This is a genomic window from Citrobacter europaeus (genome assembly GCF_037482245.1).
Classification (GTDB): domain Bacteria; phylum Pseudomonadota; class Gammaproteobacteria; order Enterobacterales; family Enterobacteriaceae; genus Citrobacter; species Citrobacter europaeus.
This window is the reverse complement of sequence record NZ_CP148084.1, coordinates 1,729,527-2,186,884: the sequence shown is the minus strand read 5'-3', so window position 1 is coordinate 2,186,884 and position 457,358 is coordinate 1,729,527. Positions and strand designations below refer to the sequence as shown.

Genomic DNA, 457,358 nt, shown 5'->3' with positions numbered 1-457,358 from the left:
GCTCATCGTCAGCGTTCCCGCCGCCACAATATCGCCGGTGCCAAGGCCCAGCGTGGTGTTCATCAGCACGCGCGCGCCTTCTGCAATGGTCGTTTTTGCCGTCAGCGTGCTGTTTTCACCGGTGATGGTCAGCGTGTCGCCATTGATGTTCAGCGCGCCGCTTCCGGTCAATATCCCGTCGGCTGTTCCGCCCTGCGCCAGGGTCAGGCTACCGCCATTGATGTCCAGCAGTGAGTCAGCCGCCGCCGTCAGCTTACCGACAGTCTGGCTATAACCGTTCATGTCAAAACCGGTATCAGCGGCCAGACGCAGTTCGCTGGTCTGTCCCAGAACATTATCGTTTTTCATCAGCAGGTTGCCGCTGCGTACATCGGTGATACCGGTGTAATCGTTATCCATATTCGACAGCGATACCGTCTGGCCTCTGGCGCTGTCAAGCGCCAGATCGCCAGTGCCGGTCACGCGGGCGCTGAGATCTGCGGCATTACCGGTATTCCCTTCGGCATTGAGGGTTAGGGCATTATTCCCTTGCGCAAGTAATTCGAGTTGGGTCAGACCATAATTGATGTAAAGTCCATCGCCATTTTCACCACTTGTCAGACGATAATCGTAAACACCATTTGCCACGGTCTCACCATTCTGAGTAATGTGAGATGTCTGGGCATTAGAAACCACATTACCATTCTGATCGACCAGGCTAAGATTCCCCGCACTACCTGTAACCGTGCCGTAGCTATCAGCCAATTTAACCAGGACGTCACCTTCATCCTGCTGGAGCAAAGGTAAAGTTGTGTCAGGATGCTGCGGCGTGTTCTCAAAATCGCCACCAGTACTAATTTGAATTTGCCCGCTACCGGTTAAATTCAGATCGTTTTCCGTCTGAATGAAACGATCGCTAAGCGTATCGCCAGGAGAAACAGCACCAAAAATTAATGTCCCGCCATTAAAGGCCAGACCACCAATGTTTTGTGTTCCAGTTCCAACCGATGTAGCGTTGCCAGTACCCACGGTAAGCGTGGCATTCGTTAACGCAGACGTATTGTCTGCCTCTAATGCGAACAGATTATTATTGAGAATCACATTCCCTGCGAATTCAGAACCCGTGGTATTGCTAAAGTTAAACGCATTACCATTATTATCAGCAACAAGATATCCGGCTCCGGTTAACTTATTATCAAAGCTGAACCCATTGTTTGTTGTCGCGAGCAAGCGTCCGCCACTGCTGATATTTACATCACCGGTACCGAAATTATTCTGCGTAGAGGACACCGCGGTATCCGTTGAAGCAGTGCCCGTTACGTTCCAGTTACCCGCATAGTTTTGGTTAGTACCGGTTATCTGGGCATTACCAGATACGGTTGAATTACCGCTACCTGATAATATGTTATTGAATGCACTGCCATCAGCATAAGCAATATCCAGTCCAGTATTAGTGTTTGGAGCCGTATTAACAGATACCACACCACTTCCCAGTGCTTTACTATCCGCAATGGAAAGTAAACCACCGCTAATTACCGTCCCACCAGTGTAATTTGACACAGCAGCCAGAGTAGTATGTCCTGATTGTTGCTCCACCGCGCCATCGCCATTAATCGCAATATTGAATAAATAGCCTTCAGTACCAGGTTGAGCCTGATTGATGTTATTGAAAATAACCGTATTCTGGCCATCGCCACTCATTGCTATGCTCTTGGCAGCAATAGAGGTAGGGGCACCATACTTAGCATCACCAATATAAAGCTGGGTAGCGCCGCCGGATACACTGTTTAATGTGATATCATTCTCAGCAGTCACTTTTGAAGCGTGCCCCAGGATCACTTTTGTCACGTTGTCAGCGACTGCTGACGATATATTGAAATCACCATTCGTCGTTATGCCCGTTCCTGTTGCATTCAATATCTGAAGACCCGTACCCCCTACGTTTTTACCAACAACATTTATATCTCCACCAACATTTACCACCGTTGAATAAATGCCTGCAGCAGTACTAACAGCATCAATGTTATTGATTTCAACGTTATTACTGAAAGTAAGATCGCCACCAACGTTGATACCATTCGAAGTTGAATTGTTAGTCGCTAAAAAACTACCGTTCGTAGTATCAAGAGACAGATCGCCGCCCACGTTAAGCTGGGAATTGCCCACCATCATGAACGTGCCGCCACTGGTGTTTTTTACGGTCATGTCACCCGTAACATTAATTTCGGCACCCTGCTCTGAAGAACTGGGATTTGCCAGCCATATGCTATTATGATCTGCAGTAAGACTAATGCTTTCTGCAGTTAACCTAGCCATTGCATTCGCTGAACCAAACATCCAGATGGTCGCATCTGTCGCGCCAGTATTCGTTTTAATATCACCTGCAGAGATAACACCGGCAGTCCCCCCGGATTGCTCCGATGTCAACCCTCCTAATTGGGAACCACCAATTTGCAGCATACTATTATTTCCCATTAATAGTGCACCGCTATTTTCCGCTGTTAAACTGCCGCCATTGATCCATATAGATGTATTTTCATTGGCAGGTGGCGCCATATTTATTGTTGGATTGCCACCTGTAATAATAACATCCGCACCGTTATTTACCTGCACAGTAGAGGTTGTGTTCCATTGCAAACCATCATTTATAATATCTGATGAATTGAATTCAGTATATCCATTGATTTCTAGTGCATTAACGTTCCCTGATAGTATTAATGTAACAACCGTGCTAACAGCTTTAAGGTTAAACAGCAAACTGGTAGATTTCGGGGAGAACTGGGTAGTGCTTTTACTTTTCGTTTTACCTTTACCAAACTCCGAAACCACAACCCATAAATTTTGAGCCGAATTCCATATAACACGATAAATCTTGTTCATAATCACCTTCCGAATAAGACCACGAAGCCTTTATGTTTTGGCTAATTATCATGGCGGTACAGCAATGAATATAAGGACACTCAACAGATAGCCTCTCTTTTCTGATCTTTTCCGCAGAAACATTGAGCAACCTGTACGGGGCGGATACTATTCCTGGCTCACAAAAACATCCATTTATATCGATAATTTGACGTATTATAGATACTTTATCTTATTTATATGATAAAAACAGTCATTAACACCAATTCAGTTTAATGCAAAGACAACGCAGTGTTAATGATTTGTATAGTTAAATTCCACATAGCTGTTACCACGCTAACTCCACAGCATAAATTTACGAACAAAAAAGTGCAGTTCGTTAGAATTACGTAAATTATATTTACGCGCAATAGCGATTGTTATCGACTGGAAAAACTTAACGTCAATTCTTGCTAATTTAGCAGCTTCGCTGACGCTATTTGCAGCCAGTAATAAATGAATAACATATATCTCTCGTCGGGTTAATGTCTTAAGTTGTCTGATGCTTAGTATTTTATCGATTACCTTACGGGAGTGATTTTTTTGTCCCCTGAAGATACATAAACGCCACTTGTAGAAATCATCTGTCATTTCCAAATCAACTAGTTTTCCAAGTAACCGGGAGAGCCATAATCCCCGTGAGATAGTGATTATTCTAGTATCTGCACAGACTGATTCAATTGCACGATAAAGCGCATCCAGTGTAGGAAATGAATCTACATCGCAGAAACACAATATTTTCTCTGTAAAACTCGCTTGCATCAAAGCGTCTATAGAACAACGAAGGTAAGTATCCTGAGTAAAAACAATATATTTTTGTTGCAGCAAACCAATAACTCCTGTCGTTTTCTAATTCCTGAATTTCCGTTCAGGAATCGATACTGTAGATGAGAAATCTTGTAATGTATTTACTTTTAAAAATGACACCTTCATTATAATCGGCATGCACAATGTCAGTTATTTATACTAATAAAAAATTAATTTATAGATGTTTTGGCCATAAAGATATCTGGCAGCACAGTCTGTAAAATATAAAATACAAAAAATCCACCATCGTTTCAGTAGATCATACTGTGTTGTTAAGATCAGATCCTGACCGAACTATTGGGAAAATAGTAAATATTGCTTCAAAGGAAGAGATATTTGCTATATCGAAGACAGGAATGAAAAATAGATAACGGGAGGGTTGATAAGAAAGTTCACTGGGTCTACGAGGATACTGATATCGGGTTAAGCCGATAATGAAACTGCCAGCAATCTATACTTAAGCTGCAAACATGAGCACATAAGCCGGGCAATTAAGAATATGTTTCAAGAAGTTGATATACAACGAACGTCTGAGTAAAAACCTCTATTAATCAGCTCGTTGTATTGGATATCCAGCAACAAACAATTATGATTAGACTATTTCTAACCAGTGTGGTTAAGCTTGTTGAAGGCCATTCAAATCGTTAAGCATCCGCTTGAGACATTTGATTTTATTCTTATCGCGAACTGACTGTGAAAGCTTACTGAGTTGAAAAAACGTTTTGTCACCAAACCCGTCAATGACTTTGAAGCGATACTCCTGACGCTCGCTGTCCCAGGCGTAAACAATGTTTTTACAATGCAGAGAGTTAATAATGACTCTGGTGCTGACAAACCATGCTAAAAAAGCATTCAGCTTCTGTAATTTACTGTCATCGAGTTCTTTTTTCACGGCGAGCTGATAAAGAGTTTGCGCAATATTGCCATGTTCATCGCACTCCTTCACAGTGATCTGCCCTACTCCTTTGTTTGTTTCAACAAGACCTTCGATCTTTTGCATATAAAGCGAGTCAGTTTGATGGTTAGGCTTGCACTCTTTGAGATCGCGGAAGACTTCACGTAATTTGCTTTTATAGTTAGCTATATCTGAAATAACGATTTTGATCAGCAGCTTGCTATCCTGAGGATGCTGAAAGACGTATCGGTCGTTACCTCTTGCCAGCAAGTCTTCATCTGTCAATACAAGCTCTTGTTTCATAATAGTTTTTGACTCTTACCCTAAGGAAAATGAATTCGCCTCAACTAACCTGCGTCAGTGAGTTCTGCCAGTTAAAACTATTATGTATCCATGTATTTCAATGGTAGTTAAACGAGATGCGTATTCACCCAGTTCATTTTTCTAATTGCCGCTATCACATCTTCATTACGCCGAATCCATTTGCTATCTGATGGTACTGCACACGAACTGAAGTAAATGAATCTTCTGGTAACCAGGGAGACGGGTAAATCTGTTTTGAACTCCCCGGCAAATAATATAGATAAAAAAAAGCGCGTCTGTCGACGCGCTCTTTACTTTTAGCCTGCTGCCAGTTATTTCAGGTATTCACCGCTGCGCAGCGCTTCAATACGTTTATCCAACGGAGGGTGAGTCATAAACAGCTCACTCAGCGATTTGGATTTACCGTTGATGCAGAACGCCATCATGCTGGTCGCTTCCTGCGGCTCATAGCTGGTTTTCAGACGCTGCAGCGCGGCGATCATTTTCTCACGCCCCACCAGTTTTGCTGAACCGGCATCCGCATGGAATTCACGGTGACGTGAGAACCACATGGTAATAATGCTCGCCAGAATACCAAATACCAGCTCCAGCACCGTCGCCACTGCAAAGTAAATCAACGGGTTGCCGTTACTGCTCTCACCTTCATCGCGGTTTCCACCCATAAAACCAGCGGCAATTTGCGCCAGAATACGTGAGATAAAGATAACGAAGGTGTTCACCACCCCTTGAATGAGCGTCATGGTAACCATATCGCCATTGGCAATGTGGCTGATCTCGTGCGCGATGACGGCTTCGGCTTCATCCGGGCTCATGTTTTGCAACAGGCCTGTACTCACAGCCACCAGCGAAGCATCCCGGCGCGCACCGGTAGCAAACGCGTTAATATCTGGCGCATGGTAGATTGCGACCTGTGGCATGGCGATCCCGGCCTGACGAGCCTGATTCGCTACCGTATTCATCAGCCAGCGTTCCCTTTCATTGCGGGGCTGTTCGATTACTTCCCCACCAACGGACTTTAACGCCATCCACTTGGACATCAGCAGCGAAATGAAGGAACCACCAAAACCAAACAGCAGTGCCATGATCAACAAGCCTTGAACGCTGCTTGACTGAATCCCTGTCAGGCTCAATACCAGCCCGAAAACGACCATCACAGCCAGGTTCGTCAGCAGGAAGAGCGCGATTCGCATCATAATTTTCTTTTAACCTCAATTTAACAAAACGCACTATGCGATTACCCATATCGTATGGGTCTTATGGCTATTTTCAAGCATCCATAGGTGCTAAGTCACCAGAAAGACACAACTTTACATTTTATCGTATCAGACTGACGTCTTCATGCGTTTGTTAAAAAAACAGGCACAATTTCTTGTGCCTGTTTAAGGTTATTTACCGGTTGCGGGCTGTTCCGCTGGCTTTTCTTTTTCAAGATGCGCCAGGTCGAGCGCAATTTTTACCGTTTCATCCAGGTACGGATCGGGTTCCTGGTAATCCTTCGGCAGATCGTCCAGTTTCTTCAGCAGCGGTTTGCCTTCGCGCTTAAACCGATCGTTGATACGCGCCAGACGCATTGCGTCATCTTCGTTATTCTCTTTCTCACGCTGAGCGTAATTGAGAGATGCGATGTTGCGTTTATCCTTCAGCGCATTGAAACGCGCAATGTCCTTCATGATGTACTGGAACTCAGGATCGTTGGCAATACGCGCATTGTGCTCTTTCAGCAATTCAGGCCCAAACGGCGTCAGGTTATCTGATTTGGTGTAGGTCGCGGCATCAATGCTATCCCACGGCAGCGCGTTGTCTTCAAACTTCTCACCGGTTTCAGTTTCTTCATTGCCTGTCGGCATGATGATGTCCGGCGTAACGCCTTTACGCTGCGTACTGCCACCGTTTACACGGTAGAATTTCTGGATCGTATACTGAACAGAACCGAGCGCCGGCCATTCCGGACGCAGCATCTGATCGTAAATACGGTTCAGGGAGCGATACTGCTGTACGGTGCCTTTCCCGAAGGTTGGTTCACCAACGATTAGCGCACGACCATAATCCTGCATTGCCGCGGCAAAAATCTCTGATGCCGAAGCACTGAAGCGATCGACTAACACCACCAGCGGGCCTTTGTAGTACACAACGCCGTCGGTATCGCTGTCTTCACGCACTTTACCGTTATTGTCACGAACCTGAACCACCGGGCCAGAAGGAATGAACAGACCGGAAAGTGAAACGGCTTCGGTTAGCGCGCCACCGCCGTTGGTGCGCAGATCGATAATGATGCTGCTGACGTTCTGTTTTTCCAGCTTCTGCAACTGAACTTTGACATCATCCGTCAGGCCAACATAGAAGCCAGGGATATCCAGTACGCCAACTTTTTCTTTGCCAACGGTTTTCACGGACATTTTCACGGCGCGGTCTTCGAGGCGAATACGTTCACGCGTTAACGTTACGGTGCGCGTCTTGGTACCTTTACCAGCGGGCAGGATTTCAAGGCGAACTTTGCTGCCCTTAGGTCCTTTGATCAGCGCCACGACGTCATCAAGACGCCAGCCAATCACGTCAACCATACCTTTTCCGGTCTGGCCCACGCCGACAATACGGTCGCCAACGCTTATCGCTTTGCTCTTGGCTGCCGGGCCACCCGCTACCATGGAGTTAATGACGGTATAGTCATCATCCATTTGCAAAACCGCGCCAATACCTTCCAGAGACAGGCTCATTTCAGTATTGAACTGTTCGGTATTGCGTGGAGACAGATAGTTAGTATGCGGGTCGATTTCACGGGCGAAAGCCGTCATCGCCAGAGAGAACACATCTTCGCTATTGGTCTGCGCCAGACGGCGAATCGCAAACTTGTAGCGACGCGTCAGCGTTTCACGAATTTCCGCATCGGTTTTACCGGTCAGCTTCAGGCTGAGTTCGTCAAATTTAACCTTGCCGTCCCACAGCGCGTTAAGCTCTGCTTCGCTTTTCGGCCATGGGGCTTTGCTCCGGTCGAGGTTAAAGGTGTCGGTACCGGTGAAATCCATTGGACGAGCCAGTACGCTTAATGCGTACTGATAACGCTCAAATCGACGTTTTTGCGCCAGATTATAGAGATCGTAAAAGACATCCAGTTTACCGGTACGCAGTTCATCGCCGAGGACCGTTTTCTTTTTTGCATACTGTTCGATATCGCTCGCCAGCAGCACGTTGTGGCTGTAGTCGAGCAGATTCAAATAGCGGTCAAAAATTTTTGCCGAAAACGCCTGATCCAGGTCGAACTGGCGATAGTGTGAACGCGTAAAACGCGATGTCACACGTTCGCTTACCGTCGCATGCTGGGTTTCTTCCTTTAATACGGGGATTTGATCGGCACGCGTGATATCTTCTACAGCAAGTGCCTGGCCTGCTAATGCAAGCAGACCAGCTAACGCAGTAAGCCTAAAAAAAGTGTTCATGCCAGGCCTGGCCTCCGTTTCAGAACACCAGGTGTTCTGCGCGTACAATCAAAGACATACCCGAATTCAGCTGTACACGGACGCCATCTTTGGTGATTTCTAATACGGTGGCATCCATCGCATTATTACCTGCTTTCACCTTCAGAGATTGCCCTACCGTCAGTACTGAAATATCAGATACCGGGGTATGCTGTTCTTCACGAGGAGCACGCGGTGCTTTTGCTGCTGGTTTTTCAGCGCGAGGTTTACGCTCAGCGCCTTCTTTACGACGCGGAGCAGGACGCGGCTTACGCTCACGACGCGGTGCGTCTTCTTTTTCACCGGCAGCAGCGGCCGCTTCGCGTTTTTTCGCCTGTTGCTCTGCACGTTGCGCCTGAACGCGGGCTTTAGCTTCTTCGAGCTGTTTGCGGGCATGTTCAACGTGCTGCTCATCCAGCTCACCACAAGGGTTGCCGTCAAGATCGACACGCGTTGCGCCCAATTTTACGCCATACAGATAGCGCCAGCTTGAAGTATAGAGACGTAAGGCAGAGCGGAGCTGCGTCTTGCTGAGGTTCATTTCGCCCTCAACACGCTCTACCAGATCCTGAAAAATGCCAATTTTCAGTGGGCGCGCTTCGCCTTCCGCACTAAAACACTGCGGGAAGCGTTCGGCCAGAAACGCAATGACTTCTTTACTACTATTCAACTTAGGTTGATTTTCCATGAAATTTCCTGATTACAACGGACGTAGCCAACAAGCGCAGGCATGAACAGGCGACATTATAATGACGTCATCAGTAATTGCTACGTTATCCGTTGATTATCCTGCTACGCGCGCAAAGAATTTTTTGTAATCCGTCGTTGCAAGCACGGTTTCAAGCGCTGCCACCAGCGTTCGCAGCCCCTGTTCATCCTCTTCACTGAAGCGGCCAAACGCCGTGCTATCGATATCAAGCACGCCGATCATCTGATTTTCGACGGTGATTGGCAGAACGATTTCTGCATTGCTGGCGGCATCGCATGCGATGTGCCCGTCAAAAGCATGAACGTCCTCAATGCGCTGCACCTGGTTCTGCGCTACTGCGGTACCACACACCCCGCGCCCTACCGGGATCCGCACACAGGCGATTTTTCCCTGGAAGGGTCCAAGCACCAGCGTATCGTTTTCGAGTAGATAAAAACCGGCCCAGTTTACTTCTGCAAGACGCTCGTACAACAACGCGCTGGTATTCGCCAGCGTTGCCAGAAAACTGGTTTCACCTGCCATTAATGCCTGAAAATCACGGTTCAGATCCGTGTATAGCTCTATTTTGTTCATTATTTAATCACTTGGTTGTCTTACCTAAAACTGCAGCCTACTAAAATAAACATTAAATGCGTTAATGCTCAAGATCATTCCCGTCATGAGTTAAGATAACATTACTTCAACAATTTGATTCGCGATACATGGCCTTAACGACACCACGCATCACGCCGACTAAAAAAATAGCCATCAGGTCCATTGGTGATGCAATTCCTCGTGCACATTACCATCGTTGCCCTGAATGTGACCTGATCTTTAGCTTGCCTAAAATGCGTTCGCACCAAAGTGCATTTTGCCCACGCTGTCAGGCAAAAATTCGTGACGGACGCGACTGGTCATTAACACGGCTGGCGGCAATGGCTTTCACCATGCTGCTGCTGATGCCCTTTGCCTGGGGAGAACCACTCCTGCACATCTATTTATTAGGTGTGCGCATTGACGCCAATGTGCTGCAAGGTATCTGGCAAATGACCCGACAAGGTGACCCACTCACCGCATCTTTCGTACTGTTTTGCGTTGCCGGGGCACCAATCATTCTGGTTACCTCAATCGCTTATCTATGGTTCGGCAATATTCTTGGCATGAACCTGCGCCCGGTGCTGCTGATGCTGGAAAGACTCAAAGAATGGGTGATGCTTGATATCTATCTGGTTGGTATTGGCGTCGCATCAATCAAAGTTCAGGACTATGCTTTTTTGCAACCTGGTGTGGGGCTGTTTGCTTTTATTGCGCTGGTGATCCTGAGCATTTTGACGCTGTCGCATCTTAACGTTGAGCAGCTTTGGGACCGTTTCTACCCGCAAAGACCGGCTCGTCGGCCCGATGAAAAGCTCCGCGTCTGCCTCGGCTGCCATTTTACAGGTTATCCGGACGCCCGCGGTCGCTGCCCTCGCTGCCATATCCCATTGCGCTGGCGCAGAAATCAAAGTATCCAAAAGTGTTGGGCTGCTCTGCTGGCCTCAGTAGTCCTGCTTTTGCCTGCTAATCTGCTGCCCATCTCGGTAATTTATGTCAACGGCGGCCGACAGGAAGATACGATCCTGTCAGGCATAATGTCACTGGCGAACAGCAACATCGGCGTGGCGGCGATCGTTTTTATCGCCAGTATTCTGGTGCCATTCACCAAAGTGATTGTGATGTTTACGTTGCTCATCAGCATCCATTTTAAATGTGAGCAAGGATTGCGTACCCGCATCAAACTGCTGCGTATAGTGACCTGGATTGGTCGCTGGTCGATGCTGGATCTGTTTGTTATCGCTTTAACCATGTCGCTGATTAATCGCGATCAGATACTTGCTTTTACTATGGGACCGGCTGCGTTTTATTTCGGCGCAGCGGTAATATTGACTATTCTTGCTGTGGAATGGCTGGACAGCCGCTTACTTTGGGATGCACATGAGTCAGGAAACGCCCGCTTCGCAGACTGAAGCGCAGATTAAAACTAAACGCCGTATTTCTCCGTTCTGGCTGCTGCCGTTCATCGCGCTGATGATTGCAGGATGGCTTATCTGGGGAAGCTATGAAGATCGCGGCAATACCGTAACCATTGACTTTATGTCTGCGGACGGCATTGTGCCGGGCCGTACTCCCGTTCGTTATCAGGGCGTTGAAGTGGGCACGGTGCAGGATATCAACCTCAGCAAAGATCTGCGCAAAATTGAAGTCCGCGTCAGCATCAAATCGACCATGAAAGATGCTCTGCGCAAAGATACCCAGTTCTGGCTGGTCACGCCGAAAGCGTCACTGGCCGGGGTTTCTGGTCTGGATGCGTTGGTTGGCGGCAACTATATCGGCATGATGCCCGGAACCGGCGAGCCGGAAGATCATTTCGTCGCCCTCGATACGCAACCTAAATATCGTCTGGATAATGGCGATTTGATGCTGCATCTGCGGGCCCCTGACCTCGGATCGCTCAATAGCGGTTCGCTGGTTTATTTCCGTAAGATTCCGGTGGGTCGGGTGTATGACTACACCATCAACCCAAATCATCAGGGCGTAACCATCGACGTGCTGATCGAACGTCGCTTTACTAATCTGGTGAAAAAAGGCAGCCGTTTCTGGAACGTGTCCGGCGTAAATGCCGATGTCAGCCTCAGCGGAGCGAAGATCAAGCTCGAGAGTCTGGCGGCGCTGGTCAATGGAGCCATTGCTTTTGATTCGCCTGAAGACTCAAAACCCGCGGTGGCCGATGACACGTTTGGTTTATATCAGGATCTCGCGCATAGCCAGCGCGGGGTGATCGTCAAACTTGATTTACCCAGCGGCGACGGACTCAAGGCTGGTTCAACGTCGCTGATGTATCAAGGATTAGAAGTCGGTCAACTGACCAAACTGGATTTAAATCCAGGCGGTAAAGTCACCGGCGAAATGACGGTTGATCCCAGTGTCGTAACGCTGCTGCGTGACAACACGCGGATTGAATTACACAGCCCTAAATTGTCGTTAAGCGATGCAAATATCAGTTCACTACTGACGGGGAAAACTTTCGAGCTGGTACCCGGCGAGGGCGAGCCGCGTAGCCAGTTTGCCGTGATCCCCGCTGAGAAGTCTTTATTGCACGATCCGGGCGTCATGACGTTTACGCTGACCGCGCCGGAGAGTTACGGTATTGATGCTGGCCAGCCGCTGATTCTCCACGGCGTACAGGTCGGTCAGGTGATTGAGCGCACGCTTTCCAGCAAAGGCGTCTCATTTACCGTTGCCGTTGAACCACAGCATCGTGCCCTGGTGCAAGGTGACAGTAAGTTCGTGGTCAACAGCCGTGTGGATGTCAAAGTAGGGCTTGATGGCGTTGAATTCCTTGGCGCCAGCGCCAGTGAGTGGCTCAGCGGCGGCATTCGCATTTTAACCGGTACCAAAGGTGAAATGAAAAAAAGCTACCCGCTGTATGCTAACCTGGAAAAAGCGATTGAAAACAGCCTGAGCGATCTGCCGACCACCACGGTCAGCCTGAGCGCCGAAACGTTACCTGATGTGCAGGCTGGTTCGGTGGTGCTCTATCGCAAATTCGAAGTCGGTGAAGTGATCAGCGTTCGTCCACGCGCCGATGCATTTGATATCGATCTGCATATCAAACCGGAATATCGCAATCTGTTGACCAGCAACAGCGTATTCTGGGCCGAAGGCGGGGCAAAGGTTCAGCTTAACGGCAGCGGTTTGACCGTACAGGCATCTCCCCTTTCGCGGGCGCTCAAAGGCGCGATTAGCTTCGATAACCTGAGCGGCGCCAGCGCCAGCCAACGCAAAGGCGACAAGCGTATTCTGTATGCTTCCGAAACCGCCGCGCGCGCAGTGGGCGGCCAGATTACCCTGCACGCGTTCGACGCTGGTAAACTCGCTGCCGGCATGCCAATTCGCTACCTGGGAATCGATATCGGCCAGATCCAGACGCTTGAGCTGATCACCGCCCGTAACGAAGTTCAGGCAAAAGCGGTTCTGTATCCGGAATACGTGCAAAACTTTGCCCGAAGCGGTACCCGTTTCTCCGTGATCACACCGCAAATTTCGGCGGCAGGCGTAGAGCATCTGGATACGATCTTACAGCCGTATATTAACGTTGAACCAGGACGCGGTAACCCGCGCCGTGATTTTGAGCTGCAGGAAGCCACTATCACCGACTCTCGTTACCTCGATGGTTTGAGCATTGTGGTGGAAGCGCCGGAAGCAGGTTCGCTGAATATCGGTACGCCAGTCCTGTTCAGAGGCATTGAAGTGGGTACCGTCACCGGGTTGACGCTGGGCTCGCTTTCTGACCGCGTGATGGTTGCCATGCGCATTAGCCAGCGCTATCAGCATCTGGTGCGCAACAACTCCGTGTTCTGGCTGGCATCCGGATACAATCTCGACTTTGGTTTGACTGGCGGCGTTGTGAAGACCGGTACCTTCAATCAGTTCATCCGCGGTGGTATCGCCTTCGCTACGCCGCCGGGTACGCCACTGGCCCCGAAAGCGCAGGCCGGTAAACACTTCCTGCTACTCGAAAGCGAACCAAAAGAGTGGCGTGAATGGGGCACCGCCCTGCCACGTTAATGTATCCACTGCTCCGGCGCGAGTACGTACGCCGGAGCAGTTATGCTACACTGCGCACCTGTTTTTTTGCCGGTGGTACCAAGTGGCTTATTTTCCCGACGCCTTTCTGACGCAAATGCGTGAAGCAATGCCTTCCACGCTCTCATTCGATGATTTTCTCGCTGCCTGCCAGCGCCCGCTGCGCCGCAGTATCCGCGTCAATACGCTGAAAATCTCCGTTGTTGACTTCCTCACTCTGACTGCGCCTTACAACTGGTCACTCACTCCAATTCCCTGGTGTGCAGAAGGCTTCTGGATCGAACGCGATGATGAGGAGTCAGTGCCTCTTGGCAGCACCGCGGAACATTTGAGCGGTCTGTTTTATATTCAGGAAGCCAGCTCGATGCTGCCGGTCGCCGCGCTGTTTGCCGAAGGCAATACCCCGGAACGCGTAATGGATGTTGCGGCTGCCCCCGGCTCCAAAACCACACAAATTGCTGCGAAAATGAATAATCAGGGCACGATTCTGGCGAATGAGTTTTCCGCCAGTCGTGTCAAAGTCTTGCACGCCAACATCAGCCGTTGCGGGATAGCCAATGTCGCGCTCACCCATTTTGACGGACGGGTATTTGGCGCAGCATTACCAGAAGCCTTCGATGCCATTTTGCTGGACGCCCCATGTTCCGGTGAAGGCGTGGTGCGTAAAGACCCCGATGCGCTAAAAAACTGGTCGCCAGAAAGTAATCTGCAAATCGCCGAGACCCAGCGCGAACTGCTCGACAGCGCCTTTCATGCCCTGCGTCCCGGTGGCACGATGGTTTACTCGACCTGCACGCTGAATCGTGACGAAAATGAAAACATCATGCAATGGTTGATTGAGTCCTACCCGGATGCCGTCGAGTTTTTACCGTTGGGCGATTTATTCCCGGAGGCCGAACGCGCCCTGACGCCGGAAGGATTCCTGCATGTATTCCCGCAGATCTACGATTGTGAAGGTTTCTTCGTTGCGCGTTTGCGCAAAACGGCCTCCATTCCTGCGTTACCCGCGCCGAAATACAAAGTCGGTAACTTCCCGTTCACTCCGCTAAAAGGACGTGAATCTGCCCTTATCACTGAGGCTGCTAACGCCTGTGGATTGCAGTGGGAAGATAGTCTGCGCCTGTGGCAGCGTGATAAAGAAATTTGGCTGTTTCCAACCGAGATTGAACCCCTGATTGGCAAAGTTCGTTTTTCCCGACTCGGTGTCAAACTGGCTGAAACGCACAATAAAGGATACCGCTGGCAGCATGAGGCCGTAATTGCTCTTGCCAACCCAAATCACAGCCATGCGTTTGAACTGACCCTTGCCGAAGCCGAAGAGTGGTACCGTGGCCGGGATATCTACCCACAAACCGCGCCGACTACCGATGATGTACTGGTTACGTTCCAGCATCAGCCGCTCGGCCTGGCAAAGCGTATTGGTTCGCGATTAAAGAATAGCTATCCACGCGATCTTGTCCGGGATGGCAAACTCTTTACAGGATAACGCACGTTTTTACTGGCGCTTTTGCTAACGTTGGCTACGCTGAAAAATGGACGCCCTAACTGGTCGTACCACAACCAGCAAATAAACGGAGAGCACGATGATGAAAACCAGTGTGCGCATTGGCGCTTTTGAAATCGACGACGCCGAATTACATGGCGAATCGCCAGGGGATCGAACGTTAACCATTCCGTGTAAATCCGATCCGGATTTATGTATGCAACTGGACGCCTGGGATGCCGACACCAGCGTCCCGGCCCTTCTTAACGGAGAACATTCGGTTCTATTTCGCGAGCACTACGATCGTAAGTCAGATGCCTGGATCATGCGCCTTGCCTGATTCAAAAAGAACCCGTCGCCAGACGGGTTATTTCCTGGTTAATTTCCCTCATCTATCAACATCTTCTACACTACAGGTATGGCTTTACCCTTTGAGGATGGAATGTTCACGCTGGTTCTTTTTGTGTGCTACCTGGGCGGCGGTTGTGAAGATATCGTTGTTGATGTCTACAAAACCGAGCAGCAGTGCCTGATATCGATGGACGATCAGCGTATTCGTAACGGCGGATGTTTACCCGCGGATGACTATATCGACAGCTTCTGGCGTCCGGCCCAGGAGTACAGCGATTTTTGATTATTGCAGTTGCACCAGCGTTAACTCGCCTCCAAATACCGCTCCGGTATCAATATAGTGCAGATTCTCGTAATCCAACCGTTGGCGCAATGGCGTGTGGCCAAACCAAAAGTGATCCGCGCCGCGAATGCCGTTGCCTTTATTCATTAGCCTTGAGCGATCCCACAGCACCCGCTGTAAATCGATATCTTTTTGCCACTGATAATCATCATCAGGGTAATCTGCGTGGGCAATGACATGAATGCCATTGCTGCAACGCAGCTCCAGAATCCAGGGTAATTGCTGACATTCTTCAAGAGCGAATTTTGCCGCTGGCTGCTCCGCCTGTGCAAACCACGAACCGCCATTCATAAACCACAGCGATTGCTCCCCCATTGCCAGCGCATCCAACCCCATTTGTTCATGATTCCCTCTGACCGCGACAATCCAGCTTTTACGCAGTAATTTCAGGCAGCGCAAACTGTCAGGCCCGCGATCGATAACATCTCCCACTGAAACCAGCAGGTCCTGCCACGGATCAAAATGACAGTGGCGCAATTTAGCCATCAATAATGAGAAGCAACCGTGGATGTCCCCGACCACCCAGACGTGACGCCAGCGCGTCGCTTCCACTCTCTGATAGGCATTGTCAGGCAGTCCCATTTGACCTCCTGTACACAAATATTGCCCTGTTCTTAATTAAACCTTAGCAGTAAAAAACAGAATGACCGAACCAGACGTCGTGGCCCTACGCTATCCGCGCGTCAACGAGGTACAATCGCAACAGCTTCCAGTTCTTCTTCCAGTTCAGCGACTAAAAATTGCAGGTCATAATCAGGTGCATTACGTGCACAGGCTCTTTCTTCTCTTTTCTGTTTACTACACAACTCCTGATAAAAATCATTAACCGCAGGGATATTCCCGGTAATTTTTATTACATCATGTTCATGATAAAATAGTAACGGTGGCCCGCCTTGCGTGTTAAATGCAACAGCCTTAAGCGGCGTGAGCTCCATTGCCTCAATAAAGCCTTTGTCACAACTCAATATTCCAGGAAAAAAATACCGCTCATCCTTTCCTGTATTGAATGTGAGTGCCTGTTCTAAATACCTACAGTGAGTCAAGTCCCAGGCCATACCTCGTAATGCCGGCCACAGATTTTTCGATTTTTTATGTATTTTGTTAAAAAACCTAAAATCAGTCCCTCGCTTAAAAAACTCACTCGCCAGGATCAATTCTCTTGTCGCCAAAAAGCAAGCTTTGGTGTGAGCAAAACTTAAGAGATCGATTAGTTTATTCTTAAGCGATCTGGCAGGCGATTTTATTTGTATGATACTCATCATAAGAACATAAGCGTATACGCTATCGTGCCTGTCTGTTAACGCACGCCTGAACTCAGAGTTTCTGTTTTTGGTGAGCATTGAGCTAAAATGTCTGTCTGTATTGAGAAAAAGCTCACCTTGAGATATCTTTGAGGTCAATATTCCACTGCTTCCAGACTTAACGAGATCAACATCTTTTATAAATTCGTATCCCATCAACTTGTCAAATATTTTATGGTGATTATCTTTTTCATCCAGATTTTTAAGATTCTCCAGTTCATATAATACTGAGTCTACTTGCGTATTCTTATGTGAAATAAATTTAAATATTTCTTCAATATCATCATCCAGACCAGAAACTTTGCCATTAATATATGGTCTGAGATAGCTTAATGCCTGACTATCAAGGGATATGGAGTAGTCTATTTTAAATGTAGAGTGCCCTTTCTCACTGAACATTTCCTCTATGGTTTGGGGATCCATCACGAAAACATTTTCATCATTGAATAAAGAGCGGATAGACGCCCCATGCTCGAATTTCTTGTTAGTTTGAAAACCCGGATATGGCCCTTTAGGCGATGAAAAGACAAATTTATACTCAGGAATTAATGGATAGAAACTGGTATATAGTTTTAATGATGCAGAGAGATCATCAGCATTACCAATCTCCATCACAAGCCTTTCTTTTAATTTTTCCATTTCTTATGTCTCTTTATCGAGAAACTAAGTCCATGTATCAGGGACCAGAACTTCATCAATTGATGGATAATCATACCGCTATTGAGAGAGGCGTGTCCAAGCCTCTGAGGAACAAGCATCAACTGAAATGCCGGCACATCAGCCGGATCTCAGGAAAAACGGGCATCACGATCTGATTTTTTTCTGTGCAAATGAAGTGTGAATGTTAAAAACAGTATGGTATAACGAAGAAATCCCGAAAAGTGATATGCGGAAAAATTTCGGAAACTTTCAGACATTATGTCCTAAGTTATTGAAATAAAAATCCACATAAAAAGAGACCGAATACGATTCCTGTTTACAACTCAAAACGCAACAACCTATAAAATTCAATAAGTTAACATCAAAAACCCACTAAAAAACACCTCCTGATACTTACTATTGCACCCGTTCAAGATCAATCAGTTGCTATTGGTTTCGTGGCGTCGTCGGGAAAAATTCGGGATCGCTTTCAACGAGCGCCCATCCATTTTTAAGAATTCATCAATTCACAAAACCATCATTCCGATTTACCTTACAAATTCCTTTTAAATCATTACCGGTGCGCACCACTTTTTCTTCCTGCCCTATACTTTCAGTCTGACATATGGCTGGAGGTTTCTATGTGTGGACGTTTTTCACAGTCAATGACACGAGAGGACTATCTTGCCCTGCTCGCTGAAGAAGGTGAACGCGACATTCCATACAATTTTGAACCAACTAGCTGATTGAATGCGGCAAGATATCAAAATCCTTCTGCAGTTAAATTTATATAGCTCGCGGTTACGCGTGTTATATAGAATGTGAAAACAATGAAAATAAAGTAATAAATATTAAGGCAAATTGGCATCCTCGACTAATTTTGTCAATTTATCTATAGATAACGGCTTTGAGTAATACCATCCCTGTACACCGCACTCAGGGAACATTTCAGTTAAATAATTAACCTGAGTTGATGTTTCCACACCTTCGAATACGACCTTATGAGTTATATCTTTAAAAATCTCTACCAATCCTGATAATAAATTATTACTTATAGAGTATTCATCGATAGAGTCTGTAATTGATTTATCAATTTTAATTTCATCTATTTGTAAACTTGACAGCCAGTTTAAATTTGAATAGCCCGTCCCGAAATCATCAATGGCTATTGAAATACCTTTATCATTAAATAAAGAAATTACCTTTTGGAGTGAATTTAGATCCGCACTCTGTCTTTCTGTTAATTCCATCATTATCATTCCGGGCTTTATATTTAATTCATCGATCATCTGAAACACTTTTCTTTGAAAAGATTCAGACAAAAGGTCTTGAGAACTAACATTAATGCTTATAAAGACATTAAATTTTTCAGAAAGAGACCTAGCTTCTTTTACTACCATTCGAAATACAAGATTACTTACATCTTGAATTAAATTATGTCTCTCTGCAATAGGGATAAAAATATCAGGAGGAATGCTACCAATATCATGGTCATCCCATCTAATTAGTGCCTCTATACCAATAACCTTACCGGTTTTTATTTTATAAATAGGTTGATATACAAGATATAATGATTCATTTCTTATGGCATTTTTTAATCTTGATACTAATGATTGTTTGCGTGCAACCTTTTGATTATAAACAACGCCTAAAAGAACACCTGTTACAATAGATGTAAATGCAATCAACAAAATCATTAACCAATTATCGAAACTCACCCACGTGAATTTAACTCCTCCCATGACACAGATGTCATATTTTCCATTACAACTTTGCGTAGTAATAAGTCCTAACTGATAGGATTTATCATGTTTAGCCTCCTCAAGCAGATCGACCAGATCACCAAACCTAAACAAATGAAGAGAATGATCTCTATTGCCGACAATTGCTGAAAATCCTTTCTCTTCATGGTCTGTAGCAAATCTGTTAAAAGCAAATGGTGAAATCGTTATAGCTAATTTTTGGTTGCTTAGTAAATCAGCTTTAACATTATTTTCCAACAACACGCCAAAAAACCACGTCAAGTTATCCTTTTCAACTTTTCTATCGTATATGTTGAGTAATAATGGTGCTGGCAACTTGCCCCACAACGCAGTACAAGTAATTGCCCCATTAGAAATAAATGATATATCCTTTATAAGTGCATAAGGCCATAGAGCGATTCTTACAGCATGAAGCTGTTGTTCACTACAGGGACTATAAGCATCAAACACCTCATAACCATCATTTATTTCATCAATTTGTTGAATGAGACTAACACTTCTATTCAATACTCGTTCTGTATATGAACCGATACGCTCCTTATATATATAATAAGTAGAAATCTCAGTTAACGACAAAAACAGCAAAAATGAAAATGTGATTGATATCACATAGGGCTTAAATTTAGTCAATTTGTAGTTCTTTATCACACAAACCTCTTAATATATCTTAACCCTTTGTGACAACATACATTCCACTATCAATTTACAATGTTGAACATACAATTAAAATAGATTATCGGCAACAATAGTTGTTTCTTTATACTTTCCATTAGAAATGGACATCATACTATAGTACAAAACTATATAAGTGAGATTTATGTCTCCATTTCAATCAAGTACATGTCTCCCTACATGTACAAACATCGTGAACATGATAGCATTCAAGGGGGCTGAGTATGATGAGGGAGCGTTCTTCCCCCGATGCTGATGTCCGGGTAAAACCGATGATGACACTTCCGGCAATCAACACTGACGCCAGCAAGCACGAGAAGGAACAGATAAGCCGTACTGTGCAGGAAATGTTTGAAGAGGCTGATATGTGGCTGGTTTCAGATTAAACGCCTTGAACCGTCATATTGCTTAAGTACAATCCACCGTGACTGGCAATCATTCAATACTCGCACAATCGAACGTTCGCCAGTCGGCCGCAATCATGCTCTTGCATACGGCGTGGTTGCGGCATCCCCCTGTTATTTCGCTTTATGACATTGCACGCTGATGGTCCAGAGCAGAATTATCTGGCGGCGAGCTGTTCGACAATTTTCTTCAGCGCCGCCATGTCTGCTTTCAGTTGATTGATTTCTTCCTGCTGCGCTTCGTTTTCATCCATCAAAGAAATAATGGTTGCGTGGTGAACAGCGGCCAGAACGCCGGAATCGCCAGCCTGCACAGATAATGCATCCTTAACAACAGTTCCGTCCCGCAGTTCGATATCACCGGCAGTGACTTTCGCCTCCGGGTACGCCTCATACAGCCCTTCAGCCAGAACACCGATACCGAAACGCCCGTCAGCATTTTTTGTTTTCAGTCGCCAGGTGCATGCGCGGATTATCCGCATCGTTTCGCGCGGATTCTGGATGTCTTCGACTTTCTCCTTAATTTTGACAGTCGAGCCGCCGTTAACCCAGTTTCCGGTGGCGGTGGCGTTACCATTAGTGCCATTAAACCGCCACATATGTGGCGTGGTTCCCGCTTCATAAGTCCAGGAGAGCACATACTCCGGATTATTGCTGTTAGCCCACGCGGACCATGTAAACACTCCGCCATAGTTGCCAGGCCAGTACAATTTGAAGCTGGAGTGAGGATACAGATAGCCTGCACCGGGAACATTCATCTGTTCCTGGTAGAGACCGTAGTTGCGGTTTCCGGCATAGAGGGAGTCGAAACTCCCCGGCAATGAATTTACCTTGCCAAACGGGCTGGTTATCTGGCCTCCGGATTTGCCGCCGATGGTGTTAAGGCGGACATCATTCCCCTCACAGAAAGAACCTGCCCCTGCGCCAAAGGGACTGGATAACCCCGTCCCGCCCTGTGCTTTTGGCACCACACCGTCAACTTTTGTGACCATATTATCGGACAGGTATTTCCATGATGGACCGGGAAATGAAGACCCATCAGGAAGCTTAACTGTAATCATCCCCGGAGCACTGAATACCTGCTGCCAGTTCTGTTTGTCGTAGTTCAGGCCGAGAAGCGCCTGGGTATTCTGAACGACCATTGCGGCAGTGACCATATTCAGCGCCACGCGGGGAACGGCAGACCAGGCGGCTCCTGTCGCCCGTGGCCCGGTGTAATTACTGACCAGCGTCAGGCGTGTATTGCTGTTAACTTCCAGTACGGGAAGAGTGAACGGCACACCACCCACGACAACCACAATAAAATCACCTGCAGCTAACTCAGTGGTGAAAGTAGTGTCAGTTCCGGCAACCGAGGCTGAGTTATTGTTAAGGGTTAACGTTCCTGCTGACATGGGTTTTCCTCAGTACATGTTCGGAAGAATAAGAATGGGCATGGCGATATTTCTGTTTCGGGTCATATCCCATGCGCCAGAATTGCGGTCCGCAAATACTTTGTTGTAGGCTGACCTGACGCTACCGCCTGACATGACCACGCCTTTTGTTCTGATATTTCCCCATCCACCAATCATTCGTACCTGAACGCCGGTATAGACTATCTGGCAGAACCCGCCGCCTATATCCTGGAATGCGTCGGTTATCTGGATTTGTCGGTCATACACAAAGGGGCGTTTCAGCGTGGAGAATGTCACCTGACCTGCGGCGTTGGTCATCGTGATACCGTCGCCGCCGACAGGTGCTGTCTGATTGAATATCACCAGGTCAATCGTCGCTGTTCCGGCCACATCGTCCCGCCCTGTGTAGGAAATATCGCGAACGATGATACTGGTGCCATCAAACCCCACCGACACATTCGGGTTATCCCATTTACCGAAAGGAATACCGCTCACCGGAAGCGGCGCGCTGCCGCTAACCGTAATGCGCCCGGAATAAGCGCAGGTCATCAGCGCAGCCTGATTGGATATAGCGGTGAAGTCAGTCGAGTTTGAAACCAGTAAACCTTCGTTATACGTCGCCGCAGGTAGCAGCTCCATAACGTAGCCTGACCAGTCAGGGACAATACTTTTTCCACCGATTGTCTCAGCCCCGATGATGACCCCGGAATCACCGTTTCGGGTGACACCCGTCATTATGGCCACGTCGAATTCTGCAAAGGAATAGATGTATATGGGATTGGTTGGCACCACGATAGCCTGTGAGCCAGGAACAAGTGGTGTATTGACCGGGTACTGCATGAACTGGGATGACCAGCCCGAGAAGGATGTACAAAAGCTGGGGGCACGCAGCCCAGCAGTGATTGCCATCACCGGACGGCCATCGTTGTAATTAATAAAAATTCCCTCCGCCATTATTACCCCCTAAATGTTCCAACCTGAACATTTCCACCATTTGTCAGATTAACGAGAATTCCATAACCATCAATTACGACCTTGTTATTTACACCGTTAAAAGAGAAATTCCCGCTGTCGGCATAAAGCTTTCCATGCAATTCAGCGTTCCCATTCTTATCAATGCGCCAGCCCGTTGAACCTGCAACGAAGTTATTTGACTGGATGTAATTGCCAATTTTGGCATTGGTAATACTTCCGTCCTGAATAAAGGCATCACTGATAAATACCTGACCATTGATAGCGGCAAAGGGTGAATATTGCGTATCACCACTGCCACTCATCAGGACGAACTGGTTTGCGTTAAACCCGACACGGGTTACTACCGGCTTACCTGATTCGGCCAGCACCGCAATTGACATCCCGGCATTGTAAAAAATACCGTTGATGCGCACTCCGGCTTTCAGGGTATGAATAGCCGTCGCCCCCGAAGCATCGACAGTAGCGGTCAGTTTGTCCTCGAGAGAGGCTGTCACATCTTCAATCTGTGCCTGTACCTGCGTAGACAGCTCAGCCATCGCCTTATCCACACTGGCGACCGTCGTTTTAATTACCAGAATATCCGCGCGCACCTCGCCGTACTGCGCCCACTGGTGTTCCGCGGTTGCATGGTTGGCCAGCGCATTCTGCAATGCGGCTTCGAGGTTGGTATCAATATCACTTGTCAGGCGGTCACCGTCGGCAGACGTCAGGAAGTCATCAGCAATATCGCCCAGGTAGTCGTCAGCATTCGCATTAGATTCACCACGAACCCAGTCGGTCCAGTCACTCTGATTACCAATACGGTCGACCAGGCGAGCCCGGTACCAAAATTCAACACCAGCCTTTAAGCCCAGTTGTGTGTAGATGTGTTGCGGATAAGGAACTCCGGCAAGCAGCAGAGGGTTATCCCCATTGCCGTTTACTGAATACTGCAATTCAGTCTGGAGGGTGTCACCTGTATCAACCGGGAAGGACCAGTCAACCTGAATACCCCAGTTGATTGCTGTGGTGCGCAGACCAACCGGTTTGGGAACTTCCCCTGTACGCCCAGTGAGATGAGTCAGAACAGAAGATGCCCACAAACTGGAAGCGCCACCAGAATTAATAGCGCGGACTCGCACAAGGTAATCACCGGAAAAAATTCCGGAGACCTCTATATTGCGTAGGCCTGTTTCGGGAATATTGATCCACTCATTATCACCACGTTTCCACTGTGCCTGATACGCGACAATATCAGCCTGAGGTTTCCCGTTTTTATCTACTGGCGCATCCCAACTCGCAACCATAGTGGCGATACGTTGCCCCTGGCGGACCGAATCGTAGCTGCTAATTGCGATGTTCGACGGTTGCCCTACCAGGCCTGTCGGTATCAGACTGATCGGTGGCGTATCCAGTCGGGTATTGTTATCAACGGCATCATATTTCGCCACGTTGTACTCTGCACCGGTGATACTGTAGGTGTTCTCCTCATCGTTAAATGTCAGATTGGTTACACGGAAATACTGGAGGCGCAACTGACCTGCATCGATAACAAAAATGGCATTAGGTAGTGGCTCAGCGGTAAAGGCAGTTGCCAGTATCAGTTGCTGGCCGTTAACCGCCTGAATGGTTCTGCTCTCAACGGTACCGCCCTGGGTACGAATCATCAGCGTATCGCCGGCCAATGCGCTTGTTCCCCGATCGGTAGTTACAGATTTCAGCCCGGCATCGTAGTCAGTAATTCGCCCACCATAGACACGGCCAGACAGCCGCTCATCGGCAAAGGCGAACACTGTCCCAGGTACATAGGCGAAGCCATCGAGTCCAGTCTGAACAGTGATAATGCGATCCAGCGAGTTGGAGTAGACGGCCCACCCTCCGCGGCGCTGCGCCTCGCTTTCACGTGTACAGCCAATAGCCGTCAATTGCGTCTGCTTAAACTTGAACTGCTTAACCAGCTCGGGAAACATCACTGCCGTTGTGCGATCCTGATAGTGGTTATCTGGGTCACTAAAGTTAATCAGCGCAGAGCTATAGCGGTTCTTTTCACTGCCGCTGGAGTACGTTGGCTTACCGACAACAGAGGCTCGAGTGAGTATCTGAAGTTTTGACGTATCCGCTGGCATATCAGAGACAACATTGAACATGTTGTTGCCCCAGAACGTCATGCCGTTAAAACCTGCCGCAATATCCTTGATCACCTGCCAGGCATCAGCCTGAGCCTGGATATAAACGTCAAACATAAAGCGAGGCTCGGTACCGCTGCCACCCTTACCATCCGGCACCTTCTGATCGCAGCGCTGGGCAATACGGTACAACTCCCATTTATCGAGCATCGCTGGCGTAACCCTGCGACCCAGTCCGAAGCGCGGCTCAGTAAGAATATCGAACCAAATCCATGCAGGATTATTCGTCCATCCCCATTTGAATGTACCATCCCATATACCGCCATAAGTGCGTGTAATCGGATCGTAGTTCTGAGGGATGCGGATTACCCGACCTTTAGGTTTACAAGAAATCTTCGGGATATTGCTGAATGACTTAGCATTGAATGACACATACAGTAGTGCGGTATGTGGATAACGGAGACGCGCATCAATCACCTCGGTGATCGCCTGTACCTGCGTTTTGTTCTGGAGCATTTGGCTGGTACTGTCGTCGGTATCGCGCACGACCCGAATCTGCCAGCCTGTGTTCGCTTTCGGGAGGTTAATACGGTGCGTCAACTCATAGAGAGAGCTGAGTTTCTCCGTAACCGTTTTGGTCATTACTGTAGAGTAAGCTCCACCATCAACGGCGAGATCAATATGGTACGTTACAGTAGTGCCGACAATATCCCCATCGTTTTCCTGCTGCTGAAGGCCAGGAATGCCAACTCGTACTAATACGGCGTCGATCTGGGTATTGCTGATAGCTCTAGTCCATGGGGTGACTTTCGTCAACGATACGCCAACCGTAGTTTCGTTCTCGACTGCGGGAAAACCCGGAATCGGTGTCTGGGTCTGTGTGCCCGGTCGAAATTCCCAGGAAACGTTCTCAAAATTCATCGTTCCATCGGCGTTACCGAGCGGTGTACCGTCCAGGAAAATCCGGGTCGCATCCAGACCACCAGCAAACTCACCTTCCCCTAGCGCCAGCAGCATGCGACAGCGCGCCATTGATTGCGCCGAATCAGGCTGTTCTACAGGTGTGTGCTGCTTCTGGCTGCCGCCCTTTGCACCAGTAATCGTTGCCATATTGCATCCATAAAAAAAGCACCCGACTGGGTGCTAATTGAAAAGTGAGAAGCCGTCAGATGTCCTCAGCGACGATCCCCGCGCTGATAATTGCGCCGCCGATTTCACGCTCGCCATACAGCAGAGCCACTGGGTTACCCATTGCCAGGGTGTTTACTGAGCCACCAAAGGCATAGCTGGGTTTGTTATCTGGATCGTCGCGTCCCTGTAGTCCTTTGGGCTGGGGCGAAAGCATCTGGTAAATTCCACCAGCCATCATTCCGATACCAGCGGAGACCATCCCCGCGCCAATGACACCTGCTGAACCGAACGTCATTCCAGTGACGACAATGCCCGCCACAACCATGACAGCACCCAATATCGTCTGGAACAAACCCGCTTTTTTTGCCCCTTCCATCACCGGTGCTATGCGAATATCGGTGCTTCCGACCAGATCCTTAAAATCCTCCACCCCGATATTGCGCTTACCGCGAAACACCGCAAACGTCATACCGTTCTTTTTGGCGTTCATAAGATAGCTTTCCAGTCCGTCCAAGTTGATGCAGAGCGCCTTTACCGCTTCCGCTGACGTCTGCACCGCCAGCCGATGAACGCGGCCAAATCGAGCACCCAGCGCGCCGTACAATCGAATCGTGGTTAAGCGCGCCATGGCTTAATCTCCTGCTGTAGCTCTTTGTGACGGACGCAGATCATCGTCCTGTCTTTGAAATAGCCTCTGGCATACGGAGTAATGCAGGATGGCTGCCCGTACAGATGGTGAAGCAGTTCGCCTTCCTCGGTAATGATCCCCGCATGGTTCCACTTACTGGATTCAACCTGCATGATGACCATACAGCCTGGCGATGGGTCGCATTCGACAAACCCCTCCCGCTCCCAGTTATCGAAATACAGGTTGTCTGGGTAGTGGCTTTCCCACCACGGGTAATCGACCCGGAAATCATTCAGCGTTACACCCTGGGTGGTATGCCAGTCCATGATCAACCCCCAGCAGTCGTGAGAGCCAAGGATGAACGGGCGGCCGATTAGCGGAATAGCATCCGGGGTTATCTCGGCGTATTCATCGCAATCAGGCGCATATATTCCCCATACCACACCTGACTGGTTGCATTGCTGGCGATCGAGGTCTGAGGGGATAGCCCTGGCTCCATCGCCAGGATGCGAGTGAATGACTCGAATAATGGTCCCTGCATCCTCGGCATTTGCCCAGTACTCACCATCAATACGGAAATGCTCAGATGGGTTTTCATGACTGTTCGGTACCGAAATATATCGCTGACGCCGTCCTGATTGGATGACAAAGCCGCAGCACTCTCGTGGCGACTCCTCCAGTGCATGCGCCCGGATAGCAGCCATAATAGTTTTGTTCATTGGTATCTCCGTTTATCGGGAGAAGAGAACAGTTGCTGGGAATCCACCAAAATCGAGGGTGGCAGTATTGGGTTCAGCCAGGCCCGCACCAAATCGCTTGCGGCAATCGCTCAGGCAACCACCGCACACGTCAAGCGCAGGGTCAGCAACCGCATTCCCCTTCGCATCAAAATACGCTGTTCCGTTGTAGGTGCAGCCGTCACCGCTTCGGTACTGGCCGCGCAGCGCCCACTCGCACAGCGATGTAATTTGACGGGTGGGAATAACTAGGTTCTGCAAATCCGCTGGGCTACTCAACGCCCACGTCACCACTTCATCATCTTCAGAGGTTTTCGTGTCCAGCCAGAAAGTCTGGAGAGTAAACATCGAGGGATCAGCTGTCGCGTTCACGCCACCAGGGAAGTTCACCGCATCGAGGTAAACAGTGTAGGTGTCGATGATACTCACCTTAGCGTTAACCATGTCCTTGAACTGCAGGCAGAGCGCAGTGATATGCCCGTCAAGGTTCGATACGCTAAGTTTCGGCTCAGCGGCCTGGTCGGTCGAGAGAGCGAGGTCAGAAATCTGGAATGGCCAGAAGTCGAAGGTTTTACCATCCCAAAATATGGGCTTTGGTCCAAGTTTAGTCTCATCGCCTTTCGCCGCTTCGATCTCGGCGGGTGTATGGGGAAATGGACTGTAGTGGAAGCGATGAATACCGCCACTGAACTCTGAAGCATCTACTTCAACCAGCCGGACTCTACCGCCCGGCGCCAGCATTGCAGCTGTATCAATCAGTGCTGTCATGCTCCACCTCAGGCATAGACGCCATAGGCGCGCTTAATCGTGAATGTAAGCTCAGCGAATTTGCTGCTAATCTGGTTTTTGCGCACGGAGTCGGCGACAACGCGGTACAGTCCTTTCTCTTCGCCCGGCGGCGTGATGATGAAAGCCTTAACGGTATGCGCCAGGAGAAAGTCCCGAACGGTATTCACTTCAGTATCAACGCCCACATGCTTCATTGGTACCTGAATAGCCGTCGAGTTAATGCCGTTCTCGGCCACCTGCTCGTAGCCATCACCGAACTGCGCAGAGCGTATTGTTTGACTGTATTCTACGGCCCCCGCGCCGAGCTGCGAGTGCCAGTTGTAGGTTTCAACTGCCATATTTGCTCCATAAAAAAACCCAGCCGGAGCTGGGTTAAAAGATAGGTTATTTATTTGGCTAATGAAAAATTGACCTGAAACAACGTCATTGAAAAAAGAATTAGTTACTTCACATATATAAAATGATGAAATATGCGACACTCCGTCGATATTTTTATCCATCATAGCTAACCAATTCACAGGGATAGTTTAATGAATATTGTGCATTATGCAGCCATTGGAGCTGTAGCTTTCGTAGTTGTTCTAACGATTTTGGTGATTAACATCATTAAATTGAAGTCAGCAAGGGCTGATGCAGCAGAAAAGGCAGCAAAACTTGAGCGCTACGCGACAATCACCAATGCTGAAACAGAAGCTGAACGAATCGTGAACGCAGCTAAGCAAACCGCAGAAGAGTTAATTATTGATTCGCAAAACAACCTTGACGAAGCAAAAGCTGTGGCAACCAAAACTATTGCAGCCAGTGAAAAAGATGCAAAATCCATAACTCAGCGTGCGGAGGATATTCTATCAGATGCTCGTTTAGCAGCTAAGCGAATGAACGCAGAAGCGCTAACTGCTGTAGAAACACAAAGAGTCAAGCGTACAGAAATTGAGAAGCAGATTGATGAGCTGCGCAAATCCTATCGTGAGAAAAAAATTACTTACGATGAGTTGGAAGAAGCGCTATCAATCTATAAAGATGATATGGAATTTGCCGACATGGGGTTCTATGCACCACACTTCGATTTTGAAACATCGGCCAGTTTTCAGAATGCGATCAAGGCATGTCGCGAACGACAAAAAAATCTGCTACGTGACAAAACTGAATTTGGCGCAATACATTGCCCTACTGAATGGACGGTAGGTGGCTCTAAAAGCGAAGGTCGGAAAATGACCACTCGCGGCATTCAGATGACAGCACGTGCATTCAACGGTGAATGTGATGCAGCTATTGCAAACTGTACATTTAAAAACGTTTATCAAATGGAGCAAAGAATTTATAAAGCATTTGATGCCTTGAATAAGATGAATGAGGTTAACCAGATTTACATTAATCGTGCTTTTTTAGATTTGAAGCTAGATGAACTTCGACTTACACATGAATATCGTTTAAAAAAACAAGAAGAAAGAGAAGAACAACGTGAAATCCGCGCTCAGATGGCAGAGGAGAAGCGAGCTCAAGCCGAAATTGATCGTGCACTTCGAGAGGCCGAAGATGAAGAGCGTCGCGCCCAAAAAGCGTTGGATAAAGCCCGTAAAGAAATGGAATCGAAGCTAGCCCAAATGACAGCTGAGCAAGTAGAGAAGCACCAAGCTAAGGTATCCGAACTAGAGCATGCCTTAGAAGAGGCGTTGTTGAAAGGCCAAAAAGCTCTTTCAATGGCTCAGCAAACTAAACGCGGTCATGTGTACGTTATTTCTAATATTGGTTCGTTTGGTGATGATGTTTTTAAAATAGGAATGACGCGTCGACTTGATCCTCAAGATCGAGTGGATGAACTGGGTAGTGCATCAGTTCCATTCCTGTTCGATGTTCATGCAATGATTTTCAGTGAAGATGCCCCAGCAATGGAAAGCATGCTCCATCAGCGTTTCAATGAGCAACGCACTAACCTAGTTAATAAGCGTAAAGAGTTTTTCAATGTAAAATTAAGCGATATTAAAGATGCTGTATTTGAGATTGCAGGAAATGATGTAGATTTTATCGAAACAGCAACTGCTCAGCATTATTATGAAACAAAGGCAATTCGTAAGCAGAAAGCGGATATCATTTCAGTTGTTCCTCAAGAGGAAAAACTACCTAGATTTGCGGACGCAATATAACATTTCAATGACAAATTTAAGGGCGGTTTTTAATCGCCCTTTTATGTTAAAAGTCATTAGTTACATGTTTTTGTAATAGCCGACTTTAGAATCAAAGTCCTGTTTTGCGAGAGGCGTTTGGCTTGTCACATAAGTCTCCCAAGAGCTATACGCCTCTACGAGCGCGCGCTTTTCTTCTGCATCCTTAGTGCTCGATTTCATTATTTCAAACACTCCAGAAGCATTCTCTTTGCGTTTGTTTTTTCTGTTAGCGCCGCAAGTCGCTATTGCATCGGCTACAGAATCATTCCACCCAACCAACTGCAGGATCTCCATTCTCTTTTGAATCACGAACTGATCCGCAGACGCATTCCGTGCCTGAGTCGACAGGTATTCAGCAAACTCCATTTTGTTCATTGGCACCTTTGAGACTGGCTCAATATTTACGTCACACTTCGAAAGCTCATTATACTTGGCTTGTTTTTGCGCGTTGTTGACTGGAGCATTACCCGCGCACGCAGAAAGAGCCATTGCTAACACCACTGTCGTGAAGACCTTTTTCATTATCATCCCCTGATTAGTATGGTTTTGACATAATAACCAGGGGAGGCATCGGTGTAACCAGGTACGGGTGATATTGCCATATCAGAATTTAAGACGATGCCTATTTTGACTGGAACTGCCTACCAAGGAGGCCATCACTTCGAGTTGCCCTCATAAGGATCTCCGTCACCTTAGTTTCTATTTCCTTCCCTAACGCCCGCGCTGCGGCGTCTCCGTCTCCAGATGTGTTAGATGTTGCATTGCCCTTATTATCGACATAAATATCAATGTTGACCTGCGGCTGGGCTCCACCTCCACCCTGCGCCCTGACACCAAGTCTTCCAGCAGAATCCCGTGTCAGCGGCATGATGGCCTCTTCGCCAGCCTCAGCAAATACTCCGCCTTTGGCGAATTTAGATGCCCCCTGGAAAGTGAAATACTGAGGAGAGTCGTAGACGCCATTCACGTACTTACTGAGGCCCGGAGACTCATAGACTCCGCCTTTTGCGTTCGGGGTGAATGATGGAACAGCGAATGATTGCCCGCCCCCAGCCGAAGTACCAGAGCCACCACTGATCCACCCCATTGCGGCCTGCACTGCATATGCAACCATGAGGCGGTTCGTCACATCAAGGATCATCTTGAGCATGGATTTGCCGAATTCTTTAACTGATGCTTTGCCAGTGGTCATCAGCTCAGTCAGCATGTCGCTCAAGCCGGTCAACGTGGAGCTGGCGACGTTCTTCACGGCGTCATAGGTATTCGTGGCGGCCTCAAGATATTCATTCCAGCCACTAACTGCCCCTGCTTTCCAGTCACCCCGCAGCTTATCCTCTTCGGCGTAGTAGTTACGAAGAGCTGCCAGCTCTTTCTCGTAGCCAGCATCCTCTAGTTTACCACCACCATTGATCCATCCCTGACGAAGCTGCGCCTCTTCATTCATTCTCTGGGCCATGCGACTGCTTAAACCCGACCCGCTACGTAACGCCTCAGATTTTTCAGTCATCTGCGTGACATACTTATTTGCCTGTTGTGCCAGGCCGTTAATCTTCTGTTGTACCTCTACTTCTTTGTTCTTCTGATCCACAACCTTCGCGGCATTCAGAATGGCTTCCCGGCTAGACAGAAGAGATTTCTCCTGTGCGGTGAGGGCTCGGGTTTTGGCGGCCTCGTCCAGTTCCGCAAAACGTGACTGCTGCTTGCCCAGTTCGGTGTTTTTGGCGTGAATATCGCCGGTCTGACGCAGGGTTTCGAGGGTTTCCGTTAAGGTCCTTGCCTGCGCCCGGTAGTACTCCAGAGTGCGATCGCCAGCATCCAGCGTGGCTTTGGCTTCTTTGGTCTTTTTGGCTGAGTCTTGTGCAAGCTTCGAGACTGCGTCTCTTGATTCTCGACTTGTTCCGCCATCACCTTTTACGTTAGACCCTCGCGCTTCAGCCTCATAGTTTGCCTGTGCGTTAGGCGCAGTGACGCGCTTCCAAAGCTCGTTATAGCGTTTTTTGTTCGCCTCAATCTCTTTGTCCGCTTCCGCACCAGCCTTTTTCATTGCCTCAACGTCCATGCCGAGGAAATTAACCAGCGCACCGCCACCCGGGATTTTGTCTGCCCAGCCAGCGATGGTGCTGGTGAACTTGGCGTCCAGAGAGGTGATATTGAGGAACAAGTCTTTGATCGAGGACTTAACCAGTTCGAAAATATCGATGATCTGGTTTCCCCATGCGCGCACGGTAATACCTATATCGCCAAAGGTGTCAGAAGCGCTCTTTTTAAGGTTTTCCCACGTTTTACCGATATTATCGGTCGCTTTGTTGGTCTCCTCTGCGCGCTTTGCCATGACGCCTGCAAACAGCTCAATAGCTTCGGTAACAGCCGCCTGCTCCCCCTTCTGCTTACGTAGCTGGATAATGTGCTTGATCATGGCTTCATCAACGAAACCATATTGTTCATTGAGGCTGGCAAGCCCTTTAACCGGATCGCTGACAATCTTTTCGAAGTCGCTCATTGCCGCTTTGGTATCATTTCCGGCCTTACCCATGAGGGTGATGGTCGTTGCGACCTGCTTCATCTGGCTTGCGGTATATTTGCCAGTATCGTTCAACGTAACCAGCGTATCGACAGTGGAGCTAATCGATGTATTCGTCTTGCCAGCCACTTCCTCAGCGGCCTGGTTGAGCTGCTGCATTGAGGAGAAGCCAGCCCCACCCATCATGATGACAGAGCGTGCCACCTGCTCAAATTGCTCCGAGGAGTTATACGCTGCGGCAGCCAGCAGGCCGATCGTGCCAATCAGCCCACCAAGTGCGATTGTGGTAGGGTTAATCATCCCAGCCATGCTGCGGATGTATTCGCCGACGCCGGACAACGCCCCCTGAACCGAGCCGAACTGGTCTTTAATCTGCCCGCCCTGTTGCAGCAGAATCAGGAACGGCGACTGACCGCCAGCCAGCTGCGTGGCGATATCGGTGAATTGCGCCGGAAGCGTGCGCATTGCTGCGCTGTACTGACCAACGGAGATTCCAGCGCGCCGGGCAGCAGCTTCCTGCCGGGATAGCGCCTCTGGTAGTACGTCAGCGACACCAGAGAGGCGCTCACGCGTCTGGTTAAGGATTGTGTTGAAGTGCTCAAACTGAGCACCGTTAATGCGCCCTGCTTCGAAATGTGCCACCAGCTGTGCGTGCTGTTCATCCAACGAATTGAACGCGCGGATAGTCGGGTCGATGGATCCAAGAAGGTTCTTTAACGCTGCGGACTGCTTCTCTGCCGCCTGGGTAGCGGCTAATTCGGCCTGAGCACGCGCTGCGGCTTCTCCGGTGTCAGTCAGCTTGAGGCGAGTGTCGTCCAGGATTTTGTTGTAAGCCTGAAAGGTATCGGTATCCAGGAAACCTTTGGTCTGGAAGTTACGCAGCGCGGCCTGTTGTTCATCCAGCCGGTTCAGCGCCTTGTTTACCGGGTCGATATTCTCCAGCAGGCCTTTGAGCGCAGCCTGCTGTTCTTTGATACCTTCACTGCCCTGCTTCGCAGACTCAGCGCCAGCTCGGAATACGCTGTTAAGGTCATCGGCTTTGCCTACGGCACCAGCCGCGGCTTCACCGAGTTTATCCAGTTCATTGCTGGCTGTTTTCAGGTCAGAAACATCGGCACGCAAAGTAATCGAGGCGATCTGGTCTGTCATTATTTCGTCTCCTTATGCATTACCTTGAGAGCCTCGCTTTCCATAATTTGAAGGTCAGCCATACAGGTCGCCGCATCCTCAACCCCGTGTAACTCGAACATCCAGGGGAGAACGTTGTAATCAAGACCGGTCGCACCACTCGCACCGACGCGCCACTGGGTCGCCAGTGCGGAGAAGATAGTGAAAGCCTCCAATATGGATGGCAGGATCCCCACATCATCCTCCACGTCCTCAGGCTTCAAACCAAAAGCGCTCAGCTCCGCTAGCGTTGGTCCCGGCGTATACAACGCTGCGGCGACCTGCCTCAGTTTTTTTCGCGCAGTCCCATCAGCTCTTTGGTGTATGCCAGCCCGATGCTGTCGAACGCGCGAGGATAGTTCTTTAGCAGGACGATCACGTTATCTCGGTTGAACTCATCCGGCAGCGCCCAGCTATCGACGATTTCCATCAAGTAGTTGGCCTGCGGCTCGACGGGGGATTTTTTACCTTCAGCTGCTTTCTGCAACTTCTCATCCAGGGTGCGCAGCTCTTCCAGCGTCTTATGGCGGAAGGTGAAGGTCAGTTTGCCGTCTTCGGTGCCAGCTCGCGGGATACTGGCTGTCACGGAAAAAGTTGGGTTCGGGATCAGGGAGAATTTGGTCATTTGTTTATCTCGGTAAGGCCCGGATTACCGGGCCAGATTAATCAAGTAATGCTGACGGTGCATCCGGCAGAAGTGAGCGTCTTCCCTGCGGCGTCGGTAACTTCACAGGTATACACCCCAGCATCAGAAGACTGAGCGGACGGAATGTTGAGCGTGGATGCGGTTTTGCCCGGAATGGCTGTGCCGTCTTTCTTCCACACATAGGTGTACGGCGCGGAACCACCCTGCATGACCACCGACAGATCCAGAGCTGCATTAGCAGCAACAGACTTGGTTGCTGGCAGGTCAGTCAGGAACGCCAGAGGTGTAGCGGAGGAGTCAGCGATCGGGTAAATCTGCATATCCGATTCGAAGTTCATGCGCGCTTCATTACTTTCAACAGCGTTGATTTCAGTACGTGGTACACGCTGGAACGATACTTTGGCGGAGTAATAACGATCTGCTTTGCCGCGCGGATTATGGAACCAGATCGCCGTGGTGTCGCTGGAGTCATCCAGGTCGATGAGACGTTTATAAATCGCCAACTGCGGGTCATGCGCGAAGGTGTAGACCTGTACCACCGCGTTTTTGAAAGTCGGGATGGTACGGGCCTTATCATCCTCCAGGAACTGGACACTGATAGTCTGCTGATCGCCGCCTTCAGTGGACAGCGTCATGACCTGCGGCATGGTGATCCACGAATCGATTTTACGCAGCGTGCCTGCGCCGGTGCCCGCCGGGAATTTCTTGGTATCGGTGGTATCAAATGCTTCCAGCACGATTTTCGTACCGGTTACTGACTTGACACGCACCACCATGTTGTCAAGCTTCAGCCATCCTGAATTAACCTGAACAACATCGCCCGCGAGGATGCCAGCCGCAGAGGCAACGGTCAGTTCGCATTCCGTCGCATTGGATGCCGCAGTGAAGACAATCGGCGCAAGATACGCCTTGGCCACGTTAACACGCGACCCGTTAGGGATTGCGAATGCCATAGCACTCTCCTGAATTTAGGTAATAAAAAACCCGCCATCTGGCGGGTCAGTAGTCAGCGCGGTACTGCATGCTGACGGGAATGGTGTAGGTTATGGAGCCACTGGACCCGTTGGGCGCCGAGGTTGGCCGGTCCTGGATGGGTTGTCTCACCTGCGGCGGCCCGTTGATGTAAACCGTCAGTTCACCGTCCACCAGCGGCAGTCCTTCAGGGAATGCATCTGCCACCGACTGGGCCAGCCCTCTCGCATGGCTCACGCCTGAGCCTGCGGGAGTAATGATGTTTACCTGCAATATCCCCTGATAGGTACGCATCAAACCTTCGATGTCCTGACCTACAGTTTGTGCAGGTAAAACATAAACACGGGCGAATGGCGCATCCGGTGGATCGAATACGATATTCGGCCAGGCGATCGGCAAGCCGAGAGAGGCCGAGATTATGGCTACCCGGCTCTCCAGCAGGTCAGCTATTCGCATGGACTGATCACCGACCATTGCGTACCTCGCTCATTGCCTCTCGGAAATATTGCGCAGCATCCAGTGCGGTCAGCCCGACCATGCCGCCGGGCGCCTGATTCGAATGACCATTCTCCAGCGCCTGGGCATATGGCAGGTTATTGGTAAAGTAAATCGAGTTCACCTGCCCCACCCGGAACACTTCGAGCACCGCCAACCCGCGGGAGTTGGAACCCTGCCCGGAAGCATCTGGGATATCGTTCGTCTCTGTGGGCTGGCTGTCGAGCCCCACATACCAGTTATTTTTGAATCGCCCCCCGACATAACCCTCTGGCTTTTTGATGTCCATCGAATCGTTGACACGCAGGCCTCGCCTGAGCCGCCCTGACTTTGTGAGGTTGTCAGGGTCATCACGCAAAGCCGCGTTATGTTCCTGAACTGCAGTGTTGTAAGAGGTTGCCGTCTGGTTCACCTGCCAGATATCCGGCTGCCCGACGGGGGACATATCCACCAGCCGTCCGAGTATTTTGATACCCGTCCGGCGCACCACCTGGTCTATGTCCTCCTTTGAGCCATCGACGAACAGCTGAATAGCAGCCAGGAACGGCTGATTAACAGTGTCAGCCATAGTTACGCCCTCAGTTGGATGTTGTAGGAGATCAGTACATCAGCAGGCTTGACCGGATTCGGCTGCACCACGCGCCATTTCTTGCCGTCGATTTCGATGCGGTCATCGATACGCACTTCCGTTTCGAACGTGGCTGCCAGTTTTTTATCGCCCGTGGCGATCAGGGAACCGTCGATTTCTCGGGATGAATACTCGGTGATAACGCCGGTGACGGTCGCAGTGATCTCCGGAGCGGTGATCTCTTTCCCGTACTGATCGCGGGTGGTGGTACCGCCTCGGTTCAGTTGGTAGGATTTGCCGTTATCCTTCAGGAGCCGCGTTGCCGTAGCGCGCATGCGGCGATAGTCGATTGCCATGCTACCCCCTTTCGACCCGGACCTGGTTGCCGCCCACTACAAGCCCGCGCATTGCGGAATAGAACCATGGGAATGACGGAGAAGCTTTATTCGTTCCCGGCTCATACTGGACTGTTACCGCACCCTCGACTCGCTCCATCGTCACCGCCCCTCCGCCAGCGACCGACGGGGTGAGGTCAATCTCCTGCGACTCGATAGCCAGGCGGCATTGAGCATCAATCAGGCGCTGTGGAATCGCATCATTCGGCAGGTCAACACCATCGAAGCGCACGCCGGAACGTGGCCAGGATAGAGGCTGTGATGCGCTGGAACGTTGACCGCGCCAGGCCTTCCCTTCCAGAAAGTCCATTGCCTGCATCAGCATCTGGCCGCACTCACCATCATCTGCAGGAATGCTATATCCGCGCCCGGCGGCAAATGCCCGCAGGTCTGAGACGCTGGCGTAGCTGTTGAAGCCTGGAGAGTTGGGATCGGCAACCAGCATGGTTATTCCTCCAGACGCCAGTCCAGCGCCAGCCAGTTATCCACTTCGGCAGGGTGAACCTCAGCGCTTAACGGGCCGCCGGGGAACTCTGGGGTATCACGCGCCATGACTACCAGCTCAATACCAGGCTGTTCCTGCTGCTGTTCCTGCTGCTGTTCCTGCTGCTGTTCCTGCTGCTGTTCCTGCTGCTGTTCCTGCTGCTGTTCCTGCTGCTGTTCCTGCTGCTGTTCCTGCTGCTGTTCCTGCTGCTGTTCCTGCTGCTGTTCCTGCTGCTGTTCCTGCTGGGCAGGAGCATGTTCAGCGCCGTTCTTCGCCGCAAGCTTTTCAGCCTCACGCTGCGCGCGCTGCTCTTTGGTCAATCCGGCCATTGGGCCTCCTGAAAAACAAAGGGGCCGAAGCCCCCTTGGTTAACCCATGATGATGGCGGAATGACGTGGCGCCACAGCAGCCACACCCCATGCCAGACCCACTTCATAACGCACCTGGCGGTACTGGCGGTATAACGCCACCTGGAAGGTAATGCCAGATACCGGGTCGGTCACATTCATGACGTCATCAGCAGTATCGCCACCTTCAGGCATCGCCGGAGTACGGCTGGCCAGCAGGAATGCCCCGCGGTCAAACGCCATGTTCGGTACGAATTCGCTCAACACGGTGACATCAGCCTGGTCTGCCAGATCCTGACGGAGACCCGGCGCGCTAATGGTGATAGTGGAAGAAGTAGCCGCAACGACCAGATACTGGTTGTCATCACCGGCGAACTTCACCGCAGTACCTGCAGCAATACCGCCAGTGCCGGCAGAGATAGCGATGATGATATCGCCCTCTTTCTTCGCGTCATTGACCTTATAGCCAGCAGCAGCGCTTTTCGCGGTACGCTTGATGCTGAAAGATTCGTGGAGGTTGAAGCCCATGATGCGACCGATAACACCTTCACGCAGCAGCTGGTCGGTTCCCGCTTCGTTCGCTTTGAAGAGGACAGCCTGTTTACCACGGATAGATGCCATCGCTTCGCCACCCAGCACCATACGCAAATCGGTAGTCGGCGCACCGTTATCGGTCAGGATTTGACGCGCCAACGCAGCATCTGTCAGATCGTCTTTGATGCTGAACGGGGTATTCTTCGGCGCGCCAACAGCGCGGGAGGAGTTGAGGTACAGCGCAGCGAGGTCTGCATCCACTTCGTTCGCCAGCGCGCGGAAAGCCTGTTTGAACTGGTCAGCCAGGATGGTGTTGTAGGTACCAGCCGGGCCCAGCGCCAATTGCTCTTCACCATTCCATTTCACCGGGGCCATTTTGGATTTGGTGATTTTGACATCCACACCACCGATGGTCTGGTCGCCAGAATTAGGTGCTGACGGACCAGGGACAATATCTTCAGTGGTGGCTGCAGGTGCGACTGGCGCACGTACGGTCTGGTCTTTTGCAGCAGCATCCGCTTTCGCGTCACGCGCCACCGCAGGAATAAAACCAGTTTGCTCGCGGGACACTACGTCCAGCGCTGTATAGATGGTCGGGATCAGACCAGTAAGGGTATTGCCTGCCATTTATGGCTCCTTTCGATTTAATCGACGATGCTGACGCCGTCTTTCAGCGCTGCTTGCTTGCCAGCGTTATCCAGGGAATCAAACGCACCGCGTTTCATGGTTTTTTGCCCGGCCTGGTGCTGCGACTGGTGAGAGCCGCCGCCGCTGTTACCGGACGCTTTGAGGATGTAATCTTTCTGCGGATGCGACTCGACCAGAGACTCCAGGGCCTCATCAAAGCTGGCTAACTCGCCGGGCTTGGTGCGAGAGAACACCTTATTGCCCTGGCCGTCGTAGGCGACAACCTTCCCTTCTTCGATTTTGAAGTTCTGACCGAAGTAGGAACGCACGAACTCCGTCGGGATCGCCATCTTCTCGGAGATGAACTTAGAGCCACCGAAGCGGCCGCCGATCATCTCGTCGTAGAGTTGAGTTTCCAGCTGTTTGGTCTTACCGTTCGCCTCGTCCAGCTGCTGCTGGAAAACTTTGGTGATCTCCGCCTTTACCTGGTCAACGGCACCAGCATCAATCAGTTTTTTCTGGTCGATTTTGGTCATCATTTCCAGGGCCTCGAGCGCCTTGGCCGGGTCGGTGATGCCAGAGAATTTCGCGAGATTGGCTTCCGCCACTTCCTTCGCTTCACGGTGAGTTTTCGCCTCGCCATTCAGAGAGGTGATTTTGGTCATCGCTGCGACCGCATCGAACGGGATTTCTTTGCCGTCATCATGGATGTACACAGGCATACCGTTTTCAACGACCACATTTCCGTTAGCATCAAGTTTCAGTTTCATTGTTTTTGCTCCAGCCTTCCGGCCATACGTAATGGGTCATCCGACCCGAGCACCGCGTCGCATCCGCTCAGCGGCAGGCATAAAAAAAGCTGCCCGGAGGCAGCCTGTTAGATAAATTCGATTGTAATTTCGCCGCGTAGCTTGCGGGAGTAAACCTCACTCCGCTTTCGTTTATGGATCCGCAGCGGGTGTGGATGAATGCAAGCGACACCTCGCTTAACGTCCGCCCAAACGCAGCTCTTTACCTCATTGCCATTTACAAACACCCTTCGTCTGCCACGGCCATCGCCCACGCAGTGAAAATCATCATTACGCATACCCTACCCCTCAAATGCCGACGCATCCACGCGGCGCAATTCGTCCAGGGTAAGGAACTCCCCGGCATCATTGAACATCTCCGGCACGGTGATTTTTCCGTCACGCAGCATCTGCGCGCGAGTAACGCCCAGCACCTGCTCCTGCCGCGCGTAAGGCTGCCTCGCAAGCCATTCGGCATAGCTGGTATGCGCTGGCACCTGTCCGTCCATTGAGGCGCGCGTGGCGTTGCTCAGCTCGCCTGAGGCTATTTGCATTTCCTCCCACGATTTAGTGATCAGGATTTCGCAGGAGCGGCAGCAAAAGTGGATTTTGCCGGGTCCGCGCAGATACGGAATTGCATGGCCCAGAGGCTTTCCATCGAGCGAGTAGAGTTTGCGGTCGCGGATGATGCACCACTGGCTGGTGTGGGTGTCCAGAGTCGAAGACCACTGTTTGGCCTTCACGATATCGCTGTTGGCCTGTGCGAATTCCTGACGTGCCGTTGCTGCCATATGATTCACCGCAGTGCGGGCAACAACAGCAAGGTCACGACGTGAGGCATTGATAACCCCGTCCTGGCGGTTAAGTTGCGGCGTGCCGGCGACGCGCTTCACGATTTGCTCGACGGTTTCACCCTGAAGAAATCCGGTACGCACCGCACTGGTAATTTTATCCAGCCGATCGGATTCAAGCTTTTGGCCCCACTCTTTCAGCAATCTCCCCTGAAAAGGTTGCGCCACCGCAGAGGCGTAGACCTGCTCTGGGGCAATGCTTTGCAGCGGGACGTGTTTCAGCACCTGCCCAGGTATAAGGCTGCTGAACAGGTCCATCTGATACCCGGCCTCATAATCCGTGTAACGTGCCAGCTCACGCGCCAGGGACGCATTAACCTGTTCGTAGGCTTGATGGTTCAGTTCACGAACACCGGCCAGTAGAGAGGTCAGACGACGCGCACTGTAGGTATCGGCGCGCTTGCCATCCAGCAGCACCAACAGCCTGGCGGCCAGTTCAGTATCCAACTTGTTCAGCAGCGCGACCATGCGCCGGGCGACGCCGGTACCGTAACGCGTCACGTATAAGCCGTGCGCGATGGTCTCGTCCTGTAGCCTGTCATTCACGGAACGGGCCATATCACACCCCCGGCGGTGGTTCACTCAGCGACGCAGACTCGGCCAGTAACTCGCTCAGCACCGCATCAGGATCCGCATCGGCATCAATCAGGTTGAGTTTTTGCAGGGCTTTAATCGCATCGATACGGCGAAGGTCACCGCCCTGGCGCAGGGACTGAATAGCTAGCGTAGCAGGCGGGTTGAATTCTTTCGACTCAACATCCAGCTCGGTGCGCACATCTACGTTGCCGCCCTCCTTCTCGCCGATGTACTCAGCCATGATCTGTAGGATGTTGTCGATCGCGTCTTCGAGGCTGGTGGCCATTGTGTAGAGCGGCGACTGCTCCTGCATTTTCTCTTCGGAGGTCTGGTCTACCGATTTGGTAGAAGTGTTTTCCGTACGCAGCAGCTTCGCGCCAGCCTGGCGCATCTGTTCCACCAGCTCTGCCAGAGACTCTTTGCCGGCACCAATGGACGAACCGGTATGTTCAACGTATTCCAGCCCCTGAGTTTGCCGATCGGTGAACGACGTGGCAGACGAAGACCCAATTACCAGCTCTTCTCCCTGCTCAAGCCCGAACACCGTCAGTATCGGCACCCGGGCGACGTGCAGGATGTTGTCCTGCTCACTTTGGCTCTGCCAGTGCTTGATATTCAGCAGGGCCATGTTGAGTAGAGGAGGTGAACCACACATAAACCCGGTGCGCTTGGTGTAGAGCGTCACCAGGGTGATATCTTTACGAGAGGTCTGCCATTGATCGAATATCTCCCAGTTCGCCGCGCCCTCGGTACCTCTGGACTTGCGGTAGATTTCCACCTTTCCCGGCGTCAGATAACGTATCTGCTCCACCTTTGTTTGCCCGAAGTCGTCACCGTCCTCGACAACCACCTCTTTGATGCGCAGCGCGGTGAGCTCCAGCTTACCGTCCACCATCTTCGACTTCCATCCGATTACCTGGCGGGGATTAAGCATTGTGACGTACGGGCGCGCACCGGTAGCTTTCTCGTCAGCCTTAGTCTTCACCTGTTCGGCATCTATCCGGGGATAATCCACCAACGCATGGGATAGTCCATACTGCATCGCCAGGCCGAAGAATGACTGAGCCCAGACATCGAGGCGCGTTCCCTCTAGGTCGATGTTCTTCGCAAACTCGCGAAGTTGATCCGGAACGTTCTCGGCCAGCTTAATCGGCTCGGCAAATACTCGCCCGATGTTTTGCTTAATGGTCTCTTCGTAAGCGGGCAAAAGCGTGGCCACGGAAAGGCGTTTTTTGTAGTCCTCTTTGTTTTCTTTCGGCCAGCGCGGGAGATATGCCTCGCCCAGTTGTCGCATATAGAGCGTGCCGCCCATCAGGGCATCGTTGATATCCCACGCCTCGACCATGTTCCCATAGTCCAGATTGGGTGTTGAGATGTCAGGCATGGAGTTACATCCGTAGTTGAGTGACTTTTCCGGTGGGCTTGATGATCGGGAATTGCTTCACGATGAAATAGCCACCAGCGTCGTTTGGGTGATCGTTGTCGGCTGATTTATCCGGCTCGCCGTTTGCCGCCCATACCTGCTGTTCAAGGCTGTCTGTATAGACCGGGCAGCGAGCGACGTTAACTTTGTAGCGGCGCTCACCGTTGCCGTTGCAGAACATGGCATTCATGGAGTTGATGCGATCCTTTACCGGCGGGTTGGCGGCGTTCACCACCACGCTGAATCCAGCCTGCTTGAGCTGCGCAATATCGGTGGCGCTGGCGTTATTGGACTTGCGTGAATCGCCGGAAGCATCCGGATAGATATAAATCTGCCTGGAGGCAACATAGCGCCCGCCCTCGTAGCGCCAGAACTCTTCCTGGATACGCTTTATCATGGCTGGCGTGTCATAAACTTTTATCAATTCACGTACCGCGCGCGGCTCGCCATTGCGAAGGACGTGGATGATGGCCGCCATTTTGCCAACGTTAAAGTCCATGCCGATGTAGAGCGGTTCGCCTGCCTGTTCTTCATCAGTACAGTTATTCAGACGTCGATCGAACTGGTGATAGATGGTGCCGCTGGTCAGGTTGGTGAAGCGCCCCCTCAGATACGCCTTAATCAACTCCGGCGGGTAGGAATTCATCAGCGAAGGGATGTAATCTGTGGGCAGGTTCTTCGCGTTGTCGAACGTGCTGGCCTGTATCAGACCGTACAGGGCTGAGAGCTCTGGCTTTTCACGTACTGCCTTCACAAATTGCTGGTAAACGAATTTGAACCCTTCCGGCGTGGTTGTGACGTCAATACCGTTACGCAGCCCATCAACCTTGTAACGCATACGGGCGATGATTTTTCGCCAAGCCTGTTGCGCTTTGGCAGCCGCCATGACATCCAACTCATCCACCATCGCGTTACCGATTTTGAAACCAACTATCGAGCCTGGCTTCTCCATCGAGCGGCAGATTGTTGTCCCGCGGTACCGTCGCCCCTCGTAGAAGTGAACCTCTTTGTTCCCCTCATTGATTTTGACGCTCAGCCCCCAGTCAAAGGCCACCTCTTCGATCGTCGGGTAGAAGATGTCACGAATCTGCGGGTACGTCGGCGCGAAATAACCCTGGTTGATTTTCGGGTGTTCCCACATCCCTTTGCAGATGCCGCCACAACCCACCCACGTTTTACCGGAACCGAACCCGGCAACGTAGGCTTTAAACTTGTGCTCCATCGCGAGGAAGCGAGCCTGTGGGATGTTAAGTGTCGGGCTGATCCCCATCGTCCGCCCTCGCATCTACTACGTTGATATTGATATGAACAGGTGTAGGTTCATCATCCTCGCCATCGCCGGCCAATTCTTTACGGAGTTTTTCCACTTCCAGTTGCCGGCGCTCGATTTCAATCTGTTGAAGTCGCTGCGCAAACTCACTATCAGCCAGGCCAAGCCGCTTCATGACGGCTTCATACATCCGTTCACGGCTTATCGCGGTAATTTCCACACCATGTTTGCCGAGCTTCACGCCGGAATAAGCCAAGGCAGCATCAGGGGGAAGTTTTCGGGTATCAGCAAAGTATGGCTGTCCGATCCCGTCACCATTGCAGCGCGGACAGGCAGGGTTTGGCTCCCGGTTGTGGTCGTAGCCATAACCTCCGACGTCTACCGGCTCTTTGCCCTTTCGCTCAAGGGCTTTAAGCCGTTGCTCCTCGAACTCCACCATGTCACGCCACTGATAGTGATGACCGAAGCCCCAGCAGTAACGGCATGCGCCACGACGATACTGTGAAAGCTGGTTTGCATCGAAGGTGGCGAGCTGCCACATCTGCGCGAGGACCTCATCGGCACTGCCAAGCGTGCGCGCAATGGAGGCTTTCTGCTGCTGCGCAATGGCCTGTGCAACTGAAGTTTTCTTAAGGAGTTGATAGCCGATTTGTTCAGCTGATTTTTTACTGTAGCCAGCCCGGATAGCTGCCTGTGTGGCATTACCATCCTTCAGGTACTCCGCGACAAATAAGCGCTGCTGAGCGGTAAGTCCATCATCGTCCACCAGCTCTTCTGCGCTTTTATCTTTCTGCGCAGTGCGCATTTTTTTATGCGCAGGTTTTTGCGCAGTTTGCGCAGAGGGTTTCTTGATGTATCGACGGGCGGTGGCGTAATTCAGTCCCTGCGCTTCACACCATTCCTTTGGTGATACGCCGGTTGCGGCATGTTCGGACAGGAACCGTTGCTGAAGCTCGCCCCAGTCCGGTTTTGCCATAGTTCTGTTCCTAAGGTTATAGCCATTAAAAAAGCCACCCGTAGGTGGCCTTTGTGATGGTCATATAACAACTTCCCCTCAGAACGGGGAGTTATTCACTTTCCAAGTCTAATGCATCCTGAATTGCATCTGCCAGCTCAGACAGTTTGCTAGCCGCAAAATCTAAATCTTGATACATCGTCCCACCAGATGAGTCGCCGGACGCCGAAGAAGCTGATGCCTTAGCAATCTCCAGTGCCGCTTTAACCGCAAGTAAGCGTTGATGCTCTTCTTTCGAAACCCCAGGATCAGTCAGACCAAAATACCCTTCAAGCATTTCATTCTCCTTTTACCACAGCCTATCTGTGTCTATTAGAAGATTGGGGCCAAGAATAAAATATCAACTGTGGCAATACATTATCCAAGCCCCTCAGTGAAGAGCTTCTGTAATGCGGTCAGGCCTGCGCCTTACTGGCAAGCTCAACCAAATCTTTGAAGTCCTGGCACATATCCAGTCGATGACCATGATCGTCGACAAAGTTATACCCTTTGAATAGCTCTACGATTTCCTCGGGACTTTTCCCATTCAAACGAGGAAACTGCTTTGATTCGTCAACCTGTTTCATCTTCAAATCTCCAATCAGTAGGTTATGACCAGGCCACTTCAACGCTGGAAATTGCATTCCATAGCAGTGGCATTTATCAATACTCTCGGGTTCCTTCTGCCGTGCACACAGCGCTAATGAATGCACCGTCAAAAGGTCAGTATTTTGATGCCCACATCAAAAAAGCTGGCTACCCTTATCGCAAAGTTGGCTAACAGCTAGCGGGGATTCGTCCCCGCTTTTTGCCACTTCCCGTTATTCGACTGTCTCACCGAGTCGTAAATCCGCTCACACGTCATCCCGGCGCGGTAGCGTTCGTCAGCGATTCCAGCATAACGTTTAGCTTCTGCTGCAATATCTCCGAGCATGTCGGCGAGCATTCTGGCGTCGGCGTCGGTTGTTTTGCTTCTGACGGCAGCGGCAAGATTTGCGGTGTGCTTTGCGGCGTCCAGGCGGGCGGCAAGCTTTGTTGCTTCGGTGCGCAACTGGCTAACAGTGGCAGACAGGCCAGCAGCAGTGGCTGCAGATTTAGCGGCTTTCGCTTGTGCATCTTTTACAGCCTCATCACGGGCGATAATACGCCCTTGTTCAATCATTCTGGCAGCGGTCTGCGCGTTCGCTGTTTGCGATGATTCCGCGCTATCACGTTCCGCCCACTTTTTTTCCCAACCGCGGCTGCTCCATACACTACCCGCGATGAATGCAACGGCCACCAGCAGCGAAATGGCAATAAACTGATAGCGCAGGTTCACTGGTCTATCCCCCAGCATGCCAGCGCACTTTCCTGGTCCCGTCGCTCTACCTGCCCATAGCAGCCATTTTTCTGGCCTTTGGTCAGGCGACAATCGCGCCCGCCGTCTTTAATCCACCAGCGAATAGCATCACAGGCCCCTTTACGGTCGCCTGCATTGATGCGCTTATAGAACGTAGACGGGAAACATTTTCCGGGACCAATGTTGTAGGGGCAGAAAGACGCGATCCCGGCTTTCTGTGGTTCGGTCAGTGGTACTTTGATATTTCGGTCAACCCACGCCAGCGCCTTGTCGCGTTCAATGGCGTTTACCTGGGCGCATTTCTCAGCTGACAGCTTCATGCCCTGTACTACTGGCTTGCCATCAACCATCGTGGCACCACGACAAATCGTCCAGAGTCCGCCGCCGTCGCGATACGCCTGCTCGCTATTACCCTCTTTCTCATCCAGAAACTGATCGAGAATCACGGGCGCGGAAGCCCCGGCAAGAATCAAACCAACGACCGCTGCGCTCAGTTTATTCTTCAGCTTTGGTGACATTGCCATTAAGCCGGTCCTCCCTTTCCTTTTTCCTGTAGTACCAGTTCACTGCACAGGTGATAACAGTGCATGAGATACCGACAATAATTGCCCAGTCGCTCAGGCTTAACCCTGCAATTCTGTCGGCCAACATCCAGGACACCTCTTTTGCTGTTTTAGCTGTTTCGGCATATGCCTTCGCTGATACACCGCAGCCGGTCAGCGTGGTGCCTGTTCCATATGAAAGTCTGCTGTAAATGGTGCTCATTCTGGTCATAGCCTCACCTCCGATTTTTCGGATGGCGCTGTGTGTGATGAAAGGGTCAGGCTTCACGGGCTGGATTTATCAACAAAGCACGTCACGGATGATTCCCGTGAGCCTGAAATGAAAAAGGCCACGCAATGCGCAGCCTTTATGACGAGAGTTTTATTGTTCAGAGGCACTCCATCCAACAAACCACCCACGGTTATCAGGATTTTAACGGAGTGCTTTTGGATGAGCGCTGAACCAAAAGGTCAGTATTTCTACACAGCAATTTTGCAAAAAGCAGCGACCATTCAAAAATGGAGCGGTCAGCGGGAATCGAACCCGCTTCATCAGCCTGGAAGGGTGAGGTAATAGCCATTATACGATAGCCGCTGTTTTGCGGGTCTGTTCCCCACAGTCACCGCTTGCCTTATTTAGAGTCATGCTCGGACTGACTATCCATTGGATTCTGGTGCCGACTACCGGAATCGAACTGGTGACCTACTGATTACAAGTCAGTTGCTCTACCTACTGAGCTAAGTCGGCGTTGGTCCGCCACCGAGGACTTGAACCTCGTACCGTCAACTTAGAAGGTTGATGCTCTATCACGATGAGCTAGTGGCGGCACAGCACATGAGTGGTAAGTAGCCATGTGCCTCTATTTTATCAGTCAGTACCAGAAACGCAAAAGTCCAAGGCGTTAACCTCGGGCTCGAAAACTCATTTACTGCCAGTGCATACAACAATGGCACAATATCAGATTTACACGAAATATATGCGTTTCAATCCAGTTTTGCAAGACTTACATCCAAATTTGTCGCCTTTTGTTGTGAACGTGATCGCGTTACCTGCAATAATGCGTCGCAATCCAGTCGCTGGTAGATACGCCTCATATCCACCCAGCGGTCCGTAAACGTCTCTGACCAGTTCTTTGGGTTTACGCCCACCAGCTCTGCCAACTTCTGGTATTCGTACGTCTCCCGCCCAGCCAACTCCGCCTTGACATCCTGCGCCGCCAGCCAGATAAGCTGACGTAAACGGCCTATCGTCTTCTTCGCTACTCGCTTACCTTCCAACTGCGCGCTGAATTGTTCCCACGCCCACCGGGTGATCGTCTCCTGATGCTCCCAGCGGATGTTTTCACTGTAGTTCCACAGCAGCCATGCCTTTTGATATTCGTCCAGAGACAGCAGAGCACGGCGCCACGATGCGGTGGAATATTCAACCGGCTGCACCAGAGGAATATGTGAACCCTTGGCATGTGATTGTTTGCCCGGTATTGGTGGGTTATCCAGCGTAATCATTTTCCCGGTCACTTCATCCAGCACTCGAGGCTTTTTACGTTTAAACGTTCCCGTATCGAACTGCGCGTTTTCAAGCCACGCCATCAACTGCCCTTTCGTCGCACCACTTAAATCGGCGGTGGCCACCATCAACTGCTGGCGCACGTATTCGAGAAATTGAGTATTCATACTGCACCGCCTATGGTTTTGATGTAGTTCTTCAGTATTCGGTAATCCGTCAGCACAGAGCCCGGAAAGTGGTATAAGCGCAATCGTTGCCAACGAACGCGGAGGTGATCGGCAAAATAGGATTCGAATGTCATGCTGCCTCCTGCTTTTTCAGCGCGCGCAGGTCAGCCAGCGCGGTCAGTCTGATTTCCTTCAGTTCTTCAATAGTCCAACGATGCGGAGCGTTATTGTTCTCGAGCGCTAGTACCAGCTCTTCGCCATAACGTTCCACCAGCGCGGCTCGGTATGCTTCGATGTTCCCGGATTTGTAGACGTTGCAGACATCACACTGAAGATGGATGTTGAAGCGAGTGAAGCGCAGATGCCCGGCTGCTGCCGTAGTCCGATAATGGCCAGCATGCCAGGCGAACGCCGTTTTAGTTCCGCAGGAAATGCAGCCCCGCCCCTCTGCCAACTCCTTCTCGCGGCAAATGTCATTTACGGCGCGCTGCGTCAGGTCAATCCAGTGCTTCAGCGGCTTAGCTGCAGCTTTACGCTGGCGCCAGGCGGCTCGCTCTTTTTTCTCAGTGGCGCGCTTTTTGGCAGACTCCTTGCGCTGTGCTGCCTCCCGGGCTTTTCTGGTCTGCTCCTTGCCGACGGCGCTGGCGCACTCGTAACCGCAAACGGTCTGGGTTTCACGCACCGGATGGAACCATTGGCGACATTCCTTATTGGCACACTTACGGCGAGGTAACTTAGCCATAATCACCCCCAGACCTTTTGCCGAAAGGTTCTTGGTGTACGCGCCAGATGCTCGCATTCAGGTAATTTTGCGCTAACAGTCCAGGTGATATTGTCGCGGTTCAGGCTGCGTTCTACCGTGGCGCCGCGGCGTCGGTAACAGGCAATAAGTTCGTCGGCCTGCTCGGTTGTGCATTCGTGATGGTGGAACCAGGAAAATTTCATCGCCATCACCCCGCAAAACTCATAAGCTGCGCAGCAGCGTTTTCCGCTTCTCGCTGGTCCTTGAATGCCCGGGACAATACCCAGCGCCACAGAACATCAAGCGCGGCTTTGTAAAGTTGCTGGAACTCGGTTTCGTCCATGTTGGCGAAAGCTATGCTGCGGGGGTGTTTACGGAGGGTGCCGTCAGGGAGCTGTATGGCGTCGTAGTGGCCAGACTCGACGATCACCCACGCACGGTATGCATCATAAGATTTGCAGATGCTGATACTTCCAGCGCGCTTATCTGCGATACGGTCGAGATATTGCTCGGCGGCGTCCAGGAGTGCGGCTTCGCTTCCCGCGAATGAGGCAAGGAATTTGGCGTAGCCGGTTACCAGTTTGCGCTCGTTGGAGGAGATCGCCCCGCCAGTAGGCTCCCAGTATTCGAAACCGAGATTGAGTAACGCGAAAAAGCGACGGTGAAACGCCGGGTTGCGTACCTGCCGGAACTCTGCCACCAGCACGGCGCCGAGTTTGATTTTTGATTGCAGAATATCGCTGGTCTCCGGCGTCGCGGGGATCAGGATTCCTGAAGACTGCTTGATGAGTTGTAGTTCGTGCGCCATGGTACTCTCCGTGGCGCATAAGGTTGTCAGTTGCTCAGACTGACGGAGTCAATTATGAAGGGTTGATTATGGAAAATCAATTAATGATGAAATTCCATAATTTCTCATAGTGTTTAGTTAAATATACTACTCCAGCAAAAATAGAAGCCCCACTGATTATCAAGCAAGGATACATATATAGTCGGTATACCAATTCGCCTTTTTTAACTCGTTCCCATTCCTTTTTAAGGACTGCAAATGAAGCTTTAGTGAATTGCTCCTGAGTCTGAGCAAAATCTGTCCCACCGTTGAAAGCGCTATCCTGCAGATGCGTCAAAGCTTTGTTTAGCTCAATTTCCACACTAGATTGATTAGAATAATTTATTCTCAAGTGTATCTCGCAAAGCAACATATTTACTTTTTGTATATCAGTTTCATCGGAGTGTTCACCTCCTCTAACTCGTCTATTTATTAGCAAGAGTGTTGAACTATAATTTGTAAGTACAGCTCGTAGCTCCTGAATCCAAGCCTGCCTAAATTCAGATGTCTTATTTTCTTTTGCCATCACCAACCCAATGCCACCCGCAGCCGCAGCAATAATGCCTGCGGTGATAGCCGCCCAAGCTTCTGTCATTTATTATCCTCTTTCCTAATGTAAATCAGAATACTACCTTTCGGTAAAGTTATCGACTTCTCACGATAAAACTTCAGGCGCTCAAGGAAATATTCACGGACTGCTCCCACATCACCACATCAGCGATAGCCGACATGTTCATGCGTTCTTTGTACGCTACGCCACTGGCAGCCAGGTCGACGTTAACCTTGTTCTGCTCGCCTTTTGATTGTGCTGCGATGTTCAAGTCTGACATCAGTCTGCTGTTCTCCCTCTTTTTTTCCTCATCTCGTAAGGGGACCTGTAACCATCTACCGGGGTCACGTCCCCAGTTTCAAACCTCTTGGCATTTGCTATTTCGGATTGAAGCACATGCTTTTTATACCGCGTCCTCTGCGCTTTGTATTTTTCAGCAGGTGTCATTTCTTCGCGTGACATAAAAATCCCCTCTGGTTATCGAGGGGATTATAGGTCAGGCTGCTATTTGTTTCGACTGACAAAATTCCGGCCAATTAGCACGTACTCAGTGCTTCAGCGAACGGCTGAGGAACTTCATCAGCTCAAGGTGGTGAAGAAGGAAACTGCCAAAGTGGAACTTCTGCTTAGGATAGTTTATTGATAGAAGATTAGTGAATAAAATCAGTTGGGACAGGTGTGACGCCGGATGAAATAATTAACTCAGGAAGCTCGCTACCAGTCAAAGTTCTACCCACGCCTACAGCGTATGTTTCACCGTTAACCTGTATCAGATGCACATCGTAAGAACGGTGGGACCCAGCTGAAGGTGGAGAGCTGTTACTACCAATCGACGCTTCGAAAAAATTCAACCGCTGCTTGAGTTCGGTATCCTCATAAATTTCACCATCACGTCCAAAGCCAACAAGCAAATATTTGATCATAGCCATGCTAACCTCAGTTCCAAGTCGTTTTTGACCTTCAATCGCTACCTAGTGGGTAACTCCCAATAACTCAGGTATAGATCAGTAGCTTTTGCCATTAATCTAAAGAACTTTCCTTGCCTTAGATGAAGAAATCAGCACTCGATCAAAATTTCAATTTTTTTCTCAATTATTGACATCCCTGCCAGGCCTTATAAGACGCGCACTTAGCGATTATTACCCTTTTGCAACCTCAATTTAACCTCAAAATCAACTCTTGTGCTGAAAAGAATCCCTACTAGAATAGGCCATATAGAACAAGATATTGATAAGAAATGAAGAGAACTACACTAGATGTGGCAGAAGGCTAATTTCTGAAAGGTAGATATTAAAAAGCCCGGTTGATGATTCCGGGCCTTTCAAACGGTAAAAGAGCTTGCGACTCGTTTACCTTGCCGAATGTATCTGGCTACAGGAACAAGCTTAACTAAATGAACCAAATTCTTCAAGTTACTGAGACACTATGAAACGGAATGGAATAGTTCAGAACTGATTTTAAAGTGAATTTTTATCCGGGCTCTTGGTGATGCTTGAGTCTCACCCCAACCAATTCACGCCGAATGTGTCTGGCTACAACAGATACAACAACTGCAAAGGCAAGCCCAAGGGTGTTTGCAGCCAGGCGTGAGAAAGTTAAGAGAAGCTCATAATGGCTGACTTACTATTAAAAATCGTACCTCCGATTATCGTGATTGTTACTGCGATCATTGAGTACGTAAACCAGCGTCCATAAGCATGGTATTGCCAAAAGGCCCAGAAATGGGCCTTTTTTTACGCAGCAATTCCTCTCATGTTACACAACTCCGGCAAGTTCGCCCTCACCAAAGCTTCAGCGAAAGGCGGAGGAACGGCATTACCACATCGTGCAACCTGCTTGTCCTTCGCGTACTTCACACCGCGATAGTCCTGGTCGATGATGTACCACTCTGGGAAGCCCTGCGCACGGTATAGCTCGTGCGGTTGCAGCATGCGCATGCCAATATCAACGATGCGGTAAGTTATACCGTCAACTGTCACCAGTCCGTCGCAATCCTCGTCGCAGTATTCCCGCAGAAACTCAAGCGTCTGCTGCGCGCGATGTTCGTCGTATTCATCGACCGCAAGAGTAGTTTTCACCTCCCCTACGTGCAGCCCGCCCGCCGTCACCGTTGGCATTGGTTCACTGGTTGGTTGTCCGTCCCGGCAGGTGCCGCGCAATTTCACCAGGTGAGAGGTTATTGCAGCATGATGATTTCCCGTCGTTAAGGTGTGAGCCGGATTGTCCAGCGTACCGCCCGGATGACCAGTGTTATTGACCATCAAATGCGCAGCGACAACTGCGTGGTGATCGACCGTGGTAACTGAATGAACAGGCTCATCTAAACCGACGCCCGGTCCCGAGTAGTTACCACCGTAGTGTTTCGCCAAAAATGCGCTTACCGTCGCGAATTTATTCCCGCCTGCAGTAACGGTGCCTAGCGGGTTATCCAGTCGCAGAACACGCGGTTCTTGCCCGGGACGTTCGCCATATCCCATCTGAATCAGCGTAGGCGTCACCAGTTGAGATTTACCGCCACCACCAGCGGTGATGGTTGCGCTCGGTTCGTCTACTCGGTGGCCGACGCAGGCCCCAAACTGGCGGGCGATAACCGGCGCAACAAGACATGCGCGGGATTGCTTCAGAATGGTATGAGCAGGTTTATCCAGCGGGCGCGGTTTAGCCTGGTATTCACTGCCGCCGTTGCCAGCCAGGAACGGGGTCAGCGCGGCTTCTACCAAACCAAGAGCATGCCCATTCCCGCCCGGGCGTTTTGATGTGCCAACGGTAACCGTCGGTACCGGTTCGGTAACGGGCTGGCCTGTTGCACCAGTGCGAAACTTTGTCAGGTGCGGAACGGCTAACGCGTAACCGTGGGTTTTAGTAATAGTCTGCAAAGGCTCGCCCAGCGCCTGACCACGGAAACAGTCGTAACTCGTTTTGGTGCTGGTGTGATTGCACTTCACGATGAATGGCGACGCACTGTCGATCACAAATCGCTGTATGCCGCGCGCGATGCGCTTCAGGGTATTTTCTGCCAGCGGCTTTTTGCGGTCGAATATCGACGGTGCCGGAATTGTCCAGTCGATACACTCCGCAGCCGTGCGCCATGGCGCCAACCTGCCCGATTGAACCGCAGGAGATTTCGGATCCCCATGCGTTGGTTCCGGCCACACAATCGGCTTCCCATCGCGGCGCATGACCATGAAGAAACGTTTTCTGATTGTCGGTGCACCGTAGTCGCAGGCGCGCAGCTCGCGATATTCAACAACATAACCCAGACCTTTAATCAGCCGAGCGGCATCCTCGCTATCAAGTGAAATATTCAAAAACTCGCAGCATTCGGCTAGCGCCGGATGGTTAGCCGGGATGCCTGTTGTCAGCATGCCGATGAATGCCTCGAAAGTTTCGCCTGCGCGGGCCGGGTCCGGTCGCATTTCTCCAGTCAGTAACGGCCCCCACGTTTTAAACTCTTCGACGTTCTCCAGTTTCATTACCCGCGGCTCAACATCCAGCCCCCAGCGTAATACTACCCAGGCCAGTCCACGGATCGCTTTCTCGACAGGTTTAGCGCCTTTTGCTTTAGAAAAGTGGCGGCAATCTGGAGAAAACCACGCCAGCGCCACCGGACGTCCTGCGGTAGCTACCTTTGGTCGAACCTCATACACAGACTCGCAGTAGTGCAATGTATCAGGGTGGTTCGTTGTATGCATCGCCACCGCGTTCTCATCATGGTTAATAGCAATATCAACACTGCGACCGATCGCCATTTCAATGCCGGTTGACGCACCGCCACCACCAGCAAAATTATCAACGATGATTTCTCTCACGCGTATTTCTCCATGGCGATGGCCAGTGACTGTGCCGCTGTGATGATGGCCGGTACCGGCATTTTCTCCAGCCACATGCGATTGATGTGATGTTTAAGGCGGCGCTGGTGATATGCAGGAAGATCCCCGACACTTTCAATCTGGCTATATACCATTCCCACTTCGGCAGGCCAGACAGTTTCCTCAACATTCACCATCAGCAGGTTTTCCAGCTCGACGATACGCTTCGTAGCGTATTCCAGTTGCGGATCCATCACTTCTCTCCCTGATGCTGTTCAGTTTTGATATGCAGGCGCGGCTCCCCGTCTTTCGGCTCAGGCCATTCTCGCTGCTTGTTTACCGCCAGCTTTTCTACCATCGCTAGGGTAATCTGCTCGTCACTGATACCGGCACGACGTTGCGCATCCCATAACAGGAATTGCATGTCAGCCCATTCGCTAAGGTCGCCTGGTTCAGCAGCAGCCTCGAGCGCTTCTTTGGAAAGGTGCTTTAGCGGACCAATGGGACCGACATCACCGAAAGTAGACTGTGACCATATTGCATGCTCACGGCGAACCAGTTCGCGGGCAATCGCCCCATTAATCACCTTCACAGCATCAGCCATTGCGTAGCCGAGATTACCGCCGCCGCTTTGTACCGCGGCTTTGCTGAGAATTTCGCTTATCTGGTGCGGGCGATCGAGTAATACAGGACCGTTCGCCGGGTGGTTGTTGATCGTCATACTGATACTCTCCCGTAAAACGCCAGTACACGCTGCATAGCCGGACTTGTGCGGCATACGGATGTGACCATGTTTTTGTTCATGTTCGATTTGATCTGCTTGATGTTCATCTCCCCGCCGGGCTGAAGTGAATAGACCGGGCGATGTGGCTCCCCAGCGCGAATAACTACTGCCCTACGTACCAGGTGAAGCAGCAGGTTGTGTGCCTTCTTGCTGTCGCATCCCAGCAGATTCTGAACCTGTCGCGGCGTGATGCTGTGGTTAACCCGAAGGAAATCGACGATCGCCCACAGTGATTTGCTTGCCATAGTGATTTCCCCCATTAGACCAGACCGGCGTTTTTGCGTTGTTTGTACTGAGCCATCAGCATCTCTGCAGGCGTTGGGCCAGTAGCTGCTTTCGGCGCTGCAAGTGCGCGACGGATTGGCGGTACCGGCTTACCGGACAGCGCTCGCTTTTCCCAATCATGCAGGATGTCACCAGCTGCTCGGATAAGTTCCTTCTCGCTGAGCTGTCCCTCTGTTCCACGACGGCGCAGTTCAAGGCAGACGTGGTAATACAGCGGGTTTTTATCCTTCCATGGGAACTGCTCACTGGTCGGGTAGCGAAAAACAAGTTTCCTCCAGCGCCAGTATTCGCCCATGATGTCGTCCACACTGACCCCCAGCGCGCCACTCCCCTCACGGCACCACGAAATAAACTGACCCGGCGACGGCCAGAACGGTGACTGGCTGGATCGGGCTTTCTGCATCCCCGCGGAAAGTTGTTCACGGGAGGTGATGCCTGACTCAGCAAAAGCCGCGATCCATTGCTGCTTTGCAACGCGAATATCAGCGTCAGTACGTAGGTTCGTCTGAGTGGATGCCGGGAATACCTGCATGAGGTTTTCAAAAAGCATATCCACCAGCTTTTCAGCGTCAGCGTTAACAACCTTGCGTCCGTGGTAAGAATCTCCAGCCATGCGCGATAGCATTTCGCTGTCGCGATTCTGAATTGCATGATAAAGATCTGGGGTCATAAAAATTTCTCCCATGCTTCAGGACTGTTCCAGTGCGGGCCAGTTTCGGATTTGTTTGCGCTGAAATCTGTGCGTGGCTTACGGGTAGTGTCTTCGCTGTGAAGGGTTAACGTGTCCCACTTGGCGCGGAGCTTTGCGGGGGAGAGAATATTTTTGTACCAGAACGAGTCTTTGCAGGCCCATCGGAACAGCTCACAAATCTCTTTGTGGGTGCGTCCGTCCAGTTGGCGCATCAGGCGTATATCATTCGCCCAGCCAGTCATGTTCGGTTTTTTCAGGGATGGTTTGGTGATATCGCGCAGTGCCAGCATCCACTCTGCACAGAGGAGATCGTCAGATGTCCCCCATTTGTCACCTTTCGGAGTCTGGACAGCTGCATCAGGAACAATGTTTGAAATTCTCTGACGTACATTAAATACGTTAGTATTTAATATTACTTCTTGTTCATGATTCTCGGGCTTAAGCGCACCCTTATGCTCGGGGTTATGCTCGGCATCCACTCCCGAAGCCTCGCCATTGCTGGGTTCGTTATGCGCGGGGCTATGCTCGCTGTTATGCGCGGCGTTATGCGCGGGTAAATCGTCCATTTTTTGAGCGTAATGCGCAAAATTTGTGATGGTAATTACAGTGCCTTTTCTCTTCTCGCCAGCGGTTGAAATCATCCCTTCTTTCACGAAAAGAGACAGCATTCGATCCACTGCATGACGGCTTGTTGGCTCCCCATTTCGGTCGCATAATTTCAGCCCGAGATCTGCCGACGTGGTCACCAGTTGTCCGGTTTGTAATGGCCACTGCCGGCCTTTAAAGCTTGCCGTGTAGGGCTGGCGGGCGGCGCCCAACAGAAGGTTCTCCCATAGCGTGCGCAGGAAGACATCTTTAGCCCAGGGCTTCTTCAGTACACTCCGGTACAACGGGATGAATCCGGTCTTCTGGTTCTCCATCCGGTTGCTCCTGACGGCGGTACGCGCCGCAAAATCGGCGTAGGCGACATTCGACATAGCTATGCCTCCCTAGCCTGGTGTTTTGTATATGCGTTTGTCATAATGTTCTCGCAATAACTGCCAGTTTTTGCACCCGAAGGCCGTCTGTGTTCGAGCACAGCGGTCTTCACCCTTTCAGAACAGTCCTTGCTGACCACCGCGCTTAACGCGCTTCGTTTCAAATCGTTCAGCCGGCAACGTCTGTTTTTCTGCCCATAATTTCGCGTGACGCAAAACATCATCAAAAATCCTCCCTTTGCGACTTGCCTGAGACATGCGCTTGTACATATCGACAGCCTGAAATGCCCCCCCCTGCGCCACTGCCGCAGTGAAGCCCTGCCGGACCAGTTATTCGCGGACGTGCTTTTCGATAAATTCGATGTGGTTCATTGCCGTTTTCCCTCACATCGCACCCAGCATCATCTCCACCATCTCGATCAGTGGGCCGGTTAAGCCAGGGTCAACGCGATACATCTCCACGATCCCCTCACTCAGCTCTTTCAGCTTCTGATGCCGTGGCGCATTCATAGCGACGGCAATCTTCGCTTCGCTGGTTTCTTTCTCCAGCCGAGCCAGACGGGCCATAACGTTGTCTTTTGGTAGCAGGCGGTTACGGAACTCGAGCGGCATAACAGCAAGAATTGCCGGAGTTAGCTGGCGAACGTTTTCGCGGTACCGTTCGCTGTTGAAATGGTTGTCCAGGAAGCGGAAAAGCTTCTGGCGCGCCCGGCTGATATCCTCCGGGAAGCTGATATCGGTCCCGCCCTGCTCCCGGTATTCGTTGATGATCAGCGCTGATACCACGTCCTGATTGCCCAGCGCCGACGACCAGGCTCGGACCGAATCACGGATCTTTTCGTGGTCTGGTGCCTCTTTGGGTTGAGCGCGGTTTATCATCGCTCCCGGATGTATTCCGGTATTGTGTTGATACGCAAGTGATTGCATTTGCTTTCCCTTTCGTGGTTATAGCCGCCGGTCAGACGGCATGGTTGTCAGGGTGTGGAAAGATGGACGGCAGATCCGGACGGAATTCGTGAGCCTGGATTTCACCACCAACCGCTTTCACCAGTTCAGGAACGTGAACCGGGGAGATGCGTTTCTTTCCGTTAAGCCAGTCACAGATAGTGGACTGGGCTTTACCACAACGTTTTGCCAGTTCTTTCTGGCTGCCAGCGATGGCGATCGCTTTCTCTACTGCGGAGTTCTTCTCTACTGTTAGGGCCTTCATAATCACCTCAGCTATTAGCTTAAAGCGATTATGTTTATCACTTTAGCGAATGTCAATCGCATAGGCGATTTTTTGCCAAATAATCGCTTGAGCGATAGAGTTAAAGGAGTCATTAACAGAGGTGAATATGGGATTCTCGGAGCGCTTGGCGCAGGCAATGAAACATGCTGGATATACACAGGGCCGATTAGCCAAAGATGTCGGTATGGCTCAGTCCAGCGTTAATAAACTACTGAAGGACGCGAGTGGATCTCGTAAGACCGTTGAGATCGCCTCTGTTCTAGGTGTACGGCCGGAGTGGCTGTCTACTGGTGAGGGGGTAATGGCTTCAAGTGTTGCGAATGAATCTACAGCGCCATACCAAGTTAAACCGTCACTAAATGGGATTTACCGCGTGGATGTACTCGACGTTAAAGCCAGCGCTGGTCCCGGCGCTCTAGTCACCAGCGACTTCATTGAAACTATCCGGGCCATCGAATACACGACTGAACAGGCGCGCGCTTTGTTCGGTAACCGACCAGCTACACATGTTAAAGTTATAACCGTTAACGGCGATAGCATGGACGGAACCATTTCACCAGGCGATCAGATTTTCGTTGATATTGGCGTTACACATTTTGACGGAGACGGTGTTTATGTATTCGTCTTTGGTAAGACTCTCCACGTTAAACGCTTACAGATGCAACGTGATCGACTGGCAGTTATTTCTGATAACCCTATTTATGAGAAATGGTACGTTGAGCCAGAAGATGAAGGCATCTTTTACGTGATGGCAAAAGTGCTTTTAAGACAGTCGATCGACTACAAACGGTTCGCATAATCCGTACCTCTGGTTTATGTATCTTAGATTTAGATCAAGTTATATGTATTTATCGTTACGTACTAACCATTTAGAATTAGGATATTTCCTACAATAATCAAGGTGGATAGCTCTATCATGAAATGGATAAAAGTTGTAATTGCTGGTTCTTTACTCGTATCTACCACAACTTTTTCAACTGAGTGGTTAGCCTCTTACAACAACGATGAGATGCGTGGAACTGCAACAAAATTTCTGCAAACAGAATCTGACAACGCTGTAGATTTTGATTTCCCTTACAATGGCGGTTCGAAGATGACTTTAGTTCTTCGATCACCAAAAACAGAATTGAAGGGTGACCAAAAAGCTGAAGATCTAAAGCCTAATGAAGCAATGTTATTGATAAGCAAAGGGCAGTTCAGTTGTAACTCTTACGATGGTTGCGAAGTTTCAGTTAAGTTCGACAATGAAAAAATTCAGAAATATAAAATGAGTCCTGCCGAGAATGGTCGTTCAGATGTCATTTTCTTTGATAATTCCAACAGTTTTATTAAAAGCATCTCCAATCACAAGAAACTCATTATTGAGGCAGATTTCTACCAGGCAGGGCCAAAGCAATTCAAATTCAACCTAGAAGGTTACTCGACACCTAAACAAGGATAACAACAACCCGCTCCGGCGGGTTTTTTATTACCCGTAAACCTACCTTCCTCAATTCCGATTGTTTCACACCCAACTCCTATCGCTTTTTCCGTATTTCATTAAAAAAATATCGCTTTAACATTCAATCGATTATCACTTTAGTGATACCTAATATCGTTTTGGCGATTGATCCAAGTAATCGCTTTAGCTATTATCACTCCATCGAAACGAAACATCGACAACTGAGCGAAGTTAGCCAGCTACGAAGTGGGGATTCGGTGAGACGAACGCCATCCACGGACTGTTCGTCCAACTTTAAGCAATGCGCATAAGGTTTAACGCTCAGCTGGCCGGCTATAAGGCAAACAAGAGGAAATCATCATGGTTCATCAGCACTACGGTACACAGACAGTAAACCGCGGCGCAGTTCAGCCGGGGATGCTCGTCAAACACAAAGACTCAACCTGGACGGCATCAGCTAACGCTCGCGGACGTTTGTATCTGCATCGCGGCGTAGAAATGACTTACACCAGAGATCTGCTGGTTGAAGTTTATCTGAACGGTCTGGGACATGGACTCAGTCACTAGCGGAGGTCGTCATGGTAGACAAGAAATGCGGTTACTGCGGTAAGCCGGTTAAACCGGAAGAAGTAATCAAAAGCACCCTTCTCTATCGCAACGGCTCACAGCTGGCGCGTAAAGAGAAAGAGTATTGCTCCAGACGTTGCGCTTCGCACGACCAGATGGCTCACGAAGGCTAACGTAAAACCCGCGCAAGGCGGGATCTACGTCCGGTGCCACCGACCAAAGTTACACCGGAAACAACATTAAAACCAAAGTTAACCCAATGGGCGCTATCAATGGTCCGGGGATTCTAACACCCAAAAATGAGGATCTCACATGGAATTCTTTAATGTGGTTAAAGCCACTCAGAAATCCGGAAAGCAAGATGCAGTGGTCTGGTTCACTGCAAAAACTGAGGCTCGCGCCAACCTAATGCTGGATGTCGCACTGGAAGATGCAGGCATCGAAACAGGTCGTGGCAAGGACTACGCCAAACCGATTCGCACTGATTTCCCGGTTGTTGATGACCTTCCGGAAGAAGGTGAAGTTGATTTCACTTGGTGTGATCGTTACGAACTTCAGGACGATGGGCGCACATGGCTGCCAAAAGCCGCTGGCGAGTCTAGTGGCGCCGTTGACGTACCCTCCACTTCTACTCCAACCGTAATCGTTGAAGACGCGACTGCGTCCGAAATTGTCCCGGTTGAAAACCGTACTCCAGCAGTCCGCTTTGCCGTCCATCTGATGATTGATAAATACCAGACTCATATCACTAAAGAGCAGCAGCTGGCTGCCAGCGAAATGTCATTGGATGAAGGCAATACATATCTCCAGAGCATGCTTGTGGCAAAGAGCGATGTACCCGAGACTGCCAAACTCAGCCTGAACGCTGAGTGGAAAATGATTCAGGCGGTTAAGGACATTTTCACACCAGATGAAGAGCACGAACCAAGATTGATCGCTGCATTCATGTCTGACTGGGTGAACACGGATGCCGGTGACCGCAATCAACTGATAGAAGACTGGCGCAGTGGTAAGTTGCAGTTGCTCAAAACTGAAACCAGCAGCGGTGCTAACGTTACAACGGGTCAAGATCTCACTGTTGAGGACGGCATCCAGGCCGACGAGAACGGCCGGGCAGAAGGTGGCGTCGTTGATAGTGAAGTCGATACCGAAGAGCAATCCCATCAGATACAGCAACCGAACCTGATCGTTGTTGCCACCCTGCCTTTCCGCCAGCGCGTACTGGCTCAGTTCATCGGTGATGGTGAATATCTCTATCACGTCGACGCCGGGCAGAAAAATGAGATTGTCCGCCTTGAGATGGACACTGATGACGCGTACGTCCAGAACCTGCTGCTGGCTGCTGAGAATGTGGAAGCATTCAAAAAAGCCATTGAGCACGATATTCATAAAGTTGTGAATGCAGTTAAGAAAGCATTCCCTATCGACGGGAAAAAACCAGAACTGGCAACCGTTATTCAGTTCCTGACGGTATGGTTCAATACAGATTACATCGATCGCGGGCTACTGGTTAAAGAGTGGAGCAAAGGTAATCGCATCAGTAGCGTGCAGCGTACTGATTCCGGCACCAATGCCGATGGCGGTTCCGTCACTGACCGCGGACCTGATGCACACCACACCCTTGACACTCTCGATTTAGAGATTGCCTGTGCCCTTCTGCCTATGGACTTCAACCACTTCGAGATCCCGGGCAGCATTCTTCGTCGCGCTAAAGAAATCGTGACCAAAAAAGAAGAACCGTGGAAATCATGGAGCAGCATTCTGCGCAATCAACCTGGCGTTCTTGGCGTTAACCGCACGGCTATTTTTAACTTGGTACGTATCGCGCCGGAAAATATTCATCTAACTCCTGTCGCTCACCTGGCATTTGTTAACCAGACCATGACTGCTGCGTTTAATGCTGCTGTTGAGTTATTGCCATTGCATGAAGCTGAACCCGCAACACAGGGAATTCCCCAACCTGAAAGTAAGGAGCCTCCGCGCAAATCCTTCTGCACTCACGAAGAGAACCTGCAACGCGTGCGTGAAGAAGGAGCATGCCGCCGCGCAGAGGAAGCGACAGCACAACCGCAGAAAGTCGAACAAGAACTGGTTAAAAATGTCGGCAACGGAATATTCGACGTTACGGCTTTGCTGCAGAACTCAGCTACTCATGGCACGAAAAAGGCTACGGAGACCACCAGCAATGTGCAGGTTCAAGAAACTGTCAGTGATGAAAAACAGGCTGGTACTGAAGTGCAGTCAGGCAAAAGCAGTATGGAAACTGGTGAAGAATCAGATACCAGCCAGCAAGCCGATGTAAACCAGAATACGGATTCTGTCGCCCAAAATAGCGATTCTGTAAACCAAACTGAACCGGTTACGGCACAAGCCGAGCCAGAAGCGCAATCTGACAAACCAGCTGTAGTTTACCCCGCTTACTTCGAGCCAGGTCGCTATGAAGGTCTGCCGAACGAGGTTTATCACGCGGCCAACGGTATCAGCTCTACCCAGGTGAAAGACGCACGTGTTTCGCTGATGTACTTCAATGCGCGCTACGTAGAGAAAACCATTATCAAAGAACGCTCTCCTGTTCTGGATATGGGTAACCTGGTGCATGCACTGGCGTTGCAGCCAGAGCAGCTCGATGAAGAATTTAGCGTTGAACCCGTAATCCCGGAAGGCGCATTTACCACCACGGCAACTATCCGCGCGTTTATTGATGAGTACAACGCCAACCTGCCAGCGCAACTGAGCGCAGACGATATCAAAGCTTTGCTAGAAGAACACAACGCCACGCTGCCGGCACAACTGCCGCTCGGCGGGTCGCTGGAAGAAACCGGCCAGAGTTATATGTCGCTGCCCGAAGAGTACCAGCGTATCGAAGCGGATCAGAAGCAGACCGCAGCGGCGATGAAAGCCTGCATCAAGGAATACAACGCCACTCTGCCTGCACAGGTGAAAACCAGCGGTAGCCGTGATGCGTTACTCGAGCAGTTGGTAATCATCAATCCTGACCTGGTTGCACAGGAAGCGCAGAAACCCCAACCGCTGAAAGTGTCCGGTACTAAAGCAGATCTGATACAGGCCGTGAAGTCTGTTAATCCGGACGCCGTCTTCACCGACGAACTGCTGGATGCGTGGCGCGAGAATCCGCATGGGAAAGTGCTGGTCACCCGCCAGCAACTGAGCACTGCACTGAGCATTCAGAAAGCCCTGCTCGAGCACCCGACCGCGGGCAAGTTGCTGACACATCCGAGCCGCGCCGTTGAGGTGAGCTACTTTGGATTTGACGACGAAACCGGACTCGAAGTTCGTGTGCGCCCGGATCTGGAAATCGACCTGGACGGCGTGCGCATCGGTGCCGACCTGAAAACCATCAGCATGTGGAACGTTAAGCAGGAAGGCCTGCGCGCCAAACTGCACCGGGAAATCATCGACCGTGACTACCACCTGAGCGCGGCTATGTATTGCGAGACCGCCGCGCTGGACCAGTTCTTCTGGATTTTCGTCAACAAAGACGAGAACTACCACTGGATCGCCATCATCGAGGCATCCGCCGAACTGCTGGAGCTGGGCATGCTCGAGTACCGTAAATCAATGCGCGCTATCGCTACCGGCTTTGACACTGGCGAATGGCCAGCGCCGATCACCGCTGATTACACCGACGAACTGAACGACTTCGACCTGCGCCGCCTTGAAGCGCTGCGTCTGGCTTAAGGGATGATTTGACCATGCAAAATACCAACATCATTACGACCGAGCAGGCACCAAACACCATTTCCGCCAGCAACGCTGTGTTCAACGTGCAGGCACTCGGCCAGCTTACCTCTTTCGCTGAATTGATGGCGCAGTCTGCTGTCACCGTTCCCAAACACCTGGCGGGGAAACCCGCCGACTGTATGGCTATCGTCATGCAGGCTATGCAGTGGGGAATGAACCCATATGCAGTTGCCCAGAAAACGCACCTGGTGAATGGCGTTCTGGGTTACGAAGCGCAACTGGTTAACGCAGTGATTTCCAGCTCCAGCGCCATTATTGGCCGCTTCCATTACGAATATGGCGGTGACTGGGAGAAGATCGCTGGGAAAAAAGACGGCCGTGATGAATTAGGCCTGTTTATCCGGGTTGGCGCCGTACTGCGCGGAGAAGAAGAAATCACCTGGGGCGAGCCAATCTACCTAGCAGATATCACCACACGTAACTCTCCATTGTGGAAAACAGCGCCAAAACAGCAGATCGCTTATCTGGCAGCCAAGTACTGGGCACGCTTGTACTGCCCTGAAGTCATCCTCGGCGTCTACAGCCCAGATGAAGTTGAGCCGCGTACTGAGAAAGAGATTAACCCGGCACCGAAGCACGTTAACCTGGCTGAAATTTCTGGTGACACCGTCACAACCACGCAAAGCGCACAGGAATCGTCAGTAAATATCGAATCACTGGCTGATGATTTCCGCGAACGCATCGATGCTGCTCAGGATGTTGATAGCGCTAAAACACTGCGCGCTGATATCGAAAGCGCGAAGGCCACGCTCGGATCTGCCCTGTTCACCGAGCTGAAGAATAAGGCAGTGAAGCGCTACTACCTGGTTGATTCACGTAACAAGGTTGAAGCCGCGATCAACTCCCTGCCGTCTCCGGATGAACCGGATGCAGCTGAACGGTTTGGGGAAGTTGAGCGAGTTCTTGCAACGGCGAAACGTCATCTGGGCGACGAACTGCACGATCAGTTCAGCATCACCTTGGCGGATATGAAACCGGAATACGTGGCCTAAGGGAGGCGGGAGGGCGAACCCTCCCGGTAACGAGATGAGTAAATCTTTAAACGCACGCTGCATCCGCCGCTGGGAAATTGAGTTCAAAGGACGTTGCGATTCGAAAGTAAATCCTTGGTGGCGCAAACACCACCTTCGCGGTTACATCCGGGAATGCGCCCTGACAACTGCCGACTGCATGGTTGAGCGTATGGCTGAGGACAACGCTCTGGTTGATTTTCAAGGTAATGGTCGCGGCTGGTCACCGGAGTTCTCTGCCTGGTACCACGAACGCCGGGAACAGTATCTCAAAGAGGCGCGCGACTATCTAAACGAAGACGCCACCAATGACGAGATCGACGAGGAAATCCAGAACGAGCTGGAGGCCTGGAATGACTGAGCTGAATTATAACCCGGCAGACCCCGATAAAATGCAACTCCTGAAGGGTAAGACCTGCGGCGACTGCGCCCATATCCGTCGCTGTAAGGCAATTTTCGGGCATACCGAAACCGATGCATATTGCGATTTGTCGCCGTCCCGAGCGGTTTTCCGTCAACCATCCAATCCAGAAGGCGGTGACAATGCGATTAATTAACCGAGCCAACCAGCAATCCCCGTTAGCGCGTCAGGCATGCGACATAGCACTGGCCACTCATGCAGAACGTTACGGCGACTATGGCCGCAGCAAGATGAAGGAAACGTACACGGTGAGAGTTGAAGGTGTGAAGGTCTGGGTGGAGGTAGTGAACCGTAAGGCTAGCTACGTGGCCACGGCAATGACAGGTATGCGCCGGTTGCGCGCGTTGCCGGGTCAGGTGAGTTGATAACGATTTTTCAATAACAGTTTTCCGGCAGCTCTATAATAAGTTGCCGGGAGCCGGAGGTAGTATGGCCAAGCTTCTTAATCTGCTGGAATGGGCGAATTCAACTTATTCAACCCCACCGTCTCTTTCAACACTTCGCCGCTGGGCGCGGGAGGGGCGTATTTACCCTGCTCCAGAACTACACGGCAAAGAATATAAGGTTCAGCCAGATGCCATCTATGTGGATCCGAGCAAAAAGAACCTTCGTCACAAAGCAAAACGCATATCGCTGCCAACTGGCGGCACTCTACTGGAGAGACTGACTCATGGCGAAAAGGCCAGTTCGTTACGACGCTAACCTGCCCCGTAACCTGACCTATCGTAAAAGAGACAGGCTTTATAGCTGGCGAAACCCGATTACCGGTCAAGAGCTATCTCTTGGCCGGATCGACAGAAAGGACGCCATTTCTCAGGCCATCGAAGCCAATAACTACATCGAACAGAATTACCTTCCGTCAGCGCTGCTGGACCGCATAAAGGAAACACCAACATTTACGGTGAAAGCGTGGCTTGAGCGCTACGAAGTAATTCTTGAGCGAAGAGAATTGAAGCCAAACACGATGAAGGTCAGGCGCAACCAGATCGCCACTATCAGTGATGAATTCGGACGTATGCCGCTATCGGCGGTCAGCACTAAGGATATATCTACTTTCCTTGAGAGTTACATACTCTGCGACAAGAAGAGCATGGCTTCCGGACTACGTTCGGTGTTGTTGGATATTTTCAGGGAAGCAATTGTCGAGGGGCATATTGAAAGGAATCCGGCTGAGCCGACAAGAACACCAACACCAAAAGTTAAGCGCGAGCGTCTTCTACTTGAACAGTTCGAGATAATAAGGGATGCCGCAACCGCCCATTCCGAATGGGCTGCAAATGCATGTGACCTGGCACTTGTCACCGGGCAAAGAAGAGAGGACGTATCGTTGTTCAGATTCAGCGATATCAGGGATGGAAGGTTGTTTGTCACGCAGGAAAAGACAGGTCACAAATTGGCGTTGCCACTTGATTTGCGACTGGACTCTGCTGATTTGGTATTGCAGGATGTTATCGATCATTGTCGTAAAAACAACCCGTCAGACTTCATGCTGTATTCAGCGGTGAGGCGTGGAGGCAGGAAGCCTGGTCCGTTAACTCCGGACGGAATTACCCAAGCATTTTCTGACATCAGGGATTCTACAGAGTTAAAGTTTGGCCCCAACCCTCCCCCGTTCCATGAGATCAGGAGCTTGGCGAGCAGACTCTATGAAAGAGAGCGCGGAGAGGATTTCGCACAGAGACTGCTGGGGCATAAAAATTTAACAATGACCAAAAAATACCTGGACGCACGCGGTGCAGAATATGTTATGGTTTAGACAGGATATGGAAATTTCGAGTAATTTTCGTGGGATTTCGTGATAGCACCGAAAAAACCTAACGAAAACAAGCACATAAAAAGAGACCGAATACGATTCCTGTATTCGGTCCAGGGAAATGGCTCTTGGGAGAGAGCCGTGCGCTAAAAGTTGGCATTAATGCAGGCTAAGTTACCCTGCCATTTAAGAATAGATGACAGCGCCAGGTTTTCCAGTCCGCGACTAAAGTGGCCTGAAAAAAAGGACGATTGTCACGCACCCAAACGTAAAAACCGCAAGTTCTCCTGAGAGATCCTTGCGGTTTTTTATTGGAAATCAGAGTGCTACATCTGACAATTAGCAGAGCTTTTCTGCACGCTCCACAAACGGCGCCAGGCTCATTTTTTCGCCCGGTTTCGCCGGATCATCAATCTGGATAATCTCGATCGGCTTTGCCGTGGTTTTCCCGCTCTCCACCTGCTGTCTGGCGACATCATTTAACGGGTATTGCACCAGCGTACTGGGATTGATGACATACAGCGCGTTACCCGGACGGCAGGTCAGCATCACCTCTTCCCGATTAAACGCCCACTTATCTTTACCAACCTCAAAACGGCTGACGGTGATGACCTGTGGCGCAGCCAGTGCGGCCCCGGAGCTTGCCAGTAGTACTAACGAGATAATGATTTTTTTCATGCGTTTTGCCAGTCCATCAATCAGAAAGGTTCGAGAGTTGCAAACAGGCTGACAATCGCCAGCACAACGGCCCCAATTCCCCATTCCAGCTTAGTCATCCAAATAAAATAGAGTGTCATACTGCGGTTATCCTGCCGCATGCGTGGTACCAGAACATACCGATTCACCAGCGCAATCGCCACCATTAGCATTACCAGAGCACCTTTTAACAAAAGTAGTTGCCCGTAAGCCATGTGCCAGGGAACAGAAAAACCGACAATAAACAGCGCATTCATAATACCGGTAAGTAAAACACCGATAACGAAAAGATGCCCGTAGCGGGAGAAACGCATCATGGTGCTGATGGCCTGTTCTCGCCAGCGGCCATGCGCCATTCGCATACAGTAAAGTACGGGGAGCAGGCCACCGAACCAGGCGGCGGCGCATATCAGATGCAAGGCATGGTTAACCTGCTGGATTGCCCCAGTAATGCCACTGTGCAGCGTCGCATGCCCGACGCCAGCCAGCAAAATAAACTGCGCAATCGTCAGCATTAACAGCCGTCGCGGCATGCTACGCGGTACGATAATAACCACCACCAGCGTGACCAGCGCGAGGATAATCTGCCATAACCAGACGCCGCCGAACTGCGTTTGCAACACCGCGCCCCATACATCTGTAGAGATAACATCCCGCCAGCCTGAGCCCATTAACCCACCCTGGATCGCCAGCATCAGCGTCGCGCTGATAAAACTCCACGTTGCGGCATGCCGTTGCAGACGTAAAAAACGACGCATCATTAAACGACGAACCGAAACGGGAGCCAGCCATGCGCCGTAAAGCGCACAGCCAAACACCAGCATCAAAGTGGTAAAATGGATGAACCGTAGTGCAACCCAGGTAAATGCCAGCATCGGTTATTTCACGCTAAAGGTATATTGTCCCTTCGTTTTATGACCATCTACGGAGACGACATGCCAGTCGACCGTATATTTTCCGGCTTCCAGCGTCTGAGCAAGCGGAACAATCAGTTGCGTTTTGTCCTGCTCACTGCGCGACGCTTTGCCCGTTTTGATCTGTTCTTTGTTTGGACCGGTCAACGTTGCACCGCTGAATCCTGGCTCTACGCCTTCAGAGAAATTCAGCGTCAACGCCTGAGGAGATGCCGCAACCTCGGCATTAGCCGCCGGGCTTTGTTTCGTCAGGTGAGCATGAGCCAGGGCGGCAGGCGTGACCAGAACGCTGGCCAGTACGATGAGAGCGTTGCGAAGCATAGATGCAGATGAAGCCATTTCAACTATTCCTTTTTGTTATGTCTAATCTATAGAGAATAACCTTCTACAATGATCGAGTCGAGAATCATCATTTCGGTCTTGCCATTAATGCACACTCTTAGTAACTTTGCGCGCCGAAAGACAGAGAAAAGGAGAAGCCCATGAACATCAATCTGGCCAAACTTGAACAAGCTGAAATGGATAAGGTCAATGTTGACCTGGCCGCGGCGGGTGTCGCATTTAAGGAGCGATACAATATGCCGGTTGTTGCCGAAGTGGTTGAACGTGAACAACCCGAACATTTGCGCGACTGGTTTCGGGAAAGACTCATCGCGCACCGTTTGGCATCTGTTTCCCTTTCGCGTTTACCCTACGAGCCTAAAGTTAAATAAAACTTATATAACGTTACGATTCCTTACATGATGCCTGCTACAGTATAAGTATATCCTTAATCTATAATTTAAGGATGGTTGTAGACACTATGAAAAGGAAATCATTATGTCACACTGGAAAATCGCAGCAGCGCAGTACGAACCTCTTCACACCTCAGTTACCGAACATGTCGCGCATCACCTGCAATTCATTCAGGCAGCAGCTCAATGCCAATGTGAATTGCTGGTTTTCCCCTCCCTTTCGCTATTGGGTTGTGTTGATGAGCATGACGCGCTCCCAGCCCCACCCGATTTATCGTTGTTAGAACCTCTCGCGCATGCCGCCGCGACTTATCGCATGACGATTATTGCGGGACTGCCGGTAGAGCATAACAATCGGTTCGTAAAAGGGATCGCACTTTTCTCTCCCTGGATGACCTCGCCCTTAACGTTTCATCAGAGTCACGGGGCCTGTATCGCCAGACAGCGAAATGCCATTAGCGTTGTGGATAGCCAACCGGAAGGTATCGATATCGACCCGGCTTATTCCCTGTTCACCAGCAGTCAGTCCGTTAGCGAACCCGAATTGCTCTCCTCCACATCTCGTCTACAGAGTTTCTCGCATAAGTTTGCCATTGCTGTATTAATGGCTAATGCGCGTGGCAGCAGCGCATTATGGGATGAGCGAGGTCGATTGATTGTTCGTGCAGACAGCGGTTCCTTACTCTTAACGGGTCAACGCACGCCACGGGGTTGGCAAGGTGATATCATTCCATTACGCTAATCGTTTTGGGTCAGGAGCATGGCATGTTGCGCATAATAGATACAGAAACCTGTGGTCTGCAGGGAGGCATTGTTGAGATTGCTTCTGTCGATGTGGTTGACGGAAAAATAGTCAATCCAATGAGCCACCTGGTGCGTCCTGACCGCCCTATCAGCCCTCAGGCGATGGCTATCCATCGTATTACTGAAGCGATGGTAGCCGATAAGCCGTGGATTGAAGATGTCATCCCGCAATACTACGGCAGCGAGTGGTACGTGGCGCACAATGCCAGCTTTGACCGCCGCGTGTTACCCGACATGCCCGGGGAGTGGATTTGCACCATGAAGCTCTCCCGTCGTTTGTGGCCGGGGATCAAATACAGCAATATGGCGCTGTATAAATCACGTAAGTTGAGCGTCCAGACGCCGTCAGGTCTGCATCATCACCGCGCCCTGTATGACTGCTACATCACTGCGGCACTGCTGATCGACATTATGCAGACGTCAGGCTGGTCAGCAGAACAGATGGTCGATATTACCGGTCGTCCTGCGTTACTCACTACGTTCACTTTTGGTAAGTACCGCGGAAAACCGGTATCAGAAGTGGCTGAACGCGATCCGGGATACTTGCGCTGGTTATTTAATAACCTCGACAGTATGAGCCCGGAGCTGCGCTTAACGCTGAAACACTATCTGGATAACGCCTGAGTTTACGCCTGTCCAGGCAGTGTTCCCTGCGCCAGTCCTACCAAAAATGCGTATTCCAGGGCCACGCCTTCGTAAGATTTAAAACGCCCGGATTTACCGCCGTGCCCGGAATCCATATCCGTGCAGAGCAACAGCAGACGATCGTCCGTTTTCAGCTCACGCAGTTTTGCCACCCATTTTGCCGGTTCCCAGTATTGCACCTGGGAGTCGTGTAATCCCGTCGTAACCAGCAGATGCGGATAATCCTGTGCTGTAACATTGTCATACGGGCTGTAGCTTTTCATGTAGGTGTAATACTCTTCGTCCTGCGGATTACCCCACTCTTCAAACTCACCGGTCGTCAGGGGAATTGACTCATCCAGCATCGTAGTTACCACATCGACAAATGGCACCTGCGCAATGACGCCATGGAAGAGTTCCGGGCGCTCATTAATGGCGACACCCATCAACATTCCTCCGGCACTCCCCCCCATGCCATAACAGAGCGAAGGCGCACCGTAACCCATTTTTAGCAGCGCATCGCAGACGTCGAGGTAATCATTGAAGGTATTTTTCTTGAGCAGAAACTTACCGTCTTCATACCACTGCTGTCCTAACTCACCACCGCCACGCACATGGGCAATGGCATAAACAAAGCCGCGATCCAGTAGGCTCAAGCGACTACTGCTGAAATCGGCGTCCATGCTGGCGCCATACGAACCATAGCCGTAAACCAGTAACGGATTCTTTCCTTTCAGGAAATACTTTTGATGATAAACCAGTGAAACCGGAACCTCGGTGCCATCACGCACGGTGATCCATACGTGTTCGCTGCGGTAATTCACTGCATCAAATCCGGGGACCTCCGTCTGCTTAAGTACGCGACGTTCCCCGGTGTCCATATCCAGTTCAAACAACGTGTCCGGGGTGGTCATGGAGGAATAGCCATAGCGCAGCCGCGATGTCTCCGGCTCTGGATTATAGGCAAGCCAGGTCACATACGCTGGATCGTCAAAAGCGATGCCGACTACTTCGCGCGTTTTACGATTAATCTGTCGCAGGCTGGTTAAGCCTCGCTGGCGCTCCTCCACCACCAGCCAGTCTGTGAACAGCGTAAAACCCTCCAGCATGACGCTATCGCGCGGCGGGATCAGCGTCTCCCAGGCTTGTTCATCTCGCACACGGGTACGGTACAAACCAAAATTTTTACCCTGACGGTTAGAGCGCAGATAAAACGTATGCTGATAGTGATCGAGGCTGTATTCGTGGTCTTTGCGCCGGGCTAAAAAGACTAACGGCTCGGCATCCGCCAGTTCTGCATCAAGCAGCAAAACCTCACTGGTGGTCGCACTGGCGATATGAATAACCACATAGTGAAGCGAGGTGGTTTTATGCAGGCTGACATAAAACATATCATCGGCTTCTTCATACACCAGCTCATCCAGTGACGATGGCGAGCCGACGATATGCCGCCAAACCTGATACGGAAGCAGCGTGGTTGCATGTTTGCGCACGTAATAGAAGGTCTGCGAGTCATTTGCCCAGACCAGGTCTGCTTCAACGTTGTCCAGCACTTCAGGATACCAGTTGCCGCTTTGCAGATTGCGAAAACGCACGCCATATTGCCGACGAGAGAGATAATCTTCGGCCAGTGCCATGATAGTGTTATCCGGCGATATCGCCAGCCCTCCCAGCGTATAAAACTCACTGTGGGCTGCTCGCTGGTTACCATCCAGCAGGGTGTCCCATCCATCCCACTCTTCACTGAAGGCAGACTGACGCTGGTAAATGGCATACTCGCACCCCGGTTCATAAATATGCCGGTAGCGATAACCATTCTTCACATAAGGGGCGGATGCATCCTGGGGCGGGATTCGGTCGATAATCTCTTTCAGGATGCGATCCTGCAAGGCCTGTTGCGAGGCCATAATCTGGCGGCCATACGCATTTTCTTGTTGCAGATAATCCAGTACTTCCGGCTGCGAGCGGGTGTCATCTCGCAACCAGTAATAATTATCAACACGAGTATCGCCATGCTGCGTCATGGCGTGGGGAATACGAGAAGCTTTTGGTAGCATGTCATTGTTCTTTTGCTTAATCATCCTATAAGGGTGGCAAAAGACAGCAATGATGCAAGCGAAACATGCGCCTTAGCGGTAAGTAATTAACCCGGTAAAGCCTGTTTTTGTTCTTTGAGATCCTGTTCAATGCCTTCACGAACATCCTGCGGGATCTTCAGCGCATCGCCCAGCGCGTTCAGATAGCTACGCTCCATAAAGTGGTCGATATCAATCGCCGCACAGCTCAGGAAGTAAATTTCCAGCGCTTCTTCTTCGTTGCGGATACCTTGTGCCAGGCGTTGAGGATCTAGCGGTTGTTCGATGGCGCGCTCAATCAGAACTCGCCCCTGCTCTTCAACGCCCGCTTCGCGGAGTTGCTGCTCAATGGCGGTACGTTCTTTAGCATCAATATGACCATCGCTTTTCGCCGCAAAAACCAGCGCGAGGATCAGACGTTCAGTTCGCTCATCCAGCGGTGAGCTTTGTGCGCCGAACTGCTGTTCATCCTGATGCGCAGCGCGAACCTTATCCTTGTATTTGTTCCATAACACGGTACCGGCAACTGCCCCACCACCAACTAAAAGCGCGCTGGTGCCGTATTTACTCAGTAATTTACGTGAAGATTTATTGGCAACCAGTAATCCTGCCAGACCGCCTAACGCGCCCGGAACCAGAAGTTTACTCAGCCCTTGCTCGCCAGAAGATGACGCGGAGGATCCTTTTTGCCCAAGAAGAGATTGTAGTTGATTTAGCCAGTTAGCCATTTTGCCCCTCAAGTACAGACGAATAATCATCAAAGCGTACCCGAGGGGATGTCAGGAAGTGTTCAGGTCATCAAAAGATGTGCAAATACCTTCGTTATTGCGGCTTATACTCCGCCGTTCCGGCCTTGCAGTCGACTTTTACCTGATAGTGAATATCCGCGCTTTTACCGCGAACCGTCAGGGGAACTGACCATTTCCCGTCTTTGCCCGTAATATCGGGCGTGTTGACCCAGGCGACAGGGTCGGCCTGACCAACGCGTTTTTGATCGTCAGCCCAGCGGGAGATGCGATTTTGCTGATAATCACGTTTCACGCTCGCCGCAATGCCGTTTGAATCCAGTCCTTCACACTTGGGGAACTGAACATTCTTGCTTTCCGTATTTGCCGCAAACACAGATACGCTGGCGGACAACAACAGCAGGCTCAGTAACGCTCTTTTTTTATACATTCTTTTCTCCTTAATCTCCCCTTCGCCATTCATGTTGCCTGTAGCAACGTGAAATGACGTCAGGGATTGCACAATGATTCAGGGAAAAGCATGGTACAAAACGTCAGGAGCGCAAGTCGTTTCAGGCAGCCTGAGTATCATCCTCAGTGTGCGCGTCGTTTTCGACCGCCTGCGGCGATGGCAGTTTGCCATTTTTCAGAATGGCGCTCAGCACATCCTTTTGCTCAGCCAGCCACAGGGAAAGTGCTTCACGCTGCTCGTCTTCGAGCGCTACCGGCGATTGTTCCAGCCATGTGTCGAGCAAATCCGCTGTGTCCAGCATTTTGTCATACGCATCGGCTTCCTTTTTGCTGGTAAACGACATTTTTTCCTCACCTTCCCGAATGACTACGTATTTAACTTCAACCGCCATTTTTGCAGCCTCTCAAATTACCTGTATTTATGTACAGTATATTCTTTTTACGCCTCGAAATCAACCTGGTAATAAAGACAGACGCAAACGTTTTCGTATATACTGCGCCCAGATAAAACAGGGGAATAATTTATGACGTTATTAGGCACAGCGCTGCGTCCCGCAGCAACGCGAGTGATGTTATTAGGTTCAGGTGAACTGGGTAAAGAGGTGGCGATTGAATGCCAACGCCTGGGCGTGGAAGTCATTGCCGTGGATCGTTACCCCGACGCGCCAGCTATGCATGTTGCCCATCGTTCATACGTAATCAACATGCTGGATGGCGATGCATTACGCCAGCTCGTGGAGCGTGAAAAACCAGATTATATCGTGCCCGAAATAGAGGCGATTGCCACAGATATGCTGGTAACACTGGAACAGGAAGGCCAACGCGTCGTGCCGTGTGCCAGGGCGACGCAACTGACCATGAACCGCGAGGGGATCCGTCGACTGGCCGCCGAAGAATTGTCTTTGCCGACCTCTTCTTACCGCTTTGCTGACAGCGAAGCCCGCTTTCGTGAGGCTGTCGCCGAAATCGGCTACCCCTGCATTGTGAAGCCGGTAATGAGTTCCTCCGGGAAGGGACAAAGCTTTATTCGTTCCGCCGATCGGCTCACCGAGGCCTGGGACTATGCTCAGCAGGGAGGCCGGGCAGGCGCCGGACGCGTTATCGTCGAAGGCGTAGTGAATTTTGATTTTGAAATCACCCTGCTTACCGTCAGCGCAGTTGATGGCGTCCATTTCTGCGCGCCGGTAGGACATCGTCAGGAAGATGGCGATTATCGTGAATCCTGGCAGCCGCAGCAGATGAGTGACCTGGCACTGATGCGCGCGCAGGAGATTGCCCGTAAGGTGGTGCTGGCGCTTGGCGGCCATGGACTGTTTGGCGTGGAGCTGTTTGTCTGCGGTGATGAGGTGATTTTCAGCGAAGTTTCCCCTCGCCCTCACGACACGGGTATGGTGACCTTGATTTCGCAGGATCTGTCCGAGTTTGCCCTACACGTACGCGCATTTCTCGGTCTGCCCGTTGGCGCAATCCGCCAGTATGGACCTTCTGCTTCCGCCGTTATCCTGCCGCAACTTACCAGCCAGAATATCACGTTTGATAACGTGCAGGCCGCTGTAGGTGCGGGTATGCAAGTGCGTTTCTTTGGCAAGCCGGAAATCGACGGGAGCCGTCGTCTGGGCGTTGTGCTGGCCACAGCACAGAGCATTGAAGATGCGGTGATACGCGCGAAAGACGCAGCCGCACAGGTGAAAGTCGCAGGATAAAAACCAGACCCGTAGGTCGGATAAAGCATTGCTGCCGTATCTGACCTACGGTTTACGCATTAACGGATTACTGCTTCGCGCCTTCTACTGCTTCACGAGCCAGCTTAGTAATGCGATCGTAATCCCCCGCTTCCAGCGCATCTGCAGGAACCAGCCAGGAACCGCCGATGCACAGCACGCTTTTCAGTGCCAGGTAATCGCGGTAGTTAGACGGGGAAATACCACCAGTTGGGCAGAAACGGACCTGAGAGAACGGACCCGCAATCGCCTGCAGTGCTTTAGTACCACCGTTCGCTTCCGCCGGGAAGAATTTGAATTCTTTCAAACCGTAGTCCATACCCAGCATCAGTTCAGAAACGGTGCTGATACCAGGGATCAGCGGAATAGTGCCTTCGGTTGCAGCCTTCAGCAGCGGCTCGGTCAGGCCCGGGCTGATAGCAAACTGCGCACCGGCTTCGGTCACTTCAGCCAGCTGTTGTGGGTTCAGTACGGTACCCGCGCCAACGATAGCGTCTGGAACTTCTTTGGCGATCGCGCGAATGGCATCCATCGCACATGCGGTACGTAAGGTCACTTCCAGAACGCGCACGCCCCCTGCAACCAGCGCTTTTGCCATCGGCACCGCGTGTTCCAGTTTATTAACCACAATAACCGGTACAACCGGGCCAGTGGTCAGGATTGCTTCTGCACTTGTCTTCCAGTTTTTCATCAGAGTTTTCTCTCGCCTGATTACAAAATAAGTCTTAAAAAGTGATACAGGTTGCGCCCTGCTCCGCACCGGACAGCTTTTCACGCAACGCGCTGAACATTTCACGGCCTGTACCCACGCGCGATGCGCTGAGGTCAGGAATGTGAGGCTGACGAGAGGCAAGTTCCTCTTCATCAACCAGCAGCGTCAATTCACCTGTCTGTCCATTCACACGAATGATGTCGCCATCGCGTACTTTTGCCAGCAACCCGCCATCATAGGCTTCCGGGGTTACATGGATTGCTGAAGGCACTTTACCTGAAGCACCTGAAAGTCGTCCATCTGTAACTAACGCAATTTTGAAACAACGGTCCAATAATACACCAAGTGGCGGCATGAGTTTATGTAATTCTGGCATTCCGTTCGCTTTTGGTCCCTGATGGCGCACAACCACCACGCAATCCCGATCAAGCAGACCCGCATCGAAGGCCGGTAACACATCATGCTGACTTTCAAAAACGACTGCCGGTGCTTCAATTACCTGATTTTCTACCGGGACCGCCGACGTCTTCATCACTGCTCGACCAAGGTTTCCGCTCAGCACTTTGGTGCCGCCATGGTGGGAGAACGGTTGGTCAAAGGTGGCAATCACATTGCTGTCCAACGACTTCGCCGCCCCTTCACGCCAGTCCAGTTCACCCTCGTTGAGCCAGGGTTCCATGGTGTAACGTGATAAACCGAACCCGGCAACGGTGTTCACATCTTCATGCAGCAGACCCGCGTTAAGCAGTTCTCGCATTAACACCGGCACACCACCCGCGGCCTGGAAGTGGTTAATATCTGCCGGACCATTCGGGTACAAACGCGCCATCAGCGGCACGATATCGGACAGATCGGAGAAGTCGTCCCAGTTAATCAGTATCCCGGCCGCACGCGCCATCGCTACCAGGTGCATCGTATGGTTAGTTGAGCCCCCGGTCGCCAGCAGCGCGACAATACCGTTCACCACAACTTTTTCATCAATCATTTTACCGATCGGCATCCATTCATTGCCGTTTCCAGTCAGGCGCGTGACCTGACGGGCTGCCGCCGCGGTCAGTGCTTCGCGTAATGGCGCATCCGGGTGCACGAATGAGGAGCCTGGCAGTTGCATCCCCATAAACTCCACCACCATCTGGTTGGTGTTCGCGGTGCCATAGAACGTACAGGTACCCGGTGCGTGATAAGACGCCGCTTCGGATTCAAGAAGCGCCATGCGATCGACTTTACCTTCAGCATACAGCTGACGGATACGCACTTTTTCTTTATTCGCCAGACCGCTCGCCATCGGACCGGAAGGAATAAAGATTGAAGGCAGATGACCAAATGACAGCGCCGCCATCACCAGGCCCGGGACAATTTTGTCGCACACGCCGAGGAACAACGCGCCGTCGAACATATTGTGGGAAAGGCCTACTGCAGCCGACATCGCAATCACTTCACGACTCAGCAGGGAAAGCTCCATCCCATCCTGGCCCTGGGTCACACCGTCGCACATGGCAGGCACACCGCCCGCAACCTGGCCTACAGCATTGGCTTCATGTAGCGCTTTACGAATGATGGTCGGATAGTGTTCATACGGCTGATGCGCGGAGAGCATGTCGTTATAGGAGGTAATGATCGCGATATTGTTACGCAGCATGCTTTTCAGCGAAGTCTTGTCGTCCGGCTGACACGCAGCAAAACCATGCGCCAGGTTACCGCATGCCAGCTGTGAGCGATGAACGGTAGTTGATTTCGCTTGTTCAATACGGGCGAGGTAGGCGGAACGTGTGTCACGAGAACGTTCGACGATACGTTGTGTTACGCGTAACAAATTCGGATTCATAGAGGCTCCTAAAATTTATCTGTCAGAGCGTTGGATCAACAATGTGTTTCAGTTGGGTTAAAAATGGCTGAATCGCTTGTTAGCCGCAGCTCAGGGGCAAAATCGTTTCAGGCAGTGTAATAAAAAAAGCCCCGCGGGTGAATCCACGCGGAGCTTAAAAGTGCAAAAATTATTCTACAATCTGTGTTAGATCATGTTACCGGTAAAATAACACCTATGGGCTAGATGATATTTTACTCAAACTCGTTCCAGGAACGACCATCACGGGTGATCATGGCCACAGAAGCAACCGGTCCCCAGGTGCCTGCCTGATACGGCTTCGGCGCGTCGTTGTCCATCGCCCATGCTTCGGTAATGGAGTCGACCCACTTCCATGCTTCTTCAACTTCATCACGGCGCACAAACAGCGCCTGAATGCCGCGCATCGTTTCAAGCAGCAGGCGCTCGTAGGCGTCGGCAAGGTGCGTCTGGTTGAAGGTTTCGGAATAGCTCAGATCAAGCTTGGTAATTTGCAGATTATGCTTGTGATCCAGACCCGGTACTTTGTTCAGTACCTGGATATCGACACCTTCATCAGGCTGCAAACGGATGGTCAGCTTGTTCTGCGGTAGATCCTGCCAGGACTCTCTGAACAGGTTCAGCTCAGGCGTTTTGAAGTAAACCACGACTTCAGAGCACTTCGTCGGCAAACGTTTACCGGTACGCAGGTAGAAAGGAACACCCGCCCAGCGCCAGTTATCGATATCCACACGGATCGCCACAAACGTTTCCGTGTTGCTGCTCTTGTTCGCGCCTTCTTCTTCCAGATATCCCGGAACTTTTTTGCCCTGGGCAAAACCGGCGGTGTACTGGCCGCGAACTGTTTTTTCCCGTACGTTCGAACGATCGATGCGACGCAGTGATTTCAGTACTTTCACTTTTTCATCACGGATGCTGTCAGCGCTCAGATCGGACGGTGGAGACATCGCGATCATGCACAGAATTTGCAGCAGGTGGTTCTGGATCATATCGCGCATTTGACCAGCCTGGTCAAAATAGCCCCAGCGCCCTTCAATACCCACCTCTTCCGCCACGGTAATTTCTACGTGATCGATAGTGCGGTTATCCCAGTTGTTCACAAACAGGGAGTTGGCAAAACGCAGTGCCAGCAGGTTCAGAACCGTCTCTTTGCCGAGATAGTGGTCGATGCGGTAAACCTGACACTCTTCGAAATACTCGCCAACCTGATCGTTGATTTCACGGGATGTTGCCAGTGACGTACCCAGCGGTTTTTCCATCACGACGCGGGCTGGTTTAGCATTCAGCTTTGCTTCACCCAGACCTTTGCAGATCGCGCCGAAGGTACTCGGCGGCATCGCAAAATAGTTGATGGTGGTACGCGATTTTTGATCCAGCATTTTGCCCAGACGTTTAAACGCGGCTGTGTCATTGACGTCCAGATTACAAAACTCCAGACGACCGCTGAGGGTCTCCCATAAACCTTCATCGATTTTTTCTTTCATGAAGGTTTCGAGCGCTTCGCGCACAACCTTGGTATAGGCTGCTTTGTCCCAGTCGGCACGCCCAACCCCAATGATGCGGGTTTCAGGGTTAATCTGTCCGGCCTTTTCCAGTTGATACAGGGAAGGCAGCAATTTTCGCCGCGCCAGGTCGCCCTTTGCGCCGAAAATGACCAGATCACATGCCTGGGCTGTTTGCGTTACCGCCATGTCATTCTCCTCAATTAAGTGCCTGGTGCTTTTGCCAGACACTGGTTGTAATTTTATTACACTGCACTGTACTGCTTTTACGTGAATCCGGAAACCGTAAACGCTTATCCAGCCGTGCTGTTACCGTGAACAGCCGCTTTATTACCATTTCCCGTCGCAAAATGGACAAAAAAGTCGTCTTTTTTCGTACCCATGAAGAAGTAAGAAAACCAGACTCTGATCATGTAATGAAAAAAAACAACAACTATTCTGTCCATTTTGCCCCGTTGCTGCATCAGCGGGGGTACTATCTATACACTGAATCAAGCCCCGGTTTCCCCATATCGCTGAAATCGTTTTTGCCCATGACCCATGAGTCTACCTACATCATGAATATGCTGGAAAAAATCCAGTTAAAACTGGAACAGTTGAGCAAGTCAGAGCGTAAAGTCGCCGACATTATTCTTGTCTCTCCCGAGCGAGCAATCCATTCAAGCATCGCCGCACTAGCTGTAGAAGCCAACGTCAGCGAGCCGACGGTGAACCGTTTCTGTCGCAGCATGGATACCCGTGGCTTTCCTGATTTTAAACTGCATTTGGCGCAAAGTCTGGCAAATGGCACCCCTTATGTTAATCGTAATGTGGATGAGGATGACAGCGTTGAATCTTACACAGGGAAAATCTTCGAATCAGCGATGGCAAGCCTCGATCACGTTCGCCAGTCGCTGGATAACGCGGCGGTAAATCGGGCGGTAGATTTATTAACCCAGGCGAAGAAAATTGCTTTCTTTGGCCTGGGTTCTTCGGCCGCGGTAGCGCATGACGCGATGAATAAATTTTTCCGCTTTAACGTACCGGTCATCTATTCCGACGATATTGTTCTGCAACGCATGAGTTGTATGAATTGTAGCGACGACGACGTCATTGTGCTTATTTCCCATACTGGAAGGACCAAAAGCCTGGTTGAACTGGCGCAGTTGGCGCGGGAAAACGACGCCATGGTTATCGCCCTCACCTCTCCCGGCACGCCACTAGCGCGTGAAGCAACGCTGGCAATTACCCTCGATGTACCGGAAGATACTGACATTTATATGCCCATGGTCTCTCGACTTGCTCAACTGACCGTGATAGATGTGCTGGCTACAGGATTTACTTTGCGCCGTGGGGCAAAATTTAGAGATAACTTGAAGCGTGTCAAGGAAGCGCTCAAGGAATCGCGTTTTGATAAAGAATTACTCATCAAGAGTGATGACCGCTAAAAGCAATAACAATGTTCTACCCTTTTATCATCCGGGTCGTTCATTTACCGTTAATGTTTGAGAACGGCCGGATTAATGTTCACGCAACACCAAGTTGTTTCAGTCAACGGAGTATTACATGTCCAGAAGGCTTCGCAGAACCAAAATCGTAACCACGTTAGGCCCGGCAACTGACCGCGATAACAACCTTGAAAAGATTATCGCCGCGGGTGCAAACGTCGTACGTATGAACTTTTCTCACGGCTCTCCAGAAGATCACAAACTGCGGGCGGATAAGGTCCGTGAAATTGCCGCAAAACTGGGACGTCATGTAGCTATTTTGGGTGACCTGCAGGGACCTAAAATCCGCGTATCTACCTTTAAAGAAGGTAAAGTATTTCTTAACGTTGGCGACAAGTTCCTGTTAGACGCCAATCTCGGTAAAGGCGAAGGCGACAAAGAAAAAGTCGGTATTGATTATAAAGGTCTCCCTGCTGACGTCGTGCCAGGCGATATCCTGCTGCTCGATGATGGTCGCGTACAGCTTAAAGTGCTGGAAGTTCAGGGTATGAAGGTCTTCACCGAAGTCACCGTCGGTGGCCCGCTGTCTAACAATAAAGGCATAAACAAACTGGGCGGCGGTCTCTCTGCTGAAGCCCTGACCGAAAAAGACAAAGCTGACATCATCACCGCTGCGCAAATCAGCGTTGACTATCTGGCCGTCTCCTTCCCGCGCTGCGGCGAAGACCTGAACTATGCCCGCCGTCTGGCGCGCGACGCAGGTTGCGATGCGAAAATTGTCGCCAAGGTAGAGCGTGCTGAAGCCGTCTGCGACCAGAATGCGATGGATGACATCATTCTGGCTTCCGACGTGGTGATGGTCGCACGTGGCGACCTGGGCGTTGAAATTGGCGATCCTGAGCTGGTAGGTATTCAGAAAGCGTTGATTCGTCGCGCACGTCAGCTGAACCGTGCGGTTATTACCGCTACGCAGATGATGGAATCGATGATCACCAACCCAATGCCAACCCGTGCGGAAGTGATGGACGTGGCTAACGCCGTTCTCGACGGTACCGATGCCGTCATGCTCTCTGCAGAAACAGCAGCAGGTCAGTACCCGGCGGAAACCGTCTCGGCCATGGCGCGCGTCTGTCTGGGCGCCGAGAAAATCCCGAGCATCAACGTTTCTAAACACCGCCTTGACGTGCAGTTTGATAACGTTGAAGAAGCGATTGCCATGTCAGCGATGTATGCCGCTAACCACCTGAAAGGAGTGACCGCTATCATCGCAATGACAGAGTCCGGTCGTACTGCGCTGATGACGTCTCGTATCAGTTCCGGCCTGCCAATTTTCGCGATGTCTCGTCATGAACGTACGCTGAATCTGACCTCTCTGTATCGCGGCGTCACCCCGGTTCACTTTGACAGCGAAACAGATGGCGTCGTTGCCGCCAATGAAGCAGTGAACCTGCTGCGAGATAAAGGCTATCTGGTTTCCGGCGACCTGGTGATTGTGACCCAGGGCGATGTTATGAGCACCATTGGCTCAACCAACACCACGCGTATTCTGACCGTCGAGTAACGCCAACGTTTGATGTAAAAAAGCCTCTCGTTTGAGAGGCTTTTTTTTATTTCTTCGGATAGAGATCTTTACGCTTATAGGGCTCAATTTCACCAGGCTTACGCGTCTTAAGCAGTTTCAGAATCCAGGTGTATTGCTCAAGGTGCGGCGTCACAAAGATTTCCACCTCTTCGTTCATTCGTCTGGCAATGGTGTGGTCATCCGCCGTCAGGATGTCATCCATCGGAGGACGGACCTGAATCGTCAGACGGTGCGTTTTCCCATCATAGACCGGGAACAGCGGTACCACGCGGGCGTGACAGACCTTCATCAAGCGACCAATTGCCGGTAACGTTGCTTTATAGGTAGCAAAAAAATCGACAAACTCACTGTGCTCAGGACCATGGTCCTGATCCGGCAGGTAGTATCCCCAATATCCCTGACGGACAGACTGAATAAACGGTTTGATGCCGTCATTACGCGCATGTAATCGACCACCGAAACGACGGCGCACCGTGTTCCACACATAATCGAATACCGGGTTCCCCTGATTGTGGAACATCGCTGCCATTTTCTGTCCCTGGGAAGCCATCAACATCGCCGGGATATCTACGCCCCAGCCATGAGGAACGAGAAAAATCACTTTTTCATCGTTGCGACGCATCTCTTCGATGATTTCCAGACCCTGCCAGTCAACCCGGTTCTGAATTTTTTCCGGACCACGTATGGCGAGTTCCGCCATCATCACCATTGCCTGAGGCGCAGTCGCAAACATGTCATCGACAATGGCTTCGCGCTCAGCTTCGCTACGTTCAGGAAAACACAGGGATAAATTGATCAGCGCTCTGCGACGTGAGCTTTTCCCCAATCGTCCGGCCAGGCGTCCGAGCTTTGCCAGAACAGGATCGCGAAATGATGCCGGCGTTAACGCAATCCCTGCTATCGCCGCCACGCCCAGCCAGGCGCCCCAGTAGCGCGGATAGCGAAATGATTTATTAAACTCAGGGATATACTCAATATTCTTTTTTTTCGTTTCCATGCTCTTCCAGTGTCTGGTGCGGCGAAAAGTAGATCTGCTGATAGTGTAGCGGCGCACGATGCGCCGTACAAAATAAAAAAGCCGGCACGCATAGCGTACCGGCTTTATCAGTGTGCTAATTAATCAAAACGTAGCTGAGGCATAACTTCTTTCACCTGCGCCAGGTAATCGGTGCGATCCGAGCCGGTCAGACCTTCTGTGCGCGGCAGTTTCGCCGTCAGAGGGTTAACAGCCTGCTGGTTGATCCAAACTTCATAATGCAAATGCGGACCCGTTGAACGACCGGTATTGCCTGACAGCGCGATACGATCGCCACGTTTCACTTTTTGTCCTGGTTTGACCAGCAGCTTACGCAGGTGCATATAACGCGTGGTGTAGGTGCGACCATGACGTACCGCAACATAGTATCCGGCTGCGCCGCTGCGCTTCGCTACCACTACTTCGCCATCCCCCACCGACAACACCGGCGTGCCTTGCGGCATCGCAAAGTCGACACCTTTGTGCGGTGCAACGCGTCCGGTCACCGGGTTCAGGCGACGCGGATTAAAGTTTGAGGAGATGCGGAACTGCTTCGCCGTCGGGAAACGCATAAAGCCTTTCGCCAGCCCGGTACCGTTACGGTCATAGAACTTACCGTCTTCAGCACGGATGGCGTAATAGTCTTTGCCCTCAGAGCGCAAACGTACGCCCAGCAGTTGGCTTTGCTCACGCTTGCCGTCCAGCATTTCGCGAGACATCAGCACCGAGAACTCATCGCCCTTTTTCAGTTTGCGGAAATCCATCTGCCACTGCATGGCCTTAATCACCGCGCTGATTTCAGAGCTGGTGAGTCCGGCTTCTTTGGCGCTGGCGACGAAGCTTCCGCCCACGGTGCCTTTGATTCGGCTGTTAACCCAATCTCCCTGCTGCATTTCGCTGCTCATCTTGAAACCCGTCGCGGTGCGATCGTAAGTACGGGTTTCTCGGCGAGACACTTCCCAGGTCAGGCGCTGCAGGTCACCTTCCGCGCTTAACGTCCAGGAAAGTTGCTGACCAATTTTCAGGTTACGCAGTTCCTTATCGGAAGCAGCGAGCTGGCTGATATCGCCCATATCGATGCCGTACTGATTAAGAATACTGCTCAGCGTATCGCCCGTGGAGACGACATATTCATGCACGCCAGCCTCACCAGACGTTTTGTCATCCAGTTCATCCTGTGGGATAGCTTCGTCTTCCTGAGCGGCCTGATCGATAGGTTCGCTGGCCTCTGGCAACAGTGAACGAATCTCGCTTTTTTCCAGCTCGATAGTTTTAACGACAGGTGCGGAATCGGGATGGTAAACATAAGGCCGCCAGACGGCGACGGCCAATGTCAGTACGGTAAGCGACCCCAGCATAACGCGATGGGGTCGCGGCAGATTATTAAATGCCAGAGCGACAGAGCGGGCTATCTGTTGCACGTATTCACTTCCTCATTAATCTCCTTTCAGGCAGCTCGCATACTGGTTGGCTAATTGGTTTAAAAACGCTGAATAGCTTGTTTTACCCAGTTTGATATTCGTACCGAGCGGATCCAACGTTCCCATTCGAACGGATGTCCCTCTCGCGACGGCTTCAACGACCGCTGGCCTGAACTGTGGCTCAGCAAAAACGCAGGTTGCTTTTTGCTCAACCAACTGTGTTCTTATTTCATGTAAACGCTGCGCACCAGGTTGAATCTCAGGGTTCACGGTAAAGTGACCAAGCGGTGTTAGTCCGTAGTGTTTCTCGTAGTAGCCATAGGCGTCATGAAAAACGAAATAACCTTTTCCCTTGAGCGGTGCGAGCTCGTTACCTACCTGCTTATCGGTTGCGGCTAATTGTGCCTCAAAATCCTTCAGGTTGGCGTCAAGTTTGGCTCGACTTTGCGGCATAAGTTCCACTAATTTTTCATGGATTGCAACCGCTGAGGCCCGCGCTATCTCTGGGGAAAGCCAAAGATGCATGTTGTAATCGCCGTGATGGTGATGCTCGTCACTTTTTTCACTGCCAGCATCATTGTGTCCATGATCGTCGTCGTCGTCATCCGCACCTTTCATGAGTAACGGTTTCACGTCATTGAGCTGCGCAATCGTTACCTGTTTCGCGTTAGGAATATTCTTGACTGATTTTTCCATAAACGCTTCCATCTCAGGTCCGATCCAAACGACTAAGTCCGCGCCCTGTAAGCGTTTTACGTCTGAAGGACGCAATGAGTAATCGTGTTCGGAAGCCCCGTCGGGCAGCAGAACCTGGGTGTCAGTGACCCCGTCAGCAATGGCTGAAGCAATAAACCCCAGCGGCTTAAGAGAAGCAACGACAGCGGCATTTGCTGCCTGTGTTGCACTACCCCAAAGAGCAGCGGATAATGCTGCGAAAAGAAGCGTATTTTTATGTAACATAATGCGACCAATCATCGTAATGAATGTAAGAAATGTGATATTATAACATTCTATAACTTCTGCAAGACTAAAATTGATATGACGACTTTGGTTTCACTGGAAAATGTCTCGGTCTCTTATGGTCAACGCCGCGTCCTCTCTGACGTTTCGCTTGAACTTCGACCCGGTAAAATATTAACGCTACTCGGCCCAAACGGTGCCGGGAAATCTACGCTGGTGCGCGTTGTATTAGGCCTGGTAGCGGCTGATGAGGGAGTTATCAAGCGTAATGGTCAATTGCGGATCGGCTATGTGCCGCAAAAACTGTACCTCGATACTACGCTTCCGCTGACGGTAAGCCGGTTTATGCGTTTACGTCCCGGCACCAAAAAAGAGGATATCCTCCCGGCACTGAAACGCGTTCAGGCCGGGCATCTGATGAATGCGCCGATGCAAAAACTCTCCGGCGGAGAAACGCAACGCGTGCTGTTGGCCCGTGCTTTATTGAATAGACCTCAGCTACTGGTACTTGATGAGCCAACCCAGGGTGTGGATGTCAATGGGCAGGTTGCACTGTACGATCTTATCGACCAGTTGCGACGTGAACTGGATTGCGCCGTACTGATGGTTTCCCATGACCTGCATCTGGTGATGGCAAAAACCGATGAAGTACTGTGTCTGAACCATCATATTTGTTGTTCTGGTGCGCCGGAAGTGGTTTCCATGCACCCGGAATTCATCTCAATGTTCGGGCAACGCGGTGCCGAACAACTCGGAATTTACCGTCATAATCATAATCACCGCCACGATTTACAGGGTCGTATCGTCTTACGCCGGGGAAATGGTCACTCATGATTGAATTGTTATTACCCGGTTGGTTAGCCGGGATCATGCTGGCCTGTGCCGCTGGCCCACTCGGCTCGTTTGTGGTCTGGCGTCGAATGTCTTACTTCGGTGATACGCTGGCTCACGCTTCGCTGCTGGGCGTCGCCTTCGGCCTGCTGTTGGATGTAAACCCCTTCTATGCGGTCATCGCCGTCACTTTGTTGCTGGCTGGCGGTCTGGTATGGCTGGAGAAGCGCCCTCACCTCGCGATCGATACCTTACTGGGCATTATGGCCCACAGTGCGCTGTCATTGGGGTTGGTTGTCGTTAGCCTGATGTCTAACATCCGTGTGGATCTGATGGCCTACCTGTTTGGTGATTTGCTTGCCGTGACGCCAGAAGATCTTATCTCTATCGCCATTGGCGTGGTTATCGTTCTGGCGATTTTGTTCTGGCAGTGGCGCAACCTGCTGTCGATGACCATCAGCCCGGATCTGGCATTTGTCGATGGCGTGAAACTGCAACGCGTCAAGCTACTGCTGATGCTGGTTACGGCGTTAACTATTGGCGTGGCGATGAAGTTTGTCGGGGCGCTGATCATCACCTCGCTGCTTATCATCCCCGCGGCGACCGCCCGCCGCTTTGCCCGTACGCCGGAGCAGATGGCAGGGGTTGCCGTTGGTGTGGGAATGATAGCGGTTACAGGCGGACTGACCTTCTCGGCCTTCTATGACACCCCGGCAGGTCCTTCCGTGGTGCTGTGTGCTGCGCTGTTGTTTATCTTCAGCATGATGAAAAAGCAGGCAAGTTAAACGTGGGTTGCCCGGTGGCGCTGCGCTTACCGGGCCTACAAACCTGATGAGCGTAGCGACATCAGGCACTAAGGCATCTCTGGCGGCGTAATGCCAAAATGGTTCCATGCGCGCACCGTTGCCATTCTTCCGCGCGGCGTACGCTGCAAAAAACCTTGCTGAATCAGATACGGCTCCAGCACGTCCTCAATGGTTTCACGCTCTTCCCCAATCGCCGCCGCCAGGTTATCCAGCCCTACCGGTCCACCGAAGAATTTATCGATCACCGCCAGCAGCAGCTTACGGTCCATATAATCGAATCCTTCCGCATCCACATTGAGCATATCCAGTGCCTGAGCGGCGATGTCTGCTGAAATTGTGCCGTCATGCTTCACTTCGGCGAAATCGCGTACCCGGCGTAACAAACGGTTGGCAATACGCGGCGTACCGCGGGCCCGACGCGCCACTTCCAGCGCGCCTTCATCGCTCATTTCCAGCCCCATATAGCGTGCGCTGCGCCCAACAATATGCTGCAGGTCAGCCACCTGATAGAACTCCAGGCGCTGCACAATACCGAAGCGGTCACGCAGCGGAGAGGTTAACGACCCGGCACGCGTGGTCGCCCCAATGAGCGTAAACGGTGGCAGATCGATCTTGATCGAACGTGCAGCCGGTCCTTCGCCAATCATGATATCCAGCTGATAATCCTCCATCGCCGGATACAGCACCTCTTCCACCACCGGTGACAGGCGATGGATTTCATCGATAAACAGCACATCGTGGGGTTCAAGGTTGGTCAGCATTGCCGCCAGATCGCCCGCTTTTTCCAGTACCGGACCGGAAGTGGTACGCAGATTAACGCCCATTTCATTGGCCACAATATTGGCAAGCGTGGTTTTACCCAGACCTGGAGGACCGAAAATCAGCAGGTGATCGAGAGCGTCACCGCGCAGCTTCGCCGCCTGGATAAAAATCTCCATCTGCGAACGTACCTGAGGCTGGCCAATATACTCTTCCAGTAATTTAGGACGGATCGCACGATCCACCAAATCTTCAGGGGTAGTGCTGACAGCCGAAATCAGGCGATCTGCTTCAATCATCCTTTACCTCACAATGCCGCGCGAAGCGCTTCACGAATCAGGGTTTCACTGCTGGCATCAGGGCGGGCAATCTTGCTCACCATGCGGCTGGCTTCCTGTGGTTTATAGCCCAACGCCACCAGCGCAGCAACCGCTTCCTGCTCGGCGTCGTCCGTTGTCGGACTAGCCGGAGAGGTCAGGACCAGATCCGCTGCCGGGGTAAAGAGGTCGCCATGCAGACCTTTAAAGCGGTCTTTCATTTCAACAATCAAACGTTCTGCGGTTTTCTTACCAATGCCCGGTAATTTCACCAGCGCGCCAAGTTCTTCACGCTCAACGGCATTAACGAACTGCTGTGCAGACATACCAGAGAGGATTGCCAGCGCCAGCTTCGGCCCCACGCCGTTGGTTTTAATTAACTCTTTAAACAGCGTACGTTCTTGCTTGTTGTTAAAGCCATACAACAACTGAGCGTCTTCACGCACCACAAAATGGGTGAAGATAATCGCTTCCTGCCCGGCTTCCGGCAGCTCGTAGAAACAGGTCATCGGCATATGCACTTCATAGCCTACCCCGCCCGTCTCCAGAAGAACCAGCGGGGGTTGTTTTTCAAGAATGATGCCTCTGAGTCTGCCTATCACATGACGCTCCTGCGTTAAGGGCTAAAAGGTAATGCGCTATCATAAAAAAAGGCTGGATAGATATCCAGCCTCATTTGTCACTAACGTAACCGACCTCGCGCCAGATTCAGCCTCGACTCGCTCATTTGCATGGCGTTCTGGCTGACGTGACAGTGGGTAATGGCAATCGCCAGCGCATCCGCGGCATCTGCCTGCGGGTTTGCCGGAAGTTTTAGCAGCGTGCGCACCATATGCTGAACCTGGCTTTTTTCCGCGCTACCGATACCCACCACGGTCTGTTTTACCTGGCGGGCCGCGTATTCAAAGACCGGAAGATCCTGATTGGTCGCCGCAACGATTGCCACGCCGCGCGCCTGCCCCAGCTTTAGCGCCGAGTCGGCGTTCTTCGCCATAAAGACCTGCTCAATGGCAAAATAGTCCGGTTGAAACTGGGTGATGATTTCCGTCACGCCCGCATAAATCAACTTCAGACGGGACGGAAGATCGTCGACTTTGGTACGAATACAACCGCTGCCGAGGTAGGTCAGCTGTCTGCCGACCTGACGGATTACGCCATAACCGGTGATGCGCGACCCCGGGTCAATGCCGAGAATAATAGACATCACGCACCTCCAGTCAGGTTACGGCACAGCCACCTCATTCTAAGGTCGCTGCCACCTCGTCAGAGATTTCACCGTTGTGGTAAACTTCCTGCACGTCGTCGCAGTCTTCCAGCATATCGATCAGACGCATCAGCTTCGGCGCTGTTTCTGCATCCATATCCGCTTTGGTGGATGGAATCATCGACACTTCAGCCGCGTCCGCTTTCAGACCTGCCGCTTCCAGCGCATCACGCACTTTGCCCATCTCTTCCCACGCGGTGTAAACATCAATCGCGCCGTCGTCGAAGGTCACAACGTCTTCAGCGCCTGCTTCCAGCGCAGCTTCCATGATGGCGTCTTCGTCGCCTTGTTCAAAGGAGATCACGCCTTTTTTGCTGAACAGGTAAGCTACGGAACCGTCAGTACCGAGGTTACCGCCCGTTTTCGTGAATGCGTGACGCACTTCCGCAACGGTACGGTTACGGTTGTCAGACAGACATTCAATCATAACGGCTGTACCGCCAGGACCGTAACCTTCATAGATGATGGTTTCCATGTTGGAATCTTCATCACCGCCCACGCCGCGCGCGATTGCACGGTTCAGGGTGTCACGGGTCATGTTGTTAGCCAGCGCTTTATCAACCGCTGCACGCAGACGCGGGTTAGCATCCGGATCGCCGCCGCCGAGTTTAGCCGCCGTCACCAGCTCACGAATGATTTTGGTGAAAATTTTACCGCGTTTAGCATCCTGCGCTGCTTTACGGTGTCTGGTGTTGGCCCATTTACTATGACCTGCCATAAATAATATCTCCAAAAAGCGCGCCTTTTCAGGCGACGTTAATTACAAACTCTTCAATCGCCTGCCGGTTACTCCACGACTTGGTTAACTGAGCGGCTTCAGCCGCATTAACCCAACGATAGGTCAGATGTTCGGTGAACACGATCTCTCGTTCTGAGGGAAGTGCCAGGCAAAACCAGGATTCAGTATTACGCTCAACTCCCGGCGCATAGCGATGACGTAAATGGCTAAAAATCTCGAACTCCACCGTGCGCTGACAGTCAATTAAGGTCAGTTGCTCAGACGCAACATCAATGGCGACCTCTTCCTTTACTTCGCGCATCGCGGCTTGCGACGCGGTTTCACCCTCTTCAAGGCTGCCGGTGACCGACTGCCAGAAATCAGGATCGTCGCGTCGCTGTAACATCAGCACTCTCCCGGTGTCCTTTGCATAAATCACGACTAACACCGAGACAGGCTGTTTGTATGTCATATCAGTTATTCTCGGCCTTCTTAACAACCTTAATGCTCAGTTCCGCCAGCGCTGCTTCGTTGGCAAAGCTCGGCGCTTCAGTCATCAGACACGCTGCAGCCGTGGTTTTCGGGAAAGCAATAACGTCACGAATGTTGTCAGTACCGGTCAGCAGCATAGTCAGACGATCCAGACCAAACGCCAGACCCGCATGCGGCGGTGTACCGTATTTTAGCGCATCCAGCAGGAAGCCGAATTTCTCGCGCTGCTCTTGCTCGTTAATGCCCAGAATACCGAATACGGTCTGCTGCATATCACCGTTGTGAATACGCACGGAACCACCGCCCACTTCATAGCCGTTGATGACCATATCGTACGCGTTGGCAACCGCCTCTTCCGGCGCAGCTTTCAGCTCAGCGGCAGTCATATCTTTCGGCGCGGTGAACGGGTGGTGCATTGCGGTCAGACCGCCTTCACCATCGTCTTCAAACATCGGGAAGTCGATAACCCAAAGCGGCGCCCATTTAGCTTCGTCAGTAATGCTCAGGTCTTTACCCAGTTTCAGACGCAGCGCGCCCATCGCGTCGGCAACGACTTTCTTGTTGTCGGCACCGAAGAAAATCATGTCGCCGTCTTGCGCACCGGTACGCGCCAGAATCGCTTCCACGATTTCTGCGTTCAGGAACTTAGCAACCGGGCTGGTGATACCTTCCAGGCCTTTCGCACGCTCGGTGACTTTGATGTAAGCCAGACCTTTCGCGCCGTAAATCTTGATAAAGTTACCGTAATCGTCAATTTGCTTACGGCTCAGTGCAGCACCGCCCGGTACACGCAGGGCAGCCACGCGGCCTTTCGGATCGTTCGCCGGACCAGAGAACACCGCGAACTCAACGCCTTTAACCAGATCGGCAACGTCAACCAGCTCCATCGGGTTACGCAGGTCTGGTTTATCGGAACCGTAACGACGCTCGGCTTCGGCAAAAGTCATGATCGGGAAATCACCCAGATCCACACCTTTAACTTCCAGCCACAGATTGCGTACCAGTGCTTCCATCACTTCACGCACCTGCGGTGCGGTCATGAAGGAAGTCTCAACGTCGATCTGGGTAAATTCAGGCTGACGGTCAGCACGTAAGTCTTCATCACGGAAGCATTTTACGATCTGATAATAGCGGTCAAAACCCGACATCATCAGCAGCTGTTTAAACAGCTGAGGAGACTGCGGCAGCGCGTAAAACTTACCTTTATGTACGCGAGAAGGTACCAGGTAATCGCGTGCGCCTTCCGGCGTCGCTTTGGTCAGCATCGGCGTTTCGATGTCGAGGAAGCCGTGGTCGTCCATAAAACGACGCACCAGGCTGGTAATTTTGGCACGCGTTTTCAGGCGTTGCGCCATTTCAGGACGACGCAGATCCAAATAGCGATATTTCAGGCGCGCTTCTTCGGTGTTGACGTGGTTTGAGTCAAGCGGCAGCGAGTCTGAACGGTTGATGATGGTCAGATCGGAGGCCAGTACTTCAATTTCGCCCGTCGCCATATCGGCGTTGACGTTTTTCGCATCACGCGCACGCACGGTGCCCGTAACCTGGATGCAGAACTCATTACGCAGTTCGGAGGCCAGCTTTAACGCGTCCGCACGGTCCGGATCGAAAAATACCTGCACGATACCTTCGCGGTCGCGCATATCGATAAAGATCAGGCTACCAAGATCACGACGACGGTTGACCCAACCACACAGAGTCACCTGCTGCCCCTCGTGGGACAGACGTAGCTGTCCGCAATATTCTGTACGCATGAGATATCCCTTAACTTTGCCGCAGGCGGATTGTCACCTGTCTCGCAGGTGACGAAGTCGCAGCTTTAGCTGAATGTCACAACTGAATGAAAAAAGGCGGCTATTATACTGGAAATTCTGCCGCACGATAAGAGCCTACTGGGATAGACTCTTAGTCCGGTACTGACTGTACGCCTGTTTCCTGGACGGGCATTGCGTAATCTCACAAAAAATAACAAAAATTGTCGCCCCTTTCACACTGATTCGCGATTAAGGTGTAACGGAAATCTATTTTTTACTGGAGTGACCATGCTGGAACTGAACGCAAAAACAACCGCCCTTGTCGTGATTGACTTACAGGAAGGGATCCTGTCTTTCGCTGGCGGGCCTCATACGGCACACGATGTGGTTACCCGCGCCGCGCAGTTGGCGGAAAAATTCCGTGCCCACGGTTCCCCGGTAGTAATGGTGCGCGTCGGCTGGTCTGACGATTACGCCGAAGCGCTGAAACAACCGGTAGATGCTCAGACTCCGGCAAAAGCGTTGCCCGAAAACTGGTGGGATTACCCGATGGCTCTGGGAAAATGCGCCAGCGATCTCGAAGTCACCAAACGCCAGTGGGGCGCGTTTTACGGTACCGATCTGGAACTACAGCTGCGTCGTCGGGGCATTGATACTATCGTCTTGTGCGGCATCTCCACAAACATTGGCGTAGAGTCGACGGCGCGAAATGCGTGGGAGCTGGGTTTTAATCTGATAGTTGCAGAAGACGCCTGTAGCGCCGCCAGCGCCGATCAGCACCGGGGCAGCATGACGCATATTTTCCCGCGTATCGCACGCGTACGCAGCGTGGACGAGATCCTGCAAGCGCTATGATTTATATCGGTTTACCCCAGTGGTCGCATCCTAAATGGGTGCGTCTGGGGATCTCAAACCTTGAAGAGTATGCCCGCCACTTTAACTGTGTGGAGGGCAACACCACGCTGTACGCGCTGCCAAAAGCGGACATTGTTGCCCGCTGGCATGTACAGACCACCGATGCATTTCGATTTTGCTTTAAGTTTCCGGCCACCATTTCGCATCAGGCCGCGCTGCGTAATTGCGATGACCTGGTACAGGAGTTTTTCACGCGCATGTCGCCGCTGGAATCGCGCATTGGACAATACTGGCTGCAATTACCCGCGACTTTTGGTCCGCGTGACCTGCCTGCCTTGTGGCAGTTTCTCGATGCGCTCCCCAAAGCCTTTACCTACGGTGTGGAAGTTCGCCATCCAGACTTCTTTGCCAAGGGCGAAGCCGAGCTGCTATTTAATCGGGGCTTACACGAGCGTGGCGTAAACCGGGTAATTCTGGACAGCCGCCCGGTGCATGCCGCAATCCCGCATACTGAAGCGATACGTGACGCCCAGCGCAAGAAGCCAAAGGTGCCCGTACATGCAGTAGTGACGGCAAACCATCCGATGGTACGCTTTATCGGCAGCGATGATATGGCACAAAATAGCGAGCTTTTTGCCGTCTGGCTGACCAAGCTGTCGCGATGGGAACACACCACGACGCCGTATCTTTTTTTGCATACGCCGGACATCGCACAGGCCCCGGAGCTTGTAGACACGCTATGGGCAGATTTACGTAACGTCCTGCCAGAGATCGGATCAGCACCGTCTATTCCACAGCAATCTTCTCTTTTCTGAAATTGCCACCTATCATAGACAGTGCCATCTACCATTTTAAAGGGAGTTTGTATGGTAAGCGCGCTTTATGCCGTATTGGGTGCGTTATTGTTAATAAAGTTCTCCTTTGACGTCGTTCGCCTGCGCATGCAATACCGCGTTGCCTATGGCGACGGAGGTTTTAGCGAACTGCAAAGCGCTATCCGCATTCACGGTAATGCGGTGGAATATATTCCCGTCGCGTTAGTGTTGCTGTTATTTATGGAAATGAACGGCGCAGAGACGTGGATGGTGCATATTTGCGGGCTGATGTTGATTGCCGGACGACTGATGCATTATTACGGATTCCACCACCGGCTCTTCCGCTGGCGCCGTTCAGGCATGAGCGCAACCTGGTGTTCGCTGTTGCTAATGGTGCTGGCGAATCTTTGGTATATGCCCTGGGAGTTGGTTTTCTCCCTGCATTAGCGCACAATACGCCACTTTATTTTTCCCGGATTTTTACGTTATGTCTCACCGCGACACGCTTTTTTCTGCGCCTATCGCCAGTCTGGGTGACTGGACCTTTGATGAACGGGTAGCTGAAGTCTTCCCGGATATGATCCAGCGTTCCGTTCCTGGTTATTCCAATATCATTTCTATGATTGGTATGCTGGCTGAACGTTTCGTACAACCCAACACGCAGGTCTACGATCTGGGCTGCTCTCTGGGCGCGGCGACGCTCTCGGTGCGTCGCAATATTCATCACGAGAATTGCAAAATTATTGCTGTCGATAACTCTCCGGCGATGGTTGAGCGCTGCCGTCGTCATATTAACGCCTATAAGGCACCGACCCCGGTTGAGGTTGTCGAAGGCGATATTCGCAACATTACTATCGAAAACGCCTCGATGGTGGTGCTGAATTTTACCCTGCAATTCCTTGAGCCACCTGAGCGCCAGGCGTTGTTGGATAAGATTTATCAGGGGCTAAATCCCGGCGGCGCGCTGGTTCTTTCTGAAAAATTCAGTTTCGAAGACGCTAACGTTGGCGAGCTGCTGTTCAATATGCACCACGACTTCAAACGGGCAAATGGCTATAGCGAACTGGAAATCAGCCAGAAGCGCAGCATGCTGGAGAACGTGATGCTGACCGACTCGGTCGAAACGCACAAAGCGCGACTGCATCAGGCTGGTTTCGAGCACAGCGAATTGTGGTTCCAGTGCTTCAACTTTGGTTCTCTGGTGGCGCTGAAAGCTGGGGTAGGCGCATGATCGACTTTGGTAACTTTTATCAGCTGATTGCCAAAAACCATCTCTCCCATTGGCTGGAAACGCTTCCGGCGCAAATCGCTACCTGGCAGCGCGATCAGCACGGCTTGTTTAAGCAGTGGTCAAACGCCGTCGAGTTTCTGCCCGAGCTAACGCCGCATCGCCTGGACTTACTTCATAGCGTTACAGCAGAAAGCAAAGAGCCGCTCGGCGAAGGTCAACTCAAACGTATCGACACTCTGATGCGTAACCTGATGCCATGGCGTAAAGGACCGTACTCGCTGTACGGCGTCAATATTGACACCGAGTGGCGCTCAGACTGGAAGTGGGATCGCGTTCTGCCGCACTTGTCTGACCTCACCGGCCGTACCATTCTTGATGTCGGCTGCGGCAGTGGTTATCACATGTGGCGCATGATTGGCGCGGGGGCGCATCTGGCGGTTGGTATCGATCCTACGCAACTGTTTCTATGCCAGTTTGAGGCGGTGCGTAAACTGCTGGGCAATGACCAGCGCGCTCATCTGCTGCCGCTGGGCATTGAACAGCTTCCAGCGCTCAACGCCTTTGATACCGTATTCTCCATGGGAGTGCTTTATCACCGACGTTCACCGCTGGAACACCTGTGGCAGTTGAAAGATCAACTGGTTAAAGATGGTGAACTGGTGCTGGAAACGCTGGTCGTCGAAGGTGATGAAAATACCGTACTGGTTCCGGGCGACCGCTACGCGCAGATGCGTAATGTCTACTTTATTCCGTCTGCGCTGGCGTTAAAAAACTGGCTGGAAAAATGCGGTTTTGTTGATGTGCGTATCGCCGATGTCTGCGTCACCACTACCGAAGAACAGCGCCGTACCGAATGGATGATAACCGAGTCGCTGGCCGACTTCCTCGACCCGAACGACCACAGCAAAACGGTGGAAGGCTACCCCGCCCCATTACGCGCGGTATTGATTGCGCGTAAGCCGTGATGGATTGCCGGATGACCGTTACGTATAGCACCGTTTCTCCAAAATAGTTCAAGTTGCAGCAAGGCGGCCAACGCTGCTGCGGCTTGAAATATGAAGGATAAAAAAAGGCCCCTGTTGAATTGGCAGGGGCCTGGTACGAGCAAGCATCATATTGGGCGACATGATGCAACGGTAAAAATCAGCTGGCCTGATGGTGTGCAATGATTGCTTTCATTTCCGCAACCGCCGCCCCGTCTACCGCATAGCGTGAATATTCATCCGCCTGCGTATCCGAAGACATCGACAACCCCGAATTGCGATAACGCATTGGTGAAGCCAGCCATACTCCGGCAGAACTGTGGACTTCCTGCACTCCAGCATTAAGGAACAGGGACAAATTCGAGGCGCGAACCCCCGCTCCGGCCATAATGATTGGAGCATCCGCCTGCGCAATAAGTTCCATTATTTTTGTTAAACCTTGCGCCGCATCTGATTTTTGCCCGGAAGTCAGCACTCTGGCGATGCCCAAATCAGCTAATTTTTTTAGCGCATTGAGTGGGTTAGCACACATATCAAAGGCACGATGAAAAGTGACTTGCAGCGAACCGGCGGCGATCATTATTTTCTCCATGCGCGGCATATCGACATCGCCGTCCGCATTTAAAATGCCGGTTACCAGCCCTGAGAACCCCAGCTCCCGGACCATCGCGATATCATCCAGCATTGCAGCGAATTCACCGTCGGTATAGCAAAAGTCGCCTCCACGCGGTCGTATAATGGGATTGACGGGAATCGAAACATGCTGGCGAACAGAACGCAGGACGCCCAGAGACGGCGTTAAGCCGCCTTCTTTTGGCGCCGAGCAAAGCTCTATGCGATCCGCGCCGTTTTGCTGCGCCGTACGCGCGCACTCCATGCTGTAACAGCAGATTTCCAGTAAAGCCATGCTCACTCCTGACGTTCGCTTGCCACTATGGTTTCAATCGACCACGGATGAAATTTTATCGTCACGCTGCCATCGCTGACCGCCAGCGTCGGATTCGGTAAACGTTCGCGCTCGCCTTTTGGCGAACTGGTTTTTACAAATATGCCCGGCTGGCTCAGACCGTGATCTGAAAGCAGCGCCAGCGCTCTGGCGTTCAGCGTTTGTGCCTCACCCGGCAGAACAATTTCAATATGTTCCCAGCCTTCATGCGGATAGCGTTTTTCGCCCGGCCACGGCAGTTCAACGATGGAAAATTGCCAATATTGCACACAAACCGGCTCATACAGTTTAAAAAGACAAATAGGTCTGCCGTTAATCATGTTTTCTGACAGCAATTCACCGCACTGTTCAAAGCCACGACGCCAGCGCTCTGCGGTGGTATTTTGGTGGCAACGCAAGGAAATGTGGTCGGCTTCCAGCCCTGAAATATCCAGCCCAAGACGGGTGGAAAGTTCCGTTAATGCCTGCGTGAAATGCGGTAAATCTGCAGAAATATCCTGTAGTTCTGCAACGGTCTGCCAGTTCGCCATATTAAAAGCTCATATCTATGTTCAAAGCTGCTAATTTACTCTGTTGCGCTGCGCCATCCAACCGCTGTTTTCTTCGAACGTAACATGAAGACTAAAACGTCATTGCATTGACTGAATTTTAGACTGCGCACGCGACTCGCAGTGCTGACGGCAACGGGCATTTGCAGTATACTCCCGCCCTTAATTCTTAAACTGGTGCGGTGAATTTTTCCCCGCTTCATAAATGTAAGGTATTCCGGTGAATATTCAGGCTCTTCTCTCAGAAAAAGTCAGTCAGGCCATGATTGCTGCAGGCGCGCCTGCAGATTGCGAACCACAGGTTCGTCAGTCAGCAAAAGTACAGTTCGGCGACTATCAGGCTAATGGCATGATGGCTGTCGCTAAAAAACTGGGTATGGCGCCGCGACAACTGGCTGAGCAGGTGCTGACTCATCTGGATCTCAACGGGATCGCCAGCAAAGTTGAAATTGCCGGCCCGGGCTTTATCAATATTTTTCTCGATCCGGCATTTCTGGCGCAGCACGTTCAGCAGGCGCTGGCCTCCGATCGTCTGGGCGTCACTCAACCGGCGAAACAAACCGTTGTTGTTGATTATTCCGCACCTAACGTAGCGAAAGAGATGCACGTTGGTCACCTGCGCTCCACCATCATCGGTGATGCTGCGGTGCGTACGCTGGAGTTCCTCGGCCACAAGGTTATCCGCGCCAATCACGTCGGCGACTGGGGTACTCAGTTCGGTATGCTTATCGCGTGGCTGGAAAAACAGCAGCAGGAAAATGCCGGAGAGATGGCGCTGGCTGACCTGGAAGGTTTCTATCGTGATGCGAAAAAACACTACGATGAAGATGAAGCCTTCGCAGAACGCGCTCGTAGTTATGTCGTGAAGCTGCAAGGCGGCGATGAATACTTCCGTGAGATGTGGCGCAAACTGGTCGACATTACCATGTCGCAAAACCAGTTAACCTACGATCGCCTCAACGTTACCCTGACCCGTGACGATGTAATGGGCGAAAGCCTGTACAACCCAATGCTGCCTGGCATCGTGGCCGATCTCAAAGCTAAAGGCCTGGCTGTTGAAAGCGAAGGCGCTACCGTCGTATTCCTTGATGAGTATAAGAACAAGGAAGGCGAACCGATGGGCGTAATCATTCAGAAGAAAGATGGCGGCTATCTCTACACCACAACCGACATCGCCTGCGCCAAGTATCGTTATGAAACGCTGCATGCCGATCGCGTACTTTATTACATCGACTCCCGTCAGCATCAGCACTTAATGCAGGCCTGGACCATCGTGCGTAAGGCCGGTTATGTGCCGGACTCCGTACCGCTGGAACACCACATGTTCGGTATGATGCTGGGCAAAGACGGCAAGCCGTTCAAAACCCGCGCGGGCGGCACGGTGAAACTGGCCGATCTGCTGGATGAAGCGCTGGAGCGCGCACGTCGTCTGGTCGCTGAGAAGAATCCGGACATGCCTGCCGACGAGCTGGAAAAACTGGCAAATGCGGTCGGTATCGGCGCGGTGAAATATGCTGACCTGTCCAAAAACCGTACTACCGACTACATCTTCGACTGGGACAACATGCTGGCGTTCGAAGGTAACACCGCACCCTATATGCAGTACGCCTATACCCGCGTACTGTCCGTGTTCCGTAAAGCAGATATCGACGAAAGCGCGCTGGCAAATGCGCAGGTGATTATCAGCGAAGATCGCGAAGCCCAACTGGCTGCGCGTCTGCTGCAGTTTGAAGAAACGCTGACCGTCGTTGCACGTGAAGGTACGCCGCACGTGATGTGTGCTTACCTGTACGACGTTGCCGGTCTGTTCTCCGGCTTCTACGAGCACTGCCCTATCCTCAGTGCCGAAAACGAAGAGATTCGTAACAGCCGACTGAAACTGGCACAGCTGACGGCGAAAACCCTGAAGCTGGGTCTGGATACGCTGGGTATCGAAACCGTAGAACGTATGTAATCATCTCCAGTACGGTGAAAGCCCGCGCTATGTCGCGGGCTTTTTTATTTCCCGTGACCGCTATCCAGCCTACGATAAACGGCTACGTGCACTGTAATTTGTTACAACCCACAAGGAATGACACATTTCCGTAGAGATATGGAACATTTTTTGCCTGTCATCCCGTTTAAGCCTCCGTATCATTAGGCGGCAAATTAATCGGGTACGGGTCAATGACATTCAGAGATTTTGAGGCGGAAGAAAAACTCTTCCAACGGCGTGTATTGGTGGCCTTCGGCCTTGTAGTCATCTGTTTTGGCATCCTGATTTACAATCTCTACAACTTACAAATTTGTCAGCACCAGTATTACACCACCCGGTCGAATGCAAACGACATCAAAATGCTGCCCGTCGCCCCAACGCGTGGCATGATTTACGATCGCAACGGCATTCCGCTGGTGCGCAACGTGACCTGGTACGATATTTCCGTTACGCCGTACAAAATCAGCGATATGAACGCGCTGATCAGGCAGCTCACGCCCATCGTTGACCTCACTCCTGATGACATTGACCAGTTTCGCCATGAGCTGAAAGCCAGCAGTCGCTATCGCCCTGTCGTGCTGAAAAATGCGCTGACCGATGTGGAAATCGCCCGTTTCTCGGTTAACCAGTTTCATTTCAGCGGCGTCACTATCAACAGCTATGAAGACCGCCAGTACCCTTATGGCGCCGCGCTGGCGCATGTCCTTGGCTATGTTTCAAAAATCAACGATAGCGACCTTAAAGCGCTGGATAAGAAAGGCCTGGCAGAGAATTATGCCGCCGATCACAACATCGGTAAGCAGGGGATCGAGCATTATTACGAAAATGAGCTGCATGGGAAAACCGGTTATCAGGAGGTGGAAGTGGATAACCACGGACGCATCGTGCGCCTGATCAAGGATGTGCCACCCGTTGCCGGAAAAGATATCCATCTGACGCTGGACCTACATTTGCAGCAATACATTGAGAGCCTGTTAGCGGGCCAGCGGGCTGCTGTTTTGGTTGAGGATCCGCACGACGGCTCCGTGCTGGCAATGGTCTCTAATCCCAGCTATGACCCGAACCCGTTTGTCAAAGGCATCAGCTATCAGGACTATAACAAACTGCTGCAGGATAAAGACCTGCCATTGATCAACCGCGTCACCCAGGGGCTGTATCCTCCCGCCTCCACGGTCAAACCGTACATGGCGATGTCAGCTTTACTGGACGGCGTGATCACGCCGCAGACCAGTTTCTTCGGCGCTCCCACCTGGACGCTTCCCGGCACAGAACGACATTACCGCGACTGGAAAAAAACGGGCCACGGTATGCTGGATGTCACCAAAGCGATTGAAGAGTCTGCGGACACGTTCTTTTATCAGGTGGCGTTTATGATGGGGATCGACCGGATTAACAGCATGCTCAGCCAGTTTGGCTATGGCAAACCGACTGGTATCGATCTTGATGAGGAGTATAACGGCCTGCTCCCAAGTCGCGAATGGAAGCAGAAAGTGCATAAAAAATCCTGGTATCAGGGAGATACCATTTCGGTTGGCATCGGTCAGGGCTACTGGATTGCCACGCCTATTCAGATGGTAAAAGCCATGGTCGCGCTGATTAACAATGGCAAAGTTATCGCTCCGCACCTGCTACTTGATGAAGAGAGCGGAAAAACTATTACGCCGTATCAGGCTTCCGAAGCACCGTCGCAAATCGCGTCTGCCTCGTCACCTTATTGGGGACTGGTGCGTCAGGCGATGTTCGGCATGGCGAATGAACCAAACGGCACGGGCTATAAGTTCTTTCACACCGCACCTTACGGCATTGCGGCGAAAAGTGGCACATCCCAGGTCTTTAGCCTGAAAGAAAATCAAACCTACGATGCGAAAATGATCCCCGTGCGCCTGCGCGACCATGTGTTCTATACCGCATTTGCGCCGTATAAAAACCCGAAAGTCGCCGTAGCGTTAATTCTCGAAAACGGCGGCAGCGATGGCGTCACCGCCGCGCCGGTTATGCGTCAAATCATGGATCATCTGTTTGCGCCGCAGGACAACGCCGCGCAAACAGAGATACCGGAACAATCAGGTCCGATAGCAGCTGCGCCATCGGACGCCGATATCAAAAATACTTACGCAAGTATTCGGTAAGGCACAGCATCGCCATCGCTTGTCCGTAAGGCATGGAGGTCCGTGGGATGTTGCGGTAAAAATCGAGATTGTGACCCATTCCGGTTCCAAACGAGGTGTGCAGCAGTTCACCTTCGGCTGAAATATGTTGCACAATACCTCTGATGGCTTTTTCGGCTACCGACGCATAGTTTTGCCCGACATAGCGTTTACGAACCGCTTTGAGGATCCCATAGGCGAAGCCGGCGGTTGCCGACGCTTCCAGATACGACTGTGGGTCGTCCAGCAAGGTATGCCACAATCCGCTTTCATCCTGGCACTTCGCCAGCGCGGCGATTTGCGCATTCAGAACCTGTACCAGATAGCGATGCACTGCATTATTCTGTGGCAAATCAAGCAATTCGAGGAAATCCGGAATGACGATAGTTAACCAGCTGTTGCCGCGCGCCCAGCGAGCGTTGGCGAAGTTATGTTGTCCTTCATAGCTCCAGCCGTGGAACCACAGCCCCGTTTCTTTATCCATCAGGTTTTGCACGTGCAGCAGGAACTGATAGGTTGCTTCTTCAATATAGTCGGGACGATTAAGCAACTTGCCAATTTTCGCCAGCGGTAAAACCGTCATCATCAATGTGTCATCCCACATCTGCTGATGATTCTCTTCCGCCAGCGTAATGTGCTGCATACCGCCATATTCTGTACGCGGCATCTCATGCATTGCCCACTCCGCCCAACTGTCGAGCCACGGAAGGTACGCTGGATTACGCGTCTCTTCATAGCGATACGCCAGCGTTAAAAACGGCGCCATGGTGTTAACGTTTTTGGTGGTTGCGCCTTCGGCAAAGCGATCGGCAAACCAGCTGTCGATGATATCGCGCATCGTTTCATCGCCGGTTTGCTGATAATACTGATACATACCATACAATCCGACGCCGTGCGTCCATTCCCATCCAGCCCAGCCTTTGGTATCAATCACGCGACCGTCGTCCAGACGGAGCAAGAACTCACCGGTTTCGTCATGAATATTGACCAGGTTATGCGTCACCTTTTTGATCAACGCTTTTAATTCATCCCTGGCAATAAAATGTTCTGGTTGGCGCAACAATGGGCTATGTTTAACCGGGTAAACAATCATTTACTTAACCTCTGTCAATGTCGAATTCAATGCGGCGCCTTTTTCCAGTTTGGGTGCCGCTGGTTTATTACGATTCAGGTAACCAATATTGTTGTTACCCCAAAGTGATTCATATGGCATGCCGGACAGCATCTCTACGGTGGCGCGTCCCTCAGCGGAAAGTCCTTCCAGCACAGGCCACCCGGACTCACGCATTTTTGCGGTCTCTTCACGCAGGGTGCTGTGCGTTTGCAGGTTCAGTTTGAAGCGCAGGGAAACCAGGAAACCCAGCGCCAGAACAATTAACGTTCCGCAGCTCAGAATTAACAGGATGGTATGGCTAACCGCCGCGGGCTGTGCGCTCTGGCCGGAGACAAAACCGGACAACTGCATGACAATCCCCACCAGCATCACCGCGCCCGCCTGCGACGCTTTGCGCGTTAACGTCATAATCCCGGCGAAGATCCCTTCCCGACGCTGACCGGTAATCACTTCGTCAACGTCCGCAATATAGGTGTAGGTATTCCAGGGAACGTAATTGATCCCCCCACGCCCCAGACCCGCCACGGCAGATACCAGCAGTAGCAGAGAATAAACATCGCTGAGTCCGGCGTAATACAGCCCCGCATAGGAGAGTGAACTGAGGCCAAACAGGACGACCACCATGCGATAAGACGGCGCAGGTCCGAAACGAATGCACAATGGGATCATGGCGATAACAGCAATGAACTGGAAGATAGCCATCGTACCCAGCAGGTTAGATGCCATTGATGCTTCCTGCATCAGCACAAACACCACATAGTAAGTAAAGACGGCGTTAAAGACGTCCTGAGCAATATAGCCGCCAAGATACATTCCTAAATGCTGGCGAAATATACGGATGCGTAGAGTTGAACTCAGTTCAACAAACAAGCGGTTCATACTCTGGCCAAAGGTCAGGCTTTTCTTCTCTTCTTCGGCTCGCAGGGCGGCTTCAGTCCACTCTTCTCGCGGTCGCTCCCAGGTAAAAAACCAGACGAACGTCAGCATCAGCGCGCACAGCACAGAGAACACCAGACTGGCGTAGAAGAAAGACACCGGGTTATCTTTGCCAAATAGCGTCAGCAGAACGCCGGGTAAGAATGAGGCCAGAATGGCTGACATTTGCGCCATCGAAATACGCGCGCCGGAGAATTTGGTTTTCTGTTTAAAGTCATCGGTCATTTCGGGTACCAGCGTTTCGTAAGGCACCAGAATCATGGTGTAGACCACGTCAAAAATCAGATAGGTGAGCAGGTAATACCAGAATCCCATGTCGCCGACCCACATCAGCGAGTAGCTAAAGACACAGGGGATCCCCAACAGAATAAAAAACTTACGCCGCCCAAAGCGTTTGCCAAGCCAGGTTGAGCCAAAGTTATCGGTCAAAAAACCCATTAATGGGCTAACGACGGCATCCAGCACCCTGGCTGTGGCAAAAATAAAGGTCGCTTCGATAGGCGTCAGACCACAGAACGTGGTGTAGAAATAGAGTAACCACGCCGCAGTTAACGCCGTGGTGCCTGCGCCTAAAAAATCTCCCGAACCGTAGGCAAAATAGTTAACCAGTCCGATTTTACGTGTCTTCATTGCCGTTACCCCTGCACATTATTAGGAGGCCCCGCAATCCTCGCTTTGACATTGGGCATCCTTACCGGGTCACAGTAAAAGCTAACAGGAAGTGAAACCTTTCTATTTCTGCCAGGGGGGTTCGCAAACTGGCAACAGCACAAAGAGTCCGGCAACGTATGTCACCTATTTTATAAAACAGCGTTTCTATTTAATCAAAGAGGCAGGCTAAAAGTGCGAAGCAGCCAGCAGTTTCTACTGCTGGCATGACTGAAGGAAGGTGTTAACGATAGTTCACGATCACCTGATTGCTCTGAACCTGTAAGGCAGGGATCAGACGACCACCACCGGGGACTTCCCAGACAAAATGCATCGGTTCGATGGCGGGAACATTATTGAATCCGTTGGTGGTTCCACTCTGCCCATCCAGCTCGACACAGCGGGACTGAGAACATAAACGCACCCGTAAACCCGCGGGCGTTGGGCCATTAAGTTCATAGCGCCAGGCCACCAGCGTCATCAACCCCGAGACCGGCTGGCTGGGTACCAGAGGTGCGGACGAGGCTGACTGACCGCGGTGGTTTAAGGTGATCCCCATCCCACTTGCCTGCCACGCCCCTTCCCCGGCAGCCTGTACCGCCAGAGGAAACAACAACAGCAACAGTAACTTACGCATTATTTACCTCCAATAGTCGCCGTCATGCGGATATGGCGGTTATCGGAAAGCTCCATGTTCGATAACACCACCAACTGCGGTATGCTGCGACGTAAAAAGCGTGCCAGTAACGGACGCAACGCGTGGTTAACCAGCAAGACTGGCGGCGCGCCCAACATTTCCTGCCGGGACAGCGCTTCCTGAGTCTGGGCCAGCAATCGGTCTGCCAGCCCTGGCTCCAGGCCGCCGCCGCCCTGCAGCGCTTGCAGCAGCAAACGCTCGAGCGGGGTATCAAGGCCGATAACCTGAACCTCTTCATTACCTGGGAACCACTGCTGAGTGATAGCGCGTCCTAAGGCTACACGGACGACCGCGGTAAGCTCATGCGGATCATTTTGCAGCGGCGCATGTTCTGCCAGCGTTTCAAGAATGGTGCGCATATCGCGAATCGGTACTTTCTCATCCAGTAAGTTCTGCAACACTTTATGCAGCGTGGTGAGCGTCACAACGCCCGGCACCAAATCTTCCGTCAGCTTTGGCATCTCCTGCGAGACACGGTCCAGTAACTGCTGTGCCTCCTGACGGCCAAATAGCTCAGCGGCGAACTGCCCAATCAGGTGGTTAAGATGCGTCGCGACAACGGTACTCGCTTCAACTACCGTAAAGCCCTGAATCTGCGCCTGTTCCTTCAATGCACTTTCAATCCAGATAGCGTCCAGTCCGAAAGCCGGATCGACCGTTTTCTCACCCGGCAGCGACCCGGCGGCGGTACCCGGGTTAATGGCCAGCCAGCGTCCCGGATAGGCGTCACCACTGCCAATTTCCACCCCTTTCATCAAAATTCGATAGCGGGCCGGCTGCAGATCCATATTGTCACGGATATGTACCACCGGCGGCAGGAAGCCCATATCCTGGGCAAATTTCTTACGAATACTGCGAATTCGCCCCAGCAACTCGCCATCCTGCTGAAAGTCTACCATCGGGATCAGGCGATAACCGACCTCCATTCCCAGGGAGTCTTCCAGCTGTACGTCATTCCACGTTGCTTCCACCACGGAGTTGTTTTCCGGCATTTTCACCGGCTGCGGTTCATCTGGCGCTTTTTGCTCACGACCGCGCATCCACCAGGCCAGACCCAGTAACGCAGCGGTAAACATCAGAAACACCAGGTTCGGCATGCCCGGAACCAGACCCAAAAGCCCAAGCACCGCCGCGCTGAGCAGCATAACGCTGGGATTACTGAACAGTTGGGTCACCATCTGTTCGCCTACGTCCTGGTCGGTACTCACGCGGGTCACGATAACCCCCGCCGCGGTGGAGATAACCAGAGCAGGAATTTGTGCCACAAGCCCGTCACCGATGGTCAGCAGGGTATAACTTTCCGCAGCGCTGCCCATGCTCATACCATGCTGCAACACCCCAACTAACAGGCCGCCGACCACGTTGATAACCATGATCAGAATACCGGCGATGGCATCTCCACGTACGAATTTACTCGCACCGTCCATAGAGCCGTAGAAATCCGCTTCCTGGGTCACTTCCGAGCGCCGTTTTTTGGCTTCATCCTCGCCAATCAGACCGGCATTCAAATCCGCATCAATCGCCATCTGCTTGCCGGGCATACCATCCAGCACAAAACGCGCGCCAACCTCAGCGATTCGCCCTGCACCTTTGGTGATTACCATAAAGTTAATGATGACGAGAATAACGAAGACCACGATGCCGATCGCAAAGTTACCCCCCACCAGGAAGTGACCAAAGGCTTCAACCACCTTCCCCGCCGCCGCCGCGCCGGTATGACCTTCCATTAAAATGATACGCGTCGACGCGACGTTCAGGGCGAGGCGTAATAATGTGGTAAACAGCAAAATCGTCGGGAATGCGGCAAACTCCAGCGTACGCTGGGTGAACATCGCCACCAGCAGCACCATGATCGACAGCGCGATGTTAAATGTGAACAGCAAATCGAGGACGAAAGCCGGCAGCGGCAGCACCATCATCGACAAGATCAGCAGGATGAGGATCGGTCCGGCAAGGATTTGCCATTGCGTGGATTTCAGGTTGCTGGGCAGACGCAGCATCGCGACCAGATTAGCCATCAGTAGTCTTCTCGTTCAAAAAATCCAGTGCTTCAGGCACCGGAAGGTTTTCAGGTTGTGGTGGACGCTTGCCGCCGGCGAGACGCCAGCGTTTTAGCTGCCATACCCATGCCAGTACTTCGGCAACGGCGGCATATAATTGACCCGGTATTTGCTGACCAATCTCAGCATGGCGATATAACGCACGCGCCAACGGCGGCGCTTCTAACGTAGGGACACGATGCTCGGCGCCAATCTCACGAATGCGCAGCGCCACCAGCCCCGCGCCTTTGGCGACAACTTTCGGCGCGCTCATTTTGTTCTCGTCATACTTCAACGCCACCGAATAGTGCGTGGGGTTAGTAACAATAACGTCCGCTTTCGGCACATCCGCCATCATGCGACGCTGTGCGGCCGCACGCTGCATTTGACGTATTTTTCCCTTAACGTGCGGGTCACCTTCGCTTTGCTTAAATTCGTCCCGGATATCCTGACGCGACATACGCAGTTTTTTCAGGTGGCTGTAAATCTGGAAAAAGACGTCAAACCCCACCATCGGAATGACGCCCAGCACCACCAACAGCGCGCACATACCCACTAAATCCAGGGCGTTGCCCATCGCCGTAATCGGAGATTCCGCCATCAGTCGCATCATCGCTGGCCAGTTATGCCAGAGATAAAACCCAGCCACGCTGCCTACCAGCGTGGACTTCAGTATCGCTTTAAGTAGTTCTGCCCCGGTTTGCGCGGAGAACATGCGTTTAATGCCCGGCAGCGGATTCAGCTTAGAGAACTTGGGCTGCAGAGATTTACCGCTGAAGATCAAGCCGCCGAGCATCACCGGGGAGATTAATGCCACCAGAACAACGCCGGTAATCAACGGTAACAGCGCAATCATCGCGTCTTTAATCAGCAGGATGATTTGACTGAGGATCAGATTAGGGTCGTTGACCATACTGTGGTCAAAACGTAATCCGGCAGACAGCATGCCGGCCAGCCTGCGGGCGAGCGACTCCCCGCCAATCCAGATAATGCACACACCCACCAGCAAAATAAGCAGCGAGGTCAGCTCTTTGGATCGGGGGATCTGCCCTTCTTCCCGTGCTTTTTCAAGTCGGTGGGGTGTGGGGGCTTCTGTTTTGTCGTCGTCGCTTTCTTCTGCCACGCATCAGACCCTGGATAGAGATATAGGCGAGAATGATGCCAGAACGTCCATCCAGCAATGGGAAGAGTAAGCGGTAAAAAAGACGGGATTTATGGCTTTAAGCAGAATTGCGCGTAAGCCGGATGAGAGGTCACGCCCCACATCCGGCAAATACTCATCAGAAACCGAGGCTGTCCAGCAGGTCGTCAACCTGATCCTGACTTGCCACCACGCCGGCTTTTGAGGTATCAACCTGCGGGCCGTTAAGCAAGCTTTCGTTTTCACGTTTTGGACGAGCACCCTGCTCCGGGATGTTTTCCAACAGAACCATCAGCAACTGACGTTCAATCTCCTGGATAACATCCATCATGCGTTTGATGACCTGACCGGTGAGGTCCTGGAAATCCTGCGCCATCATGATGTCCAGCAGTTGAGCGTTAGTAAAACTGGTATGTCCTGGCACATCACCAAGGAACTGTCGGGTATCGGTGACCAGTTCACGGGCGTCGGACAGCTCGATCGGATTTTCGAACCATTCATCCCAGCGTTTGGTCAGGTCTTTGGCCCCTTTTTCCATCGCGTCCTGATGCGGCTGCGAAGCCTCCACGCTGTTCAGCGCGCGCTCTGCCGCCTGTGCGGTCATCTGCACAACGTAATCGAGACGATCGCGGGCATCGGGAATCGCTTCCGCCGCTTCGGCAATAGCCTGATCCAGCCCCAGTTCACGCAGGCTGTCGCGCAGCATTCGGGTCAAACTGCCGATGCGCGCGATGATGTCCCCTGCAGAGTGTTCGTCAGCAGGTTTAATTTGTGGTTGCATCATCATTGTCACACCCTCACATGCCCAGTTTCTCAAAGATCTTATTGAGTTTCTCTTCCAGCGTTGCCGCCGTGAACGGTTTCACGACATAGCCACTGGCACCTGCCTGTGCTGCCGCAATGATGTTCTCTTTCTTCGCTTCCGCCGTCACCATCAGCACCGGTAAGGCGGACATTGCGCCATCTGCACGAATGGTTTTCAGCAGCTCGAGGCCATCCATGTTCGGCATGTTCCAGTCGGAAATGACAAAACCAAATCCCCCAGCCTGCAGCTTATTCAGCGCGTCCACACCGTCTTCAGCTTCTTCAACATTGTTGAAACCCAGCTCTTTGAGCAGGTTACGTACAATGCGACGCATGGTGGAAAAGTCATCCACAACCAAAAACTTAAGCTCTTTATCCGCCATAAAAAATAAACTCCTGATTCAAATACGTATTGCCTGTCCGGCACTGATTTTCGCCAGCATTTGCTGGCTTACCTGGCTAAGATCGACCACTTCGCTTACGCCACCCATATTGATGGCCTCGCGCGGCATGCCGAACACCACACAACTTGCTTCGTTTTGCGCAATGGTCCAGGCACCCGCCTGGTTCATCGCTAACATTCCGGCGGCACCATCGTTGCCCATACCTGTCAGGATCACTCCCACGGCATTACGCCCCGCGTGTTTTGCCACCGAATGGAACAGCACATCCACTGATGGCCGATGCCGGTTAACCGGCGGACCATCATGAATTTTGATCTGGTAGTTCGCCCCGCTGCGCGCCAGTTCCATATGCTTGTCACCTGGGGCGATATACGCATGCCCCGGAAGCACACGCTCCCCGTCTTCTGCCTCTTTCACGGTTATCTGACACAGTTTGTTCAGACGTTCGGCGAATGAACGGGTAAACCCTGGCGGCATATGCTGGGTAATAAGAATACCGGGACTTGAAAGCGGCAATGGCTGGAGTACATGGCGAATTGCCTCTGTTCCTCCGGTTGACGCGCCAATCACCAGCAGTTTTTCCGAACTGAGTAACGGCCCCGCTTTCAAGGTCGCCGGTGCCGCCATAGGCTTATGGGCCGCCAGTTTTGCCCGCGACGCGGTGCGGATCTTCTCAGCGATCATTTCGCTGTAGGCCAACATCCCTTCACGGATCCCCAACTGTGGTTTGGTGACAAAATCAATCGCCCCCAGCTCCAGCGCCCGCAGCGTGACCTCTGAACCTTTACCCGTGAGTGAAGAGACCATAACCACCGGCATCGGACGCAGACGCATCAACTTTTCAAGAAAGTCGAGGCCATCCATGCGCGGCATTTCCACATCCAGCGTCAGGACGTCAGGATTGTATTTTTTGATTAAATCCCGCGCGACCAACGGATCAGGCGCCGTTGCTACCATTTCCATATCACTGTGGCTGTTAATAATTTCGGTCATGATTTGACGCATCAATGCAGAATCATCAACCGACAACACCCTGATTTTACTCATGCTTTATCCTTACCTGGCGCATGCGCATACACGGTCTGTCCACGCAGGCTAAACTCGCGCACGAGGTTGCTAAAGTTTTCTGAATGACCTGCAAACAGCAGCCCATCTGGTTTAAGAAGTGGAACAAAACGGTGCAAAATATCCTGCTGTGTCGTTTTATCGAAATATATCATCACGTTACGACAAAATATGGCATCGAAGGGTCCAGGCACGTTGTACTGCTTATCCAGTAAATTCACGCTGGAAAATTCAACATGCCCCGCCAGTTCCTGCCGAACGCGTACCAGACCTTCATGCGGCCCGGTGCCACGCATGAAATAACGCTGCAACTGCTGGGGTGACAGCGTCTTCAGCTCATCAAGACGGTAAATGCCGCTTCTGGCCTTTTCCAGCACTTCGGTATCAATGTCGCTGGCAAAAACACGCCAGCGGCCCGGTGCCATACCCAGGGTATCGGCGAGCGTAATCGCAATGCTATACGGCTCTTCACCGGTTGACGCCGCTGCGCTCCAGACCCGGTATTCACCGTTGCGCCGACGAGCATGATCTGACAGCACCGGAAAATGATGCCCTTCGCGAAAAAACGCGGTCAGGTTGGTGGTCAGGGAGTTAATAAAAGCCTGCCACTCAGCACTGTTCTGGTTAGCTTCCAGCATGCTGAGATAGCGACCAAAGTCATCCAGTCCCAGGGTACGTAAACGACGGACCAGGCGGTTATAAACCATGTCCCGCTTATGGTCGGCCAGTACGATCCCCGCACGCTGGTAGATTAATTGACATATCCGACGAAAATGCGCGTCAGACAGCGCGAGGCGCTGTGTCATCTGTAACAATAATGACGTTTGCCCGGTGGGCAGAGATGATGTCATAGCGCCTTCTCAATCACATTCAGGATACAACGGGCACAACCTGCGGCTGCGCCAACTCTTGTTTTGTTACGGTTTGCTCTTCAAGCTTGAAAAATGCGACGCAGGCGGAAAGATTATCGGCCTGTGTGGCGAGTTGTCCGGTGGCGGATGCGGCTTCTTCCACCAGCCCGGCGTTTTGCTGCGTCACTGAATCCATCTGGCTGACGGCCTGCGCCACCTGCTCAATGCCTCTGCGCTGTTCATCAGAAGCAGAGGCAATCTCGCCCATGATGTCGTTAACCCGGGTAACCGAGCTGACAATTTCCGTCATGGTGCGTGCAGCCATATCAACCAGCTGCGAGCCCTGATGCACTCGGGTAACAGACTCTTCAATGAGTCCTTTAATTTCTTTCGCCGCCTGCGCGCTACGGCTTGCCAGATTGCGCACTTCACCCGCGACAACGGCAAAACCGCGCCCCTGTTCACCTGCGCGGGCAGCCTCTACCGCGGCATTCAGCGCCAGGATATTGGTCTGGAAGGCAATGCTGTCAATCACGCCGATGATGTCGCCAATTTTCTGCGAGCTGGCGGAAATCTCATGCATGGTGCTGGCCACCCGGGTCGTCTGTTCACCGCCTTTATGCGCGGTGTCGGCCGCACTTTTGGCAATTCCTGACGCCTGGCGCGCGTTATCCGCATTCTGCCCGACGGTGGCGGTCAGTTGTTCCATGCTGGCTGCCGTTTGCGCCAACGCGGCCGCCTGCTGTTCAGTTCGCGAAGATAAATCGTTATTGCCCATCGCGATTTCTGAAATGCCACTATGCATGGCTGAGCTGCCCTGGCGTACCTCACTGACCGTTTCACGTAACGCCTGCTGCATCTTCTTCAGGCTGGCAAAAATAGCCGAGATCTCATTGCGCCCATAAACCGCTACTGGCCTGGCCAGATTACCTGCAGCAATGCTGTCGAAATGACTGCCAACAATCGCCAGCGGCTGAACAATCATCTTGCGCGACCAGTACAACGCACCGCTGGTGAGCAGTGCCGCCAGTACCACCATGGTGGCAAAAATCACCCCCGACATATGGTAATTTCGCTGGCTCTGTTCGCCTGCCGTTTGCAACACGCTGTCGATGTTGCTCTGCCAGGCATTCACATTCGCATCAAAAGCATCTTGAGCCGCCTGCACTGGCGCGGTCAGAAAATCTGACAACTGATTGTTTTCAAGCCAGGTGGCCTGATGCGCGAGCGCGCTGTGCCACTGACTGAAACTATTCTCCGTTGCGCCAAACAGCGCCTTGCCTTGTTCCGTCGGATCCGACGTCGCCATAAAGCGTTTAAACATCAATTCAGACTGCGCCAGGCTATCGCGCGCGAGGGTCATCAGCGTTTTGATGTCCTCTGGCGGATAGCTCAGGGCGGTCAGCGTCCCTGCCTTATTAAGGGCCGTACTGGCCTGTAATAACACAGCGCGGGTTTGGGCCAGCGCAGCGCGTTGCTGATTACTCCGTTCGACCTGATTCAGGTTCTGAAAACCGTCCCGAAATGCCCAGAAGGACAAGCCATTACTGCCAATCTGCAAAACACCGCAGAGGATTAAAATCAAAAACAGCGTGGTCGAAATTCGAATACGATTAAACATCAACGCTCCCATCGGGCGGCACTGGCCGCGGTTTAACTACCAGTCAAAATGTTTCCCAATTCGTATCTTGTTCAATGCTCTGACGCGGATAGGACGCGCTCGACGCTGCAGGTAATCGAGTATCGCGTGGTTTTGTCGACGCCGGACGTGACACCAGACGGAAGGTCGACACCGACTGCGTCAGACGGCTGGCCTGTTCTTCCAGTGCAGCGGCAGCGGCAGCCGATTCCTGGACCAACGAGGCGTTCTGCTGCGTAACGCGATCCATTTCGGAGACCGCGAGCGCAACCTGATCAATCCCCCGACTTTGCTCATCGGAGGCCGAGGCAATCTCGCCCATAATGTCGGTCACCCGCGTCACGGCATTGACGATATCGTTCATTGTTTCACCTGCGCTTTCTACCAGAACTGAACCGGTATCCACTCGGGAAACAGAATCTTCAATCAACGCTTTAATCTCTTTCGCCGCCTGCGCACTGCGGCTTGCCAGATTACGCACTTCGCCTGCAACCACAGCAAAGCCACGGCCTTGCTCACCGGCGCGTGCGGCTTCAACCGCTGCGTTCAGTGCGAGAATATTGGTCTGAAAGGCAATGCCATCGATGACGCTGATGATATCGGCGATTTTCTTCGAGCTATCGGCGATTTCGTGCATGGTATTCACCACGCTATCAACCACTTTGCCGCCATGTTGTGCAGTGTCGGAGGCGCTTTTTGCCAGTTGCGAGGCCTGACGCGCGTTGTCCGCATTTTGCTTAACGGTTGCGGTCAACTGTTCCATACTGGCTGCAGTTTCTTCCAGCGCAGACGCCTGCTGTTCCGTACGAGATGAAAGGTCTGTGTTCCCGCTGGCAATTTCGCTGGTACCGGAATAAATCGCATCAGAGCCTTCACGCACCAGGGTGACGGTTTCCGTCAGCGAACGCTGCATATGATCAACGGTACTGGCCAACTCGCCGATTTCGTTACGGCCACTAACGGCCAGGGTGGCGGTCAGGTTACCGCTGGCGATTTCGCGAATATGGGCAATGACCCGAGACAGAGGATTAAGCAGGGTATGGCGGATGCCGTACCACACCACTACCAGAATCAGCACCAGCACGACAGCCAGCACGCCAAGCTGCCATTGGGCGAAATGGTAATCCCGCGCGCTTTGATCAAATGCCTGAACGTAAAGCTTTTCGCTAACGCTGGCGTATTTGCCCAACGCCTCGCCGAGCGCGTTTTGCATTCCCTGGGTAGGTTGCGCGAAATAGGCGTCCATATTGCCATTTTCCAGAAACTGAACCAGCTCTGCTAAGGCCGCATGGTATTGCTGATATTTCTCCTCAACGTTGCCGCTGGCCTCTACCATCTCCGGCAACGGTGTCATGTTTTTAAATTTTGCGTAATGCGTTTCAGCCTGCGCCAGCGATGCTTTGGCATTCTTCAGCAGATCGTTTTTCGCGCTGCTTTGCTGGTTTGACGCATCCATCATCATGCGTGCAGAAGAACGGCTTAAATTGATTCGTGTTTGCAGCATCAGATCCCATGTTGAGGTGAGTTCACTTTGCTGCTGTCGTAGATCGTTAGAGATAACAAAACTTTGCTGATTCTGCTGCAATGAGGAAAACAACAGACCACCGGAAACAAGCTGTAGCAGTGCGAAAACCCCCAGCACCATCATCAGCATTGTGACAACGCGGATACGGTTAAACATAAGGCACCTTCCTGAAAACGAGTTATCAACGTTATCGGCAGTCGCTGAGATAACTTTACGTTTGCGAAAAGGAAATCCTGAAGGGGCGTGCAGCCTGGCGGGAGGGCGGCAAAACGGGTGTACGGCAACCACAAGTCATTCACATAAAAACACCATAATTATCATGTAAATAACATTTATTTTCATCGGTCAGCACGCTCAGAATGGCCGAAACACTCAATTTTATGTGATTGAGATCACACAAAATCATCGTAAATACCACAACAAAATGGATAAAAAATTAAAAAAAGTTGTATCAGCTGGCGCTTTAATTCAATTTATATGATGAATATTTCGTTACCACTTAATAAGTATAAAAAATGAGTAACCGATCAATAAATGTTAAATCTTTACTGAGGGCTTTTTAGTGGCAAATGCAAACAAACTCACGTTGTTTATCGTGATCTTCATGCTGGCGGGGATCCTGTCGGGTGCGGTGATCCACTCTTATGCCTCCCCCGGCGTTGTGACCGCCTGGGCCGATAATATTACGCTTCTCACCGACATCTTTTTGCGCCTGATTAAAATGGTCATCGCGCCTTTAGTATTCAGTACCCTGACCGTCGGAATTATGCGCCTGGGAGAAACGTCCACCATCGGGCGCGTAGGCGGGAAAGCAATGATTTGGTTTATCAGTTCTTCCATACTGTCTATCCTGGTCGGTCTGTTTGTGGTTTCTCTTGAACAACCCGGCAGCGGACTGAACCTGGCGATCCCGCTGGAGGCCGCAGATACCGGCCTGGCCGTGGGCGGCATGAGCCTGAAAGGTTTTCTGACGCATACCATTCCAACCAGCATCGCCGAGGCGATGGCGAATAATGAGATCCTGCAAATTGTGGTGTTCTCGATGTTCTTCGGTATTGGCGGAGCATCGCTTGGTGAGAAATTCAACGCCCCGCTGGTTGCAGCGCTGGATGTGGTCTCCCACATAATGCTGAAGGTGACTGGCTATGTGATGTACGTCGCACCGCTGGCTATTTTTGCCGCCATTTCCTCCGTTATCTCTACCCAGGGTCTGGGGATCCTGCTCAACTATGCATCGTTCATCGGCGGCTACTATGTGGCTATTTTGCTGACCTGCCTAGCGTTGCTGGCGGTGGGTTATGTGATGCTGAAAAAAGAGGTATTTCGCCTGCTGAGCATGCTGAAGGATCCGGTCCTGGTCGCATTCACCACCAGCAGCTCTGAAGCCGCTTATCCGAAAACGCTGGAGCAATTAACCAAATTTGGTTGCTCACCCAACATCGTGTCTTTCGTGCTGCCTATCGGTTATTCGTTTAACCTGGTCGGCTCGATGGTCTACTGTTCATTTGCCTCTATGTTTATCGCGCAGGCCTATAATATTCACCTCTCCTTTGCCCAAATCACCGTCCTGATGCTGACGCTGATGCTAGCGTCCAAAGGGATTGCCGGCGTGCCACGTTCAGCGCTGGTGGTGCTGGCGGCAACCATTCCGAGCTTTAACATTCCGGTCGCCGGGATCCTGCTACTAATGGGGATTGACCACTTCCTGGATATGGGACGTTCTGCGATCAACGTATTAGGAAACGGGATTGCAACGGCGATGCTGGCACAGGATGAAGGTTTACTGGAAGAAGAGCCGGACCTGGTTGAGCGGGAAGCATAAGAGGGAAATCTGCCGGATGCGTTACGCTTATCCGGCCTACAACAGCGAGCATTGTAGGCCGGATAACATGTTTAAAGATTATGCGACGTGGGAAGCGGCAATATCCAGCAGCGCCATTTCTTCGCTGTTCAGCAGCTTCTCAATGTTGACCAGAATCAGCATCCGGTCACCCAGCGCCCCCAGTCCCGTCAGGTATTCCGTCGACAGCGTTACCGCAAACTCCGGCGCCGGACGGATTTGATCTGTCGTCAGCGACAGCACATCCGAGACGCCATCTACTACAATCCCGACTACGCGCTGACCCAGGTTCAGCACAATCACCACGGTGTTTTCGTTGTAATCCACATCGCTCTGGCTAAACTTCACGCGCAGGTCAACAATCGGCACAATCACACCGCGCAGGTTCGTAACGCCTTTGATAAACGCAGGCGTGTTAGCAATGCGCGTCACCTGATCATAGCCGCGGATTTCCTGCACTTTCAGGATATCGATACCGTACTCTTCATCCCCCAGCGTAAACACGAGGAATTCCTGACCTGACGGTTCGCCGGCCAGTTTAGTTACATTACTCATACCGGTCATATTATTCCCTTCTCACTCAATCAGGCGGCTGTGATCGCCACACGTTGTTCGCGGTTCAATCCCTGCAATGCAGAGACATCGACAATCAGCGCGACGCTGCCGTCGCCGAGGATCGTTGCTGCAGAAATGCCTGGCACTTTGCGGTAGTTACTTTCCAGGTTTTTGACCACCACCTGGTGTTGGCCAATTAACTGATCGACCAGCAGCGCGTAGCGACGCCCTGCACTCTGTAAAATCACCACAATCCCTTGAGTCGCTTCAGTTTTTGCGCCTTCAACTTCGAAGACTTTCCACAACTCAACCAGCGGTAAATACTCGCCGCGCACTTCCAGAACGCGCTCTCCTCCGGCCAGCGGATGCAGATCTTCTTCACGCGGTTGCAGTGATTCCATAACGGCATTCAGCGGCAGAATAAAGACTTCATCCGCTACGCGCACCGACATCCCATCGAGGATCGCCAGCGTCAGCGGCAGCAGAATTCGAATCGTTGTCCCTTGTCCCTGTCTGGACTGGATCTCAACATGGCCGCCCATCTCCTGGATATTTCGCTTCACTACATCCATACCCACGCCGCGTCCGGAGACATCCGTCACCTGTTCGGCGGTCGAAAAGCCTGGCGCGAAGATCAGCATACCCACTTCGTCATCGCTCATGTTTTCGTGGATCGGCATCCCCTGGGAAATCGCTTTGGCGAGAATGCGTTCGCGGTTCAGACCAGCGCCATCATCGGTCACTTCAATACAGATATTCCCGCCCTGGTGCTCTGCGGAAAGCGTCAGGTTACCGACCGGGCTTTTCCCCGCTTCCATGCGTTTTTCCGGCAGTTCAATGCCGTGGTCCAGGCTGTTACGCACCAGATGCGTCAACGGATCGATGATGCGTTCAATCAGGCTCTTGTCGAGTTCGGTTGAGCTACCGACCTGCGTCAGTTCGACCTGTTTACCCAGCTTACCGGCCAGATCGCGCACCAGACGTGGGAAGCGGCTGAACACATACTCCATTGGCATCATACGAATCGACATCACCGACTCTTGTAAGTCGCGGGCGTTACGTTGTAACTGACCCATACTGGTGATGAGATCGCCGTGATTAACGGGATCCAGTTCGTTTGAGCGTTGTGCCAACATTGACTGGGTGATCACCAACTCACCGACCAGGTTAATGAGCTGATCGACCTTCTCAACCGCTACGCGGATGCTGGTCGACTCGCTGGCGCGGGCGGGTTTGTCACGTTCCGCGCGTCCGTGTGGCGCTTCACTGGCGGCGGCTTTCACCACTGGCGCAACGGCGGCCGGCTGCGGCTTCGCGACAACGCCTACCGCTTCGGCCTCGGCTTCAGTTTCAACGGTTACGGGCGCTGGGCTGACGGTTTCAAATTCAATCTGGTCAGCTTCAATCACAAAACAAAGCACTGCAATGATGTCATCTTCTGCGAGATTGCCATCAAGCGTTGCCGACAGCGTGTCGCTTCCTTTCACCACATCGGTTAAGGTCGCCAGATTCCCCAGCTCCTCTTCCAGTAAATCGACTTCACTGGCTTTCAGGCGCGAGAGAATAATGCGTTTCTTGCTCTCCTCACTGGCGGATTCAGAAATGGCAACCGCCTCTTCCTGCATTGCAGCGCTGTCAACAACGCTCAATTTTGCGGTGTTGACGACTGCCGGTGCGGTTTCACCTTTCGCTTCGAGCGCTAACTGTCGTAACGCATTACAAATGTACTCAAAGCTAGCGGCATCCGGCTCTTCTGAGTTTTTATAGGCGTCGAGCTGTTCCTGCATAATATCTTTCGTTTCCAAAAACAGGTTGATAATGTCGGCATTAAGCTGCATTTCGCCACGCCGCGCTTCATCCAACAGGTTTTCCATCAGATGGGTCGTTTCCTGCAAAATGGTAAAGCCGAAGGTGCCCGCCCCGCCTTTTATCGAGTGCGCGGCACGAAAAATCGCATTCAGCTGTTCGGAATCCGGGGCTTCAGGAACCAAATCAAGCAGGTGTTGCTCCATATCAGCCAACAGTTCGTCAGCTTCATCAAAAAATGTTTGATAAAAATCGCTTATATCCATGCTCACGCTATCACCTCGGATTGGCTGGTGGCGATGTGGGAACGCTTGCCGGCGGAAGTTCCGCTGGCTGTTGTAAGACACTTACCGGCTCATTCTGGCTTTCAGCGTTTTCATGCAAAATGGCCTCTTCCGCCTGCTTATTAAGAACCAGCAGGCTAATACGGCGGTTGATTGCGTCTTCGGGACCGCGATCGCTCAGACGCATCGTGGCGGCCATACCGACCACTCGTAATACTTTTCCATCATCCAGACCGCCGCTAACCAGTTCGCGACGCGACGCGTTAGCGCGATCGGCGGATAACTCCCAGTTGCTATACCCTTTTTCACCATTGGCGTAAGGGTAATCATCCGTATGGCCGGAAAGGCTGATTCGGTTAGGAATGCCGTTAAGCACTGGCGCGATGGCTCGCAGGATGTCGCGCATATACGGCTCAACCTCAGCGCTACCGGTTTTAAACATCGGGCGGTTCTGACTGTCGATAATCTGTATCCGTAGTCCTTCCTGCACTAAATCAATTTTCAAGTGCGGGCGCAGCGCACGCAGTTTAGGGTCAGATTCAATCAACTGATCGAGATCGCCGCGAAGTTTGCTCAACCGGCTTTGTTCCATGCGTTTTCTCAGATCGTCGATATTCGGCTGCTTGTTCACTTCTCCCTGCTGCTGGGTGTAGTCGTCCCCACCGCCTGGAATTGGACTTTGGCTATTCGAAATTCGATTTCCCCCAGTCACCGCGGTAGCCAACGGCGTACGGAAATATTCGGCAATCTGGATCAATTCTTTAGGGCTGGAGATGGAAATGAGCCACATCACCAGAAAGAAGGCCATCATCGCGGTCATAAAATCGGCGTAGGCGATTTTCCACGAACCATGCGCCCCACCACCGTGACCTTTATGTTTGCGTCGCTTTACAACGATAATGGGATGGGCCTGATTTTTCATGCGTCCTCGGTCGTCTGCTGCGCAGTTGGATTTCTTACCGCACGCACATGCTCTTCCAGCTCGATAAACGATGGACGTTCGCTGGAATACAGAGTCTTACGACCAAATTCGACGGCAATTGGCGGCGCGTAACCATTCAAATTGGAGAGCAGTGTTATCTTCACACACTGCATCATTTTGGTGGTTTCAGCGCTTTTCTGCCGCAGAACGCTGGCAAGCGGAGAAATAAATCCATAGGCCAGTAAAATACCGAGGAATGTCCCTACCATCGCATGAGCAATCAGCGAACCCAGTTCAGCCGCCGGACGATCGGCAGAAGCCAGCGCATGAACAACCCCCATGACCGCCGCCACGATCCCGAACGCCGGTAATGAATCACCCACCATCGCCAGACTGTTAGCCGGGACTTCGGCCTCACTTTCGTGAGTCTCAATTTCTTCGTCCATCAGCGCTTCAATTTCAAACGTGTTCATGTTGCCGCTGATGATCAAACGCAGATAATCGACAATGAAATCAAGCATTACGGCATCCGCAAGAATGCGTGGATAGCTGGCGAAGATTTCACTCTCTTTAGGGTTTTCAATGTCGCGTTCAAGCGAGAACATGCCCTGCTGACGTGACTTGGCCATCAGGCGATACAGCAGCGCCAGCAGATCCATATACATCGCTTTGGTATATTTTGAACGACGAAAAAGCATCGGGATCGCTTTCATCGTCCCCTTAATGGCTTTTCCGTTATTGCCGACGATGAATGCCCCAATACCCGCGCCACCGATAATCACCAGCTCAGCCGGTTGATAGAGTGCCCCAAGGTGTCCGCCGGTCATCATATACCCGCCGAAAACTGTACCAATAACAACCAGGTAACCTAATAAGATAAGCACGACATCATCCTTTCGCAATTGACTATGACAGGATGCGCAGTCGGGCAGTTAACTTAAGGTCAGGACAAAAAAAAGCAGCGGTAATCGCTTACCGCTGCTGGAGTGTTTGTCCACACCGTATCAGTTAAACAGCCTGTTCGATCTGTTCATCCAGCAGTTGTGGAATAATATCGGCAGCATTCTGGGAAAGTTTACGTCTTTTTACGGCCCGTGATGGCGGTTGGCATAAACTGCAGGCAAAGCTACCTGCGGGTTGGTGTGCGTGGGTGATAAAATTCCCACCGCAGCAATTGCATTGGGATAACTCCAGCAATCCGCTGTCGACAAAACGTACCAGCGTCCATGCGCGAGTTAGCGCCAGCAGCGGCCCCTCTTCCGGCTGCGGACACTGCTCAAGGTATAAACGATACGCTTTGATTACGGCATCCACGCCGCTGCACAAACCGGTTTTGAGCAGGAATTGCCAGGCGTTGCAAAACATCGAAGCATGAATGTTTTGTTCCCACGTCATAAACCAGTCGGTGGAAAAAGGCAGCATCCCTTTTGGCGGAGGACTACCGCGTAATTCTTTGTACAACTTGATAAGTCGGCCACGGCTTAATTGCGTTTCGCTTTCCAGCATTTGCAAACGGGCGCCCAATGTGATTAATTCCATCGCTAGCTGGATATCACGCGCTTCCTGAACAATGCTTTTTTCGCTCATCATCAAGCCCTTTTCTTGCGCGCTGCATCATCGATGTCGCTTAACAGCCGCGTTGAAAGCATGATACCGGTATGAATTTGCTGAAGATCGTCAACGCGGGAGTCTTGCGTCAGGCGAGTAACCGTCTGGTGATCGTCGAAGCGGAAATGACATACCAGTTGGTTTGTTTCAGCCAGTTTGACCATTTGAGGAAGTGTTAATGTTGCCAACGTGTCCGCCATCTCTTCGCTGATACCAAGGCGAAACATCGCAGATGCTTTGTCCTGAACGATCAAACGTTGTGCAAGCAATAAATATGACAGATTGATGTCATAAATGTGTTTCAGCAACTCGGATGTATGCATTATTTGCATCCATAATAACCAACATTGTTTTCATGCGGTGAAACCGCACCCCGTGATGTCGCCGGGAAGGCCCGGTAAAAAAAAAAGCAAAAGGTCAAATACATAGCAGCGTGACGGCACTTACGCGTTGTCTAAACATTCCCTTTTCAGAAGGCCGCGTTCCTTACAAGCTCACATCAATTCTTACAATTGTCTAAGATTTTTCCTAATTCGACGCAACTCTACCCGCCACAAGTTACACATACAACGTAGCTATGCTGCGAATTTGAAGAATATGTGACACAGATCACATAAACCAGTTAAACACTTAACATAAATCCATCAGCACAGCTTTTACTTTGCATATTTTTTAACCCCATATTCTCCATTTCAATTCCTGGCGTACGAATATTCTTGCATTAAAAGCGAATAGTATTTTGTTCACGAACGTTAATATCACGTCGTGAAATAGCGAGCTTGATCACATATTTAATGTAAAACATCATTTTGATTAAACGCTTTATAAACAAAGACTTAAATATTAAGGGTGATTAATTAATACCAGGCTGTGATAACCGCTCAAATGTTAAAATATGTTTATTTTTTATTAACACATTGTTTTCATTAGCAGTGAGTTTTACTTAAGGAAGCTGAACGTAATTAGAAGTTATATGAAGCAATTATTCTATTTATAAGAATAATTAATGAATAACCATGATGACATTCACACTATCAGGGAAGGAAACGTTGCAGTATGGAGTAAGCTAAGTAATGCTGAAAAATCCTCTCATAATTCTTGAAAAAAAGGAGCGAGTTATGAGCTATACACACATTCTTGTGGCCGTTGCCGCGACCCCAGAAAGCCAGCAGTTGTTAGCCAGGGCGGTATCAATCGCTCGTCCTGTTAATGCCCGTATTAGCCTGATAACCCTGGTCTCAGACCCAGAACTGTATAATCAGTTTGCAGCGCCTATGCTTGAAGACCTGCGAGAAGTGATGCAAGAAGAGACTCAGGATTTTATCGACAAGCTCAGCAAAGACGCGCAGTACCCTATTGAGCATACCTTTATTACCTATGGGGCCCTGAATGAACATATTCTGGACGTATGCCGGAAGCACGCGGTCGATCTGGTCATTTATGGCAACCATAACCACAGTTTCTTTTCACGCGCGTCCTGCTCAGCGAAAAGCGTGATCGGTGCCAGCCAGGTGGATGTTCTGTTGGTTCCACTGGCTGGAGATTGATCTTCACTTTCTGAGCGTTACGCCAGCTTAGAACAGGATGAAACGTTGTCTGGCAATGGCTGTTTACTCTGGCGCGGGATGACTTTTTCCAGATCGCAAATGAACATCGCCTGCCAGTTGTCGATATCGTTTTTAATGATAGTCTCGAGCATCTCAGCGTGGCGAGAGATGCGCTCGGCAAGCGGCATCGTCAGCGCCTGGTTTAATGCGCCAGCGACTTCATCGCGATCGTAAGGATTAACAATAAGGGCGGCAGTTAGCTCGTTTGCGGCCCCGGCAAATTGTGATAACACCAGCACGCCAGGGTTGGCAGGATCCTGCGCGGCCACGAACTCTTTCGCCACCAGGTTCATACCATCGCGCAGCGGGGTCACCAGTCCTACATCAGAGTAGCGGAAGATCTTCATCAGCAATTTACGATCAAAGTACTGATTCAGATAATAGAGCGGCGTCCAGCCCAGTTGGCCATATTTACCGTTAATCCTCCCCGCTTCAGTCTCCAGTTGGTGACGAATATCCTGGTAGGCCTGTACCTCTTCACGCGACGTTGGCGCTATCTGCGTGTAGCGAATTTTACCGTGGTGCTGCGGATAGTGTTCCAGCAGAGCCTCATAGGCCTGAAATCGCTCTGGCAACCCTTTAGAGTAATCCAGACGCTCAACTGAAAATATATTCTGCACATTTTTGAGTTCCGCTTTCAGTTGCGCCAGCTTCGGCGGCAAAGGTCCGGAGGCCTGCCGGGCGATCTCATCTGGCTCAATACCAATAGGATACACCTGGGTGCAAAACGCTTTTCCCCATGCCCGGTGGTGATTATCGCTCTGCGTGGATACCTGCGTCTGGGCTGCCAGGCAATCCAGAAAAGCCTGACGGTCGTTTTCGGTCTGGAAACCGAGCAAATCAAAATCGCACATCTGCTCAAGTAGCGCCTGATGTGGAGGTAGCGCATTAAAAATTTCCGGCGTCGGAAATGGAATATGCAGGAAAAAGCCGATACGGTTATTCACACCGCGTTTACGCAGTTCGCTGGCAAACGGCAGCAGATGGTAATCATGAATCCAGATGATGTCGTCATCGCTAAGCAGCGGCAGCAGTTTATCTACCAGTAAGGCATTCACCCGCTGATAGCCTTCCCATGCAGGACGCTGAAACTGTACCAGGTCCAGACGATAATGAAACGCAGGCCATAGAACAGCATTTGAAAACTGGCAGTAATACTCTTCGTAGTCCTGCTCACTCAAATTAAACGAAGCCCAGGTAATATTGCCACGCGTGACTTTTTTTAATGGTTTGTCCTCATTACCCGTATCGCCACTCCAGCCAAACCACAGGCCACCAGCAGCCTTCAACGCGCCCAGCACGCCGACAGCAAGCCCACCTGCGCTCCCTTTGTCATCTGGTGAGGCGATACGATTAGATACTACGACTAAACGACTCATAGCCACCTCTTCTGTTATTCGTTGCTTTCGATTCTTGCTGCGAAGAGTTATTTTGTTCCAGCCAGTGCCAGACATCACTCACGCCATCCAGACGCCATGTCGCCTGCGTCGCTCCGTTCCCCACCTTCACGGAAATCCCGCCAGCGCGATTAACCACGCCAAACCCGGTTTCGTCCGTCAGATCGTCTCCGAAAAAAACGGGGATCCGACCGGCAAAAGGGGCTTCCTGCATAAATGCGGCAATTGCATCGCCTTTATTGGTCCCCTTTGGTTTTATCTCCACAACGCATTTTCCATGCTGTAAAGCCAGTTGCGGCCATCTGTGCGTGATACGCTCAGCCAGATTAATTAGCGCCGCTTCATGTTCCGGGGCCTGGCGGTAATGCAGCGCGAAAGCCATTCCTTTTGCTTCAAGCGTTGTACCCGGCATCGTCGCCAGCGCGGTTTGTAATAACTCTCCTGCTTCGCGCTCTATTGCCTCAGCCAGGCGCACTATATGAGTTTGGCCATTGATATCACGGCGCTCTGCCCCATGCACTCCGGCGAGCGGAAAACGTAAGGGAGTGGTAAGCGCATCAAGCTCAGCCATCGAGCGCCCTGAAATCAATGCCAGCGCCCCCGCATTACGTGTAGCCAGCTGATGTAATAACTGCAGGATTGTCTTAGGGACGACGACCTGGTCTGGAAAAGGTTTGATCTCAGCCAATGTCCCATCGAGATCAAAAAAATAAGCACAGTTTGCAGATTGTTCATGGGGTATGATCAGTGATGCTGTCACCCGGTTATCCTCCTCATCATGGTCTGTACGCCGCGCGGATCGCGCCGTATATATGATGTACGACGGATATAAGTATAGACAGTGTGACCATGCTCGCCATTTGCAAAAACAATCGCCAGCCGGGTAGCGGCTGGCGATGAGCTAAAGCTAGACTAAAAAGTTGGGGTTTAAATCATCAAACGGTACGCTTCGCTTTTTGCTTGTAACGGTCGAAGATCACCGCCGCCAGCAGGATTAGACCACGTACGACATACTGGGCGAACGGAGAGATGTTCAGCAGGTTCATCGCATTCTCAACCGTTCCCAGAATTAACACCCCGGCCACTACATATGAGATTTTTCCGATGCCGCCTTTGAGCGAAACGCCCCCTAACACGCAGGCGGAAATCACGATCAGCTCATAGCCGATTGAGGTCATTGGTTGGCCGCTGGTCATACGTGATGCGAGGATGATCCCGGCAATGGCGGATACCAGCCCAGACAAAATAAAGATAATAATCTTGGTACGAACGACCGGAACCCCAGCCAGACGTGCCGCCTCTTCATTGCCCCCAATAGCCAGCGTGTTGCGACCAAACGTAGTTTTATTCAGCAGTAAACCGAAGACGATAAAACAGACAACCGTGATCCAGATAGGTGCCGGCAGACCAAACCAGTTCGCGTAGCCGAGGGTAAAGAAGCGCTCATCTTCAATCCCCACCGCCTTACCGTCGGAAATAATATAGGCCAGACCACGTACAATCTGCATCGTCGCAAGGGTGGTGATCAGGGCGTTAATTTTTAAACGCGCAATCACAAACCCATTGACCAGACCACAGAGAATACCGAGCAGCAGCCCGGCAGCCACGCCAATCCACAGGCTTTCAGTCATGTTAATGACCACGGCAGTCGTGACCCCGGCGCAGGCAATCACGGACGCAACGGACAGGTCGAAGTCACCGGATGCCAGGCAAAACAGCATCCCACACGCGACCATACCCGACATCGATACCGCCAGCCCCAGCCCTTTCATATTGATGAAAGTGGCAAAGTTTGGCACAAAGAGGGAACAAACCAGGAACAGCACGGCGAACACCACCAGCATCCCGTACTGATCCCAAATGCGACCAAGATTTAGCGCCGATTTTGCTGCGCCAGAACCCGATGTAGAAACGGAAGACATCATTCTCTCCTTATTCAGGCTACAGCCTGGCTGACTTTAGGCATAGCAAGGCTCAAGGCCTGGCGCTCATCCGCCTGTTCATGAAGCAACTCACCGGCAATTTCGCCCTCTCTCATCACCACGATACGATCGGCGACACCGAGCACTTCTGGCAGGTCACTGGAAGCAAACAGCACGGCCACGCCTCGCGCTGCGAGGGCATAAATCACGTTATAAATTTCATGCTTGGCGCCTACATCAATGCCGCGTGTAGGTTCGTCCAGCAAAATCACCTTCATCTCTTCCGATAACCAACGGCCAAGGATAGCCTTCTGCTGATTACCGCCGGAGAGGTTCATAATCAGCTGCTCCGCGCCCGGCGTTTTAATATTGAGTGAGCGAATATGGTGATCGGCATTGGTCTCTTCCCAGCCGTTGTTGATCACGCATCCGCCCAGAACATGTTTACGACGGGCGCTAATGTTGATGTTGTTACGCACCGAATGGACCGGAATGATCCCTTCCGCTTTGCGGTCCTCCGGGCACAGCATCATTCCCGCTTCAATGGCATGGCTCGGTTTACGAATATCAATAGGCTGCTCATCAATAAACACCTGGCCTGCCGTGATGCGTGTGCCGCCAAACAGTCCTTTCATCAATTCGCTACGCCCGGCGCCTACCAGGCCAAACAATCCTACAATTTCACCGCTGCGTACCGATAAACTGATCGGCGTACGCACACCGGGAGCTTTGACCTCATGCAAACGCAGCCGCTCTGCGCCATACGGTCTGGATTTCCATCCATAAATATCACCGAGGTCGCGTCCAACCATCGCCTGCACCAACGCATCGTGATCGACCTGCTGCATATCCGTGAACGTTTTGACGTAATGCCCATCTTTAAACACGGTGATGGCATCGCTGAGAGCAAAAATTTCCTCCATACGGTGCGATACGTACAGGATGATGCGTCCTTCGTTGCGCAGCTCACGGATGACGCGAAACAGATTCTCAATTTCGCGTGCAGACAGGGAGCTGGTCGGTTCATCAAACGCGATAATTTTGGCATTACGCGCCAGCGCTTTTGCTATCTCCACCATCTGCCATTGACCGATGGAGAGATATTTCAATGGCGTGTCGGGATCGATATCCATGCCCAGATGCTTAAGCTGTAGCCCCGCTTCATAGTTCAGCAGCGAGCGATTTACAATCCCGCCTTTGTGCGGCAACTGGCCTAAATAAATATTCTCGGCAACGGTCATTTCCGGGACGAGATGCAGCTCCTGGTAAATAATGGCGACACCGGCGTTGAGCGCGGCCGTGGTGTCTGCAAACGAAACTTCCTGTCCGCGGATCGTCAAAGATCCCGTCGTTGGCGCATAGTTACCGCTGAGAATTTTTAAGAGTGTTGATTTTCCGGCGCCATTTTCGCCCATCAGCGCATGCACCTGACCGGCGTAACAGTCGAAACTGATATCCGTAAGCGCTTTAACGCCCGGGAATGTTTTGCCAATGCCGCGGAATGAGAGATACGGGGTAGACTGTTGCATAACGTCTCCGTGAGTCAGATCTTTAAGCCGGATGGCGGCTTTGCCTCATCCGGCCTTCTGAGGACGCGATTCGTAGGCCGGATAAGACGCTTTGACGTCGCATCCGGCATTTATGTTACTTACCGCCTAAGCCTTTCTTCGCCAGCTCTTCTTTGAAGTTATCGCGGGTAATCAGCACCACATCCGTCACTTCAGTAAACGCCGGTGGCTCTGCACCTTTCGTTACCCAGTTGTAAAGCATTTCACTTGATTTGTAGCCGTGAACGTCAGGGCTTGGCAGCAGTGAGCCGTAGAACCCGGTCGCTTCGCCTTTGGACAGTTCACTCACGGCATCAACGCCATTAATACCGATACCAATTACGTTTGGCGCTTTGAAGCCCTGCCCTTCAGTCGCACGTACGCCGCCCAGCACGGTGTTGTCGTTCATGCCGACAATCAGCCAGTGTTTGACTTCAGGATGTTGAACCAGCATGGAGTTAGCGGCATCGAATGCACCGGGGATATCATTTGATTTTGTTGGAACCTGGTAGATCTGTTTTTCCGGGAAGCCTGCGGCTTTAAGCGCTTCCATTGAACCTGACGTACGGCGACGCGCGGTATCAAGTTCGTTGGCGGTAATGGCCATGACGGCGCTGGATTTCACATCCCAACCGCGCTTTTGCATCTCCTTATACAGCTCCTGGCCCTGGCGCTCACCAATTTTGGTTGCAGCCATCATCACCAGCGGCACGGTATCCATCGGCTTACCTTTGGCGTTGGCAAACTGGTCATCGACGGCAATGACTTTCATATCGTAGCCTCGCGCCTTAGCCATAATGGCAGGCCCGAGTTTGGGGTCCGGCGTACAAATCACAAACCCTTTTGCTCCACTTGCAGCCAGGCTGTCGATGGCATTGAGGGTTTTCTCTCCATCCGGGACGGCAATTTTAATCACCTCAAAACCAAGGTCTTTACCGGCTTTATCGGCAAATTTCCATTCAGTCTGGAACCACGGTTCTTCCGGCTGTTTGACCAGGAAACCGAGCTTCATGGATTCAGCGATAGCGGATTGTGACATAATGGCAGCCAGACCGATGGCAGCCAACGCTTTAGTGAATTTGTGCATGGTTAACTCCAGCTTTAACGTTCTTTTATGTAGGGTAAAATCAGACGATTTTTTGTAATTAGGACGTAAAACAAGGCATTACCTTTTATTGATAAGATCAATGCCAGTGCTGAGAGTATTTTTAGCGGGAAATTGATTCTCCATAAGAGAGCGGCATCACACCACAGAATTACAGTAATTGCGTACATAAATTCAGCGGGAAATGACATAAAAAAACGCGATTTTGTCGACGGGAAAAAAGAGAGATAGCAGATTAGTCCATAACGTCAGCCAACGAATCCTTGTTCCCGAATACCGAAGCATTCGGGAAAATGATTACCATCGATAATAAATATGGTCAGCGTGATCGCGGACCGGAATGTCATCTCCCAGCAGACGTGCCGAAAGTGTTAATGCAAAATCAAAAATATGCCCCAGCCCTTTACCGCTAATCAGATTGCCATCTTCAACTACCGGCGCATCAATATATTCCCCATCCGTGACGTTTTGCCACAGATCTCCCGAGCACACGTAGCGACGTCCTTTCAGCAGGCCGTTGCCGCCAAGCACGCGCGCAGCAGCAGAACACACCGGACAAATGAGTTTCCCCGCCTGATCATGTCGGGCGACAAACTGGATGACCATCTCACTGGCAGCAAGATTAACGCTGCCCTGCGGCCCGCCGGGCAGCACGATGGCGTCGTAGAGATATGCCTGGCGCGCGGCCAGCGTGCTGTCTGTCACCATCGGTACGTCATGATAACTCACCACCGCACGTGACTCTGCACAGGCCAGCGTTTCGACTTCGATATTCAGACGACGCAGAATATCAATGGTAACAATCGCCTCCGCCTCTTCAAAACCAGGTGCCAGCAGCACCGCAACCTTCTTCATATGTAACTCCTCGCGTTATCCAAATTCACAACACAATTAATGACGAATAGTTCAGGCCGTTAATTTTCTTAATTTGATTAAAACTGATCTGGCGCAAAAAATTAGTCATCAGATAATTAGTACTGATTCAGCCCAATCGTGAAATTGCTTCACAACATGAGCAGATAATCATCAGGTGACAGACAATACCTTATTGTGGAAATTAATTTTGTGATTTGAAACACCATTTCATTATTGAATGAGTGTGTTTAATGACATAAATATCAATTCGTTATATTCATATCACCTATATGCCAAAACGGCAGAAGCACAAGTACTGTTATGACAATATGTAAAAAAACATAAATACACGGATTTAAGGATTTTCTTATGTCATAGCAAGCGTTATGCTGAATCTCGATCGGGAGCGAATATAATTCGTGATCACTAAAGGACCGGCGGAACGGATTTATTCTGCTAACAGTTTTAATTGTACGTAGAGGTGAAGTGCAGCGGCAGCCCGCTGTACTGGCGTTAGTAACGTACATTCCCCTTTCTGGAAATAAGGATATTGATATGGCTGCAGTTGGAATTGTTCATAAACTCAACACGCAAATGAACCTCGAGTTCTACGCATCGAATCTTTACCTGCATCTGAGCGAATGGTGCTACGAGCATAGCCTGACGGGTACCGCCACGTTTCTTCGCTCTCAGGCACAAGGTAACGTGACTCAAATGATGCGGATGTTCAATTTTATGAAAAGTGCCGGGGCTAACCCCATCGTCAAGGCCATTGATGTTCCGGGTGATGAACTGACTTCCCTTGAAGAATTGTTTCAGAAAACGCTGGATGAATATCAACGGCGCTCGAGTAGGCTCTCACGTTTAGCCAATGAAGCAGAAGCGTTAAACGATGCGCCAACCATCGATTTTCTTCACGACCTGGAAAAAGAGCAGCAGCAGGATGGCGTGCTGTTACAGACGATACTTGACGAAGTCCGCAGCGCCAAACGCGCGGGGCTATGCATGGCGCAAACCGATAAGCACTTGCTCAACGTCGTGAATTACCAGCATCACTAATCTTCAGTTTTCAAAGCGTTAATGCCGGATAGTAATGTGATGCAACTTATCCGGCCAACCTCTGATTTTCCCTATGCACGCGCCTCCATTCTGCGAGGCGCAAAAAAACCTTTCTAAAATCTGAAACAACGGTTTATTTTAGTGGGATTCATTCTGCGGCGTGAATTTCAGCTCGATCAAGGCAACCGCTTTTTGTATTGCGCGCATAGTGACCGGATCGGCACCTGCAGGATGGCTGGAAAAATCGATGCTTTTCAGCTGGCTGGACATTTTTTCCCGAACTTCTACTGGGGCAATAACATCAAGAACATCCAGAATTTGCTTGATAACCAGCTGACAGGCAACAACGTCCGAGAGCAGTTCCTGATCGGCATTCAGTGTTTGGGACATGGTGAGCTCCTTATTGAAAGGTCGTCATAGTACCCATTCAGCGCTCGAAACGATAGCCGCCCACGCATAACGAATGCGTTGGAAATAAAAATAGTTCCAGTCAGTTTCTTTTGAGATGGCAAGCACAACATGAGTGAACAGTTAGCGGTCGAGAACAAACGCGGTCTTTCACCGGCGGCATTACTTGTTGCCGGGGCTTTCTTTATGGAGTTTATTGACGGCACGGTGATTGCCACCGCCCTGCCTGATATGGCTAAAAGCTTTGGTGTGCAGGCGGTAGACCTGAACATTGGCATCAGCGCCTACCTGATAACCCTTGCGGTGCTTATCCCCGCCAGCGGCTGGATTGCGGATCGCTTCGGTGCAAGAAAGGTGTTTACCCTGGCGCTGGCGATTTTCACCCTCGCATCGGTTTTATGCGGTTTGTCCGAAAGCCTTGAGGGTTTTGTCGCCATGCGAATCTTGCAGGGCGTCGGTGGCGCATTAATGGTTCCTGTTGGCCGTCTTGCGGTACTGCGCACCACGCCTAAACATCAGTTGATCACCGCTATTGCCACCCTGACCTGGCCCGCATTAGTCGCACCTATCATTGGGCCTCCCCTTGGGGGATTCATTACCAGCTATGCCAACTGGCGTTGGATATTCTTTATTAACGTACCGCTGGGAATAGTGGCGATCGCGCTGGCGCTAAGGTTTATCCCGGATATTCATGACGACGAGCGTCGTCCGTTTGATATAGCGGGTTTTATCGCGACCTCTGTTGCGATGGTAAGTCTGGTGTATGCCATGGAGTTACTGGGAACCCGGCAGCCGCAGGGCTGGCTAACCGCCGGGCTTCTGGCGCTAGGGACAGTGACCTTCCTGTTTGCCCTGCATCATTTTCGTCGTGCTACCTGGCCGATGATTCGTCTTGATGCCATGAGCGTCCCAACTTTTCGCGTCACCATGTACGGCGGGTCGCTGTTTCGCGCTTCTATCAGCGCGGTGCCATTTCTGCTGCCGTTAATGTTCCAGGTCGGTTTTGGCATGAATGCTTTTCATGCAGGCTCGCTGGTACTGGCGGTGTTTGTAGGCAATCTGACGATAAAACCTGCCACTACGCCGTTAATACGCTGGCTCGGCTTTAAGAGACTGCTGTTAATCAATGGTGCGCTTAACGTCCTGGCGCTGCTGGCCTGCGCATTAATTACGCCACAGACTCCCGTGTGGGTTATTTTGCTGGTGTTGTATCTGGGCGGCGTATTCCGCTCAATTCAGTTTACCGGCGTCAGCACGCTTGCTTTTGCGGATGTCCCCGCGTCACAAATGAGCTACGCCAATACGTTGTTCAGTACGGCAACACAATTAGCGGTAGGCTTAGGCATTTCATTGGCCGCTATCGGGATCCGTATCGGCGATGAGGTGAGTAAGTGGCTGACATTGGGGAATATTCCAGGAATCAGTTTCCGGCTGGCCTTTGTCGCTATTGCCATTATTTGCCTGGTCGGCATGGTGGATACGCTGCGACTTGCCCGTGATGCTGGAAGCGCGGTGTCTGATAAGAACAGATAGCCCGACAGGTGAACACCGCCGGGCCAACAGGGGTTAGCCAATTATCTCGCGAACAAACGCTTCGATCGCTTTGTCCTGGCAGTTGTCAAAGAAACACTGCTGGAAGCGCGGACCCGATACGGCGGTTTTCACCAGCTCAGGATCGATAGCGCGCAGCGTATCCAGATAGTTTTCTTTTACCACCGCCGCTTTCACCTGGTTCAGAATACCAGCGTTACGCACCTGTGGCTCTTTACGCTCAGGCGGATAACCCTCGCCGTTACGACCAGTGAACGCTTTTTCAAACATATAGCGCACATTTAACTCAGCGCCCCAACCAAAACCTTTGGCGAATGCCAGAGAAAGCGCATTACCGTTGTTGATCTGAGAGAATAAGAACGCGTCAGCCGGATCAAGACAGTAACCACACACCACGCCCGGATGAATATTCAGCGACATCATTGCCCCCTGACCCGTACCGCAACCCGTGACAACAAAATCCACGGCTTTGGAATTGAGCAGGATGCTGGCCATAATCCCTAAATGGATGTAGGTCAGATGATGGTCATTTTCGTCGCTCATCCCGACGTTGTACACTGGAAAACCTTTCTCATCCGCGACGGCTTTAAGCTCGTTATGAATGATGGCGTTTTTGCTTGCCTGGCTGTTTTCCATCATCAATGCAATTTTCATTCTGTAATCTCCTGAATGCGCTGCGGGGGCCCGCAGAAAGTCATAACATTCAGGCCACATTACTATTTTGCAAACTCACTTTCAAATTTAATGAAATTTTGTTTTATAAAATAATGAAGTGCTCACATTTTTCCTTCGAAAGCTGAGAATGGCCTCAAGAAATTGACGTCGTTGCGATTAATCGCAGGTGATTTTCAGGTTATTCAAGCCATTGATACGTCAACACGTATGCCATGATAGTTTATCTCAGAACTCTCAGAGCGATCACATGAAGACCTTTATCCTTGCCCTTTTGCCGCTCGTGCTGACAGGATGCACTATAACTAAACAGGCGCAGGTCAGTGAAGCCAGCGCCATCACCGGCGTGGTTCGCCTGACCTACAACCAGGCCATGTTACAGTCGGCGCGTACCGATGACTACGTTACCCAGGGGACAGCCACCAAAGAGTGTCAGCGCCTGGGTTATGCCAGCGCAATGGCGTTTGGTCAGCCGGTGTCAACCTGTAGCCTGTACGCCGGTTCTTTGTGCTTAAATACCAAAATCACCCTCGCCTGGCAGTGTCACGGCGTCGCGGTATCACCATCCACTTCCTTTAATTATTAATATTTTCGACCAGCACATTATTGCTGGTCTTCTGCCTTCTCGTTATTTATTCTCCGATTAATAGCGTTAATGCGTTTTATTCCCATTCGCATTTTTAATAAATAAATTTATTATTTTACCTTTTGCAAATAATTAAATAACAAATTATAGTGGCGCCACGTCAATATATAATAACGTTTGTGGAGCAGAACCATGCTGAAAACAGAAATGATCGACCAACTGAATGAGCAGATGAACCTTGAATTATATTCTTCTCTGCTCTACCAACAGATGAGCGCGTGGTGCAGCTATCACAGCTTCGAAGGTGCCGCTGCGTTTTTGCGCCGTCACGCCCAGGAAGAGATGACGCATATGCAGCGTCTGTTTGACTACCTGACCGATACAGGCAGCTTGCCGTGTATTAATACCGTCTCTTCCCCTTTTGCTGAATATGCGTCTCTGGACGAATTGTTCCGTGTCACTTACGAACACGAGCAACTGATCACCCAGAAAATTAATGAGCTGGCACACGCGGCAATGACCCACCAGGATTACCCGACGTTTAATTTCCTGCAATGGTATGTTGCCGAGCAGCATGAAGAAGAGAAATTATTTAAATCTGTTATTGATAAGTTATCACTGGCAGGGAAAAGTGGCGAAGGTCTTTATTTCATCGATAAAGAACTGGCTACGCTTGATACACAGAATTAATGTCTCTGGGTAATGAAGGCAACCCGCCATCATTACCCGTGACAATTAGTGACGGCAGATCTTGCTTTCGTGCGTAGAGAAGCCGTCTTCTTGTGCAATAAACTTTCCCTTCGCCGCTAAAAACGCCACCAGCTCGGCTGCCGTCATATCCGCAGCAGAACAGGTGTGAAAACGCGCCTGCTCGCCAAACCGTGCCGTAATCGCCGCCTCAAGGCTGGCATTCGAATACTGCTCGCCAGATTCAATCATCATGTTGAGCACTTCGTGACCGTGAATAGATTCCATACTACCTCCTCAATAAAGTCCGTAGCCTAATGTGAACCGCACGGCGCTGCTTTGCGCTAACGCAGGTTTAGTCGCAGATAAATGTCATTTGTCATACATCTTAAGGCGCGAAATATCGTAAAGATTATTGTACATACATTGTAACGGTGATTTGACGAAAATAGCGTTTTGCCTTAACCTGCGCCGCAGATATAACCGTTGATTATCTCTGGGACAGAGGAAAGCGTGAAAAACAGAACCCTGGGTAGTATTTTTATCGTGGCGGGAACCACGATTGGTGCCGGTATGTTGGCAATGCCGCTGGCTGCGGCAGGCGTGGGGTTTAGCGTCACGCTGGTGTTGTTAGTGAGTCTTTGGGCGTTGATGTGCTACACCGCGCTGTTGCTGCTTGAAGTGTATCAACACGTACCGGCTGATACCGGGCTGGGTACGCTGGCAAAACGTTATCTTGGTCGTTACGGACAATGGGTAACGGGTTTTAGCATGATGTTTTTAATGTACGCGCTGACGGCGGCGTATATCAGTGGCGCGGGTGAATTGCTGGCTTCCAGCATCAGCGACTGGACCGGAACAACTCTATCACCGACAACAGGCGTGCTGCTGTTCACCTTTGTTGCCGGTGGTGTGGTTTGCGTAGGAACCTCGCTGGTCGATCTGTTCAACCGTCTGTTGTTCAGCGCCAAGATAATCTTCCTGGTGGCGATGCTGGCTCTGTTGATGCCGCATATCCATAAAGTAAACCTGCTTACGCTACCGCTTCAGCAGGGACTGGCATTGTCCGCAATCCCGGTTATCTTCACTTCGTTCGGTTTTCACGGTAGCGTCCCCAGTATCGTCAGCTATATGAATGGCAACATCCGTAAATTGCGTTGGGTGTTTATCACCGGTAGCGCCATTCCGCTGGTCGCTTATATCTTCTGGCAACTGGCCACGCTTGGCAGTATTAACTCGTCCACGTTCATGGGGCTGTTAGCCGACCACGCTGGCTTAAACGGTTTATTGCAGGCATTGCGTGAAGTCGTGGCTTCGCCGCACGTCGAGCTGGCGGTGCATCTGTTTGCCGACCTCGCTTTGGCGACCTCTTTCCTCGGCGTGGCGCTGGGATTATTTGACTACCTGGCCGACCTCTTCCAACGCCGTAATACCGCTGCGGGAAGAGTACAAACTGGCGTGGTGACCTTCCTGCCACCGCTGGCATTTGCACTATTCTATCCGCGTGGTTTCGTCATGGCGCTGGGGTATGCAGGCGTTGCCCTGGCGGTGCTGGCGCTGCTCATTCCCTCGATGCTGGTCTGGCAGAGCAGAAAACAAAATCCGCAGGCTACCTACCGTGTGGCGGGCGGAGCTCCGGCGCTGGCGCTGGTATTTTTGTGCGGCATTGTGGTGATAGCAGTACAGTTTTCTATTGCTGCAGGACTACTACCGGAAGTGGGTTAAAACAAAAGGGGCTTTCGCCCCTTTCTGTTAATGCAAACAGCACTGCTTATATTTCTTGCCGCTACCACACGGACAAGGGTCATTACGCCCTACTTTGGCATCCACTGTTACCGGTACCTTGACCGGCGTTACCTGGGGATGCGCCATCCAGTAAGCATGCAGATCCAGCGCCGCCAGGCGAATGGCATCCACGCTCTCTTCAAACGCTTCTGGCGTCAGCTTCTCAACCACCGCAAAGTTCTCTTCCGTACCGTGCAGCGCAATAGCCTCAAGCGCAGGTTTTAACGTGTCTGGTAATGCGGACCAGTCTGACAAAGCAACGCCGCGCATATAGCCGAAGCACCACTCTTCAACGATGGTCAGTTCATGTTCGTCAATTTCACGTAAACCAAACAGCGGCTCAAACTGCTCAGGATATTCATCCAGACGGTCGGCCGTATCCGCCATATGTTGAAACGCCAGGTTCATGAAACGCGTCATTTCTTTTTCGGAAGACCAGCGAGGAACATACTGCGCGCCGCCCCAAATAGCGACCAGCCACTGCTCCGGTTCAATTTCATACGGAGAACTCAGCACCGCCGTCAGTAAACCATCCAGTTCTGATACATCCAGAATAGCCTTGTCCGTATTGTACTTAGTCAATACATCATCCAGCCATTCCAGTTCGCTCTCGTTTAATGGTCCCGTTTTCATAACGCTTTTCCTTAGTCAAAAAATCTTGCCTGTGATCATCCTACATGGCTGGAGGGATAACAGATACAAATGGGCATATGCGGCATCAGTTGCCGCCTGTTCAGGTTAACAGGAAACGAGGGGAATTCCGGTAGTTAACGCACAAAAGAGAACACTAAGCCGCCGGGCATCATACCGGGAAAACACAATAAAACCACCCGCAGGTGGTTTACTGTTGCTCAATGCGGTTGAGCGTTGCGGTATAGCCCGTTTTCGCTACAGCATTTAGTAAAGTATCGGTTGGGAAACCTTCTGGCACGATCGCTTCTGCCTGCCGGGTTTTTAGGGAGGATTTTGCTTTTATCACGCCGTCGGTTTCACGCAGCGCCTGATTGACTGAAATAACGCATAGCGAGCAGGTCATATTTTGTATATCCAGCACCACTTTTTGATTGGTCGCCTGAGCCCACACCGGCAGCAGCAAACATACAACTAACGTGAAGATCTTCATTCAAATACCTCATAAAACCAGGCGACGAGCGTTGGGTAAAATAACACTGGCAAAATCAACGCCAGTGCGCACCAGTAGAGAATGCGCGCCTGCTTCAGCGTTAGCCATCCGGAGCACCACAACCGTTTGGAAAAATAGAGCCGCCAGAAGACCCGCAGCAATAAGCCCAGGGACAGCAGCATCAAAGGCATTCGCAAAAACTCAAACCGGGTGAAAACAGCAAAGCTTGCCGCAGAAATACCAAACAGCAGGTAGAGCAGCGGTCCAATACAGCACAAGCCCGCGGTGACGGCAGCCGCAGCGGCCGTCAACAGGGTGAGTCCCGCCCCTTTAGCGTTGTTCTGTGGCGACATAGCTGTAGGAGAACGCTTTAGGATCATAGAAATTGATCGGGTCGCCATCGACTTCAGCGTAAGGATAGCCAAAGTTGTTCATGGCTCCCTGCTCCGTTGCCGGATACAACTCGAAATCACGCCCGTAGTTGAATCCAACCCAGTTCATTTCCCAGTTACCAAACAGGTAAGTGTTTACCGCCTGGACATCGGCGTCCTGATGCGATTTTTTCTCTGCCAGACGCATTTTGGTCACGTCAGCGGGATCGCACGGTAACCAACCGTAACCAGCAAGATAGAATTCGGCTCGGCAATGTTGTCCACCGCTCACATCGGCGACGCCTGCACCGTCTGCTTTGCCAAAAGCGCTTTTCGAGTAACGTTCGAGTTTATTGGCTTTACCCAGACGGATGCCAAATAGTTCGCGCGCCGGAATACCGCTGGCCCGCGCCAGAGCCACAAAAACGGAGCTCATGTCGGTGCATTTTCCTTTGAGCTTACCGCTTTTTAAGATCTCCGCCACATCCCCCGTACCGCAGCCAATGACGTCGTTATCGCGCTCCATATGGCTGCTGACCCATTCGTAAATCAGGCGCGCTTTTTTCAGCGGATCCTGCTCATTACCGGTGATTTTACGCGCAGTTTCCAGAACAAGCCCATCAACTGGGGTATGTGCTGTTGGCAACAGATACGGTTTTACATCCAGCGGGTAAATAATCTGTTCGGGTGCCTGCCAGGTTTTCAGCGCATCCTGCTTCAGCGGTTCCCAGTCGGCGGTTTCAATGTCGATATCAACGTTAATCAACAATTCGCCCTGCGAGTCAGGCCAGGTAGCAAACAGCGTTTTCGCACCATAGGTATTATTGGTAGTGACGTATGCTCGCTTAAAGTTTCCGCTAAAGGCAAGCGCCGTCATTTGTTGAAATGCGGTATCTACCGGCAGCGGGATCCACAGTTTCACTACGCCGCTCGATCCCTTAGGAGGATTAAGTTTATACGTTTGAGATAAGACAAAACGTCGACGAGCGACTGGCGCAACGGATGGCTCAGCGGCACGGACCGTCTGACTAATGACGGCAGGACCGACTAAACCGGCGGCGGAAAGGAGAACGCTATTTTTGAGAAACTGTCGACGTTGCATTGCTGTCTGTCCATGTTGTAAGAGTTGAGCTACGGCTAAATGGGAAGCCGCATGCGATCATCACAGCAGACAGAGGCTGGCATAATAAGGCGAGTCGATGGAGGCTATTCATCAATAACAGACCTGTTAACTGTGAATGAAATGAGATACTACAAGGTTGCTATTAAGCCATTTACAGGCAAAAAAGTACAGCAGTGGGAACGAGTTCAGTATATATACACATGCGTAGCCAGTTTGCGGGCTAACCCTCTTGCCCCCTCGCGCATGACCGTATTGTGATTCCAGCGAAATACAGGTGCTGCCAGCGGGGCAAGATAATTCATCCAGCGGATCGTGGTACGCACATTCCAGTCATATCTGACGATAGTTTCTGCACCACTTGCAGAAAAAGACCACACGCCTCGCCCTTCCACCGCGCCACTGGCTTGTCCTTCAAGCAGAGAGCAAGGCAGAATGTTCAATACGTTGATGTCAAAGGTTAAGCGATAAGGAAGCGCCCCTTTCCAGGTATAACGATGCAGCGCCCCAATCCCCTGTAGATCGCCTTTCTTTAGCTCAACGATGCGTTCCAGACTTCCCCACCATTCCGGCCACTGGTCCGGATGGGAAAAAATATCCCATACATCCTGGATTGAGGCCTCAACCCGCCAGACGGTGGAAAACTGATACTCAGCCACAATACAGGCTCCCTCAAGGCGTAAAGAAATGAGTGGGAAAATGGATGTTGATAACCATCGCTTCCAGAAGAACGGTTTCTAATCGCTGCCCATCTGGGGCATAGCTGATCACTTTGGCAGGGAGTCCGTGGTAGTTATCCAGCCAGACGTCGTAACGGTGAACGCCATCAACGGCCAGTCTTCCCTGTCCAACCACGGATACAAGCGTCGTCTCCCGCCCCGTAAGGCGCTCCTTAGCGACAACCGTCGTTGTTCCCCCACGTTGCAGATAGCGAATATTGCCCAACAACACGCCGATATCAGAGCGATCCACCCGATGACCGCGCTCATCCTGGATCAATAAATTGGTTGGCGACAGGTGCAAAATGGGCAACGTACCCACACCCAATGGCCATAACGTCACTTTACCGCTGACAGGATTAAAGATAAGCACCGCGCCTGAATGCGGCTGGGTAAAATCCATTCGTACATAGCCGGGTTTCTGATAGCTGTAGCGAATGATTTTATTCTCACCCTGTGCAGATGAGGATCGCATCATCACCTGATAAGAGGCCATGTTATTAAATGACTGCTGTGCAAACGCAATAGGATCCGCGGTCCCAACATCCGGCAAAAATGCCCCTCTCTTTTCCGCCGGGCATACTGTGCAGCTAAAAACGAGCAAAGCGGTGAACGCAACTAGCGGAAAAAATGAGACGCGCATGACCGCCCCCTGTATCTGTACTGTCTGTAAACAGAAGCCATCACCTGTCGACTGTTTTTATTATAGTTCTTAACTGCGCGGCACTACTCTCCCGGCCCCTCTGAATCAGTATGGGCAGCAGGTTTAAAGTTGGTTTTCTTTTCAGTTGAGATGACACCATAAAGCTATACTTTAATAGCCATACATTTAACAGGTATTAATCATGAAACTGCCATCGGTATTTTCATGCACCGTGCTCATATTACTGCTGCTGGCGTCATCGTCTGCCACAGCCAGCGCGTTACAAAACCAGGCCGTCAGAGAGCAAGAGTTAAGCGCGGCACTCCGAGCCGGTAATGGCGTCATCATCATTGGCGGGACGGATGATTTCGCTTTCACGCTCAGGGCACGAAACCGAATCCACAGACATTTGGCGATACAGGATGGCTTTGGCGATCCCATCCTGATGAATAGTTTCCAGGACCACAACTATAATCCCGCCCGCGATGGGTTTATTAACAACCCTGCCCGAGGGAGCTTTATGTTTAACGCACCGATTCGTCGATAGAATGACTGGCAATAGTGAGTGTGTAGAGGACAATTTACGTATCTGGCGGGTGACTTGACGCAAGGTAACGATGGATCGTAGAAAACAGGCACAAAAAAACCACCCGTAGGTGGTTTCACGACACTGCTTATTGCTTTGATTATTCTGTTCTTTCCCATGGTACCCGGAGTGGGACTTGAACCCACACAGCGCGAACGCCGAGGGATTTTAAATCGTGCGTGTTATCCATGATTATCAATATGTTGCATCATTTTTTCGCCATTACCCTATGTTTTTCTTTCTTTTTATATCAGCAAGTTACGCGTGAACTAAAATTGCAGTGGCGAAATTTTTATACCAACCTAAAAAGAAGATCATGGAGTTCTTAGAGAGCATCGCTTCAACAGGTATGAGCTATGCGGAATTCTCATTGATGTATACCGTTTCCTAAAAGTGCCTCATCTTGCGCTAGCAGGGTTACTACATCTCCTGCAATATCAGTTCTGATTCCAAGTGATTTGTGTACTATGTAAGCAGCAACGGCCAATGGTCTCCATTTTAGTCTTACTGCAATGCTCCTGACCTCTTCAATAACTTTAAATACATCACATTCGAGGGCCAAGCTAGCACGTGCTGTATCCATATAGATGCGTTCTGTATTTGTCAGTTTTGGAAGTTTTTTAAGCTCTGATGTGATTATTCGCTGAGCTTCAACACCTATAGAAGAACCTCCTTCAACTATTCCAGTTAGCCCTACAAGTTTCCCACCATCACTACGGCTATTATCTTCTTTAATCTTTTCCGGAATAGCTTTGGCCATTATCTCGACATCTTGCTGAAGGAGATCTAGCAATTCTGGCATAATCTCAGGATTTATAACCACTTTTAAAGCATCAACTCGCTTCGCCAAGCTAACAGGAGAGCAGCCCATCCTAGTAGCCATAGAAATTAGGCAATTTGCTATCATGAAAACATCATTCAAGCCAATTAAAGGATCACACTCACTCAGGAGTATCTTATCTTCTCTTTGGGCGTCATTTAGCTTAACAGGTTTCCGATCCTTAGATTTTATACGGTGTTTCGTATAGCCACGCAAAGCGTCCTGAACACTCTCTATCATCATAGCAATACTTTTTTTCAGTTCTTCACTGCCTTTAAGGCCTGAGGTGATCTGCTGCAATTTCTGAAGCCTTGTGAGCATTTCAGGATTCGCATTCCCTGATGCTAAATCCTGACTAATTTCACTAAGATTATTTAGGACTCCTGTAACAAATTGTGATGGAGCAGGAGAAGTCACTGTAACTTTATGACTTTTTTTTATTGTATGCTCCATAAGCTTAAGTATGTCTTTCCAATCTGTTTTCACACCACATTTAAGTGATTCTAGAGTAGAAATAGTTTTCCGAAGGCTTTCACACCTCGCCAAAGGGATTGCTTCACCTGCTTCTTTGCCTGACTTCAGCCAATTAAAAAGGAAAATAAAATCTTTTGCTGCTGAATCATTCAGTCCTTTAACAACACGCTCCTTTACTTCGGGTGTTGAAAAATTCACTTTTGGCTTCAATAAGCGATCATTTTTATGGCAACTTGGTCTTTTCATGCCGTTTTCTCGGAAAATTATCACTAACAGTACTTAAGTTAATATCAACAGGAAAAGGTAGGAAGAACAACACAACCCAATTAAATATAAGGATATTTTCATCATTGAGCAACACTGAAAACATTCCTCACCACCTTACATCACCGGACAATCATCAAACTCCGCGTTCCTGGCATCATTAATGATGTATGTGATCACCCCGAATATTGGGTGTGAGGAATTGTAGCCATCACCATCTTCTGGCAGCGCTTCCCTTCTCCCGTTCTCCAGATTTATCAGGTGGGGCTGAGGGTGAGTTCGGTATCGCTTGATCCTGAATTCCCCATCTATCGCGCATATCAGCAGCGAGCCATCACAGGCTGAAAGCGACGCGTCCACAACAAGTAGCGCCCCCTGGATTATCCCTTCCCTGAAATGTGAACGCGATGCCCGCATGAAATAAGTCGCTGCGGGCTGGCTGATTAGCTGCTGATCGAGGGAGATCCTTGTTTCAACGTAATCACTGGCAGGTGAAGGGAAGCCCATGGCTATAGTCCTCCGTTTGGATTGAAAAGCTGAAAGGTACGGTTCTCCCCTTCCTGCGTTGATACATCGCGGAATGTTGTCACATACCACTCGATCCATTCGTTAGCCTGCTTCATCGTCCAGTTCCAGTTAACCTTGCTCAGTTCCTGGACAAACCGCTGTGTGGTCACGGTCTTCCGTCCATTAGGTTCTAGCTGTATCGAAGCATGCCAGGCCATTTCAATATCGCTGCGTCGTGGCATCAATTAACCCCTCTTGAATACCGGATAAAAACACAGTATAAATACTGTATATCCATCCAGTAAAGAGGCTACAAGCAATGTTCGTGGAACTCGTTTATGACAAAAGGAATTTTGATGGTTTGCCCGGAGCAAAAGATATCATTCTGGGAGAATTGACTAAGAGGGTTCACCGGATCTTCCCCGATGCTGATGTTCGGGTTAAACCGATGATGACACTGCCGGCGATCAACACTGACGCCAGCAAGCACGAGAAAGAACAGATAAGCCGAACGGTGCAGGACATGTTTGAAGAAGCTGATATGTGGCTGGTTTCAGATTAAACGCCTTGAACCATCATATTGCTTGAGTAGTGTTAGCTCAGACCTGAGCTGACAGTCTTATGGCACAGAGTCAAAGCTAACCTGACGGTCCACTCTGTGCCAGGAGCAGACGTTTAAATATTTTGCCTGCATTTTTGCATAGACAACGCTTATTAGACGGATTAATCCATATTTGTAGCAAATGCAAATCCCACCAGCTGTACCTACAACCTATTGTTAGTTGTGAAAAATCGATGTAGTGTTCTACACATCAAATTTACAAAGGCGGAAAACACCATGTTTAAATATGGAGCTTTCCGCCAAATAAGCGTTATACCTATTCAAAATGATAATAGAGAATATGTGAATGGATGCGAGATACGAAGAAAAGACTTTCGAAAGTTACTTCAACAATGAGCTTGATAGAAAAACATCTATCTATTTCCCCCTTGGCCAGGTGCAAGAAGGCGTTTTAGGCTTGGACTCCGTTGCTCATTCTAGAGGATGGTTTCTGTGGCGAAAGCTCGGATATCCATTCTGGCTCTCTCCGCAATTTTCAGGCGTTGAACTAAGGGAAATCGCTCATGAAATGGAGCATTACCTTGGCCGAGAGGTTAAGAACATACCGACCATGAAAGTTAACTTGCTATTTCAGTATAAGCGTCCGCAATACATAACGATGTCAAGTGGTTCTGAGTGGCACTTATGGAATCAGAAGTATTTCCGCTATGACCTGTACACTCAGCAACATACCTTGCTCTCCCACATAGAAACTAAATTTGGTAACGATGCCGTAGTCCTTTACGCTGCCCCTTCTGTCGTAGATGTTGGCGATTTGGTTAACCTAAAAAGGGCTGGGTCAATCATTGATCACACTAACTTTAGACGCGCCAGAGAATTGGATGGGCACCACAGAAACACCTACATAAAGGCAGGCACATACTCGCAAGCATGTAGTGAACCAGAAATGATTGAAAATTTTAATCTAATTGAAATGATTGAAGCAATGGAACCACGCCAATCAGAAGATAACGTTAATCTAATCATTAACTTTTCAAGGCAGATTAATTCAGCCATGAAGGATGTCGAAGGGATTGGTTATCTGAAAACCGCATTTGAGAATCGTATGGATGAATTTAGAGATTACGGACTTCAACAGTTCGTACTGTTCTACTCAATGCTTACTATGGCAATATTCAGAGAGGTTACCGGCTGCCAATGGTTAATACCATTTGACGGACGAAAAAATGCATAACACTGCATCGCGCACTTCGTGCGCAGGACCTCGCTACGCTCGGCCGCTGTTGGCAGCGTTGATGTCCGCTACTCGCTCAAAGCGGACTGTCAATCATTCAATACTCGCATTATCGGACGTTCGCCAGTTGGCCGCAGCCATGCACATGGTATGGTTGCGGCACTGTTATTTCGCTTTATGACATTGCACGTTGATTGTCCAGAGCAGAATTATCTGGCAGTGAGCTGTTCTACAATTTTCTTAAACACCGCCATGTCTTCTTTCAACTGATTGATTTCTTTATGCTGAGCTTCGTTTTCATCCATCAGAGAAATAAGGGTTGCGTGGTGAACAGCGGCCAGAACGCCGGAATCTCCAGCCTGCACAGATAAGGCATCCTTAATAACAGTCCCGTCCCGCAGTTCGATATCACCAACGGTGACTTTCGCCTCAGGGTATGCCTCATACAGCCCTTCTGCCATAACACCGATGCCAAACCGTCCGTCAGCATTTTTAGTTTTCAGTCGCCAGGTACATGCGCGGATTATCCGCATCGTTTCGCGCGGATTCTGTATGTCTTCGACTTTCTCCTTAATTTCGGCAGTCGATCCACCGTTAATCCAGTTTCCAGAAGTAGTGGCATTGCCGTTGCTGCCATTAAATCGCCACATGTACGGCGTGTTTCCCACCTCAGTTGTCCATGAGAGGACATACTCCGGATTCATGTCATTTGCCCATGCAGACCATGTAAACACCCCGCCGTAATGACCTGGCCAGTACATCTTGAAACTCATGTGCGGATACAGATAACCTGCACCGAGTACATTCATCTGTTCCTGGTAGAGACCGTAGTTGCGGTTTCCGGCATAGAGGGAGTCAAAACTCCCCGGCAATGAATTTACCTTGCCAAACGGGCTGGTTATCTGGCCTCCGGATTTGCCGCCGATGGTGTTAAGGCGGTTATCATTCCCCTCACAGAATGAACCTGCCCCTGCGCCAAAGGGACTGGATAACCCCGTCCCGCCCTGCATTTTTGACACCACGCCGCTGACCAAATCAGCCTTTACAGCAAGGGCCTGAATAATGCTGTTCCACGCAGGGCCGCTGAATGTTGTCCCATCAGGCAATCTGACAGTGATTGTTCCGGTGCCGCTGAATACCTGCTGCCAGTTCTGTTTGTCATAATTCAGGCCCCGGAGTGCCTCAGCACTCTGAGCCACCAGCGCCGCAGTGACCATATTTAATGCCACGCGGGGAACGGCAGACCATGCGGCTCCTGTCGCCCGTGGCCCGGTGTAATTACTGACCAGCGTCAGGCGTGTATTGCTGTTAACTTCCAGTACGGGAAGAGTGAAAGGCACACCACCCACGACCACCACAATAAAATCACCTGCAGCTAACTCAGTGGTGAAAGTAGTGTCAGTTCCGGCAACCGAGGCTGAGTTATTGTTAAGGATTAACGTTCCTGCTGACATGGGGCCTCCTGAATTCAGAAAATAAAAAACCCGCCGGAGCGGGTTATTTTTTGTAGATTTAATTCGAACAGTTCGAACTGGTGAAATTATTCTTATTCACCCATCGCCAGTTAAAGGGATAACCGGCTCTGTATTCAGTCTGATTTGAGACTTTACGTACACCATAAATATCCACCGTTTGTGACTGTCCACCCAGCAAGGCCTGAGCCTGACAAACAGGAATCTGCTTTTCCAGCAATGGTCCGGAACATGCTGAAAGCACAAAACTGATAATAAACATAATAATTATATTTCTCATTTACGCCACCAGTGTAAGTTATTTGCATTAAAATAACCGAGGTGGATAAATATTATAAATAGATTAAACAGATCGATACTTATAAATTGATCGTTTTAAACGATCATTTTAATCATATGCCGCTGTATTTATCGCCGTTATCACAATACCGCTATTAGTCGTACCGACTGAAGAACCGCTTGCTGTTGTTGATGAAAGCCCTTTGATTCTTGTTCCAGCGCCTTCATTGAAGCAACCCGTTCCCACATCCACAGGCTGAATTATTGGCTGTCCACCGGGTGCTGAACCAGCATGCAGGAGAACAGCACCCAGCCCCATCGGATTTACAGCCCATTTGCCTGGCATGTATGAATCAATGTTAAGTCCCCCAGTCACAGCCCCAGGCGAGCCTATAGTTGTTAGGTCGCTTAATACCCGGGACTCATTCGTAAGTACCAGTGTTCCTTCGGCATCCCATATAGCCACACCCCAGGCGGGAAGGGTAAGCGGATATATGGCAAAAAAATATGCCTCAAGAACAAAAGACGAACCTCTGTAATTAGACGCATCAACACTGAATGTATCGCCATTTTTTGAAGCTGCTATCTTTGCCGCTGCACTGGTTCTGGCAAATACAATCCCCCCTTTTTGACCGTTGATGGCTACTGATGCCGTAGCGCTGTTAAAGTCCCCGCCCAAAGCTGAGTTTACAGTTACTTTTCGGCAAAGCGTCATTGGTGTGGAATCTGGTGTGATAAAAGGGTTCCCGTTAGGGAGTGAAATCAATGCGCCGTATTTAGCCATTCATACAGCCTCCACGAACACGATTAACTGCACTTTCATGGCAGGATAATCGTTAATACCATCACCACCTGAAGGCTGTATTGTTATGGTGTTTCCTGAAGCAATAATGTTTCTTTTGTCTGTGTAACTTATTGTCCCTTTATCCTCCAGAGTACCAACCGCAAAACCGACCTTTAAACCGGGATCAAGGTTGAACTGGTAGCTTCCCGTTTTTTGCCCCAGGGCAAGATCGATGATGCCCACCACGGTTACAGGTTTAATGCCATAGTTATTCGGGACGCCGTTAGCGTCCCATGTCTGAATTCCCCATGTCATCAGAATACCCCTGTTAATTTGCCAATCTGCACACGAAGAACGCCATTGCCATCTTTAACGCTGTAATTCAGGTTGGTCATTTTCGTTGCGCCCTCGCCGGCAACTGCTCCATTCATTTCAAACGTACCGTCTGATTTCATGATTGTGCCGGTTTGTCCCTGGACATAATTAGCGGAGTGCAGCTCACCAATTTTTGCCAGCGTGATTTGACCATACTGAATAAACGCATCGCTGATAAACACCTGACCATTAACAACAGCAAAGGGTGAATATTGCGTATCACCACTGCCACTCATCAGGACGAACTGGTTGGCGTTAAATCCGACGCGAGTGACCACCGGCTTACCCGCTTCGGCCAGTACCGCAATTGATATCCCGGCACTGTAAAAAATATCGTTGATGCGCACTCCGGCTTTCAGGGTATGAATGGCCGTAGCACTTGTAGCATCAACGGTGGCGGTGAGCTTATCCTCAAGCGAGGCGGTTACATCTTTAATCTGCGCCTGTACCTGAGTGGACATTTCCGCCATCGCCTTATCCACACTGGCGACCGTCGTTTTAATTACCAGAATATCCGCGCGCACCTCGCCGTACTGCGCCCACTGGTGTTCCGCGGTTGCATGGTTGGCCAGCGCATTCTGCAATGCGGCTTCGAGGTTGGTATCAATATCGCCTGTCAGGCGGTCACCGTCGGCAGACGTCAGGAAGTCATCAGCAATATCGCCCAGGTAGTCGTCAGCATTCGCGTTGGATACACCACGAACCCAGTCGGTCCAGCCTGATTCATTACCCGTTCGGTCAACCAGCTGCGCGCGGTACCAGAACGCCTGTCCCGCCTTCAGTCCCAGTTGGGTGTATTCGGCAGACGGATAAGGCACATCCGACAGTAAAAGAGGATTGGAGAAATCACTGTTCGCGGTGTACTGAATTTCCGTTTTCAGCGTATCCCCGGTATTAGCCGGGAATCCCCAATTCAGGCGAATCCCCCAGTTGATCGGCGTTGTCGCAAAGCCGACAGGTTTCGGTGGATTTCCCACTTTGCCCGTCAGCGTTTTCTCTTCGGAGTAGCCCCAGCCAGAGGATATTTCAGAGGCATTAATGGCGCGCACACGCACGAGGTAGCGCCCTGCATAAATACCCGATACATCAAATGAGGTGGTGGAGCTGCGCGGCACGTTTACCCAGTTACCATCATTGCGGCGCCACTGTGCCTCGTAGGCGATAGCATTCTGCGCCTGGTCCCAGCTCACACGCATGGTTTCGACACTGATATTCTGCTGCACCACTGAAAACGAGCTGATCACAATGTTAGCCGGCGGCGACTGGTTACCAGGCGGGATTACACTCACGGGCCGCTGGTCAATGATGGCTCCGGTATCGATACGGGCATATTTATCCGGGTCATGCCATGCGCCGGTAATAGAGAAAGTGCCATCATCATTATCGGAGACGCTGACAACTCGATACTGCTGGGCGTAGAGTTCATCTGACTCAACCACCCATACAGCTTCGGCCTGTGGTGTCTCACTGTATGCCGTGGTGACTGTGACTGATTCCCCGTTAATCGCCTGAATAGTTCTGCTCTGTGACGCGCCGGAGGGAAGATTGAGAATAAGGCGATCGCCTGCTGATGCATCAGCTACGCGGTCAAGTTTAATCACGCGACCGTTAACAGCACTGATGCGGCCGCCCATAACTTTGCCGGACAGAAGCTCGTCTGACACGGCGATGATGTATCCCGGCTGCGGAATGTTTCCGTCCAGGCCAACATCAAACGAAACAACGCGATCCTTATTGTTGGTGAGAATACCCCAGCGCCCCTTTCGGTTCGCTTCTGATTGACGGGTACAACCGATGGCTGTCATTTCCAACTGATTAAATCCGTACCGGGCCACCAGAGGCTGCTCAAACACCGGCTCCATCGCATCCGCATAGGCGTTACCCGGATCAGACCAGGAAACCAGCGCCGTGGTATACCGCGTTTTTGTTGTACTGCTGGAATAGGTAAAACGTCCGCCGATAACGTTAGCGCGGGTGTAAGCGTAATCCACATCTCTCGGCATATCGGCAAGCGCAACAATCTGATCACCGCCCCAGTACGTCATACCCCGGAATATAGCCGCAAAGTCACGCAGCACGGTGTAAGCGTCATTCCTCTCCTGAACATAGACGTTACAGGTATAGCGTGGCTCTGTCCCGCTTCCACCCTTTCCATCCGGTACCGGCTGATCGCAATACTGCGATACCTGGTACAACGTCCACTTATCGATATTGTCGGCAGTCAGGCGATTACCCAGACCAAAGCGATCTGTAATCACCAGATCGTAAAATATCCACGCCGGGTTATCGGTCCAGGCCCACTTAAACGCGCCCTGCCATGTACCACTATAAGTCCGTGTATCGGGGTCATAGTTATCAGGCACGCGGATCACCCGGCCACGTGGTTCACAGGATATCTGTGGAATCGAACCATTGAACTGACTTGAGTCGAATTCGATGTACAGCAGCGCGGTGTTCGGATAGCGCAGCTTGGCATCAATCACTTCCGTGAAGCTTTGCAGCGTCATCGTGTCGCCGATCTTGGCGCTGTTTGTGTCAGCGGTAATCTTACGTAGTCGGATTGTCCAGGTGCTTCCAGCCTGCGGTAAATCAATACGGTGGCTGCGCTCATAACCAGACGTCGTTTTGCCGGTTACGCTGGTATTAAGAACGGTTTGCCATGTCCCACCATCAGTTTGCATGTCTATTGCATAATTGATGGAATACCCTACCAGATCGCCGTTGTCCTCTTGCTTAAACAGAGAAGGCCATTTCAGTCGCAGGCGAACGGCTGATAGTTGGGTGTTGGTGAAGGTACGCGTCCAGGCTGTTGCGCTTGATACTTCAGTTCCAACGTTGATTTCGTTTTCGGTACCGGGAATGCCCTGAATGTAATTTTGTGCCTGAGTTCCCGCGCGAAACTCCCACGTCACACCGCTGAAGTTTTGGGAGCCGTCAGCATTCTCCAGTGCCGTTCCGTCCAGGTAGATATCTTTGCCGGTTAGCTGCCCTGCAAACTCCCCTTCACCAAGCGCAACGAGGATTTTTGCCTTCGCTACAGATTGCAGATCATCAGGCTGTTCGGTAGGGGTTCGGGAACTGGAACTGCCGCCCTTGCGGCCTTTAATCGGGGTTGCTGTAGCCATATTGCGCCCATAAAAAAAGCCACCATATGGTAGCCTGAAAGGAAGATTACTTTGGTTATTGCTGGTCTTCGACGTATATACCAGCAGAGATGATCGCACCGCCAATACGCCTGCGTCCGTATAGAAGCGGAACTGGATTACCCTGAGCAGTAGTGTTAGTTACTCCACCGAATGCATACGAAGCCCGGTTGTCTGCGCTTTGTTTGCTAGAAAGTCCTGCTGGCTGTGGCGAAAGCATCTGTATAACACCACCTAAGGCCATTGAAGCACCAATAGCTCCCACGCTAAATGCTTGAGCTCCTGATAAAGCAGCCATACCTGCTGGCCCAGCAATAACAGCAGCCGTCACAATCACAACACCAAGAATGGTTTGCAATAATCCAGCCTTTTTGCTACCAATAATAACGGGGACAATTCTAATTATTTCCCCCGAGACTGGATAACCCAAGTCATCCACCCCTAAATTTTTTTTCCCTTTAAATATCGCATACGTTAACCCGCGACTTTTGCTGCTTATCATGTATTGCTCAAAGCCTTGAATAGTTGCAGCTAAAGCTTTGCCTGCTTCTTGAGGAGTTGAAATTATACGCTGATGTGTTTTCCCAAATACCTTACCTAATACACCACCCAATTCAATTTGCGTCATTACCTCAGCCATTTTATCTCCGACTATAAAAAAAGCCGCTAAGAAGCGGCTTGGTCATATTCAATTCTTTAAAGGCAATCATTTACCCAATCTACATACTTTTTGTATGGAGCATCAAACATTGAGCTTTTTTTATACAATAAAACTTTTGACCCACTACCAACAGCATCGATATCAGCAATCTCCCATTGACCATCAAGATAAACAGTAAAGCCAGTACCTCGCGGTTGCATATAAACATTAAAGACAGTTTGTTGCTGCCATTTTTGTAAAATGCACTGCGCTAATACAGAAGACGCCTTATCACTTGAAGCGGCGATGATTGGTTTAGTCGATCGCAAATCTTCCATACTTGCGCACCCAATTAAGCCTAAAATAACCAGCGCTAACGATAACTTTTTCATATCCCTATCCCCTTTGGTTTTGCAAAAGGTTAGCACAGAGATTTATAGCGTAGTACCTTCATTGTCCGTTCTTGCCAGTATCCCCCATACGGCACTCGCTGGCTCAGATGCCCATACAGATGGTGGAGCAGCATGTTACCCTCCAGCAGTATCCCTGCATGGTTCCACTTGTTGGCCTGGACCTGCATGATCACCATATCGCCGGGTTTCGGTGGCCCCTCGAATTCACGGAAACCGCATTCATACCAGCAATCCTGATAAAGGCGACGGCGATCACCACGGTTGTACAGCGCCAGAATCCCCGTTGAAGGAGGTGCTTCATGCGGTGAGCTACGGCGCCATTTTGTGTCACGTATGTCGCGGCCCGGCGAACTCTCAACCAGTGTCATACCTGACGACATGAACGTTGTTGTTCGCTTTGATGCCAGTGAAAAGGCGTCACCTTCCCCGTCAATGTCTTCCGGGAAACGGTCATAGTCGGTCAGTGCCACACATTTATAGTCCGATGAGGACATGATATTGACCGATGGCCAGCCGATTTTCAGGTAGTTCCCGGCGCGAAACGTGCGGTCATATACGTTGTTATCATTACGCCGCGGGCTCAGTCGGGATTTCACTTCAGGGCTGCAACGGAATGTACGATCAAGACGCTTTTTGGAGTGCTCGCGCGCCTTTTCCTCAGTCATCTGAATCAGGAGCATATCAGCCGGATCACAGACAACGTTGTAAACAATCCAGCCATCAATCAGACCAATGGTTTTACCCGTTCGCGCCGGACCAACAAACACTACCGCGTCATATTCACGCGATGCCAGGCAGTTCATCGGTTCAATCACGTAAGGTGCCAGATCCGGATCCCATGGAACGGAGTTACCCGCCCCCATCGGCACTCGCATATAAGTACTGACCGCATCGGCCACCTGCATTCGACGCGGGGCACGTAAGATACCGGAAACATCGCGGCGGATGCCTCTGGCGGATGCCCGCTTTGCCATCAGTCCTCCTCTGGCTCTTCCTCCTCTGCTTCAGCGTCCTGCACCCTCTCCGCCATCTGATCGCGCAGGTCATCAATAACGCTCTGCACACGAGAAACCGCAACAGGCGTTAATGCACAGTCACGCTCAAGTACATCAGGGAGGGTTTCAAGTACCATGACAACGGCTTTCGCCATCAATGAGAATTCGCGCGCAACTTCATCAGCGGGAATGAGCTGCCCCGTATCCTGCTCAAACTTGAGTCGCTCATTCTCCGCTTTCCAGTGGGAAAGCCTGTCCGATGGCAGCATGTCATCGATATTGGCTGACACTGTGGGGATCATCAGTTCGGTCAGAATGTCGGTGATCAGGTAAAGCTTTAATTTGCTGTTGCTACCTGGGGCCGGTTCAATATTTTTCAGCCTGGCAGCGACCGTCTGACGGTGTACGCCAGTGATCCCCGCCAGCTGGTTGATATTCAGTTTTAAAGTGGCAATTTCCTGGTCCATGATGGTGAACACTTTTTAAACGATTCGACATCTGCACGAAATCGCCTCCAATGAGATCAATAACCTGCGCAAATGATGATGATGACCTTAGATCCGAAAAACTAGCCGTTTTCCGCGAGCGCGCCGCCCCGTGGCAGGCTGCCCCGCCAGGAGGACCCGACAAATGGTAATAGTTATCATTTTCATGGTGAGCGGTTATCATAAAACAGCCCCGCCATTGCGAGGCTAGTCGTGCTTCGGCAGCCACGAACACGGCAGGCTTTAGGTGTTCTTTCAGGCATTGAAGCCCTCTCACTTTTACGGTGGCGCATTGTCTAATGCGCGTAAACATTAGTTAAAGTAACTTCGAGTACGCACTAAATTTGGTAGTTCCTAAGTAACCACTCTTAACAGATTTGAAAACAATGTATTGCTAACCCAAATATGTTGCCATATGGTGTAGAAATATTTATATGAGGAGGAATCATGCTAAGTGAAATTGCTAATCGTTTGTTAATCATGACAAAAGATAGTGACGTAAAAGTTAAAACCGCCGCTGCTTTAGCGCTCGGAGAGGGTGCAACAGCAACTAGTGAAATTGTTTCGCGGTTGTTAACTATGACGAAGGACTCAAATTCTGATGTTCAAGTCGCTGCGGTCACTGCTCTTGGACGTTTATATCGTCGAAAATAAAATATTTAGTGAGGTATGCTATGGCTCTCAAAGGTATTGTTATTAAAGACTCAATTGGTTGCGAAGTGAATAACAACACTGTTGATGTTATAGGTACAGCAATTGAAGTAATGAATTCTCCTAATACAAAAGTTAATGATAATCTGATCGGCAATAGGGAGACGCTTAAGCTAATTTATCAAGCTCAACTTTTAATCAAGAACAACAAAAGTGTATGCGAAAAAGAGTTAGGTCATAAAGATTATGACCAGTTACTTGCTACCATTAGTGAAATCGATCCGAAGAAAGAGTCAAAAGTTGACCTTCTTGAAAAACTTACTAGCATCGGTGCAAATACCTTATCCATCTGGCCATCTATAGAAGCATTAATCAATAAAATATTTCTTTGAATGCACAGCTAAATAAAAACACACATAAGCCACTACAGAAAAACAGTGGCTTATGTTGATACGGAACTTAATCTAACTGATTACGATGCTCTTGAAGATATTCTTTAATATATCTTTCAAAGGTTGGAGGACTTTGCATTCTAACCCCAGTAAAGGAACCAATTTTGTACTTATCAAGATACTCAGCTTTAGTAATTGTAATTTTATCCAACATAACAAGACTGGCTCATGCTGCTCCCCTCATTTGAAAGATACAACATAGCAATTTTCTATTTTGTGGTCTTTATAGGATTAAGGCTCACAGTCGCATTGTCACAATTTGACTGCCATGATTTGTTATGCGCTAGGATGTCTTTCTTAGTCTGCTTATCCAGCACGGCAATATCGTGCTCAGTGAGGTAGATAATGTTCACCCAGTCACAGGCGGTATCCGTTACTTCAGGTTTTGCGGGTAAATTTTTCGCGCAACTCGCGGTCAACATCGTCATCAGGAAGATGATTAACAGTCTGCTGTACATCCCTGGCTCCTTTTGTTGTCTCCACCCGGCGTTCTGCAACGGCTTCAGTAGCTGCTGCTCGTTCTTCAGTGCGTTGCTGGTCCGCTTTTGTCTCAGCGATGTTAGTACCGCGTGATTTACCCAGACCAAAAGCACCTGCAATTGCAGCCAGCACAGCAACAACCAGGCCGATAATCATTTCAAGTCCCATAGTGACCTCATACCAGTGCGGCTTTTGCTTTGGCGTAACGTTCACGGCGGTCTTTAATGCCGTTCTGCCCGCCGTTAATAATCTGCGTTACACGTTCCACGTCACCCGAATACATCAGGCAACCGCGTAACGTGAAGTACCACGCCGCCGAACGGGCCGCATGTCGTTCCTGCGTTAGCAATTCTGGCGTACTGACAAGGTCAAGTTTGAGTGCCGCACCGCATATGGTGTAGTTCTCACGGCCGGTGATTTGAAGCAGGCCACGACCGCGATATTTCCAGCCGTCCCCCTGGCTGTTATTCCCCATGCGGTCACCGTAAACCAGATTGGCTATTTGCGGCTGGTGGGCCACCTGCTTACCATCAACACGCCCCAGCATTTCACACTGATACGGCGTCAGGCGCTTACCGAAGGTTTTCTTCAGCCCTTCAACCGAGTAGTTAAAACTTTCTGCCAGCGAGGTAAAGCCAGCAGACTCATGCCCGACTTGCGCAATGAACATGGCCTGATCATTAACTGCTGTAATACCAAACTCTTTCATTGCCGCATCAATGTGCGGAAACCAGCGTGCAGAAAGCCTGGCGCTGATACCAGCCGCCTGCTGAAATTGTGATTGGTTCATATGTGTACCGGATTAAACCACTATTAATGGTAGGGATTAGAATTCACCTAAGATGATGAAATTCAATTTAATTTAAGTCACAATGAGACTTAAGATAAATCCTAATGGTTCTATCTACTTTGCGGGTTGTAGCGATGTCGTTGCGACTCGCTTTTTTATTTGTAAACAGCATCAATAAGCCGCGCCACATTGCCTCTGACGGAGACCAGCACAGACAGGAAAATAATGTTGGCCCCGATAGTGGCCCACGATGAATAAGGGTAGATACCGCACAGATAGGCCAGTGGTACAGCGCTGTAGATGACCGTAAGCAGCCACGCTAAGCGAGACACCCATGGTCGATGTCGGGAATCACCACGACGGTAAAACATCAGGGTCAACACTACCCCAGCGCAAAGCAGCGCGTTGATTGTTGCCGATGGGTCATTTAGTACCACCTGAACCTCCCCGGCGCGTTATCAGCGCCACCAGCGAGCCGACATCCTGGTTATTCAGGAACGTCAGGATTTTGACAGCTAAAGCAGAAACGATTACGGCTCCGATAGCGTCCAGAGGCTTATCACTGTAACCAGTCCAGTCAGCCAGCTTTGAACCAACCAGCCCTGAGCAGATGATCCCTGCGATATAGGACACGACAAAATACGCCAGCCGACGGGCTGCGCTGAGGTCCGCAGCCGTTGCAATATAAAATACAGCCCCGGCAAATGCGCCAAACACGACGCCGTAATCGGTTCCGGACAGAAATCCATAAACACTGGCTCCCGTCAGGACACCACCAGCCAGCCCAGTACCGGAAATCGGATCGGACATTTAGCCCCCTCTTAATTGCTGTGAGTCCTCTCAGGAATGAGGGGAATAAAAAAGGCCCGCCTGAGCGAGCCTTATAAATTTGATGTCTTAATTACAGACGAAAGAGGGCGAAACAGATGAAGGAACATCACTTCTACATGCAGGGCACCAAGATTGAGGGATTATTCTTCCGTCCTCCATTACCCGGTCACCAAAGTCTTCTAACAGATAAAACACATGATACCCACTCCGTCCTGAGCATTCAGGGCATGACTTGTGGGGGACTCCCTCAAGCATCACGTTCAAAGAACGTCGCAAAGGTTTAGCACAACTGCCACATTTACTCATATCTTCTCCTTCCAGTGTGGAATACCATTACTAGCAAGGAGGTAAATGACAATCTATGAGATGAGTCACGGAAACAGAAACCTTAAGTTCGTTCCAAAGCGACCATTCTTAACAGATTATGATATTTTTTGCGTACGCGTTAACCTTTTTGTAAGCTATATCAAAAATAAATGAACGAGGATTTATAACGTGACGGACATCACACTAAACAATGTCATAGTACATGAGCTTCTAAAAGAAGCTAAGAAACCCATCAATCCAGCTAAAAAAGTTAAGTTTAGAGATACGACTCTTGACGCTTCTAATAATATCGTCATGAAACTTATCAATGAGATAAATGAATTATATGGAAAGAAAGGAAACTCTGCTTATTATGGCGTATTCAAAGAAGAATTAACTGAACGTGGTCCTGTTCCTGATGCCATTGAAAACTACATAAGCAAAGTCAAACCAACTGAACAGAACTTTATAGACCTAACTGTAAAAATAATGAATAAATTGGCTGGTGAGGCTGAAAAGCAACTATGGGCATCAGGAGGTGTCATTGTATTTGCTGATTATATACGGGATGGTATCAATTTCTTTTTGGTTACGATGATCAAGCAAAAAGAAGGGATCAGGCTAAGTTCGAAACTCGAACCAGAACTTCTAGAGCAATTGGATTTGACTAAAATTAATCAAGCCGCTCGTATTAATTTCGATAAGCTTCTTAAATATCAGAACTCTTCTGCCATTGATAAACAAGACTTAAGTTACTTAAGCTTTATCAGCACGACCTCACAACAAACTGCTTCTGGTTATTTTATTCTAGCTTTAGGGTGCGATAAGGGGATCACTTCAAATAATGCAACTAAAAGCCTTCCTAACGAAGTAAGGAAGTTTTTCTCAAAACAGAATGAATTAAAGCCACACTCGCGTGACTTTAAAAATGAAGTCATCAACTACCTTGAACATCAAGCACAAATGCATATGCCAGCTAAATTATCAGACATTGCAGCAATGGCTTATAAACATATGACTTATGTTGATGATAACATACGAGAAAGATTATCCAATGAGTTAATCAACTATCTTAACAGTGAAGACATACGTATCCCTGTAGAATTTAATGTCAGTCGCTCAGGTCTGAATCAAATCCTAAACATCAAATATAAAGGCGATGGTTATAGCTTCAATTTTGAGAAAGCACTTCTTGGCACGACAGGAGATGCAGATATCTGCTACAATGCAAAAAGTGAAAGTTTAACATTTACAAAACTTCCTAAAGATGCAATACAACATATTGAGCGAGCATTAAAAGAAAAAGGCCTAGTAGGTGAAGGAGATGATGAATAGCACGCAATTAAAAACCTTAGTAGATCTTTATAGAGTAGCTGGGAAACCAGCTATTTCCGGTGTATATTTGCACTTGCAACTTTCATTTTCTAATGACCTAGATACATTAATAAAAAAATTATTAGCATCCCCTCAATTATTAAAATATATTATTGATGATGAATTCACAGTTGATGGTGATCCATTGCAAGGTAATTGTCTACCGCCTAACTGGAAAACCATTGATTTAACATTGAAACTCCCTAGAGACAGCATTCATAGGTTTCATAATTCTATTGAAGAACTGATCAATTTCTCATCAATTCGAAACGGGGATTTCCCCACGGATTTTTATATTATTGACTTAGATTATTATTCAGGAGATGCTATTACCCCTCCGTCAGTTCAAAAAATAGAAAATATTTGTAAGTTGATAAAGGCATTATCTAAGCTGGCACATTATCATGATAGAAAATCTACCGATGGGGAGCCGCGCCTTGTTTTTATTCAGGGCTCAGAAGGACGTTCAAAGTCTGCCATTCTTCAACCCACAATAACAAAAGAAATGCTAAACTATAGCGACATAGATTGCACCGTCGTTGAACAATTAAAGGATGACATTTCAGTTGATGATGTTAATCATCACGTAGAAAAAAGAGGTATTTTCCGTAATACTCTAGTCGAATACGTTAACGAGAATAACTTTGATTTTCAGAAATTAATTGAGTATTGGACGGAATTTCGTCTTGCATATGACAACAACTTATCTGTATATCTCAGTGGTTTTAACTTTCATAAAGCAAGAAAAGATGTTGCTGCAGCTGAATTAGAATTTGCAGAGAAAACATCTAAAACAATAAGTGATTTGACTACAAAAACACTTGCAATTCCAGTTTCATTACTTGCTGCATTAGGCGCATGGAAAATGCAGGATCTCACAGAGCAGTTGGTGATTCTCATTGGCGTAATTTTCACTTCAGTCATTATCAATTTAATCATCTCCAGCCAAGAGAAGCAGTTAAATAGAATAATACATGCAAAGGACATGGTATTTTCCCCATTCATTTTAAAACTAAAAAACTATCCAAATGAACTTCAAAATGACATTACTAAGGCGATTGATGAGCTTAAGAAAAATGAGAAATTTTCGAAAAACATTCTAATATCATTTTATGTGTTATGTTGGATACCGACACTTGTCGGTATCGTGATAATATTATGCAAAAACCTGTTTATGAAAGAATAGCTAACATACCTTCAATAAAACCAAGCGCCATTTGCAAGTCCTTTCTGACAGTCCCATCAGAGCATTTCTGCTTCTTCGCTATCGTGCGCAATGAGATTCCAACGACAAAATGTGCAATCACTAACTCATACTCTTCAGGTTTGTGCTTTCTCAATCTGGCCACGCATCCATCAATCATTATCCCTTCATCGTCATCACATTGAATGCGTGATTTCTTTCCGTGTGGTATTAATCCTTTAAAACCTGCAGCAATTGGCTGCCAGTCTACCCCGCTACATTCTGCCGCTGCCCAGGCGCCCCACATATCCATTACTTCATACATATCACGCATGTTATCTCCACTATTCATGCAAGCACGCCGATTGCCAGCGCACGATCTATAACCCGAAACACCAAGACCAGTTGGTCACCGTATTTCGCTTCAAATGCCACAGGATCAGCATGCAACTCGTCGTGATGCTCTCTGCACAGAGGAATCACAAACAGGTCGTGTGCCTTTGTACCCATTCCACCCTGCCCGTGGCCAATCAGGTGGTGGGGATCGTCAGCTCGCTTGTTACAGCAGACACACGGCTGGGCCTTAACCCATCTCGTGTATTTCTCATTCACCCAGCGGCGACGCTTGGGTTTAAGCATGAAGGATTCCGGCGTCTCCGGGTCTACCTTCATCGCCACTATCTTTTTCGCTTTCTCCTGTACCTGTTGTTGCGCGGGTATTGTCGGAACAATATCGCTTTCACGTGTTACCGACTGGTGCGACTCTTTCTTCAGACGAAGGGCTTTATGTGCTACGGCTTCAGGTATCTCATCAGCCAGGTCGCTCCTGACCATCCACCAGCAAAACTCCGGTAGTGTAAGAACATGGTCCTCACTGAAACCTAATTGGCCGTTTACAACCTTCAGTAGCCAGGATACCAGGTTTTCATGGGCTATACCCGCCAGACCTTCAGTGAACTGATCACGAATTTTTAAGTCACAGCCCCAGCACGTGCGAATTGAGCCAGGCGCATGCCGGGTGATGGTGTAATTGCGATCGTGCCACTCGCTGTGTGGGTACTGACATTCCAGTTTTCTTTCGAGCCAGGCATCCAGTGAATTCAGTCCACCAGCTCGATGTATGACCTTCTTATTTTCGAAGACATTACGCATCAACGGATCGTTCTGAAGCTCCTGAGCAGTCTCCGGCAGCATGCCAGACGGTAACTCAGCCATTGACTCTGCCTGTGGTTCAATTAGAACACGCCCACGTCTGAACAGATGCATCAGTTCACTGCCTGGGCGAAATATCACTACCCCGGTCATTGGTGCCACTTCAGGTGTCAGTAATGCCCTCACGCTACCTGCCCCTTAGCAATATGCTCTGCCCACAGGCCACCAATCCAGCGAACACCCTTGGCAGTGAAGCGGGATTGATTGAACGCGTAATTTGTCTGGTTTGTCGTACCCGTCTTCACCTCGAAGCGCCCTGCTTCGATATGCTTGCTCTTTGGCGTGAGAACACGGTTAAGCCGGTACATGATGCCGTTCTCAATCAGGAACATCGCAAATTCCGGCTCTTTGGCATTAAGCAGCTTGGCAACCTGTCGGAATGTCATTGACCCAGTAGCCGTAACATAACGATCTACAAACTCGGCCTTCGGTGCGGCCACTGCCAGTTCTTCACTCAGGCGCTGTTTCTGTTCTGCCAGATCAGCAGCAAGGCGCAGGGCCTCAGGAAGTGAACGGGGAACAACCATTCCACCGTTGCTCTCCAGTTCCTGCCAGCGGTCAACAAGTCTGGCGGTAAACTCTGGCGATAATTGAGCAACGATTACGTAGCTGTCTCGTTTGTTCACTTCGTAGTGATGGTAGGTCTGCCCGTTCTGGGGATGGGTGTACTGCAATGCAGCATACCCTCCAATCACACCGGAATTCATGAGGCGCTCTATCGTTACGCAGACATTGCTGTGCCGGGAGTCGACCAGCTTCGCAATCTCACGGCTGGACATGGTGATCTGCTGCCCTACTGTCGCTGCATGATGGGTCGGACACGTTACTGTTATGCTCATCTGTTGCATGCTCTGTCTCCACTTATCAGGCGACTGCACCCGCCATTGGTACATTTAGTGATCGATATTTCTACCCGTCCACCAGGTACTTTCGGTCCCCACTCCACCAGCATGCGTCACACCTGGCTGTCGTCCTCCCAGATGCCTGCATGTGTAAGCGCGTCAAACAGCGCTTTGTTGTAGTTGTCTATGTCGCGGCGGCGTTCATCGGGTGGATAGAGCACAATCTCTACTGATGCCGGTGATGATGACGGCTTAGGGAGAATGCGAAGTTGCTCAACGATAGCCACGCATGCTGCGCTCTGGTATGCCCTACCTTTGGCACTGATGAGGTGACGGCCAGCCAGCGGCCCCTTGTTAGGAGCACGCCAGTAGGTGTTCACGCTGGGTGGAAATGGGAGTACCAGTTTCATCATGATTCCACTCCAAAGCGCCCGTTCATGCGCCCTATTTTTCCTACGAACTCCAGCAGGGTTACCCCCAGCGGCCTTATCTTCTCGTGATGCTTCTTCAGGATCGGCGGTACTGTCTCGTTCCAGTTAGGTTTAGGCTTCACCTTCATTGCTTTTCTGATCTCGTCGCTGCAACGTTTGGCCTGAGCCTGAATGGCGTTCTTAGTTTCCTGGTTCATGCGCCTACTCCTTTCGCCCAGTCGATATGCATTACGCTGCCCGGAATCAGATGCAGGTCTGGTTTAACAGACTGGTTTCCCCAGTGGTGCCAACCAGGTGCAGCGCAGCGGCTGAACAACTCAATGCGTGACACATCGCCGTATAACTGCTCCAGACGGTAACGCGCTTCTGCAGGCTTCTGGCTGTGCTCGCCGAGTGGACTGTAGATAACCTGTTTTATGCTGGCGTTCTGACGCTCAAGACCTTTCCCTCTGGTGGCAATTAGCAGATCCTCGGTATTGGCGCGGGTATGGTTACCACCGTTCATTCGTGTTTGAGCGTTCAACAGGTCGAGGAAGTCGTAAAAGCCCTCTACTCCACCAGCCTGTAGCGCTTTATTGATGTGCTGCTCTGCCAGTGCGTTAAGCTTCACCCATGTGAATCCCTTCATGGTTCTGACCTTAAATCCCCACGCTTCGGCAAGCTCGATCGCTTCACGTGTATGTGTACCGGTGAACCACATGGCCAGAACGGAATCTTCCGCAGCCAGCTCCCAGACAGGCAGGCGTTTAATGTCGATGAGTTTCATCGTGCCGTAATGGTTTTCCGCTGCACCATTGCTGATGGTGTTCCCGTATTCCCACGGCGGATCGGCGTAAATCAGTGAATAGCTCATTAACGGCCTCCCGAAAATCGACCAGCCAGATAACACCCGTCTTCGGCAATAACTGCTGGCTTAGCCAGACCAAGACAGCGCTGACGTTCTGCCAGTATTGCTGCTCGCTCTGATTCAATGGCTGATGCGCTGAACGCCTCCATGTAAATCGTCGCGGCACGATGAAAGAGGCCTTTCGACTCCAGACCTTTCGCCGTTTCCATCAGGGCGCTGACTTCAGGAGTTGGTTCAAACACTTCGAAGTGGCAATCTGCTGGCGGTTCCGCGTAGTAACGGAATTGTCGCCCGTCGCGTTTGCGCGTTGCCAGCCCAGAACCATACAGGCGGCAAACGGCGAGTTGGAGCCTGTCCTGGCTGAATTGGGTCAGACCTTCGATGATGTCCCTGGTCGTTGAGCCGGGATTCATGGCAATAAACATCTGGACCGTTTTCAGAATGCTCATAGCTACCCCCTGAATCCTTCAGGAATGCGTGTATCGCACTCGTATTTGGATTTAAACATTGGGTCCTCTCGAACCTCATGTTTGCTGGCTGACGCTGATAACTTCAGAGACAACTCATCCCATTTTTCACGCAGCTTCGAAGGACTGAGAATATTTTTGCACCAGAAGGGATCACGATTTACACGACCGTACAGCTCGCAGATCTGGCGGTGATTGCGATTATCCTGAGTGCACATCAGACGAACCTCGTTAGCCCAGGAAACCCAGTTAGGTTCTTTAGGGCGAACCAGTTCACCATCAGACTCAGCGGCTTGTTCGTACAGTCGGATAATCTTTCCCCAGATCCATTCTGCGCAGGTTAAATCTTCCTGAGTTCCCCATTGACGTTTTGCTGCACTGAAAACCACCGCTGTTGGATGACGAGACAGAAAATCATTTGGATTAACCGAAGCGTCCGGTTGCGAAGCTTCCGGACAAGAAGGGGTTTTATTCTCTGTAGTACTCTCTGTTGTATTCTCTGTAGGATCATCAGTGCATTTTGACCTGATGACATCGGTTCGTTTTGACCTGATGGAGCGTGTCACTTTGACCTCTTCCATCGTGTCATTTTGACCTGATGGAACAGTGCATTTTGACCTCTTCGATTCGGTCACCTTGACTTCATCTAAAAGCTCGCTTTCATAGTTGATCGTGTAGAAGTTGGTCATGTCTCGTTGAGACTTGTTCAGTTGCTCAATTTTGAGCACACCGAGTGTCTTCAGGCGGGTGAAGGTACGCTTCAGAGTTGACTCAGACCAGAACGGGAACTGCTCCAGCCACTGTTCAGTCGTGTTGTAAATCCAGCGAACACCGTCACGCTCCATGCCAGACGTTGTTTCTTTCAGCCAGTAGTTAATCTGCTGCAATGCAATCGCCTCATTCAGGCCAATGCTGTACGCAAGGTCAGGATTTATCACTATTGGTCGGGATGTCATTAACAGGCTCATTCGGACCCTCTATTTCCCTGAATTTACGCTGAAACTGTTCGAGAGGACTGAAGCACTCATGCTCATATCCGTCGCGCAGGTATATAACCCGTTGAGTTTCTGGTTCCCACCGGATAACCCTAACAGGGATTCCGTAGCTGTCTTTAAACCGTCTGTTGAGTGCTCGCATATGCGTTTCGCCCTCCGCTGGAACACACCCACAATTGCGATAGCTCTACTGTGGTTACAAGGAATCCACCGACCTGATACCATGCGCTCATACCGAAACAACGAGGTTCCATGCACTGGAATTCCACGGAGTTGCGGAAGACGGTTATTTGCCGTTAAACTGTTCATGCGTTAGTTTCTCCACTGATACGACACGCCACGGAGCCCGGAGCTGCACACTCGCGGGCTTCATTCTTTTCTGGAAGGCAATAAACACGTGAAATCAGGTTCAGGAACGTCATAAGGGTTACCCGGAACTGGTAGGCTATTTCGTTCAGGCTGTCCCATTCCCCTTTATCAACCACGCCATCATCGATATATCGACGGTATGCGTTGACTAAATCGCCGAGCCTGCCCACCAGCTCAGCCAGCTTTAAGCCAATCTCCTCGTTCTCTGTTTCTGGTGCTACGCCAGGGATATGAATGCCGTTATCGGTTTGACGAGAAAACGCATCAGCTATGTAGCTAACACCAGCAGCTTTCTGTAGCACCATCGCCCACCCCATAGGGAAGATTTGATCCCCATCCACACGGAGGCGGTTAAAAAGCGCGTTCTCTGTTACCCCCAGCCATTCCGCAGCTTCGGCATAACCACCAGGTAGATCGGTGATCGTCTTTTTTATCGCAGCCACCAGCCAGGCTGGCTGACGTTCGACTTTCCAAATAGGTTCGTTACCCACGGCTTGCTCCTTCGACCTGTGGTTTTAGTTTTTCTGGAGCTTCACTACGCTTTTCATAAAGGTCGGGATAGAAAACCAATTTCCCTCCCGTTCGATAGGCTGCTTCAGCTGCACGTCCTTTCGGGATAAGGCGACCAGATCTATTACGCCATTGGTAAACAGCCTCACTTGTGATTCCAAAAAATTCGGCAACCTTCTCAGTGCTGCCGAAGTAGTTCTCAATGTCATCGGTTGTCATAATGCCTCCTTAGCTAAGTTTAATTAGATATTAATAACCAATCTAACTTTGGTCAATAAAAACTAAGATTACTTAGTCTTTTAATTTTTTTGATGGTGTTCAAATGGAAACTGTCGGTCAGCGCATCAAATCACTCAGACGAATAACCAAAACTTCGCAGAAGGAATTAGGTAAGTTCTGTGGTGTCAGTGATGTAGCGGTTGGATATTGGGAAAAAGACGTCAATGTGCCAAGTGGTGAATCACTATCGAAACTTGCTAAATTTTTCAATACATCAATAGATTACATACTTTACGGTACTGAGTTTGAGGGTACCCTGATAACAAAAATGCGCAGAATCCCGGTAATATCATGGGTTCAAGCAGGACAGTTTACGGAATGTAAAGCAGCAGAACTGTTCAGTGAAGTAGATAAGTGGGTAGAAACATCACTCAGGATAGGGGACAGCTCCTTTGCTTTAGAGGTAAAAGGAGATTCAATGACAAATCCCAATGGGTTACCAACAATTCCTGAAGGTGCGACAGTAATCGTAGATCCTGATGCAGAGCCAGTTCATGGAAAGATAGTAGTGGCTAGGCTTGATGGGACAAATGAAGCTACTGTGAAAAAACTTGTCATTGATGGGCCTCAAAAGTTCTTAGTTCCCTTAAATCCACGTTATCCGAACATTCCAATCAATGGGAATTGCCTGATCATCGGTGTTGTCAAAGGCGTTCAGTACGAGCTTTAACCCACTCCTAATCTTCCTTTAAACATCAAGCTAAGAATAGTTTGGTGTTTTTTTCTTGATCTAAAAGCTAAGTTAAGTTAGATTTTAATCATCAACAGCGAAGAGGCAGGACGCCCACGTAGTAGCCGCCGGTGGCATATGAATAACCGGATGATTCGCAGGTAACAAAAAAGCGCCCTACTGGACGCTTCGCTCTTTAACAATCTGGATATCCTATTAATACAGGTTATTTTTTATGGTTAGTTTCATCAACAGATTTGCTTTGTATTTGAGCATAATTCTTAATGCTGAAGAAACAAAAAAGTCGTAAGAAAACTAAAAAACCCGCCATTGAAACATATAAGGAGCGGGAGGCACTCCCCTTCAGAAAGGCCTCGAATATGAGTGAACAAAAGACACCTATCATTATGTAAAGCAAAAATAAAAAAAAGTTCGCTGTTCTAGGACAATCCCAATTACGGCCAGATGTGAATATAACCCTATCTTCAAACCTATATGATAGCGCCCACAGTGAAGCACACAAAGCGACCCAAGCACTGATGATGCCTATTGGCATTTTAAAAATCTGTTCAACGCTAATAGCTCCACTAAATAGCCCAGTAATATAAACACCGATCATAGAGCAAACAATACCGCTCAAAATGCCACGAATTCCACTGTAATAGTTTTTATTGGTATCGAATGGGATTTTTAATTTCTTTTCACCAGCCACAAAAAAACCTTAAAAATAAATGCATTAGGATATCCAGATTACTCTAATCATTGCTGTAGTTAAATAGCTACTCACTACCTATCTTGGTAGCTATTTAACACGACAGCATAATAACGATGGAGCAACCCGTTGCGCTAAGCACCGTTTGATGGGGCATTTACTGAAACGAAACCCAAACTTTTATTCGCCTTTTGGCGAGGGATTCGTGCAACCAAAATTCAGCGCCGTGCAGGGCGCATATAACACGGAGAAACTAACCATGACGACCACACAGAACGTCACTGAGTTACAACCACGCATGACCAGAGAACAGTTGATCGACGCAGCCCGTAGACGGGACCATCAAGCGCACCGATACAGGGATGTTTATCAGCCTTGAACATATCCACGTGCGTGAAGGTTTCAACAAGCGTGAGGACGACGAACGCACCCGCCAGGCAGATGACGACCTGTTTAACTATCTGATGAACGGCGGCACCGTTCCTCCTCTGGAGGTTATCGCACGTGATGAAGGTGGAGTGTGGGTTGTTGAAGGCCACCGCCGTCGCCGTTGCTATGCACGTTGTGCTGAAGCTGGTAAGCCAGTAGACCGCATTCATATCATGCCGTTTAACGGTAACGATGTTCAGCGTCTGGCTCGCATCATGACCAGTAATAACCAACTCCCCCTTTCCGATATTGAACAGGCTGCTGTTATTCAGGAGCTTCATAACGCTTTCAACCAGACCACCAGCGAGATTGCAAAGCTGGTCAATAAGTCTGTAGCGACCGTTGAGAAGTTGCTCACTCTGAGTACCGCTAATTATGACGTTCAGCAGGAAGTTAAATCTGGAGCCGTGTCTGTTGATGTTGCTGTTGACCGCGTTCGCGAGTTTGGCGAACAGGCTGGTGAAGTTCTCCAGCACGATAAAGCCGTAGCCGCCGCCCAGGGGAAAACAAAGGTTACGCGCAGTTCTATCGCTCCGGAACTCAACATTAAAAGTGCTCGCCGTTTCGTGGAGTTAATGTCCATGGCGACGATCAGCGATGAAGGCGTATTCACTTTGCAAGGCACGGCACTGGCTGAAGCGCTTGAAATTATCGACGAACACAAAGCCATTTCAGAAGCACGTGAGACTTACAGGCTGTCGCAACCTATTCCAACTACAGAAGTCCGTGGCAGAACTCTGTATGTGATGCTCGATGGTAAGGAAATTGGCTCTGCGATTATTTATCGCGGGAAGAACGTCACCCTGGATTTAGGCGATAAAAAAATTGTCGCCAGCCAGTCTAAAGCAGTGGCCCACTTCGTTAAACAACACAAACTTCAGCAGGTACATGCCAATGCAAACGATCAATAACCGTATGACAGAAACTCAAATTGCTGATCTCTTCAGCCTGGCGGTTCAGTTGCAGGTTAAAGCTGAAGAATCAGATGATCGTGATACTGCAATTTTGGCCTACTCAATTCAAAACGCCTGCTCAAATTTAACGGAATCCCAGCGCGAGTTCCGTGCAGCAGACGCGACTATTCACAATCTTGAACTGAAACTCACAGACCTTGCAGTACAGCTCGCTAACGCCGAGAGCAAGTGCAGGGAGCTGGCTGTTGAATGCAAAACGTTAAGTCGATTCATTTCTGGTAGCTGCTACGTATTTGATGGGGATCATGATGACGATATGCCTGATGAATTTATAGATGCCTCGCATTATATGCCGATAGTTACCCCAGCTACGGACGCTTTCCTGGCTGAAGTGCGGGCGCAGGGCGTGGAGATGCTAAGAGATTCCATTGCTGAAGTGGGGGGCAGCATTGAAGACACTATTGATTTGCATCACTACTGCTCTGACTTCGCCGACCAACTTCGCAAAGGAGCCGCGCTATGAGCAAGTACCGTAAAGGAGCTGTTTATCTCCGTAAGATGAAGTCTAGTGATAAGTCGAATGACTTTCGCACCTACATGCGAATGGCACTTTTCAGTGACAAAAAAGCATGGAAACACCCTGAGAAGATAAAGCCGGTAGTGCTCGTTCAGTACGGTGTGAAACGTGTCGTTAGCGTCTTTATGAACATGGAGGACGCTACCGGATGTTTGTTTAGTGCAGCGTTTGAAAAACGGGTGCGCAACTCCCGGCACAATCCTCGCCGTGGTATGCGCTATACCAAAGGCGACATGAAGAAAGCTTTCCGTAAATGGGCATTCAAGCACAAGCAGGAGGCAGCCCAATGACAGCACTCAACAAACATGCGCCGATCAAACATCCCGCAATTCGTTATCACGGTGGTAAGTTCCGCCTGGCACCATGGATTATCGATCAGATGCCAGAGCATGTTTGCTATGTAGAGCCATTCGGCGGCGCAGCAGGAGTGTTACTGCAAAAGCCACGCAGCTATGCAGAGGTTTATAACGATCTTGATGGTGAGGTGGTAAACCTGTTCCGCGTCCTTCGTGACCCGGAACTGAACCAACACCTGCAGGATACCTGCGCATTGACGCCATATTCCCGCGATGAATTTTGCGCTGCGAGAGAGGCGACATCCGATCCGGTAGAACGTGCCCGCCGAATGGTTGTGCGTGCTTGTATGGGTTTTGGTTCTGCTGCTGGTATCGGAGGTCAGTCAGGATTCCGCAGTGACAGCAAGCGCAAATACGCTACTGCTTCGCACCTGTGGGAACGTTATCCGGCAAATTTGGCTGCGATATGTCAGCGCCTGCAGGGTGTCATTATCGAGAATAAAGACGCACTGGCGGTGATGCGAGCCCATGACGCAGAGACAACGCTCCATTATATCGACCCGCCATATGTGCCGGAAACGCGAGTACAGGGTAATCGCTATTACAACCACGAAATGACCGTTGAAGGCCATGAACAATTGCTCGCTGTGGCCAGAACGATGACAGGCATGGTGATGATAAGTGGGTATGACACTGAGGTTTATAACGACATGCTAACTGGCTGGAGTAAGACAGAAAAAACATCACAAATCAGCGCAGGGCGAGGTACGAAAGTACGCACCGAATGCCTCTGGATTAACCCGGTAGCGCAGCGCAAACAGGAGCATGCAGCATGAAAACTAACAACCACCCGGCGCACGGTCCTGTATCACTCGATCGCCTGCACCAGATACGTGAACACCTACTGCATGATAACCAGTACTCAAACGGCGGGAACAGAGCTTACATTCTCGCTGATATGTTGAATGTGATTGATGAGGTGCTAGCATCGAGGAACGCAGAGCCAGTATTTTTCATCGAGGTTGACGGAGACGACTGGATTCAAGCTGGCAGGATTCCGGGCAGTACGTTTGATTTTAATAATCTGCCGGATGGCGTCAATAAGCTCTGGGCCTCCCCGCAGCCAGCGGCAGTAGTGCCGGAGAATTGCGTAACAGCAGAACACCGTCGCGTTATTGAAATGCTGCTCAATGTTTGCGGGGCCGCATTCGAACTCGCAGATGATAGCTGTCAGCAAGATGTTGATGGCGAAGAGTGCCACGCTGTTCCAGACGACGCATTTCAGAAGCTAAGTGATGCGCTGAACGAAATCGAAAACACTCTCCCGACAGAAGATGTCGACAGGCCAGACGTATTTCTTGCCTGGTCGGCAATGCCAAGGGCAGCGCTGAAATCTATTCTCCAGGCTGGCAACTCTCCGGTAACTCCGGATGGTTGGATTCCGGTAAGCGAGCGGATGCCGAAACGCGATGTTGACGTTCAGGTTTACTGCGCCGATAAGAAAGAGCAGATGGTTGCCTACATGGAGCGGAATGAAGGAGAGGGATGGTTTAGGTTTGCATCGCTTCCGAATGGTGGTGGCGTTTATTGCAAACCAACTCACTGGATGTCACTGCCAGCAGAACCTCAGCAGGAGGTGAAGTCGTGATCAAGGGAAAGCTAATCAGCAGTCAACGCTATCTTGATAAAGCAAAGGTCGCTGAACGCGCCATACGATTTAAGCGATTCATTGTCTCTGTGTATCCCGTGATTTTGCGCGGTCAGCAATACACTATCCTTATGGACGGTCATCATAACTATGCTGCTGCGATGCTCGCCGGGGTTGATCCTGATTATCGTCCGATTGGTAAAAAAGTGATGAAAATAATTAGTACCCTTAGCGACCAAGAACGGGAGGCATTTTTCATAAACAACGTGACCGATTCCGATTACTACTTTGTGGAGAATGGTCAGGTAGTTAAAGAATTATTACTTCCAGATACATCATGCCGTTTTCAAGCACATGCAAATAATCAGTGGATGTTCGGCGGTTGAATATGGCCAGCAAACTTAAACAGCGGCGCTTGCGCCGCCTTAAATCGGATGTGGCATGGTGGAGATCTGAAGCCGAATACTGTAAGGCGAGAGTGTTCGAACAGGCAAATGAAATTGCTGAACTCAGAAGCATGGTGATTCATGTACCAATGCCGGTAATGGTGCCAGTAGAGATACTTCGTCAGCTAAATGGGAAGAGTTCGAAAGAAAGTCCATTATGTCGCAATTGCAACGATGGAACCCGTCACGGTTGTTCATCGTGTGCTTACAGAATGAAGTAACCGGGTGCAGCCGGTTTAAGTGGAGAACTATCTATGAGCGGACAAATCCAACGTTTTCTTACTCCAGATGACCTCTATCAATTAACTGGTTATCGTCGCCCTTCCCTACAGTGCAAAGCTCTCAGGGAGAGTGGAGTATTTTTTATCCCACGTAAGGACGGCAGACCAGGAACAACATGGGATCATGTATCAAACCCGGTTGGCCTTAAGTTGATAGTGAGTAATCCAGAGGAAGAAGAACCAAACTTTAAGGATATGTAATGTCTAGAGCTCGTAAAAACCCTGAGGATAATTGGATGCCTCCCCGCGTTCGCCGGGGAAAATCTGCTTATGAGTTTCGTACAACAGATGGTCGTACCATCAGGTTGTGCAATCCTGATCTAACAAAATCGCAGGTATGGGCAGCTTACGAAAACTTCATAAACGATTTAAAGGTTGGTACGAACTTCAACGCACTTTGTGAAGAGTTCTTTAATTCCGGTGATTTCCACGAGTTAGCAACTGAAACACGTAAAGACTACAGAAAATACGGTTCAAAGGTAAATGTTGTCTTCGGGAAAATGAAGCCGGATAACATCAAGCCAGAGCACATCAGAAAATATATGGATAAGCGAGGTGTTAAGAGCAGAGTTCAGGCAAACCGAGAGAAAGCGTTTATGTCGAGGGTGTTTAGGTGGGCATATGAGCGTGGCAAAGTGAAGATGAATCCATGCCAAGGTGTGAAGCAATTTAAGGAACAGGCACGCACCCGTTACGTCACGGATAAAGAATATGAAGCACTATTTAGCGTTTCGTCAGTACCGGTGAAGATTGCCATGGAGTTAGCCTATTTATGTTGCGCACGTCAGGGTGACATTCTTGATCTAAAAAAGAGTCAGATACTTGATGAAGGTATTCTAATTCAGCAAAGCAAGACGGCCGTGAGCCAGATTAAGGCTTGGACTGTGCGCCTATCGAATGCGATCACCCTGGCAGATTCCCTTCCGTTAAACAGCGGCATGGTGAGCCTGTACGTGCTCCACCAGCAGTCAGGTTCTCGTTACACCCGAGATGCATTTAATGCTCAGTGGATGAAAGCGAAAAAGTTAGCCGCTGAAAAATTTCCTGAGCTCGAATTTAACTTCACGTTTCATGATCTGAAAGCTAAGGGGATATCTGATCTGGAAGGAACGCTGCATGAGAAACAAGAAATATCAGGCCACAAAAATGCTTCGCAGACCGCAAGATATAACCGCAAAATATCTGTTGTTCCGGTCGTTGGGGGGCAGTAATGCCCTCTTTTTATGGCGAAGCTGAATGGCGAAACAATGGTGAACATTGAGTACAAAAACAAAAAAACCACCCGTAGGTGGTTTCACGACACTGCTTATTGCTTTGATTATTCTGTTCTTTCCCATGGTACCCGGAGTGGGACTTGAACCCACACAGCGCGAACGCCGAGGGATTTTAAATCCCTTGTGTCTACCGATTCCACCATCCGGGCTCGGGAAGAAATTGGAGGCGCGTTCCGGAGTCGAACCGGACTAGACGGATTTGCAATCCGCTACATAACCGCTTTGCTAACGCGCCGAAATCTTCTGGCTTTACAGCCGACATCCGCTATTGCCGATGTCTTTAATTTGGAGCGGGAAACGAGACTCGAACTCGCGACCCCGACCTTGGCAAGGTCGTGCTCTACCAACTGAGCTATTCCCGCATCACCAAGTAAGTTTGTTAATCACTTGATTTTGTTATCGTCTGGCAATCAGTGCTGCCGTTCGATGCGTTGCATTCTACTTACCTGACGCAATGAGTCAACGATATTTTTCACCACTGACGATCGTTTGCTGAAATTTGCGCCGAAACGATCACTGTTCAAGCAAATCTCCCCATGCAGCGCTCAAATACTGGAACATTGACCACAAAGTCAGTATCGCGGCGACGAAGAAAAGTGCGATCCCGGCGTACTCTACCCAGATATTTGGACGCCACAGCAACCATGCGAGCGCGGCCATTTGCGAAGTGGTTTTCACTTTACCGATCCAGGACACAGCCACACTGCTGCGTTTACCCAGCTCGGCCATCCATTCACGCAGCGCAGAGATAATTATTTCACGCGCTATCATCGTGGCGGCAGGCAACGTCACCCACCAGCTGTGATAGTGTTCGGTCACCAACACCATCGCGATAGCCACCAGCACTTTATCAGCAACCGGATCGAGGAAGGCACCAAAACGGGTGCTTTGGTTCCAGCGACGTGCCAGAAAACCGTCAAACCAGTCGGTGACCGCCGCAATACAGAAGATCAGCGCACAAACGAAGGGAGCCCAGGTGAATGGCAGATAAAAAGCCAATACAAAGAATGGGATCAGGATGACGCGAAACAGCGTGAGCAACGTAGGGATATTAAATTGCATATGACGGATAACTATCTGTTGTCAGTGAAATTACCCCTATGTTGCTACAGAGGGCCTAATGTTTCAACGAGTAGAAGATCTTTTCTGCCAGAGCTTGCGAAATACCCGGCACTTTTGCAATTTCTTCGATACTCGCGTTACGAAGACCTTGCAAACCGCCCATATATTTCAACAACATCTGCCGACGCTTTGGACCAACGCCTTCAATGGTCTCAAGCGTACTGGTACTTTTCACCTTCGCCCGTTTTTTACGGTGCCCGCTAATCGCATGATCGTGAGATTCATCGCGGATATGCTGGATAACGTGCAATGCAGGCGAATCAGGCGGCAGGCTAAAGCCCTCACCTTCCGGCTCAAAGAACAGCGTTTCCAGGCCGGCTTTACGATCGGCCCCTTTTGCCACCCCCAACAAGAGTGGGTGCTGTTTGTCCCAGGGAACATCCAGCTCCGCAAAAACGGCTTTCGCCTGCCCTAACTGACCTTTACCGCCGTCGATCAATATGACGTCCGGAATCTTACTGTTTTCAATCGCCTTACCGTAACGCCGACGCAGAACCTGATTCATGGCCGCGTAATCGTCACCCGGCGTAATGCCGGTGATGTTATAGCGGCGATATTCTGCACGCAGCGGGCCATTGGCATCGAATACCACGCAGGAGGCTACCGTCTGCTCGCCCATCGTGTGGCTGATATCAAAACATTCCATGCGTTTTACTGCCGGTAGCTTAAGTACCGATGCCAGCGCCGTCAGACGTTGGGTAATGGTCGACTGCTGGGAAAGCTTCGTGGTTAACGCCACCGCCGCGTTGGTTCGCGCCAGCTTCAGATAACGAGCGCGATCGCCTCGCGGTTTCGTCTGAACGTTAACCTTCCGCCCGGCCAGCTCAGACAAAGAATCCGCCAGCAGGGTTTTATCGCTAAGATTAAAATCGAGCAGGATCTCACCGGGTAAGGTGCGCATCTGGCTTCCCTGCAAATAGAACTGTCCGACGAAGGTTTCGACGACCTCGCCGAGTTCTGTTCCACTCGGTACTTTCGGGAAATAGCTGCGACTGCCTAACACTTTCCCCTGGCGAATGAACAGAACGTGCGCACAGGCCATGCCAGCGTCAAACGCCACGCCGATGACGTCCAGATCGTCTCCGGTATTTGAGACAAACTGTTTTTCAGTCACGCGGCGTACGGCCTGAATTTGATCACGAATGCGGGCAGCCTCTTCAAATTCGAGATTTTGGCTGGCCTTTTCCATCCGGGCGATCAGTTGCGTTAATACCTGATCGTCTTTCCCGGACAGGAACAGACGAACGTAATCAACCTGCTGCGCATACTCTTCTTCACTCACCAGACCCGCGACACACGGACCGAGGCAGCGACCAATCTGATATTGCAGACAAGGACGCGAGCGATTGCGATAAACACTGTTTTCGCACTGACGTATAGGGAAGATTTTCTGCAGCAGCGCCAGCGTCTCACGTACAGCATAACCGTTAGGGAACGGTCCAAAGTACTCGCCTTTGGCATGCTTAGCACCACGATGCATCGCCAGGCGAGGATGGGTATCGCCGCTGAGGAAAATAAAAGGATAGGATTTATCGTCGCGCAGCAAAACGTTGTAGCGCGGCTGATACAGCTTGATGTAGTTGTGCTCAAGCAGTAACGCTTCGGTTTCGGTGTGCGTTACCGTGACATCAATCTGCTGTATTTGCGCGACCAGCGCTTCGGTCTTACGCGACGCGAGGTTGCTACGGAAGTAGCTGGAAAGCCTTTTTTTCAGGTCTTTCGCTTTCCCGACGTAGATGACCGTCCCGGCGATATCATACATACGATACACGCCGGGCTGACTGGTCACGGTTTTCAGGAACGCTTTGGCATCAAACTGATCGGTCACTGGCTTGTTAATGTCTCCGCATTACACAGGCCATGGCGAATTGCCAGATGAGTCAGCTCAACATCGCCGTGAATGTTTAATTTACTGAACATTCGATAGCGATAGCTGTTCACCGTTTTAGGACTAAGATTCAGCTGTTCTGAGATCTCATTGACCTTCTGACCTTTGGTGATCATCAGCATAATCTGCAACTCACGTTCAGACAAACTGGCAAACGGGGTTTCCGTTTTCTCAGGCTCAATCTGGCTGAGCGCCATTTGCTGAGCGATATCGGAGGCAATATATCGTTGGCCGGAAAAAACCGAACGAATCGCACTCACAACTTCCTGGGGCGCAGCCCCTTTACTGAGATAGCCCGCAGCTCCTGCCTGCATGACTTTTGCAGGCAACGGGTTTTCGGTATGGACCGTCAGCATGATCACTTTAATGTCAGCCGTTGAACGCGCAATTTTACGCGTTGCCTCAAGGCCACCAATACCGGGCATATTCATGTCCATCAGCACGACGTCAACGGAATTTGAGCGACACCATTTTACCGCATCTTCACCGCAGCACGCCTCACCGACAACTTTAATGCCTTTTATATCTTCAAGAATGCGTCGTATCCCTGCGCGCACCAGTTCGTGGTCATCAACAAGAAAAACGTTGATCAAAGGAATATCTCCAGAATAGGGATAACGCTACCGATAGTTAATCGGTCCTATGTTAACGGGTTTTATCTCAACTTTGAAATGTAAAAAACGCCCGACTTTCGATTTTGCTCTCGTTTTTGGAAATTAGATTGTACGACGGGTGGAAACATTCAGTACTGGCAACCTTCGGCCACGGTTATATCTGCATAGCTGTTTCATAATAGTGACAAAAAAATCATATTCCTTCGCTGAATGCGAACCAGGCAGTTAAAGTTGTAACAATAATTAACGAAGAAAATACTCGAAATAAACATAAAGTGGAGAAAATATATGCAGTGCAACATGTTGTTTATTTTAATATCACCCACTTTTGTTTGCGCAAAAAACAACCGCTGATATTTTTAGCCTCGCTTATGGTATACTCCGCCGCCTTAAGATTTCACATCGCACTTTTTCATTGAAACATAACGAGGAAAATAAATGAGTACGCCTGACTTTTCCACTGCTGAGAATAACCAGGAACTGGCCAATGAAGTCACCTGCCTGAAAGCCATGTTAACGCTGATGCTGCAGGCAATGGGTCAAGCTGATGCAGGACGCGTGATTCTTAAAATGGAAAAACAGATCGCACAGATTGAAGATCAATCACAGGCTGCGGTATTTTCCAGCACTGTTAAGCAAATTAAACAGGCCTACCGCCAGTAATAAGAAACCGGCTGAAAGCATCGCTATCAGCCGGTTCTGCGTCTGACACTCAGAACGATAATTTATTCAGATAAGCCCGGTCGCAGCGGCGTAACAGGCAATCTGCGTTTTGTTTGGCGCATTGAATTTCTTTTGCATATTCTTCTGGTGAAAGTTAACGGTATTTTCAGAAATCGAGAGAATTATTGCTATTTCTGAAGATGTTTTGCCCTCAGCGGTCCATTTCAATATTTCTTTTTCCCGCTTGCTAAAGCGCATCTCTGGTGCCATGACCATATCATCTTCCAGTCGCGTCAGAACGGATAAACTTTCCCGCACCAAAAGCTGCATCCTGAGCTCCACTTCATCATTCGCAAAGCGACTATTGCGGATACTTGCACGTGACACCGATAAAAATCCCAACGCTCGATTAGGTAACATTAAGCATTGCGTCATCCCTTTACGTAAACCATGATTGCGCGCGGCATCCCACAGGGGCTGCGCATCGCGAAATAAGGTGTCGTTCCAGGGTAAATGCCCCTGACTGAAGTTTTCAGGCTTCAGCACCGGATCAATCGCGAAATAATTCTCGGACTGATAATGCGCCACCCAGGCTTTGGGATACGTCGTGTGAAGTGATGTTTTGGGCCGGGTAAAAGGTACGGGATGACGAACACAGAGCGCGTAAAAATCGAACTCTAAGTGCTGCGTCTGTTGCTGTAATTCATTATAGACATCCTCTGCCGTCGCCATTTCCTGAAAGCGTAACAGCATGCTCCGTCGCCAGGTGAAGAAATCATGATCCTGCATACTAAGTGGTATTGCCCCTGAGATTGATAATCATCCAAACATATGAAACAAGCTAACACATAAATGTATTTTATATATGCAAATTATCGGACAAAGGAACAATTACTTGAGCGTTACTCAACGGCGAGAGGAAGTAACAGAATCGGGGGTTGATAATAAAGCAATATTTATAAATAGTTATGCGAGCAGTACTCACCCAAAAACATTATCGGTGAGTACTGTATGCACAATTTATTGCATCAGAAACTTTTCAAGAAACTGACGGGTTCGTGGCTGTTGCGGATGCGTGAACAGGGATTTAGCGGGGCCCTGCTCCACGATCCTGCCTTGATCCATAAATATCGCCCGGTCGGCCACATCGCGGGCAAAGCTCATTTCATGCGTCACAATCACCATGGTGCGTTTTTCCTGCGCCAGTTGACGGATGGTATTAAGTACCTCGCCAACCAGTTCAGGATCGAGCGCAGAAGTCGGCTCATCGAAAAGAATAACCTCAGGTCGCATCGCCAGCGCCCGGGCAATAGCCACGCGCTGCTGCTGCCCACCGGACAAACGCCGCGGATAGCTGGTTTCTTTACCTGCCAGGCCAACCTTCGCCAGCAGTTCGCGCGCACGCGCTGTCGCTTCGGCTTTCGGCTCGCCTTTAACAATCACCGGGCCTTCAATAATATTTTCCAGCACCGTACGATGTGGGAACAAATTAAAGTTCTGAAACACAAACCCCACGTGCTGGCGCAACTGACGAATCAGGCCTTTTTGCTGAGTTAACGAACGTGCGGTATCAATGGTAATCTCACCCACTTTAATGGTGCCCGCCTCCGGTTGCTCCAGCAAATTAATGCTACGCAACAGCGTGGTCTTGCCGGAACCGCTCGGCCCGATAATCGCCACGACCTCACCGGGTTTAACGTCGAGATCGATCCCATGTAACACCGTTTGCCCATGGAATTTTTTGACCAGGTTTCTGACTTCGATAGCACTCATTTCGGCTCTCTCTCCTGGCGGTTCAGTTGTTCTTCAAAATAGTTTTGCAGTGCGGAAAGCACCGTCGCCATCACCCAGTAAATCAACGAGGCCGCCAGATACATTGTGAACACTTCCAGAGTACGCGAGGTAATCAGCTGCGCCTGGCGGAACAGTTCCGGTACCTGAATAGTGGCAGCCAGAGAGGTGTCCTTCACCAGGCTGATAAAGCTGTTGCTCAGCGGCGGGAGCGCAACCCGCGCGGCCTGCGGCAGGATCGCCCGGCGCATGGTTTGCCATCTCGTCATGCCAATACTGGCGCCCGCCTCCCACTGCCCTTTGTCGATGGAAGAGATTGCCGCACGCAGGGTTTCCGCAGCATAGGCTGCCGTATTAAGCGACAAGCCAATCATCGCCGCCGGGATGGGATCCAGCTCAATACCAAACTGCGGCAGACCGTAATAGATCATGAACAGTTGGGCAATCAACGGCGTTCCGCGAAAGATTGAGATATAAAAGCGCGCCAGCCAGCGCACAGGCAACAGCGGCGACAGACGCATCAGCGCCAGGATAAACCCCAGCACGAGGCCAAAGAACATCCCGCCGATGCTCAGTTGCAGCGTAAAAACCGCACCTTTGAGCAGGTACGGCAGAGAATCAATCACCAGTTGGATACTTTCATGCATTAGCGTTTTTCTACCTGGTCGTTACACGTGAGGATGGTAGGCAAACAGCGCAGGCGCCCCACCAGTATGAATAAAGAGAATTGGCCCTTCATCTTTGAAGCGTTTCTGGCTGATGCCGTCAATCAGACCTGCCATCGCCTTGCCGGTATACACCGGATCCAACAAGATACCTTCCAGCCGTGCCAGCAGTTTTACCGCCTCCATGCCCTCTTCGTTTGGCGTACCGTAGCCCGGAGCAAAATAATCGTCCCATAGCAGGATATCCGCGGAGGCCGTCAGTTCCAGTTCTCGGGCAATATCCTGCTGCAGCGTAACAACTTTGGGTTTTTGATCCGCCACGCTGCGCGAGACAGTCACGCCGATAAGTTCGACGTCTGGCATCAATTGTTCCAGACCGACGGCCAGTCCGGCATGCGTTCCCGCACTGCCCGAGGCAACCACTACGGAAGAGAGCGCGACAGCGCCTTCACACTGTTGGGCTATTTCCAGCGCACTTTCCACATAACCCAGTGCGCCCAGCGCGTTAGAGCCCCCAACCGGGATCACATACGGGCGGAACCCTTGCGCTTCAATACGCGTCGCCAATTCCTGCAGTTGTGCATTCGGATCGGTCAGCGCATCGCACATTTCAATTTGCGTATTAAACAGGTCCAGGAGCAGACGGTTGCCATTGGTGAGATAGTTTTCCGCAGTGGTGCCAATCGGATTTTCCAGCAGCGCCACACAGTGCAGACCGAGCTTAGCCGCTACCGCCGCCGTCTGGCGAACGTGGTTAGACTGAATCGCACCGGCGGTTATCAGCGTATCAGCGCCGTCACGCAGCGCGTCTGCGGCGAGAAATTCCAGCTTACGCAGCTTATTGCCGCCCATGGCCATCGGCGTGACGTCATCGCGTTTGATGAAAATATCGCGCCCGAGGTAGTCAGAGAAACGTGGAAGATATTCGAGCGGTGTTGGCGCGCCAATAAATTCCAGACGTGGAAAGCGCGTTAAGTTATGCAGCGGCATACAGCCTCCGGTATTCGTTGTTGTGATGTTCTTTTTATTATGCACGTTCAGGCGCAATGAAATAAAAAAAGGCGCTGTTAAAGGCGCCTTTTTTCATCGGATGACGATTATTTCGTCACATCCGCTCCAAACCATTTTTCAGACAGCGCTTTCAGCGTACCGTCTTTTTGCATTTCGGCAATGGCAGCATCAACCGCTTTCAGCAGATCTTCATTGCCTTTGCGCAGCGCCACGCCGGACTCCTGGCGGGAAAATGCTTCACCGGTAACGGCCAGCGTATCCTTGGTTTTTTTCACCAGGTCCAGTGCGGCCAGGCGGTCAACCAGAATGGCATCGATACGGCCTACGCGCAGATCCTGGTATTTGGTCGGATCATCATCATAGGTACGAATATCCACGCCCTGCACGTTCTGACGCAGCCACTCTTCATAGTTGGTACCCAGACCAACGCCGACTTTTTTACCTTTCAGATCGGCAGCAGTCTTAATAACGCCTTCATTGCCTTTCTTCACCAGCGCCTGAATACCAGACACAGTATACGGGGTAGAGAAATCGTATTTTTTCTTCCGTTCGTCAGAGATGGTCACCTGGTTGATGACCACGTCAATGCGTTTGGAATCAAGAGAGGCCAGCATACCGTCCCATTTGGTCGGTTTGAGCGAGGCTTTCACACCCAGATGTTTAGCCAGCTCCTCGGCAAATTCCACTTCAAAACCGGTCAGCTTGCCGTCATCGCCCTGAAAACTAAACGGGGGATAGGTCCCTTCCAGGCCCACCAGCAGCGTGCCGCGCTCTTTAACTTTATTTAACAGACCTTCATCCGCATAAGTCTTTACGCTCATTCCGGCGACAAGTGCAACAGCCATTACACCCATCAGAGCCTGACGTCCCAGAAGTGCTAATTTCATAGTTACCCCGAATATTGTCATTAGTGACTATCATTTATGACTACAGTGTAAAGCGTTTGCTGTGTTCCACAAACACCACTCTGTTACACCTTATTCGTTTTTAATATATATCAGAACTGGCTGTCCAGGAGGATTTCTGCATATGTCCTATATGGGTATGGGCTTTGAACTGCTCATACTTACGCAAGGCGATGCGGTAATTGTTGGTGCTGGTTTCCGGCAGCCACGGGGCAAGGTTTTCGTCGAGGAACCCTTCCTGCAGCAGGTCGTGAGAGATATTTTGTTCGGTCAGATGATTTCCGAGGCGGCGCAGGCGGACAACGTATTCACGTACCGTGCCGTGGCTCATTTCGGTCTGCTCGAATAAAAATTGTTTAAAACCGATAATGTCAAAAAAGTCGCTCTGCTCTTTGCAGTGCAAATCACCGCAAAAACGACACAGTGCCACCCACTCTTTTTTTTCCTGTTCCCACTCAGCTTCATTCAGCAAAGTGTCCAGTCGGGCGATGGCGATTTTATTCACAATTTGCCCGCGGCGAACCAACGTGATCCGGTCGAGCAGCTTAAAGCAATGGGCGCAATGCGTCTGGCTGTGTTTGAAATCTTTGAGGTAGCGGCTTAGAGGCCGTCTTTTTGATTGCTGCACCGTCATGAGAACTCCTGGTAGTCAATTCGTAATGCGGCATTGTTCAGGGGTAATAATGTACCCCCTATAGCTTACCCAGCTTGGTGCGTAGACGTTTGATGGCCTGACTGTGCAACTGGCTGACCCGCGATTCCCCGACTTCCAGTACCGCGCCAATCTCTTTCAGATTCAGCTCTTCCTGGTAGTACAGCGTTAACACCAGCTTTTCGCGCTCCGGCAACGCCTCGATCGCGTCCATCACGCGCTGGCGGAGGTTACCCTCAAGTAGCTGTTGTAACGGGTTTTCCTGCTGATGTTCTTCCGTCACCAGCTCAATACTATCGCCATGCTCTTCCCGCCACTCGTCATAAGAGAAGAGCTGGCTGTTATTGGTATCAAGCAACATCTGACGATACTCTTGCACAGGAATAGCCAGACGCTCCGCCACTTCGGTTTCCGTCGCGTTACGCCCTAATTCCTGCTCCAGTTGTCCCATCGCCTGTGCCACTTCGCGAGCATTGCGCCGAACGCTACGCGGTACCCAGTCCCGGCTACGTAGTTCGTCCAGCATCGCTCCACGAATACGCTGCACTGCGTAAGTGGTAAATGCCGTTCCTTGCAAAGCGTCATATCGGTCAACTGCATTCAATAACCCGATGCCGCCCGCTTGTAGCAGGTCATCCAGTTCTACGCTCGCCGGCAAACGCACCTGAAGGCGCAATGCTTCGTGACGCACCAACGGTACATAACGCTGCCACAGCGAGTGTTTATCCATTACACCTTCAGCGGTATACAGTGAATTCACGATAAACAGCCCTGCGTTAAATGAGTTATCGGCATGATTATCCGTTTCTGCAGGGGTTTTAATCGGGTGAATAGTGGGTGAAATGGGGGGTTATTTAGGGGTTACGGGTAAAGCTGAATGTAAAAAACCCCGCCGGAGCGGGGTTTGCGCAGTAAGCGTAAATTAACGCAGCAGAGACAGAACGTTCTGCGTGGTCTGGTTAGCCTGTGCCAGTACAGAAGTACCTGCCTGTTGCAGAATGTTTGCACGAGACATGTTGGACACTTCGGTCGCGTAGTCAGCATCTTCGATACGGCTACGTGCTTCAGACAGGTTGTTTACGGTGTTACCCAGGTTGGTGATGGTAGAGTTGAAACGGTTCTGTACCGCACCCAGGTCAGAACGCAGGTCAGCAACCTGAGCCAGCGCCGCGTCGATTTTAGCCAGCGGGCTATCTGTTTTCGCGGTAGCGACTTCGTTCAGAGCTGTACCTGATTTGAAGTTGTGATCTTTTACGCTGGATGCCAGGTACTGTTTTCCACCTACGGTAGCGATTTCAGTTTTACCGTTCACACCACCAAACTGAACAGCGGCTTCTTTGCTAACACCTTTATCGTCGGTGTATGCAACAGTTTTAGCAGTGATTTTGCCGTCTTTGTAATCAGCAGCGTAGTATTTGCCACCGTTTTCCAGAGCATAGCCGCCATCAATCACTTTGCCGTTTTTGTCTTCAAAAGACATTTTCACCAAGGTTGTGTTGGCGGCAGTAGCACCGGTAACACCTGCATCAGCTAATGCTTTCGCTGCATCTGTAGTGACTGGTTTGGCTGCTGCAACATCAACTTCCTGTACATTACTTACTGCTGAAGTTTCAGCTTCAGTAACGGTATTCTCTTTGCCGGTAAATGATACAACACCAGCAGCCGTAATACCCACCTTATACAGGCCATCACCAGCAGTAGTCGTAGCAGTAACACCAGTGTTTTCAACAATGGCGTAATGCTGCCCATCTTTAAACGTAAAGCCCTTCACTGTACCCGCAGTACCGCCAGCAGCGGCATCAATTGTTGCCTGACCAGGTGCAACAATAGCAGCGCCATCCTTATAAGTCCCTGCACCTACAACTGCAGCACTAGTCTTATAACCGTCCTGCACGCTCAGGCTGTCCAGCCCCAGAGTTTTGGAGTTGATTTCTTTCAGGTTGATATCGATGGTTTCGCCATCGTTGGCACCGACCTGGATGGTCAGGGTGTTGTCTTTCGCCAGCACTTTCACGCCGTTGAACTGGGTCTGACCAGATACGCGGTCGATTTCGTTCAGACGCTGAGTGATTTCAGCCTGGATAGAGTCGAGGTCAGACTGGGAGTTGGTACCAGTAGAAGACTGAACCGCCAGCTCACGAACACGCTGCAGGTTGTTGTTGATTTCAGACAGAGAACCTTCAGTGGTCTGCGCGATGGAGATACCATCGTTGGCGTTACGGGACGCCTGAGTCAGACCTTTGATGTTAGAGGTGAAGCGGTTAGCAATCGCCTGACCAGCAGCATCATCTTTCGCGCTGTTGATACGCAGACCAGAGGACAGACGCTCGATAGCGGAGCTCAGGGAAGACTGAGATTTGTTCAGGTTATTCTGGGTCAACAGCGACAGGCTGTTTGTATTGATGACTTGTGCCATGATCTTTTCCTTATCAATTACAACTTGATGTTATTGGGCTGTTGCCCACGGTTTCTCACCGTAACCCTTGTATCGGCACCTTAATTTCGAACTTTAGAAAATTTTTACTTTCCGTCGTTTTTTTTCTTAGCCGCTGAAATACCCTCTATATGCACCACTATTCCGCGCATTATTTTTGCAAAACTATTATTAAACTTTGCGCGCAGATTGCCGATAAAGCGGTTAACTACTGTTTGCAATCACAAGGAATTAGGCATGCCTTCATTTACATCACTGGGCGTTGGTTCGAACTTACCGCTGGATACATTGCTGACAAACTTAACCACTGCTGAGAAAAAGCGTTTAACGCCAATTACCCAGCAGCAGAGCGCCAACACCTCGCGTCTGACCGCGTATGGCACGCTAAAAAGTGCATTAGAAAAATTTCAGACTGCGAATACCGCACTGAACAATGCCGATCTGTTTAAAAGCACCACTGCTACCAGCAGCACAGAAGATTTAAAAGTCAGCACCACTGCGGGCGCTGCTCCAGGGAAATACACCGTCAGCGTCACTCAACTGGCGCAGGCACAGTCATTATCGACTACGGCGAAAATTACCTCGACTAAAGAACAGTTGGGCGATACCAGCGTCGATGAACGTACGATTACGATTTCGCAACCGGGCCGTAAAGAGCCACTGGAAATCAAATTAGGCAAAGGCGAAACCTCACTGGAAGATATTCGCGATGCCATAAATGATGCCGACAGCGGTATTTCCGCAAGTCTGGTGAAGGTTAAAGAAGATGACTACCAGTTGGTGTTAACCGCAGAAAGCGGCACTGAAAGTGAAATGACCATCTCGGTGTCCAACGACGCAAAACTGAGCGATTTACTGTCCTATGACAGCAAAGCCGGCAGCGGGAAAATGAAACAGCTGGTCGGGGCGCAAAATGCGCAATTGACCGTCAACGGCATTGATATTGAACGTCAAAGCAATACCGTAACTGACGCTCCGCAGGGCATCACGCTCCAGCTGACCAAAGAAGTAAAAGATGCGTCTATCACGGTAACAAAAAGTGATGAAAAGGCCACCACGGCGATCAAGGCCTGGGTAGAAGCCTATAACTCACTGGTGGATACCTTTGGCACGCTGACGAAATATAAAGAAGTTGAACCGGGTGAAGCGGCCAGCGCCGATAACGGCGCGTTGCTGGGCGATAGCGTTCTCCGTACCATTCAAAACGGCATTCGTGCGCCATTTGCTAACAGCGGCAGCGAATCCCCGTTTAAAACCATGTCTGAGATTGGTATTACGCAGGATGGTGGTACCGGGAAATTAAAAATCGATGAAGAAAAGCTGGCTAAGGCACTGAAAGATAATACCGCTGCCACTCGCGAGCTGCTGGTTGGCGATGGCAAAGAGACCGGTATTACCACTAAGATTGCCACCGAAGTAAAAAGCTATCTGGCCGATGACGGCATTATCGATAATGCGCAAGACAATATTAACGCCAACCTGAAGCTGCTGACTAAACAGTATCTGACTGTCAGCAACAGTATTGATGAAGTCGTTGCTCGTTATAAAGCCCAGTTTACCCAACTGGATTCCATGATGAGTAAGCTGAACAGCACCAGTACGTATTTGGGGCAACAATTTTCAGCGATGAATAATTCCTGATAACACGAGGTAAGCATGTATACCGCGAGCGGTACCAAAGCCTATGCACAGGTCAGCGTGGAAAGCGCCGTAATGAGCGCCAATCCACATCAGCTGATTGAAATGTTGTTTGATGGTGCGAACAGCGCCCTGGTGCGCGCTCGCCTGTTTATGCAGCAGGGTGATATCGTCGCCAAAGGTGAAGCGTTAAGTAAAGCCATCAATATTATTGATAATGGCCTGAAAGCCGGCCTGGACCACGAAAAAGGGGGAGAACTCGCCACCCATCTCTCTTCATTGTATGACTATATGGTTCGCCGCTTACTGCACGCTAATCTGAATAATGATTGTCAAGCCATTGAAGAAGTCGAAGGGTTACTCGGCAACATTGCGGATGCCTGGAAACAGATCTCACCGAACGCGTCGTCCCAGGAGTCTCGTTAATGACCTCAGCCGTGGAGTTTATCAACCGTTGGCAGCGCATCGCGCTACTCAGTCACTCGCTGCTGGAACTGGCGCAGCGTGGTGAATGGGACCTTTTACTGGAACAGGAAGTTACCTATCTGCAAAGTATTGAAGTGGTCATGGAAGAGCAAACTCCACCAGGCATTACGCGAAGTATTCAGGACTTAGTGGCCGGGTACATTAAACAGACGCTGGATAACGAACAACTGCTCAAAACATTGTTACAGCAGCGCCTGGATGAACTCAGCAATCTCATCGGTCAGTCGACGCGCCAAAAGACGCTGAATAACGCCTATGGTCGTCTTTCCGGCATGCTGTTAGTCCCCGACGCCCCCACTGCCCCACAATAATTTCCCGTCTCGTCTGAATTATCTTCCATACTCCAGAGGTCGGCCAAACGACTTCTGGAGCACGGAAGATGAAAAATCCCACGTTATTGCAGTATTTTCACTGGTATTACCCTGAGGGCGGTCAACTCTGGCCCGAACTTGCCGAACGCGCAGGCGGACTCAATGACATCGGCATCAATATGGTGTGGTTACCTCCCGCCTATAAAGGCGCATCCGGCGGCTACTCCGTTGGCTACGACTCCTACGATTTGTTTGATCTGGGCGAATTCGACCAAAAGGGAACCGTCGCCACCAAATACGGCGATAAAAACCAGCTGCTGGCGGCGATAGATGCGCTAAAACACAATGATATTGCCGTACTGCTCGACGTGGTGGTCAACCACAAAATGGGCGCGGATGAGAAAGAGAATATCCGCGTTCAGCGGGTTAACGCCGACGATCGCACGCAAATAGACGATGAGGTAGTCGAATGCGAAGGCTGGACGCGTTACACCTTCCCCGCCCGCGCAGGCCAGTACTCGCAATTCATTTGGGACTTTAAATGTTTCAGCGGCATTGACCATATCGAAAATCCAACCGAAGACGGCATTTTTAAAATTGTTAACGACTACACCGGGGAAGGCTGGAACGATCAGGTTGATGATGAGTTGGGTAATTTTGATTATCTGATGGGCGAAAACATCGATTTCCGTAATCACGCGGTCACCGAGGAGATCAAATACTGGGCTCGCTGGGTGATGGAGCAAACCCAGTGCGACGGTTTTCGCTTAGATGCCGTGAAACATATTCCGGCATGGTTTTATAAAGAGTGGATCGAGCACGTACAGGAAGTCGCTCCCAGGCCACTGTTTATCGTCGCGGAATACTGGTCCCACGAGGTCGATAAGCTACAAACCTACATTAATCAGGTGGAGGGGAAAACCATGTTGTTCGATGCCCCTTTGCAGATGAAATTCCACGAAGCCTCCCGTCAGGGTCGTGATTACGACATGAGCCAGATTTTCACCGACACGTTAGTGGAGGCCGATCCCTTTCATGCCGTAACGCTGGTGGCCAACCACGACACTCAGCCCTTACAGGCGCTCGAAGCCCCTGTCGAGCCGTGGTTTAAGCCGCTGGCCTATACGTTGATCCTGTTACGAGAAAACGGCGTGCCGTCGGTGTTTTATCCTGACCTCTATGGAGCGCATTACGAAGACACTGGCGGAGATGGCGAAACCTATCCTATCGACATGCCAATCATCGAGCAGCTTGATGAACTGATCCTCGCGCGCCAACGCTTCGCTCACGGGGTACAGACGCTCTTTTTCGATCATCCTAACTGTATCGCTTTTAGCCGCAGCGGAACGGATGAAGATCCCGGCTGTGTGGTGGTCCTGTCTAACGGCGATGATGGCGAAAAGACCATCAATCTCGGCGCGAATTATGGCAATAAAACCTGGCGTGATTATCTGGGAAATCGCGAAGAAAGCGTGGTCACCGATGAAAACGGTGAAGCAACGTTTTTCTGTAACGGCGGTAGCGTCAGCGTGTGGGTAATTGAGGACGTGTTGTAAAACTTAACCCCGGTGGCCGTTGGCTACCGGGGCGTATAACTTATGGCAGTGGCGTGGCCAGCGGCGTTTTCTTTAACGCGTCAGCACATTCCTGCGTCGGGCGGTCGACCCGCTGCAGCGTCATACCGTCATATTCCAGCGTATTGCCTTCCCGCTCAATCTCATACAGCTCGCGTTTCACCGTCACGTTGGTGAGATCGCCTGAAATCATCGTCAGTTTCCCCGGCAGGGCAATGACCCGCTGCCACTGGCGACAATCCAGCGTATCGCCCTCTTTTGTTACCACCAGGCTGGCAATCGCTTCCGGGCTGACCAGGCTGCGTTGCGGACCTTTTGACTGCCAGTATCCTTCCAGACCGGCTGGCGCTGGCGTTTTCACCACGTCGTTATAATTTTCTACTTCGGCGCATCCGGTAAGCGCCAGAAATACACCAACGATTGCTAATTTTTTCATCATTCATCCTGCATGCGAAGAAAATGGGATTGTGGCATTAAAGGCCTGATGCCGCCAGCCTTTCGGCTGCGTTGAGAAAGATTGATCCAGACGGTATTACCCCTTATTACTCATAGTCAAAAATTCTGATCGGTGTAGTATCCACACTTCTTGTTACATACCTTCTGAGTTCAGAGGCAAAACGCATGTCATGGCAACACTTCAAACAGGCCTGGTTAATTAAATTTTGGGCCCCCGCCCCTGCGGTCATCGCAGCGGGTATTCTCTCTACTTATTATTTCGGCATTACGGGAACCTTCTGGGCCGTGACCGGCGAATTCACTCGCTGGGGTGGTCAAATCCTGCAACTTTTTGGCGTGCATGCCGAAGAGTGGGGTTACTACAAACTGATCCATCTCGAAGGCTCGCCCCTGACCCGCATTGACGGGATGATGATCCTCGGTATGTTCGGTGGCTGTTTTGCTGCCGCGCTGTGGGCAAACAACGTCAAATTACGCATGCCGCGCAGTCGGGTGCGCATTATGCAGGCGATAGTCGGCGGGATGATCGCCGGTTTCGGTGCCCGACTGGCAATGGGCTGTAACCTGGCCGCATTCTTCACCGGCATTCCGCAGTTCTCGCTACACGCCTGGTTTTTCGCGCTGGCAACGGCTATTGGCTCGTGGTTTGGCGCACGCTTTACCCTGCTGCCGATGTTCCGTATTCCGGTCAAAATGCAGAAAGTCTCCGCCGCTTCACCGTTGACGCAAAAACCGGACCAGGCCCGTCGCCGTTTTCGCCTCGGCATGCTGGTGTTTATCGCCATGATCGGCTGGGCGCTACTCACCGCAATGGATAAACCCAAGCTCGGTCTGGCGATGCTGTTTGGCGTCGGGTTTGGTCTGCTGATTGAACGGGCGCAGATCTGCTTCACCTCCGCCTTCCGCGACCTGTGGATTTCCGGTCGCACCCATATGGCAAAAGCGATCATCTTCGGGATGGCGGTCAGCGCCATCGGTATCTTTAGCTACGTGCAACTTGGCGTTGAGCCTAAAATCATGTGGGCGGGTCCAAATGCGGTGATCGGCGGCTTGCTTTTCGGCTTCGGTATTGTTTTAGCGGGCGGGTGTGAAACCGGCTGGATGTACCGCGCCGTTGAAGGTCAGGTACATTACTGGTGGGTTGGTCTGGGCAACGTAATTGGCTCGACCATTCTGGCTTACTACTGGGATGATTTTGCTCCCGCGCTTGCCACCAACTGGGACAAAGTGAATCTGCTCAACACCTTCGGCCCGCTCGGTGGTCTGCTGGTGACCTATCTGCTGTTATTTGCCGCGCTGATGCTGATTATTGGCTGGGAAAAACGTTTCTTCCGTCGCGCAGGGCTGACGCCTGCCAAGGAGTCTGTATGAAAAATATCGTGCCTGATTATCGCCTCGATATGGTCGGCGAACCGTGCCCGTACCCGGCTGTAGCCACGCTGGAAGCGATGCCGCAATTGAAGAAAGGTGAAATTCTGGAAGTGGTGAGCGATTGCCCGCAGTCAATCAACAATATTCCACTGGATGCGCGTAATCACGGTTATACGGTGCTGGATATTCAGCAGGATGGCCCAACGATCCGCTATTTGATTCAGAAATAACTCGTTGCCGGATGGCGCTGCGCTTATCCGGCAAACATTCTCTGCACGCAGTCCCTACACCTGCATCGACATCACTTCCTGATACGCCGACACCAGTTTGTTACGCACCTGAATACCCATCTGCATCGATACCGACGCTTTTTGCATATCGGTCATCACATCATTCAGCGCAATACCCGGTTCACCGAGGGTAAATTTCTCAGCCTGCACACGGGATGCGGTTTGCACATCGCTGATCCTGTCTAACGCTGCATGCAGTTGACCGGCAAAACTTACGGTCGGTTGTGGCTGCAAATCCTGCATTTTTGCTGACATCGCCGTGGTCTGTAGCTGGCTGATGACCCCTTCAATCCCCTGTATTGCCGACATTCTGATCCCCTGGATGATTTTTTACGTAGTTGAGATTACCAGTTAGTCAATAAGATAAAGGCGTTAAATAACGATAAAAAACCACGGTTTTTAACGCATAGAAAAATTCGAAACCGCAAATAATGAGACCGTCAATTTTTCGAGTTTGCTGACCCGGGAGTGAGTCTTGTTCCACTTTGCAAAAAACGCCGTCCACGATAAGCCACGAGGTGCGAGATGAGTGCGACAGCATCGACTGCAACCCAGCTTAAACCTCTCGAGTGGTTAAACCGCCTGCGCGCGAATCCCAGAATTCCTCTGATTGTGGCGGGAGCCGCTGCCGTCGCTATCATCGTGGCGATGGTCCTGTGGGCCAAAGCGCCTGACTACCGCACGCTGTTCAGCAATCTTTCCGATCAGGATGGTGGCGCGATTGTCACCCAACTGACGCAGATGAACGTTCCCTACCGTTTTACTGAGGGAAGCGGCGCCATTGAAGTTCCTGCCGATAAAGTCCATGAACTGCGCTTACGTCTGGCGCAACAAGGCCTGCCGAAAGGCGGTGCGGTGGGCTTTGAACTGCTGGATCAGGAAAAGTTTGGTATCAGCCAGTTTAGCGAGCAGGTCAACTACCAGCGTGCGCTGGAAGGTGAATTAGCCCGTACCATTGAAACGCTGGGACCGGTAAAACGCGCCCGCGTGCATCTGGCAATGCCGAAACCGTCGCTGTTTGTGCGTGAACAAAAAGCGCCTTCAGCCTCCGTCACCGTCAATCTCGAGCCGGGCCGCGCCCTCGATGAAGGTCAGATCAGTGCGGTCACGCATTTGGTCTCCAGCGCTGTTGCAGGCTTACCTCCGGGCAACGTTACGCTGGTCGACCAGGCGGGTCACCTGTTAACTCAGTCGAACACCAGCAGCCGCGATCTTAACGATGCGCAACTGAAATACGCCAGCGATGTTGAGGGCCGCGTTCAGCGTCGTATCGAATCGATCCTGTCGCCGATTGTCGGCAACGGTAATGTACACGCTCAGGTCACCGCACAGCTGGATTTTGCCAACAAAGAGCAAACCGAAGAGCAGTATCGTCCAAACGGTGATGAGTCCCAGGCCGTGCTGCGTTCACGTCAGTTGAACGTCAGCGAACAGGTTGGTAGCGGAGCGCCAGGCGGCGTCCCGGGCGCATTGTCTAATCAGCCTGCTCCGGCAAATACCGCGCCAATCGCCAACCCACCGGCTAATCAGCAAAACGCGCAAAATACGCAAAACCCGCAAACGGCGAATAACAGCAATAATGCCGGCCCGCGCAGTACACAGCGCAATGAAACCAGCAACTATGAAGTCGACCGTACCATTCGCCACACCAAAATGAACGTTGGCGATGTACAGCGTCTCTCGGTGGCAGTAGTCGTCAACTATAAAACCTTGCCAGACGGCAAACCGTTGCCGTTAACCGCCGAGCAGATGAAACAGATTGAGGATCTGACCCGCGAAGCGATGGGCTTCTCAGACAAGCGTGGCGATACCCTGAACGTGGTGAACTCTCCCTTCACGGCGACCGACGATTCCATTGGCGAGCTACCGTTCTGGAAACAGCAGTCCTTTATTGATCAGTTAATGTCCGCAGGTCGTTGGTTACTGGTTCTGTTAGTCGCCTGGATCCTGTGGCGAAAAGCTGTTCGCCCGCAGTTGGTTCGTCGCAGCGAAGAAGCAAAAGCCGTTCAAGAGAAAACGCGTATCCGTCAGGAAACCGAAGAAGCGGTTGAAGTTCGCCTTAGCAAAGACGAACAAACCCAGCAGCGTCGAACTAATCAGCGTCTGGGTGCAGAAGTCATGAGTCAGCGTATTCGTGAAATGTCAGATAACGATCCGCGCGTCGTGGCGCTGGTCATTCGCCAGTGGATGAGTAACGATCATGAGTAATGCCCTTACCGGTACCGATAAAAGCGTCATCCTGCTGATGACCATTGGCGAAGATCGCGCGGCGGAGGTGTTTAAGCACCTTTCCACGCGCGAAGTTCAGGCGCTCAGTACAGCGATGGCGAACGTACGCCAGATCTCCAACAAACAGTTGACGGAAGTGCTGGCCGAGTTTGAGCAAGAAGCAGAACAGTTTGCCGCACTGAATATCAACGCCAACGAATATCTACGCTCCGTGCTGGTGAAAGCGCTTGGCGAGGAACGTGCCTCCAGCCTGCTTGAAGATATTCTGGAAACCCGCGATACCACCAGCGGCATTGAAACGCTCAACTTTATGGAGCCGCAAAGCGCCGCCGACCTTATCCGCGACGAGCATCCGCAGATTATCGCCACCATTCTGGTGCACCTCAAACGGGGTCAGGCTGCCGATATTCTGGCGCTGTTTGACGAACGTTTACGTCATGACGTCATGCTGCGTATCGCCACATTCGGTGGCGTACAGCCTGCCGCGCTGGCAGAACTGACCGAGGTACTCAACGGTCTGCTCGATGGCCAGAACCTCAAGCGCAGCAAAATGGGCGGCGTGAGAACGGCGGCAGAAATTATCAACCTGATGAAAACCCAGCAGGAAGAAGCCGTTATTACCGCCGTACGCGAATTCGACGGCGAACTGGCACAGAAAATTATCGACGAGATGTTCCTGTTCGAAAACCTGGTGGACGTCGACGATCGCAGCATCCAGCGCCTGCTGCAGGAAGTGGATTCCGAATCGCTGCTGATTGCCCTGAAAGGTGCCGAACAGCCGCTGCGCGAGAAGTTCCTGCGCAACATGTCGCAACGTGCTGCCGATATTCTGCGCGACGACCTCGCCAACCGCGGTCCGGTGCGTTTGTCGCAAGTGGAAAACGAACAGAAAGCCATTCTGCTTATTGTGCGTCGTCTGGCGGAAACCGGCGAGATGGTGATAGGCAGCGGCGAGGATACCTATGTCTAACGAACTGCCATGGAAAGTCTGGACCCCGGACGATCTCGCCCCACCAATGGCGGAGTTCATACTGGCCGACCACAGCGAAACGCCGCTGTCAGAAGAGTCCGACGAGCCGGAACTCTCTGCAGAGCAACAGCTTGAGCAGCAGCTCGCACAGTTGCAAATGCAAGCCCATGAGCAAGGCTATAACGCGGGCCTGGCGGAAGGTCGACAAAAGGGCCACGAACAAGGTTATCAGGAAGGTCTGAGCCAGGGGCTGGAGCAAGGTCAGAGCCAGGCGCGCGCTCAGCATGCGCCGATTCATGCCCGCATGCAGCAATTGGTGAGCGAATTTCAGAATACGCTGGACGCACTGGACAGCGTTATCGCCTCACGCCTGATGCAAATGGCGCTGGAAGCCGCGCGTCAGGTGATTGGTCAGACGCCAATCGTGGATAACGCGGCGTTGATTAAGCAAATCCAACAGCTGTTGCAGCAGGAGCCGTTGTTTAGCGGTAAACCGCAATTGCGTGTGCATCCGGACGATCTCCAGCGTGTGGAGGAGATGCTCGGTGCGACCCTCAGCCTGCACGGCTGGCGGTTGCGCGGCGATCCGACGCTGCATCACGGCGGTTGTAAAGTCTCAGCCGACGAAGGCGATCTGGATGCCAGCGTCGCCACGCGTTGGCAAGAACTCTGCCGTCTGGCAGCGCCGGGAGTCGTGTAATGACCACTCGCCTGACTCGCTGGCTCAATACACTGGACAACTTCGAAGAGAAAATGTCGCTACTGCCTGCGGTGCGCCGTTACGGTCGACTGACCCGTGCCACCGGACTGGTGCTGGAGGCCACGGGATTACAGTTGCCGCTAGGCGCCACCTGTGTTATTGAGCGCCAGGACGGCAACGAAACCCAGGAAGTCGAAAGTGAAGTTGTGGGCTTTAACGGTCAGCGTCTGTTTCTGATGCCGCTCGAAGAGGTCGAAGGCGTTTTGCCTGGCGCGCGCGTGTACGCAAAGAACATTGCTGGCGAAGGTCTGCAAAGCGGCAAGCAATTACCGCTTGGCCCTGCACTGCTCGGGCGGGTGCTTGACGGTAGCGGCAAACCGCTCGACGGACTGCCCGCCCCGGATACCACCGAAACCGGGGCGTTGATTACGCCGCCGTTTAACCCGCTCCAACGTACCGCGATTGAACACGTACTGGATACCGGCGTACGTCCCATCAACGCGTTGTTAACCGTTGGTCGCGGCCAGCGTATGGGACTTTTCGCAGGCTCCGGCGTTGGTAAAAGCGTTCTGCTCGGCATGATGGCGCGCTATACCCAGGCCGATGTTATCGTCGTGGGCCTGATTGGCGAACGTGGCCGTGAAGTTAAAGATTTCATTGAAAATATCCTCGGAGCCGACGGTCGCACACGCTCGGTGGTGATTGCCGCTCCGGCAGATGTCTCGCCGCTATTACGTATGCAAGGCGCGGCCTATGCTACGCGTATTGCTGAAGATTTCCGCGATCGTGGACAGCACGTATTGCTGATTATGGACTCCCTCACCCGCTACGCGATGGCGCAACGTGAGATAGCCCTGGCGATCGGCGAGCCGCCGGCAACCAAAGGTTATCCCCCTTCAGTATTCGCCAAATTACCGGCGCTGGTTGAACGTGCCGGGAACGGTATTCACGGCGGCGGTTCAGTTACCGCGTTTTATACGGTACTGACCGAAGGTGACGACCAGCAGGACCCCATTGCGGATTCCGCGCGCGCGATTCTGGACGGCCACATTGTGCTGTCACGTCATCTGGCTGAGGCGGGTCACTATCCGGCCATCGATATTGAAGCCTCGATCAGCCGCGCTATGACCGCGCTCATTAGCGAACAACACTATGCGCGGGTGCGTAACTTTAAACAGTTGCTATCCAGCTTCCAGCGCAACCGCGATCTGGTTAGCGTGGGGGCGTATGCCAAAGGCAGCGATCCCATGCTGGATAAAGCCATCGCCTTATGGCCGCAACTGGAAGCGTTCTTACAGCAAGGCATCTTTGAACGGGCTGACTGGGAAGATTCTCTGCAAGCTTTAGAACTGATTTTCCCTGGTGTGTGATTAAGCAGGAGAGCATAGGTCATGGCACAACATGGTGCATTAGCAACATTGAAAGACCTGGCTGAAAAAGAGGTAGATGACGCCGCTGTCTTATTGGGAGAGATGCGTCGTGGCTGTCAGCAGGCGGAAGAGCAGTTGAAGATGCTGATCGATTATCAGCATGAGTATCGCAACAATCTTAACACTGACATGGGTCAGGGGATTACCAGCAATCGCTGGATCAATTACCAGCAATTTATTCAGACGCTGGAAAAAGCCATTGAGCAACATCGCCAACAGCTCAATCAATGGACGCAGAAAGTGGACCAGGCTTTGAACAGTTGGCGTGATAAAAAACAACGTTTACAGGCATGGCAGACTCTGCAGGACAGACAAACCTCGGCGGCATTGCTGGCTGAAAACCGCCTGGATCAGAAAAAAATGGATGAATTTGCTCAGCGCGCAGCTATGAGGAAACCCGAATGATTACTTTACCCCAACTGATTACCACCGACACCGACGTAGCCGCAGGTCTTCAGTCTGGCAAAGCGGTAGATTCAGCCGAGGATTTTTTAGCGCTGCTGGCTGGCGCATTAGGTGCGGGCGACGCGCAGGGTAAAGACGCCCCGCTGTCGCTTGCCGACTTACAGGCGGCCGGTAGCAAACTGCAAAAAGGGTTGCTGCAAAAAAATGGCGATCCAACCCCGTCGCTCAAGTTATCCGAGCTGCTGGCGCAAAAAGAGATGCAAACCGATGCGTCTCTTGCCGACATGACAGACGCTCAGCAACTGTTGTCAGCCCTCACGCCCTCCTTGAAAGCTAATGCCCTGACAACACTGGGCAAAGTCGCTCAGCAGGATGAAAAAACCACCACGCTCAGCGATGACGATCTCGCCAACCTGAGCGCGTTGTTCGCCATGCTGCCACAACCACTGGCTACGCCTGCCGTCAGCAGCGCGCCAGCCCCAGTTGATGCCGCACTTTCGGCGTTGTCACGCGGCACGGTACACGGCGCTATCGCCGATAACGCGGGCGAATTGCTGCCCGGTGATGCCAAAAAAGGCAAAGCGGATATTGCCAATCCTGGCAGCAGCCTGGATCAGACAAACAATCCGACGCTAACCCCGTTGACGGCAGCAGCGACGACCAAAGCGGAAATTGACAGTTCCCCTTCGCCAACCGGCGTTGGCGTGACGGCGGCTCCGTTAAGTAGCCCGCAACCCCATGCTCAGCCGTTACCGACCGCCGCCCCCGTGCTCAGCGCCCCATTGGGTAGCCACGAATGGCAGCAATCTCTGAGCCAGCACGTCACGCTGTTTACACGTCAGGGTCAGCAAAGCGCAGAACTGCGCCTACATCCACAGGATCTCGGCCAGGTGCATATTTCCCTCAAGCTGGATGACAACCTCGCACAGCTGCAAATGGTATCGCCACACAGTCACGTACGTGCTGCGCTGGAAGCCGCGTTACCGATGCTGCGTACGCAGTTGGCTGAAAGCGGGATCCAGCTTGGGCAAAGCAGTATCAGTAGTGAAAGCTTTGCCGGCAATCAGCAGTCTTCCGGGCAACAACAGCAGACGGGTCGCGCTCAGGGACAAGACATTTTTGCCGCTGAGGATGACGCCGTACTGGCTACGCCAGCCTCACTGCAAGCCGCAGCTCGCGGTGATGGAGCAGTAGACATCTTCGCCTAACGCCAGAGGTAGCATGATTATCCGCGTCTTTTCCACGCTTTGTCGTGGACAGGACACGGGATAATCAGCCCATAAGCTGTACCGAAACAGGAAGCCCGTATCTGATGACTGACTCCGCGATTAACAAAAAAAGTAAACGCGCTATTTGGATCCCTCTGCTGGTATTAATTACCCTCGCCGCCTGCGCAACTGCGGGTTATAGCTACTGGCGCATGCAGCAGCAGCCGTCCGCCAGCGTCAAAGCGGAACCGGCTCCACCGCCAGCCCCGGTATTCTTCGCGCTGGATACCTTTACCGTCAATCTGGGTGATGCGGACCGTGTACTGTATATCGGTATCACACTGCGTATGAAAGACGAGGCGACGCGTTCACGTCTTAACGAATATCTGCCGGAAGTACGCAGCCGCTTGCTGCTGCTGTTTTCCCGCCAGAACGCGGCTACGCTCGCCACCGAAGAAGGTAAGCAACAGTTGATTACCGCCATCAAAGAGACGCTCGCGACTCCGCTCGTTGTTGGTCAACCCAAACAGGTTGTCACCGACGTTCTTTATACAGCTTTTATTCTGCGGTAAAGACATGGGCGACAGTATTCTTTCTCAGGCTGAAATCGACGCATTGCTTAATGGCGATAGCGAAACTAAAGACGAACCCATTTCCGGTATCGCAAAAGAAAGCGATATTCGTCCTTACGATCCCAACACCCAGCGCCGCGTAGTACGTGAGCGTTTACAGGCGCTGGAGATTATTAACGAACGCTTCGCGCGCCAGTTCCGTATGGGATTATTTAACCTGTTGCGCCGTAGCCCGGATATTACCGTGGGTGCGATCCGTATCCAGCCATACCACGAGTTTGCGCGTAACTTACCGGTTCCGACCAACCTGAACTTAATCCACCTGAAGCCGCTGCGTGGTACGGGTCTGGTGGTGTTCTCACCGAGTCTGGTATTTATCGCCGTTGATAACCTGTTCGGCGGTGATGGACGCTTCCCGACGAAAGTTGAAGGTCGGGAATTTACCCATACCGAACAGCGCGTTATCAACCGCATGCTGAAGCTGGCGCTGGAAAGCTACAGCGACGCGTGGAAGGCCATCAATCCGCTGGAAGTGGAATACGTTCGTTCCGAGATGCAGGTGAAATTTACCAATATCACCACCTCACCTAACGACATCGTGGTGAATACTCCGTTCCACGTTGAAATTGGCAACCTGACCGGTGAATTTAACATCTGTCTGCCATTCAGCATGATTGAACCGTTGCGTGAGCTGCTGGTGAACCCGCCGCTGGAAAACTCGCGTAATGAAGATCAGAACTGGCGCAATAATCTGGTGCGTCAGGTTCAGCATTCTGAGCTGGAGCTGGTGGCAAATTTTGCCGACATTCCGCTGCGGCTATCCCAGATTTTAAAGCTGAAACCCGGCGATGTACTGCCGATTGAAAAACCCGACCGCATTATTGCTCATGTGGACGGCGTGCCTGTACTGACCAGCCAGTATGGCACCGTAAACGGTCAGTATGCGTTACGCGTAGAACATCTGATAAACCCGATTTTGAATTCGCTGAATGAGGAACAGCCCAAATGAGTGATATGAATAATCCGTCCGATGAGAACACTGGCGCATTGGACGATCTGTGGGCTGACGCGTTAAACGAGCAAAAAACCACGCCCACCAAAAGTGCGGCCGATGCGGTATTCCAGCAGTTAGGCGGCGGCGACGTCAGCGGTGCTTTGCAGGACATCGATCTGATCATGGACATTCCGGTCAAACTGACCGTCGAATTGGGCCGTACCCGCATGACCATCAAAGAACTGCTGCGTCTGACGCAGGGTTCGGTCGTCGCATTGGATGGTCTGGCTGGCGAGCCGCTGGATATCCTGATCAACGGTTACCTGATTGCCCAGGGTGAAGTGGTGGTGGTCGCAGATAAATACGGCGTTCGTATCACCGACATTATTACCCCATCAGAACGCATGCGCCGTCTGAGCCGTTAAGCATGAATACCCAGGCGACAGTTTCTCAGCCAGCCGCCGTACCCGGCTCACCGCTGGTACAGGTAAGCGGCGCGCTGTTTGGGATCATCGTATTGATCCTGGCTGCGGCCTGGGTCATTAAGCGTCTGGGGTTTGCCCCCAAAAGCGCTGGTACGCGCGGACTGAAAGTTACTGCGAGCACCTCACTGGGTCCACGAGAGCGCGTGGTGATTGTTGAGGTTGAAGATGCGCGCCTGGTGCTGGGCGTCACGGCCTCGCAAATTAACGTATTGCACACCCTGCCCGCGGCGCCTGCCGAGGCAGAAGAAAAATCGGCCTCCCCCGCGGATTTCCAGGCCATGATGAAGAGTTTACTCAAGCGTCCTGGGAGATCCTGATGCGCCGTTTGTTATCCATCACGCTGGCAGGCTTATGGCTTTTCAGCCCTGTTGCCCTCGCTCAGCTTCCGGGACTGGTAAGCCAGCCGTTGCCAGGCGGCGGACAAAGCTGGTCTTTGCCAGTGCAAACGCTGGTGTTTATCACCTCGCTGACGTTCCTGCCCGCCATTTTATTGATGATGACCAGCTTCACCCGCATCATCATCGTTTTCGGCCTGTTACGAAATGCGCTGGGAACACCTTCTGCACCGCCGAACCAGGTGCTACTGGGGCTGGCGCTATTTTTGACCTTTTTCATCATGTCGCCAGTAATCGACAAAATTTACGTCGACGCGTATCAACCGTTCAGTGAAGAGAAGATCTCCATGCAGGAAGCCATGGAGAAAGGCGCACAGCCGCTGCGTGAGTTTATGCTGCGCCAAACCCGTGAAGCGGATCTGGCGCTGTTCGCTCGTCTGGCAAACAGCGGCCCACTGCAAGGACCAGAAGCCGTACCGATGCGAATTTTGCTTCCGGCCTATGTCACCAGCGAGCTGAAAACGGCATTCCAGATAGGTTTTACTATTTTTATTCCGTTTCTGATTATCGACCTGGTCATCGCCAGCGTGCTGATGGCGCTCGGGATGATGATGGTCCCCCCGGCCACGATCGCGCTGCCGTTCAAGCTGATGCTGTTTGTGTTGGTAGATGGTTGGCAGCTGCTTGTCGGCTCGCTGGCACAAAGCTTTTACAGTTAGAGGCGCGAAATGACTCCTGAATCGGTCATGATGATGGGCACAGAGGCGATGAAGGTCGCCCTGGCCCTTGCCGCGCCTTTGCTGTTGGTCGCTCTGGTCACAGGTCTTATCATCAGTATTTTGCAGGCGGCGACCCAGATTAACGAAATGACGCTGTCCTTCATTCCCAAAATTGTCGCGGTGTTTATTGCCATCATTGTTGCCGGACCGTGGATGCTTAACCTGCTGCTCGACTACGTACGTACGCTGTTCAGCAATATCCCCTATATCATCGGGTAGATGACATTATGCTGCAGGTGACCAGCGTTGAATGGCTCCACTGGCTAAACCTTTACTTCTGGCCTTTGCTGCGCATACTGGCGCTCATCTCAACGGCCCCTATTCTCAGCGAGCGCGCCATCCCCAAACGGGTAAAACTGGGGCTTGGATTAATGATAACCGTCGTTATCGCCCCATCGATTCCCCCCGTAGACGTCCCCATCTTTTCTGTTGGCGCGCTATGGCAGGCAATGCAACAAATCCTGATCGGCATCGCCATAGGCTTCACCATGCAGTTTGCATTTGCGGCAGTACGAACCGCCGGGGAATTGATCGGCCTCCAAATGGGCCTCTCCTTCGCAACCTTCTTCGACCCCGGTAGCCGTCTGAACATGCCGGTGCTGGCACGCCTGATCGACATGCTCGCCATGCTGTTGTTCCTGACGTTTAACGGTCATTTATGGCTTATTTCACTGCTGGTGGATACCTTTCATACCTTGCCAATCGGCGGCAATCCGGTGAACAGCAATGCGTTTCTCGCGCTGGCGCGGGCGGGTAGCCTGATTTTCCTCAACGGTCTAATGCTGGCCCTGCCGATAATGACGCTGCTACTCACACTGAACCTCGCACTCGGTTTGTTAAATCGTATGGCCCCCCAGTTGTCGATTTTCGTCATCGGCTTTCCACTCACCCTCACCGTGGGTATTTCATTAATGGCGGCATTGATGCCATTAATTGCGCCATTCTGCGAACGATTATTCAGCGAAATTTTTAATTTATTGGCTGATATTGTCAGCGAAATGCCCGGAAAATAATAACCCTTATTTTTTATCCTGTTTTACTAAGGATTGTCCTAAATTTAAAAAGTGACAACATCCACCAGGATATCTCTGTCGCGGTTTATTTGTTTTTGCCTCACTCACATAACGCAACATTTACTTTACTTTAAGATGTTTCCTGGCAAATTATACGCAACTTTACGGGATAGTAATTTCGCCTGAAAAACAGCGAAAGCGTCATCTTGGGTCGTTATTATTCCGTTTAGTTGTGATGAAATAATCAGGTAAGGGGAATTATCGTTACGCATTGAGTGAGGGTATGCCATGTCAACGATTATTATGGATTTATGCAGTTACACCCGGCTAGGGTTGACCGGATATCTGGTAAGTCGGGGGGTGAAAAAAAGGGAAATCAACAACATTTCCAACGTTGATGAACTCAGTCTCGCCTGTGTCTCTCAACAGCCCGCTGTGGTGTTTATTAATGAGGACTGCTTTATCCACGATCCTGCTAATAGCCAGCAAATAAAGCAAATCATTAATCAACATCCCGGTACATTATTTATTGTGTTTATGGCAATTGCCAACGTACATTTTGATGAATATCTATTAGTAAGAAAAAATTTATTGATTAGTTCTAAGTCGATTAAACCAGATTCATTGGATACACTTCTTGGCGATATTCTGAAAAAGGAAGTGGATATTGTCATTGATGTTAATCTGCCGACACTGTCATTAAGCCGTACCGAGTCCAGCATGCTGCGCATGTGGATGGAGGGTCAGGGAACAATACAGATATCCGACCAAATGAATATCAAGGCCAAGACCGTGTCATCCCATAAGGGGAATATAAAACGAAAGATAAAGACGCATAATAAGCAAGTTATCTATCACGTTGTTCGACTCACGGATAATGTCACCAATGGTATCTTTGTGAATATGCGCTAAAACGTTCTGACTGGTGGTGAATCCACCAGTCAGAATCACTGCAGAACTGGTTTACTCCACTTTTTCCACAAAGATACCATCCTGATGACCTGACTCATTAAAGAACCAGATACCGAGCGGGTAGTCTTCCAGCGAAACTAGGTACATAGTGCCTTCACTAAACTCTTCAATAGCCAGTACCACGCCCGGTCGACGAGGACCGCCGTCCGTTTTGACTGTGACCCGATCATTCACCTTCATAGTTTTCCTCCTGTGGCTTTGTGCCAGTGTAGAACAATTTCCTTTTTCTGGCAGCGCCTGGCTCGTGCGATTGCGGGTTTTATCGACGGTCTATACTTAAGTTGTGCGTATCTGATGTCCGGATGCGCTCCCCCGGTATCCTTAACGGTTGAGAGGTATGAGGATGAAAACCGCGAAAGAGTACAGCGATACGGCCAAGCGTGAAGTCAGCGTCGATGTGGACGCGCTGCTGAAGGCAATCAACGAAATCTGCGAGAGTGAAATTCATCGCAGCCAGGATGACCCGGAACGCGTCAGCGTCGACGGGCGTGATTACCATACATGGCATGAACTGGCCGAAGCATTCGAGCTGGATATCCATGATTTTAGCGTGTCGGAAATCAATCGCTGACTGAGGGCGAAAAAAATCCCGGCCCTTATCGGGTCGGGATCAAACTTGCTTATGCAAGAAGCACTTGAAAATTCGTTACACCAGGAAATCTGATGTGAAACAAACCTTATCTGCAATTTTTTTGCCTGACAAGTAAATAATTCTCACTAAAATGATAAATATAACTAATGGTTGAGAGATCGCCCGGTTACGCGCAAGCCAGATGTTCAGGGATCCTGGCACAGCTTTCTGCGCTCGCCCGGCACCAGTTCATCTTCACGGAATGCTTCCCGTTTGACGCCAAAGCCGTCGTACCAGCGACACTCCACCATTCCGCTGGCATATCCGGTAACGATCATGCGTGGGCCACCCTCTTTTGAGGTGACTTCCTCACTGACAGAAAAGACCATACCTGCCTCCTGTATCAAGAGAAACCTTTACACCTTAGACGACAAAGAGGCGTTTTGCGTAATCAACCCTGCGACATTTAGTGCGAAACTCCGCGCAGTCTGGCAACAGCTTTCACCAGCAGCACGACTATCCCGCCAATGATAAAACCAAGCACCAGATTCAGCAGGGTTGGAAGCATCAGCGCAATCAATGCACTTTGCTGTTGGGAAAAATGTTCAATCGCATGATGCAATGGTGATATTCCATGCACCACAATTCCGCCGCCGACCAAAAACATCGCCAGCGTGCCGACCACAGAAAGTGTTTTCATCAACCAGGGGGCAACGATCAGCAATCCTTTACCCAGCGACTGGGCAAACGCGCTACGTTTTTCTGCCAGCCAGTACCCAATATCATCGAGCTTAACGATAATCCCGACCAGACCATAGACCCCCACGGTCACCACTAACGCGATGCCCGATAACACCAATACCTGATTCAACAATGGCGCATCCGCTACGATCCCCAGCGTAATCGCGACAATCTCAGCAGATAAAATAAAGTCGGTACGTATCGCCCCTTTGATTTTATCCTTCTCAAAGGTGAGCGGATCCTGCGCCGCCAAAGATGTCAGACGCTGCTGACGTTCTTCCGGAGTTTCTTTGTGTTTACGCGCTTCCAGGGTATGGAGAACTTTTTCCACACCTTCAAAACAGAGAAACGCCCCGCCTACCATTAATAAGGGGGTAATCGCCCAGGGAATGAAGGCGCTTATCAATAGCGCCAACGGCACAAGGATAACTTTGTTAACAAACGATCCCTTCGCCACGCTCCAGACCACCGGGAGTTCGCGATTCGCCCGCACGCCCGACACCTGCTGCGCGTTAAGCGACAGGTCATCTCCCAGTACGCCCGCGGTTTTTTTCGCGGCCAGTTTTCCCATGACGGAGATATCATCCAGCAGCGTGGCGATATCATCGAGTAAGGTCAATAAGCTACTTCCTGCCAAAATTTTTACCCTCAATATTATTTTTTTGCAGTCATAAGTATGAAGTAAAACACGCAATGCTGAAACTGACCTTTCTGGTCAACAAATTTTTAACATCGGCAGGTAATTATAAATCTCGCCAGCAAGATAGTTTTAACGTTTACTATGTTGCACCTTTTTATTTCCACCGTGAGGGATTATGCGTTTCAGGCAATTGCTACCGCTTTTCAGTGCGCTTTTCGCGCTGTACATCATTTGGGGTTCCACGTACTTCGTTATTCGCATTGGCGTTGAAAGCTGGCCGCCGTTGATGATGGCTGGCGTTCGTTTTCTCTCTGCGGGAATTTTGTTAACCGCATTCTTACTTATTCGCGGACATAAGCTGCCGCCTCTGCGTCAGCTTTTGAACGCCGCGTTAATTGGTATCCTGCTGCTGGCTGTAGGTAACGGACTGGTGACTGTCGCTGAGCATCAAAACGTGCCTTCCGGTATTGCCGCCGTAGTGGTCGCCACCGTGCCGCTGTTTACGCTGTGCTTTAGCCACTTTTTTGGCATTAAAACGCGCAAGCTGGAGTGGATGGGGATCGCAATTGGACTCGCTGGGATCATCATGCTGAACAGCGGAGGTAATTTGAGTGGTAATCCGTGGGGCGCTGTTTTAATCCTGATAGGTTCAATGAGCTGGGCATTTGGCTCGGTGTACGGTTCACGCATAACGCTACCCGTTGGCATGATGGCCGGGGCCATTGAAATGTTAGCCGCCGGTATTGTGCTGATGTGCGCCTCGTTGCTTTCCGGGGAAAAGTTGACCACTATGCCAACATTTTCAGGCTTTATGGCGGTCGCCTATCTGGCCCTGTTTGGTTCTATTATTGCCATTAACGCGTATATGTACCTGATCCGCAACGTCAGTCCGGCATTAGCCACCAGCTATGCCTACGTGAACCCGGTTGTCGCCGTATTGTTAGGTACCGGTCTGGGAGGAGAAAGCCTGGCGCCCATCGAATGGCTGGCGCTTGGCGTGATTGTATTTGCGGTAGTACTGGTCACGCTCGGTAAATACTTATTTCCCGCTAAAGCGGACGCCGTTGTGACCCCGTCGGAAAAGACGTTACAGTAAATGAATACCGAGAGTGTCGATCTGCGCGCTGGCGCCACCACCGCAGATCCACTCGATAACACGTTCGGATAACGCGTCATCCCCCAGCTTTTCGCGCCCACGCAGGGCGCACTCCCAGACAATCAGTACACGCCAGCCCAGCGCCTGCAACATTTCACCGTCCCGCGCGTCACGCTGGACATTTTTGCCAATTTTTTCCAGCCAGAATTCCGTTCGTGTTGCGGGGACTTTAAATAGATAGCAGTGGTGATGATGCCAGAAACAACCGTGGGTAAAAATCACACAACGATAATCATCGACCACGAAATCGGGGCGACCGGGTAACGTCGCATCCTGCACGCGAAACGTTACCCCCTGCTCTGTCAGCAAGCTGGCAAGGCGTTTTTCAATGGCAGTATCGCGGGTGGCTATCGCCCGCATATTTTTACTGCGCGTTGCCTTATCGTGAACGTCTGCCATGCAGGTTCTCTTTCTCGCGAATAGCAACCGCCTGTTTGATTTTTGGCTCCAGCAGCCTGGCGACCGCCGCAAACGCCGGGACGACCACCGAGTTACCAAACTGACGATATGCCTGCGTGTCCGACACCGGGATCCTGAACTGATAACCCTGAGGTGATTCGAACCCCATCAGACGCGCGCACTCTCTGGGCGTCAACCTGCGAGGACGGTGTCGCTGATTGTGTGGATCATCAAAATCCTTTTCACCCAGCGCCAGATCCCAGCCACGGTCGATCAAGATCTCCGCCCCATCTTTATAGTAACGCGCCGATAATGTACGCGTTACGCAATCGGGATTGCCGGGATATACCATGCCATAGCCAAACCCATTCCCCCGCGCCTGATGCTTTTTCGCATAGCGATACAGATATTTCCACAGCACCGGCGTCAACACATATTTTGCATCAACGGTCGGCTCAAGCAGCTCCGCCAGCGTAGTGCGCCGCTGAGGATAGCGGGAGATAATATCGCGCAGCGTGAAGTCTGATTTCAGATTTAGATCGCGGCGAAAGCCGACGAGCACAATACGTTCGCGATGCTGAGGCAAGAAATGTTGCCCGTCGATAATTTTCGGATCGTCCGGTCCGTTATCGTCTGCATCCGCCACGTCATAACCCAGCTCGTCCAGCGTTTGCATAATGATGCGGAAGGTTTTTCCCTGATCGTGGCTCTTCAGATTTTTGACGTTTTCGAGCACAAATATTGCTGGTCGACGCGCATCGATGATGCGCACCACGTCAAAAAAAAGTGTGCCCTGCGTGTCGCAGGCGAAGCCATGAGCACGACCTAACGCGTTTTTCTTTGATACGCCGGCCAGTGAGAATGGCTGACAAGGAAACCCCGCCAACAGCACATCATGCTGAGGAACATGCTGGCAAATATGTTCTGCCGCCTGCTGGTCGCTCACCCCATCATGATGACTGAGGGTGATATCGCGAATATCTTCATTAAAATGGTGCTGGAGAGGATCGCAGTAGTGATTCGCTTTGTAGGTACGCACCGCATGCTTGTTCCACTCACTGGTGAACACGCACTGCCCGCCAATCGCCTCAAAGCCGCGACGAATGCCGCCAATACCGGCAAAAAGATCGATAAAGCGAAAAGCATAATGTGGATGATGCGCAGGCGGCGTCGGCAGCAAGGCTTTCAGATGAGCCAGCTCGCCATCGCTGAGACGATGCCATGTCTCATTGGCGACAACTCGCTTAAAGATGGCCGGACTCCAGCGGTTCTCGCCAACACCATTCAGATGAGCAACCAGCGTTTTCACGTCATAAATTTCAAGCAACTTCGCCAAAATCACCTGTGCGGCGGCGTCGTTATCATCTGTCATCGGGTTCATGGAGCCTGCTACTGAAAAATTATCCTGCATACATTTAACCGGCCGAAATGGATAACCGACAGATTAACATAAAATAGCGCGGTTGACGTTGCGGCTGTACTGGCAACTAACGCGCTATAAGGGGTTGAATCGCGTCAAGATCCAGCATTTCATATTCTCCTTTTAACTCCGCACTCAGTTTCGCCATGTACGTCAATAAGAAGTCAGCATTATGTTGCGCCAAATGCCGGCCTTGCGCGGTTTGCATCGTTAGCGGCAGCGTCAACAATTTGGTCTGGAAGTGATCGAGCGCGTACTGTTTATCATCAAGATTACGCTGCCTGGCAAACGGATCTTCCGCATCAAACAGCGCCACGCCTAACGCCCCGGACACGGCAAATACACGCGCTAAACCAATCGCCCCCAGCGCCTCAAGCCGGTCAGCATCCTGCACAATTTTGGCCTCAAGGGTTTCTGGTACAATTTTGGCGCTGAAACTGTGCGCCTCAATGGCATGGCACACGGCAGGTAATCGTTGGTGTGGAAAGTCAGGGAAATCGTGCATCAAAACGCGACGTGTTTCCTGGGCTGCCATTACCGATGAACGATGACGATCGGGATGATTCTTCGGCAAACTGACGAGATCATGGAAGTAGCATGCCGTCAGCACCACCAGCCAGTCTACGGTCGCATCCGTGCTCAGCTTTTGAGCCGTCTTCCACACACGCCGAAAATGAAAGATGTCGTGAGCAGCGTCGTGCCCTGAATGATTTTCACGCAACCAGGCTTCAAATTTCGACTGCCAGTCATGTCGTTCCATACTCTCACTCTTCGCAGAAAGAAAACCACCTTAGCAACAATTCTCATATCAGACTACCGCCAACACTGCATATCACCACTATATATTATTTTATAATAATCATATTTTCTGCGAATATATAATCAGCATTAGTCAAGACGAGCAGGTAAATTATAAATATGACAGCAAAATAAATAACTAACATCAATAATATATATTTAATAATAAAAATAAATATAAAACATAACTCAATGATAGCAAAGCATTTATCATAAAAATAAAAACATGATAAACATACAATATTAATGATGATAATGCGCTGGTGACATATTTTGAAATATCTTAAATACATTTGTTACATGTTATATTTTAAATTAAATGAACTTCATAGATAGTATCCGAATGTAGTCTTTCAAATAGTGTTACATATTCATTTTAATTATTATATAAAGGGAATACATAATGAAAAGAAAAGTACTGGCACTGCTTCTCCCTGCTTTATTAGTTGCAGGCGCAGCTAATGCGGCTGAAATTTATAATAAGAACGGCAATAAACTGGATCTGTACGGTAAAGTCGATGGTCTGCGTTATTTCTCTGACGATGCAGGCAGCGACGGCGACATGTCCTATGCACGTCTGGGTTTCAAAGGCGAAACGCAGATCAATGATATGCTGACTGGTTATGGTCAGTGGGAATATAACATTCAGGCCAACGGCACCGAAGGTGATAAAGGCGATTCCTGGACTCGTCTGGCTTTCGCTGGCTTAGGATTTGGTGAGAACGGCACCTTCGATTACGGTCGTAACTATGGCGTCGTCTATGACGTAGAAGCCTGGACCGACATGCTGCCAGAATTTGGTGGCGATACTTACACCCAGACCGACGTGTACATGACCGGTCGTGCTAACGGCGTTGCCACCTATCGCAATAAAGGCTTCTTTGGTCAGGTTGATGGCCTGAACTTCGCCCTGCAGTATCAGGGTAATAACGAAGGTAGCAGCTTAGGTCAGGAAGGTTCCGGTAACAGCACTAACCGTAAACTGGCGAAAGAAAACGGCGACGGCTTCGGTATGTCTACCTCCTATGACTTTGACTTCGGTTTAAGCTTGGGTGCGGCGTACTCCAGTTCCGATCGTACCAACGAGCAAGTTTCTGCTGGCCGCGGCGATCGTAGCTATACCGATAAATATGCTGGTGGCGAAACAGCGGATGCCTGGACTATTGGCGCGAAATATGACGCTAACAACGTGTATCTGGCTGCTATGTACGCAGAAACCCGTAACATGACAGCATATGGCAGCGGCTCTTATAAGAATGCTGCAGGGGAAGATGTTGCGAAAGGCGGTATTGCCAACAAAACGCAAAACTTTGAAGTCACTGCTCAGTACCAGTTTGACTTTGGCCTGCGTCCTGCGGTTTCTTTCCTGATGTCTAAAGGTGTTGATTTAGGCGGCTGGGATCGCGACAGCAATGGCAATTATCGCTACACCGACAAAGATCTGGTCAAATATGTTGATGTGGGTATGACTTACTACTTCAACAAAAACATGTCCACCTATGTTGATTATAAAATCAACCTGCTGGATGAAGACGACAGCTTCTACTCTGATAACGGTATCGCGACAGACGACATCGTTGCCGTTGGTTTAGTCTATCAGTTCTAATTGATACATAAACGCGCAAGCCCGCTTCATATGAAGCGGGCTTTTTATTTATATGAAACGTATTTTTTTACCGCACGGGCATGACAACGATAAACTTGTGAGGATACTCAAAGAAAAAAACATCCGTGAGAACTGTCGTTGAAAGCAAGGCGTGCAAGTGCTTGAATAGTGGCGGAGAGAGGGGGATTTGAACCCCCGGTAGAGTTACCCCTACTCCGGTTTTCGAGACCGGTCCATTCAGCCGCTCTGGCATCTCTCCGTTTTGGCGGTTGCCATGATGCCAGGTAATTTGGCATTTTAACAGACCCAGTTCCGTCAATTTCGTTCGAGTGACGAGTTTGCGAGCAAAACGATGATTAAGTGGCCCTGGAAAGAACAAGAAACAACCCGGAGTGACGACTGGCCGTGGGACGACGCCATGGCTATTCCCCTTTTGGTTAATCTCACCGAGCAAGAACAAGCCAGACTTGTCGCCCTGGCAGAACGCTTTTTACAGCAAAAAAGAATGGTCGCTCTTCAGGGATTTGAGCTGGACCCGCTAAAAAATGCGCGCATTGCTCTGCTGTTTTGCTTACCTGTTCTGGAACTGGGGATTGAGTGGCTCGACGGGTTTCATGAAGTTCTCATCTACCCTGCCCCGTTTGTCGTAGACGATGAATGGGAAGACGATATTGGGCTGGTGCATAATCAACGCGTTGTACAGTCCGGACAGAGCTGGCAACAAGGCCCAATAATCCTCAACTGGCTTGATATTCAGGATTCCTTTGACGCCTCCGGCTTTAATCTGATCATCCATGAAGTGGCACACAAGCTTGATATGCGTAATGGCGATCGTGCCAGCGGTGTTCCGGCAATCCCCCTGCGCGACATCGCCGGTTGGGAACATGACCTGCATGCCGCAATGAACAATATTCAGGATGAGATCGATCTGGTTGGAGAAACGGCCTGCAGTATAGATGCCTACGCAGCGACCGATCCTGCAGAATGCTTTGCCGTGTTATCCGAGTATTTTTTCAGCGCGCCTGAATTATTTGCTCCGCGTTTTCCTGCCTTATGGCAGCGTTTCATCCAGTTTTATCGCCAGAACCCCATGGAACGGTTACGCGATACCCGGGGAGACGACGATTATCGCTCACCAAATGCGCATTAACACTGAATTTGAAGATTAATTAACCAATTGAAATGACGCGCTAATTTTACTGTTGACACCTCATGGCGAGGTCAGTAATATGCGCCTCGTTCACACGATTCCTCTGTAGTTCAGTCGGTAGAACGGCGGACTGTTAATCCGTATGTCACTGGTTCGAGTCCAGTCAGAGGAGCCAAATTTAAGAAGCCTGCTTAGGAAACTAAGCAGGCTTTTTGCTTTTCATATCTGTTAAAAAAATGCCTGTAAGAGAGCGCCCAGCCTGCCATAACGCCCCATCCGCCGTTGCATCACATCGTTGATTAAAGTTGTGTAAATGTAAATCGTTTAAACTTTGCACTTATTGTAAGTGCTAGTGATTATCATTTATTGTACGCGAGCCAAAAGAACGAGCCCCTGCTCGGTTCACTGTATGTTCCAATTACTCTGGGATAAAAACGATGAATGCTCTGCCTCGCACCGGATTGCGCCGTATCACGCTTGCCTCTGCCCTCGTCTTCTCTGTCAGCCTGCCTGCTTTCGCTCAGGAAACGTTAACGCTTTATACCACCCGCGAACCGGGTCTGATCCAGCCTTTACTTGACAGCTGGACTAAAACCAGCGGCATCAAAGTGAGTACGGTCTATATCAAAGACGGTATGCTTGAGCGTGTTAAGGCTGAAGGCAAAAACTCGCCTGCCGACCTGCTGATGACCGTCGATGCCGGTAATCTCATCGATTTAGTTGAAGCCGGTGTAACCCAGCCGGTAGAGTCAGAAGTACTGAAAGCCGCCATTCCTGCGAATCTGCGCGGTGCGGATAATCAGTGGTTTGCGCTTTCTATGCGCGCTCGCGTGCTGTATGCCGAGAAGTCGCTGCCAATCGATAACTGGCATTACGAACAGCTCGCCAGCCCTGAATACAAAGGAAAAGTCTGTATTCGCTCCGGGCAGCACCCGTACAACACGGCGCTGATCGCCGCGATGATTGCCCATCATGGCGAAGCCAAAACCGAAGAATGGCTGCGCGGCGTGAAGGCTAACCTGGCACGTAAAGCCACCGGCGGCGACCGCGATGTTGCCCGCGATATCCTCGGCGGAATTTGTGATATTGGTCTGGCTAACTCCTATTACGTCGGTCATATGAAGAACGCCAAAGAAGGCAGCGATGCGCGTCAGTGGGGCGATGCCATAAAAGTCGTTAAACCCACCTTTGAAAATGGCGGTACGCACGTCAACATCAGCGGTGCAGCCGTTGCCCGCTATGCGCCGAATAAAGCCGATGCCGTTAAGCTGATGGAATATCTGGTTTCGGCGCCTGCCCAGCAGCAGTACGCGAAAGCGAACTTCGAATATCCGGTACTGAAAGGAGTAACGCTTGACCCGGTTATCAGCGCCACAATCGGTGAAATCGATGTCGATAAAACGCCGCTAACCGAAATCGTGAAGTATCGTAAACAAGCTAGCCTGCTGGTAGATAAAGTTGGATTCGATCAATAAACCTCTGCAGTTTCCGACGTTACGCGGCCTGGTTTCCGGGCCGCAGTCATTATTAACGCCGTTGCATCTTGGCGCGCTGTGCGTCGCACTTGGCGTCCTGACCCCTGTCGTTGCGCTGATCTGGCAGGCCACCCAGGCCGATTTATCCCACTGGGATAATCTCATGACATATGTACTGCCATCTGCGCTAAAAAACACCGTGCTGTTGCTCGCAGGTGTCGCTGTAATGGTCGGTGTCATTGGCGTAGGCAGCGCATGGGCGGTGACGGCATGGGATTTCCCTGGGCGAAAAATTCTCAGTTGGGCGCTGCTGTTGCCGCTGGCGATGCCGACCTACATCGTCGCCTTTGCGTGGCTCGATCTGTTGCATCCGATAGGTCCCCTGCAAACCTTTATCCGTTTCTTACTGGGATTTGACAGCCCGCGACAATTCCGCCTGCCAGATTTACGTTCTCTTTCCGGCGCAATAATTCTGCTCGGCTTAGTGCTTTATCCTTACGTCTACCTGACAACCCGCGCTATGTTTATCAGCCAGCCGGCCCATTTACTGGAAGCTGCGCGTACGCTGGGATGCAGCGCAACAGGAGCCTTTTTTCGCGTCGCTCTCCCCATGGCTCGTCCGGCACTGGCCGTTGGGATCAGTCTGGCACTGCTGGAAACGCTCAACGATATTGGCGCGTCAGAATTCCTCGGGGTACAGACCTTAACGGTTACCGTGTACACCACGTGGATCTCGCGTTCTGATTTATCTGCCGCGGCGCAAATCGCCTGCATGATGCTGATGTTTATATTTTTTATTCTGACGCTGGAATTTTATGGCCGCAGAAAACAGGGCTTCAGCAGCCGCAGCCTGCGGGAAATTCAACCCACGCGCGTGCAGGGCTGGCGTGGCTGGCTGCTCGGTGGCGTTATTTCACTGCCGGTTGTGCTGGGTTTTCTGGCCCCGGTCCTGTTTTTAATTTGGGAAAGCGCCAAACGCATAGGCGATGAGAACCCAATATCCTCCTCGTTACTGTCAGCATTACAAAATACGCTATCACTGGCGGCGGGAACCACGCTGGTGGTGGTGTGTGTCAGTATGCTGGTTGCCTGGAGCGCGCGCCACAGCGCCGCAGATAACGCGATGCCTGGATTTCGTCGCGGTGTAATGCGTCTGGCGTCTTTAGGCTATGCGGTTCCCGGCACCATTCTGGCGATTGGTTTTTTAACCCCCGCCATGGCTGTCGACCGCTGGCTGGCTGATTTACTGGATGTTCGCGGCCTGCCGCTGATGTCTGCAGGGATCCTGCTGGTAATTTGTTGTGCCATGCGTTTTCAGGCGATTGCTATCGGCGCGCTGGACTCCGGCCTGGGGCGCATCCCGCCGGCGCTGGAACAGGCTTCACGTCTGCTGGGTGAGAATGGTGCGGGCACATTTGCACGGGTTCATTTCCCATTGCTGCGCCCGGCGTTAGTGAGTAGCGCCCTGCTGGTTTTTGCCGATGCCATGAAAGAACTGCCAACCACGTTGCTTTTGCGCCCGGTAAACTTCGAAACGCTGGCAACGTTGCTGTATGCGGAAGCCGCCCGTGGAACCTATGAAGAAGGCGCTATCGCCGCGCTAATGATTGTTTTAGCTGGCACGCTACCGGTTATTTTGTTGGTGCGTCATCAGATGACTCGCCGTGGTTAAGAGAGCAACAATGTCAGAAAATGCATTACGACTCCAGGATGTGCACGTTGCCTACGGTAACAGCCAGCAATCGGTACTGAGCGGATTTTCAATGTCGGTACGTAAAGGAGAAATCGCCTGTCTGCTGGGCGCTTCAGGCTGTGGAAAAACTACGGTGCTACGCGCAGTTGCCGGATTTGAACGGCTGCGAAGCGGAGAGATCTATGTGTCACAGCGCCGCGTTGCCGGTCCCGGGGTTCATCTGCCGCCGGAGAAACGCCATGTCGGCATGGTCTTTCAGGAATATGCGCTGTTCCCCCACCTGACCGCGCAGCAAAACGTGGCCTTTGGATTACGACGTATGCCACGCGAGGAGCAGCAGGTTCGGGTGGCGGAGCTGTTAAAAATGGTGGAGTTGCACAGCCATGCCAGCCGTTATCCGCATGAACTTTCCGGCGGGCAGCAGCAGCGTATCGCGCTTGCGCGCGCGTTGGCCCCGCATCCGGAAATCCTGCTGCTCGATGAGCCTTTCTCCAGCCTGGATAAGCGTACGCGTGAGCGTCTTGGCAACGAGGTACGGGATATTTTACGCGCCGCCGGGCAAACGGCACTGCTGGTTACCCACAGCGAACACGAAGCACAGCTGATGGCTGACCATATTGGCGTGGTAAAAATGGGGCAGTATCAAATTAAAACAGCGCCCCACCCTGGCTAAAGGTAACCGGGTCGCCGTGATAATTAATAGTGCGTCTGAACCAGACTGATGTTCACCGGCATGCCGGAGCGTCTTTCCAGCGCCTGATTTCCGCGACTCACATCCACGTCATTCCCGCTGATGAAAGTGCGCAACGCGGGAGTGACTGGCAAGGGAACCTGTCTGTCAGACTCATATTCCGAACGGTTTCGTGACAGGGGTTCATGCACTTCCACCCAACGACTACCGTCGGGCTCTACGCTGTATTTCACCGGTCGGTCTATCAGTTGCACACGCGTCCCAACCGGTACGGTATCAAACAGATATTTAATGTCATCATTACGCAAACGGATACAACCCTGGCTGACCCGCAGACCAATGCCAAAATTCGCATTTGTGCCATGTATGGCATAAAGCCTGCCGATATAAATCGCATACAGCCCCATCGGGTTATCTGGTCCAGCGGGCACAAACGCAGGCAAGGATTCCCCGCGTGCGGCGTATTCACGGCGGGTATTCGGCGTCGGCGTCCAGCTCGGCGCTTCCTGCTTACGCTCGACCGCCGTCACCCAGTTACGCGGCGTTTCTCTTCCCGCCTGACCAATGCCAATGGGTAAAACTTCAACCGTATTACTGCCAGCGGGATAGTAGTAAAGGCGCATTTCTGCGACGTTAATGACGATCCCCTCGCGCACGGTATCCGGTAAAATCAGTTGCTGAGGCACAACCAGCGTTGAGCCAGACTGAGGCAGAAAAACATCTACGCCGGGATTGGCTTCAAGCATGTTGCTCAACCCCTGCCCGTACTGCGCGGCAAAGGCTTCCAGCGGCTGAGTGTTTCCTGAAGGGACCGTAATAGTCAAAGGGCTTCCCACCAGGCGACTTCCTTCTGGCGGCAGCGGATAGCTCACCGCCTGCGCGCCCTGACATGCGAGCAGCATAATGAGTGAACAAAGCAGTTTCACACGACGCATCTTTTTCCTTTCCTTCGGCGCAGCAGACATCCGTTAATTATAGCTTTTATTATCTGTTTTAGTGGGTTACGTCTAAAATGTGCATAAAAAACCCCGCCATCCCGCGGGGTTCAGGGCTCACGTAACTACGCTTCCTTACCATCCGGAAGCACAATGTTACTGGCGGCGAGCTGCCCCATGTTGGAGTACATTGCACAGGCCGCTTCAATAATCGGCATCGCCAGCGCGGCCCCGCTACCTTCGCCCAAACGCATCCCCATGTTGAGGTACGGATCCAATTCAAGATGGGCCAGCGCAGTGCGAGCGCCCTTCTCAGCGGAGAAGTGTGATGGGATCAGGTAAGGTTTAATCTGCGGCGCAATCTGGCTGGCCGCCAACGCAGCAGAGTAAGAGAGAAAACCGTCCAGCACCACAGGCAGGCCACAGGAGGCCGCCCCCAGCATCACCCCCGCCATACCGACAAGATCAAACCCGCCAACCTTAGCCAGCACATCGATACCGTCATTACGATCCGGTTGGTTGACGGCAATAGCTCGCCGCACAACCTCAATTTTATTGCCTACTCGGGAAAGCGGCAGGTTAGCGCCGATACCTACCACATCCTCAGCATCGCTGCCGGTCAGCACGCTGACGATTGCTGCTGCAGGTGTCGTATTTGCCATACCAAGTTCACCAACGCCAAACAGCGTTACACCGTCTTTGGCCAACTCATGAGTATAACGAATAACTTCCAGCAGCAGCTCTTCGGCCTGCGAACGGCTCATTGCCGGGCCTTGGGCAATATTGCCGCAGCCGCGCGCCACGCGCATGTTCACCACGCCAGGAATAGGTTCGGCATCAATACCGACATCAATCACATGTACCTTTGCCCCCGCCTGCGCGGCCAGCACACAAACGCCGGTTGTCCCGCGCGTCATATTCGCGGCCTGAATAGCCGTGACGATTTTAGGCGAAACAGCAACCCCTTCATCCCACACGCCGTGATCGGCACACATCACCAGCATCGCTTTGCCGTTCACATGCGGGGTGCCTTTCAGGCCAGGCATACCGGCCAGTTGCACGGCGAGCGATTCGAGCCGCCCAAGGCTTCCCGGCGGTTTAAGCAAGCCGTCGATATGCTGTTGTGCACGCCGCATCGCAGCACTATCAGGTGTTGGGATTGCGCGGATTAAAGAGGTTAAAGTCTGCATAAGGGTTCCAGTATGTTGGCTGACTCAGAGCAGAGCCAGCAGGAAAATCAACTCGCCAAGTTCAATGGCTGCGCCCAGCGTATCGCCGGTCTGCCCACCCAACGTGCGTTTTAATAACTGCCCAAGAATAAAAATCGCCACTATCGTAACAACCAGCGCTGCAACGCCGCGCATGCCGGGAAGAAGCACGGCAGCCAGGATCGCCGCGAATCCCAACGTGACGCAGGTTTGACGCCCGGTGACTTTACCAATAAAGACATTACCCAGCCCTTCTTCGCGGGCGTAACGATGTCGATACATCAGCAAAACAGCGGTACCCCGTCCGGCGACACACGCTGCAGCAAGCGCCGCCAGCATCGGTGTGCCACGCAAAGCCAGTTCGCTCACCACCAGCACTTTCGCCAGCAACACGAAAATTAACGCCAGTCCGCCGTGGGTTCCCAGGCGGCTGTCACGCATGATTTCCAGCATCCGCTCACGTCGACGGGCAGAAAAAATGCCGTCACAGGTATCCGCCAGCCCGTCGAGATGAAATCCCCCGGTCAATAACGCCAGGGTAAGGACGGCAAACAGAGCCGCCAATGGCACTCCGCACCAGGGCTGTAGCGCCATAAAGACCAGCCCCGTCAGGCCTCCCAGCACCACGCCAATCAAGGGGAACATCACAATACCGCGCGAATAGTGCTCGAAATCCAGTCCTTGCGACCAGCGTGCAGGAACGGGCAAGCGACTGATAAAAGAGAGCATTGCCCAGAACAACTTACTCATTTAATTTTGACTCCAATTCCTGATACCACCAGCCAGACCTCATCAGCTGCCGCCGCCAGTCGCTGGTTCACGCGTCCTGCAATATCGCGAAAATGCCGTGCCAGACGGTTTTCCGGAACAATCCCCATTCCCACTTCGTTGGTGACCAGCACCACCTTTGCCGGGCAGCGCTGACAGGCAGCAATCAGCGAACGGATTTCGTCGTCGATGGACTGCTCCATCGCCGCGTAATCCCAGCTATCCGGGTCACTGTCACCGCCCAGCGCAAACAGCAGATTAGTCACCATCGTGGTAATGCACTCCAGTAGAATGGCTTCTTGCGGATCGTTCGTTGCCGTTATCAGTTCATCCAGATGTTGCCAGCGCTCGGCTGTACGCCAGTGCGCAGGGCGTCCATCGCGATGATGCTGAATTCGCGCAGCCATCTCCTCATCAAAAATCTGCGAAGTTGCGATATACAAAACGTTTGGAGAATCAGCGATCAGCGCCTCCGCATGCCGACTCTTGCCGCTTCGTGCGCCGCCCGTAACCAGAATAATCATACTGGCTCCCGGTGTTGCTGCATGATGGTATAAATTTTCTCAATATCGATGTGTTGCCGCATCGCATCCGCCAGCAGATCAAACTGCTGCGATTTATATTGCGCGTAATGGAAGGTGGAATCCAGCGGGGCTAATCCTTTACGCTCTCGCAGGCCATTCACCAGCGCACGGGTAAATTCATCGCTGTCGAACAGACCGTGAAGGTAGGTGCCGAACGCCAGACCATCCGGAGTGACCGCGCCGTCAGCCACATTGCCGCCGTCTTTTCGCAGCGTCATCACCGACCGGCATTCTTCAGTTAACGTCGTTTCGCCCATGTGGATTTCATAACCGCGAACGGATAACCCCGCCGTGCCTGCCAGCCAGTCGGGCAGCGAGGAGGACATTTGCCCTTCAACCAGGGTGGTGGTTTTATGCTGGGCAAAATGGGTTACGGTATTGAGCAAGCCCAGCCCCGGCAGCGTACCGAGTCCTGACTCCACGTCATCAATGATGGTATCGCCGAGCATTTGGTAACCGCCGCAAATCCCCACCACCGGTACGTTATTACGATGCAATTGCACGACGCCGTGCGCCATGCCGCTTTCACGCAGCCACACCAGATCGCCCAGCGTATTTTTGCTGCCGGGCAGAATCACCAGATCGGCCCCCGCCAGCTCTTCTGGCTGGCGAACATAGCGCACGCGCACATCCGGCTGTGCGGCAAGCGCGTTGAAATCCGTAAAGTTAGAAATGTGCGGTATTTGAACCACCGCGATGTCGATGTCGCGTTTGTCTGTGCGCAAATATTTGCCCTTTTGCAGCGCAACGCCATCTTCATCTTCCAGATCAACATCCAGCCAGGGCATGACGCCCAGTACCGGAACGTCGGTCAGCGCTTCAATTTGCTCAATACCGGAGTGCAGCAGCGTCACATCACCGCGAAACTTATTGATGATCACCCCTTTGACCCGCGCGCGTTCGTGATCGTGCAACAGCGCCAGCGTGCCATAAATGGAGGCAAACACCCCGCCGCGATCGATATCTGCCACCAGAATGACAGGACATTGCGCCATTTCAGCCATGCCCATATTGACGATATCGCGATCGCGCAGGTTAATCTCAGCCGGACTTCCCGCGCCTTCCAGCACCAGTACATCGAACTCCTGCGCCAGGCTGTTGTAAACTGACAGGATTTGATCCCGCAGACGCGGTTTGTACTCGTGGTAACTCACCGCGTCCATATCGGTCGCCACTTTGCCCATCAGCACGACCTGCGCTTTACGATCGCTGGTTGGCTTAAGCAGCACCGGATTCATACGCACATCTGGCGTAATGCCGGCAGCCTCAGCCTGAAAGATTTGCGCGCGGCCCATCTCTTTGCCCTCTGGCGTAATACCAGAGTTCAGCGCCATATTCTGCGATTTGAACGGTGCGGTACGCAGCCCATCCTGATAAAAAATTCGACACAGCCCGGCGACCAACACGCTTTTACCCACATCAGATGCCGTTCCCTGCAACATTATTGCCTGCGTCATGACGCCTCCTTCAGTGCGTTCTCTCGCATACAACTAAAAAATTCAGCCTCTGTTTTACACAGAGGGAAGCCCAGCTCAGTATGCAGCTTCACCAGCCAGGGCTGAGTTAGTCCCGCTTGTTCAATCAGTTCCGTCTGGGCGAAAACGTCACCCGGCGTGCCATGCGTTAGCACTTCGCCCCGGCGCAAAACGTAAACTGCATCGCTGACCTCATAGATAAGATCGATATCATGGCTGGAGATAACCACGTGATTTCCTTGCGCTACGATGCGTTTGATTATCTCAATCATCTGCGTGCGACCTGAAGGGTCAAGGCCTGCAGTAGGTTCATCCAATAGCAAATACTGCGCCTGCAACACCAATGCCCCGGCAATCGCCACACGTTTTTTTTGCCCGTGGCTTAAACACTGAATAGGCTGATGGCGGAAATGCTGGGCGTCGACCAGCGTGAGCGCATCGTCCACCCGACGGGAGATTTCAGCCTCATCCACGCCAAGGTTGCGCAGGCTGAAGGCAATGTCGCTGTCGATATCGGTATAAAAGATTTGCTGATCGGGGTCCTGAAAGACGGTTGCCACCTGCTGACGCAGCGCCAGCAAGCCGCGTTTGCTGTAATCCAGCGGTTTGCCTTGCCACATCACTGTGCCTTGCTGCGGGCGCAGTAAGCCACTCAGGTTCATAAATAGCGTAGATTTCCCGCAGCCATTGGCACCGACCAGCCCGGTGACGGCATGCGTAGAAAAGTCCAGCGTTAGCCCTTTGAGGATGGGGTCATCCTGATAGCGAAACCAAAGCGCTGAGGTGGCAAGCATACTTATCCTTACAGGTGAAAATCACCCTGATACAGTTTGATATCCAGTGTGGTGGTCATTTGCTGGTAGCGGATCAACACGCGGGTAAACAGCAGTCCCACCAACATCGCCAGCGAGCGATAGCCCAACGGCAAGCTACGATAACCAAAACGCAGCGTTTGTGCGCGATGTATAGCCAGCGCCTCGTCTAACAGGATAAAAATAAAGCGCCAGGTTAACAGGATCTGCTCAGTCAACAGGCGAGGAACGCGCCCGCGTTTAAGTAAGATAATTAATTGCGGAAACGGTAGATTCAGTACCAGCCAGAACGTTGCCGCCAGCGCAGCCAGGCTGCGCCAGAAGGTTTCATTGGCGGTGACCAGCCCTGGCCCACTCAAGCCTAACCAATAGCTTCCTACAGGGATGCTGGCCAGCAGCGTCTGTGGATCGCGGCTAAAACTAAACAGAATAGTCACCACGCCAACTGTCAGAAAACCAAATGGCAAAGCCATCCAGCGACACCAGCGCCAGAAGGAAATGCGCAGCAGCCAGCAGCTCAGCGCGGCAATCAATAATAGCTCAATACCCTGCCCCAACGGGGGCAGAGTAAATGCCAGAATCATCATCATCAGCCAGAGCAGAAATTTCCGCACCGGTGAGACATGAAACCAGCGGCTTTGATAGCTAAGCCTGTCAAGCCCGGTCATCACGACGTTGCCTGCCCTTGGTATAACCCAGAATGTAGAAAATCACGGCTGCGCCCAGCGATCCCTGAAGCGTAAACAGCAGGCTTTCAATCTCGCCGCTTGCGGGTTCATACAACGGCTGGAACCACGGTTCATAATGGGGAGCAATTGCCTGAATCTGACTCTCCGCCTCACCGTCTGAACCGCCGTACTCTCCACCGTGGTTGATAAAGAACGGCAGGATCACCAGCGCGACAACCATCACTAACAAAATCAGCGTCTTTTTCATCGTTAATGTCCTTGAGCGGTAATCAACTGCCGTTTGGTTAACTGGTCATAAATCATTACGGTGAGCAGACCTTCCGCAATCGCAATAGGGATCTGCGTCAGGCAGAAAATTCCCATGAACTTGATGATTGAGCCGGTAGCGCCAGCGGACGGATCCGGGAACGCAACGCCCAGTTGCACCGAGGTCACGAAATAAGTGACGAGATCCGCCAGCATCGCGCACAGGAAGACGCAGACATCACGACGCAGCCCCGCACGGCAGGCCATTTTCCACACCATGTAGCCCACAACCGGGCCGATCACCGCCATCGACATACCGTTAGCGCCGAGCGTCGTCAAACCACCGTGCGCCAGCAGCAGTGCCTGGAACAGCAGAACAATTGCCCCAAGGATTGCCACCACGCCCGGTCCAAACAGGATAACCGCCAGACCTACGCCGGTAGGGTGTGAACAACTTCCGGTAACGGAAGGAATTTTCAGCGCCGACAGCACAAAAATAAACGCGCCGCACAAAGCCAGTAACACTTTTTGGTGACTATCTTCCTGTACGATTTGGCGCAGACGCACCAGCCCGTACCACAGACAGGGCAAAAATAGCAGCCACCAGGCCAGCGCCCACATCGGCGGCAAGAAACCTTCCATTATGTGCATGGCGAACGCTTGTTCAGGAACAATCATCAGTAATAGCGCCGCAGCCAACCCGCTGAAAGACAGCTGTTTTAGCTGTTGTTCAAGCTTCATTGTGCATACTCCCACTGTTTATTGACCAGAATGGTCGAGAAATAAGGCAGCGGCTGATCGTCGCTCACCTCATCGAGATGACGCCAGCACTGCTCACCCGGCAGCGTGGCTTCAGACATCATCAATGCGCAATCTAACAATCCCTCTTGTTGCAGCAGTGCTTTGATGCGCGCAAAACGACCGTATACTTTCATCAGCACCAGACTGTCATGTTGCTTTAATGCCTGCTGGATTTCCGCTTCCGGCGCGGTACAGGAGACCACTGCCAAAGACTGTTGCTCCATGGCGAGCGGCGTTTTGGAACGCGCGGCAATCGCAGCGAAAGAGGTCACGCCCGGGACAATTTCTAACCAATCAGGACAGCCTATACGCTGGAGTAAAAAGACCCAGGTGCTGAACAGCATGGCGTCGCCGAGAGTGATAAAGCCCACCTGCTTACCGGCTTCAACTTCCTGTACTAACGCGGCAGCAACGTCATCCCATACGGCCTCTTTTTCAGCGCTGTCGGCACTCATAGGAAAATGGCAGCAGCGAACTTCGGTCTGCTCGCCGATATACTCCCGCACGATCGACAACGCCAGGCTGTCGCCACCTTTACGCCCGGCAGGCGCATAGAGAATGTCCAGCGTGCCCAGCGTGCGTGCGGCCCGCACGGTAATAAGATCGGAAGCACCTGGCCCGGTGCTTAATGCGTACAGTTTTCCGCTCATGCCGCTTCCTCCAGCGCAACATTAAGCGCCTGCTGTAAATGCGCCACAAACATAGCGCGAACCGCTGGATTCTCACCCAGGCCACTGAGCCACGGCGTTGCCGGTATCCCGGCCGCGTTAAACAATGTTTTCCACGAGTCGTCTTCGTCGGAGGCCATGTCATTGATGGCATGATCGCCAGCAACTAACATCAGCGGCATCAGATGTACCGCCGTCACTCCTTCCTGGGACAAACTTTCAATCAGCACATCGACTTCCGGATAGCTTTCCACCGCCCCAACCCGCGCCGGGTAACGCTGCGCCGTCATCATGTGATCGAGGCAGGCATAGGCGGCAAAGGCATGATGGCTGGCGCCGTGTCCCATAAAGACCACTTTTTCATTTTCGCCAAGCGCCGGCATTTGCTGTTGCAGCGCCAGCATCAGCTGGGCGTAATCTTCATGGCTGCTCAGCAGCGGTACACCCAGCGTCAGGCGAGAAAAAAGCGGGCGCATACTTTGCACTTCGCGGACAATTTTTTCGTATTCGTCGCCGTTGATAATATGCAACGACTGAATAGCCACATCCTGATATCCCTGCTCCGCCAGTTTTTGCAGCGCCTGCAGCGGCGTGTCGATTTCAATGCCGTCACGCTGCTTGAGCTTGCGGATTATCATCCCGGAGGTAAACGCCCGGAACAGGTCGCGGTCAGGGCAACTGGCTGCGAGATCGCGCTCACAGGCCACAATATTTTTCTCACAGGTGTCGTGGTAGCTGGTGCCAAAGCTGACCACCAGAAGCGCCTTTTTCATCTCTAACTCCTTAAGCAGCGGCCAGCCAGCGCGTTAAACGCGCCCCAAAGGCGGCCTGACTTTCCAGTAACTCATCTCCCGTCACCAACGGTGCCGGACGTGTAATCACGATGCAGGGGATACCGGCATCCAGACAGGGTTGAACTTTTTCCTGATAACCACCTTCCGCGCCTGATGCTTTGGTGATCACCACATCAGCCTGACACTGGCGATAAAACGCAGCGTTGAACTCGGCGCTAAACGGCCCGCACAATGCGAATATTTCACCGACACCAAACCCAAGATCCGCGCATTGCTGAATGACTTCAGGTACAGGCAGCACGCGCGCCAGCAGTGTTTTTTCAGGCAACCCTTCGCGCCAGATAGCCAGATCTTTACTGCCGGTCGTCAGCAGCACGCGATCGCCGAAGCGTCGAGCCACCTCGCACGCTTGCTGAATACTCTGTACGGTATACAACTGCGGGTGGGTTAAACCGCTCAACTGCTCAGGACGCTGATAGCGGCTCAGCAATACGCCCGCGGCTTCGCAAGCGCTCATGATGTTACGGCTCACCACCTCGGCATACGGATGCGAGGCGTCGATCACCCAGCGCGTCTGATTTTCCTGCAGCCAGGCAATCATTTGTTCACGTTCCAGACGTCCGCAGCGCACCTGGCCCTTAATATCTCCCGCCAGTTGCTTCCCCGTTGGGGTGGCAACCGACAGGGTGTAAGCTACGTTTGCCGCATCCAGTTGCTGGCACAGCATGCGCGCATCGCTGGTACCGCCCATGACCAGCACATCACCATAATTCACAGCACATAACCTCGTGGCGTGATCATCAGGCCGTCCTGAACATAGGTGGTTTTGTTGCCAACGATCACAAGACTGGTCATATCAACCGGTTCAAAGTCCATTTCGCCAAGAGTGGTCAGCCATTTTTCCTGCTTTTTACGTCCAGCTGACTTCACAATACCGACCGGCGTTTGCGCGCTTTTGCTGGCAGACAGCAGTTCAAATGCACGCGCCAGATGACCTTCGCGTCCCCGACTGCGCGGGTTGTAGAAACAGATAACAAAGTCTGCTTCGCCGGCGGCAACGATACGTTTTTCGATGACCGGCCACGGCGTTAACAGATCGCTTAAGCTGATGTGGCAGAAGTCGTGCATCAGCGGCGCGCCAAGCAAAGAGGCGGCGGCAATACTGGCGGTCATGCCAGGGATTAACCTGACCTCAACGTCCAGCTTTTGCTTGCTGACCAGTTCGAGCACCAGCCCAGCCATACCGTAAATCCCCGCGTCACCGCTGCTGATCAGGGCCACATTGTGGCCCGCCTGCGCCAGCTCGATAGCCGCCTGGCAGCGTTCAATCTCTTTGCACATCCCGGTTTTGATCACCTGCTTGTCGCCAGTGAACGCTTTTACCAGATGGGTGTAGGTTTTATAGCCAACGATGATTTCCGCTGCCTGCAATGCTTCAACGGCTTCCATGGTCATCATTGCCTGCGAGCCAGGGCCAATTCCAATTACGCTTAACATCAGTGTGAAACTCCCAAAGTGATAGTGACGCCCTGTTCTCGCAGGGTCTCGCCTAACAGTTTTCCGTGGCTCAACAGCCAGGCTGCAGGACCAGAAACGCTTCCTGTACCCACCGTTTTGCGAACAAACGATGAGGCCGGAAAACGGTGCTCATGCTCACGCAGGGCGTCAGCAGTAAAGGTTTCGAAAGGAACGCGACAGCACGAAGCCAGTTGGATAAGTCCCTGTTCATCTTTTTTCAGCGTGATACTGCCAATCGCTTTTAGCGCCAGCGGGTCGAGCTGCTGGGCTTCGAGTTGCCTGGCAAGCAGCGCGGCCAGAAGTGGGAACGGCGTGTCACGACGACAACCAATTCCGGCCACCACACGCTGCGGCACCAGCTTCCAGTGCGGAACAGGCAGATCGGGTAAATTGGTGCGTAAGGTGATACACACCAGCGCATCCAGTTCAGGTAGCTGGTTGAGATCGGTGACCGTGATAAAACCGCGCCGGTCGCAATGGCTGACATCCTGCGTCAGTTCGTCATCCCACCACAGTCCAACTCGCTTATTGCTGACCAGCATCTGATTAACGATCTTGACCGCCGAACGGAAATCACTCATCCGGGCATTCAGTTGAAATGCCAGCGTATCCAGCGCCGCCATATCGTTCACATCCGTCGCCGTAGTGATAACCGGGTCTGCGCCCAACATGCCCGCCAGATAACGCGCCAGCGCATTCGCGCCCCCTGCGTGACCGGAGAGCAGGCTGATGACATGCTGGGCACGTTCATCAATGACCACCACAGCCGGATCGCAAAATTTGTCGTTGACCAGCGGGGCCAACACGCGGACCGCAATGCCGGTCGCCCCGATAAAAATCAGCGCCGAGTAATTCGCAAACGCTTCGCGGGCGGTATTCGCAAAGCCGTTTTCGAAAGGAACAAACCCCTCTTCCAGCAGCTTTTCACTGGTAAAACAGGTGACCGGCAGCATGGCCGCCAGACGTTTCGCCAGCACAACGCCGCCGGGGGTCAGGCAAAAAAGCGCAATAGATTCAGGCTTTACGGTATTCATGGCTAAAGTCCGCCGCATAGAGTTTGGAGTAGTGATACTCCGAGCCCAGGAAATTACCGACCAGAATAAGGGCCGTTTTACGGATGCCCGCATCGCGAACCTTGTCGCCAATATCCGCCAGGGTACCGCGCACGGTCTGGCTTTCTGGCCAGGTGGCCTTGTAGATCACCGCCACTGGCGTGGTCGCCGGATAACCGCCTTCAATCAAACGCTCCGCTACCCGATGAATACGCTGGACGGACAGATAAATCGCCATAGATGTCTGGTGACTGGCAAAAGACTCCAACTGTTCACGTTCCGGTACCGGCGTGCGTCCTTCAAGGCGAGTAATGATCAGGCTCTGCGAAACCTCAGGCACTGTATACTCAACGCCCAGCTCCGCCGCCGCGCCAAGGAATGCGCTAACGCCAGGCACCACCTGCCAGTCGATCCCGCGTTTGGTCAACTCCTCGCCCTGCTCGCGCACGGAACCGTACAGCGAAACATCGCCGGTTTGCAGGCGGACAACGGTCTTACCCGCTTTCACTCCGGCTTCCATCAGGTCGAGGATCTGTTCCAGATGCAGTTCAGCGCTGTCGTGACATTCAGCGCCAGCAGGGCAATATTCCAGTAGTTCCGTGTTAATCAGCGATCCGGCGTAGATAACAACCTGCGCCTGCTGTAGCAACCGGTAACCTTTGAGGGTAATCAGCTCGCGATCGCCAGGACCTGCGCCAACAAACCACACGCTACGGGGATCAAAAATCTCAGACATGGTTTCCTTCCTTCTGACAGGCGATAACAAATACGGGGTTATTCGGTTTGAAATAGTGACCACTGCCAAGCGTGGCAAGCGAGGAAACCTGTAACTGCAGGCAATCCACTCCCTGTACGCCAAGATGGTCCAGATGCGCCAGCGCGGTGTTGAGGTTTTCCTGGAGGATGAACGTCATCACCAGCCGCCCGGCGGGATGTAATTGACGCATTGACCAGTCAATCAGTTCGGTCAAATGGCCGCCGCTGCCGCCCATAAAAATGGCATCGGCTTTTTCCGCGATGGTCATTGGCGCAACGCCAGGAAAAATGTCGATGTTTGCACAGGCAAAATGCTGGCGGTTTTCATCCAGCAATCTGAGCGCAGCCGGGTTACGCTCGATTGCCGTCACGCGCAATCCAGGATATTGCAAAGCGGCTTCTATCGACACGCTGCCAGTTCCGGCACCAATATCAATCAGGTGACTGGCGCGGTGTAATTCAAGTTTTGAGAGGGCAAGTGCGCGTACCGCTTCTTTGGTCATCGGCACTTTCTCTCCACGTAGAAACAGCTCATCTTTCATCGAGGATCACCACTGCATTCATGTCATAGTCGGCGTTAACTTCACTCACAGGCAGGAAATGGATCCGTTCGTTTTCCATCGCCAGGTTTTCGCCAATCACCATCCAGCGATGTCCCTTGCCTCGTGCGATAAGCTGTTGTGCAATTTCCCGTGGGCCACACAGCGTATCTGTCACCATCGCCACCTTGTTATGTCGCGCCAGTTCATCAAAACAGACGCTACGACCATGGCTGCTGGTCAGCCACATATCGTTCATATCAATGCCGGACTGAGCGCACAGGTACTGCACCGCGCTAATGCCGGGAATAATGCGTACATTTTCAATACCGAAATGGCCCACCATGCGCGTCCCGATGCCGTAAAACAGCGGATCGCCAGACGCCAGCACCACAATGTGTTGTTCCTGGTGCGCGCTGATCCAATTCAGGAGTTCCGGGATATTGGCGCCAAGAGCAAACTGTTCACCGGTAAAATCCGGGAATTGCTGCAAATGCCGCTTTCCACCGACCAGAACATCAGCCTCTGCGACCGCTTCACGCGCCGCAGGCGTCATTAAATGCAAACCGGCGGGCCCCATCCCTACAACGGTTAACATTGCATTTCCTCAGCAATTTCTGCGACCGGGCGATTACTGCCAAGCACCTGATTATCAAAAGAAAACATGATAGCGTCGCAGGTCGGGGGATTTTTGGTAAAGCGCAGCGTTTGCAGGACGCGCATACAGATGCGCTTAGCCAGATGGTTATAAATGTGCTGAAAACCGTATGCTTCGATGTGTTCCATCGCCGCCTCGGTGGTATCGCAGTCGCTGACCAGCGTCAGCAGTTCCAGCGGCGCGCCAAGTAATGCGAGGTGGGCCACCAGCGTTTCCATGCGGGCATCGGCAATATGGCTGTGGGTATGGAAGATCCCCGCCGCAATTTTGACGAGCTTGCCTGGATGTCCCACCAGTACGATTTGCCGGAATCCAAGACGTACGGCTTCTTCAATCATGTAGCCAACAAAGTTGCTCATGGTGACCACCACCTGAGTGTCGATCCCCATCTGTTCGCGCACAAAACGCTCGCCGTGGTTTCCAGGCACCAGTACGACACGCTCCAGCCCCGCCGCTCGCTTAATTTCCAGCTCCAGCGACAGTGAACGTTTCCAGCTCTCTTCCGACATCGGCGTGACGATCCCCGTAGTGCCGATAATCGAAATGCCGCCCAGAATACCAAGGCGGGAGTTGTAGGTTTTTTGCGCCCGCTCTTCACCTTCCGGCGCGAAGATTTCAATCTGCGCTCCACGATTCGGCCCAATCGCCTCACGTACCGCAGACTCAATGGTCTGGCGAGGTGTGCGGTTAATCGCCGAACTCCCCACCGGCAGGCCGATCCCTTTGCGGGTTACCGTGCCAACGCCTTCCCCGCCCTGAAGGGTTATCTCTTTACTATCGTTTAACGTCACGCGGGCAAAAATCAGCATGCCGTGGGTGGCGTCCACATCATCGCCACCGTCTTTGCGGATGGCCGCTATCGCCTGCTGTCCTTCGATATGCGGCGACTCCACGTTCAGGCACAGCGTCACACCGGAAGGCGTGACAATGGAAACCTGATGGATCAGGTGTTGGCGCAGTACCATCAGCGCTGCCACTTTTGCAGCCGCCGTCGCGCACGATCCTGTGGTATATCCTTTACGCAACGCTTTACCGTTGTGCCAAACCGGCGTATCGAAGGCCTCGCTCATCGCGCCCCCTGCATGTGATAAAGCATGGCGTTGACGATAGCGGCAGCGACATTACTTCCCCCTTTGCGACCTAGCGCTGCAATGGCGGGCAAATTGCTTTGGGTCAGGGCATCTTTCGACTCTTCTGCGCCAACGAACCCGACCGGTACACCAACCACACCGCTGACGGCTACATCATGCTCTAGCAGGCGGAACAGCGCTGTCGGCGCGTTGCCAAAGACAAACAGCTTTTCCCCTTCTTCCTTCACCGCAATGTCGACGGCCGCCATGGACCGGGTAATACCCTGCTCTTTTGCCGTACGCACGACGCGCGGGTCACTGATGTAGCAGCGGCATTCACCGCCGAATTTTGCCAACAGCGTTTTATTGATCCCGGAAAGCGCCATCGTGGTGTCGGTATAAATCACGCTCGAACGGCTAAGCGCCGCACAAAACTGCTCCAGCACATCACTGGAAAACCACAGAATGTCCAGCCAGTCGAAATCCGCCGTCGTGTGAATGACCCGCTTGATAATGGCTTCATGTAACGGACTGGCAAACTGATAGTCCGGGCGGGTTTCACGGATGATCTCGCCAATAATGTCGAAACTTTTGGCCTCAATAGCCTGGGGTTGCTGGATATATTGCATTGTGTTGTCCTCAGGCTACACCGACCAGCAGGCATCGCAGCGCAATAAACAGCGCCAGTGCCAGCGTCGATGCCACCCACATCAATCGAATCGTATGGGAAATGTCGTCTACCGAAATGTCACGTTGTGCATCACCGATCCACGGTTTCTCAACGCGCTCGCCAAAGTAGTCATTTGGACCACCCAGCCGAATTCCTAATGCGCCGGCAACGGATGCTTCCGACCACGCACAGTTTGGGCTGCTGTGGTTGTAGCGATCGCGCCAGCCAATCTGCAACGCACGCGCGCCATCCTGGCGGCATAAAAACGCCGCTGCGCCCAGCAGCAGCCAGCTCAGCCTCGCAGGGATATAATTTGCGACATCGTCCAGGCGGGCGCTGACCATACCGATAGCGCGGTATTTCTCATGTTTGTAGCCCACCATGGAGTCAAGGGTGTTTACCGCTTTGTAGGCCATCGCCAGAGGCGCACCGCCGAGAAAGAGGAAAAACAGCGGCGCGATGATGCCGTCGACAGTGTTTTCAGCCACGGTTTCTACTACGCCGCGATTGATCTGCTGAGGTTGTAATTGCGAGGTATCGCGTCCCACAATCCATGACAATTTTTCACGACTTGCGGCAAGATTACCGGCACGTAGCGGACGTTCGACATCCTGCGCCGCGTTTGCCAGACAGCGCCCGGCCAGCACGGTAAAGATCATCCAAACCTCCACCACCCAACCAAGCCAGGGATGAATAGATTGCGCCAGCGCCAGCACTCCCCAGGACACTATCCAGGTCAGACCGACCACCACAATCCACATCACCGCGCCGCCGATACGTAGCGCGCGGTCGCTATGGCAGTAACGCCGAACAACTCGCTGCACCGCAGAAACCAGATTGCCAATCCAGCGCACCGGATGTGGCCAGTTCTGCGGATCGCCGATGATATAATCAAGCAGCCAGGCAACACACCACGCGAGGATCGTCATAGCGCACTCCTCGCGGCTGCCAGCCAATGGTTGAGCATCTGCGGACGTTGAGCAAAATGAACGTGTAGATAGCTGGCGAAGGTGTTTCCGACCTGCCAGCCGCCAGACCAGGCTTGCAGCGTTTTGCCATCGCGCACTTTGCGACAGTTCATCACCGCTGGCATTTCAGGGGTAAAATCGGAGTAGTGGAATTCATGTCCGCGCAGCACTTCGCCTTCTGCGGCTAACAATGTTTGCTGTGTGGCCTGCGCTTCACAGTAGCCAAATCGGGTCAGACGTTTCCCCATTTTGCTGTGACCGGGAATGATATCCGCCATCAGCCAGGTATCGCCGTGGCTATCCTCCAGCGAACTGCCGAGATACATCAATCCCCCGCACTCGGCATAAATCGCGACACCCCGCTGATGCGCTGCCCGCAGTTGGCTAAGCATCGAAACATTGCGAGCCAGCGTCGCAGCATGTAACTCAGGATATCCGCCACCTAACCAGACCATCTGACAATCGGGTAAGCTGGTGTCGTGCAACGGGCTAAAACGAACAATCTTAAGCCCTGCGCGCGCAAGGAGCGTGATGTTATCCGGGTAGTAGAAGTTGAACGCTTCGTCATCGGCGATGGCAAGCGTTAGCCCTGCTCCGGCGTCTGCGGCAGGCAGCGCTGGCCATTCACCAGTGGGAAGGTTGGTTAACTGGCTTAATTTCAGCAGCGCATCGATATCAAGAGTTTGCTCCAGCGTCGCGGCAAACTCCTGCCACGGCTGCTGGTTAATAACCGACTCGCGTGCGGTAACCAAACCCAGATGCCGTTCAGGAAGCGCAACGCCTTCCATTCGGGGAACATAACCCAATACGGGGACATCGCAGTAACGCTCAATCGCCACTTTCAGGAGCTGGTAATGCGATTCGCTGTTGACCCGGTTAACAATGACGCCGGCGATGTTCAGGGTTGGATCAAAATGTTGAAATCCCATTACCGTCGCGGCGATCGAGGTGGAAACGGCTTTGCCATCAACCAGTAAGATAACCGGGCAGCCTAACTGTTTGGCCATCGCGGCGGTGCTGCAGTAATTTGGGTCGGTGCCATAACCGTCATACAGCCCCATAACACCTTCAATCACCGCGATTTCCGCTTGTTGCATTTGCTCGCAGAATAGAGCGTTCAACGTGGGGACGGGAAGCATGAAGCTATCAAGATTGCGCGAAGCAGTACCGCATACCGCTGTATGCCAGCCGGTATCAAGGTAATCAGGACCCACTTTGCAAGGCTGGACGCGTAAACCGCGTTTTTTCAACAAGCTCAACAAGCCCAGCGTCACCGTGGTTTTACCACAGCCGCTTCCGGTACCTGCAAGAACAAATGCGTGAAAATTGGCCGCCATACCCTGATCCTGTTCAGGGTGGTAGGGGTGTAGAGATACCCAGTCTCTCGACTGTATGCATCTGAACCACCCACTTCCCACCGAAGTTGTTGGTAGTCACTGACAGGCAGGTCTTCTGGCTTAGCGTCATCCTCACCCGTCCTTCCCAATCTTGCGATCAGTGGTCCATACGGGGTCGTCAGCATCACAGCAGCGGGGGCTGCGGGGGATTCTCACCCCCTTCCCTACCACAAATGTGGCAAACCTATCAGTTCAAGAGCCTGGTTAATTAAGCTCTCTGTTATGAGGTAAATTCACAACCTCATGACAATAATTCAATTTAATATCTTTCCGGGTTCATTCAGCCAATTATCTGGCCTAAACCCACTTATTCATATGTTCAAACTTTGAATGAAAGCGTCAGTAAAGAATAAAGAAAGTCATTCACACAGACACTGTATCTCATCACAAAAATAAAAACTGGTGCAGTTTATCCCTCTGATACCATTAATTTGTTGCGCTATGACAATTTATTGACTGGTGTCGTTACTTTTCATTTTATAATGACTGACATAGCGCCCTATATCAAAAATCGGCAATAGCAAAATATTGCTATTTAGGCGGATTCACTACGTGAAATGACATTAATTTGCTGGCGAAATGCCTGCGGCGTAACCTGATACGTTTGACGGAAAACCTTGCAAAAATAACTGGTTTGCGAGAAGCCCAAATTACGCGCAATGCTGGCAATACTCCAGTCACTGTGACAAAGCAACTCTTTGGCACTGGCCATTCTCTGCTGGTTTACCCATGCGTTAAAACCGATACCCTGATATTTTTTGAACAATTTACTGAAATAGTAAGGACTCAGGAAAACATGAGAGGCAACATCCTCCAGACGCAATTCGTCTGATAAATGCGCATCAATATAGCGCAGAGCTTTTTTCATTTTACTGTCGTGAGGGTTGGTACTGCGGTTCGCACGAACCGGCTCTGACTGCTGCGGATTATCCTTGATAACAACAAAATTAAGTTGTTTCTTAAGACAATTTTCTACAATGAGTTTGAGAAGATCCGCAGAAGCGATGACTCGCGAATAGTCCATCTCCGGTACATTACGAAATTCACTGACCAGCTCGGGATCCGCTTGCCAGCGATCATCTACATTCAGTATATCAACCAGACCGACATCATTACTTAAGCGGACTTGTCCACAAAGCACAAACCCTACCAGGTGTCCCGCAATGACCAGCGGAATTGAGAAATCGGTAAGCCCGGCGTGACAGCGATAGATGCAGGGTTGATCGGATTTCGAAGCTTCCAGTCCCCCACAGCGATCGCTCATACGACAGCGGGTACTGTGCTGCGGATGCTGGCGCATCAACTGGCAAAATGGGGTGAAATTAAAAAGCTCAGAAATTTCATCACCGTGAATATTGACAACCACAACGGCCAGACTGGTGGCCTGCGCAAAATCCTGTGCGATTTTATTAATGAGTTCTGAGTTCAGGGCACTCGCAGAAATCATGATAAAACCTCTCAGTTAATTTATTGTTATAAACAAAACATATTATTCACATTCATTTTCATCCTGCCATCCTGAGCAATGATGAAAGTCATCATTGAACATAACAAAAGTCTCCCATTGTTGGGAGACTTTTTCAGCGGTTCAGGAAACCGGATCACGAAAACAGTTTTTACCTTTCAAAAATAAACTTCTTCTGTGAAGCTAGCTCTCATTTTCCTCCAGCTTACACGTATTACACGGTAAATTTTTGCCAATAAAATAACGATAAATTGCTGCGCCCGCGCAAGCACCGATGATAGGGGCGACAATCGGCACGATAAAATAAGGAATATCACGTCCACCTGTCATCGCAACATCTCCCCATCCGGCCATCCAGGCAAACAATTTAGGACCAAAATCACGCGCCGGATTCATTGCAAATCCGGTAAGCGGACCGGTGGATGCGCCGATAACAGCGACCAGAATACCAATCAGCAATGGCGCCAACGGACCTTTAGGAACACCGTTACCATCATCAGTCAGCGCCATGATCATTCCCATAAGAATGGAGGTAATCACCACTTCGACTAACGCGGCCTGCCATACGCTGAGCGCCGCTGCAGGATATGTACTAAAAATGCTGGCAAGTTGCAGGCTTTCCAGACTACCGCGCACCATCTGGTGGGCCGATTCATACTCGGTAAACAGACTGCCGTAGAGCAAATAACCCAGCAGTGCGCCACCGAAGGCACCCGCAACCTGTGCCACGGAGTAAGGTAAAACTTTACGCCCCGGAAAACAGGCAAACAGCCACAGAGCAATAGTGATAGCAGGGTTGAGATGCGCGCCAGATATCCCGGCAGTCAGATAGACTGCAAGCGAGATCCCCAGTCCCCATATGATGCAGATTTCCCACAATCCCAGGCTGGCACCCGCGACTTTCAGGGCACTCAGGCATCCAATACCAAAAAATAAAAACAGCCCGGTACCCAAAAACTCAGCAATGCATTGTGCTTTTAGTGAATCGTTCATTGTGACACCTTCTAAGCAGAGTTCGTGTCTTTACCAGCGGACTCCTTGCTGGCAAGTAGAATACTTCAAGGCTTACTATAAAAAGGCATGTCGGCAAATTGTTGGCAATCTGCGAGTGGTATGATTTTTAAAATCGTGCTGCGATAGCAAATTCTTGCTATCACCTTTATTAAAACAGGTGATAAAACGAGGACTCACCCTATTAAAAGCACATTTTCAAAATAATAAAATATTGCTAATAGCAGAATTCCGTTTTCAAACCATCATCACAATTTCATTTTTCCGCATAGCAAATGATATTTAAACTGTCACTCAGAAAAGTGTAAATATGGAATTGACACAACCAAATAATCACATCATAAAAAATTAAAATAACAATATAAAACAACCACATACAATAAAACACAGCAATTTTATATCACCGTATCCTCACTATTTTTTCACTCTTACTTTCAACTCAGCCATTCTTTTTCCTCGCTTCTTTTTATAGTCATGAAAATCGGGACAACCCAGGCGAGGTCTTTATGCAACAAGAAGCGTTAGGAATGGTAGAAACCAAAGGCTTGACTGCAGCCATAGAGGCCGCAGATGCAATGGTGAAGTCAGCCAATGTAATGCTGGTCGGCTACGAAAAAATTGGTTCGGGGCTGGTAACAGTTATTGTCCGCGGCGATGTCGGTGCAGTCAAAGCAGCAACAGATGCAGGTGCCGCCGCAGCCCGTAACGTGGGAGAAGTGAAAGCCGTACACGTCATCCCACGCCCTCATACCGATGTAGAAAAAATCTTACCGAAGGGAATTAGCTAATGAGCAGCAATGAGCTGGTTGAACAGATCATGGCGCAGGTGATTGCTCGTGTGGCAACGCCGGAACAGCAGGCTATCCCTGAAAATAATCCTCCAACACGAGAAACGGCTATGGCAGAGAAAAGCTGCAGTTTAACGGAGTTTGTCGGTACTGCGATTGGCGACACCGTCGGTCTGGTAATCGCCAACGTAGACAGTGCCCTCCTGGACGCGATGAAACTTGAAAAACGGTATCGCTCCATTGGCATCCTCGGCGCACGCACTGGTGCGGGTCCTCACATCATGGCCGCCGATGAAGCGGTAAAAGCAACAAATACTGAAGTCGTCAGTATTGAGTTACCGCGTGATACCAAAGGCGGCGCAGGACACGGCTCGCTGATTATTCTCGGCGGCAACGATGTTTCCGACGTGAAACGCGGCATTGAAGTTGCGCTGAAAGAGCTGGATCGCACCTTTGGCGATGTTTATGCCAACGAAGCCGGTCACATCGAAATGCAGTACACCGCACGCGCCAGCTACGCACTTGAAAAAGCCTTTGGCGCACCGATTGGCCGTGCCTGTGGCGTTATCGTCGGCGCGCCAGCATCCGTTGGTGTCCTGATGGCTGATACTGCGCTGAAATCCGCCAATGTGGAAGTTGTGGCCTACAGCTCCCCAGCCCATGGAACCAGCTTCAGTAACGAAGCCATCCTGGTCATTTCAGGTGATTCCGGCGCTGTTCGCCAGGCCGTTATCTCCGCCCGTGAAATCGGTAAAACCGTTCTAGGGACCCTCGGCTCAGAGCCGAAAAACGATCGTCCGTCCTACATCTGATATCAGTGAGGCTGATTCATGAGATCGAAAAGATTTGAAGCACTGGCGAAGCGCCCTGTGAATCAGGATGGCTTCGTTAAGGAGTGGATCGAAGAAGGCTTCATTGCAATGGAAAGCCCGAACGACCCCAAGCCGTCGATTAAAATCGTCAACGGTACAGTCACTGAACTGGACGGTAAATCCGCCAGTGAATTTGACTTGATTGACCATTTTATTGCCCGCTATGGCATTAACCTGGCACGCGCTGAAGAAGTCATGGCGATGGACTCGGTAAAACTTGCCAATATGCTTTGCGACCCTAACGTGAAGCGCAAAGACATTGTGCCGCTGACCACCGCAATGACGCCGGCAAAAATTGTCGAAGTGGTGTCCCATATGAACGTCGTTGAGATGATGATGGCCATGCAGAAAATGCGTGCGCGTCGTACACCATCTCAACAGGCGCACGTTACTAACGTTAAAGATAACCCGGTGCAGATTGCCGCTGATGCTGCTGAAGGCGCATGGCGCGGGTTTGACGAACAGGAAACAACCGTTGCCGTTGCGCGTTATGCGCCATTTAACGCCATTGCGCTGTTAGTCGGCTCACAGGTTGGACGCCCTGGCGTATTAACCCAGTGCTCGCTGGAAGAAGCAACCGAACTTAAACTCGGCATGCTAGGCCACACCTGCTACGCGGAAACCATCTCCGTCTATGGTACTGAACCCGTCTTTACCGACGGCGACGATACACCATGGTCGAAAGGCTTCCTCGCCTCTTCCTACGCCTCACGTGGCCTGAAGATGCGCTTTACCTCCGGCTCAGGCTCAGAAGTTCAGATGGGTTACGCCGAAGGCAAATCGATGCTTTATCTGGAAGCCCGCTGTATTTACATCACCAAAGCCGCTGGCGTACAGGGTTTACAAAATGGTTCAGTAAGCTGCATCGGCGTGCCTTCCGCGGTGCCATCAGGCATTCGTGCTGTGCTTGCTGAAAACCTGATCTGCTCTTCTCTGGATCTGGAATGTGCTTCCAGCAACGACCAAACCTTTACCCACTCGGATATGCGTCGTACTGCCCGCCTGTTGATGCAGTTCCTGCCGGGTACTGACTTCATCTCTTCCGGTTATTCCGCGGTACCGAACTACGACAACATGTTTGCGGGTTCGAACGAGGATGCCGAAGATTTTGACGACTACAACGTTCTCCAGCGTGACCTCAAGGTAGATGGGGGTCTGCGACCGGTTCGTGAAGAAGACGTTATCGCCATTCGTAATAAAGCGGCGCGCGCACTACAGGCCGTCTTTGCCGGAATGGGATTACCGCCAATCACTGATGAAGAAGTGGAAGCTGCGACCTACGCCCACGGTTCGAAAGATATGCCTGAACGAAACATCGTTGAAGACATCAAGTTTGCGCAAGAGATCATCAATAAAAACCGTAACGGTCTGGAAGTGGTGAAAGCCCTTGCTCAGGGCGGGTTTACCGATGTCGCTCAGGACATGCTCAACATCCAGAAAGCCAAGTTAACCGGGGATTATCTGCATACCTCCGCCATTATCGTTGGCGACGGACAGGTGCTATCCGCAGTAAATGACGTCAACGACTATGCCGGTCCGGCAACAGGTTATCGCCTGCAAGGCGAACGCTGGGAAGAGATCAAAAACATCCCTGGCGCACTTGATCCCAACGAACTTGGCTAAGGGGTGAAAAATGGAAATCAATGAAAAGCTGCTGCGCCAGATAATTGAAGACGTACTGTCTGAAATGCAAACCAGCGACAAACCTGTCTCATTCCGCGCATCGACAACGGCTAGCGCACCACAGGCTGCTGCGGAACAAGGAGACAGCTTTCTGACCGAGATTGGCGAAGCCAAACAAGGCCAGCAGCAGGACGAAGTGATAATTGCCGTAGGTCCGGCGTTTGGACTGTCGCAAACCGTCAATATCGTAGGGATCCCGCATAAGAATATCTTGCGAGAAGTGATTGCCGGTATTGAAGAAGAAGGTATTAAAGCGCGTGTTATACGCTGCTTTAAATCCTCCGATGTGGCGTTTGTCGCCGTTGAGGGTAACCGTCTGAGCGGTTCCGGGATCTCTATCGGCATCCAGTCAAAAGGCACCACGGTTATCCACCAGCAGGGGTTACCGCCGCTTTCAAACCTGGAGCTGTTCCCTCAGGCACCGCTTCTGACGCTGGAAACCTATCGCCAGATCGGTAAAAACGCCGCGCGTTATGCCAAGCGTGAATCTCCGCAGCCCGTCCCTACTCTGAATGATCAGATGGCTCGTCCTAAGTACCAGGCGAAATCGGCCATTCTGCACATAAAAGAGACTAAATACGTCGTGACGGGCAAAAACCCGCAGGAACTGCGCGTGGCGCTTTAATAAAGGATACCTCCATGAATACCGATGCAATTGAATCGATGGTTCGGGATGTGCTGAGCCGGATGAACAGCCTGCAAGGCGAGTCCGTAACGCCTGCTGCGACGAGCTCATCAACACATACCGCGAAAGTCACGGATTACCCTCTCGCGAATAAACATCCTGAGTGGGTAAAAACCGCAACCAACAAAACTCTGGATGATTTCACGCTTGAAAATGTTCTGAGCAACAAGGTGACGGCGCAGGACATGCGCATCACCCCTGAAACACTGCGCCTGCAGGCAGAAATAGCCAAAGATGCCGGACGTGACAGGCTGGCGATGAACTTCGAGCGCGCCGCTGAGCTAACTGCTGTTCCTGACGATCGCATTCTTGAGATCTACAACGCGCTGCGCCCGTACCGCTCAACGAAAGATGAGCTGATGGCCATCGCCGACGATCTCGAAAATCGTTATCAGGCCAAGATCTGTGCAGCTTTCGTTCGTGAAGCGGCAGCGCTGTACGTTGAGCGTAAAAAACTCAAAGGCGACGACTAACTCAGGGACAGGATCATGCGATATATAGCTGGCATTGACATAGGCAACTCATCAACGGAAGTCGCTCTGGCAACCCTGGATGAGTCTGGCGCGCTGAACATCACTGGCAGCGCACTGGCAGAAACCACCGGGATTAAGGGCACATTACGTAATGTGTTTGGCATCCAGGAGGCGCTTACGCTGGCGGCAAAAAACGCCGGTATCAATGTCAGCGATATTTCGCTCATCCGTATTAACGAAGCCACCCCGGTCATTGGCGACGTGGCGATGGAAACGATCACCGAAACCATCATCACTGAATCCACCATGATCGGCCATAACCCCAAAACGCCGGGCGGCGTCGGGTTAGGCGTAGGCATCACGATTACGCCGGAAGACCTGCTCAGCCGTCCGGCGGATGCACCTTATATTCTGGTAGTGTCATCGGCATTTGATTTCGCCGATGTCGCCACGATGATTAATGCTTCCGTCCGTGCCGGATATCAGTTGACTGGCGTTATTTTGCAGCAGGACGATGGCGTTCTGGTTAGTAATCGTCTGACTCAACCTCTGCCCATCGTCGATGAAGTCCTTCATATCGACCGCATCCCTCTGGGTATGCTGGCTGCCATTGAGGTCGCGGTCCCAGGAAAGGTTATTGAAACGCTTTCTAACCCCTACGGGATTGCAACCGTCTTTGGCCTCAATGCCGAGGAGACTAAAAACATTGTCCCGATGGCGCGGGCGCTGATCGGCAACCGCTCTGCCGTGGTGGTGAAAACACCGTCAGGCGATGTGAAAGCACGAGCTATTCCCGCCGGAAATCTGGAGCTACAGTCGCAAGGTCGTACTGTACGTGTCGACGTTGCAGCTGGCGCTGAAGCGATTATGAAAGCGGTCGGTGAATGCCCGAAACTGGATAACGTCACCGGAGAGGCTGGCACCAATATTGGCGGCATGCTGGAGCATGTGCGCCAGACAATGGCTGAATTAACCAACAAACCCAGCCACGAAATTTTTATTCAGGATCTGCTGGCGGTCGATACCTCGGTTCCCGTCAGCGTGACAGGTGGCCTGGCCGGTGAGTTCTCCCTTGAACAGGCCGTCGGCATTGCCTCCATGGTGAAATCAGACCGCCTGCAAATGGCGATGATTGCCCAGGAAATCACGCAAAAGCTCAACATTGATGTCCAGGTTGGCGGCGCCGAAGCCGAAGCGGCCATTCTGGGAGCCCTAACCACCCCAGGTACGACGCGCCCGCTGGCCATTCTGGATCTCGGCGCGGGATCGACTGACGCCTCCATCATCAACCCGAAAGGCGAAATTATTGCCACACATCTGGCGGGCGCGGGCGATATGGTCACGATGATCATTGCCCGTGAACTGGGGCTGGATGACCGTTATCTCGCTGAAGAGATCAAAAAGTACCCGCTGGCAAAAGTCGAAAGCTTATTCCATCTTCGCCACGAAGATGGCAGCGTCCAGTTCTTCCCCACGCCTCTCCCACCAACGGTTTTTGCCCGCGTGTGTGTAGTAAAACCCGATGAACTGGTGCCACTGCCAGGCGAACTGGCGCTGGAGAAAGTACGGGCCATCCGCCGCAGCGCGAAAGAACGCGTTTTCGTTACCAACGCGCTCAGAGCGCTACGTCAGGTGAGTCCGACCGGGAACATTCGGGATATTCCCTTTGTGGTACTGGTTGGCGGCTCATCGCTGGACTTCGAAGTTCCACAGCTGGTCACCGATGCGCTGGCACATTATCGCCTGGTTGCCGGGCGCGGCAACATTCGTGGCACCGAAGGTCCACGCAATGCGGTTGCGACCGGGCTGATTCTCTCCTGGTACAAGGCGTTCGCTCATGGAAAGTAATCTCACCACGCCCGCCATTGTAATTTTCACCACTGCTGGCTGCGCTGACGTCTGGAGTGATGTGCTGCTGGGTATTGAAGAAGAAGGAATCCCCTTTGTCATCCAGGAGAGCCAATCAACTGACGTTATCCACAACGCATGGCTGGCTGCCTGCCAATCGCCATTGCTGGTTGGCATTGGCTGCAGTCGCGAAAAACTGGTCGTGCACTACAAAAACTTACCCACATCAGCGCCACTTTTTACGCTGACGTATCAACAAGATAACCACGCTCGTCGCAGCATTGGTAATAACGCTGCGCGGCTGGTTAAAGGCATTCCGTTCCGGGAATGCCACTCATAACCCACAGGAGAAAAGCAGTATGAATAACGCACTGGGACTGGTTGAAACAAAAGGGCTTGTCGGCGCTATTGAAGCCGCTGATGCCATGGTGAAATCCGCAAACGTGCAGTTGGTTGGTTACGAAAAAATCGGCTCAGGCCTGATCACCGTTATGGTTCGCGGCGATGTCGGCGCGGTAAAAGCTGCCGTAGATGCCGGAAGCGCAGCGGCAAGCGCCGTTGGTGAGGTGAAATCCTGCCACGTTATCCCGCGTCCGCACAGCGACGTTGAAGCCATTTTACCTAAATCCGCATAAGCGTTAAAACCAAGGAGCACAGCGTGAAGCAATCACTGGGATTACTTGAAGTTAGTGGTCTGGCATTAGCCATCAGTTGCGCGGACGTCATGGCGAAAGCCGCCTCCATCACGCTGGTGGGCCTCGAAAAAACCAACGGCTCAGGCTGGACGGTGATCAAGATAATCGGGGATGTGGCCTCCGTTCAGGCGGCCATTTCCACTGGTGTCAGTTTCGCTGAACAACGTGACGGACTGGTGGCCCACAAAGTCATATCCAGACCAGGGGACGGTATCCTGTCACATAGCGTTACCCAGGAGTCTGAACCTACACCCGAACCCACTCCAGCCGTAGCGCATGAAGAGATGCTTGTAGACCCGGCAGCACCTGAAGCGCCGCAAGATGCCGAGCTAATTAGCTGCAATCTGTGTCTTGATCCTGCCTGCCCTCGTCAAAAGGGCGAGCCGCGCACTCTTTGTCTGCACTCTGGCAAACGAGGTGAAGCGTAATGGATAAACAGCAACTGGAAACAACGGTCGCTAAGGTTCTGGATGAAATGCGCGAGCGCCCGATTCCGCTTGGGATCTCTAATCGTCATATTCATCTGTGCGCTGAAGATTACGGTCGCTTGTTTCCCAATCACCCTATTAGTGAGAAAAAAGAGCTGCTGCAGCCCGGACAATATGCAGCAGAGCAAACCGTCACGCTGGTGGGGCCAAAAGGCCAGTTAAAAAATGTGCGTTTACTCGGCCCACTGCGTAGCACCAGTCAGGTCGAGATTTCCCGTACCGACGCCCGCACGCTGGGAATTGCTGCTCCGTTGCGGATGTCAGGCAATATCAAGGGCACGCCTGGCGTTCGCCTCGTCAGCCCATTTGCTGAGCTGGACTTAGCATCCGGGGTAATTGTCGCCCAACGGCATATCCATATGTCGCCTCTCGATGCCCTGATCCTGCGCGTATCCCATGGCGATAAAGTCTCGGTCGCCATTAATGGCGATGAACGTCGACTGATTTTCGATAACGTCGCCGTACGCGTTTCGCCGGATATGCGCCTTGAGATGCATATCGATACAGACGAAGCCAATGCTGCAGGTGCTGATAATCCGCAGGCATTTGCCACACTGGTGAGCCCACGATGAACAACGAACTGCTGCAACGCATTATCGAGGAGGTTGTTTCCCGATTAAAAAAACGCGCGGAAAGCACGCTCACTCTTAGCGTCGCGCAGTTACGGGAACTCGATTCACGGAAAGTATGCTGCCAGTACTCGGCGATCCACCTCCTGCAGGTCGACCTGCCATTGTTGCAGCAAATTGCCGAGGATTGCTCAGCCAATGCGCTGGTGGTAACCATTCACGAGGCGCTGGCATGCGGAGTCCGCGTGAAAATTTCACTACATCATCGATTGTTACCCGCGATCCCCGTGAAAAAACTCGCGCGTCTGCCGCTGGAGTTCAGTGACGAGCTGGGGCGAATCATTTTTTTGCATCCTGACAAACTTCTCAGCTATGCCGACGTTGCCCAATTGAAAGGTGGCGTACTGGTGCTACGCCGCCGATGTGTCGTGACGGCCCTGGCTCAGGAAGCGGTCAGTACGCGAAATGTTCAATTAATTAAGCAGGAGTGAACTATGCATCTGGCACGGGTTACAGGCGTTGTGGTTTCCACGCAAAAATCTCCATCGCTGGTGGGGAAGAAACTGCTGCTGGTACGTCGGGTGAGTGCTGACGGAGAGCTTCCCGCATCCCCGCTAAGCGGAGATGAAGTCGCCGTTGATTCCGTCGGCGCGGGGACCGGCGAACTGGTATTGCTCAGCAGCGGCTCCAGCGCCAGACACGTTTTTTCTGGCCCTAATGAGGCCATCGACCTGGCTATCGTCGGCATTGTCGACACGCTTTCTCGTTAGGAGGAACTATGGCGATTTATACCCGCACCGGCGATGCTGGCACAACGGCCCTTTTTACCGGGCAACGCGTGAGCAAAACGCACCCGCGCGTCGAGGCTTACGGTACGCTGGATGAACTTAATGCGGCGCTTAGCCTGTGCGTTTGCGCGGCGAAAAACCCGCAGCACCGCCAGTTACTTGAAAACATTCAACTGCAGCTTTTTTGGTTCAGCGCCGAGCTGGCAAGCGAAAGCGAAGAACCAACGCCAGAGCAGCGTTATATCAGCTCGGAAGAAATTGCAGCACTGGAAGCCGCCATCGATACCGCAATGGGCAGGGTACCTCCCCTGCGCAGCTTTATCTTACCTGGCCGCAGTGAAGCAGCCAGCCGTCTGCATTTTGCCCGCACGCTGGCTCGTCGCGCAGAGAGGCGACTGGTCGAGCTCTCCACCGAGATCGCCGTCAGACACGTGCTGATGCGTTATATCAATCGCCTGTCCGACTGTTTATATGCGCTTGCACGTGCAGAAGATCATGACGCCCATCAAAACGACATTATTCAGAAGGTGGCGGAGCGCTATCTTGCCGCCATCCGTACTTCAGCCACGAGGGAGCCGGCTATGTCTCTGTCTTTTCAGGAACTCCACCAACTCACTTGCGCTGCGGTAATGAGAGCAGAAGAACTCCAGGTTCCGGTCGTCATCAGCATTGTCGATGCGAACGGGACCCAAACGGTGGCCTGGCGCATGCCTGACGCATTACTCGTCAGTAGCGAACTGGCGCCGAAGAAAGCCTGGACTGCCGTGGCGATGAAAACCGCCACGCATGAGTTGACATCAGAGGTACAACCAGGCGCCGCGCTTTACGGTCTGGAAAGCCATATGCAGGGAAAAGTCGTCACCTTTGGTGGCGGGTACGCTTTATGGCGTGAGGGTTTACTCCTTGGGGGTCTTGGCATCAGCGGGGGAAGCGTTGAGCAGGATATGGACATTGCAGAAACGGCCATTGCGGCGATTAACGTGAGAACACATCAATGAATACTTCAGAACTTGAAACCCTTATTCGTAACATTTTGAGTGAACAACTCGCCCCGGCAAAAACAGACGTTAAGAATAACGGAATTTTTCCGTCCGTTGGCGAAGCGATCGATGCGGCTCATCAGGCTTTTCTGCGTTACCAGCAATGTCCATTGAAAACCCGCAGCGCCATCATAAACGCCCTGCGCGAAGAACTGACGCCTCATCTTGCTTCACTGGCCGCTGAGAGCGCTGCCGAAACGGGAATGGGCAACAAAGAGGATAAGTTCCTTAAAAATAAAGCCGCGCTGGACAACACCCCGGGTATCGAAGATCTCACCACCACGGCGCTAACCGGCGACGGCGGCATGGTGTTATTTGAGTATTCTCCATTTGGCGTAATTGGCTCCGTCGCCCCAAGCACCAACCCGACGGAAACCATTATTAACAACAGCATCAGTATGCTGGCTGCGGGAAATAGCGTTTATTTTAGCCCGCATCCGGGTGCTAAAGCAGTCTCACTGAAGCTGATTGCCATGATTGAAGATATTGCTTTCCGTTGCTGCGGGATTCGCAATCTTGTCGTCACGGTCACAGAACCCACTTTTGAGGCTACCCAGCAGATGATGGCGCACCCTAAAATCGCAGTTCTGGCGATTACCGGTGGTCCAGGCATTGTTGCTATGGGCATGAAAAGCGGGAAGAAAGTCATTGGCGCAGGCGCAGGGAATCCGCCCTGCATTGTTGATGAAACGGCCGACCTGGTTAAGGCGGCGGAAGATATCATCAATGGCGCATCCTTTGATTACAACCTCCCCTGCATTGCTGAGAAGAGCCTGATTGTTGTTGATGCTGTTGCTGAACGACTGGTTCAACAAATGCAGTCTTTTGGCGCGATGCTACTCAATAACGAAGAGGTAGACAAACTGCGCGCAGCCTGTCTGCCAGAAGGCGTGGCCAATAAAAAACTGGTGGGTAAAAGCCCGGCAATCTTACTGGAAGCAGCAGGAATACCGGTTCCGGCAAAAGCGCCTCGATTACTGATAGGCATCGTCAAGGCTGACGACCCGTGGGTGACCAGCGAGCAACTGATGCCAATGCTCCCTGTCGTCACGGTGAGCGATTTTGACAGCGCGTTAACGTTGGCCCTCAAGGTTGAAGAGGGATTGCATCACACCGCCATTATGCATTCGCAGAATGTGTCACGTTTGAACCTTGCCGCGCGCACGCTTCAGACCTCCATCTTTGTGAAAAATGGCCCCTCTTACGCCGGGATTGGCGTGGGTGGTGAAGGCTTTACTACTTTCACCATTGCGACGCCAACTGGCGAGGGAACAACATCTGCGCGCACTTTCGCACGCTCTCGTCGTTGCGTGCTGACAAACGGTTTTTCTATTCGCTAATGGGGCCGTTATGAAAAGCTTTTCACTGCAAACTCGATTGTACAGCGGCCAGGGAAGTCTGGATGTGCTCAAGCGCTTCACGAATAAGCATATCTGGATTATCTGCGATGGTTTTCTCGCGCGCTCCCCCCTGATTGAAAAGCTGCGCGACGCTCTGCCAGCGGATAACCGCATCAGCATTTTCAGCGACATCACTCCCGATCCTACCATTAACACGGTAGTACATGGGATTGCGCAAATGCAGTCCCTGCGACCAGATGTCGTCATTGGTTTTGGTGGCGGCTCAGCTCTGGACGCTGCAAAAGCCATCGTCTGGTTCAGCCGACAGTTCGGTATTGAAATTGAAACCTGTGTCGCTATCCCTACCACCAGCGGCACAGGCTCGGAAGTCACCAGCGCCTGCGTGATTAGCGATCCGGATAAAGGCATTAAATATCCATTATTCAATAATGCGCTTTATCCGGACATGGCCATCCTTGATCCGACGCTGGTCGTCAGCGTTCCGCCAGCCATAACCGCAAATACCGGCATGGACGTGTTAACGCATGCGCTGGAGGCTTACGTGTCCACAAAAGCCAGCGACTTCACTGACGCGCTGGCTGAAAAAGCGGCACAAATCGTCTTCCAGTACCTGCCTGTCGCCGTCAGTAAAGGCGAATGCCTGGCAACCAGAGGGAAAATGCACAACGCCTCAACGCTCGCGGGAATGGCATTCAGTCAGGCTGGACTGGGGATCAATCATGCGATTGCCCATCAGTTGGGCGGTCAGTTTCATCTGCCGCACGGACTTGCCAATGCGCTGCTGCTGACCCATGTCATTCATTTTAATGCCCGCGATCCGCGGGCTGCTAAGCGCTATGCCCGTTTCGCTAAAGCCTGTCACTTATGCCCGGATAGCGCGAACGATACAGCGGCATTGAATGCGCTTATTCGTCATATCGAGCTACTCAAAAAACAGTGTGCGTTACCTTCTTTTGTTGACGCGCTTAAAGACGGAAAGCAAGCCTGGTCACAACGTATACCGTCGATGGTTCAGGCCGCGCTGGCTGACGTCACCCTGCAAACCAATCCGCGTGTTGCCGACGCCAGTGCCATGCAGGAACTGCTTGAGGAATTATTATGAAGACAGCCATGACGGCAGAGTCCACGCTTTATGATGCGCAGACAATTCGCGAACGCGTTCGCGCAGCGGGTGTTGTCGGGGCAGGAGGCGCGGGCTTTCCTGCTCACGTAAAATTACAGGCGCAGGTCGATACATTTCTGGTCAATGCGGCGGAATGTGAGCCAATGCTGAAAGTTGACCAGCAGTTAATGGCCGTCCAGGCTGAGCGACTTATCCGCGGCGTTCAATATGCCATGACGGCTACCGGAGCCAGTGTCGGAATTATTGCGCTCAAAGAGAAATACCAAAAAGCGATCAAGGCGTTAACGCCCCTTCTGCCTGCCGGGATCCGCTTACATATTTTGCCTGATGTCTACCCGGCAGGTGATGAGGTTCTGACCATCTGGATGGCAACAGGTCGGAGAGTTCCGCCTGCCGCGTTGCCTGTTAGCGTCGGCGTAGTAGTCAATAACGTCCAGACCGTGCTCAACATCGCGAGAGCAGTTGAGCAACAGTACGCCGTTACGCGTCGTACCCTGACCGTTAACGGCGCAGTCGCCAAACCAATCACCCTCACTGTCCCTATCGGAATGTCTTTACGTGATGTTCTGGCGTTGGCCGGCGGCGCAACCGTTGACGATCCCGGCTTTATCAACGGTGGTCCGATGATGGGCGGCCTGATTACTTCACTGGATACCCCAGTCAGCAAGACCACCGGAGGCCTGCTGGTTTTGCCTAAGTCTCATGCGTTGATTCAGCGGCGGATGCAGGATGAACGCACTGTGCTTTCTGTAGCAAAAACCGTTTGCGAGCAGTGCCGTTTGTGTACGGATTTGTGCCCAAGGCATTTGATCGGCCATGAATTATCCCCGCACCTGTTGGTTCGTGCGGTGAATTATCAGCAGGCGGCCACGCCGCAACTGCTGCTCACAGCCCTGACCTGTTCAGAATGCAATGTGTGTGAAAGCGTAGCCTGTCCGGTTGGGATATCACCGATGCGAATCAACCGCATGCTTAAACGCGAGCTGCGGGCTCTCAACCATCGATATGAAGGGCCGCTAAATCCTGAGGATGAAATGGCGAAGTACCGGCTGATCCCGGTTAAACGCCTTATCACCAAACTGGGTCTTAGCGACTGGTATCACGACGCGCCACTGGCTGAGACTGATTATTCCACCGATAAAACGACGCTGTTGCTACGCCAGCATATTGGCGCCAGCGCCACCCCATGTGTACAGCAAGGTGAACGCGTTGTTCGCGGTCAATGCGTTGCCGATGTGCCGTCCGGTGCATTAGGCGCGCCTGTTCACGCCAGTATTGACGGTATTGTCAGCGAAATCACTGAGCAATCCATCACGGTAATTAGAGGTTAATCATGTCTCAGGCTATAGGGATTTTAGAACTCACCAGCATTGCCAAAGGAATGGAAGCTGGCGATGCCATGTTAAAAAGCGCGAATGTGAATTTACTGGTCAGCAAGACCATCTGCCCGGGAAAATTTCTGCTCATGCTCGGTGGTGACGTAGGTGCCGTACAACAGGCGATAGCCACTGGAACATCTCTGGCTGGCGATATGCTCGTTGACAGTTTGGTACTCCCCAACATTCATGCCAGCGTACTTCCCGCAATCAGCGGACTAAACAGCGTGGATAAGCGTCAGGCAGTTGGCATTGTCGAAACATGGAGCGTTGCTGCCTGCATCTGCGCCGCCGACCGGGCGGTTAAAGCCTCTAACGTCACGCTGGTTCGCGTCCATATGGCATTTGGTATTGGCGGCAAGTGCTACATGGTCGTTGCCGGCGATGTGTCGGATGTGAATAACGCGGTAACGGTTGCCAGTGAAAGTGCGGGTGAAAAAGGCCTGCTGGTTTACCGCTCGGTCATACCTCGCCCGCATGAAAGCATGTGGCGACAAATGGTGGAGGGATAATGGAAAGACAACCCACCACGGATCGAATGATTCAGGAATATGTTCCAGGCAAGCAGGTCACGCTGGCGCATCTTATCGCCAATCCTGGTAAAGATTTGTTCAAGAAACTGGGATTACCAGATTCAGTTTCCGCAATCGGTATTCTGACCATTACCCCTAGCGAAGCCTCAATCATCGCCTGTGATATCGCCACGAAATCCGGGGCGGTAGAGATTGGCTTTCTCGACCGGTTTACCGGCGCGGTGGTACTGACTGGCGATGTTTCCGCCGTTGAGTACGCGCTGAAACAGGTAACCCGAACGCTGGGCGAAATGATGCGTTTTACCGCTTGCCCCATCACCCGGACGTAAAGCATGAAACGCATAATGCTAATTGGCCCCAGCCAGTGCGGTAAAACGTCGATCACGCAGTGCATGCGGGGAGAGGCGCTTCACTATCAGAAGACCCAGGCCATAGTCTGGTCTCCTACGGCAATAGACACACCGGGCGAATATCTCGAAAACCGCTGCCTGTACAGCGCGCTGCTGGTCAGCGCCTGTGAAGCAGACATTATCGCGCTGGTTCTGAATGCTGACGCGCCATGGTCACCTTTTTCTCCAGGTTTTACAGGTCCCATGAACCGTCCCGTTATCGGTCTCGTCACCAAAGCCGATTTAGCTAACCCGCAGCGTATTTCTCTTGTGGAGAGTTGGTTAGTTCAGGCTGGCGCACAAAAAGTATTTGTCACCAGCGCGCTGGAGAATACCGGTGTCGATGAGATGTTCACTTTTCTGAATGCAAAGGAACCTTCATGTCTCACAAAATAATGGCCATTAATGCAGGCAGCTCCTCGCTTAAGTTTCAGCTACTGGCGATGCCACAGGGTGAAATGATTTGCCAGGGACTGATCGAGCGTATCGGTATGTCTGATGCGCATGTCACCCTAAAAGCACCAGCGCAGAAATGGCAGGAAACTTTGCCCGTAGCCGATCACCGTGAAGCAGTGACGCTGCTGCTGGAAAAACTGCTCAGTCACAATATTATCAGCAGTCTGGAAGAGATTGACGGCGTTGGCCATCGCGTCGCCCACGGCGGAGAATCCTTTAAAGATTCCGCGCTGGTAACCGATGAAACGCTGGCGGAAATCGAACGCCTTGCGGAACTGGCACCGCTTCATAACCCGGTAAATGCGTTGGGAATTGCGGTATTTCGCCAGCTATTGCCAAATACGCCGGCCGTTGCGGTTTTTGACACGGCTTTTCATCAGACCCTTGATGAACCCTCTTTCATCTATCCTCTGCCCTGGCGCTACTATTCAGAGTTGGGTATTCGTCGCTATGGTTTTCATGGCACCAGCCACAAGTACGTCAGCGCTAAGCTGGCTGAAAAGCTGGGCGTGCCGCTCAGCGCCCTGCGCGTTGTTTGTTGTCATTTGGGCAACGGCAGCAGCATCTGTGCTATCAAAGGCGGGCATTCGGTAAATACATCAATGGGCTTTACGCCGCAGTCTGGCGTAATGATGGGCACGCGAAGTGGCGATATTGATCCATCCATTTTGCCGTGGATTGCCCTGCGTGAAGGCAAAACTCCCCAGCAGCTCAACCAATTGCTCAACAATGAATCTGGATTGCTCGGCGTTTCTGGTATTTCACCCGACTATCGTGATGTTGAACATGCCGCAGATACGGGCAATCACCAGGCCGCACTGGCGTTGACGCTTTTTGCCGAGCGGATTCGCGCTACTATTGGCAGCTATATTATGCAGATGGGCGGCCTGGATGCGCTGGTGTTTACCGGAGGAATTGGCGAGAACTCAGCACGGGCCCGCACCGCAATTTGTCACAACCTGAATTTCTTAGGTCTGGCCGTTGATGAAGAAAAAAATCAGCGTAACGCCACCTTTATTCAGACGGAAAATGCGGTGGTCAAAGTGGCGGTGATTAATACCAATGAAGAGTTAATGATAGCTCAGGACGTTATGCGTTTAGCGATATCAGAAACTGTGACATTGGGCATTCCCGCCTGATATTGCCACACCGCAAATTGCGGCAAATCATGGTAATAGCGCGATCGCCATGACACTATGCGCCGAGGATTGCTGAACACAAAGGTGAAGACGTGGCTGTTGCGCAATGTCCCGCATCGTGCGGAGAACTTATCCAGGGCTGGATTCTGGGCAGTGAGAAACTGGTCTCCTGCCCGGTCGAATGGTATAGCACCGTTGAGGTCAGTTCAGGCTCACCGCTAACGGACGAACGTCCACTTTCCCGGGCAATGGTAGACAGGTTATTACAGCACTGGCAGTACCCGGCGCATCTTAGTCAGGATATCCGAATTGATGTTCAGTCAACTATTCCCGTCGCTAAAGGGATGGCCAGCAGCACTGCGGATATTGCCGCCACGGCGATCGCCACGGCGCATTACCTGGGCCATCAACTGGACGAACCGGCACTGGCGCAGCTTTGTGTTTCGCTGGAGCCGACCGACAGCACCGTTTTTCGGAAGCTTACTCTTTTCGATCATAACAACGCCTCCACACAAATTGCCTGTGAAACTCAGCCTCAACTAGATCTGCTGGTTCTTGAAAGTCCGGAAACATTACGTACCGCGGATTATCACCGTATTCCACGTCATTCCGGCCTGCAGGCGGGAGCAGCGGCATTAAAACGGGCATGGGAAAAAGTGCAGGAAGCCTGTATCAGCCAAAATCCTTACCGCCTGGGAGAAGCCGCTACGCTTAGCGCGATCGCCAGCCAGTTACTGTTACCAAAACCGGATTTTGATTCACTGTTAGCGCTGGTAGAAGAATGTGATTTATACGGCGTCAACGTCGCGCACAGCGGCAGCGTAGTCGGGCTGATGCTGGACAGAAAGCGACATGATGTGGATTACATTAAATGGATGCTGGCGCAGAAAAAACTAACGGCCCACTGGCCGGAACAGCATTTGTTGCGGATGGTTACTGGCGGGGTCGAACTGCAATAAGGGTCGCCGCAATGCAGCGACCCGAACAAAGATATAATCGTTACTCGGCTTTCGCTTCGGCGTTTTTCACTTCGCCCATCGCTTTCAGCTTCTTAGAGATATCGCGGCGTTCTTTAGAGATCTCGGCATTTTTGATGATGTAATCATCAACACGATCTTCATAATCGCTTTTCATGCTGGCAATAATGCCCTGAATCGCTTCCACGCTCATTCCAGGCTTGATGTAGTCGCTCAGGTTATCTAACAGCAGAACGCGTTTCTGGTTGTCACGGATCTTTTTCTCAACGTCCTGGATTTCACGTTGCAGTTTGTTTTTACGACGGAACAGACGAACAAATTCCAGCACGTCCTGGAAAGAAGGCTTGGTAGTTTCCATTTTTACACCCCTGATAATGTGAGATTCGGATTCGTTAAAACAACGGCTAAAGTGGGTCAACATTACTTTCATGCCCGCCATACTTCAAGTTGCATCTGCATCGACAATGCATGGTTGAAACCTGAATTATTGAGGGTAAGCCATTGCAGTTACCAATGGTTTTAGCCTTTTTCAGTATCATACCTCTATTCTTTGCTGAATCGAAGCAGCAGCAGAATCAATCCCCTCATCTGCTCTTTATTTGCGCAGCGCGCGACAGATTAAATGTGAGAGTAACTCCAACTGCCGCGCCATTTCCATGTTCAACCAAACGTAGCCGTGAATGGGCGTTTCAGCGACATTATCGCCTTTCTGTTCAGCAATGAGCTGGCGTAGTTCCGCCACGGTGTCATTGAGCTTTTCCGTATTGGCTAGCACCGGCTGCGGATTCCCTTCGTACAAAGCGTGGGTTATCGTCAGTAGCGCCTGCTGCGTCATGAGCTGATTTTCACGCAAAGTTTGCGCATTCAGCATGACAAAGTGGCTGGTGCGGCTGGCCCAAAGCGCATTGATTTGCAGCTCAAGCATGCAGACCAGATTGCGATTAACCGTCTGAATAGCTTCAAAGATCGATTTTTGAATGTGGGTTTCTTTGCTGGCAGGAACGATGAGCCCACGCATTTTGACAACGTCGCTTAAGAGCTGTTGTAAATGCTTCTCCAGCCGCGGTTGCTCAAGCAGATTAGGGGATAGCGCGGCCTGATAAACCCGATTGTACCCCGTTACGCAATGCGCCAGTTGGATACGCCAGTGTATAAATGCCCGCTGCGGCCAGATGCCGGTAAACAGCATCGCCAGTAACGACCCCAGAATAACATCGCCACCGCGCCATAACGCGGTATTCATATCTCCGGCAGGCGCCCCCACGACCACGGCAAGCGTGATGCCAATCAACAGCGCCTGATAGGGCCTTTTACCCAACGCCAGCCAGCCGCAGAGAAACATCGCCACCGCGCACCATATCAGCATTAGCGGAAGCGAAAAGAGTTCCAGGCGCAGGGCAATCAACCCAAGCACAGAGCCCAGGATAGTTCCGCCTATACGCTCAAACGCTCTGGGAACAACGTTACCCCAAAAAGAAATTGGCCCCATAATCACCACCAGCGTGATCAGAGGCCATGTACCTTCAGGAATGTTAAACAGACGTACCAACAGAAAAGTAAGAAGAAACGCCAGCGCAATGCGAATACCATGCACCACGCGATAATGACGATACAAACGAATTTCAAAAGGACTTAGTGACTTATCTGCACGCACTCATGCACTCCGTCAGGGAATAGCAAAGAAGCGAATTGTACCTGTTTTACGGTGAAAACATCATCCTGATTTACACCTTAAGCAGTTACTTCGGTTGCACCGGCACATACATTTCAATGTCCCAGTAGCCGTCCTCCATGCCATTGTTCATATAAACTTCAAAGCAGGGTTTAGCGGCTATCGTATAAGTCGTATCCTGCATCAGGCGCTCAAAAAACTGATACCACGGCGTCGCAAAATCATGATTTTCAACGCGCGCTACGGCTACAGCATAGTCGCCCCCCGCCAGCTCGGTGAGGATCACCCCTTCGCTGTTTTCCGGTATTTCAAAACCTTCAGGCACAGAAACCACGGTATCACAGCGCAGTTTTTCTGCTGGAACCACGTCAGGATTGTCGTAATAAACAGCTATCCATTCCAATGGCACAACCTGTTTACCGTCGACCCACTTCATTAACTGCTCAAAACCCTGTTTAACCGTTTGTTCCCATGGTCCAACCATATGGAAACCGGCAATCATGCGTTTATCAACCTGCTTTATCTCGTACTCCATACAACCTCCACTGTTACACTGTATTTATATACAGTGTAATTTTTAGCTATGTCGGCCACAAGGAAACAGTGATTATTATGTGAGCAGATTCGCACTCTTGCCAGCCTGGCGTATCGGGAAAACTACGCTTTGTGGTGGAAATAATCGCTCAGACGCGAAAAGACACCGCCTTCGCCAACGGACTCCAGCGTAACCAGAGGCCAATGCGCCACCAGCTTATCGCGATCGTAGAGTTCAATTTCCCCCACACGTTGATGCGCGGCAATTGGCGCAACCAGTTCTTTCTTATCAAGGACATATTTTGCTTTGATGTTAGGGACTTCCGCCTTAGGCAGGGCCATCCAGAAATCCTGCTCGGTACCGAGGCTGATTTTTTCTTTATCGCCATACCAGATCCGTTCAGTACCAACCTGCTTACCGCTACGCAAAACCTGCACCGTATCAAAGTTGTGTTGCCCCCACTGCAGCAGTTTACGTGCCTGGTCTTCGCGCCCTTTCGCACTCTCCGCGCCCATCACAACCGCAATCAGGCGGCGCTGCCCGTCAACGGCGGAAGCAATCAGGTTAAACCCGGCGCCGGATGTGTGCCCTGTCTTCAGGCCATCAACGTTCATGGTTTTATCCCATAACAAGCCGTTACGGTTTTGCTGCGTGATGCCGTTCCAGGTCAGGCTTTTCTCACTGTACATATGGTAGAAATCCGGCTCCCCGTGGATGATAGCGCGGGACAGCACGGCCAGGTCGTACGCCGAGCTATGCTGACCCGGCGCATCCAGGCCATGTACCGTTTCAAAATGGGTATCCTGTAGGTTCAGCTTTTGCGCATAGTTATTCATCATCGCGACAAACTGCGGTTGTCCCCCGGCGATATAATCCGCCAGCGCCACACAAGCGTCATTTCCTGAATCAACGATTAATCCACGGCTGAGGTCGCGTACCGAAACGCGATCCCCTTCTTTCAGGAACATCAGGGATGAACCGACAAATACCGGGTTATCTTTCGCCCACGCATCGCGCCCGACGGTGACAATATCTGTCGGACTAATACGGTTGCTGTCGATTGCGCGATCGACAACATAGCCGGTCATCAGCTTAGTCAGGCTGGCGGGATTGCGCTGCTGGTGTTCATTACCGGCTGTCAGAATTTGGCCCGTGGTGTAATCCATTAATACCCACGCCCCGGCAGCGATCGCCGGAGGTTGTGGGGCGAAGCTTACGGCATCATTCGCCCAGGCGGACGTAAAACTCATCGTGAATAGTGAAGCGGCAATAAACAAACGGCGTTTCAACAGCATGTCCTCAGAAAAGGGAGAAATAGCCGTTCTTTTTACGGAAGTTCTGTCGAACAAACATGGATAAATTGCAAGAAAATGTGACATAAGGCACATTTTCTTGCTGTCAGGAAAGATTTTCAGAGACAAGCCTCGTCCGGAACTACCCTTTACGCGGCGCAGTCTCTGCGTGATGGCTGCGATGGCGGTGATAGCCATCGATCATACTGCGGAAAATTTGCCCCGGCGTGTCGCCCAGCGTGCACAGGTAAATATGTGCGCAGATAAACAGTAAGCCCACAACCGCTAACGCCATATGCAGCACCAGCATCACCGGCCCCGCCCCAATCACCTGCGGGTAAAGACATAGCAACCCCGTGATGATCAGCGACGGAACCAGCGCGTACATGATGGCAAGATAGGCCAGCTGTTGCAGCGGATTGAATTTGTCCTCTGCCGTTGCGGCAAACGGGTGCGGTTCGCCTTTCATGATGCCATACAGATAGAAGCGCGTTTGCAGCAGGCAGCGTGATATCAACCCGTTCAACTTCACGCGATAATGGCAGCCGTTGCCGCTGGTTGCGTTTATTAACACAAAGCCAATCCAGAAGGCCAATAATGCAAAACCGCACCAGGTATGGATTTGCACCATCAATGCCACCGGTCCGACTGAGAAGTGGCCAAACAAACCGCTCAGCAGTAGCAGGATAAAGAGTAGCGCGTTGCCCCAATGCCAGCGGCGGACCGCCAGCGAATAGAGGTAGTCCCGATGCTCTTCTCCGGCTGTCGTTTTGGGCGCCAGCATCCGCCGCAACAGCGCGTGCGTGACCAGACCCGCAATCATCAGCACGACAACAACGCCTGCATAAATGAGCCACAGCGGCCAGTAGTCTGGCGCATAGTTAAGCTCTGCCCCCCAGATAGAATTCATACGTTCCCCTCCTGATGGATCTCTTTACGCCGATAGACACTTACCGGGCCGCTGCGCGTATCCTGCTGGCGATAAACCTCTTTTTGATTTATCCAATGCTGAATTTCCGGGTCGTCGCGACGGCCAAACTTCAGCGCATCCGTCGGGCAAACGGAAACGCAGGCAGGTGACTGACCACTATCCAGGCGAGTATCCGCGCAGAAGTTACATTTGTCGGCAATCCCCGTTTGCGGGTTGAGGTAGCGTACGTGGAACGGACAAGCGGCAACGCAGTAGTCGCAACCAATACAGCGAGACTTATCCACTTGCACAATGCCATTTTCGTCACGAAATGAAGCGCCGGTAGGACAGACGCTGACGCAAGGCGCATCTTCACAATGCTGACAGGAAACGCGAACAAACTGGAAGTGGGACAGCACCTCGGGTTCATGTTCGGGTGAACGGATCTGCACCTGTAGGCGGCTATATCCTTCCGGCACGTCATTCAGTACCTTGCAGGCAACTGTACACGCCTGACAGCCAATACAGCGTTTCTCGTCATGCAGCATGACATAAGGGTTTGTTGATTGATTCATGATGTTCTCCTTTCTCATGCCCGACGGAGCGTAACGCCAGCGGTATGTACCACCGTACCGGAAACCGGACTGGTAACATGCGGAAGCAAATTACCGCAGTGAATACCGTGCGTCGTCGCCGCTGTTTTGGCTCCCGCCTTGGCGCCAAATCCCATATAAACAAACAGCGTATCGGGTCGAATTCCGGCAGTGACCAGCGCTTTGCCTTTTTCCTTGCCGGTCGCATTTTCAAGCCAGATCTCATCGCCGTTTTTAATCCCTTTTTCGCGGGCCGTTTGTGGGTGGATCCACACCGCGTTGTCCCACATCAGCTCACTGAGCAGCGGCACATATTGCGTCGCGCCATTGGTATGAACCGCCACCTTTCCCTGAATAAAATAGAGTTCATTGTCGCTTTTGAGGGCAAAATTGCGGGCGCGCGGAATGCCGTAGCCAGGCAGAAGCGTTTCCAGCGCCTCAGAGTAGAGTTCGATTTTTCCCGACGGGGATTTAAAGCGCAGTTGCTCGCCATAGGTGCCGTCGCCGTCAACCGCCACAGCGCCCGGATAGCGCGCCACAAACTGACGCACCGCTTCAGGTTCACGCAGCAGCAGCGGAACACCCCACTCATGATATCCTTTCTGACGCAGTTCAGCGGACAGCGCATGATCGCCATTGAGCTGGAACAGTTGTCGCGTCTGCATATCCTGCCAGGGATAGAATTGCCCAAGACCTAATTGCACGGCCAGTTCTTTCCAGATTTGCCAGCTCGGACGTGCATCGCCTATAGGTTCAACAACCTGTTGGCGCAGGGCATAGGCCGGATTCAGGCCCGACATGTCAGAGACTTCTTCATCGCGCTCAAGGTAAGTACATTCAGGCAAAAGATAATCGGCATACGCCGCGCTTTCGCTTAAATAGACATCGCAACTGACCACCAGATCGAGCTGTTCAACGGTTTTAACCAGATCTGGCCGACAGGTTACCGTCTGGAAGGGATTGTGACGGGACATAATCCAGCCCTTCACCGGGTAAGGCGTCTGATTTAACACAGCGTCGATAATGCTTTGTACCACGCCACCGCCCGCCGCAATGTACTTAAACTGAGGGGCAACCAGATCGATGCGCTGTGCAGCTGGTTTGGGTAATTTGACATCGGGTTTTGCCAGCACAGGAGCAACCTTCTCTCCGGCCAGCTTGTTGTAGGTTGCCGCGGCTTTTTTCTGGTACAAGCCACCCTCACGCTCAATATTACCCAGCAGCGCATTGAGGGTAAAAATCATACGCCGCATATCAATTTCTTCTTGCGAAAACGTCGCGCGATGGCCTGGGCTGACGATAGCATGAGGCGCACAGGCGGCCATTTCGCGGGTGACCCGGACAATAACATCAGCAGGCACATCCGCTTGCTTTTGCGCCCATTCCGGCGTGGTTTCTTGTACTGCTTCTGCCAGTTGGTCAAACCCGGTGGTGTAGCGTGCCACAAAGTCTGCGTCATACAGATTTTCATTAATCATGACGTGACACATGGCCATTAACACCGGCAGGTCGCCGCCCGGTTTAAGCGCATGCCATTCATCCGCCTTGCTGGAGAAGACGGACAGACGGGGATCGAAACTGACCATTTTGGCGCCCTTTTCCTGCGCGGTCATTAGCTCATGCGTATCGGCAACTTCAATGCCTTCATAGAGGTTATGGCCAAAAGAGACCATATATCGGGTATTGGCGATATCCATGGCTAAGTCACCGCCCATCATTACTTTCGCGGCAATGGCTTTTCCGGCAGGACACGTCGACGCGTGAGTAAAGGTGTTTGGCGATCCAAATGCTGTTGCCAGATGAAATAAATGACCAGAAAGCGAACCGGATTTGGAAGAGAATACGACCCCTTGCGGACCATGCTGCGCCTTTATTGCCGTCATTTTTTCAGCAATTTCTTTATACGCCTGCTGCCAGCTAATTACCTGCCATTCACCGCTCCCGCGAGGTCCTGTGCGCTTCATGGGTTTAACAATACGATGTGGGTCGTTGACCAGGCTAACACCGCTGCCACCACGAGCGCAGATCCGCGTCCCCTGCTGAGGCGCATTAGGGTTCCCCTGAATAAAAACCGTCTTATTATTAATTACCTGCGCCTGAATTGGGCAGCGAAAAGAACACATTTCGCACAAACTTGGCGTCAGGGATGTTTTCCCCTTAATGCTCTGTGGAGAATTTCGCGCCAGTGCGCCTGGCGGGAAACTCCCTATCGCGCAGGCTGAGCAACCGATGCCCACTCCTCGCAAAAAATTACGCCGACTAATGCTCATATAACCTCCTGTTATTAGATATATCCAATGATTATATGGCGTTTAAATTATTAATTTTTAACCTCACTCACATTTCATTACAATATGAAGTCGTCAATTCAAGATTATAAAAACCTATTGTTTATAAAAGACTTTTAAAACTTCCAGAAACAACAAACCGACAGAAAAAATAACAATAATGGTTATCAATTAGATTATTTTCCAGCCCGTCAATTTCAGGAAATTTATTCCAGTAATTTCCTTTAATAGCACAGAGTTTATTATTCAATTCTATTAAAGCCGCATTCATCGCAATTTTATTGCGTGCGCCATCCAGCATCGATAATGCCATTGCTGATTACCTCGCTATTTTTTGGTATTCTTGGCCGAGCGCTAAATTGATCCCGGACATAACTGAACAATGAATGACGGCAAGCAGCAACCTGGTTTTCTCTTCCACGATTACGAGACCTTTGGTACCCATCCGGCGCTGGACAGGCCCGCGCAATTTGCGGCTATCCGCACAGATAACGATTTCAACATCATCGGTGAACCTGAAGTCTTTTACTGCAAACCCGCAGACGACTATCTGCCGCAGCCTGAGGCGGTGCTGATAACCGGAATCACCCCGCAGGAAGCACGTGAAAAGGGAGAGAATGAAGCCGCTTTTGCTGCGCGCATCCACGCCCTGTTCACCGTGCCGAAAACCTGTATCCTGGGCTATAACAACGTGCGCTTCGATGATGAGGTGACGCGCAACATTCTGTATCGCAATTTCTACGATCCCTATGCCTGGAGCTGGCAGAACGATAATTCACGCTGGGATCTACTGGATGTGATGCGCGCCTGCTATGCCCTGCGTCCTGAAGGCATTAACTGGCCGGAAAACGACGACGGCTTACCCAGTTTTCGCCTGGAGCATTTGACCAAAGCCAACGGTATTGAACACGCCAATGCCCACGATGCGATGGCCGACGTTTACGCCACGATCGCGATGGCACAGTTAGTGAAGTCGCGCCAGCCGCGCCTGTTTGATTATCTCTACAGCCATCGTAATAAGCACAAGCTGGCCGCGCTGATTGATGTCCCGCAAATGAAGCCGTTGGTTCATGTTTCGGGTATGTTTGGCGCGTGGCGCGGTAACACCAGTTGGGTGGCACCATTGGCCTGGCACCCGGAGAATCGCAACGCGGTGATTATGGTCGACTTAGCCGGTGATATTTCGCCGCTGCTCGAGCTGGACAGCGACGCGCTGCGTGAGCGGCTCTACACCGCTAAGGCAGATCTGGGAGATAACCCCGCTGTACCGGTTAAACTGGTGCACATCAACAAATGTCCGGTCCTGGCACAAGCGAACACTCTGCGCCCGGAAGATGCCGATCGTCTTGGTATTAACCGCCAGCAATGCCTGGACAATCTCAAGGTTCTGCGCGAAAACCCTCAGGTACGCGACAAAGTCGTGGCTATCTTCGCCGATGCACAACCCTTTGTGTCATCTGACAACGTAGACGCCCAGTTGTACAACGGCTTTTTCAGCGATGCCGACCGCGCCGCGATGAAAATCGTTCTGGAAACCGAACCGCGCAATTTACCGGCGCTGGATATCTCCTTTGTTGATAAACGCATTGAAAAACTGCTGTTTAATTACCGCGCGCGTAACTTCCCCGGAACGCTGGATGAAGCCGAACAACAACGCTGGCTGGACCATCGTCGTCAGGTATTCACGCCGGAGTTTTTGCAAAATTATGCCAATGAATTACAGATGCTGAGTCAGCAATATGCGGACAACAAAGAAAAGCTGATGCTGCTGAAATCACTCTGGCAGTATGCGCAAGAGATTGTATAAATCCCACGTATAAAAAAACGGAGAACATGTCTCCGTTTTTTTTCAGCTAAATGCCGCTATTACGCGATATCTTCGTCGTACTGCGGTACCGGATTACGGAAGCTTTTGGTCACGCAAGCCAGGTAGATCAGGCCAATAGCAGCCCAGATCAGGCCCAGAACCATTGAGCTCTCTTCCAGGTTCACCCACAGCGCGCCAACGGTCAGCGCACCGCACATTGGCAGGAACAGGTACTGGAAGTGGTCTTTCAGCGTTTTGTTACGCTTCTCACGGATCCAGAACTGGGAGATTACCGACAGGTTAACGAAGGTAAACGCTACCAGCGCACCGAAGTTAATCAGCGCCGTCGCCATCACCAGGTCGAAGTTGATTGCCAGCAGAGCAATCGCACCAACCAGAATGATGTTCATGGACGGAGTACGCCATTTCGGGTGTACGTAACCGAAGAAACTTTTCGGGAATACGCCGTCACGGCCCATCACGTACATCAGACGCGCTACGCCTGCATGCGCCGCCATACCGGACGCCAGTACGGTAATGGTAGAGAAAATCAGCGCGCCAACCTGGAAGAATTTACCAGCGACATACAGCATGATTTCCGGCTGCGAAGCGTCTGGATCCTTGAAGCGCGAGATATCCGGGAAGTACAACTGCAACAGATAGGTGGAGACGATAAAGATCAGGCCACCAATCAGCGCGGTCAGGAAAATCGCACGCGGGATCACGCGTTCAGCGTCTTTGGTTTCTTCTGACAGGTTGCTGATTCCGTCAAAACCGGTGAACGAGAAGCACAGGATGGTGGCCCCCGTGATCATCGGGATCACATGCGCATCACCAGACCAGAACGGACGGCTACTCGCCAGCGTACCGGCACCTTCCCCTTCGAACACGCCATAAACGACCATGCCGAGGATCACTGCAATCAGTACCACCTGCAACAACACGATGACGGTGTTGAAATTCGCAACAGATTTCAGGCTGCGCAGGTTAAAGGCGGTCATAAAGGCCACCAGCGCCACCACGAATATCCATGACGGTATCGACGGCACCAGAGCTTCAAAATAAATTTTCGCCAACAGAATGTTAATCATCGGTGCGAACAGGTAGTCCAGCAGTGATGACCAACCCACCATAAAGCCAACGGTCGGGCTAATGGATTTCTGGGCGTAAGTGTAGGCAGAGCCTGCAGACGGATAGCGACGCACCAGTTTACCGTAGCTCAGTGCGGTAAAGAGGATGGCGATCAGTGCAAAGGCGTAAGCTGTCGGGACGTGACCATCGGTCATTCCTGATACGATACCGAATGTATCGAACAGCGTCATCGGCTGCATATAGGCAAGGCCCATCATGACAACCGGAACCAGCGTAAGCGTTTTACGTAATTCCACGCGAGAGGTGTTTGGAGTAGCGTTATGCGACATGGTTATCCCCCATTACGGTGAAAACCGTCGCGTAAGCAAAAAATTGCCCCATTTTTTGTTAATCCTCAGCGACAACAACTGTCGATTTTTAAGTAAGTATCTATCCGGTACGAAGCCCGGCCTCTTTTATGAATGATTGGTTTGATGCAAAAAAAAATAACCGACGCGTATGAAAACGTCGGTTAATGTCATTTTTTGCAAGCGGCGTATTTTGCACTAATTTGGAGAGAAATAACAAGAGAATGAAGCAGCTGTAAAAGAATATTTTTTCTTAACTGATTGATTTATCAGCAGCCGTTTTAACGTACACCCCCGCAATAGCACTATTTGCTAAAATCTCATCCCGCCACCAGGCACTGGCTAGCCCGGCGGTCTGTTCATTCCAGCCTATCCACACAGGTTCAAAGACAATTTGCGCGACCACATTTTTTTCAATCAGCGCGCCGCTCTCCAGAAATCGCTGCGCCAGGTAGCGCGGAATATAGCCACATCCCAGACCGCTGATTTGCAGTTCCAGCTTGGTTTTGAAGTCAAAAACGGTAATCGCTTCCTGATCGTCAAGCACCTGAGAACCTGAGGCGCTGGCATGCTGCGCATTGTCGCCCACCACAATGGCGCGAAAACGCCGAATGGTGCGACGACTTAACGGCTCCTGTTCCTGTGCCAGCGGGTGATGCGGCGCAACCACAAACACCTGTTCCAGAACCCCCAGCCGCACAAAGCCAAATTCGCTCGCGGCAGGCGGTTCATGCATGGCGCCGACGATAATATCCGCCCGTCCCTGAGTGAGGGCATCCCATGAGCCGCCCAGCACGCCATTGATAAATTTCAGGCGCGTCACACTGTGGTGTTGATAGAAAGATTCGATGAGTGGGGCCAGCAGCGAAAAGGGAAACGTATCATCGACGCCAATAACCAGTTCATTCTCCCAGCCTTCGTGAAGTTTAATCGCCTGCTTTTCAAGTTCGCGGACGGTGTGCAGCACCTCCCGCCCCTTTTCCAGCAGCATCTGACCGGTGCGGGTAAACTTCGCCCGATGTCCGCTGCGATCGAGTAGCTGAATATTAAGATCGCTTTCCAGCTTATGGACGGTATAGCTAAGCGCCGACGGCGTCTTAAATAATTTTGCCGACGCCGCCGCGAAACTGCCCTCTTTTTCCAACGCATCGAGAATGATAAGAACATCCAGCAGTGGTTTCATACTCGCCCCCTGGCGGTATCAGCGACACTCTGCTGGCCTGTCACTCCATCGGCATCACCAGCGGGTCGGGATACTGGTACTCAAACCCAAGCTCATTACAGATACGGCTGCCATCAATGACTTTACCTTTACCGTTATCCTCACCGCCGCGAAATTCTGGCGGCTCCATCCCCAACTGGCGGGCCATCTGCGGATAGAACACATTACGCGCCGGATGCATAGGCGCACATATATTATAGATGTGTCCCCCTTTGGGCGCTTGCAGCAGCAACGAGATGGCAGAAACCACATCATCCAGATGCACCAGATTGACGCCATGATGACCATCTGGCGCCGTCTTGCCAGCGAAAAAGCGACCAGGATGTCTGCCCGGCCCCACAAGCCCGGCCAGGCGCAAAATATCCACCGAGGTGCCTGGTAAATTGTGCAACCAGTCTTCAAGTTCTTTCAGAACCCGACCGCTCGCCGTAACCGGGTTACGCGGCGTCCCTTCTTTCACGATGCCTTGTGCATCGCCATAAACCGACGTCGAGCTGGTAAAAATAATCCGCGGGATACGATACGCCAGCGCACTGTCGACCAGTTCCTGCATAGCCTGCAGGTAAAATGCCTCCCCCGGGCCGCTACGGCGCGCAGGTAGCGTAATAACCAACGCATCGGCGTCCATCAGTGCGTCGAGATCGTCTGGCTCACAGACCAGTTCAGGCTCCAGGCGCAGCGAGTAGCTCTCGATACCACTCATGCGGGCCGCTTCCACCCCATCCAATGTGGTTTTGCTGCCGGTAACCTGCCAGCCTCTCGCCGCCAGCGACATAGCTAACGGCATGCCTAACCAACCTAAACCGACAATTGCGACCTTTTTCATGCCTTCTCTCCTGACTTTTGGCCTATAACGCAAGGCTACGCTAGCCCACTGCGGCTGACAATTCATAGTATCAATATGAAATGAATTAATGATCAAAAAAAGCCCTTGCTTTCCGTAGCTAAAGTGGTTTAGGTTAAAAGACATCAAATGAATAAACATTCATCGAGAAAATTTATGACACGCGCTCAATTTAAACACCATCATCACCATCATCCTGACTAGTCTTTCAGGCGATGTGTGCTGGGAGACATTTAAATCTTCCAGCGGTGCATGAGCGTATGAGAAAGCCCCCGGAAGATTTCTTCCGGGGGCTTTTTTTTGTGCGTGACCCAAACTGATTCAGACAGGATAACGAGGAATAGAGAATGTTAGATAACACCCGTTTACGCATAGCTATGCAGAAATCAGGCCGTTTAAGCGATGATTCACGCGAATTGCTGGCCCGTTGCGGCATTAAAATTAATCTCCACACCCAGCGCCTGATTGCGATGGCGGAGAATATGCCAATCGATATCCTGCGCGTGCGTGATGACGATATCCCTGGTCTGGTAATGGATGGCGTCGTTGATCTCGGCATCATCGGGGAAAACGTTCTCGAAGAGGAACTGCTCAACCGCCGGGCACAGGGTGAAGATCCTCGCTATTTTACCCTGCGCCGCCTGGACTTCGGCGGCTGCCGTCTCTCGCTGGCAACCCCGGTTGACGAAGCCTGGGATGGCCCGGCAGCACTGAACGGTAAGCGTATCGCGACTTCTTACCCGCACCTGCTCAAACGTTATCTCGATCAAAAAGGGGTATCGTTTAAATCCTGTCTGTTAAACGGCTCTGTAGAAGTCGCTCCCCGCGCGGGTCTGGCTGATGCGATTTGCGATCTGGTTTCAACTGGCGCAACGCTTGAAGCTAACGGTCTGCGTGAAGTGGAAGTGATTTACCGTTCTAAAGCCTGCCTGATTCAGCGCGACGGCGAAATGGCCGACGCCAAGCAACAACTGATCGACAAACTGCTGACCCGTATTCAGGGGGTGATTCAGGCCCGTGAATCCAAGTACATCATGATGCACGCGCCGAGCGAGCGTCTGGACGAAGTCATCGCTCTGCTGCCTGGCGCTGAGCGCCCGACTATTCTGCCGCTGGCGGGTGACCAGCAGCGCGTTGCCATGCACATGGTCAGCAGCGAAACCCTGTTCTGGGAAACGATGGAAAAACTGAAAGCGCTCGGTGCCAGCTCAATTCTGGTGCTGCCGATTGAGAAGATGATGGAGTAACGACCATGAGCTTCAATACCCTGATTGACTGGAATAGCTGTAGCCCTGAGCAGCAGCGCGAACTGCTGATGCGCCCGGCGATTTCCTCCTCTGAAAGCATCAGCCGCACGGTGGCCGAGATCCTTGAGAACGTCAAAAATAATGGCGACCGGGCGCTACGTGAATACAGCGCGAAGTTTGATAAAACCGAGGTCGGCGTACTGCGCGTCACCGAGGAAGAAATTCAGCAGGCCAGCAGTCGCCTGAGCGACGAACTGAAACAAGCCATGCAGGCGGCGGTGCGTAATATTGCTACTTTCCACACCGCGCAAATCCTGCCGCCGGTGGACATCGAAACTCAGCCGGGTGTCCGTTGCCAGCAGGTGACCCGTCCTATCGCTTCCGTGGGGCTGTATATTCCAGGGGGATCGGCGCCGCTGTTCTCTACCGTATTAATGCTGGCGACCCCGGCGCGCATCGCCGGGTGCCAAAAAGTGGTGCTCTGCTCACCGCCGCCGATTGCCGATGAAATTCTCTACGCCGCACAGCTGTGTGGCGTAAAAGAGGTGTTTAATGTGGGCGGCGCGCAGGCTATTGCCGCGCTGGCGCTGGGGACTGAATCTATTCCAAAGGTCGATAAAATCTTCGGGCCAGGCAATGCGTATGTGACCGAAGCCAAACGCCAGGTTAGCCAGCGTCTTGACGGCGCGGCTATCGACATGCCTGCTGGCCCGTCCGAAGTGCTGGTTATCGCCGACAGCGGCGCAACGCCAGACTTTGTCGCTTCCGATCTGCTTTCTCAGGCCGAACACGGCCCCGACTCGCAGGTTATCCTCCTGACGCCAGACGCTACGCTGGCAGAGGGCGTTGCCAAAGCCGTTGAACGCCAGCTCGCCGAACTTTCCCGCGCTGAGACCGCGCGCCAGGCGCTCAGTGCCAGCCGACTGATTGTCGCCAACGATCTTGAGCAGTGCGTGGACATTTCTAACGCCTACGGCCCGGAACACCTGATTATTCAGACCCGTAACGCGCGAGAGCTGGTTGACGATATCACCAGCGCCGGTTCGGTGTTCCTCGGCGACTGGTCACCGGAATCCGCAGGCGACTACGCTTCTGGCACCAACCACGTTCTTCCAACCTACGGCTATACCGCGACCTGCTCAAGCCTTGGGCTGGCGGATTTCCAGAAACGGATGACCGTACAGGAATTAACACCTCAAGGATTCTCTGCCCTGGCCTCAACCATTGAAACACTGGCCGCTGCTGAACGACTGACTGCCCACAAAAATGCCGTCACCCTGCGCGTTAACGCCCTGAAGGAGCAAGCATGAGCACTGACAACTTTCTCAGCGTCACTGATTTAGCCCGTAAGAATGTTCGCGAGTTAACGCCCTATCTGTCTGCTCGTCGCCTTGGCGGCAACGGCGATGTCTGGCTCAACGCGAATGAGTACCCCACCGCCGTTGAGTTTCAGCTAAGCCAGCAGACGCTGAACCGCTACCCGGAGTGCCAGCCGAAAGCGGTGATTGAGAATTACGCGCAGTATGCTGGCGTCAAACCGGAACAGGTGCTGGTCAGCCGCGGCGCAGATGAAGGGATCGAACTGCTGGTGCGTGCATTTTGTGAACCCGGTAAAGATGCAATTTTGTACTGTCCGCCGACTTACGGCATGTACAGCGTCAGCGCAGAAACGATTGGCGTTGAATGCCGCACCGTCCCGACCCTTGATAACTGGCAACTGGATTTGCAGGGCATCGCGGACAAGCTTGATGGCGTGAAGGTAGTCTACGTATGCAGCCCCAACAACCCAACCGGCCAGCTGATTAACCCACAAGACCTGCGCGCACTGCTCGAAATGACGCAGGGTAAAGCCATTGTGGTCGCTGATGAGGCCTATATTGAGTTCTGTCCGCAGGCTACGCTGACTGGCTGGCTTTCTGAATATCCGCATCTGGCGATATTACGCACGCTGTCCAAAGCGTTTGCTCTCGCCGGTTTACGCTGCGGCTTTACGCTGGCGAATGAAGAGGTTATCAATCTGCTGTTAAAGGTGATTGCTCCCTACCCGCTCTCTACGCCGGTGGCGGATATCGCCGCCCAGGCGCTGACGCCGCAAGGGATTTCCGCCATGCGCCAACGCGTAGAGCAGATCCTGCAAGAGCGTCAGTATCTGGTGGAGAACCTAAAAGAAATTCGCTGTGTAGAACAGGTTTTCAACTCTGAAACCAACTATGTTCTGGCGCGCTTCACCGCATCAAGCAGCGTATTTAAATCTTTGTGGGATCAGGGCATTATCTTACGAGATCAGAATAAACAACCTTCGTTAAGCGGCTGCCTGCGAATTACTGTCGGAACCCGTGAAGAGAGCCAGCGCGTCATTGACGCCTTACGTGCGGAGCAAGTATGAGCCAGAAGTATCTTTTTATTGACCGTGATGGAACCCTGATTTCCGAACCGCCAAGTGACTATCAGGTCGATCGCTTTGACAAACTCGCCTTCGAGCCGGAAGTCGTTCCCGTTTTGCTGAAACTGCAAAAGGCGGGCTTTAAGCTGGTAATGATTACTAACCAGGATGGACTCGGTACGCAGAGCTTCCCGCAGGCTGATTTTGACGGTCCGCATAACCTGATGATGCAAATCTTCACCTCTCAGGGCGTTGCGTTTGATGAGGTACTGATCTGCCCGCACCTGCCAGCGGACGAGTGCGATTGCCGTAAGCCAAAAGTGAAGCTGGTTGAGCAGTATCTGGTTGAGCAGGCCATGGATGTGGCAAACAGCTACGTCATTGGCGACCGGGCGACCGATATTCAGCTCGCTGAAAATATGGGCATTAGCGGATTACGCTATCACCGCGATACCCTGAACTGGCCGATGATCGGCGAGCAACTGACCAAACGTGACCGCTACGCGCACGTTGAGCGTAATACCAAAGAAACGCAGATTGACGTCAAAGTCTGGCTCGACCGCGAAGGCAGCAGCAAAATTAATACCGGCGTTGGCTTCTTTGACCACATGCTGGATCAAATCGCCACCCACGGCGGTTTTCGCATGGAGATTGCCGTCAAGGGCGATCTGTACATAGACGATCACCACACCGTTGAAGATACCGGTCTGGCGCTGGGTGAAGCCTTAAAGCTGGCATTAGGCGATAAACGTGGCATCAACCGTTTTGGTTTTGTGCTGCCGATGGACGAGTGTCTGGCACGTTGCGCGCTGGATATCTCCGGGCGTCCGCACCTGGAATATCGCGCAGAATTTACCTACCAGCGCGTGGGCGATCTAAGCACGGAGATGATTGAACACTTCTTCCGTTCGCTCTCCTATACCATGGGCGTCACCTTACACCTGAAAACCAAAGGGAAAAATGACCACCACCGTGTGGAGAGCCTGTTTAAAGCCTTTGGTCGTACGCTTCGTCAGGCGATTCGTGTAGAAGGCGATACGCTGCCCTCCTCAAAAGGAGTGCTGTAATGAACGTGGTGATCCTTGATACCGGTTGCGCCAACCTGCACTCGGTAAAATCCGCCGTCGCACGCCATGGATACGACCCAGTTGTCAGCCGTGACCCGGACGTAGTGCTGCGTGCCGATAAACTGTTTCTGCCAGGCGTCGGTACCGCCCAGGCGGCTATGGACCAGTTGCACGAGCGCGATCTGATTGAACTGATTAAAGCCTGTACGCAACCGGTACTGGGGATCTGCTTAGGCATGCAACTGCTTGGCCGTCGTAGCGAAGAGAGTAACGGTGTTTCCCTGCTGGGCATTATTGAGCAGGACGTTCCGAAGATGACCGATTTCGGTCTGCCTCTGCCGCATATGGGCTGGAATCGCATCTATCCGCAGGCGGGAAATCGTCTGTTCCAGGGCATTGAAGATGGCGCGTATTTCTACTTTGTACACAGCTACGCTATGCCGGTAAACCCGTGGACCATCGCCCAGTGCAATTACGGCGAACCGTTTACCGCGGCAGTACAAAAGGACAATTTCTTTGGCGTGCAGTTTCACCCGGAACGTTCGGGCGCGGCTGGGGCGCAGTTGCTGAAAAACTTTCTGGAGATGTAATGATTATTCCGGCATTAGATTTAATCGACGGCACGGTGGTGCGTCTTCATCAGGGCGATTACGCTAAGCAACGTGATTACGGCAACGATCCTCTTCCCCGTTTGCAGGATTATGCAGCCCAGGGTGCAGAGGTACTGCACCTGGTAGATTTAACCGGCGCGAAAGATCCGGCGCAGCGCCAGATCCCGCTGATTAAAACGCTGGTCGCTGGCGTCAATGTTCCGGTTCAGGTTGGCGGCGGCGTGCGCACGGAAGCGGACGTTGCGGCGCTTCTTGACGCAGGCGTGGCGCGCGTGGTGGTGGGCTCGACGGCGGTAAAATCCCCCGAGGAAGTCAAGAGTTGGTTAACCCGTTTTGGCGCCGACGCGCTGGTGCTGGCGCTGGACGTTCGTATTGACGAGCGCGGCAATAAACAGGTAGCGGTTAGCGGCTGGCAGGAAGATTCCGGGGTTTCACTGGAAGAACTGGTTGAGACCTATTTACCCGTCGGCCTGAAGCACGTGCTGTGCACCGATATCTCCCGCGATGGTACGCTGGCAGGCTCGAACGTCGCGCTTTATGAAGAAGTGTGCGCCAAATACCCGCAGGTCGCGTTTCAGTCATCTGGCGGCATTGGCGGAATTGAGGATGTAGTAGCCCTGCGCGGGACCGGAGTTCGCGGCGTGATTGTCGGACGAGCCCTGCTGGAAGGAAAGTTCACCGTTGAGGAGGCCATTCAATGCTGGCAAAACGCATAATTCCTTGTCTGGACGTCCGTGATGGTCAGGTGGTAAAAGGCGTCCAGTTCCGCAATCACGAGATTATTGGCGACATTGTCCCGCTGGCAAAACGCTATGCCGATGAAGGCGCAGATGAACTGGTGTTCTACGATATCACCGCGTCCAGCGATGGCCGCGTAGTGGATAAAAGCTGGGTATCACGCGTAGCGGAAGTGATCGATATCCCGTTCTGTGTTGCCGGTGGCATTAAATCCATCGACGATGCGGCACGTATCCTCTCCTTCGGGGCGGACAAAATCTCCATCAACTCCCCGGCGCTGGCCGAACCGGAGCTTATCACTCGTCTGGCGGACCGCTTCGGCGTGCAGTGCATCGTGGTGGGCATTGATACCTGGTATGACGCCGAAACCGGCAAATATCATGTGAATCAGTATACCGGGGATGAAAGCCGTACCCGCGTCACGCAGTGGGAAACGCTGGACTGGGTACAGGAAGTCCAAAAACGCGGCGCAGGCGAAATCGTACTGAACATGATGAACCAGGACGGCGTACGTAACGGTTATGACCTGGAGCAGTTGAAAAAAGTGCGCGACGTCTGCCATGTACCGCTGATTGCCTCCGGCGGCGCGGGCACTATGGAACATTTCCTGGAAGCTTTCCGGGACGCCGACGTGGACGGCGCGCTTGCCGCCTCCGTCTTTCACAAGCAAATTATCAATATTGGCGAATTAAAAGCGTACCTGGCAACACAGGGCGTGGAGATCAGGATATGTTAACGAAACAACAATGCCGCGAGCTGGACTGGGAAAAAACCGACGGACTGATGCCAGTCATCGTGCAGCATGCGGTTTCCGGTGAAGTATTGATGCTGGGCTATATGAACCCAGAGGCGCTGGATACAACGCTTGAAAGCGGCAAAGTGACCTTTTTCTCGCGAACCAAGCAACGCCTGTGGACCAAAGGTGAAACCTCTGGCAACTTTCTTAATGTGGTGAGCATTGCACCTGACTGCGACAACGACACCCTGCTGGTGCTGGTTAACCCGATTGGCCCGACCTGCCATAAAGGCACCTCAAGCTGCTTTGGCGACGCCAGCCACCAGTGGCTGTTCCTGTATCAACTCGAGCAACTGCTTACCGAACGTAAAACCGCAGATCCCGCAAGTTCCTACACCGCGAAGCTGTATGCCAGCGGCACTAAACGCATTGCCCAGAAAGTGGGCGAGGAAGGCGTGGAAACCGCGCTTGCCGCAACCGTGAACGATCGTTTCGAGTTAACGAATGAAGCCTCTGACCTGATGTATCACCTGTTGGTGCTGCTGCAGGATCAGGACCTCGACCTGACGACGGTGATTGAGAATTTACGCAAAAGACATCAGTAATAGACAGATACCGGCACTATGCCGGTATCTTTATTTTATTGATAGTTTAATCATTTCCGAATAAATCTCTGGTATAAACTTTATCGGCTACATCCAGCAGTTCTTCGGCCATCCGGTTAGAGATGATAACATCGGACTCACTTTTAAATTTAGTCAGATCACGCTCAACCCGCGAATTAAAAAAACTATCCTCTGGCAATACAGGTTCATAGATTATGACAGGGATACCTTTCGCTTTAATACGCTTCATAATACCCTGTATAGACGATGCTCTAAAATTATCTGAGCCACTTTTCATGATCAATCGATAAATACCGACGACCTTTGGCTTTCGTGAAATAATTGCATCAGCAATAAAATCTTTTCGCGTCCGGTTGGCATCAACGATTGCTGAAATAATATTATTGGGTACAGACTGATAGTTGGCGAGTAATTGCTTCGTGTCTTTTGGCAGACAGTATCCACCGTAACCGAAAGAGGGATTGTTGTAATGGTTACCAATACGCGGGTCCAGACAGACACCTTCTATGATCTGTCGCGCATTGAGCCCTAAACTCTCTGCATAGCTATCAAGTTCGTTAAAATAGGCTACGCGCATAGCCAGGTAGGTATTTGCAAAGAGCTTGATAGCTTCAGCTTCGGTTGAGTCCGTAAATAGGGTCGGAATATCTTTCTTTAATGCCCCTTCCTGTAGCAGAGCAGCAAAACGCTCGGCGCGCTCTGAACGCTCGCCGATGACAATACGAGATGGGTACAAGTTGTCATATAGTGCTTTACCCTCACGCAGGAATTCTGGTGAAAAGAAAATATTGTCGGTGCCCAATTTTTCTTTAATAGAATTAGTAAAACCTACTGGGATGGTAGATTTAATGACCATTACTGCATCTGGATTAATTGCAACCACGTCGCGAATAACAGATTCGACACTTGAGGTATTAAAGTAATTAGTCTTTGGATCATAATCAGTGGGTGTCGCGATAATGACGTAGTCCGCATCGCGGTAGGCATCATACTTATCAGTCGTTGCACGGAAGTTTAGTGACTTGGTCGCCAAATACTCTTCAATATCTTTATCCACAATCGGCGATTGTTTCTGATTCAGCATCTCGACTTTCGTCTGGATGATATCCAGTGCCACCACTTCGTGGCTCTGAGCAATCAGAATACCATTTGACAAGCCAACATATCCGGTACCAGAAATGGTGATTTTCATTTAATTATCTCAGGGTTAACTTTTGCTCATCATGTTTGTATCATCATGACATGTATTAAAAGTTGTAACGTCTGAGTTGATGAAGTGTCAATGAAAGACAGTACAATTCAGATTTACTTCATAACTATAGATCTCATTTATTAAGTTAATATTAAGGAAAAAGTAAAAATCAATAAGAATTTAGACAAAAAAAAGCCCAGACAATTAGAGCTGGGCTTAAAAAACAAAAAAAGCATTCAGCAATAGCGCTGAATGATATATTTACATATTTAAATTAACATCTACTTTAAACGTAATCGTCCAGTGGTCAAAAAAGACATAAACTGGAAGTTTGCGTAGAAGGTTAAAGGTGTAACTATAATTTTTGCTACTATAGGCAATATCTCATATTGTAAAGCTATGAAGTCAATGAGTAGTGATGCACAAACTATAGCAATTAATTGATAAACTATATAATTAAAAAGTTTCCAAATAATATAGTGGCCATTATATTGGAAAATTCTCCTGACTGAAACAAAGAAAACAAACAATACAGCAGCAGTGGCACCAACAATATTAGCTAGCCAGATTGGAAGTCCTAATAAATTCAATAATGCGAAGATAGAAAAATCAATTAACCATCCCAGGCCTGAGACAACGGCGAATCTAACAATCATTGCCTACACCTTTATATTTCCTCACCTTGGATTCTATCAATATGAGCATAGGCAACATGAAACCTATAAGTTGCAATTCGTAAAGATAAAGGAAGACCGATGCAGGAGCAAAGAAAAGGAAAACAGTGGCTCTAATAAGCTCGGCACAAGCAATAACAGCTGCAAACGGCGCTCGTTTAAAAAACACTATAGCCATAAAGCACATAAGTATTTGCAAATAATTACTTGAAATGTAATCAGACCATTTCATTAAGCTTTTCATTAAATTAGCAGATAAATGAGGGTGTGGGCCAAACCCCATAAGTTCGACTGTTTGTTTCCAAGGGTTAGTTGTACTTAATAGATGATCAGATAATCCAGGAAGAATATTAAACTGTGGTGAAGCTATAGGAGGCAAAGGAAAAATATCTTTTCCCAGTATAGCTGTAAAAGATGAAAGCCGGAGGTGTAGAAAAAGTACAGGCTCCTTTATAGCACTTATAAAATACAATTTCGTAAGTTGTTTAGATACTTCAGATGTTGGTAGAGGCCTTTCTGAGGCTGTCTGATGCCAATAGACTACATTATAAGGAGACCAGTTTTTTAAAGCATACTCAACATCCATAATTTTATTTAGCGACACATAAATATCTTTATACAATTGAGGATCCAACTTACCTTTGCCATAGACCAACATACCTGTTAGAGGATTCATAACAGCAGTTGAGGCGTAAAGACGTTTCTCTTCCTCCGCGCGATGACGATCTGGATAAACCAATGGTTCTACGACCTTATTTATAGCCCCCCAACTCATTGCTATAAGCAGTAAAACCGAGAACAATTTAACACTCGGTTTAAAAGTTAATAGGCTAAGACCGATAGCGATAAAAATTAATGAAGGTACGTTATCAATACGTAATAATGCTAATGCAATGCCAAGTACAAAAAGTGTGACTGTAAAAAATAGTTTTGCATTTAAACTAAGTTTTCGCCAATATATTGCCAGGCAAAAACTGCCAAGCATGAATAGAGCAAGAGTCAAACCATTAAAAGCATCACGTAGATGAGTAAGCATCCCCAACATAATTACTGTCAATGGAATATAAACAATAGCCCAGATGACACCCCACCACGCCAACTTACCCTGGTAATAACGAAAAAATAAAGAGCAAGAACCAAGCAAAACAACAGAGGTAGCCAGAAATGACCATACTGTGATGACTTGTGGCATATTTGACAATAAAAATCCACCTACGATTAGGGGATAACCAATGCCGTACCAAAGAGTGATCTGCCCTGCTTGCGCCTGAATATAAGGAGAAAAACCATCCCACCCTAGAACAGCTGGCCATCCGATCACCATAGCAATGAGCAACCACCCAAAGATGCCAAAGCTCACTATCCAAATCTTTTTAGATTGGGCATTTATCGCAGAACTAATCAGGCAACGCATTATTGCAAATAAAAAATAAGCCAAAAAAACGAAACTGATACTAACAAGTACAAATGCCACTTTCATAGCTATAAAGCTACCAAAGTCAGGGTAGTTGAAAGAGGTTAATTTTACACCCTCACCTTTTTCATTTACACCCAAAGTCTTATAAAAGCCAGGTTTAAGAGCACTGATACGGATGAGAGTTGAAAACTCTGAGTTATTATTATCAGTCACCGAAACTGAATTAACCCACTGAGAAAAACGGTCCCATGCACTAGCGTAAATCACTGCACGCGAACTAGTTGCCGTAAGCACATCCTTATTTTTTGAAATATAAACAAAATACTTATCCGTATTTTTATCTGGCTCAACATTTTCTAGTTGGTATTTTATACGCCCGTCTGTTAACCATATATGAGGGCTGTCACCGAATATTTGATATACGCAACCTTCACTTTCTTTCGAAAAATCACAGACTTGTTCTGTTTTAATAACTTCACCGTCAATCTGAAAGCGAGAGAATGAACCGTCACTTACTTCAAGATGCCACTCAGACGAGCTTGAATTAGGATAGTGTTCGGTATGAACAGAACCTGTTTTCACAGGAAATGTTAAGGCTTTAGTAAAGCCATAACCAGCATCGAATGACATTTTTGATGGAGAGCCATTCCCGGAAAGGACTACTAATTCCAGGTCGCCTGTATAAGAGATATCCTTGACGTACCACAGAGAAGCGCCAGTTACTACCAAACACAGGGCTAATAGTTTCGCAATTTCAGATTGTCGCCCACTACCTGGAGTTGTAAGGGCGAAAAAAAGTAGGCTAAGCGATATAAATATTGAAACCCTCTGCAGCCAGCTCTTCCAAGAAACAGCGCCATCAGGAAGTGGGATGTTAATTGTATGCGCGTTGGAAGAATAGAGATCAATTTCTCGCTCATCATTACCAATTTTTAATTTAGCAACACCAGAGTATGCATGACTAGTTAAACTAAGATGCGAGTCATTGCTCCATTGGCCAGAAAATGTGATTGTATTTGGCTGGTTCTGATAAGAGACATATACTCCGGGTCTTTTTTCCCAGCCGGGATATGAAACAGAAATATGTGATTTAGGATTCGTAACGAATTGAACAAAAACCTCAGAAGATATCGACTCAGGATTTTTCTGTCCCGTAGCAGTGATACTGACCACGGGAAAATCATTCTGAACTAACGGAACTGAGAAAGTGAAAAATAGAGCAGCCACTAGTGGCGCTATTACCCATATAGATATTGCTTTTTTGTCTCTTGTAATAAAAAAGAAAGAAACAGCACCACTAACAGATAATATCAGAGAGTAAATTACATTACTCAATGATAACGAATTATATAGTGGGGCTAGAAACATCAATGTCAACGCAACGAAAAAAAATATGGGGTATAAGCTTCTAGCATTTCGCATTTGCAAGAAATTCACTAAGTTAATTAAATCCGAGGTTTTTTAGCAGACATGAAACATTGGACTTCTTTTGGTGTTCCAAGCGGAGAAACGGCATCAAAAGGCACCTGATGAATATAAACATCAAGACCTTTTTGAATCATCTCACGGTACATTGGTGCAATATATTTCTCACCTTTTTCCATATTTGAGGAATCTTTATAGTATTCAGAATAAATATCACGATAAAGATTAAAGGAAGAGAACCAATAGAGACCAATAGTCGCATGTTCAGAAATGCGAACTTTCTCTCGTAAATCGATAACACGATTATCAACATCAACTTGCGCAAAACTCCACCCCTCACCTTTACCGGGAAAACATGGAATCCAGCCATCCCCCTGTACAGCACTCACAGGTAGCGAGTCAGGGTGAACAAAGGTATCTATGTTGTATACAATAAAAGGAAGTTCTGGCTCAGTAATCAAATCACCACCAAGCAATGCTGAGGTGGCTTGCCCATCTGTAAGTTCATCAATTTCAAGTATTTTGCATGACTTAATATTAGCTTTACAGGATTGCTCCTCAATAAAGCACTTTGCGTTATCCTCTTTTCTAACAACAAAAATAAAATTGGCACCTGCATCAATAAATGTTTTCAAACTGGACATTGACCAATAAAATAACGTATATCCATGAACAACGATCTCATACTTAGGACATGTATACCCAGCATCCCTAAAGCGCTTACCCAACCCAGCCATTGTAATTACAATATTCATATTATTGACCTCCTGGCTCATCACCAATTAATGCCAGAATTTCTTCATAAGATAATTTTAAAAATTCATCAGGGCGTATACTTTTATCATCTACATAGAATCCACCACGACCGGGCCAGGGTTTTCCCAGGTGCATTTCATCATATGGAATATTATGGCGTTCCAGCCATTCCATAAGTTGCTTACCCGTTACTGCTGCAATACGTCCAATATTTCCCTGGAATGTATTCATGTTTCTTGCAGAATATAATATGATATAAAAACCATTTGCTTTATACTCACGAAGTAAACTAATCATATCCTCAAATGGTTCAAGCTCTGAATAATCCTCATCGGGCTTGCGAATTGGACATAATGTACCATCAACATCAAATACAATACTTCTTGTTTTATTAATCATTATAATTCCTTAAAGCTGTGTTTCAATTTCATCCAGGATGATTTCGGCATTAATTAAAAAAGCGATAACTTTTTTAGGTGAATCAATGTGCAGAGGCACCATACTTAGAAATAGTGAAGCCTCAAATAAACGAATGAGCACAGGGTTATAACCTATTTCTTTTAATTTGTTCTGGAATATATTTTTCGCCCATAATGGACTACTATTATCCAACGTAAGTCTTACACTGAGATTTTTTTCTAGATCTAGCGAGCAGAGTCCATAATTTATAAAATCATAATTTCCGCATACTGAGTGTGATAGTTTAGCAAGATCATAGTAAGGGCTGACATAAAGCTCATCTTCAGTATTGGCCCCACGAGGGTCAATGAATCGCATCAACCCTGTTGTTTTACTGTACAAGATGTTAGAAAAACACAAATCGCCATGACCGATTCTTAACTCGTTTGAAGATTGCGAACGACCATATTTATCAAATAGGGAGTAATAGCGTTGGAATAGTGATTCAATATCACCAAAGCGAGAATTGATATAAGGCTCCAACGATGGATATTCAGGTAAAGACTTCAATTGTAAAAGACGTTCTTTTACCTTGCCGAAAAATGCGTCATTATGGATTTCTTGAGCTGTTACACTATCTACCTTTTTCACTGGCCGAAGTTTTATAAAGTGGAATACTTTTTCAATAAAACGTTCAAAATTTAGTTCATTCATCGACCCATGGATCCATTGAAGTGCCATATCAGGCACAAAAAGGCGTTCCATTTTATAGCTCGCACCAGTTGATTCCAATCTGAAATCATATGTCTGTATAAAGAACATCTTCAACTCTGGAGGTAACAGATCGTAATACTTACATTCTCGCTCAAGTTTTTTAGAATCAGTTGAATATTTGATTAAAGTGAAGTTATCAATTGGTTGAACTGAATTAAAAAAACGAACATCGAAATTACTGGTAAGATAATCTGTAAATCGCAAGGGATCACACATATCGATAAGTTCAACATCACTTTTTAGTAACTTGAGATTATCGATAAAGTTAAATATAAAGTCTCTAGGTTTAGAGTTATATTCAAGAGCATTTAAAAGTTCTCGTGCTGTTTGACCAACAACCGCACTAAGATAAATATCTTTTACACCAGTTAAAGTTTCATTTCCAACGATGGCAACTGAAGACCTTGTATAACTTATTTTTTTAAGAAAAAGGGAAGCATCTATCTCATCACATCCAAATGCAACGTAAGATGGCATATACATAACAACTAAATTTTGTGTATTCAAATAACCGAGTTGCCTTATTTTTTCGACATCGCTTTGAACATCACCTGAGATTTCCACAAATTTGATATTAGCTTCCGCGCAAATATCACTAACCCATTTATCCAGTGAACGCTTGCGATAATAAATATCTGAAAATTTGCTGACACCTAAAAGATTTGATATATCCTGGGGAACAGGTATCGAATTATCATATACCATTACAACTGTCATTTTTATTCCTTTTATTTTTTTAAATTCATCTGCATGTAGAAAAATAGTGAAACGTAACCAAAAATAATTAATAGAGTATTTTTCACTGCATCAACAGTTATTAGCTGCACTAACGATTTTGGGGAGTCAGTGAGAACAAACGAAAATTGAGCTAATAAGTCCTTAACAATTGGGATAATTTGTGTGTGGTCTAAGAAAAGCATTAATGATACTAGTTCAAAAATCCAGATAAAAATTGTTAATATCGATAGAGTTAAAATTTTTTCAGAAACAATTGGCCTTACTTTTTCTAAAATACTGGAGATGATATCTAGTAAATGCAGTATTTTGATAGCCTTACGGCCCCTGTAAGATCTTATCACATGTAGATTTAACGCACTTAACTGCTCTGGGAGAACAAAAAACATAACAATGCTAAAAAAGACAAATGCAAGCATTATCCACAATAATCCCCACATCCCTGCTAAAACCTGTACACCGCCCGAAAGATAGATTAGTAGAGCTAAAATACTTAGAGCAACAACATCAAATATTCTTTCAATCCATACTATTAAAATGCCTTTGCAGTAATTGTTTTCCCATCGAGACACTTCATTTATTCTTATCAACTCTCCGAGTTTGAATGGTATTACAGCCGAACATGCTGCTGTATAGAAATGCAAAGAGAGCAATTTCCGTATTTTTTGCGCCTTCAATAACACACCTAAGCGTATTGCACGAAGAAAATGGGCGACGATATATGCAACAGTGGGTACAATTAGAGCCGTAGCGAAACTGCTGAAGTCATATTTCGTTAAAGAGCTGACTGAAAAATACACAAATGCCAAACTACCAACTATTGTAGGGCATAGCTTTAATTGTGTTCTTCGAGAGAAAGTCATTTTAAAAATCCCTGCGATGATGCTGTTCCATAATTGTAAAATTATAACTATTAAATTCGCGACCTGAATAATTATTGGTCAGAAATTTATTACGCATAAATACATATCGAAGTAATATTTTTAATACTTCGCGAGACTGTTTAAATAATTTAACATTAGATATCTGATCGTCTTCACGCCATGTAATTGGAAAAAATTCCATATCCCATTTCCAATTTACTGTTGCTAAAATCATGAAGTAATTAAATGTCAAATTATTAGCAAAACCTTGATAATTTACAGAAGCTAAGGCTTTAACACTGTACATGTTTAAACCGGAACCCAAATCAAAGAGCTTTTTCCCACATGCCATGGAAAATAAATTATTAAAAACATAATTACCAAAAGTCCGAAACAAAGAATATCCTTCTAATTTTGATTTCGGCATGAATCTTGCTCCAAGGAGGCAATCTTTATCTCTGTGCTTACCTTCGATAATTAGTGGTAGAAGATCAGAAAGCGTTCCTTGATCATCACCATGCAAAACAATAATGTAATCAAACTTATTGTCTAGAGCATATTGAAATGCAGCTTTATGAGAACCACCTAATCCATAATTATCATTGTTACGTACAATTGTCACTGGCGTTTCAATACTTTTCGCTGCTTCAGATGCTGCAAGTAACGTATCATCGGTGCTTTGATTATCAACAACAATAATTTCATTTATGATTTTATTTATATTTAGACATTGATTAAGCACGCGAGGAATTTGTTTTTCACAATTATAAGCAGGAATAAACAAAAGAATTTTATCTTGCATTGATTTGCCCTAATAATTTCAGATTTTATAATTATCAATAGTATACAAATTATTACCCACAATCTATAAGATGGGTAATGTTAACTATAATTCAAGTTTTAATCGAAGATATCCCAGATAACATTGCATGTGAATATTAAATAAAGTTATTTTAGTTCAACTAAATTCAAATAAAAAAGCAATGATATTAATATATCAATATTGTTATAAATGCTTACTTCAAAAAGAAGCAAGCATTTGATTTAACGCACATTATTACTTCTAAAAAAGAGATTAATTAATCCATTCCGTATGATATACACCATCTTTATCTATACGTTTATAAGTATGCGCACCAAAATAATCACGTTGTGCCTGGATCAAATTTGCAGGGAGAACTTCTGCTCTATAGCTATCATAATACGCGATTGCAGCTGAGAATGTTGGTGCAGGAATACCATTTTGTACCGCATAGGCTACCACATCACGCAGAGCTTGCTGGTATTCATCAGCAATATTCTTGAAGTAGGGATCCAGCAGCAGGTTCGCGATTTTATCATTGTTTGCATAAGCATCAGTGATTTTCTGCAAGAACTGTGCACGAATGATGCAGCCAGCACGGAAAATCTTCGCGATCTCACCGTATTGCAGATCCCACTTATATTCATCAGATGCAGCACGCAATTGCGAGAATCCTTGTGCATAAGACACAATTTTCCCCAGATATAATGCACGACGAACTTTCTCAATAAACTCTACTTTGTCACCTGCAAGCTGAGCTTTAGGTCCGGTCAAGATCTTAGAAGCTGCTACGCGTTGGTCTTTCAGGGAGGAGATATACCGAGCGAATACAGATTCGGTAATCAGAGATAGCGGTTCGCCCAAGTCCAGAGAACTCTGACTGGTCCATTTACCAGTGCCTTTGTTAGCCGCTTCATCCAGGATCACATCAACCAGGAATTTACCCTCTTCATCTTTTTTGGTGAAAATGTCTTTGGTAATGTCGATCAGGTAACTGCTCAGCTCACCTTCATTCCACTTGGTAAAAGTGTCTGCCAGCTCTTCGTTTGACAGGTTAAGACCACCTTTTAGTAAAGAATAGGCTTCAGCAATCAGTTGCATATCGCCGTACTCAATACCATTGTGGACCATTTTCACGTAATGGCCTGCACCATCAGCGCCGATATAAGTTACACACGGTTCGCCATCTTCAGCAACAGCCGCGATTTTAGTCAATATTGGAGCAACTAACTCGTACGCTTCTTTCTGACCACCAGGCATAATAGATGGACCTTTCAACGCCCCTTCTTCACCACCGGATACACCGGTGCCGATGAAATTGAAACCTTCGGCGGACAGTTCCCGGTTACGGCGAATAGTATCCAGGAAGAAAGTATTACCGCCATCAATGATGATGTCACCTTTTTCTAGATACGGCTTAAGTGAATCAATGGCAGCATCTGTACCCGCCCCCGCCTTCACCATTAACAGGATACGACGAGGAGTTTCAAGTGATTCAACAAATTCTTTTACCGTGTAATAAGGAACCAGTTTCTTATCCGGATTCTCAGCAATGACTTCTTCGGTCTTTTCACGGGAGCGGTTGAATACGGAAACGGTATAGCCACGGCTTTCAATGTTGAGCGCCAGGTTGCGCCCCATTACTGCCATACCGACGACGCCGATCTGTTGCTTAGACATTACATACTCCTGTCAGGTGTAGATACCACGAACTTATTAACTCGCGATAATGATAAAAAACCAGGACCAAGGTTCAAATGATACCTTGATCACATTTTAGGGTTTATCTTGCTGTGCTTTTTCGATTCTAATACTTTGTCGAAAAAAGTTCGGAAATTCTCAGATTTAACTTCCCAATCCCATTTTTTTATTTGCTGCAAATTTTCTGAAGACAAACATTTTATCACTGTGCTACGCTTATTATAAAAATCCCTAAGTTTATCTATCAAAATATCCTTGCTTCTAACTGGCAAAATCCATTCTTTTTGCATATCACCAAAAGCATCATTAACCACACCAACATCAGTACTTATCACGGGAACGCCACATGCCATAGATTCGAGAACAGGGTTTGGTGTGCCTTCAATTTTTGAAGGACAGACATAGACATCAATTTTACTATAATAGTTTACCATTTCATCATGAGGAATAAATCCGAGCTGACGATCGGCAAGGACTAATTCAATATTTAATCCTTCTGATTGCAATTGTTCAACGGCTGGCTTTAATAAAGAATGATAACCTTTAAAATCCTCTACTTCTCCCGCCCATTTTGAATTACCAGCCCAACCTACGCGCAATGTTCTTGACTCAATATTGTTAAAGCGTTCAAGGCCGATTGGATAAAATAGTTTTAAATTTACACCATCTTCAGCAAGAACTGACGGATTAGGATACTCGGCTATGGATGAGTAGATATCATATAATTTTGATGAACTAACCGTATAAGCAGTTATTAAATCATTATAAAATGTCTTTCTTAATTTTATAGCTTGTTCATCCAGAAATAAATGATCATAAACACTACTCGTTATTATCCTTCCATCTAAGTATTGTTTTTTAAAACTAAGTTCATCAAACCCGATAGTACGGTTATAGTTTATATAATATTCATCGTATATAAGCCTAAGCGATTCACGCCAGAAGAAATGAGTTATATCATAATTTTTGGTCATCATAATAACCTGACTGATATTATCAACAATTTCAGTTGGTATTATTGTAAAATCATATGAATCTGACAGATAATTGACTATTTGATTTGCTATATTTGAAAATGCCCAGTTTTCAGTATCAATAATCAATGCAATTCTTGGTTTTGCTAATGGTAAATCACAAATGATACTTAGTTCATTATCATCTATTTGCGAACGGTTACCTTTATTTTGAGTTATCAGTTCAAAACTGCGTTGCTTCTCTTCCAACCAATCATCAACTGGAGCTGACCAAAAAACCATTCCCCATTTGTTTTCAAGATAATCCGCGGACTCTTTTAATATACTTCTCGTGAAGCGGATTTTCTCATAATCTTTATCTTTATTGGAACTAGGTTTGGGGTGATCATGGATTAAAGATATTGCACCACATGTGCCTACTTTCATTCCTGACTGGTAAAGACGAAGCGATAAGTCAATATCTTCAAACCCAATGAACATATTTTCATCGTACTTCCCTAAATTTTTTAGAGAGTCAATTTTAATAACACTCGCACCGCCAAAGAGAAATGTAGAAAGGAAGCCCTCACCATCATATGTAATTGTTTTTTCCTGGACGCATGCACTTCCTGCACCAACATGTACCGAATCATTATCAATATCGAGGAAAACATTCCCCCCATTTGCGAATAATGTTTCCCCATCAGAGTCCAGCAATGGCATATTGATGAAATGACAGCCAAGTCTTGAAATATCTTTTTGCAATCTCAGGAGTGGGTTGTTTATAAAATAAATATCATTATCAAGAAACATTGCCCATTCTGTTTTTATATGCTCTAAAGTTTTATTTCTTCCGCCACTTACGCCAAAATTATCACCAAGTTCGACGACCCTAATATTTAGTGGAACCCTGTCACTTAAAGTTTGTAAAACTGAAAGTTCTTCTACTGTACTGCCATTATCAACAATCAGGATATCACCTTTAAAATTAGGTATATGCTGATATATAGAATTAACAAGTTTTTCAGTAAGAAAAACTCTGCTCATCGATAAACATGTTATTGTTAGGTTGGAACCATCACTACCGATATTCGGACCAAACGAGCTTCCAGCATTAGAATCGAGCAAAGCATGAAGGTCTGAATACACATATTCAGTTGATTTTAATCCTGGTAATAATTTTAAACGTGCAGACATTTTTATTTCCTGATCAAACGCACAATTTTAAGTATCATTTTTTTCAAAACATCCGGAAGAAGAGCGGAGAGCCTTAAGTATCGATAATATGGAATTTCCATCTGTGATACTCTTTCCATCAATGTTGAATTTTTAGTTTCTAAATCCTCACTCAACGATATTAAATCTGCGTTTTTTAATTCTAAATTATTTTTTGTATTGGTTACTTCATCATGCATCACGATTTGTCTGGCAAGCTGTTGTTGCAATTCGGAAATATTCGTACGCAGCGCAATGTTTTCAATTTTTAATGCAGATAATAAAAGGTTTGATTTTCTCAGGTCCATTGTTAACTTTTTCATATCTTGTTTTAATATTGATATGGCTTTTTTATTTTCTGCCTGATCCTCACGAAGTACCAGACTTACATTCGACTCGAACTCTTCTGTCATGCGCGAATAAGCATCCATACTTATTGGAAATGTACTGTTACTAAAGTTTGTTTCAGGTGCATTCCATAAGCCCACAAAAAAACTGCAATTATTTTCACTAACTGCATCAATATCTGTGTTTAGAACATTAATTGAATTTTCTGAATTGCTTATTTCCATCCATGAAGAACCTATCTTTTCAAAACCTCGATTGTTTGCTGAGACTGTGCCAAATCCAAAAACAGAACCACCATATGCCCATTGAACATTCTTACCCAAAATCCCTGAACTAAGTTCTGTGAACTCCTGAAAAGTATATTTTCGTACATGGAAGGGATTGGATTGTTCATCATTTGGATAATACCAATAATCATTAGGGCAAGTTATATAGAAAATCGCATTTTCTTTAGCAGTTTTTTTGATAGCACTAAGAAAAACTTCAGGGGTATTGATGTGTTCTATTGTCTCTATTGAAACAACGACATCAAAAAAGTCTTCGCCATAACGCTCTGAGATGGTGTTTGCATCACTTACAATAAACTCAACATTATATTCCCCAAAAAGTTTCTTTGCGTGCTCAATTGACTCTTCAGAGATATCAACCCCCACAACTCGTTTAGCACCAGCTTTCATTAATAGTGCTGAGCCATATCCTTCGCCGCAGGCAATGTCGAGGACTACTTTATCTTTAACAAGATGTAAGATATTAGCATATCTGGCGCAATGAATAGCTGATTCTTGTAAAGAGTGAGCAGGTTTTTCACTCAAATTTAATCTTTCCATAATATTCCTACTAAATTGTGTTTTTATAAAGTTTTATTTATATGATTTAACAGTCATTAGATTTTGTATTTTCATAATCTACGCGCAGTATTTTCATAAGCTTTGAGTTAACTATATATGAGTCAAATTGTTGTAAAGCTATTTGGTGACTTGCATTCCCCATTTGGGTAATTAGTTCAGGTTGATGTAAAAAACAAAGCATTTTTTCCGCTAAAGCATGAGAAGAACGTGGCTTAATCAAAAACCCATTAACACCATCAACCACCGTATCTCGGCAGCCTGGCACATCGCTGGTTATGACAGCGCGTCCCATTGCCATCGCCTCCTGTGTACTCCTCGGAAACCCTTCACGCCAGGAAGGCAATACAAATACACTCGCTTTAGCAAGCCACTCCTGCACGTTATCAACGTGGCCAGGTAACTCAATGATGTTATTACACTTCAAATCATTAAGCCGCTCTATAGTTAAGCTCCCCGGATTATGGAGATCCAGATGACCCAGCATGCAAAAATGAGTTTCAGGAAATTTCTTTTTGACTACTTTTGCAGCCTCAATAAATTCATAAACTCCCTTTTCTTGTAAAAATCTAGCGACAAAAATGAAAGACACTGGATCAACAGGGGGTGGGCAGTAGGGGTAATCAGACATATTTAATCCAATCCCCCCTAATATATGAACCTTTTTGACTTGAATTTTTTCATTAACTAAAAGGTCTCGCTTATCATCCGCATTAAGCAAGATGAGACTTTCAATATGTCTGAAGCTTAATTTGTAAAGCGATACTAATACTTTCTTTAGTAATTTAGTCCGTAATGAAACCTGCCCTCCAGAATTGGTAAAGAAAAAACCAAGCCCTTCAAGCATCGCATAACGCTTTTGTATTCTTGCAAATTTTGCTGCTAAAGTACCAAAAATGGCTGGCTTTGAAAAATATGAAAATGCCAGGTCCAACTTAAGTGATTTTAGAATCTTATATAATTTATAGGTATTGATAATATCAGAAAATGGATTTAGCCCTGTTCGACTGAAACGGTAATGTACTGGTATAGCACCAAATGATTTAACTTTTTCTTTTGTTACATCATCATAGTCAATTGCAAACGCATACACAACATGGCCATTTTTATGTAATAAATTAATCAGTTCTTTTCTGAATTGGATTAGACTTTCTGCTGTAGTACCGATTAATGCTATTTTCATAGGTGAGTTCTAGATTCTGTTTTTCTGTATGCGCAGGTAGATATCTTCCCATTGAGATACGATTTTTTTAGCAGAAAATTTCTCAATGACTCTTTCCCGAGCACGATAGCTACTTCCTCTACGCTGTTCAACATCTAATGATTCAATTTGTTGCATCGCAGCGGTTAAGTGATGTACATCATTAACCGAAATTGTTATGCCAAAATCCTGTCCATTTCCAATAATTTCTGCCGGCCCACCACAGTTTGTTGCGACAACTGGCAATCCGCATGCCATAGCTTCGGCAACGACGAGTGCAAATCCTTCATAGTCTGAGGCCAGCACAAAAGCATCGGAATCATGATAATAATCAACAACATTATCTTTTTTCCCCAAGAGAGTAACTCGTTCGCTTAGAGAATTGTGATCGATAAATGTTTGTAATGAGAGTCGTTCCTCGCCTTCTCCAATTATGATGAGTTCACTATGTGGCAACTTCATCATCGCTTGCAAAATCAGCAGTTGATTTTTTACTTTTACAAGCCGCCCAACGGTTATCCAGCGAAATCGTTTCCTGCTCTGTCTATCAATGATACGAAAATGATCAATATTGATACAATTATAAACAGTAAGTGTTTTCTCTGATGGAAATACTTTGTCGTTAATAAACCGCTGCCGTGCCGCATCGCTTACGACTGTATTTAAGTCACAGAATTTATTAGTTAAACGATAAAGCCAGTCTCTGGCACTGCCACCTTCACGAACGCTGTGCGCAGTACAAATAATAGATGTGCTATCCACCAAAAATACTCTTACAAGACGTACCAGGATATTGGCATGAAACATATGCGAATGCACAATATCTGGAGAATTCTGTCTTATCAACCTGGCTAATTTAAATGCTGCAAATGGTAAAGCTAATTTGGACTTCATCCCCAATGAAACAACTGGGATGTTATTTCTAATTAGCCTATCGATCAAATCAACTGGTGGTGTAAGCGAAATTAACCGAACAGAATGCCCACACCTTTTAAGCTCGAGAAGCAGTTCAACTACCTGCATTTCCGCGCCTCCGACATTCATGCCTGTAATGACATAATCAATTTTCACTCATACCACCTGTTTTTTTAAATCACACTATCCATATATTTATTTAGTACTTCTTCCGGATCTCCAATCATCTTTGGTTTACCGCCCTCTAGCCACAGGACTTTATTACAAGTTTTCAGAATGACATTATTGTCATGCGAAGACAACACAACTACCTTTGCCCTCTCCTGTAATTCCTCGAATCTTTTCTTTGCTTTATTTAAGAAGGAAGCATCGCCAGTACCAATAATTTCGTCGAGTAGAAGTACATCTGGATCAACTGAAGTTGATACTGCAAATGCTAATCTCACGCGCATGCCGGTAGAGTAGACACGAATTGGTAGATTTAGATAATCACCTAGTTCAGTGAAACAAGCGATCTCTTCTATTTTGGATTCGATTTCTGCATTCGTCATACCTAGTAATAAACCACGTAGCTTTATATTTTGGTATCCTGTGGAATCATCATCCATCCCTAGAGCGATGTCCAACAGAGGAACTATCTTACCCTTTCGTTTAATTGTGCCGGATGTTGGTTCATAAATACCAGCCAAGAGTTTCAGTAGCGTAGATTTTCCCGCACCATTGTTTCCAATAAGTCCGAGTTTATCACCTTCTTTCAGACTAAACGTCAAACCGTCCAATGATTTAACCGTAACTGTGCTGCTTTCTTTTTTTGAAGAAATTACACCACGGGTTAAATTTGCCACCTGCGATTTAAACGATCTACTTTTAGCGTCGTAAATGGGAAATTCAACACCCACATCTTTCAAGTCAATCAAATGAGACATAATAATTTACACCCAATATGCAATGCGGTTTCTACATTTTGCAAATGTAATTAGGGAGATAACTGTTCCTACGCATGCAAGGATAATGGAATTATAATAGCAGTATAGCTCTGGCATTTTGCCCACTAAAGGCGAACGAATAATCTCAATAAACCAGGCAAATGGATTTAACTTCAGCAGTAAGCTATATTTAGCCAGCATTGTTCCAGAAAATAATATCGGAGTTATGTAAAAGACAACCTGCATAAAGCTCATAACCATTTGCGGAAAATCTCTAAAACGTACAGAAATCACCGCGAACAAAGTCGCAATCCAGATCAAGTTAACAACTACGATCATAAAACCAAGTATAAAAAGAGGAAAATTCCTTAACGAAAAAACGTTGAATATAATCAACACACCAATCACTATTACTATATTATGGCAAAGCATCATAAAATTTCGCCATAACATTTGCATAATATATATGAATTTCTTAGTTGGTAATTGACTTATAAAAGAGCTGGACGATATGAAAGTAACACACCCTTCATTTATAACGCCGCTAATAAAGTTCCAGAAAACCAAACCAACTGCTAGCATCGGGAGATATTCTTTAACTTCTAGTTTAAAAAGCTCTCCATAAATCACCCCTAAGGCAATAATAAGGACCGCCATACTTAATGTAATCCAAAACGGTCCAACAATGGATCTTTTATATCTCTGTCTTAATTCTAACCAACCTAATGTAGTCCAAAGATGCCAAGATTTTATTGACGAATATATATCTGTTAGTGATTCTTTCATTGCTTCAGCTCTTTATACATCTTTTCTTTAATTAATTCTAACCGGGAGTTGTATTCCAAAACAAATGCGTTAAGCAAAACTTTAATTTCCCCGTAATTATCACGAACTAATTGTAACCGATTCCTGATTGCAGTTGGATTATCAACCTCTTTTTCAACCAAATACAATTCTAACTCAGGAAAACCTTTATATATGTTTCCGGCTGGCCCCACAACGCATGGCGTTCCGACACTTGCAGATTCCAACGCTATCATTGGTGAACATTCCGTATTCGTTACATAGCACACTACATGTAAACGAGATAGCAGTTCGATAAACCGCTTATTATTTAAATTCTCTGATAAGGCCGTAAGTTTAATATTTGAAGTAACCCACTTCATATTATTTTCAAGATGCAGGTTTGTAACTAGCTCACATCCTTTTAATGAACCAATTGCTAGTAACTGAGGAAATGGATTTTTATACCAACTGAACATTGCAGCGAACAAACCTACGCGGAAATTGGCAGAATCAGGTGCAGCTAATTTTTTAGAAAACGAAGTGCCTGATACAACATAATTCGATACTGAGAATGCACGAATACCGTAAGCATTGAGTATTTCATCTAGCTCAGGCTTAAACGAGATGACCCCATCAACAATTCGCTCTCGGTAAAGTTCATACCATCCATCAAACGTTGAATATTGCGAGGAGTCAACCCACTGAGCAGGTGAACCATGCCATGCAAAAAATATTTTTATTTTCGGACTTAATGCCTTAATTTTTTTGGCAAGTTCCATTTGTAATTGTGTTCCACCGCTCATGATCACACTTTTTAGTGTTTTAGATGCAGCAAGTTTTTCTGCCAACCTGTTTAGATAGACATGAGTAGAAACCTGTGGGAACTCATATGAATAATATGGATATTGGATACTATCATCTTTAAAGAAACTAGCAGTTGATGTGGCAACACCAGACCAATATGCAGAGTAAAATGCTAATACTTCTTTATCTGCTGTTGCATTACTATAAAACTCATCCAACAAATCATAATCAACTTGATTTGTGGTTGTTCCTGCAACCTTATAATATATTTTTCGTAGCAGGCTGTATTGTTTTAGCGTATTCATCAAATTCAAACGAAGAGCTAGTCTGCTTAGATTATAAATAGCTTTTGATATCAATCGTTCTTTAAATGATGGAGCTTTCTGCTCGCGAAGGAATATATTCTTAAATTCATTTTGCGATTTTGAACACATATCTTTGAAGAACAATGCCCATTTGTCAGCTATAAGGCCACCATCTACAAATTGCTGGCGATATGCTAAATAATTCATTCTTTGTAATTCTTCAAGACCACGTTGATCGTCAAGAAGACCTTTCAATGAATCATAAAATGCCTCTGCATCCCGAGACACAATATACTGTAGCTGCTTTTCAGGTAATACTTCATTGGCTATGCCAACATCTGTCGACACAACAGCACAACTGTTTGCCATTGCTTCAAGAAGTGGCAATGGTGTACCTTCACATTCCGAACTAATCAGTAGAATATCTGCATCAGAAAGTGTTTTAAGAATTACCTCACGATCGGTCTTACCCTTAGAACTGTCAAACTCAATATAATCAAATGTATATCCAGATTTTTTTAATTTATCTAGAGCCGGCAATACTATTGTATTCAGGCCTTTATAATCCTGGTAACCGAGGTATTCCCCCCATTTACTATTGCCAATCCATACGAGTTTTTTTCTGTCACGATTATCATAACTTTTTACCTCGCTCATTGGAATTTCTGGATTATCATAGATAACACTATGAGGAGGCGGAAAATCAGACAGTTCAGAATATAGCTCTTTCAATTTTCCGGATGTAACAAAATACCCATCCACAAAATTCATAAGAGGAATTCTTCTCTCATAGTTTGCAATATCATCATAAGTAAAAAGATGATCAGGAATATGCGTTGTAACAATATTGCTGATCAAAATTTCTTTATATTGGGGATTCCGCTGAGTGAAGTTCATCACTTCCATGAGATAATCACGCCAAAAGAAGTGTAAAATACTCTTTTCTTTTACGTTTTTATCCAGGTGCATAACAAAGTCTGCCACAGTTTTAAAATCATCGGTGCAAACTATTTTTACATTAAAACCGCTTAATTCTGTTGCTATATTTTGGGCTATTCTACCGAATGCCCAATCCAACTTATCGACTATGAAAAATAAATTCATTGATACGCCATTATAATATTAAATAGATTGGTACTAGCTTCCATAGCCATTAGGGTTTTGTTTTTGCCAATTCCAGGTATGGACCATCATATCTTCAATATTGTACCTGGATTTCCAGCCTAAAATCCTTTCTGCTTTAGATACATCAGCCCAAGAAGATCCTATATCGCCCTCACGTCTGGCGACAATTTCATAATTAACTTTCTGGTTACTTGCTTTTTCAAAGGCATCAATTACTTGTAAAACTGAGACACCAGTGCCGGTACCAAGATTAAAAATGTCATATCCTTGCAATTTATCGATATACCTTAAAGCACTAACATGGCCTGCTGCAAGATCTACTACATGGATAAAGTCGCGTACTCCTGTTCCATCAATAGTTTCATAATCGCCACCATAAACGGACAGTTTTTCCAATTTGCCAATAGCAACTTGAGAAATATAAGGAACAAGATTGTTTGGAATGCCGTTCGGATCTTCCCCAATAAGGCCACTAGGATGTGCACCTGTAGGATTAAAATAACGCAGAGCAATAATTTTTAATTTATCATCAGATTTCGCATAGTCTGATAAAATCTGCTCCAGCATGACTTTAGTAGTTCCATAGGGGCATGAAGCATTTCCAATAGGATATTCCTCCAGGTTGGGAACTGGAGAATGATTACCATAAACAGTCGCAGACGAACTAAAAATGAATTTGTAAACATTTGCTTGCTTCATAACTTCAAGCAGAGTGAGGGTTCCACTGACATTATTAATGTAATATTCCAGTGGTTTCTTTACTGATTCACCAACAGATTTTAATCCTGCAAAATGAATCACTGCATCAATATCGTAGTTTTTAAAAACTTCTTCAAGCTTTTGTTTATCGTTGATATCAGCTTTAATGAATGGAATATTTTTCGAAACCAAAGACCCAACGCGATGAAGTGACTCTTGGGATGAATTACTCAGGTTATCAAGTACAACCACATCATACCCGCCCTCAATTAATTGTAAAACGGTATGTGAACCAATATAACCAGCGCCACCTGTCACAAGTATAGTCATGAAGTCTCCGAAATTGTATTAATCTTTTATGCTAATTACGTGTTCAATTATTTGATCTTATATATTTTGTAAATTAGCCTTTAACATAACGTTATCTTATTTTAACACCGAAATGTTAATTTGTTCAGACACGCTACCGCCCCTGGCTCAACAGCTACCAGTCTACTGTACACTCCAATTTTTGCGGGGCTCAACCTGTCAATTATCGATTACATTTTGACACATTTAGCCCCAGAACATTCCAAATATTGTCGTATTAATCTCACTAAGAAACAAGGAAAAATCGATTTTTGCTATAAGAAAAGGTAGAACATTGATTTTTTTACTGCTTGATTTTTATCAAAAAAAAGGCAGTAGAGTCATGCTGTCTACCGATAGCATCAAGAGACTTCCCCTGCCATTTAATATGAAGTATTACCAATATAAATAATCTGTTGTCTTGATTATTCCCCGAGCAACTTCTCAATGCTCTTACGGAACTTAGGCCCTTCCTTCAGGTTGCGCAGTCCGTACTTAACGAATGCCTGCATGTAACCCATTTTCTTACCGCAGTCGTAGCTATCGCCTGTCATCAGCATGGCATCAACAGACTGTTTTTTAGCCAGCTCTGCGATGGCATCCGTCAACTGAATACGTCCCCATGCGCCAGGTTGGGTATGCTCTAATTCGGCCCAAATATCAGCAGACAGCACATAACGCCCTACTGCCATCAGATCGGAATCCAGCGTCTGCGGTTGATCCGGCTTTTCAATAAATTCAACGATCCGGCTGACTTTGCCTTCGTTGTCCAAAGGCTCTTTGGTCTGAATAACCGAGTATTCGGACAGATCGCCTTCCATACGTTTTGCCAGCACTTGACTACGCCCGGTTTCATTAAAACGAGCCACCATGGCAGCCAGGTTGTAGCGCAGAGGATCTGCACTCGCGGTATCCAGAACGACGTCCGGTAATACGACGACAAACGGGTTATCCCCAACAATTGGGCGAGCGCAAAGAATGGAATGACCCAAGCCCAGCAACTGAGCCTGACGAACGTTCATAATGGTCACGCCAGGGGGACAAATAGACTGCACCTCGGCTAAAAGCTGGCGCTTAACACGCTGCTCAAGCAACGATTCGAGTTCGTAAGAGGTGTCGAAGTGGTTCTCAACCGCGTTCTTAGACGCATGAGTCACCAGAACGATTTCTTTGATACCTGCAGCTACAATTTCGTCGACAATGTATTGAATCATCGGCTTGTCTACGATCGGCAGCATCTCTTTAGGGATTGCCTTCGTGGCAGGCAACATGTGCATCCCCAGACCTGCTACCGGAATAACTGCTTTCAAATTAATCATTAAGTCATTCACCTATTCAATTGTTGCTGAATTATAGCTTTTTAGCTTGTTTTAGCCAGTATGAATTACATTACTCCGATGCAGCGTATGTTACGCCGCTTAACTGCGGAATGCAGTAATCTTAATCCCAGGGAGGTGCAACTTTAGCCAGGAATGGTCGCAAAGTTACCCCCCCTTCCCTGGTAGTCGAAAATTCACCGCTTCAACATTCACCACCTGATGGTTTATGCGGTCAATGTCAACTGAACTTTGTCCCGTTTCGTTTACCGCATGGACATTTGCCAGTGAGAGCAATGTGTCCTGTTTAGCCATAAACTTGCCGCGCACATCCTTGCGGAGATCGAAGTGCATCTTAAGCGCGGGTCCTGTTACAGATTGCTGCATCACCCTGATGTTACGCAAGAAAAGATGCTGTGGTTGGTTGTGCAACTCAAGCGTGGCGCGCTTCATCTCCACGTTGGTAATGGCCACGAATGATGTTGCATTACCCGATGAGATCTGAATGCCGCGTAATTTGTATTCAAGTTTGGTGTTATCGAGGTGGATATTATTCAACTTAAAGTTTTGTGGAATGGATAAATATCGCCCTTTGATAACGCCATAACCAATGAGCATACCCGCGCTATTTTCCATATTGATATTATCAATGACGAAATTATCACATCCATAAATAGCGACCGTTGCATTATCGATGCCCGCTTTCTTACTGAAATCCGGGGTGATATTTCGCGCGGTAATATTACGAATGATAAAATGCTTGCCGTTCTCCACATGGACTAACTGTCGACAGTCGGTACCAGTGATGTTCGCCACGACAAAGTTTTTTATCGCCAGCTCATCGGGATAGGTATTGTCATAGGTACTGCCCGCCAGCCCGATGCCTATGCCCCAGTTCACATTGCCGTTGGTACAGTTGATACGTTCGATGACGTGGTCAGAAATGAGGATGTTGCTGTCGTTAATCGCCACATTCCACTCAATAGCATCGCCCTGAAGATCGCTAAAACGGCAGTGGGTAATCTTCACACCATCCATACGGTTATGAAAACCCTGTCGCAGGATCCCGTAGTTAGCGCGCGTGACGGTAATATCATCGATAGTCAGATTGCGCATCAGCCTTGAGGTTTTTCCGCCGATATAGATTTGCGTCACCGGGCCGAAACCACTCATGGCAATCCCTTTTATCACGCAGTCCGATCCCCGTACATCCAGGGTAACATTCCTCAGATTCCCGCCCTGCTCGCCCAGCACCTTACATCCATCCTGCAGAACAAAGCGGCCACGGCCATTACCGCTTATTCGACCTTGCACAGATAGTGTTTTGCCAGGGGGAATAACGATAGCGGTATTAAGATCCTTACATTCCAGTCCTTTTGGCACGACGACAGTTTGTCCTTCTTTGAACGCCTGCCGGAAAGAAGCGACCCAATCATTTGGGTTGTAATCCTGAATGTTGACGCTGACCGTTGATTCAAGCGCCCGGACAACGGGAAAATGCAGCACGGCAAGCGCAGAGCCTGCCGTCAGAAAAGTACGGCGTGAGAGTTTGTTCTCTGACATACAACCTCGATTTACATCGTTTGTAGCAGACTGGCTAACTGTTTATTGATCGCTAATTGATTAAATTCTTTTTCAATTTTTTCGCGCGCGCACTGCACAATCGGTTGCACCTGCTCACTATCGAGTAGGCTAAATGCCGCTAATCTCTCTGCCAGAGCCTGCGCGTCATTTTCCGGTGCCAGCCAGCCAGATTTACCCGACTCGACAAGCTCCGGGATCCCACTGTGGACGGTAGAAATGACCGGGATCCCCACTGCCATCGCCTCCATCAGCGCCACTGGGATACCCTCCATATCGCCATCCCTTCCGGTGATCGACGGCAGCAAAAATACATCCGCCTGCTCAAGCATCTCCTTTACCTGATGACTGGGTTTAAAGCCGGGCATCTCAATCACATCATCAAGCTGAAATTGCTCGATAAGCGTACGCAAACGACGCTCCCAGGGACCAATGCCAAGAATGCGGTAGCGAAATAAGACGCCCTGCTCTTTCAACTGCCGACAGGCTTCGATGGCGACATGCAGTCCTTTTTTCTCGGTTAACCGGGCGACAGAGATAATCTCCAGCGGTGCGGCTGGGGCTTTCAGTTGACGAGGCGTAAAACGTGTCATGTCGATACCCATACGGGAAACCGCGATTTTTTGCGGCGGGCACCCCATGTTTTTTAAACGTCCAGCCCAGAGATTACTGATGGGTAACATCAAATCTCCACGTTGAAACAGCTGCTGATATTCAGGGGTATAGTGAGCAAGCACATCCCGATGCGAAACATCAACGCCGTGAAATACCGTGGCGATTTTTCCGCGGATCACCCCAAGCTCACGCAGTTTGGCGGCCGTTACGCCTGCAGGTCCAAAATGAGCGATAAAGACATCCGCCTCAAACGCCCGTGGATTCCCACCACAAATGGCCGCTAAAATCAGATTGCGCGCCTCATCGCCATAGCGTGCCACATTAAGCGCTTTCCAGGTGGCTGCGCGGGTAATCCCGTGCAGCGTCGCCGCCGCTCTATACTTCAGCTTCGCCAGCTTGCTCTGTGGTTCATTCAGTAACCAGCGCGTTTTTTCACCCAGACGGTAGGTATTAAATGAAGCATGGGTATTTTCAAGATCGCCCTTCTGCAACGCGACAATCTCCACGTCGTAGCCCATATCGATAAATGCGGTAATCTGATTGAGGATAAAGGTCTCAGAGGAGAGCGGAAATTTAAGCAGGAAAAAGCCAATCTTCATTTTTCCCCCTCAATACGCGATAAAACCGACTGCACCATGCTCACCCCGCGTTCGCGCTCACGCGTAACCGCGTCGCCGAGACGTATGCGCAGCTCAGGTAGCTGTCCGAGAGCATCGGCGACCTTCCCTTCCAGACTACCATCGAGCAGATGGCGAATATCGACGGCCATCTCTGGTAACCCCAACTGTTGCATAATCCCTGCCGATTTATGCTCGTAGTTAATGGCGATGGCTGGCGTCATAAAATTCATTGAGATGATGGCAGAGTGCAAGCGAGTCCCCACCGTCAGATCGCAGGCAGCCAAAATTTTCCCCATTTCCAGATCGTTGAGTTCATCCATCACCACGTGATACCGGGCCGGGTCGTTAACATACTGGCGCAGGTTTAACGCCACCATGCGATCATCTTTGTTGTAACTATCAATACCGGTGCAGGTTGACAGTGCAATCACCTGGTAACCTTCATCGAGGATGCGATTCACCACTCCGGCAAAGGCTTGCTCATAGGCCTGCTGCGTTGTCCCCAGGCGTTTATCAAAAGGAGCCAACTCACGCAACGTTATGGCAACCGTCTTCTGTTTAGCCGCCATTTTTAACCAATGCTGGACGGCATAACCGGGTTCATAATCCTCATGATGGTTATCTACCAGCCAGGCGGTATCCACCCCGGTTTCGACTTTATCCGTGTTTATTGCACTGCGCTTCATCAGTTCCAGACTGACGGACTCACGCAAAATCAGCGCATTACAGTGTCCAAATACGTAGTTCGCCAGTTGGTTAAACTGCTCATCCTGGAATGGCCCCACGCTGTGGCCAATCATGTACAGCGGTTTTTTTGCCATAAACGAACACAGGGCATGTTCAAACTGCGGTACGCCATACAGATCAACAAAAAACGATCCGCCGACCTGGATAATGGCGTCGTAGCGCGACAGCAGACGAACAAAATCGGTAAATCCCTGGGCGATAGCGATATTGCGCAGATTACCGGAATCAGTGACGCGCGAGAGCAGTACCTGGTGCTGATAGCGACGACGCAGCACTTTCTTCACGCGCCCCATGACGCCCGCTGCGTTATTGTGCTGCTTCATCTGCGAATACAGCGGATCGCCCATCACCGGGCGGTTCAGCAACCATGAGGAGCTCACCGGGTAACGGCTCATCACATCCACTTCAGTCTCGGGACGCAAGGCGGTAATGGCATCCAGCAAACCGCGCAGAATCGCGCTATCCCCACGGTTCCCACAGGTATGGTTGCCTAAAATTAGTAATTTCATTCTGACCTCTTCTAATCATTGCCGGAGGGCGGCTCTCGCCCTCCGGCATGCAACAAGCACAATTCATCCTGCACGAAGCAAGGTTTTCATTTTTTCACTGCGACAAAGCTGGCGTTTTATTTCCACCACCAGCGGATGGCGCGACAGCACAATCATCACCGCAAATACCAGCGCACCTGCCACAATCTGCATCCCCAGCAACGCGCCTAATGGCAGGTGGCTGCGCAGCGTTAAGCCCAGCGCATAGCTCACCACAAGGGTGGGTAAAGAGAGATACAACGGCAACCAAAGACTGAGCATGTACTGGCGGTAGCTGGGGCCAAGAACAGGCTTGATCATCACGAAATAGCTGAGGATCGTGTTAATCACCTGAACCAGCAAAAAGCCCAGCGTCACGCCAATCGCCCCGGCAAGATGACCACCGATAAAAATGGCTGGAATAAACAGAAAGGTTTTGAACACATTAAACTTGAAACTGATATCAACCCGCGCTTTCGCCATCAAAAGCGATCCTATTGGATTCCCCACCGAGCGCAGCAGACCCACGATGCACAGCAGTTGCAAGACGGGAATAATGCCGTTCCACTTCTCGCCAAACACCAAAGGCACTACGTTGTTCGACACCACCATTAATCCCAGCAGCGCCGGGAAGTTGATAATCCCGACCACCGATAGCAGTTTGTAAAAATTCACCTTTAGCTTTTCACTGTCGTCCTGGATTTTGGCGAAAGCCGGAAACAGGACGCGGGTAATAATCGGGTTCAGTTTGATCGGGGGGACAACCGCCACGTTCCAGGCAAGATTAAATCCACCCGCCACACCAGCTCCCAACGTTCTGGCTAAAACCAGCGTGGAAAGATTGGTATTGATGTAATTGATGATGCTATCTGCCGTCAGCCATGCGCCAAAACGCAGATTCGACGAAACGGATGCCAGCGAAAAATGCAGCCCCGGGCGGTAAATCCGACGGCCAAAATAGCCGAACAGCAGCGTACGTAGCGTACTGTTTACCAGATACCCAAGAATGGCGGTCAGCGCGAGCGGCCAGAAATGGGCGCTGACCACGGTAAAGATAAAACCAGCCAGCACCGAACTGGTTTCGATCATGCCGATTTTGTTAAAGGCCAGCTCTTTTTGCATCAACGCACGAAACTGCTGCCCGTGCGGTATCACTACAAACGCCAGCGATAAGGTTTTGATGAGCGGCGCAAGTTCGGGGTTATTGAGCACACGGGCAATCGTCTCGCTCAACAGAAACATCGCCACGCATACCGCGATACCCAGCCCAACGTTGAGCCAGTACAGCGTGGTCAGTTCAAGATAGCCAATTTCTTTACGCTGAATAATTGAGTTGGCGATACCAAAGTCAGACAACGTATCGGCCAGCGCAATGATCACCAGCGACACGGTTAACAACCCGAACTGGTGGTTATCAATAATCCGCGCCAGGACGGTCATCTGAATAAGTCCGAGTCCAATAATGATCACCGTGGCAATCGCCGACCACTTAGCGCCGTTAAGCGTTTTTTCTCGTAAGCTCATGTTAGTACGCCGCTTTGTTAACAAAGCCTTTGAATACTGTCAGAAAAACAATTTTGATATCGAACCACACGCTCCACTCGCGAATGTATTCGAGGTCAAACTCCACACGTTTTTCCATTTTTTCCAGCGTATCGGTTTCACCACGCCAGCCGTTGATTTGCGCCCAGCCGGTAATCCCCGGTTTCACCTTATGGCGTAACATGTACCCCTCAATCAACTGGCGGTACTGCTCGTTATGCGCCACCGCATGCGGACGTGGCCCGACGATAGACATTCCCCCGGTCAGCACGTTAATAAACTGCGGCAGTTCATCGAGCGACGTCCGGCGCAGGAAATTTCCCACAGGAGTTACGCGCGGATCGTTTTGCGTCGCCTGCGTCACCACAGCGTCGTTTTCCATCACTTTCATTGAGCGAAACTTCCAGACTTTGATTGGTTTTCCGTCCATGCCATAGCGAGTCTGGCGGAAAATCACCGGTCCTTTGGAGGTCAGTTTTACCAGCAGCGCTATGCCACACAGCACCGGGGAAATAAGCAGCAGGATCAGTGAAGCCAGCACGATATCTTCCGCACGCTTTAACAGGCGATTAATCCCCGAGAGCGGCGTGTCATACAGCGGCACCACCGGAACGCCGTTCATCTCTTCAATCCGTGAATGCAGGATATTGAAGGTAAAGACATCGGGAATGAGGAGTACCGAACAGGTGGTGTCGGCCAGATCGCGCACCAGTTTTTTTACGCTGGCGCCATCGCTCATCGACATGGCGATATAAACGTTATGAATACGCGAGGATTTGGCGTCATCCACCAGTTGCTGCAGATTACCGGCCCAGTCGCGAGAGTTTTTTCCAGGGATGGGGTCGTGATAGACACCCGCTACTTCAAATCCCAGCCACGGTTCATGGCGAAAACTGTCCAGCAGCAGTTGTCCGGCGGGCATGTCGCCAGCCACCGCCACCCGGCGAGTGTTGTAACCACGATTACGCAGCCACCCCGCGCCGTAGCGAATAAACGAACGACTCAACACCAGGCCGACGCTTGAAAGGAGATACCATGCCAGCCAGACGGCGAGACGGTTATCGAAATCGTTATTAAAGGCGATCAGACCTGCGCAAAAAATCAGACTCAACGTCCAGTTTTGCAACAACAGCACCAGCTCAGTGGATATTTTGACGCCACGCCAGGAGCGATAAAAATCTGTTATGCCCCCGAGCATCTGAAAAACAACCAGCGTGATCAGCGCCACCAGCAGGTGCATATACAGGAAAGGCAAACCGCTTAATTCGCAGACTACCCACAATCCGCCAAACATGATGGTGATATCTGAAAAGCGTTGCACCATCGAAATTAACGACGCATTGGTTTTGGCGCGTTCGCGCTTTTTTAGATGTGTCATCGTGGTTCCTGTTAGTCACCCTTTGCCCATCATCGGGCAAAGGAAGCACCGGCATTACTGATTCAGTAACGCCAGAAGAGTGCGCGTTCGCGCTTCCATCAACGGAATATCTCCGCGCGATTCCACGTTCAGACGCACCACCGGTTCAGTATTGGAAGAGCGTAAATTGAAGCGCCAGTCGACAAACGACATGCTGATACCGTCCGTTCTGTCCACCGTCAACGCCTCACGGGAAAAATGCTGCTCCACGCGCGCAATCGCTGCCGCCGGCTCTGCCAGCGTACTGTTTATTTCTCCACTCGCCGGATAGGCCACCATCCGGTCGCGGACCAGTTCGCCCAGCGACTGTCCTTTCAGACACTGCAACTCCGCCACCAGCAGCCACGGGATCATGCCGCTGTCGCAGTATGCAAAGTCGCGGAAATAGTGATGCGCACTCATTTCACCGCCATAAATGGCATCTTCATGACGCATGCGCTCTTTGATAAACGCGTGCCCGGTTTTTGACATCACCGGTTTACCGCCTGCCGCCGTCACCACATCCACGGTATTCCAGGACAGGCGCGGGTCGTGGATAATTTTCGCCCCCGGATTCTTCTCCAGAAACGCTTCCGCCAGCAGGCCGACAATGTAGTAACCCTCAATAAACTGACCTTTTTCATCGAACAGGAAGCAACGATCAAAATCCCCATCGAAGGCAATCCCCATATCTGCGCCGTGTTTAATCACCGCATTGCGCGTGTCAGCCCGACATTCCGGCAGCAGAGGATTGGGAATACCGTTGGGGAAGTTGCCATCCGGCGTATTGTGGATTTTGATAAATTCGACCGGTGCGCCCAGCGCCTTAAAACGGGCTTCAATGGCGTCAATCACCGGACCTGCCGTGCCGTTGCCGGAATTGAGCACCAGCTTCATCGGTTTCAGGTTGCCGGGATTGATGTACCCTAACAGGTGGTCGATGTAGGCATCGCGGGTAGTAATACGCTGGTAGCGGCCACGTTTTGCCTCATCGACCGGCGGGAAGTCGTTGACTTCCGCCAGGCGCTGCACGTCGCGCAGACCGGTATCGCCGCTGATGGGGCGCGCCCCTTCCCGCACCAGCTTCATGCCGTTGTAATTCATTGGATTATGGCTGGCGGTCACTTCAATACCGCCGTCAATGCCCAGATGAAAGGTGGCGAAGTAAATCTCTTCGGTGCCCGACATACCAATATCCAGCACATCCACCCCCGCATCCTGCAGCCCTTTTGCCAGCGCCAGCTTTAGCGTCTCGCTGGTCAGGCGCACGTCGCCACCCAGAACAATCGTTTTTGGCTTCAGGAACTCGCCGTAAGCGCGGCCAATACGCCACGCAATCTCTTCATTTAGTTCTTCGCCCAGCCTGCCGCGAATGTCATAGGCTTTGAAACAGGTTAATTTCGTCATGATTTACCCTTCTTCAGGCAACAGTTAGCCCTCTCCTGACTGGAGATATTTTTCAAAAATGACTAACCGTTCGTTTGTAGGCCGGATAAGGCGTACACGCCGCCATCCGGCAACGAGGATGTTGTGTTAAGCGCGCCCGTATCTGTCCGCAAACCGCACGACATCATCCTCATCGAGATAAGATCCGGAGCGCACCTCAATCAGATCGAGTGGGATTTTCCCGGGGTTCTCCAGACAATGGGTCGCGCCCAGCGGAATATAGACAGACTCGTTTTCAGCGAGCAGCTTGATATCATCATTAATCGTCACCTTTGCGGTGCCAGCCACCACAACCCAGTGTTCAGCCCGGTGATGATGCATCTGCACGGACAATCCCTCACCGGGTTTGACGGTAATTCGCTTCACCTGATAACGGTCTCCGGCATCAATAGAATCGTACTTGCCCCATGGGCGATAAACTTCACGGTGAATATGGTGCTCATGACGTCCGTCAGCTTTAATTTGCTCTACCACTTTTTTAACGTCCTGCACCGCGTTGCGATCGGCTATCAGCACTGCGTCTTTGGTCTGCACCACCACCAGATCTTTCACCCCGACGGTCGTCACCAGGCCAGATTCGGCATACACATAGCTATTCTCCGTTTTATGGCTAATGACGTCGCCGTGATGCACATTACCTTCAGCGGTATGGGCGCTGATTTCCCACAATGATGACCAGGAGCCAACATCGCTCCAGCCTGCGTTCATTGGCATCACCAACGCATCGGCCGTACGTTCCATAACCGCATAGTCCACAGACTCTTCCGGGCAGGCGAGAAACGCCTGTTCATCAACGCGGATAAAATCGAGATCGGGGTCAACCGTACTCATGGCGTTTTCGCAGGCCTCAAGAATATCGGGACGATATTTTTTCAGTTCTTCCAGATAACGCCCGGCGCGGAATAAAAACATGCCGCTGTTCCAGTAGTAGTCGCCGCTCGCCACGTAAGCCTGCGCGGTTTCCAGATTGGGCTTTTCAACAAACTGCGCCACTTCAAAAGCCACGGCGTCGGTATTCGTCGGTGAAACCTCGCCACGACGGATATAGCCGTAGCCGGTCTCCGGCTGGTCTGGCACGATACCAAACGTCACCAGCTTACCCGCACTGGCATAGGGCATCGCATTACGAACCGCCTCGCGAAATGCCTCTTCGTCAGCAATCATGTGATCGGCTGCCAGTACCAGCAGCAGCGGATCTTCACCCGGACTTTGACGTTTTGCCGCCAGCGCGGCCAGCGCTATCGCCGGTGCCGTGTTACGCCCGGCAGGTTCGAGAATAATGTTCTCAGTCAGTTTGTGCAGTTGCCGTAGCTGTTCCGCTACAATGAAACGGTGTTGTTCATTACAGATAACCACCGGACTTTCGCACTCCACGCCGTTCAGACGGCAGATCGTTGTCTGCAGCATGGTGAGATCGCCTTTCAGGCACAGGAACTGCTTTGGATACAGCACGCGGGACAATGGCCATAAACGGCTACCCGAGCCACCGGCCATCACTACCGGAAAGAGTTTGCTTTGACTCATCATGTACCCCGAATATCAGCAATAAATTGACTCAGCACGTTTTCTTTATCCAGCGTGCGTTCGGCATAATCACGTGCCATCGTGTTCACTTTTGGCATCATCAGCGCCCGTTGAATACCACAGGCCAACGCGTTAACCGACTCCGGCTCCACACACACCGCAATGCCAGGATAAGTGTCACAAAGCTGACCCAACTCGGTTTCATGCTCGGCGGTAATGACCGCGTTACCGCCAACGGCGAGGATATTGGTCAGTTTGGAGGGCAGTACGGCATCCGCCGCACCGCGCTTTTGTACCACCAGATGACAATCCGCCATCTTGAGCAATGCCGGCAGCGCGTCATAAGATTGCAGTGGAAAGAACATCACATTGTTCAGGCCGCGTTCACTGACCATACTCTCCAGCCGCGCTTTACCACCGCCCTGCCCGACAATCACAAACAGCCAGGGCTGTTCGCTCAACAGTACAGCTGCGTCAACCACGCTCTCCAGCCCCTGCTTTTCACCGATATTGCCCGAGTAAAGAACGATCTTTTGGGAGACAGGCAAGCCCAGTTGCTGACGCAACGCCAGGGCATCGGTATCGTTCACGCCACGAAAACGTGCCACTTCCGACCAGTTTGGAAAGAAAATAACTTTGTGCGGCGCAACGCCTTTTTCCATGGCTTTGTGCATCATGGTCCGGGAGATGGTCGAAATATGATCCATATTCAACAGCCCACTGCGCTCAAAGGCGCTGGCCAGTTTTGCCACCACGCCACGCTTGCCTGTGCCCGCCATGCCAAGTCCCAACATGGCATCGACTTCGTAATCCTGAACGTGCAACAACGTGCGCGCGCCACAAAGTTTTGCCAGCAGACGCATGCCCGGCGTACAAAACAGCGTCGGCACCACGCCGATAATGCGGTCCGGCTTCCAGCGACGTTGCGCCAGCAGCGGGAAAAAACTGCTCAGGGCAAAACTGCCCAAATGCAGCAGCCGTTTGAGCGTAGAGGGTTGCTCAGGCACATACAGCGGACAACGCCAGACAATGGCGTCACCCTCTTCACGACGGTAACGCCAGGACGAATAGCGACCGTTGACCTTCCACTGCGGATAATAAGGCGGCGCGGTGATCACCCGAACGTCATGCCCCTGTTGCGCCATCCACTGCACCATTTCACCGGTGTATTTGCCGATACCGGTCAACTCCGGTGAATAGTTGATGCCATACACGAGGATCTTCATAGACCGGGTACTCCGGTCTGGGCCGTTTCACAGAAGTAAGCCCGGCTGTTGTCGTGCACGTGGTCACTGGCCAGAATCTGTGTATCTGCCAGCCAGCGGTACGCATCATGTTGAACGTCAGGCAGGTGCAGGTCGTTTTCCGACACCCGCAGACGAAATCCCAGCACGATGTAATGCGTTGAGAAATCCTCCCCGGAAAAGTTGTCGTCATAGAAATGCTGCCAGACACCGTAAAACTCCGCAGCGGACAGCGGTAAACGTAACCCCAGCTCAGCTTCAGTAAGCCGCTCAAAGGCCACGCGCAGCGATTCATCTTTTTGCACCCGACCGCCGGGCACGAACCAGTACCCCTGCGCCGGACGATTGAGACGCTTACCGAGCAGAAATTCGCCGTCGGCGTTTTCCACGATTAAATCGATGGAAATCAGCGGGGTTGAACGGACAACGGTGGCAAAATCCTCATGACGTAAAAACATACTTACCCCCGGTAGTGCTGCTGGTTTTCAAGGAACCACTGATATGTACTGGCAAGCCCCGCTTCCAGGGATATCTCGTGATACCAACCCAACTGATGCAACCGCGTGACGTCGAGCAATTTGCGCGGCGTGCCGTCCGGTTTGCTGGCGTCGAACACCACTCGCCCCTTGTAACCCACGACCTGCGCGATGGTCTGGGCCAGTTCACGGATGGTGCAATCAACGCCAGTACCCACGTTGATATGCGACAGCATTGGTTGGGTATATTCCTGCCAGACTTCCTGAGCCAGCTCCATCACATGAATACTGGCCGCCGCCATGTCGTCGACATGCAGAAATTCGCGCATCGGCGTACCGCTACCCCACACCACCACATCCGACGTATTTTGCTCGCGAGCTTCATGAAAGCGGCGCAGCAGCGCCGGGATCACATGCGAATTACTCGGATGGAAGTTGTCATGCGGTCCGTACAGATTGGTCGGCATTACTGAGCGATAATCCCGGCCATACTGCCGGTTATATGATTCGCACAGCTTGATACCGGCAATTTTGGCAATCGCATACGGCTCATTGGTCGGCTCAAGTTGCCCCTGCAACAATTCACTCTCAGCGATTGGCTGGGTGGCTTGCTTTGGATAAATACAGGATGACCCGAGGAACAACAGTTTATTCGCGTTATGCAAATGCGCAGCATGAATAATGTTGCTCTCAATCATCATATTTTCATAAATAAAATCAGCAGGATAAGTATTATTTGCCACAATCCCGCCCACTTTTGCCGCCGCCAGATAAACCTGGTCAATGCGTTCAGTGGCAAAGAACGCCTGCACTGCGCTGGCGTCCAGCAGGTTAAGTTGCTCGCGGGTACGCAGCACCAGCTCTATATTATTTCGCTGAGACAGTTGTCTGACGATGGCGGCCCCCACCATCCCGCGATGGCCCGCCACAAAAATACGTTGTGTCTTCATCCTCAGTACTCCAGCGCGATAGCGACCTCGTAACCGTGCGACTTCAGCAGGGAATGTTTCTTCGCCGCATCAAGATCGTTGGCAACCATTTCCGAGATCATCTGGCGCAGCGTAATTTCCGGCTTCCAGCCCAGTTTTTCATGTGCTTTAGCCGGATCGCCCAGCAGCGTTTCCACTTCAGCCGGACGGAAATAACGCGGGTCGACGGCAATCATGACATCCCCAGGTTTCACACCCGGCGCATCGTGACCGGTCACAGAAACTACGATGCCTTTTTCATTCACGCCCTCACCTTCAAAACGCAATTTAATTCCCAACTGAGCGGCCGCCATTTCCACAAACTGGCGCACGGAATACTGCACGCCGGTGGCAATCACGAAATCTTCCGGTTTATCCTGCTGCAGCATCATCCACTGCATCCTGACGTAATCTTTGGCATGGCCCCAGTCGCGCAGTGAATCCATGTTGCCCAGATACAGGCAAGACTCGAGCCCCTGAGCGATGTTGGCGATCGCTCGGGTAATTTTGCGAGTAACAAAGGTTTCGCCGCGGCGCGGAGATTCGTGGTTAAACAGAATGCCGTTACAGGCATACATACCGTAAGATTCACGGTAGTTGACGGTTATCCAATACGCATACAGCTTAGCAACGGCATACGGCGAGCGCGGGTAGAACGGCGTAGTCTCTTTCTGCGGAATTTCCTGTACCAGGCCGTACAGTTCAGAGGTGGAAGCCTGATAAAAACGCGTTTTCTTTTCCAGACCGAGGAAGCGGATGGCTTCCAGCAAACGTAAGGTGCCGATCGCATCGACATCGGCGGTATATTCCGGTGAATCAAACGACACCGCGACATGACTCATGGCGCCCAGGTTATAGACCTCATCCGGTTGGACCTCTTGTAGAATACGGGTCAGGTTGGAGGAGTCCGTCAAATCGCCATAGTGCAGATGAAATTTGGGATTACCCGAATGCGGATCCTGGTAAATGTGGTCCACACGTTCGGTGTTGAATGATGAAGCGCGGCGCTTAATGCCGTGTACTTCATACCCTTTTTCCAGCAGAAATTCTGCCAGGTAAGAACCATCCTGCCCGGTTACGCCAGTAATGAGAGCGACTTTTGACATGTTATTACCTCTTAAATGATCCCCTCAGGGAGTAACTTTTTCGACGCGTTTGCGCGTGACTACTGCGGGATTTCCCCGACAAACGACATTTGCTGGCAGCGATTTAAAAACGCTGCTTCGTGCTCCGACGACGGTGCCATCGCCAATGGTCACGCCAGGCGCGACAAAGACATCTGTCGCCAGCCAGCATTTATCCCCAACCACAATCGGTGTGGCGTTAATATCAAAATATTGACTGGCATAATCATGGCTCCCGGTGCATAAATAACTTTTTTGCGAAATAACCGCGTGAGCACCAATCGTAATATCACCCAACGTATATAAAACCGCGTCATCACCCACCCAGGCATAATCTCCCAGGGTCAATTTCCACGGATAAGTAATTTTTACTGAAGGTCGAATAACTACGTTTTTTCCTATTTTCGCGCCAAACATGCGTAATAAAAATGCGCGCCAGCGGTACATGACCTGCGGTGACCAGCGAAACAATGTTGCCTGCACTGCCCACCATAATTGGACTTTAATGGCGCCACCACCACGAAAGCCAGCAGGCACTTTAAATCCGCTTAAATCCTGCATAATTTGCCCTTACGTTTTTCCATATAAAGTTTTTGTTTTACCGGTTGTGCGCAGACGTAAATATTCTGACAACCCGGTCCAAAAACCTGGCATATGTAATATCTGGCGCTGTACCTTTTTGGCATCCCGGCACAATTCCAGATTATTCGTCGTTGACACGCCACCCATGGAAAACTCTGACACCAGCCCGCTCAGTTTTTTAAATGCATAACCGGATTTGTATAATCGGGCAGCTAATGCGTAATCGGAAGATATTTTGTATTGCAAATCATAGCGCCAGACATTCAGTCCCGAGAGCGGAAAGAAGATGGCCTGATGGCTGGCGGGCAGGCTGTGATAAATATACCAACCCGGCTTAGCTCGCCGCTTAATTTTGTTGCCATTGCCGAAATCCAACAACGCATCGCCAATAACCATAGTTTTATCGCTTTGCGTTTTTAGCTGACGGATAAAACAAGCCGCATCCGCATGCAGAATATCCCCGGAGTTGAGGAACAGCGCAAACCGCCCGCGCGCCATAGCGATACCTTTGTTCATCGCATCATAGATGCCCTTATCCGGCTCGCTGACAAACCGTAACCGGTGCTCTGCGCTAAGTCCTTCAAGAAAGGATGACGTACCATCAGAAGAGCCGCCATCAACAACAATCCACTCAAAACTGATATCATTCGCCTGCGCCAGATGTGCCAGTGATGCGTGAGTTTTGACGATCCCTTCCAGATTGCGAAAGGCGACGGTGATAATACTGAGCAGCATGTGATTTACCTCGCGATATTCAGCGCCTTGCGCAAAATAAACGGACACACAATTAAAAACGCGTATTCCGGACTAAATACTGAACCTGTAAAAAACAGCGACAGTGGCGTAAAAAGATAAAGCTGCACCCGATAATTCTGATTATCACCAAACGCATTGATCATCATTTTCATGACTTTCCCCATGTACCATAGGGCTAATATCACCGCGAACCATGAAAAATAAATAATCAGCAGATACAAGCCATTGTCTATCGTTTTGCCAACATCCGCACCGTTAAAAATTCCGAATGACGCAACATATTCATAAAGTGAGCCGAATCTCACTACCCCATCAACGTTAAGTAACGAATAACCGACCATCACTAATGGTCCTACGATCCGATAATACGATGACGAACCTTCAGTTCCTAAATCTCCAAGGCGTGTTGCGATGTATGGGAAAGCAAATATCACTCCAACTACAAATACGCTTAATGAGATTATCGCCAGCGGTAGCTTCTTTTTTATCGCATCCTTATTCAGATACTGGAACGCCCACTCCAGAAGATAAAACAAAATAAACGTCATTACCCCTGAAAACGATCCTGATAATATTATCCCTGCCAGAATCATAACATCGGACTTAGGCGTTTTGATACCAAACTGTTTGATGCTGAGCCAAATTGAGATTAACGCCAGAGCGAAAAATGCCGGTTCGAAATAGAGCGCAGTAGTTCGTTTTCCACCAAATTTAATAAAGTTCAGAACATAGCTGTTACTGTAAATAAGATATTTCGAAATAACTTCCATTAAACTGCTGCCGCCACTGAGAATTATCTGCGCCATTTCAACTGCAGCTAACCCCACCACCAGTCCCACCACCAGCCAGAAAAACCGCAAGATCTTAGTGTAGTTATGCGGTGAAATGGTTTTGAAGCGAATACTCCACACCATGCCAATGATCACCACGGTATAAATAAACAGCATTGCGGACGTCACGTACTTGCTGGCATCCAGTGACTGACCGAACAGATAATTAAACGCCGTCAGCCCGCCCCCCATGCCCAACGCAATCATTAATTTTTTGATATTAATGCGCTCGACAAACAGCAACAGCAGGACGGGTAAGAAGGTGACGATAGTTATCGGGAAGCTCTCGCCAAGCTGGGCGAGTTTGACGTTGACCAGCAAATAAAGCAGCGGTAGCACCAGATAGCTACAGATTCTGATAGAACGAGACATATTCCTCCAGCATCTGTTGCCCACTGTATGCCACCCGGCTGCGCTGGCTGAACGCAGCAAGCGACGTGTCAAATACCGCCTGCGCAATGTCTGATTTTTTCAGTTGCACCAGTTGCAATACGTCCGCTTCGCTGAACGTTTTACCGCCCGATTTTGCCAGTACTTCTTGCGCGGCGTCACTGTGCGTGGCAATAACCGGTACGCCAATGGAAAGCGCTTCGCACAGAATCAACGGGTAGTTATCAACTCGGGAGCTGAACACCAGGCCATCCATCCCGTTTAGCGCACTCATCAACGTGCGCTTATCGCTTTCAAACCCGTGATTGATGACGTTATCTCCCGCAAATGGCGAAAATTTGCCAAAAGTATGCAGCTCAATTTTGTCTCCGAGCGCTACCATCGCTCGCACCAGTTGCTGGCTGGTCTTCCCGTCATAGCGCAGATCATGAGCCACCACGGCGATTTTCGGTCTACCGCTCCCCTCATGCTTAGCGGGAAGATCGGCAAGAATGGATTCAGTTGCTACATCGATGCCGTTGTTAATAATACGGCAGCGTCCCACGCCATACAGGCTGTTGAATGCGTCGGCCACATGCTGACTGGGCGAGATAAACTGGCAGCCCAGCGCCAGCATGGCACGAAACATCTGCCGCTTACCGGGCAACTGCTGATGGGCTTTATCGATTTTTACCGGCGGATAGTTACTGAGCGTTGGGCATTTCTGGCAGCCCGTTTTCCAGTTTTCGCAACCATCGGTAAAGGCACAGCGCCCGGTCACGCTCCAGTGATCGTGCAGCGTCCAGACGAAGGAAACATCCGGTTTACACGCCTTCACTTTTTGGCAAAAGGTGACCACCTCTTCCAGGTTCAACCAGTAGCTGTGCAACACATGAAAATGCAGGACCAGCGGGCCGCTGGTGCGGATAACTTCACGGTATAACTTGTCGAGATTGCCAAACAGATCGCGGTTCGCGAAACGAAACAGCGCAATGTTTACCGCCGACGTCAGGCGTGGCGTAAGTTTGAAAACCTGCGGGTAATTCGCATGGCTGACGCTTTTCTTACCGCCTTTGCCATAGCCATAGACAAAACGCGAGGACAGCCCTTTCTCCAGCGCCCTCAGATGTAAATCTAACGCCACGCCAGCCGCCCCACCTTCTGCGAGCCGCACATTAAACTGTAATATCTTCATTTTATTACCTTCACCCGAGCCTTCTCACCCACGACCAGCGCATTGTCCGGGACGCTATCCACCACCACGCTCCCGGCGCCAATCGTCACGTTATTGCCAATAACAACGTTGCCGAGCAGAGTGACATTCGCTCCCAACTCAACGCCGTTACCAATAACCGGACAGGACGGATCGTTGGTACCCAGATTGCCGATGGTGACACCGTGGCGCAGAGTAAAATCATCCCCTGCCACCACGTGTTTATTGATAACCACCCCATAGCCATGATGGATGGTGAAACGACGACCAATAGATGCAGCAGCCTGGATTTCATAGCCGAACAGGCATTCGGTGATAAGGCGATACATCACCAGCACCGGGGCGGCCCACAGGTTATTCAAGACATTTTTTTTACGCCAGGCTGAGCAAAAATGGGCAATCCGATAGGCCACCACCATGCAGCAGGGGCGAAGACTCCAGCTATTAGCGCGTAAATCTTCCAGCATACTTAACGACCTCGCATTCCGTCGGCCAGACGCTTGCTGTTGCGAACAGAAAGCAGCGTCAGCAACGTGCGCCAGTTCATCCGTTTGTTGCGGATCTGATAGAGAGTAAACAGCTGATATTTCTTGCTGGCCCGGTCAAATTTGCCTTTGTGTTTGCGGTAAAACTGAAAGTAGCCGGAGAATTTTTTCGGCGATGAGGTAATACGCATTTCACCGTGATTGACATGCAGGATCTGCGTTGCCTCTTTTACCTTCCACGGTTTACCGTACGCCACTACCATACGCAGGAAGATGTCGTAATCCTGCGCCGCTTTCAGCGTGGTATCGAACAGGCATGCTTTAAACCGCCACGCCCAGGTAAACACCTGATTACCAATGATATTACGCTTATAAAATTTACGACGTGAATAACCAGATTTCGGATACAGCGGCAGGCTGGCCGGTTGCGAATACACTTCGCCTTCGCAGACATAGTCATTGGCGTACAGAAACGCGCGCGTGACCAGGTGATGGCGGTAGTTAAGAAAGACGCTCAGGCGGTTCGGCGTCCATTCATCATCATCATCAATTCCCGTAATATACTGCCCACTGGCCTGCATAATGGCCTGATTACGCACCGCGCAGGCCCCGGAGTTAGTGGAATTATGCGTATACGACACCCGCGGATCGTTGAGTTCCTCAACAAACTGCTGCAGTTGCTCATACGAGGAAGAGCAATCATCCACAATGATCATCTCCCAGTGAGGATAGTCCTGGCGCAATACCGATTTAATCGCCCGGATAGCCAACTGTTGACGGTTCCAGGTTGGCATATAAATTGAAATTAGTGGGTTTTCTGTCGTCATTTTCGTTTCCCAAATAAAGTTGCCTGATGACGCTACGCTTATCAGGCCTACATTCGATATGCGTTGCTGTTCGTTATCTATTTCGAATCCGACGTGTATTCGTATTCGTAGTAACCGTAATCCTGATACCCGCTGGCGCGGCGGAAGATAGAGTTGAGGATCACCCCTTTCACCTGAATGCCGTTTTGCTCGAAGCGACTAAGGCTGGTTTCCACCTCTTTCAACGTGTTGACCGCATAACGGGCCACCATCAGCGTGGTTCCGACGTGACGACCCACGATAGCCGCATCGGTCACAGCCAGTATTGGCGGCGTATCAATCAGCACCAGGTCATAGTGCGAGCTGGCCCAGGCAATCAGTTCGCCGAAGCGCTCGCTCATCAGAAGCTCGGAAGGATTGGGAGGGATTTGACCGCGAGGGATCAGATCGAAATGCGCAATGGATGTCGGTTTCGCGCCAGATGAGATATCCCCCTTGCCGATGAGGATCTCAGACAGACCGTTAACGTTATTGGTCCCCAGCAGCTCGTGGGTATAGCCTTTACGCATATCGCAGTCGATCAACAGCACGCGTTTGTTGGTCTGGCTGATGACCGCCGCCAGGTTGGCGCAGACAAATGTTTTACCAATCGACGGGCTGACGCCGGTCAGCATCAATACGTTATTGCGCGCCTGCATCATGGCAAAGTGCAGGCTGGTACGCAGGCTGCGGACCGCTTCTATCGCGAGATCCGTCGGATTTCCCACCGCCAGTAACTGGCTTTGCTTGTAGCGTTTCACACCTTTGATGGTCTGAACGTTATCACGCGCTTTTTGCCATTCAGACAGCGGAATACTGGCATACACGCTGATACCATGTTCTTCCAGCACCTGCGGGCTTTCAATGCCGCGATTAAACAACGACCGCAGCAATACACCTACCACTGAAAGCATCAAACCGAGAATGATACTGCCGAGAATGATGAGTGCCGTTTTCGGTTTCAACACGCCAGGCTGGGCAATCGCGGGATCGACGATGCGCACATCTCCGACCGTACTGGCCTCGGTGATCTTCAGTTCCTGTTGCTTGTTCAGTAACTGCATATAGACCTGCTGACCGGACTCCACGTCGCGTGTCAGACGGACAATTTCCTGCTGCGTTTTTGGCATTGCAGTTACGCGTCCGTTCAGCTTGCTTTTCTCATCTTCCAACGCCTGGCGTTTTTCCAGCAACGTGCGGTACGCCGGATGCGCTTTAGTAAACAGCTTGGAAATTTCCGCTTCTTTGAAGGTCAGCTCATTAAGCTGCGCGTCAATATTCACCATTGAATCCAGCACCGCTTTGGCTTCCAGCGGCAAATCCACGGAGTCTTTGTCCTGACGAAAAGCATTTAACTTGTTTTCAGCAACGTCCAGCCGGTTACGCACCTCGGGGAGTTGCTTTGCCAGAAACGCCAGACTTTTAGCGGCCTCTTCAGATTTACGCTCCACGTTTTGTTGCAGATAGTTGCGGGTAATACTGTCAAGGATCTGGCGGATTTGCTCACGATCTTCGCCGGTAAAGGTCAGGCTCAATACGCCGGTATCTTTTCCGGTTTCCGTCACCATCAGATTATTTTGCAGGGTGTTTATCATGCCCAGCGTGGAGAATTTACGCACGGTAAATTGGCTCTCAGGGCTGGCATGAATAGCCTCCACCAGCATCGTCACGCCATCATGTTCCAGTATCTGTCCTACCTGCCCCTGGGCGCTAAATCCTCCGTCACTCACCAGTTGATAGCGTTTGTCATTCAGCACGCTGATTGTGAAGGTCTGTTCATTCATTGCCTTTGGCAGCGTGAAGGTGGTCACGTTTACTGTTTCGTTCTGACGGCCCATCAACCGATCCCAGCCCGCGCCAAAAATGGGGAACGTATCTTTGGTAACGGCAATATCCAGATTGAGATCGTCTACCGTTTTCCCCAATACCAGCCGTGACTGGATGAGCTGAATTTCCGCTTCAGAGGCCGGAGGTTTGTTCGACAACGCCGAGCCAATATCCTGCACCAGTGAATTTCCGGTATTTTGCTCAATTTGCACCAGCGCATCCGCACTGTAGATTGGTGTGGCAAACAGCGTGTAGATCGCGGCGCACAATGCAAATACCGCGGTGATGCCAAGTACCCACCAGCGGGCTTCCACCACCGTTGCGACCAGACGACCAATATCGATTTCATCATTGCCCGTTACCGGCGCAGCAGACTGTTTAACTTTTTCTGTCATTATTTTCCCTGCTCTGCGTTCAATGCCTGAGCCCATTGGCGGGCAGACCGTTCAAGTAATGCGTACACCGCGTCAAACGCGTCCCGGCTTTTACGATACGGATCGGGGATTTCACGCTCGCTGTCCCAGTGACCAAAGAGCATCACTTTGCCGCGCATCTCCGGCACCATTTCGCACAGAGCAGCAATATGGCGTTTTTCCATGGTCAGGATCAGGTCATATTCCCGGCACATTCGTCCCGAGATCTGCCGGGCACAATGATTCTCCAGAGACAGGTTGTGCGCCTGCGCCACGCTGATGGCGTTCGGATCCGCACCTTTGCCCACCAGCGCCCCGAGGCCGGCAGAAGATACCGTCAACGCCGGATGAAATTGTCTTAACAAGCGCTCTGCCGTCGGGGAGCGGCAAATGTTTCCCACACAGACAACTAATATTTTGTTAAACATGATGATTACCAGTTGTGAAGGTCGCTGGCCGTGTCCGTCATATAGCGAACACCGCTAATAGTCGGCAGCAACTGATTGATCAAACGGTTCCAGCGAGCAACCGGCGCAGTCGTGACATACACCACATCGTAGGGTTGAAGTCGGAATGAGGTCGCCATCACCAGCGATGTCGCATCGGACATATCAAGCTGATAGATATTGGCAATTTTGCCGTTGTTCCCGCCGTCGCCTTTCAATGGTCGAATAACAAAAATACCGCTGGCGTTGGAGGTGGTCAGATCGATACCTTCCGCATTGCCCAGCGCTTCGGTAAGCGTCATGCCGCTGAAGTCCATTTTGAGGGTGCTCTGTTTTTTCACTTCGCCCATCACAAAGACTTTCAAATCGTCATTACGCGGCACAAACAGAATGTCGCCAGGATAGAGCAGACGGTTCTGGCTCAGGTCGCCATTTTGCATCAGCGCTTGCAGTGAAATGCGTTGCTCTTGCCCTTTATGAGTCAGTACAACGTTGCGCCAGTCTGCCGCCTCGGTAAGACCGCCAGCGGCGTTGATGGCATCGAGAACAGTAAGCGGCACGTTGGTAATGGCCTGCTGGCCGGATTTGTTTACCTGCCCGGAGACATAAGCCTTCTGCGAGCGGAAAGCGGCGATATTAACGTCCACCTGCGGGTCAGCAATGTACTTCGCTAAGCGCCCGGTAATATCACTACGAATTTCAGCCAACGTCTTTCCTACTACGCTGACTTTGCCGATGTAGGGGTAAAACATGGAGCCATCAGGCTGAACCCAGTTGCCGGTATCGCTTGAGCTACGATACTGCCCGGCGGGGGTGGTAAGTTCAGGGTGATCCCAGACGGTCACATTCAGGACATCACCCGGACCAACCCGATACTGATACCCGGCAATCTCCTGGTCGAGAGACATATTAGGCTGTGCAACATTTGGTCGGGGGCGTAATTGTTCGACCAGCCGCGGGGTGAGTGGATAAACATTCACCATGCGATCGATATCAAAATCAGCGTCCTGCTGTTTAATCACATCTTTGCCCATCGTAGACATATTGCTGCCCGGAAGCACGGTACAACCGTTTATCAAGATTACCGATACCAATACTGGCATCAATTTAAGTTTGGATTTCATCATTGATTATTTTTCACTTTGGCAGAGTAATTATCACATGCAATCTAAATAGCGACTTCGCCTGTACGCATTTACCTTGCCGTTAATTGAAATGGAATTTAACTGGCATCAATCCTAAAAAAAATGAATTCATCTGCGGTCTCTTGACAGAATAATTTAGGCTTGTTTCAGGCGACCAGACACGCTACCGCCCCTGGCTTCAATAGCTACCAATGCACTGATTAATTTAAATTTTTATCTTCTCCTTTATTTTCATCACATTTACAGCGGCAACGCATCAGAAATAGCGCCTCTGATTGATGAGGAAATATTTGCCTTTTGATTATTACCGCAGGAATTGTTGCAGCTAAGAGAATGTCAGGCAAGATAACAAGCCGCCAACAACTCGCTTTTAAGATTAATATTAAGCATTGAATTTGTATATTTTTAGGATTTTATTGATGTTGACAATATTGATATAGAAATATCCACCTGCGATATTTCCTAAATATATTTGGATTAATAAAACTATTTCCTGTAGTTACATTAAGGCTCATATCCTGCATTTGACCGGATATCGCTGACAGAGAAATCCCTCCTCGCCATTGCATTTTTCGCCAGTTTTACCCATGATCGAATTGTGACAATTGTCATACAACTATGGGTATAGCATTTACTATGGAATGGATTGCCGATCCGTCAATCTGGGCCGGACTGGTCACGTTAATCGTGATCGAACTTGTTCTTGGCATTGATAATCTTGTTTTTATTGCCATCCTCGCGGAGAAACTGCCTCCAGCCCAGCGGGATAAGGCGCGTATTACCGGGCTACTGCTAGCGATGGTCATGCGCCTGCTGCTGCTGGCATCAATTTCCTGGCTGGTGACGCTGACCACGCCGCTGTTCAACATTCGCGACCTGAGCTTCAGCGCCCGCGATCTGATCATGCTATTCGGTGGTTTCTTCCTGCTGTTTAAAGCCACTATGGAGCTAAATGAACGGCTGGAAGGAAAAGACAGCGATAACCCCACCCAACGTAAAGGTGCAAAGTTCTGGGGTGTCGTCGCGCAAATCGTGGTGCTGGACGCCATCTTCTCTCTGGATTCCGTCATTACAGCCGTTGGGATGGTCGATCACCTGGCGGTGATGATGGCTGCGGTAATCATCGCCATCAGCCTGATGGTGCTGGCCAGCAAGTCGCTGACGCGCTTTGTTAACAGCCATCCAACGATTGTCATTCTTTGTCTGAGCTTCCTGCTGATGATTGGTTTCAGCCTGGTTGCCGAAGGATTTGGTTTCCATATCCCGAAAGGTTACCTGTACGCCGCCATCGGCTTCTCGGTGATGATTGAAGCATTGAATCAGTTGGCTATCTTTAACCGTCGTCGCTTCTTGTCTGCCAACCATACCTTACGCCAGCGCACCGCTGAGGCGGTGATGCGGCTGCTGAGCGGGCAAAAAGAAGACGCCGAACTGGATGCCGAAACTGCGGCGATGCTGGCGGATCATCATGAAGGACAGATTTTTGCCCCTCAGGAGCGACGGATGATTGAACGCGTGCTGAACCTTAATCAGCGTACCGTCAGCAGCATCATGACCTCGCGCCACGATATTGAACACATCGACCTCAATGCGCCCGAAGCAGAAATCCGCGCTTTGCTGGAAAAAAACCAACATACGCGTCTGGTGGTCACCGGCGAAGATGAGCAGGAAGAGTTGCTCGGCGTGGTGCATGTCATCGACCTGCTGCAGCAGTCCCTGCGCGGTGAGCCGCTCGATTTACGCGTCTTGATTCGTCAGCCTCTGGTGTTCCCGGAGACCCTGCCGCTGCTTCCGGCGCTAGAGCAGTTCCGTAATGCCCGAACGCACTTCGCTTTTGTGGCCGATGAATTTGGATCCGTCGAAGGGATTGTCACACTCAGCGACGTCATGGAAACCATCGCAGGTAACCTGCCGAACGAGGTAGAAGAGATTGATGCCCGCCATGATATCCAGAAAAATGCTGACGGTACCTGGACCGCTAACGGACATATGCCGCTGGAAGACCTGGTGCAGTACGTGCCTATCCCGTTGGACGATAAGCGTGAATATCACACCATTGCCGGGCTGTTAATGGAGTACTTGCAGCGCATCCCGAAAACCGGGGAGGAAGTACAGGTTGGCGATTTCCGATTGAAAACCTTGCAGGTGGAAAATCATCGCGTGCAAAAAGTCCAGCTGATACCGCTGCACAATGAAGAAGAGATGGATTACGAAGTGTAGTTCAAGAGCCGGAGGCGGCATCAGCCGCCATCCGGTAATATGAATCAGAGTTTATCCAGCAACTTTTTAACATCCTTGCCGTTGCGAGAGTCTTTGTTGCGATCGGCCCAGTCATTCAGACGACGTTTCGCTTCATCCTGCAGATGCTTACGCAAAAGCTGGTCGACCTGCAGATTGTAGTTCAGCGCCTGCCACTGACCGTAGACTCTGAGAGGTACCGGAGTGGCCTTCAGGAAGTTAATCAGCTTACTTTCGCCATCCCAGCCGCCGAGGACGCGAATATTAAACAGCGTGTCGCAATTCTGCTTCACCAGATCCAGCGTTCCCTTACCGGTCAGCGCCAGCATCGACGACTCACCGGCCATGTTATCCAGCGTAACCTCGCCATTATCCAGCGTCATATCGGTTACAAAACGATCGAGGCGAGTCACGTTATCCAGGTTTTGCTGGGCTTTAACATCCCCACCGCTACGCTCGACGGCCTGTTGTATCATCTGCTGGAAGTTCATCCCTTCCATTCGCGTATCGTTCATTTCGACATGGGCCTGCCCTTGCCAGCTATGACGAAACGCCTGAGCATCGATATCTGAGCCAGAGAAATCACCCGCCAGCGACAGTTTACCGGTGAGGGCGATTGGATAGTCGAAAGCTTTCAGGATAGTACCAATTTCTACGCCATCCAGCCGCGGATGGAAGACCGCTCGCGGCTGCCCTTTTCTGGCATCCAGCGTACCGGGAAGCGACACCAGCCCGCCGTCACTTTTCCCCTGCAACTGGGCAACGTTCAATAAGCCGAACTGGTTGTCAATTTTTGCCGAGACATTGTCAAACGCCATTTTCCGCCACAGCACTTTGTCAGCCTGCAAAGCGATGTCTGCCGAAAAGCCCTTAAGTCCCTGATACGAAACGGCATCAACCTGCGAAGCAATGACGGGGCGCGCCAGCGTTGGCTGACTCTGACCTTGCTGAGCCTCACCGTTAGTGGTCGTCGCAGCCTCACGTTGTACGAGCAGATTATCCAGATTGAGCTGGCCAAACTTGAGGTCGACGATCCATTCTGGTTTATCCAACAATGACACGTGAACTTGCCCGGCGAGAGAGCTGTCGTTAGCGGTCAAATGAATCTGGCTAAACGCGAGCTGTTTTTTCTCTTCCAGCCACTGTGCCTGAAGCTGTCCCTGACCCTTGATCCCCTGCGCCGGCAGATCGGCTCCCTGCAGTTGCCAGCTTAGCTGTTGAATATTCGCGGATAAGTTGTGCGGATAGTCGGAAGCATCGACGGTGCCGTTGAAAGATAAAGCAAGGTCACGCTGATCGCGGTTCACGCGCCCAGAGAAATCAAACGTGCCGCGGTGCTGGTTATCCTGTTCCATGTCCAGACGAATATCGCGAACCGTGACCTGCTCATCGTCTTCATGCTGGAAGACCAGGACACTATCGGCAACGCGCAGGCGCGCAATGTCAAACGACCACCCTCTGTCTTCAGCCAGGTCGGGCAACGTATTGTCTTTTGGAGCCACGGGCGCATCTTCGCCGCGCACCGCTTCAGTTTGCGGGGTCAGTTGAATCACCGCGCCTTTGAGCATCACCTGCTTCACGCTGAGCTGGTGACTCAATAGTGGCCACAACGCGACGTCAAGACGCATATTATCGGCACGAATCAGGGGTTCGCTGGCGCCTTCAGCGGTTAACACCATGCGCCCCGAGAGGATACTCAGTTGAGGCCAAACGTGCCAACGCAGAGGACCATCCAACTGCAGTTGATATCCGCTACGCGCCGCAACCTGCTTGACCATATACGCGCGGAAATCATTCGGATTCACCAACAGTACTAACGCAGAAAAACCGGCCACCAGCACGACCAGTAAGATCATCAGCGTCGTCAGAAATCGTCTCATGCTATCCCCAATGGACTGAAAAAACTCAGTCTTTATCGATTCGGCTGGCAACGGCGCCCTGCTGATCGCGATACTTTGCATCCTGACGACGGTTGTAAGGTCGCGCCGCCGGACCAGAAAGCGGTTCGAAGCTTAATGCGCCAATCGGCATGCCTGGACGCAGGGCCAGCGGTAGTTTCCCGGAGTTGTAAAATTCCAGTACGATGCAGCCAGACCAGCCCGGATCGATACGGTGTGCGGTGACGTGTACCATCAGTCCCAGACGCGCCAATGAAGAACGTCCATCTAACCAACCGACGAGATCGGAAGGCAGCGTCACGGATTCGAACGTCACTGCCAGCGCCAGTTCGCCCGGGTGCAGGAAAAACGCCTCGCCGTCTTTAAGGACGATTTCATCACTCATCACGCGATCCAGCGCGGCGCTGACTTCATCTTTCGGCCCGCTCAAATCGATATACGCCGCCGTATGACCGCGGAACGTACGGAATTTGTTGCCAAGGCGCACATCTACCGTGGCGCCGTTGATTCGCTCGACAGGAGGGCGTGGATTGATCGACAGGCGACCTTCATCCAACCAGGCTTCAATATCTCGGTCACATAAACGCATGGCACTTTCTCCTTTCGTGCTTCAACCCCTTAATGCCAGGTGCGTTAAGGGTGAACCAGGTTATCACTGAACGGTACACAATTCGCTGAACTTATTCAAAGAACTGACTGATTTTAGCCTTCAGAATATCGATGGCGATGCGGTTTTTACCCCCGCGCGGCACAATGATGTCGGCGTATTGTTTTGAAGGCTCAATAAATTGCAGGAACATCGGGCGGACGGTTTTCTGGTATTGCGCCATCACAGAATCCATTGAACGACCACGTTCGTTCACATCCCGCTTGATACGGCGCATCAGGCAAATATCCAGCGGCGTATCGACAAAAATAGAGAAGTTCATCTCATCGCGCAAACGCGCATCCGTCAGCAGCAAAATGCCTTCCAGGATGATGACTTTTTTGGGTTCGATGTGAATAGTGTCTTGCGTGCGCGTATGCTCAACGTAGCTGTACACAGGCAGCTCAATGGCACTGCCGCGTTTCAGAGTTTGCAAATGTTGGAACAGCAGGCTGTGATCCATCGCGTTCGGATGGTCGTAGTTGGTTTTTACACGTTCTTCCATCGACAGATGGCTTTGATCTTTGTAATAGCTGTCTTCGGGAATAACGCCAATATGTTCGTCACCGACTTGTTCACGCAATTCGCGATAAAGAGTACTGGCAATAAGACTCTTGCCGGAAGCCGATGCGCCGGCAATGCCGATAATGACGCACTGATGGGACTGATCAGTCATAAATTTAGCGACCTGATTAACCTGGATGTAAGGAAGGGCGGCGCCGAAACGCCAAACGCGGCAATTATAGGGATTTCAGCAGCGCGATGCCAGCCCAGCCTGCACCAATGCTGTCCCTGTCGCAAATTTAAACGGTCATATTTAAAGCATGCGCTACATTTATTCATCAGCCTTAGTAATTAATAGCTTGAGAGTGTTAATTTATGAGCAGCTGGCGTATAAATTGTAAATTATTTGTACTAGCATAATCCCAGATTAAATGTGATGCGTCCGGCATCTCTACTGGGCGACACCGGCTATTTGGGTAGAGTGGTAATGAGTAAACAATCCCAACATGTTTTAGTTACCTTACCTCATCCTCTACTGCGCCTGGCCAGTTTAGGTCTGGTGGCTTTCATCTTTACGCTGTTCTCGCTGGAACTGTCTCGATTCGGTGCACAACTGGCGCCGCTGTGGTTTCCGACCTCGATCATGATGGTGGCTTTTTATCGTCATGCAGGAAAAATGTGGCCAGGAATCGCGCTGGCGTGCTCATTTGGTAACATCGGGGCTTCTTTACTCTTTTTCCCCGGCGAGTCGCTTAGCTTTACCTACACAGCCATCAACATTATTGAGGCTGTCGTTGGGGCAATGTTATTGCGCAAACTACTGCCCTGGTACAATCCCTTAAAAAATCTTAACGACTGGGCACGCCTGGCGTTCGGCAGCGCCGTTGTCCCTCCGCTATTGGGTGGTTTACTATTGTGGTTACTTTTACCGCGGGAAACGTCGTTAAATACTTTTCTTATTTGGGTGCTTTCAGAATCCATCGGCGCGCTAGCGCTGGTGCCGTTAGGTTTACTGTTTAAGCCACATTATTTGCTGCGCCACCGCAATCCGCGATTACTGTTCGAGACGTTAATTACGCTCCTGGTAACCCTAACGTTCAGTTGGCTGTCCATGATGTATCTTCCATGGCCTTTTACCTGCGTAATCGTCCTGTTGATGTGGAGCGCTGTGCGTCTGCCGCGCATGGAGGCGTTTTTAATTTTCCTCAGCACCGTGATGATGGTTTCGCTGATGCTTGCCGCCGACCCTTCGCTGCTCTATACCCCCAAGCCCAATATGATGACGGATATCCCCTGGCTGCCGTTTTTGATGATTTTGCTACCAGCCAATATGATGACCATGGTGATGTATGCGTTTCGGGCCGAACGCAAGCACATCTCAGAAAGCGAATCGCGCTTTCGCAACGCCATGGAGTATTCGGCAATTGGCATGGCGCTGGTCGGTACCGAGGGGCAATGGCTACAGGCCAATAAAGCCTTGTGCCAGTTTCTGGGCTATAGCCAGGATGAGCTGCGTTCGCTCACCTTCCAGCAATTAACCTGGCCGGAAGATCTGAATAATGACCTCGAACAGTTGGAGATGCTGACTCGCGGTGAAATCAACAGCTATTCCATGGAAAAACGCTATTACACCCGCGAGGGTGAGGTTGTCTGGGCCTTGCTGGCGGTGTCACTGGTACGTCATAGCGACGATACCCCACTCTACTTTATTGCGCAGGTTGAAGACATTAACGATCTGAAGCATACCGAGTGGATCAACAAACGGCTGATGGAGCGCATCACGCTCGCTAATGAAGCCGGGGGGATCGGCATTTGGGAATGGGAACTGCAGCCTGATGTGATCAGTTGGGATAAGCGTATGTTTGACCTCTACGAAGTCCCTGCGCATATCAAACCCAGTTGGCAAGTCTGGTATGAGTGCGTTGTACCTGAAGATCGCGAACACGCCGAAAATGTGATTCGCGATTCGCTGGCCGCTCGGGCTCCCTTTAAGCTTGAGTTTCGTATTGCGGTAAAAGATGGCATCCGGCACATCCGCTCTCTGGCTAACCGGGTGCTGAATAAAGACGGCGAAGTTGAACGCTTACTTGGCATCAATATGGATATGACCGAAGTAAAGCAGCTCAACGAAGCGTTGTTCCAGGAAAAGGAACGTCTGCACATTACGCTGGATTCCATCGGCGAAGCGGTTATTTGTATTGATGTCGACATGAATGTGACTTTTATGAACCCGGTCGCCGAGAAAATGAGCGGCTGGCAGCAGGAAAGCGCGATCGGCATTCCGCTCCTGACGGTGTTGCGAATTACTTTCGGCGATAACGGCCCGCTGATGGAAAATATCTACAGTGCAGACATGTCGCGTACGGCCATCGAACAGGAAGTGGTGTTGCATTGTCGCAACGGCAACAGTTATGACATTCAGTACAGCATCACCCCCCTCAGCACTCTCGATGGCGGTAGCATTGGCTCGGTGCTGGTCATTCAGGATGTCACCGAGTCACGTAAAATGCTGCGCCAGCTTAGCTACAGTGCCTCGCATGACGACCTGACGCAGCTGGCAAATCGGGTCAGCTTTGAAAACCATCTCAAGCAGTTGCTGCATACGGTACACGACGCACACCAGCGTCATGTGCTGGTTTTTATCGATCTGGATCGCTTTAAAGCGGTGAATGATAGCGCAGGCCATGCCGCGGGCGATGCCCTGCTGCGTGAACTCTCTTCGCTGATGCTAAGCATGCTGCGATCCAGCGATATGCTGGCGCGCCTTGGCGGCGATGAGTTTGGCCTGCTGCTGCCAGATTGTAATATCGAAAGCGCCCGCTTTATCTCAGGTCGTATCATCAGCGCGGTTAACGATTACCACTTTATGTGGGAAGGCCGTTTGCACCGTATTGGCGCCAGCGCGGGGATTACGTTGATTGATGAGAAAAACCATATCGCGACCGACGTTATGTCTCAGGCGGATATCGCCTGCTACGCGGCGAAAAACAGCGGACGTGGACGAGTGTGCGTCTATGAACCCCAGCAAAGCCAGGCCCATGCCTCGCGTAGCCAACTGTCACTGGACGAACAAAGACACACCATCACACACAACCCCATGCTGATGATAGCCAGAGGCGTGGCTTCACCGCGTATCCCAGAGACGTTTAGCTTCTGGCTGATATCATTACGCTTAGGGACCGCAGAAGGCGAAGTGATTGAAGAGCACACTTTCCGTAATGGGCTGGTCGATCCCGCGTTGAATCAAGCGCTCGACCGGCGGGTATTCAGCGAATTCTTCCAGAATGCTGCTTCGGCTGTCGCCAGCAAGGGCCTCAGTATTGCCCTGCCCCTTTCAGCCGCCGGGCTGCTCAATTCAGAACTTATTGATGAGCTACTGGATCAATTGCAACACAGTCCGTTACCGCCACGGTTGCTGCATCTGACCGTTCCGGCTAGCGCCATCAAAACCAATTCAACGCAGGCGATATCCGCCCTGCATCGGCTACGTCAGTTCGGCTGTCGAATTGTGTTAAGCCAGGTCGGTCGTGATTTAGAGCTTTTTGACAACCTGAAGTATCACATTGTCGATTACCTGTTGCTCGACAGCGAGCTAAGCGCCAGCGCCCACGGCGACCTGATTGATGAAATGTGGGTGTCCATTATCCAGGGCCATGCCCAGCGCCTGGACATTAAAACCATCGCTGGCCCGGTGCAACTGCCACTGATCATGGATGCACTTTCAGGCATCGGTATCGACATGATTTATGGCGATATTATTGCCGATGCCCAACCGCTGGAACTGCTACTGAATACCAGTAATTTCGCCATCAACTGACGGATTCCAGCCATCCGTATACCAGATATGCAAAAGCGCATAGGAGCGCCAGGGCTTCCAGCGCTCGGCATAGCGTCTGATCTGCGCTGGCGTCATGCCGGGAAAACGCTGTTTAATCAGGTAATCATCCGGCAGAAAAACATCTTTCGCCTGCCAACCACGTAGCGCGAAATAGTTGGCGGTCCAGCGTCCTATCCCGGGAAAGGTTTGTAGCTGCTTAACGCCTTGCTCAATATCGTCCGGGGCTGTTGTCGCAAGCGTGCCCTCAAGCGTTGCGCGAGCAAGGTGAATCAACGCCTCAGCGCGTTTGAGCGGCATGCCTAACGCTTTCAGGTCCAGTGGATCTGCGTTAGCAAGCGCTTCAGGCACAGGAAAACAAACGTACCCCGGCGCATCTTCCAGCGTATCCCCATAAGCGTGCGCTACTTTCGCCGTCAGTTTTGCTGCCATCGCCACGCTGACTAACTGGCCTAAAATTGCCCGTACCCCTTGCTCAAACGCATCGACACATCCCGGCAGACGCAGTCCCGGACGCGCCGCACCGAGGTTGCCCAGCGCGCTGACAATTTGCTGCGGGCAACAGGTAAGATCGAACAAGCGTGTTATTTTTGCCAGGCACTCGGAGGCTACCGGTTGCAATCCTGAGCTTAACGTCACGTGTAGCACGTTGGCGGGCAAATCTGGTACGACGCGCACCAGACCATGATGCTTCCCTATGGACAGGCTTCTGGCATAACTCAGTTCTTCTACAGTTTCGATACCTTCAACCGCACGGGCGGCAAGAAATCCCAGCATCCAGGGCCAGTCATAAGGCGGTTGCCAGCTCAGCGTGAACATTCGGTTTTCCTTTTTAAGCAAACCTACAGCATAAACGGTATTCAACTGATGCGCCTTGCTTTCATATTCCAGTTGTCGGAGCGTCAACATTTCGTTAAAGTCACGCCCCTTCTTCACTGGCATGGGGATTTTTACGGTGTTTATTGGTTTTGACTACGGTACGGCAAACTGTTCAGTGGCCGTTATGCGTGACGGGCAGCCTCACCTGCTTAAAATGGAAAATAACAGCACGCTTCTGCCCTCAATGCTTTGCGCACCAACGCGCGAAGCGGTCAGCGAGTGGCTGTATCGCCACCACGACGTCCCGACCACGGACGATGAAACGCAGGCGCTGCTTCGCCGTGCAATGCGCTATAACCGCGAAGAAGACATTGACGTTAACGCCAACAGCGTGCAGTTCGGTCTGGCGTCGCTGGGTCAGTATATTGAAGACCCGGAAGAGGTGTACTTCGTTAAATCGCCAAAATCATTTTTGGGTGCCAGCGGTCTGAAGCCCCAGCAGGTTGCGCTGTTTGAAGATCTGGTCTGCGCGATGATGCTGCACATACGCAACCAGGCGCAAAACCAGTTGCCGGAAGCCATCACTCAGGCTGTTATTGGTCGTCCCATCAACTTCCAGGGGTTAGGTGGCGATGACGCCAACGCCCAGGCGCAAGGTATTCTTGAACGTGCGGCCAAACGCGCCGGTTTTCAGGATGTCGTCTTCCAGTACGAGCCGGTAGCGGCGGGACTGGATTACGAAGCCACGTTGCAGGATGAAAAACGCGTTCTGGTGGTGGATATTGGCGGGGGTACGACCGACTGTTCACTGCTGCTGATGGGGCCGCAATGGCATCAGCGCGCCGATCGCGAAAACAGCCTGCTGGGACACAGTGGCTGCCGCGTAGGCGGGAACGATCTGGATATCGCGCTGGCGTTTAAACACCTGATGCCACTGCTTGGTATGGGCGGCGAAACTGAAAAAGGTATCGCTTTACCTATTCTGCCCTGGTGGAACGCGGTCGCAATCAACGATGTTCCCGCGCAAAGTGATTTCTACAGCAGCGCCAACGGTCGATTGCTCAACGATCTTGTCCGCGACGCGAGAGAAGCTGATAAAGTCGCCCTGCTGCTTAAAGTCTGGCGCGAGCGTCTGAGCTATCGCCTGGTACGCAGTGCAGAAGAGAGCAAAATCGCGCTTTCCGATCAGGCCATTGTTACGGCGGCGATACCGTTTATCAGCAACACGCTGGCAACCGATATCAGTCAGTACGGACTGGAAGCTGCGCTCAACCAGCCACTGGCGCGCATTCTTGAGCAGGTTCAGTTGGCGCTGGAAAACGCGCAGGAAAAACCGGACGTGATTTACCTGACCGGCGGCAGCGCGCGTTCGCCGCTGATTAAAAAAGCACTTGCCCAGCAGCTTCCGGGGATCCCGATTGCAGGTGGCGATGATTTCGGTTCCGTTACCGCCGGACTGGCCCGCTGGGCTAATGTTGTTTTCCGCTAAGCCGCTCGCAAGCTGAAAGGTGTGCGTATTGACATCACCGTTGCTGTGGCTTATTTTCAGGAGTGAGGGTTAGGGAGGGTTTCCCCTCCCCCTGGTGTCTTAGTAAGCCGGTAAGCTAATGACTAAGAGTATCACCAGTATGATGACCTGCTTCATCATAACCCTTTCCTTATTTTGGCCCCTTCCTCGGGAGGGGCTTTCCCGTTCCAGCGTCCCGCTGAAATCTCTGGCTTTCCTCCTTTTTGCCTTAAACGCACTCTAGCGCACTATTTCTTCTTCAGCGTTTTCAGCGCTTAATGTTGCGTAACGCCTCGCAAAGCCGCGTCAGCATTCAGACGAATCCCGACAGTGTTTCATAATTCCTCCATTTTTCTCCCTTGTTCGCTGGCTAAACTAGTATCATTCCGCGAATCGTTTCAGGATGAGAAACTTATAACAATGAAAGGCAGTAAAAAATCCCGCTGGGTGATAGCAATCGCGATCGTCGTGGCCACCGTCGCCGCCATCTGGTTCTGGCATAGCCGCAGCGGCTCCCAGGAAACCGCACCGGGCGCGACCAAACCCGCGCAGAATGCGCCAGGTTCAGGGCGGCGTGGAATGCGCTCCGGACCGTTAGCTCCCGTCCAGGCTGCCACCGCCGCCGTTGAAGCCGTTCCGCGTTACCTGACAGGGCTGGGTACCATTACTGCCGCAAATACCGCTACGGTACGTAGTCGGGTAGATGGTCAGCTCATCGCCTTGCACTTCGAGGAAGGACAGCAGGTGAAAGCCGGCGACCTGCTGGCAGAGATAGATCCCAGCCAGTTCAAAGTCGCTCTGGCTCAGGCGCAGGGACAACTGGCAAAAGATAAAGCCACGCTGGCGAATGCCCGTCGCGATCTTTCCCGTTATCAACAGCTGGTAAAAACCAATCTGGTCTCCCGCCAGGAGCTGGATGCCCAGCAGGCACTGGTAAATGAAACGTTAGGGACAATCAAAGCTGATGAAGCCAGCGTCGCCAGCGCTCAGTTGCAGCTCGACTGGAGCCGGATAACCGCCCCTGTTGATGGTCGTGTCGGTCTGAAACTGGTCGATATCGGCAACCAAATTTCCAGCGGCGATACCACCGGTATCGTCGTTATTACGCAAACGCATCCTATCGACCTGATATTCACTTTGCCTGAAAATGACATTGCTACCGTAATCCAGGCGCAAAAATCGGGAACGCCGTTAAAGGTCGAAGCCTGGGACCGAACCAATTCGCAAAAGCTGAGCGAAGGCGTCCTGCTCAGTCTCGACAATCAGATTGATGCCACCACCGGAACCATTAAAGTTAAAGCCCGCTTTAACAATCAGGATGATGCTTTATTCCCTAACCAGTTCGTTAACGCTCGCATGCTGGTCGACACACAACAAAATGCCGTTGTGATCCCAACAGCTGCCCTGCAAATGGGCAATGAGGGCCATTTTGTCTGGGTACTGAACAGCGATAACAAAGTGAGCAAACATCTGGTTAAACCCGGTATTCAGGATAGCCAAAAAGTGGTGATCTCCGCTGGATTGTCCGCAGGCGATCGGGTCGTAACCGACGGTATTGACCGCCTGACGGAAGGCGCAAAAGTCGAAGTCGTTGAGGCGCACGATGCCTCAGCGACGGGCGAAAAAACTGCGCCACGCGGATACAGCAAAAAAGGAGCCAACTCCTGATGCAGGTGTTACCTCCGGACAACACAGGCGGGCCATCGCGCCTGTTTATTCTGCGCCCCGTCGCCACCACGCTGCTGATGGTGGCGATTATGCTTGCCGGTGTTATCGGTTATCGCTTCCTGCCGATCGCCGCCTTACCCGAAGTCGATTACCCCACGATCCAGGTTATTACGCTCTATCCCGGCGCCAGCCCGGACGTCATGACCTCGGCAGTCACCGCGCCGCTTGAGCGTCAGTTCGGACAGATGTCAGGCTTAAAACAGATGTCCTCGCAAAGTTCCGGCGGCGCATCGGTAGTAACACTGCAGTTCCAGCTCACGCTGCCGCTGGACGTTGCTGAACAGGAAGTCCAGGCTGCGATTAACGCCGCCACCAACCTGTTACCGAACGATCTGCCTAACCCGCCGGTGTACAGCAAGGTAAATCCGGCGGATCCACCGATCATGACGCTGGCGGTCACCTCCAGCGCCATGCCGATGACGCAGGTGGAAGATATGGTCGAGACCCGCGTCGCGCAGAAAATATCCCAAGTTTCCGGCGTCGGTCTGGTGACGCTGTCCGGTGGACAACGTCCAGCAGTGCGCGTGAAGCTTAACGCACAGGCTATTGCCGCTCTCGGTCTGACCAGCGAAACCATCCGTACGGCCATTACCGGCGCTAACGTCAATTCGGCAAAAGGGAGTCTTGATGGCCCAACGCGTGCCGTTACCCTTTCAGCCAACGACCAGATGCAGTCCGCAGACGAATATCGTCAGCTCATTGTTGCCTATAAAAATGGTGCGCCGGTTCGTCTGGGCGATGTCGCCACTGTCGAACAAGGTGCAGAAAACAGCTGGCTGGGCGCATGGGCCAATAAGCAACAAGCTATAGTCATGAATGTTCAGCGCCAGCCTGGAGCGAACATCATCTCCACGGCAGACAGTATCCGCCAGATGCTGCCGCAGCTCACCGACAGCCTGCCCAAATCAGTTAAGGTCAGCGTACTTTCGGATCGTACGACCAATATTCGTGCGTCTGTTGCTGACACCCAGTTCGAGCTGATGCTGGCGATTGCGCTGGTAGTCATGATTATCTACCTGTTTTTGCGCAATATTCCGGCGACTATTATTCCCGCCGTCGCCGTTCCGCTATCGTTAATCGGTACCTTCGCGGTAATGGTGTTTCTTGATTTCTCTATCAATAACCTGACCCTCATGGCGCTAACCATCGCGACAGGCTTTGTGGTGGATGACGCTATCGTGGTCATCGAGAATATTTCACGCTATATCGAAAAAGGCGAAAAACCGCTAACTGCCGCCCTGAAAGGTGCAGGTGAGATTGGGTTTACCATCATCTCTCTGACATTTTCACTGATCGCCGTGCTAATCCCGCTGTTGTTTATGGGGGATATCGTGGGCCGGTTGTTCCGTGAGTTTGCCGTTACGCTGGCCGTGGCGATTCTGATTTCCGCCGTCGTATCACTTACCCTCACGCCGATGATGTGCGCGCGTATGCTTAGTCAGGCCTCGTTACGTAAGCAGAACCGCTTTTCCCGCGCTTCGGAGCGAATGTTCGATCGCATCATTGCCGGGTACGGACACTGGCTGGCAAAAGTGCTTAACCACCCGTGGCTGACGCTGGGCGTGGCACTCGGCACGCTGGCGCTGAGCGTCATGCTCTGGGTGTTTATTCCAAAAGGATTCTTCCCGATACAGGATAACGGTATCATCCAGGGCACGCTGCAGGCACCGCAGTCAAGCTCGTTTGCCAGCATGGCCCAGCGTCAGCGTCAGGTTTCAGATGTCATCCTTCAGGATCCGGCGGTAGAGAGCCTGACCGCTTTTATTGGCGTGGATGGTACGAATCCGGCACTGAACAGCGCACGTTTGCAAATCAATCTTAAACCGCTGGATGAGCGCGACGATCGCGTACAGAAAGTGATCGCGCGGCTACAGGACGCGGTTGACAGAGTACCCGGCGTCGACCTTTATCTTCAGCCCACCCAGGATCTGACGATTGATACCCAGGTCAGCCGGACGCAATATCAGTTTACGCTGCAAGCAACGTCACTGGATGCCCTCAGCACCTGGGTTCCACAACTGTTAGCAAAACTACATCAGCTACCGCAACTGTCCGATGTCAGTAGCGACTGGCAGGATAAAGGCCTGGTGGCGTATGTGAACGTCAATCGCGACAGCGCCAGCCGTTTAGGCATCAGCATGGCGGATGCCGATAACGCTCTGTACAACGCCTTCGGCCAGCGACTGATTTCAACCATTTACACCCAGGCAAACCAGTATCGCGTGGTGTTAGAGCATGACACTAATAGTACGCCGGGACTTGCCGCGCTCGACACTATCCGCCTGACCAGTAGCGAAGGCGGCGTGGTACCGCTCAGCGCGATAGCAAACATTGAACAGCGTTTCGCCCCACTGTCGATTAACCATCTCGATCAGTTCCCGGTCACCACCATCTCGTTCAACGTGCCGGACGATCATTCACTGGGCGATGCGGTGCAGGCGATTCTGGATGCCGAAAAAACGCTTAACCTGCCCGTGAATATTACCACCCAGTTCCAGGGCAGCACGCTCGCTTTCCAGGCCGCGCTGGGTAACACCATCTGGTTGATTGTGGCTGCGGTTGTCGCGATGTATATCGTGCTCGGCGTGCTGTATGAGAGCTTTATTCACCCGATTACCATTCTCTCCACGCTACCCACGGCGGGCGTCGGGGCGCTTCTGGCGTTAATGATTGCCGGGAGCGAACTGGACGTCATCGCGATTATCGGCATTATTTTGCTCATTGGTATCGTCAAGAAAAACGCCATCATGATGATCGACTTCGCCCTGGCTGCAGAGCGCGAACAGGGCATGGCACCGCGCGAAGCCATCTTCCAGGCGTGTCTGCTGCGTTTTCGCCCAATTCTGATGACCACGCTGGCAGCACTGCTCGGCGCCTTGCCGCTGATGTTAAGTACCGGCGTAGGTGCCGAATTACGCCGCCCATTAGGAATTGGTATGGTCGGCGGGCTGCTGGTAAGCCAGGTATTAACCCTGTTTACCACCCCGGTGATTTATCTGCTGTTTGACCGTTTGTCGCTGTATGTGAAAAGCCGCTTCCCGCGCCAGCAAGAGGAAGCGTAAATGAAATTTTTTGCGCTTTTCATTCATCGTCCGGTGGCGACCATTCTCATTTCGGTAGCGATCACCCTGTGCGGGATACTGGGCTTTCGTCTGCTGCCGGTCGCTCCGCTGCCGCAGGTGGATTTTCCGGTGATCATGGTCAGCGCCTCGTTACCGGGGGCGTCGCCTGAGACAATGGCATCATCCGTTGCCACCCCGCTGGAGCGCTCGCTGGGGCGCATCGCGGGCGTGAACGAAATGACGTCGAGCAGTTCGCTTGGCAGTACGCGCATTATTCTCGAATTTAAATTCGACCGTGACAACAACGGCGCGGCGCGAGACGTTCAGGCCGCAATTAACGCGGCGCAAAGCCTGCTACCAAGCGGAATGCCCAGTCGCCCAACGTACCGCAAAGCCAACCCTTCCGACGCGCCGATTATGATCCTGACGCTCACCTCTGATACGTATTCCCAGGGTGAGCTGTACGATTTCGCGTCAACCCAGTTGGCGCAGACCATCGCGCAAATCGACGGAGTGGGCGATGTAGACGTTGGAGGCAGCTCTTTGCCTGCCGTGCGCGTAGGGCTCAATCCGCAAGCGCTGTTTAACCAGGGCGTGTCGCTGGACGACGTACGTAGCGCAATTGACAACGCCAACGTGCGTAAGCCGCAGGGCGCTATCGAGAATGATGCCCATCGCTGGCAGGTACAAACCAACGATGAGCTGAAAACCGCCGCCGAATATCAACCCATTATCATTCACTACAACAACGGCGCTGCAGTGCGGCTGGGCGACGTTGCGTCTGTAACTGATTCGGTGCAGGACGTTCGTAACGCGGGGATGACCAATGCCAAACCGGCCATTCTGCTGATGATCCGCAAACTGCCGGAAGCCAATATTATTCAGACGGTAGACAGCATTCGCGCCAAATTACCGGAGTTACAAACGATGGTCCCGGCCGCCATCGATCTGCAAATCGCTCAGGACCGTTCGCCGACTATTCGCGCCTCACTGGAGGAAGTCGAACAGACGCTGATTATCTCCGTTGCGCTGGTTATCCTGGTGGTCTTTGTTTTCCTGCGCTCCGGGCGCGCGACCCTGATCCCCGCGGTAGCGGTTCCGGTCTCGCTCATCGGGACGTTTGCCGCCATGTATCTGTGTGGATTCAGTCTGAACAACCTGTCGTTGATGGCGTTAACCATTGCCACAGGATTTGTCGTTGATGATGCCATCGTGGTGCTGGAAAATATTTCCCGTCACCTGGAAGCGGGAATGAAGCCGCTCCAGGCGGCGTTACAAGGAACGCGTGAAGTGGGATTCACGGTGCTCTCCATGAGCCTGTCGCTGGTGGCGGTGTTCCTGCCGCTACTGTTAATGGGTGGATTACCTGGGCGCTTGCTGCGCGAGTTTGCCGTCACGTTGTCGGTTGCTATTGGTATCTCGCTGCTGGTATCGCTGACCTTAACGCCAATGATGTGCGGCTGGATGCTTAAATCGAGCGCCCCGCGCGAACAGTCCCGGAAACGGGGTTTTGGTCGTGTGCTGGTCGCGCTACAGCAAAGTTACGGCACTTCGCTTAAATGGGTGCTGCGCCATACGCGACTGGTAGGCGTGGTGTTACTTGGCACCATTGCGCTGAATATCTGGCTTTATATTTCCATCCCCAAAACCTTTTTCCCGGAGCAGGATACGGGCGTATTGATGGGTGGGATCCAGGCCGACCAGAGCATCTCTTTCCAGGCGATGCGCGGCAAACTGCAGGATTTTATGAAGATAATCCGCGACGACCCGGCGGTGAATAACGTCACCGGCTTTACCGGTGGTTCACGGGTTAACAGCGGGATGATGTTTATTACCCTCAAGCCACGCGGTGAGCGCCATGAAACCGCTCAGCAGGTGATCGACCGCCTGCGTGTCGCGCTTGCCAAAGAACCCGGAGCAAACCTGTTTCTGATGGCGGTGCAGGACATTCGCGTCGGCGGTCGTCAGGCCAACGCCAGCTATCAATACACTCTGTTGTCAGATGACCTCGCGGCACTGCGCGAGTGGGAACCGAAGATCCGTAAGGCGCTTGCCGCCCTGCCCCAACTGGCGGACGTCAACTCCGATCAGCAGGACAATGGCGCGGAGATGAATCTGATTTACGATCGCGACACCATGTCTCGTCTGGGGATCGACGTTGCCGCCGCCAACAGCCTGTTGAATAACGCTTTCGGACAACGGCAGATTTCAACTATCTATCAACCGATGAACCAGTACAAAGTGGTGATGGAAGTCGATCGACGTTACACCCAGGACATCAGCGCGCTGGATAAAATGTTCGTCATCAACAATGACGGTAAGGCCATCCCGCTATCGTACTTTGCAAAATGGCAACCGGCGAATGCCCCTCTGTCGGTGAACCATCAGGGCTTGTCCGCCGCCTCAACCGTGTCGTTTAACCTGCCGACAGGGTCTTCACTGTCCGAAGCGACAGAGGCCATCAACCGAACCATGACCCAGCTCGGCGTCCCGTCCACGGTTCGCGGTAGCTTTGCCGGAACGGCACAGGTATTTCAGGACACCATGAACTCACAGGTGATCCTGATTATTGCCGCCATCGCCACGGTCTACATCGTGCTGGGTATGCTGTATGAAAGCTATGTCCATCCGCTGACCATTCTCTCCACGCTACCTTCGGCTGGCGTCGGAGCGTTGCTGGCACTGGAACTGTTCAATGCCCCGTTCAGCCTAATCGCCCTGATAGGGATCATGCTATTAATTGGCATTGTGAAGAAAAACGCCATCATGATGGTCGATTTTGCGCTGGAAGCGCAGAGAAACGGTAAGCTGCAGCCGGAAGAAGCTATCTTCCAGGCCTGCCTGTTGCGCTTTCGCCCAATAATGATGACCACGCTGGCGGCGTTGTTTGGCGCGTTGCCGCTGGTGTTATCCGCAGGGGATGGCTCCGAACTGCGCCAGCCTTTGGGGATAACCATTGTCGGTGGGCTGGTTGTGAGCCAACTCCTGACGCTGTACACCACGCCCGTGGTCTATCTCTTTTTCGACCGTCTGCGTCTGCGTTTTTCGCGTAAAAACAGCAAACCGGTAGCAGAGTTATGACAGAACTTCCCGACAGCACCCGCTGGCAACTTTGGATTGTGGCATTCGGCTTTTTTATGCAGTCGCTGGATACCACCATCGTTAATACCGCGCTTCCCTCAATGGCGGCAAGCCTCGGGGAAAGCCCGTTACACATGCATATGGTCATTGTGTCATATGTTTTAACCGTTGCCGTGATGCTGCCCGCCAGCGGATGGCTGGCGGACAAAGTTGGCGTGCGTAATATCTTCTTCACCGCCATTATCCTGTTTACGCTTGGCTCGCTGTTTTGTGCCGGGTCCAGCACCCTCAACGAGCTGGTGATGGCGCGCGTCTTACAAGGCGTTGGCGGTGCGATGATGGTGCCGGTCGGCAGGCTAACGGTGATGAAAATCGTCCCGCGTGAGCAATATATGGCGGCGATGACGTTTGTCACTTTGCCCGGTCAGATTGGTCCTCTGCTGGGGCCGGCATTAGGCGGGATTCTGGTTGAGTACGCCTCCTGGCACTGGATATTTTTGATTAACATTCCGGTTGGTATTGTCGGCGCGATAGCGACGTTAATGTTGATGCCCAACTACACCATGCAAACCCGACGCTTCGACCTCTCGGGATTCGCGATGCTGGCGGTCGGCATGGCGGTACTGACGCTGGCGCTCGATGGCAGTAAAGGAACTGGCCTCTCCAGTTTCACGCTGGCGGCGCTGGTTATCTGCGGGGTGTTGGCTATTGCGCTGTATCTGAAACACGCCCATCGAAATCCACGCGCGCTGTTCAGCCTGAATCTGTTTCGCACACCAACCTTCTCGCTGGGGCTGTTCGGCAGTTTTGCCGGACGCATCGGCAGCGGCATGCTGCCGTTTATGACGCCGGTGTTTTTACAGATTGGTCTCGGTTTTTCACCTTTTCATGCCGGGCTGATGATGATCCCAATGGTACTGGGTAGTATGGGTATGAAGCGCATTGTGGTACAGGTCGTTAACCGCTTTGGCTACCGTCGCGTACTGGTCGCCACAACGCTTGGCCTGTCGCTGGTCAGTTTGCTGCTGATGACCACCGCGCTGCTCGGCTGGTATTACGCTCTCCCCTTCGTGCTGTTCTTACAGGGAATGGTCAACTCAACGCGCTTTTCATCCATGAACACCCTGACGTTAAAAGACCTGCCTGACGATCTCGCCAGCAGCGGCAATAGCCTGCTGTCGATGATCATGCAACTGTCGATGAGTATTGGGGTGACCATCGCGGGCCTGCTGCTAGGTATGTTCGGTCAGCAGCATATTGCCATCGATAGCGGTAGTACGCATACCGTCTTTATGTATACCTGGCTGTGCATCGCCTTCATTATTGCGCTGCCCGCCATTATTTTTGCCCGCGTGCCGAACGACACGCAAACCAACGCGGTGATTTCACGGCGCAAAAGGAGCACCTGATGAAGTTCTGGCGGCCCGGTATCACCGGCAAACTGTTTCTGGCGATTTTCGCCACCTGCATCGTATTGCTGATCAGCATGCACTGGGCCGTACGCATAAGCTTCGAACGTGGTTTTATTGACTATATCAAGCACGGTAACGAACAGCGGCTGCAAATGCTCAGCGACGCATTAAGCGAGCAGTATGAGCAGCACGGCAACTGGCGGTTCTTGCGCAATAACGATCGTTTTGTTTTTCAGATCCTGCGCTCTTTTGAACACGACAACGACGATGATAAGCCAGGTCCAGGCATGCCGCCGCACGGCTGGCGTACGCAGTTTTGGGTTGTTGATCAAAAGGCCCACGTTCTGGTCGGTCCGCGTGCTCCGGTCCCCCGCGACGGTATGCGCCACCCTATCCGCGTCAACGGTAGCGAAGTGGGCGCCGTGATTGCCTCTCCCGTGGAACGCTTAACGCGGAATACGGATATCAATTTCGACATGCAGCAAAGGCGTTCCAGTTGGCTCATCGTTGCGCTCTCCACAATCCTGGCGGCACTGGCAACGTTTACGCTGGCGCGCAGCCTGCTGGCCCCGGTCAAGCGGTTGGTGGAAGGCACCCATAAACTGGCGGCAGGCGATTTCACCACTCGCGTTGCGCCAACCAGTACGGATGAGCTGGGCAAACTGGCGCAGGACTTCAACCAGCTCGCCAGTACGTTGGAAAAAAACCAGCAGATGCGTCGAGATTTTATGGCCGATATTTCTCACGAGCTGCGCACGCCGCTGGCGGTGTTACGCGGTGAACTGGAGGCCATTCAGGATGGCGTACGCCAGTTTACCCCTGACTCCGTCGCCTCGTTGCAGGCTGAAGTCGGTACCCTCACCAAGCTGGTGGACGATCTTCATCAGCTCTCTATGTCTGACGAAGGCGCGCTGGCTTACCAGAAAACCTCGCTGGATCTCATACCCCTTCTGGAAGTAGCAAGCGGCGCATTTCGTGAACGCTTCGCCAGCCGTGGACTGACGATACAACTTTCGCTCCCCGACAGCATGACAGTATTTGGCGACAGGGATCGTCTGATGCAGTTGTTCAACAATCTGCTGGAAAACAGCCTGCGCTACACCGACAGCGGCGGCGGGCTGCACATCAGCGCCGAACAACGCGAGCGTATGGTTTTAATAACCTTTGCGGATTCCGCTCCCGGCGTAAGTGACGGCCAGTTACAGAAGCTGTTTGAGCGATTTTATCGCACCGAAGGCTCGCGTAACCGCGCCAGCGGAGGTTCCGGGTTGGGGCTGGCGATTTGCGTCAATATCGTACAGGCGCATAATGGTCTGATCCGTGCCGCCCATTCGCCTTTTGGCGGGGTTAGCATTACAGTAGAGTTACCGCTGGAACGCGATTTACAGAGAGATGTATGACTGAGTTACCCATTGATGAAAACACGCCGCGTATTCTGATCGTGGAAGACGAGCCCAAGCTGGGACAACTGCTTATCGATTATCTGCGTGCGGCAAGTTACGCGCCTACGCTCATCAGCCATGGCGATTTGGTGCTGCCTTACGTGCGTCAAACGCCGCCCGATCTGATCCTGTTGGATCTGATGCTGCCCGGTACCGATGGCCTGACCCTGTGTCGGGAAATTCGCCGTTTCTCTGAAATCCCTATCATGATGGTAACCGCCAAGATAGAAGAAATTGATCGCCTGCTGGGGCTGGAGATTGGTGCGGATGATTATATTTGCAAGCCCTACAGCCCGCGCGAAGTTGTGGCTCGCGTGAAAACAATTCTGCGGCGTTGTAAACCGCAGCGCGAACTGCAACAAATGGATGCCGACAGCCCGCTGATTGTCGATGAAGGTCGCTTTCAGGCATCGTGGCGGGGGAAAATGCTCGACTTAACGCCGGCTGAATTTCGCTTACTCAAAACGCTGTCGCATGAACCGGGAAAAGTGTTCTCTCGTGAACAGTTGCTCAATCATCTCTATGACGATTACCGCGTCGTCACCGACCGCACCATCGACAGCCATATTAAGAACCTGCGACGCAAGCTGGAGTCGCTGGATGCGGAGCAGTCGTTTATCCGCGCGGTCTATGGCGTAGGATATCGCTGGGAAGCGGACGCCTGCCGAATTGCTTAATGTCTTTAAAGGATGCATACATGAAAATGGACTTACGCTGCGGACCGTTACTGTTTTTACTGGCCTCAGGTTTTACCCACGCTGAAATCACCGAGCAGCAAATCAAAGCTGACTGTGCCAAAGTCCCGACCTACGCCAGCCAGGGCGAACAGTTCTACAAAGCTAAGAACTACGCAAAAGCGCGTGAAGCTTTTGAAAAGCAGGTCACCTGGAGCGAAGGCTGCCGCCTTGATGATAAAACCGTAGCGACGGCTTACAACAACGTGGCCCTGACCTGGATGCGCGAAGGACAATGGCGTAAGGCGCAGGCCTGGCTGATGATCAATCCCAATGATACGAAGTCGGTCTACAACCTGGGTCTTATCAAAGATAAGCTGGCCGCACTGCCAAAGAACGATTCTCCTGCCGGTGAATACTGGAACTACGCCGGTCTGGCATCCTGGGAAACGCTGGTCATTAAACCTACAGAGAATAAATCAGACTATCAGGTTGATTTTCAGGGTTATTACTTTGGCATGATGGCTCTTTATTATGGCCCAAACATGGGTGAATTCTCAGAACTGGTCACGCTGAAAAACGATAAAGGCGTGATCGCGCTCAGAGAGGGCGACTATATCCACTGCGATATCTCACTTACGGTCACGCCTGAGGGTATCGACGCCAGAACCGACGACCCGCAAAACTGCGGTTTCGGTATGAATGTCAGCGCCGACGGACACTATCTACGGGTTGATTGAGCCTACAAGGTTTACGGCATCTTCGCGCAGCGCTACAATGCCCGCCCTTAATATGGGGGCACTCCCCTAACCGCCTCATTGAGTGAGGCGAGTCTGACCTGTCATCAGAACGAGAAAATTATGTTTAAACCGGAACTCCTTTCCCCGGCGGGAACGCTGAAAAACATGCGTTACGCTTTCGCCTATGGCGCAGACGCTGTGTATGCGGGCCAACCGCGTTACTCACTGCGCGTACGTAACAACGAATTCAACCACGAAAACCTGCAGCTCGGCATTAATGAAGCCCATGAACTGGGTAAAAAATTCTATGTGGTGGTTAACATTGCCCCACACAATGCCAAGCTGAAGACCTTTATTCGTGACCTGAAACCGGTGGTGGAAATGGGACCGGATGCATTGATCATGTCGGACCCGGGTCTTATCATGCTGGTGCGCGAAAACTTCCCCGACATGGACATTCACCTTTCAGTACAGGCTAACGCCGTAAACTGGGCGACAGTGAAATTCTGGAAGCAGATGGGGCTGACCCGAGTGATCCTCTCTCGCGAACTGTCACTGGAAGAAATCGAAGAAATCCGCACTCAGGTGCCGGATATGGAGCTTGAGATCTTCGTTCACGGCGCCCTGTGCATGGCCTACTCCGGTCGCTGCCTGCTCTCTGGCTACATCAACAAGCGTGACCCAAACCAGGGTACCTGTACCAATGCCTGCCGCTGGGAATACAACGTACAGGAAGGCAAAGAAGACGTGGTGGGCAATATCGTGCATAAGTACGAGCCTATCCCGGTACAAAACGTTGAGCCAACGTTAGGTATTGGCGCACCGACAGACAAAGTCTTTATGATTGAAGAAGCCCAGCGTCCGGGTGAGTACATGACCGCGTTTGAAGACGAGCATGGTACTTACATCATGAACTCAAAGGATTTGCGTGCCATTGCCCACGTTGAACGTCTGACGCAGATGGGCGTGCATTCGCTGAAAATCGAAGGCCGTACCAAGTCATATTATTACTGTGCACGTACCGCGCAGGTATATCGCAAAGCCATTGATGATGCCGCGGCCGGTAAACCGTTCGACCCGCAATTGCTGGAAACGCTGGAAGGCCTGGCCCATCGCGGTTACACCGAAGGATTCCTGCGCCGCCATACGCATGACGACTATCAGAACTATGAATACGGTTTCTCCGTTTCCGAGCGTCAGCAGTTTGTCGGCGAATTCACTGGCGAGCGTAAAGGCGAGCTGGCAGCCGTACTGGTGAAAAACAAATTCACCGTTGGCGACAGCCTGGAGCTGATGACCCCACAGGGCAACATCAACTTTACTCTCGAGCAGATGGAAAACGCGAAAGGCGAAGCGATGCCAGTTGCGCCAGGCGATGGTTACACCGTGTGGATGCCTGTACCGGAGGATATCGATCTGAATTATGCATTGTTGATGCGTAATTTTACCGGTGAGTCCACGCGCAACCCGCATGCTAAGTAGTTAATTACGGTTATTTTTCAGCGTTCGGAAGATTCTTAGAAATCGATCACATACCGTTTCGTTCATTAAGGGTATTATCGCTTCCGCTGAAAAACATAACCCATAAATGCTAGCTGTACCAGGAACCACCTCCTTAGCCTGCGTAATCTCCCTTACGCAGGCTTATTTTTTGCCTGCCGTTTAAACTCTGCGAGTCCCCCCTATTCTATTCACTACTTTCAGGCGAAAAAAAACCGGGCATTATGCCCGGCTTATTAGGTGATTAGAAATTAATGTGCTGCTTCTGGCTTGTGCTTTTGCGCACTCTGGAAACCATAGGTCAGCTCATTTTTCTCTTTATCCAGCGCAACGGTCACCTGACCGCCATCCACAAGCGAACCGAACAGCAGTTCGTTAGCCAATGGTTTTTTCAGGTTATCCTGGACCACACGCGTCATTGGACGTGCGCCCATTGCACGGTCGTAGCCTTTCTCTGCCAGCCAGTCACGGGCTTCCTGACTCACTTCCAGAGAGACACCTTTCTGATCCAGCTGAACCTGAAGTTCGACGATAAACTTATCAACAACCTGATGAATCACCTCTGTAGAGAGATGATCGAACCAGATAATGTTGTCGAGACGGTTACGGAATTCCGGCGTAAACACTTTTTTGATTTCGCCCATTGCATCGGTACTGTTGTCCTGATGAATAAGCCCAATCGATTTACGCTCGGTTTCACGCACGCCGGCGTTAGTGGTCATGACCAGCACCACGTTGCGGAAATCCGCTTTACGCCCGTTATTGTCGGTCAGCGTGCCGTTATCCATTACCTGCAGCAGTAGGTTAAAGACGTCCGGATGCGCTTTTTCGATTTCATCCAACAGCAGTACCGCATGCGGATGCTTAATGACTGCATCGGTCAGCAAACCGCCCTGGTCGAAACCAACATATCCCGGAGGCGCACCAATCAGGCGGCTAACGGTGTGGCGTTCCATATATTCGGACATATCAAAACGCAGCAGTTCAATACCCAACGCTTTGGATAGCTGTACCGTGACCTCGGTCTTACCGACGCCAGTTGGTCCGGCAAACAGGAACGAACCGACCGGTTTATGCTCGTGTCCCAGACCGGCACGGCTCATTTTGATCGCTTCAGTCAGCGCCTCAATGGCTTTATCCTGTCCGAATACCAGCATCTTCAGACGGTTACCCAGGTTTTTCAGCGTATCACGATCGCTTTGCGAAACGCTCTTCTCCGGGATCCGCGCAATGCGGGCCACGACGGACTCGATATCCGCCACGTTGACGGTTTTCTTGCGCTTGCTGACCGGCATCAGACGCGCACGCGCGCCCGCCTCGTCGATCACGTCAATCGCTTTATCCGGCAGGTGACGATCGTTAATGTACTTCACCGCCAGTTCGACCGCTGCACGCACCGCTTTGGCGGTATAGCGGACATCATGGTGCGCTTCGTATTTCGGCTTCAGACCGTTGATTATCTGCACGGTCTCTTCGACCGATGGCTCAGTGACATCGATTTTCTGGAAACGGCGCGCTAACGCACGGTCCTTTTCAAAGATATTGCTGAACTCCTGATAAGTAGTCGACCCTATCACACGGATCTTACCGCTGGAGAGCAACGGCTTGATCAGGTTAGCCGCATCCACCTGGCCGCCCGATGCCGCACCCGCACCGATAATGGTATGGATCTCATCGATGAACAGAATGCTGTTAGTATCCTGTTCCAGCTGTTTCAGCAGCGCCTTGAAGCGTTTTTCAAAATCGCCGCGATATTTGGTACCCGCCAGCAGCGAGCCGATATCCAGAGAATAAAGGGTACAATCAGCCATAATTTCAGGCACATCGCCCTGGACGATACGCCAGGCGAGGCCTTCAGCAATCGCGGTTTTACCGACGCCAGACTCTCCCACCAGCAGCGGGTTGTTTTTTCTGCGACGGCACAGTACCTGAATGGCGCGCTCCAGCTCTTTGTCCCGGCCAATGAGCGGATCAATTCCGCCCACACGGGCAAGCTGGTTAAGGTTAGTCGTGAAGTTCTCCATACGGTCCTCCCCGCCAGCTTGCTCTTCGTTATTCGGCTGATTACCAGAGTCAGAAGACTGACTTGGTTCGTCTTTGCGCGTGCCATGAGAAATAAAATTCACCACATCAAGGCGACTCACTTCATGCTTACGCAGCAGATAAGCCGCCTGAGATTCCTGCTCGCTGAAGATAGCGACCAGCACATTCGCGCCGGTAACTTCATTGCGCCCGGAGGACTGAACATGGAAGACCGCACGTTGCAACACTCGCTGAAAACTCAACGTTGGCTGCGTGTCGCGCTCTTCTTCACTGGCAGGCAATACGGGTGTGGTTTGTTCAATGAAGGCTTCGAGTTCCTGACGCAGCGCCACCAGATCCACAGAACACGCTTCCAGCGCTTCGCGGGCCGATGGGTTACTGAGCAACGCCAGTAACAAGTGCTCGACGGTCATAAACTCATGTCGGTGCTCGCGCGCTCTGGCGAAAGCCATGTTTAAACTGAGTTCCAGTTCTTGATTGAGCATAGGCACCTCCCCCAATATTTATGCCTGCATTCAGGCTTTTTCTAGCGTACACAGCAACGGATGCTCGTTCTCCCTCGCATACTTGTTCACCATCGCCACTTTGGTTTCAGCTACTTCGGCAGTGAATACGCCGCAGATCGCTTTACCTTGATAGTGAACTGCAAGCATCAGTTGCGTTGCACGTTCTACATCATAAGAAAAGAATTTTTGTAACACGTCAATAACAAACTCCATCGGAGTGTAATCATCATTGACTAATATCACTTTATACATAGATGGCGGTTTTAGCGCGTCGCGCAATTTATCTTCCGCCAGCAGATCGAAATCCAGCCAGTCGTTCGTCTTACCCATTGTCTGTCGTCATCTTCAGTTACGGTTTCCGGCAGAAAATCTTGCCGCTGACAAGCAGCCTATGCGCACAATCAATCTACCTCAAGTATTAGATAACTATCATCTATTAGTGCCATCCGCGACATCTGTCACATAACCGACAATAGCGTTAACTGCTTCAAATTTTGATGCATTTTTACCCTATTCCGTCTGCCTGGCGCTTGACGCCTCGCCTGATTTCTCTAAATTGTAGTTTCGAGAGTTGGCGAGGTTTTGAACAGCCCCCACTCCGCCACCGGTTCATTCCATCTTACTTATATAAGATTTACGAAGGATGTCGAAGTATGGAAACGGGTACTGTTAAGTGGTTCAACAACGCCAAAGGGTTTGGTTTCATCTGCCCCGAAGGCGGCGGCGAAGATATTTTCGCCCATTACTCCACCATTCAGATGGATGGTTACAGAACGCTAAAAGCCGGACAGTCTGTCCAGTTTGATGTCCACCAGGGGCCAAAAGGCAATCATGCCAGTGTCATCGTGCCTGTCATTGAAGCAGAAGCAGTCGCATAACTCTTCTGTCTCATTGTGTACATCCCGCAGTCAAAATGCCAGCCCTTGCGGCTGGCATTTTTATCTCAGTGGCATTATTCCCGCGCCAGGGCATCTACCGGATCCAGCCGCGCTGCATTTCGTGCTGGTAGCCAGCCAAACAAAATCCCGGTCGCGGTTGAGCACAGAAACGCCGTCAACAAGGCCACGGGTGAGAAACCAATTTCCCAGCCAGGCAGGAATAGCTGAAGCGTAAAGGCGATCAACATCGACAGGCTAATACCTAACGCACCGCCCACCAGACATACCAGCACCGCTTCAATTAAGAACTGCTGCAGCACGTCACTGGCGCGAGCGCCAACCGCCATACGAATGCCAATCTCGCGCGTTCGCTCGGTTACCGAAACCAGCATAATATTCATCACGCCAATCCCACCGACCACCAGCGAAATCACCGCCACCAGCGTCAGGAAGAGTTGTAATGTACGTGTGGTCTTTTCGGCAGTTTTCAAGACGCCGTCCATGTTCCACGTGAAGAAATCTTTCTTACCGTGGCGCAACGTCAACAATCGGGTGAGCTGCTGCTCGGCCTGGGCACTATCAAAACCGTCCTTCACCCGCACGGTTATCGAGTTCAGCCACGACTGCCCCATAATTCGCCCGGACATGGTGCTGTAAGGCAGCCATACCCGCAGGATCTTGCTACTGCCAAACATCGACTGTTTCTCTTCTGCAACGCCGATAACCGTGGCAGGCATATTCCCCACCAGCACGACTTCGCCAACGACTTTCGCTTTATTGGGGAACAACTGACGCCGGGTATTGCTGTCGAGCACCACCACCTGAGCGCGGCCCGCCAGTTGTTCAGCGTTAAAAGTGGTCCCTTCGCTAAACGTCATGCCATAGACGTTGAAATAGTCGCCGCTCACGCCGTTAGCACTGGCTGCCACATCGATATTGCCATAGCGTAGCCGCAGGTTCTTCGACACCGCAGGCGTCACCGAACTTACCCATGGCTGCTTCTGTAGCGCCGTTAAATCGTCATACTTCAACGCCTGTTGATATTGCGGGTCGTCGTCGCCGAAGTCTTTGCCAGGGTAGATATCGATGGTATTAGTGCCGATAGCACGAATATCCGCCAGCACCAGCTGTTTAGCCGCATCGCCAACCACCACGATCGACACCACCGAAGCAATACCGATGATGATCCCAAGCATGGTCAGCAGCGTTCGCATTTTATTCGCGGCCATTGCCAGCCAGGCCATAGTGAGTGCTTCACGAAAACCACTGACAAACTGCCCCCAGCCGGACGCCGCTTTCACCGTCGGCTCCACGATGTCGCGCCCTCCAGAGGGCTTGTGCGACGGAGGATTGCGCACAATCTCGCCGTCACGAATTTCAATGACGCGTTCAGCCTGCGCGGCGACCTGGCTATCGTGAGTGACGATAATCACCGTATGCCCGCGATCGCGCAACTGATGCAAAATCGCCATCACCTCTTCGCCGGAATGGCTGTCCAGCGCACCGGTGGGTTCGTCAGCAAGGATCACCTGCCCACCGTTCATCAGCGCACGCGCAATACTGACCCGCTGCTGCTGACCACCGGAAAGTTGAGAAGGCTGATAGTCAACTCTGTCACCCAGCCCCAGCCGCTGAAGGAGTTCCTGCGCACGAGCCAGGCGCTGTTTGCGTTCGGTGCCAGCGTAGACCGCGGGTACCTCAACATTTTGCGCGGCGGTTAAATGCGACAGCAAATGATAACGCTGGAAGATAAAACCGAAATGCTCACGACGCAGTTGCGCTAGCGCATCGCTATCCAGCGTGGAGACATCACGCCCGGCAACCCGATACGTACCGCTGGTGGGTTTATCCAGACAGCCGAGAATGTTCATCAGCGTCGATTTACCCGAGCCAGACGCCCCGACAATCGCCACCATTTCCCCGGCCTGAATGCTCAAGGATACGTCCTTCAACACCTCAACCTGGCCTTCGCCTGACGGATAGCTGCGGCGGATATTGCTCAGTTCAAGCAATGCCGTCATTTTGCAGCTCCAGCGTTGCCCTCACCGGTGATGACTTCATCCCCCTCTTCAAGCCCTTTCACGATCTCCACATCGGTGTCATTACGCGCGCCGATAATCACTTCACGTTCGCGGGTTTCGCCGTTGCGCAGCAGCCTGACGTTATAACGATTGTTGCCGATAGGATCGCCCAATGCCGACAGCGGGATCGTCAGGACATTTTTAACATCCGTAAGCTGAATATGGACCTGCGCGGTCATATCCAGGCGCAGGATCCCTTTCGGGTTGGGAACTTCGAAGCGAGCATAGTAGAAAATAGCGTCATTCACTTTTTCTGGCGTCGGAAGAACATCTTTGAGCTTACCTTCGTAACGCGTCTGCGGATCGCCGAGAACGGTAAACCAGGCCTTTTGCCCAGGATGCAGATGAATCACATCCGCCTCGGAAACCTGCGCTTTCACCAGCATGGTGCTCATATCGGCCAGCGTCAGAATGTTAGGTGCCTGCTGGGCGGCAATAACGGTTTGCCCCTGCAGGGTAGTAATTTGCGTGACTTCACCTGCCATTGGCGCGACGATGCGGGTGTAATCAAGGTTAGTTTTTGCCGTATCAAGAGAGGCCTGATTACGCTTAATTTGTGCGTCAATTGTGCCGATTTGCGCCTGTTTTACCGCCATCTCGGTAGCCGCGGTGTCGAGATCCTGCTGTGAGACCGCCTGGGTTTTCGCCAACTGTTGCTGACGGGAAAGCGTCACCCGCGCCAGTTTCCACTCGGCTTCAGCCTGTAACCGCTGGGCGCGTAATTCCATCAGCGTCGCTTCGACCTCTTTGATCTGGTTTTGCGCCTGTTCAGGATCGATAACGCCGAGCAGTTGATCTTTTTTTACTTTGTCGCCAATCGCGACAGACAGCGTTTTTAACTGCCCACTGACCTGCGCCCCGACGTCAACTTTACGCAGCGCATCCAGTTTCCCGGTTGCCAGTACGCTTTGCTGCAGATCGCCCGGACGAACAATTAAGGTTTGATACTGAGGTAAAGGCGCATTAAGCGTTCGCCAAAGTGCAATTATCGCCACAATAATGATGATGGCGAAAAGAATATAGCGTTTTTTGATTTTTCCCTTGAGCTTCATAAATGTCCCAATTTCCCCCAATACGTCCACCAGAGTGAAGTGTTAAACATCAACGTTAAATAAATAGCCGTTGAAAAATGCAAGAATAACAGAGTTATTGATGAATGGTTAAGATCCGCTGTGCTGAAATTAGTGCCAGAGTATCCATCGGATTGTTATTATGAGCCAGCTAACTGACAGCACTTTTCATTCTTCAAAACCAGTCACAAGTTTTAGTCTCTTTTGTAGCCTGATGACCGGACATTGGCGCCCCGGAAAATTTTGGCATCAGCGAAGCTTTCGTCGTAAGTTTTTGTTGCGCTCAGCGCTTATGCCGAGATTAACGCGTGAATGGATGTCTGAGCTGGCACAATGGCCTGACCTGGATAGCGTACTTGCACGCCAGCCTCGATTGCCGGTTCGTTTGCATCGCGCCTATCTTGCGCAAAACCTTGACCGGAAGACGAAACTGGATGCTGTGCGTTATCATTACCATGCTATCCGCAGCTCTTTTTCAACCACTGAGTTTAAGGATTATTTAAGTGCAGATGGATTACAACTGGCACAAATTGAAGGCAAAAACAGCGAAATATTTAACGTAATAATGGCCTCATTTATCTCACTGGATAAAGAAGGTGAAAGCACCATTCTGGTACGTAATTGCGCTGGCGAGACTTTAGCGGAAATGACGTTTACGCTATGCAATTATCAAGGAAGCAGTACGTTGTTTATTGGCGGGTTACAGGGAGGCAGCCGATTACTGCCACATGAAGAAATTCAAAAAGCGACCAAGTCATGCCATGGGATTTTCCCAAAACGTATTGTGATGGAAGCCATTTGCTGTTTTGCAGAACAATTGAATGTCGAACAAATTCTTGCTGTCAGCAATGAACAGCATATTTTTCGCAGCCCTCGTTACCACGACAAAAACAAGGTAATCCTTTCCGACTACAACACATTTTGGGAGTCGGTTGGCGGTGAGTGCGACAGCCACGGTTACTATCATATTCCACGCACAATGGCGCGAAAAAGCGAAGCGGACATTGCCAGCAAAAAACGCGCGGAATACCGCCGTCGCTATCAGCTACTGGACAGCATCCACTCGCAGCTGTCGTCGATGTTTCGCCACTAATCCGCTCTGCCGCGTGCCAGCCACAGCACGCGGGAAAACATTTTTCGCAGCAACGTTGGCACCGCGTCAACGCCGCGCCGCCCGGCTTCCATCGCCACCTCAATGGCTAAATCTGGTTTTGAAGACCGGTGAATCGCCTTTGAGATAATTTTGCGCATATTCATGGGCACGTTTTCCGGGATTTGCGCCACCCGGTGAAAAACGTCAGCGAATCCCTGGCGATACATAAAGTGTTCCATATCCAGCGCGGGGAGCATGGTTAAATGATCGCGCTCTTCTTCCCTGTCGTTATTCAATAAACTACGCACCGTAGCGGCATACTTTTTCCCGGCTTCATCTCCATCGACCAGCACATGCCACTCGATTCCCATCCGGCGGGCAAACTTAACCAGCGGCTTAAGTCCAGACTGGGCAAATTCAATCACCTTGATACCTTCCGCGTCAAAATGGTGGCCGCACTGTCGGGCCAGTTCGTTAATGACCCAGGTTTCCGTTTCGCCTTCCACCAGTAGCCAGCAGCGAGCAAACAACGACGAAGCACGATTGAAACGAATATGGAAGGCAATGCGCCGACCATCTTCTGCGCTGATCCCACCCGGTCCAAGCCGCCAGGCAGCAACCCGGGAGGATTCACGCACCAGGCGGACAACGTGTTCCACGGGCGTGAGGGACAGCAGTTCACCAGAGTTTGTAGTCGCTACCCGCTGCAGAGGAAGCAAATTCAGCAGGTGCCAGGCAACGGACAGCATAATAGGATGTAAACGCGTTTCCGGATCTTCGACCAGCAGCAAAGGCCGGGCGTCTTTATCCAGCCTCAGCGTACCTTTGGCCTGTAACAACGTTGAAAACAGGCCCAGCAGGATCACCCGGTGCGTGCGTCCGCCGGGTTTATCAATCATCCGGTTGATAATATCCAGATAGCGCCAGCTACGTTGTTCGTTATTAGAACGCCGACGCATCAGACGATAGCGGGACTGGCCGGAACCCTGCTCAGAAAAATAGTGTTCTAACAGCTGGACCATAGCCGATAGCCCCTGACGTATCTGCCCATCTGTCAGGTTTTGCGGTCGGGTGGCCAATTCGCGCGCCAGAAAATCCAGTTGCCGGGCGGTCACTTCGACATCCGCCGAATCCGGCACCGTACCGTTACGGATACGTCGCATGAAACGCGCGTCGCGCAGGCGCAGGACCGGCATCAAACGCACGAGATGCCGCGCCATATCGTTAATGTCGTCAAGAGTGAGCGGGTGGCCCTCGCCATCAAGAAAACTGCGTAACGTCAGAACGCTACCATCATCCGCACATTCACCTTCCAGCCGATAGAAAATGCGGTGATAGCCATCCTGGCACTGCGTCCAGCAGTTTTCCAGAGGACGATATCTGCGTACGCGGTGGCGACCCGGTTGAGACTCACGAAAGGTCAGGATGATATGCAGGTGATGTTCCCGCCCTTGTATATCACCCGGCGGGAACCAAAAATCTTCGCGGTCAAAGTGGTACAAATCAGTTTCCGGTGACAGCAGAAGGGTTAAGGCATCCAGCAGACTGGACTTCCCCCACGCGTTCTCCCCAATCAGCACGTTGCTCTGCTCCAGCATCAACGACAGACGGTTAATACCACGAAATCCAACAATCTCAACGCGTTCGAGAATCATATAGCCTCCGGAAATGCTAACTTTTTCCTTCAAGTTATCAGGAGTATAACGGCAAGCGGGCGCGCAGGACACCCGATATCATCAGGAGGTTAGTCGCAGAAATTGAATAATATAAGAATATTCTTCTTATGTTTTCCTCAGAATATTATTTCAGAACTCAATCATCACCTTTTTCTAATTGAACTATGCTTCATTCATCCAATATTCATAAAGGAATAACAACATATTGCCTTAAATCAAATTTTTTCATCAATTTAACTGGCGAAGGGATGATTTTTTTATCTAAAATACCCGCTCTTTCATCATCGTCCCTTTTTAGCGATGAATTACCGGGCAAGGAACACGAACCCGGAACTTTTAATTGAGGTGGTTATGTTCAGGAAATTAGCAGCCGAATTCTTCGGTACGTTTTGGCTCGTCTTTGGCGGGTGCGGTAGCGCAATACTGGCCGCAGCATTCCCGGAGTTGGGTATTGGATTTGCCGGTGTGGCCCTGGCGTTTGGTCTGACCGTACTCACCATGGCATTCGCCGTAGGTCATATTTCCGGTGGGCACTTTAACCCAGCGGTAACCTTCGGTTTATGGGCTGGCGGTCGCTTCCCGGCAAAAGACGTTATTGGTTATGTTATTGCTCAGGTTGTGGGCGGTATTGTTGCAGCAGCGGCGCTGTATCTTATTGCCAGCGGTAAAGCAGGTTTTGATGCCTCCGCCAGCGGTTTTGCCTCGAACGGCTTTGGTGAACATTCACCAGGCGGCTATTCCATGCTTTCTGCCGTAGTAATTGAAATTATTCTGACCGCTGGTTTCTTATTAGTGATCCACGGCGCAACTGATAAACATGCTCCGGCAGGTTTTGCCCCCATTGCGATTGGTCTGGCGTTAACCCTGATCCACTTGATCAGTATTCCGGTTACCAACACGTCGGTAAACCCGGCGCGTAGTACCGCAGTAGCCATCTTCCAGGGTGGCTGGGCGTTACAACAATTGTGGTTCTTCTGGGTTATGCCGATTATCGGTGGGGTTCTCGGCGGTCTTATTTACCGCACCCTGCTCGAAAAACGCGATTAATCGCTAACAAAAAGGCCTGACAAAAGTCAGGTCTTTTTTTTCCTCTCTATATTTCCTTTTATTTGCAACTTTACTCCCCTCTTTGCATTGAGTAGTGTGTGCTGGCGCATTTCGTCTTACATCTCAGCAAGGATCGGGTTTTCATGTTTTCAGGGCTGTTAATCATTCTGGTTCCCCTTATTGTGGGCTACCTTATTCCGCTTCGGCACAGGGCTGCATTAAAACTCATCAATCGCCTGTTGAGCTGGATCGTCTACCTTATTCTCTTTTTTATGGGTATCAGTCTGGCGTTTCTGGATAATCTCGCCAGTAACCTGCTGGCCATTCTTCATTATTCTGCAGTCAGCGTGACGGTCATTTTGCTGTGTAATATCGCGGCGCTGTTCTGGCTGGAGCGTACGCTGCCCTGGCGACATAATCACAAGCAAGAAAAGCTCCCCTCACGAATTGCAATGGCGCTTGAGTCACTTCAGCTTTGCGGCGTCGTCGTCGTCGGTTTTCTGCTCGGCCTCACCGGTCTTCCCATTCTGCAGCACGCCACCGAAGCCAGCGAATATACGTTAATCTTTTTACTGTTCCTGGTGGGGATCCAACTGCGCAACAGCGGTATGACCTTAAAGCAAATTGTGCTGAATCGCCGGGGGATGATTGTGGCGGTGGTGGTGGTCGCCAGTTCGATGCTGGCGGGGGTTATCAATGCGTTGATTCTCGGCCTGCCGCTGAAAACCGCGCTGGCGATGGCGTCAGGTTTTGGCTGGTATTCCCTGTCAGGTATTTTGTTGACCGAATCGTTCGGCCCGGTAATTGGGAGTGCCGCCTTCTTCAACGACCTGGCGCGCGAGCTGATCGCCATTATGTTGATTCCAGGACTGGTTGGCCGTAGCCGCTCTACCGCGTTGGGGCTATGTGGCGCGACATCAATGGATTTCACCCTGCCCGTACTACAACGCAGCGGCGGCCTGGAAATGGTCCCGGCAGCCATCGTTCACGGTTTTATTCTGAGTCTGTTAGTGCCTCTACTGATGGCGTTTTTCTCCGCCTGAAACCCGAACAAATACCTCCCTGGCGGTAGTCAGCTACCGCCAAAATTGCGCTAAATCAATCTCCCTGCAAGTTGTAGCAGAAATCCCTTTTATCCCTTCGCGCACAGGCATAACCTTAAACATGTATATTAAATATAACTTTAAAAAGGTGTGACCATGTTTTGTGTGCAATGTGAACAAACCATCCGTACTCCGGCAGGAAACGGCTGCTCTTACGCGCAGGGTATGTGCGGTAAAACGGCTGAAACCTCCGATTTGCAGGATCTGCTGATTGCTTCCCTACAAGGTCTGTCTGCATGGGCTGTTAAAGCACGTGAATACGGCATCATCGACCACGAGGTTGATAACTTTGCGCCGCGTGCATTCTTCTCCACGCTGACCAACGTAAACTTCGATTCCCCACGTATTGTTGGCTATGCCCGTGAAGCTATCGCCATGCGCGACGCCCTGAAAGCGCAATGCCTGAACATCGACGCGAATGCCGCGGTCGCCAACCCGATGGCCGATCTGCAACTGGTCAGCGACGATCTGGGCGACCTGCAACGTCAGGCCGCTGAATTTACCCCGAATAAAGACAAAGCAGCCATCGGCGAGAATATTCTCGGCCTGCGACTGCTGTGCCTGTACGGCCTGAAAGGTGCGGCAGCTTACATGGAGCACGCACACGTTCTCGGCCAGTACGACAACGACATCTATGCTCAGTACCACAAAATCATGGCGTGGCTGGGTACCTGGCCTTCCGATATGAACGCTCTGCTGGAGTGCTCAATGGAAATCGGCCAGATGAACTTCAAAGTGATGAGCATTCTGGACGCCGGTGAAACCACCAAATACGGTCACCCGACCCCGACTCAGGTCAATGTAAAAGCGACCGAAGGTAAGTGCATTCTGATCTCCGGTCACGACCTGAAAGATCTGTACAACCTGCTGGAGCAAACCGAAGGTACCGGCGTTAACGTCTATACCCACGGTGAAATGCTGCCGGCACACGGTTACCCGGAACTGCGTAAATTCAAACACCTGATCGGTAACTACGGCAGCGGCTGGCAGAATCAGCAGGTTGAATTCGCCCGCTTCCCAGGTCCAATCGTGATGACCTCTAACTGCATCATCGACCCAACCGTTGGCGCGTACGACGACCGCATCTGGACCCGTAGCATCGTCGGCTGGCCGGGTGTGAGCCATCTCGAAGGCGACAACTTCGGTCCGGTAATTGCTCAGGCACAGCAGATGGCGGGCTTCCCGTATAGCGAAATTCCGCACCTGATAACCGTAGGTTTTGGTCGTCAAACCCTACTGGGCGCCGCGGATACCCTGATCGACCTGGTCAGCCGTGAAAAACTGCGTCACATCTTCCTGGTGGGCGGTTGTGACGGCGCACGTGGCGAACGTAACTACTTCACCGATTTCGCGACCAGCGTACCGGACGACTGCCTGATCCTGACCCTGGCGTGCGGTAAATACCGTTTCAACAAACTGGAGTTCGGCGATATCGAAGGTCTGCCGCGTCTGGTGGATGCCGGTCAGTGTAACGATGCTTACTCAGCCATCATCCTGGCGGTAACCCTGGCTGAGAAACTGGGCTGTGGCGTGAACGATCTGCCGTTGTCTCTGGTGCTCTCCTGGTTCGAACAGAAAGCGATTGTTATCCTGCTGACCCTGCTGTCTCTGGGCGTGAAAAACATCGTTACTGGCCCGACCGCGCCAGGTTTCTTCACACCGGACCTGCTGGCCGTGCTCAACGAGAAGTTCGGTCTGCGTTCCGTGACCACCGTTGAAGAAGACATGAAGCAATTGCTGAGCGCGTAAGGAGTAAAGAATGACAATGCCAACTCATCAGTGCCCATGGCGGATGCAGATTCATCACATCCATCAGGAAACGCCGGATGTATGGACAATTTCGTTGCTGTGCCACGACTATTATCCATACCGCGCCGGGCAGTATGCACTGGTCAGCGTACGTAATTCAGCGGACACGCTGCGTGCTTACACCATCTCTTCAACGCCGGGCGTTAGCGAATACATCACGCTGACCATCCGCCGGATTGACGATGGCGCAGGCTCACAGTGGCTGACCCGCGACGTGAAGCGCGGCGACTATATCTGGCTGTCTGATGCAATGGGTGAATTCACCTGTGAAGATAAAGCGGAAGACAAGTTCCTGATGCTGGCCGCCGGCTGCGGCGTTACGCCAATCATGTCAATGCGCCGCTGGTTGGCAAAATACCGCCCACAGGCTGATGTGCAGGTGATCTTCAACGTACGTTCTCCGCAAGATGTTATTTTTGCCGACGAATGGCGCGAGTATCCGGTGACATTAGTTGCTGAAAACAATGCCACTGAAGGTTTTGTTTCCGGCCGACTGACTACCGAACTGCTGCAAAGCGTTCCGGACCTCACCTCGCGCACCGTGATGACCTGTGGCCCGGCGCCGTACATGGATCTGGTCGAGAAAGAAGTCAAAGCGCTGGGCGTGACGCGCTTCTTTAAAGAGCAGTTCTTTACCCCGGTGGCTGAAGCCGCCACCAGCGGTCTGAAGTTCACTAAACTGCAGCCGGCGAAAGAGTTTTATGCGCCGGTGGGCAGTACGCTGCTGGAAGCGCTGGAAAGCAATAAAGTACCGGTTGTTGCCGCTTGCCGTGCAGGCGTTTGCGGCTGCTGTAAAACCAAAGTGGTTGACGGTAACTACACGGTAAGCAGCACCATGACGCTGACCGACGCAGAAATCGCTGAAGGTTATGTGCTGGCGTGCTCCTGCCATCCGCAGAGTGACTTAGTGCTGGCGTAATCGGCTGACACCAGATGTACAAAAGGCTACCTGGCTATACCGGGTGGCCTTTTTTTATCCTGTCAGGCGCTGCAAAATTCTGATTTTTCCATCCCCAAGGGCAAAATAGCACCTTCCTCCCGCCAATTATCGACCACACTTACCCTGCACAACGTAAGCAATATCCCCGACTACCACGTCGAACTTTCTACAAGGATCCCCATGAAAAAAGTGGCCATTGTCGGCGTCGGTCCCACCGGTATTTATACGTTTTATGCCCTGGTTGAGCGTGGTGAACCGCTGGAGATACAGCTTTATGAGCAAGCTGAGGAAGCGGGCGTCGGCATGCCTTATAACAGCGACAACAACGCAGAACACATGTTGGCAAATATAGCCAGCATCGAGATCCCACCGATTTATATCAGCTATCTGACGTGGCTACAAAATCAAAGCGATGACTACCTGGCGCAGTTTCGAATTGAACGCACCTCTTTGCATGAGCGGCAATTTTTGCCCCGCGTGATCCTCGGCGACTATTATCGCGATCGTTTTTTAGCCATCGTCGATAACGCACAAAGAGCCGGTTTTACAATTCGCATATATGAATCAAGCCAGGTCACCGACCTGCAAGCAACGTCGAATGGGGTCTCCCTGTGGATCAACCGCGCGTCCGAACCCGTTGAGGTGGATTTCGCCGCTATCGCTACCGGTCATCTGTGGCCCGAAACGGATGCTCAGGCAAGCAAGTTTTTCCCCAGTCCGTGGACCGGTCTGATGGACGCCGAGATTAGCGCTTGCAGGGTGGGGATTCTGGGCACATCGCTAAGCGCTATCGACGCAGCGATGGCCGTGGTCTGTCAGCATGGCACCTTTACGACCAATACCGACCATTCACTGCGGTTCACACGTAAACCTGACAGCCAAAATCTGAAACTGACCCTGATGTCGCGCAGCGGGGTGCTGCCTGAAGCTGATTTTTACTGCCCTCTTCCCTATGAACCGCTGAATATCGCGACGCCAGAAGCGATTGAAGACGCCATTGCCCGGGGCCAAAACGGATTGCTGGACCGCATCTTCCGCCTTATTGCTCGACAACTGCAAGATGCGGCGCCAGGGTGGTGCCAACAGATAACACTTGCGACGCTTAACGCCGACACATTCCCCGAAGTCTATTTTGCCAACAGGATCAGGCATGACCCTTTTGACTGGGCGAGACGTAATCTGGTGGAGGTTGAACGCAACAAGCAGGAACAACATACCGTCGCCTGGCGATATACCTTGCTGCGCCTGCACGAGGTTATCGAAGAGATAGTCCCTCATCTTGATGACTGCGACGAAAAACGTTTCAGGCGCGGACTGGCGCGCGTATTTATTGATAACTATGCGGCTATCCCGTCTGAGTCTGTCCGCCGACTGCTGGCGCTGCACGACGCCGGGCTGATAGAGATCCTCGCGCTCGGCTCAGATTATGAGCGTATGAATGAACAGGGAATGACGGTGATTTACCACCATGGCCAGCGCCACGAATTTGATGTGTTTATTGACGCCCGAGGACAACGGGCATTGCAGAGCAAAGATATCCCGTTCCCAACGCTACGCGATCAACTGCTGGCTTGTGGCGATGAGATCCCGGACATTGGCGAGGATTACACACTGCAAGCGCCGGAGTATGCCCGCAATCGCATCGCTTTTGGCGGGCTGCCGTGGTTGATGCACGATCGTCCGTTCATTCAGGGACTGGTGGTCAGCGCTGAAATAGGCGCCGCGATGGCCAAAGCATTGACGCAGCGAGCGCTGAGACGTCGGCACAAACTCTGGAACAGAGACGACATAGATTAGCTACACAATGAACGACGAGGCGGAGAAAGGCTACGCGTTCCCGCCTCTGTATTGATTCTCGGATGGCAAACTATCGCCAGGCTGAATTTCCGGCAAGGGAGAATCGCCCCGCCCCCAAAAACGCCACGGCCAGCGCGCCGATGAAGAAATACACCAGACTTTCAATCGCCCATGCACCGGTTTTATCCAGTAACCAGGTTTCGCCCATCCCAACCATCAGCCATGCCACAACCATCGTAAACGCCAGCCCCAACGCTGCAGGACGCGTCAGGATCCCAAGGATAATCAGACACGGCGCTACAACTTCTCCCAGCAAGACGCCATACGCAATAAAGCCCGGGAAACCTTTCGCTATCAGCATGCCGCTGATGCCATCAATACCCGCGAACAGTTTATGCAACCCATGAAAAAGCATCAGCCCACCCACGGCAAGGCGTAACAAAAACTTGCCAAAATCTTCATGAGTCAGTACCCGGTTAACGCTATTTAATAGTTTTATAACCATCTGAATTTATTCCTTGTTTCGCCATGTCCAATAACAAACTACGCTTAGTACAGGTCAAATGAAACCTGCCGGAAATAAGGGGGAATGAGAAGCATAACTATTATCTTCATCTAAACTTGTAACCGGTATCACATTAAAGGAGAAGGAAAACCATGAAACAAACGGTTGCCGCTTTTATTGCTAAAACACTCGAACAAGCTGGCGTAAAACGCATTTGGGGTGTAACGGGTGACTCACTCAATGGCCTAAGTGATAGTCTGAATCGTATGGGAACGATTGACTGGATGCCAACCCGTCATGAAGAGGTTGCTGCCTTCGCCGCAGGTGCTGAAGCGCAGTTAACGGGTGAATTGGCCGTCTGTGCAGGGTCGTGTGGGCCAGGCAACCTGCACCTGATTAATGGCCTGTTTGATTGCCACCGCAACCACGTTCCGGTGCTGGCCATTGCCGCACATATTCCATCCAGCGAGATAGGCAGCGGTTATTTCCAGGAGACCCACCCGCAAGAGTTGTTCCGCGAATGTAGCCATTATTGCGAGCTGGTTTCCAGCCCTGAACAGATCCCACAGGTGCTGGCAATTGCCATGCGTAAAGCGGTGCTCAACCGCGGTGTCTCTGTGGTGGTATTACCTGGCGATGTCGCGCTGAAGCCGGCCCCTGAGAGCGCCACCACGCACTGGTACCATGCGCCGCTGCCGGTGGTCACTCCGGAAGAAGAAGAGCTCAGAAAACTGGCGCAACTGCTGCGCTACTCCAGCAATATCGCTCTGATGTGCGGCAGCGGCTGCGCCGGTGCGCATAAAGAGCTGGTTGAGTTTGCGGCTAAAATCAAAGCGCCGATTGTGCACGCCCTGCGGGGTAAAGAGCATGTTGAGTACGATAACCCGTACGACGTGGGCATGACCGGGCTAATTGGCTTTTCATCCGGTTTCCATACCATGATGAATGCCGACACGCTGATCCTGCTCGGCACCCAGTTCCCCTATCGCCCGTTCTATCCAACCGACGCCAAAATTATTCAGATTGATATCAATCCGGCGAGCATCGGCGCGCACAGTAAAGTTGATATGGCGCTGGTGGGCGATATTAAATCCACCCTCCGCGCCCTGCTGCCGCTGGTGGAAGAAAAAACCGAGCGGAAGTTTTTGGACAAAGCGCTGGAGCACTACCGTGAAGCGCGCAAAGGGCTGGATGATTTAGCTAAACCCAGCGATAAAGCCATTCACCCGCAGTATCTGGCACAGCAAATCAGCCACTTTGCCGCAGACGACGCCATCTTCACTTGCGACGTTGGCACGCCAACGGTGTGGGCGGCACGATATCTGAAAATGAACGGCAAACGTCGCCTGCTCGGTTCGTTTAATCATGGATCGATGGCCAATGCCATGCCGCAGGCACTCGGCGCCCAAGCGACCGAACCGGGACGCCAGGTTGTCGCAATGTGCGGGGACGGCGGATTTAGTATGCTGATGGGCGACTTTCTGTCGGTGGTCCAGATGAAGCTGCCGGTGAAGATTATCGTCTTTAACAACAGCGTACTGGGATTTGTGGCGATGGAGATGAAGGCTGGCGGTTATCTGACCGACGGCACGGAGCTGCACGATACCAACTTCGCGCGGATTGCCGAAGCCTGCGGTATTACGGGCATTCGTGTGGAGAAATCCTCAGAGGTTGATGAAGCGCTGCAAAGGGCAATGTCGATTGACGGCCCGGTGCTGGTCGATGTGGTTGTGGCGAAAGAAGAGTTAGCCATCCCGCCACAGATCAAACTCGAACAAGCGAAAGGTTTTAGCCTGTATATGTTGCGCGCAATCATCAGTGGGCGCGGTGATGAAGTGATGGAACTGGCGAAAACTAACTGGCTCAGGTAAAACATCCTTATTAAATCACACACAAAATCATTCATGATGCATCAAGGCGGCTAGCCCGAAAATCCCCAGGAGCTTAGGTAAACTATGTGACTGGGGTTTAAGGGTGCGGCCAACGCAGAGGCAGCTTGAAGGATGAAGTGTAATAAGGAGACACCATGATTGATTTACGCAGTGATACCGTCACCCGGCCATGTCGCGCCATGCTGGAAGAGATGATGGCAGCCCCGGTCGGGGACGACGTGTACGGTGATGACCCTACCGTTAACGCTCTCCAGCAATACGCTGCAGAGCTCTCTGGCAAAGAAGCCGCTATTTTCCTACCCACCGGCACTCAGGCAAACCTGGTTGCGCTGCTCAGTCATTGCCAGCGCGGCGAAGAGTATATTGCCGGTCAGGGCGCACATAACTATCTCTATGAAGCGGGCGGCGCAGCGGTGCTTGGCAGCATTCAACCGCAACCCATCGACGCCGCCCCGGATGGTTCCCTGCCGTTAGACAAAGTGGCAGCGAAAATCAAAGCTGACGATATCCATTTTGCCCGCACCCGTCTGCTCAGTCTGGAAAACACCCACAACGGCAAAGTGCTTCCGCGCGAGTATCTGAAAGACGCCTGGGAATTCACCCGTGAGCGCAATCTTGCCCTACACGTCGACGGCGCGCGTATTTTTAACGCCATCGTCGCCTATGGCTGTGAGCTTAAAGACATCACGCAATACTGCGACTCGTTCACCATTTGTCTTTCCAAAGGTCTCGGAACGCCGGTAGGTTCGCTGCTGGTCGGCAGCCAGGACTACATCAAGCGCGCCATTCGCTGGCGCAAAATGACCGGTGGCGGAATGCGCCAGGCCGGTATTCTGGCGGCGGCGGGACTGTATGCGCTGAAAAATAACGTGGCGCGTTTGCAGGAAGACCATGACAACGCCGCCTGGATGGCAGAACAACTGCGCGAAGCAGGGGCAGACGTCATGCGCCACGACACCAACATGTTGTTTGTTCGCGTTGGTGAAGAGCACGCTGCCGCGCTGGGTGAATACATGAAAGCGCAAGGCGTGCTGATTAACGCCTCCCCGATTGTGCGCCTGGTGATGCATCTGGACGTCTCGCGTGAACAACTTGCTGAAGTCGTCGCCCACTGGCGCGCTTTTTTAACCCGCTAAGGAGATGGGCGTGCCGCAACGGATTTTGGTTCTTGGCGCCAGTGGCTACATTGGTCAGCATCTGGTTCAAGCGCTCAGCCAGCAAGGGCATCAGGTGCTGGCTGCGGCACGCCGCATTGAACGTCTGGAAAAGCAGCAACTGGCCAACGTCAGTTGCCATAAGGTCGATTTGAATTGGCCAGATAACCTCACCCCGCTGTTGACGGGTGTTGATACGGTTTACTATCTGGTTCATGGTATGGGTGAAGGCGGTGATTTTATCGCCCACGAACGCCATGTGGCGATGAACGTACGCGATGCGCTGCGTAATACGCCAGTTAAACAGCTTATTTTCCTGAGCTCATTACAGGCTCCCCGGCATGAACAGTCCGATCATTTGCGTGCGCGGCAAATAACCGCTGACACCCTGAGAGAGTCAGGCGTGCCAATGACGGAATTGCGCGCTGGCATTATCGTAGGGGCAGGTTCCGCCGCCTTTGAAGTGATGCGCGACATGGTCTATAACCTGCCGGTTCTCACCCCTCCGCGCTGGGTACGTTCGCGTACCACGCCCATCGCGCTGGAAAATTTGATGTACTATCTGGTGGCGCTGTTGGACCATCCCACAAGCCATCACCGCATACTCGAAGCTGCCGGGCCGCAGGTGTTGAGCTATCAGGAACAGTTCGAGCATTTTATGGCGGTCAGCGGTAAACATCGCCTGCTCATCCCCATCCCCTTTCCTACCCGCTGGATTTCGGTCTGGTTTTTAAACGTCATTACGTCAGTACCGCCGACCACGGCCAAAGCGCTTATCCAGGGTTTAAAACACGATCTGCTGGCCGATGACACCGAATTACGCGCGCTGATCCCGCAAAAGTTGATTGCCTTTGATGACGCGGTACGCAGCACGTTGAAAGAAGAGGAGAAGCTGGTCAATTCCAGCGACTGGGGTTACGACGCGCAGGCGTTTGCCCGCTGGCGCCCTGAATATGGCTATTTTGCCAAACAGGCAGGCTTTAGCGTTGAAACCTCCGCCAGCAAAAAAGCGCTATGGCAGGTTGTGAATCGACTCGGCGGCAAAGAAGGCTATTTTTTTGGCAATATTTTGTGGAAGACGCGGGCGGCGTTAGACCTGCTGGTTGGCCATAAGCTGGCTAAAGGTCGACCAGAACACTCTCTGTTGCAGGTTGGCGATACCGTCGATAGCTGGAAAGTTATCATCGTTGAACCAGAAAAACAGCTGACGCTGCTGTTTGGGATGAAAGCGCCTGGTTTGGGTCGCCTGAGTTTCACCCTGGAAGATAAAGGCGATCACCGACGCATTGATGTACGTGCCTGGTGGCATCCGCACGGCATGCCAGGACTCTTCTACTGGCTGTTGATGATCCCAGCTCATCTGTTCATTTTCAGAGGGATGGCGAAGCGTATTGCTAAACTTGCAGAACAAATCACAGACTAATGATAAAAAGAGCCTGTATTCTTTCATGTTTCCCATTGCATACAGGCGTATTTCACGGAAGAATGCGCACGATGTTTTTTAAACACAGTGGATTGATATGAAGGTACTGGTTACCGGAGCCACCAGCGGCTTGGGCCGAAACGCGGTTGAGTTTCTATGCAGCAAAGGCGTCAGCGTCAGAGCTACCGGTCGCAATGAAGCGATGGGCAAGCTGCTGGAGAAAATGGGCGCAGAGTTTGTACATGCCGATTTGACCGAGCTGGTGTCTTCACAGGCAAAAGTGATGCTTGCCGGCATCGACACGCTGTGGCACTGCTCCAGTTTTACCTCACCGTGGGGAACTCAGGAAGCCTTCGATCTGGCCAACGTTCGAGCGACCCGACGTCTGGGCGAGTGGGCCGTGGCCTGGGGCGTACGTAACTTCATTCATATCTCCTCTCCATCGCTCTATTTTGATTATCACCACCATCGCGATATCAAAGAAGATTTCCGTCCACATCGCTTCGCCAATGAATTCGCCCGCAGCAAAGCGGCAGGCGAAGAGGTAATTGCGCTGCTCGCGCAGGCTAACCCGCAGACCCGCTTCACGGTATTGCGCCCACAAAGTCTGTTCGGACCTCACGATAAAGTCTTTATTCCACGCCTGGCCCATATGATGTATCACTACGGCAGCATCCTGCTGCCGCACGGCGGAAGCGCGCTGGTGGATATGACCTACTACGAGAATGCAGTGCACGCGATGTGGCTGGCCAGTCAACAAGCCTGCGATAAGCTGCCGTCGGGACGCGCGTACAACATTACCAACGGCGAGCATCGCACCCTGCGCAGCATTGTGCAGAAACTTATCGACGAGCTGAATATTGATTGCCGTATCCGCTCCGTGCCCTACCCGATGCTGGATATGATTGCCCGCAGCATGGAGCGTTTAGGCAATAAATCGGCGAAAGAGCCAAAGCTTACGCATTACGGCGTCTCGAAGCTGAATTTCGATTTTACGCTGGATACTACCCGCGCTCAGGAAGAGTTGGGTTATCAGCCCGTTGTGACGCTGGATGCAGGAATTGAGCGTACCGCGGCCTGGCTGCGTGACCACGGTAAGCTGCCGCGTTAACCCTGCCCGTATTTCTCCAGTAACGCTTCGGCAATTGCCTGAGTTTCTGCATCCGCCACGCCGTTCCACAACGTCGGGCGGAAGTGCATCTGAAACGCCATAATCACCCGCTGCTGTTCACGCGGCGTCATATCAGGTTTTACTTCATAACCATAGCGCGACAGCAGATCGAGTAATGATGCGGTTTCTACCGGCGTATGGGGCGCTCGTCCGGCAAGATAAAATGCCACGCGCTGGGCATCGGGCCACGCGCCGATGCCCTGAGCGGCCAGTGCTTTCCACGGAAATAGCGGGCCGGGATCGTCCTTGCGCTGCGGAGCGACGTCCGCATGGGCCACCACGTTCTGCGGTTTTATGTCGTAGCGGGCGATAATATCTTTCGCCAATGGGATTAACGCCTGAATTTGCGCGGGCTCAAACGGCGCAAAATACTTGCTGCCCGCTGATTTTTGCCAGCCGCGGTTTTCCAGCTCAATGCCGATCGAAGTATCGTTGATACGCGTAGCGCCGCGCCAGAAGCTAATCCCTGCATGCCAGGCCAGATCTTTTTCCGGGACCAGTTGCCAGATACGCGGCTTGCCGTGGTAGAGCGGCGGCACTGCCGGGATCAGATAGTGTGAACTGACGTTTTTATCGGTCAGCGTAGCCAGAGAAGCGTCGAAATCATCCGCCGTGTAATGGATAACCAGCACTTTAATGCGCGGGTAAGCAGCCTGCGCCTGACGGCGGGTATCTAACTGATACCCGTCTTTGTCGACTATTCCTTTTTCGCCAGTACACCCCACCAGCAGTAGCGTTAATGTCAGCAAATACAACAGACGTTTCATCGACGAGTTTTCACCGCGGTGCCGCTGACGCTCACCATCAGCATGCTACCGTCCTTGCCCACCGTTTCGTAATCGATATCGATACCAACTACCGCATCAGCACCGAGTGCTTTCGCCTGTTCACCAAGCTCCTGAAAAGCAATTTCACGCGCTTTACGCAGCTCTTTTTCATACGCGCCGGAGCGACCGCCGACAATATCGCGAATGCCGGCGAAAAAATCGCGGAAGATATTCGCGCCTAAAATGGCTTCACCAGTAACAACACCGCAGTATTCCACGATGCTCTGTCCTTCCAGCGTAGGGGTTGTCGAAAACTGCATGATTAATCTCCTTTTTGCGCTAAGAGCACGATCTCAAAAGCATTATCGAACCGATCCACTATCATTGAAAGGATATATTCTATCAACGTAGAACACTAATAGTAGAAAGCTAATAAGGAAATCATTATGCGCTACTCGAAACTCTCTCTGCTGGTTCCCTGTGCACTACTTCTCAGCGCCTGTACTACCGTGACGCCGGTCTATAAAGATAACGGCACGCGTAGCGGTTCATGCGTAGAAGGCGGGCCAGACAGCGTGGCTCAACAATTCTATGATTACCGTATTCAGCATCGAAATAATGACATTACCTCCCTTCGCCCGTACCTCAGCGACAACCTGGCTAAGCTGCTGAACGATGCCAGCCGTGATAACGCGCATCGCGAACTGTTTAACAGCGATCCGTTCTCCAGTCGCGCCACGTTACCGGACAGCGCCAGCGTCGCCAGCGCATCGACTATTCCGAATAGTGATGCACGTAACATTCCACTGCGTGTAGAGCTGAAACAAGGTGACCAAAGCTGGCGTGATGAAGTGCTGATGATCCGTGAAGGCCAGTGCTGGGTCGTTGACGATGTCCGCTATCTGGGCGGCAGCGCACACGCGCCAGCCGGGACGCTGCGCCAGTCTGTCGAAAACCGCTAACCGCCCCATTCACCTGCTTAAATCATAATCCCCATAAATTGTCTGGCATTCTGCATAGAATGCCGACAATTATTCTTGCCCACTGGTGGCCCCGCTATTTTGTGCTATGTTTAGATAAGAATGCGGTTTGCATTTAACTTTTAACGCATAAATATTGCATAACTATTCTGTCAAAGGTAGTATCTGCGGCTTCAATAGCTATCAGACTGCCAGTATCGAGTGTCAATGAGTATTCAATTAAACGGCATTAACTGCTTCTACGGCGCACATCAGGCGCTGTTCGATATCACGCTGGATTGCCCTCAGGGTGAAACACTGGTGTTACTTGGCCCAAGTGGCGCCGGGAAAAGCTCGCTGCTGCGCGTACTCAACCTGCTTGAGATGCCGCGCTCGGGCACGCTCTCTATTGCGGGTAACCGTTTCGACTTCACTAAGACCCCGTCAGATAAAGCCATTCGGGATCTGCGTCAAAACGTGGGCATGGTCTTCCAACAATACAACCTCTGGCCACATCTCACGGTTGTGCAGAATCTGATTGAAGCGCCCTGCCGCGTACTGGGTCTGACAAAAGAGCAAGCGATGGCGCGCGCCGAGAAACTGCTGGAACGTCTGCGCCTGAAGCCATACAGCGATCGCTATCCGCTGCATCTCTCAGGCGGCCAGCAACAGCGTGTGGCCATTGCCCGCGCGTTGATGATGGAGCCACAGGTGCTGCTGTTTGATGAACCGACCGCCGCGCTTGACCCGGAAATTACCGCCCAAATCGTCAGCATCATTCGTGAACTGGCGGAAACCAACATTACTCAGGTGATCGTCACTCACGAAGTGGAAGTTGCCCGTAAAACAGCCAGCCGTGTGGTGTATATGGAAAACGGTCATATCGTCGAGTTTGGGGATGCGAGCTGCTTTGCCAACCCGCAAACCGAAGCGTTTAAAAACTATCTTTCTCACTAAGATTCGGGACAATACAATGAAAAAAGTTCTGATTGCCGCGCTAATCGCAGGTTTTAGCCTTTCCGCTACCGCAGCCCAAACCATTCGTTTCGCCACCGAAGCGTCTTATCCTCCGTTTGAATCAATCGATGCTAATAACAAGATCGTCGGGTTTGACGTTGATCTGGCGAATGCGCTGTGTAAAGAGATTGACGCTACCTGTACCTTCACCAATCAGGCCTTCGACAGCCTGATTCCGAGCCTGAAGTTCCGTCGTTTTGACGCGGTAATGGCCGGTATGGACATCACCCCAGAGCGTGAAAAACAGGTGCTGTTCACCACCCCGTATTACGACAACTCTGCGCTGTTTGTTGGCCAACAGGGTAAATACACCAGCATTGATCAGCTGAAAGGCAAAAAAGTCGGCGTACAAAACGGGACTACACACCAGAAATTCATCATGGATAAACATCCGGAAGTGACTACCGTGCCGTATGACAGCTACCAGAATGCCAAACTCGATCTGCAAAACGGTCGTATTGACGGCGTATTTGGCGATACCGCTGTGGTGACCGAGTGGCTGAAAGATAATCCTAAGCTCGCCGCGGTTGGCGACAAAGTGACGGATAAAGATTACTTCGGTACCGGTCTGGGCATTGCTGTGCGCCAGGGCAATACCGAACTGCAGCAGAAATTTAACGCTGCGCTGGAAAAAGTGAAGAAAGATGGGACTTACGAGACCATCTACAACAAATGGTTCCAGAAGTAATATTTGATGAATGAATTTTTTCCGTTAGCAAGCGCCGCCGGGATGACCGTCGGCCTTGCCGTTTGTGCGCTGATCATTGGCCTCGCGCTTGCCATGTTGTTTGCCGTCTGGGAGTCCGTAAAATGGCGTCCGGTGGCATGGGCAGGTTCAGCGCTGGTTACCATTCTGCGCGGGTTACCAGAAATTCTGGTGGTTCTGTTTATCTATTTCGGCTCCTCGCAACTGCTGCTGACGCTGGCCGATGGTTTTACGATTAATCTCGGGTTTGTAGACATCCCGGTACAGATGCAGATCGAAAACTTCGACGTCAGTCCGTTCCTGTGCGGTGTGATTGCTCTGTCTTTGCTGTACGCCGCCTATGCGTCGCAAACGCTGCGTGGCGCATTGAAGGCCGTACCACTCGGACAATGGGAATCGGGTCAGGCGTTGGGTTTATCTAAAGCCGCGATCTTCTTTCGCCTGGTGATGCCGCAGATGTGGCGTCACGCACTGCCGGGACTGGGTAACCAGTGGCTGGTATTGCTGAAAGATACCGCACTGGTCAGCCTAATCAGCGTGAACGATCTGATGCTGCAAACCAAAAGCATTGCCACGCGTACCCAGGAGCCTTTTACCTGGTACATTGTGGCGGCGGCTATTTACCTGGTGATTACGCTGGTAAGTCAGTACATTCTCAAACGCATTGACCTGCGCGCGACACGTTTTGAGCGGAGACCAGGCTGATGCTCGAGTATTTACCTGAATTGTTGAAAGGGCTGCATACCAGCCTGACGCTGACGGTCGCCTCCATCGTGGTTGCTCTGGTGCTGGCACTGATTTTCACCGTCATCCTGACGCTGAAAACGCCGGTACTGGTCTGGCTGGTCCGCGCCTATATCACGCTGTTTACCGGTACGCCGTTGCTGGTGCAAATCTTCCTGATCTACTACGGGCCAGGACAGTTCCCGACGCTACAGGAGTATCCGGTACTGTGGCATCTGCTCTCCGAGCCTTGGCTGTGCGCGTTAATTGCGCTGTCGTTAAACAGTGCGGCTTACACCACGCAACTGTTCTACGGCGCTATCCGCGCCATCCCGGAAGGCCAGTGGCAGTCATGCGGTGCATTGGGGATGAGCAAAAAGGATACGCTGGCGATTCTGTTGCCATATGCCTTTAAACGCGCCCTCTCCTCGTATTCCAACGAAGTGGTGCTGGTGTTTAAAAGTACCTCACTGGCTTACACCATCACGCTGATGGAAGTCATGGGCTATAGTCAGCTGCTGTATGGTCGCACTTATGACGTCATGGTCTTCGGCGCGGCGGGTGTGATTTATCTGATCGTCAACGGTTTGCTGACGCTGATGATGCGCTTAATCGAACGTAAAGCGCTGGCGTTTGAACAGCGGAATTAAACATATGCCTGATGGCGCTACGCTTATCAGGCCTACGGTTCATGCACCTTTTGTAGGCCGGATAAGGTGCTAGCACCGCCATCCGGCAAATATGCATAAAGTAAAAAACATGAAGACGGACAAGAACCTAAATTGTCCGTCTTTTTTTATATCTGAAAAAATACTTAATCATTTTTATTGCATATAAATTCATTAAATGGCATTGTTAATCCACGCCGCAGACACGGTAAATAATCATAAGATTGACAGACGGGAGTTCCACTATGAAAAAGTTAGTACTGGCTGCATTACTTGCTACTTTCGCCGCTGGCGCCTCAGCCGCTGATAAAATTAGTTTCGGTGTATCAGCAACTTACCCGCCATTTGAGTCGCTCGACGCAAACAATAAAATTGTCGGATTTGACATCGATCTGGCAACGGCGCTGTGCAAACAAATGCAGGCTGACTGTACTTTCACCAATCACGCTTTCGACAGCCTGATCCCCGCGCTGAAATTTAAGAAATATGATGCGGTAATTTCCGGAATGGATATCACGCCTGAGCGTAGCAAGCAGGTTGCATTTACTCAGCCGTACTATGCAAACTCCGCGCTGGTGATTGCGAAAAAAGACACCTATAAAACCTTTGCCGACCTGAAAGGAAAACGCATCGGCATGGAAAACGGCACCACGCACCAGAAATACTTGCAGGACAAACATCCTGAAGTGAAAACCGTGGCCTACGACAGCTATCAGAATGCGATTATCGACCTGAAAAATGGTCGTATTGATGGCGTATTTGGCGATACCGCTGTGGTTAACGAGTGGCTTAAAACCAACCCGCAGCTAGGCGTAGCCACTGATAAAGTGACCGACCCACAATACTTCGGTACTGGCCTTGGCATCGCGGTTCGCCCGGATAACAAAGCCCTGCTGGAAAAACTGAACAGCGCGCTGGCGGCAATCAAAGCTGACGGCACGTACCAGAAAATCAGCGATCAGTGGTTCCCACAGTAACGTCTGCCCAGTCTGAAAAGCCGCGCTCTGCGGCTTTTTTTATCTCTTCGCCTGCGCTTTCAGTCAGTTCTTACTCCAGAAACGCATTCCTGGCGTACACTTGTTAAAACGAAAAAAAGTGAGGCAAAAGGATGATAGCATTCCCTGCCAGTTTACTGATCCTCAATGGAAAAAGTGCTGATAACCTTCCCCTGCGTGACGCCATTGCGAATCTGCGTGATGAGGGCGTGGAAATTCATGTTCGCGTTACCTGGGAAAAAGGCGACGCCCAACGATACGTTGATGAAGCTCGTCAGTTGGGCGTTGAAACGGTGATTGCCGGTGGCGGCGACGGCACAATAAACGAAGTCTCGACGGCGCTTATCCAGTCGCAGGGCGGCAATATTCCGGCGCTGGGTATTTTACCGTTGGGAACGGCGAATGACTTTGCCACCAGCGTTGGTATACCCGACGACCTTGATAAGGCGTTAAAGCTGGCTATCGCCGCAAATGCGACGGCGATCGATATGGTGCAGGTCAATGATAAAACCTGTTTTATCAACATGGCAACCGGTGGCTTCGGCACACGCATCACGACCGAGACACCAGAAAAACTCAAGGCTGCGTTGGGTGGCGTATCGTACTTTATTCACGGATTAATGCGCATGGATACGCTCAAACCCGACATCTGCGATATTCGAGGGGAAGACTTTCACTGGCAGGGTAAAGCGCTGGTAATTGGTATCGGTAATGGTCGTCAGGCCGGTGGGGGGCAACAGCTATGCCCGACAGCGCTTATCAACGATGGTCTGCTGCAACTGCGTATTTTTACCGGCGAAGAGCTGTTGCCTGGGCTGCTTTCGGCGTTAACGCAATCCGAAGACAACCCTAACATTATCGAGGGCGCATCATCGTGGTTTGATATCCGCGCCCCGCATGAAATTACCTTTAATCTCGATGGCGAACCGCTCAGCGGACAAGAGTTTCATATTGAAATCCTGCCCGCGGCGTTACGTTGCCGACTGCCGCCGGGTTGTCCGCTGTTGCGCTAACACGATGGCAGTCGCCTGAAATCAGGCGATGGTGACTTTGCTATCCAGATAAACATCCTGCACGGCGTTAATCAGCTTAACGCCGTCGGCCATGGTTTTCTTGAATGCCTTGCGCCCAAGAATCAGCCCCATACCGCCCGCACGTTTGTTAATCACCGCAGTACGTACCGCATCGCTCAGATCGGTTTCGCCGCCAGCCGCACCGCCAGAGTTAATTAACCCGGCGCGTCCCATATAGCAGTTCGCCAGTTGATACCGCACCAGGTCAATCGGGTTGTCGCTGGTCAGCTTGCTATAGACGCGATCGTCGGTGTAGCCAAAATTGACCGCTTTATACCCGCCGTTATTTTCCGCCATTTTTTGCTTCACGATATCCGCCCCGATAGTGGCCGCCAGATGGTTAGCCTGCCCGGTAAGATCGGCAGAAACATGGTAATCCACGCCATCTTTTTTAAACGCCGGGTTACGCAGATACGCCCACAGCACCGTGACCATACCCAGCTCATGAGCACGCTCGAATGCGGCAGAAATCTCTTCAATCTGGCGGCGAGACTCCTCTGAACCGAAATAGATGGTTGCCCCCACCGCAACCGCACCCATATTGAACGCCTGCTCTACGCTGGCATACAGCGTCTGGTCAAACGTATTGGGATAGCTCAGCGTTTCGTTGTGGTTAATTTTTACCAGGAACGGAATGCGGTGCGCGTAGCGACGGGAAACAGAAGCCAGCACGCCATAGGTCGATGCCACGCAGTTACACCCTGCTTCGATAGCCAGCTCCACAATATTCTTCGGATCAAAGTACAGCGGGTTAGCCGCAAACGATGCTCCAGCGGAGTGCTCCACGCCCTGGTCCACCGGTAGAATAGACAGATAACCTGTCCCGGCCAGTCGGCCCGTGTTATACAGCGTCTGCATATTACGCAGCACGGCTGGCGGACGGTTGTTATCCACCATCACGCGGTCGACGTAATCATGTCCAGGCAGGTAAAGTTGATCAGAAGGAATGGTCATACAACGATGCTGTAAAAGGTTGTCGGCGTCTTTGCCAAGCAACTGCGCAATATCAGTCATAGCTATGCTCCCGTAAGTTCCGCTTTGAAAACGGAATGTGGATTGTCCTGGCCCGTTTTGTTGCGGGCAGCAATAAGCCTGGTACCGACTGCGTTTTTTTTCCATCTTTAGCGCACTTTTCAGCAACTTCTGCTGGCTCGATTCAGGAAGAAATAATGTTAAGGCGGTCAAATTTAGACCTCAAAGGTATTTTAAAGGTATTATCGAATGGTACTATCATGGCGTACCTTACCTGTCATGAAGGATTTAAAGATGAAAACTACAGTTAAGCTGTCGTTCATGATGTTTGTAGAGTGGTTTATCTGGGGCGCCTGGTTTGTACCGCTGTGGCTGTGGCTGAGTAAAAGCGGCTTTAGCGCCGGGGAGATCGGCTGGTCTTACGCCTGTACCGCGATTGCCGCGATCCTGTCGCCCATCCTGGTCGGCTCTATCACTGACCGCTTTTTCTCCGCGCAGAAAGTGCTGGCGGTGTTGATGTTCGCTGGCGCTATTTTGATGTATTTCGCCGCCCAGCAAACCACCTTCAGTGGATTCTTCCCGCTGTTACTGGCCTATTCGTTAACCTATATGCCGACGATTGCGCTGACCAACAGCATCGCTTTTGCCAACGTACCGGACGTTGAACGTGATTTCCCACGCATCCGTGTGATGGGGACCATCGGCTGGATTGCTTCTGGTTTGGCCTGCGGTTTCTTACCGCAAATGCTTGGCTATAGCGATATTTCACCCACCAATATCCCCCTGCTTATCACTGCCGGAAGCTCCGCGCTGTTGGGCGTCTTTGCGTTCTTCTTACCGGATACGCCGCCAAAAAGTACCGGCAAGATGGATTTCAAAGTCATGCTGGGTCTGGATGCGCTGATCCTGCTGCGTGATAAGAACTTCCTCGTCTTTTTCTTTTGCTCTTTCCTGTTCGCAATGCCGCTGGCGTTCTATTACATCTTCGCCAACGGCTACCTGACAGAAGTCGGAATGAAAAACGCCACCGGCTGGATGACGCTGGGCCAGTTCTCTGAAATCTTCTTTATGCTGGCGCTACCGTTTTTCACCAAACGCTTTGGCATTAAAAAGGTATTGCTGCTTGGTCTTATTACTGCGGCTATCCGCTACGGATTTTTCGTTTACGGCGGCGCGGAGGAATATTTCACTTATGCTCTGCTGTTTCTCGGCATTCTGCTGCACGGCGTTAGTTACGACTTCTACTACGTCACGGCCTACATTTATGTCGATAAAAAAGCACCGGTACATATGCGCACCGCTGCGCAAGGGCTTATCACCCTCTGCTGTCAGGGATTCGGCAGCCTGCTCGGTTACCGTCTGGGCGGCGTCATGATGGAAAAAATGTTTGCTTATCAGGAACCGGTTAATGGTCTTACCTTCAACTGGGCTGGCATGTGGGGATTTGGCGCGGTCATGATCGCCGTCATTGCCGTGATGTTTATGATTTTCTTTCGCGAATCAGATAAAGAAATCACCGCCATTAAGGTGGACGATCGCGATGTAGCGTTGAAACAAGGGGAAGTGAAATGAAAGCAGAACGTATTCTCGGTGCTCTTTATGGGCAGGCGTTAGGGGATGCGATGGGTATGCCGTCGGAACTGTGGCCACGAACCCGGGTAAAAGCTCATTTCGGTTGGATCGACCGTTTTTTGCCCGGCCCTGCGGAGAATAATGCCGCCTGCTATTTTAACCAGGCGGAGTTCACTGATGACACGTCAATGGCGCTGTGTCTGGCAGATGCCCTGCTCGAGTGCGACGGAGAGATTGTGCCAGACGTTATTGGCCGCAATATTCTGGCCTGGGCCGAACGTTTTGACGCCTTTAATAAAAACGTGCTCGGCCCAACTTCAAAAATCGCGCTAAAAGCCATTCGCGACGGCAAACCTGTCGCCGAACTGGAAAACAACGGCGTGACCAACGGAGCGGCAATGCGCGTTTCGCCGCTGGGATGCCTGCTACCCGCCCGCGATGTTGATGCTTTTATCGATGATGTAGCATTGGCCTCCAGCCCGACGCATAAATCGGATCTGGCTATCGCTGGCGCTGTTGTGGTCGCGTGGGCGGTATCACGCGCTATCGACGGAGGCCAGTGGTCAGAGATTGTCGATGCGCTACCTGCCATTGCCCAACATGCGCAGCAAAAAAGGATCACGACCTTTAGCGCATCACTCTCTGCACGACTTGAGCTGGCACTGAAAATCGTCCGTAATGCTGACGGCATTGAGTCTGCCTGCGAGCAGTTGTATCAGGTTGTGGGCGCCGGAACCAGTACCATTGAATCCGTGCCTTGCGCCATTGCTATGGTTGAACTGGCGCAGACCGATCCTAACCGCTGCGCTATTCTGTGCGCAAACCTCGGGGGTGATACCGACACCATCGGGGCGATGGCAACCGCCATTTGTGGCGCTATCCATGGCGTAAGCGCGATTAACCCGACATTGAAACATGAGCTGGATGCGGTAAATCAGCTCGACTTTATCCGTTACGCCAGTGGATTGATGCGACTGCGCGAGCAGCGGGAGGCGCTATGATCGCCACGCATCTGCAACACCTCCTCCCGCAGTTGCGTACACAGCGGCCCGTTACGGTGGTGGGTGCGGCGGTAATTGATGTCATTGCCGATGCATATGCCCTTCCCTGGCGCGGATGTGACATTGAACTCAAACAGCAGGGGGTGAACGTTGGCGGCTGCGCGCTCAATATTGCCGTGGCGCTCAAACGTTTAGGTATCGACGCCAGTAATGCTTTACCGCTGGGTCAAGGGGTGTGGGCCGACATTATCCGCAACCGGATGGCAAAAGAGGGATTGCACAGCCTGATCGACAATGCCGCGGGCGATAACGGCTGGTGTCTGGCTCTGGTCGAGCCGGATGGCGAACGTACCTTTATGTCCTTTAGCGGCGTTGAAAATCAGTGGAACGCTGACTGGCTGGCACAGCTGGATATCCCACGCCATAGTCTGGTGTATCTCTCGGGCTATCAGTTAGCCTCTGGGTGTGGCGAACTGCTGGTGCAGTGGCTGGAAGGTCTGGAGGAGGTGACGCCGTTTATTGATTTTGGGCCACGCATCGGCGACATTCCCGAGCCCTTACTGGCAAGAATTATGGCCTGCCGTCCGCTGGTATCACTTAATCGTCAGGAGGCGGAAATTGCCGCCGAGCGGTTTGCATTAAGCCATGATGTAGAGGGTTTTGGCGCAGAATGGGTACAACGTTTCGCCGCGCCGGTAGTGGTACGCCACGATAAAGACGGCGCGTGGTATTTCAGCGCTCAGACATCCGGTTGCATACCGGCATTTGCGACAGCGGTCGTTGATACTATCGGCGCAGGCGACAGCCACGCGGGCGGCATGCTGGCCGGACTGGCGTCTGGCTGGACCCTGGCTGATGCCGTACTGCTGGGTAACGCGGTTGCGTCCTGGGTGGTAGGGCATCGCGGCGGCGATTGCGCCCCTTCGCGCGAGGCGTTACTCCTCGCACACAAAGACGTATAGATCGCTTCGACAATAGCTGATGCTGTATTCAATGGGCCGTTGCTGCTGGTCAAGCGCTACTTGCTTGATCACCAGTACCGGCACTTTGCTGTCCATTTGAATGTGCGCCTGGAACTCCGCATCAGGCATTCGGGCGCTGACGCGTGAGCGCGTGCGCTGCGGGAAAATATGCTGGCTGCGAAAATAGTCATACAGTGAAACGCCGATGGCATCCACGTCATGGATAAGATGGGCAGGAACCCATGACTCTTCAATAGAAACCGCGTCTTCATCTACATAGCGAATGCGCTTGAGCAGGAAGACGTCACTCCCCGCGGCAACAGCCAACTGCTGAGCCACCTCTTCCGGGCAAGGCACAATACGCTTGTTGACCCACAGCGTATCTGGCTTTTTACCGCGCAAAACCACCTGCTGTGAAAAACCACGCGCTTCTTTTAGCGAATACTCGAAGATGTTGTTGATCTGCGTCCCGTAACCACGGGCGCGCGTCACTACGCCTTCTTCTTCCAGGGCCTGCATCGCCTTGCGTACCGTAATTCGCGAAACGCCGGTTAACTGGCTGAGATCGCGCTCGCCGGGCAGGATATTTCCATGCTCCAGAATCCCGCTACGCACAGCGTTTTTCACTGTTTGCGCAAATTTCATATACAGCGGCGTGTTATCTGCCGCTGCAATGCGTTCATTCAGTTGCGCGATAAGCTGGGTATGCGCTTGTTCCATTTATCTTTTTCCTGCAGCCTTCTCTGCAGCCAGTATACCCATTACCACCACGCGTGGAAATGATGTACCGGACCAATTCCCTCACCAACCTCCAGGGTGTCGGCCTGCGCCAACGCCGCAGAAAGCCACAGCTTAGCTTCCTGCACTGTCTGTGCCCAGTTGTCATGGCGCGGACGCAGCGCCGCCAGCGCCGCGGATAGCGTACAGCCGGTGCCATGGGTATTTTTGGTCATCACCCTTGGCGCGGTAAAACGCTGCTCTCCCTCACGGGTAAAGAGCCAGTCGGGGCTTTGTGCATCCTCCAGATGACCGCCTTTCATCAATACCGCCTCGCAGCCCAGCGCCCGCAGTGCCCTTCCCTGCTCTAGCATCTCCTGCTCAGTCTGCGCATGGGGAGCCCCGAGCAGTGCCGCAGCTTCGGGTAAATTAGGGGTGATAATCGAAACCTGCGGCAGCAAATGGGTACGCAGTGTCTCTACCGCCGAGGGCGACAGCAACGGATCGCCGCTTTTCGCCAGCATCACCGTATCCAGTACGACATTTTGCACCCGATGGCGACGCAAACGTTCGGCAACCGCTTCAACAATATCCGTCTCCGCCAGCATACCGATTTTGGTGGTGTCGATACGCACATCACTCAACACCGAGTCCAGTTGTGCGGCAACAAAGTCAGGTTCTATGCGATAAACCGACTGCACCCCGCGCGTATTTTGCGCCACCAACGCCGTGATAACCGAACAGCCGTAAGCGCCTAGCGCCGAGAAGGTTTTTAAATCGGCCTGAATACCCGCACCGCCGCTTGGATCGGTTCCGGCGATCGTTAATGCGTTAATCCGTTTCATGCTTGCTCCTGTGCGTTCAGGTTATAGAGGGCATCGAGAAAAGCCGGGACAAAACTGCCCGGTCCGGTTGATTGTTGTGTGGCTATTTGCCCGGCCTGTTTCATCCAGCTACAGGCGGAGGCGATGTTATCAAGCCGGTCACCGTGCAGGGCGCAACTGGCCGCAACAACCGCCGACAGCGCGCATCCGGTGCCCACCACGCGGGTCATCAACGGATCACCGCCGTTCACGCAGACGGTACGCTGACCATCGGTCACGTAGTCCACTTCGCCGGTAACCACGACAATGGTCCCAACCTGACGAGCCAACGCCTGCGCAGCGGAAAGCGCAGCGGCTGGCGTATCTGTCGTGTCGACGCCGCGGCCCCCGCTGTTCATACCCGCCATAGCAAGTATTTCCGAGGCGTTGCCACGGATAGCGGCAGGCTGTAGTACCAGTAAATCCAGACAGAAGCGACGGCGAAACTCTAGCGCGCCCACGGCAACGGGATCGAGCGTCCACGGGGTTTTAACGAGATGTGCCCGCTCAACGGCGGCACGCATCGCCGTAGCCCGCGTCTGGGTTAAAGTGCCGACATTCACCAGCAACGCACTGGCGATAGCCGCAAACTGGCTGGCTTCCTCAGGCTCGATTACCATCGCAGGGGATGCGCCCAGCGCCAGTAGCGTATTGGCCGTAAAGCTTTGCACGACCTCGTTGGTCATACAGTGTGTGAGTGGTGAAAGCGTTCTAAATTGGTGCAAGGTGTGAGCCGCGAGTGCGCGGCTGTGCAGGTCAGGCTGCATGGTTCAGCTCCTGCCCGCGCGAAGAAGGGACACGAGCAGTGTCAGACTTCCCTACGCTGGCATTATCCAGATCAGGTGGTACGGGTATTTCTCAGCCTTCAATGAAGAAGGGCACCCCGAGTCGTTGTTACATAAAACTCAATAATATTAAAAGGACAGTAAGGGAAACTTACATACTTAAGCCCCTGCTATCCATTTACTGAATGGCGGAATGTATCCACACCGCATACTTTACCAGCCAGCGAGGGAGGTGAACAGCAGCGGTTTATTCTGGAAGGGGCGCTCATTGCCGCAGGCGTCGTCATCCACTCAGGCATTTCGTAGCGCGTCTCAATGCTGAGACACCACGATCATCCGCTCTTAAATTCCCAGGCAGACAGAAAGGTTGCAATTGAACATTCAGCCAGTTTCTCAAGTTTATGGGGATCAACTGCTTTTTGCGAGATTATTGCTCCAGGAAGCAGATATCCCATAATAGCCCCGAGGAAAGCAGTAGCCTGTAATTCCGGATTATCTAACGTGACTATTCCTTCATTATTTTTCTGTTCCAGAATTTCTGTCAGCGCCTGCAAAACGCGTCCAGAGTTTCTTTGCTCCAGCATGACGTGTAAATCGGGCTTTTGAACCAGCACTTGAATCAATAATCGCTGGAAATGGATATTCTCAGGGGTATAGAAATGATTCTGTACAACCCGGGCAAAACCTCTCAGGAGATCGGGAAAATCCAGTTGCTCCTGGAGTAACTGGCGTAAAGGCGGCTGCATTTTGTCATTCAGAAATTCAAACGTCGCCAGCAGGAGAGCATCCTTTCCCCCCGGAAAATGGCTGTAAAGGGTCGGCCGCGTTGTCCCTGCTTCACTGGCGATAGTATCAAGGGACACGTCAATGCCATGCTTGAGAAACAGCTCACATGCCGTTTGTAAAATGCGAGGGCGGGACTTCATTGGCCGCCCACGTTGATTAACCATTATTGCATTCCTTACGTTTGCCTTTTTTTAGTCTCGAGATTCCCTGCTGAATGAGAACAAAAAACAGTGGGACAAAGAGCAGCGTCAGTAACGTGCCTGTGAGCATACCGCCGATTACCGAAGTTCCAATCTCTTTCTGGCTGGAGGCCCCTGCGCCCGTAGAGAGTACCAGAGGGATAACTCCAACAACAAATGCCAGAGACGTCATGATGACAGGACGTAAGCGTAATCTTGCGCCTTCAAAAGCGGCCTGAATCAACGGTTTACCCCTGCGGATTTGCGCCAGAGCGAATTCAATAATGAGAATTGCATTTTTTGCTGACAGCCCCATCGTCGTTAGTATACCTACCTGGAAGTAGACATCATTTTCGAACCCGGCGATTAAGGCTGCACTCACTGCGCCGAGAACCCCAAGTGGGATAATCAGAAGCACAGCAATAGGCACAGACCAGCTTTCATATAAAGCAGCCAGACACAAAAATACGAACGCAACGGAGGCAAGATATACCCACAGTGTCTGTGCCGAGGAAGCCTGTTCTTGCCATGATATCCCGCTCCACTGCAGATCAAATCCTTCGATTGGCGCTATCAGCCTGACCATTTCAGCCATTGCTGCCCCAGAACTTATGCCGGGAGCTGCATCTCCTTGAAATTGCACAGCAGGTAATCCATTGAATCGCTGAAGCATTTGTGGACCAGTAGTCCAGCGGAAGGAGGCAAAACTGGCGAATGAGGTCATATCATCGCTACTGTTACGTACAAACCAGGCGGATAAGTTTTCAGGTATTGAACGCCATGGCGCATCACCTTGTATATAAACCCGTTTTACTCGGCCACGGTCAATAAAGTCATTAACATAAATCCCTCCCCATGCAGCAGAAAGAGTTTCGTTGATATCCGCCTGTTCAAGGCCGTGAGCTTGTGCTTTTTGTCTGTCAATATCTACCTGCAGCAACGCCTTTGCGGCAAGGCTGTTCACTCGCACAGCGTTCAGATTTTGGTTTTCTCTGGCGGCCGTAAGTAACATTGTTTGCGCCTGATTAAGACTGTGATAACCGCGGTCTGAAATATCCTGAAGCCATAATTCGAACCCACTGGATTGTCCCAGCCCACGAACTGTGGGTGGAGATACAATGCTGATAGCGGCGTTCTGAGACGTTTGATTAAAATATTGATTAGCCCTTGCGATAATAGCCTGAGCGCTGTTCGTTTCACCCTGACGCTCGTCCCAGTGCTTTAACTCAGCAACGGACATTCCCACATTTTGCCCGCTACCTGCGTTATTTCGGCCAGCGACCGTAAATATAGCGTTAAGATTGGCACTCTCCTGTGTCATAAAATAGCGTGTGATTTCATCTCCAACCTTCTGAGTCATTGACATTGGCGCCCCTGGAGGAAGAGTGAACTGGATTGATATTGCCCCCTGGTCCTCCTCCGGAAGAAAACTGGTCGCGAGTTTTTGATATTGCCAAACCATGAACATCGACATCAGAAAAGCGAGAATAATGATTCTCACAGGACGCGCTGATATTTGCGCAAGCATATTAATGTAGCGATGCTGACTTTTTTCGACATACCTGTTGAAATGAGTGAAGAATTTACCTTTCTTCTCATTTCGGCTTTTAAGCAAATGAGCGCACAACGTAGGGGTTAAAGTCAGTGCAACCAGCACGGAAAGCGACATAGCAGAAACAATGGTCACTGTGAACTGGCGGTAAATAATGCCGACTGAGCCACCAAAAAACGCAATTGGAATAAAAACGGCGGATAAGACCAGCGCGATACCTATTAATGCACCGGTTATTTCCCGCATGGAGTGGAGCGTAGCCTGCAGCGGATCGAGATGTTCTTCTTCCATCACTCGTTCGACATTCTCAACCACGACAATCGCGTCGTCGACAAGTAGCCCAATGGCAAGCACCATGGCAAAGAGTGTTAAGGTATTGATGCTATAACCCAGCAGACTGAGGATGCCGAATGTGCCCAATAATACGACGGGCACCGTCAATGAGGGGATTAATGTGGCTCTCCAGTTTTGTAAAAATAGATACATTACCGCCACAACAAAAACAATCGCTTCAATCAGCGTCTGCACAACATTTCCGATGGACACCGTCACAAACGGTGTACTGTCACGAGGATAAGCAACGACAATGCCTTGCGGAAACCGATCTTTTAATCTGTTAACTTCAACGCGAATCTTTTCAGCAGTTTCCAGTGCATTAGCTCCGGATGCGAGTTGAATAGATATTCCAGCAGCAGGATGACCATTAAGTGTGGTCAGATTCTGATAGTTTTCAGCCCCAAGTTCGATTCGAGCAACATCTCGCAAATATACAGCTGAACCATCATTATTTGTCCGAAGAATGATTCTTTCAAATTGCGTTGATGTTTCCAGGCGGGACTGGGCGGTCACCGTCGCATTCAGATACTGATCATTGAGAGAAGGAAGAGAGCCAATCTCTCCGCTGGTCACTTGCGAGTTTTGTGCTTCGATAGCCGTTTGTACATCTGATGGCATCAAACCATAATTATTGAGTTGATGTGGGTTGAGCCAAATCCGCATGGCATATTGCGCACCAAAAACAGTTGTTTCTCCCACCCCCTTTATTCTACTTAAGGGCTCCTGCAACGTATTGATAAGGAAGTCGCTAATATCGACACTGGTTAAACGATCGTTGTGGTCATATAAGGCGATAACCATCAGGCTATCTCCCTGTGATTTAGTCACAGAAAGCCCCTGTTGTTGCACCTCCTGCGGTAGCCGTGTCATAGCCTGATTTACAGCATTTTGTACCTGGACCTGCGCTATATCGGGATTGATACCTTGTTCAAAGCTAAGACTAATACGAGACTGACCAGCTGAACTGCTGGTTGAAGAAAAATAAAGCAGACCATCAATTCCTTTGATTTGCTGTTCAAGTAGCTGCGTTACGCTGTCCTCAACGTTTTGCGCAGAAGCGCCTGGGTAGTTTGCCGTAACGTTCACCCCCGGAGGCGCAATATCCGGATACTGCTCAACAGGCAATGTGAAAAGAGCCAGGATACCGGCAGAAACGATGCAAATAGCAATGACCGCGGCGAATACAGGACGGAAAATAAAGAAGTGAGCCAGCATCGTGTTTTCCTCCGTTTAGTCATTGGGGTCGCGCAGTGAAAACACGTGCGGAGGCCTGGCACGCTGAATAAAAGCCATATGCGATGTTTGCCACAAATTAAAAACAGGTTGAGGTATGGGCAATGTGACCGTTGCTGGGCATAGCAGAATATTGATTGCTTTTGCGACAATGTATCTGCTGATTTCAAGGCAAGACATTGTTCGTTGATGTTCACGCCAGAGATAGTCATAGGTTTGGATAGTGAAACTATTTTGTAGTAGTAAAAAACGTAAATAGCTGAGTCGTAGCTGCATATGCTGATAATTCAAATCAGTGCACTGAGAGCAAGCCAGCTCACGGTCCCGCGTTACCAGACAGCGTTCAACAGTCTTTGGTTCCACAGATACCCCCTCATGCAGAGATGCGTTAAGATGACATGAAAAAGCCATTAACATAATGAAAAATAATAATTTTTCCCAGTTAACCATAGCAAAATCCCATGAATTTATTTACTTTACAGTAAAGTAAATAAATTGATTAAACAAGCATCAATTTTTAACGCTATTCCAGTAATGGGTCTTCTTGAAGACAACTGTTCCGGGTCACAGAGACCGGAGCAACTCCTGTATGTCGTGTAACAGCTCCACTCTGAGTTGATATGCAAAAACGTGATACTTCATCGCTAAAATGCCGCTTGAAATTGTCGCAATGCTGTACATTCATTTACACTTTTTACGAAATTACTGGTGTGATAACAAAAAAGTCCTTGTCAGATGCCCTGTAAGCCAGGAATGATACATGACTGATTTTGATGACCCGAAGAGGTAGAGAGGATGGGTATGAAGAATAAAATGTTGCTGGGTGCACTCCTGCTTGCAAGCAGTGTCGTCTGGGCCGCGCCGGCTGCAACAGCTGCGCCCACAGGTATCGATAAGTATGAGCTGAGCAGCTTTATTGCTGACTTCACCCATTTCAAACCCGGTGACAAGGTTCCACCACTGTATCTCACCGAAGAATACACCATTAAACAGTGGAATCTGCGCAACCTGCCTGCACCGACCGCAGGCACCCACTGGACCTACATGGGTGGCGCGTACGTGCTGGTCAATGATGCTGATGCTAAGATCATTAAAGCCTACGACGGCGAGATTTTTTATCACCGATAAAAAAAACGTACCTTCATCACGAAGGTACATTTTTTAGAAACATCGCACCGCACTAATTAGTCATAAGATACCGCAAATATGACTTTACTTTGAACCTCACCAGGCCGTAACGATTCTCCTGTCACACGAACATATTTCGCAGTAATAGGGAAAGTGTACTGATTGTTGATTTTATCCAGTTTAGCTATTCTGTTCATCAGAGTATCCCCCAGTTTTAGGGGAGTCGTCGCGGTGCCGTTATATATCTGGAACCCCACTCCTTTTGCGCCATTCGTTAGCGTATTTTTTAGTATTTTCCCGCTTTCATCCCAGTCACCGCGAGCCACCTTAAAATTCACGGGGTTGGTGGTAACGTTATATATACTTTCACAATTCAGTATCAGATTTGTGGAGCCTGATTTAGTATTTGTTGCTGTATTAATCTCGTTTAACGTTGTATCGGGCATTTTAATTTCGTATATTGCCTGTGAAAAACGGCAGGTTGTTGGTCTGTGCTTGACGGTAAACGTAATATTTTGTGAGTAAGATACGTTGCTGTTAAATTTCCCTCCAATCCAACAGACAATCCATGACCATAGGCTGCTATTGCAGGTATTATCAGTTAATATACTAATAGCGGGACGTCCAAGGTTTATCGTATTGCCACTGGCTATCGTCAGATCAGCAGTACCAGATCTGACATAAGAAGCCTCGATAACGAATGGTCTCGGGTTAATAACTTCTTGTGTTTTATACTCTTTGGGCGTTGAGTTATATTGACCATCATTGCCTGTTGCAACAGGGAATCCGCTTCCGGTCAGTTTTAACTTCATAAAGATAGATTTTGTCGCACCGGGTTCTTTAAGTTCAATAATATAATCTTGTAATGGCGTTGCATAATACATTTTATCAGTTGACGCATTACATGAAAATGTATCATTCAGGTTGGTATTGAACGCTACAGTAACCACAGAACCAACTGTTGCTGACGTCATATCAAGTTCTACAGTTTGCTGTGCGGTCGTATTCTTCCCTAGGGTACATTTAGCCTGCCCCCAAAAAGAGAATGCCAATAAAAGCAAAAACAAATATTTTTTCATAAACCAATCCCTTATCGGCAAGTATAAACTTTATTCTCATCAATCGCCTTATCGAAGGTAATCGTACAGAACTTCCCCTGTTGTTTATTAACTGCAACGCGTACCGAAGCGGGAATATCATTGGTACGAATAAATAACCGGCTACCCTGCCCCACCAGGCCAACATTATTACCAAGTTCATCTTCCACTTCATAACCAAACGATAACGGAGAGCCGTCCGAACGCGCGGCAATGAAATACCAGGGTTTACGCCGATCGGTTTCAAACTCCGTCATCACGACCGCGCCGCGATAAGGTACTGTGCCTTTTCGATTGCCCAGCAACGCCACATCGCTATTACTGTCGGAAAGATCCAGCATCAGCATATTTTCACGATACGGCGTCAGACTGTCGTAAACCGCGTAACCTTTGCTGTTAGTTGTTAGATAACGATGTCCCTGCACGGCCGCGCCCTGTAACCCAGGCGCTTTAACTATGGCGAATGTATCTGAAAGCCGAGGAGCTAACGCGACACCATCTGACCACACGACTAACCCACCCTGAATATTGCCGCTGGCCTGCTGATATTTATTCGATTGACTATAACTGCTGCCAAAGGTCGCCATCGGCGCGCGCCAGACCAGGTTACCACCTGCCGTTGTCTCACTCTCCTGACGTTGATGGCTCAGATTTGCCCCTAAACTAAACTGATCGCGGTTTCCGGCAACACCGCTGAGACTGGTGTTACTCGACTGAAAGCCGTCATTATCAAACGTCGTCGAGTTGGATACGAACAAATCGCGTCGCGGCGAGGAAATCCCATCCCCCCACGAGAATGGGATGGAGATATACAGGTTAAAACGTTTATCCTCGTGGTTGTCCTCATCATAGGTCTGGCTAACAGACAAGGTGTAACTGACTCGCTGCCAGGCGTTCGAGTAGCTCAGCTGATAATCTTTGCCGGTTCCACTGCGCTGCCAATAGTCGCGCCACAGGCCGCTGACGGCCAGGGATCCCCAGTTCTCGGGTAACGCTTGATTGATATTTAGCGAAAAGCTGTTCTTACGACCAAAATCGTTCTGATAGTAGTCCGCAACGTCATAAACATCATTTTCATCGCGGTCATAGTGATTTTTGTTATTCGCCCATACGTAGTCATTAAAGGTACGATAATTTCGCGAGGAGTAACGAAAAGCTGCCAGCGCAAACTGCGTGCCGGTCTGAGCGACATACTTATTCCACGCAACCTGATAACTCTGACCATCAAAAACATCACCATTGTCCTGCTCACTATGCGATCGCGTGGCGTCTACCGATACTGCGCCAATGGGTGTATTCCAACCGGTCCCGAGCACAAATGAGGTATAGTTTTGTGACAGCATAGTGCCGCCATAGACCGTAAGCAGATTGTTCAGACCATATTGATAGCTACCTTGCAGGAAATCATACTGATTGCCAGCCCCCTCTATATGACTGCGCCCAGCAGCAAAATCATATTTCGATACGCCCGACTGCAGCATATTTGGTACAGATGAATAAGGCACCAGATAACGAGATACCGAACCATCCGCTTCTTTCACGCTCACATCTAAATCCGCACCACCGCCAGCGAGCTGGAGATCATCAATAGCAAATGGGCCAGGTGGAACTTCTTTCTGGTAAATAACAAAGCCGTTTTGTTCGATGGTTACCAGCGCGTTGCTCTGGGCAAACCCGCGGACTACTGGGGTAAAATTCTGTTTTGAGTTCGGTAACATTTGCATATCGCGCCAGATACGCACACCACGAAAACGTACCGCATCAAAGATATCCGCGCCGGTATACATTTCTCCGGTACGTAGCGTGCCAAGTATTTGTGGGATACCTCGCTCCATATATAGCGTATTACTTTTCCAGTTGCCGCTGCCCTCGTTGCCTTTGGTATAGTTGGCATTTGAGTGCAACTGCCACCCTGACAGGTTCAACCCGCTATTCAGGTTCACATAGCTGCTTTTATCATCACCACCGTGTTTATAATTACTGTAATACTGGCTGGCGTAATAAGAGGTATAAAAAGCGTTAACACCGCGATCCCAGGTTTCAGGCGGCATATATCCTGGTTCATATTCCAGCACATACGCCTGCGGAACGCTTAGATTCAAAATAAATTGCCCGATGTCATAACCAACACTGCCGCCCTGAACTGCTTCACGTAGCGGCACGCACTCCTCTTTTTTATCCGTTTTAATATTCTCTGTGCGAATACCAATTTGCTGCAATTGTGCCCAGGACAGACATGTCGCGTCAGGATCAGCGTTGATATTAATTTCGTACCGGCCACGCCACTGGTTATTAAGATAAACATCCATTTCATATATGCCGGGCATTGGCTTATCACCATCAATTTGATAGCGAGAGATTTTCTCGCCGTTCAAACCGCCGATCATAAAATTTGTATCAAACGTGTCTTCTTCAGCCCATGCGGATGAAGTGGCTAACACTGACAAGATTGCCAGTGTAATGGAGTTTATCTTTGACATAATCAGTCCTTGACTATCTTTCCGTTTTTATTTTTTCACTTAAGTAGTTTCCGTGATCGTCAATAAGAGTAACCTTGTAATGATTAACGACAGCAGCGGTGACAACCTTTTTATCTGACCACGGAGCAAGCAACACTGTCTCGCTGTTTATTTTTGAATTACCCACGAGCTCAGGTATCGTTATCCAGTTGGCAGAATTGTTTTTGATATTAATGCCACCACTGACATATCTGACGCTTAAGCGAGAAAAGCTTTTTTCATCTACACCGGCAATGCCCTGCGGACGATATATAAATTTGATGCGATTCTGCATAGCAAATTTAATCATATTCTTCCCTGCTGATTCCGCAGAATTAGGAGGAATATCCAACACATTAAGAAAAAAAAGGCTTTCACGATCTTTTGGCAGCGTATTTACCAGTTGCTTGATTTTGAGTTGTTGACCAGAACCTCCGCTGACCTTAGCCACGGGAGGATTCATCACGAATGGTACCTGGATTTTTTCTGGTGGCAGGCTGGTATCTCCGTCATCTATCCAGGACTGAACCAGGGAGCTACGGCTACCTTCATTCATTAACTGTACGGTAATTTCTTTTTTCTGTGCCGGATAAATGACACGCGTGCCGTAAATGTACACGCCACCCCATGCAGGCAATACTGTGCCAGCTAATAATAATGCTATTATTTTTTTCATTATAATTATCCTTACTACGGAAATAATCGGCGACCAGAGCCGCCGATAAACAGGATAGCAATTTTAATCAGTAACAACAGTCATCGTCAGCGAAGAGGCAACGTCACCAGCGGAAACAGCGGCAGTACCTATTTTTGCGTAGCGTGCGCTAAAGTTCAGCGTATATTTATTGTCTGCGGTTTTAGTTAATTCAATACCTGTATCGGGGTTAACCTGTTTAGTAAAGTCATCACCATAGTAAACGGAGAATCCAGCACCATTATTTGCGGCAGTATTTCGTGTAATATATTTATTAGTGCTATCAAATTGAGAACTGGAGAAAGTAATTTTCGGTGCTTTATCCCCCGTACATTCAACAGTCAATGGCACGGTGGTCTTATTTGAGTATCCGTCATAAACACCACCCGCACTTAAGTTATTTAATCTGTCAGCACCAATTTGGTTCATACCAATGGTCGCCGTGGTGTCACCCGTAAATTTACAGGTTGTTCCAACCACCTTACCAGTAATAATCAGTTCACCCTGATCGGTATCAGCAGCAAAAGCCCCAGCGCTCATAAATACAGCAGTAAGTACAACAGCAGAAATAACTGAACGTTTCATAATATCTTCCTTAATGAATTGAATTCTATTTGTTAAGAGGGTTTAACTCTTGAAATTAAATTCGCACACCAGAAACGTTACCGCAATGTAAACACGTTGTTTTATTGATTTAAAACAAGTTGCAAAGCGCAATATAATTGCAACAAATAAATTGAGTTCTTTATTGTTTATAAATCAATAAATTTAGGAGATTAACTGTTGGAGTGAAATTCTTTGGGGAAATAATTAGCCATGTATTATTCACCACAAAAACACATGGCTAATAAAAGACTTTTTAATCATAACGAGTCAGCACAATCTGCCGTGTAGCGTCGCCGGGAACAGTAACAATTTCCGTTACCGCACCTTTTGTTGGTTTGGAGACACCCTCTCTGACGTTTGAAAAGGAAACGGCATTGCCACAGCGTTGCTGCACTTCGTTATTGACAACATCAGTGCTGCAGGTAGGCTCGGTTACTCGACCACTTATATTCACGGTGGCAGTCTCTGCGGCAAAAACAGAAGCGCTCATTCCATACATCAGAGTAATAACTCCCAAGAATAAACTAATTTTCATAGCATTCATTATTCCTGTATTGGGCGGAAACAGCGTGCAAGCCGTCTGGCTGTGAGTAATGGTTAACTCTCTCACCAGAACTAATTGAGATTGTAGATTAATAGGATGAATTTGATCAATTCAAATGATGCATTGAAGCGATTTATTCAGAAAAAGACATGGATTATACAGGCAGGATAAACAATATAACGAAGTTTATTCACCCCATACATTCACCGCATCAATTTATTATGATGCGGTGAATATCTGTCACGCGGTTAATTACACGGCGCGAAAGGCAATCTCGCCCGGAATAACTTCACCCTGCCAGTAAAGCTGGGCAGCTACACGCCCAGCCAGGTCACGGTAAATGGCGGTAAATTCACTGTCAGGACGACTGATAACCGTCGGGGTACCACGATCGAGGTCTTCACGCAGAGAGATATGCAGCGGCATCTGTCCCAGCAGTTGGGTGTGATACTGCTCAGCCAGCTTCTGCGCGCCTCCGGTGCCAAAGATTGGCTCATGATGACCGCAGTTGCTGCAAATATGCATGCTCATATTCTCAACAATACCCAGCACCGGCACTTCGACTTTTTCGAACATCACGATGCCTTTTTTCGCATCGATAAGCGCAATGTCCTGCGGAGTGGTCACCACAACAGCCCCCGTGACCGGAATGTTCTGCGCCAGCGTCAACTGGATGTCACCGGTGCCCGGTGGCATATCCAGTACCAGGTAATCAAGATCCGGCCATAGGGTTTCCTGCAGCATCTGCAGCAGCGCTTTGCTGGCCATCGGACCACGCCACACCATTGCGTTATCGTCAGTGACCAGATAACCAATAGAGTTCGTCGCCAGACCGTGAGACATGATAGGCGCCATGTGGGTACCGTCTGGCGAGGTTGGCCGCTGGTTTTCCGCGCCGAGCATCGTTGGGATAGACGGCCCATAAATATCGGCGTCCAGAATCCCTACCTTCGCGCCTTCCGCAGCCAGCGCCAAAGCCAGGTTCACGGCGGTAGAAGATTTGCCCACGCCGCCTTTACCCGAACTGACGGCGATAATGTTTTTTACACCATTAATGCCTGGCTGGTTTTTCACGCGTTTCAGCGTCGCAATGTTATGCGACAGCTTCCAGTCGATCGCTTTCGCACCGGTAATACGCAACAGATCGGCGCTACATTGCTCTTTTAATTCCTCAAACGCGGTATGCCAGACAAACGGCATGACCAGCTCAACGTGCAACGTGTCATCCATCCAGGCGACGTGGTGCAACGCTTTAAGCGTCGTCAGATTATGCTTCAGGGTTGAATGCTGAAAATTCGCCAGCGTCCCGGCGACCATGGCGCGCAGGGTCTCTGGTGATTTGGCCTGGGATTGTGCGTTCATCCCGACTCCTTTTTGTTGTTCTGAATATACAATAGTCACCAGGTAGTTTACTCCAACCGCAACAATTATTCATTTACGGATAAATGCCCTTATCGCTTGGCGCAGTAATTACCATTTTGGTACTATCAAAGCCCTTTTCACTACAAAAGAAGTAATTGCCCACTATGACTCAAGTCGCGAAGAAAATTCTGGTAACGTGCGCACTGCCGTACGCCAACGGCTCAATCCACCTCGGCCATATGCTGGAGCACATCCAGGCTGATGTCTGGGTCCGTTACCAGCGAATGCGCGGCCACCAGGTTAACTTCATCTGCGCGGACGACGCACACGGCACGCCAATCATGCTGAAAGCGCAGCAGCTTGGGATCACGCCAGAGCAGATGATCGGTGAAATGAGTCAGGAGCATCAGACTGATTTTGCAGGTTTTGACATCAGCTATGACAACTACCACTCTACGCACAGCGAAGAAAACCGTGAGCTGTCTGAGCTGATTTACACGCGCCTGAAGGAGAACGGTTTTATTAAGAACCGTACAATCTCCCAGCTTTACGATCCGGAAAAAGGCATGTTCCTGCCGGACCGTTTTGTTAAAGGCACCTGCCCGAAATGTAAATCACCGGATCAATACGGCGATAACTGTGAAGTCTGTGGCGCAACCTACAGCCCGACCGAACTTATCGAGCCGAAATCCGTCGTTTCTGGCGCGACGCCGGTAATGCGCGACTCCGAACACTTCTTCTTTGACCTGCCGTCCTTCAGCGAGATGCTGCAGGCCTGGACGCGCAGCGGCGCGTTACAGGAGCAGGTTGCCAACAAAATGCAGGAATGGTTCGAGTCCGGCCTGCAGCAGTGGGATATTTCCCGCGATGCCCCGTACTTCGGTTTTGAAATCCCGGATGCGCCAGGCAAGTACTTCTACGTCTGGCTGGATGCGCCTATTGGCTACATGGGTTCATTCAAAAACCTGTGCGATAAGCGTGGTGACACCACCAGTTTTGAAGAGTATTGGAAGAAAGATTCCGACGCCGAACTTTATCACTTCATTGGCAAAGACATCGTCTATTTCCACAGTCTGTTCTGGCCTGCCATGCTGGAAGGCAGCAATTTCCGTAAGCCGACCAATCTGTTCGTACACGGTTATGTGACGGTGAACGGCGCGAAGATGTCCAAATCTCGCGGCACCTTTATTAAGGCCAGCACTTGGCTGAAGCACTTTGATGCCGACAGCCTGCGCTACTACTACACCGCGAAGCTTTCTTCACGCATTGATGACATCGACCTGAACCTGGAAGACTTTGTCCAGCGCGTAAACGCCGATATCGTTAACAAAGTGGTCAACCTGGCTTCACGTAACGCGGGCTTTATCGCTAAGCGTTTTGACGGCGTTCTGGCGGCTGAGCTGGCCGATCCGGCGTTGTATAAAACCTTCACCGACGCCGCAACGGTGATTGGCGAAGCGTGGGAAAGTCGTGAATTCGGCAAAGCTATCCGTGAAATCATGGCGCTGGCCGACGTGGCAAACCGCTACGTTGACGAACAGGCTCCGTGGGTCGTGGCTAAACAGGAAGGCCGCGATGCCGACCTGCAGGCGATCTGTTCCATGGGTATCAACCTGTTCCGTGTGCTGATGACTTACCTGAAGCCGGTTCTGCCAACGCTTGCTGAACGTGTGGAAGCGTTCCTGAACTGCGAACTGAGCTGGGATGCCATTGAGCAGCCGCTGCTCGGTCACAAGGTCAACACCTTTAAGGCGCTCTACAATCGCATTGACATGAAACAAGTTGAAGCGCTGGTGGAAGCATCGAAAGAAGAAGTGAAAGCCGCTGCCGCACCGGTAATCGGCCCGCTGGCGGATGATCCAATTCAGGAAACCATCACCTTTGACGATTTCGCCAAAGTTGACCTGCGCGTGGCGCTAATTGAAAACGCTGAATTCGTGGAAGGTTCCGACAAACTGCTGCGTCTGACGCTGGATCTCGGCGGCGAGAAGCGTAACGTCTTCTCCGGCATTCGTTCTGCTTATCCGGATCCAAAAACCCTGATTGGACGCCAGACCATTATGGTTGCTAACCTGGCTCCTCGTAAGATGCGCTTCGGCATTTCTGAAGGGATGGTAATGGCGGCAGGTCCTGGCGGGAAAGATATCTTCCTGTTAAGCCCGGACGAAGGCGCAAAACCTGGCCAACAGGTGAAGTAAATCAGACATCTCAAGCGCTGCAACTGCAGCGCTTTTTTTGCTGAATGATTTTATCCCTAATCTTAAACACACTGCCTCACTCCATTTTCGGACTGCTCAGCCAACGCGATTAGATTTATTCTATACTGCTCTGCTATTAAGGCCGTTCGGTCCCATCAAATTCATTGGCGCTATTATTTAGCATCCAACATTCATGAAATGGAGTTTTACATGAAAGCGTTTCAAAAATTAGTTTCACTTGTCGCTGCGTCGGTTGTCGTTTTTTCTCTGACGGGATGTGGTGATAAAGAAGAGACAAAAACATTCAATGCCAACCTTAACGGTTCGGATATTACCGTCTCTTACACCTATAAAGGCGATAAGGTTCTGAAACAGATCTCCGAAAGTAAAATCAGCTATGCATCGATCGGCGCCAGCAATAAAGAAGAAGCCGCGAAAGTATTCGACGCGTTAAGCGCTAAATATCAAAATATCGCGGGTATAGAAGAAAAGCTCAGCTATACAGATACCTACGCGCAGGAAAATGTCACTATCGATATGGAAAAAGTTGATATAAAAGCATTGCAGGCAATTTCCGGGATGAAGCTTTCTGAGAGTGCCGATAAAAACATCAGCATGAAGCAAATGCAAACGGTAATGGAATCGGCGGGTTTTAAAGAAGTGAAGTAAACCACCGGCGACCCGATATTCATCGTGGTCGCCCGCTTTACGCTTTAAGACTTCGCGTTATGCACGTGGAAGGTCAAACCTCGCAGGAAATAACGTAGAAACTGATCGCCGCATTCGCGATAGTTCTTATGGTCCGGCGCGCGCATCATGGCGGTGATTTCCGGCATCGACACACGAAACTTCTGCCCGGTCATAATGGCCAGAATATCATCGGTTTTCAGCGAAAAAGCGATACGCAGCTTTTTCAGTACCGTATTGTTGTTAACACGACGCTCAAGCGCCAGTTCCGGCGCAGAATCATCTTTACCACGCAGATGATAAATCAGTCCGTTTAAAAAACCGGAGAGAATGATATCCGGGCAGCGCACAAACCCGTCTTCATCTTCTTTTGTCATCCAGGTATCGAAACCTGCGGAGGTGGATTCCATGTCAGCAAGCGCAAGAATACGCACCATGTCGTTATTGTTCGCTTTCAGGGTGTAGCGCAGGCTACGAAGAATATCGTTACTTAGCATAGAGCCTTCAACTGTCGGTGATGCAATGGCGCGCAGTGTATCAGTTTTACAGTCCAATCGCCTCTTTTAGACTTTTAAGATAACGGCGGCTTACCGGAACGGTCAGGCCGTTACGCAAAATCAGCTCCGCCTGACCGTTATCTTCCAGACGGATCTCCTGCAATTGCGCCATATTCACCAGATATTGCCGGTGACAGCGCAGCAGAGGAGTACGACTTTCCAGCGTTCTGAGCGTCAGTTCGGTGAACCCCTCTTTACCATCACTACTGGTCACATACACGCCGCTCATACGGCTGCTGATAAACGCCACATCATCCATTTGCAGCAGATAAATTCGGCTATGACCGCTGCACGGAATAAACTTCAGCGCCTGCTGATTCTCGGGCAGTAGTGATACATCCTGCTTGGTGCGCTCCTGGCGTAAACGGATCAGCGTTTTTTCCAGCCGCGCTTCTTCAATCGGTTTGAGCAGATAATCAAACGCGTGTTCTTCAAAGGCCTTCACCGCATACTCATCAAAGGCCGTAAGGAAAACAATGTACGGGCGATGCTCGGGATCAAGCATGCCGACCATTTCCAGGCCGCTGATACGCGGCATCTGAATATCAAGAAACAGGACATCCGGACGCAGCTTATGTACCGCGCCGATGGCTTCCACCGCATTCGAGCATTCCCCGACAATCTCGATGTCGCTTTGCTCCTGCAACAGGATCCGCAGATTCTCCCGCGCTAACGGTTCGTCATCGACAATCAGCACTTTGATCATGCCAGTTCCTCCAGAGGAAGTCGTAAAGTGATTCGGGTAAAACGGTCAGGTTCACACGCAACGCTGATGCCAAAATCGTCGCCAAACCGCTCGCGCAGTCGTTTATCGACCAGATTCATACCCAATCCGCTGGCCTCAGACGTTGGCTGATACAACCCGGCGTTGTCTTCAATATCCAGCATCAGATACAGCCCTTCGCGGCGGGCGGTAATCGACACTTCCCCGGTATCCAGTAGCTGAGAGGTACCATGCTTGATGGCATTCTCCACGATCGGTTGTAAGGTGAAAGCGGGTAATTGCTGATGAGCAAGCGCATCTGGCACCGTTAAGGTCACCTGCAGGCGCGACTGAAAGCGCGCCTTTTCAATTTGCAGATAGGCGTTAACATGCTCAATTTCATCGGCCAGCGTCACAATCTCCGACGGGCGCTTTAAGTTTTTGCGAAAGAACGTCGACAAATACTGCACCAATTGACTGGCCTGCTCGCTATCGCGTCGGATTACGGCTTTAATGGTGTTGAGCGCATTAAACAGAAAATGGGGATTCACCTGTGCATGCAGGAGTTTGATTTCCGACTGCGTCAGCATCGCTTTTTGCCGCTCATACTGCCCGGCCAGAATCTGCGCCGAAAGCAGTTGGGCGATCCCTTCCCCCAGCGTGCGGTTGATCGAGCTAAAGAGACGGTTTTTGGCTTCATACAGCTTGATAGTCCCCATCACCCGCTGGTTTTCGCCCCGCAAAGGGATGACCAACGTTGAGCCTAATTTACATTGCGGATGCAAAGAGCAGCGGTAAGGGACTTCATTCCCATCGGCATACACCACCTCGCCGGTTTCTATCGCTCGTTGGGTGTACGAGGAGGAAATCGGTTTACCGGGCAGATGATGGTCGTCGCCAATACCGGTAAATGCCAGCAGCTTCTCGCGATCGGTAATCGCCACGGCGCCGATATCCAGCTCCTCATACAGCACCTGGGCAACCTTCATGCTGTTAACCTCGTTGAATCCCTGCCGCAATATACCTTCCGTGGAAGCAGCAACTTTGAGCGCTGTGGCGGAAAAAGCGGAGGTATATTTTTCAAACATCGCCCGTTTATCGAGCAAAATACGCATAAACAGGGCCGCGCCCACGGTATTAGTCACCATCATCGGCGCGGCGATATTGCTGACCAGTCGAAACGCGTCATCGAACGGACGAGCAATTAACAAGATGATCAGCATCTGCACCAGTTCGGCAACAAAGGTAATAGCCCCCGCGGTCAGTGGGCTAAAGACTTTATCGGTGCGACCGCGACGGGTGAGTACGCTGTGCACCAGCCCGCCGAGTAAACCTTCCACAATGGTTGAAATCATGCAACTGAGCGCCGTCATTCCGCCCATGGAATAACGATGTAAGCCGCCGGTCAGGCCGACTAAACCGCCAACCACCGGGCCGCCAAGCAGCCCGCCCATCACCGCGCCGATAGCACGGGTGTTGGCAATAGAATCATCAATGTGCAGCCCGAAATAGGTGCCCAAAATGCAGAAAATGGAAAAGGTGACGTAGCAAAGCAGCTTATGCGGGAGCCGGATCGTGACCTGCATCAGCGGGATAAACAAACGCGTTTTGCTCATGAGCCACGCGATAACGAGAAACACACACATCTGCTGAAGCAGCAGCAACACCAGATTAAACTCGTACATACCCGCCAACCACACATCACTTAAAAGCGCGTAACATACATGGGCTGCGCGTAACTTTCTTTGAAGTGTTGCAAAAAAAAAGGAATTTGTGAGAACGATCACTCGAAAGCGCGAGCATGACTACAAATTCACCCATTCGTTGAACAAAAAACAGACAAAACTACCTGGTTCGCAAAAGAGCGTCTAAAGTAAAACTGGGACCTCGCGAGCATAAGTGAGACGACGATGGCGCTTTACACAATAGGTGAAGTGGCTTTGCTTTGTGATATCAACCCTGTCACTTTACGCGCGTGGCAGAGGCGTTACGGATTACTCAAACCGCAGCGGACAGACGGCGGGCATCGCCTGTTTAACGACGCGGATATCGACAGGATCCGTGAGATAAAACGCTGGATAAACAACGGCGTTCAGGTCAGTAAGGTAAAAATGCTGCTCAGCAATGAGAACATTGATGTCCATAACGGCTGGCGCGAACAACAAGAGACGCTGTTGAGCTATTTGCAAAGTAATAATTTGCATAGCCTCAGACTGTGGATCAAGGAGCGCGGTCAGGATTATCCCGCACAAACGCTCAACACCCATTTGTTCATTCCGTTACGCCGACGCCTGCAATGCCAACAGCCGATCCTGCAGGCGTTACTGGGGATCCTCGACGGCGTCCTCATCAACTACATCGCAATTTGTCTGGCTTCGGCGCGCAAGAAACAGGGTAAAGACGCCCTGGTTGTCGGCTGGAACATTCACGATACCACCCGTTTATGGCTGGAGGGTTGGGTTGCCAGCCAGCAGGGATGGCGCGTTGACGTCCTCGCCCACTCGCTGAACCAATTGCGACCGGAGTTGTTTGAAGGTCGAACCTTACTCGTCTGGTGCGGCGAGAGCCAAACGCCCGCACAGCAGCAACAGTTGAACGAATGGCGCGCGTTAGGTCACGATATTTATCCACTCGGTATTTAATATTTTATTAACAAACGTGTACAATCCTTGAATTCACATAAGGAGTGCATAATGAGCGCAGCTAAAATCGGTGTTATCACCCTCTTTCTGCTAATGGCTATCGGCGGTATCGGCGGCGTCATGCTGGCAGGCTACACATTCATTTTACGTGCCGGGTAAGGCGGCTCGCTAATCGCTCAAACCCGCGATCAACTATCACTGCCGCCAGCGCGACCAGCAGCGCGCCCTGAATCACATAAGCGGTATTGAACCCGCTAAGCCCGATAATAATCGGCGTGCCCAGCGTGTTCGCCCCGACGGTTGAGGCGATTGTTGCGGTGCCGATATTAATAATCACCGACGTGCGAATCCCCGCCAGGATGACCGGTGCCGCCAGCGGCAACTCCACTTTGCGCAGCCGCTGGCTCTGACTCATTCCCATTCCGCTGGCTACCTCCATCACGCTGGGAGAAATGCCGCCGAGTCCCGCCAGTGTTGCCTGCAGGATCGGTAACACGCCATACAGGATCAGCGCGATAATCGCGGGTTCAAGCCCAAACCCCATCACCGGTACGGCGATTGCCAGCACGGCGACCGGAGGAAAAGTCTGCCCCACGGCGGCAATCGTTTCCACCATCGGCCTGAATTCCACGCCCCAGGACCGGGTTACCACAACTCCCGCCCCCGTGCCGATGATGACGGCGATAAGACTTGAAATCCCCACCAGCGCAAAGTGGCTTAACGCCAGCGTCGTAAAACTTTCCTGCTGATACACCGGTCGCGGCAACTCGGGGAACAGCGAACTAAACAGGGCCTGACTGTGCGGTAACCCGACCAACAGGATCAGGAACAGGACAACCAGCCAAAGCAGCGGATCAGCAAGACGTTTCACGGGTCGGCATCTCCGAAAGCAGATCGCGAAAATGAAGCGTCCCGCAAGGCAACCCCTGCGGCGTCACAACCGGTAAAACCTCGCAACCGCGCGCCACAAACACCGACAACGCATCACGAAGCGTCATCTCATCCACCAGCGGTTCACCATCTGAGCGTTCGCCGCGACGGATAAAATCACCTACCGTGCGCAGTGACAACAGCCTTACGCCCAGTTCACTACGGCCAAAAAAGGTTTGCACGAAATCATTCGCTGGCGCAGTCAGCATCGACATCGGCGCACCTTGCTGCACAACCTTTCCTGCATCCATCAGAACCAGATGCTCCGCCAGCCTCAGCGCCTCATCGATATCATGTGTCACCAGCACAATGGTACGCCCCAGCAGACGGTGAATGCGCGTCATCTCCAGTTGCAGCGCACCGCGGGTGACCGGATCCAACGCGCCAAAAGGCTCATCCATCAATAGCACCTGCGGGTCTGCCGCCAACGCACGCGCAACCCCGACCCGCTGCTGCTGTCCGCCGGAAAGCTGATGCGGATAACGGTGACGCAAACTCGCCTCAAGACCCAGCAGCGCCATCAGTTCATCTGTTCGGTCATCAATACGTGAGCGCGACCACTTTTGCAGCTGTGGTACGGTGGCGATGTTCTGCGCAACGGTCCAGTGTGGAAACAAACCAATCGACTGAATCGCGTACCCCATACGTCGTCGTAACTCCAGCACCGGCAGGCTGCGGATCTCCTCCCCGGCAAATCGGATCTGCCCGCTGTCATGCTCCACCAGACGGTTGATCATCTTCAGCGTGGTGGACTTCCCCGAACCCGACGTACCAATTAATACTGAAAAGCTGCCCTCCCCTAACTGCAGATTAAGGTCATCGACGGCCCTGTGCTGACCATAGGTTTTACTGACATGGCGAAATTCAATCATTATTCGATACCTTTAGCAGCGCGAGACCTAAATCAAACAGCGCATCAATCAACACTGCCAGCACAACTACCGGGATCACACCCAGCAGAACTAAATCAACGGCGCTACTGAGCAATCCCTGAAAGACCAGCGCGCCAAATCCCCCTGCGCCAATCAGCGCGGCAATCACCGCCATCCCCACTGTCTGGATCATGACCACCCGCAAGCTGCGCAAGAAGACCGGCAACGCCAGTGGAAACTGCACCGAGATAAACCGCTGCCGCGCGCTCATCCCCATCGCCCGGGCGCTTTCCAGCACATCGCGTGGAACCTGATTCAATCCAGCCACTACGCCGCGAACCAGCGGTAAGAGCGCATACAGTACCAACGCAATAAGCGCAGGCGTCAGACCGGTTCCGGCGACGCCAAGCGAACCCAACACCGGAAAGTGCTTCACCAGCCCGGCGAGGGGCGCAATTAACAGGCCAAACAGCGCGACGGAGGGAATGGTCTGGATGATATTCAGTGCCGCGAATACCGGCCCCTGGCGAGCGACAGAAAAAGCACACCAGACGCCCAGCGGCACGCCAATAAGCATCGCGGGCACCACGGTAGCGAACAGAATTGTCAAATGTTGCGCCAGTGCGTCATTAAAGACATCCTGACGGTTGGCATATTCTTTAAGCAGAGAAAGATCGTTAAACGTGCCGGAGAACAAAAGCACCAGCGGCAAAATAAACATTTGCGCATGCAACAGCCATCGCCATGACGCTTGTTCGGTGATGCGACGGATGGCGTCACTGGCGGCCAGCAGCATCAGCCCCAGTCCCAACCAGAACCCGCTGCCCAGACTGGTTCTGGCCAGCGGGCTACCGGTCTGGGCCAGATACGTTGCCGTTGCTCCTGCGGTTACCAGCGCCGCAATCACCAACAGCTGGCTAATAACAAGCGTCAATATATTGCCTGACTTTCCCGGTACAAAGCACAGAAGAAACAGCAGCAAGCAAGCCACCGCCAATCCCCACGCCATGTCGGGCCGGATATCCCAGAGTTGACGACCTTCGCCGGAAACCAGGCGATTGGGAGCATAGCTAATGAAAGGAAGCGCTGCCGCCGCGAAGGTAAGAAGCACCAGCAGCAGCAACACCCGATTTACTGAAATTTTCGACAAAACACCCACCCGCTGCAAACTCCGTTACTTCACCCATCCTTTTTGCTTCAGGTAGTCTGCTGCGACTTTTTTCGCATCCAGCCCCTCCACGGCAATACTGGCATTCAGTTGTTGCAGCGTTTTTTCATCCAGGCTGGCAAATACCGGTTGTAGCCATTCTCCCATTTGCGGGTAGTCCTTCAGTACCGATTCACGCACAACGGGCGCAGGGGCATAAATGGGCTGGACGCCTTTTGGATCGCTTAATGTTTGCAGACCGAGCGCCGCAACCGGACCGTCGGTGCCGTAGGCCATCGCCGCATTGACTCCAGAAGTCTGCTGCGCCGCCGCTTTAATTGTCACCGCGGTATCACCACCCGCCAGCGACAACAACTGATTTTGCTTCAGCTTGAAATCATAGGCTTTTTCAAACGCAGGCAACGCGTCAGCGCGTTCGATGAATTCCGCAGAGGCGGCAAGCTTGAACGTTCCCCCGTCTTTCAGGTAACGACCTAAATCAGCAAGCGACTCTAGCTTGTTCTTTTGTGCGATATCCTGGCGTATAGCAATGGTCCAGGTATTGTTGGCGGGCGCAGGCGTTAGCCAGACCAGCTTATTTTGCTCTGCGTCCAGCTTTTTCACTTTGTCGAAACCGGCCTGCGCATTCTTCCACGCAGGATCATTCTCATCTTTAAAAAAGAATGCCCCATTGCCGGTATATTCCGGATAAATATCCAGCTCACCGGAGGTGATGGCTCCACGCACTACCGGAGTGGTACCCAGTTGTACTTTATTGACGGTTTTCACGCCGTGACTTTCGAGCACCTGCAAAATAATGTTGCCGAGCAGCGCCCCTTCGGTATCTATTTTTGAACCGACCGTGACGGGTGACGCGGCCTGTAAGGGTAAGCTTATCGCGGCTAAAAGCGCCAGTGAGCCCACCCATACTTTTGAGATTATCATGCTGTACTCCTCATCCTTTTGCGGCCCTTTTCAGAGACTTGAGGAAAAAGCATAGTCGAAAAATCAAGCCTTAACCTGGCAATTGGGTAGTAACACTGAGAGTTATTAGCGGTAAGGCGATAATAAAATAAAAAAATCCGGCAAACCCAAAGTGAATTTGCCGGATGATTCTATTTAGTCAGCCTGGTAAGCGTAACGCCATCAGGCATGATGCGTGGCTTTATTCATCAATTACAGCAGCTCAAATTCGCCCTGCTTCACTCTGGCGGAATCAACGCCGATAAAGACGTTGAACTTGCCCGGTTCCGCATCGTATTGCATGCGCTGGTTCCAAAACTTCAGCGCTTCAACGTCAATCGGGAAGCTTACGGTCTGGGTTTCACCCGGCTTAAGATTTACTTTCTCAAAACCTTTCAGCTGTTGTACCGGACGACTCATTGACGCGGTCACATCCTGCAAATACATCTGAATAACCGTCGCACCTTCGCGCTTGCCTGTGTTGGTCACCTGCACGCTGGCCGTCACTGTCCCGTCACGCTTCATCGTTGGGGAAGAGAGTTTCACATCAGAAACCGTGAACGTGGTATAGCTCAGGCCATAGCCAAAGGGATACAACGGACCATTCGCTTCATCAAAGTAGCGCGACGTGTACTTATTCGGCTTATCGGCATTATATGGGCGGCCGGTATTGAGATGGCTGTAATAGACCGGGATCTGTCCAACAGAGCGCGGGAAAGACATCGGCAGCTTACCTGACGGGTTGTAATCGCCAAACAGCACATCGGCGATGGCGTTACCGCCTTCCGTCCCGGCAAACCAGGTTTCAAGGATCGCATCGGCCTGTTGGTCTTCCTTAACCAGCGCCAGCGGACGTCCATTCATCAGCACCAGAACCAACGGTTTACCCGTGGTTTTCAGCGCAGTAATCAGGTCACGCTGACTCTGCGGAATAGTGATATCGGTGCGGCTGGAAGCTTCATGCGCCATTCCCTGCGCCTCGCCGACGACCGCGACCACGACGTCAGACTGCTTCGCGGCGTTAACGGCCTCATCGATCATCGCCTGCGGCGAACGCGGGTCAACCTTCACCGCCTCTTCATACAGATTGAGGAAATCAACAATGCCTTTGTCGTTGGTGATGTTCGCCCCTTTCGCGTACACCACTTTACCCTGCTCACCGATGGCGTTTTTAATCCCCGTCAGCACCGTTACCGACTGATCGGCCACACCGGCAGCAGACCAACTGCCCATGACATCACGCTTGCTGTCAGCCAGCGGACCGACAACCGCCACGGTGGCGGATTTTTTCAGCGGCAATGTTTCCAGACGGTTCTTCAGCAGTACCAGACTTTCACGCGCCACTTCACGCGCTTCTTTGCGATGCAATCGGCTTTCCGCATTGGTGTCCTGCGGGTCAGATTCTTTGGCCCCCAGATGGCTGTACGGATCGTTAAACAGGCCCATATCATATTTCACGTTCAGCACGTGGCGCGCGGCGTCATCCAGTTCCGCCATCGTGACTTTGCCTGACTTAATCAACCCCGGCAGGTATTTGCTGTAATACTCATCGCTCATGCTCATGTTGATGCCGGACTTGATCGCCACGCGGACTGCATCTTCAGGATCGGAGGCGGTGCCGTGCTTAATCAGTTCCTTAATCGCGCCGTGATCGGAAACGGTGATGCCCTTAAAGCCCCACTCATCGCGCAGCACGTCTTTTAACAGCCAGGCATCCGAGGTTGCTGGCGTACCGTTCAGCGAATTAAGCCCTACCATCACCGCACCGCTACCAGCATCCAGTCCGGCTTTGTACGGCGGCATGTAGTCGTTGAACAGACGCTGCGGGCTCATATCGACGGTGTTATATTCCTTGCCGCCCTCAACCGCGCCATAGGCGGCGAAGTGCTTAACGCTGGTCATCACCGAATACCTGTCGGCCGGGCTTTTCCCCTGCATCGCTTCCACCATGGTTTTGCCCATTGTGGCGGTCAAATACGTATCTTCACCAAATCCTTCTGAGGCACGCCCCCAGCGCGGATCGCGCGAGACGTCGACCATCGGCGCCCAGGTCATATTCAGACCATCATCGGCGGCTTCATACGCAGAAACCCGACCAACGGTTCTGACCGCATCGAGATTAAAGGAGGACGCCAGACCGAGGCTAATGGGGAACACGGTACGCTGGCCGTGCAATACGTCGTAGGCAAAAAAGAGAGGGATTTTCAGGCGGCTGAGTTCCATCACCTGATCCTGCATTTTGCGGATATCCTGGCGTGTGACGGTGTTAAAAATAGCCCCAACCTGCCCGTCTTTGATCATCTCGCGGATGGCTTCTTTCGGATTATCAGGCCCGACGCTTATCAAACGGAGTTGCCCAATTTTCTCATCAACGGTCATTTGCTTGAGTAAATCGGTAACGAAGGCATCCCGCGCTTCTGGCGTCAGCGGATGGTTACCAAACAGAGTGTCCGCCAACGCGGGTTGCAACGCCAGACTCACCGCGACACCTACAGAACATAGCCATTTCATGTTGATTCTCTCTTTATTTTTTCCCGACGAGGCAGCGAAAATATAACAAAAACCGCAGTTTGCCGTAAGACTAAACGGGAGCGATAAAGAAAGCTAAGGTTATTCTCCTAATTTTCAAAACCAGCGCGAATCAGTAGAAGACGAACCAGAGACAATATGAATGAGAAAGCGTATTGTCATACAAAGCGCTATGCTTGTTCCTGATATTGAGTCCCACCACAAGGAGTGGAGAATGTCTTCCATTACAACAGATAATAAAGCTTTTCTGAATGAACTGACCCGTCTGGTGGGTCATTCACACCTGCTCACAGACCCTGCTAAAACCGCCCGCTATCGCAAGGGCTTCCGCTCCGGCCAGGGCGATGCGCTTGCCGTCGTGTTCCCGGGCTCGCTTTTAGAACTGTGGCGCGTTTTGAGCGCCTGCGTCGCCGCAGATAAAATCATCCTGATGCAGGCCGCAAACACCGGTCTGACCGAAGGCTCTACGCCGAGCGGTAATGATTATGACCGCGAGATTGTCATTATCAGCACTCTGCGTCTTGATAAGCTGCACGTCATTGGCAAAGGCGAACAGGTTTTGGCTTACCCTGGAACCACGCTTTATTCGCTGGAAAAAGCGCTCAAACCGTTTGGCCGTGAGCCGCATTCAGTGATCGGTTCGTCTTGCATCGGCGCTTCGGTTATCGGCGGCATTTGCAACAACTCCGGCGGCTCGCTGGTACAGCGCGGTCCGGCATACACGGAGATGTCGCTGTTTGCGCGTATTGACGAACAGGGCAAATTACAGCTGGTTAACCATCTGGGTATCGAGCTGGGCCAGACCCCGGAGCAGATCCTGAGCAAACTTGATGACGAGCGGATTAAAGATGACGATGTCCGCCATGACGGGCGTCATGCGCACGATCACGACTACGTTACCCGCGTCAGAGATATCGAGGCGGACACGCCTGCACGCTATAACGCCGACCCGGATAGATTGTTTGAATCATCCGGTTGTGCCGGCAAGCTCGCGGTTTTCGCCGTGCGCCTGGACACCTTCGAAGCCGAAAAAAACCAGCAGGTCTTTTATATCGGCACCAACCAGCCAGAGGTATTGACAGAGATCCGCCGGCATATTCTGGCAAAATTTGAGCATCTGCCGGTCGCCGGTGAATACATGCACCGCGATATTTACGACATTGCTGAGCAATACGGCAAAGATACGTTTCTGATGATCGACAAGCTCGGCACCGACAAAATGCCGTTCTTCTTCACCCTGAAAGGTCGCACCGATGCGATGCTGGAAAAAGTGAAAATTTTCCGTCCGCACTTCACCGATCGCGCAATGCAGAAATTTGGTCATTTGTTCCCCAGCCACTTACCGGCGCGCATGAAAAGCTGGCGCGATAAGTACGAACATCACCTGCTGTTAAAAATGGCCGGCGGCGGCGTGGCTGAAGCGCAAAACTGGCTTAGCGAATATTTCAAAACCGCTGAAGGCGATTTCTTTGCCTGTACCGCGGAAGAAGGCAGCAAGGCGTTTTTACACCGCTTTGCGGCGGCTGGCGCGGCTATACGTTATCAGGCCGTGCATGCCGATGAAGTGGAAGATATTCTGGCGCTGGATATCGCGCTACGCCGTAACGATACCGAATGGTACGAGCATCTGCCTCCAGAGATCGACAGCCAACTGGTGCACAAACTCTATTACGGTCACTTTATGTGCTACGTCTTCCATCAGGATTACATTGTGAAAAAAGGCGTGGACGCGCATGCGCTGAAAGAGCAAATGCTGGAACTCCTGCGCGAGCGTGGGGCGCAGTATCCGGCAGAGCACAACGTCGGGCATCTGTATCAGGCGCCGGAAACCTTGACCCGTTTTTACCGTGAGAACGATCCCACCAACAGTATGAATCCGGGTATTGGGAAAACGAGTAAGCAGAAGTTCTGGAAAGAGTCGTAAAGCAAAAAAAAGATAAGCGCCACCGGGCATGTTGCCGGGGGCGCTTCGCTTGCCCGGCCTACAGCCACATTAGTTTTGTGCAGGCCGGATAAGACGTCTTGTTTAATCGTTCTGTGCGGTTTGCTCGCCCGTCGCCGAACCTGCCGCCGCCATCTGCGCGGCTTTTTGCTTTTTATAGCTCAGCGCCGCCGCCGGAACCGGCATCACCTTGCCCGTTTCAATCCAGGTACGTAAACGGCTGGCATCGGCAAAGTGGGTATATTTACCAAATGCATCCATCACCACCAGCGCCACCGGTTTGTTATTAATCACCGTGCGCATCACCAGACAGTGACCCGCCGCATTGGTAAACCCGGTTTTCGTTAACTGAATATTCCAGTTATCGCGGTATACCAAATGGTTGGTGTTACGAAACGGCAGCGTATACGCCGGATTGGCAAACGTCGCCATATCTTCGCGCGTCGTACTTAGCTGGCCAATCAGCGGATACTGTTTGCTGGCAATCAGCAGTTTGGTTAAGTCCCGGGCCGTCGAAACGTTATGAATCGATAAGCCGGTGGGTTCCACAAAGCGTGTCTGAGTCATACCGAGCGATTTCGCTTTGGCATTCATGGCTTTGATAAACGCGTTATATCCGCCCGGGTAATGATGCGCCAGGCTCGCCGCCGCGCGGTTTTCTGATGACATCAGCGCCAGCAACAGCATGTCTTTACGGCTAATTTCGCTGTTAAGTCGAACGCGAGAGTAAATGCCTTTCATTTCCGGCGTCTGGCTAATATCAACTTTTAGCTTTTCATTCAGCGGCAGTCGCGCATCAAGCACCACCATCGCCGTCATTAATTTGGTAATCGACGCAATCGGACGCACAAGGTCCGGATGGTTCGAATAGATAACTTTGTTGGTATTCAGATCAACAATCATCGCGCTACCGGATGCTATCTCAGGTTGAGAAGCCGCTGCGGTAGTTGCCGTTTTAGCCACGGCTTGGGGTGCAAAAGGAACGGCCAGCACCAGGGCAAGGCTTAATAATGAAACTCGGAATTTCAGCATGATGAGATTTCTGATAATGGTTCACGCACGTCACAACGCACACCGCCTGAGACTAAGTATTATCTCAAGCTAGCTCAGGCATCATAGCGATCCGGCAGGTTTGCCGCCACAGGAGAATCGTCTCGAAATGCTGCGTTGCTGACTTTTACGTCAACAACGCAGCGCAGACAGGTTTATCCGTCAGAATAACCGATAGCCGTAACCCCACAGGATTACCGTAATAGCCAGCAAAACTTCCAGTACCAGCACACCGATCGCCAGCGTCGAACTGGAAAAACTTAACCCTTCCTCACGAGTGATATTCAGGAACGTCGGTATACCGAGGTAAAGTAAATAGCCGGTGTAAAACAGCGCGATGGTCCCCACCAATGCGCACAGCCAGACCAGCGGATAAAGTGCGACGAGCCCGCTTAAAAACAGCGGCGTCGCGACATATCCGGCAAACACCATACAATGCGCCAGCGACGGACGCTGCGGGTAATTTCGCGCCATCCACCAGATAACCCGGCCCATGACGGCGACGCCTGCCAGCATCACCCCGTAAAACAGAATCGCCATCGCCAATCCGGTTAACAGGGATAATTTCAGGATATTGCCATCGCCAAAATTCCAGCCGATTTGCGTGGTGCCGATAAACGCGCAAATAACCGGGATTGCCGCCATCAGCAGTACATGGTGGGTGTAGTGATGCGAAACACTTTCGTTTTCGCTGTTGATCACGTGCATTTCACGATCGGGATGGGAAAACAGCCCCCAGACATGGTTCATACCGCCCCCTTCTTGTCAGCTCCGGACCTCAACACTTCAAGTATAATTCAGCTTTTGATTATTTTATGTACACAGGAAAATACCGAAGCGCCAGGTTGTGCTTTTCCGGCATCAAATATTCATAGGGTGTATGCTATTAGTAGTGGAGGTCATACAATCGTATGGATATAAATCATTATGTTGCGCAATACGGCTATGCTGCGTTAATCATCGGCAGCCTGGCGGAAGGCGAAACCATTACCCTGTTAGGCGGCGTGGCGGCACATCAGGGCGTTCTGAAATTTCCGCTGGTGGTACTCTCGGTCGCACTGGGTGGGATGATTGGCGATCAGTTGCTCTATTTACTCGGACGCCGTTTTGGCGGCAAAATTTTGCAGCGTTTCTCGCGCCATCAGGCAAAAATTGATTATGCACAAAAGATGATCCAGCGACGTCCATACCTGTTTGTGGTCGGTACGCGCTTTATGTATGGCTTTCGCGTTATTGGTCCTTTGCTGATTGGCGCCAGTCACCTGCCGCCGAAGATTTTTTTACCGTTGAATATTCTTGGCGCATTTGTCTGGGCATCGCTATTTACCACTCTCGGCTATGTCGGTGGCGAAGTGATTGCGCCGTGGCTGCACAGCCTTGACCAGCATATCAAGCATGGCATCTGGCTGGTGCTGGTTATCGGGATAGTCGCGGGCGTCCGCTGGTGGATGAAACGGCGAAGCGCACGTAAGCGCAATGAAAATGGCCCGACAGCTTAACACCGCGGGCCGAACAGTCAGGACGCGTGATAACCACCACCCAGCGCGCTGGTCAACTGGATTGAGGCATCCAGCCACTGGCCTTGTAAAAGCAGACCGTTGCACTGCTCGCGTAAAGCCGGGATCTTTGCCTCGCTGACCCGGGAGCCAGCAATAATACCGGCATTAAAGCGCGCCTGCGCCAGACCCACGACGCGCTGGGCATCATGCTCAATCTGCTGCTGATGCTGATTTTTCTGCGCCAGTGTTTCCACCTGCGAAGCTGCTCGCGCCACGTCATTCACTGCATCTACCACGGCTTTATTGTAATTCGCCACCGTCAGGTTGCTTTGGGCTTTGGTTATGTCGAGATTCGCATTTAGTCTGCCGCTGTCGAAGACAGGCAGCGTGAGTCCGGCTGTGACACCCATTTGCTGTGCGGAATGGCGGAACAGGTCGCTCAGATGTAACGCATCCTGTTGTAAAAACGCCATCAGATTCACATCGGGATAAAACGCCGCTTTCGCCGCATCAATGCTGCTCAGCGATGATTCGATGTACCAGTGCGCCGCCTGTAAATCCGGTCGGCGGGCCAGTAGCGAGTAACCTAACTGGGACGGGAGCTGACTTTCGACCGCAGGCAGTTTGGTCGTATGGAGCTTCAGGGCAGTGGACTGGGCATTGGTCAGCGCGCTCAGTCGCGCCTCGATGACCTTCATTTTACCGCTGACGTCGTTTAACTGCTGCTCTGTCTTGCTGGAATCGATGTCGGTTTCAACGCCTTCCACTGAAGAAGTAAGACCGTTTTGATACAGCTGACGATCGACGGTAATCACGTTTTGCTGCTCAGTTTCGATTTGCGTCAGCACGGTTTTCAGCGCGGCCTGCGTTTGCCATTCCCAGTACAGTCGAGACACGCCGCTCGCCAGCAGCTGTCGGGTTTGCTCACGCTCGGCTTCACGCGCCTTAACGGCCCCTATACGCGCCGTCACTTCAGCCCGATTCTTACCCCACAGATCCAGATTCCAGCCTGCGGTTAAACCAAAGGTGCCGTTGGTGTACCACGGCCCTGTCGTCCCGGCGGCCGGATCGGTAATGGCAAACGGTCCCATCAGCCCTTCGGCTGACATTCTCTGACGCTCAACGTCCGCGGAGAAGTCGATCTCCGGGCCATCCTGCGCCTCCACCGCCTTAGCCTGTGCCTCCGCCAGTTGAATGCGCTGTTCCGCTACCTGCATATCAGGAGAATTTCGCAACGTGCTGTCAATCAACGCATTAAGCTGGGGGTCATGGTATGCCTTCCACCACTGGCTGTCCGGCCAGCCATTTTTTAACGCTGCGGGCAATGTGGTATCGACATTCGCAGCAGGAGCCTGCTGCGACAGAGACTGGCGGTCATCATGCATTGGCGCGCAGCCTGACATCAGAATAAAAAGCGGCAACAATGCCGCCGGGACTAAAACGGAATTACGATTCATGGAGATATACAGGTAAGAAAAGATGTGCAGAGATTACGACTTGTCGTTCCTGCTTTTTTAGTTACGCGTGGCAATACATCTTTGGCAATAAAATTATATAATCGGAAAAATATACATCAGACAAATAATATAGATTAAATAATTTTAATAATTAATATATGGAGACGTTATGTCACAGAATATCTATGACGACCCTGAGTTCTTTGCAGGATACGCCACGCTGGATCGTTCGGTGAAAGGACTCGATGGCGCGCCAGAATGGCCGACAATACAAGCTATGCTCCCCTCTCTGCAGGGAAAAAACATTCTCGATTTGGGCTGTGGATATGGCTGGTTTTGCCGCTACGCACGCGATAATCAGGCTGCCAGCGTAGTGGGACTGGATATTTCACAAAAGATGTTAACCCAGGCGCACAGTATGACTCAGGGTAATGGCATCGTTTATCAGCGTGAAGATCTCGAAATGCTTACCCTGTCGCCAAATTCCTTTGATCTGGTTTATAGCTCGCTTGCCCTGCACTATTTGCACGATATAGAACGATTATTGGTAACGATTTACCAATCATTAACACCTGGCGGCATGTTAGTTTTTTCTGCCGAGCATCCAATTTATACCGCACCGCTTAACCAGGGCTGGATAAAAGATAAAACCGGGCAACAGTCCTGGCCGGTCAATCATTATCAGCAGGAAGGCGAACGCATCAGTAACTGGTTTGCTGAAGGCGTCAAAAAACAGCACCGTAAACTGGCGACCTGGATTAATGCGTTGATTGGGGCCGGATTCGACATCGTCTGTGTCGATGAATGGGGACCGTCTGCGCAACAGATTGCTGAAAACCCGGCGCTGGATGAAGAAAAAGAGCGGCCAATGGTGTTTCTGCTCAGCGCACGTAAACCAGCATAACAGTACCCCCAGGCAGAATGATTGATACTTTCCTATACTCAATCTGAACTTACCAAAAAAAGGGAAAATTAATGAAAATTCTGCTGTGGGTAATTCTGATTATTTTTCTGATTGGACTGTTGGTGGTAACGGGCGTGTTTAAGATGATTTTCTGATGTTGTCATTTCGCCCAGGCCTGATAGCAGAAATGTCAGGCGATTATTCTCTCTGATGCCGGATGGCGGCGTAAACGCCTTATCCGGCCTACCGGAACTGACGTCAGGCGGTAATCTCGATGGCCTGAATCGCCCGAGCGATATCCGGCGAATTGTTTAACGCACGAATCTCCTGAAACAGTGCAGTTGCCTCTGAATATTCTTTTCGCAAATACCCCAGCCATTGTTTAATCCGCGCCACGTGGTACAGCCCGGTGTCCCCCTGCTTTTCAAGACGGGTATATTTTTGCAACAACCTCACCACATCAGGCCACGGCATACGCGGCTCGTTGTACTTCACCACGCGACTCAGGTTCGGAATATTTAATGCGCCACGTCCAATCATCACCGCATCGCATCCGCTGATGGCCATGCAATCCTGGGCGCTTTGCCAGTCCCAGATTTCGCCATTCGCGATAACCGGAATGGAAAGCCGCTGGCGGATCTCACCGATCGCCTGCCAGTTGATATGTTCGGCCTTATAGCCCTGCTCCTTGGTTCGGCCATGCACGGCCAGTTCGCTGGCGCCAGCCTGCTGGACGGCATCGGCAATTTCAAACTGCCGGTCGCTGTTATCCCAGCCCAGACGCACTTTCACCGTCACCGGGAGATGAGCCGGAACCGCTTCGCGCATGGCTTTTGCGCCCCGGTAGATAAGCTCAGGATCTTTCAATAACGTAGCACCGCCGCCGCTGCCGTTGACCAGCTTCGACGGACAGCCGCAGTTCAGATCGACGCCGTACGATCCCAGTTCAACCGCGCGCGCGGCGTTCTCCGCCAGCCACTGCGGATACTGCCCCAGTAGCTGTATGCGCACCCGCGTGCCGGATGGCGTCCGACTGTCGTTATGCAGTTCCGGGCAGAGCCGATGAAATACTTTTGCCGGCAAGAGCTGATCCACCACGCGCACAAACTCGGTGATGCACAGGTCGTAATCATTCACTTCTGTCAGCAGCTCGCGCACCAGTGAGTCGAGCACGCCTTCCATCGGCGCCAGTAAAACACGCATATCGTCACCCGCAAAAAAAGAGGCGCTATGGTAGCGCCTCCGTTAGGGAGATTAAAGAGGCTCAGCGCGGCAACAGGCAGTTATCTTCTTTCCAGCCATACAGCCATTCCATACCACGATAAAATTCAGCCTGTGATTTCCCTTTCCACAGCAGATTACGCACCTGACGTTCGACTCCCGCAGCGTGATAAACACGGCCCATTTCGCGCGTCGACCAGACAATCCTGGCGGTACGCGGAATACGCACCGACTCATACAGGGCAAAGGCATCAGCCGCATCGCCGTCACACTGCTGTAACGCCCTACCAAGCGTGACGGCATCTTCCAGCGCCATACAGGCTCCCTGCGCCATATATTGCGCCACCGGATGTGCGGCATCACCCACCAGCGTAATACGATCGGTGCCCCATTTTTCTACCGGTTCGCGGTCGGCAGTGGACCAACGCCGCCAGGACGTGGGTTTATCCAGCATCTGGCGCGGTCGCGCGTGAATTCCGGCGAAATAGGAGAGAACTTCCTCTTTACTGCCATCCTTCACTCCCCACTCTTCCTGCTGACGACTGTGGAAGGTCACCACCAGATTGTACTGCTTGCCGCCGCGCAGCGGATAGTGAACCAGGTGGCAGTGCGGTCCGGCCCACAGCACTGGCGCGTTAATGCGCAAATCTTCCGGCATATCATCGCAATCAATCACCGCCCGGTAGACCACATGCCCGGTCACGCGTGGCGCATCGCCAATCAGAGACTGGCGAACGACCGATTTCACACCGTCACAGCCCACCAAAATATCCGCCGTCCAGCTGTTGCCGTGCTCATCAAATACCGTCACGTCATTCTCGGTCTGGCGAATATCAACCACGTTCGTTGAAGTGCGATACTCAACGTTGGGGTGAACCAGCGCCGCTTCCCAGACAGAAGCATGAATATCAACCCGATGGATAACCGCATAAGGGCCGCCGAAGTGATCGCGAAACGCCTGCCCGGTTTCAATATGTACCACCTCTTTCGCGTTTACCGCATCCATCATGGTGATGTGATCGGTAAAAACGGCGCGCTGACGGGCGACGTCACCCACGCCAAGACTGTCCAGAGCAGAGAACGCGTTCGGTCCAAGCTGAATACCTGCGCCAATTTCACCAATCTCGTGCGCTTTCTCCAGCAACATCACTTTAATGCCCTGACGGGCCAGCGATAGCGCAGTCGCCGCGCCGCCAATCCCACCACCCACGATAATTGCGCGTGTCACTTTAGCCATTGTCGTTCTCCTTATCAGGCTGGAATTTTGTCTTGTTGATTCTCGGGCGCGGCGGCGATAAAAGCCGGAAGCTGGATACAGGCATCATATACCGCCTTACAACGCGGATATCCGCTCAGATCGCAGCCCATACGTAACGCGTTCGCCCACTGTGGGATCAGACAGCAATCCGCCAGCGTCGGCGCATCACCCACGCAGAACGTCCCCGAATGACTCTGGCGCAGCATCTGTTCCACCGCGCTTAACCCTTGCTGGATCCAGTGCGCATACCAGCGTTTTTTATCTTCTTCACTGACCTTTAATTCTTCGCTCAGGTAGCGCAATACCCGCATGTTATTCACGGGATGGATATCACAGGCGATGGCATAGACGATTTCCAGCACCTTACTACGCGCCGGGAAATCGGCAGGCAGCAGCGGCGACTGCGGAAAGTGGCCGTCCAGCCAGTCGGTTATCGCCAGCGACTGCCCGAGTGATTCTCCGTCGTCGGTAACCAGCGTAGGCACCAGCCCCACAGGATTCATCCGCCGGTAGGCCAACTCGTTCTGCTGACCGATGCGAATGTTGACGCCCACCGTCTGGTAATCGAGCCCCTTCAGCGCCAGCGCAATGCGTACACGATATGACGCGGAGCTATTAAAGAAACTGTACAGCTTCATCATCCACCTCAGACAATCTTCACGGCGATGGGGGTTAAACCGTCTACGTTTCCGGTGATCACATCCCCTTTCACCACCGCCCCCACGCCTTCTGGAGTACCGGTGTAGATCAAATCCCCCGGCTGCAGTTCGAAAAAGCCGGACAGATAGCTAATGGTTTCATTAACGGACCAGATGAGGTGGCGAATATCGCTCCGCTGATGATCGTCGCCGTTGACCTGCAGCCAGATAGGCGCATGGTTAACATCCGCGCTTTCGCAGGCTTTATGCAGCGGCGCGATGGGGGCAGAGAGATCGAACGCTTTGCCGATTTCCCACGGACGCCCCATCTGGCGCATCTCCATCTGCCTGTCGCGGCGGGTCATATCCAGACCGGTGGCATAGCCCCAGATATATTCGTGCGCTTTTTCCAGTGGTATATCGCTGCCCTTTTTACCAATCGCCACCACCAGCTCTATCTCATAGTGATAGTTATCGGTCTGCGAAGGGTACGGCAATTCGAGGGTTTGACCGGCCGCCACCGGAACCACCGCATCGGCAGGTTTACAGAAGAAGAACGGCGGTTCGCGATCCGGATCAAAGCCCATTTCACGCGCATGAGCGGCATAGTTGCGGCCCACGCAGTACACGCGGCGTACGGGAAATTGTTCATCACTGCCAACCACCGGAACGGTAACAGGCGCTTGTGGTTCGAATACGTATTGCGTCATTTTCTCTCTCCCAAATTAATAACGTGCTTCACGGAACAACCCCAGCGCTTCCTGAACCGGTCTGTCCGAAAAACTAAATAAAACGGTATCTTCGTGGGTCTTGAACGACACGCCGTGCCAGGTTGGCACCACGAAGATATCTTTTGGTGAAAAATTGAAGGTTTCGTTGCCGATGGTGACCTGCCCGCTTCCTTCCACCACGTGGTAGATAGTGCTGTCGGTGGTACGCGCCATACGAGAGGCAAAGCCCTTCGGCAACAGTTGCAGGAAGGTCCCCATTGAAGGCATGGGATAACCACCGGTTACCGGGTTCACGTAACGCATCTTGTAACCGTCCCACTCATCGGCGTCGCCCATGCGGGTCAGGTCATGTAGCGCTTCACGGCTGCGATCGTAGCGATAGTTGAAAATGGGCGATGAGTTACCCTTCTGATGACGCAGCGGCAGCATATTGGCCGCATAGCGCGGTATATAATCCCCTTCTTTGCGCGTGACCGGCTGTTGATCTTCCGGGTAGTCTTCTGCAAAGCCGCAGCCCAGAAGATTCACCAGCGGCAGATCCAGACCGTCCAGCCACACCACCGGTTCGCTGCCTGGGTTGCCGTGATCGTGCCAGCGCCACTGCGGCGTCAGAATAAAATCGCCTTCATGCATCTGGGTACGCTCGCCATCCACGGCGGTAAATGCCCCTTTCCCTTCGACAATAAAGCGCAGCGCAGACTGATTATGGCGGTGACTCGGCGCAACCTCGCCCGGCATGATTAACTGCAATCCCGCGTACAGCGTCGGGGTGATTGAAGACTGTCCGCGTAGCATTGGGTTTTCCAGCACCAGCACGCGGCGAATCGCCTCTTTCGCGCCAATCAGATCGCCGCTTTCCAGCAGTAGCGGACGGATCTCCTGATAGTTCCAGTACGCAGGCGCGCAATTCGCGTTCGGCGTTGACGGCACCAGACGATGCAGCGACTCCCACAACGGGGTCAGATTCTGCCCGGAAATATGCTGGTAAAACTGCTGACGGCTGTTCTTAACATCCTGATTCAGTTCAGACATAGGGATTCTCCTTATTCATTCACAACACTTGCACGTGGCAGAGTATTTGAGGCAGAGGCCGACTGGCGGATAACAACCGTCAGCAGGGCTAGCATCACCGCGCTGATGGCCGCCGGAACGGCGATAATGAAAAACAGGTTATCGAATGAGAAATTCATCGCCATCATCACGCCGCCGGATAGCGAGCCGGCAATCGCGCCGCAGCGGCCAATCGCATTAGACCAGCTGACGCCCGTCGCCCGACTCTGCGTCGGATAAAGCGTGGCGGTTAACGCATTGAGGCCCACCTGAGAACCACTGATACCAATGCCGGTGCCAAAAATGGCCAGCGCCATCAGCCACAAGCCGTTTTCGCTCAGGCCAATCATGACAATACACACCGCACCCAGCGCATAGCTCACAGCCAGCACGCGGAAAGGGTTGTATTTATCCATCAGCACTCCCAGCGCCAGCGCGCCGAGCGTACCGCCAATCTGGAAGGCGGCGGTCACCCATGAGGCATGCTGCAGATCTATTCCGCGATGGTTTAACAGCGTCGGCATCCAACTGGAGAGCAGATAAATAATCAGCAAGCTCATAAAGAACACCACCCATAACATCAGGGTAATGGGTAGCTGTCGCCCGACGAACAGCTGGCGAATGCTGCCTTTAGCAATCACGGTGCCCTCGTTGAGATAAAATTGGGTATTGTCATAACGTTCCCGGGTGATGGCGCTAACGGTTCTGGCAATCACGTTTTGCGGCAACTGACGACGAACCTGCCAGCGTGGGGATTCCGGTAAGGCAAACAACAGGGCCACAAACAGCATCAGCGGTAGAACGCCTCCCAGCACCAGGATGCCGTGCCAGCCAATGACCGGCACCAGCTGCGCGCTGACAATCCCGCCCATCGCCGACCCCAGGGTAAATCCACAGAACATCATGGTAACCAGCGCGCCGCGCCGACGCGCTGGCAGGTATTCTGACGTCATGGTGATGGTATTTGGCATCGCGCCGCCCAGACCTAATCCGGTAAGGAAGCGCAAAATGACCAGCGTTTGTAGGTCGGGAGAAAAAGCCGATAAAAGGCTCAATGCGCCGAACAGCGCCACGCAGAGTTCTATCACGCGTTTGCGACCAAAACGATCGGACAGCGGACCGCAGAGCAGTGCGCCAGCGGTCAGACCCAGCAGGCCCGCGCCAAACAGCGGCGCCAAATCGCCGGCAGTCAGTTGCCAATGAGTGCGAATGTCGGGTGCGATAAAACCAATCGCCGCGGTATCAAAACCATCGAGCATGACGACCAGAAAACAACAGATGATAACGCGCCACTGGGTCTTGCCGACGGGGGCGGAATCGATCAGTGCTTGTAGATCACGTTGGTGAGTCATAGTGAATGCCTCAGTGCAGGTAGAGTAGATGTCTGTTTTGTTTTAGGTATGTTGCGACTTTGTATGTTTGGAGATGAAATGTACAATGGCTTTTCATGCAGAGGCATAACCTGGAGGTTATAGCAAATGGCTAACTGGGCGCAGAAACTGAAGTTGCACCACCTGCAAACGCTTATCGCGCTGGGCGAACAGGGGAATTTGACTCACGTTGCCCGGATGATGAATATCACCCAGCCAGCGTTGTCAAAATGGTTATCACAGCTCGAAGATGAGATTGGCATCACGCTCTTTGAACGTCACAGCAAAGGCTTGCGTCCTTCCGAAGGCGGTAAACTGCTACTTCAGCATGCCCAACGCCTGATCAATGATATGGAACGTTCGCAGTATGAAATCGCCCGTTTTAAGCAAGGCGGCCTGGTAGGGAGCCTGAAGATTGGTTGCTCGCCGGTGGCGACCGACTGCGTTTCACAGGCGATACTGGGTTTACTCACAGAACTGCCCACCCTGCATCTTAATATTGAAGAAAAGGTGATGACCCCGCTGCTGCACGATCTGCTTGCGGGTTCGGTGGATGTCGTCGTCGGTCGCGTCGGCGGCCGGGCGCTTCAGTTGCCGCTCAATTATCAGGTGCTGTATACCGAGCCGGTCTGCTTCGTCGCGCGTCCCGACCATCCGCTGGCAAAATATCCCCTACTCACCTGGCACGATCTGGCTAACTGGCGCTGGATTGTCTGGCCGACGGGAACGCCCATCCGGATAAGCATTGATAACGCGCTAGTAGATAACGGCGTCATGCTGCCGGAAAACATCATTGAATCGGCGTCGATCAACGTCAGCACCAACCTGCTGCAAAGTAGCGATATGATCTCTATTCTTTCTCTACGCCTGGCGCAGCGTTATGCCGCCCAGGGACAGTTGGCTATTCTGAATCTGCCGAAAATTGAACAAAAAGGCAGCGTAGGCGTATTCTGGCGCAACAATGAAACGCCCACTACCGCTTTGAATCGTTTTCTGTATTACCTGGCACAGGTTTAGCGTGGATAGTTAGGGCCATAGCCCGATGTTCCAGATATCTATTTCCTCTATGCTTAGAATTCATGATGTGATCGGTAGCACGTTTTGAAGTTTAATTGTATGATGAATCAGTCTCGTCAAGGGTTTCAACTATGAGCAAAGCACTGAACACTATCTGGCAATATTTGCGCGCATTCGTCCTGATTTATGCCTGCCTCTATGCAGGTATTTTTCTTGCGTCACTACTTCCTATCACCATTCCGGGCAGCATTATCGGCATGCTGATTCTGTTTGTTTTACTGGCTTTGCAGGTGTTACCAGCAAAATGGGTTAACCCTGGCTGCTACGTGCTGATTCGTTATATGGCCCTGCTGTTTGTCCCAATTGGCGTTGGGATCATGCAGTACTTTGATCTGCTCCGCGCACAATTTGGTCCGGTGGTGGTGTCCTGCACCATCAGTACGCTGGTCGTTTTCCTGGTGGTGAGCTGGAGTTCGCACATTGTGCACGGTGAGCGCAAAATCGTTGGGCAAAAAGGGTCTAAAGAATGATGTCGTATATATGGTGGTCGTTACCTCTGACGCTGGCGGTATTTTTCGGCGCACGTAAGCTGGCTGCACGATTTAAAATGCCGCTATTGAACCCGCTGCTGGTCGCCATGGTGGTGATTATTCCCATTCTGCTGCTGACCGGTATTCCCTACGATCATTATTTCAAAGGCAGTGAGGTGCTGAACGATTTGTTGCAACCTGCCGTGGTCGCGCTGGCCTATCCGTTATATGAACAGTTGCACCAGATCCGCGCCCGCTGGAAATCAATCATCGCTATCTGTTTTGTGGGAAGCATCGTGGCGATGGTTACGGGTACAACAGTCGCCCTGTTAATGGGCGCATCGCCGCAAATTGCCGCGTCTATCATGCCGAAATCGGTCACTACGCCTATCGCTATGGCGGTGGGAGGCAGTATTGGCGGTATTCCGGCTATCAGCGCCGTTTGCGTCATTTTTGTCGGTATCCTCGGAGCTGTGTTTGGACATACGTTGCTTAATGCGATGCGTATTCGCACCAAAGCCGCACGTGGGCTGGCAATGGGCACTGCTTCGCATGCCCTCGGCACCGCTCGCTGTGCGGAGCTGGACTACCAGGAAGGCGCGTTTGGCTCTCTGGCGCTGGTTATTTGCGGGATTATCACCTCGTTAGTCGCCCCATTCCTGTTCCCGATTATTCTGGCGGTGGTCGGTTAACCTTCATTTTTTGGTAATTTATTTGCGATGCGTTGCACATTTTTCATTTAAGTTTCATAAGTTGCACACGCAATGAGATTTGGATCACATATAAAGCCGTAACAGGCCCGTAAACTACGATTCCATTACATTGTTATGAGGCATCGCCATGCATCCACGTTTTCAAACTGCTTTTGCCCAACTCGCGGATAACTTGCAATCAGCCCTGGCGCCTGTTCTGGCGGATGTGCATTTCCCCGCCATGCTGACTGCTGAGCAGGTCTCTTTGCTGAAACGCGAATCGGGACTGGACGAAGACGCGCTGGCATTCGCTCTGCTGCCGCTGGCTGCGGCCTGCGCGCGTACCCCGCTGTCCAATTTCAACGTTGGGGCAATTTCTCGCGGCATCAGCGGTAACTGGTACTTCGGTGGGAACATGGAGTTCCTGGGCGCGACCATGCAGCAAACCGTTCATGCCGAGCAAAGCGCCATCAGCCACGCCTGGTTGCGCGGTGAAAAAGGGCTCGCCGCCATCACCGTCAACTACACGCCGTGCGGACACTGTCGCCAGTTTATGAACGAACTGAACAGCGGACTGGACTTACGCATTCATCTGCCGGGGCGTGCGCCGCACGTGCTGCGCGATTACCTGCCAGATGCCTTCGGACCGAAAGATCTGGAGATCAAAACGCTGCTGATGGACGATCAGGATCACGGCTTCGCGCTGCAGGGCGATGCGTTGACCCAGGCGGCAATTACCGCTGCCAACAGATGCCATATGCCGTACAGCAAATCCCCAAGCGGCGTTGCGCTGGAATGCAAAGATGGTCGAATTTTTAGCGGCAGCTATGCTGAGAACGCCGCCTTCAATCCGACCCTGCCGCCGCTGCAGGGCGCGTTAAACCTGTTGAATTTGAACGGTTATGACTACCCGGACATCCAACGCGCCGTGCTGGCTGAAAAAGCCGATGCGCCGTTGATTCAGTGGGATGCGACCTCCGCCACCCTGAAAGCGTTAGGCTGCGATAATATTGAGCGCGTTTTGTTAGCGTAAAAATTCGTACTGCAGGGCGGATCGGCCAATATCGCCGTCCGGCCTGCAAGACGACCATTCAATATGACCGTTTTGCTGAAAATCCCCTCAATCAGATTGCTGTTTCTTGCGCTACGTCTTCCGGTACAGTAGCCTGATTGAAATTCCATCCAAATAACGAGTTTTCTGCATGTTAAAGCGCGTGTTTTACAGCCTGTTAGTCCTGGTAGGCTTGCTGCTTTTGACTGTGCTTGGACTCGACCGGTGGATGAGCTGGAAGACAGCCCCCTACATCTACGACGAATTGCAGGATTTACCCTACCGCCAGGTTGGTGTGGTTCTGGGCACGGCGAAGTATTACCGCACCGGCGTCATCAATCAGTATTATCGCTACCGCATTCAGGGCGCATTGAACGCCTATAACAGCGGGAAGGTAAACTATCTGCTGTTAAGCGGCGACAACGCGCAGCAAAACTATAACGAACCCATGACGATGCGTAAGGATCTTATTGCCGCAGGCGTCGATCCAGCAGACATCGTGCTTGATTACGCCGGGTTCCGGACGCTTGACTCCATCGTGCGTACCCGCAAAGTGTTCGATACCAACGATTTCATCATTATTACCCAGCGCTTCCACTGCGAGCGTGCCTTGTTTATTGCGCTGCATATGGGTATCCAGGCTCAGTGCTACGCCGTACCTTCGCCAAAGGATATGCTCACCGTGCGGGTACGTGAATTTGGCGCCCGTTTTGGCGCACTTGCCGATCTCTACATTTTTAAACGTGAACCCCGCTTTTTAGGCCCACTGGTGCCTATCCCTACCATGCATCAGGTACCGGACGACGCACAGGGATATCCGGCGGTTACGCCTGAACAACTGCTCGAATTACAAAAGAAACAAGGAAAATAAGCATGGATGTACAAACCCTTTTCGTCGTGTTGGCCTTTCTGCTCATTCCCGTATTTTGTTTTCGCGAAGCCTGGAAAGGCTGGCGCTCCGGGGCCGTAGATAAAATTAAGAAGAATGCGCGCGAACCGGTCTACGCTTATCGCCATGAAGAGCCCCTGCAATTTTGGTCTTATGTACTGGTTTATGCCGGATGCGGATGTTTATCCTTCGGTATGGTTATTTACTTAGTTTTTTATCGTTAAGGATATTGCCTTTATATTAGCATTTGAGAATAGCTAATATTTTGATAATAGTTACCATTTCAATATAAGGGATTAATGCTGTCCCCCAGCATTTCCCTCAAACTATCTTCTATTTGTGAATTCTTTCACAGAATACTCTTCCTGCAGTGCTTAGCCTTAAGAATAGCCTTTCACTTTTTATATTTTGTTATTAACGGTTTGCCTTAATTTACTCAAGCATTAAGGAAGAAAATATGCCACTACAAAATTATCTGGATGAGCTCACGCCTGGTTTTACTCCATTATTAGCAATAAAAGAGGCTTCCCGCTGTTTATTATGTCACGATGCTCCCTGTAGTCAGGATTGCCCGGCGCAAACCGACCCGGGGAAATTTATTCGCTCCATTTATTTTCGTAATTTTAAAGGCGCCGCCGAAACTATCCGCGAAAATAATGCGCTCGGTGCGGTGTGCGCCCGGGTTTGCCCGACAGAAAAATTATGCCAGCGCGGATGCACGCGCTCAGGAATTGATAAGCCTATTGATATTGCGCGTCTGCAGCGTTTTATTACCGATTTTGAACAGCAGACTGCAATGAAAATATATCAGCCCGCAACAAAAACGTTGGGTAAGGTCGCCGTCATCGGTGCGGGGCCGGCAGGGTTACAGGCCAGCGTAACGCTGAGCAATCTGGGTTATGACGTCACCATCTTCGAAAAACAGGCCCAGCCAGGCGGCTGGTTGCGCCATGGCATTCCAGAGTTTCGTCTGCCGCACTCGGTTTTGGATCATGAAATTGCCCGTATCGTTGAAATGGGCGTGACTATCAAGTGCAATTGTGAAGTCGGCAATGCCCTTTCCGTTGAGCAACTCAAAGCAGAATATCGCGCCGTACTGGTTACCGTAGGCATGTCTTACGGTTCCACATTACCCATGTTTGACCATGCGGAAAACGTCGAAATTGCCGTCGATTTTCTGCAACGGGCCCGGCAAGCCAGCGGTGATATTACCGTCGCGCAAAGTGCATTAATCATCGGTGGCGGCGACGTGGCGATGGATGTCGCCAGTACATTGAAGCTGCTGGGTTGCCCATCAGTCACCTGCGTCGCGCGTGAAGAACTGGCCGACTTCCCGGCCAGCGACAAAGAATTCAGCAGCACTCAGGCATTAGGGGTATCGATTATTGACGGTTTCACGCCGGTAGCGGTTAGCGGAAATCGCGTCACCTTTAAGCACGTACGCCTGCCGGGCGAACTCACGCTTGAAGCCGAACACATTATTCTCGCCGTCGGCCAACATGCTCAGCTTGCTAATTTCGCCGCGTTAAAGCCGCAGCGTAATCTTATTGATACGCAAAACTACCAAACCGCCGATCCGGTCCTGTTTGCTGCGGGCGATATTGTTGAAGGCGATAAAACGGTGGTTTACGCCGTGAAAACCGGTAAGGAAGCCGCTCAGGCCATTCATCACTATTTAGAGGGAGCTTGCTCATGTTAACGAAAGATCTTTCTATTACTTTTTGCGGCGTCAAATTCCCCAACCCATTCTGCCTCTCTTCCTCGCCGGTAGGCAACTGTTATGAAATGTGCGCCAAAGCCTATGATAGCGGCTGGGGCGGTATTGTTTTTAAAACGATCGGTTTCTTTATTGCGAATGAAGTCTCCCCACGTTTCGACCATCTCACCAAAGAAGATACTGGCTTCATTGGCTTCAAAAACATGGAGCAAATTGCCGAGCATCCGCTGGAGGAGAATCTGGCCGCGATCCGCCGACTGAAACAGGACTACCCTGACAAGGTCCTGATTGCGTCGATCATGGGAGAAAATGAGCAGCAATGGCAGGAACTGGCCCGTCTGGTTGAAGAAGCGGGTGCAGATATGATCGAGTGTAACTTCTCGTGCCCGCAAATGACCTCACATGCCATGGGCAGCGATGTGGGGCAAAGCCCTGAGCTGGTTGAAAAATACTGTCGGGCGGTTAAACGCGGCTCTACCCTGCCAATGCTGGCTAAAATGACGCCAAATATTGGTGATATGTGCGAGGTGGCGCTGGCGGCAAAACGCGGAGGTGCCGACGGTATCGCGACCATCAATACGGTTAAATCCATCACCAATATCGACCTGAAGCGGAAGATCGGGATGCCGGTCGTCAATGGTAAATCCAGTATTTCCGGCTACTCCGGCAAGGCCGTTAAACCTATCGCCCTGCGTTTTATCCAACAACTGCGCATGCACCCTGAACTGCGCGATTTCCCAATTAGCGGCATCGGGGGAATTGAAACCTGGGAGGATGCCGCTGAGTTTTTACTGTTAGGCGCGGCCACGCTGCAGGTGACCACCGCGATCATGCAATATGGATATCGGATTGTGGAGGATATGAGCAGCGGATTGTCACATTACCTCGCCGATCAAGGGTTTGAGTCACTGGAGGAGATGGTGGGTCTGGCCAATGCCAATATCATCCCCGCTGAGGAACTTGATCGTAGCTACATCGTCTATCCGAACATCCATCTTGATAAATGCGTTGGCTGTGGGCGCTGCTACATCTCCTGCTATGACGGTGGGCATCAGGCGATGGAATGGAATGAGGAAACCCGCACGCCGCACTGCGACACGGAAAAATGTGTGGGATGCTTGTTGTGCGGTCACGTTTGCCCGGTTGCCTGTATTGATCTGGGCGAGGTGAAATTTAAAACCGGAGAGAAAGAACATGCGTTAACGCTGTAACGCTGATAAGAAAAGCCCGGTACAGATTGCGCTGTGCCGGGCTTTTTGCGTTGTACGTTTACTTCTTACGCGCGTACTTCAGTGAGTCCAGCGCGACAGCGAAGATAATAATGCCGCCCTTGATAATATACTGCCAGTATGGGTTCACGCCGATGTAGGTCAGACCATAGTTGATAACGGTGAAGATAATCACACCGGTCACCACGCCAAACACGGTCCCTACCCCGCCGCTGAACGACACGCCGCCAACCACGCACGCCGCAATCGCATCCAGTTCATACATAAAGCCGAGGTTGTTGGTCGCCGAGCCGATACGCCCGGCTTCGAGCAAACCACCGAAGGCATAGAACACGCCAGACAAGGCATAGATAATCAGCAGGTTCAGCGCAACGTTTACCCCGGACACTTTCGCAGCCTCCGGGTTTCCGCCGATGGCGAAAATGTTTTTACCGAAGCGGGTCTTGTTCCACAGCACCCACACAAAGGCTACGGCAATCAGCGCGTAGAAGGTGATGTAGGAGAGTCGGAAACTGCCTAGCGCAATAAAGCCCTGCGCAAAGGTTGAGAATCCGCTGTCAAAGCCAGAAATTGGCGATGCGCCGACGAAGTCGTAGTACAGGGAGTTGATCCCGTAAACGATAATCATCGTACCCAGAGTGGTAATAAACGGCGTCACGTTCAGATAAGCAATGATAATGCCGTTCACCAGACCGATAACGGCGCCAATCACGCAGACAATCAGCACCACTACGATGATTGGCATCGTAGCCATCTCAGGAAACACCTTATTGGCGTTCTCCATCGATTGCAGCAAGGTTGCCGCCACGACCGCCGCCAGGCCGACCTGACGTCCCGCAGACAGGTCGGTCCCCTGGGTAACGATCAGCCCGGCCACACCCAATGCGATAATAATACGCACCGAGGATTGCGTCAGAATATTACTCAGGTTCAGTAAGCTTAAGAAAGTGGGATCCTGGAAAATAATAATTGCCAGCAAAACTAAAAGAACAACGTAAATTCCGCCTTCTTTCAGGTAAGTAAGAAAACTTTTCTTATTTAACGCACTCATAAGGAGCCCCTAATCTTAAAGGTGCAAAGACGCAAGACGGAGGATTTCGTTTTGCGTTGTAGTTTTAGTGTCAACAATTCCGGCAACGAGACCATTGCTCATCACCAGAATACGATCGGTAATTCCCAGCAGCTCCGGCATTTCAGAGGAAATAATAATAATCCCCTTATCCTTTTTCGCGAGTTCGGCAATCAACTGATAAATTTCAAATTTCGCGCCAACATCAATACCACGCGTGGGTTCATCCAGCATCAGAATTTCTGGCTGGGTTAATAACCAGCGGCCAATAACGACCTTTTGTTGATTACCGCCGGATAGTGAACCGATTTGTGTACGATGGCCCGGCGTTTTCACCCTCATTGAGTCAATAACCCACTGGGTATCGCTCTTCATGCGGGAATTATCCAGCAGACCAACTTTATTTTTATAATTTTGGATATTGGAAATTAACGAGTTAAAACCAATATCCAGATACGCATAAATACCGGTTGAGCGGCGCTCTTCCGTGACCAGCGCAAAACCGTGGTTGATGGCTTCATTTGCGCTGTGGTTATTAATCTTTTTGCCGTGGAGCGTAATCGTACCCGATGATTTCTCACGAATACCAAAAAGCGTTTCAACGATATCAGTACGTTTTGCGCCCACCAGACCGGCAATCCCGAGAATTTCCCCTTTGTGCAAATCAAACGAGATATCACGAATCGACGGCTGACGCAGCGAAGTCAGGTTACGCACTTGCAGAATAACTTCACCGGGTTTGTTCTCTTTATCCGGAAAACGTTGGTTAAGTGAACGCCCAACCATCATGGCGATAATCTTATCCATATCCAGCCCTTCCAGTGGCTGGGTCGCTATCCACTGGCCGTCGCGCAGCACGGTAATTTCATCACACAGCTGGAAGATTTCCTCCATCTTGTGCGAAATATAAACAATGCCGCATCCACGCTCTTTCAGCTTACGGATGATGGTGAACAGATGGTTAACTTCTTTCTCGGTTAGCGATGAAGTCGGCTCATCCATGATGACGATTTTGGCGTCATAGGAGAATGCTTTCGCAATTTCAATCATCTGCATTTGTGAAACGGATAATGTGCCAACGCGCGCGCGCGGATCGATATCAATATCCAGTTCATCGAATATCGCTTTGGTATCGCGGTACATTTTTTCCTGATCGACAAACATGCCTTTGGTGGGATAGCGTCCCAACCACATGTTATCCATCACAGAACGTTGTAATACCAGGTTTAATTCCTGGTGGACCATCGAAATACCATTCTCAAGCGCTTCTTTAGCAGAATGAAAATCGATTTCTTTACCCTGAAATAAAATACTGCCGGAATCTTTTTGATAGATGCCGAAAAGACATTTCAATAATGTGGATTTCCCCGCGCCATTCTCGCCCATTAAGGCATGAATCGAATGCGGACGGACTTTTAAATTGACATTATCAAGAGCCTTAACGCCGGGGAAGGACTTGTTGATGCCGGTCATTTCCAACAAGTATTCGCCTGACGACTGAGTATGTGTGCTGACCATAATTATACCTTGTTGGCCTTGCAGAGTGCATAATTAAGGGCGCAATGAAATTGCGCCCACATACGGAGTATTTATTTGTTGGTAAACTCTGCCAGATTATCTTTATCGACACCTACGTACGGAACGCGAACAATCTTGTTCTCAATTTTCCAGTTGGTGCCATCAGCTGCACCTTTGCCGTCAGCCAGATTTCTCGCCAGATCGAAGGTGGCTTTCGCCTGATTGTTGGCATCGTTCAGCACGGTACCGGCCATTGCGCCAGACTTCACCAACGCCAGTGCTTCAGGCAGCGCATCCACACCAAATACCGGTACGCTGGTTTTATTGTGTGCTTTCAGCGCTTCAACTGCGCCCATTGCCATCGCATCGTTGTTGGCGATAACCACTTCAATTTTGTTCGCGTTTGGACCGGACATCCACGCATCCATCTTATCTTTCGCCTGAGCGGTATCCCACATTGCAGTATCTAACTGCAACTGCTCAGTTTTAATGCCTTTGTCGTTCAGCTCTTTAATCACGTAAGTGGTACGCGCTTCAGCATCCGGGTGTCCCGGTTCGCCTTTCAGCAGAACAAACTGAATTTTGCCGTCTTTGTTCAGGTCCCAGTTCGGGTTTGCAGCCCAGTGTTTGGCAATCAAATCACCCTGAATAATACCGGATTCTTTAGAGTCGGTACCGACGTAATACGCTTTGTCATAGCTGTCCAGCGCCTTACGAGAAGGTTCTTTGTTGAAGAACACGATCGGTACGTTCTGTCCGCGTGCTTTTTCAATGACCGTGCCTGCTGCTGCCGGGTCAACCAGGTTAATCGCCAGTGCTTTCACACCTTTTGCCAGCAGCACGTCGATCTGATCGTTTTGTTTGGACTGGTCGTTCTGCGAGTCATTCATCAGCAACTGGACATCTGGCGCCGCTTTAGCATCTTTTTCGATAGCCTTACGTACCACAGACATAAAGTTATCATCATACTTATAGATAGTTACACCAATGCGGGTATCAGCAGCGTGCGCAGCCGCGCCGAATAACATGCTTGCCATTACAGCAGACAGGGTCAACACCTTCTTATTCATGGTATCTCCGGTTTTATTATGCAGGGTAGTACTTGAGATAAATGCTCGGCAGGCAGAACGTTACTGAAGTGTTACTGAACGCCGAAGCTCACTTTTAAAAAATATTTCTTCCGTGTCTGGCAACGCTCCAAAAACAGGCTTTAATTTTTGTTTAAGGCACCTATACCTCGATGAAAGTGATTATTCACCGTTACATAGTAGTTACAGCGCAACAAACAGTGTCATCATAGCTATCGCATTGTTAATATACTGTGAATTTACTCACATATTGAAAGCGGTTACATCGCGCAACGTTATGAGTTAGTGATCGGTGCCGCATTCTGCCGCAGCGCCACCGAATGGCGACGCACCAGCGTCGGCATAAAGCAATGCGTCGCCTGCGGATCCAATGTGCCTGCCGCGCCCTGCAGCGCGAGCTCCGTCGCCATTTTTGCCATTGAGGCAATGGGATAGCGCACAGTGGTCAGCTGCGGATCGGTGTAACGCGCGATGGGAATATCATCGAAGCCAATGATAGAAAGGTGTAATGGAATAGCGATGCCGTTATCTTTTAGCGCAGTCAGCGCGCCGGCAGCCATATTATCGTTGTAGGCGAAGACCGCCGTCAGTTGTAAGTTACGTCCCAACAGTTCCACCATCGCGGACTCTCCGCCCTGCATATCGGGCGAACCGGTGCCGACCCAGCTTTCTGCCGCAACAATCTCCTGCTCTTTTAGGGCTGTTAACCACCCTTCTTTACGCATGGCATCATCTTCAATGCGATGGCTTGATGCCAGATAACCGATACGTTGGTGACCGTTATTCAGCAGCATTCGGGTCGCCATTTTAGCCCCACTGATGTTATCCAGGCAGACGCAACGGTGAGCGTAGCCTGGCACCAGGCGGTTGATCAGCACCATGCCGGGGATCTGATCCATAAACTCGGCCAGCTCCCGATCGCTCAATGCTTTAGAGTGAACAATCAGTGCGTTACAGCGCTGGCGAATCAACACCTCAATGGCATGACGTTCTTTTTCCGCCTCATGATAGCTGTTGCCAATCAGGACGTACTTCTGATGCTGCTGGGCAACCATATCCACGGCTTTTACCAGCGCGCCAAAAAACGCATCTGATACATCCATGACCACAACGCCAATGGTGTCGCTTACCTGCGTCGCCAGCGCTTGCGCGTTGGCATTAGGTCGATAGCCCAATTGCGTGACGGCTTTCATTACCGCTTCACGCGTATCGGGACTTACCAGCGCACTGTTGTTTAATACGCGAGAAACGGTCGCTACAGAAACGCCAGACTGTCGTGCCACATCACGGATGGTTACCATATTCACTGCCCTGTTTTAGATTGTGGTTACCCACAGACACCCCAGGTTGGGTATTTTGTCAGCACAATGAAACGGACTGCGTGAGTGGTGTCACAGGAATGAAAGCGCTTACATCCATTTTGTTAATGAATGTGATCCAGATCGTTATCTGGATGTACGCGGCAATGATGTCCCCGCAGCACGCAGGGTTAATTGACGCCACAGCCATTCTATCGGGCCCTGGCGGTAAAAACGTAGCCATATGATGGAGAAAAGTAGATTCACGGCCCAGACCGGTATGACGAAAAACAGCAGCTCCAGCCGGTCATATTTCATAAATAAGCCGGCCTGGTAAAACAGCGTGGTGCAGATTAAGGTTTGTAACAGATAGTTGGTTAATGCCATGCGGCCCACACAGGCGATGGCAATGACCCATTTAAAGCGGCTAAGCTGCGGCCAGTAACCGAACATCAGCGCGGCGTAACCGATAGTCTGCAACGGCGCGCCCAGCTCTCGCGGGGCTTGTAGCAAAAAGGCACACCAGCGGTAGGTCCAGTCCAGTTGCCACTGAATGATAATAGCAGGCAGGTTAATCGCCATGCCGATAATAACCAGCAGCACGCCGGTGCGTCGGTAATGCTGTAAGCTGTACTGCCCTTTTAGCCAGCCGCTGCGCATTAATGCCGCGCCGAGCAGCATCATCCCCGCCAGTTGCCAGCCGTATTGCGCGCCTAACGCCAGCAAGCTATTGGACATCATATCCACGCGATTGCTGACCGCTTCCATTCCGCCGTTCACTTTCCAGTATTTTTCATACAGCAACGCTGAGGCATCCGGCGTCCAGGCGCGACTGGTTTCACTCCCTGAGATAACCCCCAGCAGCAGCAGTACGCCAACCCCCACCAGATAAAGCAGTAAGCCGGTGTTAAACAAGCTTTTTATCGACGGCGCATCCCAGATCAGCCGCCAGCAAATCAGGCCAATTAAGCCATATGCCAGCAGGATATCGCCATCCCAGAAAAGTAAACCGTGTATAAAACCCAACAGCACCAGCAGCGTAAGCCGCGACTGGATCCAGCGTTTGCCGCGCGGGAGCAGCATTTGCAGACCGGCACCGAACAGCAATGCAAACAGCGTGAGGAATTTTACCTGCGCAAAGAGATCGAGCAGCGCCCAGGTCCAGGCATCGGATAAGGTGATGTTGCCATACCACGCGGGATTGAGGTATGCCGCCTTTGGCAAGCCAAAGGCGCTAATATTGAGAAGCAGGATACCAAGAATGGCGACGCCACGAATAAAATCCAGCGTGACATTACGCTCCATGGTTCCTGCCCTAATCAGTTGTGATGACGTACTGCGCGCAGGAATTCCTGACGCGTGTTCTGGCTGGACTTAAACAATCCGCCAAGAGACGTGGTCGTGGTCGCACTGGTCGCATCACGAATGCCGCGCGCTTTCACACAGTAATGTACCGCATCAATCGACACCGCCACATTATTGGTTCCGAGCAGCGTTTGCAGCGCGGTGAGGATTTGCTGGGTCAAACGTTCCTGAACCTGCGGACGCTGTGCAAAGAACTGCACAATTCGATTAATCTTCGACAGACCAATGACCGAATCTTTCGGGATATACGCCACCGTCGCTTTGCCGTCGATAGTGACAAAGTGGTGTTCGCAGGTGCTGGTCAGCGTGATATCGCGGACCGTGACCATCTCGTCCACCTTCATTTTGTTTTCAATGACGGTGATTTTCGGGAAGTTGGCGTAATCGAGGCCGGAGAAAATCTCATCGACATACATTTTCGCAATGCGATGCGGAGTTTCCATCAAACTGTCATCGCTCAAGTCGAGATTGAGCAACTGCATAATCTCGGTCATATGGCCCGAGATAAGACGTTTGCGCGTTTCGTTATCCATCTCTTGCACGGGCGGGCGTAGTGGCGTTTCAAGACCACGCGCGACCAGCGCTTCATGAACCAGGGCCGCTTCTTTACTGAGTGATGACATTTCTTCTTCTCCTGCAGGTGGGGCGCCTCTGCCCTGCATGGGGCAAAGTTTTTAGGCTGTGTCACAGCCAGAACATTGTGCGTGAGGCGGCGCACATAATCCAGTATTCACCGCGATAATTATTGAAATTGGCGCAGCCTTTCAGCGTAGCGATTTCACTTGCCATTCAACCCGGTGACATCGAGTGTTAATGTAAAGTTATATAGATGATGAAGTATGTTTGCTCAATGCGGAAGTGAAAGTTACTCACAGTGCTATGAATAATCTGTATTATGGTGAGTTCGCAAACACATTCAGGTTCAACACAATAAGGAGCCACGCATGGAAATGCTTGAAGAGCACCGCTGTTTTGAAGGCTGGCAGCAACGCTGGCGTCACGACTCTACCACGTTAAATTGCGCCATGACCTTCAGTATTTTTCTTCCGCCACCCCGCGATAACGCCCCGCCTCCGGTGCTGTACTGGCTGTCGGGCCTGACCTGCAATGATGAAAACTTTACCACCAAAGCCGGTGCGCAGCGCATCGCGGCTGAGCTGGGCATTGTTCTGGTGATGCCGGACACCAGCCCGCGCGGCGAGCAGGTTGCCAACGATGACGGCTACGATTTAGGCCAGGGCGCGGGATTTTACCTCAATGCCACCCAGCCGCCGTGGGCAACGCATTTTCGCATGTATGACTATCTGCGTGATGAGCTGCCGGCACTGATTCAATCGCAGTTTAACGTCAGCGATCGCTGCGCCATTAGTGGACATTCCATGGGCGGTCACGGCGCGTTGATTATGGCGCTGAAAAATCCCGGGAAATACACCAGCATTTCCGCCTTTGCGCCGATCGTCAATCCTTGCCGCATTCCGTGGGGCGAGAAGGCGTTTAGCGCTTATCTGGGTGAAGATAAATCACAGTGGGCCGAGTGGGACAGCTGCGCGTTAATGTTGGCCAGCAAGCCCGCAGATGCGATTCCGACGCTAATCGATCAAGGCGACAGCGACCAGTTTCTTGCCGATCAGCTCCAGCCTGCGGTACTGGCCGAAACGGCCCGTCAAACCGCATGGCCGATGACGCTGCGCATCCAGCCAGGTTACGACCACAGCTATTACTTTATTGCGTCGTTTATTGAGGATCACCTGCGCTTCCATGCCCAGTATCTGCTGAAGTGATCACCAGTAAAGCGTATTTTCTATTGCCGCGCTGTAGCTCATCTCTTCTGACTGCGGCGCGGACGCTTTACGATTTAGATCGGCCGCCTGCTGGCGTACCTGTAATCGCCCCACGCTCTCACCGCCTTCATGACCTTCGTTAAAATTACGCACTTCAGACTCGAATAAGATTGCATCCAGGTGGTGCAACTTTTTCAGCGCCCGCAACAGGGAGATAAGCGTGTCCAGATTGAGGCCACCGCCTTTCTCGATGCGTTTAATGGTCGCAATGCCGACCTGTGCACTGTCAGCAAGCTGCTGCTGCGTTAGCGCCAGAGAAATCCGCGTTTCTCTAATGCGAGCGCATAATGACAAGATGATTTCATCATTATTCATGGTGTGATATTTCATGCCGCCCTCCCCCGATTTTTGGGCTGAATTTTCCCAAGACAGCCGTGATACGTTTCGCGGTACTTCGCGCTCATGTCTTTACCCGTTTCATACATGGCTGCAATCACCTCATCGAGCGAAACGCATGGCTCACTGACGCGGCTCATCGCCATCGTTGCGGCGTTAATCGCTTTTACGGACGAAATCGCATTTCGTTCGACACAGGGAATTTGTACCTGCCCGCCAACCGGATCGCAGGTCAGCCCGAGATGATGCTCCATGGTGATTTCTGCGGCATTCAGCACCTGAGCAACTGACGCCCCCATCAGTTCCGCTAACCCGGCCGCGGCCATCGAACTGGCCACACCGATCTCTCCCTGACACCCGACCTCAGAACCCAAAATAGACGCGTTTTGTTTGAACAGTAGCGCAATGGCGCCAGCGGTGAGGAAAAAGCGGATAACCGATGCGCTATCCAGCTTACAGACAAACTTATCGTACCAACTGAGGACCGCTGGGATGATACCGCTGGCACCATTGGTCGGCGCGGTCACCACCCGCCCTCCTGCGGCGTTTTCCTCGCTGACGGCAATCGCAAACGCATTCACCCAGTTGAGGTTGGTGAGAAAGTCGTTAGCAGAGGGTTTCATTGCCAGTAATTTATAGAGCGAGCAGGCCCTGCGCGGCACCTGATACGAGCCAGGCAGTAGGCCTTCAGTATGCAGACCACGATGGACTGCCTGCTGCATTACCGCCCAAACATGCGCGAAATAGTCATGCAACACCGCCTGAGAATGCATCTGTAACTCATTTTTCATCATTAATGCCGCAACGGATAATCCATTACGCTGGCACAGCGCCTGCAGCTGCGCGGCATTTTGAAACGCAAACGGAAATGCGTTTTTTTGCGCGGCTTTCTCGGGCACCGACTCGCCGGGTTTGCGAACCTGGCCGGCGCCGGTTGAAAACCATGTTTCTTCATACAACGTAAAATAATCATCCCTGGCGCGAAACGTCATCGCATAGGGATGACCAGAATGCGGGTGTTGATTCGGCTTAATCGCGACCGTCACGGTAACTGAAGGAGAAAGCGTCAGGGTGCCGTCCTGTTCAGCACGTTTAATGAGATCCATCTGCTGGCGTAAATCAACATCATCCGGCTGGTTGCCCAACAGCCCCAGATAAAGAGCGATATCAACGTTATGACACTTGCGGCTTAATGAGAGCGCGCCATATAGCTCAACTTCGATTTCTCGCGTTAGCGGTAAGATCTCCTGTAGCTTTAATTGTGAAATGAAGTTAAACGCGGCACGCATTGGCCCTACTGTTCTTGAACAGGAAGGCCCAATAACGACTTTAAAAATATCAATACAACTTTCCATTTTAGACCCATCCCTGTTAGTCATAATAGAATATACCGCCAGTAGCAACAGACCGTGACGCGTATATCAAAAACAATACCTTTCAGACTTTGTTTATTTGTTGGTATAAAAAACAATACTATTTTATCTTTTTTTTAACATTCACATCTGTGATAAAGCAGGATTCAATCGTCACCCCCTACTATTACAATAATCTTAATTTACAGGAGTGAGATAATGGCAATTATTTATTTTATTAGTGCAAAAGATTCTGAAAAACTTCCGGCATGGCTGCACAATACGTTTCTAAATACCGAGACCAAACAATATCCTTGTGCACTGGAACAGTTATCTATAGCCGCATTCAATAAACCGTATTTAAAATTATCAATACCCGATGAAGTATTCACCGATGACATATACAAGAAACTAAGAGCTACATCGTTCACTCAGCAATTTGATTTTTTCCTAAAACCGCAAATCATCCCGACGAACGGGATCATCGCCTTTGACATGGACTCGACGTTTATCGAGGAAGAAGGTGTGGATGAGATCGCCCACGCGCTAGGCATCACCGATCGGATAACGGAATTGACGCAGCAGGCGATGGAGGGAAAACTGGATTTCAATAGCAGTTTCACTCAGCGCATCGGAATGTTAAAAGGAACGCACATCGATGTCATCAATGCCGTATGCGATCGGATGACGGCCTCTCCCGGCATCACCACCATTTTGCCACTCCTCAAACAGAAGGGATTTAAAACAGCGATCATTTCCGGCGGACTGGATATTTTCACCCGCCGTTTACAACAGAAATATCAGCTGGATTATGTATTTTCAAATACCGTTGCAATCAGGGATGGCATGCTAACGGATAATATTTCCACGCCAATCATGAATGCAGAAAATAAGCAAAAAACGTTGGCCATACTTGCCAACTCTCTACAGATACCTCAGCATAATATTATCGCCTGCGGTGATGGCGCCAACGATATCCCCATGCTGACGTATGCTGGCACTGGTATTGCCTGGCAAGCAAAACCCGCCGTCAGGAATTTAATTGCCAATCAGATTAACTTTCACGGATTCGAGTCGCTTTTGTTCTTTATCGAAAATGGATTATAACCCCACGAGCACTGTCTGAAGGGAAAATCATATGAGCTTGAAATCATTTATATTCAGCCAGGCTGATAAGCCGGTTGTAAAAGAAAAAAAAGAGATCGACCATACTTACAAAAAATTCAGAATAGAGATTATTACCTCAGTTTTTATCTCTTACGCCGTCTTTTATTTAACACGTAAAAACTTCTCAGCCGCCATGCCGGCCATGCTGTCAGATACCGCTCTGACCGCTGAAGATTTTGCCATCATGTCTTCACTGTTTTACATTCTGTATGGCTCAATGAAGTTTGTTGGCGGCATGCTGGTTGATAAAATCAACCCGAAAGCCATGACCGGCCCGGTGCTCATTGGCGTGGGGATCGTTAATATTCTGTTTGGTTTTTCCGACAGCGTTGCCGCGTTTTATGTGTTGTACAGCCTCAATGCTATCCTCCAGGGCACCAGTTTTCCGCCAATGGCAAAGATCATGGCATCCTGGTTTTCCAAGAATGAACGCGGGCGTTGGTGGGCGGTCGTTGAAGCGGCGCATAATATTGGCGGTAGTCTCGCCCCACTGCTGACAAGTTTCGCGATTGTCTGGAGCGGTAGCTGGAAAATGGGTTTTTATGTGCCGGGCGCGATCTCCTTGCTGATGGGGGTCATTGCGCTCTTTACAATTAAAGACCGTCCCGGGACCTTAGGTTTGCCCAACGTTGGCGAATGGCGCAAGGATCCAACAGAGTTAGCCCAGGTTAAAGCCAGTCCGGTTAACCTCTCCTTTTGGCAGATTTTTGTTAAATATATCCTGATTAACCCGCTGGTGTGGATTATTATCATTGGCGATATGTCGGTTTATATTGCCCGCACCATCCTCAACGACTGGCCACAAATTTACTATTCTCAGGTACATGGCTGGAGCCTGATTAAAGCCAACTCCATTATCTCGTGGTTTGAAGCCGGAGGACTTGCCGGGGGGTTACTGGCGGGTTACTTATCGGACTTTATGTTTAAAAGTAACCGCTGGATGACAGGATTAATATTCGCATTAATGCTCTGCGTGTGTATTACCTTAATCCCACTAGTTCAGGATACTTCATATACCATTACGGCCATTCTCTTCACTATTATGGGTTTTGCCCTGTACGGCCCGCATATGCTTTTTGCCGTAGGTTGTCTGGATGTCACTCACAAAGATGCGGCGGGATCGATAACCGGCTTCCGGGGATTATTTAGCTATGTTGGCGCGGCGTTAGCGGGCGTACCGGTGATATTAGTAAAGAACAACTGGGAGTGGTCTGGAGTCTATCTCTATGCCGTGATCGCAATCCTGTTAACCACCTTGTCACTGGCCTTACTCGCCAAATTCCATCGGCTATAAGCCAGCCATAACAGGACGGTGGCACCATCGCCGCTGTCCTTCGGTTAGGCTCTTTCAGCGTCAAAAAGGTGTCCTTCCTCTTCATTCCTCCATCATTCCTTCACTTTTTCTCCTTTTTTCTTTCCACATTATCCTATTGATTAAAAAAGCTTTTATATCGAAACAATATCAAACACAAATGATTTCTATTATCATTTGTGTTTACAAACATTCATACTTTTGTACAATCCATTCGCTTCTTTACTGAAAAGAGTCCTTAAAAGACAAATACATACAATTGTCATGGCCTTTCATATGACACGCAGTTTGATTCATTTAAATGGAATGATACAAATGACTATACCTCACGTTAAGGCTGTAGCTGCCGCAGTATGCGTCGCCAGTCTCCCATCACTCGGCCATGCCGCTGAACAAGACACCGTAGTCGTTACCGCTACCGGCTTCGAGCAGAAAATTCAGGATGCACCCGCGTCGATATCTGTTATTACCAAGCAGCAGATTGAGGACAAAGCCTATCGCGATGTTACCGATGCGCTAAAAGATGTCCCTGGCGTCGTCGTCACCGGCGGCGGGAGCAGCAGCGATATTAGTATTCGCGGTATGGCTTCGCAATACACGCTCTTCCTGGTCAACGGCAAACGCATTAGCACGCGCGGCACACGTCCTAACAGCGACAACTCAGGTATTGAGCAAGGTTGGCTGCCGCCGCTGGAATCCATCGAGCGTATCGAGGTAATCCGCGGCCCGATGTCATCCCTCTACGGCTCCGATGCGATGGGCGGCGTCATTAACGTCATCACCAAGAAAGTGTCGAATACCAAAGCCTGGACCGGCTCTCTGCACGGCGATGCCACCTTCCAGGAAGACAGAGATTCCGGCGATATTTACCAGACTAACGCCTATGCGTCTGGGCCACTGATTGACGGATTACTCGGCGCGAAGGTGACTGGCTTATTCTCCCACCGGGCCGAAGATAAAATCCTTAATGGCTACAATGAACAGCGTATGCGTAACGGGGGTATAACCCTGAACTTTACGCCAGATGATAAAAATGACATCGACTTCGATTACGCGCGTGAACTGCAGGATCGCGACAGTACGCCAGGCAAATCCATGGCCGAGGAAAACTGCCGTAACGGGAGCTGTAAGCCCAACAGTAAAAGCGAAAACAAGTATGTGCACACGACGTATTCCCTGACCCACAGCGGTTATTACGACGACTTCAACTCCACCAGCTATATCCAGCAGGAAGAGACCGACAACCCCGGTCGCCAGATGAAGTCTTATAACACGATTTTCAATAACCAGAACCAGGTCTTCCTTGGGGCGCACACCCTGACGTTGGGAGGACAATATCGTTATGAAAAACTGCGCGATAATGGCAACCAGCTACAAGCGGCTGATGGACTGAACAAACTGACTCGCTGGAGCTGGGCGCTATTTGCCGAAGATGAATGGGCCGTTACCGATACCTTCACGCTGACCGGCGGTCTGCGTATGGATAAAGATGAAAACTACGGCGACAACTGGACGCCACGCGGCTATGGCGTATGGCATCTGAGCGATCAATGGACCTTAAAAGGCGGCGTTTCTGCGGGCTATCGCGCCCCGGATCTGCGCCAGTCTTCTGCCAGTTGGGGACAGGTCACCGGCGGCGGTCGTCTGAACGGAATCATTGTCGGCAACCCGGACCTGAAACCGGAGAAAAGCCTCAGCGAAGAGATCGGTTTACTGTGGGATAACGGCAACGACCTCAATGCGGGCGTTACGCTGTTCAATACTGACTTCAAAAACAAAATCACCGAAGTTCGCCGTTGCAACAGCAGTTCCGATCCGGCCTGCACCATCGGCAATACCCATTATGACTTCGTCAGCGATCGCGTTAACGTCGATAAAGCCAATATGCGCGGCGTAGAATCCACCTTCGGCTGGAAAATCACCTCCGACGTCAACTGGACGGCGAACTATACCTATACGGAATCTGAGCAGAAAAGCGGTCAGTTCTCCGGCCAGCCGTTGAACAAAATGCCGAAGCATATGTTCAACACTACGCTGGACTGGCAGGCCACCCAGGATCTCGGTTTCTGGAGCCGTCTGAATCTGCGCGGGAAAACGTCTGAATACCTGAGCCGTACCTCCATGGCCCAGGGCACGCCGTCCTATACTCAGGTCGATGTTGGTTTACGTTACTATGCCACCAAGGATCTGTTGATGACCGCTGGCGTGTATAACGTGCTGGATAAACAAATCGATTACGATACCTACGACACCGTTCTTGATGGACGTCGTTACACGGTTGGCATGACTTACAGCTTCTAAGTCTGGCGCAATAAAAAAACCCCGGCACTCATCATGCCGGGGTTTTGTTTTTTCTGCCGTAGCTGGTTAAGAATTATTTCTTCACGCGACCCGGGAATTTCATTTCGCTATAGCGAACAAAATGGGTTCCTTTCGTCAGCTTATAGCCAAACCAGATAATCAGGAACAGCGGGATACCGATATAGGTTGCCATCACGCCGCCCCAGTCAATGCTGTCTTTCAGGAACGCTTCGTAGTTCTGGCCGAGAGTGATAATCAGACACAGCACAAAGGCGAAGATCGGACCCAACGGGAAGAAGCCAGAACGGTACGGCAAATCCTTCACATCGTGACCCTGCAGCACATAACCACGACGGAAGCGATAGTGGCTAATGGCGATCCCCAGCCAGGCGATAAAGCCCGTCATCCCGGAGGTATTCAGCAGCCACAGGTACACGGTCTGGTTGCCAAACATCGAGGTCAGGAAGCACAGCCCCGCCACCACGGTGGTCGCATACAGCGCGTTACGCGGAACACCGCCACGAGACAGTTTACCGAAAATACGCGGCGCTTTACCGTCGCATGCCAGGGTGTAAAGCATACGCGTGGAGGCGTACATCCCGGAGTTACCCGCAGACAACACCGCCGTCAGGATAACCGCGTTCATCACCGCCGCCGCAGACAGCAGACCCGCATGCTGGAATACCAGCGTGAATGGGCTAACGCTGATGTCTTTCACGTCGTTGCGCAGCAGGCTCGGATCGGTGTACGGAATGATCAGGCTAATAATCAAAATCGCGAACACATAGAACAGCAGGATTCGCCAGAACACCTGACGTACCGCACGTGGAATATTCTTTTCAGGATCTTCAGATTCGCCTGCCGCGATACCGATAAGCTCCGTACCCTGGAAGGAGAAGCCGACGATCATCGCCACGCCAATCATCGCGGCAAAGCCGCCGGCAAACGGTGCATCACCGGTCGTCCAGTTACTCCAGCCCACCGGCTGAGCGCCTTTGAAGATACCGAAAATCATCATCACGCCAACCACGATGAAGATAATGACGGTGGTAACTTTGATCAGTGAGAACCAGTATTCCGCTTCACCAAATCCGCGAACGGAAATGTAGTTCAGCAGGAAGATAACGCCGAGGAACAGTGCGCTCCAGATCCAGCCTGGCGTGTCCGGGAACCACCAGCTCATCACCAGCTGTGCGGCCACCAGGTCAACGGCAATCGTTACCGCCCAGTTGTACCAGTAGTTCCAGCCCAGCGCGAAGCCAAAGCCTTCTTCTACGTAGTTCTGACCGTAGGTGGAAAACGAGCCGGAAACCGGCATATAGGCAGCCAGTTCACCGAGGCTGGTCATCAGGAAGTACACCATCAGACCGATCAGTATATAAGAGAACAACGCGCCGCCAGGACCCGCCGCAGAAATAGTTGCACCAGATGCAACAAAAAGACCTGTACCGATGGAGCCTCCAATGGCAATCATCGTCAGGTGACGCGCCTTCAGTTCACGACGTAGCGTGGGCGCTTCTGTGGTTTTAGTTTCGGAAACCATGTGAAAATGCTATCCATCCAAAAAATGAGGCGCGATTGTAGCAGACGAAATGGCATTCTTCTGGCACAAATACGCAGTTATAAGAGACCTTCATGACTGGCCGCGGATTATAAGTAAAGCAGAAAATGGGCGACGCAAGGCGGATAAAACGTAACCGCCAGCATGCTTAGAGGGACCTTTCGACAATCAGCGCTTTAATCGCCCAGTTCTACCTGGTCGCTGTAATGTAAAAAACGCGTAATGGCATTAGAGATATGTTTTTGCCGGTGATGAACGCGCCAGAGAGTGCGGACTAAACGCGGCAGCGGCACAGGAACTTCGCTCAACGTACCCGCCTGTAACTGCTCCGCTATAACCCGGCGCGACAAACAGCTGATCCCGAGACCATGGCGCACCGCATGCTTAATGGCCTCCGAGTTACCCAACTCCATTGCCATCTGAAATCTCGGCAGATGGGACAGCAGCAGGTAATCCACCAGTTCGCGCGTACCCGATCCTCGCTCGCGCAGGATCCACGGCGAAGCCGCCAGCTGTTCCAGCGTAACGGACCCCTTTGTGAGCGGTGACGAGGGTGCGGCAAACACCACCAGCTCGTCTTCCAGCCACGGCTCAGAGATGATTTCCGTGCTGTGACACGGCCCTTCGATCAGCCCAATGTCTACCCGAAAATCCAGCACCGCATTGATTACGTCCTGGCTGTTGCCCACGCTAAGCTCCAGCGGCAAATCAGGGAAATCCTGGCGATAACGGGCGATCATGGCGGGCAAAATGTAGTTGCCAATAGTGCTACTGGCGTAGACCCGAATAGCACCATTATCTTCGCGAAAAAGCTGTTCGATTTCGATCGTTTGCTCAAGCAGCGCCAGCGCGCGTGGATAAAGCAAGCGCCCGTGCTCGTTGACCACCAGCCGTTTGCCGACACGGTCAAACAGCTGCACGCCAAGTTGCCCTTCGAGATCGGTTAGCGCCGCACTCACCGCCGACTGCGACAATGCCAACATGACAGACGCCTGGGTCGTTGAGCCGCTTTTTAGTACCTCAGCAAACACTTCAAGTTGTCGCAGGGTGATATGCATAGTCGTTTTCCACCGGATATCCGTTACTTATACCCTAAATAATTCGAGTTGCAGGAAGGCGGCAAGAGAGAGCATCCCCGGGAGCGTACTTAAGTACGTGACTGGGGTGAACGAGCGCAGCCAACGCACATGCAACTTGAAGTATGGCGGGTATACCACTTATATAGATTAATTATAAATATATAATCAATTTTATTTTTAAACCACTTCGCCGTACTCTTTTACCCAGATAAAGGAGAAGGATATGACAGAACTCACCTTGCAGACTCATCGTCGTACAGCGTGGCATTTTATTCCGGGGCTCGCCCTGAGTGCAGTTATCACTGGGGTCGCCTTATGGGGTGGATCCATTCCCGCCGTCGCAGGTGCCGGGTTCAGCGCCCTCACCTTAGCAATTTTGTTGGGGATGGTTCTCGGCAACACCGTCTATCCGCACATCTGGAAAAGCTGTGACGGCGGCGTGCTGTTTGCTAAACAACATTTATTACGTCTGGGGATTATCCTCTACGGTTTCCGCCTCACCTTCGCGCAAATTGCTGACGTCGGCGTCAGCGGTATCGTGATTGATGTGTTAACGCTAAGCAGTACCTTTATGATTGCCTGCTTCCTGGGGCAGAAAGTGTTTGGTCTGGACCGCCACACCAGCTGGCTGATTGGCGCGGGGAGCAGCATTTGTGGTGCCGCCGCCGTGCTGGCAACCGAACCGGTGGTGAAAGCGGAAGCCAGTAAGGTAACCGTCGCTGTCGCTACCGTGGTGATCTTCGGTACCATCGCTATCTTCCTGTATCCGGCGATGTATCCGCTGTTGGCGCACTGGTTTAGTCCAGAAACCTACGGCATTTACATTGGCTCCACCATGCATGAAGTGGCACAGGTAGTGGCTGCAGGGCACGCCATTAACCCGGATGCGGAAAACGCCGCGGTTATTGCCAAAATGCTGCGCGTCATGATGCTGGCACCGTTCCTCATCCTCCTGGCCGCTCGCGTAAAACAACTGTCTCCGGCCACAGGCGGTGAGAAGAGCAAAATCACCATTCCATGGTTTGCCATCCTGTTCATTGTGGTCGCGATTTTTAACTCGTTCCACCTGCTGCCGCAGTCGGTAGTGAACATGCTGGTAACGCTGGACACTATTTTGCTGGCAATGGCGATGGCTGCCCTGGGGTTGACCACTCACGTTAGCGCGCTGAAAAAAGCCGGTGCCAAACCGTTACTGATGGCCCTGCTGCTGTTTGTCTGGCTGATTGTGGGTGGTGCTGCGATTAACGTCGCTGTCCACGCCCTGATGGCATAAACGATCACGACTCACCTCCATTAACCCGCTATACTCTCCCTTTTTGTATTTGAGTATGGCGGGTTAAATTTATGAAATATATCGGAGCGCACGTAAGCGCCGCTGGCGGTCTGGCTAACGCCGCTATTCGAGCCGCAGAAATCGAAGCGACCGCATTCGCCCTGTTCACCAAAAATCAGCGCCAGTGGCGTGCCGCGCCGCTGACCACCGACATCATTGATGATTTCAAATCCGCTTGCGAGAAGTACCACTATACTTCCGCCCAGATCCTGCCTCACGATAGTTACCTGATTAACCTCGGTCACCCGGTCAGCGAAGCGCTGGAAAAATCCCGCGATGCGTTTCTCGATGAAATGCAGCGCTGTGAACTGCTTGGCTTATCCCTGCTGAACTTTCACCCGGGCAGCCATTTGATGCAGATCCCTGAAGATGAATGTCTGGCGCGCATTGCCGAATCCATCAACATCGCCCTCGCTCAGACTCAGGGGGTGACGGCGGTTATCGAAAATACCGCCGGACAGGGCAGTAATCTTGGCTTTAAGTTTGAGCACCTTGCCGCCATTATCGACGGCGTCGAAGATAAATCCCGTGTCGGCGTTTGTATTGATACCTGCCATGCCTTCGCCGCCGGATACGATTTGCGTTCCGCCGAGGAATGCGAAAAGACGTTTGCGGAATTTGAACGTATTGTCGGCTTTAAGTATCTGCGCGGTATGCACCTGAACGACGCCAAGAGCGCATTTGGCAGTCGCGTTGACCGTCACCACAGCTTAGGTGAAGGCAATATTGGCCACGATGCCTTCCGTTGGATCATGCAGGACAATCGTTTTGACGGCATTCCGCTGGTACTGGAAACCATTAATCCGGATATCTGGGCAGAAGAGATTGCCTGGCTGAAAGCCCAGCAAACAGAAAAAGCGGTGGCATAATCATGAACGACAGGGAAAAGCAGATCCTTAAGATCCTGCGTCGCAATCCGTTGATTCAGCAGAATGAAATCGCCGATATTCTGCAGATAAGCCGTTCACGCGTCGCTGCGCATATTATGGATTTAATGCGTAAAGGTATGATCAAAGGTAAAGGTTATATCCTTACCGAACAGGATTATTGCGTGGTTGTTGGGGCGATCAATATGGATATTCGTGGTGTGGCAGACATCCATTATCCTCAGGCTGCCTCTAACCCTGGCAGCATTCACTGCTCGGCAGGTGGCGTAGGGCGTAACATCGCCCACAACCTGGCGCTGCTGGGTCGTGATGTCCACTTAATTTCCGCTGTTGGCAGTGACTTCTATGGCGAAACATTGCTGGAACAAACGCGTCAGGCTGGTGTTAACGTTTCCAGTTGCATACGTCTGCATGGACATAACACCTCAACTTACCTGTCGATCGCTAATCAGCAGGAAGAGACCGTACTGGCAATCAATGATACCCATATCCTGCAACAATTGACGCCGCAGTTGTTGAACGGTTCGCGAGATTTGATTCGTCATTCCGGTGTTGTACTGGCAGATTGCAATCTCACCGCCGAAGCCATTGAGTGGGTCTTCACTATAGCTGATGATATTCCGGTATTCATTGACACCGTTTCAGAGTTCAAAGCGGCAAAAATGAAGACCTGGTTTACGCGCATTCATACGTTGAAACCCACGCAAAAAGAGCTGGCGATTCTGTGGGGGCAACCTATCTATTCAGATGCCGATCGCATACTGGCCGTCAATAGTCTCCATCAACAGGGGGTAAAACGGATCTTTGTCTGCCTGGAAGATGAATCCGTGTTTTGCAGCGAAAAGGACGGGGAACAATTTTTACTGACCCCTCCTGAGCATACGATTGTAGACAGTTTTGGCGCCGATGACGCATTTATGGCGGGATTACTGTACAGCTTTCTGGAAGGGAGCGAGTTTCGTGAAAGCGCTCACTTTGCCATGGCCTGCGCGGCGCTATCGCGAGCCAGCGTCAGTATCAACAACCCAACCCTCTCAGCAGATAACGCCTTGTATTTGCTACAAACAGCTTAAATGTCATGCCGGATGGCGCTACGCTTATCCGGCATGATTCTCGCTATGCTATACCGATAAAGAAACCGGCTATGGTGGCGCTCATCAGGTTTGACAACGTTGCTGCTGCCAGCGCCCGCATTCCAAGCTGCGCGATTTCCGGGGCTCGCTGGGGTGCTATCGCCGAAAACGCGCCGACAACAACGCCAATCGAACCAAAGTTAGCGAAACCGCACAGTGCAAACGAGATAATCGCAATGGTCTTCACATCCAGTGTCCCGCCGGTTTGCAGATACGGTGAGAAGTTGAGATACGCGACAAACTCGTTGATTGCCAGTTTCTGTCCGATCAGGCTACCTGCCAGCGTCGCATCGCTCCAGTCCACCCCCATAATCCACGCCAACGGGGCTAATACATAACCAAAGATCCCTTCCAGAGTGGCGTGTCCAAAACCAAACCAACCGCCAATCCCGCCGATAATGCCGTTAATCAGTGCGATAATGGCGACAAATGCCATCACTACCGTCGCCACGCCAGCGGCAATTTTCAGCCCGGTCATCGCCCCGCTCGCCGCTGCCTCGATGATGCTTTTCGGCGGAGTTTCAGTAAATGACAGATTCTCAAAGGTGACTTGGGATTCTTCAGTTGCCGGACTCAACATACGCGCGAACAAAATACCGCCCGGGATTGCCATCAACGATGCCGCCAGCAGGTAGTCAATCGGAACGCCCATTCCAGCGTAACCAATCATCATTGAGCCAGCAATCGAGGCCATCCCACTGCAGATAGCGGTAAACAGCTCATTGCGATTCAGCCGGTCAATAAACGGTTTCACGATTGCCGGGATCTCGTTTTGCCCGAGGAAAATCGTGGTAACTGCGACAAATGACTCGATTTTACTGATGTTCAAGGCTTTCTGGAAAATACCGCCGAGGATGCGGATCAACAGCCCCATCACGCCAATGTAGTAGAGCAGACTGATTAATGCAGTCACAAAAATGATGGCCGGGAGCACACGAAAGGCGAAGATAAACCCGGCCCCGTCAAACAACACATCCATTTTTGGCCCGACCAGGGAGCCAAAGATAAATGCGCTACCCGCATCACTATATGACATCACCTTGTGGACACCGAGAGCGGCCTGTTCAACCAGCCATTTTCCCGGTGGGAAATACAGCATGATGCCGCCAATTGCAATTTGCAGTACCAGTGCTGCTCCGACCGTACGCAGACTAATACGCTTTTTATTTACTGACAGCAGAAACGCGATGGCCAGTAATACCACCATACCCACTACACTTCTCATTATATCCATAATGAAATTCCCTTAATGCCAGGAAACCCGGCGTTATCGCCAGGTTTTGGTAGGTTTGATATTCGCGGGCGACCGCATGCTGCCCGGAAAATTCTGTCAGGCGAGACGTTGATACTCCTTCGCAATTTCACAGGCCAGTACCGCGTTGTTGAACACCAGTTGAATATTTGATTTCAGGCTGTCACCACCGGTCAGCTCCGCAACTCGCGCCAGCAGGAACGGCGTACTCTCTTTGCCCACAACCCCCTGCTCTTCCGCTTCTTTTACCGCCCGATCGATTGCCGCATTTATTTTCTCCTCTGCCATCGCAAACTGTTCTGGGATTGGGTTCGCAACAACCAAACCGCCGTCAAGACCCGTTTGCCATTTCACCGCCATCGCTCGGGCAATCTCTTTTGCGCTGTCCAGACGGATACTGACCTCAAACGGACTGGTACGGCAGAAAAATGCCGGCAACGCGTTGGTCTGATATCCAATTAATGGCACGCCAAAAGTTTCTAAATATTCGGTCGTTAAACCGAGATCAAGAATAGATTTCGCTCCTGCACAAATAACCGTGACATTGGTATGAGCCAGTTCTTGCAGATCGGCAGAAATATCAAAGGTATGTTCAGCACCACGATGAACACCACCAATGCCTCCCGTTGCAAATACTTTAATTCCAGCCAGTGCGGCAATAATCATGGTTGAGGCAACAGTCGTTGCACCATTTTTTCCTGCCGCGACCACAAACGGTAAATCACGACGGCTGACTTTAGTAACGCTATGACCTTCTCTTCCAAGCAATTCAATTTCATCTTTGCTTAAACCAACTTTCATTACCCCACCAATAATAGCAATGGTTGCAGGAACTGCTCCGTGCTTACGAATAGTTTCTTCTACTTCAATCGCTGTCTGGGCATTTTGCGGGAATGGCATACCATGAGAAATAATGGTTGATTCAAGTGCAACAATCGGTTTTTTACTGTTTAATGCTTCCTGTACTTCTGGAGATATTTGTAATAATTCAGAGGAAAGAGTTAATTCAGACATTCTGTGTTCTCCACTATTGAGCTAACATTCGCAACAGACAAATCAGGGTTATTGGTATATTCACAGGCTAACGCCATTGATGAACAACCCTGAGCAAATCGAACCGAATCAATAAAAGGCATACCGTCTAGCCAGCAGGAAGCCAGTCCAGCCATCATTGCATCGCCTGCCCCGGTAACATTAATGACGTGAGTTTTAATCGGCGGCGACCAACCACTATTCCCCGTAATATCGCTGTAATAAACGCCGTCCCCCCCCATGCTGAGCACCAGCCGATTTAAGCCGCGATCGTGAAACCACGCGGCGACGCTGCCAACGTCATCACGCCCGGAAAGCGCAATACCACTCAGCGTTTCGGCTTCAAGGCGGTTTGGTTTGAGGGTGTGGATTTGTCCCAGACGCTCGCGAATTTTGACGCACTTCCATGCCGACACAGGGTCAACAAACACCGGAACATCCCCGGCATTTTCCAGTACCCATGCCATGGCGTCTTCGCTGATATTGCAATCGGCGACGATCACTTTCGCCTGCCGAATAAAATCATAATGCTGCGATAAAAACGCTGCTGAAATATGTTCGGTAATGCTCATATCATTAATGGCCACCAACATTTCGCCGGTGTTATCAAGCAGTGATAAATAACTGGATGTATTCTCTCCGGAAACGATAAGGCACTTATCAACATGAACTCCGGATTGATTGGTTTGCGCCAATAACGATTGCCCGTAAAAATCATTACCAACCGCCGTTAGCAGCCAGGAATTTTTACCCAATAGCGCGAGATTATGTGCAATGTTACGCCCAACGCCTCCTGGGGTGAATTTTATCTTCCCTGGATTCGAATCCGCATAATTTAGAGAAGCATGCGAACACCCGGCAACATCCATATTGGCCGAGCCAATAGTTACTATGTATTCCTTTTCACGCATAGCACGTCCCCTGGCAATTAACTTGCCACAAATGAGTTCGTTAAAAATAACCAACGCCACACACCAGGTTATTAGAGCAAATGTTCACTATCGAACATATGTTCATATTAAGCGTGTTTTTGATAAAGTAAATCCATCTGCAAGACCTAAAACCAATAGATATGAACAGAATCACAATTTTTTATAGATACAGTTTGTCAGGAGGAGAGAAAATGAGAGGTAGTACACATATTAAGCAGGATGAAAAGTATCACTCCGGCATAACCGGAGATTTTTCAGGTGTGCCCGGTGAACAGGCGCATATCAGGTAAGCGAAACCAAATCTTCCGGCATATGGTTGTACAAAATCCGCCAGAAGTGCTCTGCGGTTTTATTTAACCGGGTATCCATCCGGTAAATGTAAGCCTGAATAGGCACCATCAACTCCGGCGTCTGCAGACAAACCAGCCGCTTATCACGCAGTTCGTTCACGATAGTCCATGCCGGCAGCCAGGCGATACCATGCCCATCCAATGCCATATTTTTCAATAACTCACTCATTGAGGACATAAACAGCGTACGAGCTGAGATACCGCCCACTTCCGCCAGATGACGGTTTACCAATCTTCCCATGTATGATGTGCTGGTATAATTCAGAATCGGCGCCTGCGGCTGATAGATATCAAACAACGCCTGACCCTGCGCATCAGCAGCACATACGGGATACAGTTCAGACTCAAAAACCTTCAAGCCGCAGAAAGGTGACTGCATTAAGTCCTCATCCCGAAAGGAGAAAATAAAATCACTTTTTCCCTCGCGCAGAGTATTCACCGCCTGAACCACATCAATAGCTTCGACGTGCCAGACAAACTCCTCCCCCCAGGCCGCCATTGAGTGCACTAATCTGGGCAACATCGTCAGTGACAAAGAATGTGCTGCCGCTATTTTGATATTGGGTACCCCAAGCAGATTGTGGCCGCTTAGCTCATCCAGATTGCACTCCAGCTGTTGCAGCAAGCTACGGGTTTGCGAATGGAATAGCTTGCCCTCCTCCGTGAGTTGCAGTGGGCTCGTCGTGCGATCAAAAAGCAGTACACCCACGGCAGATTCCAGCGCTTTGATCCTCCGGCTAAATGCCGGTTGAGATATGTTGCGCTCCTCAGCCGCCTGGGAAAAATGACGACACGCTTCCAGCGTCAGAAAGTCATATAACCATTTTGTCTCAATGTTTTTCATGCCTGTCACACAGATATTTAAATATGCCAATGAGTCTTCAGCATCATGCCTGAATATTTGCGCGGATGACATTCATCAACAGCACCTGGTGATTCGTTTTTTGCATCATACCTTCGTTTTTAACATTAACATGTTTCTCTCCCAATCGGCCACAATCGCTTCTCCACCGCAATACGTCAGGCCTATGGCTCAAAACCAGCCTGCAGAGGTGGCAAAACAAATCGCAGCTATGCGGTTTTTGCATTAAACCATACATTATTGCATTTCTCCTCACGTCTCACTGCTGTTAAACATTATCTACAGACACACCCCTGCTCTGAATATTAATGATCGGTGAAATTGAGGTATATATTGTGAAAGGTTTAATTGGCGTATTAGGTGGTATGGGGCCTGCTGCAACGGTCGATCTATTTAATAAATTCGTTACTTTTACTGCAGCACAGCGCGACCAGGAACATATCCCGTTAATTATTTCCTCTATCCCGGACATACCTGACCGAACCGATGCGTTAATGCATCATGGTCATTCCCCACTTCCGGCCATGCGCGATTATATGCATAAACTCGAAGATGCTGGCGCCGAGTGTATTGTGATCCCCTGTAATACCGCCCACTTTTGGTTTAATGAATTAAAAGAGTGCTGCCATACAGAACTGCTCAGTATCGTTGAAACGACCATCAACGAGGTTAAAAACTGTGGAAAAACGCGTATCGGACTGCTCGCCACCAACGCCACATTGTACATGGGCCTCTATCAAAAAGGCATTGAATCTCTTGGGCTAACCTGCATCAGTCCTGACTCTGCCAGTCAGGAAAAAGTGATGGAAAGCATCTATTGCTTAAAGGCCGGTGATGCTAAGCGGGCGCAAGTATTGATGAATGAACAAGCTCAAGCACTCTTCTCACGCGGTGCACAAGTCATCGTACTGGGATGTACTGAAGTTCCCGTCATACTTGCTGAAGCAATCAAAACGTCACCTGAAAAATATATTGACTCAACCGGTTCGTTAGTTCGTGCCGGTATTAAATGGTACGAGAAACGCGTTGGCAAAAATCATCTTTTGGCACAATGAAAGCCAACACATGGTTAATTATTGCATTAAATAAACATCCATTTTAATAACGAATTATTCTCTGGCGGAGGCCATTATGATTTGGCTGGAAATTATCGTAGTGTTGGGCGCAATATTTTTTGGCATCCGCCTCGGCGGAATTGGTATCGGTTTATGTGGCGGACTGGGACTGGCTATATTAACGTTGGGATTTGGGCTGCAAATTGGTTCTCCCCCCGTTGACGTTATTCTCATTATTATGACAGTGGTAGTGGCGGCATCAGCGCTACAGGCCGCCGGAGGTATGGATTATCTGGTTCGCGTTGCCGGTAATTTCATGCGTCGTAATCCTAAGTATATCAACATTATTGCGCCGATCATCACCTGGTCGATGACCATTATGGCGGGAACAGGATTTATCGTCTTTTCGACTCTGCCGGTAATTGCCGAAGTTGCCAAAGAGTCAGGTATCCGCCCTTCCCGTACGCTCGCAGGATCCGTAGTCGCCTCTCAGGTGGCGATATCCGGTTCACCGATCAGTGCCGCAATGGCGGCGATGCTGACCATTATGGAAGGCAACGGCGTCAGCTTTATTCAGGTCATGGCGGTATGTCTGCCAGCCTCGTTTGTCGCCGCGATGGTCGCCGCTTTTATCGCCTCACGTCAGGGATGCGAACTACAGGATGATGAAGTCTATCTGGAGCGCTTGCAAAAAGGTTTGGTGCGTAAATATGAAGGGCAGAACAGCACCACGCCGGGAGCCAGATTATCAGTCGCCCTGTTTATGCTGGCAACGGTCGTCATCGTTATTCTTGCCGCATGTCCTCAACTACGCCCCGGATTCGATGCAGGTAACCCAATGAATACCCGGGATATTATCATTATCTGCATGCTGGCTGCCGCGTGCCTGATGGTGGTGCTGTGCAAAACATCAACCGACGCGATTGTCCTGACATCCACGTTCCGTGCGGGTATGAGTTCGCTGGCGGTCATTCTGGGGATTGTTACGCTGGGCACAACTTTCATTGATGCCCACTTAACGGGAATTAAGGATATCGCGGGCGATATTCTACGGGCTTATCCAATGCTGCTGGCGCTGGTGCTGTTTGGTACCTGCGCGCTTCTCTATTCGCAGGGAGCTACCACGCCGCTGATTATCCCTCTCGCCGTCGCGCTCGGCGTACCCACATGGGCGATTCTGGCTTCCTACGTAGCAGTAACTGGCGTGTTTGTTCTACCAACTTACCCCACTTCGCTGGCGGCCATGGAGTTCGACACCACCGGGACAACGCGCGTGGGTAAGTATGTCTTAAACCATCCGTTTATGTTGCCAGGGCTTGGTGGGATCATCGCGGGCGTTGCCTTTGGTTTTATCATCGCGCCAATGATTGCCTGACCCGTTTGATCCAGGGGTGCGAATAAATTTCGCCCCCTGAATGATTACATATCTGGCCAGCTCACCACATCAAAACCGTCTTACCTTTATCTATTTGCTTCACATCGCTGCTCTTAATCACGCGGTGATAGCCATAGGCGTCAGCGTATTTTGTCAGTCCTGTCCCGGAGTCTTGCTCAGGCTTTCCTTGCGTCTCTATCGTTGAACCTGACGTTGTTGTCATCACCCAGGTGGTTGAGCACCCCGTAAGCAGCAGTGTCGCGAGTGACAGAGAGGCAACAATGAGCGTTTTTTTCATATTCGATTTCCGTGATCAGTTTGATTTAAGGGCACTTTATCGAATTTGCTTAAGGCTGGATGGATTATTGTGGCGATGCTGCAACGGTATGGGTAAATGCATAAAAAAGGGGCAGAGAAGTCTCTGCCCCGGCTATCAACGTTTAATCAGGCTGCCTTTGCCATAACCTCTGCTTCCGGGCGTTTCAGCACCGCGTAGGAGAGACCGGCGACCAGCGTACCGGCAATAATAGCCAGCAGGTATCCTACCACCGGCGTGATTGCACCAGGGATTAACAGCACAAACAGACCGCCATGTGGCGCCATCAGCTTAGCCCCTACCGCCATCGAGATGGCACCGGTAATCGCGCCGCCAACGATACAGCAAGGCAGAACGCGCATTGGGTCACGGGCAGCGAACGGGATTGCCCCTTCGGTGATAAAGCACAGGCCCAGCACCAGCGCAGCTTTACCGCCTTCCTGCTGAGCTTTGTCGAATTTACGACGCGCAACCAGCGTTGCCAGACCCAGCGCCAGCGGAGGCACCATACCTGCCGCCATAATGGCCGCCATCGGCGCATAGGTTTGCGTACTCAGCAGGCCCACACCGAAAGCATACGCCGCTTTGTTAACCGGACCACCCATGTCGGTACACATCATGCCGCCAAGAATCGCCCCAAGCAGTACCGCATTCGCTGTACCCATGGTTTGCAGCCAGTGGGTCAGACCTTCCAGAATGCCGGCTACCGGTTTACCGATCAGGTAGATCATAGCCAGACCCACCACCAGGCTTGAGAGCAGCGGAATGATCAGGATCGGTTTCAGCGCTTCCATACTCTGTGGGAGTTTCAGCTTCGTGCTGATGAGCTTCGCCACATAACCGGCAAGGAAACCGGCAATAATCCCGCCAATAAAGCCAGAACCGGTGCTCACCGCCAACATACCACCGATAAGACCTGGCGTCAGACCCGGACGGTCAGCGATAGAAAACGCGATATAACCCGCCAGAACTGGCACCATCAGCGCAAAAGCTGAACCGCCGCCAATCTGCATCAGCGCCGCTGCCAGCGTCCCCTGCTCTTTGAACGCTTCAATACCAAAAGCGAATGAGAGTGCAATACACAGACCGCCAGCAACCACCATCGGCAGCATGTAGGACACGCCTGTCAGCAGGTGACGATACGCACCCGCGCTCTCTTTCTTACCTTCAGTTGCTGAAGCCTGTGCTTTACCGGTTGGCTGGTACGGCGTTGCTTCTTCCAGCGCTTTGTCCAGTTCCTGCTTGGTTTTCTTCAGCGCAAGACCAGTAGAAGTACGGTACATGGGTTTTCCGGCAAACTTCGCCAGATCAACTTCAATGTCAGCCGCTACAATCACCAGATCCGCCTGAGCCACCTCTTCCGGCGTAATGGCATTGCCTGCGCCAACAGAACCTCGGGTTTCAACCTTCACCCACCAGCCACGTTTTTTCGCTTCTGTTTCAATAGCTTCAGCGGCCATAAACGTATGGGCAACGCCGGTCGGACAAGCCGTCACCGCCACCACGCGTTTTGGACCACTGCTGGCCACAGGCGCTGTCGCAACCGGGGCGCTGTAAGGTTTTGCATGGCCTTTCGCTTCACTGAGGAAGAGTTCCGGATGCGCTACCGCACGACCAATGTCGCCCAGCCAGACCTTTTTGCCGTTCAGCGAACTGTCGGCAGGAAGCGTGTCGCCCAGAACAATTGCCAGTTCGGCGTCATTAGGATTATCAATAATTTCCAGATGTGCTTTCTGCGCCGCCGCTCCAAGCAGGGTTTTCGCCATGTAAGCGCGAGCCTGGCCGAGATTAGCGTCAATAATCAGCAGCGTTTTCATTATGCCTCTCCTGCTGTCAGTTAAACGGTTTTAAGTCGACACGCGCCATCATTGCGGCCAACTGAGGACGATCGGTAATGCCCACATTGCTTTGGCTTACCGCCAGGGCGGCAACAGCCGTCGCCAGACGCAGGGTATGTTCGCTGGACTCACGCATCAGCAGGCCGTAAATCAGACCGCCAACCATTGAATCACCTGCGCCTACGGTGCTTACCACCTCAACTGACGGCGGTTTAGCAATCCACTCACCCGAAGCGTTAACCCACAGCGCACCTTCCGCACCGAGCGAAATCACCACGTGAGCAATACCCTGCTCGCGCAGCGCATGCGCCGCTTCGATCACATCTTTCATTTCCGGCAGCTTGCGGCCTGCCCAGATTTCCAGCTCACGACGGTTTGGTTTCACCAGCCACGGTGCCGCTTTCAGACCCGCCACCAGCGCTTCACGACTACTATCAAAGATAATGCAAGGACACTGACTGCGCAGGCGCGTCATCCAGTCGGTGAATGCTTCCGGGCTAACGCCGGTCGGCAAACTGCCGCTGACACACACCATGTCGAACTGACCCAGCCAGCTCAGTGAGTCATTCACAAAGCGTTCCCAGTCAGCCGGGGTAACTTCAAAACCGGAGAAATTAAAATCGGACACTTCGCCGTCTTTTTCGGTCAGCTTGACGTTGATACGGGTACGCCCTTGTACAACCTGAAAACGGTTGGCAATGCCCAGCTCGCTGAACAACTGCTGAAAACCATCCTGGTTGTCTTTCCCCAGGAAACCGCCCACAGTGACATCAATGCCTAAATCTTTCAGAACTTTAGCGACGTTAATCCCTTTCCCTGCCGCATGCAGACCGGTAGTTTTTACCAGGTTCACTTCACCGCGTTCAATTTCCGGGCAGAAACCCACCAGGTCGTAGGCCGGGTTAAGGGTGATAGTAGCAACACGTCTGCTCATTACGCGCCCTCCCCAAGACCTGCCGCAATAGCTTCGCCAATCGCTTTCAGCGCCTGTTCAGCATCTTCGCCCTGGGCAGTAAAGCGCAGGTGATGTCCTTTCTTCACGCCCAATGCCACAACTTTCATCAGACTGCGTCCATTCGCCGGTTTGCCGGTTCCATCAAGATTTGTCACGGTAATTTCACTGTTAAATTGTTTAATCGTATTCACCAGCATGGTGCCCGGACGGGCGTGTAATCCATGCTCGTTGCGCACAATAAATTCGGCGCTCAGTACATCATCAGTTAAGGCGTCATCGCTGGTCAGCAGCGCCAACACCGTGGCCGCATCGGCTTTCAACAAACGGTCAGCTTTGTTATTCAGCAGCAGATCGCCAAGGCGCTTCAGCACCGCAACCGGTTGATCGTCATTCATAGCGACGGTCACCAGCAGGGCTGCAGCTTCACCTTGTACATCGAATGCTGTTGCTGCGCGGCTAACCGCAACGGCGCTGCGTACATTGCCTTCAGCACAGTCATTCAGCCAGATACCCTGACCGAGATTCATCGGCAGTTCATTGATTGCTCTGGCCACAAAGGTGGCGTCAACCGCACCAACTTCTTTCAGTCGCGCCGCGTTGAGCGCCTGCAGCGTTACCAGCGAATTAGCCACGACATCCAGCGACAGCGTTTCGTTATCAAGCTTCAGCTGT

The 457,358-nt window shown here is 50.9% G+C and carries 459 protein-coding genes, 8 tRNA genes, 8 pseudogenes, 2 riboswitches and 1 other annotated feature (2 of these 478 cut by a window edge); of the genes and pseudogenes, 179 read left to right on the top strand and 296 right to left on the bottom strand.

Features of this window, described 5'->3' with window-relative positions; all coding sequences use genetic code 11:
- On the bottom strand, positions 1 to 2,184 hold the 5' portion of the coding sequence (locus WHR59_RS10245) for an autotransporter outer membrane beta-barrel domain-containing protein (RefSeq protein ID WP_422388591.1). 1,896 nt of this gene lie to the left of the window's left edge; only the first 2,184 of its 4,080 coding nucleotides appear in the window; the start codon lies at positions 2,182 to 2,184; its stop codon lies beyond the left edge, outside the window.
- Positions 2,185 to 2,269: 85 nt separating this feature from the next.
- Here WHR59_RS10245 and WHR59_RS24480 point away from each other — a divergent pair, with 85 nt between their 5' ends.
- Positions 2,270 to 2,824: a hypothetical protein gene (locus WHR59_RS24480; protein WP_422388595.1), complete on the top strand. Its 555-nt coding sequence runs from the start codon at positions 2,270 to 2,272 to the stop codon at positions 2,822 to 2,824.
- Here WHR59_RS24480 and WHR59_RS24475 read toward each other — a convergent pair.
- The 7 genes and pseudogenes from WHR59_RS24475 to WHR59_RS10215 all read right to left on the bottom strand — a co-directional run.
- Positions 2,791 to 2,859 (bottom strand): annotated as a pseudogene (locus WHR59_RS24475) (ESPR domain-containing protein); the annotation flags it as partial. The gene WHR59_RS24480 and the pseudogene WHR59_RS24475 sit on opposite strands and share 34 nt — an antisense overlap.
- Before the next feature lie 315 nt (positions 2,860 to 3,174).
- Complete coding sequence (locus WHR59_RS10240) at positions 3,175 to 3,705, bottom strand: hypothetical protein (protein ID WP_338843952.1); 531 nt, start codon at positions 3,703 to 3,705, stop codon at positions 3,175 to 3,177.
- A gap of 595 nt (positions 3,706 to 4,300) precedes the next feature.
- A complete protein-coding gene (locus tag WHR59_RS10235) occupies positions 4,301 to 4,882 on the bottom strand; it encodes a YrbL family protein (protein ID WP_043016676.1) in 582 nt (193 codons plus the stop codon).
- 332 nt (positions 4,883 to 5,214) lie between these two features.
- Complete coding sequence (gene htpX / locus WHR59_RS10230; RefSeq protein WP_043016677.1) at positions 5,215 to 6,096, bottom strand: protease HtpX; 882 nt, start codon at positions 6,094 to 6,096, stop codon at positions 5,215 to 5,217.
- Positions 6,097 to 6,288: 192 nt separating this feature from the next.
- Complete coding sequence (gene prc, locus WHR59_RS10225) at positions 6,289 to 8,337, bottom strand: carboxy terminal-processing peptidase (protein ID WP_043016678.1); 2,049 nt, start codon at positions 8,335 to 8,337, stop codon at positions 6,289 to 6,291.
- Positions 8,338 to 8,356: 19 nt separating this feature from the next.
- Positions 8,357 to 9,043 (bottom strand): RNA chaperone ProQ, encoded by a 687-nt coding sequence (proQ, locus tag WHR59_RS10220; RefSeq protein WP_003833781.1) that lies wholly within the window; start codon positions 9,041 to 9,043, stop codon positions 8,357 to 8,359.
- 96 nt (positions 9,044 to 9,139) lie between these two features.
- Positions 9,140 to 9,637, bottom strand: a complete 498-nt coding sequence (locus tag WHR59_RS10215) for a GAF domain-containing protein (protein WP_043016679.1) — start codon at positions 9,635 to 9,637, stop codon at positions 9,140 to 9,142.
- Positions 9,638 to 9,765: 128 nt separating this feature from the next.
- On the opposite strand from WHR59_RS10215, the gene yebS reads away from it, so the two are divergent.
- The 5 genes from yebS to WHR59_RS10190 all read left to right on the top strand — a co-directional run bounded on the left by yebS (position 9,766) and on the right by WHR59_RS10190 (position 15,786).
- Positions 9,766 to 11,049, top strand: coding sequence for a membrane integrity lipid transport subunit YebS (yebS, locus tag WHR59_RS10210; RefSeq protein ID WP_043016680.1), 1,284 nt, complete (start codon positions 9,766 to 9,768; stop codon positions 11,047 to 11,049).
- Positions 11,018 to 13,651, top strand: a complete 2,634-nt coding sequence (locus tag WHR59_RS10205; protein ID WP_338843951.1) for a PqiB family protein — start codon at positions 11,018 to 11,020, stop codon at positions 13,649 to 13,651. Before yebS ends, WHR59_RS10205 begins: the two co-directional genes overlap by 32 nt.
- 115 nt (positions 13,652 to 13,766) lie before the next feature.
- On the top strand, positions 13,767 to 15,155 hold the full coding sequence (gene rsmF / locus WHR59_RS10200; RefSeq protein ID WP_043017932.1) for a 16S rRNA (cytosine(1407)-C(5))-methyltransferase RsmF: 1,389 nt from the start codon (positions 13,767 to 13,769) through the stop codon (positions 15,153 to 15,155).
- Positions 15,156 to 15,255: 100 nt separating this feature from the next.
- Positions 15,256 to 15,492, top strand: coding sequence for a YebV family protein (locus WHR59_RS10195; protein ID WP_029139506.1), 237 nt, complete (start codon positions 15,256 to 15,258; stop codon positions 15,490 to 15,492).
- Between the two features lie 102 nt (positions 15,493 to 15,594).
- A complete protein-coding gene (locus WHR59_RS10190) occupies positions 15,595 to 15,786 on the top strand; it encodes a YebW family protein (RefSeq protein ID WP_016152779.1) in 192 nt (63 codons plus the stop codon).
- On the opposite strand, the gene pphA is transcribed toward WHR59_RS10190, so the two are convergent.
- Together pphA and WHR59_RS10180 are read right to left on the bottom strand one after the other, a co-directional pair.
- Positions 15,787 to 16,428: a protein-serine/threonine phosphatase gene (gene pphA / locus WHR59_RS10185; protein ID WP_043016682.1), complete on the bottom strand. Its 642-nt coding sequence runs from the start codon at positions 16,426 to 16,428 to the stop codon at positions 15,787 to 15,789.
- A 101-nt stretch (positions 16,429 to 16,529) separates the two neighbouring features.
- A complete protein-coding gene (locus WHR59_RS10180) occupies positions 16,530 to 17,786 on the bottom strand; it encodes a hypothetical protein (RefSeq protein ID WP_043016683.1) in 1,257 nt (418 codons plus the stop codon).
- A 641-nt stretch (positions 17,787 to 18,427) separates the two neighbouring features.
- On the opposite strand from WHR59_RS10180, the pseudogene WHR59_RS10175 reads away from it, so the two are divergent.
- Positions 18,428 to 18,523: pseudogene (locus WHR59_RS10175) on the top strand (SOS response-associated peptidase); the annotation flags it as partial.
- A gap of 114 nt (positions 18,524 to 18,637) precedes the next feature.
- On the opposite strand, the gene WHR59_RS10170 reads toward WHR59_RS10175, so the two are convergent.
- Positions 18,638 to 20,179 carry an EAL domain-containing protein gene (locus WHR59_RS10170; RefSeq protein WP_338843950.1) on the bottom strand — a complete coding sequence of 514 codons (1,542 nt, stop codon included), beginning with the start codon at positions 20,177 to 20,179 and terminating at the stop codon, positions 18,638 to 18,640.
- A gap of 278 nt (positions 20,180 to 20,457) precedes the next feature.
- Here WHR59_RS10170 and WHR59_RS10165 point away from each other — a divergent pair.
- Positions 20,458 to 20,607, top strand: a pseudogene (locus tag WHR59_RS10165) (DinI-like family protein); the annotation flags it as partial.
- A 176-nt stretch (positions 20,608 to 20,783) separates the two neighbouring features.
- Here the strand turns inward: WHR59_RS10165 and WHR59_RS10160 are convergent.
- Genes WHR59_RS10160 through WHR59_RS10130 form a run of 7 tightly spaced genes read right to left on the bottom strand, consistent with a single transcriptional unit; the run spans position 20,784 to position 28,722 of the window.
- Positions 20,784 to 22,019: a tail fiber domain-containing protein gene (locus WHR59_RS10160; RefSeq protein WP_338843949.1), complete on the bottom strand. Its 1,236-nt coding sequence runs from the start codon at positions 22,017 to 22,019 to the stop codon at positions 20,784 to 20,786.
- Between the two features lie 9 nt (positions 22,020 to 22,028).
- Positions 22,029 to 22,973 (bottom strand): DUF6453 family protein, encoded by a 945-nt coding sequence (locus WHR59_RS10155; protein ID WP_338843948.1) that lies wholly within the window; start codon positions 22,971 to 22,973, stop codon positions 22,029 to 22,031.
- Positions 22,974 to 22,975: 2 nt separating this feature from the next.
- A complete protein-coding gene (locus tag WHR59_RS10150) occupies positions 22,976 to 26,209 on the bottom strand; it encodes a host specificity protein J (RefSeq protein WP_338843947.1) in 3,234 nt (1,077 codons plus the stop codon).
- A 55-nt stretch (positions 26,210 to 26,264) separates the two neighbouring features.
- A complete protein-coding gene (locus WHR59_RS10145; RefSeq protein WP_338843945.1) occupies positions 26,265 to 26,858 on the bottom strand; it encodes a tail assembly protein in 594 nt (197 codons plus the stop codon).
- Entirely contained in the window at positions 26,846 to 27,577 is a 732-nt protein-coding gene (locus tag WHR59_RS10140) for a C40 family peptidase (RefSeq protein WP_047416548.1), read from the bottom strand. The genes WHR59_RS10145 and WHR59_RS10140 overlap by 13 nt, the downstream gene beginning before the upstream one ends.
- Before the next feature lie 12 nt (positions 27,578 to 27,589).
- Positions 27,590 to 28,363, bottom strand: a complete 774-nt coding sequence (locus WHR59_RS10135) for a phage minor tail protein L (protein WP_038641014.1) — start codon at positions 28,361 to 28,363, stop codon at positions 27,590 to 27,592.
- An 8-nt stretch (positions 28,364 to 28,371) separates the two neighbouring features.
- Positions 28,372 to 28,722, bottom strand: a complete 351-nt coding sequence (locus WHR59_RS10130) for a phage tail protein (protein ID WP_149282309.1) — start codon at positions 28,720 to 28,722, stop codon at positions 28,372 to 28,374.
- Positions 28,723 to 28,914: 192 nt separating this feature from the next.
- Here WHR59_RS10130 and WHR59_RS10125 point away from each other — a divergent pair, with 192 nt between their 5' ends.
- On the top strand, positions 28,915 to 30,528 hold the full coding sequence (locus WHR59_RS10125; protein WP_149282310.1) for a DUF4041 domain-containing protein: 1,614 nt from the start codon (positions 28,915 to 28,917) through the stop codon (positions 30,526 to 30,528).
- A 60-nt stretch (positions 30,529 to 30,588) separates the two neighbouring features.
- On the opposite strand, the gene WHR59_RS10120 is transcribed toward WHR59_RS10125, so the two are convergent.
- The 18 genes from WHR59_RS10120 to WHR59_RS10035 all read right to left on the bottom strand — a co-directional run bounded on the left by WHR59_RS10120 (position 30,589) and on the right by WHR59_RS10035 (position 45,758).
- Positions 30,589 to 31,071, bottom strand: coding sequence for a hypothetical protein (locus WHR59_RS10120; RefSeq protein ID WP_047416540.1), 483 nt, complete (start codon positions 31,069 to 31,071; stop codon positions 30,589 to 30,591).
- Between the two features lie 100 nt (positions 31,072 to 31,171).
- On the bottom strand, positions 31,172 to 34,219 hold the full coding sequence (locus WHR59_RS10115) for a phage tail tape measure protein (protein ID WP_326977507.1): 3,048 nt from the start codon (positions 34,217 to 34,219) through the stop codon (positions 31,172 to 31,174).
- Positions 34,219 to 34,434, bottom strand: a complete 216-nt coding sequence (locus WHR59_RS10110) for a DUF1799 domain-containing protein (protein WP_338844070.1) — start codon at positions 34,432 to 34,434, stop codon at positions 34,219 to 34,221. The genes WHR59_RS10115 and WHR59_RS10110 overlap by 1 nt, the downstream gene beginning before the upstream one ends.
- A gap of 89 nt (positions 34,435 to 34,523) precedes the next feature.
- A complete protein-coding gene (locus WHR59_RS10105; protein ID WP_200060883.1) occupies positions 34,524 to 34,862 on the bottom strand; it encodes a phage tail assembly chaperone in 339 nt (112 codons plus the stop codon).
- Between the two features lie 41 nt (positions 34,863 to 34,903).
- Positions 34,904 to 35,836 carry a phage tail tube protein gene (locus WHR59_RS10100; RefSeq protein WP_047416530.1) on the bottom strand — a complete coding sequence of 311 codons (933 nt, stop codon included), beginning with the start codon at positions 35,834 to 35,836 and terminating at the stop codon, positions 34,904 to 34,906.
- Positions 35,837 to 35,882: 46 nt separating this feature from the next.
- Positions 35,883 to 36,329, bottom strand: coding sequence for a phage tail terminator-like protein (locus tag WHR59_RS10095; protein ID WP_047416529.1), 447 nt, complete (start codon positions 36,327 to 36,329; stop codon positions 35,883 to 35,885).
- Positions 36,319 to 36,918, bottom strand: a complete 600-nt coding sequence (locus WHR59_RS10090) for a hypothetical protein (RefSeq protein ID WP_338843937.1) — start codon at positions 36,916 to 36,918, stop codon at positions 36,319 to 36,321. Before WHR59_RS10090 ends, WHR59_RS10095 begins: the two co-directional genes overlap by 11 nt.
- A 2-nt stretch (positions 36,919 to 36,920) precedes the next feature.
- Positions 36,921 to 37,274 carry a hypothetical protein gene (locus tag WHR59_RS10085; protein WP_338843935.1) on the bottom strand — a complete coding sequence of 118 codons (354 nt, stop codon included), beginning with the start codon at positions 37,272 to 37,274 and terminating at the stop codon, positions 36,921 to 36,923.
- 1 nt (position 37,275) lies between these two features.
- On the bottom strand, positions 37,276 to 37,758 hold the full coding sequence (locus WHR59_RS10080) for a DnaT-like ssDNA-binding protein (RefSeq protein ID WP_338843933.1): 483 nt from the start codon (positions 37,756 to 37,758) through the stop codon (positions 37,276 to 37,278).
- Positions 37,759 to 37,760: 2 nt separating this feature from the next.
- A complete protein-coding gene (locus tag WHR59_RS10075; protein WP_338843932.1) occupies positions 37,761 to 38,126 on the bottom strand; it encodes a hypothetical protein in 366 nt (121 codons plus the stop codon).
- A 39-nt stretch (positions 38,127 to 38,165) separates the two neighbouring features.
- Complete coding sequence (locus WHR59_RS10070; protein WP_338843930.1) at positions 38,166 to 39,305, bottom strand: P22 phage major capsid protein family protein; 1,140 nt, start codon at positions 39,303 to 39,305, stop codon at positions 38,166 to 38,168.
- Positions 39,306 to 39,322: 17 nt separating this feature from the next.
- A complete protein-coding gene (locus tag WHR59_RS10065; protein WP_016156687.1) occupies positions 39,323 to 40,075 on the bottom strand; it encodes a DUF6651 domain-containing protein in 753 nt (250 codons plus the stop codon).
- A gap of 320 nt (positions 40,076 to 40,395) precedes the next feature.
- Complete coding sequence (locus WHR59_RS10060; RefSeq protein WP_038641040.1) at positions 40,396 to 41,502, bottom strand: phage minor head protein; 1,107 nt, start codon at positions 41,500 to 41,502, stop codon at positions 40,396 to 40,398.
- 1 nt (position 41,503) lies between these two features.
- Positions 41,504 to 42,904, bottom strand: coding sequence for a DUF4055 domain-containing protein (locus WHR59_RS10055; protein ID WP_338843929.1), 1,401 nt, complete (start codon positions 42,902 to 42,904; stop codon positions 41,504 to 41,506).
- Positions 42,905 to 42,908: 4 nt separating this feature from the next.
- On the bottom strand, positions 42,909 to 44,213 hold the full coding sequence (locus WHR59_RS10050) for a terminase large subunit domain-containing protein (protein WP_065944814.1): 1,305 nt from the start codon (positions 44,211 to 44,213) through the stop codon (positions 42,909 to 42,911).
- A complete protein-coding gene (locus WHR59_RS10045) occupies positions 44,191 to 45,189 on the bottom strand; it encodes a terminase small subunit (RefSeq protein ID WP_065944813.1) in 999 nt (332 codons plus the stop codon). The genes WHR59_RS10050 and WHR59_RS10045 overlap by 23 nt, the downstream gene beginning before the upstream one ends.
- A 91-nt stretch (positions 45,190 to 45,280) precedes the next feature.
- Entirely contained in the window at positions 45,281 to 45,505 is a 225-nt protein-coding gene (locus WHR59_RS10040) for a hypothetical protein (protein ID WP_054528475.1), read from the bottom strand.
- Between the two features lie 118 nt (positions 45,506 to 45,623).
- Positions 45,624 to 45,758, bottom strand: coding sequence for a hypothetical protein (locus WHR59_RS10035; protein ID WP_338843925.1), 135 nt, complete (start codon positions 45,756 to 45,758; stop codon positions 45,624 to 45,626).
- Between the two features lie 14 nt (positions 45,759 to 45,772).
- On the opposite strand from WHR59_RS10035, the gene WHR59_RS10030 reads away from it, so the two are divergent.
- Complete coding sequence (locus WHR59_RS10030) at positions 45,773 to 45,988, top strand: KTSC domain-containing protein (protein ID WP_071891841.1); 216 nt, start codon at positions 45,773 to 45,775, stop codon at positions 45,986 to 45,988.
- A 3-nt stretch (positions 45,989 to 45,991) separates the two neighbouring features.
- Here WHR59_RS10030 and WHR59_RS10025 read toward each other — a convergent pair whose 3' ends face one another.
- From WHR59_RS10025 to WHR59_RS09920, 22 genes and pseudogenes are all read right to left on the bottom strand, one after another.
- A complete protein-coding gene (locus tag WHR59_RS10025; RefSeq protein ID WP_065944812.1) occupies positions 45,992 to 46,543 on the bottom strand; it encodes a DUF2514 domain-containing protein in 552 nt (183 codons plus the stop codon).
- Positions 46,522 to 47,070 (bottom strand): lysozyme, encoded by a 549-nt coding sequence (locus tag WHR59_RS10020; RefSeq protein WP_185228744.1) that lies wholly within the window; start codon positions 47,068 to 47,070, stop codon positions 46,522 to 46,524. The genes WHR59_RS10025 and WHR59_RS10020 overlap by 22 nt, the downstream gene beginning before the upstream one ends.
- The gene (locus WHR59_RS10015; protein ID WP_032943659.1) at positions 47,042 to 47,320 is read right to left on the bottom strand and encodes a phage holin; all 279 of its coding nucleotides are present in this window, start codon (positions 47,318 to 47,320) and stop codon (positions 47,042 to 47,044) included. The genes WHR59_RS10020 and WHR59_RS10015 overlap by 29 nt, the downstream gene beginning before the upstream one ends.
- Positions 47,321 to 47,608: 288 nt before the next feature.
- Positions 47,609 to 47,683: transfer RNA gene (locus tag WHR59_RS10010), tRNA-Gly, on the bottom strand.
- Between the two features lie 77 nt (positions 47,684 to 47,760).
- A tRNA-Thr gene (locus WHR59_RS10005) sits at positions 47,761 to 47,836 on the bottom strand.
- Positions 47,837 to 47,838: 2 nt separating this feature from the next.
- A tRNA-Arg gene (locus tag WHR59_RS10000) sits at positions 47,839 to 47,915 on the bottom strand.
- A 157-nt stretch (positions 47,916 to 48,072) separates the two neighbouring features.
- Positions 48,073 to 48,762 (bottom strand): bacteriophage antitermination protein Q, encoded by a 690-nt coding sequence (locus WHR59_RS09995; protein WP_065554619.1) that lies wholly within the window; start codon positions 48,760 to 48,762, stop codon positions 48,073 to 48,075.
- Positions 48,759 to 48,896, bottom strand: a complete 138-nt coding sequence (locus WHR59_RS09990) for a YlcG family protein (RefSeq protein WP_016156248.1) — start codon at positions 48,894 to 48,896, stop codon at positions 48,759 to 48,761. Before WHR59_RS09990 ends, WHR59_RS09995 begins: the two co-directional genes overlap by 4 nt.
- The gene (locus WHR59_RS09985) at positions 48,893 to 49,504 is read right to left on the bottom strand and encodes a recombination protein NinG (RefSeq protein WP_065554618.1); all 612 of its coding nucleotides are present in this window, start codon (positions 49,502 to 49,504) and stop codon (positions 48,893 to 48,895) included. The genes WHR59_RS09990 and WHR59_RS09985 overlap by 4 nt, the downstream gene beginning before the upstream one ends.
- 2 nt (positions 49,505 to 49,506) lie before the next feature.
- On the bottom strand, positions 49,507 to 49,713 hold the full coding sequence (locus WHR59_RS09980; RefSeq protein ID WP_019076918.1) for a hypothetical protein: 207 nt from the start codon (positions 49,711 to 49,713) through the stop codon (positions 49,507 to 49,509).
- Entirely contained in the window at positions 49,713 to 50,312 is a 600-nt protein-coding gene (locus tag WHR59_RS09975) for a DUF1367 family protein (protein WP_181510961.1), read from the bottom strand. The genes WHR59_RS09980 and WHR59_RS09975 overlap by 1 nt, the downstream gene beginning before the upstream one ends.
- A gap of 76 nt (positions 50,313 to 50,388) precedes the next feature.
- Positions 50,389 to 50,925 carry a hypothetical protein gene (locus tag WHR59_RS09970; protein ID WP_181491279.1) on the bottom strand — a complete coding sequence of 179 codons (537 nt, stop codon included), beginning with the start codon at positions 50,923 to 50,925 and terminating at the stop codon, positions 50,389 to 50,391.
- Positions 50,922 to 51,160, bottom strand: a pseudogene (locus WHR59_RS09965) (DNA polymerase III subunit theta). The gene WHR59_RS09970 and the pseudogene WHR59_RS09965 overlap by 4 nt, the downstream one beginning before the upstream one ends.
- Positions 51,161 to 51,530: 370 nt before the next feature.
- Complete coding sequence (locus tag WHR59_RS09960) at positions 51,531 to 51,809, bottom strand: hypothetical protein (protein WP_338843918.1); 279 nt, start codon at positions 51,807 to 51,809, stop codon at positions 51,531 to 51,533.
- An 804-nt stretch (positions 51,810 to 52,613) separates the two neighbouring features.
- Positions 52,614 to 54,689 (bottom strand): DNA cytosine methyltransferase, encoded by a 2,076-nt coding sequence (locus WHR59_RS09955; RefSeq protein ID WP_338843916.1) that lies wholly within the window; start codon positions 54,687 to 54,689, stop codon positions 52,614 to 52,616.
- Positions 54,686 to 54,943, bottom strand: a complete 258-nt coding sequence (locus WHR59_RS09950) for a hypothetical protein (protein WP_338844069.1) — start codon at positions 54,941 to 54,943, stop codon at positions 54,686 to 54,688. The genes WHR59_RS09955 and WHR59_RS09950 overlap by 4 nt, the downstream gene beginning before the upstream one ends.
- Positions 54,943 to 55,410, bottom strand: a complete 468-nt coding sequence (locus WHR59_RS09945; RefSeq protein WP_338843915.1) for a DUF550 domain-containing protein — start codon at positions 55,408 to 55,410, stop codon at positions 54,943 to 54,945. The genes WHR59_RS09950 and WHR59_RS09945 overlap by 1 nt, the downstream gene beginning before the upstream one ends.
- On the bottom strand, positions 55,407 to 55,718 hold the full coding sequence (locus WHR59_RS09940) for a hypothetical protein (RefSeq protein ID WP_131346068.1): 312 nt from the start codon (positions 55,716 to 55,718) through the stop codon (positions 55,407 to 55,409). Before WHR59_RS09940 ends, WHR59_RS09945 begins: the two co-directional genes overlap by 4 nt.
- A gap of 14 nt (positions 55,719 to 55,732) precedes the next feature.
- Positions 55,733 to 56,428 (bottom strand): replication protein P, encoded by a 696-nt coding sequence (locus WHR59_RS09935; protein ID WP_338843913.1) that lies wholly within the window; start codon positions 56,426 to 56,428, stop codon positions 55,733 to 55,735.
- Positions 56,425 to 57,426 (bottom strand): replication protein, encoded by a 1,002-nt coding sequence (locus tag WHR59_RS09930; RefSeq protein WP_338843911.1) that lies wholly within the window; start codon positions 57,424 to 57,426, stop codon positions 56,425 to 56,427. Before WHR59_RS09930 ends, WHR59_RS09935 begins: the two co-directional genes overlap by 4 nt.
- A gap of 384 nt (positions 57,427 to 57,810) precedes the next feature.
- Entirely contained in the window at positions 57,811 to 58,353 is a 543-nt protein-coding gene (locus WHR59_RS09925) for a toxin YdaT domain-containing protein (protein WP_200083250.1), read from the bottom strand.
- Between the two features lie 31 nt (positions 58,354 to 58,384).
- Positions 58,385 to 58,636 carry a transcriptional regulator gene (locus WHR59_RS09920; RefSeq protein ID WP_049281706.1) on the bottom strand — a complete coding sequence of 84 codons (252 nt, stop codon included), beginning with the start codon at positions 58,634 to 58,636 and terminating at the stop codon, positions 58,385 to 58,387.
- Between the two features lie 127 nt (positions 58,637 to 58,763).
- Here WHR59_RS09920 and WHR59_RS09915 point away from each other — a divergent pair, with 127 nt between their 5' ends.
- From WHR59_RS09915 to WHR59_RS09865, 11 genes are all read left to right on the top strand, one after another.
- Positions 58,764 to 59,456: a LexA family transcriptional regulator gene (locus WHR59_RS09915; RefSeq protein ID WP_049281707.1), complete on the top strand. Its 693-nt coding sequence runs from the start codon at positions 58,764 to 58,766 to the stop codon at positions 59,454 to 59,456.
- A gap of 117 nt (positions 59,457 to 59,573) precedes the next feature.
- Positions 59,574 to 60,098: a hypothetical protein gene (locus WHR59_RS09910; protein WP_200083252.1), complete on the top strand. Its 525-nt coding sequence runs from the start codon at positions 59,574 to 59,576 to the stop codon at positions 60,096 to 60,098.
- A gap of 360 nt (positions 60,099 to 60,458) precedes the next feature.
- Positions 60,459 to 60,665 (top strand): phage encoded cell division inhibitor protein, encoded by a 207-nt coding sequence (locus WHR59_RS09905; RefSeq protein WP_032935469.1) that lies wholly within the window; start codon positions 60,459 to 60,461, stop codon positions 60,663 to 60,665.
- Between the two features lie 11 nt (positions 60,666 to 60,676).
- Positions 60,677 to 60,838 carry a YdaE family protein gene (locus WHR59_RS09900; RefSeq protein ID WP_191027956.1) on the top strand — a complete coding sequence of 54 codons (162 nt, stop codon included), beginning with the start codon at positions 60,677 to 60,679 and terminating at the stop codon, positions 60,836 to 60,838.
- A gap of 139 nt (positions 60,839 to 60,977) precedes the next feature.
- Entirely contained in the window at positions 60,978 to 64,364 is a 3,387-nt protein-coding gene (locus tag WHR59_RS09895) for a RecE family exodeoxyribonuclease (protein WP_338843909.1), read from the top strand.
- A 14-nt stretch (positions 64,365 to 64,378) separates the two neighbouring features.
- The gene (locus WHR59_RS09890; protein ID WP_338843908.1) at positions 64,379 to 65,419 is read left to right on the top strand and encodes a RecT family recombinase; all 1,041 of its coding nucleotides are present in this window, start codon (positions 64,379 to 64,381) and stop codon (positions 65,417 to 65,419) included.
- Between the two features lie 34 nt (positions 65,420 to 65,453).
- Positions 65,454 to 65,798, top strand: coding sequence for a hypothetical protein (locus WHR59_RS09885; RefSeq protein ID WP_338843907.1), 345 nt, complete (start codon positions 65,454 to 65,456; stop codon positions 65,796 to 65,798).
- Complete coding sequence (locus WHR59_RS09880) at positions 65,791 to 65,994, top strand: hypothetical protein (RefSeq protein WP_338843906.1); 204 nt, start codon at positions 65,791 to 65,793, stop codon at positions 65,992 to 65,994. The genes WHR59_RS09885 and WHR59_RS09880 overlap by 8 nt, the downstream gene beginning before the upstream one ends.
- Positions 65,981 to 66,223 carry a DUF4060 family protein gene (locus WHR59_RS09875; RefSeq protein ID WP_047415379.1) on the top strand — a complete coding sequence of 81 codons (243 nt, stop codon included), beginning with the start codon at positions 65,981 to 65,983 and terminating at the stop codon, positions 66,221 to 66,223. Before WHR59_RS09880 ends, WHR59_RS09875 begins: the two co-directional genes overlap by 14 nt.
- A 64-nt stretch (positions 66,224 to 66,287) precedes the next feature.
- Positions 66,288 to 66,560, top strand: coding sequence for an excisionase (locus tag WHR59_RS09870; protein WP_016156226.1), 273 nt, complete (start codon positions 66,288 to 66,290; stop codon positions 66,558 to 66,560).
- Entirely contained in the window at positions 66,529 to 67,614 is a 1,086-nt protein-coding gene (locus WHR59_RS09865; RefSeq protein ID WP_262757267.1) for a tyrosine-type recombinase/integrase, read from the top strand. The genes WHR59_RS09870 and WHR59_RS09865 overlap by 32 nt, the downstream gene beginning before the upstream one ends.
- Positions 67,615 to 67,950: 336 nt before the next feature.
- Here WHR59_RS09865 and WHR59_RS09860 read toward each other — a convergent pair whose 3' ends face one another.
- From WHR59_RS09860 to yobA, 3 genes are read right to left on the bottom strand one after another with little or no spacing between them, the layout of a single operon-like run.
- Positions 67,951 to 68,289: a YebY family protein gene (locus tag WHR59_RS09860; protein ID WP_043016684.1), complete on the bottom strand. Its 339-nt coding sequence runs from the start codon at positions 68,287 to 68,289 to the stop codon at positions 67,951 to 67,953.
- A gap of 20 nt (positions 68,290 to 68,309) precedes the next feature.
- The gene (gene copD, locus WHR59_RS09855; protein ID WP_172863125.1) at positions 68,310 to 69,182 is read right to left on the bottom strand and encodes a copper homeostasis membrane protein CopD; all 873 of its coding nucleotides are present in this window, start codon (positions 69,180 to 69,182) and stop codon (positions 68,310 to 68,312) included.
- 3 nt (positions 69,183 to 69,185) lie between these two features.
- Entirely contained in the window at positions 69,186 to 69,560 is a 375-nt protein-coding gene (gene yobA, locus WHR59_RS09850; RefSeq protein ID WP_047410546.1) for a CopC domain-containing protein YobA, read from the bottom strand.
- Between the two features lie 143 nt (positions 69,561 to 69,703).
- On the opposite strand from yobA, the gene WHR59_RS09845 reads away from it, so the two are divergent.
- The 3 genes from WHR59_RS09845 to exoX all read left to right on the top strand — a co-directional run bounded on the left by WHR59_RS09845 (position 69,704) and on the right by exoX (position 71,383).
- The gene (locus WHR59_RS09845; protein WP_003034925.1) at positions 69,704 to 69,934 is read left to right on the top strand and encodes a DNA polymerase III subunit theta; all 231 of its coding nucleotides are present in this window, start codon (positions 69,704 to 69,706) and stop codon (positions 69,932 to 69,934) included.
- Positions 69,935 to 70,040: 106 nt separating this feature from the next.
- A complete protein-coding gene (locus WHR59_RS09840) occupies positions 70,041 to 70,697 on the top strand; it encodes a carbon-nitrogen hydrolase family protein (protein ID WP_043016686.1) in 657 nt (218 codons plus the stop codon).
- A 23-nt stretch (positions 70,698 to 70,720) separates the two neighbouring features.
- Complete coding sequence (exoX, locus tag WHR59_RS09835; protein WP_043016687.1) at positions 70,721 to 71,383, top strand: exodeoxyribonuclease X; 663 nt, start codon at positions 70,721 to 70,723, stop codon at positions 71,381 to 71,383.
- 2 nt (positions 71,384 to 71,385) lie between these two features.
- Here exoX and ptrB read toward each other — a convergent pair whose 3' ends face one another.
- The 4 genes from ptrB to yebG form a co-directional block, all read right to left on the bottom strand.
- Positions 71,386 to 73,440 (bottom strand): oligopeptidase B, encoded by a 2,055-nt coding sequence (gene ptrB, locus WHR59_RS09830; RefSeq protein WP_338843905.1) that lies wholly within the window; start codon positions 73,438 to 73,440, stop codon positions 71,386 to 71,388.
- 86 nt (positions 73,441 to 73,526) lie between these two features.
- Complete coding sequence (locus WHR59_RS09825) at positions 73,527 to 74,186, bottom strand: tellurite resistance TerB family protein (protein WP_338843904.1); 660 nt, start codon at positions 74,184 to 74,186, stop codon at positions 73,527 to 73,529.
- Between the two features lie 94 nt (positions 74,187 to 74,280).
- On the bottom strand, positions 74,281 to 74,634 hold the full coding sequence (yebF, locus tag WHR59_RS09820; protein WP_338843903.1) for a protein YebF: 354 nt from the start codon (positions 74,632 to 74,634) through the stop codon (positions 74,281 to 74,283).
- A gap of 121 nt (positions 74,635 to 74,755) precedes the next feature.
- The gene (gene yebG, locus WHR59_RS09815) at positions 74,756 to 75,046 is read right to left on the bottom strand and encodes a DNA damage-inducible protein YebG (protein ID WP_032943780.1); all 291 of its coding nucleotides are present in this window, start codon (positions 75,044 to 75,046) and stop codon (positions 74,756 to 74,758) included.
- A gap of 132 nt (positions 75,047 to 75,178) precedes the next feature.
- Between yebG and purT the strand changes: the two genes are divergently transcribed.
- Positions 75,179 to 76,357, top strand: a complete 1,179-nt coding sequence (purT, locus tag WHR59_RS09810) for a formate-dependent phosphoribosylglycinamide formyltransferase (protein ID WP_075146018.1) — start codon at positions 75,179 to 75,181, stop codon at positions 76,355 to 76,357.
- Between the two features lie 67 nt (positions 76,358 to 76,424).
- Here the strand turns inward: purT and kdgA are convergent, their stop codons facing one another.
- From kdgA to zwf, 3 genes are all read right to left on the bottom strand, one after another.
- Complete coding sequence (gene kdgA, locus WHR59_RS09805; protein ID WP_043016693.1) at positions 76,425 to 77,066, bottom strand: bifunctional 4-hydroxy-2-oxoglutarate aldolase/2-dehydro-3-deoxy-phosphogluconate aldolase; 642 nt, start codon at positions 77,064 to 77,066, stop codon at positions 76,425 to 76,427.
- Between the two features lie 34 nt (positions 77,067 to 77,100).
- Positions 77,101 to 78,912 carry a phosphogluconate dehydratase gene (gene edd, locus WHR59_RS09800; protein WP_338843902.1) on the bottom strand — a complete coding sequence of 604 codons (1,812 nt, stop codon included), beginning with the start codon at positions 78,910 to 78,912 and terminating at the stop codon, positions 77,101 to 77,103.
- Between the two features lie 233 nt (positions 78,913 to 79,145).
- On the bottom strand, positions 79,146 to 80,621 hold the full coding sequence (zwf, locus tag WHR59_RS09795; protein WP_043016695.1) for a glucose-6-phosphate dehydrogenase: 1,476 nt from the start codon (positions 80,619 to 80,621) through the stop codon (positions 79,146 to 79,148).
- 368 nt (positions 80,622 to 80,989) lie between these two features.
- On the opposite strand from zwf, the gene WHR59_RS09790 reads away from it, so the two are divergent.
- Both WHR59_RS09790 and pyk read left to right on the top strand, forming a co-directional pair.
- Positions 80,990 to 81,859 (top strand): MurR/RpiR family transcriptional regulator, encoded by an 870-nt coding sequence (locus tag WHR59_RS09790; RefSeq protein ID WP_043017934.1) that lies wholly within the window; start codon positions 80,990 to 80,992, stop codon positions 81,857 to 81,859.
- 118 nt (positions 81,860 to 81,977) lie between these two features.
- Positions 81,978 to 83,420, top strand: a complete 1,443-nt coding sequence (gene pyk / locus WHR59_RS09785) for a pyruvate kinase (protein ID WP_047410535.1) — start codon at positions 81,978 to 81,980, stop codon at positions 83,418 to 83,420.
- Between the two features lie 46 nt (positions 83,421 to 83,466).
- Here pyk and lpxM read toward each other — a convergent pair whose 3' ends face one another.
- The 3 genes from lpxM to znuA form a co-directional block, all read right to left on the bottom strand.
- Positions 83,467 to 84,438 (bottom strand): lauroyl-Kdo(2)-lipid IV(A) myristoyltransferase, encoded by a 972-nt coding sequence (gene lpxM / locus WHR59_RS09780; RefSeq protein WP_075146017.1) that lies wholly within the window; start codon positions 84,436 to 84,438, stop codon positions 83,467 to 83,469.
- A gap of 119 nt (positions 84,439 to 84,557) precedes the next feature.
- Entirely contained in the window at positions 84,558 to 85,877 is a 1,320-nt protein-coding gene (gene mepM / locus WHR59_RS09775; RefSeq protein ID WP_338843901.1) for a murein DD-endopeptidase MepM, read from the bottom strand.
- A 15-nt stretch (positions 85,878 to 85,892) separates the two neighbouring features.
- Positions 85,893 to 86,837 carry a zinc ABC transporter substrate-binding protein ZnuA gene (gene znuA / locus WHR59_RS09770; protein WP_043017940.1) on the bottom strand — a complete coding sequence of 315 codons (945 nt, stop codon included), beginning with the start codon at positions 86,835 to 86,837 and terminating at the stop codon, positions 85,893 to 85,895.
- A gap of 78 nt (positions 86,838 to 86,915) precedes the next feature.
- On the opposite strand from znuA, the gene znuC reads away from it, so the two are divergent.
- Positions 86,916 to 87,671: a zinc ABC transporter ATP-binding protein ZnuC gene (znuC, locus tag WHR59_RS09765; protein WP_047410527.1), complete on the top strand. Its 756-nt coding sequence runs from the start codon at positions 86,916 to 86,918 to the stop codon at positions 87,669 to 87,671.
- Positions 87,668 to 88,453, top strand: coding sequence for a zinc ABC transporter permease subunit ZnuB (gene znuB, locus WHR59_RS09760; protein WP_003034874.1), 786 nt, complete (start codon positions 87,668 to 87,670; stop codon positions 88,451 to 88,453). Before znuC ends, znuB begins: the two co-directional genes overlap by 4 nt.
- A gap of 68 nt (positions 88,454 to 88,521) precedes the next feature.
- On the opposite strand, the gene ruvB is transcribed toward znuB, so the two are convergent.
- From ruvB to aspS, 6 genes are all read right to left on the bottom strand, one after another.
- A complete protein-coding gene (ruvB, locus tag WHR59_RS09755; RefSeq protein WP_043016726.1) occupies positions 88,522 to 89,532 on the bottom strand; it encodes a Holliday junction branch migration DNA helicase RuvB in 1,011 nt (336 codons plus the stop codon).
- An 8-nt stretch (positions 89,533 to 89,540) separates the two neighbouring features.
- On the bottom strand, positions 89,541 to 90,152 hold the full coding sequence (gene ruvA / locus WHR59_RS09750; protein WP_043016727.1) for a Holliday junction branch migration protein RuvA: 612 nt from the start codon (positions 90,150 to 90,152) through the stop codon (positions 89,541 to 89,543).
- An 80-nt stretch (positions 90,153 to 90,232) separates the two neighbouring features.
- Positions 90,233 to 90,754, bottom strand: a complete 522-nt coding sequence (ruvC, locus tag WHR59_RS09745) for a crossover junction endodeoxyribonuclease RuvC (RefSeq protein WP_003034867.1) — start codon at positions 90,752 to 90,754, stop codon at positions 90,233 to 90,235.
- A 34-nt stretch (positions 90,755 to 90,788) separates the two neighbouring features.
- Complete coding sequence (locus WHR59_RS09740) at positions 90,789 to 91,532, bottom strand: YebC/PmpR family DNA-binding transcriptional regulator (RefSeq protein WP_003833836.1); 744 nt, start codon at positions 91,530 to 91,532, stop codon at positions 90,789 to 90,791.
- 28 nt (positions 91,533 to 91,560) lie between these two features.
- A complete protein-coding gene (gene nudB / locus WHR59_RS09735) occupies positions 91,561 to 92,004 on the bottom strand; it encodes a dihydroneopterin triphosphate diphosphatase (protein ID WP_043016728.1) in 444 nt (147 codons plus the stop codon).
- 1 nt (position 92,005) lies between these two features.
- On the bottom strand, positions 92,006 to 93,778 hold the full coding sequence (gene aspS / locus WHR59_RS09730) for an aspartate--tRNA ligase (protein WP_199994467.1): 1,773 nt from the start codon (positions 93,776 to 93,778) through the stop codon (positions 92,006 to 92,008).
- A 288-nt stretch (positions 93,779 to 94,066) separates the two neighbouring features.
- Here aspS and WHR59_RS09725 point away from each other — a divergent pair, with 288 nt between their 5' ends.
- Genes WHR59_RS09725 through cmoB form a run of 5 tightly spaced genes read left to right on the top strand, consistent with a single transcriptional unit; the run spans position 94,067 to position 97,644 of the window.
- Positions 94,067 to 94,633: a hydrolase gene (locus tag WHR59_RS09725; protein ID WP_075146015.1), complete on the top strand. Its 567-nt coding sequence runs from the start codon at positions 94,067 to 94,069 to the stop codon at positions 94,631 to 94,633.
- Entirely contained in the window at positions 94,630 to 95,448 is an 819-nt protein-coding gene (locus WHR59_RS09720; protein WP_338843897.1) for a DUF72 domain-containing protein, read from the top strand. Before WHR59_RS09725 ends, WHR59_RS09720 begins: the two co-directional genes overlap by 4 nt.
- A 51-nt stretch (positions 95,449 to 95,499) precedes the next feature.
- Positions 95,500 to 95,895, top strand: a complete 396-nt coding sequence (locus WHR59_RS09715) for an MAPEG family protein (protein WP_003833847.1) — start codon at positions 95,500 to 95,502, stop codon at positions 95,893 to 95,895.
- Positions 95,896 to 95,935: 40 nt separating this feature from the next.
- Complete coding sequence (gene cmoA / locus WHR59_RS09710) at positions 95,936 to 96,679, top strand: carboxy-S-adenosyl-L-methionine synthase CmoA (protein ID WP_199994442.1); 744 nt, start codon at positions 95,936 to 95,938, stop codon at positions 96,677 to 96,679.
- Complete coding sequence (gene cmoB / locus WHR59_RS09705; RefSeq protein ID WP_338843895.1) at positions 96,676 to 97,644, top strand: tRNA 5-methoxyuridine(34)/uridine 5-oxyacetic acid(34) synthase CmoB; 969 nt, start codon at positions 96,676 to 96,678, stop codon at positions 97,642 to 97,644. The genes cmoA and cmoB overlap by 4 nt, the downstream gene beginning before the upstream one ends.
- Before the next feature lie 178 nt (positions 97,645 to 97,822).
- Here cmoB and cutC read toward each other — a convergent pair whose 3' ends face one another.
- Together cutC and WHR59_RS09695 are read right to left on the bottom strand one after the other, a co-directional pair.
- Positions 97,823 to 98,569: a copper homeostasis protein CutC gene (gene cutC / locus WHR59_RS09700; RefSeq protein WP_338843894.1), complete on the bottom strand. Its 747-nt coding sequence runs from the start codon at positions 98,567 to 98,569 to the stop codon at positions 97,823 to 97,825.
- Between the two features lie 2 nt (positions 98,570 to 98,571).
- The gene (locus tag WHR59_RS09695; RefSeq protein ID WP_338843893.1) at positions 98,572 to 99,138 is read right to left on the bottom strand and encodes a VOC family protein; all 567 of its coding nucleotides are present in this window, start codon (positions 99,136 to 99,138) and stop codon (positions 98,572 to 98,574) included.
- Positions 99,139 to 99,376: 238 nt separating this feature from the next.
- On the opposite strand from WHR59_RS09695, the gene argS reads away from it, so the two are divergent.
- Entirely contained in the window at positions 99,377 to 101,110 is a 1,734-nt protein-coding gene (gene argS, locus WHR59_RS09690) for an arginine--tRNA ligase (RefSeq protein WP_043016736.1), read from the top strand.
- Positions 101,111 to 101,322: 212 nt separating this feature from the next.
- Positions 101,323 to 103,260, top strand: coding sequence for a penicillin-binding protein 2 (mrdA, locus tag WHR59_RS09685; RefSeq protein ID WP_087052606.1), 1,938 nt, complete (start codon positions 101,323 to 101,325; stop codon positions 103,258 to 103,260).
- Here the strand turns inward: mrdA and WHR59_RS09680 are convergent.
- The 11 genes from WHR59_RS09680 to tar form a co-directional block, all read right to left on the bottom strand.
- Positions 103,232 to 104,371, bottom strand: a complete 1,140-nt coding sequence (locus WHR59_RS09680) for a glycoside hydrolase family 88/105 protein (protein WP_043016738.1) — start codon at positions 104,369 to 104,371, stop codon at positions 103,232 to 103,234. The two genes, mrdA and WHR59_RS09680, sit on opposite strands and share 29 nt — an antisense overlap.
- Positions 104,372 to 105,958: an MFS transporter gene (locus WHR59_RS09675; RefSeq protein WP_338843891.1), complete on the bottom strand. Its 1,587-nt coding sequence runs from the start codon at positions 105,956 to 105,958 to the stop codon at positions 104,372 to 104,374. It lies immediately after the preceding gene.
- A gap of 262 nt (positions 105,959 to 106,220) precedes the next feature.
- Positions 106,221 to 106,613, bottom strand: a complete 393-nt coding sequence (gene flhE, locus WHR59_RS09670) for a flagellar protein FlhE (protein WP_043016740.1) — start codon at positions 106,611 to 106,613, stop codon at positions 106,221 to 106,223.
- A complete protein-coding gene (gene flhA, locus WHR59_RS09665) occupies positions 106,613 to 108,691 on the bottom strand; it encodes a flagellar biosynthesis protein FlhA (RefSeq protein ID WP_003034666.1) in 2,079 nt (692 codons plus the stop codon). The genes flhE and flhA overlap by 1 nt, the downstream gene beginning before the upstream one ends.
- Complete coding sequence (gene flhB, locus WHR59_RS09660; RefSeq protein WP_043016741.1) at positions 108,684 to 109,835, bottom strand: flagellar biosynthesis protein FlhB; 1,152 nt, start codon at positions 109,833 to 109,835, stop codon at positions 108,684 to 108,686. The genes flhA and flhB overlap by 8 nt, the downstream gene beginning before the upstream one ends.
- Before the next feature lie 157 nt (positions 109,836 to 109,992).
- The gene (cheZ, locus tag WHR59_RS09655; RefSeq protein ID WP_029139578.1) at positions 109,993 to 110,637 is read right to left on the bottom strand and encodes a protein phosphatase CheZ; all 645 of its coding nucleotides are present in this window, start codon (positions 110,635 to 110,637) and stop codon (positions 109,993 to 109,995) included.
- Between the two features lie 13 nt (positions 110,638 to 110,650).
- Positions 110,651 to 111,040, bottom strand: a complete 390-nt coding sequence (cheY, locus tag WHR59_RS09650; RefSeq protein WP_043016742.1) for a chemotaxis response regulator CheY — start codon at positions 111,038 to 111,040, stop codon at positions 110,651 to 110,653.
- A gap of 18 nt (positions 111,041 to 111,058) precedes the next feature.
- Positions 111,059 to 112,108 carry a protein-glutamate methylesterase/protein-glutamine glutaminase gene (locus WHR59_RS09645; RefSeq protein WP_043016743.1) on the bottom strand — a complete coding sequence of 350 codons (1,050 nt, stop codon included), beginning with the start codon at positions 112,106 to 112,108 and terminating at the stop codon, positions 111,059 to 111,061.
- Complete coding sequence (gene cheR / locus WHR59_RS09640) at positions 112,105 to 112,977, bottom strand: protein-glutamate O-methyltransferase CheR (protein ID WP_043016744.1); 873 nt, start codon at positions 112,975 to 112,977, stop codon at positions 112,105 to 112,107. Before cheR ends, WHR59_RS09645 begins: the two co-directional genes overlap by 4 nt.
- A gap of 19 nt (positions 112,978 to 112,996) precedes the next feature.
- Positions 112,997 to 114,598, bottom strand: a complete 1,602-nt coding sequence (tap, locus tag WHR59_RS09635) for a methyl-accepting chemotaxis protein IV (RefSeq protein ID WP_043016745.1) — start codon at positions 114,596 to 114,598, stop codon at positions 112,997 to 112,999.
- A gap of 43 nt (positions 114,599 to 114,641) precedes the next feature.
- Positions 114,642 to 116,297: a methyl-accepting chemotaxis protein II gene (gene tar / locus WHR59_RS09630; RefSeq protein WP_199994439.1), complete on the bottom strand. Its 1,656-nt coding sequence runs from the start codon at positions 116,295 to 116,297 to the stop codon at positions 114,642 to 114,644.
- A gap of 406 nt (positions 116,298 to 116,703) precedes the next feature.
- Between tar and WHR59_RS09625 the strand changes: the two genes are divergently transcribed.
- Complete coding sequence (locus WHR59_RS09625; RefSeq protein ID WP_080625005.1) at positions 116,704 to 117,963, top strand: dicarboxylate/amino acid:cation symporter; 1,260 nt, start codon at positions 116,704 to 116,706, stop codon at positions 117,961 to 117,963.
- A 78-nt stretch (positions 117,964 to 118,041) separates the two neighbouring features.
- Here the strand turns inward: WHR59_RS09625 and cheW are convergent, their stop codons facing one another.
- The 6 genes from cheW to flhD form a co-directional block, all read right to left on the bottom strand.
- Positions 118,042 to 118,545 carry a chemotaxis protein CheW gene (gene cheW / locus WHR59_RS09620; protein ID WP_003034638.1) on the bottom strand — a complete coding sequence of 168 codons (504 nt, stop codon included), beginning with the start codon at positions 118,543 to 118,545 and terminating at the stop codon, positions 118,042 to 118,044.
- Between the two features lie 20 nt (positions 118,546 to 118,565).
- Positions 118,566 to 120,614: a chemotaxis protein CheA gene (gene cheA / locus WHR59_RS09615; protein WP_100194498.1), complete on the bottom strand. Its 2,049-nt coding sequence runs from the start codon at positions 120,612 to 120,614 to the stop codon at positions 118,566 to 118,568.
- A 4-nt stretch (positions 120,615 to 120,618) separates the two neighbouring features.
- Positions 120,619 to 121,548, bottom strand: coding sequence for a flagellar motor protein MotB (gene motB / locus WHR59_RS09610; protein ID WP_016153441.1), 930 nt, complete (start codon positions 121,546 to 121,548; stop codon positions 120,619 to 120,621).
- Complete coding sequence (motA, locus tag WHR59_RS09605) at positions 121,545 to 122,432, bottom strand: flagellar motor stator protein MotA (protein WP_016153442.1); 888 nt, start codon at positions 122,430 to 122,432, stop codon at positions 121,545 to 121,547. Before motA ends, motB begins: the two co-directional genes overlap by 4 nt.
- Positions 122,433 to 122,556: 124 nt before the next feature.
- Complete coding sequence (flhC, locus tag WHR59_RS09600; RefSeq protein WP_008785071.1) at positions 122,557 to 123,141, bottom strand: flagellar transcriptional regulator FlhC; 585 nt, start codon at positions 123,139 to 123,141, stop codon at positions 122,557 to 122,559.
- Positions 123,138 to 123,479: a flagellar transcriptional regulator FlhD gene (gene flhD, locus WHR59_RS09595; protein WP_003034622.1), complete on the bottom strand. Its 342-nt coding sequence runs from the start codon at positions 123,477 to 123,479 to the stop codon at positions 123,138 to 123,140. Before flhD ends, flhC begins: the two co-directional genes overlap by 4 nt.
- Before the next feature lie 795 nt (positions 123,480 to 124,274).
- On the opposite strand from flhD, the gene uspC reads away from it, so the two are divergent.
- Entirely contained in the window at positions 124,275 to 124,703 is a 429-nt protein-coding gene (gene uspC, locus WHR59_RS09590; protein ID WP_043016749.1) for a universal stress protein UspC, read from the top strand.
- A gap of 17 nt (positions 124,704 to 124,720) precedes the next feature.
- On the opposite strand, the gene otsA is transcribed toward uspC, so the two are convergent.
- From otsA to WHR59_RS09560, 6 genes are all read right to left on the bottom strand, one after another.
- Positions 124,721 to 126,142 carry an alpha,alpha-trehalose-phosphate synthase gene (gene otsA / locus WHR59_RS09585; protein WP_043016750.1) on the bottom strand — a complete coding sequence of 474 codons (1,422 nt, stop codon included), beginning with the start codon at positions 126,140 to 126,142 and terminating at the stop codon, positions 124,721 to 124,723.
- Complete coding sequence (gene otsB / locus WHR59_RS09580; RefSeq protein WP_338843890.1) at positions 126,117 to 126,920, bottom strand: trehalose-phosphatase; 804 nt, start codon at positions 126,918 to 126,920, stop codon at positions 126,117 to 126,119. Before otsB ends, otsA begins: the two co-directional genes overlap by 26 nt.
- A gap of 175 nt (positions 126,921 to 127,095) precedes the next feature.
- Entirely contained in the window at positions 127,096 to 128,082 is a 987-nt protein-coding gene (gene araH / locus WHR59_RS09575; RefSeq protein ID WP_003034609.1) for an L-arabinose ABC transporter permease AraH, read from the bottom strand.
- A gap of 14 nt (positions 128,083 to 128,096) precedes the next feature.
- Positions 128,097 to 129,611, bottom strand: a complete 1,515-nt coding sequence (araG, locus tag WHR59_RS09570) for an arabinose ABC transporter ATP-binding protein AraG (protein ID WP_043016752.1) — start codon at positions 129,609 to 129,611, stop codon at positions 128,097 to 128,099.
- Positions 129,612 to 129,726: 115 nt separating this feature from the next.
- Positions 129,727 to 130,716, bottom strand: a complete 990-nt coding sequence (locus WHR59_RS09565; RefSeq protein WP_043016753.1) for an arabinose ABC transporter substrate-binding protein — start codon at positions 130,714 to 130,716, stop codon at positions 129,727 to 129,729.
- Positions 130,717 to 131,031: 315 nt separating this feature from the next.
- The gene (locus WHR59_RS09560) at positions 131,032 to 131,589 is read right to left on the bottom strand and encodes a DJ-1/PfpI family protein (RefSeq protein ID WP_080625002.1); all 558 of its coding nucleotides are present in this window, start codon (positions 131,587 to 131,589) and stop codon (positions 131,032 to 131,034) included.
- A 555-nt stretch (positions 131,590 to 132,144) separates the two neighbouring features.
- Here WHR59_RS09560 and WHR59_RS09555 point away from each other — a divergent pair.
- Complete coding sequence (locus WHR59_RS09555; RefSeq protein WP_338843889.1) at positions 132,145 to 132,648, top strand: non-heme ferritin-like protein; 504 nt, start codon at positions 132,145 to 132,147, stop codon at positions 132,646 to 132,648.
- Between the two features lie 138 nt (positions 132,649 to 132,786).
- Here WHR59_RS09555 and WHR59_RS09550 read toward each other — a convergent pair whose 3' ends face one another.
- Positions 132,787 to 133,038 (bottom strand): DUF2766 family protein, encoded by a 252-nt coding sequence (locus WHR59_RS09550; protein WP_003034595.1) that lies wholly within the window; start codon positions 133,036 to 133,038, stop codon positions 132,787 to 132,789.
- Between the two features lie 129 nt (positions 133,039 to 133,167).
- On the opposite strand from WHR59_RS09550, the gene WHR59_RS09545 reads away from it, so the two are divergent.
- The gene (locus WHR59_RS09545) at positions 133,168 to 134,589 is read left to right on the top strand and encodes an MFS transporter (protein ID WP_338843888.1); all 1,422 of its coding nucleotides are present in this window, start codon (positions 133,168 to 133,170) and stop codon (positions 134,587 to 134,589) included.
- A gap of 33 nt (positions 134,590 to 134,622) precedes the next feature.
- Here WHR59_RS09545 and WHR59_RS09540 read toward each other — a convergent pair whose 3' ends face one another.
- Positions 134,623 to 135,261 (bottom strand): RpiB/LacA/LacB family sugar-phosphate isomerase, encoded by a 639-nt coding sequence (locus WHR59_RS09540; RefSeq protein ID WP_043016757.1) that lies wholly within the window; start codon positions 135,259 to 135,261, stop codon positions 134,623 to 134,625.
- 268 nt (positions 135,262 to 135,529) lie between these two features.
- Between WHR59_RS09540 and yecR the strand changes: the two genes are divergently transcribed.
- Together yecR and ftnA are read left to right on the top strand one after the other, a co-directional pair.
- On the top strand, positions 135,530 to 135,865 hold the full coding sequence (gene yecR / locus WHR59_RS09535) for a YecR family lipoprotein (protein WP_043016758.1): 336 nt from the start codon (positions 135,530 to 135,532) through the stop codon (positions 135,863 to 135,865).
- A 192-nt stretch (positions 135,866 to 136,057) separates the two neighbouring features.
- A complete protein-coding gene (ftnA, locus tag WHR59_RS09530; protein WP_043016759.1) occupies positions 136,058 to 136,555 on the top strand; it encodes a non-heme ferritin in 498 nt (165 codons plus the stop codon).
- 45 nt (positions 136,556 to 136,600) lie between these two features.
- On the opposite strand, the gene WHR59_RS09525 is transcribed toward ftnA, so the two are convergent.
- Positions 136,601 to 136,840: a YecH family metal-binding protein gene (locus WHR59_RS09525; protein ID WP_043016760.1), complete on the bottom strand. Its 240-nt coding sequence runs from the start codon at positions 136,838 to 136,840 to the stop codon at positions 136,601 to 136,603.
- A 225-nt stretch (positions 136,841 to 137,065) separates the two neighbouring features.
- Here WHR59_RS09525 and tyrP point away from each other — a divergent pair, with 225 nt between their 5' ends.
- A complete protein-coding gene (gene tyrP / locus WHR59_RS09520) occupies positions 137,066 to 138,277 on the top strand; it encodes a tyrosine transporter TyrP (RefSeq protein ID WP_075146009.1) in 1,212 nt (403 codons plus the stop codon).
- A 27-nt stretch (positions 138,278 to 138,304) separates the two neighbouring features.
- On the opposite strand, the gene WHR59_RS09515 is transcribed toward tyrP, so the two are convergent.
- The 6 genes from WHR59_RS09515 to WHR59_RS09490 all read right to left on the bottom strand — a co-directional run bounded on the left by WHR59_RS09515 (position 138,305) and on the right by WHR59_RS09490 (position 142,313).
- Positions 138,305 to 138,970: a YecA family protein gene (locus tag WHR59_RS09515; RefSeq protein ID WP_075146008.1), complete on the bottom strand. Its 666-nt coding sequence runs from the start codon at positions 138,968 to 138,970 to the stop codon at positions 138,305 to 138,307.
- 208 nt (positions 138,971 to 139,178) lie between these two features.
- On the bottom strand, positions 139,179 to 139,460 hold the full coding sequence (locus tag WHR59_RS09510) for a heavy-metal-associated domain-containing protein (RefSeq protein WP_043016762.1): 282 nt from the start codon (positions 139,458 to 139,460) through the stop codon (positions 139,179 to 139,181).
- A complete protein-coding gene (locus WHR59_RS09505) occupies positions 139,457 to 139,813 on the bottom strand; it encodes a mercuric transporter MerT family protein (RefSeq protein ID WP_043016763.1) in 357 nt (118 codons plus the stop codon). Before WHR59_RS09505 ends, WHR59_RS09510 begins: the two co-directional genes overlap by 4 nt.
- Positions 139,791 to 140,933, bottom strand: a complete 1,143-nt coding sequence (locus WHR59_RS09500; protein ID WP_075146007.1) for a transglutaminase-like domain-containing protein — start codon at positions 140,931 to 140,933, stop codon at positions 139,791 to 139,793. Before WHR59_RS09500 ends, WHR59_RS09505 begins: the two co-directional genes overlap by 23 nt.
- Before the next feature lie 206 nt (positions 140,934 to 141,139).
- Positions 141,140 to 141,610: an SRPBCC family protein gene (locus WHR59_RS09495; protein WP_075146006.1), complete on the bottom strand. Its 471-nt coding sequence runs from the start codon at positions 141,608 to 141,610 to the stop codon at positions 141,140 to 141,142.
- Between the two features lie 13 nt (positions 141,611 to 141,623).
- Complete coding sequence (locus WHR59_RS09490) at positions 141,624 to 142,313, bottom strand: LolA family protein (protein ID WP_075146005.1); 690 nt, start codon at positions 142,311 to 142,313, stop codon at positions 141,624 to 141,626.
- 202 nt (positions 142,314 to 142,515) lie between these two features.
- Between WHR59_RS09490 and WHR59_RS09485 the strand changes: the two genes are divergently transcribed.
- Positions 142,516 to 142,860: a hypothetical protein gene (locus tag WHR59_RS09485; protein WP_072033346.1), complete on the top strand. Its 345-nt coding sequence runs from the start codon at positions 142,516 to 142,518 to the stop codon at positions 142,858 to 142,860.
- A 406-nt stretch (positions 142,861 to 143,266) separates the two neighbouring features.
- Here the strand turns inward: WHR59_RS09485 and WHR59_RS09480 are convergent, their stop codons facing one another.
- Complete coding sequence (locus tag WHR59_RS09480) at positions 143,267 to 144,439, bottom strand: hypothetical protein (RefSeq protein WP_338843886.1); 1,173 nt, start codon at positions 144,437 to 144,439, stop codon at positions 143,267 to 143,269.
- A 135-nt stretch (positions 144,440 to 144,574) separates the two neighbouring features.
- Positions 144,575 to 145,080: pseudogene (locus tag WHR59_RS09475) on the bottom strand (S24 family peptidase).
- A 203-nt stretch (positions 145,081 to 145,283) separates the two neighbouring features.
- On the opposite strand from WHR59_RS09475, the gene WHR59_RS09470 reads away from it, so the two are divergent.
- Both WHR59_RS09470 and WHR59_RS09465 read left to right on the top strand, forming a co-directional pair.
- On the top strand, positions 145,284 to 145,526 hold the full coding sequence (locus WHR59_RS09470) for a DinI family protein (protein WP_338843885.1): 243 nt from the start codon (positions 145,284 to 145,286) through the stop codon (positions 145,524 to 145,526).
- A 346-nt stretch (positions 145,527 to 145,872) separates the two neighbouring features.
- The gene (locus WHR59_RS09465) at positions 145,873 to 146,760 is read left to right on the top strand and encodes a hypothetical protein (RefSeq protein ID WP_022645581.1); all 888 of its coding nucleotides are present in this window, start codon (positions 145,873 to 145,875) and stop codon (positions 146,758 to 146,760) included.
- Positions 146,761 to 146,969: 209 nt separating this feature from the next.
- Here WHR59_RS09465 and WHR59_RS09460 read toward each other — a convergent pair whose 3' ends face one another.
- The 9 genes from WHR59_RS09460 to WHR59_RS09415 form a co-directional block, all read right to left on the bottom strand.
- Positions 146,970 to 148,214 carry a tail fiber domain-containing protein gene (locus WHR59_RS09460; RefSeq protein WP_338843884.1) on the bottom strand — a complete coding sequence of 415 codons (1,245 nt, stop codon included), beginning with the start codon at positions 148,212 to 148,214 and terminating at the stop codon, positions 146,970 to 146,972.
- A gap of 58 nt (positions 148,215 to 148,272) precedes the next feature.
- Positions 148,273 to 148,512, bottom strand: a complete 240-nt coding sequence (gene cor / locus WHR59_RS09455) for a phage exclusion lipoprotein Cor (protein ID WP_101700817.1) — start codon at positions 148,510 to 148,512, stop codon at positions 148,273 to 148,275.
- Between the two features lie 108 nt (positions 148,513 to 148,620).
- Positions 148,621 to 149,295 carry a hypothetical protein gene (locus tag WHR59_RS09450; protein WP_338843883.1) on the bottom strand — a complete coding sequence of 225 codons (675 nt, stop codon included), beginning with the start codon at positions 149,293 to 149,295 and terminating at the stop codon, positions 148,621 to 148,623.
- Positions 149,296 to 149,610, bottom strand: coding sequence for a hypothetical protein (locus WHR59_RS09445; protein WP_338843881.1), 315 nt, complete (start codon positions 149,608 to 149,610; stop codon positions 149,296 to 149,298). It abuts the gene before it with no gap.
- Entirely contained in the window at positions 149,610 to 152,795 is a 3,186-nt protein-coding gene (locus WHR59_RS09440) for a host specificity protein J (protein WP_338843880.1), read from the bottom strand. Before WHR59_RS09440 ends, WHR59_RS09445 begins: the two co-directional genes overlap by 1 nt.
- 55 nt (positions 152,796 to 152,850) lie before the next feature.
- Positions 152,851 to 153,453: a tail assembly protein gene (locus tag WHR59_RS09435; RefSeq protein ID WP_044700334.1), complete on the bottom strand. Its 603-nt coding sequence runs from the start codon at positions 153,451 to 153,453 to the stop codon at positions 152,851 to 152,853.
- Between the two features lie 56 nt (positions 153,454 to 153,509).
- Complete coding sequence (locus WHR59_RS09430; RefSeq protein WP_338843879.1) at positions 153,510 to 153,845, bottom strand: hypothetical protein; 336 nt, start codon at positions 153,843 to 153,845, stop codon at positions 153,510 to 153,512.
- 29 nt (positions 153,846 to 153,874) lie between these two features.
- Complete coding sequence (locus WHR59_RS09420) at positions 153,875 to 154,840, bottom strand: phage terminase large subunit family protein (protein ID WP_422388588.1); 966 nt, start codon at positions 154,838 to 154,840, stop codon at positions 153,875 to 153,877.
- A complete protein-coding gene (locus WHR59_RS09415) occupies positions 154,840 to 155,328 on the bottom strand; it encodes a DUF1441 family protein (RefSeq protein ID WP_044700360.1) in 489 nt (162 codons plus the stop codon). The genes WHR59_RS09420 and WHR59_RS09415 overlap by 1 nt, the downstream gene beginning before the upstream one ends.
- A 465-nt stretch (positions 155,329 to 155,793) precedes the next feature.
- On the opposite strand from WHR59_RS09415, the gene WHR59_RS09410 reads away from it, so the two are divergent.
- The gene (locus WHR59_RS09410) at positions 155,794 to 156,000 is read left to right on the top strand and encodes a HEAT repeat domain-containing protein (protein ID WP_338843878.1); all 207 of its coding nucleotides are present in this window, start codon (positions 155,794 to 155,796) and stop codon (positions 155,998 to 156,000) included.
- Positions 156,001 to 156,020: 20 nt separating this feature from the next.
- Positions 156,021 to 156,389, top strand: a complete 369-nt coding sequence (locus tag WHR59_RS09405) for a hypothetical protein (protein ID WP_338843877.1) — start codon at positions 156,021 to 156,023, stop codon at positions 156,387 to 156,389.
- A 269-nt stretch (positions 156,390 to 156,658) separates the two neighbouring features.
- Here the strand turns inward: WHR59_RS09405 and WHR59_RS09400 are convergent, their stop codons facing one another.
- From WHR59_RS09400 to WHR59_RS09380, 5 genes are all read right to left on the bottom strand, one after another.
- Complete coding sequence (locus WHR59_RS09400; RefSeq protein WP_338843876.1) at positions 156,659 to 156,871, bottom strand: hypothetical protein; 213 nt, start codon at positions 156,869 to 156,871, stop codon at positions 156,659 to 156,661.
- Complete coding sequence (locus WHR59_RS09395; protein ID WP_338843875.1) at positions 156,828 to 157,097, bottom strand: hypothetical protein; 270 nt, start codon at positions 157,095 to 157,097, stop codon at positions 156,828 to 156,830. Before WHR59_RS09395 ends, WHR59_RS09400 begins: the two co-directional genes overlap by 44 nt.
- A gap of 7 nt (positions 157,098 to 157,104) precedes the next feature.
- Positions 157,105 to 157,719 (bottom strand): glycoside hydrolase family 19 protein, encoded by a 615-nt coding sequence (locus tag WHR59_RS09390; RefSeq protein WP_338843874.1) that lies wholly within the window; start codon positions 157,717 to 157,719, stop codon positions 157,105 to 157,107.
- 155 nt (positions 157,720 to 157,874) lie between these two features.
- Positions 157,875 to 158,156: a phage holin family protein gene (locus tag WHR59_RS09385; RefSeq protein ID WP_003833972.1), complete on the bottom strand. Its 282-nt coding sequence runs from the start codon at positions 158,154 to 158,156 to the stop codon at positions 157,875 to 157,877.
- Complete coding sequence (locus WHR59_RS09380) at positions 158,143 to 158,529, bottom strand: phage holin family protein (protein ID WP_003833974.1); 387 nt, start codon at positions 158,527 to 158,529, stop codon at positions 158,143 to 158,145. Before WHR59_RS09380 ends, WHR59_RS09385 begins: the two co-directional genes overlap by 14 nt.
- A gap of 516 nt (positions 158,530 to 159,045) precedes the next feature.
- On the opposite strand from WHR59_RS09380, the gene WHR59_RS09375 reads away from it, so the two are divergent.
- A complete protein-coding gene (locus WHR59_RS09375; RefSeq protein WP_225836868.1) occupies positions 159,046 to 160,191 on the top strand; it encodes a nucleoid-associated protein in 1,146 nt (381 codons plus the stop codon).
- Positions 160,181 to 161,416 (top strand): hypothetical protein, encoded by a 1,236-nt coding sequence (locus WHR59_RS09370; protein ID WP_146111731.1) that lies wholly within the window; start codon positions 160,181 to 160,183, stop codon positions 161,414 to 161,416. Before WHR59_RS09375 ends, WHR59_RS09370 begins: the two co-directional genes overlap by 11 nt.
- Here the strand turns inward: WHR59_RS09370 and WHR59_RS09365 are convergent.
- From WHR59_RS09365 to WHR59_RS09315, 11 genes and pseudogenes are all read right to left on the bottom strand, one after another.
- Positions 161,403 to 161,747, bottom strand: coding sequence for an antiterminator Q family protein (locus tag WHR59_RS09365; RefSeq protein WP_088583023.1), 345 nt, complete (start codon positions 161,745 to 161,747; stop codon positions 161,403 to 161,405). The two genes, WHR59_RS09370 and WHR59_RS09365, sit on opposite strands and share 14 nt — an antisense overlap.
- Before the next feature lie 14 nt (positions 161,748 to 161,761).
- A complete protein-coding gene (locus WHR59_RS09360) occupies positions 161,762 to 162,751 on the bottom strand; it encodes a DUF968 domain-containing protein (protein ID WP_088583024.1) in 990 nt (329 codons plus the stop codon).
- A complete protein-coding gene (locus WHR59_RS09355) occupies positions 162,748 to 163,464 on the bottom strand; it encodes a phage antirepressor KilAC domain-containing protein (RefSeq protein WP_088583161.1) in 717 nt (238 codons plus the stop codon). The genes WHR59_RS09360 and WHR59_RS09355 overlap by 4 nt, the downstream gene beginning before the upstream one ends.
- Positions 163,461 to 163,877, bottom strand: a pseudogene (locus WHR59_RS09350) (RusA family crossover junction endodeoxyribonuclease). Before WHR59_RS09350 ends, WHR59_RS09355 begins: the two are co-directional and overlap by 4 nt.
- A complete protein-coding gene (locus WHR59_RS09345; protein ID WP_088583026.1) occupies positions 163,877 to 164,095 on the bottom strand; it encodes a hypothetical protein in 219 nt (72 codons plus the stop codon). The pseudogene WHR59_RS09350 and the gene WHR59_RS09345 overlap by 1 nt, the downstream one beginning before the upstream one ends.
- Positions 164,092 to 164,751, bottom strand: coding sequence for an MT-A70 family methyltransferase (locus WHR59_RS09340; RefSeq protein ID WP_338843871.1), 660 nt, complete (start codon positions 164,749 to 164,751; stop codon positions 164,092 to 164,094). Before WHR59_RS09340 ends, WHR59_RS09345 begins: the two co-directional genes overlap by 4 nt.
- A complete protein-coding gene (locus tag WHR59_RS09335) occupies positions 164,751 to 165,194 on the bottom strand; it encodes a hypothetical protein (RefSeq protein ID WP_087051400.1) in 444 nt (147 codons plus the stop codon). Before WHR59_RS09335 ends, WHR59_RS09340 begins: the two co-directional genes overlap by 1 nt.
- A gap of 2 nt (positions 165,195 to 165,196) precedes the next feature.
- Complete coding sequence (locus WHR59_RS09330; protein ID WP_087051399.1) at positions 165,197 to 166,180, bottom strand: hypothetical protein; 984 nt, start codon at positions 166,178 to 166,180, stop codon at positions 165,197 to 165,199.
- Positions 166,137 to 166,349, bottom strand: coding sequence for a DUF4222 domain-containing protein (locus WHR59_RS09325; RefSeq protein WP_072052166.1), 213 nt, complete (start codon positions 166,347 to 166,349; stop codon positions 166,137 to 166,139). The genes WHR59_RS09330 and WHR59_RS09325 overlap by 44 nt, the downstream gene beginning before the upstream one ends.
- A 163-nt stretch (positions 166,350 to 166,512) precedes the next feature.
- Positions 166,513 to 167,067: a YmfL family putative regulatory protein gene (locus WHR59_RS09320; protein WP_087051398.1), complete on the bottom strand. Its 555-nt coding sequence runs from the start codon at positions 167,065 to 167,067 to the stop codon at positions 166,513 to 166,515.
- Positions 167,060 to 167,305, bottom strand: coding sequence for a Cro/CI family transcriptional regulator (locus WHR59_RS09315; protein WP_087051397.1), 246 nt, complete (start codon positions 167,303 to 167,305; stop codon positions 167,060 to 167,062). Before WHR59_RS09315 ends, WHR59_RS09320 begins: the two co-directional genes overlap by 8 nt.
- A 103-nt stretch (positions 167,306 to 167,408) precedes the next feature.
- On the opposite strand from WHR59_RS09315, the gene WHR59_RS09310 reads away from it, so the two are divergent.
- Positions 167,409 to 168,035, top strand: coding sequence for a LexA family protein (locus WHR59_RS09310; RefSeq protein ID WP_087051396.1), 627 nt, complete (start codon positions 167,409 to 167,411; stop codon positions 168,033 to 168,035).
- A 226-nt stretch (positions 168,036 to 168,261) separates the two neighbouring features.
- Here the strand turns inward: WHR59_RS09310 and WHR59_RS09305 are convergent, their stop codons facing one another.
- On the bottom strand, positions 168,262 to 168,747 hold the full coding sequence (locus tag WHR59_RS09305; protein ID WP_130714748.1) for a hypothetical protein: 486 nt from the start codon (positions 168,745 to 168,747) through the stop codon (positions 168,262 to 168,264).
- Between the two features lie 362 nt (positions 168,748 to 169,109).
- Between WHR59_RS09305 and WHR59_RS09300 the strand changes: the two genes are divergently transcribed.
- From WHR59_RS09300 to WHR59_RS09265, 8 genes are all read left to right on the top strand, one after another.
- Positions 169,110 to 170,087: a chromosome partitioning protein ParB gene (locus tag WHR59_RS09300; RefSeq protein WP_338843869.1), complete on the top strand. Its 978-nt coding sequence runs from the start codon at positions 169,110 to 169,112 to the stop codon at positions 170,085 to 170,087.
- Positions 170,071 to 170,613: a hypothetical protein gene (locus WHR59_RS09295; protein WP_338843868.1), complete on the top strand. Its 543-nt coding sequence runs from the start codon at positions 170,071 to 170,073 to the stop codon at positions 170,611 to 170,613. Before WHR59_RS09300 ends, WHR59_RS09295 begins: the two co-directional genes overlap by 17 nt.
- Positions 170,610 to 170,957: a hypothetical protein gene (locus tag WHR59_RS09290; RefSeq protein ID WP_338843866.1), complete on the top strand. Its 348-nt coding sequence runs from the start codon at positions 170,610 to 170,612 to the stop codon at positions 170,955 to 170,957. Before WHR59_RS09295 ends, WHR59_RS09290 begins: the two co-directional genes overlap by 4 nt.
- On the top strand, positions 170,954 to 171,799 hold the full coding sequence (locus WHR59_RS09285; RefSeq protein WP_338843864.1) for a DNA adenine methylase: 846 nt from the start codon (positions 170,954 to 170,956) through the stop codon (positions 171,797 to 171,799). The genes WHR59_RS09290 and WHR59_RS09285 overlap by 4 nt, the downstream gene beginning before the upstream one ends.
- Complete coding sequence (locus tag WHR59_RS09280; RefSeq protein WP_338843863.1) at positions 171,796 to 172,611, top strand: DUF551 domain-containing protein; 816 nt, start codon at positions 171,796 to 171,798, stop codon at positions 172,609 to 172,611. The genes WHR59_RS09285 and WHR59_RS09280 overlap by 4 nt, the downstream gene beginning before the upstream one ends.
- A complete protein-coding gene (locus tag WHR59_RS09275) occupies positions 172,608 to 172,997 on the top strand; it encodes a chromosome partitioning protein ParB (RefSeq protein ID WP_338843862.1) in 390 nt (129 codons plus the stop codon). Before WHR59_RS09280 ends, WHR59_RS09275 begins: the two co-directional genes overlap by 4 nt.
- Before the next feature lie 314 nt (positions 172,998 to 173,311).
- Entirely contained in the window at positions 173,312 to 173,539 is a 228-nt protein-coding gene (locus WHR59_RS09270) for a DUF4224 domain-containing protein (RefSeq protein WP_072034363.1), read from the top strand.
- A complete protein-coding gene (locus tag WHR59_RS09265) occupies positions 173,539 to 174,549 on the top strand; it encodes a tyrosine-type recombinase/integrase (RefSeq protein ID WP_338843859.1) in 1,011 nt (336 codons plus the stop codon). The genes WHR59_RS09270 and WHR59_RS09265 overlap by 1 nt, the downstream gene beginning before the upstream one ends.
- A 125-nt stretch (positions 174,550 to 174,674) precedes the next feature.
- On the opposite strand, the gene WHR59_RS09260 is transcribed toward WHR59_RS09265, so the two are convergent.
- The 6 genes from WHR59_RS09260 to uvrY all read right to left on the bottom strand — a co-directional run bounded on the left by WHR59_RS09260 (position 174,675) and on the right by uvrY (position 178,215).
- Positions 174,675 to 174,761: transfer RNA gene (locus tag WHR59_RS09260), tRNA-Leu, on the bottom strand.
- A gap of 12 nt (positions 174,762 to 174,773) precedes the next feature.
- Positions 174,774 to 174,847 (bottom strand) — tRNA-Cys (locus WHR59_RS09255).
- 51 nt (positions 174,848 to 174,898) lie between these two features.
- Positions 174,899 to 174,974: transfer RNA gene (locus tag WHR59_RS09250), tRNA-Gly, on the bottom strand.
- A 151-nt stretch (positions 174,975 to 175,125) separates the two neighbouring features.
- Positions 175,126 to 175,674, bottom strand: a complete 549-nt coding sequence (gene pgsA / locus WHR59_RS09245) for a CDP-diacylglycerol--glycerol-3-phosphate 3-phosphatidyltransferase (protein ID WP_043016768.1) — start codon at positions 175,672 to 175,674, stop codon at positions 175,126 to 175,128.
- Positions 175,675 to 175,729: 55 nt separating this feature from the next.
- Positions 175,730 to 177,562, bottom strand: a complete 1,833-nt coding sequence (gene uvrC, locus WHR59_RS09240) for an excinuclease ABC subunit UvrC (protein ID WP_338843857.1) — start codon at positions 177,560 to 177,562, stop codon at positions 175,730 to 175,732.
- On the bottom strand, positions 177,559 to 178,215 hold the full coding sequence (uvrY, locus tag WHR59_RS09235) for a UvrY/SirA/GacA family response regulator transcription factor (protein ID WP_003834023.1): 657 nt from the start codon (positions 178,213 to 178,215) through the stop codon (positions 177,559 to 177,561). Before uvrY ends, uvrC begins: the two co-directional genes overlap by 4 nt.
- Before the next feature lie 296 nt (positions 178,216 to 178,511).
- Between uvrY and WHR59_RS24470 the strand changes: the two are divergent.
- The 3 genes and pseudogenes from WHR59_RS24470 to WHR59_RS09225 form a co-directional block, all read left to right on the top strand.
- A pseudogene (locus WHR59_RS24470) lies at positions 178,512 to 178,595 on the top strand (hypothetical protein); the annotation flags it as partial.
- Positions 178,565 to 178,678 carry a hypothetical protein gene (locus WHR59_RS09230; protein ID WP_101706132.1) on the top strand — a complete coding sequence of 38 codons (114 nt, stop codon included), beginning with the start codon at positions 178,565 to 178,567 and terminating at the stop codon, positions 178,676 to 178,678. The pseudogene WHR59_RS24470 and the gene WHR59_RS09230, both read left to right, overlap by 31 nt.
- A complete protein-coding gene (locus WHR59_RS09225; protein ID WP_043016770.1) occupies positions 178,675 to 178,899 on the top strand; it encodes a DUF2594 family protein in 225 nt (74 codons plus the stop codon). Before WHR59_RS09230 ends, WHR59_RS09225 begins: the two co-directional genes overlap by 4 nt.
- A 66-nt stretch (positions 178,900 to 178,965) precedes the next feature.
- Here the strand turns inward: WHR59_RS09225 and sdiA are convergent, their stop codons facing one another.
- From sdiA to WHR59_RS09185, 8 genes are all read right to left on the bottom strand, one after another.
- Entirely contained in the window at positions 178,966 to 179,688 is a 723-nt protein-coding gene (gene sdiA / locus WHR59_RS09220) for a transcriptional regulator SdiA (protein ID WP_043016771.1), read from the bottom strand.
- Positions 179,689 to 179,919: 231 nt separating this feature from the next.
- A complete protein-coding gene (tcyN, locus tag WHR59_RS09215) occupies positions 179,920 to 180,672 on the bottom strand; it encodes an L-cystine ABC transporter ATP-binding protein TcyN (protein WP_003030477.1) in 753 nt (250 codons plus the stop codon).
- Complete coding sequence (gene tcyL, locus WHR59_RS09210; RefSeq protein ID WP_003030474.1) at positions 180,669 to 181,337, bottom strand: cystine ABC transporter permease; 669 nt, start codon at positions 181,335 to 181,337, stop codon at positions 180,669 to 180,671. The genes tcyN and tcyL overlap by 4 nt, the downstream gene beginning before the upstream one ends.
- A 21-nt stretch (positions 181,338 to 181,358) precedes the next feature.
- A complete protein-coding gene (gene dcyD / locus WHR59_RS09205) occupies positions 181,359 to 182,345 on the bottom strand; it encodes a D-cysteine desulfhydrase (RefSeq protein WP_338843855.1) in 987 nt (328 codons plus the stop codon).
- A 107-nt stretch (positions 182,346 to 182,452) separates the two neighbouring features.
- Complete coding sequence (gene tcyJ, locus WHR59_RS09200) at positions 182,453 to 183,253, bottom strand: cystine ABC transporter substrate-binding protein (protein ID WP_043016773.1); 801 nt, start codon at positions 183,251 to 183,253, stop codon at positions 182,453 to 182,455.
- Positions 183,254 to 183,353: 100 nt separating this feature from the next.
- The gene (gene fliZ / locus WHR59_RS09195; RefSeq protein ID WP_043016774.1) at positions 183,354 to 183,905 is read right to left on the bottom strand and encodes a flagella biosynthesis regulatory protein FliZ; all 552 of its coding nucleotides are present in this window, start codon (positions 183,903 to 183,905) and stop codon (positions 183,354 to 183,356) included.
- Between the two features lie 58 nt (positions 183,906 to 183,963).
- Positions 183,964 to 184,683 carry an RNA polymerase sigma factor FliA gene (gene fliA / locus WHR59_RS09190; RefSeq protein WP_016153479.1) on the bottom strand — a complete coding sequence of 240 codons (720 nt, stop codon included), beginning with the start codon at positions 184,681 to 184,683 and terminating at the stop codon, positions 183,964 to 183,966.
- A gap of 162 nt (positions 184,684 to 184,845) precedes the next feature.
- Positions 184,846 to 186,339, bottom strand: a complete 1,494-nt coding sequence (locus WHR59_RS09185) for a FliC/FljB family flagellin (protein ID WP_213733618.1) — start codon at positions 186,337 to 186,339, stop codon at positions 184,846 to 184,848.
- A 255-nt stretch (positions 186,340 to 186,594) separates the two neighbouring features.
- Between WHR59_RS09185 and fliD the strand changes: the two genes are divergently transcribed.
- From fliD to amyA, 4 genes are all read left to right on the top strand, one after another.
- Positions 186,595 to 187,998 carry a flagellar filament capping protein FliD gene (fliD, locus tag WHR59_RS09180; RefSeq protein ID WP_043016777.1) on the top strand — a complete coding sequence of 468 codons (1,404 nt, stop codon included), beginning with the start codon at positions 186,595 to 186,597 and terminating at the stop codon, positions 187,996 to 187,998.
- A 15-nt stretch (positions 187,999 to 188,013) separates the two neighbouring features.
- Positions 188,014 to 188,421, top strand: coding sequence for a flagellar export chaperone FliS (gene fliS / locus WHR59_RS09175; protein WP_043016778.1), 408 nt, complete (start codon positions 188,014 to 188,016; stop codon positions 188,419 to 188,421).
- A complete protein-coding gene (gene fliT / locus WHR59_RS09170; RefSeq protein WP_003030458.1) occupies positions 188,421 to 188,792 on the top strand; it encodes a flagella biosynthesis regulatory protein FliT in 372 nt (123 codons plus the stop codon). The genes fliS and fliT overlap by 1 nt, the downstream gene beginning before the upstream one ends.
- 68 nt (positions 188,793 to 188,860) lie before the next feature.
- The gene (gene amyA / locus WHR59_RS09165) at positions 188,861 to 190,348 is read left to right on the top strand and encodes an alpha-amylase (protein WP_338843853.1); all 1,488 of its coding nucleotides are present in this window, start codon (positions 188,861 to 188,863) and stop codon (positions 190,346 to 190,348) included.
- 40 nt (positions 190,349 to 190,388) lie between these two features.
- Here amyA and yedD read toward each other — a convergent pair whose 3' ends face one another.
- Positions 190,389 to 190,802, bottom strand: a complete 414-nt coding sequence (gene yedD, locus WHR59_RS09160; protein ID WP_043016780.1) for a lipoprotein YedD — start codon at positions 190,800 to 190,802, stop codon at positions 190,389 to 190,391.
- 185 nt (positions 190,803 to 190,987) lie between these two features.
- On the opposite strand from yedD, the gene yedE reads away from it, so the two are divergent.
- Together yedE and yedF are read left to right on the top strand one after the other, a co-directional pair.
- Complete coding sequence (gene yedE, locus WHR59_RS09155) at positions 190,988 to 192,193, top strand: selenium metabolism membrane protein YedE/FdhT (RefSeq protein WP_043016781.1); 1,206 nt, start codon at positions 190,988 to 190,990, stop codon at positions 192,191 to 192,193.
- The gene (gene yedF, locus WHR59_RS09150) at positions 192,190 to 192,423 is read left to right on the top strand and encodes a sulfurtransferase-like selenium metabolism protein YedF (protein ID WP_000790504.1); all 234 of its coding nucleotides are present in this window, start codon (positions 192,190 to 192,192) and stop codon (positions 192,421 to 192,423) included. Before yedE ends, yedF begins: the two co-directional genes overlap by 4 nt.
- A gap of 54 nt (positions 192,424 to 192,477) precedes the next feature.
- Here the strand turns inward: yedF and fliE are convergent, their stop codons facing one another.
- Entirely contained in the window at positions 192,478 to 192,792 is a 315-nt protein-coding gene (fliE, locus tag WHR59_RS09145) for a flagellar hook-basal body complex protein FliE (protein ID WP_043016782.1), read from the bottom strand.
- Positions 192,793 to 193,008: 216 nt separating this feature from the next.
- Between fliE and fliF the strand changes: the two genes are divergently transcribed.
- The 14 genes from fliF (at position 193,009) to rcsA (ending at position 204,515) form a co-directional block, all read left to right on the top strand.
- Positions 193,009 to 194,691 carry a flagellar basal-body MS-ring/collar protein FliF gene (fliF, locus tag WHR59_RS09140; protein ID WP_047410437.1) on the top strand — a complete coding sequence of 561 codons (1,683 nt, stop codon included), beginning with the start codon at positions 193,009 to 193,011 and terminating at the stop codon, positions 194,689 to 194,691.
- Positions 194,684 to 195,682 (top strand): flagellar motor switch protein FliG, encoded by a 999-nt coding sequence (gene fliG, locus WHR59_RS09135; RefSeq protein WP_003030443.1) that lies wholly within the window; start codon positions 194,684 to 194,686, stop codon positions 195,680 to 195,682. Before fliF ends, fliG begins: the two co-directional genes overlap by 8 nt.
- Positions 195,675 to 196,382 (top strand): flagellar assembly protein FliH, encoded by a 708-nt coding sequence (fliH, locus tag WHR59_RS09130; RefSeq protein WP_047410434.1) that lies wholly within the window; start codon positions 195,675 to 195,677, stop codon positions 196,380 to 196,382. The genes fliG and fliH overlap by 8 nt, the downstream gene beginning before the upstream one ends.
- Positions 196,382 to 197,752 carry a flagellar protein export ATPase FliI gene (gene fliI / locus WHR59_RS09125; protein ID WP_043016785.1) on the top strand — a complete coding sequence of 457 codons (1,371 nt, stop codon included), beginning with the start codon at positions 196,382 to 196,384 and terminating at the stop codon, positions 197,750 to 197,752. Before fliH ends, fliI begins: the two co-directional genes overlap by 1 nt.
- Positions 197,753 to 197,773: 21 nt before the next feature.
- On the top strand, positions 197,774 to 198,217 hold the full coding sequence (gene fliJ / locus WHR59_RS09120) for a flagellar export protein FliJ (RefSeq protein ID WP_003839084.1): 444 nt from the start codon (positions 197,774 to 197,776) through the stop codon (positions 198,215 to 198,217).
- Positions 198,214 to 199,425, top strand: coding sequence for a flagellar hook length control protein FliK (fliK, locus tag WHR59_RS09115; RefSeq protein ID WP_043016786.1), 1,212 nt, complete (start codon positions 198,214 to 198,216; stop codon positions 199,423 to 199,425). The genes fliJ and fliK overlap by 4 nt, the downstream gene beginning before the upstream one ends.
- Positions 199,426 to 199,529: 104 nt before the next feature.
- Entirely contained in the window at positions 199,530 to 199,997 is a 468-nt protein-coding gene (gene fliL, locus WHR59_RS09110; RefSeq protein WP_003030435.1) for a flagellar basal body-associated protein FliL, read from the top strand.
- Positions 199,998 to 200,001: 4 nt separating this feature from the next.
- Positions 200,002 to 201,006, top strand: coding sequence for a flagellar motor switch protein FliM (gene fliM / locus WHR59_RS09105; RefSeq protein ID WP_003030434.1), 1,005 nt, complete (start codon positions 200,002 to 200,004; stop codon positions 201,004 to 201,006).
- Positions 201,003 to 201,416, top strand: a complete 414-nt coding sequence (gene fliN / locus WHR59_RS09100) for a flagellar motor switch protein FliN (RefSeq protein WP_003030433.1) — start codon at positions 201,003 to 201,005, stop codon at positions 201,414 to 201,416. The genes fliM and fliN overlap by 4 nt, the downstream gene beginning before the upstream one ends.
- 2 nt (positions 201,417 to 201,418) lie before the next feature.
- Complete coding sequence (fliO, locus tag WHR59_RS09095) at positions 201,419 to 201,793, top strand: flagellar biosynthetic protein FliO (protein ID WP_338843852.1); 375 nt, start codon at positions 201,419 to 201,421, stop codon at positions 201,791 to 201,793.
- Positions 201,793 to 202,530, top strand: coding sequence for a flagellar type III secretion system pore protein FliP (gene fliP, locus WHR59_RS09090; protein WP_006684053.1), 738 nt, complete (start codon positions 201,793 to 201,795; stop codon positions 202,528 to 202,530). The genes fliO and fliP overlap by 1 nt, the downstream gene beginning before the upstream one ends.
- 9 nt (positions 202,531 to 202,539) lie before the next feature.
- On the top strand, positions 202,540 to 202,809 hold the full coding sequence (gene fliQ / locus WHR59_RS09085; RefSeq protein WP_003030425.1) for a flagellar biosynthesis protein FliQ: 270 nt from the start codon (positions 202,540 to 202,542) through the stop codon (positions 202,807 to 202,809).
- 8 nt (positions 202,810 to 202,817) lie between these two features.
- A complete protein-coding gene (fliR, locus tag WHR59_RS09080) occupies positions 202,818 to 203,603 on the top strand; it encodes a flagellar biosynthetic protein FliR (protein WP_047410421.1) in 786 nt (261 codons plus the stop codon).
- 288 nt (positions 203,604 to 203,891) lie between these two features.
- The gene (rcsA, locus tag WHR59_RS09075; protein WP_043016789.1) at positions 203,892 to 204,515 is read left to right on the top strand and encodes a transcriptional regulator RcsA; all 624 of its coding nucleotides are present in this window, start codon (positions 203,892 to 203,894) and stop codon (positions 204,513 to 204,515) included.
- Positions 204,516 to 204,566: 51 nt separating this feature from the next.
- On the opposite strand, the gene dsrB is transcribed toward rcsA, so the two are convergent.
- Positions 204,567 to 204,755, bottom strand: coding sequence for a protein DsrB (dsrB, locus tag WHR59_RS09070; RefSeq protein WP_003030419.1), 189 nt, complete (start codon positions 204,753 to 204,755; stop codon positions 204,567 to 204,569).
- Positions 204,756 to 204,918: 163 nt separating this feature from the next.
- Between dsrB and yodD the strand changes: the two genes are divergently transcribed.
- The gene (gene yodD / locus WHR59_RS09065) at positions 204,919 to 205,146 is read left to right on the top strand and encodes a YodD family peroxide/acid resistance protein (RefSeq protein ID WP_338843850.1); all 228 of its coding nucleotides are present in this window, start codon (positions 204,919 to 204,921) and stop codon (positions 205,144 to 205,146) included.
- A 206-nt stretch (positions 205,147 to 205,352) separates the two neighbouring features.
- Here yodD and WHR59_RS09060 read toward each other — a convergent pair whose 3' ends face one another.
- Positions 205,353 to 205,535 (bottom strand): YodC family protein, encoded by a 183-nt coding sequence (locus WHR59_RS09060; RefSeq protein ID WP_043016790.1) that lies wholly within the window; start codon positions 205,533 to 205,535, stop codon positions 205,353 to 205,355.
- A 77-nt stretch (positions 205,536 to 205,612) separates the two neighbouring features.
- Complete coding sequence (locus WHR59_RS09055) at positions 205,613 to 206,527, bottom strand: DUF808 domain-containing protein (RefSeq protein WP_170928033.1); 915 nt, start codon at positions 206,525 to 206,527, stop codon at positions 205,613 to 205,615.
- A gap of 175 nt (positions 206,528 to 206,702) precedes the next feature.
- Here WHR59_RS09055 and yedA point away from each other — a divergent pair, with 175 nt between their 5' ends.
- Positions 206,703 to 207,623 (top strand): drug/metabolite exporter YedA, encoded by a 921-nt coding sequence (gene yedA / locus WHR59_RS09050; protein WP_075146000.1) that lies wholly within the window; start codon positions 206,703 to 206,705, stop codon positions 207,621 to 207,623.
- Here yedA and WHR59_RS09045 read toward each other — a convergent pair.
- From WHR59_RS09045 to WHR59_RS09035, 3 genes are all read right to left on the bottom strand, one after another.
- Positions 207,615 to 208,082, bottom strand: a complete 468-nt coding sequence (locus tag WHR59_RS09045; RefSeq protein ID WP_043016793.1) for a very short patch repair endonuclease — start codon at positions 208,080 to 208,082, stop codon at positions 207,615 to 207,617. The genes yedA and WHR59_RS09045 overlap by 9 nt on opposite strands.
- Positions 208,063 to 209,493 carry a DNA cytosine methyltransferase gene (locus tag WHR59_RS09040; RefSeq protein WP_080624993.1) on the bottom strand — a complete coding sequence of 477 codons (1,431 nt, stop codon included), beginning with the start codon at positions 209,491 to 209,493 and terminating at the stop codon, positions 208,063 to 208,065. The genes WHR59_RS09045 and WHR59_RS09040 overlap by 20 nt, the downstream gene beginning before the upstream one ends.
- A gap of 76 nt (positions 209,494 to 209,569) precedes the next feature.
- Positions 209,570 to 210,262, bottom strand: coding sequence for a phosphohydrolase (locus WHR59_RS09035; RefSeq protein WP_047410411.1), 693 nt, complete (start codon positions 210,260 to 210,262; stop codon positions 209,570 to 209,572).
- Positions 210,263 to 210,703: 441 nt separating this feature from the next.
- On the opposite strand from WHR59_RS09035, the gene ompC reads away from it, so the two are divergent.
- Positions 210,704 to 211,906, top strand: a complete 1,203-nt coding sequence (ompC, locus tag WHR59_RS09030; RefSeq protein WP_181634573.1) for a porin OmpC — start codon at positions 210,704 to 210,706, stop codon at positions 211,904 to 211,906.
- A gap of 169 nt (positions 211,907 to 212,075) precedes the next feature.
- Here the strand turns inward: ompC and WHR59_RS09025 are convergent.
- A tRNA-Ser gene (locus WHR59_RS09025) sits at positions 212,076 to 212,165 on the bottom strand.
- Positions 212,166 to 212,258: 93 nt separating this feature from the next.
- Between WHR59_RS09025 and mtfA the strand changes: the two genes are divergently transcribed.
- The 5 genes from mtfA to WHR59_RS09000 all read left to right on the top strand — a co-directional run bounded on the left by mtfA (position 212,259) and on the right by WHR59_RS09000 (position 216,897).
- A complete protein-coding gene (gene mtfA / locus WHR59_RS09020; RefSeq protein WP_338843848.1) occupies positions 212,259 to 213,056 on the top strand; it encodes a DgsA anti-repressor MtfA in 798 nt (265 codons plus the stop codon).
- Between the two features lie 99 nt (positions 213,057 to 213,155).
- Positions 213,156 to 213,231: transfer RNA gene (locus WHR59_RS09015), tRNA-Asn, on the top strand.
- A gap of 262 nt (positions 213,232 to 213,493) precedes the next feature.
- Positions 213,494 to 214,531 carry an extracellular solute-binding protein gene (locus WHR59_RS09010; RefSeq protein ID WP_087051381.1) on the top strand — a complete coding sequence of 346 codons (1,038 nt, stop codon included), beginning with the start codon at positions 213,494 to 213,496 and terminating at the stop codon, positions 214,529 to 214,531.
- Positions 214,515 to 216,203, top strand: a complete 1,689-nt coding sequence (locus WHR59_RS09005) for an ABC transporter permease (protein ID WP_200007711.1) — start codon at positions 214,515 to 214,517, stop codon at positions 216,201 to 216,203. Before WHR59_RS09010 ends, WHR59_RS09005 begins: the two co-directional genes overlap by 17 nt.
- Positions 216,204 to 216,213: 10 nt before the next feature.
- A complete protein-coding gene (locus WHR59_RS09000; protein WP_338843847.1) occupies positions 216,214 to 216,897 on the top strand; it encodes an ABC transporter ATP-binding protein in 684 nt (227 codons plus the stop codon).
- Positions 216,898 to 216,920: 23 nt separating this feature from the next.
- Here the strand turns inward: WHR59_RS09000 and ldtA are convergent, their stop codons facing one another.
- The 23 genes from ldtA to pduF all read right to left on the bottom strand — a co-directional run bounded on the left by ldtA (position 216,921) and on the right by pduF (position 236,981).
- The gene (ldtA, locus tag WHR59_RS08995) at positions 216,921 to 217,850 is read right to left on the bottom strand and encodes a L,D-transpeptidase (RefSeq protein WP_043016801.1); all 930 of its coding nucleotides are present in this window, start codon (positions 217,848 to 217,850) and stop codon (positions 216,921 to 216,923) included.
- A gap of 125 nt (positions 217,851 to 217,975) precedes the next feature.
- Complete coding sequence (cobT, locus tag WHR59_RS08990) at positions 217,976 to 219,040, bottom strand: nicotinate-nucleotide--dimethylbenzimidazole phosphoribosyltransferase (RefSeq protein ID WP_338843846.1); 1,065 nt, start codon at positions 219,038 to 219,040, stop codon at positions 217,976 to 217,978.
- 24 nt (positions 219,041 to 219,064) lie between these two features.
- Positions 219,065 to 219,808, bottom strand: a complete 744-nt coding sequence (gene cobS / locus WHR59_RS08985; protein ID WP_019077089.1) for an adenosylcobinamide-GDP ribazoletransferase — start codon at positions 219,806 to 219,808, stop codon at positions 219,065 to 219,067.
- Positions 219,805 to 220,350: a bifunctional adenosylcobinamide kinase/adenosylcobinamide-phosphate guanylyltransferase gene (gene cobU / locus WHR59_RS08980; protein ID WP_047410279.1), complete on the bottom strand. Its 546-nt coding sequence runs from the start codon at positions 220,348 to 220,350 to the stop codon at positions 219,805 to 219,807. Before cobU ends, cobS begins: the two co-directional genes overlap by 4 nt.
- A complete protein-coding gene (locus WHR59_RS08975) occupies positions 220,347 to 221,867 on the bottom strand; it encodes a cobyric acid synthase (RefSeq protein ID WP_043016805.1) in 1,521 nt (506 codons plus the stop codon). The genes cobU and WHR59_RS08975 overlap by 4 nt, the downstream gene beginning before the upstream one ends.
- On the bottom strand, positions 221,864 to 222,679 hold the full coding sequence (locus WHR59_RS08970; RefSeq protein ID WP_043016806.1) for an energy-coupling factor ABC transporter ATP-binding protein: 816 nt from the start codon (positions 222,677 to 222,679) through the stop codon (positions 221,864 to 221,866). Before WHR59_RS08970 ends, WHR59_RS08975 begins: the two co-directional genes overlap by 4 nt.
- Positions 222,680 to 222,687: 8 nt before the next feature.
- A complete protein-coding gene (locus WHR59_RS08965; protein WP_338844067.1) occupies positions 222,688 to 223,365 on the bottom strand; it encodes an energy-coupling factor ABC transporter transmembrane protein in 678 nt (225 codons plus the stop codon).
- On the bottom strand, positions 223,352 to 223,633 hold the full coding sequence (locus WHR59_RS08960) for an energy-coupling factor ABC transporter substrate-binding protein (RefSeq protein WP_043016808.1): 282 nt from the start codon (positions 223,631 to 223,633) through the stop codon (positions 223,352 to 223,354). The genes WHR59_RS08965 and WHR59_RS08960 overlap by 14 nt, the downstream gene beginning before the upstream one ends.
- Positions 223,634 to 223,635: 2 nt before the next feature.
- Entirely contained in the window at positions 223,636 to 224,373 is a 738-nt protein-coding gene (cbiM, locus tag WHR59_RS08955; protein ID WP_043016809.1) for a cobalt ECF transporter S component CbiM, read from the bottom strand.
- The gene (locus tag WHR59_RS08950; protein WP_047410268.1) at positions 224,370 to 225,083 is read right to left on the bottom strand and encodes a cobalt-factor II C(20)-methyltransferase; all 714 of its coding nucleotides are present in this window, start codon (positions 225,081 to 225,083) and stop codon (positions 224,370 to 224,372) included. Before WHR59_RS08950 ends, cbiM begins: the two co-directional genes overlap by 4 nt.
- Entirely contained in the window at positions 225,080 to 225,874 is a 795-nt protein-coding gene (gene cbiK / locus WHR59_RS08945) for a sirohydrochlorin cobaltochelatase (RefSeq protein WP_043016811.1), read from the bottom strand. Before cbiK ends, WHR59_RS08950 begins: the two co-directional genes overlap by 4 nt.
- Positions 225,875 to 225,884: 10 nt before the next feature.
- On the bottom strand, positions 225,885 to 226,670 hold the full coding sequence (locus tag WHR59_RS08940; protein ID WP_043016812.1) for a cobalt-precorrin-6A reductase: 786 nt from the start codon (positions 226,668 to 226,670) through the stop codon (positions 225,885 to 225,887).
- Positions 226,667 to 227,392 carry a precorrin-3B C(17)-methyltransferase gene (locus tag WHR59_RS08935; RefSeq protein WP_003030278.1) on the bottom strand — a complete coding sequence of 242 codons (726 nt, stop codon included), beginning with the start codon at positions 227,390 to 227,392 and terminating at the stop codon, positions 226,667 to 226,669. The genes WHR59_RS08940 and WHR59_RS08935 overlap by 4 nt, the downstream gene beginning before the upstream one ends.
- Complete coding sequence (gene cbiG, locus WHR59_RS08930; protein WP_043016813.1) at positions 227,392 to 228,447, bottom strand: cobalt-precorrin 5A hydrolase; 1,056 nt, start codon at positions 228,445 to 228,447, stop codon at positions 227,392 to 227,394. Before cbiG ends, WHR59_RS08935 begins: the two co-directional genes overlap by 1 nt.
- A complete protein-coding gene (locus WHR59_RS08925; RefSeq protein ID WP_003030275.1) occupies positions 228,428 to 229,201 on the bottom strand; it encodes a cobalt-precorrin-4 methyltransferase in 774 nt (257 codons plus the stop codon). Before WHR59_RS08925 ends, cbiG begins: the two co-directional genes overlap by 20 nt.
- Positions 229,194 to 229,763, bottom strand: coding sequence for a decarboxylating cobalt-precorrin-6B (C(15))-methyltransferase (locus WHR59_RS08920; protein WP_043016815.1), 570 nt, complete (start codon positions 229,761 to 229,763; stop codon positions 229,194 to 229,196). Before WHR59_RS08920 ends, WHR59_RS08925 begins: the two co-directional genes overlap by 8 nt.
- Positions 229,753 to 230,358 carry a cobalt-precorrin-7 (C(5))-methyltransferase gene (locus tag WHR59_RS08915; RefSeq protein WP_047410261.1) on the bottom strand — a complete coding sequence of 202 codons (606 nt, stop codon included), beginning with the start codon at positions 230,356 to 230,358 and terminating at the stop codon, positions 229,753 to 229,755. Before WHR59_RS08915 ends, WHR59_RS08920 begins: the two co-directional genes overlap by 11 nt.
- A complete protein-coding gene (gene cbiD, locus WHR59_RS08910) occupies positions 230,352 to 231,488 on the bottom strand; it encodes a cobalt-precorrin-5B (C(1))-methyltransferase CbiD (protein ID WP_043016817.1) in 1,137 nt (378 codons plus the stop codon). Before cbiD ends, WHR59_RS08915 begins: the two co-directional genes overlap by 7 nt.
- Positions 231,485 to 232,117 carry a cobalt-precorrin-8 methylmutase gene (locus WHR59_RS08905; RefSeq protein WP_008785140.1) on the bottom strand — a complete coding sequence of 211 codons (633 nt, stop codon included), beginning with the start codon at positions 232,115 to 232,117 and terminating at the stop codon, positions 231,485 to 231,487. The genes cbiD and WHR59_RS08905 overlap by 4 nt, the downstream gene beginning before the upstream one ends.
- A gap of 10 nt (positions 232,118 to 232,127) precedes the next feature.
- Positions 232,128 to 233,087, bottom strand: coding sequence for an adenosylcobinamide-phosphate synthase CbiB (gene cbiB / locus WHR59_RS08900; RefSeq protein WP_087051377.1), 960 nt, complete (start codon positions 233,085 to 233,087; stop codon positions 232,128 to 232,130).
- Positions 233,084 to 234,463 carry a cobyrinate a,c-diamide synthase gene (locus WHR59_RS08895; RefSeq protein ID WP_172863145.1) on the bottom strand — a complete coding sequence of 460 codons (1,380 nt, stop codon included), beginning with the start codon at positions 234,461 to 234,463 and terminating at the stop codon, positions 233,084 to 233,086. The genes cbiB and WHR59_RS08895 overlap by 4 nt, the downstream gene beginning before the upstream one ends.
- A gap of 88 nt (positions 234,464 to 234,551) precedes the next feature.
- Positions 234,552 to 234,726: riboswitch (cobalamin riboswitch) on the bottom strand.
- A 332-nt stretch (positions 234,727 to 235,058) separates the two neighbouring features.
- A complete protein-coding gene (gene pocR / locus WHR59_RS08890) occupies positions 235,059 to 235,970 on the bottom strand; it encodes a transcriptional regulator PocR (protein WP_043016821.1) in 912 nt (303 codons plus the stop codon).
- A gap of 201 nt (positions 235,971 to 236,171) precedes the next feature.
- Positions 236,172 to 236,981, bottom strand: a complete 810-nt coding sequence (gene pduF / locus WHR59_RS08885; RefSeq protein WP_043016822.1) for a propanediol diffusion facilitator PduF — start codon at positions 236,979 to 236,981, stop codon at positions 236,172 to 236,174.
- 524 nt (positions 236,982 to 237,505) lie between these two features.
- Between pduF and pduA the strand changes: the two genes are divergently transcribed.
- The 21 genes from pduA to WHR59_RS08780 all read left to right on the top strand — a co-directional run bounded on the left by pduA (position 237,506) and on the right by WHR59_RS08780 (position 254,264).
- Positions 237,506 to 237,787, top strand: a complete 282-nt coding sequence (pduA, locus tag WHR59_RS08880; protein ID WP_003030255.1) for a propanediol utilization microcompartment protein PduA — start codon at positions 237,506 to 237,508, stop codon at positions 237,785 to 237,787.
- Positions 237,787 to 238,599 carry a propanediol utilization microcompartment protein PduB gene (pduB, locus tag WHR59_RS08875; protein ID WP_003834129.1) on the top strand — a complete coding sequence of 271 codons (813 nt, stop codon included), beginning with the start codon at positions 237,787 to 237,789 and terminating at the stop codon, positions 238,597 to 238,599. Before pduA ends, pduB begins: the two co-directional genes overlap by 1 nt.
- Positions 238,600 to 238,617: 18 nt before the next feature.
- Entirely contained in the window at positions 238,618 to 240,282 is a 1,665-nt protein-coding gene (pduC, locus tag WHR59_RS08870; protein WP_003030249.1) for a propanediol dehydratase large subunit PduC, read from the top strand.
- Positions 240,283 to 240,292: 10 nt separating this feature from the next.
- Positions 240,293 to 240,967, top strand: a complete 675-nt coding sequence (gene pduD / locus WHR59_RS08865; RefSeq protein ID WP_043016823.1) for a propanediol dehydratase medium subunit PduD — start codon at positions 240,293 to 240,295, stop codon at positions 240,965 to 240,967.
- Between the two features lie 14 nt (positions 240,968 to 240,981).
- Positions 240,982 to 241,500, top strand: a complete 519-nt coding sequence (gene pduE / locus WHR59_RS08860; RefSeq protein ID WP_181231297.1) for a propanediol dehydratase small subunit PduE — start codon at positions 240,982 to 240,984, stop codon at positions 241,498 to 241,500.
- A 15-nt stretch (positions 241,501 to 241,515) separates the two neighbouring features.
- On the top strand, positions 241,516 to 243,348 hold the full coding sequence (locus tag WHR59_RS08855; RefSeq protein ID WP_338843842.1) for a diol dehydratase reactivase subunit alpha: 1,833 nt from the start codon (positions 241,516 to 241,518) through the stop codon (positions 243,346 to 243,348).
- Positions 243,338 to 243,688 (top strand): glycerol dehydratase reactivase beta/small subunit family protein, encoded by a 351-nt coding sequence (locus WHR59_RS08850; protein ID WP_043016826.1) that lies wholly within the window; start codon positions 243,338 to 243,340, stop codon positions 243,686 to 243,688. Before WHR59_RS08855 ends, WHR59_RS08850 begins: the two co-directional genes overlap by 11 nt.
- A 19-nt stretch (positions 243,689 to 243,707) precedes the next feature.
- Positions 243,708 to 243,983 (top strand): propanediol utilization microcompartment protein PduJ, encoded by a 276-nt coding sequence (pduJ, locus tag WHR59_RS08845; RefSeq protein ID WP_001057752.1) that lies wholly within the window; start codon positions 243,708 to 243,710, stop codon positions 243,981 to 243,983.
- A gap of 23 nt (positions 243,984 to 244,006) precedes the next feature.
- On the top strand, positions 244,007 to 244,471 hold the full coding sequence (locus tag WHR59_RS08840) for a BMC domain-containing protein (protein WP_075145986.1): 465 nt from the start codon (positions 244,007 to 244,009) through the stop codon (positions 244,469 to 244,471).
- Positions 244,471 to 245,103 (top strand): phosphate propanoyltransferase, encoded by a 633-nt coding sequence (locus WHR59_RS08835; protein WP_043016828.1) that lies wholly within the window; start codon positions 244,471 to 244,473, stop codon positions 245,101 to 245,103. Before WHR59_RS08840 ends, WHR59_RS08835 begins: the two co-directional genes overlap by 1 nt.
- Positions 245,100 to 245,591, top strand: a complete 492-nt coding sequence (gene pduM, locus WHR59_RS08830; RefSeq protein ID WP_075145985.1) for a microcompartment protein PduM — start codon at positions 245,100 to 245,102, stop codon at positions 245,589 to 245,591. The genes WHR59_RS08835 and pduM overlap by 4 nt, the downstream gene beginning before the upstream one ends.
- Positions 245,592 to 245,594: 3 nt before the next feature.
- Entirely contained in the window at positions 245,595 to 245,870 is a 276-nt protein-coding gene (locus WHR59_RS08825) for a EutN/CcmL family microcompartment protein (protein WP_043016830.1), read from the top strand.
- Positions 245,871 to 245,878: 8 nt separating this feature from the next.
- A complete protein-coding gene (gene pduO, locus WHR59_RS08820) occupies positions 245,879 to 246,886 on the top strand; it encodes a two-domain cob(I)yrinic acid a,c-diamide adenosyltransferase PduO (RefSeq protein WP_075145984.1) in 1,008 nt (335 codons plus the stop codon).
- Positions 246,883 to 248,268, top strand: coding sequence for a CoA-acylating propionaldehyde dehydrogenase PduP (gene pduP / locus WHR59_RS08815; RefSeq protein WP_043016832.1), 1,386 nt, complete (start codon positions 246,883 to 246,885; stop codon positions 248,266 to 248,268). The genes pduO and pduP overlap by 4 nt, the downstream gene beginning before the upstream one ends.
- A gap of 10 nt (positions 248,269 to 248,278) precedes the next feature.
- Entirely contained in the window at positions 248,279 to 249,391 is a 1,113-nt protein-coding gene (locus tag WHR59_RS08810) for a 1-propanol dehydrogenase PduQ (RefSeq protein WP_043016833.1), read from the top strand.
- A complete protein-coding gene (gene pduS / locus WHR59_RS08805; RefSeq protein ID WP_100194520.1) occupies positions 249,388 to 250,743 on the top strand; it encodes a cobalamin reductase PduS in 1,356 nt (451 codons plus the stop codon). The genes WHR59_RS08810 and pduS overlap by 4 nt, the downstream gene beginning before the upstream one ends.
- A 2-nt stretch (positions 250,744 to 250,745) precedes the next feature.
- Complete coding sequence (gene pduT / locus WHR59_RS08800; RefSeq protein ID WP_003030201.1) at positions 250,746 to 251,300, top strand: propanediol utilization microcompartment protein PduT; 555 nt, start codon at positions 250,746 to 250,748, stop codon at positions 251,298 to 251,300.
- A complete protein-coding gene (gene pduU, locus WHR59_RS08795) occupies positions 251,300 to 251,650 on the top strand; it encodes a propanediol utilization microcompartment protein PduU (protein WP_003030198.1) in 351 nt (116 codons plus the stop codon). Before pduT ends, pduU begins: the two co-directional genes overlap by 1 nt.
- A gap of 3 nt (positions 251,651 to 251,653) precedes the next feature.
- Positions 251,654 to 252,106 carry a propanediol utilization protein PduV gene (pduV, locus tag WHR59_RS08790; RefSeq protein WP_043016835.1) on the top strand — a complete coding sequence of 151 codons (453 nt, stop codon included), beginning with the start codon at positions 251,654 to 251,656 and terminating at the stop codon, positions 252,104 to 252,106.
- Positions 252,091 to 253,305 carry an acetate/propionate family kinase gene (locus tag WHR59_RS08785; protein ID WP_043016836.1) on the top strand — a complete coding sequence of 405 codons (1,215 nt, stop codon included), beginning with the start codon at positions 252,091 to 252,093 and terminating at the stop codon, positions 253,303 to 253,305. The genes pduV and WHR59_RS08785 overlap by 16 nt, the downstream gene beginning before the upstream one ends.
- A gap of 92 nt (positions 253,306 to 253,397) precedes the next feature.
- Positions 253,398 to 254,264, top strand: a complete 867-nt coding sequence (locus tag WHR59_RS08780; RefSeq protein ID WP_075145982.1) for an L-threonine kinase — start codon at positions 253,398 to 253,400, stop codon at positions 254,262 to 254,264.
- 40 nt (positions 254,265 to 254,304) lie between these two features.
- Here WHR59_RS08780 and WHR59_RS08775 read toward each other — a convergent pair whose 3' ends face one another.
- The 8 genes from WHR59_RS08775 to WHR59_RS08740 form a co-directional block, all read right to left on the bottom strand.
- Positions 254,305 to 254,640: a DUF496 family protein gene (locus tag WHR59_RS08775; RefSeq protein WP_043016838.1), complete on the bottom strand. Its 336-nt coding sequence runs from the start codon at positions 254,638 to 254,640 to the stop codon at positions 254,305 to 254,307.
- A gap of 237 nt (positions 254,641 to 254,877) precedes the next feature.
- Positions 254,878 to 255,936, bottom strand: a complete 1,059-nt coding sequence (locus tag WHR59_RS08770) for an FUSC family protein (protein ID WP_043016839.1) — start codon at positions 255,934 to 255,936, stop codon at positions 254,878 to 254,880.
- A gap of 85 nt (positions 255,937 to 256,021) precedes the next feature.
- Positions 256,022 to 256,489: a DNA gyrase inhibitor SbmC gene (gene sbmC, locus WHR59_RS08765; protein WP_043016840.1), complete on the bottom strand. Its 468-nt coding sequence runs from the start codon at positions 256,487 to 256,489 to the stop codon at positions 256,022 to 256,024.
- 122 nt (positions 256,490 to 256,611) lie between these two features.
- Complete coding sequence (gene dacD, locus WHR59_RS08760) at positions 256,612 to 257,784, bottom strand: serine-type D-Ala-D-Ala carboxypeptidase DacD (RefSeq protein WP_043016841.1); 1,173 nt, start codon at positions 257,782 to 257,784, stop codon at positions 256,612 to 256,614.
- Between the two features lie 139 nt (positions 257,785 to 257,923).
- Positions 257,924 to 258,691, bottom strand: coding sequence for a thiosulfate reductase cytochrome B subunit (gene phsC, locus WHR59_RS08755; RefSeq protein WP_075145981.1), 768 nt, complete (start codon positions 258,689 to 258,691; stop codon positions 257,924 to 257,926).
- Complete coding sequence (gene phsB, locus WHR59_RS08750) at positions 258,688 to 259,266, bottom strand: thiosulfate reductase electron transport protein PhsB (protein ID WP_075145980.1); 579 nt, start codon at positions 259,264 to 259,266, stop codon at positions 258,688 to 258,690. The genes phsC and phsB overlap by 4 nt, the downstream gene beginning before the upstream one ends.
- 14 nt (positions 259,267 to 259,280) lie before the next feature.
- Complete coding sequence (gene phsA / locus WHR59_RS08745; protein WP_075145979.1) at positions 259,281 to 261,554, bottom strand: thiosulfate reductase PhsA; 2,274 nt, start codon at positions 261,552 to 261,554, stop codon at positions 259,281 to 259,283.
- A gap of 121 nt (positions 261,555 to 261,675) precedes the next feature.
- Positions 261,676 to 261,885 (bottom strand): hypothetical protein, encoded by a 210-nt coding sequence (locus WHR59_RS08740; protein WP_075145978.1) that lies wholly within the window; start codon positions 261,883 to 261,885, stop codon positions 261,676 to 261,678.
- A 69-nt stretch (positions 261,886 to 261,954) separates the two neighbouring features.
- On the opposite strand from WHR59_RS08740, the gene sbcB reads away from it, so the two are divergent.
- Positions 261,955 to 263,379 (top strand): exodeoxyribonuclease I, encoded by a 1,425-nt coding sequence (sbcB, locus tag WHR59_RS08735; protein ID WP_047410206.1) that lies wholly within the window; start codon positions 261,955 to 261,957, stop codon positions 263,377 to 263,379.
- Between the two features lie 59 nt (positions 263,380 to 263,438).
- Here sbcB and plaP read toward each other — a convergent pair whose 3' ends face one another.
- The 4 genes and pseudogenes from plaP to WHR59_RS08720 all read right to left on the bottom strand — a co-directional run bounded on the left by plaP (position 263,439) and on the right by WHR59_RS08720 (position 266,866).
- Positions 263,439 to 264,800: a putrescine/proton symporter PlaP gene (plaP, locus tag WHR59_RS08730; RefSeq protein WP_016153551.1), complete on the bottom strand. Its 1,362-nt coding sequence runs from the start codon at positions 264,798 to 264,800 to the stop codon at positions 263,439 to 263,441.
- Positions 264,790 to 264,852 carry a membrane protein YoeI gene (yoeI, locus tag WHR59_RS24465; protein ID WP_100194947.1) on the bottom strand — a complete coding sequence of 21 codons (63 nt, stop codon included), beginning with the start codon at positions 264,850 to 264,852 and terminating at the stop codon, positions 264,790 to 264,792. The genes plaP and yoeI overlap by 11 nt, the downstream gene beginning before the upstream one ends.
- A gap of 164 nt (positions 264,853 to 265,016) precedes the next feature.
- Positions 265,017 to 266,001: pseudogene (locus WHR59_RS08725) on the bottom strand (LysR family transcriptional regulator).
- A 40-nt stretch (positions 266,002 to 266,041) separates the two neighbouring features.
- Positions 266,042 to 266,866 carry an SDR family oxidoreductase gene (locus tag WHR59_RS08720; RefSeq protein WP_075145976.1) on the bottom strand — a complete coding sequence of 275 codons (825 nt, stop codon included), beginning with the start codon at positions 266,864 to 266,866 and terminating at the stop codon, positions 266,042 to 266,044.
- A gap of 174 nt (positions 266,867 to 267,040) precedes the next feature.
- On the opposite strand from WHR59_RS08720, the gene hisL reads away from it, so the two are divergent.
- The 9 genes from hisL to hisIE all read left to right on the top strand — a co-directional run bounded on the left by hisL (position 267,041) and on the right by hisIE (position 274,271).
- Positions 267,041 to 267,088, top strand: a complete 48-nt coding sequence (gene hisL, locus WHR59_RS08715) for a his operon leader peptide (protein WP_100250077.1) — start codon at positions 267,041 to 267,043, stop codon at positions 267,086 to 267,088.
- Positions 267,064 to 267,186: a sequence feature (His leader region), on the top strand. It overlaps the preceding gene by 25 nt.
- Before the next feature lie 45 nt (positions 267,187 to 267,231).
- Entirely contained in the window at positions 267,232 to 268,131 is a 900-nt protein-coding gene (hisG, locus tag WHR59_RS08710) for an ATP phosphoribosyltransferase (protein WP_003030161.1), read from the top strand.
- Between the two features lie 5 nt (positions 268,132 to 268,136).
- The gene (gene hisD / locus WHR59_RS08705) at positions 268,137 to 269,441 is read left to right on the top strand and encodes a histidinol dehydrogenase (RefSeq protein WP_075145975.1); all 1,305 of its coding nucleotides are present in this window, start codon (positions 268,137 to 268,139) and stop codon (positions 269,439 to 269,441) included.
- Positions 269,438 to 270,517 (top strand): histidinol-phosphate transaminase, encoded by a 1,080-nt coding sequence (gene hisC, locus WHR59_RS08700; protein WP_043016849.1) that lies wholly within the window; start codon positions 269,438 to 269,440, stop codon positions 270,515 to 270,517. Before hisD ends, hisC begins: the two co-directional genes overlap by 4 nt.
- The gene (hisB, locus tag WHR59_RS08695) at positions 270,514 to 271,581 is read left to right on the top strand and encodes a bifunctional histidinol-phosphatase/imidazoleglycerol-phosphate dehydratase HisB (RefSeq protein ID WP_075145973.1); all 1,068 of its coding nucleotides are present in this window, start codon (positions 270,514 to 270,516) and stop codon (positions 271,579 to 271,581) included. Before hisC ends, hisB begins: the two co-directional genes overlap by 4 nt.
- Entirely contained in the window at positions 271,581 to 272,171 is a 591-nt protein-coding gene (hisH, locus tag WHR59_RS08690; RefSeq protein ID WP_043016851.1) for an imidazole glycerol phosphate synthase subunit HisH, read from the top strand. The genes hisB and hisH overlap by 1 nt, the downstream gene beginning before the upstream one ends.
- Positions 272,171 to 272,908: a 1-(5-phosphoribosyl)-5-[(5-phosphoribosylamino)methylideneamino]imidazole-4-carboxamide isomerase gene (gene hisA, locus WHR59_RS08685; RefSeq protein WP_172863150.1), complete on the top strand. Its 738-nt coding sequence runs from the start codon at positions 272,171 to 272,173 to the stop codon at positions 272,906 to 272,908. The genes hisH and hisA overlap by 1 nt, the downstream gene beginning before the upstream one ends.
- Positions 272,890 to 273,666, top strand: coding sequence for an imidazole glycerol phosphate synthase subunit HisF (gene hisF / locus WHR59_RS08680; RefSeq protein ID WP_019077116.1), 777 nt, complete (start codon positions 272,890 to 272,892; stop codon positions 273,664 to 273,666). Before hisA ends, hisF begins: the two co-directional genes overlap by 19 nt.
- Positions 273,660 to 274,271 carry a bifunctional phosphoribosyl-AMP cyclohydrolase/phosphoribosyl-ATP diphosphatase HisIE gene (gene hisIE, locus WHR59_RS08675; RefSeq protein WP_172863151.1) on the top strand — a complete coding sequence of 204 codons (612 nt, stop codon included), beginning with the start codon at positions 273,660 to 273,662 and terminating at the stop codon, positions 274,269 to 274,271. The genes hisF and hisIE overlap by 7 nt, the downstream gene beginning before the upstream one ends.
- Before the next feature lie 46 nt (positions 274,272 to 274,317).
- On the opposite strand, the gene ugd is transcribed toward hisIE, so the two are convergent.
- From ugd to WHR59_RS08485, 38 genes are all read right to left on the bottom strand, one after another.
- Complete coding sequence (gene ugd, locus WHR59_RS08670; protein WP_043016854.1) at positions 274,318 to 275,484, bottom strand: UDP-glucose 6-dehydrogenase; 1,167 nt, start codon at positions 275,482 to 275,484, stop codon at positions 274,318 to 274,320.
- Between the two features lie 281 nt (positions 275,485 to 275,765).
- Positions 275,766 to 276,140, bottom strand: a complete 375-nt coding sequence (locus WHR59_RS08665) for a GtrA family protein (RefSeq protein ID WP_043016855.1) — start codon at positions 276,138 to 276,140, stop codon at positions 275,766 to 275,768.
- Positions 276,130 to 278,748 (bottom strand): hypothetical protein, encoded by a 2,619-nt coding sequence (locus tag WHR59_RS08660; RefSeq protein WP_338843832.1) that lies wholly within the window; start codon positions 278,746 to 278,748, stop codon positions 276,130 to 276,132. Before WHR59_RS08660 ends, WHR59_RS08665 begins: the two co-directional genes overlap by 11 nt.
- 272 nt (positions 278,749 to 279,020) lie before the next feature.
- A complete protein-coding gene (locus WHR59_RS08655; RefSeq protein WP_043016857.1) occupies positions 279,021 to 279,755 on the bottom strand; it encodes a glycosyltransferase family 2 protein in 735 nt (244 codons plus the stop codon).
- A 1-nt stretch (position 279,756) separates the two neighbouring features.
- Positions 279,757 to 280,155 (bottom strand): capsular biosynthesis protein, encoded by a 399-nt coding sequence (locus tag WHR59_RS08650; protein ID WP_043016858.1) that lies wholly within the window; start codon positions 280,153 to 280,155, stop codon positions 279,757 to 279,759.
- 9 nt (positions 280,156 to 280,164) lie between these two features.
- Positions 280,165 to 281,646 carry a hypothetical protein gene (locus tag WHR59_RS08645; protein WP_043016859.1) on the bottom strand — a complete coding sequence of 494 codons (1,482 nt, stop codon included), beginning with the start codon at positions 281,644 to 281,646 and terminating at the stop codon, positions 280,165 to 280,167.
- An 11-nt stretch (positions 281,647 to 281,657) separates the two neighbouring features.
- The gene (locus WHR59_RS08640) at positions 281,658 to 282,527 is read right to left on the bottom strand and encodes a lysylphosphatidylglycerol synthase domain-containing protein (protein ID WP_087052560.1); all 870 of its coding nucleotides are present in this window, start codon (positions 282,525 to 282,527) and stop codon (positions 281,658 to 281,660) included.
- A gap of 1 nt (position 282,528) precedes the next feature.
- Entirely contained in the window at positions 282,529 to 283,329 is an 801-nt protein-coding gene (locus WHR59_RS08635) for a glycosyltransferase family 2 protein (RefSeq protein WP_087052559.1), read from the bottom strand.
- Between the two features lie 273 nt (positions 283,330 to 283,602).
- Complete coding sequence (gene gndA / locus WHR59_RS08630; RefSeq protein ID WP_172863155.1) at positions 283,603 to 285,009, bottom strand: NADP-dependent phosphogluconate dehydrogenase; 1,407 nt, start codon at positions 285,007 to 285,009, stop codon at positions 283,603 to 283,605.
- An 89-nt stretch (positions 285,010 to 285,098) separates the two neighbouring features.
- Positions 285,099 to 287,180: a glycosyltransferase gene (locus WHR59_RS08625; RefSeq protein ID WP_213733608.1), complete on the bottom strand. Its 2,082-nt coding sequence runs from the start codon at positions 287,178 to 287,180 to the stop codon at positions 285,099 to 285,101.
- A gap of 2 nt (positions 287,181 to 287,182) precedes the next feature.
- Positions 287,183 to 288,373, bottom strand: coding sequence for a class I SAM-dependent methyltransferase (locus WHR59_RS08620; protein ID WP_043016861.1), 1,191 nt, complete (start codon positions 288,371 to 288,373; stop codon positions 287,183 to 287,185).
- A 46-nt stretch (positions 288,374 to 288,419) separates the two neighbouring features.
- Positions 288,420 to 289,574, bottom strand: coding sequence for a glycosyltransferase family 4 protein (locus tag WHR59_RS08615; protein WP_043016862.1), 1,155 nt, complete (start codon positions 289,572 to 289,574; stop codon positions 288,420 to 288,422).
- A gap of 9 nt (positions 289,575 to 289,583) precedes the next feature.
- The gene (locus WHR59_RS08610; RefSeq protein WP_338843826.1) at positions 289,584 to 290,663 is read right to left on the bottom strand and encodes a glycosyltransferase; all 1,080 of its coding nucleotides are present in this window, start codon (positions 290,661 to 290,663) and stop codon (positions 289,584 to 289,586) included.
- Between the two features lie 17 nt (positions 290,664 to 290,680).
- Entirely contained in the window at positions 290,681 to 291,433 is a 753-nt protein-coding gene (gene wzt / locus WHR59_RS08605; protein WP_000018741.1) for an O89/O101/O162 family O-antigen export ABC transporter ATP-binding subunit, read from the bottom strand.
- Positions 291,434 to 291,439: 6 nt separating this feature from the next.
- Positions 291,440 to 292,219, bottom strand: a complete 780-nt coding sequence (wzm, locus tag WHR59_RS08600; RefSeq protein ID WP_043016863.1) for an O89/O101/O162 family O-antigen export ABC transporter permease subunit — start codon at positions 292,217 to 292,219, stop codon at positions 291,440 to 291,442.
- A complete protein-coding gene (locus tag WHR59_RS08595) occupies positions 292,216 to 294,432 on the bottom strand; it encodes a glycosyltransferase (protein WP_172863158.1) in 2,217 nt (738 codons plus the stop codon). The genes wzm and WHR59_RS08595 overlap by 4 nt, the downstream gene beginning before the upstream one ends.
- Positions 294,433 to 294,465: 33 nt before the next feature.
- Positions 294,466 to 295,482, bottom strand: a complete 1,017-nt coding sequence (galE, locus tag WHR59_RS08590; protein WP_043016865.1) for a UDP-glucose 4-epimerase GalE — start codon at positions 295,480 to 295,482, stop codon at positions 294,466 to 294,468.
- Positions 295,483 to 295,925: 443 nt separating this feature from the next.
- Positions 295,926 to 296,819, bottom strand: coding sequence for a GalU regulator GalF (gene galF / locus WHR59_RS08585; RefSeq protein WP_000609089.1), 894 nt, complete (start codon positions 296,817 to 296,819; stop codon positions 295,926 to 295,928).
- Between the two features lie 165 nt (positions 296,820 to 296,984).
- On the bottom strand, positions 296,985 to 298,379 hold the full coding sequence (gene wcaM, locus WHR59_RS08580) for a colanic acid biosynthesis protein WcaM (protein ID WP_172863159.1): 1,395 nt from the start codon (positions 298,377 to 298,379) through the stop codon (positions 296,985 to 296,987).
- Positions 298,380 to 298,390: 11 nt separating this feature from the next.
- On the bottom strand, positions 298,391 to 299,611 hold the full coding sequence (wcaL, locus tag WHR59_RS08575; RefSeq protein WP_087052552.1) for a colanic acid biosynthesis glycosyltransferase WcaL: 1,221 nt from the start codon (positions 299,609 to 299,611) through the stop codon (positions 298,391 to 298,393).
- The gene (gene wcaK / locus WHR59_RS08570; RefSeq protein ID WP_043016868.1) at positions 299,608 to 300,888 is read right to left on the bottom strand and encodes a colanic acid biosynthesis pyruvyl transferase WcaK; all 1,281 of its coding nucleotides are present in this window, start codon (positions 300,886 to 300,888) and stop codon (positions 299,608 to 299,610) included. The genes wcaL and wcaK overlap by 4 nt, the downstream gene beginning before the upstream one ends.
- Before the next feature lie 63 nt (positions 300,889 to 300,951).
- Positions 300,952 to 302,430 carry a colanic acid undecaprenyl disphosphate flippase WzxC gene (wzxC, locus tag WHR59_RS08565; RefSeq protein ID WP_087052551.1) on the bottom strand — a complete coding sequence of 493 codons (1,479 nt, stop codon included), beginning with the start codon at positions 302,428 to 302,430 and terminating at the stop codon, positions 300,952 to 300,954.
- A gap of 1 nt (position 302,431) precedes the next feature.
- The gene (gene wcaJ, locus WHR59_RS08560; protein ID WP_043016870.1) at positions 302,432 to 303,826 is read right to left on the bottom strand and encodes an undecaprenyl-phosphate glucose phosphotransferase; all 1,395 of its coding nucleotides are present in this window, start codon (positions 303,824 to 303,826) and stop codon (positions 302,432 to 302,434) included.
- A 54-nt stretch (positions 303,827 to 303,880) separates the two neighbouring features.
- Entirely contained in the window at positions 303,881 to 305,251 is a 1,371-nt protein-coding gene (cpsG, locus tag WHR59_RS08555; protein ID WP_338843822.1) for a colanic acid biosynthesis phosphomannomutase CpsG, read from the bottom strand.
- 126 nt (positions 305,252 to 305,377) lie between these two features.
- Complete coding sequence (gene cpsB / locus WHR59_RS08550) at positions 305,378 to 306,814, bottom strand: mannose-1-phosphate guanyltransferase (RefSeq protein WP_221922659.1); 1,437 nt, start codon at positions 306,812 to 306,814, stop codon at positions 305,378 to 305,380.
- Positions 306,814 to 308,040 (bottom strand): colanic acid biosynthesis fucosyltransferase WcaI, encoded by a 1,227-nt coding sequence (gene wcaI, locus WHR59_RS08545; RefSeq protein WP_338843821.1) that lies wholly within the window; start codon positions 308,038 to 308,040, stop codon positions 306,814 to 306,816. Before wcaI ends, cpsB begins: the two co-directional genes overlap by 1 nt.
- Positions 308,037 to 308,516 (bottom strand): GDP-mannose mannosyl hydrolase, encoded by a 480-nt coding sequence (locus WHR59_RS08540; RefSeq protein WP_080624955.1) that lies wholly within the window; start codon positions 308,514 to 308,516, stop codon positions 308,037 to 308,039. Before WHR59_RS08540 ends, wcaI begins: the two co-directional genes overlap by 4 nt.
- 2 nt (positions 308,517 to 308,518) lie before the next feature.
- A complete protein-coding gene (gene fcl, locus WHR59_RS08535; RefSeq protein ID WP_338843820.1) occupies positions 308,519 to 309,484 on the bottom strand; it encodes a GDP-L-fucose synthase in 966 nt (321 codons plus the stop codon).
- 2 nt (positions 309,485 to 309,486) lie between these two features.
- The gene (gmd, locus tag WHR59_RS08530; protein ID WP_047410111.1) at positions 309,487 to 310,608 is read right to left on the bottom strand and encodes a GDP-mannose 4,6-dehydratase; all 1,122 of its coding nucleotides are present in this window, start codon (positions 310,606 to 310,608) and stop codon (positions 309,487 to 309,489) included.
- Positions 310,609 to 310,632: 24 nt separating this feature from the next.
- A complete protein-coding gene (wcaF, locus tag WHR59_RS08525) occupies positions 310,633 to 311,187 on the bottom strand; it encodes a colanic acid biosynthesis acetyltransferase WcaF (protein ID WP_043016877.1) in 555 nt (184 codons plus the stop codon).
- 9 nt (positions 311,188 to 311,196) lie between these two features.
- Positions 311,197 to 311,943: a colanic acid biosynthesis glycosyltransferase WcaE gene (gene wcaE / locus WHR59_RS08520; RefSeq protein WP_043016878.1), complete on the bottom strand. Its 747-nt coding sequence runs from the start codon at positions 311,941 to 311,943 to the stop codon at positions 311,197 to 311,199.
- A 5-nt stretch (positions 311,944 to 311,948) separates the two neighbouring features.
- The gene (gene wcaD / locus WHR59_RS08515; protein ID WP_100194541.1) at positions 311,949 to 313,166 is read right to left on the bottom strand and encodes a colanic acid polymerase WcaD; all 1,218 of its coding nucleotides are present in this window, start codon (positions 313,164 to 313,166) and stop codon (positions 311,949 to 311,951) included.
- A complete protein-coding gene (gene wcaC, locus WHR59_RS08510) occupies positions 313,141 to 314,358 on the bottom strand; it encodes a colanic acid biosynthesis glycosyltransferase WcaC (RefSeq protein ID WP_100194542.1) in 1,218 nt (405 codons plus the stop codon). Before wcaC ends, wcaD begins: the two co-directional genes overlap by 26 nt.
- Positions 314,355 to 314,843 carry a colanic acid biosynthesis acetyltransferase WcaB gene (wcaB, locus tag WHR59_RS08505; RefSeq protein ID WP_100194543.1) on the bottom strand — a complete coding sequence of 163 codons (489 nt, stop codon included), beginning with the start codon at positions 314,841 to 314,843 and terminating at the stop codon, positions 314,355 to 314,357. The genes wcaC and wcaB overlap by 4 nt, the downstream gene beginning before the upstream one ends.
- A gap of 2 nt (positions 314,844 to 314,845) precedes the next feature.
- Positions 314,846 to 315,688, bottom strand: a complete 843-nt coding sequence (gene wcaA, locus WHR59_RS08500) for a colanic acid biosynthesis glycosyltransferase WcaA (RefSeq protein WP_047410098.1) — start codon at positions 315,686 to 315,688, stop codon at positions 314,846 to 314,848.
- 77 nt (positions 315,689 to 315,765) lie between these two features.
- Positions 315,766 to 317,928 carry a tyrosine-protein kinase Wzc gene (gene wzc / locus WHR59_RS08495; RefSeq protein ID WP_043016883.1) on the bottom strand — a complete coding sequence of 721 codons (2,163 nt, stop codon included), beginning with the start codon at positions 317,926 to 317,928 and terminating at the stop codon, positions 315,766 to 315,768.
- Positions 317,928 to 318,374 carry a low molecular weight protein-tyrosine-phosphatase Wzb gene (gene wzb / locus WHR59_RS08490; RefSeq protein WP_043016884.1) on the bottom strand — a complete coding sequence of 149 codons (447 nt, stop codon included), beginning with the start codon at positions 318,372 to 318,374 and terminating at the stop codon, positions 317,928 to 317,930. Before wzb ends, wzc begins: the two co-directional genes overlap by 1 nt.
- A gap of 5 nt (positions 318,375 to 318,379) precedes the next feature.
- On the bottom strand, positions 318,380 to 319,519 hold the full coding sequence (locus tag WHR59_RS08485; protein WP_043016885.1) for a polysaccharide export protein: 1,140 nt from the start codon (positions 319,517 to 319,519) through the stop codon (positions 318,380 to 318,382).
- Positions 319,520 to 320,173: 654 nt separating this feature from the next.
- Between WHR59_RS08485 and WHR59_RS08480 the strand changes: the two genes are divergently transcribed.
- A complete protein-coding gene (locus tag WHR59_RS08480) occupies positions 320,174 to 321,757 on the top strand; it encodes a TerC family protein (RefSeq protein ID WP_181634563.1) in 1,584 nt (527 codons plus the stop codon).
- 44 nt (positions 321,758 to 321,801) lie between these two features.
- Here WHR59_RS08480 and asmA read toward each other — a convergent pair whose 3' ends face one another.
- From asmA to udk, 3 genes are all read right to left on the bottom strand, one after another.
- Positions 321,802 to 323,655, bottom strand: a complete 1,854-nt coding sequence (gene asmA / locus WHR59_RS08475) for an outer membrane assembly protein AsmA (RefSeq protein WP_043016887.1) — start codon at positions 323,653 to 323,655, stop codon at positions 321,802 to 321,804.
- A gap of 25 nt (positions 323,656 to 323,680) precedes the next feature.
- Positions 323,681 to 324,262 carry a dCTP deaminase gene (gene dcd / locus WHR59_RS08470; protein ID WP_003036774.1) on the bottom strand — a complete coding sequence of 194 codons (582 nt, stop codon included), beginning with the start codon at positions 324,260 to 324,262 and terminating at the stop codon, positions 323,681 to 323,683.
- 91 nt (positions 324,263 to 324,353) lie between these two features.
- Entirely contained in the window at positions 324,354 to 324,995 is a 642-nt protein-coding gene (gene udk / locus WHR59_RS08465; RefSeq protein WP_003036776.1) for a uridine kinase, read from the bottom strand.
- 315 nt (positions 324,996 to 325,310) lie between these two features.
- Here udk and WHR59_RS08460 point away from each other — a divergent pair, with 315 nt between their 5' ends.
- Entirely contained in the window at positions 325,311 to 328,640 is a 3,330-nt protein-coding gene (locus WHR59_RS08460; RefSeq protein ID WP_338843817.1) for a diguanylate cyclase, read from the top strand.
- Here WHR59_RS08460 and alkA read toward each other — a convergent pair.
- On the bottom strand, positions 328,608 to 329,477 hold the full coding sequence (gene alkA / locus WHR59_RS08455) for a DNA-3-methyladenine glycosylase 2 (protein WP_338844066.1): 870 nt from the start codon (positions 329,475 to 329,477) through the stop codon (positions 328,608 to 328,610). The genes WHR59_RS08460 and alkA overlap by 33 nt on opposite strands.
- 136 nt (positions 329,478 to 329,613) lie before the next feature.
- Here alkA and yegD point away from each other — a divergent pair, with 136 nt between their 5' ends.
- Positions 329,614 to 330,966, top strand: a complete 1,353-nt coding sequence (gene yegD, locus WHR59_RS08450) for a molecular chaperone (protein ID WP_193145048.1) — start codon at positions 329,614 to 329,616, stop codon at positions 330,964 to 330,966.
- A gap of 99 nt (positions 330,967 to 331,065) precedes the next feature.
- On the opposite strand, the gene WHR59_RS08445 is transcribed toward yegD, so the two are convergent.
- Positions 331,066 to 331,125: a type I toxin-antitoxin system Ibs family toxin gene (locus WHR59_RS08445; RefSeq protein WP_109017525.1), complete on the bottom strand. Its 60-nt coding sequence runs from the start codon at positions 331,123 to 331,125 to the stop codon at positions 331,066 to 331,068.
- A 279-nt stretch (positions 331,126 to 331,404) separates the two neighbouring features.
- On the opposite strand from WHR59_RS08445, the gene WHR59_RS08440 reads away from it, so the two are divergent.
- From WHR59_RS08440 to yegQ, 8 genes are all read left to right on the top strand, one after another.
- On the top strand, positions 331,405 to 332,652 hold the full coding sequence (locus WHR59_RS08440) for an MdtA/MuxA family multidrug efflux RND transporter periplasmic adaptor subunit (protein ID WP_338843816.1): 1,248 nt from the start codon (positions 331,405 to 331,407) through the stop codon (positions 332,650 to 332,652).
- A complete protein-coding gene (locus tag WHR59_RS08435; RefSeq protein ID WP_338843815.1) occupies positions 332,652 to 335,774 on the top strand; it encodes an MdtB/MuxB family multidrug efflux RND transporter permease subunit in 3,123 nt (1,040 codons plus the stop codon). The genes WHR59_RS08440 and WHR59_RS08435 overlap by 1 nt, the downstream gene beginning before the upstream one ends.
- A complete protein-coding gene (mdtC, locus tag WHR59_RS08430; RefSeq protein ID WP_338843814.1) occupies positions 335,775 to 338,855 on the top strand; it encodes a multidrug efflux RND transporter permease subunit MdtC in 3,081 nt (1,026 codons plus the stop codon).
- Positions 338,852 to 340,264, top strand: a complete 1,413-nt coding sequence (locus WHR59_RS08425) for an MFS transporter (protein ID WP_080624946.1) — start codon at positions 338,852 to 338,854, stop codon at positions 340,262 to 340,264. The genes mdtC and WHR59_RS08425 overlap by 4 nt, the downstream gene beginning before the upstream one ends.
- A complete protein-coding gene (gene baeS / locus WHR59_RS08420) occupies positions 340,264 to 341,667 on the top strand; it encodes a two-component system sensor histidine kinase BaeS (protein WP_080624945.1) in 1,404 nt (467 codons plus the stop codon). The genes WHR59_RS08425 and baeS overlap by 1 nt, the downstream gene beginning before the upstream one ends.
- Entirely contained in the window at positions 341,664 to 342,386 is a 723-nt protein-coding gene (gene baeR, locus WHR59_RS08415; RefSeq protein ID WP_043016895.1) for a two-component system response regulator BaeR, read from the top strand. The genes baeS and baeR overlap by 4 nt, the downstream gene beginning before the upstream one ends.
- A 26-nt stretch (positions 342,387 to 342,412) precedes the next feature.
- On the top strand, positions 342,413 to 343,123 hold the full coding sequence (locus tag WHR59_RS08410; RefSeq protein ID WP_043017945.1) for a hypothetical protein: 711 nt from the start codon (positions 342,413 to 342,415) through the stop codon (positions 343,121 to 343,123).
- Between the two features lie 120 nt (positions 343,124 to 343,243).
- Positions 343,244 to 344,605 (top strand): tRNA 5-hydroxyuridine modification protein YegQ, encoded by a 1,362-nt coding sequence (gene yegQ / locus WHR59_RS08405; RefSeq protein ID WP_043016896.1) that lies wholly within the window; start codon positions 343,244 to 343,246, stop codon positions 344,603 to 344,605.
- A gap of 269 nt (positions 344,606 to 344,874) precedes the next feature.
- Here yegQ and clpA read toward each other — a convergent pair whose 3' ends face one another.
- Positions 344,875 to 347,151: an ATP-dependent Clp protease ATP-binding subunit ClpA gene (gene clpA / locus WHR59_RS08400; RefSeq protein ID WP_003036804.1), complete on the bottom strand. Its 2,277-nt coding sequence runs from the start codon at positions 347,149 to 347,151 to the stop codon at positions 344,875 to 344,877.
- Between the two features lie 30 nt (positions 347,152 to 347,181).
- A complete protein-coding gene (gene clpS / locus WHR59_RS08395; protein ID WP_003036810.1) occupies positions 347,182 to 347,502 on the bottom strand; it encodes an ATP-dependent Clp protease adapter ClpS in 321 nt (106 codons plus the stop codon).
- Positions 347,503 to 347,825: 323 nt separating this feature from the next.
- Here clpS and cspD point away from each other — a divergent pair, with 323 nt between their 5' ends.
- A complete protein-coding gene (gene cspD / locus WHR59_RS08390; RefSeq protein ID WP_003036813.1) occupies positions 347,826 to 348,050 on the top strand; it encodes a cold shock-like protein CspD in 225 nt (74 codons plus the stop codon).
- Between the two features lie 74 nt (positions 348,051 to 348,124).
- Here cspD and macB read toward each other — a convergent pair whose 3' ends face one another.
- On the bottom strand, positions 348,125 to 350,071 hold the full coding sequence (gene macB / locus WHR59_RS08385) for a macrolide ABC transporter ATP-binding protein/permease MacB (RefSeq protein ID WP_043016897.1): 1,947 nt from the start codon (positions 350,069 to 350,071) through the stop codon (positions 348,125 to 348,127).
- Positions 350,068 to 351,183, bottom strand: a complete 1,116-nt coding sequence (macA, locus tag WHR59_RS08380; protein ID WP_080624943.1) for a macrolide transporter subunit MacA — start codon at positions 351,181 to 351,183, stop codon at positions 350,068 to 350,070. The genes macB and macA overlap by 4 nt, the downstream gene beginning before the upstream one ends.
- Before the next feature lie 160 nt (positions 351,184 to 351,343).
- On the opposite strand from macA, the gene WHR59_RS08375 reads away from it, so the two are divergent.
- Positions 351,344 to 352,294 (top strand): VirK/YbjX family protein, encoded by a 951-nt coding sequence (locus tag WHR59_RS08375; RefSeq protein WP_075145940.1) that lies wholly within the window; start codon positions 351,344 to 351,346, stop codon positions 352,292 to 352,294.
- Here WHR59_RS08375 and WHR59_RS08370 read toward each other — a convergent pair.
- Positions 352,291 to 353,949, bottom strand: coding sequence for an ATP-dependent endonuclease (locus WHR59_RS08370; protein ID WP_043016900.1), 1,659 nt, complete (start codon positions 353,947 to 353,949; stop codon positions 352,291 to 352,293). The genes WHR59_RS08375 and WHR59_RS08370 overlap by 4 nt on opposite strands.
- A gap of 372 nt (positions 353,950 to 354,321) precedes the next feature.
- Here WHR59_RS08370 and aqpZ point away from each other — a divergent pair, with 372 nt between their 5' ends.
- The 5 genes from aqpZ (at position 354,322) to WHR59_RS08345 (ending at position 360,666) form a co-directional block, all read left to right on the top strand.
- Complete coding sequence (aqpZ, locus tag WHR59_RS08365; protein WP_043016901.1) at positions 354,322 to 355,017, top strand: aquaporin Z; 696 nt, start codon at positions 354,322 to 354,324, stop codon at positions 355,015 to 355,017.
- Between the two features lie 143 nt (positions 355,018 to 355,160).
- The gene (locus tag WHR59_RS08360; RefSeq protein ID WP_075145938.1) at positions 355,161 to 356,060 is read left to right on the top strand and encodes a lysine exporter LysO family protein; all 900 of its coding nucleotides are present in this window, start codon (positions 355,161 to 355,163) and stop codon (positions 356,058 to 356,060) included.
- Between the two features lie 156 nt (positions 356,061 to 356,216).
- Positions 356,217 to 357,869 carry a hydroxylamine reductase gene (gene hcp, locus WHR59_RS08355; protein ID WP_047410063.1) on the top strand — a complete coding sequence of 551 codons (1,653 nt, stop codon included), beginning with the start codon at positions 356,217 to 356,219 and terminating at the stop codon, positions 357,867 to 357,869.
- A gap of 10 nt (positions 357,870 to 357,879) precedes the next feature.
- Entirely contained in the window at positions 357,880 to 358,848 is a 969-nt protein-coding gene (hcr, locus tag WHR59_RS08350) for an NADH oxidoreductase (RefSeq protein ID WP_338843811.1), read from the top strand.
- A 201-nt stretch (positions 358,849 to 359,049) separates the two neighbouring features.
- Complete coding sequence (locus WHR59_RS08345) at positions 359,050 to 360,666, top strand: FAD-NAD(P)-binding protein (protein WP_338843810.1); 1,617 nt, start codon at positions 359,050 to 359,052, stop codon at positions 360,664 to 360,666.
- A 70-nt stretch (positions 360,667 to 360,736) separates the two neighbouring features.
- Here WHR59_RS08345 and WHR59_RS08340 read toward each other — a convergent pair whose 3' ends face one another.
- Complete coding sequence (locus tag WHR59_RS08340) at positions 360,737 to 361,171, bottom strand: DoxX family protein (protein ID WP_043016906.1); 435 nt, start codon at positions 361,169 to 361,171, stop codon at positions 360,737 to 360,739.
- 152 nt (positions 361,172 to 361,323) lie between these two features.
- On the opposite strand from WHR59_RS08340, the gene poxB reads away from it, so the two are divergent.
- From poxB to WHR59_RS08320, 4 genes are all read left to right on the top strand, one after another.
- Positions 361,324 to 363,042 carry a ubiquinone-dependent pyruvate dehydrogenase gene (gene poxB, locus WHR59_RS08335; RefSeq protein ID WP_043016907.1) on the top strand — a complete coding sequence of 573 codons (1,719 nt, stop codon included), beginning with the start codon at positions 361,324 to 361,326 and terminating at the stop codon, positions 363,040 to 363,042.
- Between the two features lie 155 nt (positions 363,043 to 363,197).
- Positions 363,198 to 364,199 carry a low-specificity L-threonine aldolase gene (gene ltaE / locus WHR59_RS08330; RefSeq protein ID WP_338843808.1) on the top strand — a complete coding sequence of 334 codons (1,002 nt, stop codon included), beginning with the start codon at positions 363,198 to 363,200 and terminating at the stop codon, positions 364,197 to 364,199.
- 10 nt (positions 364,200 to 364,209) lie between these two features.
- Entirely contained in the window at positions 364,210 to 365,640 is a 1,431-nt protein-coding gene (locus tag WHR59_RS08325; RefSeq protein ID WP_043017946.1) for an SDR family oxidoreductase, read from the top strand.
- A 97-nt stretch (positions 365,641 to 365,737) separates the two neighbouring features.
- Positions 365,738 to 366,751, top strand: a complete 1,014-nt coding sequence (locus WHR59_RS08320) for an NAD-dependent epimerase/dehydratase family protein (RefSeq protein ID WP_075145934.1) — start codon at positions 365,738 to 365,740, stop codon at positions 366,749 to 366,751.
- Here the strand turns inward: WHR59_RS08320 and WHR59_RS08315 are convergent.
- Entirely contained in the window at positions 366,748 to 367,578 is an 831-nt protein-coding gene (locus WHR59_RS08315; RefSeq protein WP_080624939.1) for an N-acetylmuramoyl-L-alanine amidase, read from the bottom strand. The genes WHR59_RS08320 and WHR59_RS08315 overlap by 4 nt on opposite strands.
- Positions 367,575 to 367,898, bottom strand: coding sequence for a heavy metal-binding domain-containing protein (locus WHR59_RS08310; protein WP_001160725.1), 324 nt, complete (start codon positions 367,896 to 367,898; stop codon positions 367,575 to 367,577). Before WHR59_RS08310 ends, WHR59_RS08315 begins: the two co-directional genes overlap by 4 nt.
- 126 nt (positions 367,899 to 368,024) lie before the next feature.
- Between WHR59_RS08310 and WHR59_RS08305 the strand changes: the two genes are divergently transcribed.
- The 7 genes from WHR59_RS08305 to yegS all read left to right on the top strand — a co-directional run bounded on the left by WHR59_RS08305 (position 368,025) and on the right by yegS (position 373,659).
- Complete coding sequence (locus WHR59_RS08305) at positions 368,025 to 368,540, top strand: lipoprotein (RefSeq protein WP_338843805.1); 516 nt, start codon at positions 368,025 to 368,027, stop codon at positions 368,538 to 368,540.
- A 225-nt stretch (positions 368,541 to 368,765) separates the two neighbouring features.
- The gene (artP, locus tag WHR59_RS08300; protein ID WP_003027295.1) at positions 368,766 to 369,494 is read left to right on the top strand and encodes an arginine ABC transporter ATP-binding protein ArtP; all 729 of its coding nucleotides are present in this window, start codon (positions 368,766 to 368,768) and stop codon (positions 369,492 to 369,494) included.
- 16 nt (positions 369,495 to 369,510) lie between these two features.
- On the top strand, positions 369,511 to 370,242 hold the full coding sequence (gene artI, locus WHR59_RS08295; RefSeq protein WP_003027298.1) for an arginine ABC transporter substrate-binding protein ArtI: 732 nt from the start codon (positions 369,511 to 369,513) through the stop codon (positions 370,240 to 370,242).
- 6 nt (positions 370,243 to 370,248) lie between these two features.
- Complete coding sequence (artQ, locus tag WHR59_RS08290) at positions 370,249 to 370,965, top strand: arginine ABC transporter permease ArtQ (protein ID WP_338843804.1); 717 nt, start codon at positions 370,249 to 370,251, stop codon at positions 370,963 to 370,965.
- Entirely contained in the window at positions 370,965 to 371,633 is a 669-nt protein-coding gene (gene artM, locus WHR59_RS08285) for an arginine ABC transporter permease ArtM (protein ID WP_075145931.1), read from the top strand. The genes artQ and artM overlap by 1 nt, the downstream gene beginning before the upstream one ends.
- A gap of 263 nt (positions 371,634 to 371,896) precedes the next feature.
- Positions 371,897 to 372,628 carry an arginine ABC transporter substrate-binding protein ArtJ gene (gene artJ, locus WHR59_RS08280; RefSeq protein WP_043016914.1) on the top strand — a complete coding sequence of 244 codons (732 nt, stop codon included), beginning with the start codon at positions 371,897 to 371,899 and terminating at the stop codon, positions 372,626 to 372,628.
- 131 nt (positions 372,629 to 372,759) lie between these two features.
- Entirely contained in the window at positions 372,760 to 373,659 is a 900-nt protein-coding gene (yegS, locus tag WHR59_RS08275; protein ID WP_043016915.1) for a lipid kinase YegS, read from the top strand.
- Between the two features lie 21 nt (positions 373,660 to 373,680).
- Here yegS and fbaB read toward each other — a convergent pair whose 3' ends face one another.
- Entirely contained in the window at positions 373,681 to 374,733 is a 1,053-nt protein-coding gene (gene fbaB / locus WHR59_RS08270; protein WP_043016916.1) for a class I fructose-bisphosphate aldolase, read from the bottom strand.
- 252 nt (positions 374,734 to 374,985) lie between these two features.
- Between fbaB and WHR59_RS08265 the strand changes: the two genes are divergently transcribed.
- Genes WHR59_RS08265 through WHR59_RS08255 form a run of 3 tightly spaced genes read left to right on the top strand, consistent with a single transcriptional unit; the run spans position 374,986 to position 378,226 of the window.
- A complete protein-coding gene (locus WHR59_RS08265) occupies positions 374,986 to 376,263 on the top strand; it encodes a nucleoside permease (RefSeq protein WP_043016917.1) in 1,278 nt (425 codons plus the stop codon).
- Positions 376,260 to 377,264 (top strand): ADP-ribosylglycohydrolase family protein, encoded by a 1,005-nt coding sequence (locus WHR59_RS08260; RefSeq protein ID WP_043016918.1) that lies wholly within the window; start codon positions 376,260 to 376,262, stop codon positions 377,262 to 377,264. The genes WHR59_RS08265 and WHR59_RS08260 overlap by 4 nt, the downstream gene beginning before the upstream one ends.
- Positions 377,261 to 378,226, top strand: a complete 966-nt coding sequence (locus WHR59_RS08255; protein WP_220771480.1) for a PfkB family carbohydrate kinase — start codon at positions 377,261 to 377,263, stop codon at positions 378,224 to 378,226. Before WHR59_RS08260 ends, WHR59_RS08255 begins: the two co-directional genes overlap by 4 nt.
- Here the strand turns inward: WHR59_RS08255 and WHR59_RS08250 are convergent.
- The 6 genes from WHR59_RS08250 to WHR59_RS08225 form a co-directional block, all read right to left on the bottom strand.
- The gene (locus WHR59_RS08250) at positions 378,200 to 378,946 is read right to left on the bottom strand and encodes a GntR family transcriptional regulator (protein ID WP_043016920.1); all 747 of its coding nucleotides are present in this window, start codon (positions 378,944 to 378,946) and stop codon (positions 378,200 to 378,202) included. The genes WHR59_RS08255 and WHR59_RS08250 overlap by 27 nt on opposite strands.
- 41 nt (positions 378,947 to 378,987) lie before the next feature.
- A complete protein-coding gene (thiD, locus tag WHR59_RS08245; RefSeq protein WP_043016921.1) occupies positions 378,988 to 379,788 on the bottom strand; it encodes a bifunctional hydroxymethylpyrimidine kinase/phosphomethylpyrimidine kinase in 801 nt (266 codons plus the stop codon).
- Positions 379,785 to 380,573, bottom strand: a complete 789-nt coding sequence (thiM, locus tag WHR59_RS08240; RefSeq protein WP_043016922.1) for a hydroxyethylthiazole kinase — start codon at positions 380,571 to 380,573, stop codon at positions 379,785 to 379,787. Before thiM ends, thiD begins: the two co-directional genes overlap by 4 nt.
- Before the next feature lie 31 nt (positions 380,574 to 380,604).
- Positions 380,605 to 380,702: riboswitch (TPP riboswitch) on the bottom strand.
- Positions 380,703 to 380,923: 221 nt separating this feature from the next.
- The gene (locus tag WHR59_RS08235; RefSeq protein WP_047410037.1) at positions 380,924 to 381,541 is read right to left on the bottom strand and encodes a TetR/AcrR family transcriptional regulator; all 618 of its coding nucleotides are present in this window, start codon (positions 381,539 to 381,541) and stop codon (positions 380,924 to 380,926) included.
- A complete protein-coding gene (locus WHR59_RS08230; protein WP_338843803.1) occupies positions 381,534 to 384,659 on the bottom strand; it encodes an efflux RND transporter permease subunit in 3,126 nt (1,041 codons plus the stop codon). Before WHR59_RS08230 ends, WHR59_RS08235 begins: the two co-directional genes overlap by 8 nt.
- A 15-nt stretch (positions 384,660 to 384,674) precedes the next feature.
- A complete protein-coding gene (locus WHR59_RS08225) occupies positions 384,675 to 385,127 on the bottom strand; it encodes a hypothetical protein (protein ID WP_123915541.1) in 453 nt (150 codons plus the stop codon).
- A gap of 345 nt (positions 385,128 to 385,472) precedes the next feature.
- On the opposite strand from WHR59_RS08225, the gene WHR59_RS08220 reads away from it, so the two are divergent.
- Positions 385,473 to 385,805, top strand: a complete 333-nt coding sequence (locus WHR59_RS08220) for an RcnB family protein (RefSeq protein WP_003834436.1) — start codon at positions 385,473 to 385,475, stop codon at positions 385,803 to 385,805.
- 56 nt (positions 385,806 to 385,861) lie between these two features.
- On the opposite strand, the gene WHR59_RS08215 is transcribed toward WHR59_RS08220, so the two are convergent.
- The 6 genes from WHR59_RS08215 to apbC all read right to left on the bottom strand — a co-directional run bounded on the left by WHR59_RS08215 (position 385,862) and on the right by apbC (position 392,606).
- Entirely contained in the window at positions 385,862 to 386,884 is a 1,023-nt protein-coding gene (locus WHR59_RS08215; protein ID WP_100194584.1) for a fimbrial protein, read from the bottom strand.
- A gap of 11 nt (positions 386,885 to 386,895) precedes the next feature.
- Positions 386,896 to 389,382 (bottom strand): fimbrial biogenesis outer membrane usher protein, encoded by a 2,487-nt coding sequence (locus WHR59_RS08210; protein ID WP_338843801.1) that lies wholly within the window; start codon positions 389,380 to 389,382, stop codon positions 386,896 to 386,898.
- A gap of 13 nt (positions 389,383 to 389,395) precedes the next feature.
- Complete coding sequence (locus tag WHR59_RS08205) at positions 389,396 to 390,076, bottom strand: fimbrial assembly chaperone (protein WP_200000902.1); 681 nt, start codon at positions 390,074 to 390,076, stop codon at positions 389,396 to 389,398.
- A gap of 63 nt (positions 390,077 to 390,139) precedes the next feature.
- Positions 390,140 to 390,679: a fimbrial protein YehD gene (gene yehD / locus WHR59_RS08200; protein WP_338843799.1), complete on the bottom strand. Its 540-nt coding sequence runs from the start codon at positions 390,677 to 390,679 to the stop codon at positions 390,140 to 390,142.
- Between the two features lie 274 nt (positions 390,680 to 390,953).
- Complete coding sequence (locus WHR59_RS08195; protein WP_075146373.1) at positions 390,954 to 391,235, bottom strand: DUF2574 family protein; 282 nt, start codon at positions 391,233 to 391,235, stop codon at positions 390,954 to 390,956.
- A gap of 261 nt (positions 391,236 to 391,496) precedes the next feature.
- On the bottom strand, positions 391,497 to 392,606 hold the full coding sequence (apbC, locus tag WHR59_RS08190; protein WP_075145925.1) for an iron-sulfur cluster carrier protein ApbC: 1,110 nt from the start codon (positions 392,604 to 392,606) through the stop codon (positions 391,497 to 391,499).
- Between the two features lie 164 nt (positions 392,607 to 392,770).
- Here apbC and metG point away from each other — a divergent pair, with 164 nt between their 5' ends.
- Both metG and WHR59_RS08180 read left to right on the top strand, forming a co-directional pair.
- Positions 392,771 to 394,804, top strand: a complete 2,034-nt coding sequence (gene metG / locus WHR59_RS08185) for a methionine--tRNA ligase (RefSeq protein WP_338843798.1) — start codon at positions 392,771 to 392,773, stop codon at positions 394,802 to 394,804.
- 210 nt (positions 394,805 to 395,014) lie between these two features.
- Positions 395,015 to 395,473 carry a YehR family lipoprotein gene (locus WHR59_RS08180; RefSeq protein WP_080624929.1) on the top strand — a complete coding sequence of 153 codons (459 nt, stop codon included), beginning with the start codon at positions 395,015 to 395,017 and terminating at the stop codon, positions 395,471 to 395,473.
- A 44-nt stretch (positions 395,474 to 395,517) separates the two neighbouring features.
- Here WHR59_RS08180 and WHR59_RS08175 read toward each other — a convergent pair whose 3' ends face one another.
- From WHR59_RS08175 to WHR59_RS08165, 3 genes are read right to left on the bottom strand one after another with little or no spacing between them, the layout of a single operon-like run.
- Positions 395,518 to 395,988: a DUF1456 family protein gene (locus tag WHR59_RS08175; protein ID WP_043017948.1), complete on the bottom strand. Its 471-nt coding sequence runs from the start codon at positions 395,986 to 395,988 to the stop codon at positions 395,518 to 395,520.
- A 46-nt stretch (positions 395,989 to 396,034) separates the two neighbouring features.
- The gene (gene btsR / locus WHR59_RS08170; protein ID WP_003840155.1) at positions 396,035 to 396,754 is read right to left on the bottom strand and encodes a two-component system response regulator BtsR; all 720 of its coding nucleotides are present in this window, start codon (positions 396,752 to 396,754) and stop codon (positions 396,035 to 396,037) included.
- Positions 396,751 to 398,436 (bottom strand): sensor histidine kinase, encoded by a 1,686-nt coding sequence (locus WHR59_RS08165; RefSeq protein ID WP_043016932.1) that lies wholly within the window; start codon positions 398,434 to 398,436, stop codon positions 396,751 to 396,753. Before WHR59_RS08165 ends, btsR begins: the two co-directional genes overlap by 4 nt.
- Before the next feature lie 225 nt (positions 398,437 to 398,661).
- On the opposite strand from WHR59_RS08165, the gene mlrA reads away from it, so the two are divergent.
- Together mlrA and WHR59_RS08155 are read left to right on the top strand one after the other, a co-directional pair.
- The gene (gene mlrA, locus WHR59_RS08160) at positions 398,662 to 399,393 is read left to right on the top strand and encodes an HTH-type transcriptional regulator MlrA (RefSeq protein WP_043016933.1); all 732 of its coding nucleotides are present in this window, start codon (positions 398,662 to 398,664) and stop codon (positions 399,391 to 399,393) included.
- 51 nt (positions 399,394 to 399,444) lie between these two features.
- Positions 399,445 to 399,552 carry a protein YohO gene (locus tag WHR59_RS08155; protein WP_003027354.1) on the top strand — a complete coding sequence of 36 codons (108 nt, stop codon included), beginning with the start codon at positions 399,445 to 399,447 and terminating at the stop codon, positions 399,550 to 399,552.
- Here WHR59_RS08155 and WHR59_RS08150 read toward each other — a convergent pair.
- The 5 genes from WHR59_RS08150 to bglX form a co-directional block, all read right to left on the bottom strand.
- A complete protein-coding gene (locus tag WHR59_RS08150; protein ID WP_043016934.1) occupies positions 399,533 to 400,264 on the bottom strand; it encodes an ABC transporter permease in 732 nt (243 codons plus the stop codon). The two genes, WHR59_RS08155 and WHR59_RS08150, sit on opposite strands and share 20 nt — an antisense overlap.
- Positions 400,248 to 401,195 (bottom strand): ABC transporter ATP-binding protein, encoded by a 948-nt coding sequence (locus tag WHR59_RS08145; protein ID WP_043016935.1) that lies wholly within the window; start codon positions 401,193 to 401,195, stop codon positions 400,248 to 400,250. The genes WHR59_RS08150 and WHR59_RS08145 overlap by 17 nt, the downstream gene beginning before the upstream one ends.
- Positions 401,188 to 402,354, bottom strand: a complete 1,167-nt coding sequence (locus tag WHR59_RS08140) for an ABC transporter permease (protein WP_043016936.1) — start codon at positions 402,352 to 402,354, stop codon at positions 401,188 to 401,190. Before WHR59_RS08140 ends, WHR59_RS08145 begins: the two co-directional genes overlap by 8 nt.
- 15 nt (positions 402,355 to 402,369) lie before the next feature.
- A complete protein-coding gene (gene osmF, locus WHR59_RS08135; protein WP_075145921.1) occupies positions 402,370 to 403,287 on the bottom strand; it encodes a glycine betaine ABC transporter substrate-binding protein OsmF in 918 nt (305 codons plus the stop codon).
- 231 nt (positions 403,288 to 403,518) lie between these two features.
- Complete coding sequence (bglX, locus tag WHR59_RS08130; protein ID WP_221922649.1) at positions 403,519 to 405,816, bottom strand: beta-glucosidase BglX; 2,298 nt, start codon at positions 405,814 to 405,816, stop codon at positions 403,519 to 403,521.
- A 232-nt stretch (positions 405,817 to 406,048) separates the two neighbouring features.
- Between bglX and dld the strand changes: the two genes are divergently transcribed.
- Entirely contained in the window at positions 406,049 to 407,758 is a 1,710-nt protein-coding gene (dld, locus tag WHR59_RS08125) for a D-lactate dehydrogenase (RefSeq protein WP_043016938.1), read from the top strand.
- Positions 407,759 to 407,860: 102 nt separating this feature from the next.
- On the opposite strand, the gene pbpG is transcribed toward dld, so the two are convergent.
- Both pbpG and WHR59_RS08115 read right to left on the bottom strand, forming a co-directional pair.
- The gene (gene pbpG / locus WHR59_RS08120) at positions 407,861 to 408,808 is read right to left on the bottom strand and encodes a D-alanyl-D-alanine endopeptidase (protein WP_047410000.1); all 948 of its coding nucleotides are present in this window, start codon (positions 408,806 to 408,808) and stop codon (positions 407,861 to 407,863) included.
- 180 nt (positions 408,809 to 408,988) lie between these two features.
- Positions 408,989 to 409,576 carry a Yip1 family protein gene (locus WHR59_RS08115; protein WP_043016940.1) on the bottom strand — a complete coding sequence of 196 codons (588 nt, stop codon included), beginning with the start codon at positions 409,574 to 409,576 and terminating at the stop codon, positions 408,989 to 408,991.
- Positions 409,577 to 409,737: 161 nt separating this feature from the next.
- Here WHR59_RS08115 and WHR59_RS08110 point away from each other — a divergent pair, with 161 nt between their 5' ends.
- On the top strand, positions 409,738 to 410,325 hold the full coding sequence (locus WHR59_RS08110) for a DedA family protein (protein WP_043016941.1): 588 nt from the start codon (positions 409,738 to 409,740) through the stop codon (positions 410,323 to 410,325).
- Positions 410,326 to 410,342: 17 nt separating this feature from the next.
- Here WHR59_RS08110 and mdtQ read toward each other — a convergent pair whose 3' ends face one another.
- Positions 410,343 to 411,782 (bottom strand): multidrug resistance outer membrane protein MdtQ, encoded by a 1,440-nt coding sequence (gene mdtQ, locus WHR59_RS08105; protein WP_100194590.1) that lies wholly within the window; start codon positions 411,780 to 411,782, stop codon positions 410,343 to 410,345.
- 169 nt (positions 411,783 to 411,951) lie between these two features.
- On the opposite strand from mdtQ, the gene WHR59_RS08100 reads away from it, so the two are divergent.
- Entirely contained in the window at positions 411,952 to 412,686 is a 735-nt protein-coding gene (locus WHR59_RS08100; RefSeq protein ID WP_080624924.1) for a class I SAM-dependent methyltransferase, read from the top strand.
- A gap of 71 nt (positions 412,687 to 412,757) precedes the next feature.
- Positions 412,758 to 412,841: a small membrane protein YohP gene (yohP, locus tag WHR59_RS08095; protein ID WP_015572324.1), complete on the top strand. Its 84-nt coding sequence runs from the start codon at positions 412,758 to 412,760 to the stop codon at positions 412,839 to 412,841.
- Between the two features lie 103 nt (positions 412,842 to 412,944).
- On the opposite strand, the gene dusC is transcribed toward yohP, so the two are convergent.
- From dusC to WHR59_RS08065, 6 genes are all read right to left on the bottom strand, one after another.
- Positions 412,945 to 413,889, bottom strand: coding sequence for a tRNA dihydrouridine(16) synthase DusC (gene dusC, locus WHR59_RS08090; RefSeq protein ID WP_043016944.1), 945 nt, complete (start codon positions 413,887 to 413,889; stop codon positions 412,945 to 412,947).
- A gap of 61 nt (positions 413,890 to 413,950) precedes the next feature.
- Complete coding sequence (locus WHR59_RS08085; RefSeq protein WP_100194591.1) at positions 413,951 to 415,144, bottom strand: 3-hydroxybenzoate 6-monooxygenase; 1,194 nt, start codon at positions 415,142 to 415,144, stop codon at positions 413,951 to 413,953.
- A 14-nt stretch (positions 415,145 to 415,158) separates the two neighbouring features.
- Positions 415,159 to 415,803: a maleylacetoacetate isomerase gene (gene maiA / locus WHR59_RS08080; RefSeq protein WP_043016946.1), complete on the bottom strand. Its 645-nt coding sequence runs from the start codon at positions 415,801 to 415,803 to the stop codon at positions 415,159 to 415,161.
- 8 nt (positions 415,804 to 415,811) lie between these two features.
- On the bottom strand, positions 415,812 to 416,513 hold the full coding sequence (locus WHR59_RS08075; protein WP_100194592.1) for a fumarylacetoacetate hydrolase family protein: 702 nt from the start codon (positions 416,511 to 416,513) through the stop codon (positions 415,812 to 415,814).
- Between the two features lie 15 nt (positions 416,514 to 416,528).
- Entirely contained in the window at positions 416,529 to 417,566 is a 1,038-nt protein-coding gene (gtdA, locus tag WHR59_RS08070; RefSeq protein WP_100194593.1) for a gentisate 1,2-dioxygenase, read from the bottom strand.
- An 11-nt stretch (positions 417,567 to 417,577) separates the two neighbouring features.
- Positions 417,578 to 418,936: a 3-hydroxybenzoate transporter MhbT gene (locus tag WHR59_RS08065; protein WP_338843794.1), complete on the bottom strand. Its 1,359-nt coding sequence runs from the start codon at positions 418,934 to 418,936 to the stop codon at positions 417,578 to 417,580.
- A gap of 126 nt (positions 418,937 to 419,062) precedes the next feature.
- Here WHR59_RS08065 and WHR59_RS08060 point away from each other — a divergent pair, with 126 nt between their 5' ends.
- The 8 genes from WHR59_RS08060 to preA all read left to right on the top strand — a co-directional run bounded on the left by WHR59_RS08060 (position 419,063) and on the right by preA (position 426,061).
- Positions 419,063 to 419,971, top strand: a complete 909-nt coding sequence (locus WHR59_RS08060) for a LysR substrate-binding domain-containing protein (RefSeq protein WP_043016950.1) — start codon at positions 419,063 to 419,065, stop codon at positions 419,969 to 419,971.
- 131 nt (positions 419,972 to 420,102) lie between these two features.
- Positions 420,103 to 420,501, top strand: coding sequence for a CidA/LrgA family protein (locus WHR59_RS08055; protein ID WP_043016951.1), 399 nt, complete (start codon positions 420,103 to 420,105; stop codon positions 420,499 to 420,501).
- A complete protein-coding gene (locus WHR59_RS08050) occupies positions 420,498 to 421,193 on the top strand; it encodes a CidB/LrgB family autolysis modulator (protein ID WP_043016952.1) in 696 nt (231 codons plus the stop codon). The genes WHR59_RS08055 and WHR59_RS08050 overlap by 4 nt, the downstream gene beginning before the upstream one ends.
- 148 nt (positions 421,194 to 421,341) lie before the next feature.
- Positions 421,342 to 422,226, top strand: a complete 885-nt coding sequence (cdd, locus tag WHR59_RS08045; protein WP_043016953.1) for a cytidine deaminase — start codon at positions 421,342 to 421,344, stop codon at positions 422,224 to 422,226.
- 169 nt (positions 422,227 to 422,395) lie between these two features.
- On the top strand, positions 422,396 to 423,115 hold the full coding sequence (sanA, locus tag WHR59_RS08040; RefSeq protein ID WP_043016954.1) for an outer membrane permeability protein SanA: 720 nt from the start codon (positions 422,396 to 422,398) through the stop codon (positions 423,113 to 423,115).
- Positions 423,116 to 423,117: 2 nt separating this feature from the next.
- Entirely contained in the window at positions 423,118 to 423,357 is a 240-nt protein-coding gene (locus WHR59_RS08035; RefSeq protein WP_047409976.1) for a DUF2542 family protein, read from the top strand.
- A 233-nt stretch (positions 423,358 to 423,590) separates the two neighbouring features.
- Positions 423,591 to 424,832 (top strand): NAD(P)-dependent oxidoreductase, encoded by a 1,242-nt coding sequence (locus WHR59_RS08030; protein WP_043016956.1) that lies wholly within the window; start codon positions 423,591 to 423,593, stop codon positions 424,830 to 424,832.
- Complete coding sequence (gene preA, locus WHR59_RS08025) at positions 424,826 to 426,061, top strand: NAD-dependent dihydropyrimidine dehydrogenase subunit PreA (protein ID WP_075145910.1); 1,236 nt, start codon at positions 424,826 to 424,828, stop codon at positions 426,059 to 426,061. The genes WHR59_RS08030 and preA overlap by 7 nt, the downstream gene beginning before the upstream one ends.
- Before the next feature lie 58 nt (positions 426,062 to 426,119).
- Here the strand turns inward: preA and mglC are convergent, their stop codons facing one another.
- The 6 genes from mglC to folE form a co-directional block, all read right to left on the bottom strand.
- A complete protein-coding gene (gene mglC, locus WHR59_RS08020) occupies positions 426,120 to 427,130 on the bottom strand; it encodes a galactose/methyl galactoside ABC transporter permease MglC (RefSeq protein WP_005129205.1) in 1,011 nt (336 codons plus the stop codon).
- A gap of 15 nt (positions 427,131 to 427,145) precedes the next feature.
- A complete protein-coding gene (mglA, locus tag WHR59_RS08015; protein ID WP_003027396.1) occupies positions 427,146 to 428,666 on the bottom strand; it encodes a galactose/methyl galactoside ABC transporter ATP-binding protein MglA in 1,521 nt (506 codons plus the stop codon).
- Positions 428,667 to 428,737: 71 nt separating this feature from the next.
- Positions 428,738 to 429,736, bottom strand: a complete 999-nt coding sequence (gene mglB, locus WHR59_RS08010; protein ID WP_043016958.1) for a galactose/glucose ABC transporter substrate-binding protein MglB — start codon at positions 429,734 to 429,736, stop codon at positions 428,738 to 428,740.
- 293 nt (positions 429,737 to 430,029) lie between these two features.
- A complete protein-coding gene (gene galS, locus WHR59_RS08005) occupies positions 430,030 to 431,055 on the bottom strand; it encodes an HTH-type transcriptional regulator GalS (protein WP_043016959.1) in 1,026 nt (341 codons plus the stop codon).
- A gap of 144 nt (positions 431,056 to 431,199) precedes the next feature.
- The gene (gene yeiB / locus WHR59_RS08000) at positions 431,200 to 432,357 is read right to left on the bottom strand and encodes a DUF418 domain-containing protein YeiB (RefSeq protein WP_338843792.1); all 1,158 of its coding nucleotides are present in this window, start codon (positions 432,355 to 432,357) and stop codon (positions 431,200 to 431,202) included.
- Between the two features lie 14 nt (positions 432,358 to 432,371).
- Entirely contained in the window at positions 432,372 to 433,040 is a 669-nt protein-coding gene (folE, locus tag WHR59_RS07995) for a GTP cyclohydrolase I FolE (RefSeq protein ID WP_003027410.1), read from the bottom strand.
- A gap of 321 nt (positions 433,041 to 433,361) precedes the next feature.
- Here folE and fghA point away from each other — a divergent pair, with 321 nt between their 5' ends.
- A complete protein-coding gene (gene fghA / locus WHR59_RS07990; protein ID WP_087051322.1) occupies positions 433,362 to 434,198 on the top strand; it encodes an S-formylglutathione hydrolase in 837 nt (278 codons plus the stop codon).
- On the opposite strand, the gene WHR59_RS07985 is transcribed toward fghA, so the two are convergent.
- Both WHR59_RS07985 and WHR59_RS07980 read right to left on the bottom strand, forming a co-directional pair.
- A complete protein-coding gene (locus WHR59_RS07985) occupies positions 434,199 to 434,588 on the bottom strand; it encodes a helix-turn-helix domain-containing protein (RefSeq protein ID WP_043016962.1) in 390 nt (129 codons plus the stop codon).
- The gene (locus WHR59_RS07980) at positions 434,585 to 435,949 is read right to left on the bottom strand and encodes an L-serine ammonia-lyase (RefSeq protein WP_338843791.1); all 1,365 of its coding nucleotides are present in this window, start codon (positions 435,947 to 435,949) and stop codon (positions 434,585 to 434,587) included. The genes WHR59_RS07985 and WHR59_RS07980 overlap by 4 nt, the downstream gene beginning before the upstream one ends.
- A 216-nt stretch (positions 435,950 to 436,165) precedes the next feature.
- On the opposite strand from WHR59_RS07980, the gene serB reads away from it, so the two are divergent.
- The 3 genes from serB (at position 436,166) to WHR59_RS07965 (ending at position 440,726) form a co-directional block, all read left to right on the top strand.
- On the top strand, positions 436,166 to 437,053 hold the full coding sequence (serB, locus tag WHR59_RS07975) for a phosphoserine phosphatase SerB (RefSeq protein WP_338843790.1): 888 nt from the start codon (positions 436,166 to 436,168) through the stop codon (positions 437,051 to 437,053).
- Between the two features lie 31 nt (positions 437,054 to 437,084).
- Positions 437,085 to 438,407: an MFS transporter gene (locus tag WHR59_RS07970; RefSeq protein ID WP_043016964.1), complete on the top strand. Its 1,323-nt coding sequence runs from the start codon at positions 437,085 to 437,087 to the stop codon at positions 438,405 to 438,407.
- A gap of 333 nt (positions 438,408 to 438,740) precedes the next feature.
- Positions 438,741 to 440,726 carry a ligand-gated channel protein gene (locus tag WHR59_RS07965; protein WP_100194601.1) on the top strand — a complete coding sequence of 662 codons (1,986 nt, stop codon included), beginning with the start codon at positions 438,741 to 438,743 and terminating at the stop codon, positions 440,724 to 440,726.
- A gap of 73 nt (positions 440,727 to 440,799) precedes the next feature.
- Here the strand turns inward: WHR59_RS07965 and lysP are convergent, their stop codons facing one another.
- Entirely contained in the window at positions 440,800 to 442,269 is a 1,470-nt protein-coding gene (gene lysP / locus WHR59_RS07960; protein ID WP_003027419.1) for a lysine-specific permease, read from the bottom strand.
- Positions 442,270 to 442,463: 194 nt separating this feature from the next.
- Entirely contained in the window at positions 442,464 to 443,345 is an 882-nt protein-coding gene (gene yieE / locus WHR59_RS07955; protein ID WP_043016966.1) for a DNA-binding transcriptional regulator YeiE, read from the bottom strand.
- A gap of 244 nt (positions 443,346 to 443,589) precedes the next feature.
- On the opposite strand from yieE, the gene WHR59_RS07950 reads away from it, so the two are divergent.
- The 3 genes from WHR59_RS07950 to WHR59_RS07940 all read left to right on the top strand — a co-directional run bounded on the left by WHR59_RS07950 (position 443,590) and on the right by WHR59_RS07940 (position 446,659).
- The gene (locus tag WHR59_RS07950) at positions 443,590 to 444,639 is read left to right on the top strand and encodes a YeiH family protein (protein WP_043016967.1); all 1,050 of its coding nucleotides are present in this window, start codon (positions 443,590 to 443,592) and stop codon (positions 444,637 to 444,639) included.
- 71 nt (positions 444,640 to 444,710) lie between these two features.
- Positions 444,711 to 445,568, top strand: coding sequence for a deoxyribonuclease IV (nfo, locus tag WHR59_RS07945; RefSeq protein ID WP_043016968.1), 858 nt, complete (start codon positions 444,711 to 444,713; stop codon positions 445,566 to 445,568).
- Between the two features lie 2 nt (positions 445,569 to 445,570).
- Entirely contained in the window at positions 445,571 to 446,659 is a 1,089-nt protein-coding gene (locus tag WHR59_RS07940) for a sugar kinase (protein ID WP_047409940.1), read from the top strand.
- Positions 446,660 to 446,702: 43 nt separating this feature from the next.
- Here WHR59_RS07940 and WHR59_RS07935 read toward each other — a convergent pair whose 3' ends face one another.
- The 4 genes from WHR59_RS07935 to hypT all read right to left on the bottom strand — a co-directional run bounded on the left by WHR59_RS07935 (position 446,703) and on the right by hypT (position 451,129).
- Positions 446,703 to 447,953 (bottom strand): NupC/NupG family nucleoside CNT transporter, encoded by a 1,251-nt coding sequence (locus tag WHR59_RS07935; protein ID WP_043016970.1) that lies wholly within the window; start codon positions 447,951 to 447,953, stop codon positions 446,703 to 446,705.
- A 96-nt stretch (positions 447,954 to 448,049) separates the two neighbouring features.
- Positions 448,050 to 448,985: a pseudouridine-5'-phosphate glycosidase gene (locus WHR59_RS07930; protein WP_043016971.1), complete on the bottom strand. Its 936-nt coding sequence runs from the start codon at positions 448,983 to 448,985 to the stop codon at positions 448,050 to 448,052.
- Positions 448,973 to 449,914 carry a pseudouridine kinase gene (locus WHR59_RS07925; protein WP_047409937.1) on the bottom strand — a complete coding sequence of 314 codons (942 nt, stop codon included), beginning with the start codon at positions 449,912 to 449,914 and terminating at the stop codon, positions 448,973 to 448,975. The genes WHR59_RS07930 and WHR59_RS07925 overlap by 13 nt, the downstream gene beginning before the upstream one ends.
- 303 nt (positions 449,915 to 450,217) lie before the next feature.
- Positions 450,218 to 451,129 carry a hypochlorite stress DNA-binding transcriptional regulator HypT gene (gene hypT / locus WHR59_RS07920; RefSeq protein ID WP_100194950.1) on the bottom strand — a complete coding sequence of 304 codons (912 nt, stop codon included), beginning with the start codon at positions 451,127 to 451,129 and terminating at the stop codon, positions 450,218 to 450,220.
- A gap of 353 nt (positions 451,130 to 451,482) precedes the next feature.
- On the opposite strand from hypT, the gene WHR59_RS07915 reads away from it, so the two are divergent.
- Both WHR59_RS07915 and WHR59_RS07910 read left to right on the top strand, forming a co-directional pair.
- A complete protein-coding gene (locus WHR59_RS07915) occupies positions 451,483 to 452,202 on the top strand; it encodes an aspartate/glutamate racemase family protein (protein WP_043017952.1) in 720 nt (239 codons plus the stop codon).
- A gap of 76 nt (positions 452,203 to 452,278) precedes the next feature.
- Positions 452,279 to 453,577: an anaerobic C4-dicarboxylate transporter gene (locus WHR59_RS07910; protein WP_043016973.1), complete on the top strand. Its 1,299-nt coding sequence runs from the start codon at positions 452,279 to 452,281 to the stop codon at positions 453,575 to 453,577.
- 61 nt (positions 453,578 to 453,638) lie between these two features.
- Here the strand turns inward: WHR59_RS07910 and WHR59_RS07905 are convergent, their stop codons facing one another.
- The 4 genes from WHR59_RS07905 to fruB form a co-directional block, all read right to left on the bottom strand.
- Positions 453,639 to 453,875 carry a YgdI/YgdR family lipoprotein gene (locus tag WHR59_RS07905; RefSeq protein WP_043016974.1) on the bottom strand — a complete coding sequence of 79 codons (237 nt, stop codon included), beginning with the start codon at positions 453,873 to 453,875 and terminating at the stop codon, positions 453,639 to 453,641.
- Between the two features lie 146 nt (positions 453,876 to 454,021).
- On the bottom strand, positions 454,022 to 455,710 hold the full coding sequence (gene fruA, locus WHR59_RS07900; RefSeq protein ID WP_043016975.1) for a PTS fructose transporter subunit IIBC: 1,689 nt from the start codon (positions 455,708 to 455,710) through the stop codon (positions 454,022 to 454,024).
- A 16-nt stretch (positions 455,711 to 455,726) separates the two neighbouring features.
- On the bottom strand, positions 455,727 to 456,665 hold the full coding sequence (gene fruK, locus WHR59_RS07895; RefSeq protein WP_003834544.1) for a 1-phosphofructokinase: 939 nt from the start codon (positions 456,663 to 456,665) through the stop codon (positions 455,727 to 455,729).
- Positions 456,665 to 457,358: the 3' portion of a fused PTS fructose transporter subunit IIA/HPr protein gene (gene fruB / locus WHR59_RS07890; protein ID WP_043016976.1), read on the bottom strand. Its footprint extends 437 nt past the window's final position; only the last 694 of its 1,131 coding nucleotides appear in the window; its start codon lies off the right edge, out of view; the stop codon is at positions 456,665 to 456,667. The genes fruK and fruB overlap by 1 nt, the downstream gene beginning before the upstream one ends.

What these genes read in the sequence shown, in the direction of transcription:
- ldtA (WP_043016801.1), bottom strand. Translation starts at nt 217,850, where the DNA reads ATGCGTCGTGTGAAACTGCTTTGTTCACTCATTATGCTGCTCGCATGT.
- pduC (WP_003030249.1), top strand. Translation starts at nt 238,618, where the DNA reads ATGAGATCGAAAAGATTTGAAGCACTGGCGAAGCGCCCTGTGAATCAG.
- WHR59_RS08225 (WP_123915541.1), bottom strand. Translation starts at nt 385,127, where the DNA reads ATGGTTAACTGGGAAAAATTATTATTTTTCATTATGTTAATGGCTTTT.
- cmoA (WP_199994442.1), top strand. Translation starts at nt 95,936, where the DNA reads ATGTCTCACCGCGACACGCTTTTTTCTGCGCCTATCGCCAGTCTGGGT.
- fliP (WP_006684053.1), top strand. Translation starts at nt 201,793, where the DNA reads ATGCGCCGTTTGTTATCCATCACGCTGGCAGGCTTATGGCTTTTCAGC.
- WHR59_RS09510 (WP_043016762.1), bottom strand. Translation starts at nt 139,460, where the DNA reads ATGAAGATCTTCACGTTAGTTGTATGTTTGCTGCTGCCGGTGTGGGCT.
- WHR59_RS08950 (WP_047410268.1), bottom strand. Translation starts at nt 225,083, where the DNA reads ATGAGCGGAAAACTGTACGCATTAAGCACCGGGCCAGGTGCTTCCGAT.
- WHR59_RS09910 (WP_200083252.1), top strand. Translation starts at nt 59,574, where the DNA reads ATGAAATGGATAAAAGTTGTAATTGCTGGTTCTTTACTCGTATCTACC.
- amyA (WP_338843853.1), top strand. Translation starts at nt 188,861, where the DNA reads ATGAAAAATCCCACGTTATTGCAGTATTTTCACTGGTATTACCCTGAG.
- wcaE (WP_043016878.1), bottom strand. Translation starts at nt 311,943, where the DNA reads ATGCTGCTCAGTATTATCACCGTCGCCTTTCGCAATCTGGAAGGGATC.
- WHR59_RS08340 (WP_043016906.1), bottom strand. Translation starts at nt 361,171, where the DNA reads ATGGTTATAAAACTATTAAATAGCGTTAACCGGGTACTGACTCATGAA.
- cheR (WP_043016744.1), bottom strand. Translation starts at nt 112,977, where the DNA reads ATGACATCATCTCTGCCCACCGGGCAAACGTCATTATTGTTACAGATG.
- WHR59_RS09355 (WP_088583161.1), bottom strand. Translation starts at nt 163,464, where the DNA reads ATGAGCATAACAGTAACGTGTCCGACCCATCATGCAGCGACAGTAGGG.
- WHR59_RS08165 (WP_043016932.1), bottom strand. Translation starts at nt 398,436, where the DNA reads ATGTACGAGTTTAATCTGGTGTTGCTGCTGCTTCAGCAGATGTGTGTG.
- fliI (WP_043016785.1), top strand. Translation starts at nt 196,382, where the DNA reads ATGACCACTCGCCTGACTCGCTGGCTCAATACACTGGACAACTTCGAA.
- WHR59_RS09390 (WP_338843874.1), bottom strand. Translation starts at nt 157,719, where the DNA reads ATGAACCAATCACAATTTCAGCAGGCGGCTGGTATCAGCGCCAGGCTT.
- pduF (WP_043016822.1), bottom strand. Translation starts at nt 236,981, where the DNA reads ATGAACGATTCACTAAAAGCACAATGCATTGCTGAGTTTTTGGGTACC.
- artQ (WP_338843804.1), top strand. Translation starts at nt 370,249, where the DNA reads ATGAATGAATTTTTTCCGTTAGCAAGCGCCGCCGGGATGACCGTCGGC.
- sanA (WP_043016954.1), top strand. Translation starts at nt 422,396, where the DNA reads ATGTTAAAGCGCGTGTTTTACAGCCTGTTAGTCCTGGTAGGCTTGCTG.
- cbiK (WP_043016811.1), bottom strand. Translation starts at nt 225,874, where the DNA reads ATGAAAAAGGCGCTTCTGGTGGTCAGCTTTGGCACCAGCTACCACGAC.
- WHR59_RS09010 (WP_087051381.1), top strand. Translation starts at nt 213,494, where the DNA reads ATGAATGCTCTGCCTCGCACCGGATTGCGCCGTATCACGCTTGCCTCT.
- yodD (WP_338843850.1), top strand. Translation starts at nt 204,919, where the DNA reads ATGAAAACCGCGAAAGAGTACAGCGATACGGCCAAGCGTGAAGTCAGC.
- WHR59_RS08810 (WP_043016833.1), top strand. Translation starts at nt 248,279, where the DNA reads ATGAAAAGCTTTTCACTGCAAACTCGATTGTACAGCGGCCAGGGAAGT.
- sbmC (WP_043016840.1), bottom strand. Translation starts at nt 256,489, where the DNA reads ATGGAGTACGAGATAAAGCAGGTTGATAAACGCATGATTGCCGGTTTC.
- WHR59_RS10115 (WP_326977507.1), bottom strand. Translation starts at nt 34,219, where the DNA reads ATGACAGACCAGATCGCCTCGATTACTTTGCGTGCCGATGTTTCTGAC.
- WHR59_RS08855 (WP_338843842.1), top strand. Translation starts at nt 241,516, where the DNA reads ATGCGATATATAGCTGGCATTGACATAGGCAACTCATCAACGGAAGTC.
- hypT (WP_100194950.1), bottom strand. Translation starts at nt 451,129, where the DNA reads ATGAAAAACATTGAGACAAAATGGTTATATGACTTTCTGACGCTGGAA.
- pduD (WP_043016823.1), top strand. Translation starts at nt 240,293, where the DNA reads ATGGAAATCAATGAAAAGCTGCTGCGCCAGATAATTGAAGACGTACTG.
- WHR59_RS08115 (WP_043016940.1), bottom strand. Translation starts at nt 409,576, where the DNA reads ATGAACCATGTCTGGGGGCTGTTTTCCCATCCCGATCGTGAAATGCAC.
- WHR59_RS10160 (WP_338843949.1), bottom strand. Translation starts at nt 22,019, where the DNA reads ATGTCAGCAGGAACGTTAACCCTTAACAATAACTCAGCCTCGGTTGCC.
- WHR59_RS10130 (WP_149282309.1), bottom strand. Translation starts at nt 28,722, where the DNA reads ATGGCAGTTGAAACCTACAACTGGCACTCGCAGCTCGGCGCGGGGGCC.
- udk (WP_003036776.1), bottom strand. Translation starts at nt 324,995, where the DNA reads ATGACTGATCAGTCCCATCAGTGCGTCATTATCGGCATTGCCGGCGCA.
- WHR59_RS08915 (WP_047410261.1), bottom strand. Translation starts at nt 230,358, where the DNA reads ATGTTAACCGTTGTAGGGATGGGGCCCGCCGGTTTGCATTTAATGACG.
- WHR59_RS08215 (WP_100194584.1), bottom strand. Translation starts at nt 386,884, where the DNA reads ATGAAAAAATATTTGTTTTTGCTTTTATTGGCATTCTCTTTTTGGGGG.
- WHR59_RS10080 (WP_338843933.1), bottom strand. Translation starts at nt 37,758, where the DNA reads ATGCTGGTTGCCGATCCCAACTCTCCAGGCTTCAACAGCTACGCCAGC.
- WHR59_RS07930 (WP_043016971.1), bottom strand. Translation starts at nt 448,985, where the DNA reads ATGTCTGAATTAACTCTTTCCTCTGAATTATTACAAATATCTCCAGAA.
- WHR59_RS09330 (WP_087051399.1), bottom strand. Translation starts at nt 166,180, where the DNA reads ATGAGCCTGTTAATGACATCCCGACCAATAGTGATAAATCCTGACCTT.
- WHR59_RS10140 (WP_047416548.1), bottom strand. Translation starts at nt 27,577, where the DNA reads ATGAACAAAACTATTATGGCTGCTATCCGGGCGCATGCACTGGAGGAG.
- WHR59_RS08360 (WP_075145938.1), top strand. Translation starts at nt 355,161, where the DNA reads ATGTTTTCAGGGCTGTTAATCATTCTGGTTCCCCTTATTGTGGGCTAC.
- WHR59_RS09420 (WP_422388588.1), bottom strand. Translation starts at nt 154,840, where the DNA reads ATGGCAAAGCGGGCATCCGCCAGAGGCATCCGCCGCGATGTTTCCGGT.
- cbiG (WP_043016813.1), bottom strand. Translation starts at nt 228,447, where the DNA reads ATGAATACCGTAAAGCCTGAATCTATTGCGCTTTTTTGCCTGACCCCC.
- WHR59_RS07925 (WP_047409937.1), bottom strand. Translation starts at nt 449,914, where the DNA reads ATGCGTGAAAAGGAATACATAGTAACTATTGGCTCGGCCAATATGGAT.
- WHR59_RS09415 (WP_044700360.1), bottom strand. Translation starts at nt 155,328, where the DNA reads ATGGACCAGGAAATTGCCACTTTAAAACTGAATATCAACCAGCTGGCG.
- fliO (WP_338843852.1), top strand. Translation starts at nt 201,419, where the DNA reads ATGAATACCCAGGCGACAGTTTCTCAGCCAGCCGCCGTACCCGGCTCA.
- WHR59_RS09900 (WP_191027956.1), top strand. Translation starts at nt 60,677, where the DNA reads ATGGTAGACAAGAAATGCGGTTACTGCGGTAAGCCGGTTAAACCGGAA.
- apbC (WP_075145925.1), bottom strand. Translation starts at nt 392,606, where the DNA reads ATGAACGCACAATCCCAGGCCAAATCACCAGAGACCCTGCGCGCCATG.
- WHR59_RS09715 (WP_003833847.1), top strand. Translation starts at nt 95,500, where the DNA reads ATGGTAAGCGCGCTTTATGCCGTATTGGGTGCGTTATTGTTAATAAAG.
- cor (WP_101700817.1), bottom strand. Translation starts at nt 148,512, where the DNA reads ATGAGAAATATAATTATTATGTTTATTATCAGTTTTGTGCTTTCAGCA.
- tcyL (WP_003030474.1), bottom strand. Translation starts at nt 181,337, where the DNA reads ATGCATGAAAGTATCCAACTGGTGATTGATTCTCTGCCGTACCTGCTC.
- htpX (WP_043016677.1), bottom strand. Translation starts at nt 6,096, where the DNA reads ATGATGCGAATCGCGCTCTTCCTGCTGACGAACCTGGCTGTGATGGTC.
- WHR59_RS08375 (WP_075145940.1), top strand. Translation starts at nt 351,344, where the DNA reads ATGAGCCAGCTAACTGACAGCACTTTTCATTCTTCAAAACCAGTCACA.
- WHR59_RS09675 (WP_338843891.1), bottom strand. Translation starts at nt 105,958, where the DNA reads ATGAAGACACGTAAAATCGGACTGGTTAACTATTTTGCCTACGGTTCG.
- WHR59_RS10085 (WP_338843935.1), bottom strand. Translation starts at nt 37,274, where the DNA reads ATGGCAATCGACTATCGCCGCATGCGCGCTACGGCAACGCGGCTCCTG.
- preA (WP_075145910.1), top strand. Translation starts at nt 424,826, where the DNA reads ATGTTAACGAAAGATCTTTCTATTACTTTTTGCGGCGTCAAATTCCCC.
- artM (WP_075145931.1), top strand. Translation starts at nt 370,965, where the DNA reads ATGCTCGAGTATTTACCTGAATTGTTGAAAGGGCTGCATACCAGCCTG.
- WHR59_RS10045 (WP_065944813.1), bottom strand. Translation starts at nt 45,189, where the DNA reads ATGGCAAAACCGGACTGGGGCGAGCTTCAGCAACGGTTCCTGTCCGAA.
- macA (WP_080624943.1), bottom strand. Translation starts at nt 351,183, where the DNA reads ATGAAGCTCAAGGGAAAAATCAAAAAACGCTATATTCTTTTCGCCATC.
- yehD (WP_338843799.1), bottom strand. Translation starts at nt 390,679, where the DNA reads ATGAAACGTTCAGTTATTTCTGCTGTTGTACTTACTGCTGTATTTATG.
- WHR59_RS10070 (WP_338843930.1), bottom strand. Translation starts at nt 39,305, where the DNA reads ATGGCAGGCAATACCCTTACTGGTCTGATCCCGACCATCTATACAGCG.
- WHR59_RS10150 (WP_338843947.1), bottom strand. Translation starts at nt 26,209, where the DNA reads ATGGCAACGATTACTGGTGCAAAGGGCGGCAGCCAGAAGCAGCACACA.
- hcp (WP_047410063.1), top strand. Translation starts at nt 356,217, where the DNA reads ATGTTTTGTGTGCAATGTGAACAAACCATCCGTACTCCGGCAGGAAAC.
- WHR59_RS08540 (WP_080624955.1), bottom strand. Translation starts at nt 308,516, where the DNA reads ATGTTTTTACGTCATGAGGATTTTGCCACCGTTGTCCGTTCAACCCCG.
- thiM (WP_043016922.1), bottom strand. Translation starts at nt 380,573, where the DNA reads ATGCAGCCTGACCTGCACAGCCGCGCACTCGCGGCTCACACCTTGCAC.
- motB (WP_016153441.1), bottom strand. Translation starts at nt 121,548, where the DNA reads ATGAAAAATCAGGCCCATCCCATTATCGTTGTAAAGCGACGCAAACAT.
- pbpG (WP_047410000.1), bottom strand. Translation starts at nt 408,808, where the DNA reads ATGCTGAAATTCCGAGTTTCATTATTAAGCCTTGCCCTGGTGCTGGCC.
- WHR59_RS08905 (WP_008785140.1), bottom strand. Translation starts at nt 232,117, where the DNA reads ATGCAATATATCCAGCAACCCCAGGCTATTGAGGCCAAAAGTTTCGAC.
- mlrA (WP_043016933.1), top strand. Translation starts at nt 398,662, where the DNA reads ATGGCGCTTTACACAATAGGTGAAGTGGCTTTGCTTTGTGATATCAAC.
- WHR59_RS09410 (WP_338843878.1), top strand. Translation starts at nt 155,794, where the DNA reads ATGCTAAGTGAAATTGCTAATCGTTTGTTAATCATGACAAAAGATAGT.
- hcr (WP_338843811.1), top strand. Translation starts at nt 357,880, where the DNA reads ATGACAATGCCAACTCATCAGTGCCCATGGCGGATGCAGATTCATCAC.
- WHR59_RS08370 (WP_043016900.1), bottom strand. Translation starts at nt 353,949, where the DNA reads ATGATTCTCGAACGCGTTGAGATTGTTGGATTTCGTGGTATTAACCGT.
- WHR59_RS08145 (WP_043016935.1), bottom strand. Translation starts at nt 401,195, where the DNA reads ATGATTGAATTTCGCCATGTCAGTAAAACCTATGGTCAGCACAGGGCC.
- WHR59_RS08180 (WP_080624929.1), top strand. Translation starts at nt 395,015, where the DNA reads ATGAAAGCGTTTCAAAAATTAGTTTCACTTGTCGCTGCGTCGGTTGTC.
- wcaJ (WP_043016870.1), bottom strand. Translation starts at nt 303,826, where the DNA reads ATGACACATCTAAAAAAGCGCGAACGCGCCAAAACCAATGCGTCGTTA.
- cobS (WP_019077089.1), bottom strand. Translation starts at nt 219,808, where the DNA reads ATGAGTAAGTTGTTCTGGGCAATGCTCTCTTTTATCAGTCGCTTGCCC.
- WHR59_RS08250 (WP_043016920.1), bottom strand. Translation starts at nt 378,946, where the DNA reads ATGGAACAAGCGCATACCCAGCTTATCGCGCAACTGAATGAACGCATT.
- wcaC (WP_100194542.1), bottom strand. Translation starts at nt 314,358, where the DNA reads ATGAAGATATTACAGTTTAATGTGCGGCTCGCAGAAGGTGGGGCGGCT.
- exoX (WP_043016687.1), top strand. Translation starts at nt 70,721, where the DNA reads ATGTTGCGCATAATAGATACAGAAACCTGTGGTCTGCAGGGAGGCATT.
- WHR59_RS08625 (WP_213733608.1), bottom strand. Translation starts at nt 287,180, where the DNA reads ATGTCTGCACGTTTAAAATTATTACCAGGATTAAAATCAACTGAATAT.
- yobA (WP_047410546.1), bottom strand. Translation starts at nt 69,560, where the DNA reads ATGGCTTCATCTGCATCTATGCTTCGCAACGCTCTCATCGTACTGGCC.
- WHR59_RS08310 (WP_001160725.1), bottom strand. Translation starts at nt 367,898, where the DNA reads ATGCAGTTTTCGACAACCCCTACGCTGGAAGGACAGAGCATCGTGGAA.
- tcyJ (WP_043016773.1), bottom strand. Translation starts at nt 183,253, where the DNA reads ATGAAATTAGCACTTCTGGGACGTCAGGCTCTGATGGGTGTAATGGCT.
- WHR59_RS08785 (WP_043016836.1), top strand. Translation starts at nt 252,091, where the DNA reads ATGTCTCACAAAATAATGGCCATTAATGCAGGCAGCTCCTCGCTTAAG.
- WHR59_RS10215 (WP_043016679.1), bottom strand. Translation starts at nt 9,637, where the DNA reads ATGAACAAAATAGAGCTATACACGGATCTGAACCGTGATTTTCAGGCA.
- pduU (WP_003030198.1), top strand. Translation starts at nt 251,300, where the DNA reads ATGGAAAGACAACCCACCACGGATCGAATGATTCAGGAATATGTTCCA.
- otsA (WP_043016750.1), bottom strand. Translation starts at nt 126,142, where the DNA reads ATGAGTCGTTTAGTCGTAGTATCTAATCGTATCGCCTCACCAGATGAC.
- WHR59_RS09485 (WP_072033346.1), top strand. Translation starts at nt 142,516, where the DNA reads ATGAAACTGCCATCGGTATTTTCATGCACCGTGCTCATATTACTGCTG.
- clpS (WP_003036810.1), bottom strand. Translation starts at nt 347,502, where the DNA reads ATGGGTAAGACGAACGACTGGCTGGATTTCGATCTGCTGGCGGAAGAT.
- ftnA (WP_043016759.1), top strand. Translation starts at nt 136,058, where the DNA reads ATGCTGAAAACAGAAATGATCGACCAACTGAATGAGCAGATGAACCTT.
- WHR59_RS10075 (WP_338843932.1), bottom strand. Translation starts at nt 38,126, where the DNA reads ATGGCCGGATTGACCAAAGAGCAGCGCGCGCAGCGTGAGGCTGAAAAG.
- WHR59_RS08065 (WP_338843794.1), bottom strand. Translation starts at nt 418,936, where the DNA reads ATGACTCACCAACGTGATCTACAAGCACTGATCGATTCCGCCCCCGTC.
- znuA (WP_043017940.1), bottom strand. Translation starts at nt 86,837, where the DNA reads ATGTTACATAAAAATACGCTTCTTTTCGCAGCATTATCCGCTGCTCTT.
- WHR59_RS09370 (WP_146111731.1), top strand. Translation starts at nt 160,181, where the DNA reads ATGATGAATAGCACGCAATTAAAAACCTTAGTAGATCTTTATAGAGTA.
- WHR59_RS08110 (WP_043016941.1), top strand. Translation starts at nt 409,738, where the DNA reads ATGGATATAAATCATTATGTTGCGCAATACGGCTATGCTGCGTTAATC.
- WHR59_RS09035 (WP_047410411.1), bottom strand. Translation starts at nt 210,262, where the DNA reads ATGGAACGACATGACTGGCAGTCGAAATTTGAAGCCTGGTTGCGTGAA.
- WHR59_RS08620 (WP_043016861.1), bottom strand. Translation starts at nt 288,373, where the DNA reads ATGGAAAGATTAAATTTGAGTGAAAAACCTGCTCACTCTTTACAAGAA.
- plaP (WP_016153551.1), bottom strand. Translation starts at nt 264,800, where the DNA reads ATGTCGCATAACGCTACTCCAAACACCTCTCGCGTGGAATTACGTAAA.
- araG (WP_043016752.1), bottom strand. Translation starts at nt 129,611, where the DNA reads ATGCAACAGTCTACCCCGTATCTCTCATTCCGCGGCATTGGCAAAACA.
- WHR59_RS07905 (WP_043016974.1), bottom strand. Translation starts at nt 453,875, where the DNA reads ATGAAAAAAACGCTCATTGTTGCCTCTCTGTCACTCGCGACACTGCTG.
- WHR59_RS09870 (WP_016156226.1), top strand. Translation starts at nt 66,288, where the DNA reads ATGGCCAAGCTTCTTAATCTGCTGGAATGGGCGAATTCAACTTATTCA.
- WHR59_RS07910 (WP_043016973.1), top strand. Translation starts at nt 452,279, where the DNA reads ATGATTTGGCTGGAAATTATCGTAGTGTTGGGCGCAATATTTTTTGGC.
- WHR59_RS09225 (WP_043016770.1), top strand. Translation starts at nt 178,675, where the DNA reads ATGAGTACGCCTGACTTTTCCACTGCTGAGAATAACCAGGAACTGGCC.
- WHR59_RS09890 (WP_338843908.1), top strand. Translation starts at nt 64,379, where the DNA reads ATGCAAAATACCAACATCATTACGACCGAGCAGGCACCAAACACCATT.
- WHR59_RS09845 (WP_003034925.1), top strand. Translation starts at nt 69,704, where the DNA reads ATGAACATCAATCTGGCCAAACTTGAACAAGCTGAAATGGATAAGGTC.
- wcaB (WP_100194543.1), bottom strand. Translation starts at nt 314,843, where the DNA reads ATGCTGGAAGATTTACGCGCTAATAGCTGGAGTCTTCGCCCCTGCTGC.
- WHR59_RS09985 (WP_065554618.1), bottom strand. Translation starts at nt 49,504, where the DNA reads ATGGCTAAGTTACCTCGCCGTAAGTGTGCCAATAAGGAATGTCGCCAA.
- galF (WP_000609089.1), bottom strand. Translation starts at nt 296,819, where the DNA reads ATGATTAATTTGAAAGCAGTTATTCCGGTAGCAGGTCTGGGGATGCAC.
- WHR59_RS08615 (WP_043016862.1), bottom strand. Translation starts at nt 289,574, where the DNA reads ATGAAAATAGCATTAATCGGTACTACAGCAGAAAGTCTAATCCAATTC.
- WHR59_RS09265 (WP_338843859.1), top strand. Translation starts at nt 173,539, where the DNA reads ATGTCTAGAGCTCGTAAAAACCCTGAGGATAATTGGATGCCTCCCCGC.
- WHR59_RS09970 (WP_181491279.1), bottom strand. Translation starts at nt 50,925, where the DNA reads ATGACAGAAGCTTGGGCGGCTATCACCGCAGGCATTATTGCTGCGGCT.
- WHR59_RS09325 (WP_072052166.1), bottom strand. Translation starts at nt 166,349, where the DNA reads ATGCGAGCACTCAACAGACGGTTTAAAGACAGCTACGGAATCCCTGTT.
- WHR59_RS08975 (WP_043016805.1), bottom strand. Translation starts at nt 221,867, where the DNA reads ATGACGCAGGCAATAATGTTGCAGGGAACGGCATCTGATGTGGGTAAA.
- dusC (WP_043016944.1), bottom strand. Translation starts at nt 413,889, where the DNA reads ATGCGTGTTTTACTGGCGCCGATGGAAGGCGTGCTCGACTCACTGGTG.
- WHR59_RS08960 (WP_043016808.1), bottom strand. Translation starts at nt 223,633, where the DNA reads ATGAAAAAGACGCTGATTTTGTTAGTGATGGTTGTCGCGCTGGTGATC.
- yebG (WP_032943780.1), bottom strand. Translation starts at nt 75,046, where the DNA reads ATGGCGGTTGAAGTTAAATACGTAGTCATTCGGGAAGGTGAGGAAAAA.
- cobT (WP_338843846.1), bottom strand. Translation starts at nt 219,040, where the DNA reads ATGCAGACTTTAACCTCTTTAATCCGCGCAATCCCAACACCTGATAGT.
- WHR59_RS07985 (WP_043016962.1), bottom strand. Translation starts at nt 434,588, where the DNA reads ATGAAATATCACACCATGAATAATGATGAAATCATCTTGTCATTATGC.
- WHR59_RS08740 (WP_075145978.1), bottom strand. Translation starts at nt 261,885, where the DNA reads ATGGCATTATCGATGCTGGATGGCGCACGCAATAAAATTGCGATGAAT.
- WHR59_RS10040 (WP_054528475.1), bottom strand. Translation starts at nt 45,505, where the DNA reads ATGCTTGAAGGGTATTTTGGTCTGACTGATCCTGGGGTTTCGAAAGAA.
- alkA (WP_338844066.1), bottom strand. Translation starts at nt 329,477, where the DNA reads ATGTTCACGCTGAGCTGGCAACCGCCTTATGACTGGCCCTGGATGCTG.
- galE (WP_043016865.1), bottom strand. Translation starts at nt 295,482, where the DNA reads ATGACTATACTTGTGACAGGTGGCGCTGGTTATATTGGTTCACATACC.
- gtdA (WP_100194593.1), bottom strand. Translation starts at nt 417,566, where the DNA reads ATGTCTGAACTGAATCAGGATGTTAAGAACAGCCGTCAGCAGTTTTAC.
- WHR59_RS10125 (WP_149282310.1), top strand. Translation starts at nt 28,915, where the DNA reads ATGAATATTGTGCATTATGCAGCCATTGGAGCTGTAGCTTTCGTAGTT.
- mrdA (WP_087052606.1), top strand. Translation starts at nt 101,323, where the DNA reads ATGACATTCAGAGATTTTGAGGCGGAAGAAAAACTCTTCCAACGGCGT.
- serB (WP_338843790.1), top strand. Translation starts at nt 436,166, where the DNA reads ATGGCAATTATTTATTTTATTAGTGCAAAAGATTCTGAAAAACTTCCG.
- fliT (WP_003030458.1), top strand. Translation starts at nt 188,421, where the DNA reads ATGACCTCAGCCGTGGAGTTTATCAACCGTTGGCAGCGCATCGCGCTA.
- WHR59_RS09490 (WP_075146005.1), bottom strand. Translation starts at nt 142,313, where the DNA reads ATGCGCGTCTCATTTTTTCCGCTAGTTGCGTTCACCGCTTTGCTCGTT.
- cheZ (WP_029139578.1), bottom strand. Translation starts at nt 110,637, where the DNA reads ATGATGCAACCACAAATTAAACCTGCTGACGAACACTCTGCAGGGGAC.
- WHR59_RS08435 (WP_338843815.1), top strand. Translation starts at nt 332,652, where the DNA reads ATGCAGGTGTTACCTCCGGACAACACAGGCGGGCCATCGCGCCTGTTT.
- WHR59_RS09380 (WP_003833974.1), bottom strand. Translation starts at nt 158,529, where the DNA reads ATGTCCGATCCGATTTCCGGTACTGGGCTGGCTGGTGGTGTCCTGACG.
- WHR59_RS09440 (WP_338843880.1), bottom strand. Translation starts at nt 152,795, where the DNA reads ATGGCTACAGCAACCCCGATTAAAGGCCGCAAGGGCGGCAGTTCCAGT.
- yieE (WP_043016966.1), bottom strand. Translation starts at nt 443,345, where the DNA reads ATGCATATCACCCTGCGACAACTTGAAGTGTTTGCTGAGGTACTAAAA.
- hisC (WP_043016849.1), top strand. Translation starts at nt 269,438, where the DNA reads ATGAGCACTGACAACTTTCTCAGCGTCACTGATTTAGCCCGTAAGAAT.
- pduM (WP_075145985.1), top strand. Translation starts at nt 245,100, where the DNA reads ATGAACAACGAACTGCTGCAACGCATTATCGAGGAGGTTGTTTCCCGA.
- fliN (WP_003030433.1), top strand. Translation starts at nt 201,003, where the DNA reads ATGAGTGATATGAATAATCCGTCCGATGAGAACACTGGCGCATTGGAC.
- purT (WP_075146018.1), top strand. Translation starts at nt 75,179, where the DNA reads ATGACGTTATTAGGCACAGCGCTGCGTCCCGCAGCAACGCGAGTGATG.
- hisH (WP_043016851.1), top strand. Translation starts at nt 271,581, where the DNA reads ATGAACGTGGTGATCCTTGATACCGGTTGCGCCAACCTGCACTCGGTA.
- WHR59_RS09695 (WP_338843893.1), bottom strand. Translation starts at nt 99,138, where the DNA reads ATGGCGAACTGGCAGACCGTTGCAGAACTACAGGATATTTCTGCAGAT.
- WHR59_RS08425 (WP_080624946.1), top strand. Translation starts at nt 338,852, where the DNA reads ATGACAGAACTTCCCGACAGCACCCGCTGGCAACTTTGGATTGTGGCA.
- tap (WP_043016745.1), bottom strand. Translation starts at nt 114,598, where the DNA reads ATGTTTAATCGTATTCGAATTTCGACCACGCTGTTTTTGATTTTAATC.
- wzm (WP_043016863.1), bottom strand. Translation starts at nt 292,219, where the DNA reads ATGAAAGAATCACTAACAGATATATATTCGTCAATAAAATCTTGGCAT.
- artP (WP_003027295.1), top strand. Translation starts at nt 368,766, where the DNA reads ATGAGTATTCAATTAAACGGCATTAACTGCTTCTACGGCGCACATCAG.
- wcaF (WP_043016877.1), bottom strand. Translation starts at nt 311,187, where the DNA reads ATGCAGGATTTAAGCGGATTTAAAGTGCCTGCTGGCTTTCGTGGTGGT.
- lpxM (WP_075146017.1), bottom strand. Translation starts at nt 84,438, where the DNA reads ATGGAAACGAAAAAAAAGAATATTGAGTATATCCCTGAGTTTAATAAA.
- WHR59_RS09975 (WP_181510961.1), bottom strand. Translation starts at nt 50,312, where the DNA reads ATGGCGCACGAACTACAACTCATCAAGCAGTCTTCAGGAATCCTGATC.
- WHR59_RS09930 (WP_338843911.1), bottom strand. Translation starts at nt 57,426, where the DNA reads ATGTCGAATGTCGCCTACGCCGATTTTGCGGCGCGTACCGCCGTCAGG.
- WHR59_RS08480 (WP_181634563.1), top strand. Translation starts at nt 320,174, where the DNA reads ATGGAATGGATTGCCGATCCGTCAATCTGGGCCGGACTGGTCACGTTA.
- mdtC (WP_338843814.1), top strand. Translation starts at nt 335,775, where the DNA reads ATGAAATTTTTTGCGCTTTTCATTCATCGTCCGGTGGCGACCATTCTC.
- WHR59_RS09545 (WP_338843888.1), top strand. Translation starts at nt 133,168, where the DNA reads ATGAGTGAACAGTTAGCGGTCGAGAACAAACGCGGTCTTTCACCGGCG.
- WHR59_RS09740 (WP_003833836.1), bottom strand. Translation starts at nt 91,532, where the DNA reads ATGGCAGGTCATAGTAAATGGGCCAACACCAGACACCGTAAAGCAGCG.
- WHR59_RS09840 (WP_043016686.1), top strand. Translation starts at nt 70,041, where the DNA reads ATGTCACACTGGAAAATCGCAGCAGCGCAGTACGAACCTCTTCACACC.
- fliE (WP_043016782.1), bottom strand. Translation starts at nt 192,792, where the DNA reads ATGTCGGCAATACAGGGGATTGAAGGGGTCATCAGCCAGCTACAGACC.
- phsA (WP_075145979.1), bottom strand. Translation starts at nt 261,554, where the DNA reads ATGAGCATTAGTCGGCGTAATTTTTTGCGAGGAGTGGGCATCGGTTGC.
- prc (WP_043016678.1), bottom strand. Translation starts at nt 8,337, where the DNA reads ATGAACACTTTTTTTAGGCTTACTGCGTTAGCTGGTCTGCTTGCATTA.
- WHR59_RS08825 (WP_043016830.1), top strand. Translation starts at nt 245,595, where the DNA reads ATGCATCTGGCACGGGTTACAGGCGTTGTGGTTTCCACGCAAAAATCT.
- WHR59_RS09340 (WP_338843871.1), bottom strand. Translation starts at nt 164,751, where the DNA reads ATGAGCTATTCACTGATTTACGCCGATCCGCCGTGGGAATACGGGAAC.
- WHR59_RS10055 (WP_338843929.1), bottom strand. Translation starts at nt 42,904, where the DNA reads ATGCCTGACATCTCAACACCCAATCTGGACTATGGGAACATGGTCGAG.
- WHR59_RS09720 (WP_338843897.1), top strand. Translation starts at nt 94,630, where the DNA reads ATGATTTATATCGGTTTACCCCAGTGGTCGCATCCTAAATGGGTGCGT.
- yedA (WP_075146000.1), top strand. Translation starts at nt 206,703, where the DNA reads ATGCGTTTCAGGCAATTGCTACCGCTTTTCAGTGCGCTTTTCGCGCTG.
- WHR59_RS10205 (WP_338843951.1), top strand. Translation starts at nt 11,018, where the DNA reads ATGAGTCAGGAAACGCCCGCTTCGCAGACTGAAGCGCAGATTAAAACT.
- WHR59_RS10015 (WP_032943659.1), bottom strand. Translation starts at nt 47,320, where the DNA reads ATGACCAGAATGAGCACCATTTACAGCAGACTTTCATATGGAACAGGC.
- fliQ (WP_003030425.1), top strand. Translation starts at nt 202,540, where the DNA reads ATGACTCCTGAATCGGTCATGATGATGGGCACAGAGGCGATGAAGGTC.
- nfo (WP_043016968.1), top strand. Translation starts at nt 444,711, where the DNA reads ATGAAATATATCGGAGCGCACGTAAGCGCCGCTGGCGGTCTGGCTAAC.
- WHR59_RS09000 (WP_338843847.1), top strand. Translation starts at nt 216,214, where the DNA reads ATGTCAGAAAATGCATTACGACTCCAGGATGTGCACGTTGCCTACGGT.
- yegQ (WP_043016896.1), top strand. Translation starts at nt 343,244, where the DNA reads ATGTTTAAACCGGAACTCCTTTCCCCGGCGGGAACGCTGAAAAACATG.
- tcyN (WP_003030477.1), bottom strand. Translation starts at nt 180,672, where the DNA reads ATGAGTGCTATCGAAGTCAGAAACCTGGTCAAAAAATTCCATGGGCAA.
- WHR59_RS09465 (WP_022645581.1), top strand. Translation starts at nt 145,873, where the DNA reads ATGGATGCGAGATACGAAGAAAAGACTTTCGAAAGTTACTTCAACAAT.
- fliS (WP_043016778.1), top strand. Translation starts at nt 188,014, where the DNA reads ATGTATACCGCGAGCGGTACCAAAGCCTATGCACAGGTCAGCGTGGAA.
- cobU (WP_047410279.1), bottom strand. Translation starts at nt 220,350, where the DNA reads ATGATTATTCTGGTTACGGGCGGCGCACGAAGCGGCAAGAGTCGGCAT.
- yedD (WP_043016780.1), bottom strand. Translation starts at nt 190,802, where the DNA reads ATGAAAAAATTAGCAATCGTTGGTGTATTTCTGGCGCTTACCGGATGC.
- baeR (WP_043016895.1), top strand. Translation starts at nt 341,664, where the DNA reads ATGACTGAGTTACCCATTGATGAAAACACGCCGCGTATTCTGATCGTG.
- fruA (WP_043016975.1), bottom strand. Translation starts at nt 455,710, where the DNA reads ATGAAAACGCTGCTGATTATTGACGCTAATCTCGGCCAGGCTCGCGCT.
- cheY (WP_043016742.1), bottom strand. Translation starts at nt 111,040, where the DNA reads ATGGCGGATAAAGAGCTTAAGTTTTTGGTTGTGGATGACTTTTCCACC.
- WHR59_RS08050 (WP_043016952.1), top strand. Translation starts at nt 420,498, where the DNA reads ATGATGTCGTATATATGGTGGTCGTTACCTCTGACGCTGGCGGTATTT.
- hisA (WP_172863150.1), top strand. Translation starts at nt 272,171, where the DNA reads ATGATTATTCCGGCATTAGATTTAATCGACGGCACGGTGGTGCGTCTT.
- WHR59_RS08265 (WP_043016917.1), top strand. Translation starts at nt 374,986, where the DNA reads ATGAAAACTACAGTTAAGCTGTCGTTCATGATGTTTGTAGAGTGGTTT.
- aqpZ (WP_043016901.1), top strand. Translation starts at nt 354,322, where the DNA reads ATGTTCAGGAAATTAGCAGCCGAATTCTTCGGTACGTTTTGGCTCGTC.
- wcaA (WP_047410098.1), bottom strand. Translation starts at nt 315,688, where the DNA reads ATGACGACAGAAAACCCACTAATTTCAATTTATATGCCAACCTGGAAC.
- WHR59_RS09550 (WP_003034595.1), bottom strand. Translation starts at nt 133,038, where the DNA reads ATGTCCCAAACACTGAATGCCGATCAGGAACTGCTCTCGGACGTTGTT.
- fliD (WP_043016777.1), top strand. Translation starts at nt 186,595, where the DNA reads ATGCCTTCATTTACATCACTGGGCGTTGGTTCGAACTTACCGCTGGAT.
- WHR59_RS09060 (WP_043016790.1), bottom strand. Translation starts at nt 205,535, where the DNA reads ATGGTCTTTTCTGTCAGTGAGGAAGTCACCTCAAAAGAGGGTGGCCCA.
- WHR59_RS09345 (WP_088583026.1), bottom strand. Translation starts at nt 164,095, where the DNA reads ATGAACCAGGAAACTAAGAACGCCATTCAGGCTCAGGCCAAACGTTGC.
- thiD (WP_043016921.1), bottom strand. Translation starts at nt 379,788, where the DNA reads ATGAAACGGATTAACGCATTAACGATCGCCGGAACCGATCCAAGCGGC.
- WHR59_RS10195 (WP_029139506.1), top strand. Translation starts at nt 15,256, where the DNA reads ATGAAAACCAGTGTGCGCATTGGCGCTTTTGAAATCGACGACGCCGAA.
- znuC (WP_047410527.1), top strand. Translation starts at nt 86,916, where the DNA reads ATGACGACTTTGGTTTCACTGGAAAATGTCTCGGTCTCTTATGGTCAA.
- WHR59_RS09295 (WP_338843868.1), top strand. Translation starts at nt 170,071, where the DNA reads ATGCAAACGATCAATAACCGTATGACAGAAACTCAAATTGCTGATCTC.
- cdd (WP_043016953.1), top strand. Translation starts at nt 421,342, where the DNA reads ATGCATCCACGTTTTCAAACTGCTTTTGCCCAACTCGCGGATAACTTG.
- WHR59_RS09980 (WP_019076918.1), bottom strand. Translation starts at nt 49,713, where the DNA reads ATGGCGATGAAATTTTCCTGGTTCCACCATCACGAATGCACAACCGAG.
- dsrB (WP_003030419.1), bottom strand. Translation starts at nt 204,755, where the DNA reads ATGAAGGTGAATGATCGGGTCACAGTCAAAACGGACGGCGGTCCTCGT.
- pgsA (WP_043016768.1), bottom strand. Translation starts at nt 175,674, where the DNA reads ATGCAATTTAATATCCCTACGTTGCTCACGCTGTTTCGCGTCATCCTG.
- WHR59_RS10025 (WP_065944812.1), bottom strand. Translation starts at nt 46,543, where the DNA reads ATGCTGGGGGATAGACCAGTGAACCTGCGCTATCAGTTTATTGCCATT.
- hisIE (WP_172863151.1), top strand. Translation starts at nt 273,660, where the DNA reads ATGTTAACGAAACAACAATGCCGCGAGCTGGACTGGGAAAAAACCGAC.
- wzxC (WP_087052551.1), bottom strand. Translation starts at nt 302,430, where the DNA reads ATGAGCTTACGAGAAAAAACGCTTAACGGCGCTAAGTGGTCGGCGATT.
- WHR59_RS09480 (WP_338843886.1), bottom strand. Translation starts at nt 144,439, where the DNA reads ATGAAAAGACCAAGTTGCCATAAAAATGATCGCTTATTGAAGCCAAAA.
- baeS (WP_080624945.1), top strand. Translation starts at nt 340,264, where the DNA reads ATGAAGTTCTGGCGGCCCGGTATCACCGGCAAACTGTTTCTGGCGATT.
- WHR59_RS09445 (WP_338843881.1), bottom strand. Translation starts at nt 149,610, where the DNA reads ATGACATGGGGAATTCAGACATGGGACGCTAACGGCGTCCCGAATAAC.
- WHR59_RS09950 (WP_338844069.1), bottom strand. Translation starts at nt 54,943, where the DNA reads ATGGATCCGCAACTGGAATACGCTACGAAGCGTATCGTCGAGCTGGAA.
- WHR59_RS09515 (WP_075146008.1), bottom strand. Translation starts at nt 138,970, where the DNA reads ATGAAAACGGGACCATTAAACGAGAGCGAACTGGAATGGCTGGATGAT.
- pduP (WP_043016832.1), top strand. Translation starts at nt 246,883, where the DNA reads ATGAATACTTCAGAACTTGAAACCCTTATTCGTAACATTTTGAGTGAA.
- cspD (WP_003036813.1), top strand. Translation starts at nt 347,826, where the DNA reads ATGGAAACGGGTACTGTTAAGTGGTTCAACAACGCCAAAGGGTTTGGT.
- WHR59_RS10180 (WP_043016683.1), bottom strand. Translation starts at nt 17,786, where the DNA reads ATGGAAAAATTAAAAGAAAGGCTTGTGATGGAGATTGGTAATGCTGAT.
- WHR59_RS08925 (WP_003030275.1), bottom strand. Translation starts at nt 229,201, where the DNA reads ATGTCTGAGATTTTTGATCCCCGTAGCGTGTGGTTTGTTGGCGCAGGT.
- dld (WP_043016938.1), top strand. Translation starts at nt 406,049, where the DNA reads ATGTCTTCCATTACAACAGATAATAAAGCTTTTCTGAATGAACTGACC.
- fliF (WP_047410437.1), top strand. Translation starts at nt 193,009, where the DNA reads ATGAGTGCGACAGCATCGACTGCAACCCAGCTTAAACCTCTCGAGTGG.
- WHR59_RS09040 (WP_080624993.1), bottom strand. Translation starts at nt 209,493, where the DNA reads ATGCAGGATAATTTTTCAGTAGCAGGCTCCATGAACCCGATGACAGAT.
- WHR59_RS09540 (WP_043016757.1), bottom strand. Translation starts at nt 135,261, where the DNA reads ATGAAAATTGCATTGATGATGGAAAACAGCCAGGCAAGCAAAAACGCC.
- pduO (WP_075145984.1), top strand. Translation starts at nt 245,879, where the DNA reads ATGGCGATTTATACCCGCACCGGCGATGCTGGCACAACGGCCCTTTTT.
- wcaM (WP_172863159.1), bottom strand. Translation starts at nt 298,379, where the DNA reads ATGTCAGAGAACAAACTCTCACGCCGTACTTTTCTGACGGCAGGCTCT.
- rsmF (WP_043017932.1), top strand. Translation starts at nt 13,767, where the DNA reads ATGCGTGAAGCAATGCCTTCCACGCTCTCATTCGATGATTTTCTCGCT.
- WHR59_RS09395 (WP_338843875.1), bottom strand. Translation starts at nt 157,097, where the DNA reads ATGGGACTTGAAATGATTATCGGCCTGGTTGTTGCTGTGCTGGCTGCA.
- WHR59_RS09185 (WP_213733618.1), bottom strand. Translation starts at nt 186,339, where the DNA reads ATGGCACAAGTCATCAATACAAACAGCCTGTCGCTGTTGACCCAGAAT.
- WHR59_RS09435 (WP_044700334.1), bottom strand. Translation starts at nt 153,453, where the DNA reads ATGGCTGAGGTAATGACGCAAATTGAATTGGGTGGTGTATTAGGTAAG.
- ltaE (WP_338843808.1), top strand. Translation starts at nt 363,198, where the DNA reads ATGATTGATTTACGCAGTGATACCGTCACCCGGCCATGTCGCGCCATG.
- wcaK (WP_043016868.1), bottom strand. Translation starts at nt 300,888, where the DNA reads ATGAAATTACTAATTTTAGGCAACCATACCTGTGGGAACCGTGGGGAT.
- copD (WP_172863125.1), bottom strand. Translation starts at nt 69,182, where the DNA reads ATGCTGGCATTTACCTGGGTTGCACTACGGTTCATCCATTTTACCACT.
- WHR59_RS09990 (WP_016156248.1), bottom strand. Translation starts at nt 48,896, where the DNA reads ATGACATTCGAATCCTATTTTGCCGATCACCTCCGCGTTCGTTGGCAA.
- znuB (WP_003034874.1), top strand. Translation starts at nt 87,668, where the DNA reads ATGATTGAATTGTTATTACCCGGTTGGTTAGCCGGGATCATGCTGGCC.
- WHR59_RS08410 (WP_043017945.1), top strand. Translation starts at nt 342,413, where the DNA reads ATGGACTTACGCTGCGGACCGTTACTGTTTTTACTGGCCTCAGGTTTT.
- WHR59_RS08595 (WP_172863158.1), bottom strand. Translation starts at nt 294,432, where the DNA reads ATGAATTTATTTTTCATAGTCGATAAGTTGGATTGGGCATTCGGTAGA.
- WHR59_RS24480 (WP_422388595.1), top strand. Translation starts at nt 2,270, where the DNA reads ATGCTTTCTGCAGTTAACCTAGCCATTGCATTCGCTGAACCAAACATC.
- ugd (WP_043016854.1), bottom strand. Translation starts at nt 275,484, where the DNA reads ATGAAAATCACCATTTCTGGTACCGGATATGTTGGCTTGTCAAATGGT.
- cpsB (WP_221922659.1), bottom strand. Translation starts at nt 306,814, where the DNA reads ATGAGTCAAAGCAAACTCTTTCCGGTAGTGATGGCCGGTGGCTCGGGT.
- WHR59_RS08205 (WP_200000902.1), bottom strand. Translation starts at nt 390,076, where the DNA reads ATGAAAAAAATAATAGCATTATTATTAGCTGGCACAGTATTGCCTGCA.
- rcsA (WP_043016789.1), top strand. Translation starts at nt 203,892, where the DNA reads ATGTCAACGATTATTATGGATTTATGCAGTTACACCCGGCTAGGGTTG.
- WHR59_RS10145 (WP_338843945.1), bottom strand. Translation starts at nt 26,858, where the DNA reads ATGGCGCGCTTAACCACGATTCGATTGTACGGCGCGCTGGGTGCTCGA.
- nudB (WP_043016728.1), bottom strand. Translation starts at nt 92,004, where the DNA reads ATGACATACAAACAGCCTGTCTCGGTGTTAGTCGTGATTTATGCAAAG.
- WHR59_RS08195 (WP_075146373.1), bottom strand. Translation starts at nt 391,235, where the DNA reads ATGAAAATTAGTTTATTCTTGGGAGTTATTACTCTGATGTATGGAATG.
- WHR59_RS08720 (WP_075145976.1), bottom strand. Translation starts at nt 266,866, where the DNA reads ATGAAAAAGGTCGCAATTGTCGGTTTAGGTTGGTTAGGCATGCCGTTA.
- artJ (WP_043016914.1), top strand. Translation starts at nt 371,897, where the DNA reads ATGAAAAAGTTAGTACTGGCTGCATTACTTGCTACTTTCGCCGCTGGC.
- WHR59_RS09880 (WP_338843906.1), top strand. Translation starts at nt 65,791, where the DNA reads ATGACTGAGCTGAATTATAACCCGGCAGACCCCGATAAAATGCAACTC.
- yohP (WP_015572324.1), top strand. Translation starts at nt 412,758, where the DNA reads ATGAAAATTCTGCTGTGGGTAATTCTGATTATTTTTCTGATTGGACTG.
- pduJ (WP_001057752.1), top strand. Translation starts at nt 243,708, where the DNA reads ATGAATAACGCACTGGGACTGGTTGAAACAAAAGGGCTTGTCGGCGCT.
- WHR59_RS09920 (WP_049281706.1), bottom strand. Translation starts at nt 58,636, where the DNA reads ATGAAGGCCCTAACAGTAGAGAAGAACTCCGCAGTAGAGAAAGCGATC.
- pduT (WP_003030201.1), top strand. Translation starts at nt 250,746, where the DNA reads ATGTCTCAGGCTATAGGGATTTTAGAACTCACCAGCATTGCCAAAGGA.
- WHR59_RS08085 (WP_100194591.1), bottom strand. Translation starts at nt 415,144, where the DNA reads ATGGCTAAAGTGACACGCGCAATTATCGTGGGTGGTGGGATTGGCGGC.
- fliZ (WP_043016774.1), bottom strand. Translation starts at nt 183,905, where the DNA reads ATGACGGTGCAGCAATCAAAAAGACGGCCTCTAAGCCGCTACCTCAAA.
- WHR59_RS09310 (WP_087051396.1), top strand. Translation starts at nt 167,409, where the DNA reads ATGGAAACTGTCGGTCAGCGCATCAAATCACTCAGACGAATAACCAAA.
- clpA (WP_003036804.1), bottom strand. Translation starts at nt 347,151, where the DNA reads ATGCTCAATCAAGAACTGGAACTCAGTTTAAACATGGCTTTCGCCAGA.
- WHR59_RS09300 (WP_338843869.1), top strand. Translation starts at nt 169,110, where the DNA reads ATGTTTATCAGCCTTGAACATATCCACGTGCGTGAAGGTTTCAACAAG.
- metG (WP_338843798.1), top strand. Translation starts at nt 392,771, where the DNA reads ATGACTCAAGTCGCGAAGAAAATTCTGGTAACGTGCGCACTGCCGTAC.
- WHR59_RS08665 (WP_043016855.1), bottom strand. Translation starts at nt 276,140, where the DNA reads ATGATTGTTAGATTCGCCGTTGTCTCAGGCCTGGGATGGTTAATTGAT.
- maiA (WP_043016946.1), bottom strand. Translation starts at nt 415,803, where the DNA reads ATGAAGCTGTACAGTTTCTTTAATAGCTCCGCGTCATATCGTGTACGC.
- WHR59_RS09825 (WP_338843904.1), bottom strand. Translation starts at nt 74,186, where the DNA reads ATGGCTAACTGGCTAAATCAACTACAATCTCTTCTTGGGCAAAAAGGA.
- WHR59_RS09270 (WP_072034363.1), top strand. Translation starts at nt 173,312, where the DNA reads ATGAGCGGACAAATCCAACGTTTTCTTACTCCAGATGACCTCTATCAA.
- WHR59_RS08230 (WP_338843803.1), bottom strand. Translation starts at nt 384,659, where the DNA reads ATGCTGGCTCACTTCTTTATTTTCCGTCCTGTATTCGCCGCGGTCATT.
- WHR59_RS08260 (WP_043016918.1), top strand. Translation starts at nt 376,260, where the DNA reads ATGAAAGCAGAACGTATTCTCGGTGCTCTTTATGGGCAGGCGTTAGGG.
- WHR59_RS08920 (WP_043016815.1), bottom strand. Translation starts at nt 229,763, where the DNA reads ATGAAAGATGAGCTGTTTCTACGTGGAGAGAAAGTGCCGATGACCAAA.
- pocR (WP_043016821.1), bottom strand. Translation starts at nt 235,970, where the DNA reads ATGATTTCTGCGAGTGCCCTGAACTCAGAACTCATTAATAAAATCGCA.
- bglX (WP_221922649.1), bottom strand. Translation starts at nt 405,816, where the DNA reads ATGAAATGGCTATGTTCTGTAGGTGTCGCGGTGAGTCTGGCGTTGCAA.
- osmF (WP_075145921.1), bottom strand. Translation starts at nt 403,287, where the DNA reads ATGATAATCTCAAAAGTATGGGTGGGCTCACTGGCGCTTTTAGCCGCG.
- yedE (WP_043016781.1), top strand. Translation starts at nt 190,988, where the DNA reads ATGTCATGGCAACACTTCAAACAGGCCTGGTTAATTAAATTTTGGGCC.
- WHR59_RS09500 (WP_075146007.1), bottom strand. Translation starts at nt 140,933, where the DNA reads ATGCAACGTCGACAGTTTCTCAAAAATAGCGTTCTCCTTTCCGCCGCC.
- dcyD (WP_338843855.1), bottom strand. Translation starts at nt 182,345, where the DNA reads ATGCCGCTGCATAACTTAACGCGCTTTCCACGTCTGGAATTTATTGGC.
- WHR59_RS09400 (WP_338843876.1), bottom strand. Translation starts at nt 156,871, where the DNA reads ATGTTGACCGCGAGTTGCGCGAAAAATTTACCCGCAAAACCTGAAGTA.
- WHR59_RS09555 (WP_338843889.1), top strand. Translation starts at nt 132,145, where the DNA reads ATGGCTGCAGTTGGAATTGTTCATAAACTCAACACGCAAATGAACCTC.
- kdgA (WP_043016693.1), bottom strand. Translation starts at nt 77,066, where the DNA reads ATGAAAAACTGGAAGACAAGTGCAGAAGCAATCCTGACCACTGGCCCG.
- fliJ (WP_003839084.1), top strand. Translation starts at nt 197,774, where the DNA reads ATGGCACAACATGGTGCATTAGCAACATTGAAAGACCTGGCTGAAAAA.
- hisG (WP_003030161.1), top strand. Translation starts at nt 267,232, where the DNA reads ATGTTAGATAACACCCGTTTACGCATAGCTATGCAGAAATCAGGCCGT.
- WHR59_RS10120 (WP_047416540.1), bottom strand. Translation starts at nt 31,071, where the DNA reads ATGAAAAAGGTCTTCACGACAGTGGTGTTAGCAATGGCTCTTTCTGCG.
- pduE (WP_181231297.1), top strand. Translation starts at nt 240,982, where the DNA reads ATGAATACCGATGCAATTGAATCGATGGTTCGGGATGTGCTGAGCCGG.
- WHR59_RS07970 (WP_043016964.1), top strand. Translation starts at nt 437,085, where the DNA reads ATGAGCTTGAAATCATTTATATTCAGCCAGGCTGATAAGCCGGTTGTA.
- phsB (WP_075145980.1), bottom strand. Translation starts at nt 259,266, where the DNA reads ATGAATCAATCAACAAACCCTTATGTCATGCTGCATGACGAGAAACGC.
- cmoB (WP_338843895.1), top strand. Translation starts at nt 96,676, where the DNA reads ATGATCGACTTTGGTAACTTTTATCAGCTGATTGCCAAAAACCATCTC.
- artI (WP_003027298.1), top strand. Translation starts at nt 369,511, where the DNA reads ATGAAAAAAGTTCTGATTGCCGCGCTAATCGCAGGTTTTAGCCTTTCC.
- ompC (WP_181634573.1), top strand. Translation starts at nt 210,704, where the DNA reads ATGAAAAGAAAAGTACTGGCACTGCTTCTCCCTGCTTTATTAGTTGCA.
- hisF (WP_019077116.1), top strand. Translation starts at nt 272,890, where the DNA reads ATGCTGGCAAAACGCATAATTCCTTGTCTGGACGTCCGTGATGGTCAG.
- flhE (WP_043016740.1), bottom strand. Translation starts at nt 106,613, where the DNA reads ATGCGTAAGTTACTGTTGCTGTTGTTGTTTCCTCTGGCGGTACAGGCT.
- WHR59_RS08320 (WP_075145934.1), top strand. Translation starts at nt 365,738, where the DNA reads ATGAAGGTACTGGTTACCGGAGCCACCAGCGGCTTGGGCCGAAACGCG.
- zwf (WP_043016695.1), bottom strand. Translation starts at nt 80,621, where the DNA reads ATGGCGGTAACGCAAACAGCCCAGGCATGTGATCTGGTCATTTTCGGC.
- yegS (WP_043016915.1), top strand. Translation starts at nt 372,760, where the DNA reads ATGATAGCATTCCCTGCCAGTTTACTGATCCTCAATGGAAAAAGTGCT.
- fcl (WP_338843820.1), bottom strand. Translation starts at nt 309,484, where the DNA reads ATGAAGACACAACGTATTTTTGTGGCGGGCCATCGCGGGATGGTGGGG.
- fliL (WP_003030435.1), top strand. Translation starts at nt 199,530, where the DNA reads ATGACTGACTCCGCGATTAACAAAAAAAGTAAACGCGCTATTTGGATC.
- wcaD (WP_100194541.1), bottom strand. Translation starts at nt 313,166, where the DNA reads ATGTCTCGTTCTATCAGAATCTGTAGCTATCTGGTGCTACCGCTGCTT.
- WHR59_RS09875 (WP_047415379.1), top strand. Translation starts at nt 65,981, where the DNA reads ATGCGATTAATTAACCGAGCCAACCAGCAATCCCCGTTAGCGCGTCAG.
- galS (WP_043016959.1), bottom strand. Translation starts at nt 431,055, where the DNA reads ATGGTAACCATCCGTGATGTGGCACGACAGTCTGGCGTTTCTGTAGCG.
- WHR59_RS09280 (WP_338843863.1), top strand. Translation starts at nt 171,796, where the DNA reads ATGAAAACTAACAACCACCCGGCGCACGGTCCTGTATCACTCGATCGC.
- WHR59_RS08035 (WP_047409976.1), top strand. Translation starts at nt 423,118, where the DNA reads ATGGATGTACAAACCCTTTTCGTCGTGTTGGCCTTTCTGCTCATTCCC.
- WHR59_RS08645 (WP_043016859.1), bottom strand. Translation starts at nt 281,646, where the DNA reads ATGACAGTTGTAATGGTATATGATAATTCGATACCTGTTCCCCAGGAT.
- ruvC (WP_003034867.1), bottom strand. Translation starts at nt 90,754, where the DNA reads ATGTCTATTATTCTCGGCATTGACCCGGGGTCGCGCATCACCGGTTAT.
- hisD (WP_075145975.1), top strand. Translation starts at nt 268,137, where the DNA reads ATGAGCTTCAATACCCTGATTGACTGGAATAGCTGTAGCCCTGAGCAG.
- WHR59_RS09365 (WP_088583023.1), bottom strand. Translation starts at nt 161,747, where the DNA reads ATGCGTGATATGTATGAAGTAATGGATATGTGGGGCGCCTGGGCAGCG.
- gmd (WP_047410111.1), bottom strand. Translation starts at nt 310,608, where the DNA reads ATGTCAAAAGTCGCTCTCATTACTGGCGTAACCGGGCAGGATGGTTCT.
- WHR59_RS08345 (WP_338843810.1), top strand. Translation starts at nt 359,050, where the DNA reads ATGAAAAAAGTGGCCATTGTCGGCGTCGGTCCCACCGGTATTTATACG.
- btsR (WP_003840155.1), bottom strand. Translation starts at nt 396,754, where the DNA reads ATGATCAAAGTGCTGATTGTCGATGACGAACCGTTAGCGCGGGAGAAT.
- WHR59_RS09860 (WP_043016684.1), bottom strand. Translation starts at nt 68,289, where the DNA reads ATGAAAAAAATCATTATCTCGTTAGTACTACTGGCAAGCTCCGGGGCC.
- WHR59_RS08895 (WP_172863145.1), bottom strand. Translation starts at nt 234,463, where the DNA reads ATGGCGGCCAATTTTCACGCATTTGTTCTTGCAGGTACCGGAAGCGGC.
- cbiD (WP_043016817.1), bottom strand. Translation starts at nt 231,488, where the DNA reads ATGAGCGAGGCCTTCGATACGCCGGTTTGGCACAACGGTAAAGCGTTG.
- phsC (WP_075145981.1), bottom strand. Translation starts at nt 258,691, where the DNA reads ATGAATTCTATCTGGGGGGCAGAGCTTAACTATGCGCCAGACTACTGG.
- WHR59_RS08235 (WP_047410037.1), bottom strand. Translation starts at nt 381,541, where the DNA reads ATGGTTAATCAACGTGGGCGGCCAATGAAGTCCCGCCCTCGCATTTTA.
- sdiA (WP_043016771.1), bottom strand. Translation starts at nt 179,688, where the DNA reads ATGCAGGATCATGATTTCTTCACCTGGCGACGGAGCATGCTGTTACGC.
- WHR59_RS09725 (WP_075146015.1), top strand. Translation starts at nt 94,067, where the DNA reads ATGCTGGAACTGAACGCAAAAACAACCGCCCTTGTCGTGATTGACTTA.
- hisB (WP_075145973.1), top strand. Translation starts at nt 270,514, where the DNA reads ATGAGCCAGAAGTATCTTTTTATTGACCGTGATGGAACCCTGATTTCC.
- pyk (WP_047410535.1), top strand. Translation starts at nt 81,978, where the DNA reads ATGTCCAGAAGGCTTCGCAGAACCAAAATCGTAACCACGTTAGGCCCG.
- WHR59_RS08315 (WP_080624939.1), bottom strand. Translation starts at nt 367,578, where the DNA reads ATGAAACGTCTGTTGTATTTGCTGACATTAACGCTACTGCTGGTGGGG.
- edd (WP_338843902.1), bottom strand. Translation starts at nt 78,912, where the DNA reads ATGAATCCGAATTTGTTACGCGTAACACAACGTATCGTCGAACGTTCT.
- WHR59_RS09430 (WP_338843879.1), bottom strand. Translation starts at nt 153,845, where the DNA reads ATGAAAAAGTTATCGTTAGCGCTGGTTATTTTAGGCTTAATTGGGTGC.
- WHR59_RS08460 (WP_338843817.1), top strand. Translation starts at nt 325,311, where the DNA reads ATGAGTAAACAATCCCAACATGTTTTAGTTACCTTACCTCATCCTCTA.
- WHR59_RS08970 (WP_043016806.1), bottom strand. Translation starts at nt 222,679, where the DNA reads ATGCTTGCCACCTCAGCGCTTTGGTTTCGCTATCAGGATGACCCCATC.
- pduB (WP_003834129.1), top strand. Translation starts at nt 237,787, where the DNA reads ATGAGCAGCAATGAGCTGGTTGAACAGATCATGGCGCAGGTGATTGCT.
- flhA (WP_003034666.1), bottom strand. Translation starts at nt 108,691, where the DNA reads ATGGCTAATCTGGTCGCGATGCTGCGTCTGCCCAGCAACCTGAAATCC.
- yeiB (WP_338843792.1), bottom strand. Translation starts at nt 432,357, where the DNA reads ATGGAGCGTAATGTCACGCTGGATTTTATTCGTGGCGTCGCCATTCTT.
- WHR59_RS10060 (WP_038641040.1), bottom strand. Translation starts at nt 41,502, where the DNA reads ATGGCCCGTTCCGTGAATGACAGGCTACAGGACGAGACCATCGCGCAC.
- WHR59_RS10135 (WP_038641014.1), bottom strand. Translation starts at nt 28,363, where the DNA reads ATGACAGCACTGATTGATACAGCTGCAATGCTGGCGCCGGGCGGTAGA.
- WHR59_RS07965 (WP_100194601.1), top strand. Translation starts at nt 438,741, where the DNA reads ATGACTATACCTCACGTTAAGGCTGTAGCTGCCGCAGTATGCGTCGCC.
- yedF (WP_000790504.1), top strand. Translation starts at nt 192,190, where the DNA reads ATGAAAAATATCGTGCCTGATTATCGCCTCGATATGGTCGGCGAACCG.
- WHR59_RS09885 (WP_338843907.1), top strand. Translation starts at nt 65,454, where the DNA reads ATGAGTAAATCTTTAAACGCACGCTGCATCCGCCGCTGGGAAATTGAG.
- pduA (WP_003030255.1), top strand. Translation starts at nt 237,506, where the DNA reads ATGCAACAAGAAGCGTTAGGAATGGTAGAAACCAAAGGCTTGACTGCA.
- fruK (WP_003834544.1), bottom strand. Translation starts at nt 456,665, where the DNA reads ATGAGCAGACGTGTTGCTACTATCACCCTTAACCCGGCCTACGACCTG.
- WHR59_RS09460 (WP_338843884.1), bottom strand. Translation starts at nt 148,214, where the DNA reads ATGTCAGCAGGAACGTTAATCCTTAACAATAACTCAGCCTCGGTTGCC.
- macB (WP_043016897.1), bottom strand. Translation starts at nt 350,071, where the DNA reads ATGACGGCATTGCTTGAACTGAGCAATATCCGCCGCAGCTATCCGTCA.
- WHR59_RS08635 (WP_087052559.1), bottom strand. Translation starts at nt 283,329, where the DNA reads ATGCAAGATAAAATTCTTTTGTTTATTCCTGCTTATAATTGTGAAAAA.
- fliK (WP_043016786.1), top strand. Translation starts at nt 198,214, where the DNA reads ATGATTACTTTACCCCAACTGATTACCACCGACACCGACGTAGCCGCA.
- WHR59_RS10100 (WP_047416530.1), bottom strand. Translation starts at nt 35,836, where the DNA reads ATGGCATTCGCAATCCCTAACGGGTCGCGTGTTAACGTGGCCAAGGCG.
- WHR59_RS09680 (WP_043016738.1), bottom strand. Translation starts at nt 104,371, where the DNA reads ATGATTGTTTACCCGGTTAAACATAGCCCATTGTTGCGCCAACCAGAA.
- mdtQ (WP_100194590.1), bottom strand. Translation starts at nt 411,782, where the DNA reads ATGAATCGTAATTCCGTTTTAGTCCCGGCGGCATTGTTGCCGCTTTTT.
- WHR59_RS09565 (WP_043016753.1), bottom strand. Translation starts at nt 130,716, where the DNA reads ATGCACAAATTCACTAAAGCGTTGGCTGCCATCGGTCTGGCTGCCATT.
- pduV (WP_043016835.1), top strand. Translation starts at nt 251,654, where the DNA reads ATGAAACGCATAATGCTAATTGGCCCCAGCCAGTGCGGTAAAACGTCG.
- WHR59_RS09925 (WP_200083250.1), bottom strand. Translation starts at nt 58,353, where the DNA reads ATGCAATCACTTGCGTATCAACACAATACCGGAATACATCCGGGAGCG.
- WHR59_RS07980 (WP_338843791.1), bottom strand. Translation starts at nt 435,949, where the DNA reads ATGGAAAGTTGTATTGATATTTTTAAAGTCGTTATTGGGCCTTCCTGT.
- WHR59_RS10065 (WP_016156687.1), bottom strand. Translation starts at nt 40,075, where the DNA reads ATGAAACTGAAACTTGATGCTAACGGAAATGTGGTCGTTGAAAACGGT.
- WHR59_RS09915 (WP_049281707.1), top strand. Translation starts at nt 58,764, where the DNA reads ATGGGATTCTCGGAGCGCTTGGCGCAGGCAATGAAACATGCTGGATAT.
- wcaI (WP_338843821.1), bottom strand. Translation starts at nt 308,040, where the DNA reads ATGAAGATCCTCGTGTATGGCATCAACTATTCACCGGAGTTGACCGGT.
- WHR59_RS09905 (WP_032935469.1), top strand. Translation starts at nt 60,459, where the DNA reads ATGGTTCATCAGCACTACGGTACACAGACAGTAAACCGCGGCGCAGTT.
- WHR59_RS09525 (WP_043016760.1), bottom strand. Translation starts at nt 136,840, where the DNA reads ATGGAATCTATTCACGGTCACGAAGTGCTCAACATGATGATTGAATCT.
- WHR59_RS09560 (WP_080625002.1), bottom strand. Translation starts at nt 131,589, where the DNA reads ATGAAGAAGGTTGCGGTGCTGCTGGCACCTGGTTTTGAAGAGGCGGAG.
- WHR59_RS08030 (WP_043016956.1), top strand. Translation starts at nt 423,591, where the DNA reads ATGCCACTACAAAATTATCTGGATGAGCTCACGCCTGGTTTTACTCCA.
- WHR59_RS08775 (WP_043016838.1), bottom strand. Translation starts at nt 254,640, where the DNA reads ATGGAAACTACCAAGCCTTCTTTCCAGGACGTGCTGGAATTTGTTCGT.
- WHR59_RS08210 (WP_338843801.1), bottom strand. Translation starts at nt 389,382, where the DNA reads ATGTCAAAGATAAACTCCATTACACTGGCAATCTTGTCAGTGTTAGCC.
- pduS (WP_100194520.1), top strand. Translation starts at nt 249,388, where the DNA reads ATGAAGACAGCCATGACGGCAGAGTCCACGCTTTATGATGCGCAGACA.
- cutC (WP_338843894.1), bottom strand. Translation starts at nt 98,569, where the DNA reads ATGGCTTTACTGGAAATCTGCTGTTACAGCATGGAGTGCGCGCGTACG.
- asmA (WP_043016887.1), bottom strand. Translation starts at nt 323,655, where the DNA reads ATGAGACGATTTCTGACGACGCTGATGATCTTACTGGTCGTGCTGGTG.
- WHR59_RS08305 (WP_338843805.1), top strand. Translation starts at nt 368,025, where the DNA reads ATGCGCTACTCGAAACTCTCTCTGCTGGTTCCCTGTGCACTACTTCTC.
- WHR59_RS08155 (WP_003027354.1), top strand. Translation starts at nt 399,445, where the DNA reads ATGAGCGCAGCTAAAATCGGTGTTATCACCCTCTTTCTGCTAATGGCT.
- WHR59_RS09470 (WP_338843885.1), top strand. Translation starts at nt 145,284, where the DNA reads ATGTTCGTGGAACTCGTTTATGACAAAAGGAATTTTGATGGTTTGCCC.
- WHR59_RS09285 (WP_338843864.1), top strand. Translation starts at nt 170,954, where the DNA reads ATGACAGCACTCAACAAACATGCGCCGATCAAACATCCCGCAATTCGT.
- WHR59_RS10105 (WP_200060883.1), bottom strand. Translation starts at nt 34,862, where the DNA reads ATGACCAAATTCTCCCTGATCCCGAACCCAACTTTTTCCGTGACAGCC.
- WHR59_RS10050 (WP_065944814.1), bottom strand. Translation starts at nt 44,213, where the DNA reads ATGGGGATCAGCCCGACACTTAACATCCCACAGGCTCGCTTCCTCGCG.
- WHR59_RS08220 (WP_003834436.1), top strand. Translation starts at nt 385,473, where the DNA reads ATGGGTATGAAGAATAAAATGTTGCTGGGTGCACTCCTGCTTGCAAGC.
- yebS (WP_043016680.1), top strand. Translation starts at nt 9,766, where the DNA reads ATGGCCTTAACGACACCACGCATCACGCCGACTAAAAAAATAGCCATC.
- uspC (WP_043016749.1), top strand. Translation starts at nt 124,275, where the DNA reads ATGAGCTATACACACATTCTTGTGGCCGTTGCCGCGACCCCAGAAAGC.
- dcd (WP_003036774.1), bottom strand. Translation starts at nt 324,262, where the DNA reads ATGCGTTTATGTGACCGAGATATTGAAGCCTGGTTGGATGAAGGTCGC.
- cbiB (WP_087051377.1), bottom strand. Translation starts at nt 233,087, where the DNA reads ATGACGATCCTCGCGTGGTGTGTTGCCTGGCTGCTTGATTATATCATC.
- wzb (WP_043016884.1), bottom strand. Translation starts at nt 318,374, where the DNA reads ATGTTTAACAAAATATTAGTTGTCTGTGTGGGAAACATTTGCCGCTCC.
- fliH (WP_047410434.1), top strand. Translation starts at nt 195,675, where the DNA reads ATGTCTAACGAACTGCCATGGAAAGTCTGGACCCCGGACGATCTCGCC.
- WHR59_RS09505 (WP_043016763.1), bottom strand. Translation starts at nt 139,813, where the DNA reads ATGTCGCCACAGAACAACGCTAAAGGGGCGGGACTCACCCTGTTGACG.
- flhD (WP_003034622.1), bottom strand. Translation starts at nt 123,479, where the DNA reads ATGCATACATCCGAGTTGCTGAAACACATTTATGACATCAATCTGTCA.
- WHR59_RS08075 (WP_100194592.1), bottom strand. Translation starts at nt 416,513, where the DNA reads ATGACGCAATACGTATTCGAACCACAAGCGCCTGTTACCGTTCCGGTG.
- lysP (WP_003027419.1), bottom strand. Translation starts at nt 442,269, where the DNA reads ATGGTTTCCGAAACTAAAACCACAGAAGCGCCCACGCTACGTCGTGAA.
- proQ (WP_003833781.1), bottom strand. Translation starts at nt 9,043, where the DNA reads ATGGAAAATCAACCTAAGTTGAATAGTAGTAAAGAAGTCATTGCGTTT.
- WHR59_RS07940 (WP_047409940.1), top strand. Translation starts at nt 445,571, where the DNA reads ATGAACGACAGGGAAAAGCAGATCCTTAAGATCCTGCGTCGCAATCCG.
- WHR59_RS08650 (WP_043016858.1), bottom strand. Translation starts at nt 280,155, where the DNA reads ATGATTAATAAAACAAGAAGTATTGTATTTGATGTTGATGGTACATTA.
- mglB (WP_043016958.1), bottom strand. Translation starts at nt 429,736, where the DNA reads ATGAATAAGAAGGTGTTGACCCTGTCTGCTGTAATGGCAAGCATGTTA.
- WHR59_RS08850 (WP_043016826.1), top strand. Translation starts at nt 243,338, where the DNA reads ATGGAAAGTAATCTCACCACGCCCGCCATTGTAATTTTCACCACTGCT.
- WHR59_RS09315 (WP_087051397.1), bottom strand. Translation starts at nt 167,305, where the DNA reads ATGACAACCGATGACATTGAGAACTACTTCGGCAGCACTGAGAAGGTT.
- cbiM (WP_043016809.1), bottom strand. Translation starts at nt 224,373, where the DNA reads ATGAAGCTTGAACAACAGCTAAAACAGCTGTCTTTCAGCGGGTTGGCT.
- gndA (WP_172863155.1), bottom strand. Translation starts at nt 285,009, where the DNA reads ATGTCTAAGCAACAGATCGGCGTCGTCGGTATGGCAGTAATGGGGCGC.
- WHR59_RS08100 (WP_080624924.1), top strand. Translation starts at nt 411,952, where the DNA reads ATGTCACAGAATATCTATGACGACCCTGAGTTCTTTGCAGGATACGCC.
- WHR59_RS08055 (WP_043016951.1), top strand. Translation starts at nt 420,103, where the DNA reads ATGAGCAAAGCACTGAACACTATCTGGCAATATTTGCGCGCATTCGTC.
- WHR59_RS10155 (WP_338843948.1), bottom strand. Translation starts at nt 22,973, where the DNA reads ATGGCGGAGGGAATTTTTATTAATTACAACGATGGCCGTCCGGTGATG.
- fbaB (WP_043016916.1), bottom strand. Translation starts at nt 374,733, where the DNA reads ATGACTGATATTGCGCAGTTGCTTGGCAAAGACGCCGACAACCTTTTA.
- WHR59_RS09405 (WP_338843877.1), top strand. Translation starts at nt 156,021, where the DNA reads ATGGCTCTCAAAGGTATTGTTATTAAAGACTCAATTGGTTGCGAAGTG.
- WHR59_RS08935 (WP_003030278.1), bottom strand. Translation starts at nt 227,392, where the DNA reads ATGTTAAGCGTAATTGGAATTGGCCCTGGCTCGCAGGCAATGATGACC.
- WHR59_RS08640 (WP_087052560.1), bottom strand. Translation starts at nt 282,527, where the DNA reads ATGACTTTCTCTCGAAGAACACAATTAAAGCTATGCCCTACAATAGTT.
- mglC (WP_005129205.1), bottom strand. Translation starts at nt 427,130, where the DNA reads ATGAGTGCGTTAAATAAGAAAAGTTTTCTTACTTACCTGAAAGAAGGC.
- wcaL (WP_087052552.1), bottom strand. Translation starts at nt 299,611, where the DNA reads ATGAAGATTGGCTTTTTCCTGCTTAAATTTCCGCTCTCCTCTGAGACC.
- WHR59_RS08060 (WP_043016950.1), top strand. Translation starts at nt 419,063, where the DNA reads ATGGCTAACTGGGCGCAGAAACTGAAGTTGCACCACCTGCAAACGCTT.
- tar (WP_199994439.1), bottom strand. Translation starts at nt 116,297, where the DNA reads ATGTTTAACCGTATCCGCGTTGTCACAATGCTGATGATGGTGCTGGGG.
- WHR59_RS10020 (WP_185228744.1), bottom strand. Translation starts at nt 47,070, where the DNA reads ATGGCAATGTCACCAAAGCTGAAGAATAAACTGAGCGCAGCGGTCGTT.
- folE (WP_003027410.1), bottom strand. Translation starts at nt 433,040, where the DNA reads ATGTCATCACTCAGTAAAGAAGCGGCCCTGGTTCATGAAGCGCTGGTC.
- WHR59_RS08655 (WP_043016857.1), bottom strand. Translation starts at nt 279,755, where the DNA reads ATGAATATTGTAATTACAATGGCTGGGTTGGGTAAGCGCTTTAGGGAT.
- yebF (WP_338843903.1), bottom strand. Translation starts at nt 74,634, where the DNA reads ATGTATAAAAAAAGAGCGTTACTGAGCCTGCTGTTGTTGTCCGCCAGC.
- WHR59_RS08440 (WP_338843816.1), top strand. Translation starts at nt 331,405, where the DNA reads ATGAAAGGCAGTAAAAAATCCCGCTGGGTGATAGCAATCGCGATCGTC.
- fliR (WP_047410421.1), top strand. Translation starts at nt 202,818, where the DNA reads ATGCTGCAGGTGACCAGCGTTGAATGGCTCCACTGGCTAAACCTTTAC.
- cheW (WP_003034638.1), bottom strand. Translation starts at nt 118,545, where the DNA reads ATGACCGGTATGAGTAATGTAACTAAACTGGCCGGCGAACCGTCAGGT.
- cpsG (WP_338843822.1), bottom strand. Translation starts at nt 305,251, where the DNA reads ATGACGAAATTAACCTGTTTCAAAGCCTATGACATTCGCGGCAGGCTG.
- dacD (WP_043016841.1), bottom strand. Translation starts at nt 257,784, where the DNA reads ATGCTGTTGAAACGCCGTTTGTTTATTGCCGCTTCACTATTCACGATG.
- WHR59_RS09865 (WP_262757267.1), top strand. Translation starts at nt 66,529, where the DNA reads ATGGCGAAAAGGCCAGTTCGTTACGACGCTAACCTGCCCCGTAACCTG.
- WHR59_RS10190 (WP_016152779.1), top strand. Translation starts at nt 15,595, where the DNA reads ATGTTCACGCTGGTTCTTTTTGTGTGCTACCTGGGCGGCGGTTGTGAA.
- WHR59_RS07935 (WP_043016970.1), bottom strand. Translation starts at nt 447,953, where the DNA reads ATGGATATAATGAGAAGTGTAGTGGGTATGGTGGTATTACTGGCCATC.
- pphA (WP_043016682.1), bottom strand. Translation starts at nt 16,428, where the DNA reads ATGGGACTGCCTGACAATGCCTATCAGAGAGTGGAAGCGACGCGCTGG.
- WHR59_RS09995 (WP_065554619.1), bottom strand. Translation starts at nt 48,762, where the DNA reads ATGAATACTCAATTTCTCGAATACGTGCGCCAGCAGTTGATGGTGGCC.
- WHR59_RS08965 (WP_338844067.1), bottom strand. Translation starts at nt 223,365, where the DNA reads ATGACCGGGCTTGACAGGCTTAGCTATCAAAGCCGCTGGTTTCATGTC.
- WHR59_RS10090 (WP_338843937.1), bottom strand. Translation starts at nt 36,918, where the DNA reads ATGGCTGACACTGTTAATCAGCCGTTCCTGGCTGCTATTCAGCTGTTC.
- araH (WP_003034609.1), bottom strand. Translation starts at nt 128,082, where the DNA reads ATGTCTTCCGTTTCTACATCGGGTTCTGGCGCAGCAAAATCGGCGCTA.
- WHR59_RS10235 (WP_043016676.1), bottom strand. Translation starts at nt 4,882, where the DNA reads ATGAAACAAGAGCTTGTATTGACAGATGAAGACTTGCTGGCAAGAGGT.
- WHR59_RS09935 (WP_338843913.1), bottom strand. Translation starts at nt 56,428, where the DNA reads ATGACCCCAGATCTTTATCATGCAATTCAGAATCGCGACAGCGAAATG.
- ruvB (WP_043016726.1), bottom strand. Translation starts at nt 89,532, where the DNA reads ATGATTGAAGCAGATCGCCTGATTTCGGCTGTCAGCACTACCCCTGAA.
- WHR59_RS09290 (WP_338843866.1), top strand. Translation starts at nt 170,610, where the DNA reads ATGAGCAAGTACCGTAAAGGAGCTGTTTATCTCCGTAAGATGAAGTCT.
- WHR59_RS09895 (WP_338843909.1), top strand. Translation starts at nt 60,978, where the DNA reads ATGGAATTCTTTAATGTGGTTAAAGCCACTCAGAAATCCGGAAAGCAA.
- WHR59_RS10095 (WP_047416529.1), bottom strand. Translation starts at nt 36,329, where the DNA reads ATGGTCGGTGATCAGTCCATGCGAATAGCTGACCTGCTGGAGAGCCGG.
- fliM (WP_003030434.1), top strand. Translation starts at nt 200,002, where the DNA reads ATGGGCGACAGTATTCTTTCTCAGGCTGAAATCGACGCATTGCTTAAT.
- WHR59_RS09945 (WP_338843915.1), bottom strand. Translation starts at nt 55,410, where the DNA reads ATGACGATCAACAACCACCCGGCGAACGGTCCTGTATTACTCGATCGC.
- fliG (WP_003030443.1), top strand. Translation starts at nt 194,684, where the DNA reads ATGAGTAATGCCCTTACCGGTACCGATAAAAGCGTCATCCTGCTGATG.
- WHR59_RS09450 (WP_338843883.1), bottom strand. Translation starts at nt 149,295, where the DNA reads ATGGCTAAATACGGCGCATTGATTTCACTCCCTAACGGGAACCCTTTT.
- WHR59_RS08175 (WP_043017948.1), bottom strand. Translation starts at nt 395,988, where the DNA reads ATGCTAAGTAACGATATTCTTCGTAGCCTGCGCTACACCCTGAAAGCG.
- WHR59_RS07950 (WP_043016967.1), top strand. Translation starts at nt 443,590, where the DNA reads ATGACAGAACTCACCTTGCAGACTCATCGTCGTACAGCGTGGCATTTT.
- WHR59_RS08485 (WP_043016885.1), bottom strand. Translation starts at nt 319,519, where the DNA reads ATGATGAAATCCAAACTTAAATTGATGCCAGTATTGGTATCGGTAATC.
- poxB (WP_043016907.1), top strand. Translation starts at nt 361,324, where the DNA reads ATGAAACAAACGGTTGCCGCTTTTATTGCTAAAACACTCGAACAAGCT.
- wzt (WP_000018741.1), bottom strand. Translation starts at nt 291,433, where the DNA reads ATGTCTCATTTGATTGACTTGAAAGATGTGGGTGTTGAATTTCCCATT.
- sbcB (WP_047410206.1), top strand. Translation starts at nt 261,955, where the DNA reads ATGAATGACGGCAAGCAGCAACCTGGTTTTCTCTTCCACGATTACGAG.
- ptrB (WP_338843905.1), bottom strand. Translation starts at nt 73,440, where the DNA reads ATGCTACCAAAAGCTTCTCGTATTCCCCACGCCATGACGCAGCATGGC.
- WHR59_RS08255 (WP_220771480.1), top strand. Translation starts at nt 377,261, where the DNA reads ATGATCGCCACGCATCTGCAACACCTCCTCCCGCAGTTGCGTACACAG.
- WHR59_RS09960 (WP_338843918.1), bottom strand. Translation starts at nt 51,809, where the DNA reads ATGGCTATGATCAAATATTTGCTTGTTGGCTTTGGACGTGATGGTGAA.
- fghA (WP_087051322.1), top strand. Translation starts at nt 433,362, where the DNA reads ATGGAAATGCTTGAAGAGCACCGCTGTTTTGAAGGCTGGCAGCAACGC.
- WHR59_RS09645 (WP_043016743.1), bottom strand. Translation starts at nt 112,108, where the DNA reads ATGAGTAAAATCAGGGTGTTGTCGGTTGATGATTCTGCATTGATGCGT.
- WHR59_RS09335 (WP_087051400.1), bottom strand. Translation starts at nt 165,194, where the DNA reads ATGAGCATTCTGAAAACGGTCCAGATGTTTATTGCCATGAATCCCGGC.
- mglA (WP_003027396.1), bottom strand. Translation starts at nt 428,666, where the DNA reads ATGGTCAGCACACATACTCAGTCGTCAGGCGAATACTTGTTGGAAATG.
- wzc (WP_043016883.1), bottom strand. Translation starts at nt 317,928, where the DNA reads ATGACAGAAAAAGTTAAACAGTCTGCTGCGCCGGTAACGGGCAATGAT.
- WHR59_RS09790 (WP_043017934.1), top strand. Translation starts at nt 80,990, where the DNA reads ATGAATATGCTGGAAAAAATCCAGTTAAAACTGGAACAGTTGAGCAAG.
- WHR59_RS09940 (WP_131346068.1), bottom strand. Translation starts at nt 55,718, where the DNA reads ATGGCAAGCAAATCACTGTGGGCGATCGTCGATTTCCTTCGGGTTAAC.
- WHR59_RS08835 (WP_043016828.1), top strand. Translation starts at nt 244,471, where the DNA reads ATGGATAAACAGCAACTGGAAACAACGGTCGCTAAGGTTCTGGATGAA.
- yecR (WP_043016758.1), top strand. Translation starts at nt 135,530, where the DNA reads ATGAAGACCTTTATCCTTGCCCTTTTGCCGCTCGTGCTGACAGGATGC.
- mtfA (WP_338843848.1), top strand. Translation starts at nt 212,259, where the DNA reads ATGATTAAGTGGCCCTGGAAAGAACAAGAAACAACCCGGAGTGACGAC.
- aspS (WP_199994467.1), bottom strand. Translation starts at nt 93,778, where the DNA reads ATGCGTACAGAATATTGCGGACAGCTACGTCTGTCCCACGAGGGGCAG.
- WHR59_RS09045 (WP_043016793.1), bottom strand. Translation starts at nt 208,082, where the DNA reads ATGGCAGACGTTCACGATAAGGCAACGCGCAGTAAAAATATGCGGGCG.